Consider the following 442159-nt stretch of genomic DNA (forward strand, 5'->3'; position numbering starts at 1 on the left):
GCCCCGCCCGGCGGCGCACCGCCGACGAGCTGCCGCGTCGCCTCGATGCCGTCCATCTCGGGCATCCGGATGTCCATCAGGACGACATCGGGGACCGCTTCACGGCACACCCGGACCGCCTCGGCCCCGGTGGTCGCGGTCCTGACCACGGTGAACTCCGGCTGCGAGTCGAGGAGCGTGGCGAAGCCGGTACGGACGACGAGGTGGTCGTCCGCGATGACGACGCGGATCGCCGGCGGGAAGCTCATGTGGTCCGTTCCGTGGTCCGTGCGGAGGTGGGGCGCGCCCGGTTCATATGCGTACCGGCGGGGAAACCGGCCCGGACGGGCACAGTGGCTCGGACGGGGAAAGTGGCCCGGACCAGGAATCCCCCGCGCTCCCCCGGCCCGGTACGGATCGTGCCGCCGACCGCCGCGACCCGCTCCCGCATACCGAGGAGACCGTGTCCGGTGTCCGCGTTCCTGGGTGGCGGTCCGGGCCCGTTGTCACGGACGCTGAGGTGCAAGTCAGCCTCTCCGTAATGGAGTTCGACGTCTACGGGGTGGCCCGGGGCGTGCTTGCGGGCGTTCGTCAGGGACTCCTGGACGATCCGGTACGCGACCAGTTCGACGCCCTGAGCCAGCACGCGCGGGCTGCCGCTGAGGATGAGGCGGATCGTGGCGTGGGAGGCCCCGCGCGCCTCGTCGAGCAGCTCGCCCAGCCGGCTCAGATCCGGTTGCGGCCGCCGCTCCCCCGTGGCACCGTCCGCCGCCGTGTCCTCCCGCAGTACGCCGAGCAGCCGACGCATCTCGGTCAGCGCGGCGCGCGCGGTGTCCCCGATGCCCAGCAGTCGCTCGGCACCCGCGCCGGGCATCCCGGGAGTGGCCACCCTCGCCGTCTCCGCCTGCACCGCGATCATGGAGATGTGGTGGCCCACCACATCGTGCAACTCATGGACGATCCGGGCCCGTTCGGACCGTGCGACGTTCTCCCACTGGCTTCCCGCCATCACCTCACGTACGGCATGATGCTCCCGTTCCGCCACCTGGGAGCGCCTGGCGAGACCGGCGCAGGCGGCCATCGGTGCGAGCGCGGCCAGCAGCACCACGCGCACCCGTTCGTCGAGGTCCACGGATCCGGCGAGAGCGAACACCAGGAACGGCAGCGCGCAGAGCACCGCCGCCACCCCGTGCCCGCGCCGGCCGAGCCGGTACTGGGACACCAGCTGCGCGGCGAGACCCGCCACCGTCACCGTCTGGAGGAGCGCGAGCGAACCCACGCTCGCGGCGGTCACCACCACCCCCGCCGGAAGCGGCCGCAGGAACACCGAAGGCAACGCCGTGCACAGACACAACAACCCCACCAGCATGGCGAGTTGAACCCCGAAGGCACTCCCCTGGGACGCCTCCGCGAGCATCCGGGGAATCGACCCGCGCCGGACCACGAACTCGGCAAGCGACCCGGCGACGGCGAGAACGCACAGCACGAAGCCCAGCCAGGAGCACCGCACGGAGCGCCACAGCACCCCGGCCCCTCTGCAACGCCCGTCAGTCGCACGGCTGTTCACGCCGGTCATTATGGCAGCGGGGCCCCGCGCGGGCCTTCCCCCGGAACGGTGAGCACCACTCCCTCGCGGGAGGGACGTGGCCTCGCTCGCTCGGGGGAGGCACAGGAGAGGGGCGGCACGGCCGTGCGCGTGAACCGGCGGGTTAGGTTTCGGTCCAGTCGGGGGCGGCAGCGAACGGGGGATGGATGGTGCGGGATGGCGATCGGTACGGGAAGAGGACGATACCGACGGCGCTGCGGGCACTGACCCTGTCACTGGCACTCTCCCTGTCCCCGGTGTGGGGAGGCACTTCGGGTGCCAGTGCGGCAGAGCGGGCGGAACCGGCGTCGCCCCAGCCGCATGAACAGCACGCGGCGCACCTCTTCGTCATGGGCAAGGGGTCTCCGCCGGAACCACTGGACGGCACCCTTTTCCGGGCCGCCGTACCGTCGGTGAACGGCACCGACGAGACCGGGATGACCGCCGTGTACGACGTCTCCGGCATCGCGGACAGAGTGGAGACAGTCGCTTTCGACGAGAGTTGCGTCCGGTCCGGTCACCGGATCACCTGCCGCCTCCACACCGGTACCGGTCACTCGCGCGAACCGTTCGCGCTGAGGGGTACTGAAGTTGCCCCGCACCTTCGGCAACTGCCACTACTCCGAACGCGGCAACACCGCGTACTGCGAGCTCCACGGCCCCTTCCGCCCGGGGCAGGGGTACGCGGCGGACGCGGACTTCCGGGCACTGAAGGGGAAGTGCTGCCGGGCCGACGGCTTCTACCGCTACCGGGTCTCCGCGCTGGAGCAGCTGTCCGGCCCGGAGGTCACGGAGTTCCGCGCGCTGCCGAAGGGCTCCGGCCGGACGCTGGCCCTGGCGGAGACGGACGCGTCCGCCCTGACCAACACCGCCGAGGTGGGGGACGTCTCGTTCCGCTCGCAGGACGTGTCCGTCGGCGTGTACTTCAGCCAGCGGGCCCCGGTGGTCACAGGCACGGTGGGAGGCCGCGTCGAGCTTGAGGTGCCCATGCCCACCAGCACCTCCGGCTTCCCCTTCCCCAAGGACGACGTGCGCGTCGAACTGCCCGACGGCGTCTTTCTGGACCGCGCCCCCAAGGTGGGCACCTTCCCCTCGGAGGTGGGCTGGTGCAACCCCGACGACCTCACGCTGCGGACGGTGATGTGCCCGCAGCGCGGGGACATCACCATGCTGGCACTGCGTATCGACCCCGGGTTCAGCGGAGCGGAGGGCAGGATCTCGGTGCCCGTTCCGGCAGGCGACACCAACCCGTCCGACAACGCCATGCCCCTCAAGGTGACCGCCACCGGCATCACGACGCCCTCCACCGCACCCACGACCAGCAGCCCTTCGCAAGCCGGCCCCCGCACAGCCCGCCCCGCCAAGAGCTGGACCACGCATCTGCCGGTCCTGGGCGCCGTCGCGCTCGTCACAGCGATGGGTGCCGGAATCGCCGTGGCGGTGCGCCGTCGGCGTCACACCGGGTGAAGCGGCGCACCGCCTGATGAACTCCCCCTCACCGTCCGCGAGTCAAGGTCACGCGGGGGTGATCGGCTCCTGGAGTTCGGTGACCCAGTCATCGTGGTCGGCCGGGCATTCCAGGCTGATCTCGCGGGGGTATCCGGCGGACCGGTAGCCGTTGCTGTCGATCCAGCGGCCGAGGGTCTGGACGGAGGGGAGGACTGTCTCCATCGAGCCCCGGTGCACGACCGTCGCCGCCGTCTCCACCGGCGGCAGATCCACGACGCGCAGCTCGCCGTCCGCCGTCACGGGGGCCGAGACCTGGACTCCGGCGTGGACGAGGATGCCGCCCCCGGGGGCGTCCTCGTAGTACGCGACGCCGGGCCCGCTCGGTGTGATGCCGGCTGCCGCGAGGCGTGGGAGCAGTGCCTCGTACAGCGGCCCGATGACCGGCCCGATGGAGTTGAGGTCCGGTGCGACGGCGGTCAGTTCGGCCACTCGTACACTCGGCAGGCTCTTGATCACTACATCGGTGGTGGACATGTGTCCCTCGCTCTCGATCGACCGGAGCCTCGCCTCGACCTGGACCAGCCGGGCGGCCGACGCCTTCACGGCCGTCTCCAGTTCGGCCTGCCGCAGCCGCAGCATGGCCCGCAGTTCCTCGTTGCTGACCTTCTCGTCCAGGATCTCCTGGACCTGCGAGAGGGTGAAGCCGAGGTCCTTGAGCGCGATGACGCGGTTGAGGCGGGCCAGCTGGGCCGCGCTGTAATAGCGGTAGCCGCTGGTGGCGTCCACCCGGGCGGGGTGCAGTAGTCCGGTGGCGTCGTAGTGACGCAGCATGCGGATCGACACACGGCCGAGCCTGGCGAAGTCTCCGATGGTGAACATGATGTCTCCGAGTTGAGGGCCTCACACGGTGTCAGGGTCAAGCCGTGGCGTCATGCGGCGGTTTTCGCTGTCTGTGGAGTGGGGCGTCACGGCTGTGATGGGTGCCCGGAGTGTGTCCGTACGCCCGCCGGAACACGTCGATGAAGGCACTGGCCGACGCCCAGCCGCAGCGGTGCGCGACGGTGGTGACCGGGGTGTCCTCGGCCAGCATCCGCAGCGCGTGGAAGAGCCTCAACTGGGTGCGCCACTGCGGGAAGGTCATGCCGAGCTCGCTGCGGAAGAGGCGGCTCAGCGTACGTTCGCCGGTGTGGGTACGGGCGCCGAGCTCGGCGAGGGTGACGGGGTCTGCCGGGGCGGCGTGCAGGAGGTCGCAGACGGCGGCGAGGCGCGGGTCGGTGGGGGCGGGGAGGTGGACGGGCTGCTGGGGGGAGACGCGGAGCTGGTCGAGGAGGACGGCTCGGAGGCGGAGGCGTTCGGGGGTGGTGGAGACCGGGGCAGTAGGGCTGTGAGTGCCGGGAGTGGCGTACCGGGCATGGCCGGTGTGGGCGAGGATCAGTTCGCGCAGGAGGGGGCTGACGCTCAGGACCGTGGGAGCGGTCAGGCCGAGGGGGTTCTCGTCGACGGGCAGTCCGAGGGTGTGCATGTCGAGGTTGCCGTGGGCGCGGTGGGAATGGACCGTGCCGGCGGGCACCCACAGGGCCCGGGTGCCGGGCGCGAACCAGGTCCCGGCATCGGTGGTGACGGCGAGGAAGCCTGAACCCGCGTAGACGATCTGGTGGTCGTCGTGCCGGTGCGGGTCGACGCGTTCACCGGAGGCGAGGGGGCGGGTGTGGGTGGGGGCGGCGGGCATGTGCTCCACGGGGAGTTGCCCGGCACGGGGCTGCCCGGCACGGGGCTGCCCGGCACGGGGCTGCCCGGCTGAGGGCTGGCGGCTTTTCGGCATCGCCCGGCAATTTATCGGAAGCGGGACAGGGGGTGAAGCGCCCACGATCGGAAGGTGTCCACTTCACGCATCGATCCGCCGCCAACCCCTGTCCCCCAAGAACACTCCCCCACCCCTGTCACCTCAAGCACCTCGCCCACCTCACTCACCTCACCTGCTTCCCGCGCCCCTCGCGGATCCCGCACCCCTCTCAACCTCCTCGCCCTCAGCCACGCCTGTGTCGACGTCTACCAGGGCGCGGTCGCCGCCCTCGTCCCGTACTTCATCGCCGAGCACCACTACACCTATGCCGCAGCCTCCGGCATCGTCCTTGCCGCCTCCCTCCTCTCCTCCGTCGCGCAGCCGCTGTTCGGCGCGCTGACCGACAAGTGGGCGATGCCGTGGCTGCTGCCGGTCAGCACACTGCTCGGCGGGCTCGGGGTCGCGCTCAGCGGAGTCGGCGGCATCGGCGGTTCGTACGCGCTGACCCTCGCCGTCATCGCGCTCTCCGGGGTCGGAGTGGCGGCGTACCACCCGGAGTCCGCGCGGGTGGCCAGGCTGGCGAGCCGGGGCTCGCACACCGCGATGGGCTGGTTCTCGCTCGGCGGCAACCTCGGCTTCGCGACCGCCCCGCTGCTGGTCTCCGCCGTGGTCGCGACGGGCGGGCTGCGCGCCTCGCCGCTGCTGGTGGTGCCGGCGCTGGCGGGTGCGGCGCTGTGCGTGGCTGCGGTGCGTTCGCTCCGTAACCCTGCCGGGAGCGACGGCGGAACGGCCGCGCCCGGACCGGTCGGCGAGGACGACTGGCGCGCGTTCCTGAAGATGTCCGGGGCGGTGATCTGCCGGTCGGTGGTCTTCATGGGGCTGAGTGCCTTCGTCGCGCTGTACGCCCGCGAGCGCGTCGGCAGCGGTCACACGGGGGAACTCGTGGGTACGGCGGCCCTGTTCACCCTCTATCTGGGTGGCGCGTTCGGCACCGTCGTCGGCGGCAGGCTGGCCACCCGCTTCGGACGGGTCGCGGTGGTCCGCCGGTCGTACCTGCTGACCGTGCCCGCCGTCGCCGGGGTGGTGTGCGTCCCCGGCCCCCTGCTGTACCTGTTCATCGCCCTGACCTCGGCCGGGCTGTACGTCCCCTTCTCCCTGCACGTCACCCTCGGCCAGGACTACCTTCCGCACCGGGTCGGCACCGCGAGCGGGGTCACGCTCGGTCTGACCGTGAGCGTCGGCGGTTTGGCGAGCCCGCTGATCGGGGCGTTCGCCGACGCGACCTCCCTCCAGCTCGCACTGGCACCGCTGATCGCGCTCCCGGCGGTCGGGTGGCTGCTGATGCGGGGGCTGCACGAACCGGCGCAGCCGGGCACGCCGCCGTCACCTCCGCACCACTCCGTGTCATCACTGTGAGTGATGACACGGACACCCTCCGCATGCTTCTCTGGACGCATGAACATTCGTACGCTCCTCCCGCACACGTCCACTTCCCGCCGCAGGCTCCTCTCGTACGCCGCCCTCGCGGCCGCCCTGGCCACGGCCGCACCACTCGCCGCCGCGCCCACGATCGCCGCCGCCCCCTCCCTTACGGCGACGGCGGTCCGGGCCGAATCCCGCACCCCCGCCCGCCAGGTCAACCAGTTCTTCACCGAGTACCGGCAAGCCGTCCTCGGCCACGGCACCCGTACACCCGAAGCGGTCCGCAAGGCGTATCTGACCAAGGAGCTGGACGCCCGCCTCACCGCATGGGCCGTGCAGAACCACGCCGACCCGGTGCTCCGCGCGCAGAACGTCCCCAAGGACTGGAAGGTCCGCAACCACACCTCCACCCCGACCACGGCAACGGTGATCGTCACCGAGGTGTGGGGAGGCAGCCCGGACACCCATGTCTGGTACACGGTCCGCCGGTCCGACCTGAGGATCACCCAGCTCACCGACCCACCGAAGGAGGCCTGACCGAAAAGGATTTATCCTCACGGACGGCACCCGCCACTCCCCCCTGCCGCCTCACCCAAGGAGCCGTCCGTGTCCGCGCAGGAATCCGCCAGAGTGCTCGCCTCCGTCGACGGGTGCCTCGCCACCGCGCGGGAGGGACAGACGGGCGCACTGTGGCGGCTCGCCGAGCAGCACCGGCAGCTCGACGCCAACCTGGTGCGCCTCCTCCCCCACGCCTCGGTGGCCCGCCACACCGAGAGCGTGCTGGACGTACTGCTGACGGTGGTGGACGGCAGTGCCCGGCTCGACGACGGCGCCGACGGCCAGGAGCTGCGCCCCGGTTGCCTGGTGTGGCTCCCTAAAGGTGCCGCACGCGGACTGTCCGCGGGCCCGGACGGGCTGGCGTACCTCTCCACCCATGTACGGCGTCCGGGGATAAGCGTGGGCCTCCGCCCCGCGGCAGCCCCGGCGGTGGGCACCGAAGAGGGGGGCGAGGCGGCGTGTGCGCTGGACCGGGTCTGCCCGGAGTGCGGGCGGATGCGGGCGGAGGCCCGCGCACCGTTCTGCAGTTGGTGCGGGACCAGGGTGGGGTAGCGGCGGCTGCTTCCCCCCGGGCCGCCTCCGGCCGGTCCGCTGCTCCCCGTGCCCCCTGCGCCACCCTCCATTGTCAGAGGGCGCGTATAGCGTGCGCTGATCAGTGGACGTGAAGCGTGTGATGGGGAGTGACCCGTGGAGTTCCGGATCGAGCGAAGTGTTCTCACCGAGGCCGTGGTGTGGGCTGCCAGGTCGTTGCCGGCGCGGTCGCCCGTGCCGGTGCTCGGCGGGCTGCTGCTCGACGCCCGGGAGGGGCGACTGCGCATCTCGGGCTTCGACTACGAGACCTCCGCGGCCATCGAGGTCGAGGCCGAGACTCCGGTGGCGGGCCGGGTGCTGGTGCTGGGGCGCAGGCTGCTGGACATCTGCAAGGTGCTGCCCGACGCGACGGTGGTGTGCGCACTGGAAGGCGCGCGCTTCACGGTCGAGGGAGGCGGGACGCGCTTCGGACTGTCCACCCTGCCCACCCAGGAGTACCCGACGCTGCCCGAACTCCCCGCCACCCATGGGACGGTGGACGCCGCGGAGTTCGCGGACGCGGTCGCCCGGGTCGTCATCGCCGCCGGCCGGGACGACGCCCTGCCGGTGCTCACCGGAATCGGCCTCAGGCTGGCGGATGACGGGACGATGACGCTGGCCGCCTCGGACCGGTACCGGTATGCCGTGGTGAAGGTGGGCTGGAAGCCGGAGGCGCCGGCTGCCGGGGACGGAACGGTGGACATAGTGGTGCCCGGTCGCAGGCTGACCGAGATCTCCCGCTCGCTGGCGAAGTCGGGAACGGTCCGTATCGGGCTGAGCGACTCCCGTACCCCTGGCCCCTCGGGCACTTCGACCGGAGGACTGATCGCCTTCGAGGGCACCGGAATGCGCACCACGCTGCGGCTGCTCGAAGGCCGGCTGCCGCGCTACGACAAGCTGTTCGCGCTGGACGCGCCGACGATCGCGGTCACCCCGAGGGAGGCGCTCGCCGACGCCGTCCGCCGTGTCGCGGTCGTCGCGGAGCCCAACAGCCCGGTCCGGCTCGGCTTCTCCGCCCGTGGAACAGTGCTCCTCCAGGCGGGTTACGAGGACGACATCGCTTCCCAGCAGCTCACGGCCACCCTGACCGGAGCCGAGGACCTGGCGGTCGCCTTCAACCCGGCGTACCTGCTCGAAGCCCTCAACTCCTTCGACGCCCCGCACATACGCTTCGAACTGCTCGGCCCGGGCCAACGGGCCCTGCTCAGCGGCGTACCGGACGAGAAAGACACCTCCGGCGGCGGCACGACGACCGGCGAGGACCACCGCCATCTGCTCATGTCAGTACGCCAGTTGAGCTGACAGCCCGAGACCGAGACCAGAGATCAGGTCCGGCGGGGCCGGAACCGGTCCGCCGAGGGGGCCGCACCGGCCCCCGGCCCCGCCCCCCTCCGCGGCCCCGCCCCCCTCCAGCCCGAACCGCTTACCCGAACTGTCCGGGCTGATAGTCGCCCGCAGGCAGCTGGGCGATCACATTCGCCCGGTTGTAGGCGTTGATCAGAGCGATCAGCCCGATCAGCGCGACAAGCTGGTCCTCGTCGTAGTGCTTGGCCGCGTTCGCCCACGCCTCGTCACTGACGCCCCCGGCCGCGTCCGCGATGCGGGTCCCCTGCTCGGCTACCTCCAGCGCGGCCCGCTCGGCATCCGTGAAGACCTTCGCGTCGCGCCAGGCGGCGATCAGGTTCAGACGCGTCGGGGTCTCCCCCGCGTGCGTGGCGTCCTTGGTGTGCATGTCCGTGCAGAAGCCGCACCCGTTGATCTGGCTGGCGCGGATCTTCACCAACTCCTGTGTCGCGTGCGGCAGCGACGAGTCGACCAGCACCTTGTTCGCGGCGTTGAAGTGCTTGATGAGCCGGGCGGCGAGCGGACTGGCGAACAGATTGAGCCGGGCTTCCATGACGGGCTCCCTCAGCCGTGGTTGTTGCCTTTCCCTCCATGACGGATCGGCCCTTTGGAATGTGACACGGTCGCGACAAGCCGTCCCGGCCCCCTCTGTACCCTGCCGGGATGTCTGACCAGGAAACTCCGCAAACCCTCCGGCGCCACTCCGCCCGCGTCCTGCTCCTCGACGAACTGGACCGCCTCCTCCTGTTGAAGTTCCACATCGACCCTGACAACCCGGCGGGCGGCCACGGCTGGTCCACGCCTGGTGGCGGCGTGGAGGACGGCGAGACTCTCGCCGAGGCAGCCGCACGGGAGTTGCGGGAGGAGACCGGCCTGTCGGTGGCTCCGGAGGCCCTCGGCCCGAAGATCGCCGAAACCTCCGGTTACGCCGACCTCGGCTGGTCCGCGGGCGTCTTCCAGGACGACTTCTTCCACCTCCGCATCACCGCCCACCAGGTGGACACCACCCGCCTGGAAGCCCACGAGCGCAAGTACCACGCGGGCCACCACTGGTGGCCGCTCGCCGAGCTGGCCACCACCGACGCGCCCGTCCACCCCCACGGCCTCGCCGCCCTGGCCGCCGACCTCGTCGCCGGCCGCGTACCGGCCGATCCGGTGCAACTCCCCTGGCACCACTGACGGGCGACGGGCCACCACTGAGAGCCTGCGTGGTTGATGAGCAGCGAGATGAGCAGCGGCCTGTCCGACTACCGCCGCCCTCAATCGGATTCACGGTTGGTTCAGGTAGGTGAGGACCGCGAGGACCCGGCGGTTGCCGCTGTCGGTGTCCAGGAGGCCGAGCTTGCCGAACAGGGTGGTGGTGTATTTGCTGATGGCGCTTTCGCTGAGGAAGAGGCGTTGGCCGATGGCCTGGTTGGAGAGGCCTTCGGCCATCAGGGCGAGGACGGAGTGCTCGCGGTCGGTGAGGTGGCCGAGGCGGCGGTGGGAGGGGCCGTTGGCGAGGAGTTTGGCGATGACCGCCGGGTCCATGGCGGTGCCGCCCGCCGCGACGCGTTCCAGGGCGTCCATGAACTGGTCGGCGTCGAACACGCTCTCCTTGAGGAGGTAGCCGGTGCCTCCGGAGCCGTCGGCGAGCAGCTCGCGGGCGTACAGCTGCTCGACGTACTGCGAGAGGATCAGAACCGGCAGGCCGGGGATTTCACGCCGGGCGTCGAGCGCGGCACGCAGCCCCTCGTCGGACTGGGTCGGCGGCATCCGGACGTCGATGACTGCCACATCGGGGCGGGTGCGCAGGAGTTCGGTGAGGGTTTCGGGGCCGGTGGTGGCCGTGGCGACGACTTCGTGGCCGTACGCCTCGATGAGGCGGACCATTCCGTCGCGCAGCAGGTAGAGGTCTTCGGCTACGAGGATGCGCATGGCAGCGTCATCCTCACACGGGTCGGGCCGCCTGCGGGGCTGGCCAGGTCGAGGGTGCCGTCGAAGGCCGCGAGGCGGCGGCGCAGGCCGGCGAGTCCGCCGTCGGGCCGGACGGTGGCTCCGCCGCGGCCGTTGTCCTCGACCTCGACGGTGATGCCGGGTTCGTCGTGGGTCAGGGAGACCCGGGCGTGGGTGGCGCGGGCGTGTTTGGCGGCGTTGGTGAGGAGTTCGGCGACTCCGAAGTAGAGGGCGGATTCGATCGGGGGGTCCAGGGCCGGGCCAGGTCGTGGGGTGTCCGACGGGGTGTCCGGTGGGGTACCCGGCGGGGCGTCGGCGGTGACGGTGACTTCGAGGGGGCTGTCGAGGGCGAGGGCGCGTACCGCTTCGAGGAGGCCCCGGTCGCTGAGGACCGGTGGGTTGATTCCCCTGATCAGTTCGCGGAGTTCGGTGAGGGAGGTGGCGGCGCCGGTCCTCGCCTCGCGCATCAGGGCCTGGGCGCGGGCGGGGTCGGTGGCCATCAGTTTCTCGGCGGTGGCCAGGGAGAGGCCGAGGGCGACCAGCCGGGCCTGGGCTCCGTCGTGGAGGTCGCGTTCGATGCGGCGGATCTCGGCGGCCTGGGCCACGGTGGTGTCCGCGCGCTGGGCGGTCAGTTCGTCGACCCGGTCGGCGAGGACCATCGCGGGCGAGGGACGCAGGAAGCGGAGGCCCACCGGTTCCATGACCCGCCAGGCGTACGGGGCACCGGCGACGGCCGCGAGCAGCCCGAGCACCCCGGCGAGGACCGGCCACCCCCGGGCGAACCCGAGCACCGCCACCGCCACCCCGCCCGGCACCACCGCCGCGACCAGCCCCGCACTGAACGGCGCGACCGCAAGGAATCGCAGGTCACGCCAGTTGGCCGGGTCCTGCCAGCGGACGCGCCACTTCTGGTCCATGAGGGCATCACGGCTGGTGCGCTCGTAACCGAAGCCGTTCCACCAGTACCCGGTGGACAGCCTGGTCACCGGCCCGGCCTGACGGTATCCGGCGGGCAGGACGGTGCCCGTCCACCGGGCGAGGAGGAAGCGGAACATCCGGCAGACCGGCCGGGCCAGCACAGGAGTGCCCACCCCACCAGCACCACCGGCATCAGCCACGACCACGGGTTCCCCGCCCCCCACCAGACGCCCAGCGCCACGGCAGCGGCCCAGACGGCCGGGACCAGCAAACTGACGCCGGTCACCGCACACGCGCGGACGAAACCGGCGCGGACGCTCGCCACCCAGGACCCCAGCTGTCGCATCGCTCTTCCCCACTTCGTCACTTCGGTACGGCCTTCCGCCCCGCTCGGTGATTCCACTGTGCACTGCACGCAACCAGCCGTCGCACGAATCTGCCCAGGAGTGGGTCCAGCCCCACCACCCCCGGCGTCCAGACCTGTACCGCGCCCCTCCCCCCGCTTCGTAGCGTCGCTTTCGAGCCGGTCAACAGGGCCGGGAGCAGGAGGAGTGGAAGACATGGACACCATCGGAATCGCCGCCGCGGCCGGGAACACGGCCCTCGACCGGGTACACGGCTTCGGCAGGGTCAGGCGGTGTGTCGCGGGTTTCGGCGCGCTCGGCACGGCGGTCCTCGTCGCGGTCGCCGTGCTGAAGGTCGCCGGTCATCCGGTGACCGCCTTCATGTGGGGGCGCTCGCTGGGGCTGCTCGCGGGTGCCGCGGTGATGTACTGGCTGGTCACCGTCGCCGAGCGGGGTGCCCGGTGGGCGTACGTCCGGATGCGGATCCTGGCATTCCTGATGCCGGTCGCGGTCATCGCGGTCGATGTGATCCCCGGGACCCTGCCGGTGTGGTTCGTCCTGGCGCAGGCCGTGTGCGCGTGCGCGCTGCTACCGGCGGCCCTCGTCCTCAACGGGGCGGGGCTGCGGGCCGCGTTCCCCAAGGGGCGCTGAGCGCCTTTGAATCCGGCGGAGGTCGCGGCGTACACCAAGCGCAGACGCCTCGGGGCCGTGCGGCAGCATGCGCACGGCCCCGAGGCCCGACGGGACAGCGTGCGGCTACAGCGGCTTCCCCGACAGCAGCGGCTCGAAGGCCCGGTACGCCCGGTAGTCCCTGAAGTGGCGGGTGTAGAGGTCGGCGCCGTCGTGCAGGGGGGTGTCCAGGACCTCGTTGACGTCCACGACGTGGAGCAGCTTCCAGGTGATCAGGTCGCCGTTCTCGTTCGCGTAACTCGTCTCCTGGGCCTTGCCCCTGGCGAGAGCCTTGGCCCTGGCCTCCTCCTCGTTGTCCGCGGACAACAGAACGAAGTCCTCGGCGTAGAGCGGTTCATGACCCACCGCCTCGGAGGTCGCCTCGGTCAGCAGGACAGCGACGTACATCGTCGTCATCGCCGTGTGCCTCCTCGCTATTTCTTGAAGCGGTTGTCGTTGAGCAGTTTCCAGGCGGTACGGCACGACTTCTCGCCGCAGCCCTTGAGGTAGCCGAGCGTGTCCCCGTAGTGCTGGCCGGGAAACACCTGCCGGATGGAGGCCATCCGGCAGCGGGAGATGAAGTTGGTCGCGACCTCACCCTGGTTCTCGTCCGCCGAGCAGACATCGGCAGCAACAACTACCGGCTTGATGAAGGGAGTTGACGCGGACTGGGCGGCCGCGACCGGGCTGCCGAGGAGAAGGAGGGCAGCGGCCGCCAGTGCTGCGGCGAGGGAAGCGGGCGCGTGGATACGGTGCGGGCGCATGGGAATCGGTGCCTTTCCGCGAGCGTCAGCAGCCGGCGATCTTGCCGTACGCGACCCAGACCTCGCCCTGCCCGTTGATGCTGACGTTCCCGCTCTTGTGCAGCCCGGTGTACTTGCCGCGGTACTTGCGCAGCTCGCCGTACGGCGACTCCAGGGACAGATACGGGGAGTCGAACTTCCAGTCGCCCGAGTAGACCGCGTACACACCGTCCGTACCGTTGGTGCCGCTCGCCCAGCAGACCCGGCCGTCCCTGCTCAGGACGAGGTTGCCGTCGTACTGCATCTCCAGCCGGCTGCCCCCGCTGGTGATGCACTCGCCGGGGATCATCTTGTCGGTGAACGAACCGCCGATGCTCCGGCAGTCACCCCGCACGGCCGAGGCCTCAACGGCCGCACCGGGAGCGGCGGATGCGGGGGCGGCCACCGCCGCGACGGCGGCGAGCACGGTGGCGACGACCGGCACGAAGGCGCGGAAGGAATTCCGGGGGAGGTGCGTCAGGAGGTTCGCGAGGTTCTTCATGGGGGCCTTTCCTTGCACGGGCGCCCGTCCGCGTCTCAGATCTCAGGCGGTCACGGAGCGCATTCAATCGGAGACTTTACGTCACCGAGAGTGTGCCCCGTTCCCTCTCGCGGCCGCGCCGACCGGGTCGGCCACGACGCCCCCTCGCAGCTCAGCGCCCGAGAATGTCCCCCAGCGCCACGTACTGCGAGTCATCCATCCCCGAGTCGAGAAAGGCATCGACGGCCGGGGCGGTGTCCAGCCGGGACTGCCAGGTCCGGATCACCTCGTGGAGCGGGGCGAGGCTGTAACTGTGGCGCGCATCCTCCAGCGCCTTCCCCCAGTCACGCTCGAAGGCGGGCCCCCACTGCGCGGCACGCCGGTCGGTACGGATCCGGGCGAGCAACTGGGCGGCCGCGGCAGGAGCGGGGGCAGCGGCGGGAACGGCAGCGGCATCAGGGGCGCAAGCCGCAGCGGGGGCGGGAGTGGTACCGGCCGACGGGACGGCCGTCCGGCCCGCCCGCTCGGCACCGTCGGCGTCCTCCGGCCGTACGCTCATGGGCTCCTCCAGACGAGTCTGTTCCCACGGTAGCCGCCGCCTCGCCCGCGAAGGGGCGCATCCGCCCCGTTCAGTAGCCGACCGTGAACCGGGTGCGGTGGTGCTTCGGGCGCTCCGCCTCGTCGAGGAGGGCGATCGCCATGTCCTCCATGGAGATCGCGGAGTTGCCGTCCGCGCCGACCAGCAGCTCGTCCACGCCCAGCCGGTACGAACCGGTGCGCGTCCCTGGCTCGAACATGGCGGCCGGGCTGATGTACGCCCAGTCCACGTCCGCCGCTGCCTCCCGGCAGACCTCCAACTGCTCGTTGCAGGCGAGGGCGATGGGCCGCCAGGAGGACGGGAAGTCCGGGCCGTCGACGACGGTGAGGGTGTCGCTGCCGGGGAGGCGGAGGCTGCCCGCGCCACCGAGCAGCAGCAGGCGCGCACCCGTGCCGGAAAGCCCGGTGAACAACGCCCTTGCCGTGTCGATGAGCTGGCCCTCCTGACCGGGGACGGGCCTGGTGGCACTGATCAGCAGGTCCTGCCCTGCGGCGAGTTCGGCGATGCTGCGGGGGTCGAGTGCGTTGCCGGTACGGTGTCTGGCGCGCGGGTCCAGCACGGTGAAGCGGGCCGCGTCACGGGTGACGGCGGTGACATCGTGGCCCCGTTCGAGGGCTTCGGTGACGATACGGCTGCCGGCGGCGCCGGTCGCTCCGAGCACGGTGATACGCATGGTGTGCCTCAATTTCCTTGCACGTGGGCGTGGTTGGTACGTGGGCGTGGTTGACGTGACGTGAGGTCAGCGGGCCGGGCCCGGGGCCGACGGCCGTGCGGCATCGGAGCGGGCGGCTTCCACCGGGCCTGCTTCCACCGGGCCTGCTTCGACCGGGACTGCTTCGACCGGACCCGTTCCAGCCGGGCCCGCTTCCACCGGCACCGCTCCTGCCGGCCCCGCGGCCACCACTCCCCGGCCGCCCTTCGGCCTCAGCTGGGCGATCGCCACCGCCGCCAGTGCGAGCAGTGCGCCGACCAGTTGGAGCGCGGTGAGCTGCTGACCGAGGACCAGCCAGCCGAGCAGGGTGGCGACGAGCGGGCTGAGCAGGCCGAGGAAGGTGACCTCGGTGGGCGTCAGGGCCTTGATGCCGCGGAACCAGAGTGCGTAGGCGAGTGCGGCGCCGATCAGCGTCAGATAGCCGTACCCGAGCAGGTTCTCACCGGTGAACGAGGTCGGCGGCGGGCCCTCCACGAACAGTGCGACCGGCACCAGCAGCAGTCCGCCCGCGACGAGTTGCCATCCGGTGGTGGCGAGCAGCGGCGCCGGTGAGGTCCAGCGCTTGCTGAGTACGACTCCGGTCGCCATGACGACCGCGCCACCGAGGGCGGCGGCCACTCCGAGCGCGTCCAGCCGGGCGTCGGCCCGCAGGACCAGCAGGGCGACTCCGGTAATGCCGGTCACGGCCGCCAGTACCGTACGGAGGCTGAGCCGCTGGCCGAGCAGTCCGGCCGAGAGGCCCGCCACCAGCAGGGGCTGTACGGAGCCGACGGTGGCGGCGACCCCGCCGGGGAGGCGGTAGGCGGCGATGAAGAGCAGGGCGAAGAAGATGCCGATGTTGAGCGCACCCAGCACGAGCGACTTCCACCACCAACTCCCCTTCGGCAGACGCCGGGTGAGGAGCACGAGGAGGAGTCCGGCCGGGAGGGCGCGCAGCACACCGGCGAGCAACGGGCGGTCGGCGGGGAGGAGTTCGGTGGTGACGAGGTAGGTGGAGCCCCAGACGGCAGGGGCGAGGGCGGTAAGAAGCACGAGGGCGGTTCGATTCCTTAGCACTAAGACAATATATCTCACCACTAAGAGAACGGCTAGGGTGTTCCCATGACGAAGAAGGAATCAGACACCGGCACGACCCCGACGGTGGCTCCGGCGGCAGCTTCGACTGCGGCCCCGACAGCAGCCCCGGCGGCTGCTTCGGCAGCGAATCCGGCAGCGGATCCGGCGGCTACTTCGGCAGCGGATCCGGCAGCGGCCGACCATGTGGACAAGGTCCTCTCCCAGTGGGCCGAGCAACGTCCCGACCTGGACGTTTCCCCGATGGCGGTGATCGGCAGGCTCAAGCGGCTGGTCCTGCTGATCGAGCCGGAGATGAAGCGCACCTTCGCCGGGCACGGACTGGACTCGGCCTCCTTCGACGTCCTGGCCACCCTGCGCCGCAACGGCCCCGACCACCCGCTCACGCCCGCCGAGCTGATGCGCTCCGCGATGGTCACCTCCGGCGCGATCACCCAGCGTCTGGACCGCCTCCAGGAGCGCGGCCTGGTCTCCCGCAGCCCCAGCCCCACCGACGGCCGGGTGGTCCAGGTCGCCCTGACCGAAGCCGGGTTGAAGCTGATCGAGGGCGCCCTCCCGGACCACCTGAGCACCGAACAGCGCCTGCTGTCCGCGCTCTCCCCCGCCGAACGGGAGCAGTTCGCCCGCTCACTGCGCGCCCTGCTGCTGGGCCTCGGCGACGGCCGCTGAGGAAGGGAGCGGAACGTGCTGGAGAAACTCAACCAGGCCATGGACCACATCGAGGAGCACCTCGAAGACACCGTCGACGTGGCCGAGCTGGCGCGGATCGCGGCCACTTCGGAGTACCACCTGCGACGGATGTTCTCCGCGCTGGCGGGGGTGCCGCTCTCGGAGTACGTACGGCGCCGTCGGCTCACGCTCGCGGGCGCCGAGGTGCTGTCGGGGCGGGACACACTGCTGGAGATCGCGGTCCGGTACGGCTACGGCTCGGGCGAGGCGTTCGCGCGGGCGTTCCGCGCCATGCACGGCATCGGCCCCGGCGAGGCGCGGCGCACCGGCGCGGTACTGGGCTCCCAGCCCCGGATGTCCTTCCGGCTCACCGTCGAAGGGAACGGCGACATGCGCTACCGCATCGCCGACAGGCCGGCGTTCCAGGTCGTCGGGTTCAAGGCGCGGGTGGCGCTGGTGCACTCGGGGCCGAACCAGTCGATCATCGACTTCGTCCGTGGCATCGACAAGGCCGCCCTGGGCCGGCTGGCGAAACTGGCGGACCAGGAGCCGGCCGGCGTCGTCTCGGTCTGCGACGATCTGGACCCCGGCCGCGCCGAGGGCACCGAGCTCGACTACTACCAGGGTGTGATCACCTCGGCCGGCGCCCCCGGGGGCACCACCGCTCTGCCGGTCCCGCCCGGCACCTGGGCGGTCTTCACCACCTCGGGTCCGGCCCCGCAGGCCATCCAGGAGCTGTGGCGGGACGTCTTCACCCAGTGGTTCCCGTCCAACCCGTACCGCAGCCGCCCGGGCCCGGAGATCCTGCGCACGGTTCTGTCCGAGGACGGCTCGCAGGCGGACGCCGAGCTGTGGCTGCCGGTGGAGCCGTCCGGGAAACTCGGCTGGCATTCGTAAATCGAACAGACGTACGCTTCCGGTATGTCTTCCCACGCCTCCCCCTTCCCCGACGACCTCCTGGCCCTCCAGCAGCAGCTTCACGAGGCACAGGCCGACTTCCATACGCTCGCCACCGCCCCGCCCTGGGGCGCCGAACCCTCCGCCGTCTTCACCGAGGAACAGGTGGACCAGGTCGAGGAGCTGTGGGAGCGGATCCGGGAGCTGACCATGGCGGTCAACGAGCACGCGTACTGGACGACCTCCCCCGCCGGCCCCGACGGACGGGTCAACAACGCGGCGCGCGGGTTGCGCGTCGTACGGAACCTGGACGCGGGTACGGACGCGGGCGCGGCGTAGGAGCCTGTGTCTGACGGGACCCGTATCGGCCTCCCGCCCCCGGGCCTGTTCACCGGAGCGTCCCGGGGTACACGTACCGCGACGGACGAAGCGGCGCACAGGTGCCGCACGACCGGAACCGGACGGCGAGAAGGGGCAGGGCGCGATGTCGATGCGGGCGGTGGGCTGGGCCAGGACGTTTCCGATGTCCGGGGGCGTACGGGAGGGCAGAAGGTGGACGCGCGAGCATCTGGCGCAGCTGCCCTGGTACGAGAACGACCCGGACACCGTCGACGCGATCATCCTGAGCGTGTCCGAGCTGCTCACCAATGCCCATCTGCACGCGCGCAGTGACGCCCAGCTCGCTCTGACCTGGGACAGCCGCTGTGTGCACGCCTCCGTCCACGACGACGCCGAGGACGGACGCCGCCCCGTCCGCAGGTCCAGCTCGCTGGGCGAGACCTCGGGCCGTGGCATCGCCATTGTCGACGCCCTCGCCGACAGCTGGGAGGCGCACGACCAGCAGCACGGCAAGGCGATCACAGCCTGTTTCGTACCGGCGGCACCGGAGAAACAGGCGGCATCGGCGTCTCAGCCGTAGCGCCCGGGGGATACCCCCGTACGCCCCGGTCGCGCTGGGCCGTACGGGGAGCCGTACGGGGAGGGGAAACCGGCCCTCAGTGCGGCGTGGTCCGCCGCGCCACCGTCACCCGCAGTCCGTACTTGGCCCACAGCGCACGCTGGATGAACAGGGTGGCCGTGCCCGCGACCAGCATTCCCGCGAGGTTGACGCCGAGCTGGATGAGGGAGGCGGTCACCTCGTTCCAGTGGCCGAGGGGGACGGCGACCGCCAGGTTTCCGGCGGCGGGGACCGTGGTGACCGAGATGAAGACCCCCACCAGGGATGAGGATTTGCCCGCCGTCATGGACAGGATGCCCGCGACGCCCGCCAGCAGCGCCACGATGAGGGACCACCGGTCGGGGTGGATGATGAAGCTCGTCAGCGGCCGGTCGTCGAGCATGGCCGGGGTGACCCAGCCGAGCAGTCGGCTCACTGCCGCGCACGCCATGGTGATCAGTACGGCCACGGTGAATCCGACGACCAGGGTGCGCACCGAGGTGCCGACCAGGCTCATGCTGCGGGTCAGCACCCCGAAGCAGATCGCCGCCACCGGACCGAACTCCGGCCCCAGCACCATCGCACCGACTATCAGGATGGGCTGATCCAGCAGCGCACCGATGGCCGCGATCTGAGTCGCCAGCGCGAGGAAGGCGAGGAACGCCCAGGTCAGTCGAGTCTCGGCGGTGGTGCGCGCGGTCAGTTCGTCCCAGATCACGGCGTCGTCGGGGTCACCCGGCGCCGCCTCCTCGGCCCTCTGCGACGCTGCCGAGATGGACAGGTCGAGCTGCTCGACGGTGATGGCACCGGACTCCTTGAGACCGAGCGTACGCAGCGACTCCAGGACGCTGTTGGCCCCCTCCCGCGCCACGTCGAACTCGACGAGATCGCCCGGCGGGTCATGGGCGGCCCCGGGCATCTTCAGTACGTTCACGGCGGCCGGGGACTCTGTCGTGATCCGCAGCACCTCGTCGGTGTGCGTCGCGGGGGTGATCACCCTTACATGCAGCATGACGGGCATTGTGCCCCGTACGGAGCCGTGCACGGCATGCAGCATGACGGGGACTGTGCACCCGTGGAGCCGTGCACGGAAGGCCGGGCGCCGCGGAGCCCGCGTCTCAGAGCCCGTCCGCCGTTCGGGCCCGCAGCGCACGCACCTTGTGGAGGTTGCCGCAGTGTTCCATGGAGCACCAGCGGCGGCTGCCGGGGCGCGAGGTGTCGACGTACACCAGGCGGCAGTTGTCGGCGGCGCACCCCCGGACGCGGTGGGCGAACTCGCCGGTCAGCAGCTCGACGGCGTCTCTGGCGACGGTGGCGAGCAGTTGGGTGCCGTTGGCGGGGCGGGCCCAGTGGCGGGTGCCGTCGGGTCCGATGGCGGGTGCGAGCGGCGGGCGGGCGGCGGCCTCGTTGAGGGTTGCCACATCGGCGGGGCCGCTCTGCCCGGCCTTGTCGCCCGTGAGTGCCGTGTCGTCCGTGAGTGCCATGACGATACGGAAGAGGGCGTCGCGCACCCGCCGCGCGTCCGCCACCTCGGACTCGGTGATCTCCAGCACCGGTGCGGGGGAAGGCGCCAGCCGCGACCGGTCCGCCCAGGCGGCCAGGTCGGCGGGCTCGTGGAGCACCTCGTACCGTTGGTAGGGGCCGGGGCCGCCGGTGGTGAGCAGTTCGAGGCAGAGAGCGCCGGGGTCGAAGCGGTAGGCGACGCCGGTTCGCGAGCGCATCGGCATGCCCTTGACGCCCTTGGCCGCCTTTCCGGGCGTCCGCATCGAGGAGTTCATGTAACCATTCTAAGTGGTTACATGAACGGGCGGAAGGGCCCGCCGGTCCCGCACCCGCTGCCCGCCATACTGCACGGATGAACAGTCAGGCGAAGGAGGATGCCCGGCGCTGGCTCGCGGAGGAAGGCGTCCAGCAGGTCGGGCCGGACGAGTGGACCGACGGCGAGAGCCCGGAGGGCCGGCTCACCTCCAATGAGGTGGCGCACCAGTGGGCGGAGATGGTGTTCACCGACGAGCGGCTCGACCCGGCGGGGCAGACCCGGCTGGCGTTCGGAATGCTGGACCTGCTCGGCGACTACTGGGTGACCTGCGAGATCGGCTTCGCCCATGCCGGCCCGAACGGCCCGCTGCCCACCGACGTCCTCCGGGACTGCTATCGGGAACGCCTTGAGGCACCTGACTCCCCTGACGCCTCCAAGGTCTCTGACGCGGTCACCTACTCGCTGTGGGTGGACTGGTTCGAGAACGCCAAGACCTCGGCGGCGGCCTTCACCGAGATGCTCGGCCGGGACGCCGACCGGCTGACGGCGCCGGACCCGGATCCGGCGCTGCTCCGCCGGGCCTCCCGCGTACTGGAGTGCTCGGGGCCGGTCCCCTGGGAGGCCAAGGAAGCGGCCTACCGTGCGGCGGCCGGGCTTCCCGTACTCCACCCGCCCCTCTTCAAGGGCCTGCTGGCCGGTTACCACGACGTCTACGGAAACCTCCACCAGGAGGCCGCACTGGCGCTGCTCGCCGGGCTTCACCTCCCGCCGGAAACTGACCACTTGGCCGAACTTCGCCTCGTGCTGACAGCCGGGCACGCCCACCACTACCGCAGCCCGGACGCCTGGGACGACGCCGTACGAGAGGTACGAGAGGCACGAGAGGTACGAGAGGCCGCGACCCACCACCCATAGCGCCCCCACCCCACAACCCCACCCCTCGCCCCCTCCTCCATTTCCCCTTGTCAGCGCGCTGTCTCCCCTGCCAAGCTCCCGCCCATGCCCACTTTCTCCGCACCCGACGGCACCCTGCTTGCCTACCGCCTCACCGGCGGCGGCACGGCGACCACTGCGGCCACTCCGGCCTCCGCCGCCGGGAACGGCACGCCCGTCGTCTGCCTCCCCGGCGGCCCCATGCAGGCCTCCCGCCACCTCGGTGACCTCGGCGGCCTGGACCGGCACCGCCGCCTCCTTTTCCTGGACCTGCGTGGAACGGGCGACTCCGCCCGCCCGGCCGACCCCTCCTCGTACCGCTGCGACCACCAGGTCCAGGACATCGAAGCCCTGCGCGTCCACCTCGGTCTGCCCCGACTCGACCTGCTCGCGCACAGCGCGGGCGCCAATCTGGCGACCCTGTACGCGGCCCACCACCCCGACCGGTTGCGCTCCCTGACCCTGATCACCCCCAGCACCGGTGCCGTCGATATCCAGATCCCGGTCTCGCTGCGCCTGTCGAACGCGCAGCTCCGCAAGGCCGAGCCCTGGTTCCCCGAGGCGTACGCCGCGCTGGAGGCGCTCAATTCGGGGCGCGGCAACCCGGACGACGTCAAGGCCATCTCCCCCTTCTTCTGGGGCCGTTGGGATGCGGCGGCGCAGCAGCACCACGCCGCGTCCGGCACACCGGAGAACGAGGAGGCGGCCCGTCTCTACGCCTCCGAGGGCGCCTACGATCCCGAATCCACCCGCGCGGCACTGGCCGGACTCCGGGCACCGGTGTTCCTGCTGGCCGGAGAGCTGGACCTGAACAGCCCGCCCCGGTCGGTGGAGGAGTTCGCACGCCTCTTCCCGGCGGCGGAGCTGGTACAGCAGGCGGGCGCGGGGCACTTCCCGTGGCTCGACGACGCGGAAGCCTTCGTGACGTCAACGGCCCCCTTCCTCACCCGCCCCTGACGACCCACCCCTCCGGAACCGGGGCAGGTCACCGGATGGGCAGTCCGACGCGTCGCAGCCATGCCTCGATCGCGGTGTCGGCGTCCTTGACCTCTTCGCCGCGTACCGCGAGGCCCTCGGCGAGGGTCGCTCCGGGGCAGGAGGCGGCGTAGTCGCGTTCGGTGGTGCCCAGGCCGCTCATGGCGTAGGTGGTGACCGGGTGGACGGTCTTGCCCCGGAAGTCGAGGGCTTCGGTGAACGTCGTCATGATCATGGGTGCCCGGACGTTCCAGACGGGGCCGGCCAGGAGGATCGTGTCGTAGCCGTCGAGGGAGGGCAGGCGGCCCTCGATGGCCGGTCGGGCGTCGGTGTCCTGCTCGCGCACGTTGCGCCTGACGGTCGCGTCGTAGTCGCGCGGATAGGGGTCGGCGGCCCGGATCCGGTAGGTGTCGCAGGCGGTACGGCCGGCGATCTTCTCGGCGAGCACCTCGGTGTTGCCGACCTTCAGGTCGGTGCGCCCGCCGTAGTAGTAGTTCTCGCCGGGACGGGAGAAGTAGGCCAACAGCGTTCGTTTCAACGGGCCTTTGCCCGCCGTGGCGGACGGGGAGAGGGCTGGGGAGCCGCTGGGCGGCGTGGGGGACGGTGAGCAGGCGGCCAGGTGGGAAGCGCTCAGCACGGCGGCTGCTGTCGGCAGCGCGCCGCGCAGGACGGTGCGCCGGCTCGGCAGGACGGTGCGCCGATTCGGCAGGACGGTGCGCCGGCTCGGCAGGGCGGCATGGTGCTGTGGCGTGATCATGGTGGACGGCTCCCGGTGCGCTGTGAAGGGTGCGGGGCCGGGAGGGTGCCCCTGACCTCAGGGGCACCCTCGGCCGTACATGCGGGCGTCGTGCTTCATCGGGGCGTCGTGCTTCAGCTGTCCACGCGGCGCCCGGCGAGCCAGGTGACCATCTCGGGGTCGTGGTGGTCGAAGAACAGGGAGCCGCCGGTGTCGAGGGTGGCGACCTGCGCCATCTGCTCCTCGGTGAGCTCGAAGTCGAAGACGTCGAGGTTCTCGGCCATGCGCTCGGCCCGCACCGACTTCGGGATGGCGATGACGCCGCGCTGCGTGAGCCAGCGCAGCACGACCTGGGCGACGGACTTGCCGTACTCCTTGCCGATCCCGGCGAGCAGCGGGTTGGTGAACAGGTCGTTCTTGCCTTCGGCGAACCCGCCCCAGGACTGGATCTGCACGCCGTGCTCACGCATGAGGTCCTGGTAGTCGGCGCGCTGGAAGAAGGGGTGGGTCTCGATCTGGTTGATCTGCGGGGTGATCTCGTTGTTGACGATCAGGTCGATCAGCCGGTCGGGGTAGAAGTTGGCGACGCCGATCGCCTTGGCCGTGCCCTCGCGGTTGAGTGCCTCCATGGCGCGCCACTGGCCGTAGACGTCGCCGAAGGGCTGGTGCATCAGGTACAGGTCGAGGTGGTCCAGGCCCAGCTTGGTCAGGGACGTCTCGAACGCGCGGCGGGTGTTGTCCTGGGCGGGGGCGTCCTGGACCCACAGCTTGGTGGTGACGAACAGTTCCTCGCGCGGGATGCCGCTGGAGGCGAGGGCGCGGCCCACGGCTTCTTCGTTGCCGTAGGCGGCGGCGGTGTCCAGCAGGCGGTAACCGGCGGCCAGCGCCTCGGAGACGGCGCGCTCGGTGTCCTCGGTGGGGATCTGGTAGACGCCGAAGCCGAGGAGCGGCATTTCGACGCCGTTGTTCAGGGTGACGGTCTGCATGAGCGGGATGTCCTTCGCTGTACGGGTGGGGGCAGGGGGGCAGGGGCGGGGGGTGCGGATGGTCAGGGGCAGGTGGTCAGGGGCGGGGGAGTATGACGGCCTCGATGGCCTTGTCCGGGCCGGCGGGCGGCTCGCGGACGTCACCGGCTCCGTACATCACTGCCGCACGCATCAGGGGTTACTGCTCCGAACGGGGTCGTGACCGGGTCGTACCGGGGACGTACCGCAGGCCGCGTGTCAGCGTTCGAGCATCCGGGCCTGGGCCTCGGTGTGGGTGTCGCCCGCGGCGGGCGGCAGGCTGGAGAGCCGGTCGAGCTGCTCGGCGGTGAGCGTGACCGTGTCGGCGGCGGTGTTCTCCTCGACCCGGCTGACCCGCTTGGTGCCGGGGATCGGCGCGATGTCGTCGCCCTGGGCGAGCAGCCAGGCCAGCGCCACCTGACCGGGCGTGGCACCGGCCTCGTCGGCCAGCGCCTTGACCTCGTCGGCCAGCGCCAGGTTGCGCCGGAAGTTCTCGCCCGTGAAGCGCGGGTTGTCGCGGCGGAAGTCGTTCTCGTCGAACTGGTCGGTGGAGCGCACGGTGCCGGTCAGGACGCCACGGCCCAGCGGGGAGAACGGCACCAGACCGATGTTCAGCTCCCGCAGGACGGGGAGCACGCGCTCCTCGATTCCGCGGGTGAACAGGGAGTACTCGGACTGGACCGCGCTGACCGGCTGAACGGCGTGGGCCCGGCGGATGGTGTCCGGACCTGCCTCGGAGAGCCCGAAGGCTCGGACCTTGCCCTCGGCGATCAGTTCGCCCACGGCGCCGGCGGTCTCCTCGATCGGCGTGTTCGGATCGACGCGGTGCTGGTAGTACAGGTCGATGTGGTCGGTGCCCAGCCGCTTCAGGGAGCCCTCGACCGCCGTACGGATGTTGGCCGGGCCGGAGTCCAGGTTCCAGGGGCCGTCGCCGCCGTGCGAGACCAGGCCGAACTTGGTGGCCAGCACCACCTTGTCCCGGCGGCCCTTCAGCGCCCGGCCGAGCAGCTCCTCGTTGGTGTACGGGCCGTAGATCTCGGCGGTGTCGATCAGCGTGACGCCCAGTTCCAGGGCTCGGTGCACGGTCCTGATCGACTCCGCGTCATCGGTGCCCGAGCCGGTGTAGCCGTGGGACATGCCCATGGCGCCCAGCCCGATCCGGGAAACCTCCAGGTCACGCAGCTTGATGTACCGCATCTCGCCCTCTTCCGATCAGGTGTCGCCCGGTCTCCCACCCTGGCCCGGCCCGGCAGGCCGTGCCCGTCGAAGTCCGGGCCGCGCGGGAGGCCGGCGTCTTCCTCATTCACCTTCGCGCGGATTGCCCGGGTGTGGCAGGGCGGGCTCTTCAGGGGTAATGACAGGGCCCCCCTCCCGCCTGCGGCGCGGCTGCCTGCCGGGTGAGACTGGAGTCATGGCATCCCAGAGCGCGAACAGCGAGGGCGCCGAGCTGGGCCGCTACCTGCGCGCCCGCCGCACCCAGACCCGTCCCGAGCACGTCGGCCTCACCGTCGGCGCCGGCGTCCGCCGCACCCCCGGCCTGCGCCGCGAGGAGCTGGCCACCCTCTCGGGGATCAGCATCGACTACTACGTACGCCTGGAACGCGGCAAGGAGACCCGCCCCAGTCCCGCCGTACTGGACTCCCTCGCCCGCGCCCTGCACATGGACGACCAGGAACACCAGCACCTGCGCGAGCTCGCCGCCCGGGCCGCCCGCTACGCCCCCGAACCGCCGCCGGCCCCCAGCCGCACCGTGCGCCCCCACCTGAAACTGCTGCTGGAGTCGCTGCGCCCCAACCCCGCCTACGTCATCAGCCGCAGCATGGACATGCTGGCCTGGAACCCCGGCGGCCTCGCCCTGTACGCGGGACTGGAGGACTGGCCCGCCAAACACCGCAACCTGGCCCGCTACCTCTTCCTCCACCCGGCCTCGCGCGACCTGTTCCCCGACTGGGACCGCCAGATCACCGCGTGCGTCGCCCGCCTCCGTGCCATCGCCGGTACCGCTCCTGACGCCCCGGACCTGACCAACCTGGTCGGCGAGCTCCTCCTCAAGAGCCCCGACTTCGCCCGGCTGTGGGAACGCTACGAGGTCACGGGCCGCAAGCCCGCCCAGAAGGCCTTCCGCCACCCCCGCGTCGGCGCCGTCACGCTCACCGCCCAGTCCATGCAGCTGGAAGGCACCCCCGGACAGCGCATCGGCGTCTACACCGCCGAACCCGGCACCCCCGACCACGACGCGCTGCTCCTGCTCGACATGACCGCGCCCGCAGCCGCACCCCACCGGGACGTCCCGCACGCATCACCCTGACCGTCGTTTCCGCAAGCGGAGTCCTTCAAGGTCCTTCAAGCGGGGTCCTTCACGCCGTCGGGCGCCACCCCACCTCCCCCGCCCACCGCTCCGCCGCGATCAGCAGGATGTCGGTGGCCGGGGCCTTGGTCCGGCCGTAGGAGGCGAGGTCGGGGGTGATGCGGGCAAGGCGTTGTTTGAAGGTGCCCCAGGCGTCTCTCGCGGTGGCATCCGCGCGCAGATAGTCGCGGAAGAGCAGGGCGAAGCGGGTGTTGGGCCGCCCGGTCTCGCGAATGTGGACGTTGCAGCGGCGGAAGCCGGCCGGTGGCGCGAAGACGAGCTTGCGGCAGAGGTGCCCGGCGGAGGTCTCCTCCTGGTTCCACGGCTCGGGCCGCCGCCGGAATCCGATCCCGCCGAGAGCGGCCTCCACCGAGGGCCCCAACTCCCCCTGCTGCAAACGCACTTGAACGTCGATGCAGTCCTTGGCGGGGAGCCCGGGAACCGAGGTGGACCCGATGTGGTCGATCGCCAGGGCCGTACCGCCCAGGCCCCCCAGCGGCAGGGCCAGTCGCTCGAACTCCTCCGGCCAGGAAGGGCAATAGGCGACCCACGGATACCGAGCTCGGCTCATCGGCGAAGGGCATGGGCCCCAGTATGCGAGCGGGGCCATCGGGCGGGTAGAGCCGGATCCGGCCCCACACCCGCCCCCAACGCTCACCCCATCTCGTCAACTAAGGTTGACACTACTCATCCCGTCAACCAATATTGACACCATGCCTTCCCTCCTCCTCGCCTGCGGGGTGGCCGCAGGCCCCCTCTTCACCACCACCTACCTCCTCACCGGCGCCGCGCGCAGGAACTACGACTCCCTCCGCCACCCCGTCAGTTCACTCGCCCTCGGCGGCCACCTCGGACGGCTCCAGACCACCAACTTCATCTGCGCCGCCCTCCTCTCCCTGGCCTTCGCCGCCGGCCTGTGGCAGGAGGGACCCTCCCGCTGGGGCGCCCTGCTGATCGGCGCCTGGGGCCTCGGCCTCCTCGGCGCGGGCCTCTTCCGAACCGACCCGGTGTGCGGCTACCCCCTCGGCACCCCCGACCAGCCCGGCCACCCCACCCGCACCGGCGCCCTGCACGACGCGTCCTCCGTCCTCGCGTTCCTCGCCCTCACGGCAGCCTGCTTCGTCCTCGCTCCGTCCAACTCCCCTGCGTTGAACGCCTATTCACTCGCCACTGGCGCGCTCTTCCCCGCCACCATGGCCCTGTCGAACGTCGCCTTCGCCCCCTCCCCCCACCTGTCCGGCCTCGGCGGCCTGATCCAGCGCGTCTCCCTCACCCTCGGCTGGGCATGGATGACCCTGCTCGCCGTGCACACGATGAACTCCTGATCACTCCTCACAGAGGAGGACCGGACCCGAAGACGCACCTCCGGGCAGCAACTGACCAATACATAGGGGGTACTTGCACGCGACAGTGATCTCAGGCACCTGCTAACGTTTCCTTGCATGTGCTGGAAGTCGACATGAAGGACCCCGCGCCGACGGGCAACGACCTGGTGCGGGTGCTGGCCACCCTGTCCAATCCGCACCGCTTGCGGGTCGTCGCCGCTCTCGCGGGCGGGCGCAACTATGTGAGCCGGCTGGCGCGTGAGCTGGACATCAGCCGGGCCCTGCTCCAGATCCATCTCAAGAAGCTGGAGGCGGCCGGATTGGTCTCCTCGCAGCTGGAGCTGTCCCCGGACGGCAAGGCCCTGAAGTACTACGAGGTGAGCCCTTTCTCGGTCCACCTGACACCGGAGCACATCGCCGGCGCCGTACAGACGCTGAACATCGAGAAGGAGTCACTGGGTTGAACGAGCACGAGTGGCAGGAAGTCATAGGGGTCATCGGCATCTTCGTCCTGCTCACCGGCGTTGCCATCACGACCATCTGGCAGGTGGCCATCAGCTGGCGGGCCAAGGCCCAGCTGTCCCGCGAGAAGGAGTACAGGGAGCTCGTCGAAGCAGCCGTGACGGGGCAGCAGAAGATCGAGCGGCAGTTGGCCGAGATCGGTGGCCGGGTCGAGGATCTGCTGAGCCGTACGGACTCGATCGAAAAGGTCCTCAAGGACGTCGAATAGGAGCCTGAATCCAACCCCGGGGCACAGGCCCGCCATCCACCGTAATCCCCGGAAACAGAAGCGTCCGGGCCGTCGAGCGGCAACTCAACGGCCCGGACCACGGGGAGCCGAACCACCTCGCCGAGGCGAGTTTTGCGCAGGAACACTCCACCAGGTCAGAGGAGAGCAGCTCATGCTGCCCAGAAGCAAGTCCGTCTCCGGATCCACCCCCCAGTCCACTCCCGATTCCGCCCCCATGCCCGGAGGGCCGGGCGACACCGGTTTACCGCTCGGCAACGCCCCTGCCGGTACCCCGCGCCCCGGCGTGATCGCCGCCCTCGCGGGGTGGTCCGCCCGGCACCGCACCCTGGCGATCACCGGCTGGCTCACCCTCGTCGTCCTCGCCGTGCTCTGCGGAACCCTCGCCACGGGTGACGCCGCCCGGGCCGTCGATCCCGGCGAATCGGGCCGCGCCCAACAGCTGCTGGACGCGCAGGACAGTGACGGCTCCATCCCGGAGAATGTTCTGATTCAACCTCAAGACCCTTCAGACACAGGGCAGTTCACAGGCAACCCCGAATTGCGAGCCGCCACCCAGCACCTCGTGACCGCGCTGCGCCAGGCACCGGGCGCGATACGTGAGGTCGGCTCCCCACTGGAGGAGCACGGTGAGCGCCGGGTGTCCGAGGACGGCCGCTCCGGGCTGGTCACCGTCTCGGTGCCCGGCCCCGACGACCGGTACGAGGCGCACTACGCGGCCGTGGTGAAGGCCATCGAGCAGGTGCGGCGGGACCACCCCCGGGTACGGCTCTCCCAGGCGGGCGACCGCAGCCTCTCCGAAGCGGTCAACGAGGAGATCAAGGACGACCTCACTCGCGCCGAGACGACCTCACTGCCGCTCACCCTCCTCATTCTGCTGGCCGTCTTCGGGTCGCTGATCGCCGCGGGAATCCCGCTGCTGCTGGCTGCGACAACGGTGGCCGCCACCTTCGGCCTGCTTCAACTGGTGGGCCAGTGGGTGCCGTTCAACAGCGCGGCCTCGGCCATCGTGCTGCTGATCGGGGTGGCCGTGGGCATCGACTACTCACTGTTCTACCTCCGACGGGTACGGGAGGAACGCGCCGCCGGACACCCACTGCGCGACGCGCTCCGGATCACCGCACGCACCTCCGGGCATGCCGTCGTGGCGTCCGGCCTGACCGTGATGATCTGCATGACCGGTCTGCTGTTCACCGGTGTGGACGTCTTCAAGGGGCTCACCGTCGGCACGGTCCTGGTGGTCGGCCTCGCGGTGCTCGGATCGGTGACGGTGCTGCCCGCGCTGCTCGCCGCGCTCGGGGAGCGGATGGACGGGGGGCGCATCCCCTGGCTCGGCAGGCGCAGGATCGTACCGAAGGATTCCCGGTTCTGGGGGCGGGTGGCGGGGGCCGTGGTCCGGCGGCCGGTGCGGACGGGGGCGGTGGCCGCCGCGGCTCTGGTGGTCGTGGCACTGCCCGCGTTCGGACTCCGGTTGCAGGATGCGGCGGTGACGGCCAGTCTGCCGCCGGGAGTCTCGGCCGCGGTGGATGCGGCGAGCGCGATGCAGCAGGAGTTCCCGGGGGCGGCGACCGCGGCCCGCGTGGTCATCAGCCGCACGGACGGCTCGCCGGCCGACACCCCCGAGGTGCGCAGGGCCGTCGAGGCACTGCACGGACAGGCCGCCGGCAGTGGCGGCGCGCTCCGGGAGCCGATCACGGCCGAGCCGGTCGGCGGAGTGATGGTGGTACGGGTTCCCCTGGCGGGCGCCGTCACCGACCCGGTGGCGAACCAGGCCCTCAAGACCCTGCGCGAGCAGGCCCTGCCCGCCGTGCTCGGCTCGGTGCAGGGCGTCGAGCACGCCGTGTCGGGCAAGACCGCCATTCCCCACGACTTCGCGGAACAGGTGAACAGCCGGACCCCGGCCGTCTTCGCCTTCGTCCTCGGGCTCGCGTTCCTGCTGCTCGCCGTGACATTCCGCTCGTGGACCATTCCGCTGGTGTCGATCCTGCTCAATCTGCTGTCCATCGGCGCCGCGTACGGGGCGTTGGCCCGGGTCTTCCAGGACGGTCATCTGGAATCCCTGCTGAACTTCAACTCCTATGGTGGCGTTGTCAGTTGGTTGCCACTCTTCATGTTCATCATCCTGTTCGGACTGAGCATGGACTACCACATCTTCATCCTCGGCCGGATCAGGGAACGGTGGCTCGCGGGCGCCGAGCCACACCGAGCGGTGGTCGAGGGCGTCGCCGCGAGCGCGGGAGTGGTGAGCAGCGCGGCGCTCATCATGACCGGAGTCTTCACGGTCTTCCTCACCCTGTCCGCCATCGAGTACAAGATGCTGGGCCTCGGAATGGCCCTGGCCATCCTGATCGACGCCACCGTCGTACGAGGCGTACTGCTGCCGGCCGCAATGTCCCTCCTCGGAGAGAGGGCCTGGGCAGCGCCGCGCCACCTCCCCCCGCGTCGGCCGTAGACCAGCGCTCTGCGATGTGCGCTGCCGGAGCGCCGGGATTGGCACCCCGCACCCCGCACCACGCCGCTCGGCCGGCCGACGCCCGCGCTGCCGTGGGCGTCGGCCGGGCACGCCGTGGTGCCGAGGGCGCTCGTGGTGGCACGTACGGCGGTCGGAGCCCTGGACCTGCGCCGACGGCACCTGGCGACCACCACCCCATGATGAACAGTGAGGAGTGGAGGGGCTCAGGCGGCCAGATCCGCCTGGGCCTGCTCCTGGACGGCGGCCGGCTCGACCGCGTTCCGCTCCATCGTCTCCCGGGTCCCCGCCTCCTGCTCCTGCGCCGCCCGCGCGCAGCAGGTTCGTGCCAGCAAGTTGTCCGCCGCCGCGAGGGCCGCGTCGATTCTGGACGTCGAGGTCGTCACACAGAGGGTGTACGAGACGTCCTCAAGGGCGCGTCGCGTCGTGTCGCTCGGCCTGCGGGCATGGGCGAGTCTCGTCTCCGCGTAACGGGCGAGGAGTTCGCGCAGCACCTTGGGGTCGGGCACCAGCATGGCGGGGGTCCTCCTTCAACTATTTGGTTTTCGTCTCTTGTTCGGTCCCGGCCGGTCTCGGCCTGGGAAGCTGGTGTGCTTCTCGTGATTGTCCTGTGAACAGCGCATGCCCATGCGTCACGTGGTGCACACCGGCTCTTTTGCGCCAATTTCGTCACAGGAACGGGCGCGAGAAGATCCGGGGGCATCCGGGAACACGGGGATGCGTGCCCGGGCGCGGGCTCTCAGGCGGTCGAGAGCATCCCCGTGCGCAGGGTGCCCAGGATCCGGGTCAGCAGGCGGGAGACCTGCATCTGAGAGATGCCGAGGGCGTCGCCGATCTCGGACTGGGTGAGCTCCTGGCCGAAGCGCATCGACAGGATGTGACGGTCGCGGTCGCTGAGCGAGTCCAGCAGCGGGGCGAGGGTGTGCAGGTCCTCGAAGAGCTCCATGTTGGGGTCACAGGCGCCGAAGAAGTCGGCGTACGAGACGGGGGACTTGGCGTTGTTGTCGCTGCCGGTCTCGGCGGGCAGGTCCAGGGAGCCCGCCGTGTAGCCGTTGGCGGCGACCAGGCCGTCGGTGACCTCGGCCTCGGTCAGCTCCAGGAGTTCGGCGAGCTCGGCGACGGTGGGGTCGCGGTCGAGCACGGTCGCCAGCTGCTCCTTGGCCTTGGCCAGTTCGGTACGCAGTTCCTGGAGCCGGCGCGGCACGTGCACCGCCCAGGTGGTGTCCCGGAAGAACCGCTTGATCTCCCCGGTGATGTACGGAATCGCGAAGGAGGTGAACTCCACCTCACGCGTCAGGTCGAACCGGTCGATCGCCTTGATCAGCCCGATGGTGCCGACCTGGATGATGTCCTCCAGGTCACCGCTGCCCCGGTTGCGGAAGCGCCGCGCCGCGAACTTCACCAGCGAAAGGTTCATCTCTATCAGCGTGTTGCGCGCGTACTGGTGCTCGTGGGTGCCCTCCTGAAGTTCCTGGAGCCGGTCGAGGAAGAGCCTGGAGAGCTCGCGGGCGTCCCGGGGGGCGACAGCGGTCGGGTCCGCGATACGCGGCAGCTCCGTCTCGGTCGGCTCCGCCAGGGGGGCGGTCGCGGTCGCGGACGTGGCTACGGTGGCTGACAGCATCGCGGTTCCTCCTTGGGAGCACGGTGTCCGTGCACGGCACAGTTGCGTACCCGCCCCAGCCTTGCCCGGGAACACGCGTTCACTCCCTGAGAGCGAGACCTTTTTTCGAGAAGTGCGCGTACGGGGTTTCGGGACGGGGCCGGCAGCAACGGCGGAGGGGGCGGAACGGGTCAGGCGACCGTCAGTTCGTTCAGGGCGACATTCCCCCACTGGGTGTTGGCCGCCTTGACCACCAGGCGCAGCTGGGAGGTGGTGACGGGGGCGGGGAGGGTGATCGTGCGGCGTTCGACCGTGGAGGTGTTGCTGCTCCAGGCGAGCGTCGCGTCGGTGACCCTGGTGGTCCAGGCGGTGCCGTCCCAGGTCTGTACGTCGACCTTGGTGAAGCCCTGACCCTGGCCGAAGTGGGTGGCCAGGGTGACGGAGTTGAGGGCGCGCGGGGTGCGGAGGTCGAGGGTGACCGTGCCCGGGAGGACCGCCGGGTCCTTGCTGCCCCAGCTGGTGGACTCCTTGCCGTCGACGATCGCGGAGATCGCTCCTTGGCCGGTGCCCAGGGTGGTGGTGGCGACCGGGGCGCCCTGGCTGCCGGGCGCGGCCTGGACGGCGCCGAGGTCGGCGGGCGTGATGGCCGGGAGTGCGGTGCCGAGGATGTCGCGGCCGCCGTTGCCCGGGATCGGGAGCGCGGCGGCAATGGCGGCCGAGCCGGACAGCGGGCGGTAGCCGGTGAGGTCGGTGCGGGAGGTGGCGGTGCCCGGGGCGGTCAGCTTGGGGGCTCCGGTGAGGGCGGCGGTGTCCGGGGGGACGGGACCGCCCGCGTAGAGGTTGTTGCGGTAGGTGACGCCTGCGGTGTCGTAGGGCAGGGCGGCCTGATTGACGATCAGGTTGTTGCGGAAGGTGACGTTCTTCGGGTTGTGGTAGACCTGCGCGATCTTGTAGAGGGGGCGGGCGGAGGTAGAGGTCGGAGCGACGTAGATGGTGTTGTGGTAGATGTCCACGCCGTCGGTGTTGGTCGAGAAGGTGAAGATCTCGTTGCCGTCGTGCTGGCTGATGTTGTAGCGGATGACGGCGCTGGCGGGGGCGGTGCCGAGCGAGACGGAGATGAAGAAGCCGCCGCCGTTGTCGTGGCTGTAGTTGTACTGGATCAGGCTGTCGTGGCTGGAGGCGTCCGCGTCGAAGGCGGTGCAGTCCAGGCCCCGGCCGCCGAACCGCGCCCCGTACACCTCGTTGAACTGCACGGTCGTGCGGTCGGCGCCGGACCACCAGATGCCGACGTTGGTGGTCGTGGAGGTGGGGCGGGCCACGGTGTTGTACTCGATGAGGGTGTCGGCGACCTGGTTGGGGTTGATGCCGCCGGAGCCGACGTCGTGGACGTAGTTGTTGCGGATGACGAGGCCGGTGCTGGGGGTGAAGGGGCCGTACTCGGTCGTGGGGATGTTGAGCTCGCCCCAGAGCTCGTTCCAGCCTTCGCGGCGCATCCAGGTGGACCAGGTGGTGATGCCGTAGGCCTTGGTGTCGGCGATCTCGTTGTTCTCGATGAGCATGCCGGTGAAGTAGGTGGGGGTGGTGTTGCCCCGGACGTTGACCAGGATGCCGGCCGAGCCGATGTTGCCCTTGCCGACCTGGGCTATGCCGTCCATGCCGTGGATGTAGAGGTTGCGCAGGGTGATGCCGGGGACGGGGCCGATGTCCTTGGCGCGGACCTCTACGCCGGTGCGCCAGGTGGTGCCGCCGGTGCCGTTGGTGATTTCGAGGCCGTCGAGGGTCCAGTGGGAGAGGTTTTCGAGGAGGACGGTGGAGGGGACGGTGGCGTTTCCGGCGAGGAGGGGTTTGGTGCCGGTGCCGTAGGAGGTGACGGTGATGGGGGCGGCCTGGGTGCCGGAGCCCTTGGGGGCGAGTTGGCCGGGGTAGGTGCGGTTGGCGGCGAGGCGGAGGGTGTCGCCGGGCTGGAAGGTGTGCTGGTTGGCGCGGGGGAGGGTGCGCCAGGGGGTGGTGGGGGTGGTGCCGTTGGCGGTGTCGTTGCCGGATTGGGGGTCCAGGTAGTACGTCGTGCCGGCGGCAGTGGTGGTGGGTGCGGGGTGGGTGGTCGTTGCGGCGGAGGCTGTTCCTGGGGCGGCGAGGGCGAGGGTGGCGCCGACGGTGGTGGTGAGGAAGGTGCGTCTGGTGGGCATCGGGGCTCCTTGGGAGGGGGTGGGGATACGGGGTCGGGGTGGGACGGGGCGGGTGGGGTGCGACTCCGTCGGGGGCCGCCCCCTTGCCCGCCCGTTCCGCCCCCGGGGGGCGGCCCCGCCGCCCAAGCGGGCTGAGGCAATGGGGGGCAGGGGAGCCCCCGCCGCCCAAGCGGGGCAGTGGGAGATTGCCAAACTCCTTGGATATATGGCGGGTTGAGGGGGCTTTCGTCAAGGGGTCGGGCGCGGGAGGGGTGTGTCGATGTCGTAGAGGGTGGCGTTGAAGTGGTTCAGGGCGTGGCGGACCGCGCCCAGGGCCACCGCTCGTTCGCCGAGGGTGGAGATGGCCAGCTCCGGTGGTTCCAGGCAGAGCGGGTCGAGGTGGCGGCGGAGGGGTTCGAGGAGTACGTCGCCGGAGCGGGAGAGGCCACCGCCGACCACGACCAGCTCGGGGTCGACGGTCAGGACCAGCGCGGCGATTCCCTCGGCCAGGTCGTGCGCGTACTGCTCAACGGCCCAGCGGGCGGCCGGATCCCCGTCCCTGGCCCGCCCGAAGACATGCTCCGCCACCTCCTGCGGCAGCGTCCCCGGCGGCAGTCCCGGGCAGCCGGCCAGGTGCGAGGGCGCCCGGTGCCAGCCGACCAGCGGCAGTGCGCCTATCTCCCCCGCGGCCCCGCGCCGCCCCCGGTGCATGCGCCCGTCGAGCAGCATCCCAGCGCCGGTCCGCACCCCGGACAGCACGAACACCAGATCCGTGACGCCCTGCGCGAGCCCGTTCCAGCTCTCCGCCAGCGCCGCGAGATTGCAGTCGTTCTCCACCAGTACGGGACACCGGAAGGCCTCGCCCAGCTCCGCCGCGAGGTCCACCCCCACCCAGTCCGGCAGCCCGACGCAGAGCCGCACCACCCCCTCCGCCGTGACCACGCCCGTGGTCCCCACGCAGACGGCCGCGACCTCACCGGCCGCCAACCCGGCCTGCTTCAGGGCCTCTTCGACCACCGCCCGGGTGCCGGCCAGCCGCTCGGCCCGCCCGCAGTCGGCGGCCACCGGGCGGGTACAGGCGGTCACCACCGTGCCGTCCAGGGCGGCGACGGTGGCACGCACGCTGTACGAGCCGATGTCGACACCGAGCACATGACTGCCGGCGGCATGGAAGGCCACCAGCCGCGCCGGTCGCCCCATCTGCCCGGTTTCGGGCGGGAGTTCCTTGAGCCAGCCCGTCACCAGCAGCTCCTCCACCAGGCTCTCCACGGTGGGCCGGGACAGGCCCGCCCGCCGGGACAGCTCGGTCAGGCTGGTCGGCCCGCCGTCACGCACCGTGCGCAACGTGGTGACCAGGTTGATCCGGCGCAGGCGTGAGGTGTCGCCCCCATGCTGTGTCAAAACGTCACCACGGTTTCCCTTGACAGAGTCTGAACAGACAAATAAAAACAGTCTTCATTAGTAACTGGCAAGCAAGTCAAGGGATTTCCATGGTCACTCTCGCCGTCATCGGTGCGGGGCTGCGCGGACAGTGTTATGCCCGCCGCGCCCTGGAGACCGGGCGTGCCCGGGTCGTCGCGGTGGCCGAACCGGACCCGGACCGCCGCCGTGCGATGGCCGAGGAGCACGGCGTACCGGCGGAGCACACCTTCGCCGACTGGCGCGAGCTGCTCGCCCAGGATCGCCTCGCGGACGCCGCGATCGTCGCCACCCAGGACCGAATGCACCGTGAACCAGCGGTCAGAGCAGCGGAGTTGGGATACGACATCCTCCTCGAAAAGCCGATGGCGCACCGCGAGGAGGAGGCGCGCGCCATCGCCGAGGCGGCCGAGCGGCACGGCGTACTGCTCGCCGTCTGCCATGTCATGCGCTACACCCCGTACACCGCCGCCCTCAAGGAAATCGTCGACGGCGGCCGGATCGGCACGGTGGTGAACATCCAGCATCTGGAGCAGATCGGCTGGTGGCACCAGGCGCACTCCTTCGTGCGCGGCAACTGGCGCCGGGAGGACGAGTCGGCGCCGATGCTGCTGGCCAAGGCCTGTCACGACCTCGACTGGATCACGTACATCAAGGGAGAACTGCCCACGCGCGTCAGCTCGTTCGGCGCGCTCATCCATTTCCGTCCCGAGCAACGGCCCGAAGGTGCCGGCGACACCTGTGTGACCTGCCCGGTCGAGCGCAGCTGCGCCTACTCCGCCAAGCGGATCTATCTGGACTGCCTGGGAGACGAGGAGAAGGAGTTCTGGCCGCTGTCGGCCGTCACCGGCGCCCGCACCGAGGCGGGCGTGCTCGCCGCGCTGACGGAGGGCCCCTACGGCCGGTGCGCGTTCGCCGGCGGGAACGACGTGCTGGACAACCAGGTGGTGAGCCTGGAGTTCGCCGACGGCACGAACGCGACCTGCACGGTCACCGCGTTCGCCGCCCTGGAACACCGCAAGACGCGGGTCTTCGGCACTCTCGGATCGATCGAGGGCGACGGGGTGACCCTGCGCGTGCACGACTTCCTCACGGACACGGTGTCGGTCGTGGAGACCGGCGCCGGCGCGGACGCCTCGGCGGCGGCCGGACACGGCGGCGGGGACGTGACCATGTTCGACGCGTTCGTGGACGCCGTCGGAAAGCAGGATCCCTCCCTGGTGCTGACCAGCGGCTACGAGAGCCTCGCCACGCACCGTGTGGTCTGGGCGGCCGAACGGGCCCGGCGTACCGGCTCGGTGGTCACGCTGGACCCGGCCGTCGCACCGCGCACCCCGGCGACGTAAGAGCCCGTACCTGAACCCTTCGCACCACTGCGGCGTCCGCGACTCCGCCGCGCCCCGGCACCGACGCAAGACCCGCACCGACGCAAGACCCGCACTGACGCAAGACCTTGACCTCCCGAAGACGTGACGAAAGGCAGTTCACCATGCGCAAGTTGACGGCCGCACTGACCGTGGGCGCACTAGCCCTGACCGTGGGCGCGTGCGGGAAGAAGAACGGTGGCGGGGACAGCGCCGCCGCCGGCAAGGAGCTGGTGTACCGCTCCTCGTGGGGCGCGGACGAGCCGCAGGGCAAGGCCATCAAGGCGCTCTTCGACGACTTCGCCAAGGAGACCGGGACCAAGGTCGATGTGAAGTTCGTGGGGCGCAAGGGCAATGACAACCTGGCCACCGAAATGGCCGCCGGTCAGGGCCCGGACCTGTTCGACACCTCCACCGACACCATCGACAGGTTCGCCGCGCAGAATCTGGCCGCGCCGCTGGACGACGTACTGAAGAAGCGGGTCCCCGGGGAGGGCATGCCGGTCTCCGAGGTGCTGTCGAAGGCGGTGCGGGGTGCGTCCAGCACGGACAAGGGGCTGGCCTTCGTCCCGCACACGGTGATCTCCACGGCGGTGTGGTTCGACGCGGCCAAGCACCCGGTGAAGACGCCAAAAACGTGGGAGGACTTCGTCGCGTACCTGAAGGAGGCGAAGAAGGCCGGGCGTACCCCGATCGGCCAGGACGGCACGATCAACTTCTACAACGTGTACTGGTTCTACAGCGCACTGGTCCGGGCGAACGGCGAGGGAAGCATGAAGGCGCTCGCCACCGACCCGGCGGCCTGGGACCGGCCCGAAGTGCTTGAGGCGGCGAAGAAGGTGGAGCAGCTCGCCGCCGGCGGCTACTTCCAGAAGGACTTCATGGCCACCAAGTTCCCTGCCGCGCAAGATGGTTGGGCCCAGGGCGAGTACGACCTGAACATCAACGGAACCTGGCTGGCCGGCGAGACCAAGCCCAAGCTGGCCGCCGACGCCAAGGTGACCTCGTTCCAGCTGCCGGTGGGCGGCAAGGACTCGGTGGAGGTCGGCACGCTCGGCTGGGGCGTGAACGCCAAGGGGCACAACCCGGAGGTGGCGAAGGAGTTCCTGGCCTTCGCGCTGAAGAAGAAGTACGCCCGGGCCATGTCGGAGGGCGCGCTGAGCATCCCCGCGCGCGGCGACGTCCCCGCCCCGGCGCACCTGGCCGGGATACAGCAGGACGTGGCCGGGGCGAAGGCCACGCACCGGACGTACGACGCGGCGGCCAGTGACGCGAAGTGGTGGAACGACGTGTTCCTGCCGATCGACGACAAGCTGGTCTCGGGGAAGTCGGACGCGGCGGCGTTCGTCAAGGACGCCAAGGCCGCGACGGCCGCGTACCTGAAGAACAAGAGCTGACGCGATGGGGAACAGCACACTCGCCCCCGGGGTGAGGGGGCAGGCGGGCCCGGCATCCGGGGCCGCACCCGGTGACCCGTACGGGAAGAGCCCGTACAAGAAGAGGAAGGGCACGCTCCGGCCCGCCCGCGAGCGCGCCTTCTGGCCCTTCCTGCTCCCCGCCCTGCTCGGCTACAGCCTGCTCTTCGTGCTGCCCGCGCTCTACGGCTTCTGGGTGAGCCTCAACAAGTGGGCGGGTCCGGGCTCCGAGATGGAGTGGAAGGGGGCGGCGAACTACACCGCGCTGCTCAACAACGACGCCTTCCGCACCTCCTTCGTCAACACCTTCGTGCTGGCGCTGGCGGGCGGGGTCGCGGTCTTCGGCTTCACCTTCCTGTCGATGGTGGTGCTGCGGCAGGCGAAGGGCCGGGGGTTCATCCGCTCGGTGGTCTTCCTCCCCATGATCATTTCGCTGATCGCGGTGGGCGCGGCCATCGGCTTCCTGCTCAACCCGGGCGGCGCGGTCAACTCAGTCTTCGGCTGGCTGGGTCTGGATCCGCAGCCGTGGCTCGGCCCGGACATGGTGTTCCGGTGCGTGATCGGCGGTCTCGTCTGGTCCAGCACGGGCTTCTATGTGGCGCTGATGATGTCGGCGGCGGACTCCATTCCGCCGTACCTCTACGAGGACGCGAAGCTGATCGGCGCGACCAAGTGGGAGCAGTTCCGCTATATCACCCTGCCGCTGACCTGGGATGTCTTCGCGGTGTGCGCGGTGCTGTGGGTGGTCAACAGTCTGAAGGTGTTCGAGATCGTGATCGCCTTCACCACGGCGGGCACCCCGGGCAGCCCGCCGCTCCAGGCGCGGACGGTGGCGGTGCAGCAGTTCCTGTCGGTGACCAACAACGGCGGGGCGCCGGAGCTGGGTTCGGGGGCTGCGATGGGCGTGTTCGTGCTGATCGTGACGGCGGTGCTGGTGTGGCTGACCCGTCGTATCACCCGTCGTGAGCAAGTGGAGCTGTCGTGAGTACGGAAACCGTGGAAAGCAGTGGGGGCAGGAGTACGGGTGGTGGCGGAGGTACGAGTGGGGGTGAAGGTACCGGCGGTGCCAGGGGTACGTCCGTCTGGGCGCCCCGCCGGCTGTTCGGCGACCGTCTCGTCCCCGGGGCCACTTCGCTCGCCCTCTGGGCCTGGGTCGCCTTCAATCTCGCCCTGGTCGGCTGGATCGGCGTGCAGTCGCTGAAGGAGTCGGGCGAGGTCTGGCTCTCCCCCTTCGGGCTACCGGACAGCCCGCAGTGGAGCAACTACTCCACGGCGTGGAAGGCGGCCGGCTTCTCCTCCGCCGCGCTCACCAGCACCCTCCTCACCCTGGCCGGCTCCCTGCTGATCGTGGGTCTGGCCGCCCCCGCCGCGTACGTCCTGGCCCGCTCGACCCGGCGGGTGGCAGGCCCGCTGACCGGGTACTTCGCGATGGGCATGAGCATTCCGCTGCAGACCGTCATCATCCCGATCGTCGTCATCAAGCTCTCGGTGAGCAGCTTCATGATCGACTGGGTGACGGGCTGGTGGGACAACCGGATCACCCTGCTCGTCTTCCAGGTCGTCCTCTCCCTCCCCTTCACGGTCTTCGTCCTGACGGGCTATCTGCGCTCGCTGCCGCGCGAGATCGAGGAAGCCGCCGAACTCGACGGCGCGGGCCCGCTGCGCGCCTTCGTCCAGGTGATCCTGCCGATCGCCAAGCCCGCCATGACCACGGTCCTGGTCCTCAATGTGATCGGCCTCTGGAACGAGACCCTCCTCGCCCTCCTCATCACCCCGCTCCCGGAGGAACGGACTCTGCCCGCGGCCCTGTTGAGCCTCTACGGCAGCATGCAGTACAGCTCCGACTGGGGTGCCCTCTTCGCGGGCATCACGATCTTGGTATACCCGATGATCGTGTTGTACCTGTGGCTGGGGAGGCGCATCGTGGAAGGCATGACCGCGGGGATCGGGAAGTAGCACGAGGAGAGGGAACGGTGGTGCGACCTGCGGGGGGACTGATCTCGCACACCTCAACCCACCTCACGTCACATGCTGTTGGACGAGCGCACGCAAGGTCTCGAAGGCGGGCTTGGGGGTGTAGTCGTCGGTGGTGAGGCCGAACTGGTGGAAGAGGCCGGGGTTGGCGCTGTCGGCGTCGCGCAGGGCGAAGTGGGTGTAGCCGCTCAGGTTGAGTTCCTCGGCGTGCGCCGCGACCGTGTTGACCACGGTGCCGACGACCTCGGCCTGGCGGTCCGGGGTGCGGTCGGGGCCGGTGGGCCAGCCGTGTTCGGTGAGGTGCAGGGGGAGGTGGCCCAGACCGGCCGGGGCGAGCACGGCGTCACGGTGGTGGCGGAGGAGTCCTTCGATGCCGGACGCGAGGTCGGCGGGGGGTACGGGGTGGAAGACGTCGGGGAAGAAGTCCAGCCCCACGTAGTCGAGTTGCGTGATGAAGCCGGGGCCGCCGAGGGTGGTCAGTTCGGTGGCGAAAGCGGTGGCCGGGCCGAAGAGGACCGTGGTGTTGAAGCCGACGCGCAGGTGAGTGAGGCCGAGTTCGCGGGCGTGTGACCTGGCTGCCGCGACCCCCTGGACGATCGCTTCCAGGACCCGGGGGTAGTGCCCGTCGAGGGTGGGGTTGCCAGTGACGTTGGGCTCTTCCGTCACTTGGAGGGTGTCCATGAACTCGCCGTACTGGGTGATGAGTTGGCGCAGGAAGGCGCAGTAGCCGGCTACGTTCCCGGCGGCCGACCGGTACTGGGCCACCAGGTCCAGGCGGCGCCCTTCGACCGCGTACTGTGCCGCGTCGGCCGGGGTCGCGGTCGGGTGCGGCCCGTCGGGCGGGGTGGTGTCGTCGAAGCCGACGTACGCGCGCACCAGGAAGGGGTGGCCGGGGCGGCCCTGCAACCGGTTCAGCGCTTCGGTGACCCGGGCCGGGTCGTCGGGCGGTCCACCGGCCAGGCCTCCGGCGTCGTCACCGGTGACCCCGCCGGGGTAGATGCCGAAGAGCAGTCCCGCGCCGGATGTCGTCGTCACGCCTTGGTCTCCTTCTTCTCTGTCCGCTCTGCCGGTGCGGTGGTGCCGGGCGCTGTGGCGGTGTCGGCCGGTGCGGTGGTGGCGGGCCAGGGCAGTGCTCCGGTGCGGATGTCGTCGGCGACCGACCCGATCCAGGCGAGTTCCGCGCGGGCCTGGCCCAGGGCGTACTCGGCCTCGATGACGTACAGCCGGGGCACCCCTCCCGCGAGGGCGTCCGCGAGACGCTTCTCGTCGTCTTCGGTACGCCGCCGGAGGCGCTCGCCGCGCTCGGCGAGGGCCGCGATCGCGCCGTCGGGGCCGAGGGCGCCGAGGTAGGAGACGGCGCCGAGGAACGCGGAGAACTCCCGCTCGGGGTTACGGATGTGGGAGTCGAGCCGGCGCACCAGCTCCGTGCGCCCCGCCGGGGTGAGTCCGTACACGGTCCGCTCGGGGCGGTTGCCCGCGCGCTCCTGCCCCTCGGCGGCCACCCATCCGGCCCCGGTCATCGCGGCGACGGTGTTGTAGAGGGTGCCACGGGTCATCGCCGCCGCGTGGCTGTCGCTGCGCTTCCGCAGCTCGGACAGCATGTGGTACGGGTGCATGGGTTGCTCGACGAGCAGGCCGAGCACGGCGAGGACGATCGGGTTGTCCAGGGCTCTACGTGGCATGGCCGAACTCTAACAGTCTAAATAGACTAATAAGCCGGTCGGCGAGGATCGCACACTCAGATGTTCACTCGAACAGAGATATGTTAGAAATGGGGCATGGGAGTAGCCAATCGTCTCGACCTGACCCTGCGCCTGGTGCAGAGCAGCCCCGACCGGGTTTCCGTGTCCGAGCTCGCGCACCGGCTGGGGGTCTCCGACATGACCGTCCGCCGCGACCTGGCGGAACTGGAGCGCCAGGGCCTGGTGAAGAGGGTGCACGGTGGCGCGGTCGCCGCCCGGGCGCGCGAGGACGGCGCCGGGTTCGCCGCCCGGGAGCCGTGGCAGTCCGCCACCAAGGACCGCCTCGGCGAGGCGGTCGCCGAGCTGATCGAACCGGGGTCGCGGGTGCTGCTGGACGCGGGCACCACGACCGTGCACGTCGCCGGGCACCTGGCGGCGCGGGCCCCGCTGACCGTGGCGGTGCTCAGCGTTCAGGCGGCGGTACGGCTCGCCGACCGGCCCGGCATCGAGTTGCTGGTGGTGGGCGGGCGGTCCCGTCCCGGTGAGCGTTCGCTGGTGGGGCCGCTGGCGCTCCGTACCCTCGAAGCCCTCGCGTTCGACTGCTTCGTCATGTCGATCGGCGGGGTGCACGGGGAGCACGGCTGGTCGGAGTTCTCACTGGACGACGCGGCGGTCAAACAGGCAGGCCTGGCGCAGTCGGCGCGCACGGTGGCGGTCGCGGACGCGACCAAGCTCGGGGTGCGCTCCTTCAGCCGGGTCGCGGCACCGGGCGCGGTGGACACCTTCGTCACCGACACCGCCGCCGAGGACGCGGGCACCCACCCGCACGGGCCCGAGACGCTCGCGGCGCTGCGGGACGCGGGAGTGCGCACGCTCCTCGTATAGGCCTCCCCCTGGGTCTCCCCGTCAACTCCCCCCTCGTACAAAGGAACTGAGCACATGCCAAGCCTGATGATCCTCGTCGCCGGACCCTACAGATCCGGTACCGGCGACGACCCGGCAAAGCTCCACGCCAACGTCACCGCCATGAACGAGACCGCGCTCACCCTCTACCGGGCCGGTCATCTTCCGGTCACCGGCGAGGCGTTGGCGCTGCCCCTGCTGGAAACGGCGGGCAGCGCCGGTCCCGGCGACGACCTCTACGACGAGATCTTCCACCCGGTCGCCCAGCGGCTCCTGGCCCGCTGCGACGCCGTACTGCGGATCGGCGGCCCCTCCGAGGGCGCGGACCTCATGGTCGCGCAGGCCCGCTCCCGGGGCGCGGCGGTCTTCACCGGCCTCGACGAGATCCCGGCCGCCTCATGAACGCCGTCGGCACTCCCGGACTGGACCTCCCCGACCGGCGTGGACGCACCGGCCTGGACAGCCACGGCCGCGACCTGACCGGCAACCCCGACGTCCGCGTCCGCGACGTGGAGGTGCTGTCCTGCGACTGGTACGTACTGCGCAGGACCACCTTCGACTTCCGCCACAGTGACGGGAGTTGGAGCCGCGAGCAGCGCGAGACGTACGACCGGGGCGACGGCGCGACCATCCTGCTGTACAACCCCGAGCGCGCGACCGTGCTGCTCACCCGGCAGTTCCGGCTGCCCGCGTACGTCAACGGCCACCCGGACGGCATGCTCGTCGAAACCGCCGCCGGCCTGCTCGACGGCCACAGCCCCGAAGAGGCGATCCGCCGCGAGGCCGCCGAGGAGACCGGCCACACGGTCGGCACCCCGCAGCGTGTCTTCGAGGTCTATATGAGCCCCGGCTCGGTCACCGAGCGCCTGCACTTCTTCGCCGCCCCGTACGGCGGCCACCCCGCCACCTCGGAGGGTGGCGGGGTGGCCGCCGAGGGCGAGGACATCACTGTTCTGGAACTCCCCTTCACCGAGGCCCTGCACCGCATCAGGACGGGCGAGATCGCGGATGCGAAGACCATCATGCTGCTCCAATGGGCAGCGCTGGACGGCCCGTTCGCGCCTCTGCCCTGAGGACCTGAGGAACCTGAGGACCTGAGGAAGCGGGCGGACCCTCCCGCCCCAGGCCCCAGGCCTCAGGCGGATTCGAGGACCGGGCGGATCTCGATCGCCTCCGGGGTCGGGAAGCCACGGGCCAGCTCGACGGCTTCGGCCCGGTCCGCCACCTCCAGCAGGAACCAGCCACCGAGGGTCTCGGCACCGGCGTGCACCGGTCCTTCGGTGACCGCCGGCGCACCGTCGGCCGTCTTGCGCACGGTGACCGGCGGCTGCCCCGCGGTGTCCAGCGCGTCGCCGCCCACCAGCTTGCCGGCGGCGGCCACCTCGCCTATCCAGGTCTCGTACGTCTTGCGGTAGGCCTCCCGGTCGGCCTGGATGAGGGCGCGCGAGGCGTCGGTCTCGAAGATCACGAGTGCGAATTTCATGGTCGTCCCTTTCGGTGGAGACGTCGGGGTGGTGAACTCAGCCTTGCGCGGGCTCAGTTCGGGTTCCGTGCGGCGGCGATGCGCGCGACGTCCCGCGGGGAGCCGCCCATGATGGTGTGGGCGTGCTCGGTGACCAGCTCGGCGGGCCAGTGCCACCAGGCGGCCTCCAGGAGCAGCTCGACGCCGGTGTCCGTGAAGCGCCGGCGGATCGGCTTCGCCGGGTTGCCGCCGACGATGGTGTAGGGCGGTACGTCGGCGGTGACCATGGCCCCGGCCGCGACGATGGCGCCGTCACCGATCCGGACCCCGGGCATGACGGTTGCCCCGATTCCGAACCACACGTCGTTGCCGATCACCGTGTCGCCGCGGCTCGGCATGCCGGTGACCAGGGCGAGGGTCCGCTCGGCCCACTCGCCGCCGAACATGGTGAAGGGGTAGGTGGACACCCCCATCGTCGGGTGGTCGGCGCCCGCCATCAGGAACCGGGTGCCGGCGGCGATCGCGCAGTACCTGCCGATGATCAGCCGCTCGGTGCCGTAGGCGTACAGCACATTGCGCTCGGCGAAGGAGGTCGCGCCGTCGGGGTCGTCGTAGTAGGTGAAACGGAAGCCGTCCTGGCCCGGGTGCCGTCGAGGCCCGCGCACTTGGTGGCGAGGGTGAGCCGGTGGAAGTCCGACCAGCCACCCTGACGTGGGGCGTTCGGCGTCGCGCGCGCGTGGGACCGGGCTCCCTCCGGGTGTGATCCTCATGGCGAACACCCTTGCACGATCCTCCGGTTGCCCGCTTGCGCGGCGGCATTGTCAGACCTCTCCGCTACCGTCTCCCCCATGACCCAATTCGTACTGGTGGCAGGCGCGTGGCTCGGTTCCTGGGTGTGGGACGAGGTGGTGACCGGGCTGCGGTCCGCCGGGCACGGGGCGCATGCGGTGACGTTGTCCGGCCTCGCGGACAGGCGCGACGCGCAAGGGGGCGCGTCGATCGGGCAGCAGCAGCATGTGCGGGACATCGTCGGGGAGATCGAGCGGCTCGATCTGCGGGACGTGGTACTGGTCGGGCACAGTTACTCGGGGATTCCGGTGGGGCAGGCGGCCGAGCGGATCGGGGAGCGGCTGGCCCGGTTGGTGTTCGTGGATTCCAATGTGCCGACGGACGGGCAGGCGTTCGTCCGGGCGGCACCGGACCCGCGCCGGGAGCCGATGGTGAAGGCACTCGCGGAGAACGCGGGATTCTGGCCGCCGCCGCCCGCGTCCGACATCGCGGACCAGGATCTGAGCGAGGAGCAGCTCGCGCGCTTCCTGGCCGGCGCGACTCCGCACCCGGGGGCCTCGTTGACCGAACCGGCGGTGCTTGAACGCCCCTTGGGTGAGCTTCCGGCGACGTACCTCAAGTGCCTGATGGACTGGCCCGAGCCGAGCGAGGACGTGGTGGAGCTGCTGACGAGCGAGCGCTGGGAGCTGGTGGAGATGAACACCGGGCACTGGCCGATGCTCTCCCGCCCGCAGGAGCTGGTGGAGGTGCTGCTGGCCGCGGCGGAGAAGTCGGAGCGCGCGGGGTAGGGCGGCGGGACAGGGCGGCGCGCGGGACTGGGCGGAGGCGGCACCACCGGCGACCCTTGACCGGCCTTCCGGCGCGTGCCTAATCTGCCGTGAACATCCGACATAGTGAACGCAGTTCGACATTTCGAACACCCTCCTTCGAGCGCACAACCAGGACAGGAGCCCCGGTGTCAGCAATACCCGTGTGGAGCGTCGACCCCCGTACCGGCGAGCAGCGCGAGCAGGCCGCGGTGGAGGCCACCGACGCGTCCGTCGACGCGGCGGTCCGCGCCGCCCACGCCGCACGCGGTGCGCTCACCGACCGAGCCGTCCGGTCCGCCTTCCTGCGTACCGCCGCAGACCTCCTCGATGCGGCACGCGACGAACTCGTCCCCCTCGCGGACGCCGAGACGGCCCTCGGCGCGGCCCGCCTGAACGGTGAACTCACGCGCACCTGCTACCAGTTGCGGTGCTTCGCCGACTCCGTCGACGAGGGCGCCTTCCTCGACATCATCATCAGCCACCCCGACGCCACGGCCACTCCCCCGGTCCCCGACCTGCGCCGCCTCAAGGTCCCGCTGGGTGTCGTCGCCGTCTACTCGGCCTCCAACTTCCCCTTCGCCTTCTCCGTCGCGGGCGGCGACACCGCGAGCGCACTGGCCGCGGGCTGCCCGGTGGTGGTCAAGGCCCACCCGGACCACCCGGCCACCTCCGAGGCCACCGTCGCCGTACTGCACCGGGCCGCCGCCCAGCACGGCCTCCCCGAGGGCGTCGCCGCCCTGGTCCACGGCTTCGACGCGGGCCTCGCGCTGGTCCGCCACCCGCTGGTCGCCGCCGCCGGTTTCACCGGTTCGGTACGCGGCGGACGCGCCCTCTTCGACGCGGCGGCGGCCCGCCCCACCCCGATCCCCTTCCACGGCGAACTGGGCTCGCTCAACCCGGTCCTGGTGACCGGCGCCGCGGCCACCGAGCGTGCCGAGGAGATCGGCGCCGGGCTCGCGGGCTCGATGACGATGGGCGTCGGCCAGTTCTGTGTGAAGCCGGGGCTGGTCCTGGTCCCCGCGGGCGCATCCGGCGACGGGCTCCTGAAGTCCCTCACCCAGTCCCTCGCGGACGTCGCGCCCGGCGTCCTGCTGGACCACCGGATGCGCGACAACTTCATCGCCGGAGTCGCCGAACGCGCCGAACTCCCCGACGTGGAAACCCCGGTGACCCCGGGCCCGGGTGACGCCCACTCCGTCGCCACCGGTGTCCTCACCCTCCCCGCGAGCAGGCTCACCGACCCGGACGGCACCGCCCACGACCTCCTCCTGGAGGAGTGCTTCGGCCCGGTCACCGTCGTCGTACGGTACGAGGACGTGACGGAGGCGGAAGCGGTCCTGGACCGCCTGCCCGGCAACCTCACCGCCACCCTGCACATCTCCTCCGAGGAGGCCGAGTCCGGCAGCGCGGCAGGCCTCCTCGCCCGTCTCACCCCCCTGGCCGGTCGCGTCCTGGTCAACGCCTGGCCCACCGGCGTCGCCGTCGCCCCCGCCCAGCACCACGGCGGCCCCTACCCGGCCACCACCTCCACGTCCACCTCGGTGGGCCTGACCGCTGCCGAGCGCTGGCTGCGCCCGGTCGCGTACCAGAACACCCCCGAGGCCCTGCTGCCGCCCGAGCTGCGCGAGGACAACCCGCTGGGGCTGCCGAGGGTGGTGGACGGCCGCAGGGAGGGCTGACCCCGCCCGGGCACACACCCGGACGCGCACGCGCAAAGGGCCCCCGCCGGCGAGGAAGTCACCGGCGGGGGCCCTTTCATGGTGCGGCGGTCACCCGCGGCTCTACTGGTAGCTCACGTCCGAGGGCTGGTAGCGGCAGTGGGTGCCGTCCGGGCCGCTGCCCGTCTGGACGGGCTCCTTGCCGGTGTTGTTGCCGGTGAAGCGGACGCACGGCTTGACCTTCTGCTTGCCGTCGCCGTGGATGCGGACGTTGCGCAGCGAGGCGGTGTCGCCGTAGTTGGTGTTGATGCCGATCAGCGAGTTGGCGGGGACCGTCGCGTCGATGTCGTTGACCAGGATGGTGCGCCGGTACTGGGTCTTGCAGTTGCCGCAGGAGCGGACCAGCTTGCCGAAGTCGGCCACCTGGAACTTGGAGACGGCCAGTTTGCCCGCACCGTTGAACTGGAAGACCTTGTCGGACGCCTTGCGGGCGCCGCCGCCGTACACCTTGTAGACGGCGTCCGCGACTTGCCCTTGAAGCTGGCGGCGTCCTCGCCGACGTCCTCCCACCAGACGTTCTGCAGGGTGCAGCTGCCGAGGCAGTGCACGCCGTCGGCGGCCGGGGAACCGAGGACGACGTTCTTGAGGACCGCGCCGTCCGCGAGCTCGAAGAGCGGGGCCTGGCCCTCGTCCTGGCCTCCGTCACCGAGGTCTCCGCTGCCGAAGTGCCGCTTCAGGCCGCCGTCGTACGTGCCGGAGACCTTGACCGTGGCGGCGACGGGCTTGCTGCCTGTCGGGGTCGGCCAGGCGGCCGGGGCCTTGGCCGCCGCCGGGACGGCCTTCGCCGGGACGGCGGACGGGGCGGGGGCCTTCGCCGCGTCGGCGGAGGGAAGCAGGCCGGTGGTGACGAGGGTGCCCGCGGCCAGTGCGGCGACGCCGGTGAGGGCGATGAGGGAACGCCGGCGGGCGGTGCGCCGGCGGTGCGAACGCGGCTGCTCGTGCGTGGGGGCGTGCGGGGTCGTACGGTCTCGTGGAGTCATCCGGGGGGTCCGTTCGTCGACGGTGGGGGGACGGGCCCGGCTTCTGCCGGTCGTCGCTCTCTGGTTGCCGCCGCCGGGAAAAGGGTTGCCGCCGGACCGGAACTATTTTCCGGGCCTCGAAAGGGCCTGCCGCGGAGTGCTCAGGGGGCGCTTCAGCGGGCCGGGTAGAAATCCCCCCGTACCTCGGCCTCCTGACCGCCCACGGCCGTCGTGGTCACCGAGTAGCGGTCGCCGCCCGCGTCCCGGCCGCCCTTCGCGTGGACGTACTGCCCGGCGGTCCGGTGCTCACCCACGGGCACGGTACGGCCGGGCCTGAGCGTCCACCGGTAGACGAACTCACCCCGTTCCTCCCGCACCGAGAAGGTGACGTCCTCCTTGGGCAGGGTCGTCCAGCCCGCCGGTTCCGCCAGGCCCGGGGTGCGGGCGATCCGGAGTTCGACGGTGAGCGCGGTGAGGGGGGTGCCGGTCTTGAAGGTGACGTTGCTCTGCGCCCAGACGTCGTTGCTGTGCGGATCGACCGAGCCGTCGCTCCAGAGCCGGCCGTCGCGGGTACGGGTGCCGCCGGGCGGCGGGACGGAGGGCGGCGAGGCGGTCGGCGGCGGGGCGGCGGGCAGCGGGGCGGTGGGCGATGCGGCGTCCGTGGTGGAGGTGGCCGGCGGCGGTGTGGTGGCGGTATGTACCCGGGAGTCGTCGTGCAGCAGACCGGACACGCCGTACCCGCCCGCGACCAGGACGCCCGTCACGGCGGCCGTGACCACGGCGATACGGGGCCAGGAGGCGCGCCGCCCCCGAGAGCCCCCTACGGCAGACGCACCCGCACCGCCCGGCACGGATCCCCGCACCCCGGTGTCCGGACCTGTCCCCTGCGCCATACCGCGCTCGACGCGCCCGAGGATGCGGGCACGGTCGGGCCGGTGGGACGCGGCGGCCCCTCGCAGCTCGGCCCGCAGGCGCCCCTCGCCTCCGCCGCCGCACTCGCCCTCGGTCTTGCCCATGGCGGCTACTTCTCCCCTCCGGCGAGCTCCGCCACGGCCCGGTCGCCGAGCAGTCGCTCCAGCTGTGCCATTCCCTTGGAGGTCTGACTCTTCACGGTACCCACGGAGATCCCGAGGGCGCGGGCGGTGTCCTGTTCGGACAGGTCGAAGGCGTGCCGCAGGACCACACAGGTGCGTTTGCGGAACGGCAGCCGGCGCAGCGCCTCCCGGACGTCGACCACGACGGTGATGTCGGGGGCCTCCACGCGTTCGGTGTGCCGTGCCCCGAAGAGGGCCATCCTGCGGCGTTCGCGGACGGCGCTGCGGATGCGGCCGCGCACCAGGTTGGCGAGGATGCCGCGCGCGTACGCGGCCGGGTGGTCGGCGCCGCGGACCCGGTCCCAGCGGTGCCATACGGCCAGCAGCGCATCGGCGGCCAGGTCGTCGGCGGCGTCCGGCTCACCGCTCAACAGGTGTGCCAGTCGGGCGAGTTCGTCGTAGTGGCGCTCGAAGAACTCGTGGAACTCCGAGGCGGCGGCCTCGTCCCCCGCCCCGCGAGCCCGGTCCTTCACCCCGCGAACGGTGGGACGGGCAGCCCCTGTCCGGCGTCCGCCAGTACCAGCAGTGAGCCCGCGAACGGGTGCGGCCGGTCGAGTCCGGTGCGGGCGGTGGTGACGTACAGGTCGCGCAGTCCCGGGCCGCCGAAGGCGCACGCGGTGGGGCGGGTCACGGGCAGCGTGATCGTGCGGTCGAGGGCTCCGGCGGGGGTGTAGCGGCGGATCTGGCCGCCGTCCCAGAGGGCGACCCAGACACAGCCCTCGGCGTCGACGGTGAGTCCGTCGGGGAACCCCGCTCCGGCTTCGACCTCGACGAACGTACGCCGATCGCCGGGCAGTTGGCCGTCCGTCGCGCATACGTCGATACGTCGGGTGGGGCTGTCCACGTAGTAGACCAGCGAGCCGTCGGGGCTCCAGCCGGTGCCGTTGCTGACCGCGACGGACGGGAAGAGGGGCACGGCCCGGCCGTCGGCGGATATCCGGGTCAGGTTGCCGCCGCCCGGCGCTTCGTCGTAGCGCATCGTGCCCGCCCAGAGCGAGCCGTCGGGGGCGACGGCGGCGTCGTTGCCGCGTCGGCCGGGCGTCGGGTCGTGGTGCAGCCAGCGGAAGTTCGAACCGTCGGCGTCGTAAGTGGCCACACCGTCGCGGAGGTTGACCACCATCCCGCCGCCCGCGCGTGGTTTCGCCGCGCCGATGTGCTGTTCGGTGGCCATGACGGTGCGGCGGCCGGATTCCGGGGCGTAGGTGTGGATGCGGGAGGCCAGGATGTCCACCCAGATCAGGCGTCGCCCGGCCGCGTCCCAGGTGGGGCCTTCGCCGAGCGCGGCCCGCTCCCGTACGGCGATCTCGACCGCCGGGCCCTTTGCCCGCGTCTTCACCGGCGGTCGCACCTTCGCCTCCGCCGCCACCTTCACCGTGCGCCTCCCCGGTACCCCAGGCGCAGCGACAGGTCCGCCGCTCCCTTGGCCGCCAGCTCCCCCAGTTGCTCCTCCCGTTCGTCGCTCCACCGGCTCATCGGCACGGACACCGACAGTGCGGCGACGACCCGGCCAGAGCTGTCGCGCACCGGAGCGGCGACACAGCTGACGTCCGGGTTGGACTCCCGGTGCTCGACGGCGATGCCGCGCGCCCGGATGGTGCCGAGGACGACGCGCAGGGCCTCCGGGTCGGTGATGCTGTGAGGGGTCATCGCGGTGAGTTCGAGGCCGGCGATACGGGCGTTGAGCTCACCCTCCGGGAGGGAGGCCAGCAGCATCTTGCCGACGGAGGTGCAGTGCGCGGGGAGTCTGCGGCCTGCGGCGGAGACCATCCGGACGGCGTGCGTGGAGTCGACCTTGGCGATGTAGATGACGTCGGCGCCCTCCAGGACGGCGACGTGGACGGTCTCGTCGCAGGTCTGCGCGACCTCGACGGCGACCCGCCGCCCCTCGGCGGCGAGGTCCAGCTCCTCGGCGTAGCGGCTTCCCAACTGGTAGTTGCGCAGACCCAGTTGGTAGCGTCCGGGCTGCTCGGGGACGGCCGACAGGTAGTTGCGGGCGGCGAGTGTGGTGACGAGTTCGTGCACGGTGGTGCGGGGAAGCCCGAGCTTGCGGGTGATGTCCGGCGCGGAGAGCGTGCCGTCGCCCTCCAGGAACAGTTCGAGTATGTCCAGTGCCCTGGTCACTGCGGGAACCTGACGTCCCATGCCGACCACCCACCCCTCTGCGCGCCTGCTGTTCGAAATTCCGGTCACCGATCGGTATGACGAACACAGATTAGCCTCGGCCCGCCCACGTGAGCAACGCCTTCCGTGATGATCAGCCGCCGAACTCCGATGCGCGCCAGACCCATTGACACCCTCCGGACCTGCTGACTACCGTCACGCCCACATTTCGAACACGTGACGAAATATCGAACGAGCTCGATCGAGGAGCAACTGCCGTGCGCATCACGGGAATCACCACCCATATCGTCGGAACGCCCTGGCGGAATCTCACCTATGTCCTGGTCCACACCGATGAGGGCCTCACCGGTGTCGGCGAAACACGCATGCTCGGGCACACCGACGCACTCACGGGATACCTCGCCGAGGCCGCGGCCAACCACATCGTCGGCTCCGACCCCTTCAACACCGAGGACCTCGTCCGCCGCATGAAGTACGGCGACTACGGGCGGGCCGGCGAGATCGTCATGTCCGGCATCGCGGTCGTCGAGATGGCCTGCTGGGACATCAAGGGCAAGGCGCTGGGCGTGCCGGTCTGGCAACTGCTCGGCGGGAAGGTGACCGACCGCGTCAAGGCGTACGCGAACGGCTGGTACACCACCGAGCGCACCCCGGAGGCATACCACAAGGCCGCGGCGGCGGTCATGGAGCGCGGCTACCGGGCCCTGAAGATCGACCCGTTCGGGACCGGGCACTTCGAGCTCGACGCCGAGCAGAGCCGTTACGCGGTCTCGCTGATCGAGGCGGTGCGCGACGCGATCGGCCCGGACACCGAGCTGATGCTGGAGATGCACGGCCGGTTCAGCCCCTCGACGGCGGTACGGCTGGCCAGGGAACTGGCCCCCTTCAAGCCCGCCTGGCTGGAGGAGCCGGTTCCGCCGGAGAACCTGAAGGCCCTGGAGAAGGTGGCCGGCAAGGTCGACATCCCGATCGCGACCGGCGAGCGGATCCACGACCGGATCGAGTTCCGCGAACTCTTCGAGTCGCAGGCCGCCGACATCATCCAGCCCGACCTCGGCCACATCGGCGGCATCCTGGAGACCCGGAAGCTGGCCGCCACCGCCGAGACGCACTACACGCTGGTCGCCCCGCACAACGTGGGCGGCTCCGTGCTGACCGCCGCCTCCCTCCAACTCGCCGCCTGCACACCGAACTTCAAGATCCTGGAGCACTTCAACGACTTCGCCGACGCGGAGATCAAGAAGGTGGTCAAGGGCGCCCCGCAGGTCGACCCGGAGACCGGCTGCTTCGAGATCTCGCACGCGCCGGGCCTGGGCGTGGAGCTGGATGTGGACGCGGCGGCCGAATTCCCGCAGCAGCAGGCGCGGTTCGACCTGTGGGCCGAGGGCTGGGAGAAGAGGGCACCGAAGTGAGCCGCTCCCTCGTCATCGACGCCCCCGGCCGGCACCGGCTGATCGAGCGGGAACCGGCCGGCCCCGGCCCCGGCGAGGTGCTCGTCCGGGTGGCCGCCGCCGGGATCTGCATGAGCGACCGCGAGGTGTACGACGGCCGTCGCGACGCGGGCTTCGTCCGCTACCCCGTCGTGCCGGGCCACGAGTGGTCCGGCACGGTCGAGGCGGTCGGCGCGGGTGTGGACCCGGGGCTGGTCGGGCGGCGTACGGTCGCCGAGGGCTTCCGGGCGTGCGGGACGTGCGCGCGCTGCCGGTGCGGCGAGACCAGCCTGTGCGAGGGCGGATACGCGGAGACCGGCTTCACCGAGCCGGGCGCCTTCGCCGACCATCTCACCGTCCCGGCCCGTCTGCTGCACCTCCTTGACAACGATGCCAACCTTGCCGCTGCTGCCCTCCTGGAGCCCGCAGCCGTGATCGCGGCCGCCGTGCGGACCGGGCGTCCGCGCCCCGGTGAGCGGGTGGCGGTGGTCGGGGCGGGGACGCTCGGGCTGCTCGCCGTACAGCTGCTCGCCGCCTCCTCGCCCGCCGGGCTGACGGTGATCGATCCGCGTGCGGCGCGCGGTGCGCAGGCGAAGCTCTTCGGCGCGGTGGACGCGCTCACGCCGGAGGCGGCCAAGGACGCGTACGGCAGCTTCGACCTGGTGCTGGAGACGGCCGGGGCGCCGAGCACGGCCGCCTCCTCGTGCCTGCTGGCGCGGCGGGGCGGGCGGGTGGTGCTGACCGGGATGTTCACGCCGGGTGCGGTGGGCATCGATCCGGTGCATCTGTCGCTGAGCCAGCTGGAGATCAGGAGCGTCTTCGGGGCGCCGTCCTCGGCCTGGTCGGACGCGGTGCGGGCCTTCGGGCTCGGGCTGCTGGACCCGGCGCCGCTGATCACCCACGAGTTGCCGCTGGAGCGGTTCGCGGAGGCGATCGCGCTGGTGGGCGGGGGCGATCCGGGGGTGGGGAAGGTGCTGCTGCGTCCGTAGCCCGGGGTCCTGCGGTGTGCCCCTTGCGACACCCGTACCCGGTCGCTGACACCCATCCTCCCGACCATCATCCGAAATCTCGAACATCGAAAGCAGGGCACCATGCCCCAGCAGAGCAGTACGCCTCAGCAGAGCAGTACGCCCCGGCAGAGCACCACACCCCGGCAGAAACCTGTCCCCCGCCGCCCCGGCGCAGACGCCCTCGCCCGTATCGGCCACGACTTCCCCGCCACCGACCTCGCGGACACCTCCGCGCACTCCTTCCCCGACGGCGGCACCTGGCGCACCGAAATCCCTTCCGTGGAGGGTCCGGAGGCGCTGGCCGTCGTACTGAAGGAGAGCGCGCAGCTGGACGTGCCCGTCCACCGGATCAGCCAGGGCAGCGGCATCTGGATGCTCCGGGACGACGAGATCACCGAGATGGTGGAGGCCTGCGCTGCCCGCGAGATCGAGCTGTGCCTGTTCACCGGGCCGCGCGGCACCTGGGACATCGGCGGCTCCACCCGCAGCGACTCCGGCGGCGCCGGGCTGCGCGCCCGTGGCCACGACGCACTCGCCGGGTGCGTCGAAGACGCCCTGCGCGCAACGGGGTTGGGGGTGCGCTGCCTGCTCGTCGCCGACGAGGGCGTGCTGTGGACGCTGCACCGGATGCGGGTGGCCGGGCTGCTGCCCGCCGACACCACGCTCAAGCTCTCCGCGCTCACCGGGCCGGTGAACCCCGCCTCGTACGAGGTCTACGAACGCCTCGGCGCGGACTCCCTCAACGTCCCCTCCGACCTGACCCTCGACCACCTCACCGAGATCCGCCGGGTCAGCCGGGCGCCCATGGACATGTACGTCGAGGCGCCGGACGACCTCGGCGGCTACATCCGGATGTACGAGGCGGCCGAGCTGATCCGGCGCGGCGCCCCGCTGTATCTGAAGTTCGGGCTGAGCCGCTCGCCGGGGATCTACCCGTACGGCGCCCAGCTGCGCGAGACCGCCCTGGCCACTGCCCGCGAGCGGGTCCGCCGCGGCCGTCTCGTACTGGATCTGCTGGCCCGGCACGGCGCGGACGGCGGAATGTCGCCGCTGGGCGCCAGGCACCCGGGGGAACTCCGCCGCTTCCCCACCACCTCCGCGGCCACCCCCGCCGCGGACACATCCGCACCGGAAGGACTCTGACCCGTGCGAAAGCGCACCCCCGGCACACCCGGCACCCCCCTCGCACCCCCCACTCCCCCCACCCTCCGCAGCCGCCCCACACGCCTCGCCACCGCAGCCGTCACCCTGCTGCTCCTGACCTCCCTCGCCGCCTGCGGCCAGGAGGCCAGGGGTGGCAGCCGCTACAAGGCGGACACCGGCAAGGGCGGCACCATCGGTCTTGCGATGCCCACCAAGTCGTCCGAGCGCTGGATAGCCGACGGCCAGAACATGGCCAAGCAGTTCCAGAAGGCCGGCTACCAGACCGACCTCCAGTACGGCGACGACAAGGTCGAGAACCAGATCGCGCAGATCGAGAACATGATCACCAAGGGGCGCAAGCTGCTGGTGGTCGCCGCGATCGACGGCTCCGCGCTCACCGAGGTCCTCAAGCGCGCGCACGACGCGGGCATCCCGGTGATCAGCTACGACCGGCTGATCCTGGGCACGGCGAACGTCGACTACTACGCCTCGTTCGACAACGAGCGCGTCGGCGAGCTGGAGGGCCAGTACATCGTCGACAAGCTGAAGCTGGGCGAGCCGTCCGAGGACTCCGGCGAGAAGCACTCCATCGAGCTCTTCGCGGGATCTCCCGACGACAACAACACCAAGTACTTCTGGAACGGCGCCATGAAGGTGCTGGGGCCCTATCTGGCGACCGGGCAGCTCAACGTCCGCAGCAAGCAGACCCAGCTCAACCAGGCCACCACCCTGCGCTGGGACGGCGGCACCGCGCAGAAGCGGATGGACGACCTGATCAGCAAGAACTACGGCGACCAGCGAGTGGACGCGGTGCTCTCGCCGTACGACGGCATCTCCATCGGCATCATCTCCGCCCTCAAGAGCGCCGGTTACGGCACCAAGGGCGGCCAGCCGCTGCCCGTGGTGACCGGGCAGGACGCGGAGCTGGCGTCGGTGAAGTCCATCATCGGCGGCGAGCAGACCATGACCGTCTTCAAGGACACCCGCAAGCTGGCCGCGCAGGCGGTGGCGATGGGAGACGCCGTACTCAACGGCAAGAAGCCGCAGGTCAACAACACCACCGACTACAACAACGGCAAGAAGACCGTCCCCTCCTTCCTGCTCAAGCCGGTGAGCGTCGACAAGTCCAACACCCAGCTCCTCATCGACGAGGGGTACTTCACGGCGGGGCAGCTCAAGTGAGCGCCGCACCCGCCGCGTCGGACGCGGTTCTGGAAATGCACGGCATCACCAAGACCTTCCCGGGCGTCACCGCCCTCTGTGAGGTCAACCTCACCGTCCGCCCCGGCGAGATCCACGCCATCTGCGGCGAGAACGGCGCGGGCAAGTCCACCCTGATGAAGGTCCTCAGCGGGGTCCATCCGCACGGCTCCTACGACGGCGAGATCCGCTTCGAGGGCCAACCCGTCGCCTTCAAGGACATCCGCGCCAGCGAGCGCCACGGCATCGTCATCATCCATCAGGAACTGGCGCTGGTCCCCTACCTCTCCCTCGCCGAGAACATCTTCCTCGGCAACGAACAGACCGGCTCCAAGCGGGGGTTCATCGACTGGAACGAGACCCTGCGCAGGGCGGGCACCCTGCTCAAGCGGGTCGGGCTGCGCGAGAAGCCGCAGACCCCGGTCTCCGACATCGGCGTCGGCAAGCAGCAGCTCGTGGAGATCGCCAAGGCCCTCGCCAAGGAGGTCAAGCTCCTCATCCTCGACGAGCCGACCGCCGCCCTCAACGACGAGGACAGCGCCAAGCTCCTCGACCTGATCATCGAACTCCGCGACCAGAACATCGCCTGCATCATCATCTCGCACAAGCTCAACGAGATCCGACAGATCGCCGACACGGTGACCGTGCTGCGCGACGGCCGCACCATCGACACCCTGACGGTCCGTCACACACCGTCGTCCGAACCCGAGTTGTCCGAGGACAGCATCATCCGCTCGATGGTCGGCCGCGACCTCGACCACCGCTTCCCCGACCGCACCCCCTACGAGGGCGACGACGCGGGCCGCACCGCCCTGAGCGTCAAGAACTGGACCGTCCGCCACCCCGTCGACCACCAGCGCAAGGTCGTCGACGACGTCTCGCTCACCGTCCGCCGCGGCGAGATCGTCGGCATCGCCGGCCTGATGGGCGCCGGCCGCACCGAGCTGGCGATGTCCGTCTTCGGTCGGAGTTACGGGAGTTACGTCTCCGGAAGCGTCGAACTGGACGGCGCCCCGGCGAACACCGGCACCGTACCGGCGGCGATCGCGGCCGGACTGGCGTACGTCACCGAGGACCGCAAGCAGTACGGCCTCAACCTCATCGACAACATCAACCGCAACATCTCCCTCGCCTCCCTCCCCGGGATGCGCCGCAACGGCGTCGTCGACGAGCACCACGAGCGCAAGGTCGCCGAGCGCTACCGCGACACCATGAACATCAAGGCCCCCACCGTCTACGAGCAGGTCGGCCGCCTCTCCGGCGGCAACCAGCAGAAGGTCGTCCTCAGCCGCTGGATCCACGCCGACCCGCAGGTCCTCGTCCTCGACGAGCCGACGCGCGGGATCGACGTCGGCGCCAAGTTCGAGATCTACACGGTCATCGACCAACTGGCCGCCCAGGGCAAGGCAGTTGTCTTCATCTCCTCCGAGCTGCCCGAACTCCTCGGCATGTGCGACCGCATCTACACCATGGCCGAGGGCCGGCTGACCGGCGAGGTCGCCCGCGCGGACGCGACCCAGGAATCCCTGATGCGCCTCATGACGAGGCTCTGAACCCGGCAGCTCGTCCACGGCCCCCGACGCACTCGCCACCCCTGCCTGCCCCTGACCCTGACCAGAAGCCGAGGCCCCACCCCATGACCACTTCCACCACAGCGCCCCCGCCGCAGTCCGCCGAGGAACCCCCCTCCGCGCCGCGCTCGGCAGCCGCCGTACTCCTCGACAGCGTGCGCTCCCACACCCGCCAGTACGGCATGCTCGTCGCCCTGCTCTTCATCGTCGTCCTCTTCCAGATCTGGACCGACGGCACGCTGCTCCTGCCCAACAACGTCTCCAACCTGATCCAGCAGAACGGCTACATCCTCATCCTGGCCATCGGCATGATGATCGTGATCATCGCCGGGCACATCGACCTCTCCGTCGGCTCACTGGTCGCCTTCGTCGGCGCGATGTCCGCCGTGATGATGGTCAAACACGACATGCCCTGGGTCCTGGCCCTCGTCCTCTCCCTCCTCATCGGCGCGGTCGCCGGCGCCTGGCAGGGCTTCTTCATCGCCTATGTCGGCATCCCCTCGTTCATCGTCACCCTCGCCGGAATGCTCGCCTTCCGAGGCCTGACCCAGATCGTTCTGGAGGGCCAGTCCCTCGCCCCCTTCCCCGAGGGCTTCCAGAACATCGCCAAGGGCTTCATCCCGGAGATGGGCCCGTACACCCAGTACCACAACCCCACCCTCTTCCTCGGTCTGGTCGCCCTCACCTTCCTGCTCCTCCGCGAATTCCGGGACCGCAAGCGGCAGTTGGCCTACGAGCTGGACGTCCCGCCGCGGGGCCTGTGGATCACCAAGTGCGTGGCGATCTCGGCTGCCGTCATCGCCTTCACCCTCACCCTGGCCAGCTTCCACGGCGTCCCCGTCGTGATGCTGATCATGTGCGCGCTGCTGCTCGCCCTCGGCTACGTGATGCGCCACGCCGTCATCGGCCGGCACGTCTACGCCCTCGGCGGCAACAAGGCGGCCGCCAAGCTCTCCGGCGTCAAGGACAAGCGCGTCACCTTCCTGGTCTTCGTCAACATGGGCGTCCTGGCCGCGCTGGCAGGCTGCATCTACGCGGCCCGGCTCAACGCGGGCACCCCCCAGGCCGGTCTCAACTTCGAGCTCGAAGCCATCGCCGCGGCCTTCATCGGCGGCGCCTCCATGAGCGGCGGCGTCGGCACCGTCATGGGCGCCGTCATCGGCGGCCTGGTCCTCGGCGTCCTCAACAACGGCATGTCCCTGGTCGGCATCGGCACCGACTATCAGCAGGTCATCAAGGGCCTGGTCCTGCTCGCCGCCGTCGGCTTCGACGTATGGAACAAGCGCAAGGCGGGCCGCTGAGAGGCAGCGCCTCGCCCTGCACCACCTTCGCCCTGCACCGCCTTCGGGCCCTGCACCGCCTTCGCGCTGCACCGCAAGGCCTGGTCCCTTGACCTCACGGCCTTGATCCCACCGAGGGGGCCGCACCACGACGTGGTGCGGCACCCTCGGCCGTCTACTTCCCGGCGTCCTCGGCCAGGGTGTGGGCCACCAGGGCATTGGCGTGGCCGTGGCCCAGGCCGTGCTCGGTCTTGAGCCAGGTGACGAGTTCCGAGTGCCTGGTGAGGAGGGAGCTGCGGATGAGGTCCTTCCATTCCGCGATGGGGCGGCCGTACTTCTTCTCGATGGAGGGGAAGTAGCTGGCGGGGCCCTTGACGGGCTCGGGTGCGGGCGTGGATGCGGTCATGTGCGCGGTCTCCTGTGGGTTGTTGGGCAGGGAACGGGCAGGGAAGTGATCATTACTGCCGGATAGTAGAGGCAAAGGGGGCGGCTCGCGCCCCGAATCCTGTGTGGGCCGCCCACCCCGCGCTTCACCCTTCGCCCCGTCGTCCCCGGTGTGCGGTGCGCTCCCAACTACCCCTATTGCACGGTAGTTCTGGGAGAATCCGAGATGGATGCACCAGGCAGCAGTGCCAGGGTGCCCGGCGGTGGGAGGCTCACGTGAGTATCACCACTTCAGCGTTCTTCCTGATGTTGCTCGTGGGGCTGGTCGCGCTCGTGATCCTCACCATTCGCCGGTCCCGGACGCCCCGGCCGAACCCGCGCATGAACTACGCACCACCGGCGCACGTCCCACCCGTACCTCCGGCCACGCACCCCACCGCGCATCTCACCCTGCCCACCGCGCGCCCCACCCACCAGCCACTACGGGCGGACGACCCCCGGCGCATCGGTCGCTATCCGCTGCTGGCCAGGTTGGGCGAAGGGGGGATGGGGACGGTCTTTCTCGGCCGGTCGCCCGGGGAGCGGCCGGTCGCCATCAAGGTCATTCACCCGGAGTTCGCCGCCGACCCGGCATTCCGGCTGCGGTTCGCCCGGGAGATCGAGGCGGTGCGCCGGGTGGGCGGGTTCCATACGGCGGCGGTGGTCGACGCGGATGCGGAGGCGGCGCATCCGTGGCTGGTCACCGAGTACATACCCGGCCCGTCGCTCAATGACGTACTGCGTCTGCACGGCCCGATGCCCCCGCGCACCCTGTTCACCCTGGCACGGGGTGTGGCCGAGGCCCTCGCCGGAATCCACTCCTGCGGCATCATCCACCGCGACCTCAAACCCAGCAACATCATCGTCTCCGCCGCAGGCCCGCGCGTGATCGACTTCGGCATCGCGCGCGCGATGGACAGCCCCGCCCTCACCCGCACCAGTACCGTGCTCGGCACCCTGGGGTTCCTCGCCCCGGAACAGCTCACCGGCGCACCCGTCACCACCGCCACCGACCTCTACGCGTACGGCATGGTCCTCTGCCACGCCGCCGGGGCCGCCCCCTTCCCCGACAACACCACCCTGGCATCGGCCCTCTCCCCGCTCCCACCGGCCCTCGCCGACGTCATCACCGACTGCCTCCACCACGCCCCCACCCGCCGCCCGACCTGCGCAGCCGTACTGGCAAGGCTCGCCCAGCCCCACTTCCGCACCGAACACTGGCTGCCCCCCGCGATCCGCACCCTGGTCGACCTGCACAACGCCCCGACGGACCCCGCCTGACGTGCCGCGCCGGTCACCCTCGCCCGCACTCTCCCCCTTACGGTCCTACCGTCCTGCGGTCTACGCGAAGAAACTGGACGGGACCCCTCCGAACGGCCCCCTCGAAATCCACCACCCCACCTGAACCAACCGCCCTCCAGGGGGAGTTGACGGTGCCATATGCTTCGGCGATCCACATGGTGTGGTGACCAGGTCTGGGGGGTTTTATGTTCGGTGGGAACGGCAGACGGATGGCCGTACCGGTGGCCGTCGGAGTGGTGGGTCTGCTGGCGTGCACGGTGGTTCCGGCCGAGGCGGCGCCCCGGCATCAAGGGGGCGTCCACCTGGGGTGGATCCAGTACAACGGGGCCGGCTCGGACAACGGTTCCAACGGCAGCCGCAACGCCGAGTGGGTGCAGATCCACAACGCGAACCGTTACGCGGTGCAGCTCAAGAACTTCAAGCTGCGGGACAAGTACGGCTGGACGTACACCTTCCGTTCGCTCTCGCTCGGGGCGGGCAGGACGGTGACCGTACGTACCGGCAGCGGACGCGACACCGCCGCGAATGTGTACTGGAACCACAGGTACAAGGGCAGGGCCGCGTACGTGTGGAACAACAGCGGGAAGGAGACCGCCACCCTGTTCAACGCCAAGGGTGCGCGCATCGACTCCTGCGCATGGAAGGGCAAGGGGGAGCGGTCCCGCGCGGAGAGCGTCAACTGCCACTGAGGTCAACTGCCACTGAGCGAGCCGCCGGTTGAGATCCAGGGTGGTTCCGTGCGACTGGGGCCTCGTGTGCCCCGCACCGATGCACGTCGGTGCGGGGCTCTCGTGCGTCAACTCCCCCTCCAATCAACCTGGTTGCGCTTCACGGACTTCGCCGGAGCGGACGCCGCCCCACCGGATGACAGCCCGCGCCCGCGGTGAGACGTTGCGCTCCCGGGGCGCAGCGGCCCGGGTCGGCAACGCGCCGTGCGTCGGCGGCATTCGGTACGTCCGGAAGGGGACTGCCATGACCAAGGAGTACAAGGGCGTCATCTACGCGGAGAGCGAGAAGGAGGCCGAGGTTCTGCTCCTCGACTTCTGTGACCGCATCGAATTCGACCGGGTCTGGATTCCCGACACCACCTGGCAGAGCACGCTGGAGATCGCCTGCAAGAAGGAGTACGGCATCGACTCGGCCGAGAAGGCCATCGTCGCCGACATGCACGCCCGCAGGAGCGAAGAGGCCAGGAAGCTCCGCAAGGACAAGATCGCCGCGGACAAGGAAGAAGTCCTCGGGCAGATCGACGGCGGCGGCGACTACGACGAGCACGCCGTGAGCATCTTCAAGCAGGTGTGCGCGCAGTACGTCGGCGGCGGCCAGCTCAACATGACGTTCGGCACCAAGCTCAGCCAGACGCGCTACGACGACTTGTGCAGCCACTGGCGCAAGGTGGGCGCGGTCGCCGCCGCCACCGACGACCGGCTGTTCCGGTCGTTCGACCACCGACCGGTGGAGAACAAGGAGGAGAAGGGCAAGGGCACCACCGGGGACACCCTGGAGCGACGCACCAAACAGGGCAACTTCTTCGTGACGGTGGTGAATGTGCGCTTCAACGTGCACATCAACATCAGTTAGGCCCGGTCGTACGGGGGGTGGGGCGGCGTCGGCACTCGGGGAGGGGTGGCCTGCGCCGCCTCGCCCGGCCGGTCAGCCGGTGAAGGGCTCGGGGCCGAAGCGTCCCCACACCACGAAGGCGGCCAGGGCGGCATAGGCCAGGTCCACCGCCATCAGCTTGGTCTCGTGGCGCCGGACACGGGTGGCCGCCGCACCCAGCATCAGCACGACCAGGCCGACGGCCGCCCACAGCACCAGTACCGGCGCGATGTCGAGCACGGCGGGCAGGATCAGCCCCAGCGCGGCCAGGATCTCGACGGCCCCGATGGCCTTCACGCCGCCGTCGCTGAAGTCGTCGACCCAGCCCGCGCTCCCGTGGGGGCCGGCGGCGGCGATCTTCTGCTTGGGCGTGATCACCTTGTAGCCGCCGCTGAGCAGGTAGACGGCTGCGAGCAGTCCGGTCACGATCCAGAGGGCGAGGTTCACGGGAATTCTCCTTGCGGGGCGTGCGGGGGGGCGGTTGAGGCGCCAGGCCCTGGGGGGCGGGTTTGTCTGTCGCCCCCTAGGACGAGACAGCCCGCCCGCCTGTGACAGACGCGCATGCGGCATGCGCGTCCCCGTCACCCGCCCTGCTTCCCCGTCTCACCCGCCCCTCTTCCCCGCCACCCCGCCTCACTCCATCAGAAAGACCTGCTCCGCCCTCGCCCACCACTGCCCCGGTGCCGCCTCCGGCACGCTCTCCTGGCAGGGGTCGGTGAGCTTCCACCACTCCTGGGTCGCCTCGTCCTCGGCTATCGCGGCGAGGTCTGCGGCGAGGTCGTCCCCGCCGTACTCGTAATAGCTGAAGAGCCGGTCACCCAGCAGATGGATCGAGTAATTGGCGATATTGCTCGCCCGCAGCCTGGCAAGCACCGGCTCGGGTACGGCCTCGTGCAACTTCCGGTATTCCGCGACCTTTTCGGGCCGGACCCGGATGACCTGTGCGATCCGCTCCATGCAAGATCACCTCCTGGTGCGGAAGTTATAGGAAAAGCACGAGGTGCGGAAGGTGCGGCTGTGCCTCCCAGGGAGGGGAGGGCGGCGCCGCTCGTACGAAGCTCGGTGCTTCTCGTACGGAGCTCAGTGCTTCTCGTACGGAGCTGCCGTGCGGCGGTCGCGCAGCAGGGTGAGCGCGATGGTCGCACTGATCGCGGTGATGACGACACAGGCGACCGCGACCGTGTTGAGCCCGCTGGTGTAAGCCTCCTTCGCCGCAGCCAGCAGGCTCTCGGCGGCCCGGGCCGGCAGCTCCAGGGCTGCGTTGACGGCGCCCTCCATGCCGGCTCCGGCGGCATCGGCGGCGTCGGCCGGGGTGTCGGCGGGCGGCTCGACCGAGCCGCGGTAGACGGCGGTGCCGAGGCTGCCGAGCGTGGCGACACCGAGCGCGGTGCCCAGGTCACCGCTGATGGAGGAGAGTGCCGCGGCGGACCCGCCCCGCTCGGGCGGGACGGAGCCGACGACCAGATGGGTGCCGAGCGACCCGAAGGTGCCGACCCCGACGAAGACGAGCATGAACCCGGCCATCAGCAGGGGCATCCCGCCGACCGGGTCGACGAGAACGAGCATCGCGTAACCGGCCGCGCCGACCAGCAGGGCCACCCCGATCACGGTGCTGAGCTGAAACCTCTTGGCGAAGAAGGGCGCCACCTGCGCGGCGAGGACCGAGGCGACGGCCGCCGGCACCATCAGCAGACCCGCCTCCATCGGCGAGTACCCCTCCACCATCTGAAGGAACCCGGTGATGAAGAGATAGCCACCGCCGGTCCCGAGCATCGACACCGTAAGGATCAGCAGCGCGGCGGTGAACGAACGGACCCTGAAGAGCTTCAGGTCCAGCAGCGGGTGGGCCAGCCGCCCCTGCCGCCGCACGAACACCGCGCCGACGGCCAGACCGAGAAGGACCGCGGCGATCGGCAACGGCGCGAAGCCGTAGCGGGCGAGCTCCTTCAGCCCGTAGATGACCGAGAGGAGCGACACCAGCGACAGCAGCACGCTGGGCAGGTCGATGCGGCCCGCGTGCGGGTCCTTGTACTCCGGCAGCACGAGCGGCGCGACGATCATGAGCACCGCCATGACGGGCACGCCGAGCAGGAACACCGAACCCCACCAGAAGTATTCGAGCAGCGTGCCCCCGACAACCGGTCCCAGTGCGGTGCCGCCCATGAAACAACTGGCCCACACCGCGATGGCGCGACCGCGCTGGTGCGGGTCGTGGAACATGTTGCCGATCAGGGCGAGGGTGGACGGCATCAAGGTCGCGGCGGCGATGCCCAGCAGCGCGCGGGTGGCGATAAGGCCCTCCGCGCTGGTGGAGCAGGCGGCCGCCACCGAGGTGAGGCCGACGGCCGCGGCACCGATCATCAGCAGCTTGCGGCGGCCGATCCGGTCGCCGAGGGTTCCCATGGTGATGAGGAATCCGGCAATCAGGAACCCGTAGATGTCCATGATCCACAACGTCTGGGTGCCTGTGGGCCGCAGACCTTCGGCGAGGTGGGGCAGGGCCAGGTACAGCACACTCTGGTCGAGCGAGATCAGCAGGGTGGGCAGGGCCAGCACGGCGAGGCCCAGCCATTCCCGCTTCCCTGCCTTGGGTGCGGGGGCCTCGGGGGCCTCGGGGGCGTCAGGGGCCTCGGGGGCGTTCGTGGACATGGGTTTCCTTCCTTGGGCACGGGCCGGTTCCGTTACGTCCCCGGGCTCGGCCCGCTCGGACCCCCACCGTGCGCCGGCCCACTCCCGGTCCTCTCCCGGTCCTCTCCCGGTGTCCTCCCGCTCTCCTCCCGGTGTCCCGGTGCCCTCTCGGTCATCCGAAGGTCCCTCTCCCTGCACCGCCCGCCCCTTGGGTTAGCCTGAGCGCATGCGTTGGGGGGTGCTGGGCACGCTGGGCGTGTGGACGAGCGACGGGGCGGAGGTCCGCGTTCCGGAGTCGAAGGTCCGCACCCTGCTGGCATGTCTGCTGGCGCACCACAGGCAGCCGGTCTCGGGCGACCGGCTCGTCGAGGAGATCTGGGGCGCGAAACCCCCGGCCAACCCCCGGGCTGCGCTCCAGACGAAGGTGTGGCAGCTGCGGCGGGCGCTGGAGGACGCCGAGCCCGGCGGAGGGTCCCTGGTGATCTCGCGCGCGCCCGGCTACGAGCTGCGGACCGGCAGCGACGCGGTGGACGCCGATCGCTTCCAGGAACTGCTCGCCCGTGCACGGACGGTGGCCGAACCCCGTTCCAGGGCAGCCCTGTTGTCGGACGCACTGGCCCTCTGGCGCGGTCCCGCCTTCGCCGGCTTCACGGACGCCGAGTTCGCGCGCACCCCGGCGGCCCGACTCGACGAGCAGCGGCTGACCGCACTGGAGGAGCTGGCCGGCGCCCGCCTGGAACTGGGCGAACACGCTTTGGTGGCCGATGAGTTGACCGACCTGGTGGGTCTGCACCCGTTGCGGGAGCGGCTGCGCGCCGTACAGATACGGTCGCTCTACCGGGCCGGCCGCCAGGACGAGGCACTGCGCAGCTACGCGGAGCTGCGCGCCCGCCTCGCCGAGGAGCTGGGGGTGGACCCGAGCCCCGAACTGGCCGCCCTGCACCGGTCGATCCTCACCCAGGACCCCGCGCTGGCCGCCCCTCCGCCGCCCGCCACCTCCGCGGCCCGCCCTCCCGGCAACGTACCGGCCCCGCTGACCGAGCTGATCGGCCGAGGCGCGGCGATCAGCGAACTGCGCGCACTCCTCGCCCCCTCCCACGCCCCCGCCCCCGCCCCCCGCACTGCCTCCCACGCCCCCGCCCCCCGCACTGCCTCCCGCCTGGTGACACTCACCGGCCCCGGTGGCGTCGGCAAGACACAACTCGCCCTGGCGGCCGCCGGACGGCTCACCGCCGCCTTCCCCGGTGGCATCCACCTGGCCGAGTTCTCCGCTCTGGACCCGGCGTTCGCCGCCCCCGGGGCCGGGGGTACGTCCGCGGTGAACGAGGTGGTCGGCGCGGCGCTCGGGCTGCGGGACGACACCTCGTACCCCGGGAACGAGCCGCCCTCGTCCGCCGCGCGGATGGCGCACGCCCTGGGTGACCGGCCGACGCTGCTGATCCTCGACAACTGCGAACATGTCGTTCAGCCCGTCGCGGAGCTGGCCGCGCAACTCCTCAAGGAGGCCCCGGCCCTGAGCGTCCTGGCCACCAGCCAGGTGCCGCTCGCCCTCACCGGCGAACACCTTCAGGAGGTGCCGCCGCTGCCCCTGCCCGACTCGGTCGCCGCGCTGAGTACGGCGGAGGCGAGCCGCTTCGGCGCGATCGAACTGTTCGTGGCGCGGGCCACGGCCGGCGCACCGCGCTTCGTCCTCGACGGGAGCACCCTGGACGCGGTGGTGTCGGTCTGCCGTCGGCTGGACGGCATCCCGCTGGCTCTGGAGATGGCCGCGACCCGTGTACGGGCGCTGGGCGTACGGGAGTTGGCCGCCCGCCTCGACGACCGGTTCCACCTGCTGGCAGCGGGGGCGCGCGGCGCCCCGCTCCGTCAGCGCACCCTGCGCGCGGTGATCGACTGGAGCTGGGAGCTGCTCGGCGGCCAGGAGCGGGCCGCGCTGCGACGGCTGGCGGTGCACGCCGACGGCTGCACCCTCGCCGCGGCCGAGGAGCTCTGTGCCGGGGACGGCGTGGACCGCGGGGACGTACTCGACCTGCTGGCCCGCCTGGTGGACTCCTCGCTGCTCGTCATGACCGACGATGCGGCCTCCGCGCAGGGCCCCCGTTACCGGATGCTGGAGTCGGTGGCCGCGTACGCCGGGGAGCGGCTGACGGAATCCGGCGAGTCGACGGAGCTGCGACGCCGCCACCGCGCCCACTACACGGCGCTCGCCGAGCGGGCCGAGCCGCAGCTGAGGGGGCACGAGCAGCGCCGGTGGCTGCGCCGCCTCGACGAGGAGAGTGCGAATCTGCGCGCCGCCCTGGAGAGCGCTTGCCGGGCCGGGGACGCCGAGTGCGCGCTGCGGCTGGTGAACGCCATGGCCTGGTACTGGCATCTGCGGGGGCGCAACAGCGAAGCCAGGCGCTCCTTCACCCTGGCCCTGTCGGTCGGTGGCGACGCCTCCGCCGCACTGGTGGCCAGGGCGACGGGCTGGCTCGGCGGCTTCAAGCTGCTGCTCGGTGGCAGCGCGGACCCGGCCGGGGACTACCGCGCCGCGCTGCGGCCGTACGAGGAGGCCGACGACCCGTTGGGCAGGGCGCGGACCGAATGGTTCCTGGCGTCCAGCCTGTACGGCGTCGGAGATCCGGCGCCGAGCCTGCGGCTGATCGAGTCCGCGCTGGTGACGTTCCGCATCCTCGGTGACCGGTGGGACACGGCAGCGGCGCTCTCCAGCCGGCTGTTCCACGCGAAGGTGCGCGGCGACTTCGACGCGTTGCGGCGCCAGGGCGAGCACAGTGGTCCGGAGGTCCTGAGGACGTTTCGCGAACTGGGCGACGGCTGGGGCCAGTTGAGGACCATGGTGCCGTTGCAGGTGCTGGCGGAGGTGACCGGCGACTACGAACGGGCCGGCCGGCTGCACCGCGAGGCACTGCGGATCGCCGAGGACCTGGAACTGTGGCCCGAGGTGTCCTTCCAGCTCTCGGGCCTGGGCCGGATCGCGCTGCTCACCCGGGACTTTCCCCGGGCCCGCGACTTCCACGAGCGGGCCCGACGCCTGTCGGTCGCGCAGTCGGACAAGTTCGGGGAGCAGTACGCCGAGGTCGGGCTCGGGATGGGCGCACGCCGTACGGGCGACCTCGACGCGGCCGAGGCCCATCTGCGCAACGTCCTCCTCGTGCACCGGGAGATGGGGTACCGGCCGCAGGAACCTCCGTTGATCCTGGCGGAACTCGGTTTCGTCGCCGAGCTGCGGGGCGATGCGGCAGCCGCCCTGACACTCCAGCTCGACGGCCTGTCCGCGGTGCGTGACCACGGTGGCCTGCCACTGGCGCTGGCGCTGGAGGGCGTGGCCGGCGCGCAGGCTCTGGCCGGTGGGGCCGACCGGTCCGAGCACGCGGCGCGGCTGCTCGGCGCCGCTTCGACGCTCCGGCGGTCGGCCGGCGTACCGCTGCCGGAGGGCGAGCAGGAAGACGTCGCCCGGATCGCGTCACGGGCCCGCGCCACCCTGGGCGACGACCGGTTCGGCACCGCGTACGAGCAGGGCGCGGCGACCGGCGTACCCGCCCTCCTCGACGGCCAGCCCCTGACCGGCATCGCCTGACCCGGAGCGTGCGGCACCGCCCGAGAGACGCCCCGGGTCGCTTCCCGCTTCGGGGGTACCCGCCTGCCATGACAGCCAGTGGAAACGATGACCCCGAGCGGACCGGACCGGAGCGGACCGCTGCGGACCACTCCTTTCCGGACCACTCCGCGCCGGATGGTGTGGATCGTCCCGCCCCGGATGATCCGGACGGGCCTGCTCCGCAGGGGCCCACCGACTTGCCCGCCCGTTCCTGGTGGGCCGTACTGCGGCGGACCGGGAAGGAGTTCCTGGACGACGAGCTGGCGGACCGGGCCGCCTCGCTGACGTACTACGGGGTGCTCTCGGTGTTTCCGGCGATGCTGGTGCTGGTCTCGCTGCTGGGGGTCATCGGGGAGTCGGCGACCAAAACCGTGCTGGACAACGTCCAGTCGCTCGCGCCCGGTGCCGTCAAGGACATCCTCACGCAGGCGGTGCAGCAGCTCCAGGGCAGTGGTGGCACCAGCGGGGTCATCGCGATCGTGGGTCTGGTGGCGGCGGTCTGGTCGGCGTCCGGGTACGTGGGGGCGTTCATACGGACCTCGAACGCGATCTACGACATGCCCGAGGGCCGTCCGGTCTGGAAGGTGACGCCGCTGCGGATAGGGCTCACCGTGCTGCTGATGGTGCTGCTGGCGGCCAGTGCGCTCATCGTGGTCTTCACCGGGTCGGTGGCGGAGTGGGCCGGTGAGGCGATCGGGCTCGGGTCGCAGGCGGTGACCGTGTGGGCGATCGCGAAGTGGCCGGTGCTGTTGCTGCTGGTGGTGGCGATGATCGCGCTGCTGTTCTGGTCGGCGCCCAATGTGCGCGGGCGCGGCTTCCGCTGGGTGAGTCCGGGCAGTGTGCTGGCCGTACTGCTGTGGCTGGCGGCGTCGGGTGGCTTCGCGCTCTATGTCGCCAACTTCGGCTCGTACAACAAGACGTACGGCGCGCTGGCCGGCGCGATCATCTTCCTGGTCTGGCTGTGGCTGTCGAACCTGGCGGTGCTGCTGGGGCTGGAATTCGATGCGGAGCTGGCCCGGCAGCGGGCGATCAGCGGTGGCCTGCCGGCGGAGCAGGAGCCGTACGTGGAACCGCGTGACACCCGCAAGTGGCCCGCGAAACTGCGCAGGGCCAGGAAGCGGAACGCCTGAGACGCACGGGCGGACGGGCGAGTGAGTGGGCGAGTGAGTGGGGTGCGGTACGTCGGCGTACCGCACCCCACTCGGCTGTCACACCTGGCGCCGCCGCAGATACACGCCCCAGGTGACCACCAGGCACAGCACGTAGTACGCGAGGAAGGCGAGGTACGCCGCGTCGCCGGTGCCCTCCGTGAGGAAGGACTGGCGGAAGGCGATGTTCACCAGCACCCCGCCCAGCGCACCGATCGCTCCCGCGATCCCGATCACAGCGCTCGCCCGGCGCCGGGAGCGGTTCTCCGCCTCGACCGGGTCCGCACCCGCCGACATCTCCTGGGCCGCCTTGTTGTGGAAGATGCCGGGAATCATCTTGTACGTCGAGCCGTTGCCGACGCCGCTGAAGACGAAGAGGGCCACGAACCCGGTCAGGAAGAGCGGCAGCGAGCCGGACTTCGAGGCGAGGAAGACCAGCAGCGCGCCGGCGGCCATCGCCACGAAGTTCCAGAAGGTGACCCGGGCGCCGCCCCAGCGGTCGGCCATCGCCCCGCCGACGGGACGGATGAGCGAGCCCAGGAGAGGCCCGAGGAAGGTGAGGTACGCGGCGCTGACGGGCGTCGGGAAGTCGCCCTTGAACTGGACCAGCAGGACTTGTCCGAAGGCGAAGCCGAAACCGATGAACGAGCCGAAGGTGCCGATGTAGAGGAGCGACATCACCCAGGTGTGGCGTTCGCGGCAGGCTTCGCGCAGGGCGCCCCGGTCGTTGCGGAGGGTGGGGAGGTTGTCCATCCGCAAGGCGGCGGCGACTGCCGCGAGCACGATCAGCGGGACGTAGATCAGCGGCACCAGGCGGGGGTGCGCGGCGCCCGCGGTGGCCAGCACCAGCAGGCCGAGGAGCTGGACGGCGGGGACTCCGAGGTTGCCGCCGCCCGCGTTGATGCCGAGCGCGCGGCCCTTGAGGTGCTGGGGGTAGAAGGCGTTGATGTTGGCCATCGAGGAGGCGAAGTTGCCGCCGCCGATACCGGCGACCCCGGCCACGACCAGGAGCGTCGTGTAGGAAACGCCCGGTTCGAGGACATACGCCGTGAGCAGGGCCGGCAGGAGGAGGGCGAGGGCGCTGATGACGGTCCAGTTGCGCCCGCCGAAGACCGCCACGGCGAAGGTGTACGGGAGCCGGAGTGCGGCGCCGAGCAGGGTCGGCACGGCGGTCAGCACGAACTTGCCGGCCGGGTCGATGCCGTACTCGGGTCCGAGGAAGAGCACCAGGACCGACCAGAGGCTCCAGACGGAGAAGCCGATGTGTTCGGAGAACACCGAGAAGACGAGATTGCGGCGGGCGGTCCTCTCGCCGGTGGCGGCCCAGAAGGCGGGGTCCTCGGGCCGCCATTCCTCGATGGCCGGGCGGCGCCCTGACCTGGTCCCTGGCGCGGGGGGCGGGGCTTGGGGGGAGCGGACGCTGGTGGTCATGGCCGGGGCCGCCTAACTGGCTCGGGAGGAAACGGCGTGCGTACGAACGGGCCAGACCGGCAACGCTGCCGGGGAGCCGTCAGGGGCCTCCTCCTCGTCGAGGCAGACACCCGTGCGCAGGTCGAAGGCCTGCTTGTACATCGGGGAGAGGACCACGGGCGTCCCGTCGCGGCTCCCGAGCAGCCCGCGCGAGAGGACGTGCGCGCCGCTGAAGGGGTCCCGGTTGCCGACCGCGTGGACGGTGCCGGAGCGGTCCCGGTAGAGGGCGATCTGGTGGTCGCCGACCAGTGCGGCGACGCCTCGGCCGGGGACGAGGGAGTCGTAGCGGCAGACGGGGGTCCAGCCGTCGCCGGTGTCCACCTCGACGAGCAGGGCGTCCGTGGTGGGTTCCGGCGGGCTGGTGGGTTCCGGCCGGGCGGTCGGTGCCGGCGGGCCGGTCGGTTCCGGCAGGGTGGCGGCTTCCGTCAGGGTGGTGCTCATGCCAGGCTCCTTACTTCCAGGGTCGGGCCCGCGACCAGTGCGGCGGCGACGGGTTCCGCCGGGCGGATCTGGTCGCGCTCCGGTACGAAGCGGATGGTGGGGTCCGGGGTGCCGGGGGCGTTCACGAAGGAGACGAAGCGGGCGAGCCGGTCCGGGTTTTCGAGGGTGGCGGCCCATTCGTCCTCGTACGAGGTGATGTGACTGGCCATCAGTTCGTCCAGCTCCTCGCAGATGCCGAGGGAGTCGTCGACGACGACCGCGCGCAGGTGGTCGAGTCCGCCCTCCATGCGCTCGATCCAGGGGGCCGTCCGCTCCAGCCGGTCGGCGGTGCGGACGTAGAACATCAGGAAGCGGTCGATGGTGCGCAGCAGGGTTTCCCGGTCGGCGTCGACCAGCAGCAGGTCCGCGTGGCGCGGGGTCATGCCGCCGTTGCCGCCGACGTACAGGTTCCAGCCCGCCGAGGTGGCGATGACACCGAAGTCCTTGCTCTGGGCCTCCGCGCACTCGCGGGCGCAGCCGCTGACCGCCGACTTGAGCTTGTGGGGGGCGCGCAGGCCCCGGTAGCGGAGTTCCAGCTCGATGGCGAGGGCGACGGAGTCCTGGACGCCGTAGCGGCACCAGGTCTGCCCGACACAGGACTTGACGGTGCGGAGGGATTTTCCGTACGCGTGGCCCGACTCGAAGCCCGCGTCGACCAACCGCCGCCAGATGGAGGGGAGTTGATCGACGGACGCGCCGAACATGTCGATCCGCTGACCACCGGTGATCTTCGTGTACAGCCCGAAGTCGCGGGCGATCTCGCCGATGGTGATGAGTCCGTCCGGGGTGACCTCGCCGCCGGGGATGCGCGGGACGACCGAGTAGGAGCCGTTGCGCTGGAGGTTGGCGAGGAAGTGGTCGTTGGTGTCCTGGAGGGCGGACTGTTCGCCGTCCAGGATGTGACCGGAGACGGCGTCGCCGAGGGCGGGGCTGAGTGAGGCGAGGACGGAGCCGACGACCGGCTTGCAGATCTCGCAGCCCTCGCTCGCGGACTGTCCCGGCTGCCCGTGTTCGGCGATCAGCCGGTCGAAGGTGGTGATGCGCCTGACCCGGACGATCTCGTAGATCTCGGCCCGGCTGTGGGAGAAGTGCTCGCACAGCCCGGTCGACAACTCCACTCCTTGCGCGGTGAGTTCGTCCGCCACCAGGGTGCCGAGCAGCTTCACGCAGGAGCCGCAGCCGGTGCCCGCGCGGGTGCACTTCTTCACGGCCGGTACATCCTCGCAGCCGCTCTCCGCGACGGCCGCGCGGATCGCACCCTTGGTGACGTTGTGGCAGGAGCAGACCACCGCCTCGTCGGGGAGGGCGATCGGCCCGGGCGCCGCACCGATCGAGGAGGGCAGCACCAGCTGCTCGGGCGGCGCGGTGAGTGGGGCGCCGCCCAGGGCGAGCGGGCGCAGCAGGTCGTACGACTCGGTGTCGCCGACCAGCACTCCGCCGAGGAGCGCCCCGTCGGTGCCGATGACCAGCTTCTTGTAGACGCCCTCGCGGCTGTTGGCGTAGAGCACTTCGAGGGAGCCCTCGGTGGTGCCCTGCGCGTCACCGAAGCTGGCGACGTCCACACCGAGGAGCTTGAGCTTGGTGGAGAGGTCGGCGCCGGTGAACTCGCCCTCCCCCGCGGTGATCTGCCCGGCCACCGCCTCCGCCATCGCATAGCCCGGCGCCACCAGCCCGTACACCCGGCCGTCGGCCGCGAGCGCGCACTCACCGATCGCCCAGACCGCCGGATCCTCGGTCCGGCAGCCGGCGTCGACGATGATGCCGCCACGCCCGCCGACGGGCAGCCCGCAGTCACGGGCGAGCTGGTCCCGGGGGCGTACGCCCGCCGAGAAGACCACCAGGTCGGTGTCGAGGGTCGCCCCGTTGGACAGCACCATCCCGCGCACCGCACCGTCGGCGCCGGTCTCCACGGTCTGGGTGCCCGCGCCGGTGTGCACGGTGACGCCCAACTCCTGGATCTTGTCCCGGAGTACGGCGCCGCCCCCCTCGTCCACCTGAAGGGCCATCAGCCGCGGTGCGAACTCCACCACATGTGTGTCCAGACCCATCGCCCGCAGCGCGCCCGCCGCCTCAAGACCGAGCAGTCCACCGCCGACGACCGCGCCGACACGGGCGTGGCCGGCGGCAGCACGGATCGCCTCCAGGTCCTCGATGGTGCGGTAGACGAAGCAGTTGTGGGCATCGTGGCCGGGGACCGGAGGCACGAAGGGGTACGAGCCGGTGGCCAGTACCAGCGCGTCGTACCCGAAGACCTCACCGGAGCGGGCGGTGACGGTCCTGGCGGCACGGTCGATCACCTCGGCGGGGTCGCCGAGCCGCAGGTCGATGCCGTACTTCTCGCCGAAACCGTCTTCCCACAGGGAGAGTTCATCGGCCGTGGTGCCCGAGAACCACGAGGTGAGGTGCACCCGGTCGTACGCGGGGCGCGGCTCCTCGGCGAGGACGGTGACCTGCCAGGCGGAGGTCCCGTCGCGCTCGGCGAACGCTTCCAGGAAGCGCTGGCCGACCATCCCGTGGCCGACGAGCACCAGGTGGCGGCGGGTCGTCGTCTCTGTCTCCGTGGAGTCCTTCACAGGACAGCTCCTTCGGCTTCGAGGGGTGTGAGGAGGTCGAGGGGGCTCGACGGCAGTGGCTCGCCCCTCTCGTAGGTGCGGGTGAGTTCGCCCACGGCGGCGAGATCGCCGACGAGGATCGCGCCGACGAGTCGGTCGCCGCGCATCACGAGCTTCTTGTACGAGCCATAGGCACCCCGGGTCCCGTCGGCGAGGCGCAGTGCGTCCCCGTCGGTGTCCCCGACGTCGCCGAACGCGGCGATCTCCAGGGCTCCGGCGGTGAGGCGGGCGACACCCCGCACTCCGGTGTAGATGGCGTCCGGGCCGGCTCCCGACAGGCGGGCGGCCAGTACGTCGGCCTGCGCCCACGCCGGTCCGGTCAGCCCGTGGACGGCGCCCCGGTGTTCGGTGCAGTCGCCGATGGCGTACACACCGGGGGCGGAGGTGGCGAGCGTGTCGTCGATGACGATGCCGCGCCGGACCTCGATGCCGGCGGCGCGGGCCAGACCGGTGCGGGGACGGACTCCGCAGGCCAGGACGACGAGGTCGCAGTCGAGGACGTGCCCGCCTGCGAGGGCGACACCGGTGACGGCGGTGTCGCCGCGCAGCGCGCGGGCCCGGTTGCCGGTGTAGACGGCGGCGCCCATGCCTTCGAGGGCGCGGCGGACGGTGGCGCCGGCTTCGTCATCCAGGTGGCGTTCCATCAGGTGGGGTGCCTGGTGGACGACTTCGACCGGGATGCCGAGCGCGGCAAGTGCGCGGGCGGCACTGACGCCGAGTACCCCGCCGCCGATGACGACGGCCCGCTTGGCGTCCCGGGCGGCCTCGGCGAGGCGTACGCAGTCCGCGAGGGAGCGGAAGGCGTGGACGCCGTCCTTGAGTTCGCGGCCGGAGTCCGGTCCGGCGAGAGTGCTGTGCAGGTGCCGGATCGGGGGGAGGACCGGGTTGGCGCCGGTGGCCAGGACGAGTACGTCGTAGGTGACGAGGTCCCCGGTGTCGGTGCGCAGGGTGCGGGCCGCCGTGTCGACGGCGACGACCTCCGTTCCGGTACGGACGACCGCGCCGCCGGTGGGCAGGGCGAGGGCGTCCGGGGTGTAGCGGCCGTCGAGGACTCCGGCGAGGAGGGCGCGGTTGTAGGGGGCGTACGACTCGTGGCCGTACAGGGTGACCTCCATCGCACCGGGCGCGGCCTGGGCCATTGCCTGGCGGGCGAGGCGGGCCGCGGCCATGCCCGCGCCGACCACTGCTGTCCGTACCGGCGTCATGCCTTTTCCACCTTCACTGCGCACGTCTTGAACTCCGGCATCCGGGAGGTGGGGTCGAGGGCGGGGTTGGTGAGGGAGTTCGCCCGCCCCTCGCCCGCCCAGTGGAACGGCATGAACACGGTGTCCGGGCGGATGTGGCCGGTCACCCGGGCGGGTGCGGTGGCCCGCCCCCGCCTGCTGGTCACCGCGACCAACTCCCCTTCCAGTACGCCCAGTCGGGCCGCAAGCCGGGGGTGCAGCTCGACGAACGGGCCCGGGGCCGCACTGTTCAGCTCGGGTGTGCGGCGGGTCTGGGCGCCGCTCTGGTACTGGGCGAGGACGCGGCCGGTGGTGAGGTGGAGGGGGTAGTCGGCGTCCGGTTCCTCGGCGGCCGGCCGGTGCGACACGTCCGCGAAGCGGGCACGGCCGTCGGGGGTGGCGAACCGGTCGAGGAAGAGGCGGGGGGTGCCGGGGTGGGGTGCGGCCTTGGCCGGGGCCTTGTCCGAAGCCTTGGCCGCCGGGCTGCCCGTGAGCGTCGCGGCCTCCTCGGGGCACGGCCAGAAAACACCGTCCTGCGCACCGATCCGCTCGTAGCTGATCCCCGAGTAGTCGGCCTGGCCGCCCGCCGACGCCTCCCGCAGCTCCGCGAAGACTTCCTCCGCCTCGTACGGGAAGCCCTTCTCGCAGCCGAGGCGGGCCGCGAGTTCATGGAGCATGCGCAGGTCGGTGCGGACCTGACCGGGGGGACGTACCGCCGCCCGGCGCAGCAGGACCCGGCCCTCCAGGTTGGTCATGGTGCCGGTCTCCTCCGCCCACTGGGCCGACGGGAGGACGACGTCGGCGAGTGCGGCGGTCTCGGAGAGGACCACATCGCAGACGACGAGGGTGTCGAGGGCCCGGATGCGTTCGGTGACGTGGCGGGCATGGGGTGCGGAGACGACCGGGTTGGAGCCCATCAGGAGCAGGGCGCGCACACCGCCGTCCGTGCCCAGCGCGTCGAGCAGCTCGTAGGCGGAGATGCCGGGACCCGGCAGATCGTCCGGGTCGATCCCCCAGACGCCCGCCACATGCGCACGCGCCGCCGGGTCCGTGATCGACCGGTAGCCGGGCAACTGGTCGGCCTTCTGCCCGTGTTCGCGCCCGCCCTGCCCGTTGCCCTGCCCGGTGAGGCACCCGTACCCGGACAGTTCGCGCCCCGCCCGCCCCGTCGCCAGGCACAGATTGATCCACGCCCCGACCGTGTCGACGCCCTTGCTCTGCTGCTCGGGACCGCGTGCGGTCAGCACCATGCCGGTCCCGGCGGCCACGAACAGCTCGACCGCGCGCCGGAGTTGAGCCACCGGCACCCCGGTGATCCCCTCCACCCGCTCCGGCCAGTGCGCCATCGCCGCCGCCCTGGCCTCCTCGTAACCGCTCGTACGGGAGGCGACGAAGGCCTCGTCGACGTGGCCGCCCGCGATCACCAGGTGCAGCAGTCCCAGCGCGAGCGCGAGGTCCGTGCCGGGCACCGGCGCCAGGTGCAGATCGGCGAGTTCGGCGGTCCGGGTCCGCCGCGGGTCGACGACGATGAGCCTGCCGCCGCCCTCCCGCATCTCCCGCAGGTAGCGGACGGCGGGCGGCATGGTGTCGGCGAGGTTGCTGCCGACGAGGATCACGCAACCGGTGCGGGCCACGTCCGCCAGCGGGAACGGGAGCCCCCGGTCGAGGCCGAAGGCGGCCTTGTGGGCGGCGGCGGCCGAGGACATGCAGAAGCGGCCGTTGTAGTCGATGCTGGCCGTACGCAATGCGACGCGGGCGAACTTGCCGAGCAGATACGCCTTCTCGTTGGTCAGCCCACCGCCGCCGAACACCCCGACCGCGTCCCGCCCGTACCGGCTGCCCGTCGTACGGAAGGCCGCCGCGACCCGGTCCAGCGCCTCGTCCCAGCCGGCCTCGCGCAGCGGGCCGCCCTTCTCGTCACGTACCAGCGGAACCGTCAGCCGCACCCCCGGCGCCAGCACGGCGGCGGCGCTGTGGCCCTTGCCGCACAAGGCCCCCCGGTTGACCGGGAATTCGGGCCGCTCGACGATCTCCACCGGCTGGGCGGCCGAGCCGGTGGCGCGCAGCCGCATGCCGCACTGCAGTGAGCAGTACGGGCAGTGGGTGTCGACGGGGGCCGCCGGGAGCGTCGTGTTCATGGGCCCCACCGTGCCCGCGCGCCGTTACGCGCCCACGTCCCGTGCGTTGCGCCGAAGGTACGTATCGCTCACTTCCCACAGGTCAGCGTGCGAGGCTCAGGACACACGCCCGTATTGCAAGATCGCCCTACTCTCACTCCCGCGAGACGCGTCCGTAACGGCGGCTTAACAACCCTGGGCCAGTGTCGGCGCATGACAGCAGCGATGCCCGCCACCCCCGTACCTCCGGAGGGCTCACTGGTCGGACTGACGGTGGGCGTGACCGCCGACCGCCGCCGGGACGAGCTCGAAGCCCTGCTCCGCCGCCGAGGCGCGCGGATCATTTCCGCGCCCGCCCTCAGGATTGTCCCGCTCGACGACGACACCGAGGTGCGCGAGGCGACCGAGCGATGCCTGTCCGCGCCGCTCGACTACGTGATCGCGACCACCGGTGTCGGCTGGCGCGGCTGGATCAGCGCGGCCGAGGGCTGGGGCACGGGCACCCGGCTCATCGACGCGTGCCGCACCGCGACCGTCCTCAGCCGCGGTCCCAAGGCGACGGGCGCGATCCGGGCCTCCGGACTGCGGGAGAGTTACGCCCCGGCCTCCGAAGCCGTCGACGAGATGCTGGTCTGGCTGCTCGAACAGGATCTGGCGGGCCGGCGGATCGCCGTCCAGGAACACGGCGCGGCACTCCCGGAGTTCACGGCCGCTCTGCGCGAGCGCGGCGCGGAGGTGGTGGAGGTACCGGTCTACCGCTGGGGCCCGGCCGCCGACCCGGAGGCGGTGGTACGGCTGGTCGACGCGACGGTACGGGGCGAGGTCCACGCACTCCCCTTCACCAGCGCCCCCGCCATCGAGGCGTTCCTCGGTGCGGCGGAATCGGTGGGCCGCCGCGAGGAACTCCTCACCGCCCTGCGCACCCATGTCCTGGCCGTCTGCATAGGCCCCGTCTGCGCCCGCCCGCTGCTCGCCGCCGACGTCCCCTGCGTCTGGCCCGAACGCGGCCGCCTCGGCTCCCTGGTCCGCACCCTCGACCAGCAGCTCCCCGGGCTGCACCGCCGCCAACTCCCTTACGAGGGCGCCTGGTTGACCGTTCAGGGCGCCGCAGTCTCCGGCCCCTTCGGCACCGTCCACCTCACCCCCCTGCCCGCCGCCATCCTGCGCGCGCTGGCCGACCGCCCCGGCAACGTCCTGAGCCGCGCCGAACTCCTGCGCAAGGCCTGGACCCCGGACCCCGAAACCCCCCGGCCCACCGACGAGCACACGGTGGAGGCCGCCGTCGCCCGCCTCCGCTCGGCCCTCGGCCCGTACGCCTCGCTGATCCGCACGGTCACCAAGCGCGGCTACCGCCTGGCGGTGGACCCCCGGTGACCCCGCCCGCTCCCCCGCTCCTCGCCGTCGCCCACGGCACCCGCGACCCCTCCGGCACCGCCACCACCGAGGCGCTCCTCAACCTGGTCCGGGAACTGCGCCCGGAACTGCGGGTCCTGCTGGGTTACGTCGACGTGGCGCACCCCGGCCTCGGCGACGTCCTCGCCGGCCTCTCCGGCGACCTCGTCCTGGTACCCCTGCTGCTCGGCACCGGATTCCACATCCGCGTCGACATCCCCGCAGCCCTCGCCGAAGCCCCGCAGGTCAACGCCCGGGTCGCCGCCGCGCTCGGCCCCGACCCCCTCCTCGCCCACGCCCTCGCCGACCGCCTGGCCCAGGCCCGGACCCCTGCCTCGGGCCCGGTCGTCCTCGCCTCCGCCGGCTCCTCCGACCCCCGCTCCCAGCAGGACACCGCCACCATGGCCACCCTGCTCACCCGCCACCTCGGCCGCCCCACCGTCCCCTCCTACCTGTGCGGCGGCTCCCCCACCCCGGCCGAGGCGGTGGCCGCCCTGCGCGCCGAGGGCCACCGGGACATCACCGTCTCCAGCTATCTGATGACCCCGGGCTTCTTCGCCCGCAAGGCGGCGGCAGCGGCAGCCCCGGGCCCCCTGCCGGGGACCGAAGGGACTGAAGGACCGGAATCCCAAGTAAGCGTAAAATCCGCTGCCTCGGCACCTCTCGGGGCCCACGAGGCGGTGGCCCGCCTGATATTGGCGCGGTACGACGCGGCCCGTACCGGAGCCGACCGCTCACCCGTCCTGCGGTAACCACCACCACGCACCCGACCCGCCTCACTATGCTTCCTCCCCCGGGCCCCCAGACCCCTCGGAGAAGCCGCATGACTGACGCGAACACCGGCACGGGCGCCGGCGCCGGAGACGAGTACGGCACCGGCAGAGTGGTCGTGAACCGGGTGATGTCGCTGGACGGCTTCATCGCCGGTCCCGGCCATGCAATGGACTGGTTCGGCACGTACCTGACCGCGGACACGTTCCCGGAGGTCATGACGGCCACCGGCGCCATGCTCGTGGGCCGGGGCACCTACGACGTCGCCCAGGGCATGGCCACCGAGGGCACCCCCTACGACGGGGGCGCACAGTTCGTCCTCACCCACCGGCCTCCCGAGCAGCCCGACCCCCACGTCACCTTCCTCACCTGCGACATCGAGGAAGCCGTCGCCATCGCCCGCGGCGCCGCGGGCGGCAGGAACCTGGAGATCCTCGGCGCCGACCTGGCCGCCCAGTGCCTGCGGCGCGGGCTCGTCGACGAGATCCTCGTGTACGTCGTGCCGGTACTGCTCGGCGACGGCGTCCGCTTCTCGCCCCCCGGCGGCCTCGGCCGGATCGATCTGGAACCCTGCGGCACCACCCGCTCGGGCGCGGTCACGATGCTCCGCTTCCGCGTGCGGAAGGCGGCCTGAGAGCCTGTGTACGACGCGGGCGCGGACAGCGCGCCCTGGAACGCCTGGACCTGCGCTGGAACGGCCTCTCGCGCACCCTGCCACCGGTGGTCGGGAACGGCGGGGGTGCGTGGTGTGGACGTGACGACGCACGGGCGACCGCTCCCGGAGCAGCACTTCCCGCACCACCCCGTGCGCCGTTGACGGCACCCGCTCCGCCGCCGGACCCTCGAATGATTCCGACCTCGGGTGGTGGGCGTGAGCGTGAGCAGCGAGTCCTTGCGGCGGCGGGTCGTCCGCAGGCTCTTCGGGCGGGTGCGGCTCGCCGAGCCAGTCGTATCGGCCAGTGAGCGGGAGTTGTTCGGCGGACCGTTGCGGTACGACACCGGGTGGTCCCAACACGACAGCGCCTGGCTGGAGTTGTCGATGTTCGGGGCGGTGCGGGTGATGCCCCGGCTGGTGGGGGCCACCCTGCGCCGGGCGTGGCGGGCGGACCGGGCAGCGCTGATCGCGGTGGGGCTGTGCGAGGTCGGGCAGGGGGTGGCGGCGGCCGTCGGGCTGCTGGCGGTGAATGCCGTGATGCACGCGCTGCTGGGGGCCGCGGCGCCGGTGGACCGGCTGGCCGAGGCGTTGCCGGCGCTGCTGGTGGGGGCGGGTGCGGCGGTGGTGGGGGCGCTGCTGGCGTGCGGGTCGACGTCACGGGCGGGACGGATCGAGCCGATGGTGGAGCGGCTGGCGACCACCGACTATCTGGCGGCGGCGTCGGCGGTGGAGCTGGAGGCCATCGAGGATCCGGAGTTCCGGCGGCTGATCGACGTGGCGCAGTACGGGGCCGCGTCCGCGCGCCGCATGATCGGGGCCTGCGTCGCGGCGCTGAACGGGACCCTCTCGCTCATCGCCGCCGGGAGCGTCCTGACCGTCCTGCATCCCGCCCTCCTCCCGATGCTGATCCTGATCGCGGCGCCGCGCGGCTGGGGTGCGATGCGGGTGGCGCGGGAGCGGTACGTCTCCGTGATGAGCTGGCTGGAGCACGTACGGGCGACCCGGGTGCTGGGCAATCTGCTCACCTCGCGGTCGGCCGCCCAGGAAGTCCGGATCCACGCCGTCGGCCCGTACCTCCTCTCCTGCTACGAGGACATGGCGCACAGCGCGGAGGCCGAGCAGAAGCGCCTGGCCAACGGAAAGGCGCTCACCGAGCTGGTCGCGGCCGCCATGTCCGGGCTGGTCCTGGTGGGCACGTACGGGATGCTCGGCTGGCTCATCGTGGCCGGGCACATGGAGCTGGCCGTCGCGGGCACGGCCGTGGTCGCGGTCCGCTCGGGCGCCGCGAACCTGGGGGTGCTGGTCATGAACGTGAACCAGTTGCACGAGGAGAGCCTGTACGTCCAGGACCACGAGAGGTTCCTGGCGGAGGCGGCTCGGCGGGCCATCCCGCCCGGGGGCGACGCACCTGCCCGGCAGGTGGGTTCGGTGGTGCTGGAGAAGGTGACGTACCGCTACCCGGACCGCGACGAACCCGCCCTGGACAGTGTCTCGTTGACCCTCCCGATGGGTTCGGTGACGGCGGTGGTCGGCGAGAACGGGTCGGGCAAGAGCACCCTGATGAAGGTGGTCGCGGGCCTGCTGCTGCCGCAGAGCGGGACGGTGCGGTGGGGCACCCGGGAGATGACCGTCCTGGACCGGTCGTCGGTCTTCTCCCGAGTGGCGCTGCTCACCCAGGACTTCGAGCGGTGGCCGGTCACCGCCGGGATGAACATCCGCATCGGGCGGCCCCAGTCACCGTCGACCGAGGAGGAGTTGATGACCTCGGTCGAGTACGCGGAGGCCTCCGGGGTGATCGGGAAGCTGCCGCTCGGGCTCGGCACGCTGCTGGCCAGGATGTTCCACGGTGCGTCCGAGATATCCGGCGGGGAGTGGCAGAAGATCGGGCTGGCGCGCACTCACCGGCGTACCTCCACCTGCCCCTGGGACAACATCCTCATCGTCGACGAACCCACCTCCGCCCTCGACCCCGAGGCCGAGATCGCCGCCTTCGACCGCATCCGGCGCCTGGCCGGACCGCACCGGGCGGTCGTCCTGGTCACCCACCGCATGTCCGGGGTCCGGCACGCCGACACCATCCACGTACTCAACCGGGGCCGCCTGGTCGAACACGGCACCCACGCCGAGCTGCTGGCGGCGGAGGGTCGGTACGCGGCGATGTTCCGGACGCAGGCGGCGCAGTACGGGTAGGCCCCGCACGTGGTGGTACGAGGAGTCTTCCTCCGGGCCCGGTAGCGGTACGGTCAGCTCCCGCTACCCGGCTGTCTCCTCGTCCGTCTGCTCGTCCGCCCGCGCCAGCACCAACGCCGCCGCGTCGTCCGACAGCCGGCCTCCGGTGTGGCGGGCGAGGCCGATCAGGACGGCGCGCTTGACGTCGGTCGGGCAGGCGCCGAGGCCCTGGGCGTGCAGGGCCCGGCCGGGGTCGTAGAACGCCCCGCGGGCATCGCGGGCCTCGGTCACGCCGTCGGTGACGGTGAGCAGGGAGGTGCCGGGCGGGAGGGTGTGGGAGACGGTGCCGAGCGGTTCGGTGAGCAGGTGGTCGAAGAGGCCGAGGAGGGCGCCGGGCGGGAGGGGCAGCTCGCGTGCCCCGTCCGCGTCGACCAGCCAGGGCAGTATGTGGCCGCAGTTGACGAACCGGAGCCGCCCGCCGGGGTGTGCCTCGACGATCAGCGCGGTCGCGAACCGGTGGTCACCGGTGGCCATCTGCCGGCGGGTGAGCGAGCGGTCCATCCACCGGGCGACCGCCGCCGGATCCTCCTCCCGCTCGGCGGCCTCCCGGAACGCCCCGAGCAGCGTCACCGTGGCGTCCACCGCCGCGAGGCCCTTCCCCGATACGTCGCCGAGCACGATGCGCAGCCCGAACGGGGTCTCCAGCGCTTCGTAGAAGTCACCGCCGACGCGGGCGTCGTGCTCGGCCGCCTGGTAGAAACCGGACACCCGGTAGCCGCCGATCTGCGGCGGTATCGGCCGCAGCAGCGCCCGCTGCACTCCGCCCGCCTGCGACCGCATGTGCTGGATGCGCGCCTCACCGCGCCGACGCCCCACCGAGCCGATGGCACTGGCGACGGTGACTCCCACAATGCCGATGGCAGTGGTGAGGGGGCCGATGCCGACCCAGGTCGGCGGGTCCAGCCAGAGGAACCCCAGCTGGGTCACCCAGGCGAGCGCCCCGGAGGCGACCACGACGGGCCAGCCGTAGGCGATGGCCACCAGCGGTGGGACGACCGCGAGCACTGGGCTGAAACGCACCTCGTGGCTGCTCAGGATCTCGGCGAGGATCAGCAGCGCCCACACCAGCCAGGGCAGGGCCAACGGCAGCCTGGCCGCACCGGGAACCTCTCCCGGCTCGGCGAAGAGCGGACTGGAAAAGCGGGAAGGCATGTCAACCAGCCTTTAGGACACGGGCCGAATGGTCGGGCTTCCCATGTTCGCCCCCGCCCCGCCCCCGGGGCACGGGCCTTTCGGCCTTGCGGGAGCGGGACGTTGGCCCCGTCTTCACCGCGGCTTTCGCCCCTCCCTTCCTGCTCGTCGCGCAAAATCATTGGCGCCGGGGTCCGGACTCCGGATAGGAAATGACTCCATGACCGCCCTCCCCTCCGCCCCCACTCCCGCCGCCTCTGCCCCGGCGCCCGCCCCCGCGCCGCAGGACTTCGTGCGCACCACCCTCGACCTCGGCGACGCCAGGTTGCGCCCGTGGAGCCGGGCGGACATCGGCTCCCCCACGGTGGACGCCCTGATCGCCGCGTCCACCGACGAGGCGATAGCCCTCTGGAACCCGCTCCCGACAGCCGACCGGGACGCCGCCACGAAGTGGCTGGAGGCCCGCGACGACGCCTGGGGCAAGGGCACGCTCGCCACCTTCGCCCTGGCCGAGAGCACCCGTCCCGACACCCTGCTCGGCGCCCTCACCGTCCGCTGGACGGACCGCGCGGACGGTCTCGGAATGATCGGCTACTGGCTGGTCCCCGCCGCCCGCGGCCGGGGCCTCGCCACCCGGGCGACCCGCGTCGCAGCCGACTGGGCCTTCCGCACCGCGGGCGTCCGCCGCCTGGAACTGGCCCACGCCGTGGAGAACGAAGCCTCCTGCCGGGTCGCCGAACGCTGCGGCTTCCCCGCCGAGGGCGTACTGCGCGCCTCGTACCGCTTCGGCGACGGCGAGTACCACGACGAGCACCTGCACGCGCGGCTGTGGTCGGACCGGGAACAGGTGACGACGGACCGGTAGCGACGGACCGGTAGCGACAATCGGTAGCGGCGGACCGGTAGCGACCGACGACCGGTAGCGACGGACCGTCGGCGGCCGACCGGTTCATGCTTCAGACTCTGCCTCCCAGCCGGGAGAACAGCCCCCGGTGCGCCCACCCCGCCCGGCGCAGGCCCCTCCACAGGAACCAGAGGGCCAGTCCCAGCGCGAGCGCGAACGCACCGAGGGCGTCCGGGAGGGCGCCCATCACGAGGATGCCGAGCACCACGGCCACAAGGCCGTCGAACTGCCAGGCCAGAAAGAGGAGTCCGGAGAGGTCACCGAGTGGTGTGATCACCGGGAGGAGCAGGGACAGCGGCAGGTTCAGTTTCATCTCGCGCAGGAATCTGGCGCCGAGCACCAGCACCAGCGCCCCCGCGACAAGCAGGAGGGTGCCCACCGGACCTCCGCCCGGCAGTGTCCCCTCGGTCAGGAGCACGAGGCCGACTCCCGGAACCATTGCGGCCGTTACGGCGACGACGGGCCAGAGCAGGGTGCGGGCGAGCATGCCGCCCCACCGTTCGCCGAGCAGCGGTGCCAGGGTCAACTCGTCGCGCAGGCCGCGCCACGTCTCACTCAGCCAGCCGGACCCCAGGTACACGCAGACCGCTCCGGCCACCCGGTACGACAGCGCGGGACCGGTTTGCGCTCCGGCCGCCCCGAACGTCAGGACACCGCCGCCGATCAGGAGGAGCAGTACGGCGGCGCTCGCGCGAGCGGGGGTGCGCAGCGCGCGGACGACGCCCTGGGAAAGGTGTCCGCGCAGGCGCCCGTCCGCACGCAGGAGAGCCGAGGTGAACCCGCGCGGCTCCGGCCGGTACAGGTCGAGCGCATGGTGCAGCGTGCCCGTCATGGCGTACGTCTGGGCCTGGGCGGCGCGTGCCGATTCACGCGCGAGCCTGGCGAGGTCGACCGTCCGGACCGAGCGGAAGGCCGACCGTCCGAGAACGGGGGCCGCGGTCAGCAGCACCCCGGCGAGCAGCCACAGGCCGACCCCGCTGCCCCCGCCGCCCGCCTCGCCTCCGCCGCCCGGGACGCTCCGGCCCAGCAGGGTCGCGGCGAGGCCCACGGCGAGCGCGGCGGCGGCCAGCGCGAGGTTGTCCCGTACCGGCCGGACCTGGCCCCACAGCCAGGCCACCGCCGTGACGGCGCTGAGCCCCAGCGCGAGGGCGAGACCCGCCGGTGCGGTGTCGAGGTGGTGGAACAGGTCGGTCGTGAGGTAGGCGGCGGTGCCCGTCGACAGCAGCGTGGCCGCGGCCACGTACATCAGCCGCCGCCGGACGGTCGCGCCCAGGTAGGACGTCGGGGGCAGGTCCGTGGACATGAAGACGTGCAGCACGAACGGCTGCATTACCAGCGGCCCCCAGAACCGTCCGGCGAGCTGTGCGCTCCAGCACGCCGCGATCACCAGCGCACACGCCACCGGCGTGGCCCTGGCGAGGGATCCCAGGGGGACCAGGGCCGGCGAGGTACTGGCGGCGTGGACGACGGGCACCAGGTAGAAAACGGTGAACAGGGCGACGAGGTAGGCGAGGTACGCGCGCCCCTGCACCGTGGCACGGTCGCCGCGACGGGCGTAGAGGTGACGTACGGCGCGCACCCGCGTCATCGCGTCGGTGCCGGCCGCCACCGGGCCGTCGGCCGCCACTGGACTGTCGGCCGCCACCGGGCTGTCCGCGGTCATCCCAGTTCCACCCGGCCGTCGCAGGCTTCCACCAGCACGTCCTCATGGGTGGCGACGAGGAAGGCGGTGCCCTGCCGCGCCCGTTCGGCGAGGAGGGCGGCCACCAGGTCGATGCGCCGGCTGTCGAGATGCCGTTCGGGTTCGTCGAGCAGTACGACGTCGGCCGGGCGCACCAACGTGAGTGCCAGGTTGAAGAGTTGGCCCTGTCCGGACGAGACCTGATGGGGGAACCGTTCGCCCAGCGAGGACAGTCCCAGCCGCTCGATGACCTGCTCCGCGCGTTCGGCACTCTCCTTGGTGTTGCCGTGCCAGGACGCGGCGACCAGGGTCACCTGTTCGCGCAGGGTCATGTCACGGGCGACCGGGATCGGCTCCACCAGCGAGGCCAGGATGCGCCGGTGCAGGGGCCTGGCCACGTCGGCGGGCTCGCCCCGCACCGAGCACGAACCACCTGTCAGGCGCCGACTGCCCAGGAAGGCACGCAGGAGGGTGGTCTTCCCCGAGCCGTTGCCGCCGGTGAGACACCAGAACTCGCCCGGCATCACGGCGAACGTCGTGGGGGCGAGCAGCGTGACCTCGCCCACGGCGACCGTCGCACCGTCTGCCGCAATAACAGGAACCTCGGTCCTTTTCACCTCAACCCCTCCCCCCTCAGCCCCTTCCACCACAACCCCTTCCCCCTCAGCCCCTTCCCCCTCACCCGCTTGGACACCGCAGCGTGACCGGTCATGGCGCCATGATCGCCCATCACCACTCGTGGCCGATCAGCTCAGCTCTGCTCCGCCGCAATCAGAGGCCACGTCAATAAACCTCGAATTCCTCCTCCCTATGAACGGGAATTCACCCGCACCCATCCCCATGAACAAGGAAAGAACTACCCAACCCCCTTGATCAACGATCACATTGATCCTATGTTCAGCAATCGCCAAGCGATTCACGGAACATTCGTGGAGTCAACAGCACACCGCCCTCACAAGGGGCACCCGTGTGCCCAATTACGCCCCGCACAAAGGGGAGACAGGGAGCAGAAAATGAAGGTTCTGTTTGCCATCCGCAATGCCATGACCTCGAAGAAGAGCCTCAAGGCCAGCTCTTGGTACATCTGGTACTAGGCCGCTTCCGGGCCCGCCCCCGACCGACGGCCGGGGGCGGGCCCGGGCACCTCTCAAGGTCCGGTTCCAAGGTCCGGATTCGCCAGCCGGCCCGCGCTCGCCGACCACAGCGCCGCGGCCCTCTCGGAGACCCCCACCATGACGCAGCCTTCGCTCCCGCAAGTCCCGCACTCTCCTCGCCCGTCCGGCGCGCACCCCGCCACCTCCCGAACCACCGTCCTCGCGCCGCGACTTGCCGCTCTGCTGCGGGACCACCGGGGCAAGGACGTGTTCCGGCTGGAGCCCGACACCATCGGTGTCGCCGGGCACGAGCTCGCCGACCGGATCCTGTCCGTGCGCAAAGCGACCGAGGTGGAGCGGCCCACCTTCAAGCCGTTGCAGGGGCGTTCGATCGCTCCGGCGGAGGCGGCTTCGGTGATGCGGACCGTCGGGCGCGACGTGCGCGAGGCATTGAAGAAACCCTTGCCGGAAAAGGTGGACCTTTCCGGCCCCTGGCCGATTACCGGACACATTTTTCTCCGGGATCTGATCCTGGGAACCGACCCCTATCGGTTGCGCATTCTCATGAGCCGAAATCTCGAATTGACGACCAAACTCACCTGGTCGGTGATAGCGGCGGGAGCGGCCTTCCCCCGCCCCTTCAAGGCGAACAGGGCCGACCCCGACGCCCAACTGACCTCCCTCGCCCGTCTGGTGACCGCCGCCACCGGCTACCACGACCGCCGTTACGCGATGGGCATGTACCGGCGGGCCGCCGCCCCGGTCTGCTTCACCGTCTCCACCCTGGTCGCCAACGCCCTGTGGCTGGGCTCCCCGTTCGACGCGTCCACCTCGAACCGCAACATCCTGTACGAGGCGATGCGCCTGCTGCCCCCCTCCTGGAACCTGCTGCGTAACGCCTCCCCCGAGTACCCCGGCCTCGATCCCCTCATCACCCCGGGCGACGACATCCTCGTACTCCCCCTGCTCTCCCACCGGGACCCCGCCCTGTGGGACGCCCCCGACGAGTTCCGCCCCGAACGCTGGGACACCCTCGACCCCGACACCGCCCCCGGATTCCTCGGCTTCGGTCACGGCTCAGAACGCTGCTGGGGCCGCCACGCGGTGATGCCCCTCGCCGAACTCCTCCTCGGCCTGCTGCGCCAGGACGGTCTGACGGTCGACCCGGGCCAGGAGTCCGCGAAGGTCCCCCTCGCGGGCCTGCTCGGCGTGGACGAGGTACGCGTCGTGCGCCAGTAGCCCGTGTCTCAGGCCGCCGCCCGCTCCCCCTCCGGCCGGCGCCTCGCCGAGGTGTCGTCCAGCGCGGGGTGACGCCAGGCGCCGTCCGGGTGGTAGAGGTTGGTGCCGGGCGGGACGATCTCGTCGATGCGGTCGAGGGTGGCGTCGTCCAGGGTGAGGGTGGCGCCCTTGAGGAGGCTGTCGAGCTGGTCCTGGGTGCGGGGGCCGATGATGACCGAGGTGACGGCCGGGTGGGCGAGGGGGAAGGCCACCGCGAGTTCCGGCAGCGTACGGCCAAGGCTTTCGGCCAGGTCGGCGAGCTGCTCGGCGACGGCGAGCTTGACCTGGTTCTCGGGGAGGGCCGGGTCGAAGCGGTTCGGGTGGAGGCGGGCGCGGCCGGCGTCGAGGTCGACCGGGCGCGAGGCGCGGTACTTGCCGGAGAGGAAGCCCGAGGCGAGGGGGCTCCAGGTCATCACGCCCATGCCGTAACGGCGGGCGACCGGGAGGATGGTGGTCTCGATGCCGCGCGCGAGCAGGGAGTACGGCGGCTGTTCGGTGCGGAAGCGCGGGAGGGCAAGGCGTTCGGCGGTGTGGTGGGCCTCGACCAGGTCCTCCGCGGGGAAGGTGGAGCAGCCGAAGGCGAGGATCTTGCCCTGGCGGCGGAGGTCGTCCAGTGCGCCGAGGGTTTCCTCGATGTCGGTGGTGTGGTCGGATCGGTGCACCTGGTAGAGGTCGATCCGGTCGGTGTCGAGGCGGCGCAGGCTGTCCTCGACGGCGCGCATGATCCAACGGCGTGAATTGCCGCCCCGGTTGCGGCCGTTGCCCATCGGGAAGTGGAACTTGGTGGCCAGTACGACGTCGTCGCGGCGGGCTCCCCCGAGTGCCTTGCCGACGATGGTCTCGGACTCGCCGGCCGAGTACATGTCGGCGGTGTCCACGAAGTTGATGCCCGCGTCGAGGGCGCGGTGGACGGTGCGTACGCAGTCGTCGTGGTCGGGGTTGCCGACGGCCCCGAACATCATGGTGCCGAGGCAGTAGGTACTGACTTCGATTCCGGTGCCGCCGAGGGTGCGGTAGCGCATGGTGAGGTCCCTTGGGTGCGGGGGCGATGGGGTGCCGATGGGCGCCGTGGGCGCTGGTGTTCGCACTCTAGGAGTTGGAGAAGACTCAAGGTCAAGTCCGGACGTGCTGACGGGAGATGTGCTGCGTGCCGCGTCGGGCCGCCGGGTTACGAGGCGACCGCGACCGCCGCCGAGTACCCCTCCCCCACCTCGACGTCCGTCAGCCGCCAGCCCGGGATCTCTCCCGGCCGGGTGCCCGCCCCCACATAAGTCCCGTCGAGCGGTACGGCGAGGCCGGTGCCCGTCCCCTTGAGGTACGCCTCCTTGCGGCACCAGCAGCGGCCGAACGCGGCCAGCCTCGCCGTGTCGTCCGCGTGCAGGGCGGCGAGTTCGGCGCGTTCACGGGGGTGCAGGGCGGCGACGATCTCGTCCGCCTGGGATACGTCGGTGAGGAGTTCGGTATCGATGCCGACGGGTGTCGGGGCGAAGGCGAGGAGGACCAGGTCGCCGCTGTGGGAGAGGGAGAAGTGCAGGTCGGCACCGGGGACGCAGGGGCGGCCGTGGGGTTTGCGGGACGGGGCGGACTCGTGGGACCCGCCGGATTCTCGGGATTCGGCGGGTTCCGGGCAGAGCGGGCAGGGTTCGCGTCCCAGGACGACGTCGGCCGGAGGGTGGCCGAGGTACGCGCCGAGCAGGTGGCGGAGGGCGATGTGGGCGGCGGCGTAACGCTCGCGGTCGATGGGTTTGCGGAAGACGGCGTGGCGTTCGCGTTCGGTGGCGTCCAGGAGGCCGAGACTGCCGTCGGGCATGCCGGCGACGTACTCGGAGATCCTCAACTGCCAGATGTCGGCGCCGGCTTCGGGGAGGGCGAGGCTGCCCCCGAAGGGCCCGGGGCGCAGTGTGCGCGGCGCGAAGGAAGCCGTACGTCCGGCCTCGGGTCCCGCCCCCTGCCGCACGGGCCGGGCTCGCGGAGGTACGGACGGCATTTCGGAGCCTCTCGGTCGGGGCGGGTCGGGTCGGGTGGACCGGGTCGATCGGTGGGTACGCGCAGTCCGGACGGCACCTTCCGGACATCCCGGGCAACACCTTCCGGACATACAGGCCGGGCGGACACTTTAGCCCGCCCCCCGAGCCGACCCGGCGAACGCATGCCGGCACTCACAGCCAGACCGGCCGATCCGATCCCCAACTGCGCACACTGCGGCTCCAGTTGCCGGGCGAGCCGTGGTGGCTGACAGGCGGGAGGGCGTGATCGAGCTTGCCGTACGGGGACTCGGAGGTCGCCATCCAGCGCTGGGGGTCGCATGCGGGGCCGCCCGGGGCAGCGGGTTCCGCCCGCACCCCGTGCATCAGCCAGCACGCCGTACCGGCCAGTGAGAACCTCAAGTGACGTCCACACCCGTCCTCCTGACGCTCCGTCAGTGACCGCAGCACACCACCCGCGACGAGGTATCCCGTGCCGTGGTCCAGCGCCTGCGCGGGCAGCGCCCCCGGCCGCCCCTCCGGCGACCCGTCCGGTGCCCTGTCCCCCTCGATGGCCGCGATGCCCGTTCCCACCTGTACGAGGCTGTCGAAGCCGCGTCGTCCCGCCCAGGGCCCGGGGCCCCAGCCCCAGGCGCACAGCTGGGCGACGATCAGCCCGGGGCGGCGTTCCAGCAGTGCTTCGGGGGCCAGACCGAGGCGGTCCAGGGCGCCGGGGCGGTACCCGGACAGGACCACATCGGCGGAGGCCAGCAATTCCTCGAAGGTCTCCCGGTCCTCGCCCGCACCGAGGTCCAGCAGCGTCGAACGCTTCCCCATGCCGGTGTCGGTGTGGGTATCGGCGTCCTCGCGCAGCCGAGGCGAGTCGACCCGCAGCACATCGGCGCCGAGCAGCGCGAGGGTGCGCCCGGCCACCGGGCCCGCGAGTACGCGGGTCAGGTCCAGCACCCGTACCCCTGCCGCCGGAAGCGAGGCGTCCGGCAGCCGCCGCGCTCCGGCGACCGGGTCGGTCCGGGTCTCGACCAGCGGCAACGGCGTTACGGCGCCGGGCCCCTGGAACACCGACCCGGATGCCGACGCGACCGCCAGCCCGCCCGCCCCGTACACCGCTTCCTGCACCTCGTGCGCCGTACGAGTCGCCAGCTCGGCCGCCAGTGCCTCTGCCGACGCGTGGTCGTCGCGTGTTCCGTCGTCAGGGAGCCCGAGGGCGGCGAGCAGGCGGGCCCGGTGGTGCGGGTAGTTGGCGTGGGTCCGCACCCAGCTGTCGGAGGTACGCCAGAACCCGGACAGCGGGGCGAAGTTGGTCGGGGCGCGGCCGTCGATCCTCAGGTGCCGTTCGCTGTGGAAGGCGGTGGCGACAGCCCCTTCCGACACCCGTACTCCGGGTACGTCCGCACCCGTCGCCCCGCGCACCGCCGTGAGCTCGGCGGCGGCCAGCGAGCACGCCCCCACCGTCGCCCGGGCCATTTCCCGCACCGGCAGCCGGGCCGGCAGCACCTCTCCGGCATCCCGCTCGTACGACACCTTCGCCACGAGATCGGCCCGGCCACCGAGTGCCGACCAGGCGTGCGCGGTCGCCGCGTCCCCGTAACCGCCGTCGCCGCCCTCACCCTCACTGTTCGCCATGGGAACAGCATGCAGCACGAGGGCGGCGCCCAACCGGCGGTGTGACGCAGGTATCGCGGGCGTCAGCCGAACGTCACCGCCGGGTAGGCCAGCAGCATCCAGGCACCGAAGCCTAGTTTCAGCAGGGCGTCGGTGACGCCCAGGGCGCGGACCGGGAGGCTCTTGGCCACGTACAGGCCGATCAGGGCGTTGGCGGAGGTGGCGAGGCCGAGGATGGTCATCAGCGGGCCGTGGGCGAGGCCCATGGTCAGGAAGTGCAGGCCGACCACGAACAGGATGGTCAGGATGAGGGTGCGCTCGTCCGGCTGCTGCTTCAGGTCCTGCTGCGTCGACTGCTTCTCCGGCTCCAGCCCCTGCTGCTTCTCCGGTTCCAGCCCCTGCTGCTTCTGGTAGCGGCTGATGACGAGGTAGATCAGGCCCATTTCGAGGACGAAGGAGCCGACCAGGCCCGCGATCTGCACGAAGGAGGGGCTGCCGAGGGAGGGGAGCAGGGCGCTCAGGCCGCTCGCGATGAATCCGGCCACGCCGCCGCCGATGGCGAACGGGATCCACCGGCTCTGGAAGATCCAGCCGAGCAGGAACCCCAGACCCACGCAGAGCAGGAAGAGGCCGCCGCCGCGGATCAGCGGGTACGGGTGGGGCAGGTCGTTCGCGGTGGTGGCCGCGAGGGGGACGAGGGCGGCGAGGTGCGGGGAGGCAATCATCGCCGGCGCCCGGCGGGCAGCGAGGGAAGGGAGGGCGGGAGTGCCGCGTGAGCGGGGTGAGCTGGGGGAACTGCGGGCGCCACTATGGGGGTCGTGTGCTTCATGCGGTCAACTTAACCTCCCGGGAGGGGAGATACGACGGGGTATGCCTGCCACCCACGGCACTCACGCTCCTGGCGCCCCTCCCTCCCCGAGCAGCGCGTCGAAGAACTCCTCGCGGGCGGCGGCGTCCGTCGCGAACCGCAGGCTCATCCGGTGGTCGGCCGTCGGGAACACCAGCCGGGTGTAGTGCGCGTCCGAGGCGGTGAACGCCTCGTCGACCGCTTCGGTGACGGCCGGGGGGATCACGGCGTCGACGGCGGGAGTGGCGAGTACGGCGCGGACGGTGGCCGCAAGCGCCCGGAAGACGTCCAGGGCAGGCGACTTGGTCCAGTTGTCCGGCGTACGGATGATCTCGGTGAAGCCCTCGCCGAACCGCACCGGCCACGCCTCGGCCGAATACACCGCCGGTGCGCCGAGTCCGATCGCGGCGACCCGTGGACCGAAGTGCGCGGCCAGGTCGGCGACGGTCTGGCCGCTCATGCTGAAGCCGATGAGGAGGAGGCGGGAACCGGTGCGGGCGTGCCGGTCGACGAGAGTGCGGGCCTGGTCGAAACGGCGTTGCAGGCTGAGTTCGCGGAGGCGGCCGGTGCTGGCGCCGTGGCCGGAGAAGTCGAGGGCGAGGGCGTGGTGGCCACGGGCGGCGAGGTGGGTGGCGAGGAGGGTGGGGCTCTGTTTGTCGCCGTTGCCGGCGCCGTGGAGGAGGACGGCGGTGAGGGGTGGGAGTGAGCTGGGCGGGCTCCCGCCGGGGAGGGCTTCGGCGCAGCTGAGGGACTCGCCGTCGCAGGCGAGGGTGAAGTGCCGCACGGGGAGGGGTTGTTGGGCGGTGGCACGGTCCTGGCCGGCCGCATCCGCCGTACCGGCCCCACTCCTCGTACCCACGGTGTCGCTCATACGCTCCCAGCCCTCCCAGGTGTGACGGCCCTCCCAGGTGTGACGGCGCGCAGGCCCGCACGATATCCCGGCCAGGATGTGGACACAGGCTCCTAGACTCGGCCTGATGATCAAACCCCCGCAATCCGGCACCTCCACCACGGCCCCCGTCCTCGTCGCCCCCTCCGCCGCCTGGCAGGCCCAGGGGCTCGCGCTCACCGCCGAACTCCGCACCGCGCTCGCCCCCACGGCGGTGCACGTCGAGCACATCGGCAGCACCGCCGTCCCCGGCATGGCGGCCAAGCCCGTCTTCGACCTCCAGATCGGTGTAGCGGACCTGGAGGCGGCCGAGCAGGCCTTCGCCGGGCCCCTCGCCGACCTGGGCTTCCAGCTCTCCCGCCACCGGCACGACCACGTACCCGCCGGCCGCGACGACGACCCCCAGCAGTGGACCAAGCGCCTGTGGACACGCCGCCACGAGCCCGCCACCCAGCCGCCCACCCGGGACTCCGGCTCCGCTCCCGCCTCCGTCCGCACCGTCGGCATCAATCTCCACGTACGCCGCCTGGGCTCGCCCAACGAACGCCTCGCCCTCCTCTTCCGCGACTGGTTCCGCGCCCACCCCGAGGCGGTCCCCGCCTACGCCCGCTTCAAGCAGCTCCTCGCCGACGCCGTCGACGACACCGGGACGTATGCCGACGTGAAGGACCCGGTCGTCGATCTCGTCATCACGGTCGCGGAACCGTGGGCGAGCGCCACGGGCTGGTCGCCGTACGGGAGCTGAGCGGCCCGGCCGGGGTTGGGACACAGGCTCTGAACGTCCCCGGGTCGCCGCGCTAGCCGTCCGTGGTCGCGCGCTTCGCCGCGTACCGGCGTGCCTTGGTGCGGTTGCCGCACACACGCATCGAGCACCAGCGGCGGCTGCGGTTCTTGGAGGTGTCCCAGAAGACCCAGGCGCAGGCGTGCTCGGCGCAGCGCTTGAGGCGGGCGATGTCGCCGGTGGTGCCGATCTCCGTCCAGGCGATGGCGAGGGTGGCCAACGCGTGGCGGGCCGGGGGGAGTTCGGGCGAGGGTGCGAGGGCGGTACGGGCGTCCGGGGTCACGGTGACGAGCAGCGGGAGCTCGGTCAGGGCCTGGGCGGCGGCGGCCATCAGGGACGGGTCGGGGGTGTCCGCGTGCAGTCCCAGGGCCTCGCGGATGCCGCCGCGCAGACGGAGGGCGAGGTCGTGGTCGGCGGGGGTGATCCGGGTGGCGGGCGGGAGCAGGTCCTGCTCGGCCAGCCAGGCCGTGAGGCGGGCGGGGGTGTCAAGGTCCTCGGTGCCGAGTTCGACGTCCACGGTGTTGGCGAACGCCTCGATCAGCCGGGCCGGGGGCGGGGCTTCGATCATGTGGCGCCTCCGATCGGCGAGTTGAGGGTCCGGCGGGGGTGACCGGCCGCCGAGGAATGTCCCGCGGCGACCCACCCCACTCTAACCGGCTAAAGCGTTGACCGGTGTCCGTCGACTCTGGCAGTCTGCTCCTCGACAGAGATAACCAGTAAAGCTGTTAGCCGGTTAGGGGAGATGTCGTGAGTACGTCGGAGATGCTGAGCAACGGCAACAGAGCACTGGAGGCCGCGCCGTTACCGGCCCCCGACCCCCGAGGCACCCGCAACACCCTCGTCCTCCTCGCCCTCAGCGCCACCACCAACCTCGCGGACGGCATCGCCAAGATCGCCCTCCCCTTGCTGGCCACTGGCCTCACCACCTCCCCCGGCCTGATCTCCCTGGTCGCCCTCACCCTCACGCTCCCCTGGCTGCTCCTCGCGCTGCCCGTCGGCGTCCTCGTCGACCGCGCCGACCGCCGACGGCTCCTCTGGCTGGCCAACGGGATCCGGCTGCTGGCGATCGGCTGGCTGATGCAGTCGGTACTCACCGACACCCTCGGGCTCCCCACCCTCGTCGTCGCGGGAGCGGCGCTCGGCATCGCCGAGGTGGTCGCCCAGACCTCGGAGAGCGCACTGATCCCCGCCCTCGTCCCCCGCGCGGGACGCGAACGCGCCAACGCCTGGATCACCGGCGTCGAAACCGCCGCGAACGAGTTCTGCGGCCCGATGATCGGCGGCCTGCTCCTCGCCACCGGCACCGCGCTCGCCCTGGGCGCGACCTGGGTCGCGTACCTCTCCGCCTGCCTGCTCCTGCTCCTGCTCACCGGCCGCTTCCGCGCCAACCGGAAGGGGCACGCTCACGAAGAGGCGCACGGAGCAGCGCACGGAGAAGGTCACGGAGCAGCGCGCGGAGAAGCTCACGGAGAAGGTCACGAAGAAGGTCACGGAGCAGCGGTCAACTCCCCCGCCCTGTTGGGCCAGTTCACCGAGGGCCTGCGCCTCCTCTGGAAGCACCGGCTGCTGCGCACCATGGCGCTCATCCTGACCGTGCTGTGCGCGAGCTGGGGTGCCTGGCTCGCACTCATGCCGCTGGTCGCGAAGGAGCTGCTGGCGCTCTCGCCGCAGGAGTACGGAGTCGTGCTGAGCGCCCTCGGGGTGGGCGGTCTCGCCGGCGCACTGACCGTCACCCGGGTGAACCGGCTGCTCGGCCGCCGCTGGGCGATGTTCGCCGACCTCGTCGGCACCCTGGCGATGATGGCGGTGCCCGCGCTCACCACCCAGGTGTGGGCGGTCGCGACTGCCGCCTTCCTCGGCGGGATGGGCGGCACCCTGTGGACGGTCAACGCCCGGCTGATCTCGCAGAACATCGTGCCGGACGCCCTGATGGGCCGCTACAGCAGCGCCGCCCGGCTGCTCAGCTGGGGCGGCATGCCAGTCGGCGCGGCACTGATCGGGGTGCTCGCGGAATGGCTCGGTACCCGTACCGCGTTCCTGGTGTTCTCGGTGGCGGTGGCCGCCACCATCTGGCCGTTCCTCCGCAATGTGACGACCGCAGAACTGCGGAGGAGCGCGTGAGGCCGCACGGTCAGGTCTGCGGGGAGGGCGCGTGCGGCGGCGGAAGAGTGCCTGCGGCGCGGAGGGCGTCGGTCCAGCCGGTGCGCGCCGTCGCCCACTTCTCCTCGCACCCTGCCCCGTCCCCGCCCGGCACCAGCCCCCGGTGCCGGGCGGGGGCGGCGCCGTACACGTAGCAGCGCATGGCGGCGGCCCGTTCCCGGTCGGAGGCGTGTTCGTCGCCCGCCGCCTCCTCGTACAGCTCCGAGGACTTCTGCCAGGTCTCGGCCGCGTCGAGCAGGTGCCGCTCGCCGCTCTCACCCTTGCGCAGCAGCATCAGCGCGGCGAACCGGTCGGCGGCGTCCTCCTCGTTGCCGGGCAGATTCAGCCCGAGTGCGTCGATGAGGGCGTGGGCGGACTCGTGGTGCAGCGATTCCAGGAATACGGAGCGGAGGGCGCCGTCCGCCGGCCGGGGCGCGCCGCTCTCCCGGAAGAGCTCGCGGGTTTCCGAGAGCTCGTCGTAGCAGAGCTCGATCCGGCGGGCCTCCGGATCGTACGAAGGTCCCTCCCCGCCACAGGACCTGACCACGAGCGGTACCGGCTTCCGTTCCCCCCAGCGCACGAATCCGGCCAGCGCGTCGGCGGCCTCCTCCACGGTGCGTCCTTCGCGCAGGAACTCGGCGTCGCGCCGGTCGGCGGCGTTCGCCGGGGCCTCGTAACGGACCGAGAGCACCGGACGCGGGGCGGTCGTCTCCGCCGGATTCCCGCATCCGGGGAGGGGGAGGAGAGCGAGGACGAAGGCGGTCGCCGCCGAGGGTGCTCTTCCCGTGCGGCTGCGGAGGCCCTCGGCCCGTGCGCCGCTTTTTTCACTTTCGCCCGAAAACATGTGCCCATCTTTGCCGATCCGGGGCCGGCCCAGGGACGGCCCCGGGCCGGTCACGGACCTTTCCCGGGACGGCCCCGGACAGGCAGATGCCCCACGGCCGGGGGGTGGCGGTGGGGCATCCTGGGTGCCCGACAGGCTGGGGGGGGTGCCTGCCAAGCTCGGGTCAATGGTTCTTCTGCCCCACCTTCGGGCGGGCATTCACGCCCACTCGAAGAAATTTCGGCGGAAATTTCGGCAGAAGATCGTCAGCGGCAGACGGCCACGTTGTCCGAGGTCCCGGGCATCGCCGCCGCGCGGGTGTCGTTGAAGTTGGTCACGAAGGCCTGGTAGATCGACTCGTTGGTGATCCGGACCATGGACTCGTCGTTGTCGCGCAGGGCGGGGCCGCTCCAGTTGTGGCTGCCGGTGAGGACCAGCTTCTCGCGGGCGCCCGCGTACATGCCGTCGATCATGAGGTTCTTGGAGTGCACGATGCGGTTCGGGGTGGGCTTCGGGGTGTCCGCGTCGCCGTCGTCGTCGTGCTGGTAGCACCGGGCGGCGAGCCGGGTCTGGCCGTGCAGGGCGTTCCAGGTGCCGGTGTCGGTCTCGCTGTAGACCAGGTCGACGGTGCAGCCCGCCGCCGCGAGGGCGCGGAGCTTGTCGGCGACGCCCTGGCGGGTGATCTTCAGCATGGCGGCGCGGATGGCGGTGCGGTGGCTGCCGGCCGAGTCGCTCCACGTACAGGCGACGTTGTCGAGGGCGTTGATGACGGTGTCGCTGTCGTTGGCGGTGCCTGCGCGGGGGAAGAAGTAGACCTTGTACTCGCCCGCGTTGGCGTAGGTGTAGTCCCAGTTGGCGCGGTCCTGCTTGCCGAGCTTCACGAAGTAGTCGCTGTACGCCGTGTAGAGGGCGGCGTTGCCCGCGACGCCGACCGCGCTGTTCCAGTAGCGGGAGTAGTTGGACGGGGTGAGGTTGGAGGTCATCTGGAGGACGACCTGCTTGGCCGTACCGCCGCCCAGACTGCTGAAGAGCAGGAACTTGTTGTGGTTGATGCCCGCACCGGCGGGGCCTAGGCAGGAACTGCCCCTGGCGCACAGCTTCACGTAGGACGACTTGGTCATGTCCGTGCCGAGGGAGGTCTTCAGGGTGTCGTACGAGACGTCGGTGACGTTCTCGGTACTGACCGAGGTCTCGTCCAGGACGACCTGGACGTTGACGCCCCGGGCGGTGTGCGCGGCGGCCAACTCCTGGGCGAAGGTCCTGTCCCAGAAGTGGTAGAGCGCCATCCGGATCGTCGAGCCGTTGTCCGCGGCGGCGATCATCGCACGCGCCCGGTCGCGGATCGCGTTCTGCTGGGCGACGTCGCCGGTGGGGCGGTTGAAGACGGGCCCCATCGGCGGGACGGCCGCGTCCGCCGCCCCGGCCTGTGACACCGGGCCGAGAACGAGAGCGGAGGCGGTGACGGCGAGTGCGGTGGCGAAGGTGGCGAGGCGTCTGTGGAGGCGTATGCGCATCAGTTCTCCCTGAGGGCCGGTACGGCACCGTCCGAGGTGCCCTGACGCCCGGAGATCCTAGGGGTACGGCAACTCGCCCGTTGGGTCAGGTAGTTGAACCCACCCCGGAAACCGGTCATCCGGCCCTGATCCGGAATGCGGCGCGGCACCCGGAGGTTGCTGTGCTCATGACTCAAGGTCCGGCGCCTCGCGCCCTCTCCGATCAGGTGCTCTCCGACATGCTCGGCGGGCAGACCTTCGGCACCATGGCCACCACCAGGAGCAGCGGCCACCCGCATCTGACAACCATGCTCTACAGCTGGGACCCGGAGGCCCGGATCGTACGGTTCTCCACCACCGCGGACCGCATCAAGGTCAGGCACCTCCGGCGTGACCCACACCTCGCCCTGCATGTGCAGGGGGCCGACATCTGGTCGTTCGCCGTGGCCGAGGGAGAGGCAACGGTGTCCTCTGTCACGTCGGAGCCGGGTGACGCGGTCGGGCGGGAGCTGCTCGCCATGATCCCGGCGGCGTCGCGGCCGCAGGACGCAAAGGACGAGGACGCCTTCCTGAGCCGGCAGGTCGCCGAGCGGCGGGTGGTGATCCGGATGAAGGTGGACCGCCTGTACGGGACGGCCCTCGACATCGACGGCTGATCCCGTCCCTCCCCTCCCCGGCTTTCCCTGCTACCCCCGCCGCCTACCACCTGCGCCCCCTGCCTCGTACACAAAACCCATATCGGGATAGGTCACCCAGTGCCACTCTGCGAGGATGGGTCCCATGGACGTACACAGCAGGAACCGCGTCACGGTGTCGGGGCGCGCAGGAGCGCCGGTGCTCGTGCTGGCGCACGGCTTCGGGTGCGACCAGAACCTGTGGCGGCTGGTGGTGCCTACGCTGGAGCGCGACTTCCAAGTGGTGCTCTTCGACCACGTGGGCGCCGGGCGGTCCGATCTGTCGGCGTGGAGCCGGGAGCGGTACTCCAGCATGGACGGTTACGTCGACGACGTGCTGGAACTCTGCCGTGAGCTGGACCTGGGACCCGTGACGTTCGTGGGGCACTCGGTGAGCGCGATGATGGGGGTGCTGGCGGCGGCGAGGGAGCCCCGGCTCTTCTCTGGGCTGGTGCTGCTCGCGCCCTCGCCGTGCTTCGTCGACGATCCGGCCGAGGACTACCGGGGCGGGTTCACCGCCGAGGACATCGAGGAGCTCCTTGAGTCGCTGGACGCCAACTACCTCGGCTGGTCCGGGGCGATGGCCCCGGTCATCATGGGCAATCCCGAACGGCCGGAGCTGAGCGCGGAGTTGGAGGACAGCTTCTGCGCCACCGACCCGGAGATCGCGCGGGTCTTCGCCCGGGTCACCTTCCTGAGCGACAACCGCGCCGACCTGGCCGCGGTGACCGTGCCCACCCTGGTCGCCCAGTGCTCCAACGACGCGATCGCACCGCCCGAGGTGGGCGACTTCGTCCACGGCCAGATCAAGGGCAGCCGCCTGGTGACGCTGAACGCGACCGGGCACTGCCCACAGCTCAGCGCCCCCGAGGAGACGGCCGCAGCGATCGGCACTTTCGCGGGAACGCTCACCTAGTGCCGCATCACGACGAGGCCGGCAAGGAGGGCGGGCCCGGAACCGGCTTCCCGCCGGGGACCGGCTCCTGCCCCGGTGCCGAGGTCGTCTCCGCCTCCGGCCCCGACTCCGGCAAGCCCCCGGCACCCGAGCCCCCCGGGACCGACGGGCGCCCCAACGACGCCCAGATCTTCTCCGCCCTCCTGGAGGACAGCGCGGAGGACCTGTACGAGAACGCCCCCTGCGGCTATCTCTCCACCCTCCTCGACGGCACCATCGCCAAGATCAACCAAACCCTGCTCAACTGGCTGGGGTACGCCAGGGACGACCTGGTGGGACGTAGGCGCTTCTCCGAACTCCTCACCGTGGGCGGCCGGTTGTACCACGAGACGCACTTCGCGCCGCTGCTGCGCATGCAGGGCGAGATCAACGGCATCGCGCTGGAGATGAAGGCGACCGACGGCACCCGGCTACCGGTCCTGGTGACCTCGACGGTGAAGACCGGCATCGACGGGCAGCCCATACTGATCCGCACCACCGTCTTCGACGCCCGCGACCGACGCGCGTACGAGAGTGAACTGCTGCGCGCCCGCAAGGAGTCCGAGCGCGAACGCGAACGGCTCCAGCAACTGGTCGCCACCCTCCAGGCCAGTCTGCTGCCGCCCGCCCTGGCGAGCGTGCCGGGACTCCGGGTCGACGCGCACTACCACCCCGCCTCCGCCGACGAACTGGGCGGCGACTTCTACGACTTGTTCCCTCTCGGCGACGGCTCCTGGGGAATGTTCCTGGGCGATGTGTGCGGCAAGGGCGCCACCGCCGCGGCCGTCACCTCACTGACCCGCTACACCCTGCGCGCCGCCGCGGTCTACGACCCGGACCCGGCCGCCGTCCTGAACAACCTCAACACCGTGCTGCACCACGAGTACGGCGGCCGCGACCCCAGGTTCTGCACCGTAATCTTCGGGCTGCTCACCCCGGACGAGGGCGCTTTCCGGATCACCCTGGCCAGCGGCGGGCATCCACCGGCCCTGCTGATGCGCGCGGACGGCACCGCCGCCTTTCTGCCCACCCCCGGCGGCCAGTTGATCGGCGTACTGCCCGACGCGCACATCGCCACCACCACGTTCCGACTGGGCCCCGGAGACACCTTGATGCTGCACACCGACGGCCTCACCGAGGCACACACGGAGCCGGCCGGCGAGCGTTACGGCGACGAGGCCCTGCTGGCCTTCGGCCACGCCCTGGCACCCACCACGGCCGAGCAGTCCATCGCCTCGGTACGGGAGCTGCTCCAGGCACTCGGCCGCGGGGTGGACGACGACACCGCCGTCCTGGCCGTGAGCGTGCCTGGTCCCGACCCCGAAGAGCAGCCGTGATCCCACTGAAGGCCACCACCCGCAGCACCTCCGCCGGGCCCGTCCTCGAACTCAGCGGACCACTCGACCACTACAGCGCACCCCAGGTCCGCGCCCTGCTCCCGGGGGTGTCCGTCGCGCCCGGCCAACAGCTTGTCGTGGACCTGGCCGGACTGACCTTCTGCGACTCCAGCGGGATCACGGTCCTGATCGCGGCCCGCAACCACGCCCTCGCCGCCGACGCCACGATCGCCCTGGCCGCCGTACCGCCGAACGTCAGCCGGACCTTCGGCATCGTGGGGCTGGACCAGGTGTTCCCGGTGCATCCGTCCGCGGAGGCGGCGGCGGCCGCGTGGCAGCCACCGGCCGGCTGACCCGGGGCGTTCTGGCCCCGGGCGTCACCGTGCCTCCCGCGTGGCCCGCCTCCCTGCCCCGTACTCCTGGAGGGAGAACCCTTCCAGCGACGCCTCTTCCGGGGTCATCTCCGCCCGCTCCGTGAGGAGTTGACGTGCCGCGAGGTGGTCCCCCGGCCGGTTGACCGACTCCACCGCGAGCAGGGTGCTCCCGCCGAAGAGGAGGACGGAGAAGGCGTCGGGGTCGCTGCCGAGGACAACCTCGGTGTCGTGGTCCTATGAGCCTGTCCCTGCTCTCCGCCGTGTTGATCGTCTCCCAGGCGGCCCTGCCGACGGACGTCCTCGCGGACGGTTTCGCCGGGCGGGGCCGACGGGTCGCCCCACTGGTCGCGCTGGGTGGCGCCATGGCACTGCGGGCGCTGCCGACCTGGGTGCGCGGGCTGCCGGCCCAGCCAGCCCGTGCTCCGTCACCTCACCCTGCACCCCGGTGAATGCGTCGCCCTCGTCGGGCCGAGCGGTGCCGGCAAGTCCACCTTGCTGTCCCTGCTCCTCGGCTTCGTCGCCCCGGCCTCGGGCCGGATCACCGTCGGCGGGACCGACCTCGCGGTGCTCGCCCTGGTCTCCTTCGACGCGCGCTCCGTACTGCTTACCGCCGCCCGCCGGCTGGCCGAAGTACGGGCGTCCGCACGGCGGTTGGCGGATGTGCTCGACACTCTGCCGCCGGTCACCGACCCGCCCCGGCCGGCCCCGCTGCCCTTCGACGTGCCGCTCGGCGTGCGGATCGCCGGTCTGCGGGTACGGCACCACCCCGACGGCCCTGCGGTGCTGGACGGGGTGAGCCTGCACCTGCCGCCCGGTCCGCGCCAACCTGCTGTCGGCCCGCGCGCTGCTCGCCGACCCGCCGGTCCTGGTAATGGACGAACCCTCCGAGGGCCTCGACCCCGCCACCGCCACCGCCGTCCTGACCGACCTCCTCGACGCCACCCGGGGCCGCACCACGCTCCTGGTCACCCACGACCGGACGTGCCTCGCGGCCGCCGACCGGGTGGTGACGCTCGACCGGGGACGGATCCGCCCGGTCACGGAGGACGAGATCGCCATCCCGTCGGCACCGGCCCTCGGGGCGGCACCGCCCCGCCGGCAGACACCACCCCTCCCGCAGGCACCGCGCTAACCGGCCGCCGGCCCCGGCGACACCTGTCGTTCGAAGAAGGTCTCCAGGACCACCGTCACCTGTGTGCCGCTGACGCCGTCGATGGCGTGGATCCGGCGCAGTACGTCCTGGAGCTGCTCGGTGGTGGAGGTCCTTGCCTTGAGCATCACCGAGGCGCTGCCCGCGATGATGTGCGCCTCCAAAACCTCGGGGAGCGCGGCGAACGCCGCCGCCGAGTCGCCCATCCAGGAGGTCGAGTCGACCATGACGTAGGCCAGCACTCCGGCGCCCACCGCCGCCGGGTCCACCTCGACGGTGGTGCGGCGGATGGCGCCCCGGTCGCGGAGTTTGCGCACGCGCTCGTGGGCGGCACCGGCCGAGAGGCCGACGGCCCTGCCCAGGGCGGCGTAGGACTGGGTGGCGTCCTGCTGGAGTTGGGCCAGAAGTGCCCGGTCGAGATCGTCCACGGTCATCCATTCGGTTTGATCTTGCGCTCACCATATTCCATACAGCAGTATCTGGATACGGCCGAAGCTTATTCGGCATCGCGCGGAACTTGACCTTGACCTTGACCTTGACCTTGGATGGGGTGAGCCAGCATGACCAGTGAGCGCCCGGGGCTGTACGAGATGCTCGACGACCGGTTCCGTACCGGCCGGTGCATGAACGGTGACGACGGCCTTGAGGTCCTGTACACCGGCTGCCGCTGGGCCGAGGGGCCCGTCTATCTGCCCGCCTGGCGGCAGTTGATCTGGAGCGACATCCCCAACGACCGGATGCTGCGCTGGGACGAGGAGACCGGCACCGTCAGCGTCTTCCGCCGCGACGCCGGGCACACCAATGGCAACACCCTCGACCGGCAGGGCCGGCTGATCACCTGCGAGCAGGGCAACCGCCGGGTGACCCGTACCGAACACGACGGCACCCTCACCGTGCTGGCCGACCACTGGCAGGGCAAGCGGCTGAACAGCCCCAACGACGCGGCGGTGAAGTCGGACGGCGCCATCTACTTCTCCGACCCGGACTTCGGCATCACCAGCGACTACGAGGGCTACCGGGCCGAGAGCGAGATCGGCGCCAACAACGTCTACCGGATCGACCCCGACAGCGGCGAGGTGCGACTGGTCGCGGACTGCTTCCGGACGCCGAACGGGCTGGTCTTCTCGGCCGACGAGCAGCAGCTGTTCGTCTCCGACACCCGGGCGGGCTTCATCCGGGTCTTCGACGTGCGCGAGGACGGCTCGCTGTCGGACGGCAAGATCTTCGCCGAGGCGGCGGCCCGCGAGGGCGCCCGCTTCGACAATCTGCGCTTCGACGACGGCGGGCGCCTCTGGGCGGCCGCGATGAACGACGGAGTGCACTGCTACGACCCGGACGGCACCCTGATCGGGCGGCTCAACGTCCCCGAGGCGGTCGCCAACATCTCCTGGGGCGGGGCCAAGCGGAACCGGCTCTTCATCACCGCCGAGACCAGCCTCTACTCGGTGGTCATGGGCGTCACCGGGCTGCACCCGTCGGGGCCTGGGCGTCAGCCGTGGCGGGACTCGGCGGCACGCTGATCAGGGGGGCCGTCCCAGCCCCTCCCCGCCTCACTCCTCCGTATCGATCCCGGACAGCGCCGCAGGCCCCATCGGTGCGCTGTCCTCCGTCAGCCCGACCGCCCGCAATGCCCGGGTGGCGATGCTGCGGGCCTCCGCCTCGGCCTCCTTGGTGGTGGCCGCGTGCACTTCGAGGCGGATGACGAAGGTGGAGTTCTCCTCGTCGACGGTGAGCCGGTCGAGGTCCTCGGTCTCGCCGAGGTGGGTGTGGCGGGGGTCGGCGGGGCTCAGTTCGCGCAGGAGTTGCTCGTGCGCGGCCGGGCTGAGCTTGTCGAGCAGGGTGCCGGGGAGGGTCACGACGTAGGTGGTCATCCTCGCAACGTACCCGGGCAGCGCGGGAGGAATCACCGGAAACGCAGCGCGCCCCGAACCCTCGTCGTCGGAGGGCCGGGGCGCGCGGTGCGGGTCAGCCGCGCAGATCCATCGCCGCAGCTCTTTCACCGCAGCTCCGTCACCGCACCTCTGGCGTCACCGCAGCTCCGTCACCGCAGCTCCGTCACCGCAGCTCCGTCACCGTGAGCTTCGGGTCGGCGGCGATCTCCGCCGGGGTGAAGCGCTCGGTCACCCACTGCCGGCGGGAGAAGAGGCGGGTCTGGTCGGTGTAGTGGGGCGAGGTGGGGTTGGAGGACTGGCCGTAGGTGAGCAGGGTCTGGGTGCGGGGCCCTGTGGGGGTGAGTTCGGTGGCCATCAGGAAGCTGCTGCCGAAGGCGCCGCCGGGCGGGGTGCCGGTACCCGATTCGGGGCTCGCCTCAAGGACGTTGAAGCAGCCCTTGTTGCCGTTGCAGCCGGGGAGCGGAACGCCCGCCCATTTCTGGGTGGCGCCCAGCTCGACGTCGACCGGCACCTCGCGGGCGGCGAAGTCCTGCACCGTGTCGGCGAAGGCGCGCCGGACGCGGGGGTCGTCGCCCTTGATGCCGCGCGGGGTGGTCAGCGGCTGGGCGGGGTCGTAGGGGACGCGGTTCCAGTCACCGGGCGGGCCGGTCCGCACCAGGTGGTCGTAGAAGGTGGTCCACAGGGCGGCGCCCCGGCTGTCGCTGTCGGCGCGCCTGTCCCAGTCGGCAAGCGTGGCGCAGGCCTTGGTGACGTCGATCTGCTTGCCGTCGGTGGTGGTCGGCCGGGGGTGGGCGCGGCACATGCCGACCACGTCGTCGCGTCCGGTCTCGGCGGACAGCACCCGGTTGCCTAGCATGGAGGCGCTCAGGGTGGCCCCGTTGAAGCCCGGTGCGCCGAGTCCGTCGGTGCCCGCCAGACGTTCGGCGATCATGCGCAGGCCCAGCTGGGGGCGCTGGCTGATGCGGGAGCCCGTGTCGTAGGTGCCGGGGAAGCCGGTGAGGGGGGCTGCCGGGTTGGTGTAGCGCGGGCCGTTGTTGGAGTTGGCGACGTAGTCGGTGCGGTTCAGTTGGGGCTGTCGGGCGGGGCCCACGATGCCCGGGACGAGCGCGTCCGGGTCGTTGCTCCAGTCGCAGGCGGTCGTGGAGCCGTCCAGTGCCTCGGGGCCCTCCTCGCCGCCCTGCACCACGCACTTCTTGAGCTGGGCGTCGGTGAGGTTGGCGGTGACCGAGGAGTCGGTGAAGTAGGTGGCGCCGGTGGTATCGGCGGCGAGGGTGTAGGTCCAGGGGTTGCCCTGGTAGGTGGTCTGGGCGGTGCGCAGTTCGCCGAGGTCACGGGCCTTGCCGGTGGCCAGCCAGGCGTTCATGGAGCGCAGGTTGTCGGCGTTGGCGTCGCGGAAGGCGTACGCGGTCCTCGCCGTCCAGCCGTTGGCCAGGACCGGTCCGAAGCGCGAGGTGTACAGGGTGCGCCGGACGGTGGACAGCTTGCCGTCCTCGCCCCGGACGGTGACCGGGACCGTGCTGCGCTTCATCTTCACGGTGCGGCCGTCGACGAGATAGCTCGTCGGGTCGCCCGGGGCGAGCTTGAGTGCGTAGAAGGAGGCGTGCTGCCCGTTGCTGGCGGTGTGCGTCCAGGCGAGGGTGCGGTTGTGGCCGATGAGGACGAGCGGTGTGCCGTACAGGCTGCCGCCGGACACGTCGAGGGTGCCGGGGATCGTCAACTGCACTTGGTAGAAGCGGAAGTTGCCTGCGGTCCAGGGGAGGTGCGGGTTGCCGAGGACCATCGCGTTGCCGCTGCGGGTGGCGTCGCGGCCGAGCGCCCAGCCGTTGCTGCCGAAGTCGGAGGCGGAGGCGGCAGAGGGGGAGGCGGCGGAGGAGGGTTGGCCCCCACGAGGCCTCGGGCTCCCCGGCGCCTCGCCGCCACCCGCCGTCGGGGGCTTCGCGTCACCGATGTCCGGTGCCAGGGGGGTGGTGCCGGTGGCGCCGTTGACGTCGTACACCAGGTTCCACAGGTCGAGTGCGGTGATCGGCCGGGCCCATGGTTTGCCCTGGCAGCGCGGGTCCGGGAGCTTGGCGGTGCCGGTGTCCCGCAAGTAGCGGTTGTATCCGGCGGCGTACCCCTCGACCATCCTGCGCAGCTCGGCCGTCGGTCCGAGCGGTGCCTTGCGGGCGAGCAGCTTCTGTACGGTGCCCGCGCGCTGACGGCCCTGGTAGTACGTGTCGCTGGCCAGGTTGGGCGCGCCCTCACCGGTCTTCCCGTCGGGGCCGAAGAAGCGCGAGCGGTCGCCTCGCACGGTGACCACCATGTCGGCGAGTTCACATATGTTGTCCTGCGCGAACGCGTAGCCGTACCCGTAGCCGAGCCCGTCGAAGTTGCGTGCCGAAATGTGCGGGATGCCGTATTCGGTCCTGCTGATACGTGCCGTACGCCCGCCGCCGTCCAGCGCCTGGACCACTGGCCCGGCCGCCGTCCCGCCGTCCGTCCCGGTGGCTGCGGACGAGGCGGTGGGGAGCAGGGACACGGTGGCTGAGGTGACGCAGAGCGCGGCGGTGAGAGCCGTCAACTTGCCGGACTGGGACCACTTCTGACGTTTCGTCAGCCTTCTTGATTCACCCATGGCCCCCACCCTCCAGTTAGGGCCGCCGGGCAGCATCAGGCTCCCGGTGGAGATTCCGGACGGGGCATCAGACCGGGGACGTAATCCCGGGGACCACACCCACGGCCGAGGCTCAGGCGCCGAACCCCGGATGCCGCCCTCAGGTGCCGGGCCCCAGTTGCCGGGTCTCAGGTGCCGAAAAGCCGCTTCACCGCCCTGACCTGCTGGTGTAGCGTGCCCGCCCATGGCAATAAGCACCGCTCTGTGGTCCTTCGCCCTGGTGGCAGGACTCCTCACCCTGACCCCGGGACTGGACAACGCGCTCATCCTGCGCACTTCGGCCCTCGGCCACCGCAGAAGGGCCTGGGGCGTCGTCCTGGGAATCCAGGGCGGCACCTTGCTGTGGGGTGTGTTCACCTCCCTCGGGGTGACCGCGCTCCTCACCGCCTCGCACGTCGCGTACATGACGCTGCGCTGGGTCGGCGCCGCCTATCTGGTCTGGATGGGTGCCCGGATGCTGTGGAACACCTTCCGGGGCAGGCCCGCCGTCGACACCACCGACACCGGCACCCTCACCGACAAGGACACGTTCCGCGGCGGCTGGCGGCAGGGGGCGCTCACCAACCTCCTCAACCCGAAGATGGGCGCCTTCTACGTCGCCGTACTCCCCCAGTTCATCCCGCCCGACGCCAGCCACCTCGGCATGGGTCTGCTGCTCTCCACCGTGCACGTCCTGATCGGACTGGTGTGGTCGGCCGTACTCGTCGCCTGCGCCCGCGTGCTGCGCGAATGGCTCCGCAAGCCCAGGGCACAGCGCGTGCTCGACCGGATCACCGGAACCGTCATCGCCGCCTTCGGTGTGCGGCTGGCACTCGGGGACTGACGGGCCCACGACCGCCCCGGACACACCCGTGGCCGCCCCGGGACCCAGACGTATCCGCGTCCCGGGGCCCCCGAGACTCAGGCTCTCAGGGAATCAGCACCACCTTCCCCCGCGCATGCCCCCCGTCGCTGATCTCGTGCGCCTTCACGGCCCGGCTCAGCGGCAGCACCTCCGCCACCCGCAGATGCAGCACGCCCTCCCCCGCCAGGCGCGTCTGCTCGACGAGGGCCGGCATGGCGTCGTACACGCGGCCGCCCGAGAAGGTCACCCCGTGCGCCGCCGCGTTGAAGTCCCCGATGGTGAGGACGCGGTCCGTGGTGCCGCCGCGCAGCTCGATGGAGTCCGGCAGCGCGCCCTGTCCTGCCACGTCGAAGACCGCGTCCACACCCTGCGGAGCCACCTCCCTGACCCGCTGGACCAGGCCTTCGCCGTACAGCACCGGGGTAGCCCCCAGCTCGCGCAGATACGCGTGATTGGGCTCCGACGCCGTACCGACGACCGTCACGCCGAGTGCGACCGCCAATTGCACGGCGAGCGCGCCGACCGATCCCGCCGCCCCGTTGATCAGCAGTGTTTCGCCCGCCTTGAGCTCCAGTTCGTCCAGCACCCGCTGCGCGGTCCGGCCCGCGATGGGCAGCGAGGCCGCCTGCTCCCAGGACAGCCCGGCGGGCTTGGGTACGACGCTGGAGGCGACGGCGTACTCGGCGTACGCGCCACTGTCCACCCACCCCAGTACCTCGTCGCCGACCGCGAACCCGGAGACACCCTCACCCACCTCGTCGACCACACCCGCCACATCCATACCGGGGACGGCGGGCAGTTCCGTCGGGAAGGCCTCCTGCATGACACCGCTGCGGATCTTGCCGTCGATCGGATTCACCCCGATCGCCGCCACCTTGAGGCGGACCTGGCCGGGCCCGGCGTGCACCTCCGGGACGGTGGCCGCCCTCAGCACCTCGGGCCCGCCGAACTCCTCAAAGACAATCGCTTCCATTGCCGCCCCTTCACCCTTCATCTGCCGTGCCCTTGCCGTGCCATTCGTCGGTTTGCACCGTGCGTCCTGACCGGTACGGGCCCAGCCTGGTCCGCTGCCTCCCCCACACCGGCCGTTCCTTCGGACAGTTCCACCTGTCCGAAGGGACGGCCCCGGCCGCCCGCTCCCGTACGTACGCTGGCGACATGCCGGAATCCCGCCGCTTCACCCCCGACGCACACATCCGCACCACCGCCGCCGACGCCCTCTCCCTCGCGGCGCGGATCCTCGCCGGCCCTCTCCCGGAGCTCCAGCCCCGGCTGTCCGAAGCGCTCCGCGACCTCGTCCCGCACCGCGCGGTCGCCCAGCTCTCCGCGATCTGCGCGCACTCCCCGTTCAAGTCGTGCGGCGAGGAGGCGCTGGCCCTCCGGATCACCGCCACCGAACTGGTGACCCTGGGCACCGCCGTACCCGTCGGCCGTCCCTGGCAGGGGCACGCCACGCTCGCGGGTGACGAACACCCGGTGCTCGCCGTCACCAGTGCGGTCAGCGGGCCCCGGCCCAGCCTGCTGGTTCTGGTGCGCCCCGCGCACGCGCCGCACCTCGATGCCGAACCGCTCGCCCTCGTACAGGCGCTGTGGGACCTGGTGACGGCGCATCTGGACCGGGTGGCGATCGAGGCCCCGCCCGGTCTGATGTGGCAGTCGCGGGCGGTGGCGGGTGAACGGGCGCGCGTCATCGCGGAGTTGAGCGAGGCGCACACGGCCGCGCTGACCGGGCTGCTCGGAGTGCTGCGCAGCCGCACCCTGGACGACGCGTCGGCACGGGCGCGGGCCACGGATCTCGCGGTGGACTCCCTGGTGGAGCTGCGTGCGGTCGCCGAACGGGACCAGTCCCTCACCGAGGAGAACGCCCGGCAGGCCTTCGACCGGCTCGCCGAGTCGCTGCGCCCGCTGCTGCGGCACGGCCCGGCCCGCCTCGAACTGGCCCCGCCCGCCGACGACCGGTCACTGCCCGCCGATGCGGCGCGAACGGCGCGGGCGGTGGTGCGCACCGTGCTGCTCGCCGTGCTGGAGCAGGATCCGGTACGGCGGGTGCAGGTCGGCTGGCAGGTGGATGCGACGGGGTCCGAACTGCGGGCGACGGTACGGGACGACGGGCCGGGCACCCTCGCCCGCGCGGCGTTCGCGGTACGCCGGGTCGACGAACGGCTGGCGGCTTTCGGCGGCCGCCTGGAGGTGGACGCGGTGCCCGGCTGGGGCACCACGGTGACGGCGGTGCTGCCGCTGGGCACCCCGGAGGTGACCACCACCGACCCGCTCTCCGTGCTGGGCACCAGGGAACTGGAGGTGCTGGCCGCCCTCGCCAGAGGCCACCGCAACCGGGCCATCGCCGAGGCCCTGCACATCAGCGAGTCGACGGTGAAGTTCCACGTCACCAACATCCTGAGCAAACTGAGCGTGGGGACGCGGGGGGAGGCGGCGGCGCTGGCGCACACCTTGCATGTGGTGGCGTGAGGCTCTGAGAGCCCGCGTCTCAGACCACTCCCCCCGGACCTTCCGGGCAGCACCGCACGAAGTCACCTTCCAGGCAGCACTGCACGAAGTCCCGCACGACCGGGTCGTCGTCGGCGGCGGGCACCCAGGCAACGCCCACCCGGGTCGGGCTGACACCGCTCACCGGCCGGTAGACGATGCCGGGGCGGGCGTAGTAGCGCGCGGCGGACTCGGGGGCGAGGGCGATTCCGTAACCGTTGGCGATCGCGCTCAGCCACTCGTCGGGCTGATCGGTGACGGCGCCGATCCGGACCGGGCGTCCTTCCCGCTCGCCGGCGGCCAGCCAGTGGTCCTGCCAGCCGCCCGTCTCGGGCGGGGCGGCGACAAAAGGCTCGTCCCAGAGGTCCCGGAAGGGAATCACCTCACTCCCCGCCAGGCGGTGCCCCGCCGGAAGCGCCACCCACCGGGGCTCGGCGAACAACTCCGCCACCCGCAGCGCCTCCCTGCCCGGGAACGGCAGCCGCAGCAGCGCCACCTCGGCCTCGCCGCCCGCGAGTCCCGCCGTCGGATCGGACCAGGACGCCTGCCGCATCTCGACCCGCCATCCCGGCCGCAGCCTGGCGAACTCGGCGAAGATGCCCTCCGTGGCCTCGTTCGCGGCGCTGGCGAGGAACCCGACCCGCAAGACCTTCGCCGCCCGGCCGGCCGCGCCCCGGGTCTCGCGCAGTGCCCCGTCCCACTCGCCCAGCAGACCGGGCGCCCTGGAGGCCAGTACCCGCCCCGCCTCGGTGAGCTCCATCCCCGCGCGCGACCGCGTGAACAGCAACTCACCCACCAGCGACTCCAGTTGCCTGATCTGCTTGGTCAGTGCGGGCTGCGAGACATAGAGCCGTACGGCGGCGCGGGTGAGGGTGCCCTCCTCGGCGACGGCGACGAAGTACCGGAGCAGGCGGGTGTCCACATCGACCATGCCGTCAGGTTATAGAGGGAGGTATTGGACGCCAAGTGGACTGCGGAGGAGGCTGGTTGGTGCGGGCGGGCACTCCCACCGGCCTGCCGCCCTCCACGACCCCGCCCCCTCGGAAGGCCGCCGTCATGTTCACCGCCTATGTCGTCGTCACGATCCTGACGATCATCGCCAACGGCGCCGTCGCCGCCACCGACTACTCCAGGGCCCCCTGGGTGCTGGCCAATTCGGCCGAGGTGCATGTGCCCGACTCCTGGCTCTTCCCACTGGCCACCCTGAAGGCGGCGGGCGCCGCCGGTCTGCTGATCGGGCTGCTGGGCCTGCGCCCGGTGGGGGCGGCCGCCGCGATCGGCCTGGTCCTCTTCTTCGCCGGCGCTGTGATCACCCATGTCCACCACCGGGTCTTCCACAACATCGCCTTCCCGCTGACGTACTTCGCGCTGGCCGTTGGCTCGCTGGTCACGGTGCTGTCATGGTGACCCTCATGAACACCGATCCGCCCGCCGCCGACTCCGCACCCGGACCCGCACCTTCGTCCGCTGGCGATCCCGGTCCCGGCCCGTCCCGGCACTGCGACACCGGTGGGTGGCTGGCCCGGTACTCGGACCGGATCCAGGTGGTCTGTCCCCGTTGCGGTGGGCGGGCGGTCGTGGTGCCCCGGCCAGGAGTGCGCACCCACAAGTACTTCTCCGAGCTCCTGTTCCAGCCCCGGCGGCTGGCCTGCGGGGGGTGCGGGGCGGTGGCGGAGTGGGCGGCCGGGATGCGCGGGAACGCGCTGATCGGGGTGTCGCTCGGCGGGACGGAGGACCCGTTCTTCGGGCGGCCGTTGTGGCTACAGGTGCGGTGTGCGGGGCGGATGTTGTGGGCGTACAACGAGGAGCAGGTCGAGGAGCTGGCCCGCTATGCCGGGGCGCAGCTGCGCGAGCGGGGCGCGGGGAGTTCCAACGCGTCGATGATCTCGCGGTTGCCCGCGTGGATGAAGCGCGGTGAGAACCGTCCGGAGGTACTGGCGGGGCTGGCGGCACTGCGGGAACTGGCCGGACGCTCGGCCCCTGCGGACCGTTCGGACGCCGCGTACGAGCACGGGGTGCGACCGCATCCGCACGGAAGTCTGTACTTCCGGGGCGGCGCGTACGAGGTCGAGTGAGTGCCCGGCGCCCGTACCCGGCCCTCAGCCCTCAGCCCTCAGCCCTCAGCCCTCAGCCGAAGATTCTGCGGCTGATGCCCACCGGGAACTCGTCGTTCACCGGGGTGCTGTCCGGGCCCGGGAGCCGGCTGCCGGGGACGGTGATGTCCGGTGAGGTCTTCTCCAGTACGTGAACGCCCAGCTCAGCGGAGACCGTGCGGTATCCGGCGGATTCCAACAGCCTTATCCGGTCGTGCTGTTGCTGAATATCCGTGAAGGGGAACACCCTTTTCTCAGTGGCCACTATCACCCATTCCGCGTTGCGGGGAACCCGGTCCAGGATCATGACTCCGGCTTTACGGGTGAGACGCGGGGCTATCGAATTGTCGGCCTCGACCGTCACCCCCTCCGGTATCAGCGCGGCCGCCCGCACTTTCGCCTTGGTGACCGCATCTGCTTTCCAGAGGCGGGGACTGGCGAGGTCGCCCGCCCCGGATACCAGGAATCCGACCAGCGTCATTCCCGCGACGGCGACCGTGGCCGCGACGGGACTGACGCCCCCTCCGCGTTCCTTGGCCCGGCGGATGAGTTTCCCGGTGGTTTCCAGCGCTGCCGCGATGAGTACCGGCCAGAGGAACGCGCCGTAGTGGTTGACCGCCTGCCAGTGGTTCTCGTTGTCCGAGAAGAGGCGTTCGGCGAGCAGTGGGAGTGTGCACAGGGAAAGTGCCGATCCCAGGGGCAGGAGGAACAGACTGCCGAAAGTCCACAGCAGCAGGAGGGCTTTGGCCGAGGGAGTGAGAGCGACGACCAGGGAATCGATCGGGTGCAGGAGCAGGAATTTGAACGCGGCGGTGGCGTCGCCGCCCAGCCTGCCGTACTGCCAGTAGAACCCGGAACTGCCACCCATCGCGGGGATGGCGACCGTGATGGCCAGCAGGGCGGCGAGGAACCCTCCGCCCAGCAGCAGCAACCCGAAGCGGAATGCCGTGCCGTCACCACCCCGGCGCGCCCGCACCGCCAGCACGGCACCGAAGACGCCCACCACGAACCCCAGGTCCTCCTTGGTGAGGCAGAGCAGGACCCCCGCCCAGACCATGTGGGTGTGCGCCCCCTTCCTGGCCCTCTCGAACAGCAAGAGCAACAGCGGTACGGCGAACGCCACTTCATGGAATCCGGCACGCGCCGCGAAGAGCAGTGGCGCCCCGAGGGCGTAGACGAGGCATGCACCCGCCACGAATTTCCGGCACCCGCGCGGCGAAAGCAACCGGCTGGTTTCGGCGCGGGCGAGGCGGGCGACCAGCGGAACCCCGGAGGCAAAGAGCAGTGCCTGTACGACGAGCAGGACCCGGGGGTCGTTCCATATCCAGTACAAGGGTGCGACGACTACCAGTACCGGAGAGAAATGATCCCCCAGGAGAGAGAAATCCGGGGGGAATTCATGATGCACGTTCTTGATCGTCGACCGGGGCAGTTCGAAGCGCGCATAGGCGCGTATCGCCTGGTCGAAGAGCCCCAGGTCGAATCCGCCGAGTCTGAGCCGCTGGTACTGCTGAAGCGATATCGCCAGCCCCACCACAAAACAGAGCACGGCGATCCCGGGGACAACTCCGCCCGGCCGGGCACGCAGTGGGGTACGTCCGAGCGGGCGCCCCGACCACCGGCGTATCCCGGGAACCCTCTCGCGCTCCCGCACCTCCGGTATGCCCATGCGCGCGGCGTGCCCCGCCCGGGCGGGCGCATACCGTTCCGCGCCCACTCCCCCACCACTGACAGCCGCCACGCTTTCCCGCCCCCAGGATTTCCCGCAACGGTGCAGGTCACCCGGCACCCGGTGCGGACAATACCTCCTTGTCCCCGCCCCTCCGTCTCCTTACCCTCACCACATGAGCCTCCCCGCCCCGCCCTGCTACCCGCCCAAGCCCGCCCGGGGTGACCGGATAGCGCTCCTCGCGCCCTCCTCCGGTCTGGCCGGGGTCTTCCCGCTGGCGTTCGAGCTGGGGATGAAGCGGCTGCGTGAGGAGTTCGGGCTGGAGCCGGTGGAGTATCCGACGACACGGAAGATGGGGTCCACGCCGCAGGAACGGGTGGCCGATCTGCACGCCGCGTTCGCCGACCCGACGGTCAAGGCGGTGATGGCGAGCATCGGCGGCGACGACCAGATCACCGTACTTCCGCTGCTCGACCGGGAGTTGCTCCGCGCCCACCCCAAGCCCTTCTTCGGCTACAGCGACAACACCAACCTGCTGCTCGCCCTCCGCAACCTGGGCATGGTCACCTACCACGGCGCCTCGGTGATGACCGAACTCGGCCGCCCCGGTGCCCTGGACCCGCTGACCGCCGACTCCCTGCGCGCGGCCCTCTTCACCCACGGCCCCTACGAACTGCACCCCGCCGACCGCTACCGCGACGTCGACCGCGACTGGGCCGACCCCGCCACCTTCGACGCCGAGCCCGAAACCCGGCCCGCCACCGGCTGGCGGTGGCACGGCCCCCGCAAGGTGGTCGAGGGCCGTGCCTGGGGCGGCAGCCTGGAGATCCTGGCCTGGCTGCTGATGGCCGACCGCGAGATCGCGCGCGACCCGGCGGCGTACGAGGGCAGCGTCCTCTTCCTCGAAACCTCCGAGGACCTTCCCGCCGCCCGCGAGGTCTTCCACATCCTGCGCAACATGGGCGAACGCGGCCTGCTCGCCCGCTTCCCGGCCCTCCTGATGGCCCGCCCCAAGGCCTGGTCCTTCGACCATCCCAACTCCCCTGCACAGCAGCAGAGTTACGCCACCGAGCAACGCGAAGCCGTGCTGAACGCCCTCGCCGCCTACGCCCCCGACACCCTCGCCGTCCTCGACGTGGACTTCGGCCACACGGACCCGCAGCTGGTGATTCCGTACGGCGGCGAGGTACGGGTGGACGGACGGGAGCGGCGGATCACGGTGACGTACTGAGAGCCGGTGTCCGAGCCGTCCCGCTACCCTCGGTCAGCGCTGCGCCCAGTCCCGCAGCGCGGTGTCGTCGGGTCGGCCGAAGGTCTGTGCGTACCGAGCACTCAGCGCGTCGACGACCGGCCCCGCCTCGGCCGATCCGGGGTCGATGCCGGCGGCGAGCGCCGCGCCGACCTGCTCGCGTACCGCTTCGGTGAGCGCGTGGTGCAGGCCCGACGTATCGCCCTCGGTACGGTCCTTGGCCTGGCGCTCGGCCATCCGCCGGACCGAGGCCCGGAAGTCGGTGTCCGTGCACAGTTCGGCGAGTTCGACCCAGGCCTCGACCTGTTCGGGCGTGGCATCGGCGGGGAGTTGGGGCATCGCGGAGCGCATCATGGCGACGAACTCCGGGTTGGCGTCGAGCCCGCCGAAAGTGTCGTCGATGAAGTCGGTCACCAGGCGCCGGCGTTCCCCGTCGGAGAGTTTGGCAAGTCTGTGCATGAGATCCAGCTCCTCGGTCGTGGCGCCCCGCCCGGCCACCGCACGCAACACCGTCTGCCGCAGACGCAGGGTACGTATCTGCACCTCCAGGGCGTCGGCATGGGCCGCCGCCATCTCCGGTACGGAGACCTCGTGGTCCAGGACCTTGCGGATCGCGGCAAGGTCGAGACCGAGCTCGCGCAGGGTGCGCACGAGGTCGAGCCGGGTGAGCGCGTCGATGTCGTACAGCCGGTAGCCGGCCGGGCTCCGTTCGGTGGGCGGCACGATGCCGGAATCGGAGTAGAAGCGGATGGCCTTCACCGTCAGCCCGGTGCGCCGGGCGAGGTCACCGATCGGGTAGAGCGTGTCGCCGTTCATGTGCACAGCTTGGGGTCTCCCGTCGGGGGAGACACAAGTGTTCACGGGGAGGGCAGCGAAAAGGCGCCGCCGAGTGTCTCGGCGGCGCCTTCGAAGGCGAGGGGGGGTCAGCTGGACTGACCGTCCTTCTCCGCGTTCTTCTCCTTGATGCGCACGGTCTCCTTGCGCACCTCGGACTGGGTGGCGCGCTCCTTCTGGAGCCACTCCGGGTTCTCGTCCTTGATGGCGTCGATCTGCTCGCTGGTGAGCGCCTCGGTCACGCCGCCGCGGGCCAGGCCCGAGATGGAGACCCCGAGCTTGTTGGCGACGACCGGGCGGGGGTGCGGGCCGTTGGCGCGCAGGTCCTGGAGCCACTGGGGCGGCTCGGCCTGGAGTGCGGTCAGCTCGGCGCGCGAAACCACACCCTCCTGGAACTCTGCGGGGGTGGCTTCGAGGTACACACCCAGCTTCTTCGCCGCGGTGGCGGGCTTCATGGTCTGGGTGCTCTGGTGCGACGTCATGAGGTCAAGGGTATCGAGCATGCGGGCGACCGCTGACCACGGTGCTGGCGGGCCTCGGCGCGGTGAGTGAAGCTAACCTGTCCTGGTGACAGGCTCGGAAGCACCTTCTTCAGTACCGGCGCCCGCGGTGGCACCCCCCGCGGCGTCCCCTGCGTTCAGGCTCGCGTACGTCCCGGGCGTGACGCCCACCAAATGGGTGCGGATCTGGAACGAGCGGCTGCCCGATGTCCCGCTGACCCTGCTACAGGCGACTCCCGCCGAGGCGTTCGCGATGCTGCGCGCGGGCGAGGCCGAGGCCGGTTTCGTACGGTTGCCGGTCGACCGTACCGACCTCAGCGCGATCCCCTTGTACACCGAGACCACGGTCGTGGTGATCCCCAAGGACCACGCGATCACGGCGGTCGAGGAGGTGTCGGCGGCGGACCTCGCGGAGGAACTCGTACTGCACCCCCTGGACGACACCCTGGCCTGGGAGCAGCTGCCCGGGGTGGCCGCCAAGGAGCGTCCTGAGACCACGGCGGACGCGATCGAGCTGGTCGCGGCGGGGGTCGGCGTACTGGTGGTGCCGCAGTCGCTGGCCCGGCTGCACCACCGCAAGGACCTCACCTACCGGACGCTGGTCGGCACCGCGGAGCTGCCGGTTCCGGAGTCCCGGGTGGCGCTGTCGTGGCCGAAGGACGAGGCGACCCTGGAGCCGCCGGAGCTGGTGGAGCACTTCATCGGCATCGTTCGGGGCCGTACGGTCAACAGCACTCGGGGCCCGTCGCTGCCCGCCTCGCAGGAGAAGTCCGGGAAGTCGGGGAAGTCGGCGAAGGGCAAGGGCTCCGGCTCCGGCGACAAGCGGAAGCCCGAGGCCGCGAAAGCCGCGGGCAAGGGTGCCGGGCGCGGCTCGCGGGGCAGCGGAAGCGGCACAAAGGGCGGCAAGGCCGTGGCCCGCAACAGCACCAAGGGAAGCGGCAAGGGCGGCGCAGGCAAGCGGGGGAGGCCGGGGCGCTGAGGGGCGCCGGCGGGGACGGCCGGAGGCTGACGGGTGCTGGCCGGTCATTGCCGAGCACTGGCGGGCGCTGCCGGGGACAGCCCGGACGCTGACGGGCATGTGCGGGCAGCACTGCCGGGCTGCGCCATGTACCGCCGCACGCTGACACACCTGAGCCGAGGACCCGGCGCCCGTTTCAGCGGCCGGACGCGTCCCGTACCCGCAGCCACCCCCACCGTTTCCGCTCCGTGAAGACCGTCACGGCGGCCAACGCGCTCACCGCGACCGCCGCCCACACGGGCCAGGCCAGCCACGACGCGAGGACCGCCGCGACCAACTGGAGCAGCACCAGCAGGATCGTGGCCCAGCCCGGCACCGCCACGATCACCTGATTCTTGTCCCCGGGCGTGGACAGGAACGTCGGCAGTCCGATCAGCACCAGCACCGACGCCACCGCGAGCACCCACGAGAAGCCGGCACCGATCAGCGCCCAGGGTGTGGCCACCCACGCGATGAGTTCCGTGGTGAAGCGCAGGGCGGACGCGGCGCGGTCGTCGGGGCGTATCGCGGCCGTGGCTGCGGGCGCCTCGTCATTCACAGGGGTCACCCGCGGAGCATTGCACGGCGTACCGCCGACCGTCGGCGGAACCAGCCGATACACAGCTGCAATACAGCCGTGCGGCAGCCGAAGTGCGGCCCTGACCTGCTGGAAGCGGTACTCGCCCAGCCTGTGCACGTACCCGATGGCCGGTGTACATGTGCTGACTCCGGGAGACCGCTGCCGTGCCGATACTTACGAAGCGCTCTGTGCGTACCGCATACGGAAGGCTTCCGCGCGAACGTCCGGCGGTGCTGTGGGGCCTGGTGGCGGCGCTGCTGGCCGGCGGCACCGGCGGCTGGCTGGTTCTTCCGGACGGAGTCGGCCGCGGGGACGGCACGGGGCGGCTGCCCGCGCTGGTCGCCGGGCTCGATCTGCCGTGGCCCAGCGAGGGGCAGGCGGCCGTCGCGGCGGACCGGGTCGGCGATCTCGGGACCGCGGGCCCACGGCGGGCGGTGCCGATCGCGAGCGTCACCAAGGTGATGACCGCCTACGTGATCCTGAAGGGCCACCCGCTCAGGGACGGGCAGGACGGGCCCTCCGTCGAGGTCGACGGGCAGGCCGCGGCCGAGGCGCACTCGCTGAGCGAGTCCACCGCACCCGTCGTCGAGGGCCAACGGCTCACCCAGCGCAAGCTGTTGGAGCTGATGCTGCTCCCGTCCGCCAACAACGTGGCCCGGCTGCTGGCCCGTTGGGACGCGGGCAGTCAGGAGAGGTTCGTCGCGAAGATGAACGCGGCGGCCGCCCGGCTGGGGATGACCGACACAACGTACACCGGGGCGAGCGGCATCGAGGCCACCACCCTGTCGACCGCGGCCGACCAGCTGAAGCTGGCTCGCGAGGCCATGAAGGACCCGGCGCTGCGGGCGACGGTGGCGCTGCGCAGCACGGTGGTCCCGGGGCGGGCCGAGCCGGTACGGAACACCAACGAGCTGCTCGCACGGCCCGGTGTGGTCGGGCTGAAGACCGGTTCCAGCACTCCGGCGGGCGGCAATCTGGTGTGGGCCGCCGAAGTCCGGGAGGGCGAGAAGCGACGTCTTGTCTACGGGGTGGTGCTGGGCCAGTGCACGGGAACCTCGCCCTCCGAGGGGCGTCGGGCCGCGCTGGAGAGCAGCGGCCGGCTGCTCGACGCTCTCCAGGAGAAGCTGCCCACCGTCCTTGCGGGGCAGGCGTGAGTGCCGGCCCTGGCGGGCGTACCTCGGTGGAGCCGGACGCGCAGCCTTCCGGGCCTCCTCGTACGGCTGCCGGTATGTGGCGGCGGGGGCGGGTCGTCGGCGCCGGCGCGGTGCTCTGTGCCCTGCTCATGGTGTCGCACTCCTTGGTGCCGAACGGTTTCGGCAACCTGGGCAGTCTGTTGCAGACACTGCTGCCCTGGACAGGTCTGGGTGTGGTGGCGCTGGCGGTGCTCGCGGGTGTGCGGCGTTCCGCGCTCGCTGCCGCGGCCGTCCTCGTCCCCGCCGCCGTCTGGTGTTCCCTGTTCGCGGGGGTGCTCGGCGACAAGCGTTCCGACGGCGGGAATCTGACCGTGATCAGCCACAACGTGAGCGAGGAGAACTCCGATCCCGGGCGGACCGCACGGGCGTTGGCCGCTTCGGGCGCCGATGTGCTGGCGCTGGAGGAACTGCCGCGCGGGGGCGCGGCGGCATACGAACGTGAACTGGCGTCCCGCTACCCGCACTTCGCGGTGCGGGGTGGCATCGGAGTGTGGAGCAGGCTGCCGCTTTCGGCCGTGGAACCGGTGGAGATCATGCCGTGGACGCGTGCCGTGCGGGCCACGGTCGACACCCCGGAGGGGCCCGTGGCGCTGTACGCCGCGCATCTCGCCTCGGTACGGGTACTGCCGGGCGCGGGTTTCACGACGGCGCAACGCAACGAGGCGGCCGGGAAACTGGCCGGTGCCGTACGGGCGGAGCGGCTGCCCCGGGTGGTCGTGGTGGGTGATTTCAACGGGTCGGTCGACGACGCGGCGCTCGGCCCGCTGACGGGGTTGCTGCGGTCGGCGCAGGAGGAGGCGGGTGACGGATTCGGGTTCACCTGGCCCGCGTCGTTCCCGGTGGTGCGGATCGATCAGATCCTGGCGAAGGGGGTGACGCCGGTCGCGGCATGGACCCTGCCTGCCACCGGTAGCGATCACCTGCCGGTCGCGGCCTCGTTGCGCCTGTGACGCGCAGCCCTCTCTACGGGCCCCCGGGCCTCCGAGCCCCCCGGGCCTCCGGGCCTCCAGGCCTCCGGGCCTCCGGGCCTCCAGGCCTCCAGCGCGCGGCTACGATTCGATCAGTAATCGGCATGAACGTTCGAAAAGGGTGACTTTTTGTCTGCATCGCACCTCCTGGTTCCGGCACCGGTGAGGGTCCTGGTCGTCGAGGACGACGCGGTGATCCGTCGTGCCGTCCAGTTGGCCCTTGAGCGCTACGGGTACGAGGTCACGGTCGCGGGTGACGGGCTCGACGGGCTGGAGGCGTTCCGGGCCGGGCAGCACGATCTGCTGATCCTCGATGTGATGCTGCCGGGCCTGGACGGCATCGGGCTGTGCCGCCGCATCCGCGAGGAGAGCCTCGTACCGGTACTGATGATGTCGGCGCGCGGTGACGCCCTCGATGTCGTGTCCGGACTGGAGGCCGGGGCGGACGACTACGTCGTCAAGCCCGTCGACATCGGGATCCTGGTCGCCCGGATCCGGTCGCTGCTGCGCAGGGCCACCTTCCAGCCTGAGCCCGGCCCGGTTCCGGAGGCCGCCGCCGGCCCGGCACAGGGCGGGCCGCTCGTCTTCGGTGACCTGACCATTGATCTTCTCGGGCTGAACGTGAGCCGGGGTGGCGAGCCGGTCCTGCTCTCCCCCACCGAATTGCGGCTGCTCCTGGCGTTCGCGGAGAATCCCGGCATCGTGCTGGACCGGCGGCGTCTGCTGCGCGACGTCTGGGACTACGGCTGGGAGGGCGACACCCGCGTCGTCGACGTGTGCGTGGTGCGGCTGCGGAAGAAGGTCGGCGCCGATCGCATCGAGACCGTGCGGGGCTTCGGCTACAAGCTCCTGCGGAACTGAGACGGCGGCCATGGGATTTCTCAACCTCCGCGCGCTGCGCTGGAAGGTCGCGGCGCTGACCGCGACCGCCTGCTGCGCGGTCGCCACGGTCGTCGGGCTGCTCGTCCACGAAGCGACGGCGGAGCACGGACGGCGGTCGGGCGACGAGCGGGTGTCCACACAACTGCGGGTCGCGGAAGTGGAGTTCGAACGTACGGGAAAGAGGCCTCAGGCCGCCGAACTCATGACTCCGGACGAGGTGCCCGAGCCGCTGGCGCACGCCCTTGCGGAGCGCCGACAGGCCGATACGTACGCCCTCTGGTACGACGTGACGGAGCCGAACTGGTACTGGCTGTGGGCCGCCATGCCTGTCGAGGGGGACCGGGTGCTCGCCGTGCGCACCGACATGAGTGCCGAGGTGCGCAGCCTGCAACTGCTGGACCGGAGCATCGTCAAGGCGGTGCTGGCCGCGCTCGTCGTCGTCGTACCGCTCGCCGCGCTGGCCACCGAGCCGATGAACCGGCGGCTGCGCCACGGGGCGCGCACCGCGCGCAGAATCGCCGGTGGAGATCTCGACGCCCGGATCGGGCGCCGGGGCCGGGCCCGCGACGAGGTCACCGAGATGTCCGCCGCGATGGACGCCATGGCCGGCGCACTTCAGCGGCGCCTGGAGTCGGAGAAGCGCTTCACCGCGGATGTGGCGCACGAGCTGCGTACTCCCTTGATGGGGCTGATCACCTCGGCCGGGCTGCTTGCCGATGACGACGAGGCGGCGGGGCTGGTGCGGGAGCGGGTGGGGACACTGCGCGGGCTGGTCGAGGACCTGTTGGAGATCTCCCGCCTCGATGCCGGGGCTGAGCGGGCGAGGCTCGACGAGGTGCCCCTGGGCGAGCTGGTCACCGATGTGGTCCGGCGCGGGAAGCGCAGCGGTGACGGTGTGCGGGTGCTGGTCGACGGCGCGGAGGTGGTGCGTACCGATCCGCGCCGGGTGGAGCGCATCGTCACCAACCTCGTTGCCAACGCGCACCAGCACGGTGCGGCGCCCGTCACTGTCACTGTCACCGGCTCGCGGATCGTCGTTCGCGACCAAGGACCCGGATTTCCCTCCGGGCTGCTGGCCACCGGGCCTCAGCGGTTCCGGACGGGGGCCACCGGGCGTGGCCACGGGCTCGGGCTGACCATCGCGCTCGGGCAGGCCGAGGTGCTCGGTGCCCGGCTGGTGTTCGCCAACGCGGCCGACGGCGGGGCGGAGGCGACGCTTGCGCTGGACCGGTCCCCGGCCGTCACCTGAAGCCTGTCGCCGTGTGAACCCGTGAACCTGTGAACCTGTGAACCGGGTCAGCCGAAGGTGGCCGTCTCCAGGACCAGGAAGAGGGCCACCGCGGCGTTGAGGGCCGAGAGGGTGGAGGCGGCCGTTCCGGCGGCGGCGACCAGAGTGGCGAGGCCGGCCCCGGTGAGGGCGGGAGGCCAGCCGTGGGCCGGCGGGAGCGGGCCGAGCAGGGCGGCGACGCGGCGTGGGACCGGGCCCGCCTCCGCCGTGGTCGCCGCTGCGGCGAAGGCGGCCAGGCCGGGGAAAGGGGCGCGTCCTTCGGCGGTACGGGAGGTGACGAGGGCCGCCTTGGCCACCGCGCGGGCAGTGGTGCGCCGGTCGCCGGTCGCGTGCGCGGCCTCCTCGTCGGCCCAGCGTTCGGTGCAGTAGGCGACGGCTCGGTGGAGTGGGCGCAGGAGCGGGTTCGCGCAGGCCGCCAGGCGGACGGTGAGCAGGAGGTGGTGGTGGCGGCCGGTGAGGTGGGCGCGTTCGTGGGCGAGCAGGGCGTGGCGTTCGGTGTCGGAGAGGGCGGCGAGCATGCCGGTGGAGACGAGGATCCGGTCCGGGCGGGTGCGGGTGCCGGGGAGGGCGTACGCGTACGGTCCCGCGTCGCTCAGCACCGCGACCTGGGAGGCGGTACGCAGGCCCTCCAGGGTGCGGTGGGCGCGGTTCCGGTAGCGGCGGTGGCGGTACGCCGTGAACACCCAGCTCCCCACGACCGCCCCCAGTGCCCCGATCGACACCTTGCCGGCGATCTCGTCGTACGGGACCGCCGCCCGCACCTCCGGGTCCGACCAGCTGTCGGGCAGCGGGTTGCCGGGGAGCTGCGCGGTACCGACCACCACCAGCAGACACAGACAGACGGTGCTGCACACGGCCAGGATCGCGGCCACGGCGGTGAGCAGCCGGGCGGCGGTGCGGGGGTGCAGGTGCTGTTCGGCGAGGCGGGCGATGGGCAGTGCGGTGAGCGGGAGGATCAGCGGCAGAAAGACGAAGACACCCACCGGTCAGCGCTCCGGGCCTTCGGTTCCGCCCGCGGTGCCGTCCGCTGCGTGCGCGGTGCTGCCCCCGGTGCCGTCCGCAGTGCTGCTGCCGGTGCCGTCCGCGGAGCCGCCCCCGGTGCCGTCTTCCGGTCCGTTGTCGCCGAGCAGCGTCCGCAGCAGCCGTTCGTCGTCCGGGGAGAGTGCGGAGACGAAGCTGGAGAGTACGGCGTCCCGGTCGGCCTCCCGGTCGAGCAGCTTGCGCATCCGCAGGGCGACCAGACCGGCCCCGTCCGCGACCGGCGTCCACTCGAAGGACCGCCCGGCGCGGGTGCGGGTGACGGCCCCCTTGTCGTACAGCCGGGTGAGGATGGTGATGACGGTGGTGTACGCGAGGCCCGCACCGAGCCGCTCCTGCACCCACGCCGCGGTCACCGGGCCGGGCGCCGCCCCGAGTGCGGACAGCACCTGCGCCTCCAACTCGCCCTGACCACGCCGGCGGTCGCGCGGACGCGCACCCTCCGTACCGCCCATGCCGTCCACCATGCCCGGCGTCCCCTCTGCTGTGCCTCTGCCTGTGTCTCTGGCTGCGCCCGTGCTCTGCCGTGCGCGTACGTGTACCTGTACCTGTGCATCTTTGCCCACGTCAGCACGCGCGGCCGATCGGGGCATGGTACTCAGCTCTCCTCCATCGGGAAGAGGATCGGGCTGAGCAGGTGCTGGGTACGCCCCGGGGCCGGCCCGTGCCGCAGGTGCGGGACGATCGCGGCCCGCAAGTCGCCGATGAGAGCGTCGAGTTCGTCGCGGCTGAGCCAGACGGCGTGCTGCCGGAACCCGACCAGGTCGGCGACCGGGTCCGCACTCTCCCTGTCGAGGTACGTCCCGAACTCGGCCAGCAGCACTGCCGTCGCGGCGGCGAAGCCCCGGCGGTAGTCGTCGGTGGACAAGCGCACGGCAGGGGCCGCGCCTTCCGCCGGATCGACCGCGTCCGGGTCGACCGCCGCCGGATCGACGCCCTCCGCGATCACCGCCCGCTCCCGACGCAGCCGGTACGTCCGCTCGACCGCCCCCCGTACCCGCTGCTCGCACTCCACCTCCAGGATTCCCGCGTCGGCGAGCAGCCCGATGTGCCGGTACGCACTGGTCTTGGAGACGTCCGGCATCCGGGCACAGAGCTGGGCGGTCGTCCTCGCGTGCCCGCCGGACAGCGCGTGGACGACGCGGAGGCGCACGGGGTGCAGCAGCAGATCGACCGTATCCATGGGCCAATGATCCCACGCCTGGTACCGTTCCCAAAGTTGGGAACGGTCGGGTCGGGGAGGACACATGCACGGTCAACTGCCGCCGCTGGGGCGGATGTACGAGGTCGGGGAGCGGCGGCTGATGCTGCACCGCTCCGGTGACGGCGGACCCGCCGTCGTACTGGTGCCGGGGGCCGGGCTCGTCGGCCTGGACTTCCTGAACATCCAGGCCGGGGTGGCCGGGTTCACCACGAGCGTGCTGTACGACAGGGCGGGCACGGGCTGGAGCGAGCGGGTCGAGCTGCCACGGAGGCCGGGCGAGGTCGCCGAGGAGTTGCGTGCGCTGCTGTACGCCGCCGGGGTCCCGGGCCCGTACGTGCTGGTGGGCCACTCCCTCGGCGCTTCCTACGCCCGCCGGTTCGCGCAGCTCTTCCCCGGCGAGGTGGCGGGGCTGGTGCTGCTCGACCCCGGACATGAGGACATGCTCGACCACGTACCGGAGGAACTCGCCCCTCTTGCCGAGCAGATGAAGCCGGGCCCCGAGCGGCTGCCGGACCTGACGGAGGAGCAGGTGCGCGTCGCGCGCGGGCAGTGGGCGCGGCTGTACGCGTGGTGGCCCGAGGAGGTGCGCGAGCCGTTGATCGAGCAGAACCTGACGTCGTGGCGCACCGCGATCGAGGAGTCGCGGAACTTCGAGACGGAGGTGCACGAGGAGCTGCGGCGGGGCGGGGCGCTGCCGGATGTGCCGGTGTCGGTGATTTCGGCGTCGGGCAGCAATCCGTACTGGGCACGGTTCATGTCCGAGGAGCAGCAGGGGGCGGTGCGGGAGGGGATCCGGCGCCTCCATGCAGGCATGGTCGCGCCCGGGGGAGAGCACCGCGAGATCGCGGACGCGTCCCACCAGTACGCGCATATCGAGCATCCGGAGGCGGTGCTCGCCGTGATCCGCGAGCTGCACGCCAAGGCCTGACACCTCCTCACCCCCCAGGGCTCCGCCCGGCACCACTTGACCCCAAGTGGTGCCGGGCGGAGCCATTTTGACGCCACGGAATGCCACACAGCCTTGCCGTGACGCCAGAGTGATGCCACACTGGCATCACTATCGGCGTTGCGCCGCAACTCCCTTACTTCCCATGCCAGTTGCCCAGGAGGACATATGCAGAACGAACCGACGGCCTGCCCGGCCGGACGCGGCACCGCGCCCGAGCCGGTGACCATTCCCACGGGGCGCGCCTCCGGCTGCCCCTTCGACCCGGCCGCCGGCCTCGGTGCACTGCGGGAGCGGGATCCGCTGGTACGGATGCGGTATCCGGACGGGCACGTCGGCTGGCTGGCCACCGGGTACGCGACGGTACGGTCGATATTCGCCGATTCCCGTTTCAGTTCGCGCTACGAGCTGCTGCACTACCCGTTCGCGGACATCGGGGAGCTGCCGCCCGCGCCGGTCGGGGACATGACGGGGATGGACGCCCCGGAGCACACCCGGTTCCGGAAACTGTTGATCAGCAAGTTCACGGTGCGGCGGATGCGGGAACTGACCGCGCGGGTCGAGGAGATCACGACCGAGTACCTGGACGCGATGGAGCGCAAGGGCGGGCCGGTGGACCTCGTCGAGGCGTTCGCCCAGCCGATTCCCGCGCTCATGATCTGTGAACTGCTGGGTGTTCCGAGCGTGGACCGCGACAGGTTCCAGCGGTGGACAACGACGATGACCACCCAGTCCAGCGATGTGCGGGCGATGGGTGAGGCGATGGCCGCCCTGGGGGCGTACATGGGCGAACTGGTCGCCGCGAAGCAGGCGAACCCCACCGACGACCTGCTCAGCGACCTCACCACCTCCGACCTCACTCACGAGGAGCTCACCGGGGTAGGCGCCTTCCTGCTCGGCGCGGGCCTGGAGACGACCGCGAACATGATCTCGCTCGGTACGTTCGCCCTGCTCAGCAACCCGGAGCAGTTGGCCGCACTGCGTGCGGACCCGGCGCTGGCCCCCCAGGCCGTGGAGGAGCTGCTGCGCTATCTGACCATCGCGCACACCACGGTCAAGACGGCCCGCGAGGACGTGGAGCTGGACGACAAGGTCATCAGGGCCGGCGAGTCGGTCACCATGTCCATGGAGGCCGCCAACCGCGACCCCCAGCGCTTCCCCGAGCCGGACGCCCTCGATGTGCACCGCAAGGCCTCCGGCCATCTTGCCTTCGGGCACGGCATCCACCAGTGCCTGGGGCAGCAACTGGCCCGGGTGGAGATGCAGGTGGCACTGCCCGCCCTGCTCAACCGCTTCCCGACGCTGCGTCTGGCCGTACCGGCGGACGAGGTTCCGCTCCGTACGGCGGCGAGCATCCTCGGGGCGCACAGCCTCCCGGTAACCTGGGACGGGGTCTGATCGGATGACTTCCGAACACAGTGAAGTACCCGTCGAGCAGGAGGAGTTGGGGATGGAAGTACGGGCCGACCGGGACCGCTGCCTCGGCGCCGGGATGTGCGCGCTGACCGCGCCGGAGGTCTTCGACCAGGACACCGAGGACGGGCTGGTCCTGCTGCTCCGCACCCGGCTGACACAGGCGGACCCGGACGCGGAGGCCGCCCGCGAGGCCGCCGCGCTGTGCCCCTCGGAGGCGATCTCGGTCGAATGACGGGGTGAACCCGGCGGTTCGGACTGCGGGTTGGCACTCATGAGCCGGGCGGGACCGGTTTTCGCGGGCCGGGGCGGCCGGGAACTGATCCATCGCCCCGCCCGTTCAGAACGGTTCGGCGTACGGCACCGCGGCTCCTACCCCCGTACGCCCGGCACCCTCTCCAGCACGCGCAGCAACGGCCCCAGCAGTTTCAGCGTCCACTCCTGCCCTTCGAACTCCTCGCCGGGAGGAACACCGGCACCCGCGCCCGCTGCACGCCGTCGCTCCTCCTCCCGCACCAGCGCCACCGCTCGTCGCAGCACCCCCACCGCGCCCAGCAGCAGCCGCGGGCTGGGGCGCAACGCCAGGACGCTCCCCACCTGCCCCGCCAGCCCCGGCCATTGCAGCTGGGTGGTGAGCAGGGCGCCCTGCCTGATAGCGGCCGTCACGGCGGCCCGGTTGTGCGGCAGGTGTTCACGGAGCAGTTCGACCAGAGGGCGGGCGATCTCCGATTCCGCCGTCGCCTCCGGCACCTTCAGCCGGATGGTGAGGGCACGCGTGATGTCGGCGACCGCTTCCTGGTCGCGTCCCGTATAGACACGGACGAAACCCCGCCCCATGTACCGCCACGGCCAGTCCCCGCCCGCTTCCAGGGCGCGGTTGAACTCGCTCTCCGCGTCGTCGAGTTGGCCCGCCTCCCAGGCCAGCCAGCCGCGCATCGCGTGCGCCCATCCGGCCTGGTCGTCGATCTCGATCGCCCGTTCGAGATCGGCCATGGACGCGGCGTCCCGCCCGTACGCCCCGTACGCCCTGTGCCGTGCGTCGAGCGCGCTGACGCCGGGGCGTTCCGCGCGCCCGCCGAGCGCGTGCAGCGCCCATGCGCGGAGTATGTACGGCCGGGCGGTGTCCCACAGTTCGTCGCCACCGCTCGGTTCCCGGGCGGCCAGCACCCGGTCGATCTCCACCAGCGCCTCGGCGCGCCGTCCCAGGTCCCCCAGCAGACCGGCCAGGAACATCCGGTGCCACTCGCCCCGCGTCTGCTCCTCCTCCAGTTCGGCCGCCCGCCGCATCGCCTGCACGGCCTCGTCCCACCGCTCCAGGCGCGACAGGCTCCAGGCCCGTTCACCGTGCGCCGCCGCGTACTCGGGGTCGATCGCCAGCGCCCGGTCCGCGTCCGCCAACGCCTCCCGCAGCAGGCCCCGGTCGCGACGCGCCCTCGACCGGTTGGCGTACGCCCAGTCCAGTCCGGGATCCAGCTCGATCGCACGGTCGTGGTCGGCGAGCCCTTCGAGCTGGTTGCCCAGCCGCAGATGCACGTAGCCCCGGTAGGCGTGGTGAACGGCCCGGTCCGGCTCGGCCCGCAGCACCTCGCTCCACGCCGTCAGCGCCTCCGCGAAGCGGCCCGTGTCCGTGAGGAGGAGTGCGGTGAGGGTCAACGCTCCCGGGTCGTCGGGGGCGCGGGCAAGTGCCGCCCGGGAGTCGGCGAGGGCCTGCTCGTACCGGTCGGCCTGCCGGTGCACCCACGCACGTACGAGACGCGCCCTGAGCTGCCCGTCAACGCTCAGCCCCGGACCGTCAAGGAGTGCGTCGAGCGCCGCCGCCACCCCTTCGTCGGCCGCCGTACCGTCCCCCCGCGCCCCGGCCGCCGCCAACCTCCGTCCCCAGTCCGCCAGTCCCTCCTCGCCCGCGTCCTCCCCCGCCTGCACCAGCAACCCGGACCAGCGCCGCACCGTCCCGGCGCCCTGCTCGCAGGCGTCGGCGACCTCCGCCAGCGCGTCGGCCAGCGCACGGCGAGGGTCGGCGCACAGCAGGTGGTACGTCTCCCCCGCACGCTGTTCCCGCCACTGAGCGTCCGCCCACCACTCCTCCTCGGGCAGCGCCTCCTGACGCCGCCGGCGGCCCGCCCGGAACATCTCCGCCAGCCCCTCGTGCGCCTGCCGCCAGCGCGCGGGCGACTGGGTCCGCTGATGGCGCAGCATGGGGGCCCGTACGACCTGGTGGTACCGGCACCGGCCACCCCGGTCCGTGACGAACGCCAGCCGCCGCACCCACCCGTACTCCTCGGCCGCCTCCGCCGGCACCACCGCCCGGAACACGTCCTCGTCGAATTGCAGCGGCAGCGCACAGGCGAGTGCGGCCGCCCGCCGCGCGGGATCGTTCTCCCACTTCAGGAAGCGTTCCACCGCCGTACCCGACGGATCGTCCACGGCCTCCGCCGACCCGGGCCTCGCCTGGGCAAGCGTGTGTACGAGCACGGGCAGCCCGCCCGAGAGCCGCAGCACCACCTCCACCACCCGCTCGTCCGCGATGCCCTGCAAGGCCAGCAGCGCCCGCGTCTCCTCCTCGGTGAAGACCTCCAGCGGCACCTCGGTCACCAGGTCCAGCCAGTCGCCCCAGCACCGCGCGTCCAGCCGCCCCTGCCCGGACAGCACCAGCTGCACATTGGCCGGCAGCAGCCCGTACGCGTCACCGAACGCGAGGTCGCGCAGCCAGTCGTCGAGGGCGGGCCCGGTCCGCTCGTACACATCGAAGAACAGCACCACCCAGGCGTGCTTGGCGGCGGCCTGCGTCAACTCCTCCAGAAAGACGCGGGTCAGACTCCGCACCGGATCCAGCACCAGCTCCACATCGTCGTGCGAACGCAGCCTGGCCCCCAGCGCGGCCCTCAGCCTGTCGGCCCCCTGCGCGATCTGCTGCGGGTCCACCGCCCCGGCGAAGGCCCCCACCACAGGCACCATCCCGAGCCCCACCAGACCGACCTGAGCCGCCGCGAGCGCACCGGCCGAAGCCGCCCCCGAACCCCCCTCCCCCACCAACTGCCCACCCACACGCCCCACTTCGGCCCCCGCCTGCCCCCCGACGACCGCACTCTGCGCCTCGTGCGCCCGCTGCCGGTACACCCCGAGCAGCTTCCCGAACCGCCGCAGCTCCACCCCCTGCCGCCCGAACCGCTCGACGACCGCCTCCATCGCCTCGACCGGACTGTGCACCCCGTCATCCACATACGCGGTCACCGCGTCCCCGTACGCCCGCGCGACCTCCTCCCACTGCCGCACCAGCGAGGTCTTCCCCACCCCCGCGTTCCCCCGCACATGAAACAGGAACCGGAACGCGTCATCGGCCGGGTCCCGCTCCAGATTCTCCCGGAACGCACTCATCTCCGCCCGCCGCCCGACAAACCCACTGCGCCTGCGCCGCCGCGTCAACTCCTGCCGCGAAAGCTGGTGCTCTGCCATCGTGGACCACCCCCGGGTCCAGTATGAGAGCGGCGGGAAGGGTACGACGTTCGAACCGGACCGGATCGCGATCGGAGGGCACAGCGCGGGGGCGGGGCTGGCGGCGGCGGTCGCCTTGCGGGCACGCGACGAGCAGGGCCCGCGGATCCGCTTCCAGCTGCTCAACCAGCCGGTGCTCGACGACCGACAGGAGACCTGGTCGCAGCGGAACTTCACCGACACCCCCTGGCAGACCCGCTCCTCGCTCACCGCGGTGTGGCAGCACTACCTGGGTTCCCAGCAGGCCACCGAGTACGCCGCCCCGGCCCGCGCCGCAGACCTGTCCGGGCTGCCGCCGGCGCATGTCGCCTCCGCGGAGTTCGACCCGCTGCGGGACGAGGGGATCGAGTACGCGATACGGCTGATGCAGGCGGGGGTGTCGGTGGAACTGCACCAGTGGCCCGGCACGTTCCACGGCTCGCAGGCGCTCCTGTCCGCAGAGGTCTCCCAGCGGCAGCTCACCGAACTGGCCGCGGTGTTGCAAAGGGCCTTGGCCTAGCGGGGTTTGGACCCGGGCTCTCAGAGCGGGTCGAGGACCATCAGCACCTCGTCGCGGACGTCGTCCGGGGCCAGGCGCAGGGCGCCGGGCCAGCGGCCGGTCTCCTTCCAGCCGTGGCGGACGTAGAAGGCCTCCAGGCCTTCACCGCCCCGGGCCGCCAGGTGGAGCTGCTCCAGGCCCATGTCCTCGCGGGCGACCCTGCGGGCCTCGTCGAGCAGGGCGCTGCCGTACCCCTGTCCGCGCACCGAGGGACGGGTCTGGAGATGGTGGAGCTGTCCCCAGTGAGCGATCAGGCGGTACGGGTCCCGGCGGATGTTGAGCCAGCCCGTGAGGTCACCTTGGGCGTTCGTCGCCGTGAGGATGCGGCTGGTCTCCGGGGCGAGTGTCCCGACGAGTGCCTCGACCGCATCGGCCGCCTGCGGCAGCGCGATCGGCGGGAAGGGGAAGCCCGCCGCCCCGCCCGCGTTGGTGACCTCGACCCAGCAGGTGGCGAGTGTCCGCCGCACCGACGGGGCGAGCTGGTCCGCCGCGGTGAACTGGTGAAAGGCGACCGGTCTGTTCGACATCCGGGGATCCTCGCACGGGCCGTTGGGGTGGGCGGCAATCGAGCGGGAAAAGGCCGGCGCGGACCCGGCCGTCGGCCGGCGCCACCCCTCCCCCGGCAAGGCAACCGGCGCTGCCGTGCCCTGCCCTGCCCTGCCCTGCCCTGCCCGCTGAACGCCTACCGCCCCTCGTTCGCCTCCGCCGCCTCCTTCGCCGTGTCCTCCAGCTGCTGCCGGTACTTCTCCCAGGAAAGGGACCCGGTCGGCGGCATGTTCTCGTTGTTCTCCAGGAGACCGGCGGTGCCGTCGATCAGTTCGCGGACGATGTCGGCGTGGCCGCCGTGCCGGTTGGTCTCGGCGAGCACATGGATCAGGATGCGGTGCAGCGTCACCTCGTTGCGCTCCGCCGGCCAGTGCGGTACTTGGCCGGGGGAGTCCCAGTTCAGGGCCTCGATGGTGGCGTCGGAGTGGGCGCACGCCTTCCGGTACAACTCGGTGATGTACTCCCGGGATTCATCGGCCTTCGCCCACATGTCGACGGTCGGGTTCTCGTCGAACTCCTCGATCCAGGGCATCGGTTCGGGGAAGGGCCGCCCGAAGGTGTCACCGAAGTACCCCGTCTCGCAGCCCGCCAGGTGCTTGAGCAGCCCGAGCAGATTGGTACCGGTCGGTGTCAGCGGCCGGCGGACGTCGTACTCCGACAGCCCCTCGGCCTTCCACAGCAGGGCTTCCCTGGCGGACTTGAGGTAGTGGTGCAGGTCTTGCTTGGGGTCCGGCTGCGTAGTCATGTGGAACACCATCGCACCCACCACTGACAATCACTCCTGATGCGTCTGCGAGCCCCCTCCTCAGCCTCGCGAGTCGGTCAACTTCCGAAGCGCCACGGCCAGTCGGGCCTCCCTCGCCCGGGGCGTGAGCGCCTGCAGCAGCGGCAGGATCAGCTGGTACCGGCCCGTCCTGTCGAGCGCCTCGAACGCCTCCCCCGCCCCCGGGTCGGCTGCCAGCGCCGCCGCGAGGTCGGGCGGGACCGTGGCGGTGCGCTGGGACTCGTACGCCTTGGTCCAGCGGCCGTCCTCCTGCGCCTTGCGCACCTCGGCAAGGCCCGGCTCCCGCATCCTCCCGGCGGCGAGCAGCGTCGCCACCTTGTCCACGTTCACCTGCGACCACAGGCTGCGCGGGCGGCGCGGCACGTACTTCTGCAGGAAGTACCGCGCGTCGAGGGAGCGGCGCTGCCCGGACACCCAGCCGTAGCACAGCCCGATGTCGACCAGCTCGTCGGCGGTGACCGAGGCGATTCCCGAACCCTTCTTCGCCAGCTTCACCCACACGCCCTCGCCACGTGCGTGGTGGACCTCCAGCCAGCCTTCGAAGTCGGCTCCGTCCGCGAAGGCGCGCACCTCCACCCCGTCGATCTCGTCCCGCGCTCCGGCCCCGCCCTGCTCACCCGTCGCTCCCATGCGGTTCAGGCTAGCCTCCCGGGCGGACTTGCCCCTCGCGTGCGTTCAGGACACCCGGGCGCTGACCAGTCCGGTCTCGTAGGCCGCCACAACCGCCTGGGCGCGGTCGCGGAGTTGGAGTTTGGCGAGGATGCGGCCGACGTGGGTCTTGACGGTGGCTTCGGAGAGGTGGAGGCGGGCGGCGAGTTCGGTGTTGCTGAGGCCCTGGGCGAGGAGGCGGAGGACTTCGAGTTCGCGGGGGGTCAGCGCGGCGAGATCGCGGTGCAGACCGGGGGCGGGAGAGGTGCGGGCGTGACGTTCGACGAGGCGGCGGGTGATGGTGGGGGCGAGCAGGGCGTCGCCGGTGCGGACCATGCGGACGGCGGCGACCAGGTGCTCGGCGGTGACGTCCTTGAGGAGGAAGCCGCTGGCTCCGGCGGACAGGGCGGCGTAGACGAGGTCGTCGAGGTCGAAGGTGGTGAGCATGATGATGCGGGGGCCGGCGGCCGAGGGGTCCTGCTCAACTCCGCCGACGATGCGGCGGGTTGCCTCCAGGCCGTCCATTTCGGGCATGCGGATGTCCATCAGGACCACGTCGGGGCGGGTGCGGCGCACCGCTTCCACCGCTTGTCCGCCGTTGGCGGCCTCGGCCACCACATCGATGCCGTCCGCCATCAGGATCATGCGGAAGCCGGTGCGGACGAGCGCCTGGTCGTCGGCGATCACCACACGCACGGGGGCGGTCGCCGAGGATCCGGCGGGCAGGGCCGCGGGTTCCGTGGAGGCAGGAGGTACGGGGACGGTCACGAGAGCTCCTGTGGCATGAGGGGGATACGGGCGCGGACCTGGTGGCCGCCGGTGGGGCGCGGGCCGGTGTGCAGGGTGCCGCCGTAGATGGTGAGGCGTTCGCGCAGGCCGGTGAGGCCACGGCCGTGGCCGGTGGCGGCGGAGGCGGACGGGGCACCTCCGGTGTCGGTTATCTCGACGGTGAGATGGTCGTCGGTGTAGTCGACGGTGATGTCCGCGGCCGCTCCGTCTGCGTGCTTCACGGTGTTGGTGAGGGCTTCCTGTACGACGCGGTAGGCGGCGAGTCCTATCCCGGAGGGGACCTCGCGGGGTGTTCCGGTGGTGGTCAGGGTGACGGGCAGGCCGGTGTTCCGCACCCCTGTGACCAGGCATTCGAGCTGGTCGAGGCCGGGTTGGGGGGCGAGTACGGCGCCCTCGGCGGCATCTTCCGTGCCGTCCGCGTTCATGGTGAGCAGGCCCATGGTGTGACGTAGCTCCGCCATCGCGGCACGGCCCGCGGCCTCGACGGCGAGGAGGGCTTCGCGGGCCTGGTCCGGCGCGAAGTCCATGACCTTGCGGGCGGCGCCGGCCTGGATGGTCATCATGCTGACGTTGTGGGTGACGACGTCATGGAGTTCGCGGGCGATGCGGGAGCGTTCCTGTGCGGCGGCGCGGCGGAGCTGCTCGGCCTGTTCGTGTTCGAGGGCGGACATGCGGTCCTCGCTCTCGGCGCTCCTGAGCTTCCAGGCACGCAGGCCGTGGGCAGCGAAGATCAGCGGGATGAGGATGAGCAGCGGGACGTACTGGGTGGGGACGGTGGGCGGCGCCGTGTCCACTCCCCACACGCGCGTGCGCTCGTCCGTGCCGACGGTGAGCACGGTCACCGGCAGACCGGCCAGGGCGAGGAGGCGGTACGGGCTGTAGACCGCGGCGGTGTAGGCGGCGATGACGACGGCGTAGAAGGTGAGCCGGGTGGCGTCCTCGGGGGCCAGGGCGGTGGCGAGGGTGACGGCCCACAGCACGGCGAGGGGGTATCTGCGGCGGACCGTCAGAGGGCCGTACGCCAGGACGGTGAGCAGTATCGCGGCGATCGTGCTGCCGGTCTCGGTGAGGCGGCCGATCGGGCCGATGCCTTCATGCGATTCGTGAACGAGGGCGGCGCCCTGGTTCGCCGCCCAGTGCAGGGTGTGAACGCCGAGGCCCACCGCGAGGAGCACGTCGAAGATCCGGCTCCGCCGGGAGGGGCGCGGGAGCGCGACGGCCGGACGGCGCAGCTGTGCGATCCCGTGGCGCGCACTGTCCCGCGACCGGCTCCATGTCCGGTCACATGCCTGGCGCCACGTCCGGCCCCAGGTCCGGCCCTGTGCCAGGCCCTTGGGTGCCGTCAGATCCTTGGGCGCCGTCGGAGTTCCCGTCGGCCCCGTCAGCGGTCCTGGTCCCATCGCGCCATTGTGGCGCGCGGGTTGACGCCACTGCATCCCTCCCGGTGATCATCCCCCGTACGCCTGACGACTACGTCCCTGGGATGACCCGCGCGCCCGTCGTCCGAGCGCCGTACGGGAAATGAACCGTGCTGCCGACGCGGTGGAGTCGGGACCGCCCCTGGCGTCGAAGAAGCACCGATCGACTTTCGTTGCACGGAGGTTCTCATGTCCACCACGCCGGTGATCGAGCTGTGCGGGGTGAGCCGACGTCACGACGACGGGACGGCGACCGTGGACGGGGTCCACGTCGACCGGCCGGGAGGGCCCCGCCCCGGTCCCGGGGCCGGGCCCCGGAGCCACTCATCCGGCTGCCGCCGCCAGCAGCCCCGGCAGGGCGCGCATGTCGTCGAACACGACCGTGCCCGGGCCTTCCAGCCGGGAGGGCGCGGTCAGCCCGCCGCAGTAACCGAAGGGCCGCATTCCGGCGGTACGAGCGGCCTGGATTCCGTACGCACTGTCCTCGATCACCGCGCACCGCTCGGGCTCCACTCCCATCGAACGGGCCGCGTGCAGGAAGAGGTCGGGGGCGGGTTTGCCGGTGGGGACGTCTTCGGCGCTGAAGACCCGCCCCTTGAAATGGTCGCTCAGCGCGGCGATCTCCAGGCTGCGCCGGATGCTGTCGTGAGCACCGTTCGAGGCGACGCAGCTCGGGGTGGTGAGCCCGGCCAGGACCTCCGGGATGCCTTCCACGGCGGTCAGTTCGGCCGCGAACGCCTCGTGGTACCAGGGCTCGTAAGCCAGTTGCCAGCCCTTCTCCAGCCGCCGCCCGAGCCGCTCCTCCACGGCCGCCGTGTAGACCTCCGTGGAAGACCCCACGAACCGCTCGATGATCTCCGCCTCGGTAAAGGCGCACCCCAGATCGGCCATGATCCTCGCGTCGATCTTGACGCAGATGCGTTCGCTGTCGACGAGGACGCCGTCGCAGTCGAAGATGACGAGTTCCACCGGGTTCGCTGCCATGCGCGTCAGCGTAGAGGAGCGGTTCAACAGCCCGGCGAGCGGCCCTGATCGGCATCGGGATCGGTGTCGGGACCGGTGTCGGTGTCGGGCTTGTGGGCCAGCAAGGTCGCGCTCGCCCAGCGCGCCCCCTCGGCCGGCTCCTGTGTCAGCCGTGCGGTGACGGTGAACCCGGCTCGTTGCAGCAGGGCGGCGAGCCGGCCGGCCGGGAGGATGTGGAACTCGTAGGAGACGGGGTGACCGCCGTACGCCTGAGCGGGGCGTCGGCACTCGTCCTCACCCACGTGACCCGCCAGCATCAGATGCCCGCCGGGCGCGAGTGCCCGGTGGAACTCGGCGTACAGCTGCGGCAGTGACTCCGGAGGCGTGTGGTGCGTGGAGTAGTAGGCGAGGATGCCGCCGAGGGCCGCGTCCGGGAGCGGGAGCGCCGTCATGGAGCCCACGGTGAAGGAGAGCGTGGGGTACGCCCGCCGGGCCTGCTCCACCATGTTCGGCGAGAGGTCGATGCCCTGCACGGAGGCTCCCAGCCCGGCCAGGTGCGCGGTGATGTGCCCGGGTCCGCAGCCGAGATCCGCGAGCGGTCCGCGTTCGTCGGTGCGTACGGTCTCGGCGAACGCGGCCAGCATCGCACGCGACACCGGGTCCAACTCCCTTGGTTTCGGGACGATTTGCGCGTAGTCGGCGGCGACGGTGTCGTACGACTCCCGCAGGGCGGTGAGATAGGAGGGCTCAGGCATGGGGTGACTGTAAGAGCCTGTGTCTAAGGGACCTCCGCACGGCCTGTCCGTCAGGGCTTCCCGGTCTCCTTGCGGCGCACGACGATGACGTTCTCGGTGACCTCCGCGGTGAGCCCCTCGGGGCCGGTGGCGATCCGCCGGGGCGCGTGACAGCGCTCGGTGTCCCAGTCGCCATCGAGTCCGAGCGAGTCCAATACCGCCTCCGGCGTGGGGAACTGGGGCTCCTTGCCGTTCTCGGGCCGCCAGGACCAAGGGGCCAGCGAGGCGTGCTCGACGAGGATCAGCAGGCCGCCCGGGGCCACCGCTCCGGCGGCCCGGCGCAGGACCTGTGCGCGGGGGATCTCGACCGGTGTGTGGAAGTAGCTGGCGCAGACCAGGTCGAAGGATCCGTCCGGGAAGGACTCCGCCAGGTCGTGGCGGGCCGGATGCACCCGGTCGCCGAGGCCGGCTGCCTCGGCCCCTGCGGCGACCCGCCCCAGCGCCGTACCGGAGACATCGACCGCGGTGACGTCCCAGCCGCGCCCGGCGAGCCAGAGCGCGTCGCCGCCGTGCCCGCAGCCGAGGTCGAGGGCGGTTCCCGGGGCGGGGGCGAGGGTGGTGACGAGGTCGGCCAGGACGACATTGGGCCTGGTGCCCCACTGTGCGTCGACGTCCTTGGCGTAGCGGCTCTCCCAGAAGGCGGCGGAGTCGGTGGGGGTGGTCATGGAGTACCTCCTGGAGTCGGGATCACCTGCGTACGACGACGACACTGCGCTCTCCCCTGCCGGAGTTGCAAAGCCGCATGCCGTTTCGGCAACCTGAGGGACATGGACGCAGCCAAGAAGGACGTGCTGGACGCGGTCGGGCCACGCCTGCGAGAGCTGCGGCGCAGACGAAGCCTGACTCTCGCCGACCTCGCCGACCGGACCGGCATCAACGAGAGCACCCTCTCCCGCCTCGAAGGCGGCACCCGCAAGCCCACCCTGGAACTGCTGCTGCCACTCGCGGAGGTGTACGCGGTCCCGCTCGACGAACTGGTCGGCGCCCCGCGCACCGGCGACCCCCGCATCCATCTGCGGCCGGTCACCCGCGACGGCATGACCTATGTGCCGCTCAGCCGCCCCGGCGGCGTACAGGCCCACAAACTCCTCATCCCGCCCGGGCCCGACACCGAGCCCGAACTCAAGACGCACGAGGGATTCGAGTGGGTGTACGTCCTCGCCGGACGGCTCCGACTGCTGCTGGGCGAGCGGGAACTGGTCCTCAAGGCTGGAGAGGCGGCCGAGTTCGACACCCATGTCCCGCACTGGCTGGGCCCGGACGGCGACCGCCCGGTGGAACTCCTGGTGCTCTTCGGCCACCAGGGCGAGCGGGCGCACCTTCGTGCGCATACCACCTGATGAGCCGAAGGCGATACGTGGCCCGGGGCGTCCCCGGCGGCTACCGCATCTGGGACAACAAGGGCCGACGCTGGTGGGGCGACCACTACGAGCTGTGCCCCGACGGCCTTCTCACCGAGCTGAACGGCGCGGCCGATCAGCAGCGGATCACCGCCCTTCTGAAGCGGTACCGCGCACTGAAGCGCTGACTGGGACCCGACCGGTCCTCCCAACGCCAGCAGCCCGACCAGCCGTCACTTCGGTTCTTCTTCAGCTCCTCGGCTCTGCTTCAGCTCCTCGGCCAGCATCACGAGGATGCCGCTGGGGCCGCGGACGTACGTGAGCTTGTAGACGTCCCCGTAGGTCGCGACGCCGCGCAGCGGGTGGCAGCCGTGCTTGGCGGCGGTCTCCAGGGCCTTGTCGATGTCGTCGACCGAGAAGGCGACGCGGTGCATGCCGATCTCGTGGGGAAGGGTGGGCTCCGTCTCGATCGCCTGGGGGTGGATGTACTCGAAGAGCTCTAGGCGGCCCTGACCGTCCGGTGTCTGAAGCATCGCGATCTTGGCATGGTTGCCGTCGAGTCCGACGGCGGTGTCGGCCCACTCGCCGCTGACCGTGTCACGGCCGAGAACGGTGAGGCCCAGGTCGGTGAAGAAGGAGATCGCTGCTTCGAGGTCGCGAACGGCGATGCCGACGTTCTCAAGTTTGATGCCCATGCGCCGCATGCTAGCGAGGGAGGGCGGGCGCAGTGGCACGATGACGGTTTCGACCCTCCCAGGAGCCCACCCCCGTGCCCACGCCTGCCGACTACCTCGCACTGAGGAGGCTCGGAACTCTCCGGGGTGCGTCCACCCGGCTACGCGGGCGGATCGGGCTGCGGCTGAGTTCCCGTAGCTGAGGGGCCTTCGAACGGCTGCCGGCCACCGGCCACCGGCTGACGATTTCCGAAAGAGGCTGACGGCCGGTCTACTCCGGCGGCGGTCCGGCCAGCTGAGCCAGGCCGCGCAGCCCTGTCAGGACCTCGGCGGCGGTGGGTGCGTGGTCCGGGTCGCTGAGGCTCTGGATCATTACGCCGGTCATCAGTGCCATCTGCAGGGTGCCGAGCGTGCGCTCCTCGGCCTGGGACGCCTCGCCCTCCGGGACGCTGCGCAGCATCGCTGCCATGCCCCGGCGGCCCTCCGCGACGCCGTCGGCCAGACGTTCCTTCAGGGCGGGCTGTCGCTGGGCCTGGAGGAACAGCTCGACCGAGGCCAGCCAGAGGTCCGGACGCGCCTGGAACTCCGCGACCAGGTTCTCCCACATCCGCGCGAAGCCGGCCGCCCTCTCGGCCTCGTCGCCACCACCGGCCGCCGGTGCCAGTGCGCGGCCGAGGCCGTCGCCCCACTCGTCCAGCAGCTCGAACAGCGCCTGGCTCAGCAGCGCCTCGCGCGAGCCGTAGTGGTAGCCGATGGCGGCCATGCTCACCCCGGCCGCGGTGGCGATGTCCCGCACGCTCGTGCGGTCGTAGCCCTTCTCCCGCAGGCACTGCTTGGCGCCGGAGAGCAGTTCCTCACGATTTCCCATGGCCCGCAGGGTAGCAGCGAGTTGGGCGATCGCCTGATACGGACGCTTGATGCGATCGATCTATACAGACGTATTGCACGATCGCCCAACTCGCGCTAGCTTTCGAGGTGTTGCAGGCCAACCACCTGCACACGACCGGAGCACCACCCACTTCCAGCGGGGGAATCATGCAGACGCCCACCACCAGGTCCGCCCTCAGAACCGTCGCCCGGAACACGCTCGTCGGACTCGGTCTGGCAGGGGTTGGTGTGGCAGGCATCGGCGCCTTCGCCCCCAGCACCTCCGCCGCCCCGGCCCTCATCCCGGCTGCCACGGCCACCACCGACCGCGACCCCGCCACCGTGGTCACCACCGGTGGTGCGGTCCGCGGCACGGTCAAGGACAAGGTGCGCAGCTTCCAGGGCATCCCGTACGCCACGGCCGACCGTTTCGCGGCGCCGCTGCCGGCCAAGCCATGGAAGGGCGTCCGCGACGCCACCGCCCCGGGCAAGGTCTGTGCCCAGCCCGCCGGTTACCCGATCGGCCGCCCCAGCACCGACGAGGACTGCCTCAACCTCAACGTCACCACGCCCACCACCCTCACCGTCCCCGCCACTCCCACGTCCCCCACCGCCCGCGGCGGAAGGCTACCGGTGATCGTGTGGATCCACGGCGGCAGCATGATGTTCGGCATGGGTGACCTGTACGGCCCCGACCGGCTGGCGGCCGGCGGCGCGGTGGTCGTCTCGATGAACTACCGCCTCGGCGTGACCAGCTTCCTCACCCACCCCGACCTGCCGGAATCCGGCGGCCTCGCCCTGGACGACCAGCGCGCCGCACTGCGCTGGGTCCACGACAACATCGCCTCGTTCGGCGGTGACCCCGGCCGGGTGACGATCATGGGGCAGTCCGGCGGCGGGTTCGGTGTCTGCGGGCAGCTCGCCTCCCCCGCCTCCGAGGGGCTGTTCCACCGGGCCATCGTGCAGAGCGCTCCCTGCTCCACCCCCAAGAACGCCTCCCGCACCCGGGCCGAGGCCGACGCGGAATCCAAGAAGCTGATCAAGGACGTGGGCTGCGCCCCCAAGGACGCCGGGCCGAGGGGCACCGCCGCCTGCCTCCGCGCCGCCAGGATCGGCACACTCCTCGCCACGTACGGGGCGGCGCACGAACCCCGCCCGGTCAGCGGAACCCCCCAACTGCCCCTGCCGGTCGACCAGGCCCTGCGTACCGGCCGGTTCAACAGGGTTCCGGTTCTGGTGGGGGTCAACCACGACGAGGAGAACGGCATGGTCCTCGGCCAGGAGCTGGCCACCGGCAAGCCGATGACCGCCGAGGAGTACGCACCCGCCGTACGCGCCCAGTTCCGCAAGCAAGCCCCGCAGGTCCTCAAGCGCTACCCCCTGAACGGCTCCGAATCCGCCGGGCAGACCCTGGCCCGGGTCAGGACCGACGCCACCTGGTCCGCGCCGACCCTGACCACGGCCCGCGATCTGGCCCGCCACGCCCCGGTACGGATGTACGAGTTCGCCGAGCGGGACACCCCCTGGTTCCGTGACACCCCGAAGCCCAGCTTCCCCGCCGCCGCCCAGCACATGGCCGAACTGCCCTCCCTGTTCGACATCGGCCTCTTCGCCGACCTGTCCGCGGAGCAGTCCGCCCTCGCCGACCGGATGATCGGCGCCTGGACCCGCTTCGCCGCCACCGGCGACCCGAACGGCGGCGGCGAGAACGTCTGGCCCCGGCTCCGCACCGACCGCGGCGCATCGGCCCTCCACATCCAGTCCCTGACCAAGGGCCCGTGGAAGCCCGCCGACTTCGTCCGCGACCACAAGGCCGCCTTCTGGACCGGCGCTTCGGAGCACTGAGTTCCGCCCCCGCCGGACGCGTAGGGGCCGCTGTGACAGATGTCGCGGCGGCCCTTACGGCGTCCCCCCGGTCACCGGCCGGAACTGTCGGTTCCGCAGTCGCCGCAGGCGCGTGCGATCTCGGCGGTGTCCCAGTAGAAGGGACGCACCTCGCTGATGCGGCCCTCCTGGAAATCAATGGTCTGGAGGATGGGGAATTCCAGTTCCCGGCCGGTGACACGGGCGCGTGCACGGACTTGCGTCAGCACCACGACCGGGCCGTCGACGGCCAGGAACTCCTGCTTCCTCATGTCGAACGACGCCCAGGTCCGGCTCATCGCGACGAAGAACCGCTCCAGGCCCGCATGACCACGCCAGGTACCCCCGTAGGGCAGCGAGGGCGCTTGGTGCAGCACCACCTCGGGCGAGAAGAAGGGCGCGAGCAGTGCGAAATCGGCCTTCCCGGGGCCGCCCGCCGCCAGATACCTGGCCTCGGCCGCGTACATGCCGTGCAGGACAGCCAGCGCATCTGTTCTCGATGTCGTCGTCATCTCTCCAGGCTCACGGGCCGAGGTGGCTGATGCTGGCGGCCATCGGACATCGACCCCACTTTCGCGGTTTCCGCGGCTTAGAGCCTGTGTCTAAACCCCGGCTGGGCGCCCGCCGCCTGGCACGCACGCTCGCGGCGTTGCCGAAATGCCCTAGTAGCTCCTTCCCCGAGCTCTCAACTTCGTTCGAGCAGGGGAGACCCCAGCGAGGACCTTCCAGCGCCTTGCGATCGCACGCACCAGACGACGTTCGCTGATCCGACCGGGGTTTAGACACAGGCTCTTACGTGGCAGGGGTGAGCGTCCGTCCGTCCGGGACCCGCGCGCACCGCCGGCAGTTGCGGGCCGACGCGGCGACCACCGCGTGGGACGCGGCCGCGAGTGCGCCCGCCGCCACCGCCAGGGGCCAGTGGGTGACGAGCAGGGCCAGTACCGCGAGGAGGAGGGCGGAGCCGGCCATGGCGACGCTGGCCGCCGTACCCAACAGGGCGACAGCGCGCGGGAGTTGGGCCGGAGTGGGCAGGCGGCGGGCCAGGGGTCCAGTGGCAGCCAGGGAGGCGGCGGTGAGGGTGGCGGTGACGGTGGCGAGGCCGATCGGAGCCAGCGTCAGGAGGTGGTGGAGGAGAGGGAGTTGCCAGAGTTCCTGGCCTGCGGCGCGGACGAGCAGCCAGCAGAGGGCGGCGAAGGGGACCGCGAGGGCGGCGGCGCGGGCGGTGTGACGGGCCTGGGCGAGGGTGAGTTCGTACTGGAAGGCGGGGGCGAGCTGGTCGGGGGCGCCGAAGTCGCGTACAGCGAGGGCGGCGGCCCCGGCCGGGGGGTGGCCGTCGTGGGTGTAGGCGTCGGCCGTGTCCGTCAGGCCGTCGCGTACCTCCTCGACGAGACGGTCCTTGGCGTGGGTGGGGCCGTGCAGGGCGGCGGCGAGGGTGGCGACGTACTCGTCGATGAGCCCCGAGCCGTCCGAACCGACCGAGCCCCCCGGACCGTCCGAGCCTCCCGGACCGACCGAGCCTCCCGGACCGACCGAGCCGTCCGCTGCCCTTGAACCCGGCGCCGCGCTCATGCGGTCAGGCCCTGCGAGGACGAGGCCGGGGACGGGGACGGAACGGGGTTGAGGACGGAGCCGATCGCGCGGGTGAACTCCTGCCAGGCGGAACGCTCCTGGGCAAGGCTGCCGCGCCCCGCATCGGTCAACTCGTAGCAACGGCGCCGGCGTTCACCGACCGCGTCCCAGGCGCTGGCCAACAGGCCGAGTCGCTCCAGGCGCTGGAGGGCCGGGTAGATGGTGCCGGTACGGAGTGCGAGTGCGCCACCGCTGCGTTGCTGCACGGCGGCGATGATCGCGTACCCGTGCAGGGGGCCTTGCTCCAGTACGGCCAGCAGGAGTCCGTCCAGGTGGCCGCGCACCGCATCCGTCTTCATGAGTAGGCAGTCTACCCAACCGAGTGGTAGCCGTGCTACCTATTGGCAGCCAATATGTAGACCGCTGCCTGATGTTCGCCCGGAGGAACGGCCCGATGACCAAGTTCTTGCTGTCCGTGCATGTGATCGTCGCCATCCTGGCGGTCGGGTCGATCTCCGTGGCGGCCTCGATGTTCCCGAGATACGCGAAGCAGGCGGTACTGGAGGGGGGCCAGGCCGCCGGGATCGCCACGGTGCTGCACAAGGTGTGCCGGGGGTATGCGATCGCCGGGCTCGCCGTGCCGGTCTTCGGCATCGCGACCGGTGCGGCACTGGGGGTTCTCAGGGACGCGTGGCTGGTCGTCTCGCTGGTACTGACGATTCTGGCGGCGGCGCTGCTGGGTCTGTGGATCCTCCCGTACCAGCAGCGCATGCTCGCGATGGGCGACCGGGAGGCGGGAGCGGAGGCAGGAGAGCTGAAGGGGACGGCCTCCCGCCTGCACATGCTCACCGGCATCTTCAATGTGCTGTGGGCGGTCGTCACCGTTCTGATGATCGTCCGCCCGGGGTCGACCACCGGTGCGTAACAACGCCCTTGACGTCATGAGGAGTTGCGGACAGAAGCTGACCGCAAGGGTTTCTAGGGTGGAGACATGACGACGAACGCGACACCCCAGACCTTTCTCGTGGCCGGCGCGACCGGAAGCGTCGGCCGCGAGGTGGTCCGCGAGCTTTTGGAGCGCGGTCACACGGTGCGCGCGCTGACCCGCAACCCGTCGGCGGCACAGTTCCCGCCGGGGGTCGAGGTGGTGGGCGGAGACCTCGCCGACCCCGGGAGCCTCGGGCCGGCGCTCGACGGTGTGACCGGTCTGCATCTGATCACCTTCACCGGCGGTGGCTACCAGCCGCTGGAGACCGGCCCGGAGATCGTCGCACTGGCCCGGAAGGCCGGAGTGCGGCGCCTCACCGTGCTGAACGGCGGCGGGCCGACCCCGCTGGAGGACGCGGTACGGGAGAGTGGACTCGACTGGACCGTGGCGATGCCGGTCGAGTTCATGGCCAACGCCCTGGGCTGGGCGGACTCCATCCGTACGGAGGCGACGGTGCGCGCCGCCTTCGTCGACAACGTCAGCGCGATGGTCCACGAGGCCGACATCGGTGCGGTTATCGCGACCGCGCTCAGCGAGAAGGGGCATGCGGGCCAGGTGTACCTGGTCACCGGTCCGCAGGCCCTGACGGTACGGGAGAAGGTGGCCGCACTCGCCGCCGCCACCGGCCGCGAGATCAGCCTGGTCGAACTCTCCGAGGCCCAGGCTCTGGAGAAGTACCTCGCGGACGGCCTCGACGAGAGCACCGCCGCCTGGATGATCGACGTATTCAAGAACACTCCGCCGGAGGGCCGGACCGTCATCGACACGGTCCAGCGGGTCACCGGCCGGCCGGCCCGCCCGTTCAGCCAGTGGGCGACGGAACACGCGGACGCCTTCAGGGCGTGAGCCCGGTGCCTTTTCGTCAGGCCGACCGATGAGTTTCGCCTCCCGGGGGAGTCTCCCTCTCGTTATCGTCACCAGTCCCCGTACCGCATACCGACAGCACAGGAGAGCCCGTGCCGCAGCTGCTGAAAGTCCAGAACTTCAATGTCTCCAGTGACGGAATCGGCGCCGGCGAGAACCAGAGCCTGGAGAGGCCGTTCGGGCATGTCGATCCCGGGGAGATGTTCGCCTGGGCCGGGGCCACGGCGAGCTGGCCCAACCGCACCGACCCCGGTGGGAGCCGGGGCCTGGATGACTACATGACCCGGGACTTCGCGCACAACATCGGCGCCGAGATCATGGGGCGCAACAAGTTCGGGCCCCAGCGCGGACCCTGGCAGGACCACGAGTGGCAGGGCTGGTGGGGCGACGAACCCCCGTTCCACACGCCCGTGTTCGTCATGACCCACCACGTGCGTCCGTCGTTCACACTCTCCGACACCACGTTCCACTTCGTCGACGGCGACCCCGCCACGGTCCTCGCCCAGGCGAAGGAGGCAGCCCGGGGCAAGGACGTACGGCTCGGTGGCGGGGCCTCCACCATCCGGCAGTTCCTCGACGCCGACCTCGTCGACTCCTTGCACGTGGCGGTCTCACCGATGAAGTTCGGGTCCGGTGTACGGCTCTGGAACTCCCCCGACGACCTGCTCGACCGCTTCCACCTCGACGTCGTACCGAGCCCCAGCGGCGTCACCCACCACCTCTTCTGGCGGAAGTGACGCATCTCCTTCCCGACGTGGGCCAACGGCCCTCAGCCCCGGTGCCCCAACCGGGGCGGGAAGCATCGCCCGGACGCGGCAGAGCTCGCGTCCGGGCCGCTGTTCCCTCCGTGAGGATGTCGGCCGAGAAGCCGGACTGAGCTTCAGGGAAGGCGGGTTGAAGCTCGCCGAGGAGCCGGATCGCCGGCTCACCGTCCCCGTCATTCCATCGCCCCGGACGACGGGGCGGTCCCGCCACCAGTGTCTCGAAAGTGCAAGTTCCTCGCCACCACGTCGCGGGCGACATCGAGCAACGCCCGGTCGTAGCGGTAGGCGTGGGCGCGCAGCAGCACCAGTGCCTCGGTGAGGGTGACGTTCGCCTGCACACTGATCATGCCGGTCGCCTGGTGGACCGCCGCCCGGTGCAGATGGCTGGTTGGCTCCGCGTGGGTGAACCGCTGCCGCTGCCCGCCGCCGATCAGTACCGCGGTCGCCGTCGCCGCCAGGATCAGCACATCGTCCACCGCGTGCGCGGCCATCGGTCCCGGCGAGGCCCGCTGGGCGGTCAGCACGCCGAGCGATACGCCGCCGATGCGCAGCGGCAGACAGAACACCGACCGTACTCCCAGCCCGGTGGCGGCCGGCAGCAGTGCGGGCCAGCGGTCCGCCCGTTCCTGTTCCAGGTCGGAGACCATCACCATGGATCCGCTGGTCGCCGTGTCCACGCCCGGGCCCTCGCCCAGGGTGTACTGGACGTCCTCCAGCGCCTCGCTGGTCCCCTCGGTCGACCAGACCAGTTCGTACAGCGCGTTGTCCCGGTCCAGGGAGATGGCGACCCCGTCCACCCCCAGGATCTCGGCGCACTCGCTGGGGTCGCCGCCCAACAGCCCCGACGCACCACCGGACGACAGTTCGCTCAGTACCCGGGCCATGGCCGCGCTCGTACCCACCGCTCACCGCTTCCGCAACCACCCGCACGCCCCGCTCCCAGGGAGCAGCCATGCGTCGACCCTACCCACCGACCCGCCGGGACAAGGGTCGTCGGCGTGGCCGGAATCATTCCACCCAGTCCGGCATTCGGGGCCGGTGTACCCGCAGGGGAATCCTTCCAACGGTACGTGGAACACGTCCTCCATGACCTTTCCCCCCGTACCCCGTCCGGACCGGACCCAGCCCGACCAGCCCCGCCCGGGCGACCGGCCGCTGCCGGGCCGTCACGAGTCGTACTGGCTGGATTCGAGTCCCACCACCGCCTTTCCGCCGCTGACGGACGACATCGAGGCGGATGTGGTCGTGGTGGGCGGGGGCATCGCCGGGCTCAGTACCGCCTGGGAGTGCCCCTGCCACGGCTCCCGTTTCGCCACCGACGGCTCGGTCCTCCAGGGCCCGGCGGTCCGGCCGCTGGAGCGGCGCGAGCTGCCGGAGAAGCCGGAGAAGCCGGGGGAATAGCGGGGTCGGGGCGGGAACTTCGTGTCAGGTCCACGTCGGGGGCGCGCCGAAGGGCGCCCCGGGGAGCACCTCGATAGGGTCGGCCCATCATGAACAAAGACACCCAGGTCGAAGCAGCCATCGCCGCCGAGCTCCGCCTCCTCGACCCCCTGGTACGGGCCGATCCGGAACTGGTGTCGGCGCTCCTCGATCCGGCGTTCGTGGAGTTCGGGGCGTCGGGCCGGCGCTGGGACGCGAAGACGATCCTGGCGGTGACCGGTTCCGGGACGGTGGGTGCACAGGTGCCGGTCGAGGTGAGCGAGATGGCCGGCGCCGTACTGGCTCCCGGCGTCGTCCACCTGACGTACTGCCTCGTCGACGGCAGCCGCCGCGCCTGGCGCAGCTCCCTGTGGCGACTGACGGAATCGGGCTGGCGGATGTACTTCCACCAGGCCACCCCGACGACGGACTGACCGGCGGGACAGGCCGACCGGCCGCACGGACTGGCTACCCGCACGGACTGGTTTATCCGCCCGGAGGGGCCGACGCGCCTGGCGAGCCGTGTCGCGGGCCCGGAAGAGGGCCCCGGGCTACCCCGTGCGGTGTCGATACGGTACGAATTCCCAGGTGCACGCAGAACCGAACGCTCCCGCCACCACCCGCGTTTTCATCGCCCTCGCCCCGCCCGACGAAGCCAAGGACGAACTCGCCGAGGCGTTGGCCCCCGCCTACGCGGCGTACCCCCGCATGCGGTGGAACCGCATCGAGGACTGGCACCTCACCCTGGCCTTCCTCGGCGAACTCCCCCTCGCCTCGGTGCCCCCGCTGCGCCCCGCGCTCGCGGACCTCGCGGCCGCGCGCCGGCCCCTGGAACTGGGGCTGCGCGGCGGTGGACAGTTCGACGAACGGGTGCTCTGGACCGGTATCGACGGCGACCTGGACGGACTGCACCTGCTCTCCGACGAGGTGCGCGCCCTGATCGGAGAGTGCGGCATCCCCTTCGAGGGCCGCCCGCTGCGCCCGCATCTGACGCTGGCGCGCGCCCGCCGCGACGATCCGGCGGCCGTGGTGGAGTCGGCCGCCGGACTGGCGGGGTTCACCGGCCGCAGGTGGCGGGCGCGACGGCTGCATCTGGTGGGCAGCAACTTCGGGCGCGGGCCGGGGCCGATCCGGTACCGGGACATCGATTCGTGGGACTTCCAGGGTTAGGAGGCCCGGACCGGGTCTGGGGGGGGCTTCGCGGCAAGCTTCCGGACTCGCGGGCTCCCTGGCTCGCGGCTCCCTGACTCCCTGACTCTCAGCGGCGTACCACCAGCACCGTTCCCCTGGTCACCAGTTCCTTCAGGCGGGCCGAGGTGCGGCCGGTGAGGATGGCCTCCACCGGGGTGTCGTCGAGGCGGGTGAGCTGGGTGAGGCCGTCATGGCGGCCGAGGCTGATGTTCTGACCGACGTAACGCAGTCGCAGCGGCCGTGCGCGGCGCCCGGTGACCGAGGCGGCTACATTGCGGGCCGCGCATCTGCCCATCGGCAGCCCGGTCTGGCAGGACAGCCGGGACGGAACACCGCCGGGTCCGTACGCGGCAGCGGCGTCGCCCGCCGCGAAGACCTCCGGGTGGGAGACCGAACGCAGCCACCGGTCGACCTTGACCAGCCCTCGGCCGTCGACGGCGAAGCCGGCCTCGCGGGCCAGTTCCGGCACCTTGAATCCGGTGGTCCAGACGACCGTGTCGGCCGGGATCCCGCCGCCGTCGGCGAGCCGGAGGCCGTGCTCCGTGACCTCCAACACTCTTGTGTGCTCGCTGAGTTCAATTCCGTGCCGGGTGAGGGCGGTACGCAGATAGCGACGTCCTCGCGCGGAGAGTGCGGCGCCGACCTCGCCGCCCGTGACCAGTCGCACCTTGAGTCCGGGGCGGGACTCGGCCAGCTCGACGGCCACTTCGAGGCCGGTCAGCCCCGCGCCGGCGACGGCCACCGTTCCGTGTCCCTCGGCGATACGTTGCCGCAGGCGCACGGCGTCCCCGTGGGTGGCCACCGAGAGGGCGTGCTCGGCGACTCCGGGGACGGTGGCACGGTCGGGGCCACTGCCGAGAGCGTAGACGAGGGAGTCGTAGGTGAGGGTGTCGCTGGTGACCGGCGCACCGCCGTCGATCCGTACCGTACGAGCATCGGCATCGATGCCGGTCACCCGCCCGACGACCAGCTCGATGCCGGTACTGGCGAGCATCCCGCCCAGGGGGCGCTCCTGGATCGGCCGGCCCGCGGCGAGCTGGTGTGACCGCACCCGCTCCACGAAGTACGGGACCTCGTTGACCAGGGTGATACGGACGTCGCTGCGCCGCAGCCTGCGCGCCGCGCCCTTCGCCGCGAGCATTCCGGCGTAACCGGCTCCGAGAACCACGATGTGATGTGTCATGCCTCCTGAACCGGCGGGCCCACCGGTTCGTGACAGCCCACCGGGTGAACCAGATCACGCCCAGGGCCACGCGCCGGACCGCAAACTGGGCCACTCACCGCATCAGCCCAGCTGACCTGCGACGAAGGCGAGCTTCTCGGGGCTGACGACCGTACGCACCCCACAGATCAGCCCCTCCCGGAACTCCGGCACGACCACGGCGAACAGCGGCGCACCCACCTCCCCCTCTCCACCCATACGGACGATCACCGCGTCCTCCCCGTTCACCGTCGCGAAGTCGAACCGGATTCCGGACGCCTCTTCCCGGGCTGCCATCCCCAGCAGATAGCGCAGCACCCTGTCCCGCCCGACGATCGGCCGACGGGCCGCGGTCACCTGACCGCCGCCGTCCGCCCACGCGACCACATCGTCCGCGAGCAGCGCCTCCAGTCCGGCCACATCACCGTTCATGGTGGCGGCGAAGAAGCGCTCGACCAGCACCCTCTTCTTCCCCTCGTCCACCTCGAACTGCCGCCGTGGGCTCCCCAGTTGCTGCTGGGCCCGCCGCAGCAGCTGCCGCGAGTGTGCTTCCTCCACCCCGACCGCATCCGCGATCTCCCGGTGGCTGTGCCCGAACGCCTCCCGCAGTACGAACACCGCGCGCTCCGCCGGAGTGAGCCGCTCCAGCAGCGTGAGCAGCGCGAACGACACGGACTCGCGCTGCTCCACAGTCTCCAGCGGACCGAGCCGTTCGGCAGCACCCTGACCGGCCGCACCCGTCAGTACCGGCTCGGGCAGCCACGGCCCGACGTACCGTTCGCGCCGGACGCGGGCGGAGGTGAGGTGGCTGATGCAGAGGTTGGTCATGACCCTGGTCAGCCAGGCGGCCGGGGTCCGCACCGCCTCGGTCTCGGCCCCGCTCCAGCGCAGATAGGTGTCCTGCACGATGTCCTCGGCCTCACTGGCCGAACCGAGCATCCGGTACGCGAGCGAGAACAGCCGGGGCCGGTGCGCTTCGAACTCCGCGACGGGGTCGGCGACGGCATCAGCGTCGGTGACGGCATCAGCGTCGGCGTCGGCACCCGCGTTGTCCCTCGTGGTCATGTCCCGCAGCATGTCAGGTGGGGCTGTCGGAAGGTGCAGTGGACCACGGTGGCGTCGTCGGGGGCCCCGTACCGGGGCCTGGCCCGTTCTTCGGCGTCCCGGAGGCGGCGCAGGAGGCCGGTGGCGCCGTGGGTGGCGAGGAGGTGGAGGGCGCCGGGCCAGTCGGTCAGGGCGTACGGGGTGACCAGGCGGGCCGCGCCGTTGCTGAGCAGGGTGGCGCTGGTCAGGTCGGATAGCGAGAGGCTGCCGGTGACCGCCTGCCCGGCCGCCTGCGGGTCTTCCTTGGCCAGCCAGTAACTGCCTTTGTGGGCAAGGTTGTTACGGCGGGCCCGGAGCGCTTCGGCGCAGGTGGCGCGGACGCGGGGGTACTCCGGGGCGTCCTCGGGGATTCCCGCCAGGGGAGCCGAGCACAGTCGCCTGGCGGTGACTTCGCGGGTGTCGGTGAGGAGTTGCGGGCCACGGCCCGCGCGGCTGAGGAGGAGGTAGGAGTCTCCGAGGAGGAGGAGCTCAAGGTGGCTCCGGTGGCCCTGGAGGGCGGGGTCGTCCAAGTGACGCCTTGGGGTGCGGACGATCGCCACGGTTGCCTGGGGGCTGAGGGGGCTGGAGAGGTCGCAGGTGTCCTGGTGGGCGGCGGCCGTCTCCGCGATCGCGGCGGCGAGGACCTCGGGGAGGCTCCGGCCGTCGTCCTGTGACAGGTGGCCGAGCAGGGTGCCGCCGAGACGGCGCGTGTACCAGGCGACCCCGTGGGAGCAGACCGACTCCGCTCCGGGAATGCCGGCGCCGTCCAGGAGGACCGCTGCTCTGGGGACGACGCCGGCGAAGTCCTCGTTCGCACGGCCGGGCCTTCCGGGGCTGGTCGCCAGGCGTGCGTACATGCGTGAACTCCTCCGCCGGTTCGCTCAGTTGCTGCCTCCGGAAGGTGACCACGGGGTTGGGGCCGACGTTGGCGAAACCGTCCGGTGTCTTCACGCTGAACCGCTTGCCCGCTTCACCACCCTCCGTCTCCGGGGAGCGCAGCGTGACGGACAACGGCGTAAGCGCCTGCGGGGTGTGCCGGTGGCGGTGCCTAGGGAGCGGCTTCAAGTCCGGCCGTGAGTGCCGCGTTGCCCGCGTCCAGGATGCTGGCGAAGGCGCGGGCGACGAGGAGCTTGCCGCCGATACGGGTGAGGGCCGGGCCGACGAGTGGGACGCGGACCTCGAAGGTGGTGGTCCAGCTGACCTCCGTACCCCCGTCGACCTCCGTGAAGGTCATCCGGCCCAACTCGTGCCTGGCGGGCGGAAAGCTGCGCTCGACCGTGTAGTCGAAGTCGTACGGCGGGTGGTAGGCGGTGATCCGCTCGCGGAAGTAGCCGATGGTCCAGGTGTGCAGGCGGACGGCACCCGTCCCGTACGGTGCACCGTCGCCCGGCCGGGCCAGCCGCGCCTTGAGGATGTAGGGCGAGCGGGTGTAGTTGGTGGAGGTGGCGCACCAGTCGAATACGTCGGCGGGGGGTGCGGCGATGAGGCGGCGTACGGTCAGGGTCTCCATGGTCGTTGCCCTCGCTCCTTCGGCGGTTCGTGGACCGGGATCGTCGACCGGGATCGCGGATCGGATCCCGGCTCGCGACCTCTTGACCGCGTGAGGGCCGGGAACGTGACGGCCCTGACCGTGCCTCGCGTCACACTGCGGGGCCGCGGTGCTGCCGGTGCACCCGCACCCCGTGTGCGGCCAGGTCCTCCGGAAGGGCCGCCAGGGTGGGGAGTTGGTCGATGTGGTGGACGCCCGGGGGGACCGGCTCGGCTTCGGGGGCGATGAGGGCGCGGGTGACGTGGGCGGCCGTCAGGCCTGTGATGTCGCTCTGTTGGCGTCCGGTGAGGGCGTAGGCGGCGTGCGCATCGCCCCGGTGGGCGTCGGCGCGGATCGCGAAGCCGTTGCCGCCGAGGTGGACGCGGCTGAAGCTCGCGGTGAGCAGGCGTTGGGCGGCAGGGTGCGCAATTGCCTTACGGAGCACGGGAGTTCGGCGCAGGGCGAAGAGCGCGGCGGTCAGCGGCCGGGAGTCCAGGCACAGTCGGGTGGTGACCTCGGGGACATCGAGGGTGCGGGCGAGGGTGTACTGGTCGGAGAAGGGGAAGGGGTGGGCGGTGCGCGCGCCGTGGCCCGGCAGGGCGGTGCGGGCCGGGCGGGCGGTGACGGGCCGGGTCAGCCCCGCGACGGTCCAGCGGACGGCGTCGGCACCGTGCCGTTCGCCGGAGCCGAGGAGGACGGTGAGGTCGATGCGCTCGGCACCGCCGACGGCCAGGTGGGCGCGGCGGGCGAGGAGGTTGGTCAGGCCGGGGGCGACGCCGACGCTGAGTACGGCGGTGGCTTTGTGGGCGGTGGCGACGTCATGCAACTCGCCCACAGAATCAAGGAGTTGACGATTGGCGCTTACGTCGACCAGGTGGATCCCGCGCTCGAAGCAGATCCCGGCGATCCCCGCGTCCGGCGGTTCGACGCACAGCACCACCGCCGCGATGTCACCAAGCTCGTCCAGGGTGCGACGGAACCCGCCCGGGTCACTCACGTCCACCCGTACTCCCCCAAGCCGCCGCGCCCTCGCCCCGTCGCGCCCGCCGGGCACCACCCGCCCCGGGAACCACCCGTCGAGCGCACGGGTGACGGCCGTCCCGACCGCCCCGTATCCCCCGGCAACCAGAATCCGGCCGGCCCAACTGCGCGGCGCTGCTGCGTTCTTGCTCTCAGCTGTGGTCATGCTCCAGCCAACCATGGGCGCGCCCGCCTCATGCACCCAGCTGTCCGCGGATGAGTGTGCCGAGTCGCCGCCATGCCGGGGAGGAATCGTTGACCGTGCCCTGGATCAGGAGGGCGTACGCATCGGATACACGGGACCCGACCCCTCGCCGTAGAGCCCCACGCCTTCGCCGATCCGACCGGGGTCCGGCCCGGACTTTCCCCTACTCCTTGCCCGCCCCCGCCTCCAGCGGTCGCACCCGCAGCAGTGCCCGGGTCGGCAGGCCCGTTGCCATGAGGGTCAGCAGTACGGCTCCGGCACCCAGCGGGACGGCGATCGCCGGCGGGATGTAGGGCGCCGCGCCGGTGATTCCGCGCGCGATCGGCAGCAGGGTGGTCCAGGCGATGGCGGCGCCGAGGACGAGGCCGGTGGCGGCGACCAGGAGGGCTTCCCAGCGCATCATGCCCTTGACCTGGCGGCGGGTGGTGCCGGAGAGACGGAGCAGGCCGACTTCGCGGCGGCGGTCCAGGACGGTCATGACCAGGGTGTTGGCGGCGGAGATGGCGGCGAATCCGCCGAGGACGGCGGCCATCACGGTGTTGGCCCAGGCGCCGAGTTCCTGGGCGAGGTCGGCCTGGACGCCGTATCCGGCGGCGTCGGTGACGGTGGCGGCGGGGGTGAGGGCCTTCAACTGGTCGGTGAGAGCGGCGTTTTGGGTGCCGGGCTTGGCGGCGACGAGGACCTGGGAGTCGTACGGGGCGGTGACGTGCGCGACGAGGGCGGCGCGGGGCATCAGGACCTGGCCGACGCCGAGGCCCCGGGAGTAGGTGGCGATGAGCTTGGGGTGGACGTGGGTGCCGTCGCCGAGGCGCAGGGGGACCCGGTCGCCGAGGGTCACGTCGAGGTTGTCGGCGAGGGAGGCGTCGAGGGCGACGGTGTCCCGGGCGGTGCCGAGGGCGGCGAGGGAGCCGGTGCGGACGTCGAGGTCGAGGACCTCGGGGAGGTGGGCGGGGTTGCCGGAGATGCCGAGGGTGGTGGCGGTGACGAGGTTTTCCATGGACTCGTGGACGACGCCGGTACGGAGGATTCCGGTGGCGCTCCGGACTCCCGGGAGGGCGGCGGCGCGGGCGGCGGTTTCTGCCGGGAGGCCGGGGCCGGTGGGGTCGGCGGGGGTCAGGACGTGGTCGGCGGTGACGGCGGTTTCGACGTTGCGGGCGGAGGCCTCCCGGATGCTGGTCTGCATGAAGACGAGCGTGCCGCAGAAGGCGATCACCATGACGAGGGGGGTGATGGCGGAGGCCAGGCGGCGTGCGTTGGCGGCGGAGTTGTCGGCGGCGAGCGAGCCGGGGGCGCCGGCCGCGCGCAGCGGGAGGCCGAGGACGCGGGTCGCGGCGCGGGCGATCAGCGGGCCGAGCAGGGCGACGCCGGTCAGGAAGCACATGACGACTCCGAGCGCGGTGGTCGCCGCGGCGTCACCGCTGAGCTGGGAGGCGACGGCGGCCAGCGAGACACCGCCCGCGCAGAAGGCGACACCGAAGCCGATACGGACCTTGCCGGGACCCGGCGGGGTGAGGGACGCCTCGCCGAGGGCCTGCCCCGGACGGAGGTTCGCGGGTCGGCGGGCGGCCGCCCGACCTGCACCGAGGGCTGCGAGGGTGCTGAGGAGTACGGCGGCCGCGATGGGCAACGGGCCGGTGGTCAGGGTGAGTTGGGGCGGCACGGCGCCTCGGGTGAGCAGTTCGCCGAACCACCAGTTGGCGAGGGCGTATCCGGGAATCGCGCCGAGGAGTCCGGCGGCCGGGGCGAGCATCATCGCTTCGGTGGCGATGGTGCGGCGGATCTGCTTGGGGGTGGCGCCGATGGCCCGCAGCAGGGCGAACTCGCGGGCCCGCTGGGTGACGGCCAGCGCGATCGTGCCCATCACGACGAAGATCGCGGTCATGGCCGCGATGCCGCCGAAGGAGCCGCCGAGCCCGATGAGGTACGTCTTTCCGGCGGCCAGCGCGGGCAGTTCGGCCATTCCCCGGTCGTCGCCGGTGAGGACCTGCGCCTTGTCGCCGACGGCCTGTTTCACCTGGGCGGCGAGGGTGTCGGCGCCGACGCCCTTCCTGGGGGTGACCAGGAGGGCGTCGGCCTTTCCTGGGTGCCCGGAGAGGCGCCCGGCCTCGACGGCGTCGAACCACACACCGGTTCCGAGCGCGGAGGGCGCGGCGAGACCGGAGACGCGGTAGACGTCCGTGCCTCCGGCGGGTGTGGCGAGGGAGATACGGTCGCCGATCTTCAACCGGGCTTCCCGGGCCACCTGTTGGGACAGGAGCACTTCACCGGCTGCGGGGGTACGGCCCGCCACCGGAGGTCCGGCGGCGGAGGCACTGTTGGCGCTGAGCGACGAGGGTGCCGGGGCTGAGGTGTCACCGCCGGTGGACCGGGTCGACGCGTCGGGGCGTACCTGAGCGTCGGGACGTACCCGAGCATCGGCACGCACCTGGGCATCAGCGCCTGCCCGAGCGTCTGCCCGTACCGGAAATGACTGATCCCAGACCACCGAGGCGACACCCGGACGGGCCGCGATCCTGGCCGCCAACTCCCCGTCCACGCGGGCACGTTCGGGCAGCGGGCTGGAGATGGTCTCCTGCTCCTGACCGCGGTCGACGGTGATCGAGGTGTACGGCTCGGCGGCGACCACCACCGGGGCGTGGGCGTACCGCTCCGGGATGATCCTGGCGAGGATGCCGGTCTGGAGGAGGGCGGCGCAGGCGGTGATGACGGCGGCGCCGAGCAGGAGGGCGACGAAGCTGCCCACGAAGGAGGCGGGGCGGAAGCGGACGGACGCCCGGGCGAGACCGTTGCTCACGCGGCGCTCCCGGCGTACTGACGGACGGGGAAGGAGGAGGTGGTCAGGTCGGCCATGCGGGCGGCGACCGACTGCGGGTCGGGACGGTGCAGTTCGCCCACGAGCGCGCCGTCGGCCAGGAACAGCACCCGGTCGGCGTGCGAGGCGGCCACCGGGTCATGGGTGACCATCACGACGGTCGCGCCCATCACGTCGACGGCCCTGCGCAGCAGCCCGAGCACCTCGTGTGCGGACCGGGTGTCCAGCGCCCCGGTCGGCTCGTCGGCGAACACCACCTCGGGCCCGGTGATCAGCGCGCGGGCGATGGCGACGCGTTGCTGCTGGCCGCCGGAGAGCTGCCCGGGACGGCGGTCGCCGTGCTCGGGCAGCCCGACCTCGGTGAGGAGTTCCTGGGCGCGGCGGCGGTCCTGGCGCACACCGGCGAGGCGCTGCGGCAGCAGGACGTTCTGCGCGACGGTGAGGGAGGGCAGCAGGTTGAAGGACTGGAAGACGAAGCCGATCCGGGAGCGGCGCAGCTCGGTGAGCCGGTCCTCGCGCAGCCCCGCGATCGATTCACCGCCGAGGAGTACGTCGCCGGAGGTGGGCCGGTCGAGCCCGGCCGCGCACTGGAGGAAGGTGCTCTTGCCGGACCCGGAGGGGCCCATTACGGCGGTGAATCCGCCGCGCGGCAGGACCAGGTCCATTCCGCGCAGGGCGTGCACGGAGGCCGCCCCGCGACCGTAACTGCGGGTTACCGAGCGGAGCTCGATGGCGGGTGTGGAGGCCGGGTGCGCCGGGGCCTCGCTCCTGGGGCGCCGGGTGCGCGTCTCGGTGTGCGTACGGTCTCGACGCAAGGCCATGGTGTCCCTCTCGACTTTCTGCCACTGTTGCATTCGCTCTTCCGCGAACACCTCCAACGGTAGAAATCGGAAGCCCTGCGAACCATGGGGCCAACCACGCTCCGTGAGGTGGTGCTAGCCCCCCATGCGGGGGTGTCGTCAGCGGACCGCCCCGAGCCGGAGCCGCAGCCTGCACACCGCCGCGTCCGTGTCGCGACGTACCGCGTGGGCCACCACCGCACCCCGCTGGTTCTGCAGCATCCGCTGCCACAGCCGCTCCGGCTCGACCTCGGGGATCAGCACGGTGATCCGGGCGTCGGGCTGCCGGGCTCGCAGGCTCTGGACGTACGTCGCGACCGGCCGCCCCACGGTCCGGTGCGCGGAGGGGAGCTCGACCAGGTCGACGCCCGGGTTCCACAGCTCCCAGTCGCGGAGCAGCGCCAGCGCGCTCGCCCGGTCCTCGGGTTCGTGATGGGTGACGGTGACGGCGTGCACCTCGTCGCCCAGCGAGACGGCGGCGTTCAGTGCCTCACTGGTCAGCCGGGACAGCCCCGAGACGGGGACCACGACCAGGGAACGGGCGCGGCGCGGGCTCTGCGGAATCCGGCCGAGGCCGAGCCGCTCGCCGATCCGTCGGTACGCCCGGTGCACCGCCTCGAAGCCGAGCACCAGCAACGGCAGCGCGACGATGATCAGCCACGCCCCGTCGTGGAACTTGGTGGCGGTGACGACGATCGCCGAAACCCCGGTGAGCAGTGCCCCGAACCCGTTGACCATCGCCTTCCCCACCCATCCCCCGCCGCGTTCGTGACGCAGGTGCAGCACCATGCCGGTCTGCGCGATCGTGAAGCCGACGAAGACGCCGATCGCGAAGAGCGGCACGAGGGTGTTGGTGTCGCCGCCGGAGAAGACCAGCAGCGCGGCGGAAATCCCGGCGAGGGTGAGCACGCCGTGCCGGTGGACCTGGCGGTCGGCCTTCAGCGCGAAGACGTGCGGGAGGTAGTTGTCGCGGGCGAGCAGCTTGAGGAGGACCGGCAGCCCGCCGAAGGAGGTGTTCGCGGACAGTGCGAGCAGGGTCATGGTCGCGAACTGGATGACGTAGAAAGCCCAGTTGTGCCCGAGCGAGGCATCCGCGAGCTGCGCGAGGACCGTGACACCTTCGACCGGCTGGAGCCCGAACCGCGCGATCAGCACGGCCAGCCCGATCAGCATCACTCCGAGGATCGCCCCGAGCGCGATCTCCGCCCGCTGCGCGTGCTTGGCGCGCGGAGTCCGGAACGAAGGCACCGCGTTCGCGATCGCCTCGACCCCGGTCAGCGCCGAACAGCCCGCCGCGAAGGCCTTCAGCAGCAGCAGCGCACCGACGGTGGTGGCGTTGTCGGCGAGCACCGACGCATGACCTGCGGTGGTTGCCGTGGACACCGGCCCGTCCCGGAACAGCCCCACGCCGATCAGCACCAGAATCGACACCACGAAAACCGCCGTCGGCACGATGAACGCCCGCGCCGACTCGACGATCCCTCGCAGATTGACCGCCGTCACCACAACCAGAATCCCGAGGCAGAGCCACAGCCGGTCCGCGTACAGCCCGGGAAAGGCGGAGGTCAGCGCGGCAACTCCCGCCGTCACCGCCACCGCCACGTTGAGCACGTAATCCAGCACCAGCGAGGCCGCGGCAACCAGACTGGTCCGGCGCCCCAGATGCGCCTTGGCCACCGCGTACGACCCACCACCATCCGGAAACGCCGCGATGACCTGCCGGTACGAGGCCACCAGCACGGCCAGCAGCCCCGCGATGGCCACCGTGACCGGCAGGGTGAAACCGAGCCCGTACCCTCCCGCCGCCGCCAGCACCAGCACGATCGCCTCGGGCCCGTACGCCACCGAAGCCATCGCGTCGAGCGAGAGCGCGGCAAGACCGGTCACAGCGGTCAGACGGTGGCGCTCCCCGCTATCGGCAGGCTGCTGGGCCCGCTCCCGGGCCGAAGCCGGCCCCGGTACGGGGCTCCCGGCGGCCACTCCCGAACCAGCGCTCCAAACAGACATCGACGCAAACTCCTTCTCACATTCGTGCAGGCCCGCCCAGATTCCGCCCACACAACGCCCTCTCCGCACCCCCCTTGCGCCTTCTTCACGCGAAAGCGCCCGCCCTTGGCGCGATCCTGACGGGACGGCCTCGACTGAGTACCCGGCCGACAGGGCCGACAGGCTCTAACCTCCCAGCATGGATCTGCGACTGGCGGCGTACGCCGTGTGTATCGAGGAAGGGCGGGTGCTGCTCGCCCACGCGGTCAAGCCGGACGGCGGGAAGGTGTGGACCCTGCCGGGAGGGCGGGTCGAGCACGCGGAGGATCCGTTCGACACCGTGGTCCGCGAGGTGGCCGAGGAGACCGGTCTGGACGCCGTGGTGGAAAGCCTCCTGGGCGTCGACTCCCGAACGATCCCCGCCGCCGAACGCCGCGTCCCCGGCAGCCCCGGGCTCCACAGCGTCGGCATCTTCTACCGCGCCCGCATCACCGGCGGTCACCTCCGCCCCGAACCCAACGGCGAAACCGCCGAGTCGGTCTGGACCCCCCTCCCCGACGTCCCCCGGCGTGCCCGCTCGTCCCTGGTCGACATCGGCCTCGCGCTGGCCCGGTCAGCGCCGGCGACCGGCCATGTGGCGCCCGTGCGGGTCGGCGGCCTGATCCAGCACTGAGGGCCTGCGTCTGAGGTCGACGAGCATCCGAGGTCGACGAGCATCCGAGGTCAACGGGGGCTGTGGTCGATGGGAGGGCTGTGGCCGACGGGGTCGACAGGTACCTTCACAGGTACCTTCGCCGCTACCCCCTCCGCGAGCTCTGCGCCTGACGCCCCAGGATCAGTTCCACCAGTGCCTCCGGGGCGCCGGGCTGATCGCGGATGCCCGGGAAGGCGTTGATGTCGACGATCAGGGGGCTCCCCGCAGCGTCCTCGACGAGGTCGACCCCGTACACCTCGACTTCGAACACCTCGCCCACGCGGAGCGCCAACTCTGCCCATGCAGGGGGAAGTTGCTCACTCCGGGACGGCGCGCGCCCCTCCCCCTCCGACAGTTCCGACCGCCGACGCGCCGCGAAGATCCGCCCCTCGATCACCCATACCTTGTGATCCCAGCCGTCGTTCGGCATGAAGTCCTGGACGACGACGGGGCCGGCCGGCCAACCGCCCGCCAGTGCCCGCAGCTGCACGCCATCGTCCACCCGTACCACCACATCGCCCTTGGCGCTGCGTCGGCTCTTGACGACGACGGGGCTCAATACCGCCTCGCCGGTGAGCAGTTGGGCAGGAGAGTCGTACGTGCGCGTGGGAGCGAAGGGCAGCTTGGCCCGCTGTGCGCGGTCCGCCATCGCCGTGCGGTCCTGGAGCAGGGCTGTCGCCGCGGCGCCGTTCACCACCCGTGCTCCGTGGCGCTCCAGCCCATGGGCGAGCGAAAGTGCTTGCGGGGTACGGGACTTGAGGAGGTAGACATCGGCGAGCGGCACCAGCCCGGCCGCCACCTCGCCCCCGCCGGCCGGGTCCACCACTGTCACCTCGTGCTCCGGCATCAGCAGCCCCGCCACCGCCGCGAGCAACGGGTGCCCCGGGTCCGGTGTCACCAGGCCGACCCTCACGCGCTCTCCCCCGCCACCACGGCAGCCACCTGCGCCGCAACCGGGGGCAGGGCCGGGGCCGGGGCCGGGGCAGAAACCGGGATCAGCGGACGGTTGCGTACCGGATAGGCCGCGTCCAGGCCGCCCCGTGCCAGCCCCAGCACCGCCCGTGCCACCTGCCCGGCCGCGTCGGGCACCTGACGGAAGCTCGGGAAGTCGTTGACGTCCACCACGACCGGCCCCTCCGGGCCGACCAGCACGTCCACGCCGTACAGATCCAGTCCGTACACCGCACCGACCCTTGCCACGAGGGCGGCGATCTCGGCGGGTAGCGGCACCCGCCGCTCCGCAACAGGGTGCTCCGGGTGGAGAGGTGAGCGGCGCTCGGTCGCGTACAGCCGCCCCCCGACGCTGTACACCTTCAGATCGGTGCCCGAGTTGGCGACGTACGGCTGAGCGATCAGCAGCCCCTCCCCGGCCAGCACGGGGAGCAGCGCGGCGAGTTCGCCCGGCGTGGACACGAGGCGGACGGCGCGTCCCGCGCTGCCGTCGGCGGGTTTGACGACCAGGGGGTAGGCCGACTCCGGTATTTCCGCGAGGAGTCGGGGTGCGGCAGCGGCGTACGTACGCGGCACCGGAAGCCCGTGCCGCGCCGCGACAGCCGCCGCGAGTGCCTTGTCACGTACGCGACGTATCGCCCGGGCGTCATTGACGGTCGTCGCCCCGGCCTCGGCGGCGGCTTCGAGCAGCGTGAGCCCCGGACCGCCGGAAACGGTCTTGAGTACCCAGGCGTCGTGGTCCCCCGCCCACAGCGACTCGGTCATGTCCAGCAGCGAGCCTCCGGAACGTATGACGTCGACCCGGTGCCCCCAGTCCCTCAGTTGAGCGATCACCTCGACAGGCATACCGTCGTGCCGGTAGCGCTCCTCCACCAGAAAGCAGAGCCTCATCGTTCTTCCCCGCACCCTGCTCCTGCTCCCCCCACGCACCCCGTGCCCGGACGTTCCCCGCCGATCCTTGAGCCGTCCGGCGCGCTGTGACCTCCCAGGATGGCACGCTGGGTCGGACGGAGGGAGTCCGGCCCTGCGAGACGGGATGAGATGAAGCGATGACTCTGCATGCGGATGTGACCGAGTTGCTGGCGGGGGCCGGCCTCATCGACGTGGACGTCGACGCCGCCCTCGCGGACGGCCATGTGCGATTGGACGCGTACCTGCGGGTCGTCATGGTGACCGCTGCCGCGCGGAGCCGCGACCGGGACCGCGCGGTCGTGGCCACGATCGTGCGCGACCCCGACGCGAGTGCGGCCAAGACGGCGGTGGTCGCCCTCGTGGACAGCATCGCCCGGAAGGTGACCGGTCCGGCCGAGTTCCGGCAGTGGTCGGCCGGACTGCTGCCGGAGATCGACCGGCTCCAGGAGGAGTCGCTCCGCGAATTCATCGTCCGACGCGTCGACGACTGGCTGCTTCAGCTGTCCATCGAGGACGGCCAGGTGCCGACACCGGCCGAGTTGGCGCAGGCGACGTACTGGATGCAGCGCCGCCTCGCGGAGAACTCGACGTCACCGGCGGTACTCGCCCTGCTCGCAGAGTCGGGCAGCGCACGGAAGATTCGGAACATCGCGAAGAATCGGGCCGCGAGCCGCGAGCTCAGAGCTGAAGCCTGAGACGTGGAGGGTCGGGAGCCGCAGCAGCACGGGAGTTGTTGTGACCCACAATGCCCCGATGCACTCCAGTCGGCGCATGAACCGCATCGAGTTCCTGACCTACCCGTCGAACGCACCCGCCACGGCCTCCCGGCTCGCCTGCATCCGTATCGACGGCGAGGACCTGCGCACCCACGTCGCCGGGGCCGCCCACGACCTGTGGGTCCGGGAGCGCGAGGAGCGCCGGGAGCCGGGCGACCTGGACTCCCCGGACGACCCAATTGCGAACCCCCACAACGGTCTCCCGATCGACGAACTCGCCGATCCGGTACGTCACTTCCTCGGCGACCGCGCCCCCGAGTTCGACGAACTGCCCGCCGGGGACGTCCCGGTGCTCGGGTGTTCCTGCGGGGTGTGGGGGTGCGGGGCGCTGGTGGCGGCGATCGCGGCGGGGCCTGACACGGTCACCTGGTCCGGCTTCCGGGGGCTGTACGTACCGCTGTCGGAGGCCCTGGCGATGGGGCCGTTCGTCTTCGAACGCGGATCTTTCGAGGCGGCGCTCGGTGCACCGGTCCCTCTTGCGGAAGACCCGCTGGGCGAGCCGTGAGCGCGATCTGTGAGCCCCAGCCGTGCGTCCAAACTGTGGGCTCAAGCCGTGAGTCCAACCTGTGGGAGCAAGCCGTGAGCGCAAAAGTATGGCGGCGGACCGATGAGTTCCCTCATGATCAACAGTCTTGATTCATGCATGGTGCGCAGGGCCGCTGAGGCGGCCTGAACCGCCAACCGTCCGCTTTCCGAGCTCCACCCAACGACGTTGAGGAACCCGACATGCGCACTCTCATCAGCACCGCCTTCATCTCGCTCGACGGCGTCGTGGAGGCCCCCGGGGGCGAGCCCGGCTACCGGAACTCGGGATGGACCTTCAAGGACGTCGAGTTCCTGCCCGAGGCCTTCGAGATCAAGGGCCGGGAGCAGGAGGAGGCCACCGCGATGCTGTTCGGCCGGACCAGCTACGAGGCGTTCAGCCCGGTGTGGCCGGACATGGAGGACTTCGCCTCGTACAAGCCGATGCCGAAGTACGTCGTTTCCAGCAAGCTCACCGAGGGCGACCTGGTGAAGAACTGGGGCGAGACCACCATCCTGCGCACCCTGGACGAGGTCGCCGCCCTGAAGGAGACCGAGGGCGGCCCGATCATCATGCACGGCAGCGCCACCCTGAACCGTGCCCTCTCCGACGCCGGCCTGATCGACCGCTACCACCTGCTGGTCTTCCCGCTGCTGCTCGGCGCGGGCAAGCGCCTGTTCAGCACCACGGACAAGGACGCCCAGAAGCTGAAGCTGGTCGAGCACGAGGCGTATGCGAACGGTCTGCAGAAGAACGTGTTCGACGTGGTTCGCTGAGAACCTGCGTCAGGGCGGGGCGAGGTGGGGAGCGGCCGGGGGCGGCGCGGCTGGCCTACGCCGCGAACCCCACGTTCGTCACGTACTCGTACTGTCCCCACTGCGAGCCCAGGTCCACGATCGTGTCGTCCCAGGCCGCTTCCAGACCGTGAGCGTCGTCGGCCGCCCAGGTGGTGACGATGCGGTCCCAGCGGCGCACGTTCAGGGTGCGGAACTCGATGACCCGGGAGAGCCGCTGGTCGACACCGGACTGGTTGACGGGGTGGATCTCGACGCGGGTGCCACGGCCGTCGCGGTGCAGGCGCTTGAGGAGGTGCTTGGCGACGTTCTGGCGGCGGACGACGCGATAGGCGGCGTCGATGCGGGCGAGGTTGGCGGCGGTGGGGCGGCGCTTGCCGTCGAGCCAGGCCTTGAGGGTGCGGTCGGTGACGGTGAGACCTGCCTCGCGGGCGGCGCGGCGGGCGTGCGGGGTGCGGGTGAGGTAGTGCAGACGGGCCATCAGGCCTCGCTTGACGGTCACGGGGGTGGCGATGCCGCCCGCGAGCGCGTCCAGCTGACGGGCGACGGCGTCCGCGCCCTTGATGCCCCGGGCACCGAACTTCCCGAACTCGATGTTCTTCTCGGGCATTTACCCCTCCTCCCCTGCGACTGGTCCTACGGCTGGGCCGTCGGCCGTGCCGCCGACGCTGTAAGTGTCCTTCACCTTGACCTCGGTAACTCCTCGGCCCTCGGCGAAGACACGCCGCCAGTCGCCGATGACGTGGAGTTCGTCGGTGCCCATGGCGCGGACCACGTGCAGGCCCTGCTCGTACGCCTTGAGCGCTTTCATCCAGAGGTTGGCGAACGCCTGCGAGCGGATCAGGTGCATCCAGTCGGGGCGGTACAGCTCCCGGTTGTAGTTCGACTCCCCCATCGTGGCGACGAACTTGGAGTACATCGCCTTCACATACTCCAGCGTGACCTCGTCGCCCTCGGCGATCGCCGAGTCCCGGGCGTCCTTCAGTACCACCCGGAACTTCTCCAGCAGCTCCTCCGTCGAGCCCGAGGTGTACGACTCATGGATCTCCGGCGGGTCGCAGAGACCGTGCTTGGGGCCGGAGAGGCGCAGCAGGAGGCGGAGGGTGGGTTCGGTGACCCAGAGGGGGCCGGGTTCGTCACGGTTGCCGAGGGGGTTGGGGAGTACGTCCTCGTGGTCCCAGTGGGAGGGGGTGATGAGGTGCACGCCGGCCCGGCGGCGGTCGTGGGCGAAACCGGTGGAGTGCTCCAGCTGGCCGATCGGGAGGTGGGTCTTGAGGGCGGAGAGATAGGCGCCGTTCATGTCGAGTGCGGTCACCTCGTGGGCGCCGGGCGGGAGTTGGGCCCGGGTCCACTTGGGGCGGGCCTCCCAGATCTGGTCGGCGCCCTTGGCGGTCTGCTTGCGCAGGACGTCCGGGATCCAGGGGTGCGCCACGATGTCGTACCGGCCGCCGACCCGGGTCCGGTCGAGCAGCTGCATGGCATCGGGGATGGCGCGTTTGATCAGCGCGGCCGTGGCGCCCTCGACATCCCCCTGATGCTCGGCGAGAACGCTCTGCACGGCATGGGTGACGAGGTCCCCGGGCACGGACTCGGGCTGGAAGGCACGGCCGCGCGGGGGGCGTTCACCCTTGTTGGCGTTGTTGGCCTTGTTGCCCTTGTTGGCGTTGCCCTTGTTGGCGTTGCCCTTGTTGGCACGCTGGGAGGGGTGGGTGGGGTTCGTGGTGCGATGTGGCGGTACGGGGGTGGGGGCGGGCGGTGTGACGGGGGCAGGGTCCGTGACGGGGGCAGGGCCAGAATCAGGAGCCGGGTCCGGGGCCGCCGTCGCCTGGCAGTCGGCCGGGTCCAGGTGTTGGGCGAAGCCGTCCATACGGTGCCGGGCCGGGCGCCCGCACAGCACACAGGGCTCCGGGGAGGCGAGTACTTCGACGTCGGAATCCAGGTCGGGGTCCCCGTCCTCGCCCGGGTTCGCTTCGGAGTCATCGTGCGGGCGTACGGCGCCGGGGTCGTCGTCCGGGCGTACGGCATCGGCGCCCAAAGCCTCCCCTGCCGCCCCCACTCCTCCTTCCGCTTCCGCTTCCCGCTCCTCCACCGCCAGCCGGTCCCGCAACCCGTCCAGCAGATAGGCGTACTTGGTGCGGATCTCGCCGACCGGGTCGCGCCCCGCCTCCCAGCCGCCGACCGTGCTGGGGCTCACTCCGAGTGCCCTCGCCACCTGCGCCTTCGACAGATGGGCCTGCTCGCGCAGGGAGCGACGTACCTCCGACGGAGGCAGGTCGGCCTGCGGGGCCACACCCGAGAGCAGCGAATCGATCGCATCGAAGTCACTCACCGGACCGCACCTTCCGCTTACCGTTCGCACCACTCGCCGGAACGGTACGCCGCCGGGCCTCCGGCAGCGCCTCGCACGCGCGGGTCGGCCCGGACAGGAGGTCGAGTGCGCCGATGCCGTAGTGCGCGGCCAGCGCGTCGACGTCGTCCAGCTGCCAGGAGGCGGCCCCGGACTGACGGCGCGAGACCTGGGTCTGCGTCAGCCCCAGCACCCCGGCGACCGTCCGCTGGGACTCCCCCGTCGCTTGCATCAGTGCGGCCACGGTCAGCCGCAGCGACTCCTCCAGGCTCATTCCCATGCACCCCACCCTACCCACAGCCATGCGGTATCCGCATGGAAGGGGGTAGGTCAACCGGATGAATGCGCACTACGCCTGCCGAGCCCGCTCACCCACTCGCCCACCACGGCCACCCAGCGCTCACCGCACGTCGGCGATCTCCTCCAGCAGCTTCCGCTTGGGCCGGATCCCCACCATCGACTTCACCGGCTCACCGTCCCGGAAGACGATCAGCGTGGGCGCCGCCAGCACCCCGTACGCGGCTGCCGTGCCCGGGTTGTGGTCCACATCGAGCTGTACGACCTTGATCCGCTCGCCCTCCTCCTCGGCGATCGCACTCAGCACCGGCGCGAGCTGCCGGCACGGCCCGCACCAGTCCGCCCCGAACTCCACCAGCACCGTGCGCTCCTTCTCCTTCAGCACCTCGTCCGCGAAGTTCGCGTCCGTGACCTCGTCGACCCCTGCCGCCTTGAACATCCTGTTCCCCTTCACCCGTCACTCATCGCTGGCCACGTGTCACTCGTCCGCAGAAAGCTGCCGCATCCGAAGCTGCGCCTGGCCGAGCTCGCACAACGGCACGGGCCCCTCCGGGAGCTCCGCCTCGGCCCGCACCAATTCCGCCGTCACCTGATCACGTACGGTCGTCAACTCGCCTATCAGCGCATCGAGTTCGGACAGCTTCTTCCGGTACACGGCGAGCGAAGCGGGACACGAGTCCCCCGCCGGGTGCCCCGCCTGGAGGCACTCCACGAAGGGCCGGGTCTCCTCAAGACCGAACCCGAAGTCCTGAAGCGTGCGGATCTGCTCCACGAGCCGCAGGTCGTCGTCCCCGTACACGCGGTATCCGTTCACCGCGCGCCTGGCGGGCAACAGCCCGCGCGACTCGTAGTACCGCAGGGTCCGGGTACTGACCCCGGCCCGCTCCGCCAGTTCGCCGATGCGCATGAGGACGACGCTAAACGTTGACGCCCGCGTCAAGGCAACAGGAACCGATCCCCCACCCCAAACCGCTCACCCGTGCCCGATTCCGGGCAGGTTTACACAGGTTCCGGGCAGGTTTACACAGGCGAAACCACTGTCCGGCAGAATTCCGCCCCATGACGACGACCACACACTCAGCCCTTGTCGTGGAGGAGGTGTCCTGGGAGGACCCCGACGCCGGCGCCCTGCGAGCCCGCCAGCGGGCCGAGATGGCCGAGCGGTACGGCACCCCGGACAGCGAACCCGGCACTCCGCCGTCCGCCGCGGACATCGCCGTGTTCGTCGTCGCACGGAACCCCGACGGCACCGCCGTGGGCTGCGCCGGGCTGCGCGCCATCGACAGCAGGAGCGGCGAACTCAAGCGGATGTACGTCGATCCGGCCAGCCGCGGAACCGGAGCCGCAGCACTCCTGCTGACCTCGCTGGAGAAGTGGGCCCGCCGACAGGGCTGGACCCGGCTGCTCCTGGAAACGGGCCTCGCCCAGCCGGACGCGGTGCGCTTCTACACCCGCTCCGGCTACCGCCGCATCCCGAACTTCGGGTCGTACGAGGGACTGGACAAGTCGCTCTGCTACGCGCGTGAGCTGGGCGAAGCCCCTGACCCGGCTTCGACTCCGTAACGCTTCCCCAGCACCCGCACCGTCTCCGCCAGTCGCGCCCGCAGCTCCGGCGGGGCGAGCACCTCGATGTCCGCGCCGAGGGCGAGGAAGGTGTCGTGGGCATGGTCGAGCGACTCGATGGGCAGGGTCGCCCGAATCCATCCGCCGTCCCCTCCCTCGGCCCCCTCCGGGACACCGGTGCGGTGCAGGGCCTGCCGCACCGCCCCCGTCAGCCGCGGTGCGGCGCGAGCACAGAGACGTACCTCCGCCTCCCCCTGAGGCAACCGGGCGTGGAAATCGGCCTGGTAACGCTCCCAGTACGCGGCGAGCCCGAAGCCGTCCGGGACAGTGAACTCCTCACCTCCGTCGCCCAGTTGGAGGATCTGGTCGACGCGGTACGTCCGAGGGCCGGGCCCCGCGACCACGTACCAGCGCCCCGCCTTGAGCACCAGTCCGTACGGTGACAGCCGCCGGTCCACCTCCACCGGCTCCTTCCATCTGCGGTAACGCACCTCGATGACCCGACCGCTCCAGACCGCCTCCGCGACCTCCGGAAGGAAGGGCACGGCGTCGTCGGACGCATACCAGCCCGGGGCGTCCAGATGGAAGCGCGAGCTCATCCGGTCGGCCTGTTCGCGCAGCTCGGCGGGGAGCGCGGCACGCAGTTTGCGCTGGGCCGCGGCGAGGTCGGGGCCGAGCCCGAGGGCGGCGGCCGGGCCTGGCACACCCGACAGGAACAGGGCTTCCACCTCGGGGCTGTTGAGCCCGGTGAGACGGGTGCGGTACCCGTCGAGCAGCCGGTAGCCGCCCCCGTGCCCGGCGTCCGCGTACAACGGCACGCCCGCAGCCTGCAACGCCTCGACATCCCGGTAGACGGTGCGCAGCGACACCGCCAGTTCGTCGGCCAGCGCGGCGGCCGTCATCCGCCCCCTGGCCTGGAGCAGCAACAGGATCGACAGCAACCGGCTCGACTTCATCCACACCCCACCGAATTGACCGAACGCGCCGTCCGGCGCAGGCGGACAACTCCTACACCATGGCGTGCGGGCGGTGCCCGGGGGTCCGTCCTGCCCGGGCCGCCCCCACCCCGGTCCTACCTGCCGGCCGCACTGTCGGTCGCGGCACTGGCCGACGAGTCCGTCTCTTCCATGAAGGCGAGCATCCGCGCGTTGACCACGTCGGGGTGGTCGATCTGCGGTCCGTGGCCCGTCGCGGTGATGATCTCGGCGCGGGCCCCGGGGACCAGCCGAGGTACGCGTTCCAGCTGCCGCTTGGGGTGTACGAGCAGGCTGCGCTTGCCCAGGATGACGTAGAGCGGGGTCCGGATCGAGCGCAGCGCGTCCTCGGAGAGCGCCAGGGGTGCGGGGCGGCGGATCCGGAACGCACGCGCGCCGAGCTGGATCCACTTCCTCATCTCGGGGACGGCGATGACCGGCTGGTCCAGCCAGGCCGCGAGGCGCGGACGCAGTGCCTTGGGGGCGAAGGTGGCGAACAGGCTGATGAACACCCAGGCAAAGAAGCGCAGCCCCACCTTCTCCAGGCCGCCCGGGTCGAGGGCGGTGACGGAGGCCAGCCTTTCGGGGCGCCGATGAGCCTGGTTCAGCACCAGCCAGCCGCCGTAGGAGGAACCGACGAGGTGGACCCGGTCGAGACCGAGTGCGTCGAGGGTCTCGTCCATCCACTGGGCGGCTCGCTCAGGCTGCCACATGGGCTCGCGGTGGATACTGCGGCCCGCGTCACCGGGGGTGTCGAAGGCGTAGACGGGTCGGTCGAGGCTGAGCCCGGGGGTGTTGGGGTACCACATGGCGGAGGAGTAGCCGGCGCCGTGGATCAGGACGATCGGGGTGCGGGACTGGGCAGTGGGGTCCGTGGGGCCGTACCGGTAGACGTGCGTGGTGCCGAAGCTGGTCTCGACGTCCGTCTCGTCACGGATGGGCGCACCCATCGCGTAGAGCACGTCACCGGCCGCGAAGTAGCGGTCGCGGAGCTCGTCGCTGACGTAGCGGCCTACGTCGCGGCGTACGCGGTTCGTGTTCTCGGGCACGGGGCACCTCCGGAAGATCAACTCTTTGTGGTACGACCGTACCACGACCTTGATACGGCGGTACCATGAAAAAAGTCCGGGCCCCGAGCCCCCGGAACCACCTTGAAAACCACTCGGAGCCCGCGTCCGAACCCGGCCGGGATTTGGGCGGACACGAGCTCCCACCGAACGGAGATGCCGACAATGCCGAAGCGCGTGGACCACGAGGAACGGCGCGCCCAGATCGCCGAGGCACTCATCCGGGTCGCCGGACGGCGCGGGCTGCACGCCGTCGGCATGCGTGAGGTGGCGGCCGAGGCGGGGGTGTCGCTACGGCTCGTGCAGTACTACTTCGAGACCAAGGAGAAGCTCCTCTTCTACGGACTCCAGCACCTCACCGACCTGTTCACCGCACGCGTCGGCGCCCGCCTGGCCGCCGCCGGTCCGGCCCCCGGCCCACGCGCGACCATCGAGGCGCTGCTGCTGGCCTCGCTCCCGACCGACGAGGAGAGCCGCACCTTCCATCTCCTCTACAGCTCCTACTCGATCCTGTCGGTCACCGACGAGACCCTGGCCGCCCAGCCGTTCATCGACAACCCCAACGCCGCCGAGAACGCCCTGGCCGGCCTCCTCGAACAGGCCCGGGAGGCAAAACTGGCCGACCCCGGCATCGATGCCCGGACGGAGGCGATCAGCCTGCTCGCCATGGCGGCGACCATGGGCACCAGCATCCTCGTCGGCCAACGGAATCCGGAGTCGGCCATCACGGTGCTCCACCATCACCTGGACCGGATCTTCTCCACCACCCTCACCACCGCAGCGCCGACGGCCGGTTGACGCCCAGCCCCCAACCCCCGGAAGCGGCACCCGTTCCACTCGGCCCCACCTCTCTCGGCACTCCTTTCAATCGACCCCCACTTCGCTGACACTAGATGTCAGTGAATGCCCCCTACCGTCCTCCCATGACTTCCCACGACGCTCCCCCGGTCTCCCCCTCTCCCCCCTTCCAGGAGAAGCACCTCCGGATCCTCCCCCCGATCGAGGTGTCCGGGCGCCGGATCAAGCGCTACCACGTGACCCTCGATCCGGCCGGAATCGCCCCGGACGTCGAGAAGGCGGCGTACGAGATCCTTCCCGACCTGCTCCCCGCCCCCGACGGAACCCCGCCCGCCGCCTTCGTCATCCTGCACAAGGGCGGCGACAGCGGGGCGTACCTCAACGCGTACACCTGGGTCTGGGACAACGCCCTGCACTTCGCGGGCGCGATGGCCGGCCAGCCCGCCCTGGGCTGCCCCGACGAGGACCCCACCCACTTCCTCCCCCTGACCGGCCCCACCCGCGAACGCAACCTGATCGGCTGCGTCTACGAACTCCCGCCCCTGCTGCACGAACGCGACGCCTGGGTCCGCCATGTGCTCACGCCCGCCGTGCCGGACCTGGAGGCGTATGTGGCGGACTCGCTGGTGGCGCGCACAACGGAAGAGCGTCCGTAGGAAGCCGACACCCAAACCCTCCATCGATGCGACACTCCCTTCACAACTGCTCCCGTTCGGACGGGAGTTGAGCCGAGGGCGGGAGCGGCATGCGGGTCATGCGGGTGACGACCGATGAGGTGGGGCACGGGCGGCGAGAACTGCTCCGCGCGCGGGGAGCCTGGTGGCTGCTGGGCCTCGCCGTGTTCCTGGCGGTGGGGACGGCCTTCGGCAGGCTGGCCGCCAGGGACGGCGGGCTGTTGCTGGTGGCCCAGGTGTTCCACCATCCAATTGCCCTGCCGATGCTGATCGTTGGGGTACTGGCAGGTGCGGTGCACCTGCGTTTCCAGCGGCCCCCGGTCCGCTCGGTGGCGGCGGCGACGGCCGTACTGGCGAGCGCCGCCGGGCTCGTCCTGGTCCCCTTCCGGGCATTCTCGGGCCTGGGCCCGGAGGTCACCAGTGTCCAGGAGGCGCCGGGGCGCTCCGACCGGCGACTGGTGGTCGAGGAGGACTCGATCTCCATCGATCCGGTCTGGCGGGTGTACGTCGACGAAGGCTCGGGCACCTCCCAACGGCGGTGGCGTGTGGGCCGCCTCCATGGCGATGACCCGAACGACGGTCTGACCGAGGCGAGTTGGGCGGACCCTGGCACGGTGCTCGTCGTCACCGGTGACGGCCGGCACCACCTCGTACCTCTCACTCCGGACGACGGCCGACCGGCGCGCACGCTGTCGAGGGGCTACTGGGAGGACTGACCAGCGCGTGCACGCTCAACCTCACCCGCGCCCCCGATTGCGCCCGCGCGCAGATACGCCTCCAGCTCGGCCGCCCCGGCCAGCATTGCGCGTCCGCGCGCGGACAGGCGGCCGTGCCAGTCGCCCAGTGCGGCCTCCAGGGGTTCCAGGCCACCGGCCGCCCGCACCTGGGCGATCAGTGGCGCGATCTGCTCCAACAGGTGTCCTCCGCGCCGTAGTTGATGAGTCAGCCGGGCGTCCCGCACATCGGCCTCCTGGTAGACCCGGTACCCCGTCAACGGGTCGCGGCGCGGGGTGACCAGCCCGGCGCGCTCCCAGGTGCGCAGGGTCGCGGGCCGGATTCCGAGCTTGGCGGCCAAGGGGCCGATGTAGGTGGCGTCGGGCCCGGAAGCGGCGGCAGGGCCGGATGCCGTGGCGGGGTCCAGGTCGCGGAGGGCGCTCTCCACCGCGCGGAGGGTCCGGCGGTCGTCGAGGAGCTCGGCGTGACTCTCGTCGATGAGGCGGAACGCTTCCTCCTCCGCCCCCTCGTTCACCGCGCGCATGACCGCCGTCGCCGTCGGGTGTCCGTGGCCGGGAGCCAGGGCGAGGAAGGTGCGCAGGGCCGCCGCGTGCAGGGGGGTGTAGGTGCGGTAGCCATGGGGAGTGCGACCGGCGGGCGGGAGGATGCCGGCCGCTTCGTAATTCCGTACCGCCTGGGTGGACAAACCGTGCGCGCGTGCGAGATCGACCGGCCTGAGCCGTTCACCGGTTTGAAGGTTTTTTTTCATGACCCTGCCGATTTCACGGGATGAATTGAGAAAAGTTTCCACCGTGACTTCAACGATAGCTTTGAAGGCATGGCTACTGACATCAAGGGCACCACACATCCGGTCGAGGCTTCCGCAGTCCTGGGGCTGCTCACGGCCCGCCCCCGGCTGCTCGCCCTGGGCGAACCCACGCACGGCGAGGACACGCTCCTCGACCTCCGCAACGAGCTCTTCCGGCAGCTCGTCGAGCAGGGGGCCGATCAGGAGGCCGATCAGGAGGGGGAGCGGGCGGAGGAGCGGGCGGAGGAGCGGGCGGAGGGCGGCCACCAGGAGGGCTACCGGACGATCGCCATCGAGAGCGACTGCCTGAAGGGGCTGCTCGTGGACGCCTACGTCACCTCGGGCACCGGCACCCTCGACGAAGTCATGGAGCACGGGTTCAGCCACGGCTGGGGCGCCTCGGCGGCCAACCGGGAACTGGTGCGCTGGATGCGCGCGTTCAACGACGGCCGGCCCGCCACCGACCAGGTCCGCTTCGCCGGTTTCGACGGTCCGCTGGAGATGTCCGAGTCCGCGAGCCCCCGCCGGGCCCTCCTCGCACTGCACGGCCACCTCTCGGCCCAGGTGGACGCGGACCTGCTCCCGTGCACCGCGGAGGCGCTCGACCGGCTGCTCGGCGCCGACGAACGGTGGACCGATCCCGCCGCGATGATGGACCCGTCCCAGTCCGTGGGGAAGTCCACCGAGGCCTGTCAACTCCGGCTGCTGGCTGACGACTTGGTGTCACTTCTCGACACACAGACACCGCAGCTGCTCGCGGCTGCCCCACGCGAGGACTGGGACCGGGCACGCCTGTACGGACGTACCGCGCTCGGCCTCCTGCGCTACCACTCCGCGATGGCCGACACCTCACCTGCCCGCATGTCCCGGCTGTGCGCACTGCGGGATTCGATGATGGCCGACAACCTGCTCGCTCTCGCCGCCCGGGGCCCCGCGATGGTCCACGCCCAGAACGCCCATCTCCAGCGGGCGAAGAGCTCGATGCGGATGTGGCAGGGGGTGGTGGAGTGGTGGAGTGCGGGCGCGTTGGTGAGTGCACGGCTGGGTGAGGAGTACGCCTTCGTGGCGACCGCCCTCGGCACGATCCGGCACCAGGGAGTGGACGCCCCGGCGCCGGACACCCTCGAAGGGCTCCTGTACGCGCTTCCCGAGGACCGTTGCGTCGTCGATACCGCCCGACTGGCGGACGCTTTCGGCGATGCGGCGCCCGCGCCCCGGGAGTCTCCGTGGTTCGGGTACGCCCCGTTCGACCCGGCGCACTTGGCGGGCACTGACGGGCTGGTGTTCCTCAAGGACGTACCGCAGTAAAATATTTGACTCGTCCAGCGCTATTTCCGCTCGAAGGACGGACTGCTGAGGTTCGGGATCGCCTACGTCTACCGGCGGACCGAGGAGCGCATCGCGGCCATCCCCATCGAGCCGCCGGTCCGGGAGTTCGTGTTGCGGATGATGTCGGCATCCCTGCCCCTGACGGCCGAGCTCCATGCCGAGCTGCGGGTCTGGCTGAGCTTCGTACAGGCGTCGCTCACCGACGCAGGCATGGCCGCGGTCCACCGGGACGCCACTGTGCGGCTCCTGCGAGGCGTCGAGGAGGCACTGCGCGGCGCGCAGCGGGCCGGTGAACTCGCCACGGACGTCGATGTCGAGGCGGAGGCGGCGGCACTGGTCGCGTTCGTGGACGGGCTGTGCCTGCACTACGCGGCGACCGGCGACGGATTCGACGCGTCCCGTATCAGCACCGCCCTGTCCGGCTGCGTCGACCGGCTGTTCGACCGGTGAGCGCGACGCTGGCACTGGCGCTGGTCGGGCTGGGGCTGCTGGACAGCACCAGCTTCGGCACCCTGCTCATACCGATCTGGCTGCTGCTCACCCCCGGGCGGGTGCGCACCGGCCGGATCGCCCTCTACCTGGCCACGGTGGCGGTCTTCTACTTCTGCGTCGGCGTCCTTCTGGTGCTGGGGGCCGATGCGGCGCTTCGCGCCGTACAGAAGGCCGTGGCCAACATCGCCCCGACGCACCTTCTGATCGGGCAGCTCGTCCTCGGTCTGATCGTCATCGTTGCGAGCTACCGGCTGGAGGCCCGCGTCCGCCGCCGGTCGGGCGAACCGGGCCGCATGCAGCGCTGGAAGTCGTCACCATGGTGCCCTACTTGGCCGCCGTGGGCCTGCTCGCGAACGCCGATCTCACCTGGCAGGTCACCGGCGGGGCCCTGGTCGGCTACTGCGTCGTGATGATCCTCCCGGCAGTCCTCCTCGGCGCCATCCGGATCGCCGCGCACGACCGGGCCGAGCCGGTACTGCAACGGATCAACGACTGGTTCACCCGCAACAGCGCCAAGGCACTCGGCTGGACCGTCGGGGGCATCGGCATCGGCATGGTCCTCAACGCCGCAATCACCCTCCTCACACTGCCCGCCTGACTCACCACATGTCCTGCGGCGCCTCAGGAGACTGTGTCTGAGGCAGGTCCACTTCCGGAGGCGGCCCCCACGGGGCCTCCAGCGCGGCACGCAACGCGTCGACCGTCTCACGGCCGACGCGTTCGGCCAGTTGGGCCTCCAGGGCTTCGAGGATCAGCCCGGCCCGGCGATGCACCCTTTCCCCCTCCGGGGTACGGCGGATCAGGCGCTGGCGGGCGGAGGTGGGGTGCGGGACCTGCTCCAGCATCCCGGCGGCGACCAGGCCGTGCACCGCCTGGTGCGCGGTCTGCCGGGTGACTCCCATACGGCGGGCGGCCTCCGAGACCGTGGTGCCCTCCTCGTCGAGGACGGCGAAGAGCTGCGCCTGCGGTGGGGTCACCGGCTGCTCCCCGGCCGCCTCCAGCGCCGTGAACATCGCGTCCTCGAACCAGCGTCTGGCGTCGCCGAGGAGCTGGGGGAGGTGGCGGGGGGTCGGGGGCATCTGATCCTCGTGGGTCGGGAGGGGGACGGGTCGGCGCACATGGGTTGCCCAGCGACAGCACCGTATGTCAGGCTGCCTGACGTTGCTCTGATCGTCGGCGCTGGGTGCCGCCCACCCGACTCTACGGATCCATGGAGGCCGCATGACCATCGAGTACGCCACCCGCTACCGCCGTACCTCCCGCATCCCCGCCGACCCCACCAAGCCGTACTTCATCGAGAAGGGCGAGGGCGACCGCGCCCACCTCTTCGGCGATCTCATCACCGTGTACGCGGGCGGCGAGCAGACCGAGAACTCCTTCAACTTCTTCACCGTCGAGGGCCCCAGGGGTGACATCATCCCGGCCCATCTGCACGCCGACACCCACGAGGTCTTCTACCTCACCCAGGGCGCAGCCCGGCTCTTCGTCGAGGACCTGGAGGGCGAGCAGCAGGAGAAGCTGCTCACCGCCGGCGACTTCGGCTTCGTACCCAAGAACTGCAAGCACTCCTACCGGATGGAACGCCACCACACCCAGATCGTCGGTGTCGCGGCGGGTCCCGGCCGGACCTTCGAGCGCTTCTTCGAAACCCTCGGCGCTCCCTCGGAGGCGCACGGGCTTCCGCAGGCGCCGGTGATCCCCGAACCGCAGAAGTTCGGCACCGTACCGCAGCAGTTCGACGTCCGTTTCCTTCCCGACCACCAGTGGCGGACCCGCTGATGACCGGGTCCCTGCCCCTCCCGCTGCGGATCCGCGCACCCCACCCGGACCGGGCACCGCTGCCGCCCGCGGCGGAAGTCGAGGTGGGCCACGGTCGCGTCGTACGCATGCTGCGTGGCATTCCGTACGCCGAGGTGGAGGGCGCCCGCCCACTGGAACTGGACCTGTGGCTGCCCACCGGCCCCGCTCCCTCCTCTCCCTCGCCTCCCTCCTCTCCCTCGCCTCCCTCCGCCCCCTCCCCCCTCGTCCTGTACGTCCACGGCGGTGGCTGGCGGCGCGGGCGGCGCGACGACATGGGCCCGCTGACGCGTGACTGGGCCCCCGGCCCCCTCGCCCGTATCGCCGCCTCCGGCCTCGCTGTCGCGGCCGTCGACTACCGCCTCAGCGGCGAGGCCCCGTTCCCCGCCCCGCTCGACGACCTGCGCACGGCCCTGCACTGGCTGACCCTGCGGGCGGCCGAACTCGGCATCGACACCGCGCGCACGGTCGTCTGGGGCGAATCCGCGGGCGGCCACCTCGCCTCCCTGCTGGCCCTCACCGGGCCGGGCCGCACCGAGTCCCTTCCGCCGCCGGCACCCCTGTGCGGTGCGGTCGTCTGGTACGGCCCGAGCGACCTGACCACGTCCCGAGGGCCCTTCTCCCCCACCGACCCGGCCACCCCGGAGGCCCTCCTCCTGGGCGCGCCCCCCGCCGACGTACCGGAAGAAGCCCGAGCCGCCAGCCCGCTGGCGCACGCGCATCCGCAGGCACCGCCGTTCCTCCTGTTGCACGGCGCACAGGACTCCATGGTGTCCGCCTCCCACAGCGAGGCCCTCGCCACCGCCCTGAAGAACTGCGGCGCACCGGCCGAGCTGCGGCTGGTGCCGGGCGCCGACCACGGCTGGTACGGCCTGTCCGGTGCGGGCGTGTCCGAACTCTTCGCCGTATCCCTGGAGTTCGCCCTCCGGCTCACCCGAAACTGAGCGTCACCCAGCTGTCCCCGGGCCGGGGCTCCCGCACCCAGGACACCGACTCGAAGGAGTGCAGCCGACCCTCGGTGAGGGCATGGCGGGGCAGTCCTACGCCGTACCTCTCGGCGAGGGCGTCCAGGGCACGGAGGGTGGCGACCGCGTGGGCGACCGCTGCCGGGGCGGTCTCGTCGGGCGCGGTCTCGTCGGGCTTGGTACCGACCGGCTCGGTCCCGCCCGTCTTGGTACCGACTGGCTCGGTCCCGACCGTCTTGGTAGCGACCGGCTCGGTCCCGCCTGGCGCGGTCTCGTCCGGCTCTGAACCCTCTGACCCGTCCGGGTGGCTGAAACCGAGGGAGGCGGGGGCCAGTTCGGGCGGGGCGGTGCCGGTCTCCGTCTCGACGGTTCCGTCGCGGACCGTGTACGCGTAGAGCGGGGCCCCGCCTTCGGCGACCGAGAGGTGGAACACCTGCGTGTCCGACCTCCACTCACCCCACACCACGACCGCCGTGCCACCCCGGGCCGAGGCGGCGGGCGCGGGAGAGCGGAACCAGTCCGTGGAGAAGCTGCCGGTGGGGCTCTCCTCGAAGCCGAAGCTCCAACCCGTGGCCGCCCGCCCCACCCGGAGCAGCGCCTTGTCGTCCGGCACGGAGGAATGCCGCTGCTCGCGACGGCGGAGACGGTGGATTCGGTGGAGCTCCGCGTGGTGCACCGGCGGGCCGAGCGGGGTGTCGGGCGACGCGCCGAGCAGGGTGGGGAGTTCGTCCGGGGCGACCCCTTCGACCAGCACCATCCGGAAGTCGCGCAGTGAAGAATTCCCCGGCCGCAGACCCCCTTCCCGTACGAGCCAGGACAGGCCGCCCGGATCCTGATCGGCGGTTCCGGCGGTTCCGGCGGTGTCTGCGGTTCCGTAGGTGTCTGCGGGCTCGGCGTTTCCGGGCGCCGGAGCGGAGCCCTGCCGACCGCCGCCACGCGGTGTGGCCAGCATTTCCAGGCGGCGGGCGGGGGTGAGCACCGGGGCGAGGACAGGGTCGGCGAGCAGGCCCACCGGGGCCACATGGTCGGGATCGAGTGGTTCCCACAGCGGTATCGCGGCGCGCAGGATCCGCCAGGCGGTGTCGGTGTCACCCCAGCGGGCCGCCTCGTAGGCCTCGTCGACAGCCGTCTCGAACGCGCCACCGGGCCGGTAGCGGTAGGTCCCCTCGCTCATCCGGCGCAGCACGTCCGCCGAGGCCTGTGCGGTGTCGGGGAATATCTCGGGGTCGGTGAAGTGGGAGGGCGGGTCGTCCACCGAGCGGGTGCGGTGGAGGAGTTCGGCGACGTGCAGCGGCAGCAGCTCGGTGAGGAAGCGGGGGTCGTCGGGCTGCGGCACCCTTCGGCCCCACGTCTGCCGCCCGTTCAGCAGGGCGAGCTGGTGCAGCAGCTCCCCCGCGCGCGGCCGCCCGTACCCCTGAGCCTCGGTCAGCAGCCGGGCCGCCTCCTCGTAACGACCGCCCAGGGCCGCGGTCCTGGCCGTGACCACGGCGGCGTCCTGCGTGCGGGTGGTCTCGTTGACGAACGCGGGACGGCCTTCGCGGTCATCGACCGCGAAGGTGTGGAACTCCCGGTGCATGTCGACCATGTACGCCGCGAACGACGGGTACCGCTCAGGATCGGAGGCCCGCCAGTACGCCCAGACCCGCACCGCCCACTCGCCGTCCTCACCGACGTCCTCCGGGTCGAGCAGCACATACATCGCGTCCGACTCCACATCCAGCTGGAGCGCACGGGACCACAGCCCCACCTGTGCCCGGACCTCCTCCGGGTTGCCCTCCTCCCCCCAGGACTCATCGAAATCCTCGCCCAGCCCCGTCGCATCCTCGTGCCAGTGCGCGTCACCCGTGCCGGCCAGCGTCCACACAAACCGGCCCGCGTGCCGCCAGCCGTCACTGACCCGCAGGAACTCCCGGTAGGACGGCGGCATTCGACGCCCCAGACGCGCCTCCATCGCCGCGATGTCCGCCTCGGAGGCCGGCGCGGAGCCGAGCCATCGACGCCGCCGCGCCTCGGCATCGTCCGGACCGAGGTCCTCCACATCACCCTCCGCGTCGGCCCACTCCTCGCTCCACCTCGTGAGGAAGCGACGCCAGTCGAAAGTCTCCGTATCCATGCTGCCGATCCTGACATCCGGCACTGACAGTCGGCCCCGGTCGAGCACCGGAACAGAGCAGTGGTGCCGGGGTGTGGTTTACCGCAGGTGAGGTGTGCGGGAGACCGCATTCCGCGAAGGCTCCACGCTTCCTAGCCTTTTGACATGAGATCAATTCGGAGCACACAAAGCGGTGGGCACAGCAGGTCGGACAAGTACACGTCAGCTGGCAGCAGGGGGCGTCGGCGCACCACCGCAGGGCCACGGAGGGTGGCCGCGGCGGCCGCCTCCGCCGCCCTCGCGTCACTGGTCGCGCTCCCGGCCCCGTCCGCCGGGGCACAGACCGACGGCGGACACGGAACTGCGGCGCGTGGCGAGCTGATATCCGTCACCCCACTCGGCACGGTCGACCGCGCCCGTGTCGTCGAGGACGCCCGGAAGGCCGGCTATCCCACCGACACCGTCCGGTACGGAGTCGCGGCGTACCGGCTCACCTACCGGACCCTCACCCCGGGCGGGAACCCCACCACCGCCTCCGGCCTACTGACCCTGCCGAGTGGTGGCGGCGCCCACCGTCTGCCCACCGTCGTCCACGGACACGGCACCCTGGCCTACCGGGGTTACGCGGCATCCGTCGCGGAAGGCCCGGACCGTACGGTTTCCCGTCTTTACGCCTCGGCCGGCCGCGCCACCGTCGCCCCCGACTACCTGGGGCTCGGCACGGGCCCGGGCACCCACCCCTACATCGACAACCGTTCCGCGGCCGCCGCCTCACTCGACATGCTCCGCGCCGCCCGCCAGGCCGCCCCCGAGCTGAACCGGCGCCTCGACGGCCGCGTGTACGCCACGGGCTTCTCCCAGGGCGGGCAGGTGGCCATGGCGCTCGGCCGCGCGCTGAGTTCCGGGCAGGACCCCCGGTTCCGGCTGCGCGCGGTGGCCGCGGTCGGCGGGGCGTACGACATCGAAGGCAGCCAGCTCCCCGCCCTCTTCGACGGTCGGGTCGGCCCTGGCTCCGCCGTCTTCTACACCGCCTACTACCTCACCGCACAGAACCGCCTGCACCACTTCTACGCCGACCCCCGCGAGGTCTTCCGGGCTCCGTACGCCGCGCAGGTGGAAGCCCTCTTCGACAGTCATCACCCCGCGGACCGGATAGCGGGCAAGCTGCCCAAGACCCTGCGGGAACTACTCACCGACCAGTGGTTCGAGAAACTGCGCAACCCCAGCGGCCCCCTGCTGACCGCCATGCGCGCCAACGACTTCACCTGCGACTGGAAACCCGACGTCCCCGTCACGCTCCACAGCGCCACCGGCGACCGCGACGTACCCCTCGCCAACAGCCAGAGCTGCGCCCGTCGCATCGCTGCACACGGCGGCAGGGCGCACCTCACCGACCAAGGAGACATCAGCCACTACACAGCCTTCCAGCGCTCACTCCCCGAGATAACCCACGCCTTCCCGGCCACCTGACGCACCCGGAGTCACGGCGCGCGCTTCCCCACTAGGCGCCCTGAGGTGCCTGCGCGGCCGTCACCACCTCGGCCAGGTCCGCGCCGGCCCGGAGCAGGGCCACGGAGCGTGCGGCGATCCGCTCCAGGCGCTCGCCCAGGACGCGTTGAGCCTCCCGCGCACCGTGGTCGTCGCGGCCACCGAGGTCGCCGAGGCCGTCGAAGCCCCGCAGGGAGACCATCACCTCGCGTACGGCGGGGATGCCGTGACCGGCGCCGCGCAGGGCGGCGACGATGCGGGCGCCGCCGATCGCCGGAAGTCCGTAGCGGCGGGCCCGCAGCGACGTCACCCGCTCGGGCACCACCAGTCCCTCCTCCTCCCAGAACCTCAGGGTCGAGGTCCGCACCCCGAGAGCCGCGGCAAGCTCCGTAATCGTCATCGAGTCCCCGCTCTCCCCGGCCCCACCCCCACCCCCGTCCCACTCCCTGTGGGCTTCGTCCCGGATCACGCGTAGCGCCCGCTGCGCCCGCAGCACCTCCTCCCGCTCCCCCGCGAGCCGGACATGGACGGCGCTGATCTCCGCCGCCACCTCCTCCACCGACCGCGTCCGGACCTCCGCGAGCAACCGCCGGGCAGCAACCGGCCCGGCCGCTTCCGCAAGGCCCCGATAGGCGCGAAGAGCCTGCACATGAAGGGAGTGGTACGAGCGGTATCCGTTGCCCGACCGGACAGCGGGAGGGATGACGCCCAGTCGCTCCAGGTCCCGCACCTGTTGCACCGAATACCCGGACTCCCTGGCGACATCGACGGTTCTGAGCCGCACCCGCTGCTCCTCACTCACTCGCCCGCCTCCCTTCCCAACCCCACACAAGCACTTGAAGCTGATCCTTGAACCATGAATACGAGTATGAGCACGGACATGAGCATGGGTATGGGCAAGGAACGGATCATCGCGATCGTGAGCCGGTTCGAAGGGGCACTCGTGGTGGCCCCGGCGGCGGGGGACGACTTCCCCGAGCTCACCTGGGGCGACGCGTTCTTCTACTACGCGCCCGACGGCCGGATGCCGCAGAAGGTCCAGCCGTACGCCACGGTCGTCACCAAGAACTACCCCGCCGACGACGCCTCCGTCCTCGACGCACCCGACCGTCACCGGCTCAACATCCACGTCGACCGCACCACCTTCCGGGACCTGACCGGCGAGGACCCCCGCACCCTCACCCTCCCCCGTGACCAGACGGCCACCGACACCGTGCTGCCGCACCCGGTCCACGGCGCGCAGGGCTGGATCGCGATCGTCAATCCCGCCCGGAGGTCGGCCGGCTTGGTGTCCCGTCTCCTGCGTGACGCCCACGAGGCCGCCCGCGCCCGGTCCGTACGCCGCGGATAGCCTCGGCCGGGCCATGGCCCTTCACCCCCGCCCCGCGCGCCGGGTCTACTCCGCCGCCCTCATCAGCAGATGCCCCCGCCGGAAGCGCTCGCCCTCCGTCGGTTCGCGCAGCATCCGGCCCACCTCGGTGAGACCGGCATCGATCGCCATCCGTGCGAGGGCGTCGATCGGCCAGCGGTAGGCGGTGGTCACCTTGTGGTCGAAGGGGGTGACCGGGTCGCCGTCCGACTCGAAGAAGGCGAGCAGGAGGTGGCCGCCTGGAGCGAGTACCCGGCGGAACTCGGCGAAGTACGCCGGCAGTTCCTCCGGCGGGGTGTGGATGACCGAGTACCAGGAGACGACACCGGTCAGTGTGCTGTCCGCCAGTTCCAGGGCGCACATGTCGCCCACCTCGAACCGCAGGTCCGGGTACGCCTCACGGGCGAGGTCGATCATCACCGGCGACAGGTCGACACCGTAGACATCGATCCCCAGGTCCCGCAGATGCGCGGTCACCGGGCCCGGACCACAACCCAGTTCGGCGACGAGTGCCGGGGCAGGAGCGAGGGAGGAGGTGGAGGTGCAGGTAGCGGGGGCAGCAGGCGCGGGGGTGTCTCGTACGAAGTCGGCGAACGCGGCGATCATCGAATGGTCCAGCGAGGGGCTGACCAGGTCCGTGCGGTCGAGTCCGGCGTAGGTGACGGCGATGGCGTCGTAGGCGTCCGCGGTCACGACAAGGTGGGAGGAGGAGGCAGTCACATCAGTCACAAGCGTGCACCCTGGACCTCGCCCTCGTGCAGCTTCCGCCCGCGTTCGGACGAAGTGCGGACAGCCCGGTCGGCCCCGTGGAAGGATGATCTCTCCCTGAGAGCCTGTGGGCCGAACAGCCGACCGAAGTGATCCGCCGCATTCGAACGGGAGCGTGCCGCGCATGACGCTGTGACCTGGCGGCGTGCAGCTGCCTGAACGTATCGGCGGATACGTCGTGGAGCGGGAGCTGGGCGCCGGCGGCATGGGGACGGTGTATCTGGCGCGGTCGCGTGGCGGACGTACCGTCGCCGCCAAGGTCGCCCGGCCCGAACTGGCCGCCGATCCGCACTTCCGGGCACGGTTCCGGGCCGAGGTGGAGGCCGCACGCAAGGTCGGCGGGTTCCATACGGCGCCGGTGGTCGACGCGGACCCCGACGCACCCGCGCCGTGGCTGGCGACCGTGTACATAGCCGGGCCCACGCTCTCCGGGCTGCTGGCGGGGCGCGGGCCGATGAATGAGCCTCAACTCCGGCTGCTGGGCGCGGCGTTGGCTGAGGCGTTGCAGGCCATTCACGCGTGCGGGCTGATCCATCGCGACCTCAAGCCGGGCAACATCATCATGGCCGAGGACGGCCCGCGCGTACTCGACTTCGGTATCGCCCGCGCCGTCGAGAGCACCCGGCTGACCTCCACCGGCGCGGCCTTCGGCACCCCGGGGTTCCTCGCCCCCGAGCAGGCGCAGGGACTCGAAGTGGGACCGTCGGCCGATGTGTTCGCGCTGGGGGTGGTGCTGGTGGCGGCGGCCGGGGGCAGCGCGTTCGGCGAGGGGACGCCGATGGGACTGATGTACCGGTCGGTGCACGAGGCGGCGGACCTGTCGGCGGTTCCGGAGGGGATACGGCCGGTGGTGGCGGAGTGCCTGGCGAAGGATCCGGCTCAACGGCCCACGCTGGAAGCACTGTTGGACTTGCTCGCGCCGGAGACGGTACGGGCCGCCGAACCGGACCCGCCGCCGGCCACAGCCCCGGCCGCGCACCCACTCACCGTCCCGGACCCCGCCCCGGCCCCGGCCGCCACCATCACCCCGGCCGCCCCCGCTACCTCCGCGGGCCTCCCCCACGCCGCGACCGTTACGGCGGACCCGCGCCCCGCCGGCACACCCGGCTCCCCGCCCAGGAGTAACGCCAGGCCGTTCACCATCGCCCTGGCCGCCACCGCGCTCGTCGCAGGCCTCGCGATCCTCACCACGTACCTCACCGACAAGACCGACAAGGCGGACCCGAAGGACGACGCCCCGTTCCCCAAGGCCGTCTACGAACTCACCGTGCCCGCATGGGTGTTGAGGGAGGATTTCAAGGTCACGGATGACGCTTTCCCCACCATGGACGAGCCGCTCCCGGACGACGCGAACAGCAAGGGCGTGAAGATCATCAAGGGCGACTTCTTCGGGGCCGACGAAACTCTCGCGAGCAACCGGACGTTCGAAGTATCCGGCTACTACGGCCAGTTCAAGCAGCCGGAGCTGGAGCGCGGCAGTGAGATCCAGGAGCGGACCGGGACGAGTTCCACGGGGACGAGCGGGGCCGTGGTGAAGATCGACGACCGCAAGAAGGTACACGCGGCCGGCTGGGACGTCGAGATCAGTTGCGTGCGGGTGATCGACTCGTCCTACACCAACATCTGCGCCTGGGGCGACGCCAATACCGTGGGCCGTGTCATCTTCGACGACGGGTCGCCCATAGTCGCCCTGGACAGGGCAGCGGACGAGACGTACAAGATCCGCCAGGCGATGCGCAAGAAGATCGTCCACTGACCTGCCCCTGCCTGCCTACCCGCCCGCCCGCAAGCAGGCAGGCAGGCAGGCACAGGCGCTCAGCGCAGCGCGACCTCCACCGGCCCGTTGTGGGTCGTCATCGACAGCACCTTCGCCGGGACCCGCAGCCCGTCCTCCTGCGCGTAGAGCGCCCGGGCCGCCTCGTGCGGGACGGCGTCCCCGGTCACCATGGCCGCCCGGTCGTGGAGTGCGCGCAGGGCGTCCGTCAGGCCGGCGTCACCGGTGATGCCGAGGCCGGCGCCCCAGGTGTCCCACGGCAGTGGCTCCACCTTGTTGAGCGCGGCGAGGTCGAGGCGTACGACGCCCGCCGCGAACCACTCCCCCGTCAGCTCCGCGTCCGGGAGCCGCACTCCGAACGTCCTCGGGTCCGCCTCGCCCGCGCGTACCCGCCGCCAGGCCTCGCCCGAGACCAGGAAGCGGTCGCGCGGCACGTCCATCGGATCGAAGTCGACCGCCGGGCGGGCGTCGGCGTGCTGCGGGTCGGCGAGTTCGGCGTCGGCGAGGAGCCAGCGACTGCGAGTGGTGTCCCAGTACTCGACCAGGGTGTGGTCGGTGTGGAACCCGTCGGTGTCGAAGTAGTCGGCGAAGCCGAAGCGGAGCCGGGCGGGAGTGCCGGTGTGCCGGAGGAGTGAGCAGTGCAGGAGGGCGAAGTCGCGGCAGACGCCGACGAATCGGGCGGCGGGTACCCGGGGCCGGGTGAGCGGGGCGTCGTCGCGGGCGAGGAGGAGGCGGAGGATGTCGTCGAGGTAGCGGGTCTCGGCGTCGTGGTGCAGGCGCTCGGGCGGGTGGGCATGGCCGAAGAGGTTGCCTTCGAGACGATGGATCATCACGTCACGGGTGATGAGGGCGAGTTGAGTGACGTCGTCAGGCACGCCGGTGTAGTACGGGGCGAGGGCGCCGGGGTCGGAGGCGATGCTCTGGGCGGTGTAGAAGGCGGCGGCGGGCGGTGCGAGGGCAGTGGTGCGGTTGGGCATGGTGGGACCCCCGGGGTGGGACGGACAGACGGGCGGCGTGCTGGGCCGTAGTGCTGGGGCGGTGCGCCGGGCCCGAGTGCTGGACCTGGTCGACGTGTGAGATGCGCGGGAATGCGCGGGGTACGTCGAGACGCATTGGCTGCCGCACCGGACGCACGCAACTGGGCGCGCCGGTCCAGCAGTTCACCTGCCGGGCCGACACGCCCACACGCTGCCAAATTTCGGGCCGATCAGTCCAGTCCCCGGCCCGCCCTCGCCCCTTGGAGCCGGTGTCTAGGCCCGCCTGGCGACGTACACCGTCCGGCTCGTCTGCACGGTGAGGTCGTCGCGCTTGCTGATCTCGTGCGGGCCGCCGTCCTCGACGAGCGCGTCGAGTGCGGCCAGGTCGTCTGCTTCGAGGCTGTCGCTCAGGCCCTCGCGCAGGCGGCGCAGGGTGGCCCGGGCGTAGCGGCCGGTGGCCGCGGGGAGCGGGTCCTTCAGGTCGATGGCGAACTCGCGCACGGCCTCCACCTTGAAGCCGGCCCGGGTCAGCCGTGCCGCCCAGTCGTCGCCGAGGTGCGGTACGTCGACGGTGTGCCGCTCCTGGACCACGGCGTGGCAGCGGTCCTCCAGGCCGGGGCGGCCCAGGCCGGGGCCGAGGTCGCGGGGGAGGAAGCGCGGGAACGGCAGCTCGGTGTTCATCTCGGCCGCGACCAGCAGCCCGCCGGGGCGGAGTGCGGCAAGGATCTCGGCCAGCGAACGGTCCGGGTCCGCCATGTGGTGGAGGGACGCGGAGGCCCAGATCAGGTCGAAGGAGTCCAGGCCCTCGCCCTGCGGCCACCCCTCGTCCAGGTTCGCCCGTACGGCACGCACCTGATCCGCGATCCCGGCCTCCCGGGCCTTCTCGGTGAACCGGTCGAGCATCGTCTCCGACATGTCCAGGGCGACGGCCTCGGCGCCCTCGAACTGGCGGAGCAGGGCACGGGTGCCGGTGCCGGTGCCGCTTCCCAGGTCGGCGATACGGCGCGGGGGCGCGTCGGCGGTCAGCTCGCCGAGCCAGCCCATGAGCTCGGAGAGGTACGCGCCGAGCACCTCAGCATCGAGCTCAAGAAGCTCCGCGAGGGCGGCCTCGGCGGCGGGGTCGGGGGCGGCGGAGTGGTCGTGGCCGTGAGCGTGGCCCTGCCCGGCGTGAGCCCCGTGCCCGGACCCGGACCCGGACCCGTGCCCATGCCCGTGCCCAGCCCCGGCGTCGTGCCCGTGCCCGTGTCGGTCTTCCTGCTGATTGTCCTGCTGCTGCTCATTTCCCATGCTTCGAGCGTACGACGCCCTTGCGTACTCGGCATACAATCTTGCGTATGACGCAAGAAGCAGATCTCGATGACCTGGTCCGCAAGCGCCTCCGGGGGCTGCGCCTCGCCAAGGGCTGGTCACTGGACGAGCTGGCGGCCCGCTGCTACCTGAGCCCCTCCACGCTGAGCCGCATCGAGACGGGCCACCGCCGTATCGCCCTCGACCAGCTCGCACCACTCGCCCGCGCCCTGGGCACCAGCCTCGACCATCTGGTGGACACCACCACCGACGACGACGTGGTGATCCGCCCGCACCGCGACGAGTCCCGGGGCCGTACCACCTGGCTGCTCAACCGCGACTCGGGCCCGAACGGCTTCACCGTCGCCAAGATGCGCTTCACCAAACCGGCCCCCCGGGACGACGGCGGGGGCTCCCTGCGCGTCCATCCCGGGAAGGACTGGTTCACCGTCCTCTCCGGGACGGTCGAACTGATCCTGGGCGAGCGCACCATCCTGGTCGCGACCGGCGAGGCTGCCGAGTTCTCCACCATGGTCCCGCACGCCTTCGGCGCCCACGAAGGCCCCGCCGAACTCCTCTGCATCCTCGACCACGACGGCCAGCGCACCCATTTGCACCCGTCGTCATAGAGCCTCTCCGGAGCCCCCCAGTGTTCCCTCCAACTTCCCCCGCAGGTAAGCCCGTTCGGGCTCCGTGCCCGCCAGCTCCAGGGCCCGCCGGTACGAGTCGGAGGCCTCGGGGAGGCGACCCAGGCGGGCGAGGAGGTCCGCGCGCACCGCGTGGAAGGGGTGGTGGCTGCGGAGTTGGGGATCGTCGGCGAGGGTGTCGAGAAGGGTGAGGCCGGCTGCGGGGCCGTCGCGCATGGCGAGGGCGACCGCGCGGTTCAGTTCGACGACGGGGGACGGGGTGAGGGTGCGCAACACGTCGTAGAGCGCGACGAGTTGGGGCCAGTCGGTGGTGGCGAGGGTGGGGGCCTCGTCGTGCAGGGCGGCGATCGCGGCCTGTACGCCGTAGGGGCCGGGTGGGCCGCCGGTGAGGGCGGTGACCGTGAGGGAGCTGCCCTCGTCGATCAGGGGGTGGTCCCAGCGGGTGCGGTCCTGGTCCTCCAGGAGGACCGGTGCGCCGTCCGGGGTGGTGCGGGCGGCGCGGCGGGCGTGGATGAGGAGCATCAGCGCGAGCAGGCCGGTGACCTCGCGTTCGGCGGGCATCAGGCGGTGCAGGATGCGGGCCAGCCGGATGGCCTCCGCCGCGAGGTCGGTGCGCTGGAGGTGGGGGCCGGAGCTGGCGGCGTACCCCTCGGTGAAGACGGAGTACAGGACCTGGAGGACGCCGGGCAGCCGTTCCGGCAGTTCGTCGGTGCCGGGGACGCGGAACGGAATGCGTGCCTCTCGGATCTTCTTCTTGGCGCGGACGATGCGCTGGGCCATGGTGGCCGTCGGGAGGAGGAAGGCGCGCGCGACCTCGGGGGTGGTGAGACCGGCCAGGCAGCGCAGGGTGAGCGCGATGCGGTCCTCGGCGGCGAGGGCCGGGTGGGCGCAGGTGAAGAAGAGCTGGAGGCGTTCGTCGGGGAGGCCGCCGTCGGTGTCCCCGGGCGGCGGGGCCGGGTCGGCGCGGTCCGCCTCCACCTGAAGGGTGGCAAGCCGGGCGGCGTACGCCTGGTCGCGGCGCAGCCGGTCCACGGCCTTGCGGCGCGCGGTGGTCAGCAACCAGGCGCCGGGCCTGGCCGGCACGCCCTGTACCGGCCAGTGCACCAGTGCCGCCTCGACGGCTTCGGAGGCGACGTCCTCGGCCAGATCGAGATCGCCGAAACGGCGGACGAGGGAGGCGAGAAGCCGTCCGCGCTCCTCGCGGAAGACGGACTCGACGCAGGAGATCGCCCCGCCCGCAACCTCGTCCCGGCCCCGTGCCTCGTCCTCGCTCCCGTCCCCGTCCCCGTCCCGGTCCCGGTCCCGCACGGTTCTAGGCTCCGAAGTCCGCGACCGGCCGTACGACGACCGAGCCGCTGCCACGGGAGCCCGGGCACCGTGCGGCCCAGTCGAGAGCGGCGTCCAGGTCCGGTACGTCGATGACGTAGAAGCCGCCGAGGACCTCGCGGCTCTCCGCGAAGGGGCCGTCGGTGACGGTCCGCTTCCCGTCCTCGCCGACCCGCACCCGGGTGGCCGTGACGAGGTCGGCGAGCGACTCGCTGGAGACCCGGATCCCGGCGTCCTCCACCTCCTTGTCGTAGGCCATCCAGTCCTCGACGGTGCACTCGGCGGCGTTGCCGGTCTCGTCGATCGCACCGGCGGTGATCAGCAGCATGTACTTCATGATCGGACTCCTGTCCGGGCCGCTCGGGGCCCGTCTGTTCCCATGTTCCCCGGTGCGGCGGGTCGCCGTACCGGCCCTTCACCATGACGACGAACGGGATGCGGCCGGATCGACAGCCCCGCCGGAGATTCTTCTTCCGCACTACCCTGCCGCCCGCCGCGCCGTACTCGTGGCGAAGACGATTCCGAGCATGGCCGCCGTCCCGCCGATCAGCACCCCGGCCGACATCCCGGCGGGCATCCCGTCGGGGCCGCGCAGTGCGCCCATGAAGTCGAGGGGGGCGATGCCGTTGACGGCTCCGTACCAGAGGGGCAGGTACACCGCCTGGAAGAGGCGGTGGGTGCGGCTCAGGGTGCCGAGAACCAGGGCGAGGGACGGGATGAAGAGGGCGCCGAGGAGCCAGTGGAGGAGGCCCGTGGTGTCCGCGCCGGTGGCCATCCTGACGGCGGGGCCGATCCCGGCGGCCGCCGTGAGCAGGAATCCCGCGCCCCACTCGGCGGCGATCCGCCGGTGCGCCGTCGGGTAGGCGCCGAGGATGGCTTCGACTCCGGCCTCGTAGCGTTGCGTGCCCAGCCGGGACCAGATCAGCACGGGCCAGAGCCACGCCAGCGGGAGCAGCACGCGGGCGACTGCGGTGGCGGGGGTGACCAGCTGCGAGATCCCGGCGAGGGTGACCACGCCCGCCCACCACCACAGGGGAATCCCCTGGATCAGGATCCGCACCTCACCGACGAGCAGCCGCACGGCCGGGTTGCTCCGCGTTACCTGGCCGCGCGGCAGCCCGCCGAAAGGTTTCGTACGGGGGCCGGGCCCGCCCGCATCAGCGGCTGCCACAACGGGTGCGTCAGGAACGGCCCGGCCACGCACGCCACGGCCACGCGCGGGGTCGACCGCACGGCCACGCGCGGGGTCGAAGCGCGGGAACCACAGGGCCGGCAGCAGGGCCAGCGCCACCCCGATCGCCACGAGCGCGAGACGGGTGGCGAGGTACTGACCGCTCGGCACGAAGCCACTGAAGTCGAACGTCTTCAGCGGCGCCTCGATCAAGGTCAGACCCAGGCTGAACTCGCCCACCTCGGTCGGATCGATGCCCTGCGCCTTCAGCGACGCCCCGAGCGACTCCACCACCGAGTGCACCCCGATGCCGCCGAGCGGGGCGTTCGGGCCCTGCCCGCCGATCGCGAGCACGGACCAGACGAAGAACCAGAGGATGTTGCCGAACCCGGCCCGCAGCAGCGGGACCGCCTCGAAGAGGAGGGCGGCGCCTGCGGTGAGGACCATAAGGGGCAGCGCGATCAGGAGGAACGGCTTGAGCAGCTCGACAGGGTCGACGGCCATCACCTCCCCCCTGGCGAGCTGCATGACCACGGCGGTCACGGCCAGCACCCCGAGCATCGAGGCGAGCACCAGCACACTGCTCAGGAACTTCGAGGCGAGGTAGTGGTGGTTCTTCACCGGGGTCGCGGCGAGCAGCCGGCCGACGCCGGTGCTCTCGTCGCGGGAGAGGGCGTTGCGGACGACGTAGAAGCCGCCGAGGGAGAGCCAGAGGGCCCCGGCGAGCGCGACGACCGTACCGATGTAGGCGCTGTTGTACGTGCCCCGGTAGTCGCCGACCTGCACCACCACCCAGCCTGCCTCCCCGGCAGGTGTGGCGAGGTGGCCGAGGCCGACGGCGGCGAGCAGGATCACGGCGTACGCGGGCCGGCGGACCCGGTCCCGGAAGTCACCGACGGCGAGCGCGAAGAGAGTACGCGGAGTACGCATGGCTATCGTCCCCCGGCACGGACGGAGGGGTGGAGGGGCGGGTGGGCGGAGGTGTTGCCCCCGGCGGTGTTGCCTCCGGCGGTGCCGCCCACGGCGCCGTTCACGGTCGCCAGATAGGCGTCCTCCAGGTCCGGTGTGACCTGCCGGGCGGCCGGATGTGGCGGTCGGTGGGCCAGCAGACGTACCCGGACCCCCTCACTGGTGCGCACCGTGCGGGTGACCGGATGGCGCTGTTGCAGCCCCGGCAGGTCGGCCGGGGCTGCCACCGCCTCCCAGACCTGGCCCTCGATGGAGGCGATCAGCTGCTCGGGGCTGCCCCGGTACAGCAGCCGCCCCTGGGCGACCACCGCGATGTCGGCCGCGACGGACTCCACGTCCGAGACGATGTGGGTGGAGAGCATCACCGCCCGGTCCACGGCCAGTTCGCCGAGGAGATTGCGGAAGCGGACGCGTTCCTCGGGGTCGAGGCCCGCGGTGGGCTCGTCCACGATGATCACCTGCGGGTCGGCGAGCAGTGCCTGCGCGATGCCGACCCGGCGCATCATGCCGCCGGAGTACTTGCCGAGCGGGCGCTTGAGGGCCTCGGTGAGGTTGACCAGTTCGAGGAGTTCGTCGATACGGGTGCGGGCGGAGCGCGCGGAGAGCCCCTTGGCCGCCGCGAGGTAGCCGAGGAACTCGCGGGAGGTGAGGTTCGGGTAGACCCCGAAGTCCTGTGGGAGGTAGCCGAGTTGGCGTCGCAGTGCGTCCGGCTTGGCGACCACGTCCGTGCCGTGGAAGAGGACCTGGCCGCTGGTGGGGCGGGTGACTGTCGCGGCGATCCGCATCAGCGAGGACTTGCCCGCGCCGTTGGGACCGAGGAGGCCGAGCATGCCGCGCTCCATGCGCAGGGTGGTGTGATCCACGGCGCGCTTGCCGCCTCGGTAGACCTTGGTGATGTCGTTGAGTTCCAGCATGGTGCGCTGCGCCTCCGGGCGAGTCATCGGGTCATCGGGTGGAGTCCCAGATTCATCCGTGGAGCGCGGGGGCACATCTGCCGTTCGGCAGAGATTGGCGGGGTTCTTGGTACGGGGGCGGTACGGCGGAGGCAGCGGTGTCACAGCGGGGCCGACGGTGTCACGGCGGAGGCAGCGATGTCACAGCGGGGGCGACGGCGTTACGGCAATGGCTTCACCGCCGCGCCCTGCACCGGCAACGTGCCACTGACCTGCCACCCCGTACCCGTCGCACCCGCCGAGAGTTCCCCACCGAGCACGACGAACCGCTCCCGCATCCCCACCAGACCGGTCCCACCGCCTTCCCGCTGACCGAGCAGCACACCGCCCCGGCCTCCCAGGCCGCCTCCGCCGCCCCCACCTCCCGCGTCGTCCGTAACCGCCACGCACAACCGGTCCCCGCCCTCGCGCCGCACGGACACGCTCACCGACGAGGCCTCCGCCGCGTGCCGCCGCACATTGGTCAGGGCTTCGATGACCATGCTGTACGCCGTCTCGTCGGCCTCCTCGCGGAGCGCGCCGACCAGTTCCGCGTCCAGGTCGAGCACGGCGGGGGCGGACCCGGACGCCGAGAACCGGTCGACGAGCTCCGGCAGGTCCGCGAGGCCGTGAACACGGAGCGGGGAGTGGTCCGCGGCCGGCAGGGCCTCCGTATCGGCCCCCGCTCCAGCCCCCGCCCCGCCCTCATCGGGCTGCCGCAAGGTGTGCAGTGCGCGGTCCATCTGGTCCAGGGCGCGCAGCCCCGACTCCTCCAGCCTGCCCAGGAGTTCGCGGTGCTGGTCCGGATCGTGCGGAGTGGCCCGCGCTGCCTGTACTTCGATGAGCATGCCGGTCAGTTCGTGCGCGACGAAATCGTGCAGTACCCGTGCCATGTGCAGCCGCTGGTCCTGCCGGGCCTCGACGACGGCCCGGCGCCGACGGGCGTCGGTGGTACGCAGATGGCCGCCGATCAGGAGTGCTCCCGCCACCGGCACCATCGCGATCAGCACCATCGAGAGGGAGACGTTCGCCCCGGACGCCGGATTCCGCAGCGTGAACCGCAACGGCACCGCCAGCACCAACAGCGCCGCCAACCCCGCGACGGGCACCACCCGCCGACGTACCCCCCGCACCAACCGCCCCACCAGCACCAACAGCGCGACAAACTCGAACGGCATCCACAGCAGCGCGATGCCCTGATGGCCGGAGTACCCGACATCGGCGACCACGGACAGCCCGGTGGCCGCCGACGCCGCCACCGGCAGCGTGATCCGCCCCCACGGCAGCGGCACCAGCACCGCGAGCACGGCCACCAGGGCACTGAAAGCGAACAGGAACCCCAGGGGCGGCCCCAGCAGCGCGGGCGCCAACAGCAGCACGGCACCCGCCGCGCAGCCCGACTTCCTTGCCCAGCCCCACCGCTGGACGTCCGTCGTCATGCGCTCGGGCTCCCTGCCGCGTACCCCATCTCCCATGCCCGGACCGCGATCCCGACCCGGTTGCGGACACCCAACTTCCGCTGGATGCTGGCCACATGGGTCTTGACCGTGCCCGCCGAGATGAACGTCTCCCCCGCTATGTCGGCGTTGGTCAGTCCCTCCGCGACCTTCGCCGCGATCTCGATCTCCCGCCTGGTCAGCTTCTCGGTCATCGCGAGCCGCTCGGCACCCCGCCCGGGCACCCCGCCCCCGCCGCCACCTGCACCCCCTCCGGTGACGTGCTTCAGCAGCCGCACCGTGACGGACGGGCTGATCAGGCTGTCCCCCGCCATCGCCGCCCGGACCGCCTCCACCAGCAGCGCGGGCCCCGAGCGTTTGAGCAGGAACCCCACGGCGCCGTAGCGCAGCGCCGGATAGACGTACTCGTCCAGGTCGAAGGTGGTGACGACGACCACCTTCACCGGCAGCTCCGCCGCGCTCGCGTGCAAGGTGCGGGTGACCTCCAGGCCGTCCATGCGCGGCATCCGTACGTCCACGAGCGCCACGTCGGGCCGCAGCCGGCGCGCCGCAGCCAGGGCGTCCACCCCGTCGACGGCCTCGCCGACCACCTCGATGTCCGCCTGGGCCTCAAGGATCCGCCGCATGCCACGGCGGACCGCCTCCTGATCGTCGGCCAACAGCACTCGAATCGTCACGACCGGCATTCTCGCAGGTACGAGGGCTGGAGATCCCGAAAGGGGTGATTACGGAGACCAGTTGGGACTTCCCGGCGTCCGCGTCTCAGTGCCCGCGCCTCAGCGACTCCAGCAGGTCGTCGAGCATGGCCGTCTGTACGTCCTCGGGGAAGTGGTCCGGGTCGAAGAGGGCCTGGACGACGAGGCCGTGGGTGAACGCGACGGCGGTGGCGGCCAAATGGGCGGGGTCGGCGGTGGCGGGGAGTTCACCGAGGGTGCGGGCGGTTTCGAAGTGGGGGCGGAGGGTCGCGCGCAGGCGGGTGTAGCGGGCGGCCTGGTCGGTGCTGAGTCCCTGGTCGGCGAGGGAGTGGTCCCAGGAGCTGACCCAGATGCGGTTGCGGGCGGTGTCGCCGGGGGTCAGCGGGAGGATGTCGAGGAGCATCGCCCGCACGGACGCGAGGCCCTCGGCCGGGGGTGTGCGGCGGGGGCGTGCGGCGGTGCGCTTCTCCAGCAGGTCCAGGGCGTGCGCGAGCAGGGCGCGCTTGGCCGGGAAGTAGTGCATCAGCATGCCGGTCGAGACACCCATGGCGGTGGCCACGGCGCGCAGGGTCAGCCCGCCGAATCCCTTGTCGGCCAGCACCTCCCACACCGCTCTGGACACGTCCTCGCGGCGGGCTTCCCGGTCTCCTGGTGCTGGCGGCATGGTGTTACCTTACGACGTACCGAACACTTGTTATGTACCGCTGGTGAAGTTCCCCGGAAACGAGGTAGCCCCGTGCTCAGCGTGCCACTCGGCGAGAATGCCCTGCTCAAGCCTCTGGAGCCCTGGTCCGCACCGGAGTTCCTCGCGCACATCGAGCGCGCCCGGCCGACCGTCGACCCGTGGATCCCGTGGGCGACCTTCACCACGGACCTCCCCTCCGCCACCGCCACCCTCCAGCGGTACGCCGACCGGCAGGTCGCGGACACCGGCCGGATCTACGGGATCTGGCTGGACGGGACGCTGGTCGGCGGGGTGATGTTCCCGCGCTTCGACGCCGCGTCCGGGGTGTGCGAGATCGGCTGCTGGACGGAGGCGGCCGGGGAGGGCCACGGGCTGGTGACCCGGGCCTGCCGGATGCTGGTCGACTGGGCCTTCGGCGAGCGGGGGATGAGCCGGATCGAGTGGGTCGCGCCGGTGGGGAACACCCGGAGCATCGCCGTCGCGCGGCGGCTGGGCATGACGAAGGAGGGGGTGCAGCGGAAGCTGTCGCCGTACTCGCCGTCCGGCGGGCCCGACGGCGTACGCCAGGACTGCGAGCTGTGGTCGCTGCTTGCGGAGGAGTGGGGCGCGGCAGGCACGGAAGGTGCCGGAGGTACGGAGGCCGTGGAGGCCGGGGAACGCGTGACGGCCGTGGAGGCCGAGGAATCCGTGGCGGCCGTGGAGGCCGAACTGGACCGGCTGATGGGCGTGTTCATGGGTGCCTTCACCAATACCGGCGGGCGTCGGCCTGACCTGGAGGTGATCCGGGAGGTCTTCGTCCCGCAGGGCACCATCGTCAGCAACGTCGGCGACAAGCCGGTCTTCTACGACCTCGACTCCTTCATCGAACCCCGGCAGCGGATGCTCAGCGACGGGACGCTGACGGAGTTCTCCGAGTGGGAGACGGTCGCGCACACCAAGGTCTTCGGCTCGGTCGCGCACCGCTTCAGCCAGTACCGCAAGTCGGGGGTCAGGGACGGCGGGCACTTCGAGGGCGCGGGCGGCAAGACCACCCAGTTCCTGCGGACGGCGGAGGGCTGGCGGATCAGCTCGATGGCCTGGGACGACGTACCCGGGTAGCCCCTCGGCGTACCCGGGCACCCGCCCGCGTACCGCCACGTACAGCACGCGGCGTCTCACCTCACGCGACGGCGGTCCCCTCCAGTTCGACCATCAGCGTGGGGACCGCCAGCCGGGTCACCCCGAGCATCGTGCTGGCGGGCGCCGCCCCGGCAGCCCCCAACCGCGCCGCCAGCAGCCCGAAGTGCGGGAGGAGCAGATCGACGTCGGTGGTGTAGACGTTCAGCCGGACCAGGTTCGCGAGGGACATGCCGGCCCCGGCGAGAACCGCCTCCAGGTTGTCGAGGCTCAGCGTCAGTTGCGCCGCCATGTCACCCTCGTGCTCGGGCTTGCCCTCGCCGCTCATCGCGGTCTGCCCGGCGAGGTACAGCGTCCGGGTGTTCCCCGATACGAGCTCGCCCTGGCTGTAACCCAACTCCCCCGACCAGGCCCACGGGTTGACCTTCGTACGCTCCATAGCCACATCCACTCTCTTCGGTCATTCTCTTCGGTCACGCTTTTCGGTCCCGCCATACGGTTCAGCGACACATCTCAGTGACATCGTCCGCACCCAACTACCGGGCTTGCGGGCCTCGTTGATGTCGTACGCAGAGCCTCGCAATGAATCACGACATCCACTGTCATGTATGCGATTAGCGTGTGCGCATGCGCGCCGACAGGTTGGTCTCCCTCGTACTGCTGCTGCGGCAGCGCGGCCGGCAGTCCGCAGCCACGCTGGCCCGGGAGCTGGAGGTTTCCACCCGTACGGTGCTGCGCGACATCGAGGCGCTGTCGGCGGCCGGGGTCCCGGTCTACGCCGAACGCGGACGGCACGGCGGCTTCTCGCTGCTGCCCGGCTTCCAGACCCGGCTCACCGGCCTCAATCACGACGAGGCGCTCGCCCTGCTGGTCGCCGGATCGCGGCGCGGGGCGCAGGCGTTCGGCCTGGGTTCGGCGCTCGCCTCGGCCGTGCTCAAGGTCGTCGACGCACTGCCCGACACCCATCGCGACACCGCCGCCGGAGTGGCCGAGCGACTGCTCATCGACCCGGAGACCGACCTCCTCTCCCGCCGGGTGGTCACCGAGGAGCTGTCCGACGCGGTGGTGGCCGAGGTCCGGGGCGCGGTGTTCGCCGGCCACAAGCTGCGCATCCGCTACGCCGCCACCGACCGGCCACCGCAGTGGCGCACGGTGGACCCGGTCGGCCTGGTCACCGTGCGGGAACGTGGCTACCTGCTGGCCACGAAATCCGGCGCCGACCGCACCTACCGGCTGTCCCGCATCCTGGCCGCCGAGGAACTCGACGAGCCCGCCGAACGACCGGACCGGGTCGACCTGACCCGCACCTGGCAGGAACGCAGCACCCGGTTCCGCTCCGGCGGCGACCAGGTCACCGTGCTGGTACGGGTGAATCCGGCCCGGCGGGAGGAACTGCTGGACACGGCACTGGCCGCCCACGCCGAGGAGTCCGAGGGCGGCGCTGAGGGGGCCGGCCCATCGGAGACCGACCCGGACGGCTGGCTGCGCCTGGAAGTGGCGTTCCAGGACTCCCGCCACGCCGAATGGGCCCTGTGGCAGCTCGCTCCGCACGCGGAGGCACTCGCCCCGCAGTGGCTCCGCACCTCGCTGCGCGACCGGGCGGCCGCGCTCGCCGCCGCGTACGGGGACCGCCGGGGCGTCACGGGGTGACGAGGCGGGGTTCCTGGACGGGGGTCACCGGGTGACGAGCTGGGGTCCCTGGACGGGGGTGGCGGTGAGGTGACGGCGGCGGCTGGGCATCAGCATGGTCGGGTGCTTGAGGCCCCAGGTGGTGGCGGCGCAGATGAGTTCCTTGACGCGGGCGCCGGTCCGGCCGGTGAGGACCGTGGAGGTCATGCGGTCGTCCGTGGTGACCTTCTGCAGGATGCCGTCGCGGCGGCCGAGGCTGATGCACTGGGCGGCGTAACCGATGGTCTTCTCGGGGACCTTGCGGCCGGTGAGCCGGGCGGCGAGGGAGTCGGCGGCCAGCCAGGCCATCGGACTGGCCGTGGCGCAGGACATCCGCAGCGGCTTGCCGCCCGCCCCCTCGGCGAGTGCGGCGTCGCCGACGGCGTACACCTCGGGGTGCGAGACGGAGCGCATGGTGGCATCGACGACGATACGTCCGCCCGCGTCGACCTCCAGCGTGGTGGCGGCCGCGATGGGGTGGACGGTGAACCCGGCGGTCCAGACGGTGACTTGGGCGGGGATGCGGCCGGTTTCGGTCCCGGATCCGCCCTCGCTCTCCCCTCCGATTCCGTTCCCGCCCCCGCCCCCGCCCCCGCCCCCGTTCCCGGCGGTGATCACGTGGTCCGACTCGACGCGGGTGATGTCGGTGTTCTCGTGGAGGGTGATGCCGAAGCGGTCGAAGGCGGCGCGCAGGTGGCGCTGGGCCTTGTCGCTCAGCCAGTCGCCGACGCCGCCGCGCGCGGCGATGGCGATCTTCAGGTGGGGATGGGCCTCGGCGATCTCGGTGGCGGCCTCGATGCCGGTAAGGCCGCCGCCCGCGATCAACACACTTGCTCCCGGGGCGAGTTCGGCCAGTCGGGCACGGAGGCGCAGGGCGCCCGGCCGGCCGGCCACGGTGTGGGCGTGCTCGGCGACACCGGGGACGCCGTGGTCGGTGGCGGTGCTGCCCAGGGCGTACACCAGGGTGTCGTAGGCGAGGCTCCGGGAGTCGCCCAGGCCGACGGTCCTGCGCTCCACGTCGACCTCGGTGACCCGTGCCTCGCGGAGGCGCACCCCGGTGCCCGCGAAGACCTCGCTCAGCGGGCGACGCGGCAGATCCTGGCCGCTGGCGACCTGGTGCAGACGGATCCGCTCGACGAAGTCGGCGTCCGCGTTGACGAGGGTGATCTCGACGTCGTCGCGGTGCAGGCGCCTGGCGAGGCGGCCGGCGGCGTTGGCTCCGGCGTATCCGGCTCCGAGGACGACGATGCGGTGCTTCATGGCTGGCTCCCTGTCCGGTCGACCCGGCCGGCTGTCCGGCGGGACTCACCCCTTGAACCGGACAGCCGCCCCATCCCTGACAGAAACCTCATGTGACCTGGGTCACCACAGCGCCACGACCGGCCGATGCGGCCCCTCGGCCGCCCACCGGCGCGCAATCCGCTCCAACTTATCCGGATTTACATGGATATTGACGGCCTGTACACCCTCCGCGGCCATCTCCAGGCTGAGCACACCGACGACCTGCTCCCCCGCCGTCACCAGCGCCGCGGGCCCACCGTTGACGACCACCGCGTGGACGGCCGCACTCCCGCCACCCACCATCGCCCGCTTGTGCGCCGACGGCCGGAACAGGCCACGCAGATACCGCGCGATGCCGAGCGCCCCGAGGACCGGACTCCTGCGCGCCGGAACCTTGGCCCCGCCGTCGGCCACCCCGACCGCGTCATCGGCCAGCAGCCGGACCAACGGCTCGGTGTCCCCGCTCAGCGCCGCCGCCAGAAACCCCTCCACCACCTTCCGCGCCGCCACCGCGCCGATCTCGGTCCGGGCCCGGTCCGTGGCCAGATGCCGCTTGGCCCGCCGGTAGATCTGCTGGCAGTTCGCCTCGCCGATCTCCAGGATCTCGGCGATCTCCCGGTGCCCGTACCCGAACGCCTCCCGGAGCACGTACACCACCCGCTCGTTGGGCGACAGCCGCTCCATCAGCATCAGCACCGCCAGCGAAACCGACTCCCGCTGCTCGGCCGTGTCCGCGGGCCCGAGCATCGGATCCCCCGCCAGCACCGGCTCCGGCAGCCACTGCCCCACATATGTCTCACGCCGCACCCGCGCCGAAGTCAGCTGGTTCAGACAGAGATTGGTGAGCACCTTCGTCAGCCACGCCTCGGGAACCTCGATCCGTTCCCGGTCCGCCGCGTGCCACCGCAGAAACGCCTCCTGCACCGCGTCCTCGGCATCCCCGGCCGACCCCAGCAGCCGGTAGGCGATCGCCTCCAAGCGCCCCCTGAACCCCTCGAACTGATCGGCCTCATGCGTAAGAAGCGACATCCCACCATGATCGTCCATGCGTACGAGTGGCGTCCAGCCTGCTACGCCCCTGCCACTCGGTGCCGCACCCACACATTCGGTTCGACGTAGACCGCGTGGTTGTGGGTGAGGTCGCAGTGCACCGGGACCAGGGCGCCGGGGACCACGACGGGGCCGTCGTGGTCGAAGGGGACGCCGGTCCACCGGTGCCACTGGGCGGGGGTGCCGCTGGTGGTCATGGAGGCGGCGGCGATCTTCTCGATGGTGCCGCCGGCCTTGGCGTGGACACGGAGCCAGGGGTCGGTGGGGAGGCCGTCGGGGCGCAGTTCGCGGAGGTAGTCGGACATCGGGAGGCGGGGGCGGAGGTGTTTGGCGTTGGGGCGGACGGGGGCGAGGAGGGTGCTGTGGCCCTGGGTGGCGACGGCGTCACGCATGGCGGAGAGCATCCGGGAGGAGAGGCCCCGGCCGAGGTGACCGGAGTCGATGGTGATCTCCAGGGCGCTGGCCACGGTGGTCGGGCGGGCGTGGGTGAGGTCGGCGAAGGCCCAGATCAGAACCTGGTCCCAGCCCTTGTCCGGCATTTCCTCGCGGCCGTCGAGGACGGAGTTGAACGGCACGCTGAACCCGCGCGCGACCACACGGTCCCCTGCGGTGGCGACCACGCAGTACTGCGGGAACTCCTCCACCACCCGGTGCAGCAACGCTCCGACGACCGGTTCGTGGGAAGTGAACTCCGGCCAGGTGTCGGCGATTTCGTAGGCGCGCGGAATGAGGTCGGGCCGGTCGGCGAAGGTGGTGATGAGGATGCCGTCCGTGGCCTCGTCCGGCCTGCTGTCCACGATCTTGTTCATAGTGCTCGCCTGTCCGTGACCGAATGCGCGTGAGGGTGTGCTGCGGGGTACGACTGGGGAGCTTGCCATGCAAAATCGGCGCTGACCAGGGATTTTCGGGTCGGTGCGGGGGGCGGGGTGCGGAGGTCGAGCGCGGGTCCCTTGGGCCTCCTCGGTCCTGGTGGAGGACGGTTCCGGCGCCGCTGAGGAAAACCTAGGTGGTGGTCCACGCCCGGAGTTTCTCCGGGTTGCGGATCGCCCAGATATGGGTGATCCGGCCGTCCGCGAGGGCGAACGCCGCGACGGTCGCGGTGCTGCCGGAGTGCTGGGCGACCAGCCCGGGGACGCCGTTGACGGTACGTTCCAGGAGGGTGAGGCCGGGGGCCTTGTCGGCGATGTGGATGAGGTAGGCGGCGATGTCCTCGCTGCCGACGACCGGGTGGAGGACGGTGCCGACGAGTCCGCCGCCGTCGGAGACCATGGTGGCGTCGGGGTCGAGGAGGCCGACCAGGGCCTGGATGTCCTTGGCCTCCCAGGCCAGTTTGAAGTTGCGTACCAGCGAGGCCTGTTGGGCTGCGGGAGCGGCCGGGGCCCGGGTGGCGTCGATACGTCGCCGGGCCGACGAGGCCAGCTGGCGGCAGGCCGCCGGGCTGCGGCCGACGATCTCGGCGACCTCCGCGAAGGGGTAGCGGAAGACGTCGTGCAGGATGAACGCCACCCGCTCGGCCGGGGTCATCGACTCCAGTACGACGAGGAAGGCCATGTTCACCGACTCGTCGAGGGTGATCCGGTCGGCGGGGTCGGCCGCCCGGCCGCCGGCCCACTCCCTGTGGTCCGGCAGCGGTTCGGGGATCCATTCGCCGACGTAACGCTCCCGCCTGGCCCTCGCCGAGCCGAGCATGTCGAGGCAGACGCGGCCGGCCACGGTGGTCAGCCAGGCGCCGGGGGTCTCGATGGCCTCCTGCTGCGGCCGTGACATGGCGTACCAGCGGGCGAAGGTCTCCTGTACGGCGTCCTCGGCCTCGGCCGGCGAACCGAGCAACCGGTAGCTGAGGTCGATCAGTCGGCGCCGCTCACCGGCGATCGTGAAAGTTCCGGCTTCCTGGTTCATCTCGTCCGCTCCGCTCCCGCTTGTGCCGTGCAGGTCCGTTCGGTTCCGTTCCGCTCAGTGCGGTGCGGAGCGGTCCGGGACAGAGAAGTCCGCCTCCGCGCCTCACATTTCGCGGGCCTGCGTCGTCAAGCTGCCGAGACAGTACCGAGCCACCGCCGCCAGGCAGAAGTGGGGACCACATCATGGCCACCCGGACGATGACCGATCAGCGCACCGCACCCCGCAATGTCACGTTCGTGCAGGTCGCGATAGCGCTGCAGACGTTGGCCCTGTTCTTCCAGGCGGTCACCGCCGGACTGCTGCTGTCCTCGTCCACCGGGATGCTGCTGCACGACGTGGGCTCGCGGGTGATGTACGGCATGTCGATGCTGTACGTCCTCGCGGCGGTCCTGGCGTGGCGGCGGGGCGGCGCCTCCCCGCGTCCGGTCCTGTACGCGTCGGGATTCCTGGTGCTCGCCTCGGTGCAGGTGGCCGTGGGCATCGCCCATGTGGCCTCGCTGCACGTTCCGTTGGGCATTCTGATGTTCGGGCTGAGTGTGCTGGCGCTGGGGCAGGTGGTGTCGGCGCGGCCGGCCGGGCGCCGGGGCGGCGTGCGGCCGTGACTCCGCAACCCCCCTATGCCCTAAGTCCGTTGCGTGCGCGGCCCCCGGAAGGTCCCCCGGTAGGCGTGGGGTGAGACTCCCAGCACCGCCTGGAAGTGCTGGCGCATCGAGGTTCCCGTACCGAAGCCGGATTCATGGGCGATCCGGTCGACGGGGAGGTCGGTCTCCTCCAGCAACTGCCGTGCCCGGTCAACCCGTTGGAGCGAGAGCCACTGCACCGGGGTGAGGCCGGTCTCCTCGCGGAAGCGGCGGCTGAAGGTGCGGATGCTCATGGAGGCCTCGCAGGCGAGCTCGGCGAGGGTGAGCGGGCGGTCGAGGTGGGCCAGGGCATGGGTGCGGGCGCGGCCGGTGGAGGAGATCTCCGGGGCGGGGACCGGGCGCTGGATGTACTGGGCCTGGCCGCCCTCGCGGTGCGGGGGTACGACGGTGGCACGGGCCACCTCGGCCGCCACGGCCGCCCCGAAGTCGGCGCGGATCATGTGCAGGCAGAGGTCGATGCCGGAGGCGACACCGGCGGAGGTGAGGACTCCGGTGTCGTCGGTGTAGAGGACGTCGGGGTCGAGGTCCACCTCCGGGTACAGCGCGCGGAACTCGTCGCAGGACTTCCAGTGGGTGGTGGCGCGCCGCCCGGCGAGGAGTCCGGCCGCCGCGAGGACGAAGGAGCCGGTGCAGATGGACGCGATCCGGGTGCCGGGGCGGACATGGGCGAGTGCGGCGGCCACTCGGGGGTCGAGGCGGCCCCGTTCCTGGGGGCCGTAGTCCTCCTGGGCAGCGGGTACGACGACGGTGTCCGCGTCCGCGAGCACCTGCGGGCCGTGCGCGACATTGACCGTGATGTCGGTGTCGGTGGCCACCTCGCCCGGCTCGGGCGTACAGGTCACGACCTCGTACAGCAGCTCGCCCGACGCCGACCTGGCCTGCCCGAACAGCCGGTGCACAATGCCGAACTCGATGGGGAGGAGGCCGGGCCGGACGAGGATCGCGACCTTGTGGGGGGCGGGGGCGGCTTCACCCCGGGCGACTTCACCCCGGGCGACTTCACCCCGGGCAGGATCTTCCGGGGCGACTTCGCGCAGCACAGCACTCATGGCCAGATTCTTTCACAGGGTGGCTATCTGGCCGGTGGTCGTCCTGTGCCCGGGTCGCGAAGGATCGTTTCCATGGATACCCACCCCACCACCGGCCCGGCCACCGGCACGGAACGCGGGACGGGGACGGCATGCCCCGCACCCCCGCCCAGCACTGCGCCCCTGCCGGGCAGCACCCCCCACTCCCCGCCCGGCCGAGGGCACCGCGCATGGCTCGTGGCCGCGACCGCCGCACTCGCGATCCTCGTCACCGGATCCTTCTCCACCCTCCCCGGCCTCTTCACCAGCCCGCTGAACGAGGAACTCGGCTGGTCGCACGGCTCGATCAGCTTCGCGGCCTCGGTGAACATGCTGCTGTACGGGCTGACGGCCCCCTTCGCCGCCGCCCTCATGGACCGCTACGGCATCCGGCGGGTGGCCATGACCGCCCTCGTCACGGTCGCCACCGGCGCCCTCCTCACCGCCACCGTCCTGACCGAGCCCTGGCAACTCACCCTGTACTGGGGCCTGCTGGTCGGCCTCGGCACCGGCTCGACGGCGCTGGCGTTCGGGGCGACGGTCACCCAGCGCTGGTTCGTACGCCGCCGCGGCCTGGTCACCGGGCTGCTGGCCTCCGCGAGCGTCCTGGGCCAGATGGCGTTCCTGCCGCTGCTGGCCCGCCTGGTCGACCAGTACACCTGGCGGGCCGCCCTCGTCACGGTCGCGCTGGCCGCGCTGGTCACCGTCCCGCTGCTGCGTCTGGCGCTGCACGACCACCCGTCGGATCTGGGCCTGAAGCCTTACGGTGCAAGGGAGTTCGTCCCGAAGCCCGCTCCGGTGCCGGGTGCCGCCCGCCGCACTCTGCGTACCCTGCGCCGGACCTCCCGCACCGGCCCGTTCTGGCTCCTCGCGGGCGCCTTCGCGGTCTGCGGCGCGTCCACCAACGGCATCCTGTGGACCCACTTCACCCCCGCCGCCCACGACCACGGCATGCCCGCCACCACCGCCTCGTCCCTCCTCGCGCTGATCGGCGTCTTCAACGTGGCAGGCACCATCGCCTCCGGCTGGCTCACCGACCGGGGCTCCCCGCGCCGCCTGCTCGCCGTCTACTTCGCCCTGCGCGGCGCCCTGCTGCTCACCCTCCCCCTGATCCTGACCGCCACCACCAGCCCCTCCCTGCTCGCCTTCGTCGTCCTGTTCGGCCTGCTCGACCTGGCGACGGTGCCGCCGGTACTGGAGCTGTGCCGGGAGTACTACGGCGACGACAGCGCCATCGTCTTCGGCTGGATCAACACCGCCCACCAGGTCGGCGCCGCCACCACCGCACTCCTGGGCGGCGCGGTGCGGGACACGTTCGGCTCGTACGACCTGGTCTGGACGGCGACGGGAACGCTGTGCGCCGCGGCGGCACTGATGTCACTGGCGATGCGGGCCGCTCCGCGACAGGGCCGCCCCCTCCCGGACCGCCGCCTCCCGGACCGCCGCCTCAGGCGACAGCGCCGCGGATCGGCGCCCAGGTGGCGCCGGTGAGTGCGGCCACCGCCTGCTGCTCGGTGAGCGGCGGGGCCTGCCGGGTCGCCTTCGGCATGTTCCCGTCGTCGCCGCCGCCGGTGCTGTTCCACTGCACCATCCGGAGTTCCGCACCGGTCTTCTTCATGGTCACCGTCACCGTCCAGCGGTGGGCGGTGTCCTGCCGGACCGGCCGGCCGGCCGCGGTCTGCTCGTACATCACCATGGCTCCGCCGGGAATCTCGGCGCTGTCCGGCAGCTCGCTCAGCCGGCATGTGTCACCCTCGGCGCGTGCGGGGGTCTGCTCGCAGCTCAGCCCGGCTCCGTCCTGGAGCGGCAGCTTGAGGCGCATGGCGGAGACGCCCACATAGGCGGCGCCGTGCCCATCGTCGACGACCATTCCGCCGTTGGCGACCATCCCGGCGGACGGGTCAAAGGGGTTGTTGCTCTGCCCGCTCCTCTTGCTGAACCTGGCCCCGGGGAACGTCTTCTCCACCGCCTGCGTCATCTGGTCACCGGAGATCGCGGACCGGGGCGCCGCCAGCGCCACCATCTCCAGGTCGGACCCGCCGGACCGGGTCCCGGCGAGCGCGCCGGGGAGCACCAGGGCGGCCGCCGCGACCACGGCGCAGGCGCCGGCTCCGGCCGCCAGGATCCGGGTGTTGCGCCGGCGCCGTTGGATCCGGCCGCGCTCGACGGCGCCGCTCATGAGCGAGCTGACATCGGGCTCGACGGAGCCGGTCGTACGGTCCAGGGCATGTGCGAGGTCTGCTTCGAACGGCATGCTGATATCGCCTTCTGGGTCGTGTTCCTGGTTGTTTTCGTGGTCGTGCTTCTTGGTCGCTCAGTGCGGAACGAGATCGGACAGGCTGTCGCCGAGCAGGGCGCGCATCCTGCCGAGTGCCCGGGTGCCCCGGGAGCGGACCGCGCTGCTGCTCAGCCTGAGCATGTGGGCGGTCTCCTCGATGCTGTGGCCGTCCCAGTAGCGCAGCAGCAGTACCGCCCGGTCGCGGGGCGGCAGTTGACCGAGCGCATCGAGCAGTGTGAGCCGCAGTGCGGCGTCGGGGACGGCGGCCACACTGTCGGGCATGTTCCCGGTCGGCCGCTCGCCGGTGCTGCTGCGACGCCGCATGCTGAGGAAGGTCCGTACGAGAACGGTCTGGGCGTACGCCGCCGGGCTCTTCGCCGAGGCCACCCGCTTCCAGTGCACATAGACCCTGCTGAGGGTCTCCTGGACCAGGTCCTCGGCGAGATGCGTGTCCCCCGCCGCCAGTGCGTACGCCGACCGGTAGAGCGGCTTCGCTCTCGTCGCCACGAACTCCAGGTACGCGTCCTCCTGTGCTGACTTCACTCGGTCCCCGCCTGTTCGCTTGCTTCGTGATCCCCGTGCATACCCCTGATGACTACGCGACCGGCCAGGATGTCGCGCGGGCGGGCGAACTTTCTTCCGTCCCGCACGGTCCGGACACCTGGAGCCTCGTCGAGCGGGTTCGCGCCACGGGCATCACCACTGGTCGCTCCGGCCACGCCGGTCCCCGTGGCACCTCCCCCCGGTATCCCGTGCTTCCGAGGGAATGTCAGGATCGATGCCGCGTGGGGCACTTCGCCCGTACACGCGACGCACCACAGGCAGCAAGCAGAGGGAGCCCCCACCCATGACCCCGAGCCCGACCTCCACCCCCACCTCCGCCCAGGCCCCCACCCTGACCCCGGAAGTCCGCGCCCGGATCGAGGCGCCGAACTTCTGGTACGTCGCCACGGTCGACGCCGACGGCGCGCCGCACGTCACACCGATGTGGCTGGACCTCGAAGGCGAGCACCTGCTCTTCAACACCTCGGTGGGCCGCATCAAGGAGCGCAACCTGCGCCGCGACCCCCGCCTCTACCTCTCGCACGCCGACGCGGAGAACCCGTACGACCGGATCCAGATCCGGGGCCGCGCCGTCGGCTTCGTGGAGGGCCCGGAGGCGGAGCTGACGATGGACCGCCTGGCGAAGAAGTACACCGGGGCGGACCACTACGAGTGGACGGTGCCGGGTGAGCGCCGGGTCACCGTGCTGATCGAGCCGTCGCAGATCCGCCACATCGTGGGCGTGGAGGCGTTCCCGGCGGGAGTGATCCCTCCGGCGCAGTAGCCGGGGCCTCTTTCCCCCTTCAGACCTGTGTGACGGTGTCGGCCGGGTTCGACAGGACACCGACCAGGCGGTCGCTGAACCTCTCGGGCGGCTGGGCGGCGCCCTGCGCGCGGTAGGCGCGTACGGCGGGGTCCGTGAGGGTGAGGGTGAGGGTCGGGCAGGCGTCGGCCGGGGCGTCGCCCTCCTCGGGTGAGCAGGCGATCACATCGAGCGGGTCGAGGCCGGGGCAGATGGCCCCGGAGGGGACCTCCACCTTCAGCAACAGGCGTTCGCCCGGGGCGACGTGATGCACTCCGGAGGCCGGCGCCCCGACCGGCTTCCGCTCCGGACCCTCCTCGACGACCGTCACATCCAGCCCACTTGCCGAGGCGCTCCGCCCCGCACCCCAGGGCGAGACCACATCGACAGTGCCCCGGCCGGCGAAGAGCGGAGCCGCCAGTCGCAGCGTGCGCTGCCCGGCACTGACGGCCGCGTACACCGTGAGGGAAAAGCCCTGGTCGCCCGGGGGGAGGGTGGCCTTGGGGCCGGGGCCGTTCGTCTCCCAGCCCAGAACGGTCAGTCCGGGGTCCTTCGCACGCTCCCCCGCCCCGCGTACGGCGGGCCGGGCATCCCCCTGCTTGCCGCACTGCATGAGTCTGGCCGTCACCCCGCCCGCGAGTTTCCGGTCGGGGTGCGGTGTGGCGGACGGCAGGCCGGGCTCGGCTCCGGCGCTGCCGGAGTGGTCCGGCCGCCCGCCGAAGGAGCCCAGCCCGACCAGCGTCAGCAGCACCGCCGTGAGGACTGTCAGGGTCAGCCAGGACCGCAGACTCAGACCCCAGAACTGTCGTGACACCGATCCCCCTGCTCGCGCCTGCTCGCGCCTGCTTGTTCCCTCGTGTTCGATTCTCGGGATTGTGCCAGAGGGGGCCGCCCCGCGGACGCGGGGGCGTGCTGCGGCCTGCGGGTCCGGGACTCCGGGACTCCGGGACTCCGGGACTTCACGTCAGCCCGTGAATCCCCCCTCGCTCAGCGCCTTCTCGATGCGCGCCCGGTGCTGTGCCTCCCAGTCGTCCAGGGATTCGGACGCCTCCTTCGCGAGTTTGGCGCGGGCGTCGCGGAGGGTCTGCTCCTGGCGGGCGGCAGGGGTGACCACGATGCCTTCCTCGTCGGCGACCACGAGGTCACCGGGGTTCACCAGGACGCCACCGCAGCGGACTTCGGTGCCCAGCGCGCCGATGGCCTTCTTGGTGCCGGGGATGGGGATGACACCTCGGGCGAAGACGGGGAAGCCTGCCTCGCGGACCTCGGCGAGGTCGCGGATGACGCCGTCGACGACGAAGGCGGCGATGCCCCTGCGCCGGGCGACGGCGCAGACGTTGCCGCCGGCCAGGGCGTGGTCGAGGTCGCCGGACTGGACGACGACCACGGAGCCGGGCTCGGCGCGGTAGAGGGCCGCGTGCAGCATCAGGTTGTCGCCGGGCGGGCACCGCACGGTGTACGCCGGTCCCGCGACGCGCGGTGTCGGGGCCCACAGCGGGCGGATGCCGATGTCCATGACCTGCTCGCGGCCGAGGAGGTCGGCGAGGGTCATCGGAGGGATGTCCCTGAAGGCGTCTTCGGGGTGGTTCATGGGTGCCTGCCCTTCGTACGGGTACGTGGCGGCACACGGCCCGGCGTACGCGGTGCCGTACGCCGGGCCGTGCGACCGGCTGCCGGAACTGGACGGTAGCCGGTCGGAGTTCACCCACTTCGAGGGGCCCCGGGGGCGGTACGCGCTACTCGGCGGCCGCCCTGTGGGTCGTCATCCGTACCGCCTCCACTCCGCTGTCGTTGTGGCGGATCGCCCAGTTCTCCAGGGTGGTGCGGCAGGCGTGGTCGAGGTGCTGGGTGGCGGTGAGGTCGAGCTCTATGGGGCGGTCCTTGGGGAGGGCTTCCAGGGTTTCCAGGAGGCGGGGGAGGCGGAGGAAGGTGGCGTTGCCGGTGAGCGTGATGATGAGGCGACCGTCGGTCAACTCGCTGACCGAGACCTTGGCCTGGGAGGTCTCCCAGGCGGACTTGGCGACCGCGAGGGCGATCCCGATGAGGACGCCTTCGAACATGTTGGTGAGAAGGATGGCGATCGCGGTGGTGAGGAGGACGACGGCTTCGCCCCGGTGGGCGCGGGCGAGGGGGAGGAGATCGCGCACGGGGAGGAGTTTGAAGCCGGCGTGGATCAGGACGCCCGCGAGGGCGGCGAGCGGGATGAGGCCGAGGGCGGCGGGGAGCAGGACCACGAAGAGGAGCAGCCAGCCGCCGTGGGCTATGCGGGAGAGGGGCGTGCGGGCGCCTGCCTGGACGTTGGCGGAACTACGGACGATGACGGCGGTCATCGGAAGTGCGCCGAGTACGCCGCAGACGGTGTTGCCGACGCCCTGGGCGACGAGTTCCTTGTCGTAGTGGGTGCGCGGACCGTCGTGCATGCGGTCCACCGCGGCCGCGCTGAACAGGGATTCGGCGGAGGCGATGAGGGTGAAGGCGAGGACCGTGCCGAGGACGGCGAGGCTGCCGAGGGCGGCCAGGTCGGATGCGCCGGGGGGCTGGATGGCGTCGGCCAGGCCTCGTACCGTCACCGTTTCGAGGTCCAGGGAGAGGGCTGCCGTGGCGAGGGTGGCCAGGGCGACGGCGGCCAGTGGGGCGGGGACGACGCGAATCCTCGCGGGGAGTTTGGGCCACAGGACGAGCACCGCGACGGTGCCGAGGCCGAGGGCGGCCGCGGTCAGGGCGCCGGGGGTGGTGAAGGTGTCGGCGGCGAGGCCCGGGAGGCCGGTGAGTTTGGCGGTGCCGGAGAGAGGCTGGTCGGCGCCGGTCATGCTGTAGAGCTGGCCGAGGATGAGCACCAGGCCGATGCCTGCGAGCATGCCCTGGACGACGGACACCGATATCGCACGGAACCAGCGTCCGCAGCGCAGCAGCCCGAGGGTCACCTGGAGCAGTCCGGTGAGCAGCACGATCGCGCCGAGCATGCCGAGCCCGAACTCCCGTACCGCCTCGAAGACGAGCACGGTGAGCCCGGCTGCCGGACCGCTGACCTGGAGGGAGCTGCCGGGCAGGAAGCCGACGACCAGGCCGCCGACGATGCCGGTGACCAGGCCCAGTTCGGCGGGGACGCCGGAGGCGACGGCCACGCCGACGCACAGCGGCAGCGCGACCAGGAAGACGACCAGGGAGGCGAGGAGGTCCTGGCGCAGGACGCCGGGTTCGCGCAGGGCGCGGAAGGGGGCGAGGAAGGTGTGCATGGGTGCCATGGGGGCGGGGGTCCTGTCATGAGGAGCGGGCCGGTCGGTGGGGCGCGGCGGCGTTCTCACAGAGGGCCGAAGGCGGGAGCCTGGCCGGGGTGCCGGGGTTGGCTCCGGTGCTGGTTCAGGTGCGAGGGCTGGTACCGGTGTGCGGTGACCGTGCCGGTGTGGACCTCGTAGTACCAGGCGTGCAGGGTGAGGGTGTTCCCGGCGAGGCGTTCCTGGACGCAGGGGTACGCGCGCAGGCGCTCCACCTGGGCGAGGACGTGGGCCTGGACGGCTTCCGCGACGTCCGCGGTGGCGGGCGCCACGGAACGTACCGCCGCGTCGGGCGCCACCGAGTGCTCCAGCCAGTCCCGTACGGCCGGTACGGCGGACAGGTCCTCGCCGCGTACGAGGGCGCCGACCGCCCCGCAGTGGGAGTGGCCGCAGACCACGATGTCGCGGACGCCGAGCACCCGGACCGCGTACTCGATGGTGGCGGCCTCGCTCTGCGGGGGCCGCGGGGATGCGGTGGCGGGGTAGGGCGGGACCACATTGCCCGCCGTACGGAGTTCGAAGAGTTCGCCGGGGCGGGCTCCGGTGATGAGGGCGGGTACGACGCGTGAGTCGGAGCACGTGACGAAGAGGGCTTCGGGCGACTGCCCGGCCCGCAGGGCCTCGAAGGCCGCGGTGTTCCGGGGGTCCGCCACATGAGTGGTGGCGAACGAACGGGCGTGGTCGATCAGGGTTTTCACGGTGGCCTGCCTCCTGCGTCCTCGCCGTGGGGGCGGACGCGGTGTGGTCGGGTCGGTGGTCATCGAGGGTTCTGGGGGCGGTACGGGGGCTGCGCGCGGCAGCCGCTCGGTCACGCTCCCGGAAACAGCTTGCAGGGCTGTCGTGACCCCTACTTTGCCATCTCATTAACCTCTGATGACAGAGCAAATTCCTGCCAAACAATGAGTAATTCCCGCCCCTGAACTGGGATTTGATCGAATTCTCAACCGTTGTTCAGATATGCGTTTGCCTTTTTCGTGAAGCACGGGGACACATTCCGTACACCTCTTCGGAATTCCGGGACAACCTCACCGGACGTCGAACAACGGGCTCGCGCCGTCCGGGGAGGCAGCGAAGTTACCTACAGGTATGCGTCGACTCTTCACGCCCGTAGCGGTAGAACTCCCTCCTCTTCCCCATGAGAGTGAGGAACCTCGCATGAGCGGATTGATCACGCACACCACTCACATCACCCAGACCACTCCTCCCACCCAGTCCTCCGAATCCACCCAACCCCCCACAACCACACCGACCCCACACGTGTCGCGCCGTCGCCTCCTCACAGGTACCGGCGCGCTCCTCGGAGCCGTCACCCTGTCCGGCCCCCTCTCCGCGACGGCGGCCCGGGCGGCCGTCGCCGCGCCCGGGGTGCTGTTGGCGGGCGAACGGATCCCCGTCCTCGTCATCGGCACCGGGTACGGCGGCTCCGTCGCGGCCCTGCGGATGGCCCGCGCCGGGATCACCGTCCACATGGTGGAGATGGGCGGGGCCTGGGACACCCCCGGGTCCGACGGCAAGATCTTCGCCAACACCACCACTCCCGACCACCGTTCCTTCTGGCTGCGCACCAGGACCAAGCAGCCCCTCAGCAACTTCCTCGGCTTCCCCCTCGACAAGGACGTGCCGAAGCACACCGGGATCCTGGACGCCGAGGACTTCAGCGGCATCACCGTCTACCAGGGGCGCGGCGTCGGCGGCGGCTCACTGGTCAACGGCGGCATGGCCGTGACCCCCCGCCGGGAGAGATTCGGCGCCGTACTCCCGTCGGTGAACGCCGACGAGATGTACGGCACGTACTACCCACGGGCGAACGCCGGCCTCGGCGTCACCAATGTCGACCCCGCCTGGTGGGAGTCGGCCGACTGCTACCAGTACGCGCGGGTGGGCCGCAAGCACGCCCAGCGCTCCGGGTTCCCCTTCGTCTTCGTACCGAACGTGTACGACTGGGACTACATGAAGCGGGAGATGGCGGGCGAGGTGCCGCGCTCGGCGCTGGCGGGCGAGGTGCTGTACGGCAACAACTACGGCAAGAAGTCCCTCCAGAAGACCTATCTCGCGGCGGCCCGCGAGACCGGCCGGGTCGTCATCTCGCCACTTCACAGGGTGACGTCGGTCCGCCCGGCGACCGAGGGCACCGGCTACACCGTCGTCATCGAGCAGCTCGACACCACGGGCACGGTCATCGGCACGAAGACCGTGACGTCCGAGCGGGTGTTCTTCGCGGCGGGCAGCGTCGGCACCTCGAAACTCCTGACCCGGCTGAAGGCCACCGGCGCACTCCCCCGCCTCAACGACGAGATCGGCAAGGGCTGGGGCGACAACGGCAACATCATGTGCGGGCGCGCCAACCACATGTGGGACGCCACCGGCAAGCTCCAGGCGTCCATGCCCACCGCCGCCATCGACAACTGGGAGGCGGGCGGCGCGTTCGCCGAGGTCGCCCCGCTGCCCACCGGCATCGAGACCTACGCCTCCCTCTACCTGTCCATCACCAACAACCCGAACCGCGCCCAGTTCAGCTGGAACGCGGCGGCGAACCAGGTCGACCTGAACTGGCAGCGCGCCTGGAAACAACCCGGCATCGACGCCGCCCGCACCATCTTCGACAAGATCAACAAGAAGGAGGGCACGATCTACCGCACCGACCTCTTCGGCACCTACAAGATCTGGGGCGACCACCTCACCTACCACCCCCTCGGCGGCGCGGTCCTCAACAAGGCCACCGACAACTACGGCCGCCTGCACGGCCACCCGGGCCTCTATGTGATGGACGGCTCCCTCATCCCCGGCAACGCGGGGGTCAACCCGTTCGTCACCATCACGGCCCTCGCCGAACGCAACATCGAGCGGATCCTCGCAGAGGACCTGTAGCGCGTACGGCGACGCCGCTGACCCTCCGCACCGGGTCGGGCGGGCACCGCGTCCCTGGATCCCTGGGGTTCGACCACCCTCTCCGAGGTCCGTGAGCTGGGCTCTTCGCCTCGAACCTCTAGAGTGATTGAGCCCCCGCACGCGCTCGCGGGGACCGATCGACTCGACCCGAGGAGCAAACGTGACCGACCCCGCGTCCCTTTCCGTGCAGCAGGAGATCGCCCGGGATCTCCAGGTGGGCGAGTCCTTCGACGTACAGCAGGAGATCGAGCGCCGGGTGGCGTTTCTCGCCGAGCGCCTGACCTCCACGGACCGGCGGTCGCTGGTGCTGGGGATCAGCGGCGGGGTGGACTCGACGACCGCGGGCCGGCTGTGTCAGCTGGCGGTGGAGCGGGTGCGGGCGGCCGGTGGGGACGCGACGTTCTATGCGATGCGGCTGCCGTACGGGACGCAGGCGGACGAGAAGGACGCGCAGTTGGCGCTGGACTTCATCCAGGCCGACACGGTGCTGACGGTCGATGTGAAGCGGGCCAGTGATGCGGCGATGGAGGCCGTGGTGGCGGGCGGCACGGTCTTCCGCGACGCGCACCACCAGGACTTCGTGCACGGCAACATCAAGGCCAGGCAGCGCATGATCGCCCAGTACGCGGTGGGCGGCGCGTACGACGGGCTGGTGGTCGGCACCGACCACGCGGCGGAGGCGGTCTCCGGGTTCTTCACCAAGTTCGGCGACGGCGCGGCCGACGTCGTACCGCTCACCGGTCTCAACAAGCGCCGGGTGCGCGCCGTCGGGCAGGCGCTGGGCGCCCCGGCCGAGCTGGTGCAGAAGCCGCCGACCGCCGACCTCGAAACGCTGGACCCGGGCAAGCTGGACGAGGACTCGCTCGGTGTCACGTACGACGACATCGACGACTTCCTGGAGTGCAAGCCGGTCTCCGAGGAAGCGTTCGCGACCATCGTCCGGCGCTACCGCCTCACCGACCACAAGCGTCAGTTGCCGACCGCTCCGTGATACCGGCAGGCCCGGGACACCGGACTTCGAGGCCCCCAGGTGGGACCCCGGGTGCGAGCACTCCCGCACACCGGCTACTCTGAACCCCGTCGACACGGATCGAGGCCGGACGCGGTAACGCGACCGTCCCGCCGCCCTGGGAAAAGAGCCTCTCCGTATCGACCAAGAGCCCGGCATCAGCCCACCACCACCCTGATGCCGGGCTCGCCCCTTTCCCGAGCCTGTGTCTCAGCCCAGCCGGATCACGTTCCAGGACAGCGGTTCCAGTACGGCGGTCAGGACGCCGTCCGTGAGGGTGGTGGTCCGGACGGGGTGCGGGGCGACGCGCTCGGGGTCGGCCAGGGTGTTGCGGGCCTCGGGGTCCTCGTCGGCGAGTGCGGTGTGCTCGACGACGGTGGTCAACTCCAGCCCGTGCAGGGCGACTTCCAGGGGCAGCGGCTGGTGCCGGCCACGGTTGACGGCGAAGACGGTGACCGTGCCGTCGTCGCCGCGTACCGCCGTGGAGTGCAGCAGCGGTACCTCGCCGTAGGCCTTCGTCGGGTACGTCGGCGAGTCGGGGCGTACGTCGAGGACCTGGCCGCGGCCGTGCCGGGCGGCCTGGGCGAAGGGGAAGAAGGTGGTCTGGCGCCAGGCGGGACCGCCCGGCTCGGTCATGATCGGCGCGATGACGTTGACCAGCTGGGCGAGGCAGGCGACGGTCACCCGGTCGGCGTGCCGGAGCAGGGCGATCAGCAGCGAGCCGAAGACCACGGCATCGGTGACGGAGTAGTTGTCCTCCAGGAGCCGGGGGGCCTCCGGCCAGTCGAGGGGGGCCGCCGCGCTCTCCTCGGCGAAGCGGCGCTGGTACCAGACGTTCCACTCGTCGAAGCTCAGCTGGATCTTCTTGGTGGACTTCAGCCGGGCGCCCACGTGGTCGCAGGTCGCCACGACCGACTCGATGAAGGCCTCCATGTCGACGGCGGAGGCGAGGAAGGAGTCGCGGTCGCCGTCGATCTCCTCGTAGTAGGCGTGCAGCGAGATGTGGTCGACCAGGTCGTAGGTCTCCGCGAGGACGGTGGCCTCCCAGGCGGCGAAGGTCTCCATGGCCCGGCTGGAGCTGCCGCAGGCGACGAGTTCGACGCCGGGGTCGATCTGGCGCATGGCGCGGGCGGTCTCGGCGGCCAGGCGGCCGTACTCCTCGGCGGTCTTGTGGCCGGTCTGCCAGGGGCCGTCCATCTCGTTGCCCAGGCACCACAGGCGTATCCCGAAGGGTTCCTTGTCGCCGTGGGCGATGCGGCGCTCGGAGAGTTCGGTGCCGGCCGGGTGGTTGGCGTACTCCTGCAGTTCGAGGGCCTCGGCGACACCCCGGGTGCCGAGGTTGACGGCCATCATGGGCTCGGCCTCGGGGCCGGCCTTGCGGAGGAAACCGAGGTACTCGGAGAGGCCGAAGCGGTTGGTCTCGGTGGAGCGCCAGGCGAGGTCGAGGCGGCGGGGGCGCTGCTCGGCGGGGCCGACGCTGTCCTCCCACTTGTAGCCGGAGACGAAGTTGCCGCCGGGATAGCGGATGGTGGTGGCGCCGAGTTCGCGCACCAGGTCCAGGACGTCACCGCGCAGACCCTCGTCGTCGGCGGTGGGGTGGCCGGGCTCATAGATGCCGGTGTAGACGCAGCGGCCGAGGTGCTCGACGAAGGAGCCGTACAGGCGGGGGCTGACCGGGCCGACGGTGAAGGCGGGGTCGAGGGCGAAGCGGGCGGGACGGTGGCTCATCGGGCGTACCTTTCAACACTCATGACGTCTCCCTCACCACTCTTGTGGAGAGGGGGAGTTACTGTCCGGCCAGGCCCGTGTGGGCGATTCCGCGCACGATCTGGCGCTGGAAGAGGGCGAAGACGACGAGCAGCGGGAGGCCCGCGATGACGACGGACGCCATCATCTGGGCGTACCGCACGCCGTAGCTGGACTGGACGTTGACCAGGCCGACGGGCAGCGTCATGCCGGCCGGGTCGGTGGTCACCAGGAACGGCCAGAGGAAGTTGTTCCAGGTGGAGATGAAGGTGAAGATCGCGACGGCGGCGAGGACGGGCCGGGAGAGCGGCATCACGATGGTCCAGAAGACCCGCCAGCGTCCGGCGCCGTCGACGAAGGCGGCCTCCTCCAGCTCGCGCGGCACCCCTTCGAAGAACTTGACCAGGATGAAGACCATCGCGGGGACGGCGACCTGCGGCAGGATCACCCCCCAGTAGGTGTCGACCAGGCCGAGCGCGACCATCTCGGCGAAGAGCGGGGCGATCAGTACCTGTGGCGGCACCATGATCCCGGCCAGGACCAGCCCGTACAGCACCTTCTTGCCCCGGAAGTCGGTGCGGGCGAATCCATAGGCCGCCATGGCGCAGAGCACCACGGTCAGGACGGTGGTGACGAGGGAGATGTACGCCGAGTTGAACATCCACCGGCCGAGGTCGCCGGACTGCCACACCTGCCGGTACGCGTCGAAGGTGACGGTCGACCCGATCCATTCCAGCGGGGTCCTCGTCGTCTCCCCCTCGGGCTTGAGGGAGGTGGCGACGGCCCAGGCGAGCGGCAGGACCCATACGACGACGAGACCGAGGGCGACGACCAGGAGAGCGGTGCGGCCGGGGGTGGGGCGGGGGCGGCGGCCCGTGTCCCCGTTTCGCCTTACTGCTGCGGTGCTCATCGGGCGCTCTCCTCGCGGTTGCGCCGGGACAGCCGCAGCTGCACCAGGGAGACGATCAGGATCAGGGCGAAGAAGAGGTACGAGACGGCGGAGGCGTAGCCGATGCGGTAGCCGGCGAACCCGGCTTCGTACACGTACTGGAGGATCGGCCGGGTGGATTCGTCGGGGCCGCCGCCCGTCATGATGTAGATCTGGTCGAAGATCTTCAGCGAGGCCAGTACCTGGAGCACGACGACCACGCCGGTGGTGCGGCGCAGCAGGGGCAGGGTGAGGTGACGCAGTCGCTGCCAGGCCCCGGCGCCGTCGAGTTCGGCGGCTTCGTACAGGTGCTGCGGTACGGCCTGGAGCGCGGCCAGGTAGAGCAGGAAGTTGAAGCCGACCGTCCACCAGACCGTGGTCAGCACGATGGAGAGCATCGCGTAGCGCTCGTCGGTGAGCCAGCCGATCCCGGGGTGCAGCCCGACCGCCGCGAGCGCCTGGTCGGCGAACCCGAAGTCGGACGGGAAGATCACCCACATGAACAGCAGCCCGACCACCCCGGAGGGCAGCAGGAACGGCGCGAACCAGCTCAGCCGCCACAGCCACTGCACGCACCGCAACTGGTGCGCGAGCAGGGCCAGCACCAGGCCGGCCAGGACGAGCGGCACGGTCGACAGGACGGTGAACCAGAGCGTGTTCCAGAGCGACGCCCAGACGTCCGGGTCGCCCAGCGCCTCCGCGTAGTTGTCGAGCCCGACGAACTCCGCCCCCGCGCCGGTGATGTTCTCGCTGCGCACGCTCATGCCGAGCCCGGAGATCAGGGGCCACAGGAGGAAGAGCGCGTACATGAGCAGGAAGGGGGCGACGAAGACCAGTCCGTGCTCGGACCAGTGGCGCCGTACGCGCACGGAGCCGTCGGCCGAGGCAACTGCATTTTCCACGACGGGAGTTGCTCCGACCGCCGGGGTGTGGGTCGCGGTCACGCGGACGCACCTCCGAAGGGGTTGCGGGTGTCGAGGAGGGCCCGCAGCCGGGCCTTGGCCTCGGTGAGCGCGTTCTGCGGGGTGCGGGAGCCGGTCAGTACGCCGGAGAAGACGGCGCCCAGCTCGATCCACATCGACGAGGCGGACCCGGCGAACCAGGCGGGCTCGTCCAGCACCACGTCGTCGATCACCGACCGGTACTGCGACTGCGGGGTGAGCTTCAGGTACTCGGGGTCCTTGAGGGTCGGCAGATACGCGGGTACGTGGCCGCCCTTGGCCCAGTCGACGCTGCGCTTCAGCATCCAGGCGACGAAGGCGTGCGCGGCCCGGTTGCTCTCGCCGCCCCGGTCCTGCTGGTGCGGGAGGACGAAGGAGTGACAGTCGGCCTGGACGGTGGGCCGCCCGAAGAGATTGGGCACCCGGGCCACCGAGAAGGGGAGCCCGGTCGCCAGGAAGGAACTGATCTCCCACTCCCCGTTGAGGTGGAAGCCGGTCCTGCCGTTGTTGAAGACGCCGACCGAGCCGGGATAGTCGACCCGGCGGACCGCCAGCCCCTCGGCGACGAGCATCCGCATGTAGTCCAGGGCGAGGAGCGCCTTGGTGTCGTCGAGGGCGATGGTCCTGCCGTCGGTGGAGAGCACGGTGCCGCCGGTCTGCGAGTAGAAGGTGGAGAAGAGCCGCCAGGGGCCGATCACTCCGGGTCCGAGGGTCTCCGTCACCAGCGCGGGCTGCCCGGTGACCTTCTTCACCGCGCGCAGCGCCTCGGTGAACTCCTCCGCCCCTTCGATGGGCCGGAGCCTTCCGCCCCCGTCCAGCAGCCCGGCCTTCTCGCAGATCCCGGTGTGGAAGAAGAGAACCATGGGGTGGGTGTCGAACGGGATGGCGTACTGCTTCCCTCCGACCGCCCCGCGCCGGAAGATCCCCTCCGGGAAGTCCCCCGCCCGTACCCCGAACTCCCCCAGCAGATCCAGGTCGAACGGGTCCAGCAGCCGCCCGGGCGCGAACCCCGCCAGCCGTGCCAGGTGCAGTGCGGCCACCTCGGGGGCCCGGCCGCCGGCACCCGCGAGGGCGAGCTTGGTGTAGTACGGCGCTCCCCACTGGAGGGTGGCGGCCTCCAGGCCGATCTGCGGGTGCGCGGCGCGGAAGGCCTCCAGCATGCCCTGCATGTTGATGCCGTCGCCGCCGCCGAAAAGATGCCAGAAACGCACCCCGGTCCTTCCGGCACCCGCCGCCTGCGGTGCGGCGCACCCGGCGGTACCGGCCGCGAGTGCGCCGGTGGCGGCGACGGTGCCCACGGCGCCGAGCCGGCCCATCGTGGTGAGCACGGTCCTGCGGCTCGGGGAGGAAGTTCGTCCCATGCCCCACCCCTCATGTTCGCTGTGTTCGACGTGTTCGACGCGTTCGCTGCGTTCGATATTTCGAATGATGATCGTGACTTCGAACGGGACCGTAGATTCGAACCGTGGGTGCGTCAATGAGTCGCACAGAGATCCTCTGAAATACCGATCAAGGTTCGAAATCCCGTACACCCAAGGGCAGTTCAGGCCCACACGTCCGACCGGCCGGACACCCCTCCACCCCACGGGCGTCCGGTCGGCCGAACGAGCAGCATCGGTCAGCGCAGCCTGCCCGCTCCCGCCTCCTTGCCGAGCAGCTTCGGCAGCGCGCGCGGGTGGTCGACGCGGGTGCGGAGGGTCGGGGTCCAGCCCGCGTCGGCGCGCAGCACGTCGTCCGGGTTCCGGGCGTTGTGCGCCGCGATCAGATCCACGCCCCGGCCGTTGACGTAGTTCCCCACGGCCGTCACCGGAGCGTCCTTCCACTTCTTCAGCACGGCGCCCGGGGTGACCGTGGCGGGCAGCGTGAAGGCGTTCTTCTCCGCGTACAGCCGCGACTCCTGGCCGATGCCGAAGGTGTAGGCGTAGGGCTGGCCGGGGGTGACGGTGAAGTGGTTGTTGTACGCGTCGACCTGCCCGAAGCGGACGCGCGGGGCGCGCTCCACGATGCCCGTGAAGCGGTTGTGGTGCAGGGTGACCTTCAGCTTCCCGGCGTCCGTGCCGGCCGCGCTGTCGCTGTTGCCGATCATCAACGTCTTGTCGTGGTCGGCGAAGACGTTCCAGGAGGCGGTGACGTGGTCGGCGCCCCGGACGATGTCGAGTTCGCCGTCGTGCCGCTGGTAGAGCTCCCCGTAGTGGCGGGGCAGGGAACTGTCCGGGTGGGCGCCGTCGGTGAAGGTGTTGTGATCGATCCAGACGTGCGTGGAGCCGTACACGACCATCGAGTCGTACTCGGAGTTCCAGGCGCCCGTCGCGCCGTCGGTCGGATCCCACTGCGGGAAGCAGTCGAGGGGGCTCTCGACGGTGAGGTTGCGGACGATGACGTTGTCGACACCCTGGATCTGCAGGCTGCCGCCGGTGATGCCCGCGTCGTGTCCGACGCCGATGAGGGTGGTGTTGGCGGGGACATACGCCTTGATGGCTTTCGACTGCTTGGCCGCGGAGGCGGCGCGGGCGTCTTCGAGCGGACCGGTGACCTCCTTCTCGTAGCCCCACACCTGGGGGTCGTAGGCGGCGAGGTAGGCGTTGAAGTCGTAGCCAGGGGCTTCGAAGGCGGAGCAGCCGGAGGCGGTCGCGTCGAGGTTGCCGCGGACCTTGACGACCCTGGGGGCGGTGCCGGGGGCGGCGAGGGCCGCACGGAGCTCCTCCCAGGTGGAGACCGTGTAGGTGTGCGCGGCGGCGGCACGGGAGCCGCCGGTGGTGCCGGGGCCCTCGGACGCCCAGCCGTCGCCGGCGGGAAGGGCCTGGCGGGCGGGGTCGCGGGGGTGGGAGTGGTGCGGGTGGGCCTGGGCCGTTGCGGTGGTGGCGAGAGCGGTGAGGGTGGCGCAGGAGGTCAGAGCGAGTGCGGTGGCGAGAGTGCGGGTGCGGGTTCGCATGGGTACTCCTGGTGTGGGTGGTGGGCGGGGGGAGTGCTTTACGGAGCCGGCCAGGTGATCCACTCGTCGGGGACCGGGCCGTTCAGGCGGCGCAGGTGGCGCGGGTGCAGGGCGCCGGAATCGCGCAGACCGGTGGCGACCATGCGGGCCACCTCGATGGCGCCGCGCGGGCGGAAGTGGGTGTTGTCCTTCGCTCCGTCGGGGTAGTTGGGGTGCTCGCCGGGCTCCAGCCAGTTGAAGTACGACTTGAGCGGTTCGGCCCCCACCGCCTGCCAGCGCGTGAGCGAGGTCGCCTGTACGTCGACGAGCGGCACCGGGGCCTCGGCGGCGAGCGCCCGCACGGCTGCCGGGTAGTCGCCGTGGGTCGGGACGGCGTTGCCCGCGGCGTCGAACTTGCGGCGCTCCACCGAGGTGAGGAGCACCGGTCGGGCCCCGCGCGTCCGCGCGCCGTCGAGGTACTGGCGCAGGTAGTGCCGGTACGTGGTCCAGGGCTCGGTGTAGCGGGTGGGGTCGGCGGCCTTCGAGTCGTTGTGCCCGAACTGAACGAGGAGAAGGTCCCCGGGCCGGAGCAGGGGGAGGACCGCCGCGAGTCGCCCCTCGTCGAGGAAACTCTTCGAACTCCGGCCGTTCACCGCGTGGTTGACGACGGCGAGGTGCGGGTGGAGAAAGAACGGCAGCGCCATCCCCCACCCGGTCTCGGGAGCTGCGGTGGGGCTCTTCCGCGCGGCGGTCGAGTCCCCCACGAGGTGGAGAGCGGGGCGGCGGCGTGGCGTGGCGGCGGCCGCGCCCCCAGGCGTCACAAGCGACGGAACCAACGGACTGGCCACGAGGGCCGCCTTGAGGGCGGTCCGACGGGTTACGGACATGGTGAAGAGACCTCGCATTCCATACGGAAGAAAAGTGGTGCCCCCTGGAGGTGGAGGGGCGCGCGGGAGGGGGCGCCCCTGGAGGGGCGCGGGGAACTGCGCGACCAGCCACACCCCACCCGCACACCCAGCCCCCACCCCAACCCCCGACCCGCCTACTTCTTCGCCTGCTCCTCCCACTCCACCTGCGCCTCGTTCAACTGCTTGGCCAGAATGTCCAGAAACTCCTTCGAGGACATCGATCCCAACAGCACCTTCTGGAAGTTCGGCTCGTTCTCCGCCTTGCTGATCTTGTTCCAGTCGGGCAGGTAGTAGGGCAGCTGGACCAGCTTGGTCGTGCCGTCCGTGAGGGTCCGCGCGCCGAGCCGGGTCGGCTCCGAGGCGTTGACCCACGGGTCCTTGGCCGCCTCGATGTTGGCCGGCATCGCGCCCGCCGACTCGTTCCACTTGCTGTTGGACTCGTGGGAGGCGGCGAACTCGATGAACTTCCAGGCCGCCGCCTTGTTCTTGCTCCCCTTGAAGAGGCCGAGGCCGTCGACCGGGTTGGAGACCTGCACCCGCGTGCCGTTGTCACCGAGAGGCCCCGGGATGCCCTTGAACTTCTCCTCCCCCAGCGCCTTCACGTGGTCGGTGTACGAGCCGAGGTTGTGGCTCAGCATGCCGATGGTGCCGGTGTCCCACTGGGAGACCATCTTCTTGAAGTCGTTGTTGACGTCGGCCGCGGGAGTGGTCGTCTTGAAGAGACCGACGTACTTCTCCAGCGCCGCGACGTTCTTCGGGTCGTTGACCGTCGTCTTGTCGCCGCTCCAGAACTCGGTGATGCCGGACTGCCCGTACGCCGCGTCCAGCGCCTGCGCGATGGATCCCGCGCCGCCGCGGATGGTGTAGCCGAACTTGTTGTTCTTGGCGTCGGTCAGCTTCTGGGCCGCCTCGTAGAACAGCTTCCAGGTGGTCGGGGCCTGGAGGTTCGCCGCCTTGAACAGGTCGGTGCGGTAGTAGAGCGTGCCGTTGCTCGCGGAGGTCGGGACGGAGTAGATGTCGTCGCGCCCGCCGGCCGTCTTGACGGAGTCCACCATGAGGGGGACCAGCTTGCCGTTCAGCGAAGAGGACTTGACGCGCTCACCGACCGGCTCCAGGGCTTCCTGGGCGACGATGTTGGCGAGGTACGCCGCGCCGACGCCGCCCACGTCAGGGAGTCCGCCACCCGCGATGGCCGTGTCGTACTTCGACTGCACGTCCTCGCTCGGCACCGGGACGTACTTCACCTTGATGTCCGGGTTCTTCGCCTGGAAGTCCTTGATGATCTCCTGCCAGACGGCCGTGCGGACACCGCCGTTGTTGTCCCAGAAGGTGATCTCGCCCTTGCCCGAACCCTCGGTGCCGCTGCCGCCCGTGCCGTCGTCGCCGCACGCGGTGGCGGTGAGGGCGAGGACTGCGGTCAGGGACATCGCGGTGACGGCCGAACGGCCTCTGCTGCTCTGCCAGTTGCTCATGGTGTGGGTGCTCTTCCCGTAGAGGGTGAATTTCCGAAGAAGGTCGATCCGACGAGCTGAAGGGGTTAGAGGGACCTGTGCGGCGCCCAGCCGTCCGCACCCGCGAGGTAGTCCCCGACCTCGTGCCGGGCGGCATCCGCGGCGGACATCTGCGGGCGGTCCGGGGTGACGGCCGCGCCCGGCCCGTACGTCCGGTACTCGGCGAACCGGGCGTCCCGCCAGGAGAAGCCGCCCATGTCGGCCCACGGCGTGCCCAGGATCGCGGCGGGGAGTTCCGTGTCGCGGATCAGCGTCTGCCCGATGGCGAGGGGGTCGCCGCTCGGGTGCCAGGGCCGGCCCAGGTGGAAGGAGTTGGCCGGGGCGTCGCTGACGATGCGGCTGCGGTTGATCAGGAAGCCGTACGGGTTGCCGGTCCAGGTCGAAGGGGCGACGACGTAACCGTTGTTGGTGGTGGAGCCACGGCTGAGCGCCTTGATCAGGGAGCGGTCGATGACGGTGGTGGCACGGCCGTAGATGAAGTCGACGTCGCCCTCGATGAAGGAGTCGCGGATGTAGACGCGGCTGATGGACTCCAGGCCGGGGCTGTTGGTCATCAGGGTGTCCTGGTTGCCCTTGAAGGCGGTGTTGACGAAGGTGATGCGGTCACCGGTGGTCTTCATGGCGAGTGCCTGCTCGCCGTTGAGTTCCACGGCCGCCTCGTCGAAGTCGTTGACGAAGGTGAGATTGCGGGCGGTGACGTCGTTGGAGTCGATCAGCACGGTGGCGCTGCCGCTGGAACCGCCGTACTCGTTCGGGGTGTTGTGCACGATGACGGACTTCGCGCGGTCGCTTCCGGTGCCGAACAGGGTGAGCTGCGGCTTGGTCTTCGGGATGCGGACCTGTTCGCGGTACGTCCCCGGGGCGATCCGCAGCGTGATCCGGCCGTCGTTGCCGGCCGGGACCGCGTCCACGGCCGCCTGCACGGTCGGGTAGTCGGCCGGGACGTTCAGCGGGGTGTCGGTGCCGAGGGTGCGCTGGGGGCCGGAGAAGCGGGTGACCAGGGCGGGGACCGCGGCGGCCGGGTCGAGGCGGTAGGAGTAGAAGGACTTCGGGTCGAAGGCCTTGCCCCAGGCGTCGTGGCGGCCGGTGGTGTTCCGGGTGATCGAGCCGCGCTGCACCAGCTCGGCCGTCGCATCGGCCTGGTAGGGGTGCTGGACGTCCCGGTAGTAGCTGTTCTCGATGACCATCTTCGTCCTGCCGCGCGCCCAGTTCCCGTACGACCAGACCGGGTCGCCGTCCGCGACCTGGGCGGAGAGGTAGTTGTTGTAGAGGTGGGCGTAGGCGCAGTTGTCGGCGGAGGGGTTGCGCTGCTTGGTGCCCTGGAACCAGTTGTGGTCGATGGTGACCTTGGTGACCACGTTCGGGGTCCAGCCGATGCCGAACGCCTTGTTGTGGGTGTCGAACCGGTTGGCGGAGACGGTGATGTAATCGCTGTCCTTGCGCAGGTCGATCAGGCCGTCGCCCATGTGGGTGAAGCGGTTGTGGTCGATCCAGACGTGGTGGACGGAGTCCAGCTGGATCGCGTCGAAGTCGTTGGTCTTGCCGTCCCAGTCACCCTCGACATAGCTGTCGCGGATGGTGAGGTTGCGGATGATGACGTTGTGCGTACCGGCGGTCAACCGGAGTCCGCCACCCACGAGTTCACCGTTGACGCCGACTCCGATGAGGGTCTTGTCCGAGGCGACCTTCACCTCGTCGCCGAACGGGTCGAAGGTGATCGCCGACGCGATCCGGATGATGTACGGCTCGGTGGCGCCCGCGTATGCGGCCAGGTCGGCCTGGGTGCGGACGGTGACCACCTTGCCGCCGCGCCCACCGGACGTACCTCCCGCGAGGGAGGCGAAGCCGTGGGCGGATCCGGACGAGGCCGGGGCGTTCCCCGGAGGTCCGGACGGGGCGGCCGACGCCGGACCGGCGGCCTCCGCCGGTCCCACGGCGAGGGCGAGGGCGGCGGCGAAGGCCGTCACGGCGGCCAGGGCTCTCGGCAGCGGACGTGCGCTGCCGGGACGTGCGCTGCCGGGACGTGCGCTGCCCGAGTGATGGTGCTGCGTCATTGCGGCTCCCAACTGGCTTGCGAGGTAATGGAGTTGATTTCGGTTGCTGAGCGAGCTCAATCGGTGGACATGCGCACCCGGAAGTCCGTGCAAGTGGCGGAAGCGGTCCCGGCCGCCCCTTCGGGCGCGACCGCGAACAGGCCGAGCAACGCCCCGACCCACCGCCATGGCGTGGCGGCGAAAACCGGCCCCGACGCCTGCCACCCCGCGCCCTCGCCTTCGCCCTCACTACCGCCTGTACCGCCTGTACCGCCCGTTCCGCCCGTACCCCGCGTACCGCCCGTATCAGCGAAGAACCGGCACCGAGCCCCCGCCGACACCTCGATCCGGAGCCGGGCCCTGCCACCGGGGGCCGGCCGGGGGCGCGCCGCGTCCCGCTCGGACTCCGCGACCGTTTCAGCGAACCGGTGGACGAGCCAGGTCGTGCCGTCCTCCCCCCGCTCCAGCCCGATCCAGGAGAAGGCGTCCCCGAGCACGGCGAACCCGGCGCGTGCGCCCAGCTGTTCGGCGGCGTCCAGTTCCAGGGTGACTTCGGCGGTGAAGGCCTCCCCCGGCAGCCGCTGGGTGAGGGCGTGCGGCAGCAACCGCAGGTCGTGGGCGTCGGCGGAGGGCACACAGGCCAGCCGCAGCCCGTCACCCGCGTGTACGGCCGTCCACCCCTCCCCCGGGTTGGCGGTCCACTGCCACTGCGGCCCGAACCCTCCGCCCGCGAAGGTGTCGTCGGTCGCCGGACGGGCGGCGGGCTGCTGCGGCGCCACCGGTTTGCGGTGTACGCGCACGGGCTCGCCCGCGTCCCCGAGCACCGGCCATCCGCCGTCGGCCGCGTCCCAGCGCATCGGCTGGAGGTGCACGATCCGTCCGTACGCGCCCCGCGCCTGGAAGTGCAGGAACCAGTCCTCGCCCGCCGGGGTGCGCACCCAGCCGCCCTGGTGGGGGCCGTTGATGTCAGTGTCCCCCTGGGCGAGGACGACCCTCTCCTCGTACGGGCCGAAGAAGTCACGGGACCGGAAGGCGCCCTGCCAGCCGGTCTCCACCCCGCCCGCCGGCGCGAAGATCCAGAACCAGCCGTCGTGCCGGTAGAGCTTCGGCCCCTCCAGGGTGAACCAGCCGGGCAGCGCGTCCCCGTCGACGACGACCGTGCCCTCGTCGAGGAGGGTGCGCCCGTCGGGGCTCATCCGGTGGCCGGTGAGGCGGTTCTTCACCCCGGAGCGGGATTTGGCCCAGGCGTGCACGAGGTAGGCCTCGCCGGTCTCCTCGTCCCAGAGGGGGCAGGCGTCGATGAGTCCCTTGCCCGCCTTGATCAGGTGCGGTGCGGTCCAGGGGCCGTGGATGGAGGGGGAGTTGATCTGCTGGATGCCGTGGTCGGGGTCGCCCCAGAAGATCCAGAAGCGGCCGTCCGCGTACCGCAGCGAGGGTGCCCAGACGCCCCGGTCGTGCCGGGGTGCGGCGAACTCGGCCGCCGGTTCGAGGGCGGGCAGGGCGTGGCCCGTCAGGGTCCAGTTGACCAGGTCGTGGGAGTGCAGGAGGGGCAGCCCGGGCGCGCGGCCGAAGCTGGAGGCGGTGAGGTAGTAGTCGCCACCGACGGCGATGACGTCGGGGTCGGAGTAGTCGGCGTGCAGCACCGGGTTGCGGTACGTGCCGTCGCCCAAGTCTCCGTAACGCGGGGACCGTCGCAGGGGCCGTGGGGGCTGCGGGGGCTGCGGGGGCTGTGGGGATGTCCGCACGCCGCTCACCCCTTGACCGCGCCCGCGCTGAAGCCCGTGATCAGCCACTTCTGGATGAAGGCGAAGACGATGACGACCGGTACGGCGGCCACCACACCGCCCGCCGCGAGCGCGCCCAGGTCGACGCTGTCGGCGCCCATCAGCGTGTTGAGCCCCACCGGGATCGTCTGCTTGTCCTGTTCGCTGAGGAACATCAGGGCGAAGAGGAAGTGGTTCCAGGAGTGCACGAAGGCGAAGGAGCCGACGGCGATCAGCCCCGGTCGCAGCAGCGGCAGGACCACCGCGCAGAACGCCCGGAAGCGGGAGCAGCCGTCCACCCAGGCGGCCTCCTCCAGGGTGACCGGCACGTTCTTGATGAAGCCGCTGATCAGGATGATGGAGAGCGGGAGCTGGAAGACCGTCTCGGCGATGATGACGCTGCCCAGCGAGTTGATCATCTGGAGGTTGCGGAAGATCTCGAAGAGCGGCACCAGCATCAGTGCCCCCGGGATGAACTGGGAGCAGAGCAGCGCCAGCATGAAGGCGTTCTTGATACGGAAGTTGAAGCGGGCCAGCGCATAGCCGCCGGCCAGCGCGACCGCGGTCGTCGCGATCAGCGTGCAGACGCCGACGATCATGCTGTTCTGGAAGAACATCCCGAAGGCGCGCTCGTTCCACACCTTCTCGAAGTGCTCGAAGGTGATCGGCCACGGGACCAGCGAGGTGGACCCCGCGGGGCGCACCGCGAACAGCAGCATCCAGTAGAAGGGGATGAGGGTGAACAGCAGGTACAGGCCGAGGGGGAGGTAGATCTGCCAGCGCGGTACGTCGTCGAAGGCGCGCTCGCGCTTCGGGGGCCGCAGCGACTTCGGCGGTCCGGAGGAGTCCAGGACCTCGGGGGTGCGGGTGTGGTTCTCCGCGAGTGCGGCACTCATGTGCGGTCGCCTCCGAACTTGCTCAGGCGCAGATAGACGATCGAGCAGAAGAGGAGGATCACGAACGCGACGGTGGTCAGCGCGGAGGCGTATCCGAAGTCGTGGCCCTCGATGCCGGTATTGGCGATCATCAGCGGGAGGGTGGTCGTGGTGCCTGCGGGTCCACCGCCGGTGAGGGTGTAGAGCAGGTCGACGTTGTTGAACTCCCAGACGCCGCGCAGCAGCGTGGAGAGGATGATCGCGTCCTTGAGGTGCGGGAGTGTGATGTGCACGAACTGGCGCATCCGCCCGGCCCCGTCGACCGAGGCCGCCTCGTACAGGTCCTTCGGGATGGACTGGAGGTCGGCGAGGATGAGGATGGCGAAGAAGGGGACGCCGCGCCAGAGTTCGGCGAGTACGGCCGCCCAGAAGACGGTGCCGGTGTCGGAGAGCACCGAGGTGCCGTAGGAGCCGATGCCGAGGTCGGCGAGGTAGCGGCTCATCCCGGTGGACGGGTTGTAGAGCAGCATCCAGATGGTGGTGGTGAGGACGCCGGAGACCGCCCACGGCGAGAAGACCAGGGCGCGGGCGACGGCCCGGCCGACGAAGGTCTGGTTGACCAGCAGGGCGAGCACCAGCCCGAGCGCGAGTTGCAGGCTGACCTGGACGATCACCCATTTCGCACTGAAGCCGAGGGTGGACCAGAAGAGGGGGTCCTCGGTGAAGATGCGGGTGAAGTTGTCGAAGGCGGCGTAGCCGTTCTTCCAGGGCTTGGTGACGTTGTAGTTCTGCAAGCTGTAGTAGAAGACGCTGAGCACCGGGTAGGCGATGAAGCCCACCATCAGCAGGCCGGCGGGCGCGATGAGCAGGTAGGGCAGGCGGCGCGGGGTGGAGCTGACGCGGTTGCGGTTCCGCTCGGGCGGGGTGGGTGGCGGGGCTGCCGGGGGCGGCTCGGCCATGGCGGTGGCTTGGGCCATGACGGGTCTCCGATCGGGGGTGCGGGCATGATGGATCACGAACACTGTTCGAGATACCGGACACGGGTGTCCGTGAAGAAATGGCGGCGTTACGGTGCGGTGGGCGTCAGCCCGCGTACGGTTCCGGCGCTCCGCCCGCCCCCGCCAGGAAGGCGAAGTCGCAGCCGGTGTCGGCCTGGGTGATCTGCTCCTGGTAGAGCGCTCCGTAGCCGCGCTCGTACCGCTTCGGCGGCGGCGTCCACTCGGCCCGCCGCAGCTCCAACTCCTCCTCACTCACGTTCAGTTGGAGCGTGCGCGCCGCGACGTCCAGGGTGATCGGGTCGCCGGTGCGCACCAGGGCGAGCGGCCCGCCGACGTACGACTCGGGGGCGATGTGCAGCACGCACGCCCCGTAGCTCGTCCCGCTCATCCGCGCGTCCGAGATCCGCACCATGTCCCGGACCCCCTCCTTCAGCAGATAGGCCGGGATCGGCAGCATCCCGTACTCCGGCATGCCGGGCCCGCCCAGCGGTCCGGCGTTGCGCAGCACCAGGACGTGATCGGCGGTGATGCCCAACTCGGGGTCGTCGATGGTGCGTTGCAGCGTCCGGTAGTCGTCGAAGACGACGGCCGGACCGGTGTGCTTGAGGAGATGCGGCTCGGCGGCGATGTGCTTGATGACCGCGCCGTCGGGGCAGAGGTTGCCGCGCAGCACGGCCACCCCGCCCTCGTCGGCGAGCGGGCTTTCGCGCGGGCGGATCACGTCGTCGTTGTGGACGGTGGCGCGGGCGCCGGCGAGCTGTTCGCGCAGCGTGTCGTGCGCGACGGTCGGCCGGTCCAGGTGCAGTACGTCCGTCAGCCGGCCCAGGAACGCGGGGAGTCCGCCCGCGAAGTGGAAGTCCTCCATGAGGTACCGGCCACCGGGCCTGAGGTTCGCCAGCACCACAACCGTACGGGCGATCCGGTCGAAGTCGTCCAGGGTCAGCGAGACCCCGGAGCGCCCCGCCATGGCGATCAGATGGATGACGGCGTTGGTGGACCCGCCGAGCGCGAGCACCGCCGCGACCGCGTCCTCGTACGCCTCCCGCGTCAGCAGCCGCGAAAGCCGCAGATCCTGGCGTACGAGGTCCACGATCCGCATCCCCGACGCGGCGGCCATCCGTTCATGACCGGAGTCCACGGCGGGGATCGATGAGGCACCGGGCAGCGTGACGCCCAGTGTTTCGGCGGCGGCGGTCAGGGTGGAGGCCGTCCCCATGGTCATGCAGTGGCCCGGCGAGCGCGCCAGCCCGCTCTCCAGCTCGGCCAGTTCGCAGTCGCCGATGATTCCGGCCCGCTTCTGGTCCCAGTACTTCCACATGTCGGTCCCGGAGCCGAGCACCTCGTCACGCCAGTGACCGGGGAGCATCGGGCCCGCCGGGACGAACACGGTGGGGAGGTCGACGGAGGCCGCGCCCATGAGGAGTGCGGGGGTGGACTTGTCGCAGCCGCCGAGCAGGACCGCGCCGTCGACCGGGTAGGAGCGCAGCAGTTCCTCGGTCTCCATGGCGAGAAGATTGCGGTAGAGCATCGGGGTGGGCTTCTGGAAGGTCTCGGAGAGGGTGGAGACCGGGAACTCCAGCGGGAAGCCGCCCGCCTGCCAGACTCCGCGCTTCACGGCCTGGGCGCGTTCGCGCAGGTGGACGTGGCAGGGGTTGATGTCGGACCAGGTGTTGAGTACCGCGATGACGGGCTTGCCCAGGTGCTCCTCGGGGAGGTAGCCGAGCTGGCGGGTACGGGCGCGGTGGCTGAAGGTGCGCAGGCCTTCGGTTCCGTACCACTGGTGGCTGCGGAGCTGCGTTCCGCTCCTCACCTCGTCACTCATATCTCCCACCCCTCGATGGCGGCCGCGACCTCGACGCGCAGAGCGTCGGGCAGGGTCTTGCTCGGCGGGCGCACCTCGTTGCGGCACAGGCCCAGCGCGGCGAGGGCCTCCTTGACGACGGTGACGTTGTTGGCGGACTGGTCGGCGGCGCGCAGTTCCTCGAAGGGGCGGATGCGTTCCCAGAGCTTCTGCGCGGCCGGGTAGTCACCGGCGCGCAGCGCGTCCAGGAGGGCCAGCGAGAGGGCCGGCGCGACATTGACCAGGCCGGAGGTGAAGCCGGTGGCACCCATCGCCCAGTACGGCAGGGCGTACAGCTCGGCCAGCCCGGCCACCCATACGAACCGGTCGAGACCGGCCTCCCTGGCGACCGCCCCGAACCGGACCGCGTCCGGGACCGCGTACTTCAGCCCCACCACCTGCGGGCAGCGTTCACCGAGCCGGGCGATGGTGCGGCCTTCGAGGAGCGGGTTGCGGATGTACGGGACGACGCCCAGCTCCGGCACCTCGTCGGCGATTTCGACGTGGTAGTCGACCCAGCCGTCCTGCGAGACATAGGGGTGCACCGGCTGGTGCACCATGATCATGTCCGCGCCGGCGTCCCTGGCGTGCCGGGCCGCCGCCTTCGCGGTCGGCAGGTCGTGGCCGACCCCGACCACCACGGCCGCCCGCCCCCGGGCCTCCTCCAAGGTCATGTCGGTGACCAGGCGGCGCTCCTCGGGGCCGAGGGTGTAGAACTCGCCGGTGTTGCCGTTGGGGGTGAGGGTGCGTACCCCACCGTCGAGCAGCCGGCGCAGCAGCGCCCGGAAGACGTCGCGGTCGATGCTGCCGTCGGCGGCGAAGGGGGTCACCGGGATGGCGACGACGTCCGCGAGTGCGGCCCGCTGTGCGGAGTGGTCCATGCGGTCAGGCCTTTCTGGTCTGTGCGGCGGAGGCCGTCGGCTCTTCGGCCGGGAACGCCCGGTCCACGAACGACGCGATGTGCGCGTGCAGCGCCCGCGCCGCCCCCTCGCCGTCCCCGGCCCGCGCCCGCCGCAGGATCTCCTTGTGCTCCTGGGCCTCGTGCTCCCAGGACGGGCTGGCACTCCACGCGACCGTCGACACCAGCGCCGCCTGGTCGCGCACCTCGTCGAGCATCCTGGCGAGCAGCGGATTGCCGCAGCTCACATAGAGCGCCCGGTGGAAGTCCCGGTTGGCCAGCGAGCGTTCCGCCTCGTCGGCGGCCTCGTCGGCGCGCACCAGTGCCTCGGCCGCGTCGTCGAGGGAGGCCTTGCGGGAGATGCTGCGGCGCAGCGCCTCGGGTTCCAGCAGCAGCCGTACGTCGTAGACCTCGTGCGCCATCGCGGTGTCCACGGTGCGTACGGTGACGCCCTTGTACTGGCTCATGACGACGAGCCCGGTCCCGGCGAGCGTCTTCAGCGCCTCGCGGACCGGCGTCTTCGACACCCCGAACTGGGCGGCGAGTTCGGACTCGACCAGGGGGCTGCCCGGGCTGAGCCGACCGGTGAGGATGGCGTGCTTGATCGCTTCCAGTACGTACTGGGTGCGGGAGGGGATGGGGCTCGGGGCGAAGGCCATACGTGCTCTCATATCTCGCGTATCGCGTCTCATATATGACGTACGAAGTACGACGCTGTGAAGCTAGGACTACGGGCCTGTTTCGTCAACCGCTCTGACAAAACCCGAAGTTGACTTCTCACGGCCCGGGGCCGGCGCATGGCCGATCCGGTCGACCCGTCATCCTGATCACTTCGATCGACCCGGAACCACCGCGCCCAGGAGCTGACATGGCTGACACGACCACGCCCGACCCCGTCACGCGGGACGTTCTCGCGGCCTTCGAGAACGCCCGCTTCCGGCTGTTCGCACGCATGAAAGGCATGACCGACGCCGAGTACCGCTGGGAGCCGGTGAGCGACTGCGTCAGCATCCGCCCCGGCGAGGGCGGCGTCTTCCGCGTCGCCACGGAGTTTCCGGAATCAGGCCCGGACGAACCGGACCCCTTCACGACGATCGCCTGGCGCGTCTGGCACATCGGCAGCCTCTGCCTGCGCGGCTACGTGATCCACTTCTTCGATGACGCCCCCGAGTTCGGCGACCGCCTCGCCTGGCCGGGCACCGCGGAGGAGGGCGTCCAGGCGCTCGCCGAGGACTGGGAGCACTTCACCTCCCGTATCGCGGCCCTCGGCGACGAGCGCCTGCTGGCACCGATCGGCATGGGCCCCGGCGGCTGGGCCGACGAGTCCTATCTGAAGCTCACGCTGCACGCCCTGAAGGAGGTCAACCACCACGGCGGCGAGATCGGCCTGCTGCGCGACCTGTACCTGCGCCAGGGCGCCTGAGAGCGGGCGGCTGAACCCCGGCGCCGGGCGGCCGGGGCCCGGGGTTCCGCCACGGGCTCTGATTCCGCCGACCGAGAGCCCGTGTCACCGCAACCGCCCGAGCGCCTCCCTGACCAACGCCAGGTCCCGGTCGGAGGCCAGACCCGCGTGGTAGAGCCTGAGTTCGGTCGCCCCCAGTCCGGCCGCCGCTGCCGCGTCCTCGGCAAGGGTCTGCGGGCTGCCGCCCATCCCCGCCACCACCTGGAAGTTGGCGGCGAGCACCGATCCGGGCCGGGCCTGACGCGCGAAGGGCGGCACCACCTCCCCCGCGCCCCCGCCCGCGCAGGGCAGCACCACCCCGTCGGCGGTCTCCAGCAGAAAGGCCGGGTCGGCCCCGGGATTGGCACCGCAGCGGTACGCCGCCGGGTCGGCGTGCAGCAGCACCTGGAACCCATCGGGCGCCGCGTCCCGCACCCCCCGTACCACCTCCTCCTGCAACGTACGGGCCACCCGCTTCCGCCACCTGAGGGTCGCCCCCGCCGCCTCCTCCCCGAGCAGCTCCACCACTGCAGGCCACCCCGCCGCACCGGACCCGCTCGCCGCCCACACCGGCTCCAGACAGCGACGTACCGCAGCCGCCAACTCCTCCGCGTCCAGGCCCAGTCGGGCGTAACCCGCACCGCAGTGCGTGCAGAAACACAGCGACATCAGGTACTGCGCCGCGTCACCGAACCCGACCCCCGCCGTCTTGTCGTGGGCGTGCGGATGGGCGAACCCGTACCAGCCGCAGGACTCCAGCTCGGTGCCGCGCGCACCGGGCCGCACCGACGCCTCGACGGCCAGCGCGACCAGGTACTCCCGTACGCCGGGCTGGGCGACGCAGGGCGCCCAGGGGTAGCGGTCGCCGTACGCGTTCCGTACCGCGATCCCCGGGTTCGCCTCCCCCAGAAGGGAGTTGTGCGCCAGTACGACCCAGCTGTGCACCTCGATCCCGGCGGCCTCCAGAGTCGTCGCCGCTTCGGCGTACGCCTCCCCGGGCGCCCACTCCCCCGCCGGATACGGCCGCAGCGCACGCCCCGACCAGCGCGCCGCGTCCGGCGCGTACAGCACGGCGGAGTGCTCGGCGGTGACGACCCGGTGGCGGGGGTGGCGCGGGGTGAGGGCGCGGGTGGAGTGGTAGGCGGCGGCGAGGGTGACCTGCCGGATACCGAGGTCCAGGATCCGGTCGGCGGCCGCCGGGTCGCCGATGACGTCCCAGGGGTAGAGAAATGCGGCAGTTCTCATCGTCATACGTCCTTTGTCAGCAAGAGAACATCGAGTCCCTTTTCACCCGCCCGACCTGCCTCGTGGGCGAGTTGAGGGGCGGAGGTCCCTTGACGGCGGTAGAAAGCGCTCTCTACCGTCTCCACCCATCCGACCCCGTCGACCGCCCCCAGCACAAGGAGTGCCCCGCCCATGCCCGCTCCCCGCACCGTCCTGCTCACCGGCGCCGCCGGAGGGCTCGGCACGCTGATGCGGGAGCTGCTCCCCGCGTACGGCTACCGGCTCCGCCTCCTGGACCTGCGCCCCATCCCGGGCGATCCGGACGCGGTCGTCGCCGACATGGCCGACGAGAAGGCCGTACGCCACGCCGTACAAGGCGTCGACGCGATCATCCACCTCGCGGGCATCTCGCAGGAATCCACCTTCGCCAGAATCCTGCGCGCCAACATCGAGGGCACCCACCACCTCTACGAGGCCGCCCGCGAGGCCGGCGTCCCCCGCATCGTCGCCGCCTCCAGCAACCACGCGATCGGCTTCACCCCCCGCCCGCACGGCCCCTCACCACTCCCCGCGGCCTCCCTGATCCCCACCACCGCACCGCATCGCCCCGACACCTTCTACGGTCTGTCCAAGTGCTTCGCCGAGGACCTCGCCCAGCTCTACTGGGACCTGCACGGCCTGGAAACCGTCTCGCTGCGCATCGGCTCCTGCTTCGCCGAACCCACCTCGGTCCGCATGCTCTCCCTCTGGCTGAGCCCCGCCGACTGCGCCCGCCTGCTGCACGCCGCCCTCACCGCCGAGCACGTCGGCCACACCGTCGCCCACGGCTCCTCGGCCAACACCCGGCTGTGGTGGGACCTCTCCACCGCCCGCGCCCTGGGTTACGCCCCCCAGGACGACTCGGAACCGTACGCCGCACAACTCCTCGCCCAGGAGGGCGAGCTGTCCGACGACAACCCCGCCCACACCCACGTGGGCGGCCACTACTGCACCGAACCGTCGCGCTACGAGGACTGAGAGCCTGCCGCTGGGGCCCGTGCGGCGGCTACCGCGTCCCGAGCCGGTGCGCCGTGCCCCCCGTGACCGCACCCAGCTTGTCGGGGTTGGCCACGTTGTGCAGGGTGGTGATCCGCCCCTCGGCGTCGAAGTCGAAGGTGACGGTGGCGATCACCCGGTCCGGGGCGCTGAACAGCAGGCCGGGGCCGCCGTTGATCTCGACCAGTTCGGCCTTCATGTCGGCCGGATCGACGCCCTGATAGGTGACCTTGCCGATGGCCGCGAACCAGGCGGCCACGGTGGACGCGCCCACCACCGGGAGCAGGGCCTGGCGGACCTTGCCGCCGCCGTCGGTCCACAGGGTGACGTCCGGGGAGAGCAGCTCCATCAGGGCGTTGACGTCGCCGCCGGTGGAGGCGGCGAAGAAGCGCTCGGTGACCTGACGTTGCTTCGTGCGGTCGGCGGCGAAGCGGGGGCGGCGGGACTGGACGTGTGCGCGGGCGCGGTGCGCGGCCTGGCGTACGGCGGCCTCGGAGCGTTCCACCGCCTCGCCGATCTCCGCGTGGCTGAAGCCGAAGACCTCCTTGAGCACGAACACGGCGCGCTCCAGCGGGCTCAGCGTTTCGAGGACCACCAGCATCGCCGTCGACACCGACTCGGCGTCCAGGACGATCTCGGAGGCGTCGGCCGCGCTCCCCCGCCCGGCGCCCATGTCGGTCAGCACCGGTTCCGGAAGCCACGGTCCGACGTAGGTCTCGCGCTTGTGGCGGGTGGAACGCAGCCGCTCCAGGGCCAAGTTGGACACGATCCGCGCCAAGTACGCCTTCGGATCAGCCACTTGGGCGCGGTCGGCGGCCGACCACTTGAACCACGCGTCCTGCACCACGTCCTCGGCGTCGGCGGCGGTGCCCAGGACGCGGTAGGCCACGGAGAAGAGCAACTTCCGGTGCTCGTTGAACACTTGCTGGTCGGAGTCCGTGGACGACATCGTCATCGGCCCGCACCTCCGGTCCCGGTTCCGGCTCCGAATGTGTTTCCGATCCTGGTGAAGCGGCCGCCACGGGGCCAGAACGCGCCCGAGGCGGGCATCTTCTTCATACGGCCGTAGGTCGGCCAGGGCGAGGCTGTCACGGTCTCCTTATACCGGGCGGCCTTGGCTCCGGTCAGGAATATCCGCCGGGCGCTGTCGTCGGGGTGGGTGAACTGCACCACCCCGTCGTTCCGGCCGAGGCTGACCGGCGTGTGGTAGTAGCCGAAGCGGAAGGCCTTGGGGCGCCTGCCCTTGAGCCCGCGCAGGATGTTGAGGGCCGCGTGCACCCCGGTGGGCATGCCGCCCTGGCAGGTGCCGTGCATGACGCCGTACCCCTGGCGGATCGCGGCGGCGTCGCCGACCGCGTACACCACGGGGTGCGAGACCGAGCGGAGCGTGGGGTCGGTGACGATGCGTCCGCGGGGATCGACCTCCAGCCCGGCGGCGGCCGCCAGCGGCGAGACGCGGGTGCCGCTGGTCCACAGGACCGCGTCGGCGGGAATCCCGGTGCCGTCGGCGAGTTCGACGGTGCCGGGCAGGACCTTGGTGACTACGCAGTCGCTGCGGATCTCGACACCGAGGCGGGTGAGAGCGGTGTGCAGGTAGGCCTTGGCCTTGGGGTGCATGGTGGCACCGGGTTCGTTCCGGCCGAGGAGGACGACCTTCAACTCCGGGTACTGTTCGGCGATTTCGGCGGCCGACTCGATGCCGGTGAGGCCGTTGCCCGCGACGACCACGCTGCCGGTGGTGAGGTGGCCGAGCCGGTCGGCGAGAAGCTCGGCGTCCTGGGGGCTGTTGAGGGTGTACGCGTGGTCCTCGACACCCGCCACCGTGACCGTGTCGGCGACGCCGCCGAGTGCGTACACCAGCGTGTCGTACGGGACGATGCGGTCGTCGTCGATCCGTACCGTACGAGCCTCGGTGTCCACCCCGGTCACCCAGCCGCGCTCGAACCGGGCACCCGTCCCCTCCAGCAACTCCGCGATACCGAACTCCGCGAGCCGCTGCCCGGTGCCGGTCATGTGCAGACGCATCCGCTCGGTGAAGGTCTCCTGGGCATTGACCAACGTCACCTGCACCTCATGCCGGCCCCCCTGGCCTTTCGCGGTGCGGGCGGCAAGCTGAATCGCGGCGGCCGTTCCGGCATACCCGGCGCCGAGAACAACCACTCGATGCCCTGTCACATCGCCTGCCGTGCGGTCCGCTTCGTGATGCTCGTTCATGGTGTCGCCTCCATCGTCCGGCTGTTGATGCCTACGAGATGGAGGCTGCGGGCCCATTCGTGACACGGCCCGGATGTGACGTGCGCCACTCCCGCGATGAGCCTCCGGCCCGCCGGGGAGAAATGCAGGACGGCGGGCCACCGCCGACAGGAGCAGGAGGGGGCACCGCCATGGGAACGGTACTTCTGGTCGCCCTGATCGCGGTCGCGGCCGCGGTCGTCACCCTCGGCCTGGTCCGCGCCGGCCGCCGTGAGGCACAGGCCGAACGGGCCCGCCTCGTCGAGGAGGCACGCAGGCAGGCCCGACGCTCGCTCGAAGCGATCTGGACCATGAAGGACCGGGAATTCGAGGAGTACGTCGCCGAACTCTGCCGCCGGGACGGCTGCACCGGCGTCCAACGCGTGGGCGGATCGGGCGACTTGGGCGCCGACGTCATTGGTCATCTCCCCGACGGCCGCAAGCTCGTCATCCAGTGCAAGCGCTACGCGAAACACCGCTCGGTCGGCAGCCGCGACCTCCAGACCTTCAACGGCACCGCCCGCGCCGAGCACGGCGCCGACGCCGCCGTCTACGTCGCCACCTGCGTCTTCACCCGCCCGGCCCGCGAATTCGCCGCCCGCCACAACCTCTGCCTGATCGACGTCGACCTGCTCGGCTTCTGGAACAACGGCACCCCCCTCCCCACTCTCCTCACCCTGGACATCGGCCACTCCGGCACCCACCGCAAACTCCGCCCCGACACCCCGGACACCCCGGACTGACGCCCTGCCCCCAAACCCCGGCCAGGCACCCACCATCCCCACCACCCCCACTACACCCGCTTCAACCCCCGAATCGCCGGGACCGAGACCAGCGCGGCCACCACCACCAGCGTCAGCACCCCACCCGCCAGCAGCACCTCCCGTGCACCGAAGACTGCGGCCGCCGGGCCCGCCAGCGCCTGCCCCACCGGAAGCATCGCCACCGACCCCGCCACCTCGTACGCGTGCAGCCTGCTGAGGACCGGCCCCGGCACCTGCGTCTGTGCGCTCGTCGCCCACATCACGCTCCAGAACCCCATTCCCGCACCGGTCGCCACCGCCGCGACCATCAGTACAGGCACCGCCAGCTGAGCCCCCACCGCCGCCGGAAACGCGGCCGTCCCGATGAGCGCGAACGCCCCGGCGCGCAGCGGATGTTCCGGCCGCATCCGCAGCGCGGGAAACGCACCAGCCGCGGCACCGAGCCCCAGCGCAGAGCTGATCAGCCCGTACGTTTGCGGACCGTGCGCCCCGATCAGCTCCACCGAGGTCAGCGGAATCAACGGCCCCCACGCCGTGATCATGAAGAACATCCAGATCACGATGGTGCCCCACAACCACGTCCGCGACCTGAACTCCCGCCACCCCTCGGCGAGGTCCGACCAGTAGGTGGTCGCCGCCCTCGGCTCCTTCGGCCGGTCCCCGCCCGGCAGCCGCAGCATCGCCAGACAGACCGTGCTGATCGCGTACGTTGCCGCGTGTGCCGCGAACACCGCCGCCGGGTCCGCCACCGCGACCAGCAGTCCCGCTATCGCAGGCCCGGCCAGCATCGCCAGCGACTCACCGATCCGGATCGTCCCGTTCGCGGCCTGCACATCGTCGGCGACCTTCGGGATCGTGCTGGCCACCCCGGGCTGGAACAGCCCGGTAGCGATCCCGTTCACCGCGCCGATCAGGCAGATCTGCCACAGCACCACATGTCCGCCGAGGAACAGCACCGCCGCGACCACCTGCGTGACGATCCGCACGGCATCCGAAATCACCATCAGACGCAGGGCGTTGAACCGGTCCGAGAACACCCCGCCGAAGATGATGAACACCGCACACGTCGCGACCGTCGACGCCATCGCGAGCCCGACCTCGCTCGCCCCCATCCCGTACTGCAACAACCCCGCCGACAACGCCACCGGCAGCATCGTCTCCCCGAGCTTGGCCGCCGCCCGCGCCCCGAAGAACAGCACGAACGCCCGCGACCGCAGAGGCCGGGCCGGCTCGGGTTCCGGCCCCACCCCGGGTATCCGACCGGCGTCGGGGGCCGGTGGCACCGGCGGGGCTACGGACTGCCGCTCTTCGTATGAGGTCACGACGGCCGATCCTCTCCCCCGCAACCCCCCTGCCGCCACCCGAATACCAGCTCCGCGACCCGGCCACGGGTGCTGTCAGTGACGCCCACCGCTGAGCCGCGCTCTCGCCCTCATCCTCGCCCTCGCCCTCGCCCCGGAACCCACATGCCAAAATCGCCCCCCACCAGGCAAGATCTTCCCGTGAACCACCTCCTGTCCGGGCTCGCCGCAAACCCGGCCCTCCCACCCGACCTCGTCGACCACCTCATCGCCCACGCGGACGACGACCTCGCCGACGACCTCGCCACCCGCCCGGACCTCACCCACCCACAGGCCCTCGCACTTCTCTCCCGCGTACCGGACAGCGCCGTACGACTGGCCCACGAAGGCCGGTTGACCGCCACCGACATCGACCCGGTCACCCACCCGGACGCGGCCCTCGCGCTGCTCGACAACCGTGCGGGCACCCCGGAGTGGGCGCGCCTCTTCGCGGCGGACCCGTCCGTCGAGCGGCGGAAATGCCTGGCCGCCTGCCCCGGCCTCCCGGCCGATGTGGTGACGACGCTGGCGCTGGATGCGGAGGTACGGGTCGTCGCGGAGCTCGCGCTGTGGGCCGCACCGGACGTGACGGCGGAACTCGCCGGCCATCCGCACGCCGAGGTCCGGCGCGCGGTGGCGCTCAACGAGGCCACGCCTGCGGACGTACTCACGGCACTCCTCACGGGCGAGGGTCTGCCGCCCGCACTGCGCTGCCTGGTCTGCGACCAGGAGGACACTCCCTTCGTCCACGACCGGAACTGCCCTCGCCCCGACTGCGACCTCCCGCCCGACGCCGCCTGCGACGGCACCCACGAGTCGACCGTGCACGCCGTACGACTGGCCGCCCTCGCGAACCCGGCCACCCCCGCCGCCGCCCTCGCCCCCTTCGCCACCCACCCCTCCACGCTGCTGCGCCGGGCCCTGGCCGCCCGCCCCGACCTGCCCGCCGACAGCTGCGAACAGCTCGCCACCGACCCCGTCCCGGGCATCCGCGCAGACCTCGCCGCGAACCCCGCGACAGGCGAATCCCTGATCCGCAGCCTGGCCGACGACCCCAGCCACGACATCCGGCGCGGGCTCGCCCACCACCCCCACATCCCCCTCGACGTACTCATCCACCTGGCAGCCACCACCAAACTCAGCGACGGCCCCCTCCCCCGTCTCACCACCGCCACCCCCACCGAGGTCAAGCAACTGGCCCGGTCCCCGCACCCGGCCGCACGCATGCTCGTGGCCCGGCTCCCCCACCTCCCGGCCACGATCCGAGACGCCCTCGCCAATGACCCCGACGCCCGCGTCACCAAGTCCCTGGCGCCCCAACCAGGCCTGAACGAAGCCCAGTTGCGCAGCATCCTCAACCGGCACGGGTCCCAGGCCGCCGCCAAGCTGGCAGCCAATCCCGGCGCACCGCCCGCCCTCCTGGAAGAACTCGCCCGCCACGACCCCCCGGCGAAGAAGGCACTTGGCGAGATCGCCCGGCACCCCCACGCCACACCCCCGGCCCTCCTCGCCTGCCTCACCGACCGACGAGCCCGCATCACCGCCGCCGGCCACCCCACGCTCCCACCACCGGTCATCGTCGGCCTCCTCACCGACCCCGACGGCGAGGTCGTGGAAGCGGCGGCAGCCAATCCGTCACTGCCGGCAGCGACCATGGCGGCCATACTGGTCGGCGGCTGAACAGGCGGAGCGGCAGGCCCTCCTGCGTCTACCGGCCGTCGCCCCCGAAATTCCCCTGCGGCGCCTGCGTAGGGTGCAGACATGTCTACTGCCCTGCACCTCCAAGAGGTCACCTCCGCCAACTTCGAGGCCGCCATCAACGTCAAGGTCCGTCCCGACCAGGAAGGTCTGGTGGCGCCGGTGATGAAGTCGCTGGCCGAGGCGTACGTCCATCCCGGCGTGGCCTGGCCACGGGTGATCTGCGACGGGGACGAGGTCGTCGGGTTTCTGATGGGGTTCTTCGAGATCGACTGGGACGGGAAGGGGAAGGACTTCCGCTCCGGGCTCTGGCGGCTCAACATCGCGGACGGCAAGCAGGGCATGGGGTACGGGCGGTTCGCCGTGGAGGCGCTGGCGACGGAGATACGGCGCCGGGGCGGCACACGGCTGACGGTGACCTGGCATCCGGGGCCGGACGGTCCGGAGGGGTTCTACCTGGGGCTGGGGTTCCGGCCGACCGGGGAGATGAGTGAGGGAGAGACGGTGGGGGTGCTGGAGTTGCAGTGACCAGTTACCGGTAACCGGTAACCGGTAACCGGTAACCGGTAACCCGTCGCCCTGGGGCCCGCCCCAGGTCAGCCGATCGTGAGTTCACCCACGCACCTGGGGGAAGTCATCGTGCGCCGCATCGGCATCATCAAAGTGGTGAGGCGCTCAGCGCCTGTGTCTGAACCCCGGCCGGGCGGTGGACGCGGACCGGGTCGTGGTCAATGTGATGTCCGGTTTCCCCAATGACGAGCTACGTCAACTACTGGGCACCCAGTCGGAGTTTGGTTCGGGCGATCCCGCTGCCCTCGATACGCGAACGCCGCTCGGGGACGGAGACCTGCCCGTCCCACCCGGTCGTGGACGCCCTCTTCGAGCGGCTGGGCGGTGCGCAGCCGGTCCCGGACGAGGCGGCCTTCAACGTTTTCTCCGCGCTGACCGGAACCCTGACCACCCACTACGCGTACCTCGCGACCCTCACCTCCTGGGCCGTCGGTCAGGGCATCGCCCCCGCCGACGCCGATCGCAAGGCCCTCGACGGCCTCCTCGCCGACCTGTGAGCCGCAAGAGCTACCGGAAGAGTCATAGGAACCACCGGCCCAGCCCGTCTCAGACCCGGCATCGCAGCATCTCGAACGGCGGGTTGGCACGGTAGTCCGCCCAGAAGTCCGCGCCGAACTCCTTCAGCCCGGCCTGCGACACCTCCAGCCGCACCCACTCCACCTCGCTGAATCCCGCCGCCCGCAGCGAGTTCTCGTGGGCGTCGCGGCTCGGCAGGGTGGCGAGGAAGCTGACCGGCGGGTCGAGCAGGGCCGTGGTCCGCACGCGGGGCCCGATCTCGGTGCTGTCCTCGGTCAGTTCGCTGCGGAATCCGTACCGCTCCGGCGAGGGCCCCTCGAACCGGAAATCGGGCGACTGGTTGAGCACGAAGAACTCACCGCCGGGCTTCAGGCTCCGGTGCGCGTTGCGGCACATCCGCTCCATGGTGGCGGCGTCCTGGGCGTAGTTGAGCATGTGGACCGCCACGGCGATGTCGAACTTGCCGTCCAGGCCCCTCAGTTCGGCCACGTCGGCGACCTCGTAGCGCACACCGAGCGGGTCGCTCTCCTCCAGCACCCGGGCCACCGCGACCATTTCCCCGGATATCTCGACCCCGAGCACCTCCGTGGCGCCGCGCCGCTTGAACTCCCGGCTGTAGAAACCGGTCCCGGAGGCCAGGTCGAGCACCGACCTGCCCGTCACGTCCCCGACCAGTCCCAGGAAGCCCGGCACTGCCACGTACTGTTCCAGCGGCAGCCCCTTGAAGCCCTCGTACGCCTCGCCGATCTCGTCGTACTGCTGGGTACCCATGGCGCCGTCTCCCTCGTCCGTGCTGTGTGGTGGCTGTGTGGTGCGTGGTGCGTCCGCACCTCGTCCGTCGGCAGTCTCTCCATACCCGGGCGCCCCGCCGTATTGGCAGAAGCCACAAGATGCGGACGCCGCCCCGGTCCTGGCGCACAACCGAAAGCACGGACTCCCTGGTCAGCGGTGCAGTGCCGTCTCCCGCTCCATCCGCGACAACTTCTCCGGGTTGCGTACGGCGTAGAGCCCGGCGACCCGGCCGTCGACGACCCGTACCCCCACCACCGCGTCGATTCCGCCGGCGCCACGCAGGATCAGCGCCGGGCAGCCGTTGGCCTGCGCCTGGCCCAGCGACACCGCCCCCGCGAGCCTGCTCAGCACCCGGGCCACCTCGTCGGCACCCACGATCGGCGCCAACGCCGCCCGCACCACTCCGCCGCCGTCGGTCAGCAGCACGACGTCCGGCGCGAGTATGTCCACCAGCCGCTGGAGATCGCCGGTCTCGACCGCCCCCCGGAACGCGTCCACCGCCTCCCGGTTCTCCTTTGCCGAAACCGCCCCGCGCGGCTGCGGCTCCTGCCTCGGCTTCCACACCAAGGACGCCGCGGCCGCCGACGAAACCGCCCTCCGTCTCCACCTCACCGCCACCTGGCGCGAGTCCACCGTCTTCACCGACGCCGAACGCGCCGCCCTGGCGCTCACCGAGGAGGGCAGCCGCATCGCCGACGCCCACCACGGCGTCTCCGACGAGACCTGGGAGCAGGTCACCAAGCACTACGACGACGACCAGATCGCCGCCCTGGTGTACCTGGTCGCCATGATCAACGCGGCCAACCGGCTCGGCGTGATCGTCCGTAACAAGGGCGGCGCCTACGAGCCGGGAATGTACGCCCAGCTGTCCAACTGACGGTGCGACACCGTCGTCACCACTGCCGCTGCACGGTCGCCTTGGCACCGGTCACCAGGGTCGCGGCCGGCACGTCGTCGGCCACGACCGCACCGGCGGCGATCACCGCGTCACGGCCGATGCTGACGCCGGGCAGGATCGTGGCACCGGCGCCGATCCAGACGTTCTCCGCGACGTCGATGGGCGCACCGGTGAGGTACAGCTTCCGCTCCGCGGGGTCGACCGGGTGGCCGCCGGTGATGAAGGTGACCTTCGGGCCGATCATCGTGCGCTCGGCGATCCGGATGCCGGCGTAGTCCAGGAACGTGCAGTTCTGGTTGATGAACACCCGCTCGGCGAGTTCGAGCCGCAGGCCGTGGTCGGTGAAGAAGGGCGGGTAGATCGTGACCCGGTCCGGCAGCGGCTTCCCGAGGATCCGCGCGAAGAGTTCCGCCTTTCCGGCCTCGTCCTCGAAGGGCAGCGCGTTCAGCCGGGAGGTGAGCTCGGTGACCCGCAGCACCCGCTCCGACATGGCCTTGAATTCGGGGCTGTGGATGCGCATGAGGCGGTTGCTGGGCATGTGGAGGGCTCCAGGTGGGAGGTGGGGACACGGGTCAGGACGGCCCGGCCCTCCGTGCGAGGTGGACCGTGATGTCGGCGGTGACCTCGACCGTATCGGGCAGGACCCGGGCGATGTCACGGAATACCTGGGCGCGGTCCGCGTCAGCGAGTACGAGGTAGGCCGAGACGGTGGAGAGGTGGCCGAGGTAGTCGGCGGCGGTCATGGTCAAGTGGCGTGGGATCAGGGCCTGTTGTACGTCGGCGAAGTGCTCGCACTGCCGGAGTTCGGTGCCGGGCCACTCCATGCCGCAGCCCGAAGGCGTGCCGTCCGGGGAGGGGGCCCGGGCGCTCTCCAGGACTGGGGCCCCGGCCGCCCGGACCGCTTCCTCCAGGTCCGGGTCGGCCGGTTCGACCGGTCCGCCGAAGCAGGCGAACACACCTCCCGGTGCCAGGAGTTGGGCCATCCGTGACCACCGCCCCGCCGGGTCCGTCCAGTGCAGGGAGGCGGCCGCGTAGATCAGGTCGTACCGTTCGCGCCCCTTGGGTCGTACGTCCTCGAAGGCGGCCCGCACCGTCGTCACCCCGGCCGGTACGTGCCGGCGCAGTTCGGCGAGCATGGCCTCGTCGGGCTCGGTGGCGGTGACCGCGATCCCCCGCCCGGCGAAGAGGCGGGTGGCCTTGCCGGTGCCCGCACCGATCTCCAGGGCGGTGCGCGGCGGGCGGCCCGCGTACGCCGCCACCGTGTCGAAGAGTTCCTGGGGGTAGCCCGGCCGGAACTGTTCGTAGGCCTGGGCAATGGCCCCGAAACTCAGCGCGCGTCCAGATGTCATGCCGGGCATCCTCACATGGTGAAGGGGTGCTGTGGCCGGGGTTCGGACACGGGCTCTGAAGGGGTGCTGTGGCCGGGGTTCAGGCACAGGTTCTCAAGAGCGGGGCGCCTTGCGGTTCCGCAGGAAGAGGGCCGCGAGAGCCACTCCGAGCAGTACCAGCCCCGCGTTGACCGCGATCGCGGTGGTGACGCCCTGGTGGATGGCGGAGGCGGTGGTCGCTCCGGCGGTGGTGGCGGTGACGACGGCTGCCATGACCGGGGTGCCCATGGTGATGCCGACCTGCTGGGACATCGAGGCGAGGCCGGTGGCCAGGCCCTGTTCGGCGTTGGGGAGCCCGCTGGTGGCGGTGACCATGAAGCCCACGATGACCAGCATGTTGCCGATGCCGCCGAAGAAGGTGGCGGGGAGCAGCAGGGCCATGGCGGCGGTGGTCGTGGTGCCGAGGAAGAGGAGGGCTGCGGTGAAGACGGTCTGGATGACGCCGCCGGTGACGAGGACGGTGAGGGTGGACGTGCGGGCGATGAGCCTGGGGGCGAGCAGGCCGCCGACGACGGTGCCGATGCCCAGGACTCCGAAGGAGATGCCGGCGGTGAGCGGGGAGAAGCCGAGGGTCTTCTGGAGGTAGAGGGTCAGGAGGTAGACCAGGGAGGTCTCGGTGACGAAGGCGAGCAGGCCCGCGACGTTGCCCCAGGCGACGTTGCGGCGGCCGAGGGTCTTCAGCGGGACCAGCGGCTGAGCGACCTTGCGCTCGATGAGGAAGAACGCGGCGAGGAGGACGACTCCGGCACCGAGCCCGGCGAGAGCGAGCGGGTGGGTCCAGCCGTACTCGCCGGCCTGGGTCAGGCCGTAGACCAGGCCGAGCAGCCCGAGGGTGACGGTGAGGGCGCCGGGCAGGTCGAGCTTGGGGCGGGCGGCCGCGTCGGGCACGGACTCCTTGATGACGGCCGGGGCGATCAGGACGACGGCGAGCGCGACGGGCACGTTGATGAAGAACGCCCAGCGCCAGGAGAGGAGTTCGGTCAGTACGCCGCCCAGGATGGCGCCGGTGGTGAACCCGGCGGACATCAGCGCGCCGTTGATGCCGAGCGCCTTCTGCCGGAGCGGGCCCTCGGGGAAGGCGGTGGTGAGGAGGGAGAGCCCTGCCGGGGTGGCGGCGGCGGTCGCCAGGCCCTGGGCGACACGGGCGGCGAGCAGCACTTCGGGGGTGGTGGCCAGGCCGCCCACCAGTGAGGCGGCACCCAGCAGGGCGAGGCTCCCGATGAAGATCTTCTTGCGGCCGACCAGGTCGCCGATCCGGCCGAAGAAGAGGGTGAATCCGGCGGCGGAGAGCGCGAACGACGTCGCGATCCACTGGAGATGGGAGAGCGAGAAGCCGAGACCGTCGCCGATCGCGGGCAGCGCCACATTCAGGATCGAGAAGTCGACGGCCAGCATGAACTGGGCGATCAGCAGCACGGCCAGGATGAGCTTCAACCTGCCGGTCAGGCGCGGGGGTTGGGGCTCGGTGGCGGTGTGGGAGGCGGCCCCGGCGGGGTGGTCGGTCGGCCGTGGCGCGGTCTTCGTTACGGACATCTCGAAGCTTCCTCTACGGGTGCGGGGGTACGGACGTGGACCTGGAACCACCCTCTCTAATGGGTCTGTGGTTCCGTTACGTCGATGAAGTTAGCACGCGCTCGGCCGTAAAGGAACTGTGGTTCCGATAAGATGGGGCGTGGCCCCGCGCCCCGCCCTTTTGAAGAAGCGCCACTCGAAGAAGGAGCCCCCGTGTCCGGTCCCTCCAGCCCGTCCGGTCCCTCCAGCCCGTCAAGCCCGTCCGGCCCCTCCGACCCCTCCGCCCCCGGCACCCAGCGCCCCGGCGGCCGTACCGCCCGTGTCCGCGAAGCCGTACTGGAGGTCGCGGGCGACACGCTCGCCGCCGACGGATTCGCCGCCCTCGACCTCGGCGAGGTCGCCCGCAGGGCCGGTGTCGGCAAGACGACCGTGTACCGCCGTTGGGGAAACCCGGGCGCTCTGGCCGCCGACCTGCTGACCGACATGGCGGAACAGTCACTGCCCCGAACCGACCACGGCACCCTGCCCGAGGACCTCAGGGCCAACGCCCGCCTGGTCGTCGCCACCCTCACCGACCCCCGGCAGAGCCGCCTCTTCAAAGCCCTGATCGCCGCCTCCCTCTGCAACGACCAGGCCGCCGAGGCCCTGCACCACTTCTACGAGGTCCGCATCGAGGAATGGGCCGGCTGCGTACGGGACGCCGCCACCCGGGGCGAGATCCCCGGCACCACCGACCCCCACTCCGTGGTCGCCGCCGTCTCGGCCCCCCTCTACTACGCCTTCCTCAACACCGGCCGCCCCCTTACCCCCTCCGACGCGGACCGCGCCGCCGACGCGGCGTGCGTGGCGGCGCGGGAGGGGGTGTGGGCGGGCGCGACGGCGTAATGGACCGTCGAACGCGGTGGTCAGCTGCCCGCCGGACGCTTCCCCGCCACCGGATCCGCCCCCACCTCCAGATCCACCACCACCCCGTAGTGATCGCTCGCCCACACCCCGTCGACCGGCTTGTCGAAGGCGAGGCGGGCGTCGCGGACCCGGGCGCGGGCGCCCGGATGCGCGTGGGGGGAGCCGACGAGGACGTAGTCGATACGGCGGTGGTGGTGGGGCTGGCGGATCAGACGGTCGATGTCCTCGGTGGCGTTCGGGTTGGCGGCGGTCCAGGTGTGGCCGGGGCCGGAGCCGGCGATTTCCCAGGCGTCGTGGAAGTGGGTGCTGCGGCCGGAGAGGGACTGGCGGCCGGTGAGGAAGCGGATGCTCGCGGCATCGGGGCCGGCGTTGAAGTCTCCGGCGATGACCGTGGGCAGGGCCGTACGGTGCCGGGAGTCGAGGTCCGCGAGGGCCTGCGCCTGACGCTCCCGTACGGCCTCCGCGCCGGGGCGGAACGACAGGGTGGGAGCGATGAACAGCACCTCCCCCAGCCCCTCCAGCGGAACCCGCGCCGCCAGGGTCAGCCACGGAACGTCCGGGGCGTCCGCGCCCCGCTGATCGAGGACCTCGGTGACGCGGTGCGGCCACCTGGTCGCCACCGCCGTACCTCCGAACCGGTCCACGTACGGCGGCTGGACGGCGGAGGTCTGCGACTGATGGGTGCCGTGCAGTGCGGTGCCGTCGAGGAGGACGGGCAACTGGTCGGGCAGCACCTCCTGGAAGGCCACCAGGTCCGGGGCGAGCCGCCGCAGTCCGGCGTTGATCAGTGCGGTGCGGGCGGCGGCGTCGCCCCGGGTGTTCCACACGTTCAGGGTCAGGACGCGCAGATGCATGGGTACGGGACTCCTCAGGCCTGCCGGACGGCGACCGCGTCGAACTCCAGGCGCACCTTCGGACTGACCAGGGCCGTGGTCGTGGCGTTCCAGTTCACGTCCCAGTCGTTGCGGTTGATCAGGGCCCGCCCCTTGAAGCCGACCAGGTAGCGGCCCTGGGGATCGGTCTCGCCGCCGGTCAACTCGACGTCCAGGGTGACCTGTTGGGTGTGGCCGCGCACGGTCAGGCCACCGGTGACCTTGAAGTGGGTGGCGTCGACCTGCTTCACCCGGGTCGTGGTGAAGGTGAGCGCCGGATGGGTGCCGGTGTCCAGGAACTTGCCGCGCAGCAGTTCGTCGCGCTGCGGGTTTCCGGTGGTCAGGCTCTGTGCCCGGACGGAGAGCCAGGCGCTCGACCCCTCGGGGTGGCCGCCGTCCAGCTGCGCGCCGCCCTCGAACTCCTCGAACTTCCCCGGCACCTTGCTGGCCATCGTGTGCTTGGCCACGAAGCCGATCCGGGTGTGGGCGGCGTCCAGGACGTACTCGCCGCTCAGCGTGGAGAGTTGGGTGATGGTGGACATGGGTCGCTCCCTAAGTGGGGGTGAGGTACGGACGTACGGCGGAAGGGGCCCCGCCGGAGCAGGGCCCCTGGTGCGGGCCGGTCAGCCGAACTGGCCGGGCTGGTAGTCGCCGGCCGGCTGCTGGACGATGACGTTCAGCCGGTTGAGGGCGTTCATGGTGGCGATCAGGCCGAGCAGGGCGGCCAGTTCGTCCTCGTCGTAGTGCTTGGCCGCGTTCGCCCAGACCTCGTCGGGTACCCCGCCCGCGGCGTCCGCGATCCTGGTCCCCTCCTCGGCCAATTCCAGGGCGGCACGCTCGGCGTCGGTGAAGACGGTGGCCTCGCGCCAGGTCGCCACCAGGTGCAGCCGTACCGAGGACTCACCCGCGGCGGTCGCGTCCTTGGTGTGCATGTCGACGCAGAAGCCGCAACCGTTGATCTGGCTGATGCGCAGTGCCGTGAGCTCCAGCGTCGAGTCCGGCAGCGTCGACGACCTGAGGGACATACCGGCGGAGACGAAGTGCTTCACGTACTTGGCACCGATGGGGTTGGTGTGGAAGTTGAGACGGGCGTCCATGGTGATCTCCTGCGGAACGGGTGAGTACGGGATCGTGTTCGACCCACAGCAGTACGACGAGGCAGCCCGCGAGAATGTGAGGGGCCCGCTCCGACCTCACATTCCGGCGCCCTGTCTCGTCGTAACGGAGAGACAACCGACGCGCCCGAGGGAGCAGCCACACCATGAGGACCCCGTCCGACCAGCCCGAACAGGGCGCGGAGCCGCTCGATCCGGGCCTGAGCGCGATCATCAGCGAGCGCCGGCAGCTGATCAACCTCGCGTACCGGCTGCTCGGTTCGCTGGCCGACGCCGAGGACGTCGTACAGGAGGCGTACACCCGCTGGTACGCGATGTCGCGCGCCCAGCAGCAGGCCATCGACTCCCCCGGTGCCTGGCTGACCAAGGTCGCGGGCCGCATCTGCCTCGATCTGCTCGGCTCGGCGCGGGCCAGGCGGGAGAGTTACGTCGGCGAGTGGCTTCCTGAGCCCCTGCCGGACCGGGCGGAGTGGGCCGGTGGGCGGGCGGACGGCCGGGCGGCGGACCCGGCGGACCGGGTGACGCTCGACGAGTCGGTGAACATGGCGTTCCTCGTCGTACTGGAGGAGATGACTCCGGCGGAGCGGGTGGCGTTCATCCTGCATGACGTCTTCCGGTACTCCTTCGCGGAGGTCGCCGAGATCGTCGGGCGCACCCCGGCGGCCTGCCGCCAGCTGGCGACCTCGGCCCGGCGACGTATCCGCGAATCCCACACGCCCCCGGCGTCCCCCGCGGCCCAGCACGCAAAGGTCGTCCGCTCCTTCAAGCAGGCCTGGGAGGCCCAGGACATCGAGGCCCTGGTCGGCCTGCTCGACCCCAATGTCACGGGCTTCGCGGACGGCGGCGGGCTGGTCGCCGCCGCGATCCACCCCGTCATCGGCAGCGAGGAGATCGCCCGGTATCTGCTGAGCGTCACCGCGGTCCCCGGCCTGACCATCCTGGAACGGTCGGTCAACGGCCGCCCCGGCCTGGTGACCCAGCTCGACGGCGCCACCGTCGGGGTGCTCGCCTTCGAGATCCTGGAGGACCGGATCACGCGCTGCTGGGCGGTCCGGAACCCGGAGAAGCTCCGGACGTGGACGACGGGCTGAACGTTTCCGAAGCCTGGTCGAGCCCTCGCCGCAGTACGTCGAAGGATGCAGCGGGGGCTCGTCCGTGCGGGCGATGATCCACCGGTCCCCCCGCTCCTACGATGAAGCCGATCCCCCAAGTCGGCCCGCACCGGGCGTCGCACCGCTGTGCCGTGCCCGTGTGCCGTGCCCGTAGGAAGTCCGTAGGAAGAAGGTCCAGCGATGAGCCGTGGCACCAAGAACCTCGTCGAAGGCGCAGTGACCCTGCCCGTCGGCCTGGCCCTGTATCTGTTCACCGACGACGTCAAGGTCCTGTTCTTCGACCTCACCAAGGTGGGGGTGGTGCTGATGTTCGTGGGCGCCGCCATGATGGTCACCGGGCTCGTGCAGAGGGTGACGGCGAGCCGGATCAGCAGGTGAGCGGGGTGCCGTCAGCGGCCGGGCGCATGGTGACCGCGCGGCATCAGGGCGCCCCGTCGGCCGGCATACGGGCGGTGACCAGGCCCGATTCATAGGCCGCGATGACCGCCTGGGCACGGTCTCGGACGTCGAGCTTGTCGAAGATGCTGGTGATGTAGTTCTTCACGGTGGAGACGCTGAGGTCCATGGCGCGGGAGATGCCGGTGTTGTCGAGACCGGTGGCCATCAGACGCCAGACCTCGACCTCGCGGGGCGTGAGTTCACCGGAGCCGGAGCCGGGCCCCGAGCCGGTGGTGGCAGGGGCAGGGCGTGCGGGGCCCCGCGTCCGTACATACGTGGAGATCAGCCGGGTGAGCAGGCGCGGCGCGACCACCGCCTCGCCCGCGTGAACGGTGCGGATCGCCGCACCGAGGTCCTCCGGGGAGCTGTCCTTGGGCAGGAATCCGTACGCTCCGGCGCGCAGCGCACCCACCACGTACTCGTCCATGTCGAAGGTGCTGAGTGCCAGCACCCGGCAGCCGGGGAGGGTCGCGGCGAGTTCCGCGGTCGCGGCGACCCCGTCCATGACGGGCATCCGGATGTCCATCACCACGACATCGGGGCGCAGTTGACCGGCGAGGCTGACGGCCCTGGTGCCGTCCTCGGCCTCTCCGACCACCTCGAAGGACGAGTCCGGGGAGAGGATCAGCGACAGTCCGCGCCGGACGAGCGGCTGGTCGTCGACGATCAGGACTCTGATGCGGGGCGACGTGTGCTCGGCCCCGGTTGTCGTCGTGGTGCCCGGCTCGGTCGTCGGTCCGGTCATCGGCTCAGGCGGCGGCTCGGTCGTCGGTCCGGTCATCGGAGGCCTCCCTCGTACTGGACGGCCGCCGCGGCCGCCTCGTTCTCCGCCAGCGGCAGTTCGGCCCGTACGGCGAATCCCCCGTCGGCCCGCGGGCCCGCGGTGAGCGTCCCGCCGTGCAGGGCGACGCGCTCCCGCATACCGATCAGCCCGTATCCGGCAGGCTTTCCGGGCGGTACGTCGTCCAGTGGCGGCGCACCCCCGCCGTCGTCCCGCACCTCGACGCCGACCCGTTCCTGACCGTATGTCAGCTGTACAAAGGCGTGGGCGGCGGGCCCCGCGTACTTGCGGGAGTTGGTGAGGGCCTCCTGGACGATACGGAACAGGGTGAGCCCGAGGGCCGGCGGCAGCGGACGCTCCGGCCCGTGGACGGCGAACTCGGTCGGCAGCCCGGCCAGCCGCGACTCGGCGATCAGCCGGCCGAGGTCGGCGGTGCCGGGCTGGGGCTGCGCGGGGGCGTTGTCGGATCCACCGTCTTCGCCGCCACGAGCACCCTGGCCACCTCCGCCACCTTCGTCACCTCCGCCACCTTCGTCATCGGTCCGCAGGACATCGAGGAGTTGGCGCATTTCGCTCAGTGCGAGACGACCGGAGGACTCCAGGGTGATCAGGGCGTCGCGGGCCACTTCCGGGCGGGCCAGATTGGCGCGGGCGCCGCCGGCCATCAGCTGCATGGTGGTGAGGTGGTGGGCGACGATGTCGTGCAACTCCCTTGCGATACGGCGTCGTTCGTCGGCCACGGCACGGTCGGCGAGGAGCCTGCGGTTGGCCGCCACCTCCTGCTGCCAGCGGTTGATGGCGAGGGCGGCACCGACGACGATCAGGGTGGTCAGGGGCGCCAGGAGGACGTCCTGCCAGGGCGGAATCCGGCCACTGCTGCGTCCGAGCAGGGTCAGCCACACCGTGGTGACGGACCCCACCGCCGCGAGCGCCGTCACCCGCTTCGAACAGGCCCTGGCCACCGTGTACAACGCAACCAGCAGAACCGCACCGAAGTGGCTGGGCAGCGGCACCACCAGCGTGGCGATCGCGTCGAGCACCAGTACGGCGACGAGCACCGCCACCGGGTAGCGGCGCCGGGCGAGCAACGGCAGCGCGGCCACCGCGACCAGCAGCACCCCGGCCGCGCTGACGGCGTACCGGCCGTCCGGGTCGTCGAAGAAGACGTAACTGAGCAGGTTCATGGCACAGGCGCCGCCGGTGACGAGGGCGTCGTTGTGGCGGCTGCTACTGGGCATCTGCGTGTTTCTCCTCGCGTACCGGCCTCGCGTCCCGGCCTCGCGGCCCCCGGGAAAGGGTTGCACAGCAACTGCCAGAACCAAGGCCGGGTTCAGGACCGGGGCCGGGACCAGGACCGGCCGGGACCAGCACCGGGACCGGGGCCGGGGCCGGGGCCGGGACCGGGGCCGCCCCCCCCACCCCAGGACCACGGTCCCAGTCCCCCGCCACCGAAGGCCCCAGGTCCCCCCTCCGGATCATCCGTCGCCCCGACGCCCGCCCGCCCCCCGCCTGATGGTCTGGAAGCAGGCCGGAATCCCCCGGCAGACGTACCCGATCCGCATCCGAGGCCCGTCCACCGGAGGACACCGTGATCCGCGCCCTGACCAGGTACTCCACCACACACCCCTGGAAGGTGATCGCCCTCTGGGGGGTGCTGGGTGTGGTGCTCAGTGCCCTGACCCCGACCCTGATGGACCGTGTCACCCAGAGCCGGGCCGGGGACTTCCTGCCCCGGAGTTACGACTCGGCCGCCGCCCAGCACATCGCCCAGGAACAGTTCGGGGCGAACCCCGACGCCACCACCGTGACGGTGCTGGTCGCCCGGTCCGACGGCAAGGCTCTCACCGCCCCCGACCAGCAGAAGATCGCGGCCGGGGCGGCGAAGCTGGGACAGCGGCGGGTGGTGATGCCCCGGCAGGACGACGGGCCGCAGTTCCTGCTGCCGGACCGTTCCCAGACGCCCCGGGTCGCTCCGGCGGTGACGGCCCCCGACCGCAGTTTTCAGCTGCTGACCGTCGAACTGACCGGCAGCCCCACCGACAAGGGGGTCCAGGGGGTCTACCGGGCGTTCCGGGACGCCACCCGGACCCAGTTCTCCGAGGCCTCCCTGCGGACCGGCTTCACCGGGACCCTCGCGGAGAGCGTCGACACCACCGACAGCAACGGCACCGTCATCAAGGTCGCGGGCGGTCTCGCCGTCGGGCTGATCGTCCTGCTCAACGTGCTGGTGTTCCGCAGCGCACTCCTCGCCCTGCTGCCGCTGCTCGCCGTCGCGATGATCGGCTTCGTGGCGGTGGGGGCCGTCGCGGGCGGTGCGATGCTCACCGGGCGCAAACTCGACCCGGGCATCACGGACCTGATCAATGTGGTGCTGCTCGGCATCGGCCTCGACTACCTCCTCTTCCTGCTGTTCCGCTTCCGTGAGCAACTGCGCGAGCGGCCTGAGCAGTCCGCCCGTGAGGCGGCCGCGCAGGTCTCGGGGCGGGTGGGTACCGCGATCGCCTCCGCCGCCCTGACGATCGTGGCCGCGTTCGCCACACTGGGGGTGGCCACCTTCGGGCAGTTCCGGTCGATGGGCCCGGCGATCGCCCTCGCGGTACTGGTGATGCTGCTGGGCAGCCTCACCCTTCTTCCGGCGCTGCTCGCGGCGGCCGGGCGCAAGATGTTCTGGCCCTCCCGGACCTTCGACCGCGAGCCGCCCGAGGGGCGCGCCGCCCGCCTCGGCGACCTGGTCACCCGGCGCCCCCTCGCCCTGCTCACCGCCGCCGTCGCCCTGCTCGCCGCCCTGGCAGCCGGCCTGACCGGCATCCACATGGACTACGGCCGTGGCGACCCCGACACCAAGACCCCCGCCGCCACCACCGCCGCCGAAATCTCCCGCACCCTGCCCGCCGGAGTCTCCGACCCCACCAGCGTCTACGTCACCACCACCGACGGCAGCACCCTCACCACCACTCGCCTCGACGGCCTCCACCGCGCACTCCAGCAGGTCGAGGGGGTCGACCGGATCGCCCCGACCACCCTCAACAAGGACCACCGCGCCGCCCGCATCGACCTCTACCCGCACGCGGACCCCCGGACCCAGCAGGCCCGCGACCTCGCCGCCGGCCCCATCCGCAGCGCCGTCGCCCGCCACACCCCCGCCATGACCACGGTCCACGTGGGTGGCACCGCGGCCCTCTACGCCGACATCTCCACCGCCGTCGACCACGACCTGAAGACCGTGTTCCCGGTCGCGGCCGGACTCATCGCCCTCATCCTGCTGCTGCTCCTGCGCAGCCTGCTCGCCCCGGTCGTCCTGCTGCTCTCCGTCGGACTCGGCTTCGCCGCCACCCTCGGCGCCGCCACCCTCCTCTTCCAGCACGGCCTCGGCGAACCGGGCGTCAGCTACACCCTCCCCCTGGTCCTCTTCCTCTTCGTGGTGGCCCTCGGCACCGACTACAACATCCTGATCACCGACCGCATCCGCGAGGAAATGCGCCGGCCAGTCCCGGCCCGCTCCGCCGTGTCCCGCGCCGTACGCCACACCGCACCGGCCGTCGCCACCGCGGGCCTGGTCCTGGCCGCGTCCTTCGGCACCCTCGCCACCGCCCCCGGCAACGCGCAGATGGCCTTCGCGATGACCCTCGGCATCCTGCTCTCCGCCCTGGTCGTCTCCCTGGTGCTGGTCCCCGCCCTCGCCGCCCTCCTCGGGCGCGCCCTGTGGTGGCCGCTGCCCCGGAACCGGTCGGCTCAGGTCCCGCTGGCGCTGCCCCCGGTCCCGGCTCCTCCGTGGAGGCGAGCATCAGGTAACAGGCCTACGGGAGCCCGCCGTTGGACTCCACCTCACGGGCCCCCGGCCTCTCCGACTCCCCCGCCGTCGCCGTCGCCGTCGCCGCCAGGCTCGCCAGCAGCTTGAGGCGGTCCTCGGAGGTGCTGCCCGGTTCGGCGGTGTAGAAGGTCAGGTCGTGCACCGAACGGCTTGACGTGGGCAGGTCGAGGGACTGGTACGTCAACTCCAGGCGGCCCACCTCCGGATGCTGGAGGCGCTTGATCCCCTCGTGCCGGGTGCGGACGTCGTGCGCCGCCCACATGGTGCGGAACTCCGGGCTGAGCGTGGACAGTTCACCGATCAGCTCGCGCAGCGCACGGTCGTGCGGCTCGCGCCCTGCCTCGGCGCGCAGCAGCGCGACGGTGACCTGGGCGGCGTCCTCCCAGTCGACGAAGTAGTCCCGGGCAACGGGGTCGAGAAAGTGGAAGCGGGCGACGTTGGCGCGGCCCCGGTTGGCGCCGGCGGTCGCGCTCTCGAACATCGGCGCCTGCAGAGCCCGGGCGAGCGGGTTGGTGGCGACGACATCCATCCGCCCGTTGCGCACGAAGCCCGCCGACAGGCCCACCGAGTCCAGCAGCCACTGCACCGGCGGCGGCACCTCGACGTTCTTGCGCCGGGACGGGGCGCGGTGGGCGGGCCGGGCCGCACGAGCCAGATCGAAGAGGTACGTCGTCTCCGCCTCGTCCAGTTTCAGCGCCCGGGCCACCGCGTACAGCACGTCCTCCGACACCCCGCCGATGTGCCCCTTCTCCAACCGGGTGTACCACTCGGTGCTCACCCCGGCGAGTACGGCGACCTCCTCGCGACGCAGCCCCGGAACCCGGCGCCGGCCGCTGGTGGGCAGCCCGACCTGCTCCGGGGTGATCTTCGCGCGCCGGGTCGCGAGGAAGTCACGGATCTCGGTGCGGTGGTCGGCACGGGGGTCGCTGCCGGGGCCGGGGCGGGTGCCGGGGCCGGTGGGGTCGGGCTGCTGCTCCATGCAATCCACCGTAACCGGGCAAATCCGCTGAGGGAGGTTGAGTCTGTACCCCCCATAAGCCCGACCTTCCACACACGCGAAGAGGCCTGTTGTGTGGTTGTCCGTACGGGATTCACCCCGCACCCGATTCCTTCACCACCCGCTTCACCACCCGCTTCACCACCCGACGGAGTTCCTACCTATGACTACGCGAGGAGCAACCCTCCACGCACCCGCCGACGGCGTCTCCACGGCAGCCCCCGCAACGTCGCCGCGCCCCCGCCTCCCCCTCGTCGTGTACGTCATGGCGCTCGGCACCTTTCTGATGGGCACCACCGAGTTCGTGGTGGCGGGCCTGCTGCCGGAGATATCCGGTGACCTGGGCGTGAGCGTGGCCCAGGCCGGTCTGACCATCACGGTCTTCGCTATCGGCATGATCATCGGCGCTCCGGTGATGTCGATGCTGACACTGCGGATGCCGAGGCGACTGACGCTGATGCTCGCGCTGGGTGTCTACGCGGTCGGCCACGTCATCGTCGCGGTCAGCTCCAGCTTCACCCTCGTGCTGGCGGCCCGGTTCCTGACGGCGCTGGCCACCGGCGCGTTCTGGGCGGTGGCCAACGTGGTCGCCGCGCGCGCCGCCGGACCGGCCGCCGCCTCCCGAGCGCTGGGGCTGGTCGGGGCGGGCGGGATGCTCGCCAATGTGATCGGGGTGCCGGTCGGCGCGTACGCCGGGCAGCTGATGGGCTGGCGGGGTCCGTTCTGGGCGCTGGCCGTGCTGGCCCTGGCGTCCGTCGCGCTCATCGCCCGTACCGTTGCGCACGACGCCCCCGGCCAACAGGCCGTCTCCCTCCGCTCGGAGCTGACCGCCCTGCGCTCGGGACGCCTCCGGCTGACCCTGGCCGCCTGCGCCACCACCACCGGCGGCGTCCTGGCGACGTACTCCTACATCTCCCCCCTCCTCACCGACCGCGCGGGCATCTCCTCCGCCCTCGTCCCCCTGGTGCTGGTCGGTTTCGGTGTCGGCGCACTGTCCGGCTCGCTCGTCGGCGGCCGTCTCGGCGACGCCCGCCCGCACCTGACGACCCTCACGGCGGCCGTCGGCGCCACCGTCCTCCTCCTCGCGCTCACCCTCTTCGCAGGCTACGCGGCAGCCGCGATCGCCCTGGTCACCCTGCTGGGCTTCTTCGGCCTCGGCGCCAATCCGGTACTGATCTCGCTGGCCGTACGGTACGCGGGCCAGGCCCCCACCCTGGCTTCCGCGCTCACCGTCTCGGCCTTCAACCTGGGCACCGCCGTCGGCTCCTGGATCGCCGGAATCACCCTTACCTCCGCGCTCGGCACCACGGGCCCGGCCCTGGTCGGCACGGTCATCGCCGCCCTGACAGTGATCTCCACCACCGCGCTGGCCCTGATTCAGCGACGACGTTCGAGGGCATCTGTCCGAGATGCCCGGTACGCCGGACAGCAACAGATCTGACCCCTCCCGCAACCCCCTCAGACCCCTCCCGCACCCCCTCCTCGTCTGAACCCGGAGCACTCCCATGCGCGCAACCCTCATGTACGGCGCCGGTGACGTCCGCATCGAGAACGTCCCCGACCCCTCCCTCAAGCACCCCACCGACGCACTGGTCCGGATCACCGCCTCCTGTGTCTGCGGCAGCGACCTGCACCCGTACAGCTCCATGAAGCCGGAGGACGGCCCGGCCCGGATGGGCCACGAGTTCATCGGCATCGTCGAGGAGACCGGCTCGGAGGTCACCACCCTGCGGCGCGGCGACCTGGTCGTCGCCCCCTTCGCCATCTCCGACAACACCTGTCTCTTCTGCCGCGAGGGCCTGCACACCTCCTGCGCCCACCCCCAGGCCAACTTCTGGGACGGCGAGGCCGAGGAGGGCGGTCAGGCGGAAGCGGTACGTGTGCCGCTCGCCGACGGCACCCTCGTCAAACTCCCCGTCGCCCCCGACTCCACCCTCATCCCCTCCCTCCTCACCCTCTCCGACGTCCTCGGCACCGGTCACCACGCCGCCGTCATGGGCGGCGTCAACGCCCGCACCTCCGTCACCGTCATCGGTGACGGCGCGGTAGGCCTGATGGCAGTCCTCGCCGCCAAGCGCCTCGGTGCCGAACAGATCGTCCTGATGGGCCGCCACACCTCCCGCACCGACCTCGGCCGCTCCTTCGGCGCCACCGACGTCATCGCCACACGCGGCGAGGAAGGCATCGAAGCGGTCCGCGCCCTCACCAACGGCCACGGCACCCACGTCACCCTCGAAGCCGTCGGCCACATGCCCGCCTACCAGCAGGCCATCGGCGTCACCCGCCCCGGCGGCATCATCAGCCGCGTCGGCGTCCCCCAGTACGAAGAAGCCCCGATCGGCTTCAGCAGCCTCTTCCGCCACAACATCCGCCTGGCCGGCGGCCCCGCCCCGGTCCGCGCCTACATCGAGGAGCTGATGCCCGACATCCTCGACGGCACCCTCACCCCCGGCCGCGTCTTCGACGCCACCACCGACCTCGACGGCGTACCGGCCGCCTACCAGTCCATGGCGGACCGCGAAACCCTGAAGGCCCTGGTCACGCCGTAACCCTGGCATCCCCGCCGGCGCCCGCACACCTCTCTCCAGACCAAGGAAAGCAACCCGTACCCATGGAACACATCACCTCCACCCCCACCGCCAAGGCCCCCGCCGAGCGCTTCACCGGTGACGTCTACCTCAACCCGATCGAAGCCCCCTCCGACCCGGCCCACCTGGTCGCCGCCCTGGTCCGCTTCACCCCCGGCGCCCGTACCAACTGGCACTCCCACGCCAAGGGCCAGACCCTCCACCTCACCGACGGCATCGGCCTGGTCGGCACCCGCGACGGCGACGTCGTGCTGGCGAGCGCCGGTCAGACGGTCAAGTGCCCGCCCGGCGAGGAGCACTGGCACGGGGCCACCGACACCACGCTCATGGCCCACCTCGCCATGCTGGTCGGCGACGAGAACGGCGACGGCACCACCTGGCTGGAGCCGGTCACCGACGAGCAGTACGCCGCAGCACTGAAGTCCGTCGGCCGCTGAACAAAAGAACTGACACAGCCTCACCTCAGGCGCGGCCCTCAAATCCCCTGTCGGTGAAGGGAGTTCAGGCGGTCCAGCTGATCCCCGGAGAGCTGGACCGCCCCGGCGGCCACATTGGCCTCCAGGTGCGCCACCTTGCTCGTCCCCGGAATGACCAGCACATGAGGCCCCTGGTGCAGCGCCCACGCCAGCCGCAGCTGCGCCGCACTCACGCCCTGCTCCCGCGCGACCTCAAGCACCTCTTCCGCCTCGCCGTCCCCGGCGCCCGCCTCCCTCCCGGAGCCGGCGATCGAGTAGAACGGCACAAAAGCGATCCCCTGCTCCCCACAGGTCCGCACCAGCTCCTCGTACTCCGGCCGCATTCCGATGCCGTACGGGTTCTGTACGCAGACCACGGGGGCTATCTGCTGGGCCTCCGCGAGCTGTCCGACGGTGATGTTGGAGAGGCCGAGGTGACGGATGAGGCCGGCCTCGCGCAGTTCGGCGAGTGCGCCGAAGCGCTCCGCGATCGAATCGTCGCCCGCCACCCTCAGATTGACCACATCGAGGTGGTCGCGGCCGAGCTGGCGCAGGTTCTCCTCCACCTGTCCGCGCAGGGCCCGCGGGGTACGGGCATGGCCCGCCCACTCCCCCTCGGCGTCCCGGGCGGGCCCGACCTTGGTGGTGATCACCAGGTCGTCGGAGTAGGGCCCGAGCGCCCGGTTGATGAGTTCGTTGGCGGAACGCAGCGGCGAGAAGTAGAAGGCGGCGGTGTCGAGGTGGTTCACACCGAGCTCAACCGCCCGCCGCAGCACGCCGATCGCCTGCTCCCGGTCCCCCGAAACCGCACCGGCGATCAGGGCTTCGCCGGTCTGCGGCAACCGCATCGTGCCGAACCCGATCCGGTTGACCTCCAGGTCACCGAGCTTCCAGGTGCCCGCTACGGCCGCACTGAGCGTTTTAGAACGAAGCGTTTCCGGACCGAGCGTTTGCGAACCGAGCGTTTCTGAGGTCATGCCCCAGATGATCGCCGCATCCGGTCCACCTCGGCAAGCAATTGCCTCGGCAACCAACCAGTTACTCTCTCACGACCATCCGATGTGCTCTCACGAACACTGGAGGCTCCATGCCCAAGGCCTACTGGGTCAGTGCCTACCGCACCATTTCCGACCCGGAGAAGCTGGCCGCCTACAGCAAGCTGGCCGGCCCGGCCGTCCAGCTCAGGGGCGGGCGGGTCCTCGCCCGTGGCGGCCGGGTCGCCGCATACGACGCCGGAATCGCCGAGCGCACCGTCCTGATCGAGTTCGACAGCTTCGAGCAGGCCCTCGCGGCACACGAGAGCGAGACCTACCAGGAGGCGCTGGCCGTCCTCTCCGACGGCGTAGAGCGCGATTTCCGCATCATCGAGGGCCTGGACTGACACCCAGCTCCTTCGCCCGAGCCGCCCGCCTGGCGAACGTCGCCTCCTTGGCCTCCTCCATCTCCCGGAGGGCGGACTTCCGTTCGCGCTGGGCGAGCCGGTCCAGGTAGAGGTGGCCGTTCAGGTGGTCCGTCTCGTGCTGGAGGCAGCGGGCGAAGTACCCCCTGCCCTCGATGACCAGGGGGTTGCCGTCCTTGGTTTGGCCGCGTACGACCGTACGGTCGAGCCGTGACACCATCCGGTACGGGCCGGGCACCGACAGGCACCCCTCCGACTCCTCGACCAACTCCCGCTGCTCCGTGGGTACTTCGTCGAGTACGGGGTTGATGATGTGCCCCACGTGCCGTACCCCCCAGTCGTCCGGCATGTCCCACATGAACACCCGCAGGTCCACACCGATCTGGTTGGCGGCGAGTCCGGCACCGTTGGCCGCCGCGTTGGTGGTGAACATGTCATCGATCAGCGTGGACAGTTCCGGGGTGCCGAATTCCGTGACCTCCCGGCACCTGCGCCGCAGGATCTCCTCCCCCACCACGGTGATGCGGCGCACCGCACCCCGCTCGACCTCGGGCGCGAGCCGCGGAAAGGAGTCAACAGGCTCCCCCAGCACCCGCACCCGCCGATCCCGCGAAGGGTCCCGAGAGGGGTCCGGGGAAGAGCCCGAAGAGTCCCCCGACGAGCCTTCCGAAGAGGCGCCCCCAGCCCGAAATGCCCCAACTCCCATGGAATACCAGCGCCTTCCGCACATGCCTCACGGGGCCGGGATCGCGGGCATCCACCCCGACCGCCCCACCGGCGAGCTTGACCGAACACTTTGCAAAGTAGCACCCTTTGCAAAATGACCGACGAAGAGCTCCCCCCTTCTCCCCTGCCCCAACCCCCGCCCCCCTTCCGCCCGTTGCAACACCGCGCCCCGCAGCCCCTCCCCGATCACCCGCTGCGCCTCGCCCTCCTCGACCTGCTGGCCGAAACCGGCACTCTCACTTCCACCCAGGCCGCCGCCCACCTCGGCCACAGCTCCGGCCTCTGCTCCTTCCACCTGCGCCAGCTCGCCCGCCACGGCCTCATCGAGGAAGCCCCCAACACCGACGGGCGCGCCCGCCCCTGGCAACTCCGCTGGAACACCGCACAGGCCGACGCCCCCTCCCCCGCCCTCCACCACGACCTGGAGGACGAGAGCTTCCGGCACTGGCTCGCCCACCGCGACCGGGCCCCTGCCGCATGGCAGCGCGACGAGTCCTTCAGCGCCGTACTCCACCTCACCCCGGCCGAAATGGCCGAACTCGGCACATCCCTCCGCGCCCTGCTCGCCCCCTATCGCGACCGCGAGTCCGACCCCGGGGCGCCGCTCCCCGCCGATGCGACTGCCGTGGCCGCGGTCACCCGCCTGTTCCCGCTACTGGCACGCTGAGAACCTGTGCCACATTGCTCAGACAGGCAGGCGGTGCAGTCCGTGACGACCCACCGCCTTTTCGGGCACACTGCCTGTGTGGGTATTAACGGATCGAATTCGGATGCGGAGCGCACTTCAGCAGAAGGCGCGGCTGACGATCGAGAACGCCGAGCCGACGACCGAGAAGGTGCGGCCGACGACCGAGAACGCCAAGCCGACCAACGAGAAGGCGCGGCCGACGACCGAGAACGCCAAGCCGACCAACGAGAGGGGCTGCTGGACAAGCAGGCTCGCGAGCTGGGGCAGGCCGTGCCCGCAGTGCGGCAGCGTTCCTATCAGGCGATCGAGCGGGCCCGGCAGCTGATGCACGGTAGTTACGCTCGGCTGAACCGCGGTAAAGAGGCGCTGCACCGCGCGGACGCGCGCGACGGAAGAGAACAGCGTGCCATCGATGACGAGGTATCGGGTTCGAGTGAGCGCCAACAGCGCGAAGGGCCTTCGGACCGCCAGGTTCTGGAGACCAGGGTATTGCGACTGCAGGAGCAGCTGTCGCCCGTAGCGTCCGCGCTGAGAGCCACCCAGGAGAAACTGGCTGCCGAGTACGAGCGCCTTGCCCACGAACAGCCCGGCCAGGCGGATGAGCTGCGGCAACACGCTGAAAGGGCTCGTCGTGCGGCGGCCCGCTTGCGCGCCGCTGAGCCGAACAATGGTGAGGACCTCGGCTGAGGAGCTGCGCCGCGAACTCCCAAGCAACTCCCTTACCCTGCAACCTCATTGACCCGCCGTCCGGCACCTCCCCTCACCCGGAGTTGAGCCGGGCCGCCTGCCGGGTCAGATGGTCGCGCTCGGCGAGGTTGGCCGCCTGGTGGGCCGCCTCGGAATACAGCCGGGCCGCCGTCGCCAGATCACCGTCGCGCTCGTGGAGGTACGCCGCCACCGCGGTGTACCGGGGCAGTGCGGCGTCCAGTGCCGCGAGCGCCGCCAGGCCGGCGCGCGGCCCGTCGGCCTCACCGACGGCGACCGCGCGGTTGAGCCGTACGACCGGACTGTCGGTCAGACGGGCGAGCTCGTCGTACCACTCGACGATCTGCACCCAGTCGGTCTCCCCGGCGGTGGGAGCGTCCGCGTGCAGCGCCGCGATGGCGGCCTGCGCCTGGAACTCCCCCAGCCGGTCGCGGGCGAGCGCCACCTGGAGGATGTCGACCCCCTCGGCGATCACCGCGGTGTCCCACCGCTTGCGGTCCTGTGAGACGAGCGGCACCAGGCTGCCGTCGGGCGCGGTACGGGCGGCGCGCCGCGCATGGTGCAGCAGCATCAGCGCGAGCAGCCCCGCCACCTCGGGGTGATCGATCGCGGCCGCGAGCCGGCGGGTGAGGCGGATCGCCTCGGCGGCGAGGTCGACGTCACCCGAGTACCCCTCGTTGAAGACCAGATAGAGGACGCGCAGCACGGTGGCGACCTCACCGGGCCGCTCGAACCGCACCCCGGAGACCGTCCGCTTCGCCCGGCTGATCCGCTGTGCCATGGTCGCCTCCGGCACCAGATAGGCCGCGGCGATCTGTCGAGTGGTCAGCCCGCCGACGGCGCGCAGGGTCAGCGCGACCGCCGAGGCGGGCGTCAGCGACGGGTGCGCACAGAGGAAGTACAGCTGGAGCGTGTCGTCCACGGCGGGTACGGAACCGGGCCCCGGCTCCTCCTCGACGAGGTCCTCCCGCCGCCGCCGGGCGGCATCCGCCCGCGTCGCATCGAGAAACCGCCGCCAGGCCACCGTGACCAGCCAGCCCTTCGCATCCCTCGGCGGATCCTCGGGCCACACCCGGACCGCCTCGATCAGCGCCTCCTGCACGGCATCCTCGGCCGCCGCGAAATCAGCTCCGCGGCGGACGAGGATGCCCAGCACACCTGGCGTGAGGCTCCGCAGCAGAACCTCATCCACGAAGAGCCACCGCCTTTCCCGCCACTCCCCGACAGCTCATTCCGTGATGGTGGGCGGCTCGGTCAGGAACGGGCGCAGCTCCAGCCACTCGTGAATCGGCTCCCCTCCCGCGCCGGGCGCCGCCGACAGCTCCCCGGCCAGCTCGACGGCCCGCTCGTAGCTGTCGACGTCGATCACCATCCACCCCGCGATCAGGTCCTTGGTCTCGGCGAACGGACCATCGGTGACCGGCGGCCGGCCCTCACCGTCGTACCTGACGAACGTCCCCTCGGGAGCGAGCGCCTGCCCGTCGACGAACTCCCCGGTCCTCTCCAGCCGCGCCGCGAAGTCCTGCATGTACTGCACATGCGCCGAGATCTCGTCAGGCGTCCACTTCTCCATCGGCACGCAGTTCACCGCGGTCGGGGCGCCACGGTAGTGCTTCAGCAGCAGGTACTTGGCCATGATGGTTCTCCTCGGTCCTGGTGCGGCCCATTGTGGCCGCCTTCACCCCGAGGACGGAGCCGATCACGGGTTCTCGACATCCCCACCAGATCTTTTTTCCGGTACGTCGTCCCAGCACGTTTCCGGTACGTCGTCCCACCACGACCGCCCCTTGCCGAACCCCCGCCCGGGCACCCCGCCCCCTCAATCACGCCATGAACCCTCGTCCTGGACGGCCGCGTCGAGCGCGGCGGTGAGCCGGTCGAGGCGCTCCTGCAGTGCGCCGATCTCCTCAAGCTCGAAGCCTGTCGCGTTGGCGAACCGGCGCGGTACGTCCAGCGCGCGGTCGCGCAGCCCGGCGCCCTCCTCGGTCAGTCGCACCTGGACGGAGCGTTCGTCCTGCGCGCTGCGCTCACGGCGGACCAGGCCGGCCGCTTCCAGCCGCTTGATCAGCGGGGAGAGGGTGCCCGAGTCCGAGCGGAGATGCTCGCCGAGCTGTTTGACCGACTGGTCCCCCCGCTCCCACAGCACCAGCATCACCAGGTACTGCGGGTAGGTGAGCCCGAGGTCCTTGAGGACGACGCGGTAGAGGCTCTTCACGGCGCGGGTGGACGCGTCCAGGGAGAAGCAGACCTGGCGGTCCAGACGGAGCCATTCCAGGTCGGCGGCTGGGGTGGTCGGCGGGTTGGTCATGGGTCCAGGGTACCTCTTGCGTTACATTGAGTTGTGCACAATTTAAATGTGTGCTCCAATTATGACTCCGAAGGTGGACGGGCGGGAATCGCCGGTTCACTGCTCACTCCGCGACCCCGAACGGGATGATCTCCATGGACGCGCTCTACACCGCCGTTGCCACCGCCACGCACGGCCGCGACGGCCGCACCGTCTCCTCCGACGGCAGGATCGACCTCGAACTGGCCCCTCCGGTGGAGCTCGGCGGCAACGGCCAGGGCACCAACCCGGAGCAGCTCTTCGCCGCCGGTTACGCCGCCTGCTTCGGCAGCGCGCTCGGCCTCGTCGGGCGCCGGGCGAACGCCGATGTCAGCGACGCCGCCGTGACCGCAGAGGTCGGCATCGGCAAGGAGGGCGAGGGCTTCGGACTGAAGGTGACGCTCCGCGTCGAGTTGCCGGACACGGTCGACGAGGCCACCGGCCGCGAGCTGGTCGAGGCCGCCCACCAGGTCTGCCCGTACTCCAACGCCACCCGTGGCAACATCGCGGTCGACCTGGTCATCGAGTAGCCAGGACCTCCCCGCCCCGCACCTCGCTCCCCGCCCCTCGATGGCGCGCCGGGCGCGGGGAGCGGGTGATGGCGCGCCGGGCGCGGGGGCCTCGACCTCTCAGAGCGCGAGCACCGGCCTGGTGGTGAAGTCGTCGTAGAGGTAGACACCATCGGGCCCGTAGGCGACTTCGGCCATCGAGGGGTTGCGGTTGGCCGTGGCGAGCGACAGCCACATCAGCAGGCTTCCGTATCCCCCGCACACCGACCCGCCGCCGTCGCCGCCGTGCACCGCGGTGACGTCGCTGGACAGCTCGACGCTGTAGGTGTCGTGGGCAATACGCAGGCCGAGAGCGCTCAGCTCCTCGTGCGGCCCGGTTTCGTCCTCGTACGGGATGCGGTCGAGGGGGCACTCGTTCCCCCAGCGGAAGAGTGTGTCCGCGCCGGCCCCGCACGCGTGCTCCCACTCGTCCGCGCTCGGCATCCGCAGACCCCGTACGGCCAGGACCGCGGGTATCTCGTCGGGCGCCACGCCCAGATTCTCGCCCTCCACCGCCATGAGTACGGCGCCCGGCGTGACGCGTCGGCGCGCACTGAGCACCCGCGCGAGATGAGTGCGCAGGTCGGGCCCGGCACCGTGCCCCTCCTTCCGGCTCTCCGCGTAGTCGGCGGCCTGCCCGGGGGCAGGTTGCCAGGTGTCGGGGTCGAAGCCGAGCATGACGGTCCCGCCGGGTACCAGCGCGAACTCCTGTCCCTCCCGCTCGATCCGGACCCGGTGCAGCGGAAGGCCGAGATGCTCGACGGTCTCGACGGCGGACACCCGGCCGCCCGCGAACTCGGCGACTTCGGCGGCGAGTTGACGCGCGGCAGGCAGTTCGAAGGAGCGCCACCGTTCAAGGGTGAGGTCAGCGAGTGACATAACCGCAGTGTGACACCCGGGTCTGACAATCAACGGCCGCTGCCGGGCCCCCGGCCCCGCCGGGACCGGGCACTCCCCCTCGCCACGGCCGACACAGCGGTACCGTCGGTCCATGATCGTATGGCTCAATGGCACCCACGGCGCGGGCAAGACGACGACCAGCGCCCTCGTACAGCAACTGATCCCGGATTCCCGGGTGTTCGACGCCGAGAAGGTCGGCGAAACGCTGATGGACATCAAGCCTGCGCTGCCCTGGACGGGCAACTTCCAGCACTGGCCGCCATGGCGCCCCCTCGTCGTCGAGACCGCCCGCCGGGTACTCGACTACACCGGCGGCACCCTGGTGATGCCCATGACGGTCCTGGTCGAGCAGTACTGGCGTGAGATCAGCGCTGGTCTCGCCCAGCACGCCATCCCCGTAAGGCACTTCGTCCTTCACGCCGACCAGGACACCCTCCGCGGGCGCATCGAGGGAGACACCGTCCTCGGCCCCTCCCAGTTCCGGCTCGACTACCTGGAGCCTTACGCCGAAGCGTCCCGGACCTGGCTGCACAGCGAGGCCGAGGTCATCGACACCACGCACCTCACGCCCGCCCAGGCCGCCCGGCAGATCGCCGACACCGCTCTCGCGGCGAACCCGGCCTGACAGCCAACCAGGCTTGACTGCGAACCCGGCCCGACTGCGAACCCGGCCCGACAGCCAACCAGGCTCGATTGCGAACCCGGCTTGACCTTGACACGGTGACAAGGTTTTCACTGCTTGCCGAGGAGGTGATCCCCATGGCGATCACACAGCAGGACACCGACCAGGACACCGACGCGGTACGCGCGCTCCAAGCACTGGAGGACGACCGTTCGTCCGTACGACTGCGGGCGGCGATGGCGGTCGGCACCGCACCCGACCCCCGCTTCGTCGGCAAGCTCATCGAGCGCAGCGCGATCGAGCCCGAGTTCTTCGTCCGCGACATGCTGACCTGGGCACTCACCCGGCATCCAACGGCCCTGACGCTCCCCGAACTGATCCGCGAGGTCCGCTCGGACCGTGTACAGGCGCGGAGCCAGGCGCTGCACACCCTGTCCAAGATCGGGGACCGGCAGGCCTGGCCGGTGATCACCCGGGCGCTGCTGTCCGACGCCGACGACTCCGTGGCCCGGAGCGCCTGGCGGGCCGCGGTCGTCCTCGTGCCCGAGGGCGAGGAGTCCGAACTGGCTGTGGCCCTGGCGACCCAGTTCGGCCGCGGTGAGCGCGAGACACAGCTGAGTCTCAGCCGGGCGCTGGTCGCTCTGGGCGAAATAATCGTGCCTGCTCTGCGTGCGGCGACATCGGCCCAAGACCCGGGCGTACGCGCACATGCGCTCGCCACTCAGCAGTTGCTGCGCGACCCGGACCTCGGATTCGGCTTCGCGATCGAGGAGGCGAAGCGCGTCGTGGCACTCGGCGGGTCGGGCCAGGAGGGATGAACAGGACGTGTTGATCGGTGAGGTGGCACGACGCTCGGGGGTCAGTGCCCGCATGCTCCGGCACTACGAGTCGCTCGGGCTGGTGCGGCCTTCGGGCCGTACCGGCTCCGGCTACCGGGAGTACTCCGGGCAGGACATCCGGCGGATCTTCCACATCGAGAGCCTGCGGTCACTGGGACTGTCGCTGCGCGAGATCGGACGCGCCCTCGACGATCCCGGCTTCACGCCCTCGACGCTCGTCGACGACCTCATCCGCAGGACGCGTGAACGCATCGCCGCAGAGAGCGAGTTGCTCACCCGGCTGCACCGTATCGACGCCGCGGAACCCACCGGCTGGGAGGGCGTCCTCCAGAGCATCGCCCTGCTCCAGGCCCTGGGGTCGAAGAGCGCGGACGCCCGCCAGCGTGCGGCACTGTCCACGGCAGACGAGGTTCCGGCCCCGGTGGAGGCACTCGCCGAGGCGGCACTGAGCGAAACGGACCCGATCGTCGCCGGGGCCCTCCGCTGGGCCCTGGCCCGATCGGGCGACCAAGCGCCACCCCTGCTGGCCAAGGGCCTCGACTCACCGGTGGCCGCGGTACGCAAACGCGCCATCCAGTCCCTCGCCGAACTGCCCGACGACGAAGCCACCACCCACCTGCGAGATGCCCTCGCGCACTCCGACGCCGAGGTCCGCGCCCATGCGGCACTGGCCCTCGGCACACGCGGAGAAACCGCCGCGATCCCCACCCTCATCGAAATGATCGTGGCCGGCAAGAACGACACCGACGCAGCCGACGCATTGGGCCTCCTCGCCACCGACCCCACCACAGCGGATCACCTCACCACCACCCTCCTCAACCACCTCACACACGCCACCACCCCTCCCCCCGCCCGCGGCCGCCTGACCCAGTCGCTGGCAGGCATCCCGGGAACCCGGGCCTCCACCGTCCTCACCGATCTGTCGCACGACCCGGACCGCGCCGTCGCGCTGACCGCGACGTACCTCCTCCAACTACGTTTGCGCGGCTGACGGGACCTCAAAAAGCCACAGGAGCCCGCCTGACGGCCTCCCGTCGCATCTTGCCCCCCATCACACCAGGGCCATGGAGTTCGGGCCCTGGCGACCCCATTCTGTGGGCCACTTTTTGCAACACTTTGTAGAGAATTCCCGTTTCGCTCCTTCTGATCCTTCCCTGCTCCCTGCTCCCTCGACCTTGAGTCTCTGGACTCCGGATTCTGGACTCTGGATTGAATACGGTACAGCGCTGTATTGTATTGACCCATGACAACCGACCCCAGCGATCGCACCTCCGGCCCTCCGCCCTCCCTACCCCGCTCCCCCGGCCGCCCTCGCAGCCGCGAAGCCGATGAGGCGATTCTCTCGGCGGCACTCGACCTGCTGATCGAGCGAGGAATCGGCTGGACCAGCATCGAGCAGATCGCGCGCCGGGCCGGAGTCACCCGGGCCACCGTGTACCGCCGCTTCCCGAATCTGACAGAGCTTCTGGTACGGGCGGTTGAGTGGGAGTTCCGGGACGCGGATCCGCGCTCGCTCAACTGGCCCGACATCGACGCCATGGTCACCGACTGGGCCGACCAACTCAGCCGGCCCCGGTCCCGGCAACTGATCCGCCGCCTGTACGGGACCCTCGACGACCTCCCCGAGCTGCTGCTCGCATACGACACCGCCCACGGCAGCCACCGCGGTATCGCGGTCCGCCGCACCCTCGAACGCGCCCGCGCCACCGGACAGCTTCCGCCCGACAGCGACCCCACGCTCCTCCAACAGGTGCTCAGCGGCGTGGCCTTGCAGCACCTGGCCGGACACCCCGACACCACGAGCGCCGCGGACATCAAGGCGTACTTCCTCGCGGTCCTCCAGCTGACGGGCCTTACCGGAGCCACGGTGAAGGACATCGCCCCATGACACAGCACCGATCCCCCTTCATGCCCTGGCTCGCCCGCGACATCCGGCAGGCCCGCAAACAGGGCCCCGATGCTCTCGCCTCGCGCCAACGCGCCCGCTTAGCCGACGCCGTGGCCAGGGCCCGCACTCACTCCCCCTACTACCGCGAGCTCTACCGCGACCTGCCCCGCCGGGTCGACGCCCCGGCCCTCCTCCCGGTCACCGACAAGCCGCAGCTGATGGCCCGCTTTGACGACTGGGCAACCGACCGGGAGATCACCTACGACCGGATCAACGCCTTCGTCGACGATCCGGACCTGATCGGACAGCCCTTCCTGGGCAAGTACATGGTCGCCACCACCTCCGGGACCAGCGGTCGGCGCGGCCTGTTCGTGCTCGACGACCGGTACATGGAAGTCGGTTCGGCACTCACCTCCCAGGCACTCACCACCTGGCTGGGCCCCACCGGCATCCTCCGAACCGTCGCCCACGGCGGGCGCTTCGCCCAACTGATCGCTGCAGACGGGCACTACGCGGGCTACTCCGGCTACCGCCGGGCAATGCGCGAGGGCGGCTGGCGCAGCAAGATCCTGCGCGCGTTCTCCGTACACACTCCGATGCCCGAACTGGTCGCGCAGCTCAACGCGTTCCGCCCCTCGATCGTCATCGGCTACGCCAGCACGGTCATGCTTCTCACCGCCGAGCGGGAGGCGGGCCGCCTGCGGATCGCCCCGACACTGATCCAGCCCGCGGGCGAGACGATGACCGCCGCGGACACCGACCGGATCGGCGCCGCGTTCGGCACCACGGTCCGCACGGTGTACGCGGCGACCGAGTGCACCTATCTCAGCCACAGCTGCACGGAGGGCTGGTACCACGTCAACAGCGACTGGGTCGTGGTGGAACCGGTGGACGCGGACCACCGGCCGACCCCACCCGGCGAGTACTCGCACAGCGTCCTGGTCACCAACCTGGCCAACCGGGTCCAGCCATTTCTCCGTTACGACCTCGGCGACAGCGTCCTCCAACGTCCCGACCACTGCCCCTGCGGCAGCCCGCTGACCGCGATCCGGGTGCGGGGGCGCGCGGGCGACATCCTGACCTTCCCCACCACGCCCGGCGAGCAGGTCCGGCTCAGCCCGCTCGCCTTCAGCACCCTTTTCGACCGCACACCCGGCGTGGAGCTCTTCCAGATCGAGCAAACGGCACCCACCGTGCTGCGGGTACGGCTGCGTGTGGCCGACGGCGCCGACCCGGAGACCGTCTGGCAGGCCGTACAAAGGGAGTTGACGCTGTTGTCCGCGGACAACAAACTCGGCCACCTCACCCTCGAACGTGCCCCGGAACCTCCGCTACAGGCACCCGGCGGCAAGTACCGCACGGTCATCCCCCTCGCCTGAACAGGCGGCCCCGCACAGCCAGGCGGCGGACCCGCCGACCCAGCGACATCCGCCGCCCCACTCCCGCACGGGCCCCCGGCCGTCGCGGTCCGCCGCCCTCCCCCGTACCCGGCCCCGCATCGGGCTGCCAGTGCCCGTCGGGCGACAGAATCGGCGCCTTACGGTCCGTCTGCGCGCGGATCTCGTGGTGGGACTCGTGCGCCGTCACCCGGAACGCTTCGTCGTACGCGGCCAACGCGGACTGCACCCCGGAGCCCGCCAACCCGCGCCGCCGAACGTAGCGGGCCAGCCATGCGAACCCACCGACAGCGAGGGCCAGACCCACGGTGCAGAGGAAGAACGGCAGCAACTGCGTCATGACGGGCAGACTACGTGCCGGCCTCCACGCCAGTCACCGCCTCCTCCGCTTCGTCGTCGGCAAAGGATTCGAACTGGGCATGGTCGAAGGGGTCCTTGACCTTGCCGAGGCTGGGGAAGCCCTCGTGGGCGAAGCGACCGCGGAACCATTCGAGCAGGGTGTCGGCCAGGGGCAACGGCAGTGGCGGGCCCTGGTCGGAGTGGCGGGGGTGGACAATCAGCGGCCAGTCGTCGGGACTGTCACCCACGGTCAGCCAGCAGAGCGCGTCGCCGTCGATGGTGTCGCCGAAAGGCAGGATCCCACCCGGCTCCGGCCACACGGCCAAAGGGTAGTACTCCGGGTGGCCGTCCCTGAGCGAGCGATAGACATCGCATCCCCATCTGGCGTGCTCGGCCAGTCCCAAGCGGTCCGCGCTCAGCGGCGTCCCGAGGTTGAGCCAACCCGCCCAGGTCCCGCCACCGTACTGCCGCATCAGCTCCGTGTACGCCGTGGGGAGACGCGTCCCGAGCCGCTCGTACAGCCACTCCCAGGTCTGCTCCCCCAGCTCCGGCTTGGGTGGGGCCGGGACGAGAGCGGTCAGCGCTGCCAGCCCGCTGCCCTCGGTAAGCGCCGCACGCTGCTGCGGGGTGGGCTTCGGCCGTGGCGGCGGAGGTGTCCAGGGCCCCGGAACCAGGTCGGTGAGGAAGGCTGTGCGAGACGCGGTGGCGGGCATGCCCTGGCGTACCAGGCCGGCCAGGAAGGGAAGGAGGGGTGTGGTGGTGCGTTGCCACGGGTCACCACCCCGGTTTGCCACATCCTGATCGTGGCCGACGACCGGCCAGGCGTCGGGGTCGTCGGAGACCGTCGTGTCCCAGTAGAGGACGTCGCTGGTCCGGGTCGCTCCCCAGGGCAGCCAGCCGTCCGGCGCGTGCCCCTGCTCCTGCTTCAGCCAACCCGCGTAGTCGAACCGCCCCTCCTGGGCGCACGGTATGTGCAGCCAGAGGTGCCGTCCGAGGTCCAACGGCCCGAACGCGGAGGCGATCGCCTTGTAGTCGGCGGGCAGCCGCAGCCCGAGCCACGACTCAACGGTGTCCCAGTCGACGGGCACGGGATCGGCGCCGGTCAGGGCGAAAAGATTCGCGAAGGCGGCTGCGCTGTCAGCAGCACGGGGTTCCCATGGCATGTCCGATGTCATGTCCGGTTTCATGAACGGGAGCCTCGCACACGACACTGACACCCTCCCGCCCCAGAGATGCGCTGCCCGCCCGGGAAATGTGTTGTCCGCGGACAACAAACTCCCCCGCCCTAAAGCACTTTGACCGCATTCAGCACCCCGACCGCACGCTCTCATCCGGGTCGTCGAGCAGCCGTACCGCCGCGGCAGCCGTGAGCCGTGGGTCCTCCGCAGCCCGGTGACGCACCTCCTCGTCGAGGTCCCGGCTGAACCGTTCGGCCAGTCAGGTGCTGGGCACGGGCCACGCTCCTACGGATCGCGGGCTGCGGGGATCTCGCCAGGCGTCGCACGGCGGCGAAGTCGCCATGGAGGGCGGTCACCCAGCCCAGCGCCCGGCGTTGGATACGCGGGTCGAGTTCGAGCGGAATGGTTGCCCTCCGCTCTTCGGTGAACACGGGGCTCACCGCTGCCTCCGCACGTACCTGCGCGTCCGCGTCCGCGGACAACATCCCGACGAGAGCGGGCAGCAGATGCGGATTGCGCGCGAGCGCCCGACGCATGGACGGGTCCTCGTGAACCGCAAGGTGAGCCGCGAGGTCGTGCTCCAGACGGCAGGTCTCCGCAGCGACGGTACCGAGCTCCTGCCCGTCGAACACGGCGCGCGACAACGGGTGCTCGCGGTGATGCATCAGGAGTGCCTGGATCCGCGGCCCCGCGGCAGTGTCGGTGAGCAGCTTCCGCCGCACGGGCTCGGCAAGTCGGGGCCACCCCCGGCCACAAGCCTCCGCCCGTACCGAAGCTTCCGGGTCCGAGCACAACGTTTCCAGGAGCCGGGCGGGCACCCCGTGGAGACGCGCGGCCTCCGCTCTGACCTCGCTGTCAGGGTCGGAGCAGAGTCGCGCATAGGTGGCCTCGGTGAGGGCCACTCCCCTATCGGCCGCGATAGAGCTGCACAACCACCGATCCTGTGCAGTGGCCGACTCGTCGAGGAGAATGCGCTCCCACTGCTCGACGGTGATGTTCGGCTGGACCTCCACGAGTGGGTGCCGCACCTTGCGACTGGGGTGCGTGAGCCCTGCCTCGACCACTGCGGTCGGCAGGGGGCGCCAGAAGTGGAAGCGGGCGGCACCCCGCTCCCCCGGACTCTCCCTGACCGCGGCCTCCGCAGCCGCTTGCTGCCGCGCCGAGATCCCCTCAACAAGGATCAGCCAGGTCTCGTACTCCTCAGCCGTGGCCCCCAACAGCACCTCACCGTCCAGGGACAACGTCACGAACTCCGGCCGCCCTGCGCGCTCCCCCAGCACCCCGGCAAGATCCCACTCTTCCGAGGCCAGACGCACCCGGGTCCACTCCCCCGCCCCGGGCTCGCCCCCATTCCCCGGCACATGGATCAGGAAGTCGCCCTCACCCCGTTCGTCGAGAATCCCGTGCTCCACGGCAAGGCGGTACCACTGCGCATTGAGCTCATCGACCTGGTCCGCCCGATCCTCCGACACGGCCACCGTCGGCTCGGTCGAACCTGCGACCATCGGCCGCCATGCCACCCGCGGAGGCAGCACGTTCTCCCTTCGCTGCTCCCCCACCAACTCCAGCCCGGCACACCGCAGCAGCTCCCCCAGGCCGGCTCGCCCGCCACCCAACCCCTCTGCCATCCCCGTCATCCCCGTCATGGCAGTTCATCCTGCCCGAACCCTCGGGCGCTCCGAGGCCCGGCGCTCCTACGGATGTGTTGTCCGCGGACAACACATTGCAGGCGGATGGACCGCCGCCGCTCCCCTGCGATGTGCCCCATCTGTTGTCCGCGGACAACACATCCGAGGCGGACAGCCCGACCCGTTCCCCCTGCCGTGGACCCCATCTGTTGTCCGCGGACAACACATCCGAGGCTGCTGGACCGACTCCGCTCCCTCTGCCACGGGTCCCGTTTGTTGTCCGCGGACAACAACTGAGGCGTCTGTGTATCCGGGGCTCTGCACCGGGTATTCGCGGCAAGTACGGCTGGGACAGCGACCGCTGCCTCTCCCGAGCAAGGATCGGAGTGCGGATGTCGGTCGACCTGATGGGTTTCCTCGGGGTGGTGCTGGTGGCCTACCTGGTACCGGGACCGGATTTTCTGGTGGTCCTGAGAGCGGCAGCCGTACGTCCCTCACAGGGACGGGCCGCAGCTCTGAGCGCGCAATCGGGGCTATGCGTGCACATGGTCGCCGCCGCCATCGGCCTGTCCGTCGTCGCCACCCGCTCCCCTGCCGTCTACCAAGGCATCAAAACTGTGCGGCGCCGCCTACCTCGTCTATCTGGGGCTCCGAGCAGTCCTCGCCGCACGACGCAAACATGCCGCCGAGACCAAAGCAACGCGTCGACCGACCCCGGACCCGATGTGTTGTCCGCGGACAACACATCCTCAACCTCGACCTCCGCTCCGACCTTCCGGTGTTGTCCGCGGACAACACATCCTGGGTTCATGAGAGTCCCCGGTGTTGTCCGCGGACAACACTTTCCTTCCCTCCCTGCCGACCTCACTGCGGAGGCATCGGCGCCCAGACTCCGGCGGCCGTCCCCTCCCGCACGTGCTGCTCATAGGCCGTGACCTTGTTGTGGATGACTTCGAGGCTTGCCGTCAGGTCAGTGATCTTGTCGCGCACAGTCCGCTCGTGCTCCTGGAGCAGAGCGAGGCGGTCCGGTTCGTTGCCCGGGCCGGAGCGGACAAGCTCGGCGAAGCGTTGGATCGTCGCGATCGGCATGCCCGAGTCGCGGAGCCGACAACACAGGACGAGCCAGTCCACGTCCGACTGTGCATAGAGCCGCTGGCCCCCGCCGGTGCGCGGAATCTCGCGGAGAAGCAGTCCTTCGCGCTCGAAGAATCGGAGGGCATGAACCCCGAGTCCGGTCATCTCGGCGACCTTGCCGATCGACAGCCCACCGTCCTGCGCCGGCGCCTTCACGTTCTTGATCATGGCAGGACCCTACCTTGACCTCGCTTGCACTCTAGGTTTTAGCGTGATCAACATGACCACCCCACAGCACAAACCCGGTATCGGCTTCAGTGCCCGCAGCACTGCCGACGACGTACTCGCCGGCCACGATCTGACCGGTAGGACCGCTCTGGTCACGGGCGGCTCTTCAGGGATCGGACTGGAAACGTCCCGCGCGCTCGCCCGAGCCGGAGCTCACCTGGTGGTGCCCGCACGCCGCGCGGACGCGGCCAGAGCCGCACTCGACGGCGTCCCCCGGGCCGAGGTCCACCCTCTCGATCTCACGGACCTCGACAGCGTCCGGATGTTCACCGAACGCTTCCTGGATACAGGCCGCACCCTCGATGTGCTCATCAACAACGCGGGCGTCATGGCCTGCCCCGAAACCTGCGTGGGCCCCTCCGGCTGGGAAGCCCACTTCGCCCTGAACCACCTCGGCCACTTCGCACTCACCCACCGCCTCCGCCCCGCGTTCGCCACGGGCGGGACTCGGGTGGTGACCCTCTCCTCCTCCGGACACTTCCTCTCCGGCATCCGCTGGGACGACATCCACTTCCGCACCGGCTACGACAGGTGGCTCGCCTACGCCCAGTCCAAGACCGCCAATGCGCTCTTCGCCCTGCACCTCGACACCGTCGGGGCCGACCAGAACATCCGCGCTTTCGCCGTCCACCCGGGCAGCATCCTCACCCCGTTGCAGCGCCACATCCCACGCGAGGAATGGCGTGCCCAGGGCTGGGTCGCCGACGACGGCACCCCCGCCGCCGGATTCAAGACGCCGGAGCAAGGGGCGGCCACGACAGTCTGGGCAGCGACCTCGCCTCAGCTCGACCGCAGAGGCGGCGGCAGAGGAGGCACCTACTGCCAGGACTGTGATCTCGCCGAACCGGCCACGACCGACGACTTGCTCCGGGGCGGCATCAAGCCCTGGGCCTCCGACCCCGATGCAGCGGCCCGGCTCTGGGAACTCTCCAGCGAACTGACCGGCCTCAGCGCCTTCTGACAGTTCTCGCAGCAGCTCCCGAAGCGGGTCCGACTCCCCCGTGCTGTCGGCCGTGTTGTCCGCGGACAACACATCCCGGAAGACTCAAGGCGAGGCTCGCGTGTTGTCCGCGGACAACAAAATCTGACTGCGCCAGGATTCACGCATTCGCTGTTGGCCGTGTTGTCCGCGGACAACAACTCCACGCGGCTACCGGATGAACCCGTGTTTGTTGTCCGCGGACAACACATTCCCGGTCTGTGTACGACCCTCGGTGTTGTCCGCGGACAACACATCCTGGGTTGCTGAGATGGGAGTGGGGGAGGGGGAGCGGAGGAAGGCGCGGTCCCGGGGGGCGATGGTGTGGTCCGGGGCTGCCGCGCGGAGGAGGACGTCCAGGGCGCGCTGGGGATCGGAGGTGTACATACCGCTGGCCCAGGCCGCGTTGGCCTCAATGACGGCCCATTGGCCTTCGGTCCTGCCCACGTCCACGACGATCGCCGTAGGAAGGGTCTCACCGCATTCAGCGAGGAGGTCCGTGGCGAAGGCTGTCGCGTCCTCGCTGAGCGGGCCCAGGCTCAGTCGGCCGTTCTCTGCGTAACGGCTGCCGGTGTGGACCGTTCCGTCGAGCAGGTAGAGACGGTACTCGGCGGAGAACTCCACCATGTCGCTGACCAGAACCGTGGTCGTGGCGTCCACCTGGTCCGGGCCGGGCAGGCGCGAGCCGTCGGTGTAGACCATGGCCCGGATCTGTTTGTCATTGGGCGACTTGATGAAGGCAGGGCGACGCAGCGCGTAGGCCTCGCGGATCGGCATGGAAACGATCTCGCGCCCGGTCCAAGTCCGGGGGAGTTGTGCCAACCAGTCCTCGGGAGCCTGGAGCAGTCCGATGCCGAGAGCTGGTGCCGCCACATCAGCGAAGGCAGGCCCAGCATGAAGATGACCGGCCCGCAAGTCGGCGGGCACGGCGAAGGTGGTGAGCTGAACCGTGGCCAGGCCGCGCGCCTGCGCGGTGTCGCGCATGGCCCGGGCGGAGTCGGTGAGCCTGGGCGGAAGTACGAGCGTCATACCGTGCTCACTCACCATCCTGCGGGGTGCCGCCGTGTGAACGGACGTCTGGTCGCGGGCTGCGCTGAGGCGTTGTTCATCGGGCCAGTATCACGTGGGCCCTGGCATGCCGAAGGGGCGCGTCCCGGTCTCGGCCGGAAGCGCGCCCCTTCGGGGTCAGCGGTGTGCGCAGCTCACCTCGGGGAACTCACATCTGCGCGTGCAATTCCTCGATCAGCGCGCCCAGTTCGGTGCCTCCCAGGCCCGCTGCGATGGTGCGGGCCTGTTCCTTCGGCGTGGCACCGAGGCGGCGTACGAGACTGCGGGCGGCCACGGCATCGACCCCCGCGGCGGGACGGCGGGAGCCCGAGTTGTTGTCCGCGGACAACAACTCGGCTTCGTCCTCGGATTGTTCCGCGACCTTCAGCGGCGGGACGGCCACCGGAACCCGCGCCACGGCGGGAATGAGCACCGGCTCAGGCGCAGGCTCCGCAGCCGCAGGGGACGGGTCCGCGACGGCTGGCGAAGCAGGTGTGGCTGCCGGTACGGATTCCGGAGTGCGCGGGGCCGGAGCCGGAGCCGGGGGAGTCTCCCGCGCGGCAGGAACCGCAGCGGCCGGGGCAGGCTCCGGTGCGGGCTTCTGCACGGCTGCCTCCTGTACGGCGGCCTCCTGTACGGCGGCCTCCCGCGCGGCTTCCGTCTCCGGCTGCCCGGCACGAGCGTTGTTGTCCGCGGACAACAACTCCGTGCCCTTGTCGGCCCCGCTCTCGTCGGCCCCGCCTGCGGCTTCCTCGGCCGCCTGCCGCTGCCGAGCCTGCTCGGCCAGTGCCTTGGTCTCCTCGCGGAGCCGGGACTCCCTGCCCCGGTACTCCTTGAGGAAGCCGAGCAGCTCCCGGGTGTTCATCCCCGGCTGATCCTTCAGATGCCGGGCAAGCATGCGCCCGTCGCGCTCCGAGAGGGTGCCCGCGCTGAGCATCATCTGGAGCCCCTCGGGGAGGTCGAGCAGGGAGAGCTGGTTGGTGACCCAGGAACGGTCGCGGCCCAGTCGCTTGGCCGCCCGCGCCCGGGCACCGGTCGCCGATTCCTCGCTGCACACCAGCACCAACTGCTGGACGCCCCGGGCACGCTCGACGACATCGAAGTCCTCGCGCTCCAGGTTCTCCTTCAGTAGATGGTCTATGAACGCCTCGCGGGACTCGGCCAGATCGTCCCGGACCACGAAGTCCAGGGACTCCAGACCGACGTGCGAGGCGCAGCGGTACCGCCGCTCGCCGTTGATCAGGACGTACTGCGCGTCCCCGATCTGCGACTCGTGCTGCGGCCACACCTTGAGGTAGGCGGCGCGCGAGATGGCGACGCAGGCGGCGAGCTGAGTGGTCCTCAGTTCCTCGCCGAAGCGGGTCATTTCCTCTTCCGAGCCGAAGTTGCGGCGCGGGTTGAGGGGAGTGGGTGCCACCTCTTCGAGGCGGATACGGGAGAGCTCGTATGCCGGGACGTCGCCCTGGACGAGGGCCTTGGCCCGTCCACGGGCGCTTCGGCCGCGCGGTACGCCGCCGAAGGAGGAGCCGGTGCCGAGCCGGTCGGCGACGCTCATGAGGTGATCCTCCGTGCGATGGTGCGCATGATCTCGGACTGTTCGCAGTCCGGGGCGTAGGTGAGCAGGGGCTGCTTCAGGCGGACCGCCTCACGCTGCTCCTTGCGTTCGGGCATGATGCCGATGACCGGCGGGTCGCCGATCGCCTTCCAGCTGTCCAGCGACGAGGTGGCGATGTAGCCCTTGCGGCTGTCGTACATGTTGACGATGAAGCCGAGCATGGTGATCTCGACCTCCATGTCCGCCGTCAGGTCCTGAATCTGGTCGTAGAGCATGTCGTACGCGTCGGCGGAGGAGTCCTCCGCGAGGACCGGCACGAAGACGCCGGAGGTCTCCGGCTCGTCCTCCTCCCGGGTACGGCAGTAGTAGAGCGCGGTGTCCATGGAGTAGCCGAGGCTGGGCGGGCAGTCGACCACGATGTAGTCGAAGTCCTTCTCCAGCGGTTCCATGGCCTTCTCCAGGGCGGTCTCCTTGACCCGTACGAAGCGGCTGGTGGCCAGCTTCGCGTCGAGGAGGAAGGCGTCCTTGCACGCGGGCAGCAGGAACAGCCGGCCCGCGAAGCCGTTGTCCTCTATCGAGACGAGCAGCTCACGCAGCTCACCCTTGGCCTCGCCGAGCATGTGCTTGGCCAGGCTCGGCTCCTCGATGTCGAAGAGCTGGTAACCGAGTTGCTTGGTGAGGTGGCCCTGCGGGTCGAAGTCGATGAGCAGCACCCGGTTTCCCGCCTCGGCGAGCGCCTGGGCGACACCGGAGGAGGTGGCGGTCTTGCCGACGCCGCCCTTCTGGTTGCCGAAGATGATGCGGCGCGCGCCGCTGCGGCGGGCGGCCCGGCGGGGGGAGGGGTGCGCGCCGAGCCAGTAGCGGATCGCCTGCGCGAGGCCCTGGTTGAACGGGAGGCCACGCTCCTTGCAGTCGTCCTTGAACTCCCCGTACAGACCGGCGGGAAGGTACGTCGAGAAGGAGCTGCCGCCGGTGGTGTCGACGACGGGCTGCTCGGACTTGTCCGAGCGCCACGCCTGGACGCCTTCGGTGACGGCATCCTTGATGTCGACGCCCAACTCGGCTGCTCTGACTTTGAGTTCCTGGCGCAGTGAGGCCGGAAGCTTCGCTACTACCTTTTCCCGGTCGTCCGGGGCGTATGGGACGGTCATGCGGTTACCTTACTCACCTCCGTGGGGGTTTTGGTGACATTGAGGGAGAGAAAGTGCCGCGTGTCGGGTGAGAGCGGAGCCAATTGACGGTTCGTGAGGGACGAAGAGCCGCCAGTCCTACGCTCCCAGGTACGCCCTCAAGTACGCACCCACCTACGCTCCCACCAGCAGCATTCCGCCCATCGTCACCATCGTGGCCGCCACCACCGCGTCCAGCACCCGCCACGCCCCGGGCCGCGCCAGCACTCCGCTCAGCAGTCGCGCCCCGTACCCCAATGTGGTGAACCAGATCAGGCTCGCCAGGATCGCGCCGCCGCCGAACGCCCAGCGCAGAGAACCCTGGTCGGCGGCCACGGAGCCGACCAGCAGCACCGTGTCCAGGTAGACGTGCGGGTTGAGCCAGGTCATCGCCAGGCAGGTCAGTACGGCCGCGCGAGCGGATCCGGTGGCCTTGCCACCCTCGGTGGTGAGGGCCGCGTCGGGGGAGGGGCGCAGTACCCGCCGGGCGGCCAGCAGCCCGTAACCGATCAGGAAGCAGCCGCCCGCGATGCCGACCGCCGTCAGCGCGGCAGGCCAGGCGGTGACGACCGCGCCCACGCCCGCCACCCCGAGCCCGATCAGTACGGCGTCGGACAGCGCGCAGATGGCGACCACCGCGAGCACCGCGTGCCGGTGCGCTCCCTGGCGCAGTACGAAGGCGTTCTGTGCGCCGATGGCGACGATCAAAGAGAGTCCGGTGCCGAAGCCGGCCAGGGCGGCCGCGATGATGCCCGAGGTGCTGTGTGTCATGTCTACGACGCTAGAGAACGGGCTGCCTTCAGTACAGCTAAAGATTCTTACGTACCCTTAGCGTTTGTGATGGACGAACTTCCCCTGGACCAGGTGTACACGCTGCTCGCCGTCGTCGACGAGGGCACCTTCGACGCCGCCGCTGCCGCCCTGCATGTGACTCCCTCCGCCGTCAGCCAGCGCATCAAGGCCTTGGAGAAGCGCACCGGGCGGGTACTGCTGATGCGGACGAAACCGGTGCGGCCGACGGAATCGGGGCAGGTCGTGGCGCGTTTCGCCCGTCAGCTCGCCCTGCTGGAGCGGGACGCGCGGACCGAGCTCGGGCTGCCCGGCGACGAGGCCGAGGGGGGAGCGGCAGGGGAAGCGAAGCGTCCGGTTCCGGCGCGGCTGGCCATCGCGGTGAACGCCGACTCCCTCGCCACCTGGTTCCTGCCCGCCCTCACCCGGGTACCCCAGGACCCGCCCGTCTGCTTCGAGCTGTACCGCGAGGACGAGGCGCACACCACCGCACTGTTGCGTGAGGGACAGGTGATGGCTGCGGTTACCTCATCGCCCGACCCGGTGGCCGGCTGCACCGTACGGGCGCTCGGACTGACCCGCTATCTGCCGGTGGCCAACCCGGAGTTCGAGTCCCGGCATCTGGAGAAGGGCCGCCTCGTCGACCGGCTGCGCGAGGCGCCGGTGATCGTTTTCGACCGCAGGGACGAGATCCAGGACGGTTTCGTACGGTCCCTGGCCGCCGACACCGCCGTTGGCACCGGCGGCGACAACGGCAGTACGGCAGCACACAGCGCGACGGTGCCAGGCGCGACGGCCCCGGGCGCAAGCGCCGCCCGGCACTACGTCCCCACCTCCGAGGGCTTCTGCGACGCGATCGTCGCGGGGCTCGGCTGGGGCCTCGTGCCGGAGCCGCAGGCCGTGCCACTGCTGCGCGCAGGGGCGCTGTCACTGCTCGCGACCGACCGCACCGTGGACGTACCCCTGTTCTGGCAGCAGTGGAAGCTGGACTCGCCCGCACTGGCGGCGGTCGCGAGTGCGGTTGCCGCGACGGCGGCGGAGCAGCTGATCCCACCGCGCTGATCCCCCGCGCTGGGCACAACCTACGGGCCGGCCCCACCACTCAACCCCACCACTCAGCCCCCGAACCCCCGCACATACCGCGCCTGCCAAGGCGTCTCCACCGCCCGCCGGTCGTAGTTCTCCCGTACGAACGCCACCGCCTCCTCAGGCGCCACACCGTCCAGCACCGCGAGGCACGCCAGCGCGGTACCCGTCCGGCCCCGCCCGCCGTGGCAGGCCACCTCGACCCGCTCCTCGCCCGCGCGCCCCCACACCTCGGTCAGCAACGTCCGCGCCTGCGCCCGGTCACCGGGCAGCCTGAAGTCGGGCCAGCGCAGCCACCGGGACTCCCAGGGCACCTCGGGCGGCTGTTTGCCGAGCAGGTACAGGGCGTACGTCGGCGGCGGCCCCGACGGGAGCGGATCACGCAGCCCACGGCCACGCACCAGACGCCCCGAGGGCAGACGCAGCACTCCGGCGGCAGTGGACTCCCAGGGGGCACTCAGGTCACTCATGTGCCCCACGATAGGCGTCGCCGTAGCCGCGGGGGAGCCTCAAATCCGTTATCCGGAAAGGGTTTTCAGCGATCCCACGCGCCACCTCTACCTCGCCAGGACCGCCCGTACCGTCTTGCCCCGCATCACCCGCCCCCGGGGCTGCACCGCCCCCCGGCCGCGCCCGACGCTCTGCCCCGGCCGAACCGTCACCTCGTCGGCGAGCAGTTCCACCAGGTGCCAGCCGAAGCCGCCCCCGCCGTCGGACAGGTCGGGGGTGCGGGCCTGGGGGCGTACGGTGCTGCGGTCGCCGACGCAGACGGTGAGGGTCTCCGGGGACGCGGAGAGCGCGAGGGTGTAGCGGCCGCCGCCGTGACGTACGGCGTTGGTGACGAGTTCGGAGACGACCAGCACCAGGGATTCGGCCGTGTCCGGGGCCGGAGCGGGGGAGAGGCTCTCGGCGAAGGCCCGCGCCGCCTTGCGGGCGCGAAGGACTCCGGCGGCTCCCCTGCCCCGGACGGTTCCGACGAGGGACTCTTCGGTGGTGCTCGGTACGCGGCCCGGCCGGGGGGCCGGCTGCTTGGTCCTCTGCTTGGTCAGCTGCTTGCTGGTCATGCGCGTACGCCCCAATCCATGATCGGTTGTACCGCCCTGAGGCAGGCGTATGCCCGATGCATCGGCTTTCAGACGCCTCTGGGCCATTGCGGATGCGAAATTCAGCTCGTACGAGTGACGGAGGGCCGGGCAAGCGCGGGGGACCGAACAAGGACCGTACAGCCGCAGGAACGAGCGCTGTTCGGCCGAAGCGGAACCACCAACACCCAATTCTGGTGGGACAAAAGCCCTAAAATTACACATCTTCCGGTCCACCGGATGCTCTTATCAGACACGGTCCCAGCACGGCAGGTAATTGAGTTTTCCGGTCCTTCAGTCCCTCCGTCCCTCTTCGGTCCCTCCGGCCAGGTCCCGTTTGCAGTCGGGGAAGGTGAACCGGAGTGGGTGGTGCGAGGGACTGGCCGTGCCGCCGATCCTGGACAGATGGATTCGATCGAACTCACGAGCCGTGAACCGCGGCCCCCGTCGGAGCACTACGGCCGGCTCCGGGTCCACCGCGACCTCGCACCCGCACAGTGGCTCGTCGACGCGTACCCCGATGACACGCTCTTCGGGAAGGTCGCCGGGATGTGTACGCCGGGCTTTCCCGCGTATGCCCGGGTCCTCCACCCGGCGGCGCTGGACGACCACCCGGTTCGCTGGGACGAGGTGGCCCGCAAGGACCCGGCGGGCGTCAGGAAGGTCGACGGCGAGACCCTCTGGCACGAACTCGTCGGCGCCGACGACGAAGCCCCGTACATCCAGGAGCAGGCCGGACTGCCCGGGGTCTGGGACGAGATGGCCTGGGAGGGCGTCACACCGGCTCCTGTCGCCCGTCTGCTGGCCGCTGTGCTCTCCGGGCACACAGAGACTCCCGAGCGGTGCTGGTACGGCCTGTGGGACGGCTACGGGACGTACGACTGGGACAACCGGGTGCCCACCTTCCCCACCCCGCACCGCGACCACATCCTGCTCGGCGGGGCCCTGAACGAGGTCTCGTCGCCGTCGGAACCCGGCTGGCAGGGACGCGGCACCGGGTACATCGAGCTGCCCGAGCTGTGGTGGCCCGAGGACCACAGCTGGTGCGTCGGCTCGGACACGGACCTGAAGAGCACCTACGTCGGTTCCTCACGGGCCTGCGTTGCCGCGCTCCTTGCCGCACCCGGACTGGAGGTCCATCCGGTGGATCCCATGGCCCGGGTCGGGTGACCCGCGAAGGGCGGCGAGGGGCGGGGCAGCACTCGACACGACGGGTCAGGGACTGAAGAGGGACCGAAGGGACCGGCCAGAACAGTTGCCCGAGAAGCGGGTGGGTGTGCCCTTCCGTAGCCACTTCCGTGTTGGCTCCGGGGCGGAGGGACTGGACTGAGCGTTTCGGTCCCTCGTTTCAGTCCCTCGATAAAAGCCCAGGTCAGAGCAGTAAGAATGATGATGATCAAGGGACTGAGGGACTGAAGGGACTCAACTTTGCAGTATCCATCCCAATTGTGTGCGTGCGTGTATGCGGACGCGTGTAGTAACCAGGTATATCTCTGGAGCGCTGATAACTGGGATTTTCAGTCCCTTCAGTCCCTTTCAGACCCTGTTCAGGCCAGGCGCACCCCGTTTGACCTGCGGGTTTACCGAGGGACTAAAACGCAGGGACTGAACGGCCCAGAGGTCCCTTTTTTCGTCCCTCGGCTCCGTATGGCGGAACGCTCGTGCACCCGTACGATCCGGACCGGCCCCGGACCCGGCCGCGCCCCGCAGGACCGCCGTGACGCGCGGGGCTGCCTCCGCGCGGAAAAAAGACCGCTCGCCCGCCGACGGCCCAAAGGGACTCAAGGGACTGAAGAACTGATACAACGGCAGTTCCCCGCGGAGATTGCCGACCCTTGCGCTAGGCTCAGGACCTCATAGGAAAGTTCAGTCCCTTCAGTCCCTCCTACAGGCACCAACAGGGCGCTGACCAGGACGTTTGCTGGTAGGGACTGGACGTACCAGAACGCACGACCTCTGAACCCGACAAGGACGACCGCGTGCCGCGCCACGGTGAGACCAGTAGCCCCGCCCCGTCAGGGGCCCTGCGGGCGCACGCCGTTGCACGCTGGTGCGCGGGCAACGGCTGGCCGGTGCACCCGCTGGCGCCCGGCCGGAAGACCCCGGCCGCCAACTGCACCGCCTGCCGGGAAGCGGTCCGCTGCCCGCAGGACTGCCCGTGCATCGGGGCCGGCCGCTGGTGTCACGGGTTCCGGGCCGCCACCACCGAGCAGGCCAGGATCGACGACTGGTGGGGGAGCCACCCGGCGATGGGCGTCGGTGTCGCCTGCGGCCCCGCGGACCTGGTCGTCCTCGACGTCGACGCGCACAGTGCCGAGGTCCCCGACCGGGCCCGGCTGCTGCCCGGGATCCAGATCCACCCGAAGGTCGACCTGACCGGGCTCGCCTCCGGGTTCGACACGCTCGCCCTGCTGGCCGCGTACCGGAAGCAGCCCGACCCGGCAGGGGACGCCACCACGCTGCGCGTACGCACCCCTTCGGGAGGCCTGCACATCTGGTACCGCAACACCCGCCCCGCCACCCGCTTCCGCTCCTCCACCGGGTCGAGCCCCAAGGTCGCCCTCGCCTGGCAGGTCGACATCCGGGCCGACAACGGCTACATCGTCGCGCCCACCAACCGCACGCTCCAGGGCAGTTACGTGGCCGTGGGCGAGACCCGCCTGCCCGCACCGCTGCCCGACTGGCTTGCCGACGAGCTGGTCCGCACCGGGCACGCGATCCAGGACCAGGCGGTCGCTCCCGCCACCCCCACCGACCCCGAGAAGCCACCGAAAGCCTCAGACGCCCCGTCAGGCGCCTTTGCCGTGCCGACCCCCCGGGGTCGCCCCCGACGCGCCCCGAGGGCCGCAGAACGCCTTCTGGAGCCTCTCCTGGCCGAGGCCGCGGCCTGCGCGTCCGTCCCGGAGGGCGCGAGCTTCACCGAGAAGCTCAACCGGGCCGCGTACACGGCGGGAGGCCTGGTGGCCGGCGGTCACCTCGCCGACCACGTCGTACGCGAACTCCTGGCGCAGGCAGCCCGGGCGGCACGCCCGCACCAGCCGCAGCGCAACACCACGATCATCGAATCCGCCCTTGCCGCAGGTGCCACCCGACCGCTTCACCCCCAAGGACGCCCATGAGCAGCGCCGAGAGCACGAGCTTCGACGCCACTGCCGCCGCTCAGCAGATGCTCGAATTCCCGGTCGCCGACCCGGATACGGACACTGCGGGCACCGGCACGGCATTCCCCGCCCAGCAGGTCACCGGGCCCGGACAGCCCCCCGGGCAGCAGCCCGCAGCCCCCGGGGCGCTCGCCGTCAACGAGCCGTACAACGACGACCTCGGCATGCTCCCGAGCATGCTCACCGACCGGGGCAACGCCAAGCTGTTCGCGCAGCTCTTCGGCGACCAGTTCCGCCATGTCGAGGGACTCGGCTGGTACTCCTGGGACCAGTACCGGTGGAAGCGCACCGGCGGTGAGAAGGCCGCGCTGTGGGCCGCCGGGGACATGGCCGAGCAGATGCCCGCGCAGGACCCGCGCGGCTTCTTCAGCGACCGCGAGCTGTACGCGCACCGCAAGCGCACCATGTCGACCCCGGGCATGAAAGCCCTGCTCACGCAGGCGAAGGCGTCCCCGGCGCTGACCCTGGACCCGGACGTCCTGGACGGTGACGCATACGCGCTGTGCACCCCCGAGGGCGTCGTCGACCTGCACACCGGCGACATGCGCAAGCCCAGCCCGATCACCGACCGGCACTCCCGGGCCACCAGCGTGGCACCCGAGAACATGCCGACACCGCGCTGGCACAAGTTCCTCCGCGACACCTTCGGCCACGACGAGAAGGGCCAGGAGACCATCGGGTTCCTGCACCTGCTGCTGGGCTACTCGATCACCGGGGACGTCGGCGCGCAGGTGCTGCCGTTCCTCTTCGGCGCGGGCGCCAACGGCAAGTCCGTACTCCTCGACGTGATGATCCAGATCCTGGGCGACTACGCGGACGCGGCGCCGCCCGGCTTCCTGATGGAGAAGGGCAAGTTCTCCGAGCACTCCACCGAGCTCACCGAACTCCACGGTCGCCGGATCATGGTCTGCTCCGAGCTCAAGCCCAATGACAAGTTCGACGAGTCCCGCGTCAAGCTGCTCACCGGCGGCGACCGGATCAAGGCCCGCCGGATGCGCCAGGACTACTTCTCGTTCGCGCCCACCCACAAGCTGTGGCTGCTCGGCAACCACCGCCCGGAGGTCGGCACCGGCGGGCACGCCTTCTGGCGGCGCATCCGGCTGATTCCCTTCGAACGTGTCGTCCCCAACAAACACAAGATCGACAACCTGGCCTTCGAGCTCGTACGGGACGAGGGCCCCGGAATCCTCCATTGGCTCATCGAAGGTGCGATGAACTATTTGGAGACCCGGGACCCGCTCACCGGTCCGGATTCCGTACGCATGGCCACCGAAGCGTACGAATCCACCGAGGACCACATCGGGCGTTTCCTCAAGGAGTGCTGCGTCAAGAGCCCACCCTCCGCGAACGGCCACGACCGCTCCTCGGACCTCCGGGTGGAGCAGGGCGTGCTGTACGCGGAGTACGGCACCTGGTGCAGCGCCAGTGAGGGAATCAGGCCTGCGACCTCGCGTTCCTTCGCCAGCCGCATCCGCCAGGAGCTCGGGCTCGCCTCGCCCAACGACATGATGAAATCCAGCGGCAAGAAGTACTACCCGGGGCTGGGCCTGCTCGCCGACGAGGACGAGCACGGCGTCCCGGTCCCTTCGAACGCCCCGGTAATCACATGACGCCCATGCGTGCACTGTGCCGCAACAGCGGGCAGCCTTACGATGGGTACCGGGCTTTCGGGCACGCGCACCGACGGGGCCCGACAACAGGACCCGGCCAGGGGCCAGAATTCAAGGGCCCGTGCGTGGCCGGAAACAACGAGGAGGGGCTTCAGCCATGAGCTCGCTACTGAACGAGAGCGATCTCGCCCACGAGAATGCGGTGGTGTGGCTGGAAAGCCCCGACGACCTGGACTACGTGCGCCAGGCCCTCGACAAGACCCCCCGCCGCCGCGGCAAGCCGCGCTACGCCAGGGACGGCCGTCTGGTCGGCTACACCGAGCTCGACGAGCACGCCGAGGCCGACCCCGACAGCGGTCTGCACAAGCGCCGGGTCTTCTTCCTGCTGCCGCACGACCGCGACACCGCCCCCGGCGGGTACTACGCGGAGGGCGCGCCCGGCGAGGCGGTCGACCCGCGCACCATCGACCCGCAGAAGGTCGGAGAGAAGACCCCCCGTTCGCAGCAGGGTTCGGCCGCTGCGGCCATAGCGATGCCCTGAGGCTTTTTCCGTACGGTACGGGCCCGGGCCGGCCCTTCGTACGGTACGGCCGGACGCCCCCGCCCTTTGCCCGCGCGGCCCGGGTTCCCGGGGACGGAGGCGGCGTCCGTCGCGTCAGCCCTTCAGGATCACGAGCTGCTGGGTGGCCCGGGTCATCGCCACATAGCGGTCGACGGCGCCCTCGATGCCCTCGCCGAAGTCCTCCGGATCGACGAGGACGACCAGGTCGAATTCCAGCCCCTTCGACAGCCCCGGCGTCAGCGACCGGACCCGGGAGGTCTCCGGTGACGGCGCCCGGAACGTCTCCAGGAACGACGGGGCGCCGATCACGCACGCCACGCCGTCGTCGTGCGCGGCCAGCCAGCCGGTGAGGACCGCGTCCAGTTCCCCGACGGAACCGTGCACGACGGGCAGGCCGCTGCTGCGGATCGAAGCCGGCACGTTGGCGTCCGGGAGCGCGGCCCGGATCACCGGCTCGGCCTCCGTCATGATCTCTTCCGGCGTGCGGTAGTTGATGCCCAGCGACGCCATGGTGACCCGGTCCAGACCCACCCGTTCCAGCCGCTCCCGCCACGACTCGGTGAATCCGTGCCTGGCCTGGGCGCGGTCGCCGACGATGGTGAAACTGCGTGACGGGCAGCGCAGCAGCAGCATCTGCCACTCGGCGTCGGTCAGCTCCTGGGCCTCGTCGACGACGATGTGCGCGAATGGTCCGGCGAGGAGGTCGGGATCCGCGGTGACCAGGTCGGACTCGTCGACCAGGGTCTCCTGGAGGTCCTTGCCGCGCAGCATCGTCACCGCGCCCTCGCCGTCGTCGTCGGCTGCCAGGATGTCGCTGATGACCTCGTCCATCCGGGCCTTCTCCGCCCTGAGTCCGGCTGCCCGGCGGCGCTTGCGCACCGCCGCCTGCGGATCGCCGAGGCGCTGCCTGGCGGCGTCGAGGAGGGGCAGGTCGGACACCGTCCAGTCGTGCGGGGCATGCTTGCGCTGGAGGGTGCGTACCTCGTCGCGGGTCAGCCACGGGGCGCACATCCGCAGGTAGGCGGGTACCGACCACAGGTCGCCGACCAGGTCGGTGGCCTCCAGGAGGGGCCAGGCGTTGTTGAGGGTCGTACGGAGCTCCTTGTCGGCCCGCAGGGCGCGGCCGAACAGCTCGGCAGGCGGGGCCTCGTCGCCGTCGTCGCCGTGCCCGCCCTCGTGCTTGTCGAGGAGGATCGCGGTCAGTTCCTCCCAGACCTGCTCGCGTGCCTCGTTGTGCGGGGTGCCGGGGTCCGGGGCGCGGAACGCCTCCGCCCAGTCCGCCGGGCTCAGCCAGACCTCGCCCCACGGGGTCGACACCGCCATGCCCTCGGTGGGCGGCTCCTCGTAGAACCGCACCGCCTTCTCGATCGCCCGCACCAGGTCCGCGGACGACTTCAGCCGGGCCACCTCCGGGTCGGTCTCGGGCGTTGCCGCGGCCCCCTCCGCCACCAGGTCCTCAAGGACGCAGGTCTGCACGCCCTCCTCGCCGAGGCTCGGCAGTACGTCGGAGACATAGGCCAGGTAGGGGCGGTGCGGGCCCACGAAGAGCACGCCGCCACGGCGGTGGCCCAGGCGCGGGTCGGAGTACAGCAGGTGGGCCGAACGGTGCAGGGCGACGACGGTCTTGCCGGTGCCGGGGCCGCCGTCGACGACCAGCGCGCCCCGGGAGCTCGCGCGGATCACCGCGTCCTGGTCGGCCTGGATGGTGCCCAGGACGTCGCGCATCCGGGAGGAACGGTTGGTGCCCAGGCTGGCGATGAACGCGGACTGGTCGTCGAGAGCGGCGTGCCCCTCCAGGCCGTCGGCGGTGAAGACCTCGTCCCAGTAGTCGCCGACCCGGCCACTGGTCCAGCGGTACCTGCGGCGGCTGGCCAGCCCCATCGGGTCGGCGTGGGTGGCGGCGAAGAAGGGTTCCGCCGCGGGGGAGCGCCAGTCGATCAGCAGCCGCTGCCCCTCGTCGTCGGTGAGGCCGAGCCGTCCGATGTAGACGGGCTCGGAGCTGTCGGCGCCGACGATGCGCCCCAGGCAGAGGTCCAGCCCGAAGCGGTCGAGGGTGCGCAGCCGGGCGGTCAGCCGGTGGATCTCGATGTCGCGGTCCATGGCGTCGCGGCCCAGCCCGCCGGGGGCCCTGCGGAGGGTGTCGAGGCTGTGGGAGAGCTCTGCCTTCGACTGCTCCAGGCAGCGGGCGACGGCGGCGAAGTGCTGCTCGTCGGCGCCGATGAGGGCGGGGGAGGCCTTGGCGGAGAGGCGGCCGGGGAGGTGGAAGGCGGTGGGGGCGGCAGCGCTGGGGATGGTGTTCTCCGGGGTGGTGACGGTGGTGGTCGCGGTGGCCTCCGGGGCAGGGGCGGCGGCGGTGCTGGTCATGGGGTCCTCGGGTGGTCGCGTGGCTGAGTCCGCGGACTGATCTCAGGGGGCGGCACTTTGGGGCCGGCCCTTTGGGGGCCGGCTTGGGGAGGGCCGGCTCTTCGGGAGCCGGCCGGGCTCAGGTTGGCGATTCTGAGGCATCAGGGGGGTCTTGCGGCAAGGCCCCCCATGGGCTATAAGTTGAGAGTGGCAAAGGAGTGGGTTCTCTCCTTTGCCTTTCTTTTTTGCCCGGGGGCCCGGTCCACGTCGGGCTGTCTCAGGCGGCGCCCGGAGCGCCGGCCCCCTGGATGACCGTCCGTACCGTACGTGCGATGAAGTCGTCCTCGACGGGGGACTGGCGCAGGACGATACGCAGCCAGGCCGCGCCCGCCAGGAGGTCCATCAGGAGGGTGGGGTCGGCGTCCGGGGGGAGTTCGCCCCGGGAGAGCGCGCGAGTGAAGACCGGTTGTTCCCGGCGGAGGCGGTCGGCGAAGAACTCGCGTGCGTGCAGGGCGAGTTCGGGGGAGTGGGTGGCCGCACCGAAGACGGCGAGGGCGATGGTGGCGGCCGGCGGGGTGGTGAGCATGGTGATCAGGCTGCCGAGCAGGGCCTCCAGGTCGCCCTGGAGGGTGCCGGTGTCGGGGACGGTCAGGGTGAGCGGGGCGCCGTGGACGAGGGCGGCGCCGAGCAGGGCGCCCTTGGAGGGCCACCAGCGGTACAGGGTCGTCTTGTTGACGCCGGAACGCTCGGCGACGCCCTCGACGGTGAGTCCTTCGTATCCCTTCTCCTGGAGGAGGGAGAGGGTCGCGTCGAAGATCTCGCGGGACTTGCGGGGGGCCGCGATACGGCGGGGGGCGGCGGACAAGTCGCTTGTCGGTGGGGTCTTTTCGGGAGCCATGGAGGTGGAGGGTAGCAAGGCGAGCCCTCCGAAATGGAACGCAACGGTGCGTTGCATTTAATGTTACGGTGAGGAGCATGACGCAGCCTCAGGACTTAACTCCACTCCCGCCCCTGCCCGTTGTCTTCGTGCACGGCACCCGGGTCAGTCGCACCATGTGGCAGCCGGTGATGGAGATCGTCGGGGAGCACCGGGAGGTCGGCGCGCCCGATCTGCCGGGGCACGGAAGCCGGCGCGGGGAGCGCTTCACGATGGACGGCGCGGTCGACGCGGTCGCCGCAGCCGTCGACGAACTGGGGGGCCGGGCCCTGTTGGTGGGGCTGTCCCTCGGCGGATACGCCTCGCTGGCGGCGGCCGCGCGCCATCCCGAGCGGGTCGCCGGAGTGCTGGCCATCGGCTGTACGGCGGTGCCGCGTGGGCCGCTGGTCACCGTCTACCGGCTGATGGCCCGGCTGGCGGGAAGGTACCCGGAGGCAGGTAACCGACTAAGCGCCCGTTCCTTCCGCCGGATGCTGCCGGTACCCGCTGCGGAGGCGATGGGCGCGGGCGGTCTGTCCTGCGAGGTGGTCGCGGAGGTGGTCGAGGCCATTGTCGCCATGGACCCGCTGGCCGCGGTGGCCGCCTACCCCGGCCCGATCTGGCTGGCCAACGGCTCCACGGACCAGCTCCGCGGCGACCAGCGCGCCTTCCTCGCCGCGTGCCGAGACGGCCGGCTCACCGTCTGGCCCGGCCACGGACACCTCTCACCACTGGGGGTGCCCCGGATGCTCGCCCGGGCGGTGCGGGACGCGGCACTGATCTCTGAACGGACGGAGTGGGCTGAGCGGCCTGCCGTGGGCACGTCGGCCGGTTCGCCCGGCGTCCCGTCGCGGGACGCTTCTCCGTCCTGACAGGCTTCTCCGCCCCGGGAGGGCTCGCCCCGACGCGCGGGGCGGGCGGCGGCCGTTGTCACCGGCCGCCGCCCGCACGGTTGTCGCTACTGGCCCACTCGGCCGTCGACGCACTCGCGCAGGAGGTCCGCGTGGCCGCAGTGGCGGGCGTACTCCTCGATGCGGTGGACGAGTAGTTCACGTACCGAGATCTGGTCCTTGCCGAGGCGTACGCCCAGGTCGGGGTGGGCGGCCAGTGCGGTGTCGGTGGCGGCCTGTTCGCGTTCCAGGTTGGCGTACGCGGTGTCGACCATGCCTTGGTCGGCGACGGCGTCGAAGAAGTCGTCGTCCCGCTTGCCGTACAGCTTGGGGAGCGGGTCGGAGTCGGAGATCCAGTTGCGCCAGTCGCGTTCGTCCTCGGCGAGGTGGCGCAGGAGACCGAGCAGGGACATGGTCGACGGCGGGACCGAGCGGAGGGCCAGCTGTTGTGGGGTGAGGCCCTCGCACTTCATCAGCAGGGTCTTGCGGTAGCTGTCCAGGTAGTCCACCAGCGTCGGAAGCTCGCCGTCCGGGCTGGGGCCGCTGTTCTCGCGGGGGTCTTTGTCAGGGTCCGTCCACATGTCCGGGTAGACGGTTGCCTGGGTCCAACGCTCGGGTTGATCGCTCATGTGCCCCATGGTCGGCGGTGGGGCCCGGGCCCGCCAGTGGTTTGCGGGGAGGCCGGGCCGGCGGGCCTCACGGGGTGCAGGCTTCGGCGATGGACAGGCTGTTCTCGTAGAGGTGGTGTCGGGTGATGCGGCCGTTGCCGACGGTGAGGTGCAGGGCGAACGGGCCCTGGAAGGACTTGCCCGTCGCACGTACGGTGCCCGAGAGCTGACCCATCAGAACGGCGTCGGCACCGTCGACCAGAAAGGTGTCGAGGGTTGCGACCGAGTCCTCGGGCACGGTGTGCGCCATCAGCTCCGAGGACTGGGCGGCGCACTCGGTGCCGGTGGAGCGCGGACGGATCCACGGCACGACGGGGTTCTCGGCGAGCAGCCAGTCGACCTCGTCGGCGAAGAGCTCCACGAGCCGGTCGGTGTCCGAGGCCAGACGTGCGGTCAGGAACTCCTGCACGACGGCACGGGTGGTCTCCGGGGATACGTCGAGGGACGCTCCGGAGGCCGAAGTCGTGCTGGCGGTGGCGGGATTGGCGGACATGACGGCCTCCTGGTGGCTGACGGATGTGTTGTCCGCGGACAACAAACGGACAACAAGCGGGTTCGGCGTGCGATGCCTTGATCCTTCCGGGGGAGGAGAACGGGGTCGATTACCTCCGGGGTCATGAGCGCGCCCCGGGGCCGGTGGGGTCACTCGGCTGTCGCCGGCGTCCGGGCGAGGTTCCAGAAGTCGGCGTAGTGGCCGCCCCGGCGCAGGAGTTCGTCGTGGGTGCCCGACTCCGTGATGCGGCCGTCGTCGAGGAAGACGATGCGGTCGGCGCGTCGGACGGTGCGCAGGCGGTGGGCGACCATGACGACGGTGCGGCCGGCCATCAGGCGTTCGATGCCGTCGTGGACGGCGGCCTCGTTGACCGGGTCCAGGGCGGAGGTCACCTCGTCGAGAAGTACGACAGGGGCATCCTTGAGCAGGGCGCGGGCGATCGAGACGCGTTGGCGTTCGCCGCCGGAGAGCAGTGCTCCGCCCTCGCCGACATGGGCGGCCCAGCCGCCGGGCAGCCGGCCCACGACCTCGTCCAGACGGGCTGCGGTCGCCGCCGCGCGGACCTCGGCCTCGGTGGCGTCGCCGCGGCCGAGGCGCACGTTCTCCTCGATGGTGCCGTCGAAGAGGTAGACGTCCTGGAAGACGAACGAGATGCGGGACATCAGCGTCTCGGTGACGATGTCGCGTACATCCACGCCTCCCACCCGTACCGTGCCGGTGTCCACGTCGTAGAACCGGGCGATCAGCTGGAGCAGGGTGCTCTTTCCCGCACCGGACGGGCCGACCACCGCGAGCCGCTGCCCCTCGGGCACGGACAGCGACAGCCCGTCGAGGACGCGGTGCGCACCGTGCCGGAAGGAGACGCGCTCGAACTCCAGGCCGTGGCCCTTTGGGTGTGCCGGATCGGCCGCTTCGGGGAGGGGTTCGGTCTTCAGTACGTCGTCCAGGCGACCCAACTCATGCTGTGCGGCACGCAGTTGCCCGCCCATCTCGGCGAGTGACAGCAGCGGGTCCGCGCAGCGCGCGGTCAGCACCAGGACCGCCAGCAGCTCCGCCGCACCGATGTCCCCGCCGAGCGCGAGCGCGACCCCCAGGACCAGCAGCCCGGTGAAGAACGCCTGCACGGTCAGGGCCAGACCCAGGATTCCGGGCAGTGCGGAGAGGGTGGAGCGGCGGGAGGCGCGGCGGAGTGCGTCGAGGGAGTCGTCGAGGAGCCGGAAGCGTTCGGTGGCGCGGCCGCCGGCCCGCAGCACCGGCTGGGCCTGGAGGTATTCGATGACCCTGTCGGTGGCTTCCTGGTCGCGTCGGGCGCGCTCGGTGTCGCCCGCGGCCGTCGCGCGCCCCGCACGGGACTGGATCAACGCCACCACCGGTACGGCGAGCAGCGCGGCCAGCCCCAACTGCCACTGGAAGGCGAGCAGTACGGCGACGATGGTCAGGGGGGTGACGAGGGCGGAGACGTACGGGGCGAGCAGATGGGCGATCACGCCCATGGCCTGGAGCACCCCCTTGCTCGCGAGGACGGAAACCTCACCGACCCGGCCGGTGCTGTACCAGCCGATGGGCAGCCGGGCCAGGTGGTCGCCGAGGCGGTGGTACATCCCGTGCAGCAGGGTGGTTCCGGCCCGGAAGCCGGACAGGTCGCTGACGTACCGCAGTACGGCGTAGAGCGCGACCGCCGCGCCGAACGCGGTCAGCCAGGGCCAGGCGTCGCGGGGCGTGGGACCGAACAGTGCGCGCAGCACGGGGACCAGCAGGGCGTAGGAGAGCCCCTCGGCGACGGCGGTCGTCGCCATCAGGGCCACGGTGCGGCGCACGGGGCGGACGTACTGCGGGCCGAGGACACGGAGCAGCGTGCGGATCATCGGGGCTGGTCTCCTAGCGGTGCGTCGCGGAGGGACAGGGCGCGGGGCCCGTGTGCGCAGTGCGGTTCCTGGAAGGTGTGGTTGCCGAGGGTGCTGGGGAGGGTCGTCCGCGTTCCGTCGGTCGGCGCGGTGCTTCCCGTGGCGGTGGCAGCGCCCGGCACGGGCCGTACCGCGGTGGCGGAACCGGGCTCGCCGCCCGGGATCGGGCTGCCGTGCGGGCACCTCGCGGGGCGCCCGAGGATTTCGGTCAGCCGCCTTTCCGCCGCGTCGGAGATCACGTGCTGCCAGCCGGTGGCCTCGACGTCGACGTCCTCCCGGCGCAGCCCGATCACCTCCACCAGCAGGCACTCGGCCAGGCGGTGTTTGCGCATCACCCGTAATGCCCGGGCGCGGCCGGGCCCGCTCATCACCAGCCGTCGGTCGGCCGCCACCCGTACCAGGCCGTCGCGCTGCATCCGGGCCACGGTCTGGGAGACGGTGGGCCCGCTCTGCCCGAGCCTCTCGGCGATACGGGCGCGGAGCGGGACGATTCCCTCCTCCTCCAGTTCGAGGATGGTCCGCAGATACATTTCGGTCGGGTCGACCAGGCCTGGGGTGATCATGGGCCCTCCTTGGCCGGAGGGTGTTCGGCCGCCGACCGGTGGTTGTGCCAGAAGGCGGCGAACTCGCCGTCCCTGGTGAGGAGTTCGGTGGGCCGGCCGCGTTCGACGATCCGGCCGTTGTCCAGCATCACGACGGTGTCGGCGTCGGCGATGGTCTCCAGGCGGTGGGCGATCACCAGGATCGTCCGGTCATTCGTCCGGCTCCCTGCCCCGTCATTCGTCCGGTTCCCTGTCCCGTCGCTCGTGCGGTGACCCGTCCCGTCGTTCGCCGGCTCGGTTCGGTCTGGACCGCCTGATCCGCGCGACACCAGCGCCCCACGTACCGCCTGTTCGGTCTGCGGGTCGGCGAAGGCGGTGGCCTCGTCGAGTACGAGGACGGGGGTGTCGGCGAGCAGTGCGCGGGCCAGTGAGATCCGCTGGGCCTCGCCGCCGGAGAGTCCGGCGTCCTGGCCGATCACCGTGTCGTACCCGTGCGGGAGCTGGAGGATCCGGTCGTGGATGTGGGCCTGGCGGGCGGCGCGTACGACGTCCTCGTGGTCGGCGTGCGGGACCGCCAGGGCGATGTTCTCGGCGACCGACGCGCGCAGCAGACGTACGTCCTGGAAGACGAAGGACACCGTCCGGTAGAGGTCCCGGGGGGCCAGTTCGCGCAGGTCGACGCCGCCCAGGAGCACCGAGCCGTGCGTCGGGTCGAAGAACCGGGGCAGCAGCTGGACCAGCGTGGACTTGCCGCTGCCGGAAGGGCCGACGAGTGCGGTGACGGTGCCCGGCTCCAGCACCAGGTCGATGCCGCCGAGGACCTCGCGCCCGTCCTCGTAACCGAAGCGCACCTCGCGCAGTTCGACGCGGTGTCCCTGCGGGGAGAGCGGATGGGCTGGTTCCGGCAGGGGCGGGACCTCCAGTACGTCGCGGATGCGGCCCACCGCGCGGCGGGCGGCCTGCATGTCGTCGAAGCCGTGGCCGAGGGCGGCGATCGGGGCGGTCAGCCCGAGGCCGAGGAGGAGGAAGGGGAGGAGGTCGGCCGGGGCGAGGGTGCCGGACGTGATCAGCGACGTGCCGCCGATCAGCACGACCGCCAGCACGAACGGCGGCGAGATCGCCACCTGCATCCCGGCGGCCACAGCGGCCAGACCGCGCACCATCCGGTAGAAGACGCGGGTGAAGTCGTCGGTCGCGGCGAGGAACCTGCGGTGCGCGCGCCCACCCCCGCCGAACGCCTTGACCACCGCGATGCCCTGCACGAACTCGACCACCGTGCTGGCGATCCGCTCCATCGCCGTCTCGAAGTCCGCCTGTTCGCGCAGCCGGGTCGGCGTCATCATCAGCGGCACCAGAGCCAACGCCAGCACCACAGGAATCAGCGTGATCAGCGTCAGCCGCCAGTCGACGGCGAAGAGATAGACCAGCGAGGCCAGCGGCACCACGAACGCGGACACCAGCTCTCCCGGCGCATGGGCGACAAACGGATGCACCGCACTCACATCCTCACCCAGCACCTTCGCCAGCTCCCCGGTCCTGCGCCGCGAGAACCAGCCGATCGGTACCCGCCCCAGCTGCGCGGCCAGTTGCCGCCGGAACGACAACTGCACCCGTACGTCGAGCAGATGCCCCACCCCCGCGGCCGCCGCCGTGAACAGCAGCCGCACGAACAGTCCGGCCGCCCCCGCGCTCACCACGAGCCACGCATGGCCGCGGTCGACCGGCCCGGGGGCCAGCAGGGTCCGGCCCAGCTCGACGACCGCGAGCAGCGGGGCAAGTCCGGCGAGTGCGCCGATGACCTGGAGGAACATCACGGAGACGAAGGTGGCGGTGTACGGGCGCAGCAGGTGTGCGATGCCCCGTTTCGGTGTGGACCCGGCCTTCGGGAGTGGTGCGGAGGCGGGGTGCTGCGCGGCGGGTTCGCTCGCCCGGGTGAGGTCGGTGAGGTCGGTGCTGGTCATCGCGGTCCTCCCTTGATCGTGGTGTCCGGCTCTCGCGCGTCGGCGGGGCCGTCCTGCTCCGGGCTCCGGCTGTGCGCCCAGCTGTGCGCTGACGGGCCGGTGGGCCGCAGCAGGGTCAGGGCGGTGAGTGCGGCGGCGACCAGCAGTGCGGCGCCGAGGATGAAGGCGTACGCGTAGCCGTCGGTGAGGGCTGCGGGGGTGACGCCCGCTCCGGTCTGCCCCTCTTCCGTACGTCCGTGGGCCGCCGCACCCAGCACCGCGAGCCCGAGCGACGCCCCGAGTTGACGTGAGGCGGCCAGCAGGCCGGAGGCGGTGCCCGCCTCGTGCGGAGGGGCCCCCGCGGTCGCGAGCGACACCACGGGACCGAGGCAGAGCCCGAAGCCGATACTCACCACGAGCGAGGGCCCCAGGACGTCGAGGGCGAAGCTGCCGTCCGCGTCGATCCGGCTGAACCAGAGGAATCCGGCCGCGGTCAGCAGCCCGCCGCCGGCCAGCAGCGTGCGCGGGGCCAGCAGATGGCCGAGCTTGACGGCGGCCACCGAGCCGAGGACCACTCCGAGGGCGAACGGCAGGAACATCAGCCCGCTCAGGGCGGGGGCCTTGCCCAGGACGTTCTGGAGGTAGAGGGACACGAAGTAGAAGGAGGACGCCATCGCCGCGCCGGCCAGCAGGTTGAAGAGATTCGACGCGGCGATCGCGCGGTGGGCGAACAGGCCGAGCCGGACCAGGGGTTCGCGGGTGGTGGTCCGCTCGACGTACAGGAACGCGGCCAGCAGGGCGACGGCCGCCGCGAGGGTGGTCAGGGTGACCGCGGAGGTCCACGCGTACCTGTCCGTACGGACGATGCCGAAGACCAGCAGTGTCATCCCGGCCGTGGCCAGCACCCCGCCGAGTACGTCCGGGCGGCCCCGGTGGGCGGGGGGCGGGCCCGGGGTGATGCCGCGTACGGCCAGGAGCAGGGCGCCGACGGCCAGGGGGACGTTCACGAACATCACCCAGCGCCAGCTCGCGTACTCCGTCAGCACTCCGCCGATCAGGACGCCGAAGGCGCCTCCGGCGGCGTTCGTCGCGCTCCACACCCCGTAGGCCCTGACCCGGGCGCGGCCCGAGGGGAACGCGCCGGAAAGCAGCGCGAGCGCGGCCGGGGCCAGCATCGCGGCGCCGATTCCCTGGGCCGCGCGGGCGGCGACCAGGTGGCCGGGCTCCTGGGCGAAACCGCCCGCCAGCGAAGCCAGGGCGAAGAGGCCCAGGCCGAGCAGCAGCAGGCGTTTGCGGCCGTACGTGTCGGCGGCCTTGCCGCCGAGGAGGAGGAGCCCGCCGAAGGTGAGGGCGTACGCATGGATGACCCAAGTCAGGCCCGAGGTACCGAAGTTGAGGCCCACGGCGATCTGCGGCAGGCCCACGTTGACCACCGAGAGGTCCAGCGACACGATGAATTGCACGAACGCGACCGTGGTGAGCGTGAGACCTGATCGCGGGGGTGGACCCGCGCCCTTGTCCGTCATCGCAGACTTCCGTCCCCGTCAGGGTTCCGACTTTCGGAACACGTTCCGAAAGTAGCACCGAGGGAGCCCACTGGGAATGCGTGTGAGAGGAAACCCGGACTCGCCGGACCGATCGCGGCGGCGTCACGGCATCATGAGGGCCATGCCCCGACCGCCCGACCCAGCCTCCGACCGCACCGGCCGACCGCCCGCGGCAGCCTCCGACCGCACCGCTCGGCCGGCCGCGGCGGCACAGCGCCGTACCGGCCGCCCGCCCGTCACCTCACGTGCGGAGATCCTGGAGGCCGCGCGGCAGCTGATCGACCGCGACGGCTGGGAGAAACTGACGATCCGCCGGCTCGCCACCGAGCTGGGTATCGGGGCGACGACCCTCTACCACCACATCCGCAACAAGGAAGATCTGCTGGTCCTCCTGCTCAACCAGCACCTCGGTGGATGCGCGCGGACCGAGCTGCCCGCCGATCCGCGCGAACGCATCATCGCGGCCTCCCTCGCCGGCTACGACGCCCTCGCCGGCTGGCCCTGGGCAGCCGAGATCCTCACCCGTGACGGGTTCGTCGGCCTCCTCGACGAATCGGCCCTCTGGCACGTCGAGGGCATCCTGTCCGGAGCTGTCGGCTACGGCTGCACCCCCGAACACTCCGTCTACATCATGCGCACCATCTGGTACTACACCGTCGGTGAGATCCTGGTCCGCGCCCACTCCCCGTACGTCCTTCCGGACGGTGAACTCCCGTCCTACCGGCCTACGCTGGACCCCGCCCAGGTGCCCCACCTGGCCGCCGTCAGGAACCAGTGGCACGCCCTGTCCGGTCAGGACACCTACCCCCTGGGCCTCCGTGCCCTCGTCGACGGCCTCCTCGCGCAGACCGTGCCGCAGGCTTCAGGCTGAGCGCCGGGCGGTCGCCGGTTGGCGGGACGCTCACCCCTTGACCGTCACGGTCTCCGCGCCGGGGAAGCCCTTGGCCCACCAGTGCCCGTAGTGGCCGTAGACCGCCGGGTCGCGGTCGGCGAGCAGGAGCCACAGCTTTTCGGCCTCCTCGGTGAGGGCCTGCCAGGACGGCTTGGTGAGCTTGTGGAAGGTGGTCAGTTCCAGGCCGTCGGCCCCCGCGCGCCATACGCCGGCGACCCGGCCTTCGACCAGCAGGCAGGGGAGCATGTCGCCGTTGCGGCGGACGACCAGGGGGCGGTACTCCTCGGGCAGGACCCGGCCCGGAATGGCGTGGGCCAGCAGGGTGCTGTCCCACATGGGCAGGAGTCTCGGCGGGGCGGGGGTGTCCTCGGGCGGGACGGTCGCGTCCGGCAGGTCGAACAGGGGGTTGCGGTCCGGGCCCGCGACCCGTACCACTTGGCCGTCGAGCTGGCCGAGTGCCTCGGTGATCACCGTGCGGCCCAGCAGGGTGTAGCGGGCGAAGTCCCGGGCCGAGGCGGGACCGAACGCGCGCAGGTAGGCGAGCAGGAGTCGCTGAACGCCGGCTTCCGGGGTCACCGGAGCGGTCATCCGCGGTGCCGCGCTGTAGGTGTTGCGGCGCGGCAGGAAGGACCACGGCCCGCCGTTGGGTGCGCGGTGCACCGGGGCGTACGTCCGCAGGGCCCACCACAGCCGCCTGCCGTGCTCACCGAAACGCCCCTCGATCTCGGCCTCCACCTCGGCGCCGGAACGGGTCTGGGCCAGGAAGCCGATGAGATGGGGGAGCAGCGCGTCGGCGTCCGCCGGGGTCAGCCCGGTGGAGGTGAAGCGGCGGTCGTGCAGCCGCGAGCCGCGCAGGCTGCTCAGCATGGCGGCGTGGAAGTGGGCGTAGTCCTCGGTGTGCACGGCGTGCAGGGTGATGCGCATCAGGGTCGCCTTGACGACGCTGCCGTCGCTGAACGCCGCGTCCAGGTCCTGCGGCGCGAAGTCCCGCAGCCGGTTCCACAGGGCCAGGTACGGCGAGGCCGGCGCCTGGGCCTGGAGTGCGCAGAGGCGGCGTACCGCGTCCGGTACGTCGAATCGCTGCCGCTCCAGCAGGAGTTGACGGTCCAGGGTGGCCAGAGCGAGTTGACGCACGGTGAGGCTCATGGGCGGATTATCGCGGGTCTCCTCGGCCGGGCGGGACGCGTTCGCGGGAGCCGGACGGGACGCGTTCGCAGGAGATCGACCGCACAAGACCGTTCACAGGATGTCGCGCGCAGGAGGTTCCGCATGAAACAGGGCGGGGCGGGGGATAACGGAGCACGAAGGACGGACTGCGGGGGCTGCCGGTGCAGATGTCGAAGGTCTTCCTGGTGACGGTGGACTGGGAGTACGGGTCGCGGGGCGGCCTGTCGCGACGCCGGCAGCGCAGGATCCGGTGGTGGCTGCGGCTGCTGGTCGCGGCCGTCGCCCTGTCGGGGGCCCTGTGGTGCACGGAGCGGGTGTCCGGATCGTACGAGCGGACCCTCGCGTTCCAGCAGGCGGCACCCTGCCCGGGCGGTGCCACCTCGCACCCCGGTGATCTGTGCGTCGGGCGGGAGAGCGCCGTGGTGGAGTCCCGTCACGAGAGCGAGAGCTGCACCACGGACAGCAACGGCCTACGGAGCTGTTCGACGACGTACACCCTGACCCTCCGCAGGCCCGACCCCGGCCGCACCCACGAGATCGGCGTCGGACACGACCTCTACCAGCGGACCCGTGTCGGCGACCGGGCCGAACTGCGCGTCTGGCAGGGGGACTTGGTGGCGATGAGCCTGCGAGGGGAGGAGACGACGTACGCGCCGCCCTCCCAGCACTTCATGCGCCTGATGACCGGTGTCGCCCTGCTGCTCCTCGGCCTCGGGGTGTGGGCGCTGGTCAGCGGCACGGTGGACCTGGAGGAACCGTCGGCACCGGTGGCCTGGACCGGGCTGGTCCTGACCCTGCCGTGGCTGATCGACGCCATCCTGCTGGGGGCGAGCACGAAGCAGTGGGTGATCACGGGGGTGCTGGTCGCGGTGGGGGCGGTGTGGCTGTTGGTCGGCCTGTGGCGGGAGTTCTGGGAGTCCCGGCTGGGGTCGTTCTTCCGGACTCGGTGACGGTGCGGGTCCGGAGTTCCGCGGCATCCGTTCACGAGGTCATCGGTGTCACCCACTCGACGAACTGGATGATCACGCCGTTGGGGTCGGTGATCTGGAAGAGGCGTTCGCCCCACGCCTCCTCGCACAGCGGCATGGTGATGGCCACGCCCGCGTCCGCCAGGCGCTTCTCCTCGTCCTGGATGTCGGTGGTGGTGAAGGCGAGGATCAGGCCGGCGGCATGCTGGTCGCGCTGGTCAGCAGGGAGTACTTCGGTGCCGCGGACCAGCAGCACGATGTCGACCGCCGCGTCCTGCCGGGTCAGCGAGGCGAAGCCGTCGGCGGCGGCCTGCTCGGTGTAGCCGAGGTGGGTGGTGAAGAACTGCTGGGAGGCGGCGACATCGTCGACGGTGAGGGAGACGGTGGAGGTGGTGATCTGCAAGGTGATGCTCCTCAGGGGCGGGGCGGGGCGGGGCGGGGCGGGGTGTGTGGGTGGCGGCCGGTGCGGCTCAGTAGCCGGAGCGACGGGGCAGGTTGCGGGTTCGCGGGGGATTGCGTCGGGCCCGGTCGGTACGGGACTGGGCGGGTGGGCGCGGGGTGCTGCGCGACGTGGCGGCGGTACGGGCGTCGAGCTTGGCCGGGGTCGGGCCGAGGCCGAGCGCCGGGACGCGCAGGGATGTGAGGGAGAGGTGGGGGAGCAGGGGTTCAGGCACACGCACTTCCAATTCTTAGGGTCGGGCGAAACTTGCGACGGACGTAAAATTAGCCCACCCGATCGAGGGTGTCAACGTAAAAATGCTACGAGTGTAAGATTCGCGCATGGTTACTGAAACCGATCCGTCCGCACCCCCTCTCGGCCTGCGGGAATCGAAGAAGCAGGAGACTCGGCAGCTCATCTCGGACCACGCCACCCGGCTGTTCATGGCCCAGGGCTTCGAGCAGACGACCATCGCTGAGATCGCCGCCGCCGCGCGGGTCGCCAAGAAAACGGTGACCAACTACTTCGCGCGCAAGGAGGACATGGCCCTGGACCACCAGGACGCCTTCGTCGCCCTGCTGGCCCGGACCGTGGCCGACCGAGCGTCGGGTGAGTCGCCGCTGGCGGCACTGCGCCGCACCTTCACCGACGCGGCTGCGGCCGCCGACCCGGTCGCCGGATTCGCCGGACCCGCATTCGTCCGCATGATCGCCGACAGTCCCACCCTCTCCACCCGCCTGCGCGACCTGCACGACCTGCGCGAGGCCGCCCTCGCCGAAGCCCTGGCCGAGGCCACCGGCACGGAACCCGACGACATCACCCCGCGCACCGCCGCCGCCCTGCTCGGCGCCGTGCACCGCACCCTGTTCCAGCGCATCCAGGAGCTCACCCTGGCCGGTCAGGACAACGCCCGGATCTCCGCCGTCGTCACCGCGGAGGCGGCCACCGCCTTCGGTCTGCTGGAACCCTCACTGGCCGACTACGCGGCGGGATGAGCCGACCGGCGACGCAACGCGGCACGCAGAGAGCGAGAAGCGCGCCGGATCCGGAACGCGAGAAGCGCGCCGGGTGAGGACCCGGCGCGCTTCTCAACTGGACCGACAGCAGCAGGGCCGCCAGCAGGCTCAGTTACCCCTTCGTGGCCTGCTCGGCCAGCGAGTAGGACGAGTCCGGCGCGCCCAGCACCAGGTCCAGCCGTACCGCGCCGTCCTCGCTCCGGTGGGTGGCGGACGCGGCGCGGGACGCGTGGCCCGGGGCCGTGGAGGCGAGGACGTAGGGGCCCGGGGCCGGGACCGTGAGGGAGTAGTGGCCCTCGGGGCCGGTCAGGGCGGAGCCCGCCTGGCGGCCGCGACGGTCGATCAGGGTGACCTTGGCGTGGGTCACGGGGGTGCCCGCCGGGTCGAGGACACGGCCCCGGAAGGACGCGAGGGCCTCGGTGGCCTGGGCCAGGTGGGCGTCCTCCTCGCTGCTGGCGCGGAGCTGGACGTGCTGTTCGGGGGCGGCCCTGCGTCGTCCGGGCAGCGCCAGCGCGAAGACCAGGCCTACCGCGACCGCGCCGGTGGCGATCAGGAAGGAGACCCGGAAGCCGTGCATGGTCGGGACGGCCACCGGGCCCACGTGCTGCGCGGTGTTGGCCAGCACCATGCCGATGACGGCCGACGACACCGACGTACCGATCGAACGCATCAGGGTGTTGAGGCCGTTGGCCGCACCCGTCTCGGACGGGTCGACCGCGCCGATGATGAGGGCCGGCAGGGAGGAGTAGGCGAGGCCGATGCCGGCGCCGACGACCACCGAGATCACCACGGTCTGCCAGGCGGCGCTCATCAGGCCGAGCCCGGCGCCGTAACCGATCGCGATGACCAGCATGCCGATGATGAGGGTGAACTTGGGCCCGAAGCGGGCCGAGAGCCGGGCGTACAGCGGCGCGGTGAACATCATCGTCAGGCCCAGCGGCGCGACGCACAGACCTGCCATGACCATCGACTGGCCGAGGCCGTAGCCGGTGGAGGCCGGGAGCTGGAGCAGCTGGGGCAGGACCAGGGAGATCGCGTAGAAGGCGACACCGACCATGATCGAGGTGAGGTTGGTGAGCAGCACCTCGCGGCGGGCGGTGGTGCGCAGGTCGACGAGGGGTGCCTTGAGGCGCAGCTCCATCACGCCCCAGGCGAGGAGCACGGCCAGCGCCGCGCCGAACAGACCGAGCGTGGTGCCGCTGGTCCAGCCCCAGTCGCTGCCCTTGGTGATGGGGAGGAGGAAGAGGACCAGGCCGAGCGCGAGGCCGAAGGCGCCCGCGTAGTCGAAGGTGCCCGGGGCGCGCAGCGGGCTCTCGGGTACGACGAGGAGGGTCAGCACGATCGCGAGGACGCCGAGGCCCGCCGCGCCGAAGAACAGGGTGTGCCAGTCGGCGTGCTGGGCGACCAGTGCGGCGAGCGGCAGGGCGAGGCCACCGCCGACGCCTATGGAGGACGACATCAGGGCCATCGCCGAGCCGAGCTTCTCGGCCGGGAGCATGTCGCGCATCAGGCCGATGCCGAGCGGGATGGCGCCCATGGCGAAGCCCTGGAGCGCACGGCCCGCGATCATCACCAGGAGCTGGTCGGTGAAGGCGCAGACCAGTGAGCCGACGACCATGACGGCGAGGCTGGTGAGCAGCATCCGGCGCTTGCCGGCGAGGTCGCCGAGACGGCCCATGATCGGGGTGGCCACCGCGCCCGCGAGCAGGGTCGCGGTCATGACCCAAGTGGCGTTGGTGGGCGCGGTGTTGAGGAGTTCGGGCAGGTCCTTGATGACGGGGACCAGCAGGGTCTGCATGACCGCGACGACGATGCCGGTGAAGGCGAGGACGGGGACGACGCCGGTCGTTCCCGATCGGCCGGTCCGGCGGGTGCTGGTCGTCGGATGGGGCATGGGGGTGGGCCTCCGGGGGTGGTGCTCGGGACGGCAGGGGAACTGCGCGCGGGGTGGGCGGGCGTCGGTGTACGGCAGTTGTGTGTAACCCGAACCTGTTTCCCCGGGCGGCTATTCCGAGGATCGTCGTACGTACGCGATTCTTGACCTGCTCATTGCGTGGGGAGCGTTCTGCCCCTTGCGTGCGGAGGTGCCTGCGCCCTTGCGTGCGGAGGGGGACGGTGTGGCCGTGTCCCGGCCGGGCGTAACTGTCTCGTCGCGGCGCGTCTGAAAATCTATGTCGGCCGGTGTAGACATTCGCCGACGGCGTGGCTATGGTTTCTCTCGTAGCCGAGATTGAGCAGGGCCCGGCAGACACGAACTGCCGGGCAGCGTTACCGCAGTTGCAGGACGGTGCGGTGGTGGAGTTTCGAAGCCGGAGTGGTTGCGATGGCGACGGGGCTGACGACCGGACCGGGCGGCCCGCAGTGATCAGGGGCCGCCGCAGTGCAGTACCGCAGTTCCGTTTGGGCAAGAAGATCCGCAGAGGGAAAGAACGGAGGAGTTGTCACCATCAGGATCGCCCGGGCAGAAGTCGCGTCCGGGTACCGCAGGACATCGATAGGTAGGTGGTCTCCGGTCAAGCAACCGCGATCCCCGCATCCCCGACGCTCCACAGGTCGGGTCGGCGGAAAGAGAACGTCGGCGCAGTACGAAAGCCGACAGATGGTGTAGCAGTTCCTTCGGGGCCCTGGTGCCGGTACGGCGCCAGGGCCCCTCGACGTGCGTCGCGGGGCGCTTGAGAGGCTTCGCAGGTCGCGCAGGACTCACGGATCGCAGGGTTCACGGACCGACCGGTTTCAGGACCCGACAGGCTTCACGACTCGACAGGCGTCACAGAGAGGTGCCAATGACAGCAGACAGTTCGGCCGACAGTTCCCGTACTTACGACCGTCTCGACGATGACGACTACCCCGCCTACACCATGGGCCGGGCCGCCGAGATGCTCGGTACCACCCAGGGCTTCCTCCGTGCGATCGGTGAGGCCCGGCTGATCACCCCCTTGCGCTCCGGGGGCGGCCACCGCCGCTACTCCCGCTACCAACTGCGCATCGCCGCCCGCGCCCGGGAACTCGTCGACCAGGGCACCCCGATCGAGGCCGCCTGCCGCATCGTCATCCTTGAGGACCAACTGGAGGAGGCCCAGCGCCTCAACGTCCAGTACCGCCGCGCCTCGGAACCGGCCGAGCCGCAGGCGGAGGAAAAGTCCCGGTGACGGACGGCGAAGCGGCCGCCGGGGGGCGGGCCGGGGGCTCGCGTCCCTCGATGAGCGCACAGGCCAGGGAGTCCGTACGGCAGCGGATCATCGACCGGCGCTACCCGATGGGCTCGCGCCTGGTGGAGCGCGAGGTCGCCGAGGAGCTGCGGATGTCCCGCGTCCCGGTGCGCGAGGCGCTGCGCGCGCTGGTCACCGAGGGGCTGCTGGAACTGCTGCCGCACAGCGGGGTGCGGGTGCGCAGTCTGGAGCGGGCCGATGTGCGCTTCCTGTACGAGGTGTGGGAACCGCTCGCGGTACAGGCGTCCCGGCTGGCGGCCAGGCGGGTGGCGGACGGGGCGGGGGCACATCTCGCGGAGCTGCGCGGACTGCTGGAGCGGGCCGAACAGGCGGCGGCGGTCGGCGAGGGGGAGCGTGAGGTGGCCGCGCACACGGCGTTCCACGACGAGGTCGTGGCGCTGGCCGGCAATCCGCTGCTGATCCGCACCATGGAGCAACTGAGCTGGCAGCTCCAGCTTCTCTTCGGGATGCGCGAGGAGCCCGCGCACATGCGGGCCCAGCACGCCCAGATGCTGCGGTACATCGCGGCCGGTGACGAGGAAGCGGCTGCGGCCGTGACGTTCCTGCATGTGCGGGACAGCCGGGCGGTGGCGCTGCACTCGCTCTTCGGTGATGAGCTCGGCAAGCAGCCCGGTGAGCGGCTTGGCGAGGAGTTGTATACCAAAAAGTAGCCAAGGTGGCTCGGTGCGGCGAAGATGCCGTGAAATGTGCGGGAAATCTTGTTCGGGTCCAGTGGTTGGTATACAAAAGCGGGAGTCTCTCGTGCGGTCCGACGTTCGCTGCCCCGCGTCGTCATCCGCCACCCGCTTCCCTCCGTAAGGAGTCCCCCCATGGTCCCTCCGCTCTCCCGCCGAGGCGTTCTCGCCGGCGCCGCTTCCCTCGCCGGTACGGGTGCGGTCCTCGGCTCGGCCGCCACCGCCGCCTCCGCCGCCTCCGCCGCCTCCGCCGCCACCGCCGCCTCCGCCGGTACGGCCGGGTCCGGCCGCGGCGCCGACCGCCACCGCGGCACCACCGCCGTCTTCCGCGACGTACGCCCGTACGGCTCGGAGAAGTCCGTCGACCTGACCGTGATCGACGGCCGGATCAGCGACCGCCCCGCACCCCGCAACGCCCGCATCATCGACGGCGGCGGCCGCCTGGCCCTGCCCACCCTGGTCGACGCGCACATCCACCCCGACAAGACCACCTGGGGCGGCAAGTGGATAACCCGCAAGCCCGCCAGTGGAATCGCCGACTACTGCGCCCAGGACGTCGAGGTCTTCCGCACCGAGCCCCGCTCGGTCGGTGAGCGGGCGTACGGGCTGATGGCGCACGCCGTCACCCGTGGCACCCGCGCCATGCGCGCCCACGCCGATGTCGCCCCGGCGTACGGCCTCAAGGGGCTCGAAGGAGTCGCCGAGGCCCGCGAACGCCTGGCCCACGCCCTCGACGTACAGATCGTCGGCTTCCCCCAGCACGGCGTGATCCGCACCCCCGGCACCGCGAAGCTCCTGGAGGACGCGGCCCGCAGCGGCCTCGTCGACATGATCGGCGGCATCGACCCGATCAGCTTCGACAACGCCCTCGACGAGCAGCTCGACCTGGTCTTCCGTCTCGCCGACCGCTACGACGTCGGCGTCGACATCCACCTCCACGACCGCGACGACAGGGGCGTCAAGGTGCTGCGCGGCATCATCGAACGCACCCGCGCCCTCTCCCTCCACGGCAAGGTGACGGTCAGCCACGTCTTCTGCCTCACCAAGCTCTCCGAGGCCGGCCTCGACACCATGGCCGCCGACCTCGGCGCCCTCGACATCGCCCTCACCACGGTCGCCCCCAACGAATCCCTGGTCCTGCCCATCGCCAAGCTCAAGGCGCACGGTGTCCGCGTCGGCCTCGGCTCCGACGGCGTCCGCGACTCCTGGAGCCCCTTCGGCAACGCCGACATGCTGCACCGCACCCACATTCTGGGCTGGGTCACCGACGTCCGTCTCGACGACGAACTCGACGACTGCTTCACCGTCGGCTCGCACGGCGGCGCCGATGTCATGCACCTGGACCGCGCCACCCTCAAGCCCGGCGCCCCCGCCGACTTCATGCTGCTGCGCGCCGAATGCACCCCGCAGGTCGTGGTCGACATGCCGCAGCGCGACATGGTCGTGCACGGCGGCCGGATCGTGGCACGGGCGGGCGAACTGGTCTGACCCGGTTCGCGCCCGGGCAGCCAGCCCGGCCAGCCAGGTGAGGGCCCCTACTTGGGCGGGCTGTCCTTCAACTCGTCGTAGAGCAGAGGGCATTCGTCGACCAGACCGGTGCGGTACGCGGCCCGGGCGACCAGGTGGGCGGCGACCGCGCTGGTGAGGAGCTGGAAGAAGGCGACCAGCGCCAGGGTGCCGAGGTCGAAGGTGGAGCGGAGGCGGAGGGCGACGCCGGCCACGAGCAGCAGCATGCCGAAGGTCTGCGGGTTGGTGGCGGCGTAGCTCCGGGTGAAGACGTCGGGGAGCCGGAGCATGCCGACGACACCGTTCAGGCAGCTCATCGCGCCGCCGAGGAGGAGCACGGAGCTCACCAGGTCGGCGGCCCGGGACCAGTTGCTCATGCGCGCTCCTCGGCGGCCGTGGGGCGGTCCCGGCGGGCGATGAACCTGGCGATGCCGACCGAGCTGGTGAAGCCGAGGAAGGACAGCACCAGCATGATCGAGAGGTAGTAGCGGGTTCCGGTCATGGCCGCCTGGACCCCGATCCCGGCGATGATCAGCACGGCCGCCACATCGACGGCCACCGCCCGGTCCAGCATCGAGGGCCCGCGGGCGACGCGGACCAGGAGGAGGGCCCCGGCGAGCGCCAGGACGACGAGTGCGGCGTTGAGCAGGACGGTGGTGACCTGGGTCATGGGCGGGGCGCCTTTCCGGTGGCGGGGGAGGGGGGCGGCGGTTCGACCGGGGGCGGCTCCCGGCGGACACGGTCGCATTCCTCCAAGGTGCCGAAGGCTTTCACCACCAGCCGCTCCAGCCGCCATACGTCCTGGCGGGTGCGGGCCACCGTCCTCGGGTCGTCCGCGCCGGTGACGTGCAGATACATGGTGGCGGTCGCCGCGTTGACCTCGACGAGCGCACCGCCGGGCACGCTGGAGACGGCGACCGCGGTCGCCGCCAGCATCAGGTCCGTACGGCAGCGCAGCGGCACCCGCACCACCGCCGCCGGCTGCGGACGCCCGGACCAGGCGAGCAGGACCACCGCGTGGCCGGCCAGGGTCATGTCGATCAGGAGGTACTTGGCGAGCCGCAGGATGCTCAACGGGCGCAGCCGCAGCCCGAGTTCGACCGGCGGCAGCGGAAAGACCAGGCAGAGGACCACGGCCACCAGCACGCCGGAGAACAGGTTGCCCCAGGAGGGCCCGGACCACAGCAGCATCCAGATCACGGCCAGCCAGCCGATCAGCGGCGCATCGAGACGGCGCAGCAGTGAGCGGGGGGTGGAGGGCAGGCCGGCGTCCGGGGGCGTGGGCAGGGGTGGGGGGACAGGCGCGGTCATGGTCCGAGTACCGCCTCGATGTAGGGGGTACGGGCGAGGAGTTCACCGGCGGAGCGGTCGGCGAGGCCGATGAGCGGCGTGGCGAGGAGGGTGTAGGAGAGGCCGAGTGCGACGGCGGTCGCGGTGGCCGCCGTCATCAGCCGGGGGACGTGGGCTTCCGGCACGGTGCTGGTGGCGGACGTGGTGGCGGTGGTGGCGACCGTGGTGGTGGCGCACGCGGTGATGGTCGCGCCGGCCCGCTGCCGTACCGGAAGGGTCGGCCCGGGGGAGGGGGCCGAGGATCGAGCGGTGTCGGCCGGGTCGGTGGTGTCAGCCGGATCTGTGGTGTTGGCCGGGTCTGCGGTGTCCTCCGGTGGGGTGGTGCCCGTCGGTTCGCAGGGGTCGGGTGCCGGTGCCGTGCGCCAGAAGGCCAGGTTCCACACCTTGGTGACGACGTACAGCGTGAGCAGGCTGGTGAGCGCGGCCGCCGCGAGCCCGGCGTACGCCCAGGTCCCGCCGTCGACGGCACCCGCCTGCAACAGCCCCAGCTTGCCGAGGAACCCCGACAGCGGTGGGATTCCGGCGAGGTTCAGCGCGGGTACGAACCACAGCACGGCCAGCAGCGGGGCGGACCGGATCACTCCGCCGAGGCGGGTCAACTCCGTTGATCCGTAGCGCCGTTCCAGCAGTCCCACGGTCAGGAACAGAGTGGTCTGTACGGTGATGTGGTGCGCGGTGTAGACGATGGCCCCGCCGATCCCGCCCCGGCTGCCCAGCGCCAGCCCGTACAGCATGAAGCCGATATGGCTGACCAGGGTGAACGACAGCAGCCGCTTCAGGTCGGTCTGGGCGACCGCACCGTGGATGCCGACCAGCATCGATGCGACGGCCACCGCCATCAGGACGCCCGAGAGGCGGTTGCCGGGGAACAGCAGGGTCTCGGTGCGGATCATGCAGTAGACGCCGACCTTGGTGAGCAGGCCCGCGAAGACGGCGGTGACGGGGGCGGGTGCCGTCGGGTAGGAGTCGGGGAGCCAGGCGGAGACGGGGAAGGCGGCTGCCTTCACACCGAACACGGTGAGCAGCAGCACCTCGATCAAGGTGCGTACGCCCAGCGGGAGTTCGGCCAGCCGCACGGCGAGCTGGGCGAGGTTGACGGTGCCGGCCGCGGCGTAGGTCACCGCGATGCCGGTCAGGAACACCATGGAGGAGACCAGTGAGACGATCATATAGGTGGAGCCCGCGCGCAGCCGGGCCTCGGTGCCGCCCACGGTGATCAGCACGAAGCTGGCCATCAGCATGATCTCGAAGCCGACGTAGAGGTTGACCAGGTCCCCGGCGAGGAAGGTCAGCGACACCCCTGCGGTGAGGATCTGGTACGCGGGGTGGAAGAACGACTGCGCCCGGGGGCCGGACGAGGGCCCGTCCTGGCCGATCGCGTAGAGCAGCACGAGCAGTGTGATCGCGCCGGACACGGTGAGCATCAGCGCGGAGAGCCGGTCGGCGACCAGCGTCACGCCGAGCGGCGGCGTGAAGTCGCCGAGGTGCGAGACCAGGGGCCCGTGACGGTCCGCCTGGACGAGCAGGATCACGTCGACGGCCAGCACCACCGTGAGCAGGGCGACCGACATCCACCGCTGCCAGCGCACCAGCCGGGGCCCGATCACCACCGACCACCCGCACCACGCGAGCGGCAGCACGACGGGCAGGGGGACGAGTGCGTTCACCGGGACTCCTCGGTGTCGGACGGGCCGGAGGTGTCGGGCGGGCCGGGTGTGGCGGACGGGCCCGAGGTGTCGGGCGGGCCGGAGGTGTCGGGCGGGCCGGAGGTGTCGGGCGGCCCGGTCGGGCCGCCCTGCGCGCCCCCGCTGCGCGGCGGGTCCGCTCCCAGCACGTCGTCCCATACGTCGTCGGAGTAGTCCGCGTCCCGCGCCTGGTACGCGCGGTCGTTGCGGATCCGGCGCCGCTGCTCGCGCAGCACCTCGCGCACGGAGCGCCGGTCCGGGTCACCGGCATGGGCCCGGGCCCGCAACTGGGCTCGTTCGGAGGCTAGTTGGGACCGCAGGGCCACCCTGCGGTCGGCCTGGTCGTCCGGTACGAAGTCGGAGCCGGTCAGCCGGGTGCTGCGGTACGCCATGGCCAGTACGAACGCCGTGGTGGCCAGGGTGATCACCACCGCGGTCAGCGCGATGGCCTGCGGCAGCGGGTCGCTCACCTCGTCGTGTGCCGCCCCGGGGTACAGCAGCGGGGGCACTCCGGCTGGCCCGCTGGCGGCGAGCACCAGGATGTTGACGCCGTTGCCGCAGATGATGATGCCCATCAGGACCCGGGTGAGGCTGCGGGTGAAGATCAGTGTCGCGCCGACGAAGGTCAGTACGACGGCACAGATCAGCAGCGAGGCGCTGACGGTCATCGGACCTCCTCCTCGGCGAGCGCGGGGGCCGCCGCGTCCTCGGTCCCCCGGTCCGTCCAGGCGCCGAGCGCCCGGACCGTGTCCAGCACCACTCCGGTCACCAGCAGATACACCCCGAGGTCGAAGACGACGGAGGTACTCGCGTGCCAGTCGCCGATCAGCGGCAGATGTCCGTGCCAGGACCAGGCGTGCAGCACGGTCCCGTCGAGCAGACCGGCGAGCGCGACGGTGGTCGAGAGGGCGAGGCCGAATCCGAGGAAGACGCCCGGCCGTACGGTGGTGGCCGCCTCCAACTCGTAACGCCCGCCCGCCAGGTAACGGATCGTCAGGGCGATTCCCGCCACCAGCCCGCCGACGAAACCACCGCCGGGCAGGTTCTCGGCGCAGAACAGCAGATACACCGACAGCACCAGGATCGGATGGAAGACCAGCCGGGCGATCACCTCGAACACCACCGACCGGTGCCGGGGGTCGAGCGTCCCACCGGCCGCCAGCCAGTCCCGCTCGGGCGCGGCGTCGTGGTTCTGCGAGGGGGTCGAGGGCGGGGCCGGGCCCGGCTCAGGAGCCGGCTCCGCATCCGGCGCGGGGGGCCGGGCCCGGAGGGCAGAAGCGGCCCCGTCTCCCGCTCCGTCCCCCGCCACCACCGGCGCCCACGCCTTGGGCGCATCCGGATTCCGCCGCCCGCTGTACATGTACAACAGGCTGCTCACCCCCACCACGGCCGCCGCCAGCACCGCGGACTCACCCATCGTGTCCCAGGCCCTGAAGTCGACGAGGATCGTCGCCACCACGTCCTTGAGCCCGTGCTCCGCCGTCGCCTCCACCATGGCCGCCCCGGCCGGGGCCTCGGTGCGCGCGCCCGCGGCCAGCCACAGCGCGCCCGCCGCCAGCAGACCGCTGAGCAGCCCGGTCACCATGGACACCACCCGGCGGTAGCGCCTGGCGGTGTCGCCGAAGAACAGCGGCAGCCGGCGCAGCACCAGAACCAGCACCACCGTCGAGACCGTCTCCACACCGAACTGGGTCAGTGCCAGATCGGGCGCCCCGTGCACCACGTACAGCAGAGCCGTCCCGTACCCGGTGAGCCCGGCCAGCACCGCGGCCTGCATCCGCCGCTGAACCGTCAGACACAGCAGGGCACATACGCAGGTCAGCGCGGCCACCACGGCCTGCCAGGGGGTGTCCCACAGCCGGGGCGGCGGCGGCCCCTCCCGCCAGGGCCGGTCGATGAGGAACACCGCACCGAGCCCGGCCAGCATCACGAACATCACGTTCGCCACATAGGAAGGCAGCGAGCCCTTCTGCACCGCCCCGGTCAGCTGGAGCGCGCCCCGCTCCAGCCCGAGCACCGTCGCGTCGAAGACCCGCTCCGCCGACGGCCACGCCATCCGCCGCCCCAGCCCCGCCACCTGCCCGCGCCGCGCGAACAGCGCGGCGCCGAGCCCCCAGGCCACCGCCGACAGCGCCGGCGCCGTACCGAAGCCGTGCCACAGGGCGAGGTGGTAGGGGTGTCCGGGGGCCGGGTACTGGGCGGCGTACGCCTCGAAGAGCCCGGCCGTCCGGCCGATCCCCGGCCCCAGCACCAGACCGCCGAGCGCCGGCACGGCGGCGGGTGCCAGGAATCCGAACGGCACCCGGTGCACCGGGGTGTCCGCGAGGCCCGGTTTGCGCGCGAAGGCCCCCCACAGGAAGCGCAGGGTGTACGCCGTCGTGAGCGCGGAGCCGAGCACGATCAGCGCCAGCGCCCACCGCTCGCTCACGCTCCCGTCCAGCAGGGCACCGAACGCCGCCTCCTTGGAGACGAACCCGAGCAGCGGAGGCAGCGCGGCCATCGACGCCCCGGCCACCACCGCCACCGCGCACACCCACGGAAGCGCTCGCCCCACCCCCGACAGATGGCGCAGATTGCGGGTCCCGGCCGTGTGTTCGACGATACCGGTGACCAGGAACAGCGGGGCCTTGAACAGGGCGTGCGCCAGGATCATCGCGACGGCGGCGAGAGCGGTGTTGTACGTCCCGGCGCCCGCCAGCACCATCAGGAAACCCAGCTGGCTGACCGTGCCGTAGGCCAGCAGCAGCTTGAGGTCGTTCTGCCGCAGTGCCCGCCAACCGCCGAGCAGCATGGTCGCGGTCCCCAGGGTGAGCACCGTCTCCCGCCACGGCGCGACATCCGCGAGCGCGGGCGCGAGCCTGGCCACCAGATACACGCCGGCCTTCACCATCGCCGCCGCGTGCAGATACGCACTGACCGGGGTCGGCGCCGCCATCGCGTTGGGCAGCCACAGACTCAGCGGCCAGATCGCCGACTTGGCCAGCGCCCCGCACAGGATCAGCACCACCGCCACCGAGAGGGCCGTGTCCGGTGCGGGCGGCGCCGCGAGGATCTCCGAGATCCGGTACGTCCCGGCCAGGTTCCCCAGCATCAGGAACCCGACGAACATCGCGAGCCCGCCCACCGAGGTCACCATCAGCGCCTGGAGCGCCGAGCGGCGTCCGCCGCGCTTCTGACTGTCGTACCCGATCAGCAGGAACGACAGGACCGTGGTCAGCTCCCAGAACAGATAGAGGACCATCAGGTCATCGGCGAGCACCAGCCCCAGCATCGCCCCCGCGAACCCCAGCAACTGCCCGGCGAACGGTCCCAGTCGCCGGTCCCCGGCATCGAAGTAGCTGACGCAGTAGAGCAGTACCAGCGCCCCGAGCCCGGCGGCCAGCAGCACCATCAGCAACGACAGCGCGTCCAGCCGGAACGCCACTTCGACGTCGTACGTCCTGATCCACGTCCACGCCTCGGTGACCGGCCGCCCCGCCACCACGTCGTCCCACCGGGAGAGCGCCCAGCCGCACGCCAGGGCGGGCGGAATCGCGAGCACCGCAAAGACACGCGGTCCCCACCGGCGGACCAGGGGGGCGGCGCAGAGAGCGAGAACGAAATGGCCAAGGACCAAAAAGGTCATAGAGCGACAAATAGCAATACGGCGGGTGGAGTGGGGGCGCGACACGGCACGCCTCCCCGCCTTTCCCCGGTTTAGACACAGGCTCTGAGGGGGGAAGCGAGGAGGCGCCGGGTGGGTGGTGTCGGTGTGGGTGTGCGCCGTCAGACGGGCAGTGGGTCGGAGGGGCAGTCGGTCAGCGGGTCAGCGGCCGAGCCCCCGGTCCAGGGCCCGCATCAGTTCGCCGTCGGCGGTGTCGCCGTCCAGCGACCAGGCCATCGCGCCGCCCAGGCCACGGGCGCGGACGTAGGCCGCCTTGGTGGTGAGGACCAGCGGGTCGTCGTACGTCCACAGGGTCGTACCGTCGAACAGCCAGGCGTGGCCGCGCAGCAGGTCGCGGTGCACCTTGAAGGCCCCCGACCGGGCGAGTGGCTTCAGCTCCTTGTAGTCGGCGTAGCCGGCCGCCCACTGTGCGGGGGCGGGACCGGTGGCGGGCTTGTTCAGGCCGTTGCCGCCGCCGGTGACGCCGGTCCAGCCCTGGCCGTAGAAGGGCATTCCGACGACGAGTTTGCGGGCCGGGGCGCCGCGCTCCAGCCAGGACTGCACGGTGCCGTGCACGCTGAAGTCGTCGCGGGCGAAGAGGGCCGACTGCTGGGCGGTCTTCTTCTCGCCGCTGACGTGGAAGTCGTACCCCTGGAGGTTGACGAAGTCGAAGTCCTTCATGATCTTGCGGACCTCGAAGCCCGCGTCGATCTTCTCCTCGGCGGTCGGCACGAACGCGGACAGCTCGTAGTGCTTGCGCTGCTGCTTGCCGTAGGCGTCGAGCTGGGTGCGGAACTCCCGGACCAGCGCGGTGAAGTTCTTCTTGTCCTCGGGGCGGAAGACGGTGTCGGTGTCACCGGCCGAGCCCGGCCACTCCCAGTCGATGTCGATGCCGTCGAAGACCCCGGCGGCCGAACCGTCGCCGCCGCGCACACCGTCCTTGGGCAGGTTGCCCTTGATGTAGAGGTCGATGCAGGAGGTGACGAGGGCCTTGCGGGAGGCGGGGGTGAGGGCGGCGTCCGAGAAGTTGGTCGACCAGGACCAACCGCCCAGTGAGATGAGGGCCTTGAGGTTCTTGTGCTTGGCCTTCAGCTCGCGGATCTGGTTGAAGTTTCCGGCCAGGGTCTGGGTGTCGGTGTCGGCGGTGCCGTCGACGGAGGTCGCGGCGTCCAGCGGGCGCTGGTAGTCCGCCCACGGGTCGCTCTCCCCGGGCTGCGGGGTCAGGAAGCACTTGCCGGAGGTGTCGACGTTGCCGAAGGCGTAGTTGAGGTGGGTGAGACGGGCTGCCGTACCGCTGGTGTCCAGGTCCTTGACCTGGAAGTTGCGGCCGTACACCCCCCACTGGGTGAAGTACCCGATCCGTTTGAGGGAGGGCGGGGAGCCGTGGCCCGCACCCTGCTCCGGCGCGGCGGCCGGAGTGGGTGCGGGCGTGGGCGCGGCGCTCGCCGTGGGCGCGAGAGTGGCGAGGAGCGAAGTGACACAGGCGGCGGCGACGAGGGCCGACCCTTGCAGAAGTCTTCGACGCATGAGCGGACGTTATTGGTCTGGACCAGCAGGGGTCAAGGGGTGGTGCGGGCGCCGGCTCTCAAGAGGCCACCAGTGCGGCGAACCGGTCCAGGTCGATGTTGCCGCCACTGATGACCACGCCGACCCGCTGCCCGCGCAGCTGGTCCGCCCTTTCGCGTACGGCGGCGAGGCCCAGGCAGCCGGTGGGTTCGGTCACGATCTTCATGAAGGTGGCGAAGTCCCGCATGGCGTCGATGAGTTGGGCGTCGGTGGCGGTCAGGATGTCGGTGGCCCGGTGGCGGAAGATGTCGAAGGTCCAGGTGCCCACGTGCTGGGTCTGGGCACCGTCGGCAATGGTCTTCGGGGTGTCGATGTGCACGATGGAACCCGTACGGAAGGACTGCCGGCCGTCATCGCCCGCCTCCGGCTCGACGCCGTACAGCCGGCAGTCCGGCGACAGCGCCCCCGCCGACAGCGACGAGCCGGACAGCAGCCCGCCCCCGCCCATCGGCGTGAAGAGCGCGTCCAGCTCGCCGACCTCCTCGAACAGCTCCTTGGCCGCGGTGCCCTGACCCGCGATCACATGGGGGTGGTCGTACGGCGGGATCAGCGTGTACCCGTGCTCCTCGGCCAGCGCGCGGCCGATCTCCTCCCGGTCCTCGGAGTAGCGGTCGTACGTCACGACCTGGCCCCCGTACCCCTTGGTGGCGGCGACCTTGGAGGCGGGTGCGTCGTGGGGCATCACGATGGTGGCCGGAATGTCCAGCAGCTGGGCGGAGAGCGAGATCGCCTGGGCGTGGTTGCCGGAGGAGTAGGTGATCACTCCGGCCCGTCGCTGCTCGGGGGAGAACCGGGACAGGGCGTTGAACGCGCCACGGAACTTGAAGGCCCCCATCCGCTGGAAGTTCTCGCACTTGAACACCACGTCCGCACCGAGCTGTTCATTGAGCAGGCGGGAGCGCAGCACCGGGGTGCGGTGGGCGTGGCCGTCGATGCGGGCGGCGGCGGCCCGGACGTCTTCGTAGGTGGGTGACTGAAGTGCGGGTGTCGGAGGCATGCGTCGATCTTGCCGCCCCCCGGGGTGCCGGGGAAAGGGGGCCCCACGCCTTCCGGACGAGAAGGCGCGGGGCCCGGTCGATCAGGTTCGGCCCGCGGTCACACGCCCGCGATCGACTGGATCCAGGAGCGGTAGGCGGTCACATTGGTGTACGCCGTGGTGGTCTGGCGGTCGCTGGTGGAGGCGACGCCGACCTGGACGCCGCCCGCCGTCATCGGGCCGCCGGAGTCGCCGCCGGCGGTGATGCCGTTGCCGCGCCGGGCGCAGATCGCCGAGCCGCCGTACGCGTCACCGCAGCCACCGGTCACCGTCACATTGGCCACTTTCAGATACCGCGACTGGCAGTTGATCTCGGAGCCGCACTGCGAGGTGGCACCCCACCCGTACACCTGCACGCTCTGCCCGACCTGCACCGAACCGGGCTGCCCGAGCCGGGAGTACGTCCCCTGCACCGACCGGTCGAGACGGACCAGCGCCAGGTCCGAGCTGTGGGTGTACGTCTGGACGCCGTTGGCCAGGGTGCCGCCGCTGTGCTGGTCGAGGCTGCCGATGCGGAAGGAGAGACCGCCGCCGGAGACACAGTGCTTGGCGGTGAGGATCCAGGTGGGCGCGATGATCGTCGCCGAACAGGTCTCTCTGCCGTTGGAGAGGAGGCGGGCGGCCCAGGGGGCGTTGCTGGCGTAACCGCCGCCGATGATGGGCTGGGTGGCCTGCGTGGTGGGGGCGGGGGCAGGGGCGGCGGCGGCCGCCGCGGTGGGGGAGAGCAGGGCGACGACGGTCGCGGCGGCGGCGAAGAGGGCGGGGGCCAGCCGGGTTATTCGCATGGGGTCCTCGTTTCGTGGGGGACGCCGAGGGGCGTGTGTGGGGGTCGGTGGCCCCAGGGTGCCGAAGGGCGGAGGATCCGGGTAATAGCGAATGGTCATAACGCGGGCTTGGGGCGTGGGGGTTCGGCCATGGGGGGCGTGGCGGTTCGGACATGGCTGTCCGGGTGTGGCTGTCCGGGTGTGGCTGTCCGGCTGTGGCGGTCCGGACAGGGCAGTTCGCGCGTGGCGTGGTCCGGGCCTTACGGTTCACAGGATTCGGACACGGGTTCGGACATAGGGTCGGCTCCATGAACGCCATCGACCTGCGCGGCGCCACCCTCCACCACGACGACCGCGGCCCCTCGACCGGCCTGCCCGTCCTCCTCATCCACGGCCACCCCTTCAACCGCACCCTGTGGGAACCCCAGGCCACCGCGCTGATCGCGGCCGGATACCGGGTCATCACCCCTGATCTGCGCGGATACGGCGACAGTGGCGTCACCCCCGGCAAGGTGTACCTCTCCGACCTCGCCGAGGACCTGGTCGCCCTCCTCGACCACCTGGACATCGAGCGGGCGGTGATCGGCGGGGTCTCCATGGGCGGCCAGATCGCCATGGAAATCCAGCGCAGCCACCCCGGCCGGGTGCGTGCCCTGGTCCTCTCCGACTCCTCCTTCCCCGCCGAGACCGACGAGGGCAAGGCCTTCCGCAACGGTCTGGCCGACCGGGTTCTCGCCGAGGGGATGGACGGGTACGCGGGTGAGGTCATCGACAAGATGCTGGCCGACTACAACGTCGCCGCCATGCCGGAGGTGGCCGCACGCGTCCTGGACATGATGCGGGCCACCGACCCCCGCGGGGCCGCCGCCGCTCTGCGCGGGCGGGCCGAACGCCCGGACTACGGCGACACGTTGGCGGCGGTGCGTACACCCGTCCTCATCGTCGTCGGTCGGGACGACGTCTACACCCCCGTCGCCGCCGCCGAGGCCATCCACCGCCTCGTACCCCACGCGACCCTCACCGTCATCGAGAAGGCCGGACACCTGCCCGGCGTGGAACAGCCCGACGCTTTCAACGCCACCCTGCTGGACTTCCTCACTACCCGGGTGACCAGCCGGAGCGGGTGACCTCCGTAGCCGACATGACCGGCACGATCGCCGCCATCGAACTCCCGCAGGGGTGGCGCCGACGTAGATCCACAAGCCGCCACTTCCCGATGAACGGCTGAATCGTCGCCTCCGAAACCGGAGCTTCGCCGGTCGGGGGGGCTACGCTGGGCCACGTACCGTGAGTTGCCCCGACCGGAGGGATCCGGTCACAGCGGCGGCTCGGGCGGGCAACGCGAATCGAGGCGACCGGATCCTTCCGCCATCGGGCACATCCCGGCTCTCTGCAGCCAGCCCTACCTCGGCGCGCCTCACGGTGCGTTATCCACGGGCCCGGCCCCCGCTCGTTCATGCGTGCCTGGAAGGCGCCGGAACGGACTTTCGATGTCTGTCACGCCTCGTGACGTCCTCGCGGCCCAGAAAGTGCTCGACCTTGCCTCGCGCGCGGACGGTTTCGACATCCTGGAACTGCTGCATGACCTGACGACACACACGGTCAGCCTGCTGGGCATACGCTCGGCCGGGGTCACCATCCTCGACGAGGCCGGAGAGGTCGACTACCTCACCGCCTCCGACGAAACGTGCCGACGCCTGGAAGAAGACCAGCTCGAACTCGGTGAAGGCCCCTGCCTGGACGCCGCCCGCACCGGCCGGCCGCTGGCCCCGGTCCTGCTGCGCGCCGCGCACCCCAGCAGCCGGCTCTGGCCCCGCTTCACCCACCGTGCGCTGCACGCCGGCATCACCAGCGTCGCCGCCGTGCCGCTGCGCACCCCCGTGTACCCGCTCGGCGCCGTCAACCTGATGAGCTCCGGGCGCGTACCGACGCGGGAGGATTTGAGCCTGGCGCAGGTGCTGGCCGATGCCGCCGGGATCTGCCTGCACCACCGGCAGACGCTGCGTACCAAGGACGAGATCATCGGCCAGCTGGAGACAGCCCTGGAATCCCGCATCGTGATCGAGCAGGCCAAGGGCGTACTCGCCTCCCGCCTGGCCACCGACGTGGAAGAGGCATTCACCTTGCTGCGCAGTCATGCCCGTTCCGGCCGGCAGAAACTCACCGAACTCGCCGCCGAGGTGGCGGGGGGAACCATCCCGGCCGCACTCGATACGGCACGCTGACATGGTCCGCGCCAAAGGGGACTACGCCTCGGGCGGCGCCCCCTCGCCCCACGACGGCCCGGCCGGCTTCCTGGCCCGCGTCCACCGGGCCGCGCGCAACGGAAACGGTCCGGGTTCCCCTCCTGCTCCCGGCGCCGCCCGCCTGCTCGGCCTGGACGCCGTCACCTTGAACCTGCGTGCTCGCGACGGCCACCTCGAACTGCTGTGGTGCGACCCGGGCAGGGGGCTGGGCGCCGACCTGGACACCCTGCAGTACACCCTGGGCGACGGACCGACCCTGGAATCCGCGCAGCACGGCCTCTTTCTGGACGCACCGGACGTGCTGGCCGTCGACCCGGCCCGCTGGCCCCTCTTCCTGCCGGCCGCCGCCCGCACCCCGCTCCGCGCCGTCTTCACCCGGCCCCTGCGGCTCGGCGCCGCCCTGATCGGCGTCCTCACCGGCTACCGCACCACCCCCGGCCCCCTCACCCCCACCCAGCAGCGCGATCTGCACCACCTGGCCCGCAGCCTGCGCAGCCTCCTCCTCCTGCCCAGCGACCTGGCCAACGCGGACGAGGAGACCGGCCTGCGGCTCTACCGCGCCGAGGTCCACCAGGCCACCGGCTTCCTCGCCACCGAACTCCATGTCTCCCTGGAAGAAGCCCTCCTGCGTCTGCGCGCCCACGCCGCCGCGCGGGACCAGCCCCTGCCCGACCTCGCCCAGAGCCTTCTCACCCGCCGCCTGTCCCCCGACATCTTCGACCCCGTGACGTAGCCGCGACCCCGGACGGGGCGTTCGCACCCGCCGTCCTAGTGCGGTGATACGTCCTTGCCGGTGACGTCGTCGAGCCAGTGGCGGCGTCCCAGGCTGACCAGGCGGAGCTGGCGGCGGGCCAGTTCGGCGGTGGCTGTCCGCAGTTCGGGGGGTGCGTCGAGGAAGGCGGAGGTGGTCATCACCATGTGGTCGACGTATACGCCCGCCAGCATCACCAGGTCCTCGCGCGACCAGCCCGTGGAGTCCGGCAGCGCGCCGAGGGCGTCGGCGACCTCCTCGGCGAAGAGCCGCAGTTGGGCTGCGATCGCCTCGCGGACGGGGCGTACACCGCCGTGCCGCTCGCGGGCGATGAACCGTACATGGGCGGGGGAGGAGCGCACCAGGTCGGCGATCAGGTCGACCGTGAGGGCGATACGGGCGTCGCTGTCGTCCGCGTCGGGGGCGGACAGGCTGGCGCGGATCGCGCCGTGCAGGCTGCCGAGCGAGGCCTCCACCAGGGCGACACCGAGTTCGGCGGTGTCCTTGAAGTGGCGGTAGAAGGCGGTCGGGGCGAGGCCGACCGAGCGGGTCACCTCGCGCAGGCCGAGACTGCTCAGACTCTGGTGCTCCAGAAGGCCGAGGGCCGCGTCCATCAGCGCCTGACGGGTCCTCAACTTCTGGGCCTGGCGGGAGCCTGCGGTCGCCGGGGGGTGCGGGGTGGGGGCGGCGGGGTGGCCGGGGGTGCGGTCTGTGGCGGTGTGACTCATGTCATTCAGTAAACAGTCGTTCTCCGAGGAAGGGAAGTGTGGGGGTGTGGTTCAGTGGACAACTGTAACTACAAGTGTTCACTCAACCCGTCAACTCACCCTCTTCTGTGAGGTGTTCAGTCGTGATCGCACTCGTCGCCGTACTTCTGCTCCTGGGCGTTCTGCTCGGCCCGGTCGCCCACGCACCGCTGTCCGTCACCCTGGTCGCCGCCGCGTTCATCGTCGGCTGGCTGCTGATCTTCGCCGTCCGGGAACGCCGGCACCGCTGACATCCCCCACGACCTCACCGAGAGAGGAACTCACCATGCAGCTCACCGCTCCCGCCCGCACCGATGCCACCAGCACGGACCGCACCAGTGCGGACCGCACCAGCACGGACCGCACCAGCACCGAGCCCACCCCGGCCCCCCGTCGTCGCCCCACCGGTCTGCGCGACGCCGACGGAATGGCCGTGGCCGCCTTCGTGCTCGGCCTCGTCGGGCTCCTCGTCATGAACGTCATCCTGGGCCCGGCCGCCCTGGTGCTCGCCACTCTCGCCCTGCGCCGCGGCACCACCCGCCGCTTCCGTGCCTGGCTCGGCCTCACCCTCGGCGTCGCCGACCTCGTCGTACTCGCCACCGTCGTCGACCTGAGCAACACGGTCTCGTGGAACTTCGGCTGAGGCCGGGGGAGCTGAGGGCGGGAGAACTGAGGCCGGGCGAACTGAGGCCGGGGCAACCTCGTGCGCCCCGGCCCGCCCCCGTCGTCAGCGCAGCCGATGCGGCAGCCGCACCCGTACGAGAGTCGTCTCGATGCCGCTGTCGACGAGACGGCCCTTCGCGTCGAAGGCGCCCGGGCCGTCCGACATCCCGAAGTCGTTGTCGTTGAGGAGCACCAGCGTCGACGAGCCCTCGACCGCGATGCCCTCGATCTTGCCGGGCACTCCCTTGACCTTGTTCAGGTCCACCACCAGGCGCTTGGGCAGTACCGGAACACCGGCCGCCGCCGGGTCGGCCAGCTGCTCCACCGAAGGGGCCGTGGCGGACTCCCAGCGCGAGTTGAGGATGTCCGAGCTCCGCCGCAGCCGCACCTCGTGCAGGCGGGTGGACTTGTCGGTGCGTTCCTGGACCAGCAGGCGGTCGCCGCCGAGCGCGACCAGTGCGGAGATCTTGAGCTCGGAGGTCTTGGTCTGGCCGGGCTCGACGACACCGACCGGGTCGAAGCGGTAGAGGTACTCGGCCGTCACCCGCTCCTTCCGTGGTGAGAAGCGCACCAGCCGTGTCGTACGGGACTCCTCGCCGGCCGCCTTGCCCGGGTTGAGCAGCGGGCTCTGGAGACCCAGCACCAGGTCACCGTCGGGCAGCAGGGCGAGACCCTCGAAGCCGCGGTTGATCTTGCGCTTGAGGAAGACCGCGGGCAGCGACTCGACCACCGGGTAGTCCGTGCCGGTCAGCTTCAGGCCCCTGGGCACGTGGCGCGCCAGCACCCGCCCCCGCGCGGAGATGTGGACCAGCGAGGGCCCGTACTCGTCGACCAGCCAGAAGCTGCCGTCGCGGTCCCGGACCAAGCCCTCGGTGTCCAGACCGTTGGGGTTGTAGGGGAGCGGGGTCGTGGCGTTGTGGTTGTACGGGGCCTCGTCGCGGCCCGCCTGGTTGGGCAGGCCGGTCACGGGCTTGCCGGAGCGCGTGGTGATCGGTACGGACTCCAGGACCTTGACCCGGCCACCGACGGTACGGACCTTCACGAGCGCCGGGTTGAAGCCCGGGACGGGGAAGGTGCGCCGCTTGTCCTTGCCCACCTCGATCTGGCCGTTGGGGCCGCGGTCGGTGACGGTCCAGTACTCGCCGTGCCGCCCGGCCGGGTAGAGGTCGCTGCCGATCCCGCCGAGGTTCACCCCGCGGTCGTTGCCGACCGTGCCGGGCAGCAGGCGGTTGCTGAAGGTGCCCAGCGGGATGTCCGGCAGTGTCGAGGTGGAGACCACCCGGGGCTGGGGACGCTGGTGGTGCCCTGCCGGTGCCGCACCGGCGCTTCCCACCACCGTGGTGAACACCAGGGCGGCGGAGAGCGGCAGCACCACGGCGGCGGGCCGGCGCAGCGGACGCGGATTCAGCGGATTCATCGGAACTCCCTTGTACGGAGCCACGGGTGGGCCCCCACAGCAACACCCGTCATGCTCCGCACCTGTCCGCAACGTGGGGCGACCCCTGGGTGAAGCCCGGTCGATCCCGGGGTGAACGCACGTCTCCGCGGGTTGGGCCACAGGCGCTTATCCGGTTGCCCGGAGGTGATCACGGCGGATGGAATGGCCGGCATGACCACGACCCCGACGCGCCCCGTCCTCATCGGCGCTCTCGCCCCGCTGACCCGGCCCGGCTGGGCCGAGGCGGGGCAGCATCTGCTCGCCGGAATGGAGTTGGCCGTGCGCGAGGCCAACGACGCCGGTGGGATCGCCGGACGGCCACTCGAACTCGTCGTCCGGGACACCGCGGCCGACCCCGGGAAGGCCGCGGCGGCCGTGGAGGAACTGGCCCGCCTGGGCGTGGCCGCACTGGCGGGGGAGTACCACAGCGTCGTCGCCCGTACCGCCGCCACCAGGGCCGACGCCCTCGGTCTGCCGTACCTCTGCTCGTCGGCGGTGCTCGACGGGCTCACCGGACAGCCCTCCGACCGGGTCGCACGGCTCGCCCCGCCGCAGTCCCGTGGCTGGCGGATCTACGCGGACTTCCTCCTCGGCGCGGGCCACCGCCGCATCGCCGTCGCCACCCAGCCGAGCGTCTACTGGGCATCCGGGACCCGCGTCCTCCGGGAGCACCTCGCCCCGCACGGTGGCACCGTCACCGAACTCGACACGACCACGCTCGGTCCCGAGGCGGTGTGCGACGCCCTCGCCGACGGGCGCGCGACGGCCCTGCTCCTGCTCGTCGGCCACCCGGAACCGGCGGTGCCGATCGTCCGGGCGGTCCGCCGCGACCGGCGCCTCGCCGAGATCGTGCTGGGCGCCCCGGCAGGCCAGCCGGAACTTCCCTCCTGGAAGGCCCTGTTGGGACAGGACGGCACCGCGATCCCCTTCCTGCGCTACCTGCCCGAGCGGCTGACCCCGCTCGGTGCCCGGGTCGGGGCGGCCCTGGGGGAGCGGCTGGGAGAGGAGCCCTCCTTCGTCGCCTTCGAGGGGTACGACACGGTCGCCGTCCTCGCCGACGTACTGCGCACCCACGGCACGGACCGGGCGGCCGTCGCCGGCGCCTGGCCGGACGTCGAGGTCGACGGCACCCGTGGGCGGATCGGGTTCTCCCGGGTGCCGGGCATCGGAGTGTGGCAGTGGGCAGGTGCGCCCGTGGGGATCGTCGACCGGGATCCGGCGGAGCCGGCCCGCTTCCGGGTCCTGCACACCGATCGCGGCTGAGCGGACGCGGCGGTGGGGCAGAAGGGCCGGTTGGGTGGACACCGGCGGGTCAACTCCCCTCCCGTACGCGCTACTTACCCCCCTCGCGCAACCGGCGTTCCAGGAAGATGTCCGTGAAGACCGAGACCTTCGCGCGCAGCGCCCACGGGTCGAAGGGCTTGCCGATGTAGTCGACCGCGCCGGCCGCGTAACCCCGGGCGGAGTGCTCGGAGTCGGTGCCCATGGCGGTCAGGAAGATGATGGGGATGTCCCGGTTGCGGCTGCGGCGCTTGATGTGGGCCGCGGTCTCGTAGCCGTCCATGCCGGGCATCTGCACATCCAGGATGATCACCGCGAAGTCGTCGTTGTCGAGCAGTGCCTTCAGCGCGTCGCGCCCGCTGGAGACGGCCACCAGCGGCTGATCGAGGGTGGCCAGTACGGCGGTCATGGCCAGGAGGTTGTCGGGCTGGTCGTCCACGATGAGCACCTTGGGCATGGCCTGCGGCACCACGACGGGATCGGGCTCGGGTTCCGGCACCTTCACCTCGGGGTCGCCGAGCGCGCCCGCCGCCTCGATCGTCTCCAGCTGGCGCTCCAGGAGTTCGCAGCGCTTCTCGGCCAGCTCCCGGTGCGCCTGAACCTCCTCCAGCTCGCCTGCCAGACGGCTGACTTCCGCCCGCAGCGCGCTGCGCTCCAGCAGCAGGTCCGCCACATCCGGGATGGCTTCCTGCGCCCCGGCCTCCAGCGCGTCGGCCCTGCTCCGCTCCGCGTACCAGTCCGCTTCCAGCTGGTTGAGCCGCACCTCCAGATCGGCGATCCGGTGCTGGCGCTGAAGCAATGCCTCGCCCAGTACGTCCCCGTGGGCGGACGAGCGGCGGGCGGAACGGTCGGCGTCCGCGAGCTGCCGCTCCAGCAGCTCCATCGCGTGCCGGGGCGAGGAACTGGTCTCCACGGCGGCGCGATGCAGCCGGCGTACCCACTCGATCGCCTCCGGCGTGGGCGGCGTACCGCAGTGCTCGGCCAGGTCGGTGAACAGGTCCATGACCACCTCCCACGGGGGTACGCGGGTGCCGCCGAGGTAGCGCGACAGCGTGCCGGCATCCCGGAAACGGCGGCTGGCGTACCGGCGTACGGACACGTCCAGACCGCAGAACATCTCCCGCAGCGCCTGTGCCAGCGCGCTGGATTCCTCACTCAGGCCCTCGGCCAGCGGTCGCAGCTCACCCATGGCCGTCACCGCCGGTGGTCCTGCGAACTGCGGCCCTCATCGACAACAGTGGACGTTTCACCAGGTGTCCTCTTCGGCCAACGACCGTTTGCCGGCCGTGTCCCCACCCCGGACGAACCTCCGGAGTGGAAACAGCATCCTGGACGGACGGCCCACCGCGTCCCGGAAATCGGTGACTGGCAACGTTGCTCGGTGCCCGTTGATCCGGACGCCCGGTCCGGCAACGGACCCTTCCCGGCTCAGGTGGGCCGTTGTCCGGGCCGGGGGTGTTGCCGTACGTCGCAACCGGCAACGTTCCGGGGCGGGTTCCTCCCGCGCCCCGCCCGCGGAACCGGGTCAGCGCGTGCGTACGCCGTCGATGGCGATGGCCAGCAGGAGGCCGGCCTCGGCCGGACCGTCGTGGTCGCGCTCGGTGGCCAGTGCGATGGCGCCGACGAGCTTCAGCAGTGCGGCGATGGTGATTCCGGCGCGCGCGGCGTCTGCCGCCCGGGCGCGTGCGAGGAGGGGGCCTCCGGCGGTGGTGATCATGGCGTGGCAGGTTTCGCCCAGGGACGGGTCGCCGTTCTGTATCAGGGAGGCGCCCAGGCCCCGGTTGGTCACGGCATGGGTGGCGACGGCGTGCAGCCAGGTGGACAGGGCCTGGCCCGGGTCCGGTGCGGTGAGCAGGTCGTCCGCCTTCGCACACAGGGCCTGAACCCGGTCCTTGAAGACCGCCTCCAGGAGCGCCTGCCGGGAGGGGAAGCGGCGGTGCAGGGTGGCGGATCCGACTCCGGCGCGGCGGGCGACCTCCTCCAGGGAGGCGTCGGCACCGTGCTCGGCGATCAGGGCTCCGGCGGCGGCCACGATCTTCTCGGCGTTGCGGCGGGCGTCGGCCCGCATGGGCCGGCCGGGCGGGGCGGCGGCGTCCTCGGGCACGGGGAACTCCTGACGGCTTGATAAACGGGGTGGCCCTCCATATCGTAGCGAACGAGAAACGGAGGGGTGCCCCGTTTAGGGGGAGGCTCCTTCTTCGATATGGGTGTGATGGGTGTGATGGGTGCAGTGGGGGAGACGGAGATGACTGTGGAGCTGGGACAGAGAGCCGTTGTGGTGGTGGGCACGATCGGCCTCGGGGACGCGCGTACCGTCGGGCAGGACGCATGAGTGCCCGCGACCGCGCCCACGGCCTCGGGCGCGTCGGGATCTGGGCGTCGGACTTCGACCAGCTCACCGCAGCCGAGATCCGTGCGGCCGCCGCCGTGGTCGAGGAACTCGGGTTCACCGCCCTGTGGTTCCCCGAAACCATGGGACGCGAGGCGATGGCGCAGGCGGCGATCCTGCTGTCCGCCACCCGGCACCTCACGGTGGCCTCCGGTATGACGGACATCTACGCCCGCGACGCGGTCACGGCCGCCGCCGGGCAGCGCACCCTGGAGGAGGCGTTCCCGGGGCGGTTCCTGCTCGGTCTGTGGGAGAGCCACCCCAGCCTGGCCCGGGACATCCGAGGCCATCGCTACGGCCCGGCGCCGGCCGCGATGCGCGGCTATCTCGACGCATTGGACAGCGCCCCGTTCGGACCACCCGGCACGGGGGCCTCACCTCGCCGCGTACTCGCCGCCCTGGAACCCGCGATGCTCAGCCTCGCCGCCGAACGCACCCTGGGCGCAATGGTGCTGGGTATGCCCGTCGAGTACACCCGGGCCACCAGGACCCTCCTCGGAGACGACCCCCTGCTGGCCGTCACCCAACTCTGTGTGCTCGGTGACGACCACCCGGACCACGACGACCACCCGGACCACGACCACCCGGCCACCGCAGCCCCGGCCACCGCAGCCCCGGCCACCGTCGGCCTGGCCCGCACCACGGCCGCAGCCGCCCTGCCCAACCGCCGCGACCTGCTCCGTGGGCTCGGGCACACCCACCCGGACGCACTCGACCGCCGACTGGTCGATGCGGTGGTGGCCCACGGTTCCGCCGAGGTGATCGCGCAACGCGTCCAGGAGCACTTCGACGCCGGAGCCGACCACGTCGCCCTCCACCTGGTGACCGCCACGCCAGGCTCCCCGCCGGTACGCCAGTGGGGGCAACTCGCCACGCACCTACCGCTGCGGCCCGGCACACCCGCGCCCGGCACACCCGCGTAACCCCCGAGTAGGAACACCCGCGCAGGAACACCGCGCGGAACAGGGCACGAGCACGTCACCCGCGTAGGAACGGCCGGGCCTTCCGGGCCCCGCCCCCGCTCACGCGTCCCAGGTGACCGGCAGCTTCCGCACCCCGAAGATGTCCGCGAGCTCCGGCCGCAGGACCACTTCCTCCGGCGGCACCGCCAGGCGCAGGGTGGGGAAGCGCTTGAAGAGTGCGGGGAAGGCGACGCGCATCTCGACCCGGGCCAGTTGCTGGCCGAGGCACTGGTGGATGCCGTGGCCGAAGGCGACGTGGCCGCCGTCCTGGCGCCGGAGGTCGAGCGTGTGGGGGTCGGTGAAGCGGGCGGGGTCACGGTTGGCGGCGTGGTTGGAGAGGACGACGGTGGTGCCCGCCTCGATCAGTTGGCCGCCCACCTCGACGTCCTCCAGGGCGGTGCGCATGAAGGACTTGGCGACGCTCAGGTAGCGGAGGAGTTCCTCCACGGCGCGGTCGGTGAGGCCGGGATCGGTGCGCAGGGCGTCCAGTTGGGCCGGGTTCTGGAGGAGGGCGTAGGTGCCCAGGGAGAGCATGTTGGCGGTGGTGTCGAAGCCGGCCGCGAGGAGGATCAGGCTCATGCCCTTCAGCTCCTCGTCGGTGAGGTCGCTGTCGGTGAGTTCGCTGAGTACGTCGTCGGTGGGGTGCGCGCGCTTGGCGGCCACCAGTTTCGCCAGGTACTCCTGGGTCGCGGTGTAGGCCGCGATCAGCTCCTCGTCGCTGGTCTCGCCGCCCATGAAGGTGTCGATCTGCTCCTGGAAGGACGCCCGGTCCTCGTACGGGACCCCCAGCAGCTCACAGATGATGATGGTGGGGATGGGCTTGGCGAACGCGGTCACCAGATCCGTCGAAGGACCCGCCGCCTCCATCGCGTCCAGGCACTCGGCGGTGATCTGCTCGATCCGCTCGGTGAGCATCCGCATCCGCCGCACGGTGAACCTGCCCATCAGCGGCTTGCGGTAGCGGCTGTGCACGGGTTCGTCGGTGAGCAGGAACTCGCCGGGCGGGGCGGGCGGAAGCTCGTAGTCGATGACGTTCATCAGCTCCTTGCGCGCGCTGAACCGCGAGTCGGCCAGGACCGACCTGACCAGGTCGTACCCGGTGATCATCCAGCCGGGTTTGCCACCGGGGCCGGGGTGGGTGAACCGGCTGACGGAGCCGTGCTGTTGGGCCTCGATGAGCTCGGCGGGCGGATCGAAGGGGCAGCCGGGCCGACGCTCCGTGGGCAGGGCCGGGACGGTGTGGACGGCTTCACTCGTGGCTTCACCCGTGACTTCACCCATGACCATTCCTCATCTCGCGATAGAGCGTGTTTAACGTGTCTCGAAAGCTACGTTGCATTCGGGTCCGCCGCAATTGCAAGAAGTGCGTAACTCCATTTGAAGTAAGGGAAATTGATGCAATGACGCTGAAGGTGAATGCAACAAGCCGTTGCAATGGGTGACGTCGAAGGCAATACTGGCCCGCATGCCAGGAGGACGATTGACCCAGCAGGAACGTCAGCGCATCGCGGCCGGGCTCGCGGACGGCCTTTCGTACGCCGAGATCGCCCGGCGGATCGACCGGCCGACCTCGACGATCAGCCGCGAGATCGCACGCAACGGCGGGCCGTCCGACTACCGTCCCCAGCAAGCACATCAGGCGACGACGCACCGGGCGCGGCGCGGCACCCCGGTGCCCCCGCGTGCGGCCGGACCGGCAGCCGGCACGGAGGGCGGGAGCGATTCGCTCGCCGCCGCACACGAGGAGATCGTCGACCTGGCGGTCGGATCGGGGATGCCGCGGATGACCGCGCGCGTCCATGTGGACCTGATCCTGGCCGAGGACGGCAGGCGTACGGCGGCCGAGCTGACCCGCAGGCTGGGGGTCAGCCCGGCTTCCGTTTCCCTGTCCGTGAACTACCTGGTCGAGCACGGGTATGTGCGGCGCGAACGCGACCCGCAGCGGCGCCGCGACATCTATGTGATCGACGACGAGGCCCACTACCACTCGATCGCGACCAGCGCACAGGAGACACTCGTGGTCGCGCGGGCCGCGAGGGCGGCGGCGGAGCTCCACGGCCCCGACAGCCCCGTGGGCCAACGCCTGGCCAAGGGCGGGCTGTTCCTGGAGCGGATGGTCACGGACATGATGGAGTCGGCGGACAGGTGGCGGGGGCTGCTGATGTGAGGGGACGGGGGCGGCCTTCGCCCACCCCCGCTACCGCCTGGGCCCCCCGACGGCGTACACCGAAGTCCCCACCACGGCCAGCACCAGCGCCGTCCACCCCGCGGCCGCCGTTCCCGACGGCAGCAGCATCCACGTCAGCACCTGTGTCCCGGCCTCCGCCGACGGCGGCACGACCAGGGAGACCGCCAGCCAGCCGAACGGCAGGATCCAGGCGTACGTCGCCCCGCCCCACGCCGCCCCGAGCGCGACCAGCCCGGTCAGCCCCGCACTGTTGCGCACCACGAAGGACGTCGACACCGGCTGCCCGCTCAGCACCAGCACCGCGAGCAGCACCCCACCGATCACCACCCCGCAGAGCAGCACATGCACCGCCCTGCGCGGCACCCACCGGAACGCGGCCGTCCGGTCCAGTGCCGGGTCCTGCCCGCCGAGCCCGGCCGCAAGGGTGGTCGCCCCGACGGTGAGGATCAGCGTGGACAGCCGCGGGTCGGCAGTCGACCCGCCGCCGAGCCGGGCGAGCGCCCACACCGCGAGCGCGCAGCCCAGCACCACGGCGAGCGAGGCGGGAACCTGCCGCGAACGGGCGTACAGCGTCAACCACCTTACGGGGAGGCTCACTTGACCCCGCCCAGTGCGGTGAGTGCGTCACCGGAGCAGGAGACGGCGGCGGCGTGCATGGCGTCGATGCGCTTCTGCTGCTCGGGCCGGGGGAGCGCGGTGAGCTTCTGCCAGGCCGGGACGGCCTTCTCGCCCTGGGAACGCGCGTCGTGCATGGTCCCGTCGAGCGGCTTCAGGCCGCCGAGGACCCAGGCCGCCCCGATGCTCTGGGCGGCGGCCTCCTCGACGGCGCCGCTCTCGGTGGCGCTGCGGGCGCCGCACAGCGGGGCCATGCCCTGGCCCACCAGGGCGCGGGTCAGCGTCTTGCCCTCGGCCCCGCCGATCGCCCGGTCGTCGAAGTCGACGAGCAGTACACCGGGGGCGCGGTCCACCTTGCCGAAACTCCCCCGGGGGACGACGGTCTCGTGGATGACCCTGGGGGCCCGGTCGCCCAGGGCGAGCCGCAGCACGCGCAGGGTCTCCCTGCCCGGACCCGCCAGTGCGCCGAGTCGCCCTTCATGGGCCCTGGTCACGCACACCGGGCCGTCGCACACCTGCGCCGCCGCGGCCCTGTCGATGACGTACGTACCGCGCGGCGCGGACGGCAGCACCAGCAGGGCGACGACGCCGCCCGCCACCAGCGGAGCGAGGGCGAGCAGCCGGGTGCGCGCAGTCGCGGCGGCCAGCAGCGCGAGTCCGGTGACGGCCATGCCCAGCAGCCACAGCGCCTGCCCGAGGTGTACGGGGCCGGTGAGCGTGAGCAGCGGTTCGCGGACCTCCGCCACCGCCGGCGACAGCAGCGAGAGCGGGTTCGGAGCGGTGGACTGCGGCAGCGCGGTGTCCGAGGTCTGGCGCAGCAGGAAGCCGAGTACGAGGCCGCCCACCGCCAGTACCGGCGGAGTGAGCGCGGACGGCACGGCCCGTGCCACGCCCATGCCCAGTACCGCCCCCGCGACCAGCGCGAACGCCCCGATCAGCGAGATCGGCAGCCAGCCGGGATGGTGGTACGTGGCGTCGCCGCGCAGCACCAGTACCGCACCCAGCAACACCACCAGGGCGAAACCGGAGACCAGCGCCAGCCCCGTCGCACCCCCGAGCACCGACGCCCGGTGCCGGGCCGGACGCGGCGTGCTCGCCAGCAGCTCGGCCATCTTCGCGCGCGGATCACGCAGCCCCTGGAGCGCCCCGAGCCCGACGGCCAGCGGCAGCAGGAAGAACAGCGGATAGCGGGTCCACAGCGCCATCGAGGTCCACTGCGCCGTCCACCGCGCACCGTCCTGCTGCCACGGCCCCGGGATGAGCAGGAGGTACGCGAGGGCGATCGCCAGGACGGCGAGACCGGCCCACGGGGCGAGAGAACGCCGCAACTCGATGCGCAGAATACGGAAGTTCACCAGGCACCCCTCGTGCTCACCGGGTCGGCGAGCAGCGCCGAGTAGCCCCGCTCCAACGGACTGTCGCCGACGTGCTCGGGCCCGCCCGCGGCCGCCAGCTCGTCCGGAGTGCCCTGGAAGACCAGCTTTCCCTCGGCGAAGAGCACCACATCACCGCACGCGGCGGCCACGTCCTCCACCAGATGGGTCGACACCACCACACAGCTGTCCTGTCCCAACTCCTGGAGAAGTTCCCGCAGTCGGAGCCGCTGCGCCGGATCGAGGCCGACCGTCGGCTCGTCGAGCAGGAGTACGGCGGGGTCGTTGACGATCGCCTGGGCGACACCGGCGCGCCGCACCATCCCGCCCGACAGCGCCTTCATCCGCTCATCGGCACGGTCGGCGAGGCCCACCCGCTCCACGGCCCGCTGCACCGCCGCCGGAATATCCGCCTTCGGCACCTCCTTCAGCCACGCCATGTACTCCACGAACTCCCGCACGGTGAACCGCTTGTAGTAGCCGAAGTCCTGCGGCAGATAGCCGATCCGCCGCCGCAGCGCACGGTGCTCGCCCACCCCGCCCACGGCCTCCCCAAGCAGCTCCAGCTCACCGGAGGCCGGGCGCAGCACGGTGGCCAGCGCCCGGATGAGGGTGGTCTTGCCCGCCCCGTTGGGACCGAGCAGACCGTGCACGCCGGTGCCCAGCGACAGATCGAGCCCGTCGACGGCCATCCGCTTGCGGCCTGCTCTGACTTTCAGTCCGGTCGCCCTGATCTCCCAGGCGTACGCCGTGGGGGCGATGTCGGCCCTGCTCATTGCGGGCATGGTGCGCTTCCTCTGCTCTCGTGACGTGTCGTTCTGCCTGTTCGCCCTCGGATTCACCGACCGGCCCCCAGCACGCTGTACGCACCCCTGCGGGCGATCACCACGGCCGCGCCCAGCGCCAGCACCAGTCCCCACACCGGCAGCCCGTCCGGCTGGAGTGCGAAGGCGGTGCGGCCCACGGCCAGGGTCGGCGCCGCCACCACCAGGGCCCACGCGGCCACCATCGCGGCGGCGGCCCTGGACACCCCGATCACCCCGCCGAGCGCCAGCGTCAGTGAGGTGAACGCCAGGCTCGGCAGCAGCCACTGCGCCGCCGACACCCCGGTCACCCAACCGCCCACCAGCAGCGCGGGGATCACCACGGCGAGCACCGAAGCGGTACGCCGCAGCACCAGTTGCAGCCCCGCCCTCGGGGTGGAGGCCGTCAGTTCGTACGCCGGATCCAGCCCGCGCGACCAGGAGGCCGCCACCCCGCACACCGGCAGCACGGGAGCCAGCATCAGCACCATCGAGACCCGGCCGGAACCGGGCGCCGTCAGATCCAGCAGCAGCGCCAGCCCCGCCACCGCGACCACCATCGCCAGCCACGGCGCCATCGCGGGCGTGGCCCACACCGACAGCTTCGCCCGCCGCCGGGCCCGAACCGGCACCGAAGCGGCCAACTCCCCCTCCAGACCGGACCAGACGGCCCCGGTCAGCACCGTCACCGCGGGCGCCTCCACCGCGACCGCGGCCGACAGCCGCTCCCGGCAGCCCGGACAGCCCTCCAGATGGGCCTCCAGCGCCCAGACCTCGTCCGCGCCGAGGTCACCGCCCCCGCGTACGTACTCCTCGATGAGCCGCACCGAAGCATGCGCCACGATCGGGCCCTTGCCCTGATTCGTGCCCATGCGCTGGCCCGGACCCCGGCCTCTACCCTGGCCCATGCCCTGGCCCGGACCCCGGCCCCTGCCCTGACCCATGCCCTCGGCCCCGCTCTTGTCCGCCTCTGCGTCGCTGTTCACGCCATCGCCTCCCGCATCGCGATCCGGGCCCGGCGGGCACGGGTCTTGACCGTGCCTTCGGGCAGCCCGAGCACCACGGAGGTCTCCCTGACGGACAGCCCGTCGAGCACCATGGCCTGAAGTACGTCCCTGAGTTCCGGCGCCAGCCGCCGCAGCGCATCGCCGACATCCCCGCCGACGGTCCCCACCAGCGCTTCTTCCTCGGCGGCCGGTGCCACGGTGTGCGCGGCGGCAGCGGGTGGCGGCTCCGCGTGATGGGCCCTGCGCCGGAACGCGTCCACCAGCCGGCGTGCCGCGATCGTCCACAGCCAGCCGACGGCCGAACCGCCGACCCCGCTCCCGGCGAAGGAGCCCGCCGCCCGCCACACCGCGAGATACGTCTCCTGCATGACCTCGGCGACGATCTGCTGGTCGGCGCAGCGGCGCGTCAGCCGCACGGCCAGCCACGGCGACGTACGCCGGTACAGCTCTTCGAAGGCGGCCCGGTCCCCCCGGGCCACCCTCCGGAGCAGAAGCTCCTCGTCCAATTCCTGCGGCGGTGCCGCCCCAACCCGTTTCACACCAGCTAGACGTACGGCAACGCCAGCGGGTTTTCATCGCCGAGTGACGCTGGTCACACCTGGTCGCGGTAGCCAGAACACCGCCTCTGACCTGCGGATTCAAGTGAAGTGTCGGCGGCCTGCGAGCCTCGGGCCTGTCATCTCGGGCCGTTCCGGGCCTACTTGATGCTGGTGTCGCCGAGGGTCTCCAGTACCTGGCGGAGCTGATCGGCGGCCGTCCGGACCACGTCGCGGTCCACGCCGTCGAGGAGCTGCGCGTAGTTCGCCAGGTGGTCCGCGAAGGCGGCCCGGGTCACCTCCTGGCCGTGCTCGGTGAGGCGGATCTTGATGGTGCGGCGGTCGGAGCCGTCGCGTACCCGCTCGACCAGGCCCTTGGCCTCCATCCTGTCGATGCGGTTGGTGATCGCGCCCGAGGTCACCATCGACGCCTTGATGAAGGCGCCGGCGGTGAGCGCGTAGGGCGGTCCGGAGCGCTGGAGCGTGGTGAGCACGTCGAACTCGCCGCTCTCCACCCCGTGGTGGGCGGCCGCCGCCTTGGCGGACTTGTCGACCACCTGCCCCAGACGCTGCACCCGGGCGAACAGCTCCACCGGCCAGAGATCCTCCTCCAGGTCGGGGCGCTCCGCGACCCACTGCCCGATGATCGCGTCCACGGCATCGCTCATCGCCGCACTCCTCTCCGTAGCCAACTTCTCGTCAGGCGTCTTCTCGACAGCCATCTTCTCAACAAGCACCTTCTCAGCGGCCATCTTCTCAGCGTCCGTCTTCTCAACACTCACCATCTCAACATTAAGACACTTGACGTTGAGGGAGTCCGCTGCTTTATTTACCTCAACGTTGAGATTCTCAAGGCTGAACGACAGGAGCACACCATGTCCGAGCGCACCCTCCTCTCCCTCCTCCCCGCCGCCCAGGACCTCCTCTTCCGCGAAGCGCGCACCGCCAACACCTTCACCGACGAGCCGGTGACCGAGGAGCAGGTCCAGGCGGTGTACGACCTCATCAAGTACGCCCCCACCGCGTACAACCAGTCCCCGCTGCGGATCCACCTCGTCCGTACCGACGACGCCCGTGCCCGGCTCCTGGCGCACATGGCGGAGGGCAACCGCCCCAAGACCGCGACCGCCCCGCTGGTCGCGTTGTTGTCCGCGGACAACGAATTCCACCAGGAACTCCCCGCGCTGCTCCCGCACTTCCCGCAGGCCAAGGACCTCTTCTTCGCCGAACGTCCGGTCCGCGAGGAGTCCGCTCTGGTCAACGCGACGCTCCAGGCGGCGTACTTCCTCCTCGGAGTGCGCGCGGCGGGACTGGCGGCCGGGCCGATGACCGGCTTCGACTTCCCCGCCGTACAGAAGGAGTTCCTGGACGACGACCACACCCCGCTGATGGTCGTGAACATTGGCCGGCCCGGCGCCAACGCCTGGTTCCCGCGCTCCCCGCGACTTTCCTACGACGAGGTCGTCACGACGGTCTGAGCACCCGAAGCCCGCACCTCCGCATCTCCCACCCGCCTGCACCTCCGCATCTCCCACCCGAAGGAGCCCCTCATGTCACTGGCTGCACGCACCCGCACCACCGACGTCACCCGCACCACCGACATCACCCGCACCGCTCCGACCACCCACGACCCTGCCCCGGCCACACCCGGCCCTGCCTCGCCCCCACCCCAAGTCCCCGTCGGCTGGCTCGCGTTGCTCGCCACGCCGGTGGCGGCGAGCGCCAACAGTCCGGTGCTGATCCTGCCCGAGATGGCGTCGGCGCTCGGGGTCGGTACCGCCACTGCCACCTGGCTCGTCACCGCGTTCGCCTGGGCGATGGCCATTGGTACCCCGCTGATGGCCGGGCTGCTGCGCCGCCGCGGTATCGGCAGCACGCTTCGGCTGAGCACGGCTCTGATCGTCGCCGGCACCGTCGTCGTCGCCCTCGCGCCCTGGCTGCCGCTCGCCATGACGGGGCGGGTCGCTCAAGCGGCGGGCGGCGCGGGTCTGATCACCGTGGCGATGAACCTGGCAGGCTCGATCCGCAGGATGGGCGTGATCACGGCGGGCTTCGGAACCCTGGGAGCCGTCGGCCCCCTGCTCGGCTCACTGCTCGCGGAAGCGGCCTCCTGGCGGGTGTCCCTCGCCGTCGGAGTCCTCGCCCTGCTCGCCATTCCGGCCGTGGTACGACGCGCCGACCTGTCCGTGCCGCCCCACAGTGCCACCCCCTTCGACGGTCGGGGTGCCGCACTGCTGGTCCTGGTCGCCACCGCGCTGGTCCTCATACCGCGCCACCCGCTGCCCGCGGTGGCCGCCGCCCTCGTCACCGCCGCCCTGCTGGCCCTGCACATCCGCACCCGGCCCGACGGCTTCGTCCCCGCGGCGCTGCTGCGCACCCGGGAGTTCGTCCGCCACGCCCTGCTGGCCTGCGCCCTGGCGACCTCGTACTTCACCCTGCTGTTCACCGTGCCGCAGTTGCTCCGCGATCGCACCGACTGGTCCACCGCCACCATCGGCACCGGTCAGCTGATCGCCCTGCTCATCGGCTCCGCACTCGCCATGGCCCTGGCCGCGGCCGCCGCTCGCCTCGGCCGCCGCCGGGTCCTGGTCCTCCTGCTCACGGCCGGCACCCTGGCCCCGCTGATTGCCGCACTGTCCCCCTGGCCGCCGCTGCTCCTGCTGGTCGCCACCCTCGCCGTCTTCGCGACGAGCGGCGGCCTGGCCACCCTCTCGGTGTACGGAACCGGGGCCGCCCCGAGCGCCCAACGCCCCACCGCCATCGGCCTGTTCAACCTCTGCTACCAACTGGGCGGCGCCTTCGGCCCGGCCGTCGCGGCCCTGCTCACCCTGACGGCCTGAGAGCCGGGGAGTCCGAAGATGCCCGCGTCCTACTGCCCCTACTGCCCGTGCGGCCCCTACTGCCCCTGCGGTCCCTGCCCCGGGTCCCGGAACCGCCCGAACATCTTCGTGAACGCGGTCAGCGGCGACCCGTCACCCTTGGCCGCGCCCGACACGGGCGGCCGGGGCACACCGTCACCGCCGTGCACCTCCGCCAGCGCCGCATGGGCCGCCTCCGCCGCCTCCCGGTACCGGTCGCGGGAGACGGTCATCGCGTCGAGCGCCTCGGCGTACCTGGTGACCATGATCCGCGCGTGGGCCAGCTCCTCGTCCGGCGTGAGCAGATGCCAGCCCCCGCGCAGCCGGGCCAGCGCCTTCTCGGCGTCGGCCGACAGGATCTGCGGCAGCGCCGCGAACTCCTTGATCCTGTCGAGGAGTTCGGTCGGGGTCGACCCGTCCAGGAAGACACTGCGCACCGTGAACTGTTCCGCGTCCGCGTCCCGGCCCCACATCTCCGTGGGCACCACGACACCGCCGCCGCGCGGCAGCCGCACCTTCAGCTCCCGCTTCAGCGCGAAGTCCGCGATCTGCGCCTGTTCGGGCGTGGCCCGGTGCTCGACCACCCGATGCCGCAGACTCGGCGGCAGGAAAGCCGACGCGGGCCGCTGCCCCAGCGCGTCCGGCGTCATCGCCTCGTGCACCACCACATGCAGGAACCAGCTCTGCCGGGCGCACTCCCGCAGCCGCCGGCGCAGCTCGTCGTCGTCCTTCGGCAGCTGGTTGGCCGTCCGCAGCCGAACCCCCTCCACCACGTCCTGGTCCCAGGCGACCCGGTCACTGTCCGGCCAGAACATCAGCGCCGGCGAGGGCCAGTACCCGTCCCACACCTGTTCCGCCTCCGCGGCCAGCACCCAGTCGACACCGTCGCCGTCCTTGCCCTTGCGGCGGCTCTCGCCGTCGTACGTCGTCAACTGCGCACGCACCGTGACATCGCCGCCCACCCGCCACCGCGCCTCGAAGACACGACGGGCCGCCGGGCCGGGGTCTGCGGACTCGTCCCGCGGATGCAGGGGGGTGGAGCGCGCGGCCTCGACGGGATCGAGATCCAGGAAGTCGTCGAGCACACCCGCCGCCTTCAGGGCGATCAGGTTGCGGCGTACGTCCTGCTCGGGCTCGGGCCCCACATGGCGCCCGCGAGCCAGCCACGCGGTGTCGGGGACGGGGGTCGGGGTGCTGATTTCTTTCGCCATGGGGTCGATCTACGAGGGGGCGGGGGCCCGACCAGTATGCGCCGTACAGCTGGGAAGGGAAGCAGCAGGTACGGGCGGGGGCGCGGCGACGCCGGCCGCGCGGCACGGAACAGCAGCACCACGGCGGCGCCGGTCCGGCGCCGCCGCGAGTGAACCGGAAGCTGAGGGCGAGGAAAGCGGAAGGACTACAGGAAGGAGTGTGAGAAGGAAGCCCTTCCATGGCCTCGCCGCCGCCCACGCTAACAGTCAGTCGGGGATCACGTCGCGCAGATTCTGCGGCGTGACGATCCGGGAGTCCGGGTGCAGGCCCTCCGGGCGTGCCAGGCCGATGTAGGTGACGGGCCCGTCGGGTGCGGGCCGGCCGTCCTTCCCGTCCCACAGCGTCACCGTCGTGTCCGTGCCGGTCATCAGATCGGTGAGGTGGCGGACCGTCAGGTACTCCCGCTCGACGATGCCCCGCAGCAGCGTCGCGACCGAGACGCGATTGTCCTCGACCCGGTTCGCCGACGGGGTCCCCGCGAGATACAGATGCAGCCACCTGGCCCGCCACCGCCCGTCGTCCCCGCGCAGGAACGCCAACGGCAACGCCACCCGGCCCGGCCCGCGCAGCTCGGACTTCATCCGCACCGTACGGGCCTCGAACGGCATCCCGCGCTGCTCCGTCTCCCGCAGCATGAACCCGAAGAACGACTCCTCCACCGCCTCGAACCCCTCGCCCGAGAAGACGTTGACCTGCGGGACGACGAAGGCGCCGCGCACCGCACCCAGCCGGATGTTGATGAACTCCGAAGCGCCCTCGGGTGCTTCGGTGAGGTCGCCGGAGTGCTCGCCGTCGAGGTTGGAGAGCTCGGTGTACGACAGCCAGGACACCGTCCGGTAGCCGGCGTCCAGCATCAGCGCCGACAGGTCGAAGTCCGTCATGTGGGCGGTCTGCTTCCAGTACACGAAGAAGCGCAGCAGCTCTCCGTCGACCGGGACCGTGGAGCCGCGCGGCAGCACCCCGAAACCGCCCGTGGTCGCCCTGCCGCTGAGTGGCAGAGCCACATCGAGCACCTCGGGGTCGATCAGCAGCCGCCCGGGTGCGGGCAGCCGGCGGCGCAGCTCCGCGTCGAGCACACCGGTCAGCCGCTCGCGTTCCGGCGTGGGTACCGGCGCCCGCTCGTCAGGGGCGACCCAGGCGCGGCCGGCCCGGTTGACGAAGACCCGCCGCTCGCCGCTCTCCGCGGCGCGGTTGTGCAGATGCTCGCGGACGGACAGCAGGACCCGCCCGGACACCGACGGGGCGACCCGCTCGGCGATCGCCGCGACACCGTCCCGCTCGCCCTGGCCACGGGCCGTGCGCAGCAGCCGGTCCAGCGAGCGGAACAGCTTGCCGGGCGCCGCCGCGAGCAGCTCGGCAGCCCCCAGCACATCGGCGCTGTCGAGGAGTTCCTCGACCCGGCTCTCGAAGGACGGGGCCGGCCGCTCGCGCCGGGCGACGGCGAACACCTCACCGGCGTGCGGCCAGCGCGGGTACTCGTGCGGGTGCAGCCGCTCGCCGAGACGCTTGAAGGGCTCGCGGTACGGGAGGACATCGGCGAGCTTGGCGGGAGACGCGGCCACCACGGCGTCCAGCCCGGCGAGCAGCGCACGCCGCACCGGCCGCGACATCGCCGAGAACCGGGTCGGCTGCTGGAGGCCCACATCGCCTTCGGACAGGGCGCAGGCCAGCCGGAGTACGTCGGTGACCGTGTCCAGCAGGAGTTCCCGGCCGGCGCCGAGGCGGGCACGGTTGACCACGGCCCGGTTCTCCCGCACCGGAATCTCCCCGGGCTGCGGCCCGTGCACCTGGTCCTCGGCGAGCACCCGCAGATCGCGCAGCCCCTCGTCCCCCAGCGGCGTACCGCTGCCCGCCAGCGCCAGATACAGCGCGGAGACCTCCTCGGCGAGGCCGTCGCCCAGGTGCAGCACGGTCGTCCGGTCGCCCGCGGCCTCGGTCAACTCCTCGTGCACGGCGAGCAGCTCGGCGTAGGTGTGCTGGTAGTGGCCGTACAGCGGGAGCGTGAGCAGGTCCACCACCCCGCTTCGCAGCTGATCGAGGGTGGCCTCGCGGGTGGCGTCGTCGGCGAGCGCCCCGGCGACGCACTCCCGCCAGAAGTCGAAGGTGTCGGGCACCTGGTGCGGGAAGCGGAGGAAGTAGGCGTTGTGCCGCACATGGTCGCCGGCCATCCCGCGGACAATCTCCAGCGTACGCACGGCCAGCGCGGTGACCGTCGTCGCGGCCAGCTCGGACAGCCACTCCAGCAGCGGCCCCGACAGCTTGAACCCCACCGACATCAGCGCGACGTCCAACTGCCGCGCCACCACGCCGCCTTCACCCGGAGGGTCGGCGGGAACGGGGACCCGGAGGGTGTGCCTGACGACCACGGATTCGAGGCTGTGTTCCATTTTGGCATGGTTCCAGAGGCGCGGGTGCGGACGCACGTGGGTTTGGGGCGCCGCCCGGCCGGGGTTCGCGGGTGCGGGTCCGGGAGCCCGGTTCTCAGGCGGCGGGGACCGTGGAGTGGACCTGACGCAGGAAGGACGCGTTGTCGGGGGAGTGCCGCATCTTGGCCAGTACGGCCTCCAGGGTGGCCTGCCCGTCGCGGGAGGCCAGGGCCCGGCGCAGACTGCGTACGACCGCCAACTCGGCGGCGGGGACGAGGAGTTCCTCACGGCGGGTGCCGGAAGGGGTGATGTCGACGGCGGGGAAGACCCGCTGGCCGGCGAGCGTGCGGTCCAGCCGCAGCTCCATGTTGCCGGTGCCCTTCAGCTCCTCGAAGTAGAAGTCGTCGGCGCGCGAACCCGTGTCGACGAGGGCGGTGGCCAGGATGGTCAGGGAACCCGCCTCCTCGGTGAGCCGGGCCGCACCGAACACCCGCTTGGGCTCCTGCAGCGCGGACGCGTCGACGCCGCCGCTGAGGGTACGGCCGCCGGACGAGGCGGCGTTGTTGTGCGCCCGGCACAGCCGGGTCAGCGAATCGAGCAGGATCACCACGTCACGGCCCTCCTCGACCAGGCGCTTGGCGCGTTCCACGGCGAGGTCGGCGAGCGCGATGTGCGCCTTGGCGGGCTGGTCGAAGGTCGAGGCGTACACATCGCCGCGCACACTGCGGCGCATGTCGGTGACCTCCTCGGGCCGTTCGTCCAGGAGCACCACCATCAGATGGGCCTCGGGGTGGTTGGCGGCGACCGAGGCGGCGAGCTGCTGGAGCAGCATGGTCTTGCCGGTCTTGGGCGGCGCGACGATCAGCCCGCGCTGTCCCTTGCCGACGGGGGCGACCAGATCGACGACGCGCGGGCCGAGCCCGCCCGCCGCGCTCTCCAGGTGCAGCCGCTCGCGCGGGTGCAGCGGGGTGAGGTCGCGGAAGTGGGGCCGGCGCCGCGCCGCGTCCGCCGGGTCGCCGTTGACGAGGTCGACCCGGGCGAGCGTGTGCGGCTTGCCGCAGACGCCGTGCACCAAGTCGCCCTTGCGCAGACCGAGTCGGCGGATGAGTGAGGCGGGCACCTGGACGTCGTGCGGCGTGGGCGCGAGGTCCGTACCGCGGAGGAAGCCGTGGCCCCCTCCGGCGAGATCGAGGACGCCCGCGGCCGGGACCGCCGGGGTGGCGGGCGCGGCCGCGGACGTCGTGGTGGACGTGGTGGACGTGGTCGTCCGTGGGTTTTCGAGTGTGGTGGTCATGAGGACCAGTCCTTTCGAGGACGTTCGTGGAAACGATGGGAGAAGAGGGGGGTTCGGCGAAACGGCGGGCGCGAAGGCCTCGCGGGGCGGACAGGAGAAGTCCGCGGCCGAGGGAAATGCCCGGGAGGGTGCGGAGGTCCGCGACGGGACCGCACCGACAGTCGGGCGGGAAAGCCGCAGTGGCGAGAGCCGTTGCGGGAGAAGCGATGCTCCGGAGACGAAGCGGCACGATCTTCGGAACCCGGGGATCGGAAATCCAGGCATCGGAACACGGACCAGGAGGTCAGAACTCAGAACCGGAATGCCGATCGAAGAAACGATCGTGAGGAGAAACGAACCTCCGGAGAGGAAACCAGCACCGGCGCCACAGAAGGGGCGTACACAGGAGCTGGACGCAATGTACCACGAGCGAGCGGGTGCCGGCACCGGGTCTTCCGGCCCCACATCCTCCGCGGCCTATGCTGAGCGCGATGTACGACTCCCAGGGCCCCACCTTCCGCGAGCTCGCCGTGCAGGCGATGTCCTCCGTCGAGCACGGATACGACCTGCTCGCGCCGAAGTTCGACCACTCGCCCTTCCGCACCCCGGGCACGATCCTCGACCCCGTGACGCGGGCCCTGGAACGCCTCGGCCCCTACGGCAACGGACTCGACCTGTGCTGCGGCACCGGCGCGGGGGAGCAGGTGCTCCAACAGGTGTGCCGCGAGCGGGTGGTGGGGGTGGACATCAGCGCCGGGATGCTCGACGTGGCCCGCCGCCGCACGCCGGGCCGGGTACCGGCATCCTCCGGGGCGGCGGACCCCGTGCCCGCGCACTGGGTGCGCGGCGACGCCCTCGCCCTGCCCTTCGGCCCGGTCTTCGACCTGGTGGTGAGCTTCGGTGCCTTCGGACACTTCCTGCCCGCCCTGCGACCGGCCCTCTTCGCCCAGGTCCGGGCGGTACTGCGCCCCGGTGGCCGGTTCGCCTTCCCGCTGCCGGCCCCGGCCCGGCCGGGCTCGCCCGCCCACCTCGCGATGCTCGGCTTCGACACCGTGATGCGGGTGCGCAACACGCTGTGGCGGCCCCCGTTCGTCATGTATTACCGGGGCTTCCGGCTCGCCGACATCACGGCCGAACTGTCCACCGCGGGCTTCGCCGTCGAGACGTACGCCCTGGAGGAACTCGGCCGGCGGGCGGACGGCACCCCACGCTGCCGCATGCTGGTGGCGACCTGCCGCTGAGCGGTGCCGGTCCGCGGGCGCTGCGTGTGCCCGCCCCCGGCCGTCACCTCGAAGGGGTCGGCCGCTCGCCCACGAGGTCGTCGATCTCCGCCGCGTAGAGCTGCGCCGGGTCGAAGCCCATGCCGGCGAAGTGGCCCGCGAGTTCGAGGGACAGGACGCCGTGCAGGCGTGTCCAGAGGGACAGTGCGCGGTGGAGGACCTCGGGCGGGGCGGGGTGGTCCTGCGCCCACTGCCGGTGTTCTTCGAGGTGGGTGGCGAACGAGGTGGTGGGGCGATTGTTCGTGACGGCACGCTTGCCGGTGCGCGCCGCGTCACAGACGTCAAGCAGTGTCTTCATGACCTCGGAGGAGATCGCGGTCGTGTCCTCGGGTGCGTGGTAGCCGGGCACGGGGGTGCCGAAGATCAGCAGATAGCGCTGGGGGTCGTCCAGGGCCCATTGCCGCAGGGCGAGGGCGAGTGCGGCCGGATCGGCTCCCGCGTCGGCGGTGTTTCGCAAGGTGTCGGCGAGGCTGCGGTAGGCCTCCCTGATCAGCTCGGTGATCAGGTCGTCGCGGCTGGCGAAGTACCGGTAGAGGGCGGGTCCGCTCATGCCCAGCTGCTTGGCGATCGCGTTGAGGGAGAGCGCGGACGCACCGGCCGCAGCGATCTGCTCGCGGGCCCGTTCCTTGATCTCGGTGCGTACCTGGGCGCGGTAGCGCTCGCGCGGAGTCTTCGTGCCGGCATCCGTCACGGCGGTCACCTGCCTCTTTCCGTACCTGTGCAGCTGTACGTATACAGCTTCAAGAATTAGTTAGAGGCTATCACTCGAACTCTTGACGAGGTGCTCTCGCAACCGTTAGAACTTATAACGAACACGAGAGCACATCACCGGATGGGGCTCGCAGGGAGGTCGTCATGCACACCGAGGAACTCGTCGAGATCGTTCTGCCGGGCGAGGTCGAGCCGGAAGGGCTGCTGGTACGGCACGGAGCCGTCCCCACCGCCGGGCCGGGACAGGTGCTGATCAGGATGGAGGCGACCGGAGTCTCCTTCGCCGAACAGCAGATGCGCCGCGGCCGGTACTACGACCAGCCGGCGTTCCCTTTCGTACCCGGTTACGACGTGGTCGGCGTCGTCCAGGAGACCGGCGAGGGCGTGGCAACGGGCCTGACCGGCACCCGGGTGGCGGCACTCGTCAAGGTGGGCGGCTGGGCCAGCCATGTACTGGTCGACGCCGCGGACACGGTCGCGGTACCGGAGGGGGTGGGTGCGGCGGAGGCGGAGACCCTGGTGGTCAACGGCGTCACCGCCTGGCAGATGCTGCACCGCAAGGCACGGGTCCGTACCGGACAGACGATCCTGGTGCACGGAGCCAACGGCGGCGTCGGCACGGTTTTGGTCCAACTCGCCCGTGCCGCAGGGGTGAAGGTCATCGGCACCGCGTCCGCCCGGCACCACGACGCCCTCCGCGAGCGGGGCGTCGTCCCCGTCGACTACCGCACCGAGGACATCCCCGCCCGGGTCCGTGAACTCGCACCCGGCGGTGTCGACGCCGTCTTCGACCACGTCGGCGGCCGGAGCGTGATCGACTCCTGGCACCTCCTCGCACCCGGCGGCACCCTCGTCTCGTACGGCAGTGCCTCCACCCGCGACGACCGCGGCTCCAAGCAGCTGCCTGTGCTCAAGATCCTCGGGCGGGTGTGGTGGTGGAACACGGCCCCCAACGGCCGGCGGGCGTACTTCTTCAATGTCTGGGCCGGCCGCTCGCTGGCCAAGAACCGCTTCCGCAGCCGGCTGCGCACCGACCTCACCCAGGTCTTCGCCGCCCTCCAACGCGGCGACCTCACCCCCAAGATCGCCGACCGCCTCCCGCTCACCCGCATCGCCGACGCCATGCGCCTGGCCGAGTCCGGCACGGTCGCCGGGAAGGTCGTACTCCACCCGTAATCGCGTCCGCGCCCCATCCGCGCCCCATCCGCGCCGTACGCGCGCCCACGCCCCACCCGCGCACCCCGGTGACCGGCACCGACGCCCGGCACCCGCACCTCATCCCCTTGCCCATGCCCCTGTGAGAGGAACTCCCATGTCCCGCACCCGAACCACCGCCCTCGCCGTCACCCTCGCGGTCGCCACCCTCCTCACCGCCCCGAGCGCCACCGCCGCCTCCGTCGGGACGACCACGTCCACCGGCACGACCACGTCCACCGGGGCCACCCACCCCCACCCCCACACCCCGCCCACCTGCCGCGGCGAGGGCGTCGACCCCGACGCCCGTATCCGCTACGCGTCAGAGATCGTGATCAAGGCGCCGCTCGACACCGTCTTCAAGCTCCAGACCGATGTGGAGCGCTGGCCCTCCTGGCAGCCGCCGGTCAAGACCATGGAGCGCCTCGACTCCGGCCGCCTGCGCAAGGGGTCGCAGTTCCGCTGGACCACGCCCGCGCCCCCGACCCCCACCACACCCGCCACCACCATGGAGATCACCTCCACCGTCCGCCAACTCCAGCGCGGCAGCTGCATCCTGTGGAGCGGGCCCGCCGTCGGCGAGGGCGCGCGCATCGACGAGGGCGTACACCTGTGGACCTTCCACAAGGTCAGGGGCGGCGTCCGCGTCCGCACGGTGGAGACCTGGACCGGTGACCAGGTCGAATCCCTGCCGAACGCGACCGAACTGCTCGGCCAGGGCCTCGAATCCTGGCTGCACGACCTGAAGACCACCGCCGAGGCCCTGGCCGCTCACCGGCCCGTTGTCAGTGCCCCCCGCTAGCCTCTTCGACATGACGACTCAACTCACAGAAGACCCTCGCCCGTTACTCGCCAGGGCGCTCGACCAAGCCGGGAAGCTGGTCGCGGCGGCCACTCCCGATGAGCTGAGCGGGCCCACTGCCTGTACCGCGTTCGACGTGCGCGCGCTGCTCGGGCACCTGGTCTCCGTGCTCCACAAGCTCGCCCTGGTCGGCACCGGGGGCGATGCGCGCGACGTACCCGATGTGACCGAAGGCGTGGCCGATGACGGCTGGGCGAGTTCCTTCGCCCAGGCCCGCGGCGAGGTGGACCGGGTGTGGGCCGACGACGAGAAGCTCGACCGCATGACCGAGCTTCCGTGGGCCACCCTGCCCGGCCGGGGCGTTCTCGACGCCTTCACCCACGAGTTGACGGCCCATTCCTGGGACCTCGCCCACGCCACCGGGCGGCTCGGCGCACTCGACCCCGAGCTGTCCACGCGGGCGCTGGAGGCCTACGCGAGGTTCCTGCCGCCGGAGGCCCGCGACGAGAAGGGCCCGTTCGGCCCGGTCGTGCCGGCGCCCGAGGGTGCCGACGTCCACACGCGGCTGGCCGCCTACCTGGGGCGCCGGGCGTAGCGGGCCGCGCCTCGGGCGCAAGCTCTGCTTGCCTCTGCTTACCCCGGAGGTAATTGAGGCCCCCACCTGCCGCTGCCTACCTTTCAGGAGTGGACAACAGCCCTGCTGACGGGCCGTCTCCGCATCAGGGCAACTCCTTGACGTACGAGAGGACTACGACAGTGGCATCGACGCAGTACCCCCAGGTGGTCTCTCCCTCGCAGGCGACGGCAGCCGACGGTCTCGCCCGGCTGACACTCAAGCTGGACGCGGCGGTCACCGGCCTCAACGGCCTCGCCTATCTGGGCCTCGCCACGGTCCTCGACTCCTTCTTCGGGGTCGCGGCGGCGGTCCAGTACCCGGTCGGGGCGTTCCTGCTCCTCTACGCACTGGGAGTGCTGGTCGTCGGGACGCGCAAGGAGATCAGCCGCGCGGCACTGACGGCGGTGATCGCGGCGAACCTGCTGTGGGTGGCGCTCAGCCTGGTGGTCGCGGTCTTTGGCGCGCTCTCCCCGACCGGGGTGGGCACCGGCTGGATCGTGTTGCAGGCGCTGGCGGTCGGCGGATTCGCCGGACTCCAGTACGCCGGGCTCAAGCGACTGTGAACGCGTAGGAACCGGCCGCCGTGTACCCGGCGCCCGAAGCGGACTTCACGACATGATCACTGCCATGTCACGAAGCTGTCCTGAGGATGATCAAGGTGCAACCGAGGCAACCGCACCGCCCGTCCGACAGGACAGAACGGCACACGGGCGAGCAGCAGTCCAGCTCGTGTGCCCACCGCACGCTCCCCACGAGCGACAGCCCCACACAGAGGACACCAGCATGCGCACTCGCAAGATTTCTGCACTGACCCTCACCGCAGTGGCCCTGGGCCTCTCGCTCACGGCCTGCGGCAACGGTGCCGGTGACAAGGGGGCCTCGTCCGCGGGCTCCGCGAGCAGTTCGTCGGCGTCCGCGAGTACGCCGTCGTCCGACACAGCGGAGGGCAAGTCGGCCGGTACGCCCGACAAGTCCCACACGTCGGCCAAGAAGTGCACCGACCGGATCAACTACGCGGGTGACTCGCGTTCCAACGCCGAGATCAACTCGATCGGCGCGGACACCGGTACCTGCCCGCCGGTCCAGAACAAGAAGGCGCCGTCGGACACCAAGTGCACGGACCAGCTCGACTACGCCGGTGACTCGCGTTCCAACGCCGAGATCAACTCCATCGGTGCGGACGCCGGCAAGTGCCCGACGCCGCAGAAGGCCGGCGCGGGATCGGGTACGCCGAAGGACCCCGCCAAGAAGTGCACGGACCAGGTGAACTACGCGGGTGACTCGCGTTCCAACGCCGAGATCAACTCCATCGGTGCGGACACCGGCACCTGCCCGCCGGTCAAGAAGTGACCAGCCGGCCCTGAACCACCCCCGAGTCCGCCCAACTCCTCGCCGAGGTGCGCCGGGCCGCCGCTCCGCTCTCGCCTTCGCTGCGCCCGCCGCCGTGGCGGCGACCCCGCCCTGACAACCTCAGCGCCCGCCCCCGCCCCCACCGGCACCGAACGGCGTCAGCCTGGCGAGTACCGCGTCCGCGAACCGCTCCACGGAACCGGGGCTGTGGCTCAGGAAGAGGTCGGGGGAGATCAGCTCCAGCTCCATCACCAGCGGGGCGCCGTCCGGACCGAGGACGAGGTCGACGCGGGCGGAGAGCAGCGCGCCGTCCGGGGCGAACGCCTTGAGGGCGGCCCTGGCCACGGCGAAATCGTCGTTGGTGGGCCGGTAGGGGCGCGGGTCGGGATGGGCGGGGCGGCAGGCGTCGTACGGCACGCCCGGTGCGAGCACCGGGCCCTTGACGATGGCGTGGTCGAAGGAGCCGCCGATCCAGATCAGGGCACGCTCGCCGAGCGTGTCGACGGAGGTGAGATAGGGCTGGACCATCGCGGGCATGCCGCGCTCGTAGAGGTGAGTGAGATGGGCGCGGGCGGCCGCGAGATCGCCGGGCCCGTAGCGGGCGGTGTCGCGGGCACCGCCCGAGGTGACGGGTTTGACGACGAACTCCCCTTCGGGGAAGGCCGGTTCGTCGCCGACGGCGAGGAAGCGGGTGGGGACGACGGCCACCCCCGCGTCGGCCAGCCGCTGGAGGTAGCGCTTGTCGAGGACCTGGCGCATCACGGCGGGCGGATTGAGTACCCGGGTCCGCTCCGAGAGGTCGTCCACCCAGCGCAGCAGCTTGTCCGGGTGGAAGATGAACAGGTCCCAGGGGGAGCGCAGCACCACCAGGTCGAAGTCGGCCCAGTCGGGGCCGTCGTGCCAGGACACGATCCGCGCGTCGACGCCGCGCCGGGCGAGAGCGTCACGTACCGCCGGAGTGTCCGCGTCCTGCCAGCCGTAGTCCGCCAGGTTGCCTGAGGTCACCAGCGCCACGGTGGGAGTGCCCTTGCCGCTTTCGTGCATGCTTTCTTGCATGGAGGTGTGCCCGGCCTTTCACGTGGGGGAGGGGGGAAGTGCGGTGTGTACGGGGGCTACCGGCCGGCGGGAACCGGGGCGCCCCGCCGGGCGAGTTCGGCGACGACATCGACGATGAGGTCCTCCTGCCCGGCGACGGCCTGGCGCCGCCCGAGCTCGAAGAAGACGTCCCGGGGATCGACGCCCGCCTCGGAGGCCCGGGCGAAGACATGGTGCTGGAACGCGGCGCAGGCCCCCGCCAGCCCGCTGACCACCCCGAGCGAGTCCGGGAACGGCGCTGCGGGCACGAAGGTGCGCCCCGCGAACTCGGCGGCGTCCAGCAGCGCGTAGAGGTCGACGCCGGTGGCGAAGCCGGTGCGTTCCAGCACCGGGACGAGCACTTCGAGCTGGGTGTTGCCCGCGCCCGCGCCGAATCCCCGCGCACAGGCGTCGATGATGCCCGCACCGGCCTGGGCGGCGGCGACCGAGTTGGCGACGGCCATCTGGAGGTTGTTGTGCCCGTGGAAGATCACCGGGACGTCCACGGCTTCGGTGAGGGCGGTGATCCGGGCGGTGACGTCGGTGGGGAGGTAGTGCCCGGCGGAGTCCATGATGCCGACCGCCTGGGCGCCGTACGCGACCGCTCGTGCGGCGTGCTCGGCGAGCTGTCCTGGGGTGGCCATGTGGCTCATCACCAGTACGCAGTGCGCCTCGGCGCCCAGCTCGCGAGTGGCGGAGAGGTGGCGTTCGGCGAGGGTGGTCTCGGTGCAGTGCACACCGATACGGATGACGTCGGTGCCGTGCGCGACGGCGGTGCGCAGGTCGTCGGTGGTGCCCCAGCCGGGCATCATGAACGCCGCCATCCGGCTGTGCGGCAAGGCTTCGCGGACCGTCGACAGCATCTCCCGGTCGCTCAGCGCGGCCTTGCCCGCCTGCAACGAGGAGGCGCCCAGGCCCAGTCCGTGCCCGACCTCGACGACCGGGACGCGGGCCGCGTCGGCCGCCTCGGCGTACCCGCGCAGCGCGGGGGCGTCGAGTTGGTGACGTACCGCGTGCTGACCGTCCCGCAGGGTCGCGTCATGGACGACCACCGTGTTCGTCGTCATGCGTGTGCCTCCTGTCCGGCGGCGGCACACCGCACCGCGTGCTGTTCGGCGACCAGGACGGCGGCCGAGCCGATGAGGTCCAGGTTCCCCGCGTACGGCGGCAGTACGTCGCTGACCGCCGCCACCTCCACACACACCACCAGCCGGTCCCCGGTCACCGTGCACGCGCTCACCCGGTAGCCGGGCGCGAACTCCCGCACCCGGGCGGCGGCTTCCTCGATCACCGGACGGACCGCCTCCGTGGTGGCCCCGGGGACGATCGCGTGGACCGCGGTGCGGAAGGTGGCCGAGGGCACCGCGGGACTGATGTTGAGGATCGCCTTGACGTCCCGCACGCCGGAGAATTCGGTGAGGGCGTGCTGGGTGGTGGCGACGTACTCGTCCAGGTTCAGCCGGGTCGCCCGGCCGGCGATGTCGCTGGCGACGGTGGACACCACCTCGACGTACTCCAGCCGGAACCGCGCCGCGAGCGCGTGGACGACCGGCACCGAGGCCTGCCCGCCGCAGCTGACCAGGCTCACGTTGCGCGCCGATGCCGCGTCGGTGCCGGTCACGCTCGGCACCACGAACCGCCCCACCCTGCTCGGCGTCAGATCGACCAGCAGGACCCCCGAGGGTTCCAGCAGCCGCCAGTGTGCGAGGTGCGACATCGCGTTCGTCGCGTCGAACACGACCGCGAACCGGTCCGCTTGCGCCAGCACCGCGTCGATCCCGCCCGCACTCGTCGGACACCCCAGCCGCGCGGCGTACGCCAGACCCTCGGAGTCCGGATCGCGCCCCGCCACCAGCCCACAGGTCAGCACCTGCGAACGGTCGATCTTGCCGACCAGGTCCCGGCCGATCGCCCCGGTCCCGATCACCGCCACCTCAGCGGGGGCGGCCCGCCCCGGATACGGCACGGAGATTTCGTCAACAGCGGTGATGGCACTCACTCCTCACGCACACGGGCGGCTGCCCGGGCCGGGCCCCGGTCCCCGGCTCCGGCACCTGTCTACCGGGTCCCGGCAGACGCCCCCGGCCCCGGAGCCGAGTTGACCGCACCGTCCACCCCATCGGCGCAACCCGTGAGCACGGCTCAGCGCACCGGGAACCCGAAGGAGTAGCCCTTCGCCCTGAGTTGGGGGACGAGTTGACGCAGGGCCTCGACGGTCTGGGTGCGGTCGCCGCCCGCGTCGTGGAAGAGCAGGGTCGGCCCGTTCGGCAGTTCCCGCTCGACCGTGGCGACGATGGAGGGGGTACCCGGACGCTCGAAGTCCTTGGTGTCCACGTTCCAGCCCAGCGGGCGCATCCCCCGGTCGGCGGCGAGCTTGCGGCTGTACGGGGTGAAGGCCCCGCCCGGCGCCCGGTAGTACATCGACGGCACACCGCCGGAGGCCTCGGTGATCATGCGTTCGGCGTCGAGGATCTGCTGCGACTGGTAGGCCTCGGACTTCTTGTCCATGGCGGTGTCGTGCGACACGGTGTGGTTGCACAGCCGGTGCCCGCCCGCGACCACCTTCCGCACGAGGTCCGGGTACGCCTTCGCCTGCGTCCCCACCATGCAGAAGGTGGCCTTCACGCCGTACTCCCGCAACAGGTCCAGCACTTGAGGGGTCCACGCCGGGTCGGGCCCGTCGTCGATGGTGAGGTTGACGCCGCGGGCCCCCGCGTCGGAGGCGTGCGCGATGGTCACCGCGACCGGCTTGACGGCACTGACCGGCGCCTTCGCCTTCGGCGGCGCACTGGTCCCGGTACCGGCCTGCGCGGTCCACATCGAGGCGCCGGTCGCGCACAGCATCACCCCGAGCGCCGCCCCGATGACCTTGCCGTGCCAGCCCCGCCCACTCTCGTGCCGTGCCATGTTCCGCCTCATTCCGCGCTGTTCCTCGCCGGTCCCCGACGACCTTGCAACCAGCTGTCAGGACGAGGCGCGGGGGCAGGTGGATGCGCCCGTTACAGATCACGCACATATTCGGGAGCGTTCGCGGACAACTCACGGCAGGCGCAGGCTCGGAGAGCGTGGGTACGGGGCGGCTCGCGGTGACGCCCGCGGGGCCGGTCAGCCAGGGCCGGTCGGCGCGTGCTGGTCAGCGCGTGCCGGTCAGCGCCGGGGCCGCGGGCTCTCGATGCTTTCGCGGACCTGCCCGAGCACGTCGGAGAGCCCCTTGGCGGCGCCCAGCGCGGCGCTCTCCTTCTTGTCGGGGGCGCCGGTCGTGCCCTTGAGGAGGTCGGGCAGTCCCGGTGACCGCCGCGGCCCGGACTCCAGGTCGAGGCGGTTGCACGCCTCGGCGAACCGCAGATACGTATCCACACTGGCGACGACGATCCGGATGTCGATCTTCAGGATCTCGATGCCGACCAGCGACACCCGGATGAACGCGTCGATCACCAGTCCCCGGTCCAGAATCAGTTCCAGTACGTCGTAGAGGCCGCTGGTGCCACCGCCCCCACCCTGCTGCCGGGATATCGCCGTCGACATGACCCGTCCTCCTGCTCCTCGTCGCGGGCCCGCCACCCTCCGGGGCCCGCAGCCGTGCGCCCGGGCCCACCGCCCCGCCGTCACACCAACCGTGTGCCCGCACCTGGCGCGTTCACGTCCCTGCCGGCCCCCCTTCCGCCGCCTTCCTTCGCCTGGAGACGCGCCCGGTGGCGGGCGGTCGCGGCTTCGGCATGATGTCCCAACCGGTCGGCCAGCCGCGCCTGGGCCAGCCAGTTGTACGGGCACGACGGGCGCAGCGCGATTCGCTCGCTGAGCAGGGCGCGCGCCACCTCGTCGCGGCCGCAGCGCAGCGCCGCCTCCAGCAGGGTCTTCTGCACGGCGTCCCGCTGGGCGTGGCTGCCGCCGAACTCGGCGAGTCGGTGCCGCAGCGGGAGCAGCAGGTCGACCGCCGCCCGGTCGCGGGCGGTGCCGTAGGCCACCAGCGCCTCGCACACCGGGACGCCGATGCGGGCGGTCATGGCGTGGTTGGACAGCGTCGAGGGCGCCGTACCGTAAGAGTCCTCGACGGACGCGAGCCAGCGGCGCCGGTCCGCGATCAGTTCCTCGGCGTCCTTGATACGGCCCGCCCCCACGTACGCCATCACGATGTGCACGTCGTTGAACGCGTAGTGCGCGCCGTCCGCCCGCCCCGCCCAGTCCCGCGCGAGGCGTTCCCAGCGCGCGGAGACGTCCTGGCCCGCGAGGTGCAGCCGCCACAACAGGGCGGAGGCGTCTAGGAGTTGCATGGCGAGGGGTTCGGCGTCCGGCGGGTGGACGGCACTGTCGTAGACGTCCAGGACGCGTGCGGTGTCGCCCGCCTCCAGTGCGAACAGCGCGTAGTGCCACCAGTTGTGCACGGTGAGGAAGTTGCCGCTCGCCCAGTGGGCGGTACGGGCGTCCAGGAAGCGGAGGCCGTCGCCGAACCGCCCCCGCATCTCGAAGCTGTGCGCCACCCCGTGCACCCCCCAGACGTCGCGGGGGTTGCGGTCCAGCGCGTCCAGGCCCGCCTCCTGCGCCTGCTCGTAGTGGCCCGACTCCTCAAGCCCGAAGGCGTACATCCCCCGCAGCGGCCCGTAATGCGGATCCTCCTGGTCCCAGGCGCTCAGCGCCCCGCCGATCCGGTCGCGCAGCCGCCCCGCGTCACCCGTCAGGAAGTCCAGCTGATGGCCTGCCAGCAGGGCCAGCGCATCGCGGGGCCAGCCGACCGACAGCTCGTCGAGGAGCCGGGCCGCTCCGTGCAGATCGCCGTCGAGGCAGGCCCCGGCGGCGGCCAGATGCAGCCGCTCCCTGGGCGTGATCCGCGTTTCGTCGAGCGCGCCGCGAAAGCGGGCGAAGGGGGCGCGGGCCGCCGCCGTGTCCCGCTCCTCGGTGCCCAGCACCGCCAGATAGGCGTGCAGCGCGTGTCCCAGTGGGGCGTCGGGCGACACGCGCAGTACGTCCGCGGCCCGGTCGACCACTTCCGGGCGGAAGAACAGGAGTGCGTCCAGCGCGTCCTCGTAGTGCTGGACGCCGTCGCGGCCGGTGCCGCTCATGGTGAGTTGGTGCCGGTCCACTGTCATGAGGAGCTCCCAAAGGGGCCTGGGGGAGGCGCGGTCGAGCCGGGCCGGGCGGATGGTCGGGGGGAGTCTGCCCGGGGCGGGGCGGCTCCATGACGCTGCCGGGGTGCGGGCGGGGCCGGGGCGGCTGTGACGATGCCCGGGGGCGGGGCGGGGCGCGTGCCCCCGCGAGGGTGAGACGTAGGCTCTCAGGCCCGGAACCACCCACCTCAGGACCGCAACCACCCACCCGAAGGTCGTACGCAATGCCCACCGCCACAGCCCCCTGGCTGCTGCTCGCCGTCTTCTCCGGCGCTCTGATATCCCTGCAGTCCCGGATCACCGGGGCCCTCGCGGCGGGGCTCGGGGGTGACGGCTTCGCGGCCGCCACGATCTCCTTCGGCTCAGGTCTCCTCGTCCTGGCGATCGGGCTGGTCGTGGCGCGCGGGGCACGCCGGGGAGTCGGTCGGGTGGTCGCGGACGTACGTGCGCGGCGGCTGCGCCGGTGGCAGGTGCTCGGCGGGTTCGGCGGGGCGGCGTTCGTGCTCACCCAGGGGCTGACCGTCGGAGTGCTCGGGGTGGCCCTGTTCAGCGTGGCGATCGTCGCGGGGCAGGTCGCGGGCGGGCTGCTCTTCGACCGTATGGGGCTCGGCCCGGCGGGCCCCCAACGGCCCACCCGGCGAAGGGTCCTGGGCGCGGTGCTGGTGCTGGCGGCCGTCGGTCTCTCGATGGCGGACAAGCTCGGCGGCGGCCTGCCGTACGCGGCGCTCGCACTGCCGCTGATCGCGGGCGTGTGCGTCAGCTGGCAGCAGGCGGTCAACGGGCATGTGCGCAACGCCTCGGGTTCCGCGTACACGGGTACGTTCTTCAACTTCGCCGCCGGCACCGGCGCGCTGGTCGCGATCCTGGTCCTGCACACCGTCTTCGTGGGGCTGCCGGACCGGCTGCCCACCGAGCCGTACCTCTACCTCGGCGGTCTGGTCGGGATCGTGTTCATCTCCATCGCCGTCGCCACCGTCCAGAAGCTCGGCGTGCTCCTGCTCGGACTGTGCACCATCACCGGCCAGCTCGCCGGATCCCTGGCCCTCGACCTGCTCCTGCCGCACGGCGGCGCCGAGGTCACACCGGCGACTGTCGCGGGCATCGCACTGGCCCTGGCGGCCGTCACCATCGCCGCCCTCTCCGGCAGCACCCCCAGCAGGATCGTCACCCGGGGTGCCGCGGCGGACGCCCCCGCACCGCAGGAGAGCCACCGCAAGCTCTCCTGACGGGCGGCTAGCCGGTCGTGGACCGATCCATCCGCCGGGCGAGCTCGGCCAGCCGGTACTTCTGGGCCTTCGCCGCCTGGCCGATGACCAGCGCCCGCAGCGGCCGGGGGAAGGCGACCCATATCGCCTCGCTCACCCGTGTTCCCGCGCCGTCCGGGACCAGCGTGACCGTCGACGTCAACCGCACCCGGCCCGGGCTTCGGACCTCGCTGACGATCCGGCGGCCCGGCTCGGGGAACGTCATCGTCACCCGGATCGGATTGTCCCAGCGCAGCGGCCCCAGCCGGAACCGCTCGACCGCGACGTACCGCACCGCGTCCCGCGCCACCGCGACGTCCCGCCCCACTTCCCGCGCCACCTCGACGTCCCGCACCGCGACCACCAGCGGAGACAGGCCGACGTAACTCTCCGGCCGCGCCAAGTGCGTGAACACGTCCTCCGTCGGCCGGGCCACCGTGACGGACCGGGCGAACTCCTGGGTGGGCATGGGCACATCATGCACCACCTCCCCCCGCCCGACCGGGCGAGGGGAGGTGAGGGACAGGCTCTGAGGAGTGGGAGACCGGGAGGTCCGTCCGGCAGGGGTCAGACGCGCACCGACTCGCGCTCCCGCCCGTGTTCGTCCTGCTCCGTCCCGTCCTCCGGGTCCTTCCTGCCCGCCGGGCCGAGGCTCGCGCCCTCGATGTCGAGGTCCGGGAGGGCCCGTTCGAGGGGACGCGGCAGCCACCACGCGGAGCGGCCGAGCAGCGACATCACGGCGGGGACGAGGGTCATGCGTACGACGAACGCGTCCACCACGACCCCCACCGCCAGCGCGAAGCCGATCGACTTGATGATCGGGTCGTCCAGCAGCACGAACCCGCCGAACACCGCCGTCATGATCAGCGCGGCGGCTGTCACCACCCGGGCGTTGTGGCCGACCCCGGCCACCACGGCCTCGCGGGCGGGGGTGCCGTGCACGAAGTCCTCGCGCATCCGGGAGACGAGGAAGACCTCGTAGTCCATCGCCAGGCCGAACAGGATCCCGATGAGCAGGATCGGCAGGAAGCTGACCAGGGGGCCCGGGGTGTCGATGCCGACGAGGTGCGCGAGGGTGCCCTGCTGGAAGATGCCGACCGTGATGCCGAACGTCGCGCCGACGGTGAGCAGGAAGCCCAGCGCCGCCTTCAGCGGCACCAGTACCGAGCGGAACACCAGCATCAGCAGCAGCACCGAGAGGCCCACGACGAGCCCCAGATAGACCGGCATCGCGTCCGACAGCTTCTCCGAGACGTCGATGCCGAGCGCGGTGACGCCGGTCAGCGCGATGTCGGCGCCGGAGACCTTGGCGACCCGGTCGCGGATGTCGTGCACCGCGTTCTCGGTGGCCTCCGCCGTCGGACCGGCCTCCGGGATGACGGCCAGCAGCGCGGTGGTGCCCTCCTTGTTGAACTGCGGCGGGGCGACGGCGACTACACCGTCGGTCTTGGTGATGATTCCCGCGGCCTGGGCGGTCGCCTTCTTGGTCTGCTCCGGGCTGTCGGAGGAGACGACGGCGAGCAGCCGTCCGTTGAACCCGGGGCCGAATCCCTCGCTGGTCAGGTCGTACGCCTTGCGGGCGGGGGAGTCCACCGCGGCGGTGCCCGCGTCGGGCAGTGCGAGCCGCATGTCCTGGACGGGCAGGGCGAGTACGCCGAGGCCCGCGATGCCGACGATCAGCAGCGGGACGCGCAGCTTGGCGACGAGCCGGCCCCAACGGAAGCCGAACGGCTCCTTGGCGGGGCTCTTGGTGTCCTGGGTGGGCTTGGTGTCCTGGGTGGGCTTGGCGTCCTGGGCGGGATGGGCGTCCTGGGCAGGGCTCTTGGCGTCCCTGTCCATGGAGGGACCGGCGCCGCCACCCTTCTTGTGTCCCTTGCGCAGGCGGCGCGGCAGCACCCGCTCGCCCATGAACCCGAGGGCCGCGGGCAGCAGGGTGAGCGCGACCAGTACGGCGACCAGCACCGTGCCGGCAGCGGCCAGACCCATCACGCTCAGGAACGGAATCCCGACCACCGACAGACCGACCAGCGCGATGACGACCGTGGCGCCCGCGAAGACGACGGCGGAACCCGCGGTGCCGGTCGCCCGGCCGACGGCCTCCTCCCCGTCCATGCCCTCGGCCAGGTACTGCCGGTAGCGGGAGGTGATGAAGAGGGAGTAGTCGATGCCGACGGCCAGCCCCAGCATCAGGGCGAGGATCGGGGCGGTACTGGTGAGTTCGATGGTGCTGCTGAGCGCGAAGAGGCCCGCCATGCCCGCCGCGACACCGATCAGGGCGTTCAGCAGGGTCATCCCGGCGGCGACCAGCGACCCGAAGGTGACGACCAGGACGACCGCGGCGACCGCGACGCCGATCGCCTCGGTGGACCCCACCTCGACCTTGGCGGTCATCACCTCGCCGCCGTGCTCGACGGTCAGCCCCTCGGCGGAGCTGCCCGCCTTCTCGAAGGCCGTGCGCTCCGCGTCGGTGACCTCCTCGGCGCTCTTGTCGAACTGCACCTGGACGAGCGCGTAACGCACGTCCGGGGAGAGCGACTTGGCCTGGAAGGGGTCGATCGCACCCAGTACACCGGGCACGTCGGCGGCGTCGCGCACGATCGGGGCTATCCGCGCCGGAGTCAGCTTCTCGCCCTCGGGGGCGGCCACGACGATGGTGCCGGTGGTGCCGCTGGCCTCGGGAAACTCTTCCTTGAGAGCGGTCAGGGCACGCTGCGACTCGGTGCCGGGCATGGTGAATTTGTCGGTCGTCGGCCCCTGGAAGACCAGGGCGAGGGCGCCGAGCAGGGCGAGCAGGAGCAGCCAGGCGGCGGCTGTGCGCCCCCGGCGGCGGAAGGAGAACCGGCCGAGCCGGTAGAGCAGGGATGCCATGCGGAGGGTGTGTCTCCTCGTTCGGTGAGGGGCGGGTGCGGGGGTGGGGGGTGAGGTGGGGTTACGGGGAGGGGGCGGCCGGGGGTTACGGGTGCGGGGCGGCCGGGGGCGCAGGAGGCGGCGGACCGGGCGTACACGGGTGGCGTGTGACCCGTACGGGAACGCGCGAACTGTGCGGAAGCGCTAGTCCACGCGGTGGCCGAGCGTCCGCAGCGCGCCCTCGACCAGCTCCTCGCGCAGTACGTCCTTGGGCACGTCCACCTCACTGGCACAGGTGACGAACACCGCGCCGAGCACCATGTGCGCGGCGACGATGCCTCTGGGCTCCCCGGTGCCTCCGCCCATGGCGACGACCAGGCGGTCCGACAGGGCGGGGATGTCTCCCAGTGCCGGGTTGCAGATCATCGTCGGGGTGTCCTCGAAGAGGATCTTCACCTCGCGCCGGTAGCGCAGGGCGAGATCCACGTATCCGACGACGGCCGCCCGCACCCGCTGGTCCGCGGGAAGGGCGTCCAGCCGTGCGGCGAGGGCGGCCACGCCCTCGCCCGCAGGGGACAGCAGCTCGGTGAGGATCGCTTCCTTGGTGCTGAAGTGGTAGATCAGCGAGGCCTTCGAACAGCCCGCGTCCGCCGCGATGGCGTGCAGGGACGTGCCGTTGAACCCGCCCGTGGCGAACAGCCGCAGGGCGGATTCGAGGATGTGTCCGCGCATCGCGGATGCAGGGCGTGCCATGCCCCTACCGTAACTGTCCGATCGGTCAGAACTGTCCGATCGGACAGGAAAACCGTGTGACGTACGCCATCGTGCGCGCCCGGACGGAGACCGCCCGGGCCGCCGCACCTCCGGGGCGGATCCCGTCCGGGCCCGCCGCACCGCCGGGGCGGACCCCGTCCCGGACCGCTGCGCCGACGAGGCACATCCCGTCCGGGTCCGCTGCGGCCCGCCGGGGGAACGCGTCGGCAGGACCGGTGATATCGCCGATGTGTGCGGTGCGGGTGCGCCGCGAGAGTGGCCATCGCCAGCGAACGACGGCGGTAATCGCGCGGTGCGTCCCGGAGCCCCGGGGCGGCCGGGGGCTCCGGCCCCTGCTCCGCGCGGCGCCGCCACGATGAGAGGACCCCCCCTCGTGCAGCAGCGACTTCTCTCCGACGACGCCTCCCCACGCCGTCACCGCACCGCCCCGGGCCGCGCCCGTACCGTCAAGAGCGTGCTTGCCGCGGCGTTCGCCGCCGCGGGCCTGGTGGCCGCGTCGCTTCCCGCGCAGGCCGCGGACAATCCCTACGAGCGCGGTCCGGCCCCCACCCAGTCGAGCATCGAGGCCAGCCGCGGCTCCTACGCCACCTCGCAGACGTCCGTCTCCTCGCTGAGCGTCACCGGCTTCGGCGGCGGCACCATCTACTACCCGACGTCCACCGCGGACGGCACCTTCGGCGCGGTCGCCGTCGCGCCGGGCTTCACCGCCACCCAGTCGAGCATGGCGTGGCTCGGCCCGCGCCTCGCCTCGCAGGGCTTCGTCGTCTTCACCATCGACACCAACACCACGTCCGACCAGCCCGCCAGTCGTGGCCGTCAACTCCTCGCCGCCCTCGACTACCTGACGCAACGCAGCTCGGTCCGCGGCCGGATCGACGCCGCCCGGCTCGGCGTGATGGGCCACTCGATGGGCGGCGGCGGCACCCTGGAAGCCGCCAAGAGCCGCACCTCGCTGAAGGCGGCGATCCCGCTGACCGGCTGGAACACCGACAAGAGCTGGCCCGAACTGCGCACCCCCACCCTGGTCGTCGGGGCGGACGCCGACACCATCGCACCGGTGGCCACGCACTCGGAACCGTTCTACGGATCGCTGCCCGGCACCCTGGACAAGGCGTACCTGGAGCTGCGCGGCGCCTCGCACTTCACTCCGAACACCTCCAACACCACCATCGCCAAATACAGCATTTCGTGGCTGAAGCGGTTCATCGACGACGACACCCGCTACGAACAGTTCCTCTGCCCGCTGCCGCAGGCCAGCACGACGATCGCCGAGTACCGGGGCAACTGCCCGCACTCGTCCTGAGCCCCCGCACGACCTGACCCGACACACGTCCTGAGCCCCGCACGCCTCCCTGGGAACGCGGGGCGCAGGGCAGGGGGGGGCAGGGCCGGGGCCGCGATGCGGGAGCGGTCCCGGTCCTCGCCCCGGCCCCGTGATTGTGCCGCCGCACAGCCGGGGCGGGCCCGGGTTGGGGCGGTGCCCCATACCTGTGGCGACAGGCGGACGGGAGTCTTCCGAGGTTGTTTACGCAGAAGTAACGTGGCGTTCGTGACCCCCTCCACGACCGTGCACAAACCGCTCCGGCTGTACGGCCGCAGCCGTGAACTCGCCGTCCTGGACGCCCTGTTGCTCGGCCTGCGGGACGGGCGGGGCGGCGCGCTCGTGGTGGCCTCACCGCCCGGCCTCGGCCGCACCGCGCTGCTGCGGCAGACCGCCGCCGCCCACACCGCCCGTGGCGCGGGGCAGGTCCTGTACGCCACCGCGGCACCCGCCGAGCAGAACCTCCCCCGCAGCGGGCTGCACGCCCTGCTCTGCTCCGCCGCAGGTCCGCTGCCGATGTCGCCCGACGAGGTACTGCGGCCGGGCCCCACCCCCGGCGCACTGCTCGCACTGCTGCGCCAACTCGGCTCGGAAAAGCCTCTGTTGGTCTGCGTCGACGACGCCCACGCATGGGACGCCGAGTCGCGCGCCGCCCTCGGTTTCGCGGCCCGGCGGCTCGGCGCCGGCAGCCGGGTCGCCGTGGTGATCAGCACCGTGGACGAGACCGGCTTCGCCGCACTGCCCACCCTGCACCCCGGCCCGCTCGACGACGGAGCGTCCGCGGCACTCCTGGACCGGCTCACCGGGCACACGGGCGCGGTGGACGCCGCCGTACGGGACGAGTTGCTGCGGGAGGCGGCGGGCAACCCGCGGCTGCTCGCCGGACTCACCGCCCGCCTCTCGCACGGCCAACTGGCCGGGCGGGCCGCCCTGCCGTATCCGCTCCCCGGCGGCGAGAGCGTCCTGGCGGCGCACGCCGCGATGCTGGGCGGACTGCCGCCGCAGGCCCGGACGCTGCTCCTGCTGACCGCCGCCGCCGCCGAGCACGAACCGGACGGAGCGGGCTCGGAAGTGTCCCTGCTGCTGCGCGCGGGGGCCCGTGCCGGGCTCGACCCCGCTCTGGTGGAACACGTATTGCTGGAGCCGGGTGCGAGCGCGGGCGCCCTCCAACGCAGCGGTGACCGGGTGCACTTCCGGCACCCGCTGCTGCGCCGCGCGGTACTGCACAGAGCGGCCCCGGCCCGCCGGCGTGCTGTGCACGAACTGCTCGCCGCGCTGCTGGCCGGGCGCGGCTCGCCGCCGCTGCCGCCGCTCGTGCAGCGGGCCTGCGCGGCCCCCGGCCCCGACCCGGCGCTCGCCCGGCAGCTCGCGGCCAGCGCGCTCGCCCCGCACCCGCACGCCGAACGATCGGCCGCACTCGCCCGCGCCGCCGCACTCTCCGCCGACGACTCGCTGCGCGCCGCACGGTTCGCCGCCGCCGCCGAGCAGGCCAGACTCGCCGGCGACCCCGACCGCGCCCGCACCCTGCTGGCCCGCACCGGCACCCGCCCCGCAGACGGTGCGGCCCAGTGCGTACACGGCCTGCTCGCCCTGCGCGACGCCCCCGCCGCCGACGCCCGCGAAGCCCTCCTCGCCGCCTTCACCCTGCTCTCCCCCCACGACCCGCACCGCGCCCTGGAAGCCCTGCTCGGCGCAGCCGAAGCCGCCTGGGCCACCGGCGACGCCACCGCCTGCCTCGACGCCATGCGGCGCATCCCCCCGTCCACCCCCGACCTGACCCTCGCGCACTACCGGGCGGGCATGTTCGCGGTGATCGGCGGCCACGCCCAAGAGGGGCACGCGCTGTTACGCCGCTGCCTCGACGGGGTCACGTCGGGGGCCGGGGCCGCGATCGGGGCCGCGACCGTGACCGGAGTCGAGCAGGACGCCCCCGGGCTGCTGCGTGCGGTCGTGGCGGCGCTGGTGCTGGGGGAGGTCGACGAGGCCTGCCGCCTCGGGGCGCGGGCGCTCGCCGCCGTACGGGCGGTCGGGCCCGACGTACTGCTGCCGAGGGCTCTGGAGCAGCTGGCCTACGCCGAGTTGAGGGCCGGACGGCACGCCGGGGCGCGGGCCCACGCCGGGGCGGGGCTGGAGGCAGCCCGCCGTACCAAGCAGCCCAACACCGCCGCCCACCTGCACGCCGTACTGGCACTCGTCGCGTCGGTGGAGGGCGACCCCGCCGCCTGCGCCGCGCACTGCGACGCCGCGCTGGTGGGGGCCGGACCGCACGGTCTCCTCCAGGCGGCCACCCTCGCCACCTGGGCGCTCGCCCGCGCGGAACTCGCCCGGGGCCGCCCGGGCGAGGCCGCCGCCCGGCTCGCCCCGCTGGTACGGCCCGGGCCGCGGCGCGGCCACTTCGGCGTGCGGATGCTCGCCGTACCGTGCTACGTCGAAGCGGCCGTACTCTCCGGGCGCGAGGAGACCGCGGCGGACGGGGCACCCGAGGCGGTGGCCGAACTGGCCCTGTGGACCGAACGCACCGCGGACCCCCAGGCGCCCGCACTGCTGGCCCGCTGCCGGGCCCTCCTCGCGCCGCCCCAGGAGGCCGCCGCACGGTACGAGGAGGCGCTGGCCCACCACGAGCGTGCGGGCGGCGAATTCGAACGCGCTCGCACCCAACTCCTCTACGGCCAGTGGCTGCGCCGGCGCCGCCGCACCCGGGAGGCCCGCGGCCCGCTCCGGGACGCCCTGGTCGCCTTCGAGCGCTGCTCGGCCCGGATCTGGGCGGAGCGCGCGGGTGGCGAACTGCGCGCCGCGGGCGAGGCGGTGGAGCCCGCGTCGGCCACCGGAGCGGGCCGGACACGGCTGCTCGCCACCCTGACCCCGCAGCAGCACCGGATCGCCCGGTACGTCGCGGAAGGGGCCACCAACCGCGAGGTGGCTGCCCGCCTCTCGGTAAGCCCGCGCACGGTCGACCACCACCTCCGCAATGTGTTCGCCACCCTGGGCGTCCGGTCCCGAACGGAGCTGTCCAGGCTGCTGGACTCCTGACGGTGGGTGGTGGGTGGTGCGTGGTGGGTGGTGGGTGGTGGGGTTGCGGGACGTGAGCCTTGTGGGTCGTGCCCAGGGCGCCGGACCCCGCCCTCCGCCGGCCGGCCCCTTGCGCGGCGCCCGGCTCACCGGAACCCTGGTTCCCATCGACCGCACCCCACCGACCACTCCCCTCACCTCCCACCACGTCCCCACCAACACCCCCTCCCCTCCCACCACGTCCCCACCAACACCCCCTCCCCGCACCCGACTTGCCAAGCCCCCGCCGCTGGAGACCCACATGACGCGCCTCTTCCCCGCTCTCGACACCATGGGCCGCGCGCCCGCACTCCGCTTCGGCGACCGTGCGCTGACCTACGCGGAGCTGCGGGCGGCGGCCTCCGCCACCGCGGTCCAGCTGGCCGGTGCCCGGCGGGTCGCGCTGTGGGCCACGCCGACACTGGAGTCAGCGGTCGGGGCGCTGGCCGCGCTGCTGGCCGGGGTGCCGCTGGTGCCCGTGAACCCGGGCAGCGGTGCTCGTGAGCTCGCCCATCTGGTGGCCGACAGCGGGCCCGAACTCGTCCTGGCCGCGCCGGATTCGGCGCTGCCCGACGCGCTGGCCGGGCTGACCGTCGTACACCCGGATCTCGCACCGGCAGGACCGCCCGCGGACCTGCCCGAAGAGCCCGGCGACGAGGCTCCCGCGCTGGTCATCTACACCTCGGGCACCACGGGCCCGCCGAAGGGCGCGATCCTGCCGCGGCGGGCGGTGCGGGCCTCCCTCGACGCCCTCGCCGACGCGTGGAAATGGAGCGCGGACGACGTGCTGGTGCACGGGCTGCCGCTGTTCCACGTGCACGGTCTGGTTCTCGGGGTGCTCGGCCCGCTGCGCCGGGGCGGGAGTCTGCGCCATCTCGGCCGGTTCTCGCCGGAGGGTGTCAGGGACGAGCTGTCGAGCGGGGGCACCATGCTGTTCGGCGTACCGACGATGTACCACCGGATCGCCGAGGCACTCCCCGCCGACCCCGCCCTGGCCGAGGCCCTCGCCGGGGCCCGGCTCCTGGTGTCCGGCTCCGCCGCGCTGTCCCGCCGCGACCACGAGGCCATTGCCGGGGCGACCGGCCGGCAGGTCGTCGAGCGGTACGGGATGACCGAGACCCTGATGAACACGAGCGTACGTCCGGGCGGCGCGCCCCGGCCCGGCAGTGTGGGAACGCCGCTGGACGGCGTCGAACTCCGGCTGGTCGACGACGACGGGCGGCCCGTCGAGGACCGCGACGGCGAGACCATCGGGGAGATCCAGGTGAAGGGGCCGAACCTCTTCACCGCATATCTGGGCCGCCCCGAAGCGACCGAAGCCGCCTTCGACCGGGGCTGGTTCCGCACCGGTGACATGGCGACGCTGGACGCCGACGGCGGCGTACGGATCGTGGGCCGCCGGTCGACCGACCTGATCAAGAGCGGCGGCTACAAGATCGGCGCCGGCGAGATCGAGAACGTACTCCTGGAACACCCGGCGGTCGCCGACGCCGCCGTCACCGGCGAACCGCACCCCGACCTCGGCGAGACCGTCGTCGCCTGGATCGTCCCCAGGGATCCGGCGGCCCCGCCGAGCGCACAGGAACTGGCCGAGCACGTCGCCCGCGAACTCGCCCCGTACAAGCGGCCGAGGGTGGTGCGGCTGCGGGAGTCCCTGCCGCGCAACGACATGGGGAAGATCATGAAGAAGGCGCTGCGGGACTGACCTGCTCCCAGGGGCTGGCCGTTCGCCGGCTCAGAGCCTGTGTCTCAACCCCGGCCGGGGTTGAGACACAGGCTCTCAGCCCGCCTGCCGTGCCGCGTCCTTGCGCTGCTTCGCCCAGCCGCCGAGGGCCAGCACGGCCACCAGCACCGCGGAGACGTACAGCTGGTCGCGTCCGCCGGGCGTGGTGGCCATCGCCACGAAGACTCCGGCGATCGCCAGCAGGGCGACCCAGGTCAGATAGGGGAAGCCCCACATTCTGATGCTCAGCAGCTCGGGCGCCTCGCGCTCCAGCCTGCGGCGCATCCGCAGCTGGGTGACGCAGATGAAGACCCAGCCGACCAGGATGGCGACACCGGTGGTGTTCATCAGCCAGGTGAAGATCGTGTCCGGCCACCAGATCCCGGCGAACACCGCGAAGAAGCCGAAGCAGCAGGAGGCGACGACCGCGGCCATCGGCACACCGCCGCGCACCTTGCCCAGGAAGCGCGGGCCCAGACCGCGCGAGACCAGCGAGTACGCCATCCGCGAGGAGCCGTAGATGTTGGCGTTCATCGCGGAGAGCAGCGCGATCAGGATGACCACCTGCATGATCGTTCCTGCGGCGGGAATGCCGAGGCGGTCCAGGACGGTGACGTACGGGCCGTTGGCCGCGACGCGCGGGTCGTTCCACGGCACCAGGGTGACGACCAGGGCCATCGAACCGACGTAGAACAGGGCGATCCGCCACACCGCCGTGCGCACGGCGCGGGCCACATTGGCGCGCGGGTCGTCGGACTCGGCCGCGGCGATCGTGACGGTCTCCAGACCGCCGTACGCGAACACGGCGGTCAGCAGCCCGGCGACCAGCCCGGCCGTGCCGGTCGGGAAGAAGCCGCCCTCGCCAGTGAGGTGGGAGGCGCCGGGCGCCTCGCCGAACACCCCGCAGACGCCGAGCACACCGAGGACCAGGAACGCGCAGATCGCGGCGACCTTCAGGGCCGAGAAGCAGAACTCGAACTCGCCGAAATTGCGCACCGCGGCGAGGTTGCTGAGGCAGAAGAAGATCATGAAGACGGCGACCCACCCGTAGGCGGGCAGGAACGGCACCCAGCCGTGCATGATCTCGCCGGCCGCTACCGCCTCGGCCGCCACCCCGCAGCACAGCATCGTCCAGTACGTCCACCCGGAGGTCGCCCCGGCCCACGCACCGAGCTCCCGCTCCGCGTGCACCGAGAACGAACCGGTGGCGGGCCGCGCGGCGGACATCTCGCCCAGCATCCGCATCAGCAGCATCACGACCGCGCCCGCCGCCGCGAACAGCAGCACCACGGCCGGACCCGCCGCCGCGATACCCGCACCCGACCCCACGAAGAGGCCCGCACCGATCACCCCGCCGAGGGCGATCATCGAAAGGTGCCGCTGCTTGAGCCCCTGGGTGAGGCCGGTGGGCGCCTCGGCGGGGCTGTGCTGCGGAGGGGGGTCGGCCAGGGCCGTACCCGAGGGCGTTGTCCGGTTCATGGTCATGCCTGTTCGCTATGTGAGACGAGTGCGGTGACAGTATGGAGTGCTCACGTATGCGATGAAGTGGGTGTCCGATATTCGGACAGTCATCCGTCAGGCGGGGTCCGGGCGCGGGCTCTTGTACGATCCGGCGGGTGTGCGCCCATGTGATCATCGCCGAGGACGACGAGAAGCAGGCCGAACTGCTTCGCCGCTATCTGGAACGTGAAGGGCACGCGGTGACCGCCGTCAGCGACGGTCTCGCCGCCCTGGAAGCGGTCCGCCAGAAAGAACCCGACCTGCTGGTCCTCGACGTGATGATGCCGCGGGCCGACGGCCTGGACGTGGTGCGCATCCTGCGCGCCGAACAGCGCGAGGTGCCGGTGCTGATGCTGACGGCCCGCTCCACCGAGGACGATCTGCTGCTCGGCCTCGACCTCGGCGCCGACGACTACGTCACCAAGCCGTACAGTCCGCGCGAACTGATGGCCCGTATACGGACGTTGCTGCGCCGCGCCCGCCGCACGCCCGCCGAAACCCCCGGCAGCGAAGGACTGCTGAGCGTCGGCGGCCTCACGGTCGACCCGGTCAGGCACCTGGTGACCGTCGACGGCCGGACGGTGGAGTGCACGCCGGGGGAGTTCAGGGTTCTCGGCGCCCTCGCCGCCGAGCCCGACCGGGTCTTCTCCCGCCAGCAACTCCTCGCCGAACTGCACGGCTTCGACCGCTACATCAGCGACCGCACCGTCGATGTCCACGTGATGAACCTGCGTAAGAAGATAGAACCGGCACCACGCAGACCCATCCGGCTGCTCACCGTCTTCGGCGTCGGCTACAAGCTGACCGATCCGGCGAAGGCGGCGCCCCGTGCGACCCGGTAGGAGTCCGCGCAAGCGGTCCGGCCGGCAGACGCGACTGCCGCTGCGCAAGAGCGTTCTGGGGCGTCTGCTGGCGGTGTCCGCGCTGGTCGCGGCGTGCTCGGTGGCCGCCACCGCCTGGCTCGCCGTCCAGACCACCTCGGGCGCCATCCGCCAGGAACAGGGACAGAACCTGACCGCCGACGCCCGGATCTACCACCGGCTGCTCGGCTACGCGGCGGCCCACCGCACCTGGGACGGGGTCGGGCCGACCGTACGTGAACTGGCCGAGCAGTCGGGCCGCCGGATCGCGCTCACCACCGGGAGCCGGGAGACGCTCGCCGACTCGGCCGCCCCGACGGCGGCCGCCGCACTGCCGGCCCAGCCATCTGCGGTTGTCGACCCGCTGGCCGTGGACACCGCGCTGGCGGCCGAGAGCGGCGGCGGTACGGGCGCCCCGGCGGACCGGGTCGACCCGCGCGCGGTGGGCCCGTTCCGGTTGCCGGCCAAGGAGTTGGGCGACCTGCGGAAGATCGCCGACCGGGTGGTGACCTGCCTCGGCGTATCGGGAATCGCCTCGGACGTGGTCGCGAGCCCGAGCGGACGCCCCCGGATACAGATGGTCGGCAACGACCCCGACCGACTGCAGAGCACGGAGTGCTCGTACGACGCGCTGAACACCCCCACCCCCACCGAGCGTAAGGCGCTGGGCGCCCTCAACCAACTCGCCGACGCCTGCCTCAAACGCCAGGGGAGGGAACCGGTCCGGCTGAACCTCGACCTCTCCTGGGGGCAGGGCCCCGAACCCGCGGTGCGGCAGCCCACCGTCGCTCCGCCCGCGCCCGCGCCGGCTCCGGTGCCGGGGGGCAGCCCCTCGCAGCCCCCGCTCGCGGACGCGCCCAGGAAGGTCAGGGCAGACGTGGAGGGCGACCGGGCGATCGCCTCCTGCGTCGGCAGCGCCCGGCGCGAGCAGCTCGGTCTGTACGTCGCGTCACCCGCGCTGCTGTTCATGGGTGACGACACCGGTGCCGTCACCGTGCCTGGCTTCGACCTCTCGCCCGCGAACACCGCCAAGATCGCGGGTACCGCCGCACTCGTCCTGGCCCTCACGGTCGGTGCCTCGGTACTGATCGGGGTCAGGCTGGTCCGCCCCCTCCAGGCTCTGACGAGCGCCGCCCAGCGGATGCGCGACGGTGCGGACACCACTCCGGTACGGGTGAGCGCGGACAACGAGATCGGCCGGCTCGCCGCCACGTTCAACGACATGTCGGCACACCGCTCCCGTCTGGAGGTCCAGCGCAAAGCCCTGGTCAGTGACGTCGCTCACGAACTGCGCACCCCGCTGAGCAACATCAGGGGCTGGCTGGAAGCGGTGCAGGACAAGGTGGCCGAGCCCGACCCGGCGCTCATCGCCTCACTGCACGAGGAGGCCGTACAGCTCCAGCACATCGTCGACGATCTCCAGGACCTCGCCCAGGCCGAGGCCGGGGCACTGCGACTGCACCTGGAACCCGTAAGGGCGGGGGAGTTGCTCGCCCAGGTCGCCGCCGCCCACCAGGCGCACGCGGAGACGGCCGGCGTCGCCCTGACCGTGTGCGACCCCTCGCCCGAGCGGCCCGTCCGCGTACTGCGGGCCGACCCGGTGCGGCTGCGCCAGGCCGTCGGCAACCTGGTCTCCAACGCGGTGCGCCACACCCCGGCGGGCGGCCGGGTCACCCTGAGCGTGCGCGGAACGGAGACCGGGGACGCCGTGCTGGTGCAGGTCGCGGACACCGGCATCGGTATCCCGCCGGAGGACCTCGACCACGTCTTCGACCGGTTCTGGCGTGCCGAGAAGTCGCGCAGCCGCCGCACCGGAGGCAGTGGGCTCGGGCTGGCGATCGTACGGAAACTCACCGAGGCCCACGGCGGTACGGCGTCCGCCACGAGCACGGTCGGCGAGGGCTCGGTGTTCACCCTCCGCCTCCCGGTGACGGCCGGGTCCGGACCGGCGGAGAGCTGACCCGGAGCCGGTCGCGGACGAGGTCGCGCGGCCGGTCCCGCGCCGAGCGGCGAACCCCGCCCGGGGCAGGCCTGATCCGATGAATACGACGTCCTGACAGCTTCCTCACAAGTTCGCGCCAGCCTGTCGGCACGCCTCGCGGCGCGGGTACGCCTCCGTACCCGCGCCGCCGCCGAGGCCGAACAGGAACGGAGCCCACCCAGATGTCCTTGAAGTCCCTGAGGAACCCCCTGCGCCACGCGGTACTCGCCGCGGTCACGGCCGGAGCGATCTGCCTCCCGGCCACCACGGCCTTCGCCGACACCGCCCCGAAGCCGGCCTCCGCGTCCCCCAGCCAGGCTCCGTCCGCCGCCCCGGCCCCGGAGCGGCCGACGGCCACCCCGCCGACGGTGGCCCCGGCTCCCGACGGTGCGGCCAAGGTGCCGCGCGGCGGTGTCGCGGCCGGCGACAAGCCCGCGGTGAAGGAGCCCGCACCCGCCGCCCCCGCGCCCGCCGCCGAGCCGAGGGTGACCGCGCCGCGAGGCGGCGTCGCCGCAGGTGAGGCCGAGGCCGCGCCCGCCGACCGGACGACCGCGGTCGTGGGCAGCGCCGCAGGCGTGGCGCTCCTGCTCGCGGGCGCCGGGACCTTGGTGATCCGCCGCCGCAACGCCGCCCGACACGACGCCTGACCCACCCCGCATCCGCCGGCCGGTAGGGCCGGGCGCCCCGCAGCGGGCGCCCTCCCGCCGGCCGGCGGCCGTTCCAGGAGCCTGCCGCCATGTCCCGCACCACCACCCGTGATTCGCGTACGTCGGGGCCCCGACGGAGCACCGTTCCACGCGCCACCGCCCGCGTCCGCACCGGCCCGGCCGTCCTCTTGCTGATCGCCCTGACAGGCTGCGCCGCCCCGTCCGGCACCGCGTCCGAGCCCCGCCCGGCGGCGACCGCCGGAGCCACAGCACCGCGGACCGACCCCGCGTCACCGCCCCCCTCGGGCGACAGCGGCGCCAAGGGTGCGAGCGACACCGCCCCCGCCGCACCCGTGAGCCTGTCCATCCCCTCCATCGGCGTGAACAGTGCCGTCATGCGGCTCGGGCTCAACGCCGACGGCACGGTGGAGGTCCCGCCCGCCGACAAGGGCATGACGACCGGTTGGTACACCGGCGGCCCGGTGCCGGGCGCCCCGGGTCCCGCCGTACTGATCGGCCACAACGAGACCCGCTTCGGGCGGGCGGTCTTCCGCGATCTGAAGAAGATCGCGCAGGGGGCGGACATCACCGTCCGCGACGCCCGGGGAACGGAGGTCCACTTCAAGGTCACCGGCCGCGAGACGGTCGGCAAGAAGGCCTTCCCCACCGAGCGGGTGTACGGCGCCACCAAGGGCCGGGTGCTGCGGCTGATCACCTGCGACGGCGCCTTCGACGCCCAGGGCCACCCGGTGGACAACCTGATCGTCTACGCGATGCGCTCGTGACAGGGGGGCGCTCGTGACAGGCGGGGTGCTGGTGACCGGCGGGGTGTCCGCCCGGTCAGCCCTGCGGACGCGGTTCCTCGCGGCGGCAGTGCAGGAAGAGGTGTGGCTCGGGGCCTGCGCCCGGGTGCGTGGGCGTGAACAGGAGGCTGTCCGCGTGGGTCACGGCCAGCCCCGCCTGCCGTACGACGACGGTGAAGTCCTCGGCGGCGAAGCTCGTCACCCGTACGTCCTGGCCCATGAAGACACCCTGGACGCCCTCGACGTCCAGCGGGACCGTCGCCACCACGCAGTGCCCGCCGGGGCGCAGGGCGCGCGCGAGCCGGCGCAGCAGTGCGGACTGTTCTGCGCGTGACATCTGGAGCAGCGAGAAGTAGACACAGACCGCGTCGAACGAAGCGTCCTCCAGGGGCATTTCACGGATGTCCGCGTGCCGGAAGTCCGCCCCCGGCACCTGTTTGCGCGCGAGGCCGACCATGACGGGGGAGACGTCGACCCCCAGCACCTGGTGCCCGGCGGCGGCCAGAGTGGCCGCGGTGGGCTGCCCCGTACCACTCCCCACATCGAGGACCCGGCTGCCCGGCGCCAGTTCCGCCAGCAGGAGCCGCAGCGAGTGGTGGTGGGCGGGGGCCCCGCCGAAGGCTTGCTCGTACTCCGCCCCCAGTGCGTCGAAAACGGCCGCCGCCGGGGGCGTGCGCTCCTGGTCCATGGCGGTACGTCCCCTCGTCCTGTGCGTCGTGTCGTCCTGTGCGTCCTGCGCCGTGCTCCCGCGGCGTCCGCGCATCGTTCCATGACCACCGTTCCTCCACAACTCCGCCGGTGCGCACCACACTTGGCCCTGCGACGGCAGGGGCGCGGAGGCCCGCGAGCGCCAGGAGGTTCGTTCAACCTGGGATGGGCATGTCAAGGCAAGGTGTACGCAGGACCGCCCATGCCGGACGACGACCACCGGACCACCACCGGACGACGACCAGGGGACTCAGTGAAGACGACGATGACACGGATCCGCAGAACATCCCTCGTGCTGGGCAGCGCCGTCGCGCTGGTCGTCGCGGCGTCCGCCGGCGCCCACGCCGCACCGCCGCAGGCCCTGCCCGCGCAGGCGGACGCGCTGGAGCGCACGTACCAGCCGGCCCTCGACTACGACACCGACGGCTGCTATCCGACCCCCGCCATCGGGCCTGACGGGACGGTCAACGGCGGCCTGAAGCCCTCCGGGGCCCTCAACGGCCAGTGCCGTGACGCGCCAGACCTCGACAACACCAACAGTTACTCCCGCCAGAAGTGCAACAACGGCTGGTGCGCCGTGATGTACGGCCTGTACTTCGAGAAGGACCAGGCCCTGCCGGGCAGCGGACTCGGCGGTCACCGCCACGACTGGGAGCACATCGTCGTCTGGGTGCAGAACAACGAGGCGCGTTACGTCGCCACCTCCGCGCACGGCAACTTCGACATCCACTCCCGCGACCGCATCCGCTGGGACGGGACGCACCCCAAGGTCGTCTACCACAAGGACGGCGCGAGCACGCACTGCTTCCGCCCCGCGAGCGCCCAGGACGAACCCCCGGAGAATCACCGGGGCACCTGGCAGCTCCCCGCCCTCGTCGGCTGGAACGGCTACCCTGCGGGCCTTCGCGACAAGCTCAGCGGTACCGACTTCGGCAGTGCCGTCTTCGGTCTCAAGGACGGCAACTTCGCGGCCCACCTCGCCAAGGCCAAACCTTCCGGAATCCCCTTCGACCCGTACGCGTAATCCCGTACGCGTAAGTACGAGCCGTACGCGTAGTACGGCGCTACTTGCCCGTCGGCCCGGCCGGTCCCGCCGATCCCGCCGACCCCGCCCGGATCGCGTCCGCTCCCCAGCTGGCGAGCAGGCGCAGCCCCTGGGCGGAGGCCGAGCCGGGCTCCGCGTGGTAGGTCACGAGGGACTGGTCGTGGTCGTCGGGCAGGCGCAGCGTCTCGTACGACAGGGTCAGCTCGCCGACCAGCGGGTGGTGCAGACGCTTGATGCCGTGGCCCTTCTCCCGTACGTCGTGCCTGGCCCACAGGGTGCGGAACTCCTCGCTCTTCACGGAGAGTTCACCCACCAGCGCGGAGAGCAGCGGGTCGTTGGGGAAGCAGCCGGCGTCCATCCGCAGGAAGCTCACCATGTCCGAAGCCTTCTGGTCCCAGTCCACGAACAGTTCGCGCGCACCGGGGTGCAGAAAGCAGATACGTGCCCAATTGCGCTCCTCGGGCGGCAGCGCGGCCCAGTCGCCGAAGAGGGCCGCGGCCATCCGGTTCCAGGCCAGGATGTCGGAGCGGCGGCCGACCACATAGGCGGGAATGCCCTCCATGGCGTCCATCAGGTGGTGCAGCGCCGGGCGTGCGTGCTGCGGGCGGGCGGGGCGCTTCTTCTTGTGCTGCTTGGGCTTGGCCAGGTGCGTCAGGTGGGAGTGCTCGGCGTCGGTGAGGCGCAGGGCCCGGGCGATCGCGTCGAGGACCTCTCCGGAGACATTGCGGCCGTTGCCCTGTTCGAGGCGGGTGTAGTACGCCACGGACACCCCGGCGAGCTGGGCGAGCTCCTCACGGCGCAGACCGGGCACCCGCCGGTGGCGCCCGAAGTTCGGCAGGCCGACGTCCTCCGGCTGCAACCGTGCCCTGCGGGTGCGCAGGAACTCGCTGAGCTCGGCGCGGCCGTCGAGGGGCTCGGGGCTGGGGGGAGGCGTTGACCGGTCGTCCATGCCTGCAAGTATCCAGGGTCGTACGCACCCGAGGCTGACCCCGCCAGTAGTAGGACCACTGGACGTAGGCAGAGTGGTGACCTGGGTGGATGCCTCCATGGGTGGCACGGTGGATGCCATGACCACCGCACAGACCCCCACGACCACCACCGTCTCCGCCTACGCGGCACCGTCCGCCAAGGCCCCCCTGGAGCGCACCACCATCGAGCGCCGCCCGGTGGGTCCCTCCGACGTACTGATCGACATCAAGTACGCCGGAATCTGTCACTCGGACATCCACCAGGCGCGCGACGGCTGGGGCGAGGGCATCTTCCCGATGGTTCCCGGCCACGAGATCGCCGGCATCGTCACCGAGGTCGGCTCCGCCGTGACCGGGTTCACCGTCGGCGACCGCGTCGGCGTCGGCTGCATGGTGGACTCCTGCCGCGAGTGCGAGAACTGCAAGGCGGGCCTGGAGCAGTACTGCGTCAAGGGCAACATCGGCACGTACAACGCCCTCGACAAGAACGGCGAGCCCACCTACGGCGGCTACTCCACGCACGTCGTCGTCGACGAGGCCTTCACCCTGCGCATCCCCGACGGCCTCGCCCTGGACGTCGCCGCGCCGCTGCTCTGCGCGGGCATCACCACGTACTCGCCGCTGCACCGCTGGCAGGCGGGCCCCGGCAAGAAGGTCGCCGTCGTCGGCCTCGGCGGTCTCGGCCACATGGCCGTCAAGATCGCGCACGCCATGGGCGCCGAGGTGACCGTCCTCTCGCAGTCCCTGCGCAAGAAGGACGACGGCCTGAAGCTGGGCGCCGCGCACTACTACGCGACCAGCGACGACGCCACCTTCGAGCAGCTCGCGGGCTCCTTCGACCTGATCCTCTCGACCGTCTCCGCGCCGCTGCCCCTGGACAGGTACCTGGGCCTGCTGCGCTCGGAGGGCGCCTTCGTGAACGTCGGCGCCCCCGAGGAGCCGGTCTCCCTCAACCTGTTCTCCGTGATCGGCGGCGGCAAGACCCTCGCCGGCTCCATGATCGGCGGCATCCGCGAGACCCAGGAAATGCTGGACTTCTGCGCCGAGCACAACCTGGGCGCGGAGATCGAACTGATCGACGCCGACAAGATCAACGAGGCTTACGAGCGGGTCCTGGCCAGCGACGTGCGCTACCGCTTCGTGATCGACACGTCCACCATCTGACAGTCGTCCGACAGGGGCGACGGCCGGCGGGCGAGACCGCCGACCGCGCCGACACCCGAGCGGGCGGACCCGGACACCACCGGATCCGCCCGCTCGGCGTGTGCGTGGAAAACTCCGTGGGAACTCCGTGGGAACGCCGCGTCACGTCAGTCGCTGCCGTCGCCGGGCGGCAAAGCGGCAGCAATCACCACACCACAGGCTCCTACGGGGCGGCGCTCAGCGGCGGTTCTTCAGGCGGTCCGCCAGTTCGCGGCGTTCCCTTGCCGTGAAGCCGCCCCAAATGCCCTCCGGGATACGGTGATTCACCGCCCATTGGAAACACCGGGCCCGTACCTCGCACACTTCGCAGACATCTTTCGCGCGGCGCTCATCGGCCTCGGAGGTGTCGTTCGAGCCCACCGGGAAGAATATTTCGGGATCGGCTTCCACACACAATGCCTGGCGCTGCCAGTTCAAGTCCCGGCGAATCTGTCGCGGCAGTCCGGTAATTCGGGTCATGGGGAACCCCTCGGGTCGTGGCACGGGTGCTGCTCGGCCGCAGTCCGGGCCCTGGATGGTGGAATATCGCCGACCGGTCCGACTCCCTCCACCCTTGTGAGCGGCGGCCCGGGGGTCAATGCACCGAAAGTCCCGGCCGCCGGGACCTTCGTCACCCGACCTCACCCGATCTCACCGTTCCCCGGGGCACTTTGACAATTCACCGGGCGCCGAGCAGGCTGTTTTCGCGTGCGAATTCCGCCTTTTCCGGCGAGGTTTCGGCGTATCCCCTCCTCACTCGGATCGTCCGGCACGTACCGCCGGTGAAAGGGACGACGCACCCATGGCAGATATTACTTTCGACCGGGCGAGCTGTATTTACCCCGGAGCCGAACGCCCCTCGGTGGACGCACTCGACCTGCATGTCGAGGACGGTGAATTCCTCGTCCTCGTCGGCCCCTCCGGCTGCGGCAAGTCCACCACACTGCGCATGCTGGCCGGCCTGGAGGACGTCAGCAGCGGCACCATCAGCATCGGCGGACGCGACGTCACCCACCTGCCGCCCAAGGAGCGGGACATCTCCATGGTGTTCCAGAACTACGCGCTCTACCCGCATATGACGGTCTCTCAGAACATGGGCTTCGCCCTGCGGATCGCCAAGGTCCCCAAGGAGGAGATCGCCCGGCGGGTGGCGGAGGCGGCGAAGATCCTCGACCTCACCGAGTACTTGGAGCGCAAGCCCAAGGCGCTCTCCGGCGGCCAGCGCCAGCGCGTCGCCATGGGCCGGGCGATCGTCCGCGAGCCGCAGGTGTTCCTGATGGACGAGCCGCTCTCCAACCTCGACGCCAAGCTACGGGTGCAGACCCGCGCCGAGATCGCCCGCCTCCAGCGGAGGCTGGAGACCACCACGGTCTACGTCACGCACGACCAGGTCGAGGCCATGACGATGGGCGACCGGGTCGCCGTACTCAAGGACGGCCTGCTCCAGCAGGCAGCCTCGCCGCGCACCATGTACGACCGGCCCGCCAACAAGTTCGTGGCCGGCTTCATCGGCTCGCCCGCGATGAACCTCATCTCGCTGCCGCTGCACGAGGACGGCATCCGGTTCGGCGGCACCACCCTCAGGATCAGCCGGGCCGCCCGCGAGGCGGCGGGCGGCCCCACCGTCACGCTGGGCATCCGGCCCGAACACCTCGACTTCCATGCGAAGCACAGCGACAAGGGACTGCCGGTCACCTTCTTCACCGTGGAGGAGCTGGGCTCGGACGGGTACGCCTACGGCGACATCTCGCTCGACGACGGCACCGAAGTGCCCCTGACCGTCCGCACGTTCGGCCGCGAGGGCGCTCTGCGCGACCAGACGGTCCGGGTCGTCCCACGGCAGGACGAACTGCACCTGTTCTCGGACGTGACAGGTGAGAGGCTGTCCGACTGACCCGCCGGAAACGGGGTGGTGCCGGAACGCGTCCCCGTTCCGGCACCACCCCAGCTCCCTCTTGCCGCTCCTGCCCTCAGCCCGCCGGGGCCTCCGCCGCGAAGGCGACCGCCGCCGCACCCACCAGGCCCGCGTCGGTGCCCGTCTCGGCGGGTTCCACCCGTACACCACGGGTGAAGGAGAGCGTGGCGTAGCGCTCCAACTCCCTGCGTACCCGGTCGAAGAGCAGGTCACCGGCCCGCGCCACCCCGCCGCCGATCACCACCACCTCCAGCTCGACCAGCGCGGCGGTCCCGGCCACCGAGGCGGCCACCGCACGCGCCGCACGGTCGAACGCCGCCAGCGGCGCCGCCTCACCGTCGCGGGCGGCCTCGGCCACCGCCTGGGCGGTCGCGGGCGTACCGGCCGGCGGGCTCCAGCCGTGGGCGACCGCGTAGCGCACGATGCTCGGGCCGCTGGCCAGGCGCTCGACGCAGCCCCGCGCGCCGCAGGGGCACTCCTCGCCCTCCACGTCCACACTCATATGGCCGATGTGACCGGCGTTGCCGGACAGCCCGGTGTAGAGCTTGCCGTCGAGGACCAGCCCACCGCCGACGCCGGTGGAGACCACCATGCACAGGGCGTTGGTACGGCCCCGGGCCGCGCCGCACCAGAACTCGGCGGCAGCCACCGCGGGGCCGTCACCTATGAGGCGCACCGGCAGCCCTGCGACCGTGCCGCGCACCCGCTCGGCCAACGGAAAGCCGCGCCAGCCGGGGATGTTGACCGGGCTGACGGTCCCCTCCGCGGTGTTCACCGGGCCCGCGCAGCCGATGCCCACCCCCTTCACCCGGGACCAGGCCGGATGGGTCCGCAGCTCGTCGAGCACCCGGTGCACCTGCGCGATCAGCACCTCGGCGCCCTCGGTGGCGGGGGTCGGCAGCTGGACGCGGACCAGCAGCGCGCCGGAGGAGTCGACGAGGGCACCGGCGATCTTGGTGCCACCGATGTCGATGGCGGCGACGAGGGCGCGACCGCCGCTCTCCGATGCGGCACCGGCGGGGGTGGGACTGTGCTGGGGAAGCGGAAGGGGAAGAGTCATGGCGTGTCGCTCGCTCGTCTCGTGGGCGGGGAAGAGGGACGGGGAGGGGAGGGAGTCCGGGGAGGGGGAGGCGCTCAAGGTGGGGCTCGGGGCTCAACGCCCCCGCCTCACGACCGCTTTACGACGCCGTCCGCTGCTCGGGCACCGTCGCGTCGCCCTCCGCCGGCCGCGCCGAACTCTCGCGGGGCTCCAGCTGGGGCAACGGGTCCTGGAGGCAACGCGGTTCGGAACCGGCCAGCAGGCTCAGCACCTCGGTGGCCGCCCGGTGGCCGAACGCTCCCGGTTCGCGGGAGAGCGCGGTGATCCGGGGGTGGAAGGTACGGCAGATCGCGGAGTCCTCCCAGGACACCACGGACACGTCCTGCGGGATGCGCAGCCCGCGTTCCGAGGCGACGCCCGCCGCGGCCACGGCCATGACCTCGTTGTGGCAGATGAGGGCGGTGGGGCGCATCGGTCCCGAGAGGAGTCTGCGGGCCGCCCTGACACCCTGGTGGTCGCTGAAGTCGGTGGTCACGGAGACCGTGTGGTCCAGGCCCAGGCGCCGGGCGGTGGAGCGCAGGGCGGCGATCCGGCGGGCCGTGTGGGCGAGGCCCGGCGGGCCCGCCATGTGCGCGATGCGGCGGTGTCCGAGCTCGTACAGGTGCTGAATGATCAGTTCCATCGCGCCGGCGTCGTCCGCCCAGAGGTTGGAGAGGCGGGCGCGGCGGCCGTAGACGGTCATCGGGTGGGGGGCGTTGCCCGGGCGTGCGGTGCCGGGGGCCTCCATCGCGCCGACCACCACGGCGGGCATCCGGAGGGTCGCCAGCACCTCCGGGCGCGGGTCGCTGACCCGGGGGTCGACCACGATCACCCCGTCCACCCGGCCCTCGGCCCACCAGCGCCGGTAGAGGTCGCACTCGGCCTCGATGTCGTCGACCATCTGGAAGACGAGGGCGTGGTCGTGCGGGGCCAGTCCGGCCTGGATGCCGGAGACCACCTGGAGGAAGAAGGCCTCGACGCCGAGGCTGCCCGCCGGGCGGGCCAGCACCATGCCGATCGCCCGGGAGCGTTCGTCCGCCGGTGCCGGGCCGCCGCCCGGTCCGGTGCGCCGGCCGAGCCGTTCCGCGACGGCGATCACCCGGCGCCGGGTCGCGTCCGAGACGCCGGGCCGGTTGTTCAGGGCGAAGGACACCGCGCTCGTGGACACCCCCGCCTCGCGGGCGACCTCCTTGAGGGTCGGGACGCGGGGCGGCCGCTGTTCCCCGGTGTCCCACGCGGGACGACGGCTGTTCGCTATGTGTGAGGGCTCCATTGCCCCGGGCGCACCCATGTCCGCAGAAATCCCTTCGGGTAGCTCCTACGCGCCACAGTAACGCCTCACATATTCCTCTCCCTAAGCTGGTCCGCCAGGGCCCGGGCGCCCCCACTTTAGAGAATTTAGTCCTTTTTAGTTGCTCTGACCTGCGGCTTTATGATTTTTAGTTGTTTAACCAGCGTTGACGTAAAGGGAATTGAACTACAGGCTGCTGCCGAGCTCTTCGCACCAGGCAAGAACCCAGGCAAGGAGTAAGTTCCCATGTCCATTCGTCGCAGCGTCGCGATCCGGACAGCTGTTGGTCTCGGCACCGTCCTCTGTCTTTCCGTTGTCACCGCCTGCGGTGGCGGGGGGTCGGGCCAGGGCTCGTCCACCGACGGCAAGGTCGAGGGCAGTATCAAGTTCCAGACCTGGAATCTCCGGGCGAACTTCAAGGACTACTTCGAAGGGGCCATCAAGGACTTCGAGAAGCAGCACCCGGGGACCAGCGTCAAGTGGGTGGACCAGCCCGCCGACGGATACCCCGACAAGCTGAGCGCCGACGCCTCGGCCGGCTCGCTGCCCGACGTCGTGAACCTCTCGCCGGACCTCGCCTACCCGCTGGCCAAGGCGGGGCTGCTGCTGAACCTGGACAAGGACAAGGTCGCCTCGAAGTTCAAGTCCGAGTACCTGGAAGGTGCTTGGAAGGGTTTCGAGATGCCCGGCATGGACGGCACGTACTCCTTCCCCTGGTATCTCAACAGCGGGCCGCTCTTCTACAACAAGAAGATGTTCAAGGACGGCGGAGCGGACCCGCAGAAGCCGCCGAAGACATTCGACGAACTCTTTTCCACCGCCGAGCAGTTGGCGAAGCAGGGCAAGGCCACTCTCGGACAGCCGCCGACCATCGAGGACTTCGGGCGTTACGGCGTCGAACCGATGGACAAGGACGGAAAGAAGTTCACGCTCAACAGTGCCGAGGGCGTCGAACTCCTCACCAAGTACAAGAAGTTGTACGACGACGGCGGTCTGCACAAGCAGACGCTGACGCTGAAGGACGACTCCACGGGCACGAAGTTCCTCCAGCAGGAAATAGCGATGAACCCGGGCAGCGCACACGACCTGGACAACTTCAAGAAGAGCGCCCCGTCGCTGTACGACAACCTCGGCGTCACCGACGTCCCCACCAACACCGGCAAGCAGAACATGTACCTCCAGGGTCTGTCGGTGAACTCGCAGAGCGAGAACGCGGCCACCGCCGTCGCCTTCGCCCACTTCCTCACCGACCAGCGCAACCAGGAGGCCTTCGCCCACAAGGTCGCGGTCTTCCCCTCCACCAAGGGCTCGCTGGACAAGGAGTACTGGACCAAGGACGACGGCACCGCGGAGGGCAGGATCCGGGTGGCCTCGGCGAAGATGCTCCCCGAGGCGGTGAACTACACGCCGGTGCTGTTCAGCGACGAGATGAAGACGATCCTGCGCAACGAGATCGCCAAGTGCTTCCAGGGCAAGGCGTCCCCGAAGGCCTCTCTCGACAGTGCCGTGGAGCAGATGAACAAGCTCCTCGAACAGAACTGACGGGACGGTAGCCCCCGTGAGCACCTCCTCCGAAACGGCCCCGGCGGCCCGCGCGCACCCGGCGGCTCCCACCGCGCCGTCCGCCGGTTCCGGGTCCAAGGGCGGCTCGTCCGCCCGCCGCCGCGCCTTTGGGCCCGGCGGCGGGCGGGGCTCCCGCCGCACCCACCGGGCGCTCAGCCCCTGGCTGCTGCTGGCCCCTGGCCTGCTGATCACCCTGGCGTTCAACCTCTACCCGTTCCTCGCGACGGTCTGGAAGTCCTTCACCGACGCCCGTACCCTCACCGAGGGCAAGTTCGTCGGCTTCGACAACTTCCAGGCGCTCTTCCACGACGAACAGTTCTGGGTGGCGCTGCGCAACAGTGCGCTGTACGTCGTGGTGGTCGTCCCGCTGCTGGTCTTCCTGCCCCTGCTGCTCGCCCTGCTGGTGCAGAAGCACGTGCCGGGCATCGCCTTCTTCCGCTCCGCCTTCTACACCCCCGTGGTGGCCTCCGTCGTGGTCGTCGCCCTGATGTGGGTGTGGATGCTGGACGACCGGGGCTTCATCAACGGGGTCCTGCAGATGCTGGGCGTCGACCCGGTGCCGTTCCTCTCCAACCAGTGGCTGCTGCTGCTGAGTTCGATGCTGCTGACGGTCTGGAAGGGCCTCGGCTACTACATGATCATTTACTTGGCCGCGCTGACCAACGTGCCGCGCGAGCTGCACGAGGCCGCCGAGGTGGACGGGGCCGGTCCGATCCGCCGCTTCTTCTCCATCACGGTGCCCGCGGTCCGCCCGACCATGGTGCTGGTGGGCGCGCTGTCCTCGGTGTCCGCCTTCAAGGTCTTCTCCGAGGTCTTCATGATCGCCGGTCCGACCGGTGGCCCCGGCGGGCAGGACACCACGCTGGTGATGCTGATCCAGCGGGTCGGCACCGGGCTCCAGGGACGTACCGGATACGCGTCGGCGATCTCGATCACGCTGTTCGTCCTGACGCTGATCCTGATGCTCTTCGTGCTGCGGGCCGACCGGAAGGACAAGGACTGATGACCACCACGACCCCCTCCCCGGCAGTCCCGGCCGCCCCCGCCGCGTCCAGGAAGGCCCCGCCGCACAAGCCCCGCCGGCGCACCGCCACCTGGCGGCTGGTGATGCGCTATCTGGCGCTGACCGTGGTCCTGCTGATCATGATCGGCCCGTTCCTGTGGCAGCTGTCCACCTCGCTCAAGGGCGCAGGCGAGGACATCTTCACCTCGCCGCCCCAACTGCTGCCCCAGCACCCCACCCTGGACAACTACAAGGGCGTCGCGGACATCATCCCGGTCTGGGACTACATCCTGAACTCCCTGAAGGTGGCCGTCACCAACGTCCTGACGAACGTCGCCGGCGCGGCCATGGCCGGCTACGCACTGGCCCGCCTGCGCTTCAAGGGGCGCGCGGTGGCCTCGCTGGTGTTCGTCGCGGCGCTGCTGGTCCCGATGGAGGCGATCATGATCGCCCAGTTCGCGACCATGCGCAGCCTCGACCTGAACGACACCCTCGTCTCGGTGGTGCTGCCCGGCTGCATCGGTGCGATGAACGTGCTGCTGATGCGCAACGCCTTCAGCGCGATCCCGTACGAGATCGAGGAAGCGGCCATCGTCGACGGCGCCAACGTCTGGCAGCGGTTCACCAAGGTGGCGCTGCCCGCGGTCAAGGGCACCCTCGCGGTCGTCGCGATCTTCGCCTTCATGGGCGCCTGGGACGACTTCCTGTGGCCGCTCATCGTGCTCTCGGACTCCGAGAACTTCACGCTCACCGTCGGACTCAACTTCCTGCACGGCACCTTCGCCAACAACCAGCGGGTGGTCGCGGCCGGCACCATCATCGCCGTCGCCCCGCTGATCGTGATGTTCGCCTGTCTGCAGCGCTTCTTCTTCAAGGGCGTCGGCGAGGGCGCGGTCAAGGGCTGACCCCCCGGGCCCGGTCCCCGGCCCCTGTGTTCGGGCCCGGCCCGGCCCACGACCCGCCTCGCCCGCCTCCGCCCCGTACCACCTCTGGAGCCTCTCCATGGCCGCCCCTCCCTCCCCCCGCACCCCCCGCCGGCCCCGCTTCGGCGTCAACTACACCCCCAGCCAGGGCTGGTTCCACCACTGGCTGGACTACGACCCGAGCGCGGTGCGTGCCGACCTGGAGTCGATCGCCGCGCTCGGCCTGGACCACGTACGGGTCTTCCCGCTCTGGCCGTACTTCCAGCCCAACCGCTCCCTGATCCGGCCCAAGGCCGTGGAGCAACTGCTCGACATGGCCGACGCGGCGGCCGCACTCGGTCTCGACGTCAACGTCGACGGCCTCCAGGGCCACCTGTCCAGCTTCGACTTCCTCCCCGCCTGGACCCGCACCTGGCACCGCCGCAACCTCTTCACCGACCCGGACGTCGTCTCCGGCCAGGCCGAGTACCTCAAGACGCTCGCCCAGGCCCTGTCCGACCGGCCCAACTTCATCGGCATGACCCTCGGCAACGAGGTCAACCAGTTCTCCGCCGACCCGCACCCCGACCCCGACCGGGCCACCCCCGAGCAGATCGACGCCTGGCTGACCACGATGCTCGCCGCCTGCGAGGAGGGCGCCCCCGGCCGCGCACATCTGCACGCCGAGTACGACGCCACCTGGTACCAGGACGACATGCCGTTCACCCCCGACCACGCCGCCCGGCACGGCGCGATGACGGCGGTGCACTCCTGGGTCTTCAACGGCACCGCCCAGCTGCACGGCCGGGCCTCGGTGCCCAGCGAGCACCACGCCGCCTACCTGGTCGAACTGTCGAAGGCGTGGGCCCGCGACCCGCACCGCCCGGTCTGGCTCCAGGAGGTGGGCGCACCCGCCCCGCTGGTACCGCCCCAACACGCCGCCGAGTTCACCGAGGCGACCGTGCGCAACGCGCTGGACTGCCCGGACCTGTGGGGCGTCACCTGGTGGTGCTCGCACGACGTGTCGCGCACGCTGGCCGACTTCCCCGAGCTGGAGTACGGCCTCGGACTGCTCACCAACGACCGCAGGCCCAAGGACACCGCGCGGGTACTGGAGCGGTACGCCCGCGAACACGCCGACGGCACCCGTACCTACGCGCCCGCCCCCCGTACCACCGCACTCGTGGTGGACGCCGGCGACAGCCTGACCACCCCGGCCCGGTCGGTGTGCGCCCCGGGCGGCGCCTTCTACGAGGCGTTCTTCCGGCTCACCGCGGAGGGTGCCCGCCCCACCGCCGTACTCGCCTCGCGGGCCACCGACACCGAACACCTCGCGGCGCGCGGCATCACCGAGGTGGTCACCGTGGAGCAGGTCGCCTGACACTCCCCACACGCCCCACCCCTCACCCTCGTACCAACTGTTTCGCCTCTCCCGTCACACTCACCAGCATTGCCCCCTCTCGGCACAGCAGCATCACCGCAAGAAGGAGACCTCCCCCATGCATGACGACCGCGGACTCGTCGAAGGCCGGCTCAAGCGCGTCCTGGACGAGCGCATCCGCCCGGCCGTATATCCCGTCTCGGTACCCCTGGAGGTCGCCGTGTGGGACGCCCCCGGCGAGCCGGTGCCCGTCGCCGAGGGCCTGGCCGCCGCGCCGAAGCCGGTCGCGGTCGGCGACATGTGGGGCAAGCCGTGGGGCACCAGCTGGTTCACGGTGACCGGGACCGTGCCCGAGGAGTGGGCGGGCCGGCACGTCGAGGCGATCCTCGACCTCGGGTTCGACGAGAACATGCCGGGCTTCCAGTGCGAGGGCCTGGTCTACCGCCCCGACGGCACCCCGGTGAAGGGCCTCAACCCGCGCAACCAGTGGGTGCGCGTCGGTGCCCCCGCCGAGGGCGGCGAAAGGGTCGAGCTGCGCATCGAGGGCGCCTCCAACCCCGTACTCCTCGACTACCACCCCTTCCTGCCCACCCAGCTCGGCGACATCGAGACCTCGCACTCCAACCCGCTCTACAAGATCGAGCGGATGGACCTCGCCGTCTTCGACGAGACGGTCTGGCAGCTGGTGATCGACCTGGAGGTACTGGGCGAGCTGATGGCGGAACTGCCCGTCGAGTCCGCCCGCCGCTACGACATCCTGCGCGCGGTCGACCGGGCGCTGGACGCGGTCAACCTCCAGGACGTCAACGGCACTGCGGCCGCCGCCCGTTCGTGCCTGGAGGACGTGCTGTCCACGCCCGCCGAGCCCTCCGCCCACCGGATCACCGCGGTCGGCCACGCCCACATCGACTCCGCGTGGCTGTGGCCGCTGCGCGAGACGGTCCGCAAGGTCGCGCGTACGACGTCCAACATGACGGCGCTCCTGGAGGACGAGCCGGACTTCGTCTTCGCGATGTCGCAGGCCCAGCAGTGGGCGTGGATCAAGGAGCACCGGCCCGAGGTGTGGGCGAAGGTCGTCGCGGCGGTCGAGGACGGCCGGTTCGTGCCGACCGGCGGCATGTGGGTGGAGGCCGACACCAACATGCCGGGCTCCGAGGCGATGGCCAGGCAGTTCGTGCACGGCAAGCGGTTCTTCCTCGACGAGTTCGGGGTCGAGAACGACGAGGCCTGGCTGCCGGACACCTTCGGCTTCGCGGCCGGGCTGCCGCAGATCATCAAGGCGTCCGGCGCCAAGTGGCTGCTCACCCAGAAGATCTCCTGGTCCCAGGTGAACAAGTTCCCGCACCACACCTTCCAGTGGGAGGGCATCGACGGCACCCGGATCTTCACCCACTTCCCGCCCGTCGACACCTACAACTGCTCGATGAAGGGCAGCGAGATCGCCCACGCGGCGAAGAACTTCAAGGACAAGGGCGTCGCCTCGGTCTCCCTCGCCCCGACCGGCTGGGGCGACGGCGGTGGCGGCACCACCCGCGAAATGATCGCCAAGGCGGCCAGGCTGAAGGACCTGGAGGGCTCCGCGAAGGTCGAGTGGGGCACCCCCGCCGAGTTCTTCGAGAAGGCGCAGGCCGAGTACCCGAAGCCGCCCGTGTGGGTGGGCGAGCTGTACCTGGAACTGCACCGGGCGACCCTGACCAGCCAGGCCGGCACCAAGCAGGGCAACCGCAGGAGCGAGCACCTGCTCCGCGAGGCAGAACTCTGGGCGGCCACCGCCGCCGTACGCGCTCGGTTCCCGTACCCCTACGAGGACCTGGACCGTATCTGGAAGACGGTCCTGCTCCACCAGTTCCACGACATCCTGCCCGGCTCCTCCATCGCCTGGGTACACCGCGAGGCGGAGGCCACCTACCGCAAGGTCGCCGACGAGCTCAACGCGATCATCGAAGCGGCCCAGACGGCGCTGGCCGGCGAGGGCAGCACCCCCCTCGTCTTCAACTCCGCCCCGCACACCCGCGACGGCGTCACCGCGGGCGGCGCCTCGACTCCCGTACGCGGCGACAGCGCACGCCTGACCCGCTCCGACGACGGAAACCTCGTCCTCGACAACGGGCTGCTGCGCGTCGTCGTCGACCCGCGCGGACTGATCGTCTCGGCGTACGACCTCGTCGCCGGACGCGAGGCACTCACCCCCGGCTCCCCGGCCAACCTCCTCCAGATCCACCCCGACTTCCCCAACATGTGGGACGCCTGGGACGTCGACGCCTTCTACCGCAACACCGTCACCGACCTCACCGACGCGGACGAGGTGGCCGCGGCCCCCCAGCCGTCCGGCGACGGCGCCGCGGCGGTACGCGTCGTGCGCTCCTTCGGCGACTCGAAGGCCACCCAGCTCCTCACCCTGCGCCCCGGCTCGCGCCGCCTCGACATCGACACCGAGGTGGACTGGCACGAGACGGAGAAGTTCCTGAAGCTCTCCTTCCCGCTCGATGTGCACGCCGAGCGGTACGCGTCGGAGACCCAGTTCGGCCACTTCTACCGCGCCACCCACACCAACACCTCTTGGGAGGCCGCCAAGTTCGAGGCCTGCAACCACCGCTTCGTCCACCTGGAGGAGCCGGGCTGGGGCGTCGCGCTGGTCACCGACTCGACGTACGGCCACGACGTGACCCGCGCCGTGCGCGACGGCGGGGACGGCACGAACGCGGACGGCGGTACGACGACCACGCTGCGCGCCTCGCTGCTGCGCGCGCCGCGCTTCCCCGACCCGGAGACCGACCAGGGCGTGCACCGCTTCCGGCACTCGCTGGTCCCGGGCGCCACCATCGGCGACGCGGTCCGCGAGGGCTACCGGGTGAACCTGCCCGAGCGCGTACTGGCCGGTGCCGGCGAGGTCGCCCCGCTGGTCACCGTCGAGCACGACGCGGTCGTGGTGACCGCACTCAAGCTGGCCGACGACGGCAGCGGCGACGTCGTGGTCCGCTTCCACGAGGCCCACGGCGGCCGCGCCAGGACGGTCCTCACCCCGGGCTTCCCGGCGGCCGACGTGGTCGCCACCGATCTGCTGGAACGCCCGTTGGAGGGCGCACGCCCCGAGCCGGTGGCCGAGGGCGGACTGACCGTGGAACTCCGCCCGTTCGAACTGCGGACGCTGCGGTTCCGGCTGAGCTGAACACAGGCTCCGAAAGCGCTGCGGGGCCGTCGCCGACGTGAGGAAACGTCAGCGGCGGCCCCGCACGCAGTTCGCCTAAGAGCCTGTGTCTAAAGGAAAAGTGCCCCTCAGCCGAAGATGTCCAGGAGATCCGTCCAGGAGCCGTCGTCGGCCGCCTGGCGGGGCCGCACCGGGCGCGGATCCGGCCAGGTCTCGGCCGCGGCCCTCGCGCGGACGATGTCCGGCCCGCCGCACGCCTCGACCGCGAACGCACCGAAGACCTTCGCGAACGCGGCCGGGTCGCGGAACTCCACGCCGTACGCCCGGCCGTCCCGCAGCGGCACCCACACCACCCGGTCGCACCGCGGCCAGTCCACCGCCAAGCGGTCGTCCGCGGTCGACCGTCCCTCCAGCCACAGCCGCGCCACATGCAGCAGGTTCACCTTCTCCATCGCCAACCGTTTGCGCCGCACCCGCAGTTCACGCGCCGTCAGCTCGACCCGCTGGTCCTTCCTCGGGTACCAGGAGACGCCGATCCCGAACGGCACCCACAACAGGACCCCGATCATCGGCCAGACCAGCGCATCGCCCCACGACCGCAACAGCCCGCCGTCCAGCAGATACAGGACCCCGAAGACCACGACCCACTTCGCCGTCATCCGCCAGAACCCGCTGCCCTGCCGGTACAGCACCCGCCGCTTCCCCGTCGTCACCATGCCGGACACGCTATCCACCGCCCCGCGGCACTCCGTGGGCACCCTCGACCCCCGAAATCCACAGGCTCTCACCGCCACCGGCCCGCCCACCGGTCGCGTAGCATCGTTGTCATGTCTGCTTCTTCGTGCGGGGCCTGCGCCGCAGTGACGAGGACGTTCCGCTAGCGGCGGTACGTCTCTCCTCATTTCCGCAGAACGTGTCGTCGCTTCGTGGTCGAACCGAAGCGGCACGTCGGTGCTGCTCGGAACTTCTTCTGAGCAACGGAGCACTTGGTGATTTCAGGCATTCCTTCAACGTGCCGGGACACATCGTCCCCGGTGCGCGCACGGCTGGTGCTGTGCTGCATGGCCATGCTGCAGTTCTTCATCGCGGTCGACGTGACGGTGGTCAACGTCGCCCTGCCCTCGATCGGCGCCCACTTCGGCGTCGACGGTCATGCGCTGACCTGGGTGGTGGTCGGCTACACGATCACCGGTGGCGGGCTGCTGATGCTCGGCGGCCGGCTGGGCGACCTGCTCGGCAGGCGCCGCGTCCTTCTTCTCGGTACCACTGTCTTCGGTGCGGCGTCGCTGCTGGCGGGCCTCGCACCCTCCTTCGCCGTGCTGGTAGCCGCCCGACTGCTGCAGGGAGTCGGTGAGGCGCTCGCGCTGCCTGCCGCGATGTCGGTGATCGTGCTCCTGTTCCCCGAAGGGCCGCGCCGGTCACGGGCGTTGAGCGTGTGGGCGGCCGTCGCGAGCTGCGGCCTCGTCCTCGGGTTCGTGGTCTCCGGGTTCCTCACCGAACTGCTCGGCTGGCGGTGGATCTTCCTGGTGACCGTCCCGTTCATCCTCGCCGTACTCATGGCAGCGGCCGTCCTCGTGCCGGGCGAACGCCCTTCCGGGGGCGCGCCGTTGGACCTCCCCGGATCGCTCCTGCTGGTTTCGGCCCCGCTGCTCCTCACCTTCGGAGTCGTGGAAGCGGGCGAGGGCGGCGCAGGAGGCGGCAGGCCGCCATGGCTTGCGCCGGTGGCTCTGGTGGGTGCGGCAGTGGCCGGGGCCCTGTTCATCGGCGTCGAGCGGCGCTCACCCAACCCGCTCGTGCCGCTGCGATTGTTCCGCAACCGTCCCCGCGTCCTGGCCAACCTCGCCACCGCGTTGCTGAGCGCGGCACTGTCCACCTCGTTCGTACTCTTCACCTACTACTTGCAGGACCGGCTGGGCGCCGGGCCGCTCCGGGCCGGAGTGACCATGCTTCCCCTGGCGGTGACCCTGATCGCTGCCTCGGTGCTGGTCCCTCGCGTACTCGAACGGCGGGGCGCCCGCACCTGCGTCCTGGCCGGGGTCTGCTGCACCGCTCTGGCGATGGCCGCCATCGCCCTGGTCGCGCACTCCGGGGCCACCGGTCCTGCGATGATTCCGGCCATGGTGCTCATCGCCGCCGGGATGTGCCTGGGAATCGTCGGGCTGCAGTACGTCGCGGTGAGCGGCGTGACCGAAGAGGACGCCGGCATCGTCTCCGGCGTCCAGCGGGCCGCTGACCAACTGGGCGGCTCCACCGGGATCACCCTGTACGTCGGCCTCGGCTTCGCGCCCACCCTGCACGGCACCGACCCCTTCCTCGCCAGTACCTTCCTGGCCCTCGCCGGACTGGTCGTCGCCGGATTCGTCACCTGGCGGATCTCCGTACCCACGGAGGTGACGGCGGAGCCGGTCAGCTGACCTCACCGGTCGGCTGCGCCTGCTGATAGAGCGTCACCAGCACGCCGTGCACGGGCTGGTCCTCCGTTCCCTCCTCGGCCTCGTCGACCAGTCGGGTGAGGGCCTCGCCGAGCTCTCTTGCCTTTGCGGGGCTGAGGCGCAGGTGGCGCAGTGTCAGGTGGGGTTCGGTGGGGGAGCGGTCCAGCTCCTGGGCGACCGCGGCGAGCATCGCCGCGGTGCCCGCCGCCCGGGGTTCGGCGACGACCATGTGGCGGGCCGTGCGTTGGTAGTACTGCTCGGTGCCGCCCCGTACCTGGCGGGTCTCGGCGATGTGGACCAGCCCGGCTTCGCGCAACACCTTGAGGTGGTGGGCCGCGTTGCCCTTCTTCGCTTCGAGTCGCGCCGCGAGTTGGCTGAGGGTGGCGGGCCGCTGGCCCAGCGCGAACAGCAGCCGCTGGCGCAACGGATGGGCGAGCGCCGCGAACTGCTCGGGTGCGCCGATCTCCAGGACGTCCTCAGGAGGCGGCAGGTGGGGAGGCTGATCAGGCATAACGAAAGTGTCTAAAACAATTGACGCTTTCGCAAGGGCGGTGCTCTACTCCCTGCCATGACCACTGTGACGAAGCTTCTGCCTGCCGCCGCCATCGATGAAACCGTACGACTGCTGACCGGGCACTACGTCTTCCCCGAGGTGGCCGATCAGCTCGCCGGCCTGCTGCGAGGGCGTCTCGCCCAGGGCGCCTACGACGTCGACGACGCCTCGGAACTCGCCCGTCTGGTCACCGCGGACCTGCAGTCCGTCAACGGAGACCGGCACCTGAGACTGAAACACCACGCCGACCCGGTGTCCCCGGAGCAGGGGGCGGCCACCCTGGACTCCATGCGCCGGGACTTCGACAGCTCGCTGGGCGGTGCGCCCCGGGTGCAGCTGCTCGACGGAGGTGTCGCCGTGGTGGAGCTGGCGCCGATGCTGTTTCCGCTGGACTGGGCCGCCGCACCGCTGGGCGCCGCGCTCACCCTGGCCTCCCGCGCCGAGGCGCTGATCGTGGACCTTCGCTCCAACCGGGGCGGCGACCCGGACACGGTCGCCTTCGTCTGCGGCTACCTGCTCGATGAGCGCACCCACCTCAACTCCATGTACTGGCGCGACGGCGAACGCAGCGAACAGTCCTGGAGCCTGCCGCACGTCCCCGGCGAGCGCTTCGGCGGCAGCAAGCCGTTGTACGTGCTGTCCAGCGCCAGCAGCTTCTCCGCCGCCGAGGAACTGGCGTACGACCTCCAGCAGCTCGGCCGCGCCGTCGTCGTCGGCGAACCCACCCGCGGCGGCGCACACCCGTGCAAGGGCTGGACCGTGCACCCCCACCTGGAAGCCACCATCCCCGGGGGCCGCGCCATCAACCCCGTCTCCGGTACGAACTGGGAGGGCATCGGCGTCCAACCGGACATCCCGTGCGCTGCTGCCGACGCCCTCGACCGCGCCCACGCGCTGGCCCTCGCCCGGCTGGCAGGCTGACCCCGGCCCGGGGGCCGACCCCGACCGGCAGGCTGACACGGAGACCCCGACGCTGGCCGGAATCGTCATATCCGTGTCCTTGCCGCCATCGGCGGAGATGGCCACGATGAAGGGGTGAGCAACCGACGCATCGTCTTCGCCGTCTTTCCCGACTTCCAGATCCTCGATCTGACCGGACCCCACGAGGTATTCACCCAGGCGGCACGGCTCACCGGAGGCATCGTCCTCGGCACCGTGGCCGCCGCGCCGGGCCCCGTGCCTTCGAGCGGCGGTCTCGCCGTCTCCCCGACCCTGACGACCGATGAGGACGCAGGGCCCGTGGACACGCTGATCGCCGTGGGCGGCCCGGGGGTCCACCGGGCCTGCGAGGACGGACGCTTCGTCGACTGGTTCGCCCGCACCGCCCACCGTGCCCGCCGAACCGCCTCCGTGTGCAGCGGCGCCTTCCTGCTGGGTGCCGCCGGGCTTCTCGACGGACGGCGCGCGGTCACCCACTGGGCGCGCTGCGACCAGCTGGCCGAGCAGTATCCGCAGGTCACGGTCGAGCCCGACCCGATCTTCGTCAGGGACGACGAGGTATGGACCTCGGCGGGTGTCACCGCGGGCATGGACCTCGCGCTCGCCATGACCGAGGACGACCACGGGCCCGAAATCGCCCGCGCCATCGCCCGTCAGATGGTGATGTTCGTGCAACGCCCGGGAGGCCAGGCGCAGTTCAGCGCCCAGCTGACTGCCCAGCGCCCGGGGCGGGCGCCGTTGCGCGACGTCCTCGCCTGGATCGCGGACCACCTGGACCGTGATCTCGGCGTGGCCGCGCTCGCGGCGCGCGCCGCGATGAGCGAACGGAACTTCACCCGCGTCTTCCGTGCGGAGACCGGCCGCACTCCCGCCGCGTACGTCGAGAGCGCCCGCATCGAGGCCGCCAGGCGGCTCCTGGAGACCACCCCCGCCACCTTGGAATCGGTGGCACACGCCTGCGGCTTCGGAACCGTGGAGACCCTGCACCGCAGCTTCAGGCGGACGCTCCGGGTCACCCCCGGCGAGTACCGCAGGCACTTCTCCGCGCACACCACCGTCGCCTGACACCGGCGTCATCCCGAACCGCCGCCTGACACCGGCGTCACCCCGAAAGGCACGCTCCATGCGTATCGTCATCCCGCTCTTCGACGGATTTACCGCGCTCGACGTCGCCGGCCCGTACGAGATTCTTCGCATGCTGCCGGAGTCCGACGTCGTCTTCGCCGCTGCCGCTCCAGGCGCCCACGCGGACGGCGAGGGCCTGCTCCACCTCGTCGCGACGGCCTCCTTCTCCGAGGTCACGGAAGCCGACCTCCTGCTGGTGCCCGGTGGTCCGGGCGCACGCGCCGGACTCACCGACGAGGCGCTGCTCGACTGGATCCGTCGGCTCCACGCCACCACCGCGTGGACCACGTCGGTGTGCACCGGCTCGTTGCTGCTCGGCGCGGCCGGCCTGCTCAACGGCCTGGAGGCCACCACTCACTGGGGGGCCATCGACACCCTGGAGTCGTACGGCGCCACCTACACGGCGCGTCGCGTGGTGGAACAGCCGGGCGGCATCGTCACCGCCGCCGGGGTCTCCTCGGGCATCGACATGGCCCTACGACTGGCGGAACTGATCGCCGGGCGGGTCGCCGCCGAGGCGTACCAGCTCGCCATCGAGTACGACCCCCAGCCGCCCTTCGACTCCGGCTCGTACGCCAAGGCCTCCCCGGAAGCGAAGCAGTACCTGGCGGACCGCCCGCGCCGCACGGCCCGCTCCGCGCTCGCGGCTCCCGCGGCACCGGGAGGAACTGACTAGTACCGGCGCCGCGACGAGCCACCCCCAAAAGCTGTGTGGAGGACCGGGCAAGGTTCGGACACCGGCCCTCAATGGGACACCGGCTCTCAGAAGGAGGCGAACACGTCCTCCGGGTCGACGCCCGGCACCAGCCGGTCGAAGTCGGCGATGTACGTCTCGTTGGCCAGCGGAATCGACGCCAGATAGCCCTCGGGCAGCGCGAACGCGTCGACCAGCGTCCGCATGTGCGGCGCCAGCTCGGCGATCAGCGCGTCCACGGTCTCCGGCAGCGCCCGCACCTGGGCGGCCGACATGTGGTCCTCGGCGAGCAGATCACCGGTGTGCGGGGTGACGCGCTGGAGCAGGAAGAGCCGGCACAGCTTCTCCAGGAGGCTGCGGGCCCCGGGCTCGGTGGCCTGTTCGACCGCCGCCAGGAAGGCGTCGGCGGCCTCGACGTGGGCGTGCGCGCCCACGACCTGGAGCGCGGGCGACGACGCGGCGTTCCAGCGGTCGAGAGGGTTGCCCCTGGGGCCACCGCGCAGCGCCTTGCGGGCGCGGGCCTGCCACTGGATCTCGGTCCTGGCGAGCAGGTCGCGCAGGAAGCCCAGGTCCGACAACTGCCCCACGTTCAGGGTCTCTTCGGGCCTCTCTCGCGGAGCCGGGCGGCTCTCGAAGAGCAGCTCGGAGGCGGCCTTGAGCCAGATGACGAGGTTGTCGCCCTCGGCGGTGACCGCGCCCTCCAGATTGAGCGGGAACTCGGAGAGCCCGTTGACGGCGAACAGGCCCTGGGCGCCGCAGCGCTCGCGGCACTCGACGGTGATCCGCCGGGCCTGCCAGGTGACCCAGCCCTTGGTGACCGCGACCTGCCGCTCGGCAGCCGCACGGTCCTCCTCGTGGCAGTCGGTCCAGCGGGCGAGGGTGGAGCGGTGCAGGAACGTCATGGCGTACGCGTCCGCCAGACCGGAGACCAGCGGCGCGTGGTGGCTGCGGTGCGCGGTCAGCGGCACCCGCTCGTTCGCCTTGGGGCCGCCGATGAAGCGGTGGTGGGCGTAGCGGACCGCGAGGGCGAGCGCCGCGCGGGTGACACCCGTACCGGCCGCGCTCATGCACATCTTGCCCGCGGTGACCCGGCCTATGGAGTGCAGGAACCGCTTGCGCTGACTGCCGAAGCTGCTGCGTACGGCGCCCAGTTCGTCCTCCAGACGCCGCTGTTTGGTCTCCAGCAGGGCCTCGCGCGGCAGCCGCACCCGGTCGAAGGAGGTGAGGCAGTGGTCCACGGGGCTGCCGGTGCGCTCGGGAAGCCGGCGGACCGTGACGCCCGGCAGCAACCCGGAGACGTCGCTGAGCGGGGTGAGGAAGAGGAAGATCCCCTGGTCCGTGCCGTCCACCAGGAGGCGGGCAGCCACGACGGCGCTCTTGGGGCCGCCCAGGGTGCTGGTGTTCGGCATGAACTTCTGCGCGCCGGGGTTCGGGGTGTTGAGGACGAACCCCCCGTTCTCCCGGTCGAGTTCGGCCGTCGTGCCGAGGCTGACGGCGTCGTTGCCGTGCGCCAGCTCGGTGCACAGGAACGTGCCGGTGCGCAGCAGTGAGGTGAACTCCGTGAGATCGCGTTCGCCGTCGGGGTCGTGGTCGATCAGGCTGCCGAGGAAGAGGTTGTAGTGGATCCCCGCCAGCGTGCCGAGCGCGCCGTCCACCACCCCGGTCCACTCGTGCATGCTCGCCAGCAGCCGTGGATCGCGGGCCAGTTCGGTGGCGTCGTCGACAACGGAGTTCACCACGCGCAGCCGGTCGTAGGAGAGCCGCACGCGTTCCGCCGGGGCGAGCCCGGGGCGGTGGGTGAACTCCTCGGAGGCTATGAGCCTGCTCCAGGTGCCGTGGACGCGTTCGCGGTCGTCGCCGTCGAAGAGCAGGGAGGTCAGGTCGGCGACGGTCGGGTCGGTGCACGGCGCATCGGTGCACGGCGAATCGGTGGAAGGCGCATCGGTGGAAGGCACTGCCGTGGTCAGGGGCTTCGGAAGGTGGAGGGACCCCGTGGGGCGAGGGGCTTCCTTTTGAAACGTCAGCAAGGTCATGGCCTCTCCGCAAGGTTGCTGATCACTGGGAAGCAGTCGCCCATAAGATACTTACCGACCGGTTTTATTTACAAGGTCGATTGGCGACGCACTCTCTGCGGTGATCGATCATATAGGCGGCCTGTGGGGCTGGATCGACCAATTTGCCCATTTTGGCAGGCCTGTTGTGTCCCGTCGGACCCCGGAACAAAAAACCGGTCAGAAGGTTTTGTTGTACGCTGGGCCCGCAACGGTGAGGGCTGTCGGGGGGCGCGTTGACAACATACGGACCCGACGGTTTCTTTTACCTGTCTCCGTCGGCAGCCCGAGTGAGTGGAAGAGGCCAGACATGGTGCGGCAGGAACGAGCCGTCCGTACGCGAGAGGCGATCCTCGTCGCGGCGGCCAAGGTCTTCGACGAGGTCGGCTACAAGGCGGCGACCATCAGCCAGATCCTCGAAAAGTCCGGGCAGTCCAAGGGCGCCCTCTACTTCCACTTCCAGTCCAAGGAAGAGCTGGCCCAGGCGGTGCTGTCCAATCAGCTCGCAGCGGTGCCCGAGGTGGAGGACGAGGGGATCGTCCTCCAGAGGGTGGTGGACGAGTCCCTGCTGCTCGCCCATCTCCTGCGCTCCGGTGACCCGTTGGTCCGCGGCAGCATCCGCCTCACCATCGACCGGGGCACGATGCGCGACGAACTGGACCGCAAGGTGCCCATGCAGGCATGGGTCGACCGGGGCGTCGAACTCTTCGAGGCGGCCAAGGAGAACGGGGAGGTCTTCGCGCACACGGACGTCGAGTCCGTCGCGCGGATGTTCGTCAGTGGCTTCACCGGGGTGCAGATGCTCTCCAGCATCCTCACCGGGCACGAGGACATCACGGAGCGGGTGGCCGAGCTCCACCAGCACCTGATGACCGCCATCGCGGTCCCCAGCGTGCTCGTCCGGCTCGACTTCGCACCCGAGCGGGCCGAGCGGGTCCACGAGGCGGCGGTACGCCGGCGCGCCGAACGCGAGCAGGCCCGGGCGGCGGAACCGGCTGCCGCCGGCGTGTAGTTGGGCCGGGTACGCCGCGCCCGGCGGACGCGACCCCGGTGAAGTGTGACATGCACATGTAACTGTTGACCGACGTCGGACGAGGTGTACTGATGACCATGACCTGCCCCTACGCACTGGACGCCACAGGCAGCGATCTCGACGGAGAGGCCGCGATGCTCCGCGCGCAGGGCCCCGCCGTAGAGGTGCTGCTGCCCGGCGGGGTCCGGACCTGGGCCGTGACCGCACACCGGTACGTGAAGAGACTCACCGCCGACCCGAGAGTGTCCAAGGACGCCCGGCACTGGCCCGACTTCGCCGAGGGCTGGATAACCGAGGAGTGGCCGCTCTACTACTGGGTCGCGGCGGAGAACATGCTCTTCGCGTACGGCGAGCGGCACGCGCGCCTGCGCCGCCTTGTCGCCCCCGCGTTCACCGCGCGCCGCACCGAGGCGCTCCGGCCCGAGATCGAGAAGGTCGTCGCCGAGCTCATCGACGGCCTGCGGGCCCTGCCCGCGGGGCAAGTGACCGATCTGCGCGCCGAGTTCACCAAGATGCTGCCCATGCGGGTGATCTGCGCCCTGTTCGGCGTCCCTGCCGACCGGACGGCCGCCCTGTGCGCCGAGGTGGATGTCACCTTCAACACCGTGGCCACGCCCGAGGAGACCTCCCGGGCCCAGATGAACGTCTTCCGGATGCTCTCCGAACTGGTCACCCTCAAGCGCGCCGAGCCGGGGGACGACCTCACCTCCGTACTGATCGCGGCGCAGGACCACGGAGACTCGCTCACCGAGGCGGAACTGCTCGGCACGCTCAACCTGATGATCGCGGCCGGCGCGGAGTCCACCGTCCACCTGGTCGGCAATTCGGTCGCCGCCCTGCTCGACCGCCCCGACCAGCTGGAGCTGGTCCGCTCGGGCCGAGCCGCCTGGTCCGACGTGATCGCCGAGACCCTGCGCATCCAGAGCCCCTCGGCGTACGTGCCGCTGCGCTACGCCGTGGAGGACATCGACCTCGACGGTGTGCAGATCAAGCAGGGGGACACGATCCTCCTCAACTTCGGTGCTCCGGGCATCGATCCCGACCGGTACGGCCAGGACGCGGCCGAGTTCGACCTGCTGCGCACCGACCGCCGGGAACTGCTCGGCTTCGGGCACGGGGCCCACTTCTGCCTGGGTGCCCCCCTGGCGCGCCTGGAGGCGGAGATAGCGCTGGCGGCCCTCTTCGATGCGTTCCCCGACCTGGCGGCGGCAACGCCGCGGGCCGACCTGGAGCAACTCCCGTCCTTCATCGTCAACGGCTACACCGCACTCCCTGTTCACCTGGGCACACCGGCGGCCTGAGAGCCCGCGTCCGAACCGGCCCGGCCCCCCGCCCGAGCCTCTCCGGGCCCGGGGGCTCTGCGCCGTTGCGAGTCATGAGTGAGCGGCCGGCCGGCTTCCGGGAGCCCGCCGGCCGCCCCGCGCAGTCAGGAGACATGTGATGGTCAAGCAGGAGAGAGCCGCCCGCACCAGACAGGCGTTGATCCGGGCTGCCGCCGAAGTGTTCGCCGAGGAGGGTTTCGCGCCTGCCTCGCTCACCCGGATCAGCAGCCTGGCCGGGGTCAGCAACGGTGCCCTGCACTTCCACTTCGAGACCAAGCTGGCCCTCGCCGAAGCGGTACAGGGGGAGGCCTCGGCGCGGGTGATGCAGGTGACCGCCACGGCCGAGTCGGGGGGCGCCGACGGGCTGCGGGCTCTGGTCGACGCCACCCACTGCCTGCTGTCCCTGCTGGCCGACGACATGGTCGTACGGGCCGGACTCGGCCTGTCCGGGGTGCCGTTGACGGCCGATGAGGTGGATCTGCGGGCGTACTGGCAGCAGTGGATCGAGGCCGTGCTGGAGCGGGCTCACCGCGAGGGCGCACTCGCCGAGGGGGTTTCGCCGGAGCAGGCGGCGTCCGCCGTCATGGCGGCCACCGTGGGGTTCGCGGTGCTGGGCTGCCGGGACACGGAGTGGCTCTCGGAGCGGACGGTCGCCGGGTACTGGGAGCTGATGGTGCCCCGGCTGATCCAGGGAACCGGCGAGGAGATCTCCCACAGTGCCGGTGAGTGCCGGGGAGCCGGTTAAAAAGTAGACTGACTGTGCGGTTTTAGCGTCCAGTCCGGAAGGGTAGCGCTGGCGGATGGGTCATCGCTGCCGTCGGTCTTGAGGCAACATACCCGAAATTATGGTGTGTTGGGGTCGTGTTGTCCCTTGCTCAACCAAAAACAGGGCACACGGTTCGATATTGACAAACCGTCCGACCGGTTTTTATTTTGGAGTGTGCCGAGAGCCGACCGACCTGCTGGGCCGGGGGACTGATCGCTCTTGCGTGCGTAGGGGAGACGACATGGATATCTCAGTACTGGGCGGACTCGCCGTCCGGGAGAACGGAGTCTCGGTCACGCCGTCGGCGCCCAAGCCGCGGCAGGTGCTCGCGCTCCTGGCCCTCCGCGCGGACCAGGTGGTCCCGGTGGCGACGCTGGCGGAGGAGTTGTGGGGGCAGACGCCGCCGCGCAGTGCCCGCGCCACCCTCCAGACGTACGTGCTCCAGCTGCGGGAGCTGATCACCGTCGCGCTCGCGGCCGACCCCGAGGATGCCCCGCCCCGTACGGCCAAGGACGTGCTCGTCACCCTGCCCGGCGGCTACCGGCTGAACACCTTCGGCGGCAGCAGCGACGTCCGGGACTTCGGCCGGCTGGCCGGCATCGGCTACCGGGAGATGGACGCGGACGACTTCGCCACCGCCGCCCAGCGCCTGCGCGAGGCCCTCGCGCTGTGGACCGGCGCCGCGCTCGCCGACGTACGCACCGGGAGCCAACTCGCGCTGGAGACGCGGAGGCTGGAGGAGACCCGGTTGTGCGCCCTGGACCAGCGCATCGAGGCCGACCTGCGCCTGGGACGTCACCGCGAACTGCTCGGCGAACTGACCGTGCTGGTCAGCCGCCACCGCACCCACGAGACCCTGCACGGCCAGTTCATGCTGGCCCTGCACCGCTCCGGGCGCCGCACCGAGGCGCTGGAGGCCTACCAGCGCCTGCGGCGCGCCCTGATCGACGAACGCGGCCTGGAGCCCTCCCCGGGACTGCGCAGGCTCCAGCAGTCGATCCTGCGGGAGACCTCGTCGCACGCGGCCCCGGTCGGCGGCCGCCAGCGGCTCATCGGCGTGCACTGATGCAATCCAGGTCGGAGCGCAGCCGCCGCGCGCTGTTACGGGCCGGCGCGCAGATCATCAACCGGGACGGCTACGCGCAGGCGAATCTGGGCCGGATCGCCGGAGCCGCGGGCATGAGCAAGGGGGCGCTGTACTTCCACTTCGCCTCCAAGCAGGGGCTGGCCGAAGCGGTGCAGGAACACGGCCGTGCCGTGCTGCGGGAGTTCGCCGAGGCACTGGGCAGCGGTGGCGGATCGCCCGTCCAGGCGCTCATCGACCTGACGCACTGGCTGGCCCGGACCCTGCACGAGGACGAGGTGGTCCGAGCGGGATTCCGTCTCACCCACGAGCGCGGCGGCCGACGGCCGTCGGACACCGACTTCCACCAGGCCTGCACCCATGAGGCGCTCCGCCTGCTGGGCCGCGCCCGCGCCGCCGGAGAGCTCCGCACCGGCACGCCGCCGGGCGGCCTCGGTCCGGAGAACCTCGTCACCGTGACCCTCTGCGGCATCGCGGCCCTCGCGACCACCGGCCTGTGGCACACCGAACTCACCCGCCGGGTCACCGAGTTGTGGACCCCGCTGCTCGCCACGCTCGTACCGCCCGGGGACGAGGTCCGCTACCGCACCGCGCCCCCGCGCCCGGCCCTCACCATGCCGCACCAGCCGCTCCCCGCCGGGGAGTGCTCACCGCTCTGAGAGCCTGTGTCTAAACCCCGGCCGGGCGCCCGCCGCCTGGCACGCACGCTCGCGGCGTTGCCGAAATGCCCTAGTAGCTCCCTCCCCGAGCTCTCAACTTCGTTCGAGCAGGGGAGACCCCAGCGAGGACCTTCCAGCGCCTTGCGATCGCACGCACCAGACGACGTTCGCTGATCCGACCGGGGTTTAGACACAGGCTCTGAAGTGAAGCCCGGGCCCTGGGAGCGCCCCCAAGGTGAGCCGCCCCCCGGGGTGAGCCGCTCCCGGGGCCCGGAACGGCAGCGCCCCTACACGGTGTCGCGCACCGCCACCAGTCCGTTGAAGACACCCGCGTACGCGGTGCCGTCGGGGCCGATGGTGATCGGCGCCCAGTTGTTGTCGTAGCCGATGCCCGTGCCGGTGAGCTGCTTCCACTTGCGCTTGCCGGTGCGGAAGTCGACAGCGGTCAGGTACCAGGCGTCGACGCCCAGGCTGTTGCGGTCCTTCTCGTAGAAGTAGAGGAGGCCATTGGCGGTCGACAGCTTGGGCACGGTCGACGGGGAGCGGATGTCGCTCTCCCAGACGACGTCGCAGCCGCTGCCGTCGTCCCGTACGTCGATGCGGGTGACCCCGCCCACGACCGTACGGCCGAAGGTGAGCGAGGTGATGTTCTCGTAGCCGTAGTTGTTCTCGACGACGAGGCTGTTGCCCCAGCTGATCAGGGAGTTGTCGGTGGTCGACGCTCCTGACCCGAAGACCGGTACCTCGCAGACGAGCCGGCTCTCGTCGGGGACGGCGTCCTCCCGCCGGTAGACCAGGACGTGCATGCGGTCGTCGGCGTTGTCGGTGATGGCGACGTACTTCTTGCCGTTGCTGCCGAAAAGGTCGGGTGTGGTGCCCGAACCCTGGTTCACGGAGCCGGGCTTGGTGCCGGTGCCGCGGTCGTAGGTCTGCCGCCAGACGGCACGCGGCGTGCCGTCGGCCGCCGCGCGGAACGTGTAGAGGGCGTGGTCGGTGACGATCGAGACGCCGTCCTCCGCGATCGAGAAGGAGTTCTGGATCTCCTCTCCCGTCAGCCGGACCGAGCGGATCGCGCCGGTCGCGGGATCGACGGTTCCGACGCGGCCCTGCCGGGTCACCCACCAGATGCGGCCCGCCCAGTCCGGCATGACCGAGGTGACCGGGTCGCAGACACCACTGGGGAACAGATTGGTCCAGCTCACGCAGTCGTGCGGGACCTGTGCGGTGAGGTCCCAGTCGTCGGTGACCCGGAACCGCCAACCGCCGTCGGCGGTCTGCTCGTGCGTGAGGCGCAGGATGTGCTGGCGGGAGTCCGCGAGCACCAAGCGGTCCTCGTTGTCGAGATAGGAGTAGGCGCCGCCCGAGGTGTCCTTGAAGATCTTGGAGAAGTCGAGGGTGGTGAGGGCCTCGACCGTCGAGGAACGCTGCGGCAGCTTGTACTCGGCGAGCGTGGCCATCGACTTCGGTTCCAGGAGCTTCACCAGGAAGCCGCTGAACGTGCCGCAGACGGTGACGATGCGCCCCGCCCTGTCGAAGGTGACGGTCGCGCACTCGCCGCCGAGCGCGGCCATCTTCTCGCTGCTCACCCCGGGCCGCTTGCCGAGGGGGCCGGACCAGGGATAGGTGCCGCTGCCCCCGGCGTCGCCGTGCATCCCGCTGCGGCCGTTGGCGGCGAGAAAGGGGTGCTGCGCCGGGGGCTCGCCGGGAACGGGCGCGGCAATCGCCGGCGCGCCGTCGTACTCCTTGACGAGCCGGTGGCCCGGTGCCTTGGGGATCTCGTCCGCGTACACCGGACCTGCGACGAGAACCGCCGCCGCGGCCATGACCAGTACCAAGGTGCTGCTGAGCGGTCTGCGGAACATCGGGCTCCTTGTCGTACGCCTGCGGGTTCAGGCACAGGCTCCGAGCGGACGGGGTTGCGCGCCGACGGCCGAGAGTAGGGCCGGTTGCTTGAAGCGTCCATGGCAAGTAAGGCGTGTTCACGGGGGTTCACGAGAATTCAACATCCCCCTGTGCGCCGCATCTGTGATCATGAACAGGACGATGCCGTCGAGCGCACCCCTGCCCGTCGGCCGGGGGCGAGATCGCAAGAAAGGGATGCCGGACATTGCCCGAGCAACAAGACCGATGGGCGGAACTCACCGCGGGACAGGCCGGAGAGGACTACGCCCGACGATTCGCGCGGCTCGCCGCATCGGGCCACGATGTCCACGGCGAGGCCTCCTTCTGCACCGCCCTGCTGGAGCCCGCGGCGCGCGTGCTCGACGCCGGCTGCGGCACCGGCCGGATCGCGATCCGGCTCGCCGAGCTGGGCCACCGCTGCACCGGCGTGGACGTCGACTCCTCGATGCTCGCCGTCGCCCGCCGCGAGGCCCCCGCGCAGGAGTGGCTCCTGGGCGACCTGGCCCGGCTGGACACCCTCGGTCTGGATCCGGGCTTCGACCTGGCGCTCGCGGCCGGAAACGTCATCCCCCTGCTGGCCCCCGGCACCGAAGCGAACGTCGTCCGGCAGCTGGCTTCCGCACTGCGTCCCGGCGGACTGCTGGTCACGGGCATGGGACTGGACGCGGCACACCTGCCGTTGCCGGAGCCGCCGGTCACCCTGGCGGAGTTCGACGACTGGTGCACCCGGGCCGGACTCACCCTGCGGCAGCGCTACTCCACCTGGAGCGCGGATCCCTATGAGGACGGCTGCGGCTACGCCGTGAGCGTGCACGCGCGTTCCGACGTGTGAGCCGTGCCCCGGCCCGGTCAAGGAGTAAGGCGTGTGAGCCCTGCCCCGGCCCGGTCAGGGGCGGCACCGTTGGCGCGGGGCGGTGCGCGTACGCCTCTGGCTGCCCCCGCCCGGCAGCCGGAAGTGACGCCCCCTCAGATGCTCTACGGTCCGCCGGCTCACCGGACCTCACCGCCCGCGAACGCCTGGCCGCCCCCCGCCCGTACCCCGTCCGCCCCCGCTCACCCGCCCCCGCTCACCGGCCCCCCTCGACCGCCCTGAGGACCGCCCCCACGAGTGGGCCCGCGGATTCGCCGCCCCGGCCGCCCCGCTGCATCACGGCCGCCGCCGCGACGTCGCCGTGCCAGGCGGCGAACCAGCCGTTCGGCTTCTTCTGGCCGATGACCTCCGCGGACCCGGTCTTCGCGCCGACGTCGCCGCGCAGCCCCTGCATGGAACCGGCCGCCGAACCGGCGGTCGCCGTCGTGTGGAGCAGGTCCTTCAACTGCTGGTGCGCTGCGGGGGCGAGAGTCCGCCGCGCCGTGGCGAGGGTGCGCCCGCCGAGCGACGGCGCGACGAGGTAGGGCTGCTTGAACCGGCCGGTCCGGGCGGTGGAGACCACCGACGCCATGGTCAGCGGGTTCATCCGCACCTGCCCCTGGCCGATCAGCGCCGCCGCCTTCGACGCGGCGTGCTCCACGGGTACGTTCCCGGCGAACGCGGGCACGCCGACGGACCACTTCTCGCCGATCCCGAAGACGTCCCTGGCCTGCCGGGACAGCGAGTCGTCCGTGACCTTGCCCGCCTGCGAGATAAAGGCGGTGTTGCAGGACGCGGCGAAGCTCCTGCGGAACGTGCCGCCGGGAATGTCGAAGTCGTCGACGTTGTGGAACTGCCAGCCACCGTAGGAGAAGGTCTTCGGGCACGGGTGCGGCTTGTCGGACGCGGCCAGCCCCTTCTCCAGGAGCAGCGACCCGGTCACCATCTTCATGGTCGAGCCGGGCGCGAGCCGCCCCTCCAGAGCCGTGTTCGGTCCGCCGGTACGGGAGTTGGCGACCGCGAGGATCTCCCCGGTCGACGGTTTCAGCACCACGATCGAGGCGTCGGCACGCCGGGCGACCTCGCGCTCGGCGGCCTGCTGCACCCGTGCGTCGAGAGTGGTCCGCAACTGCACGGGAGCACCGGCGGCGACGGACACGAGGGTGGCGTCCGCCGGGGGCGCCGCGTCCTGGGTGGCGGAGGGCGGGGGTACGACGCGCAGTTCGACGCCCGGCCTGCCGCCGGCGGTCTTCCCCCACGCCCGCCGCAGACCGTCCACGACCGGGCCGAGAGAGGGATGCGCCCGCGTGTCCAGGGCCCGCCCGTCGCGATCCACCGCGTGCACCGCCGCGCCCGCGGTCTCCCGTACCGCCAGCTGCTTGCCCGGCCCCAGCCGCGGATGCAGCACCTGGGGCTCCCAGCGGACCACCGGCTCGCCGTCGTCGGCCCGTCTCACCACGGTGAGTGCGGAGTTGTACGACAGGGGCGCGCGGGCCCCCTCGTGGGCGAACTCCGCCTTCACCGAGAACGGCACCCGCGCTCCGGCCGGCGCACCCGCCCGGAACTCCCGCACCGCGAGGCGGGCACGCTCCCGGTAGTCCCGCAGCGCCGCGTCGGCCTTCGCTCCGCCGTCGGTAAGGACCGCCGCCTCCCCGGCATCGCCGGCCGCCCACGCCGCCAGGAACGCATCGGCCGCCGACCGTACCTCCTGCGCCGTCAACGGCCCGCTGCGCGCGGCCCGTTCGTCACCGGAGGCTGCCCAGACACCGACCCCCGCCGTTGCCAGCCCGAGCGAGGCCGCGCCCGCGATCCACAGATGCCGCTTCCTACGGGTGCCGTGCCGTTCGCCGCCCACGGGGCTGCCGCCCTTCCGCTGAGAGCCGTTGGGACACAGGCTCCGAGTTCATTGATACCGACCGTCCCACCCTAGGGCGGTGGAATCGCCGCCTCCCTGCGGGAGTGAGCCGTTCAGGGGCCTCGTTACGGCCGGATGTATTGACACTGCCTGGGGGGAGGGCGACCATCACCCCCAAGTTAATTAACTATCTAGTGCGTTAACTCTATGCGCGGGGTGTGCACCGCCCGCAACCCGTCGCGGCGTTCCCTCCACGGCGCCGCCCCCGTCCCTCCCGCAGTCCGTCTCCCACCCGTGGCTCCCACCCGTGGGTGGCCGCCCTCCCCGAGGAGTCCAGGTGTCCCCAAACCCGCAGGCCGACCAGGTGTCGGCCGACCCACCCCAGGGCAAGCCACGCAAGGCCGCGTTCGCCGCCTGGATCGGCAGTGCGCTGGAGTACTACGACTTCTTCATCTACGGAAGCGCCGCGGCGCTGGTCTTCCCCAAGGTGTTCTTCGACCCGGACGACCCGGCCACCGCCACCCTGATCTCCCTGGCGACCTTCGGCGTCGCGTACGCCGCCCGGCCCCTCGGGGCGGTAGTCCTCGGCCACTTCGGCGACCGGCTCGGCCGTCGCACGATCATGGTCTGGACGCTGGTCCTCATGGGACTGTCCACGTTCCTCATCGGTTGCCTCCCCACCTACGCGCAGGTCGGCACCATCGCTCCGGTACTCCTCGTGCTGATGCGGGTGTTCCAGGGGCTTTCCGCGGCCGGTGAGCAGGCCAGCGCGAACGCGATGACGCTGGAGCACGCGCCCGCACACCGGCGCGGTTTCTACACGAGCTTCACCCTCAACGGGACGCAGGCGGGCCAGCTCCTCGCGACCCTGGTGTTCATTCCGGTCGCGGCCCTGCCGGACGAGCAGCTGTACAGCTGGGGCTGGCGCGTTCCGTTCCTGCTGAGCGCCGTCGTCGCGGTCGCCGGATACGTCATCCGCCGCACCCTTGAGGAGACCCCCGTCTTCCAGCAGGCCTCCGCCGACCGGAAAGTGGCCAGGATGCCGCTGGCGGACCTGCTCAGGAACCACTGGGCCGACGTGCTGCGGGTGGTCGCGGCGGCGCTGATCGCGACGGTCAGCACGATCTTCTCCGTCTGGGCCCTCTCGTACGCCACCAGTGACGCGGTCGGTCTCGACAGGACGGACATGCTCTGGGTCGCCGGCACGGCCAACGCGGTGGCGCTGCTGGCCATCCCGCTCTGGGCCGGCCTCTCGGACCGGATCGGCCGCAGGCCCGTCTTCCTCGTCGGGGCGCTCGGCAGCGCGGGAATGATCTTCGTCTATCTGTGGGCGATCTCGACCGGCAGCTACCCGCTGACCTTCGTGACCGGAGTACTGCTCTTCGGTGTCGTCTACAGCGCGGCCAACGGCATCTGGCCCTCCCTCTACGGCGAGATGTTCCCCGCCAGGGTCCGCCTCTCCGGCATGGCCATCGGCACCCAGATCGGGTTCGCCATCGCCGGCTTCGCGGTGACCTTCGCGGCCCAGATCGACGGCCCCGACGGCGACAACTGGATCGGTGTCGCGATCTTCACCGCCGCCCTCTGCGCGATCTGCACGATCGCCGTGGCCACCGGCCGTGAGACGTACCGCGTGCCCACGGCCGAGCTCGGCCTGCGCCACGGAGGTCCGAACGAGACGACAGCGGTACGCGACTCCGTCACCCGCTGACCGCCCCCGACGCCCAGCCCCACCCACCTGACTCACTTCCCCCACCTGACCCCCTCCGCCCATCTGACCCACTCCACCTACCTGGCCCATCCCGCCCATCTGCCCCACCCCACCCAGCCGACCCACAGGAACCCTCGATGACCGCCTACCTCACCGGCCTGATCGGCTCCGGCATCGGCCCCTCCCTGAGCCCCGCCCTGCACGAACGCGAGGCGGACCGGCACGGTGTGCGCCTCGTCTACCGCACCCTCGACATCGACGTCATCGGCGTCGCGCCCGAGGCCGTCGGTGAGCTGGTGCGCGCCGCCGGACGCCTCGGCTTCGACGGGCTGAACATCACCCACCCCTGCAAACAGCTGGTCATCGAGCACCTGGACGAACTCGCCCCCGAGGCCGCCGAACTGGGCGCGGTGAACACCATCGTCTTCAGGGGCGGCCGCGCCATCGGGCACAACACCGACGTCACCGGTTTCGCCCGCTCCTTCGCGCGCGGCCTGGCCGACGCCCCCACCGATGACGTCGTGCAGCTCGGTGCGGGCGGGGCGGGCGCCGCGGTGGCCCACGCGCTGCTGAGACTCGGCGTCGGCCGGCTGACCCTGCTCGACGCCGACCCGGCACGCGCCGCCGTGCTCGCCGCCGTGCTGACCTCGCGTTTCGGGCCCGGCCGGGCACGGTCGGCGCCGACTGCCGGAGCGGCCGAGTGCCTTGCCGCCGCGGACGGGCTCGTCCACGCCACGCCGACCGGCATGGCCGCGCACCCCGGGCTGCCGCTGCCCGTCGCGCTGCTCAGGCCCGCACTGTGGGTGGCCGAGGTCGTCTACCGGCCACTGGAGACCGAACTGCTGCGCGAGGCCCGGGCGATCGGCTGCCGCACCCTCGACGGCGGTGGCATGGCCGTCTTCCAGGCGGCCGACTCCTTCCGGCTCTTCACCGGCCTTTCGCCGCACACCGGACCGATGCTCACCGACCTCGCCGATCTGGCCGCGCACCCGGCCTGACAGGAGCACACCATGCGCAAGTCCCTCGCCACCGTCTCGCTCAGCGGCCCGCTCTCCGAAAAGCTCACCGCCCTCGCCACCGCCGGATTCGACGGAGTGGAGATCTTCGAGAACGATCTCCTCGGCAGCCCGCTCAGCCCCGAGGAGGTACGGCTGCGCTGCGCCGACCTGGGCCTGAGCATTGACCTCTACCAGCCGTTCCGCGACTTCGAGGCCGTGCCCGCCGACACCCTCGCCCGCAATCTGCGGCGTGCGGAACGCAAGTTCGCCGTGATGGAACGCCTCGGCGCGGACCTGCTCCTGGTCTGCTCCAGCGTCGCCCCCGAATCCGTCGACGACGACGCACTCGCCGCCGGGCAACTACGGCTGCTCGCCGACCGGGCAGCGGCCCACGGCATCCGCATCGCTTACGAGGCGCTGGCCTGGGGCCGCCACGTCAGCACGTACGACCACGCCTGGAGGATCGTCGAACAGGCGGACCATCCGGCCCTCGGCACCTGCCTCGACAGCTTCCACATCCTCTCCCGCGGCTCCGACCCGAAGGGCATCGCGGACATCCCCGGCGAGAAGATCTTCTTCCTCCAGCTGGCGGACGCCCCGCTGATGACCCTGGACGTCCTCCAGTGGAGCCGGCACCACCGCTGCTTCCCCGGCCAGGGCGGCTTCGACGTCGCCGCTCTGGTGGCTGCCGCGGTACGAGCCGGATACCGGGGGCCGCTGTCGCTCGAAGTGTTCAACGACGTCTTCCGGCAGGCCGGGGCGGCCTCGACCGCCGTCGACGCGCTCCGCTCGCTGCTCCTGCTGGAGGAGTCGGCCGGACTGTCCGCGCCCCCCGCCGCGGCCGTTCCCTCCGGTTTCGCCTTCGCCGAGCTGAGCGCGGCGGACACCGAGCCGCTGCGCGGAGTCCTGGAGGCCCTCGGCTTCGCCCACACCGGACGGCACACCGGCAAACCGGTCGAACTGTGGGAACAGGGGGAGGCCCGGATCCTGCTCAACACCGGGGTCAGCGGCCGCCGTCAAGGTCCGGCGCTGACCGCCCTGGGCGTGGAGACCCCCGACCCGGACCGTGCCGCTCAGCGCGCCGAGAAGGTGCTGGCACCCGTCGTGCCGCGCCGCAGAGACCCGCTCGACGCACCACTGAACGCCGTTGCCGCCCCCGACGGCACGGAGGTCTTCTTCTGCCGCACCGAGCAGCCGGACCACCCCAGCTGGACCGGTGACTTCGCCGACGTCACGTCGCGCGCCCGGCTGCGGGAGCGCACGGAATCCCCCGGGGCCGTCCGCCGCATCGACCACATCGCCCTCACCCAGCCCTGGCACCAGTTCGATGAGGCGGTGCTGTTCCACCGGGGCGTGCTGGGCCTGGAGGCGGACGACAGCCTCGATCTGGCCGACCCCTACGGGCTGGTACGCAGCCGGGCCGTCGCATCCCCCGACGGCGGTGTACGGATCATCCTCAACGTCGCGCCGGCGCCGGACGCCGAGGACGCCCGCCTCCAGCACGTAGCGCTGGCGACGGACGACATCATCAGCGCCGTCCGGCGCGTCCGGCAGCGGGGTGTGGGCCTGCTGCCGATCCCCGCCAACTACTACGAGGACCTCGACGCCCGCTGCGAGCTGGAACCAGCGCGACTGGCCACGCTGAGCGAGCTGGGCATCCTCTACGACCGCGACGAGAGGGGGGAGTTCCTCCACTGCTACACCGCCACGGTCGGGCGGGTCTTCTTCGAGCTGGTGCAACGCACGGGCGGCTACCGGGGATACGGAGCCCAGAACGCGGCCGTACGCCTCGCCGCCCAGCACCTCCACCGGCACGGTGCATGACCCTCCTTCACCCCACAGGTCTTCAACCCCCTCCCACCAGCCACAAATCCCTCGAACGGCCCCGAGGCTAGACTGACCCGCGCCAGAAAGTCAGCCCTGAGGAGCCGCATGGCCGCCGCTGTCCCCCCGCCGTCCCCGCCCACCAAACGCACCAGGGACGCGGCCCGCACGCAGGCGGAAATCCTTGAGGTGGCCACCGAGGAGTTCGCCCGCCAGGGCTTCGCGGGGGCCAGGGTCGACGAGATCGCCGCGCGCATGCGGACCACGAAACGGATGATCTACTACTACTTCGGCAGCAAGGACCAGCTCTTCACCGCGGTCCTGGAGCGCGCGTACGCGGTCATCCGGCACGAGGAGCAGCAGCTCGACGTCGGGCACCTGGACCCGGTCTCCGCCATCCGCCGGCTGGCCGAGCTCACGTTCGACCACCACGAGGCACACCCGGCCTTCATCCGCCTCGTCAGCATCGAGAACATCCACGAGGCGAAGCACATCGGCGCTTCACCGGACCTCGCGTCCCTCAACTCCCCGGCGATCGACGTCATTGGCTCCATCCTCGTGGCCGGGCGCGAGCAGGGCGTGTTCACGGCCGAGGTGGACGCCGTCGACCTGCACGCGATGATCAGCTCGTTCTGCTTCTTCCGGGTCTCCAACCGGCACACCTTCCGCACGCTCTTCGGCCGCGACCTCACCGAGGCCGCCCGCCGCGACCACTACCGGACGATGCTGGGGGACATGGTCATCTCCTACCTGACCTCGGACCTCCCCTTCCTGGCCGCCTCGGATCAGCCGTAATCTACGCGGAGCGCGCTGTTGAAGCGCTTCATCAGATGGAGATTGACGATGGTCACCCTTGCCGAAGTCGCGAAGCACGCCGGAGTTTCCGCGAGCACGGTGAGTTACGTCCTCAGTGGCAAGCGGACCATCTCCGGGGTCACGAAGCAGCGGGTCGAGCGCAGCGTCCAGGAGCTGGGTTACCACCCCAACGCCGGGGCGAGGGCGTTGGCGAGCAGCCGGTCCAACATCATCGCGCTGATGATGCCGCTGCGCACGGACATGTACGTGCCGGTGATGATGGAGATCGCCGTCGGCGTCGCCACCCACGCACGCGAGCACGGATTCGACGTCCTGATGCTCACCGGGGAGGAGGGCCCGGAGGCCGTGCGGCGGGTGGTCGGCAGTGGTCTGGCGGACGCCATCATCCTGATGGACGTGGAGCTGGACGATGCCCGGCTGCCGCTGCTGAAGGAGAGCGGCCGTCCCGCGGTACTGATCGGCCTTCCCGCCCAAACAGCCGGATTCACCTGCGTCGACCTCGACTTCGCCGAGGCCGGGGCCCTGTGCGCGGAGCATCTCGGGCAGCTGGGACACCGTCAGATCGCCGTGATCGGCGAGGCGCCCGCGGTGTACGAGCGCAGGACCGGCTTCGCGGAGCGCACCCTCGTGGGACTGCGCGCGCGGGCACACACGCTGGGGCTGAGCGTGCTGCACCGCCCGTGCGAGGGCAGCTACGCCGCGCTGGCCGGGGCCCTGGGCCAGATCTTCGCCGAACGCCCCGACATCACGGGCTTCGTCGTGCAGAACGAGCAGGCGCTGGAACCCCTGCTGGGCCTGCTGCGCCAGAACCGGCGGGCGGTGCCCGAGGACATCTCGGTGGTCGCCCTCTGCCCGGAACAGGTGGCCCTCCAGGGCTCGGTCCGCCTGACCTCCGTCACCATCCCGGCCCGCGAGATGGCCCGCCGGGCGGTCGAACGCCTCGTCGCGAAGATCAACGGTGCGGACGGCGACGAGGTCGTCCTCCTGCCGCCCGAACTCGTGGTCCGCGCGAGCAGCGGACAGGCTCCTGCCGGGAACTGAGAGTCTCTCTCCGCCCCCTTGGTACGTCCTCGGGCCCCCGGCAGAACGCGGGCCCTCGCACAGCACGGAGACGGCGAGCCCCTCCCCGGGCCCGCCGTCCCACGGTCAGCCGCTCACAGCTCTCTGACCTGCGGTACCGCCTCCCCGTCGGGAGCCGCCACCGTCACCGTTCCGCTCTCGGCGTCCCTGGTCACCCGGTAGGTCACCCGCGTGCGGCCCGCGTGGTCCGGCAGGGTGACCGTCGCGGAACGCAGGCCGGGGGCGACCAGCAAAGTAAGGCCGTCGGCCCAGTCGCCGTCGGGGCGCTGGTCGTCGGCGCCGAACGGGAGCACCGCGCCCTCGCGGACGTACAGCGGCAGGCTGTCGAAGCCGTGGGTCTCGCGTCGCCAGCAGGGACCCTGCACCTGTGCGCCGGTCAGCAGGTGCGTCCAGACCCCTTCGGGGAGGTAGAACTCGACGTCGCCGTCCTCGGTGAAGACCGGGGCCACCAGCAGGTCGGGGCCGAGCATGTACTGCCGGTCGAGGGCCCGGGACGTCGGGTCCTGGGGGAACTCCAGCAGCATGGGCCGCATCAGGGGCACGCCCTCGCGGTGGGCCTCGGCAGCGGCACCGTACAGATACGGCATCAGGCGGTGTTTGAGGAGGGTGAACTTCCGTGTCACGTCCACCGCTTCGTCGCCGAACTCCCACGGCACCCGGTACGAACTGGAACCGTGCAGGCGGCTGTGCGAGGACAGCAGGCCGAAGGCCAGCCAGCGCTTGAAGACGGCCGCGTCGGGCGTCCCCTCGAAGCCGCCGATGTCGTGCGACCAGAAGCCGAAGCCGGACAGCGACAGGGAGAGCCCGCCGCGCAGCGACTCGGCCATCGCACCGAACGACGAGAAGCAGTCGCCGCCCCAGTGCACCGGGAACTGCTGGCCGCCCGCCGTCGCGGAGCGGGCGAACAGCACCGCCTCGCCGACGCCGCGCTCCTTCTGCAGCAGCTCGAAGACCACCCGGTTGTACAGGTGCGTGTAGTAGTTGTGCATGCGTTCCGGGTCGGAGCCGTCGTGCCACTGGACGTCGGTGGGGATGCGCTCGCCGAAGTCCGTCTTGAAGCAGTCGACACCCTGGTCGAGGAGGACCTTCAGTTTCTTCTGGAACCAGGCACAGGCCTTTGGGTTCGTGAAGTCGACCAGCCCCATGCCGGCCTGCCACAGGTCCCACTGCCAGATGTCGCCGTTCGGCCGCCGCACCAGATATCCGTACTGCGCGGCCTCGTCGAACAGGGCGGACTTCTGGGCGATGTACGGGTTGATCCAGACGGAGATCCGCAGGCCCCGCTCCTTGAGGCGGGCCAGCATGCCCACCGGGTCGGGGAAGACGTCCGGGTCCCAGGTGAAGTCCGACCACTGGTACTCGCGCATCCAGAAGCAGTCGAAGTGGAAGACGGAGAGGGGGAGGTCGCGCTCGGCCATGCCGTCGACGAAGGAGGTGACGGTCTCCTCGTCGTACTGCGTGGTGAACGACGTGGTCAGCCACAGGCCGAAGGACCAGGCCGGCGGAAGGGCGGGGCGGCCGGTCAGCGCGGTGTAGCGACGCAGCACGTCCTTGGGGGTGGGGCCGGCGACGACGTAGTACGTGAGGGTCTGGTCCTCGACGCTGAACTGCAACTGGCCGACCGATTCGGAGCCGACCTCGTAGCCGACCCTGCCGGGGTGGTCGACGAACACTCCGTACGCGCCTGCGGGGGAGAGGTGCAGGCTGAACGGCACGTTCTTGTACGCCTGTTCGCTGCTGGTGCCGCCGTCGGCCTGCCACATGTCGACGACCTGGCCGTTCTTGACGAACGGGGTGAAGTGTTCGCCGAGGCCGTAGACCTGCTCGCCCACGCCGAGGGCGAGTTGTACGGCCATGTGGTGTGCGCCGTCGGCGGTGGTCACGAAGGCCGTGCCCTTGCGGCCCGCCCGGGTCACCTCGCGTCCGGCGGCGTCGCGGAAGGACAGCGACCAGGGTGCGGCGGTGTCCAGCTGGACGGACAGGGCACCGCTCTGCAACTGGACGACGCTGCCTTCCCGGTGCACCTGCCCGGCGGAGGAGTGCGAGCCGGGCAGGGCGAAGTCGGGGCCGGGGTGCCGCTTGCCCGCGTGGTGGGTGATGCGGACACCGATGACGCCCTCGGCGGGTGAGAAGCAATCGGCCGTCAGGAGAGGCGAGTTGAGGGTGCTGCCACGGCGCTCGACGCGCTGGACGGCGGCGTACGCGGTGAAGCGATCGGTGCCGGCGCGGATGTCTCGGGCCTCGGTGGCGTACGAGGCGTCGACCCCGTCGCGCATCAGCCAGAAGCCGTCGGTGAACTTCATGATTTTCCCAGGGGAGCAGGAGTGGTTCGGGTCAGCAGGGCGGGTGACGGTGGCGGGGGAGACGTCGCCCGGCCTCGCACGTGGTGCCGCGCCCAGGTCATTTGAGCGCAAGGAAAACAAAAGAGCAAGAGTGGAAGCGGCAGAATGTCGAAGCGCTTCGACACGCCTTCTTCTAGGGGTTACAGAGACTTCCGGGAGCAATCTGGGCCGAGAGGTCTAGCGCTTCGACGCGTCATGGCGTATTAGTCATCTCTGTAAACAAACCACCCGGGAGACGTGGGGCCGGCGTCGGCGTACGGGCTGCCGGTCCACACCGCGACCGCCCGCTCACCCCCAGCCCGTACGGCGCAGGCCGAGCCGCACAGGACACCGCGCACACCCCCGGCGGAACACAGGCGTTCCGCCGGAACCGGCCACCCCTCCCAGGCAAGGGCAACCCATCGTGACAGCAGCACCCCCTCCGGACGTGCCGCGCGCCAGGCGCCGCCGTACCGGACGACGGGCCAAGGTCCCCTTCACCGTCGTCTCCGCACTCGTCGCGGGCGCCGCCCTCGCAGGCTGCGGCCAGCAGCGCGACGACGACGTCTTCACCGTCCTCAACTCGTCGACCGACGACTCCTACCACGGGTGGGACGCCGCCACGCTCGCGCGCTGCGGCAAGCAACTCGGCATCACCGTCGAGCAGCAGAGCGTCCCCGCCGCACAGGTGATGACCAAGTCGCTGCGGATGGCGTCCTCGAAGTCGCTCCCCGACGTCATCCAGTTCGACGCCTCCGAGATGCCGACCTTCGCCGAGGCGGGCGGCCTCGTCGACCTGCGCACCCTCGGCCTGTCCACCGAGAACGTTCCCCGGGGCATCGTCGACTTCGGCTCGTACAAGGGCACGTACTACGGCGCCGCGCGCACCGTGAACACCCTCGCCCTCTTCTACAACAAGGGCATCCTCGACGAGGCCGGCCTCCACGTGCCCACCACATGGGCCGAGATGAGGGAAAGCGCGAAGCAGCTCACCCGGGGCAAGCGGTACGGCATCGCCCTGAGCGCGGGCGGCGCCGAGGACGGCGTCTTCCAGTTCACCCCGTTCATGTGGTCCAACGGCGGTGACGAGCGGGACCTCGCCACCAGGAACGTCGCCGGGGCGCTCGACTACTGGAAGAGCCTCATCGACGACGGCTCACTGTCGAAATCGACCGTCAACTGGACCCAGGCCGACGTCAACGACCAGTTCATGGCCGGGAACGCGGCGATGATGATCAACGGCCCGTGGCAGGTGGAGACCCTCAACACCAAGAAGGACCTGCACTGGGAGATCGCGCAGATCCCGGTACCCGAGGCGGGCGACGACTCCGTCGGCCCCCTCGGCGGCACCGTACTCACCGTCCCCCGCACCGGTGACACCGCCCGGGAGAAGACCGCCGCGAAGATCGTCGGGTGCATGTCCTCGGAGCGGGAGCAGATCAGCTACGCGCGCAACAGCTGGATGGTCCCGGCGAACGAGAAGGCTGCCGCGACCTGGCGCAAGGAGGTGCCCGAGCTGGGCGCGCTCGCCGACCAGGTGGCCACCGCCCGCTCGCGCACCACGAAGGTCGGCGACCGATGGCCGTCGGTGTCACTTGCCCTGCAGAGCGCCTTCCAGTCCGCGCTCACCGGACAGCGCAGCGAGGCCGCGCTGAAGAAGGCGCAGCAGCGCGCGACGAGCGGGAACTGAGGGAAACCACGACCATGCCGACCACCACGACCGCCACCGGTCCCACCACCGCTCCCGCCGCCCCACGGGTCGTGCGCGGGGGCGGGAGCGACCCGCTGCGCAAGCGGCGCCGCCGCAGGATCTCCCAGTGGGGCTTCATCGCCCCCGCCGTCGTCTTCATGCTGCTGTTCTTCGGCTACCCGCTCGTCCGCAACATCGTGATGAGCTTCCAGGACTTCTCACCGTCCACGTTCTTCGACGGCGAGGCCCCCTTCAACGGCACCGACAACTGGAGCAAGGTCTTCCACGACGAGCTCTTCGGTCAGGCGCTGTGGCACACGGCCCTCTTCACGATCGGGTCGCTGGCCGGCCAGTTCGGCATCGGCCTCGCGCTCGCCGTCTTCTTCACCAAGCGCTTCCCGCTCAACGGGTTCCTCCGCTCGCTGATCCTGCTGCCCTGGCTCGTGCCCATGGTGGTCTCCGGCATCGTGTGGCGCCGCATCCTCGACCAGGACACCGGCGTCCTGAACTCCTTCGCCGACACGCTCGGCCTCGGCGGCAGCACCCCCTGGCTGACCAGCCCCGGCATGGCCCTGTTCTCGGTGATCCTGGTGAACATCTGGATCGGCATCCCGTTCAACATGGTGATCCTCTACGGCGGCCTCCAGGAGGTCCCCAGGGAGATGCACGAGGCCGCGTCCCTGGACGGAGCGTCCGCCTGGCGCACCTTCCGCTCCATCACGCTGCCGCTGCTCAAGCCGGTCATCACGGTCGTGCTCGTGCTGGGCTTCATGTCGACGGTCAAAATCCTCGACCTGATCCTGGCCCTCACCGACGGCGGACCGGCCGACTCCACACAGACGCTCGGCACGCTCACCTACCAGAACTCCTTCGTGGAGCTGGACTTCGGCGCCGGCGCCGTCGTCGGCAACGTCCTGATCCTGATATCCGCCGTCTTCGCGGTGTTCTACCTGCGGGCCAACCGCTCCGAGGGGAAGTGACCGGCATGGCGACCAACCAACCGTCCGTCGTACGCATGCCGAACCGCACCGCACCCGGGCGCCGCTGGGGCGCCACCGCCGCCGGTGTGCTGTTCCTGTGCGTGATGCTGTTCCCGCTGTACTGGATGATCAACACGGCGCTGCAACCCGAGTCGGGGCTGCTCGAAGTCGCCCCCGTACCGACCTCGCTGGACCTGTCCGGCTTCACGGCCGCTCTCGGCGAGCAGGGCGGCCACCTGCTGACCTCCCTCGCCGTCGCGCTCGGCGCCGTCGCCATCTGCCTGGCGATCGCCGCGCCCGCCGCGTACGGCCTCGCCCAGTTCCGGCTGCCGGCCGCCAAGGGCATCGTGTTCGGCACCCTCATCACCCAGATGGTGCCGGGCATCGTCATCGCCAACGCCCTCTACAGCGCCTACGTCGATCTCGGCCTGGTCAACTCCTACTTCGGGCTGATGCTCGCCGACGCCTCGCTCGGCATCCCCTTCGCCATCGTCCTGATGCGCTCCTTCATGCTGGCCATCCCCCAGGAGGTCATCGAGGCGGCCGAGGTCGACGGAGCGAGCAAGCTGCGTACGTTCGTCCAGGTCGTGCTGCCGATGAGCCGCAACGCCGTGATCACCGCGGGGCTCTTCTCCTTCCTGTACGCGTGGAGCGACTTCATGTTCGCGCTCACCCTCAACACCACCGACGACGTCAAACCCGTCACGCTCGGCATCTACCAGTACATCGGCGCCCACGTCGGCGACTGGGGCCAGGTGATGGCCGCCGCTGTCCTGTCGGCGGTCCCGGCGGCCGTGCTGCTCGTCCTCGCCCAGAAGTACATCGCCGCCGGGATCACCGGCGGATCCGTCAAGTAAGGCTTCCGATGCGCGACTTGCTCCCTTCCTTCCCCTCCGGCTTCGTGTTCGGCGCGGCCACCGCCTCGTACCAGATCGAGGGTGCCGTCGCGGAGGACGGCCGCGGCCGCTCCATCTGGGACACCTACAGCCACACCCCGGGCCGCACCGACGGCGGCGACACCGGCGACGTGGCCTGCGACCACTACCACCGCTACCCCGAGGACGTGGCGCTCCTGCGTGGCCTCGGCGTCGGCTCGTACCGGTTCTCGCTCGCCTGGCCGCGCATTCAGCCGACCGGGCAGGGGCCGGTGAACCCCAAGGGCCTCGACTTCTACTCCCGCCTGGTGGACGAACTCCTCGAAGCGGGCATCGAACCGGCGGCCACCCTCTACCACTGGGACCTGCCGCAGGCCCTCGAAGACCGGGGCGGCTGGCGGGTCCGCGACACCGCCGAACGGTTCGCCGAGTATGCGGCGATCGCCGCCGACCACCTCGCCGACCGCGTCCCGCGCTGGATCACCCTCAACGAACCCTGGTGCAGCGCCTTCCTCGGCTACTCGGTGGGCCGCCACGCACCGGGCGCCAAGGAGGGCAGCGGCGCTCTCGCCGCCGCCCACCACCTGCTCGTCGGCCACGGCCTGGCCATGCGGGCGCTGCGCGCGGCCGGCGTGCGCGAGGCGGGCATCACCCTCAACCTCGACCGCAACCTCCCCGCCACCCACTCGCCCGCCGACCGCGCCGCCGCCGACCGTGCCGACACCCAGCACAACCTCGTATGGACCGAACCGCTCCTCGCGGGCCGCTACCCCGTCACGGAGGCGGACACCTGGGGCGAACTCCTCACCCACCAGGACTTCCGGCGCGACGGCGACCTCGAACTCATCGCCCAGCCGATGGACTTCCTCGGCATCAACTACTACCGCCCGATCGTCGTCGCCGACGCCCCGTACCGCGAGAGCGACCCCGCGCAGCGCGTGGCCACCGACAACCGCTACACGGAGCAGCCGTACGGGGACGTCCGCCGCACGGCGATGAACTGGCCGGTCGTCCCCGAGACCTTCACCGACCTCCTGACCTCCCTCAAGGAGACCTACGGCGACGCCCTCCCCCCGGTCCACATCACCGAGAACGGTTCCGCCGAGCACGACGAGATCGCCGCGGACGGCGCCGTCCACGACGCCGACCGCGTCACCTACCTGCACGACCACCTCACGGCACTGCGCGCCGCCATGGACGCCGGCGTCGACGTCCGCGGCTACTACGTCTGGTCCCTCCTGGACAACTTCGAGTGGGCCCTCGGCTACGCGAAACGCTTCGGCATCGTCCACGTCGACTACGCCACGCAGCAACGCACACCGAAGGACAGCTACCACTGGTACGGACGGCTGATCGCTGCCCACCAGCGGTGAGTCACGTGACGTGCCCGGCCGCCCTGACACGGCCGGGCACGTCACCGCGGCCCCCTCTACCCCTCGCGGCGCAGGCGCACCGCCGCGACAGCGCCCAGTACGGCCCCGACGGCCAGGACGATGAGGCCTCTGATCCAGACGTCCCGTTCGACCTGCGTCGCGAGCAGCACGCAGGAGGCGGCGCCCAGCACCGGAACGGCGGTCGGCGCGCGGAAATGAGGGCTCCGTTGGCGACGGCCACCAGGGCGATATCGCTGAAGAGTTCGGTGGGGACCCCGCCCGCCACCCGGACGACTTCGAGCAGGGGCCCGCTCGACGCGGCCAGTTTCTCGGTCGGTACGGGCTGCCGCCGCAGCGGCCCCGACCAGCGCGTACACCGCTCCCGCGGTGATCAGGGCGCCGAAGAGCGCGCGGGGGTAGGAACGGCGAGGGTCCAGGGTCTCCTCGGCCACGTTGACCGACGTCTCGAAGCCGACGAAGGAGTAGGAGGCGAGTACCGCCCCGCTGAACAGGGCCGCCACGGGGCCCTCGCTCGCGGTGCCCAGGTCCGTCAGCCTCACCGGGTTCCCTTCGCCGCGCAGCACGATCCAGCAGCCCAGCCCGATCACGAGCAGCAGCCCGCCGACCTCGATGACGGTGGCGACGACGTTGGCCCGGGTCGACTCGCTGATGCCCCGGGCGTTCAGCAGCGCCAGGGCGGCCAGAAAGAGGGCCGGTACGAGGGCGAGGGGAAGCGTGACGAACTCGGCGTAGGAGGCGGCAGTCAGCAGTGCCAGGCACAGGGCGGCGATCAGCGGGGCCCACACCGCACCGCCGGAGTCGGCCGCCACCTGCCCGACCAGAACGTACACACCCTGACCGGGCGGGGGCTGTTTCGACGTCGTCCCGTATGCCCGCCCGAGTGGCCGGCAGGCGGCTCGTCCCCCGAATGCCGGATCCCGTCGAAGCAGTTCAGCGGATCCATGGCGACCCGGGTCACGGCCCCGCAAATCGGCCTGTCAGGTTTCCGCCATGCCGGGGATACGGCAGCGCACATGCTGTCCAGGAGCTGCGCCACCACCGACCTCACCCCGGTCACCGGCGATGTCGTCCACTCCACCGATCTGCCCGGCACCCAGGACATCGTGACCGCCGACCTCGCCGACCTCGCCGACTTCGCCGACCCGGACGTCGGCGGCGTGCAGGTGAGCGCGCACGCCGGTTCCGTGCCGGCACGGCGTCCTGCGCCCCCGTGTCCGCGAGCAACTAAGCCTTGCCCCGGGCCATTTGGCATGGATGTGATGTTCGTGAGATTTTGCGCGCCTCGCCGGATAGGCTGCGGGCGTCGAGGCGTTTTCGAGGAAGAGCTGAGCATGACTGCTAACCCGTCCGTGCCCGGCCCGCGCCCGGATCTGGCGATGCACAACGACTGGTTTCCCTCGGGCTGGGACCACGTTCTGCCCCGCCAGGGCGTCGCTCTGACCATGCTGATCGGGACCGCGTCCCAAGGCTTCACCGGCTCACTGGACGAGCTCATGCAGGAGGCCTTCGACGGCCACTGGGACATGATCGGCGGTGACCTCGACGGCACCCTCACGTTCTTCTGGCCCGATGGGCAGTGGCACTACGAGGACGAGCCGGCGGGCCGCGAGGCGTCCGAGGCGGCCCGCTGGGACCAGTTCAGCACCATGCTGACGAAAGCCGGGTTCCCTGTCCCCACCACGGCGCGGGACCTGGCCGAGCTCTACCTGGCGTGGGGCCTGGCCCACCGCGAGGAGACCCAGGACGGCACCCGGTGGTCGATGCCCGACACGCTCCCGCTGCCCGACGACCTGCTGCCCCTGGACGCCGAACTCACCGAGCGCATTGACGGGATGCGCTGGTCGATGCGCACCGGCCCGCTCGTCAACACCCTCGTCGACCACCTCGCCGACGACCTGGGCGAACCGGAGGAGACCCTCACCTCCCTGGAACGCCTCGCGGCCGGCACCGGCCAGGAGGTCGACGACGTCCGGATCGCACTCGCGGAACTCGTGGAGTCCGGCGAAGCCCGCCTCCAGCGCGGCGAGGAACCGGCCGACGCGCAGCGCCTGGAGGCCCACCGTCGCTTCCGCCTGGTCATGGACTGGCAACTCTTCCACGATCACCACCCAAAGCTGCACGTCGTCGGACAAGACCCCGCACGGGCCTGACGGGACCGAAAGACGCAGTGGTGAGCCGTACGGGCCGGACGGGAAGCCCCCCGCCGCACGTTCTGCCTCCTTCCGCACGACCGCCCCAACCTCCCCGGCGACCCCACGTGCCCCTACCGAGCGGGCTCCCCGCTGGAAGCCGGTGCAATTCCGGGCCGGCAGCGGTTGTGCCGTCCGGCAGACCGTGGCGTCCCGCCAATGAGCCCGGCAGGGGGCCAGACTGTCGGTGCTGCCCAGGTCACGGCCGGGCGTTCTTGAGGAAAACGCGCTGGAACGGCGCGCGGTGCGCGCACCCCGGTCCCCTTCTGACGCAGCCTCAGCCCCGGCGCGTGATGCGGAAGGACAACCATGGCGAAGGACGGCCGACGGGTGGAGGCCATGGGTTCCTCGCAGTGGCACGCGAGAGTCGCATCCGGCACAACGTCCTTTGAGGCAGAGCCCCCCGACGCCGGATTCCACCCCTCACCGACGCGTCCCCCCTTCCTCCTGAGAGAGCTGCTGACGGAATGCGTGACCGCTCCCGCAGCGCCCCTGTGGAGCGGCCCCGCGACAACAGGCCCGATCGGCTTCACCTCCCAAGTCCTGGGGACGGCCGTCCCGGTCAGCTGCGTGCTGAATCTCGCGGGCGCCTTGGCAGGTGCCGGCCAGGACGCGAGGCTGACGCCGGAAATACTGGATCCCGGAAGACGCGCGGTGATCGTCCATGAACGGCGCCGCTTCTCCCTGACGCTCGTCTGCGCCGGCCTCGATGAACTGTGCCGCCATCCCGGCTGCGACTGCCCCGCACCCCATCCGCAGATCGTCTTCTGCGACGAACATCTGGCCGACTGCAATGCGGACACACTCACCGAGATGGCACACCGCTGGGGGCTCGGGCAGGACCTCGGCGACCACCCGAGTCGTGGCGAGGGAAGCCCCGAGGCCGAACTCCTTGCCCGATCAGCCGCCGCTGCCGACGCCTGCGACAGAGTGATCACCGTGCTGGTGGACGCCCTCTTCGCACAGCAGGAGCACGACGCGCCAACCTCCTGGTCCCAGGAGAAGGAGTGGGCCCTGCGCGATGCCCGTGAACGAGGGCGGCATCGGCTCACAGAGATCTGCCGAGCCGAGACGCACCACATCCGCCGGCAAACCGGACAGTGCGCCACCTGCGACAGCCCCTCGGCCCGCATGCGCAAGCCGGTATCCCCCCACGGTTCTGCTCCGCCTCCTGCGCTCTGCCGGCGCCCCGCACGCGGCCGTTGCCCGTCGCCGAACGTCCCGCGGCCGCGGACGGACCGCCATAACCCACGGACCGCGGGGAGTGCGGGCACGACACGCGGCCACCGCACGGATACACGTAAGGGCTATCAGCGGGCGCTTCTTAGCCTGAGTGGGTGACACAAGCCTCTGAACGGTCAAGCGGCGCAACTACTGTCCTGTCGCATGACTTCAACCCAGACCAAGGCCCCGCTCAACCGCGCCCACTTGGGCACCATCGCCGTTCTCCCCTGGGCGGGCGAGCACGTCGACGACGGCCATGACGCCGCATTCCTGCTCGCCTACCCCCTGGGCGACGGCGCCGGCACCGACGAGGAGGGCGACGCCGCAGTCCGTGCAGTGCTCGCCGGGGCCGGACTCACCACGGGCGGGCCCATCGCCAACGGTGCACTCTCCACTGTTCCCGTGACTCTCATGGTGGACGGCGGCAATGCAGTCCTGACCATGCCCGACCTCAACGTCACCTGCGCTGTCCCGCCGGAGTGGACCGCTGCCACCGAGAAGCGCGGCCAGGTACATCTGATGTTCACCACGCGCCCCTGGCCGGACCACAAGCCCGGACAGCCGGTCACCGAGAACGAGCTCCAGGCCTTCGTGGGCGATGAGGACACCATCACTACGGCCGCCCACTGCCGCCTTCCCGCCGCTCGCCTGCGCAAGTAGCCGCTCACGCCGCGCACATGTGGGGCCCTGCGAAGAATTCTTCGCAGGGCCCCACACTGCTCACCTCATCCCCATGCGCGCGAGCGGCTGTTCACACGCACGTACCGCTTACCGCTCCAGGGCGCTCAGCCCTGGTGTCAGCGGTTGTTGGCGCCGTTGCCGGAGAGAACCGGGAAGTCCTCCAGGATGTGCGAGAGCGGCTCGTCACCCTTGGCCTGGGTGGAGTTCTCGACACACTGCTGGTTCTGCGGCGCGGACAGGATCGGGATGTCCTGGACGCCAACCGGGACCACGCCCACGAGGGAGGTCAGGTTGGCCTTGGCCGGCAGGCCGACACAGGGCTTGTTCAGCGAGCCCTGGACCAGGGACATCTGCGGGCTCATGTCACCGGCGGTCTCAGCGTTGCCGTAGTGCTGCTCGGCGCCGTTGCCGCTCATCGACGTGGTGCCGCCGTCGTCCGCGATCGCCATGGCCTGGGGGGCGGCGATGACGCCGAGGGACATGGCGGCTGCCGCGACCGCAGAAGAAACCATCATCTTGTTACGCATGGAGAAAACCTCTTCGTTACCGGGGGGCTGGCTGCTTACTTGCTCCCTAACCGCCCGGCGACTGGTTTGGTTCTTTCCGTTCACCCGAATGGCATAAGAGCTACTCAGCCGGTGGCTCCGCACGTACTTCCAGTAAGTCGGTTCGTCGCTCTAACTGCCCGCTGGAGGCAACTTTGCCGCCATTCGGGTGAATGCGGATAACCAAACCTCCTGCCAGAAGTTCTGCAGGGGGCTCCACGAGGGGTACTCCATGGAAAAGAAGGACGCAGAGATGAAGAAGATCATGGCGACCGCCATGCTTGCAGCCGCCACGATGAGCCTCGGTGCCACGCAGGCCATGGCGCTCGCCGACGACAACGGCACCACCTCCAAGAGCGGCAACGAGGCCGAGCAGCACTACGGCAACTCCAAGACCGCCGGTGACATGAGCCCGCAGATGTCCCTGGTCCAGGGCTCGCTCAACAAGCCCTGCATCGGTCTGCCGGCCAAGGCCAACGCCACCTCGCTCGTCGGCCTGGTGCCGGTCGGCGTCCAGGACGTCCCGATCCTGTCCGCGCCGCAGAACCAGCAGTGTGTCGAGAACTCCACCCAGGCCAAGGGTGACGAGCCGCTCTCGCACCTGCTCAACGACTTCCCGGTCCTCTCGGGCAACGGTCACCACAACCGCTGATCCTCCGTGTGTGCAGCCTGCGGGCTGCACACACCTGCCGGACCTTTCCACGCAGTACTGAGCCCCCCGAGAACCAATTCGGGGGGCTCAGTACTGTGCGTTTTCGTCATGCGGAGGAATGAGAACCTGAACGACAACGCGGCGGTTTTCGACGGCATGAAAGCCGACGGCTGTGAATCCCGCCTGGACAGGTTCGAGTGTCAGATTACCGCATGCCCGCGGAACGCTCGACGACACTCACCCGTTTGCTCGTCGCGTCCTCAGTGGAATACGCATAGCCAGTGACTTGCCGCACGGCACGCGGGTGATATCACGGAACGCCGCGATGCCATAGCACCTCTGTCTGGGAATGGAGGGTGTGTCCCATTCTCACCGGCAGGAAGCAGCTGACACGTGAAGCGCAGCAACAAGTGGGCCGGAGGCATCGCGCTCGGCGCGATGGTCCTCGGTGCCACCGGGTTCTCGGCGCCGCCCGCCCCGTTCCACCCGCAAGCCGCAGTATTCAGCGGCCCCGGCTCGATGCTGTCCGTGGCGCCCCCTGCCGAGGACACCACCCCGGAGGACGGTGGCGGCGCGGAGGCCGTACGCCAGCGCGATGCCATGCTCAACCGTCAAGCGCTCGACGCCCTGTGCCAGGGCCCCTCCGACCGTGAGTACACCTTCCCCCTCTTCGACGACGTGACCGTCGAGGTGGTCGAGCAGTCCCGCAGCGTCATCGGCGACGTCACCGTGATCAGCGCCGCCGTCAAGGGAGCAGTCGGCCAGCAGGTGGTCGCCACCGCGCAGGGAGCCTGCGACGGCACGTTCGGCAACGAGCAGGTGACAGCCCACTTCATGCTGGGCGGCGACAACTACGCCCTTGAGTCCACCGGCCCCGGCCGGGTGTCGATCACCCAGGTGACCCCGCTGGGCGACGAGGACGAAATCGACATGAGCATGCCGCCCGCCCCGGCGGCCGCACGGCCGGCCACACCGCGGGCGCTCCCGGTCGCCCCGGACAAGGACTGCCGCCAGGGCAGCAAGTCGGCTCTGATCGACCTCATCGTCGGCTACACGCCCAAGGCCCTCGCCGAAGCCGGCGGCGTCAGCCAGATGCGCGCCGACATCACCAGGTCCGTGGCACTCACCAACGACGCCCTGGCGGACAGCAAGGTCAACGCCCGCATCCGCCTGGTGCACATTCCCCCGGTCAGCAAGGTCCCCGCTGCCCGCGACGGCGTCACCCAGGACCTGATCAAGGCGCTCGCCACTCCGCGTGACAACCTCCTCGACGAGATGCAGGCCCTGCGCGACAAGCACGGCGCGGACCTGGTTTCGGTGATCGCCGGCGGAAGAGCGGCAGGCGGCCTCGGCTATTCGCCCAAGGCCCCCGCGAAGTCCACCGCCAACTACGGCTACAACGTGGTGGCGCACGCCGCGCTGAAGAACTTCTCCCTCGGGCACGAAATCGGCCACAACCTCGGCTCCTCGCACGACCGCGTCACCCAGCCCAACCAGCCGCCGCCCTACGGCGCCAACGGGTACTTCCCGAAGACCGGCGAATTCGCCTCCCTGATGGCCTACGAGTCCGGGTGCCGCAAAGCCACCAGCGGCAAGTGCGGGCGCATCAACCAGTTCTCCAACCCGCTGCTCAGCTACCGCGGCCAGCCGCTGGGCGTGCCGCTCGGCAAGCCCAACGAGGCCGACGCGGCCCGCGTCTTCAACACCACCACCAAGGCCATCGCCACCTACCGCGACACCAAGTCGAGCGACACCCTGTGCGCGGTCAGTACCGCGGTCACCCCCGCCGGGGCCGGCACCGTCGAGGCCGCCCAGCCCGGCCCGTACCCCAAGGGCACCGCAGCTCTGTTCACCGCCAAGCCCAAGCCCGGCTACGTCTTCGCCGCGTGGACGCTCAACGGGCGCAACTACGGAACCGACCGCACCCTCAACCTGCCCGTGACCGCCGACCGGCAGCTCACCGCGACCTTCCGCAAGGGCTCCACCCCGCAGAAGAGCGTCCAGACCTCCGCCACCCGCGGCGGCACCGTGAAGAAGGCGCCCGCCAAGCGAGGCGGCCCCGCCACCGACACCCTGCTCTACGACGCGGTGCCGGCCCCCGGCTGGTCCTTCTCCGGCTGGACCCTCAACGGCTCGCACGCCGGTGACGACGACACCATCGAACTCGCGCTGGACGACGAACACCTGCAGCTGCGCGCGGAGTTCGACCGCAACAAGTACGACCTCGACACCGAGGTTCGAGGCGGTCGAGGCACGATCGCCGTCTCCGAGCAGGGCCCCTACGCCGAGGGAGACACCGTTACCGCCACCGCCACCCCGGCACCGGGCTACGTGTTCACCGGCTGGCTCCTGGACGACGAGGAGTACGGCGGAGACACCGACAGAACAATCGGTGAAACCGCCATGTCCTTCAGCGACGACCGTGACCACACTCTGACCGCGGTCTTCTCAAGGAAGCGCTGATCCAGCCCGAGTGAACGCATTGCGCCCGGCCCCTCATCGGGGCCGGGCGCAATGCTTTTCACGTGAACTGAGTAATACATGGAGAAAGAATTATCAATAAGCCATCGGTGGGAAAATTTATTCAGCAGTCCATTCTGCTTTCCGGCCTGTGCTGCGGGTGTGTAAGGATCCTCGAAACACCCCGACTTCTCCAGGAGGTAAATCAAAATGAACGCTGCGAAGAAGGCTGCATTCGTCCTCGCCACCGCCGGTCTCGCTGCTGGCGCCGCCGCCGGTACCGCTGCCGCCGACTCCGAGGCCGAGGGCGCTGCGACCCAGTCCCCGGGTGTTATCTCCGGCAACCAGGCGCAGGTCCCCGTGCACGTTCCGGTCAACGTCGCCGGCAACACCGCCAACGTGATCGGCCTGCTCAACCCGGCGTTCGGCAACGACGCCGCCAACAGCTGATCACAGGCTGCGCAAGAAGGTGGGGCCCCACACAGCATCTGTGGGGCCCCACCTTCTTATCGTGCTGTTACCGCTCAGAGCAGGCCGATGCCCAGACCCAGGCCCAGACCGACGCCGACACCGGTGTAGTGCGGGTACCAGCGCGGGTCATCAGAGCAGTACACCTTCCCGTGGTGCAGCCAGCAGCGGTCGATCGCAGCAGGCTTGACCGACGATTCGGCAGCTGCGGCCGACGCCGTACCAGCCAGCGGAAGAAGGGCAGCGGCCGTCATGGCCGCCAGAACTACGGTCTGTCCGAACTTGCGCATGTGAACTCCCATGGAGGGGGATGGAGACGCAAGGAGGCATACCGCCGCACGCCCGCATCCTCCCCAATGGCCCTCCACGTCACGCCTGCGGGGCAACCGATTAGGCCAACTGCCCCCTGCAAGCGCGATCAGCCAAGCGCAATCAGCCGAGGGGGAGCCCGCCGAGCATCGAACCCGCGCCCTTTCCGCCTACCGCGCCCTCGACCAGCTCCATCGGGTCCGAGTCCTTGGCATCGGTCACCATCTTCGCCGCGCCCTTCGCCTCATCGACCACCGGCAGCGGGGCATTGAGGGCCTTGGTGTGCGTGTTGTACGCGTCCACCACCTGCGCCAAACCGGAGTTGAGGCTCATCGACGGGTTGGTCGGCATGGCGCCGGGCTGAGCGATCGCCGCCGAGGATCCCGCAGCGACGGCAACCATCGACACAGCGAGAACCGAAGCAGCCTTCGTGTACTTCATGTAAATCTCCTCATTCTCCGTGGTGGTTCTTAGGGATTTCGGCGCTGTGGGACTTCCTCACGTGGCGCCTGCACCGTGACTAACGCGCGCCCGACCTCCGGAGAAACTGAATCCATGCTCAATTCCTCGAACTTCACCCGCATGCCGGGAACGAGGGGACAAAAAGGTGGGGCAGGCCTTTGAGGCCTGCCCCACCGGAGCAGCATCGTTCGCTGCCCGCCCGAATCAGTGCTGGGCAGCGCGTCCGCGACGGGTCAGCAGCACGCCACCAGCAAGAAGTGCCGCACTCAGGGCCGCAGCGCCGCCGAGCTCACCGGCACCGGTGTGCGCCAGGTGGGGCTTGCCACCGGGCTTGCCGGGCCCCGCCGGGGCTTTCGGCGGAGTGGCGGGGGGCTCGTCCGCAGCCGGGGGCTCGTCGGCCGGGGGCTCGTCCGCCGGAGGTTCGTCGGCCGGGGGCTCGTCCGCGGGGGGCTCGTCGGCCGGGGGCTCGTCGGCCGGGGGCTCGTCGGCCGGGGGCTCGTCCGCAGGCGGAGTCGTCTTGGCCGGCCCGTTGGAGCACGTGTTGCCGAACGCCGGGTTGAGCGCAGCCACCACGTTCACCGTGTTGCCGCAGGCGTTGACCGGAACGTGCACGGGGACCTGCACGTTGTTGCCCGACCCGACACCCGGCGACCCGGTGACCTTCGAGGAGGCCGCCGCGCCGCTGCTCTTGCCCGGCTTAGCCGAGGAGCTGTTGGTGCACTTGTTGCCGAACGCAGGGTTCAGCAGGCCAATGACGTTGACCGTGTTGCCGCAGAGGTTCACCGGAACATGCACCGGAACCTGGGCACTGTTGCCGGAGATGACCCCCGGCGAGTTCGAGACCGTGCTGTCGCCCACCGCATCGGCGTGGGCATAACCAGTGGTCATGGAGAGCACACCTGAGACGGCTGCTGTTACCAGCACGCTCTTACTCAAAACCTGTCGCACTTCGCCGTTCCCTGTCTTTCATGCTTGCGGGGCAAGCCGATTGCTCACCCACACATGAGGAGGCATTGATTGGGCAGCCCCCGAACACAAGGCGTGTATTCAGGGGCTGGCCAGGTCCGAACACACGAGGGTTCGGATGTGGAATTACTTGTTGACGCAGGTGTTGCCGAATGCCGGGTTCAGCAGAGCGATCACGTTGATGCTGTTGCCGCAGACGTTCACGGGAACGTGAACCGGAACCTGGACGACGTTGCCGGAGAGGACGCCGGGCGAGTTCGAGGCCGCGGCGTCAGCGCCAGCGTCCGCCATCGCGGGGGAGGCCGCACCCAGGGCCATCAGCGAGCCGGCGATAACGGCAGCAACCTTCATGCGCTTCATTTTGTGACCTTTCTTTCGACGGCACTGTGCACAGCACGTATTTCGTGATGCACGAGCCATTAAGGAATCCCGTAGCACCGTCGTCGCTATTCGTAACGAGCCGACAGCATTGAGGAAACTAATTTAGTTCTGCGAACTTCAGCGGTCACCCGAAAGGAGCAGTGCCTCATTGGAAAGACTCAAGAAAGCCTTCAGCGGACAAGGCAGGAGGATGAGGAACCCGCAGCCCGGCCGGCTGTCCAACGGTGGGCGTCCCTACCGGCCACACCCACCGAGCGCACAGCAGCGCGGCGTCAGCCGCCGATCGGGAGGCCGCCGAGCAGCCCGGCCGCGGGTCCGACGGGCGATCCGCCCTTGGTCAGCCCACCCACCACAGGGAGCCCGCCCAGCAGATCGTCGGCCGGCGCCGCAGCGGCCGGGCGCGGCTTCGGCGCCGCCTCGGCCGCAGAAGCCTGAGCGGTGCCCGCGGCAGCCAGTGCAGAGCCCGAAACGAGAACGGCGAGTGCAGTGGCAGAGGCCTTGTGATGACGCATTGACTTCTCCTGTGTGTGGTGTGGCTGGTCGCAGTCGCAACGAGCCGCGCCACTCAGAAGTAACGCGCCCCGCCTCATCCTTGGGGGCCGCGAGGTTCAGGCCCGCACCTCGCCCGCAGACGGCTCAGCCGGGGTCAATCACCCTGCAGCGGTACCCGGCAGAGACGGGCGATCCCTCAATTCCGGCCTGCTCCGGCCGAGTCGATAGGGTGAGATCCAGGAACTACGCGTCTCCAATGGCCCTCCCCTGCGTTCTCCAGAGGTGAAACGGCAAGCGCCGTCCCGGCAGTTGCCGTCCCAAGCCCACCGCACGGACAGGACCCCCCCATGAAGTACACCCACGCCACTGCGGCCCTCGCCGGAACACTCGTCGCCCTCGGGTCGGCCGCTCCGGCATTCGCTCACCACGACACCGGCCATGACGTGCCCCAGTCCGTCCAGGCTGCCGACGCGCAGGCACAGCTCGACGCGGTGAACGCTGACCAGATGAAGCAGCTCACGGACGTCGCCACCCCCCAGAAGTTCCTCAGCGACGTCAAGTCCAACGTCGACGGGCTGCAGCTCAGGGAAGAAGCGGCCGCGCGCCAGGTGCACCCCGGTGGCCCCAACGCCGTTCCCGCTCCCGGCGCCCTGCTCGGTGGGCTCGCCGCCGGCGGCGGACCGGTCGGCGTCCCGCTCGACTCGCTGGGCTGACTTCTCCACCCGCGCCGGTGCGCAGCCGCATGCTTCCTCTGCTTCGCGGCGAAGCACCCGCAGGACCAGGACCAGGACCAGCCGACGGCCGGCCGGGGCTTGAGGGTGGCGGCGCGGAAGCAGGACGCAACAGAACAAGGCTGCCTCCGCACACATCTGCGGAGGCAGCCAGTTCCTTCCACCAGGCCGCTGCCGAGTGCGCCGAAGGAATGTCCGGGCGGGCCGGCGCGCGTTGCGCCGGGATTGCCGAAGGCCGTTACTTGTCGGCGAGCCAGAATGCGAGGGCTCCCAGGGCCAGGGCAGTACCGAACGCGGCCTGCGCGATTCTCACCAGAGATTCTTCCGGCCTCTGGTCCGACCGCTGTGCCCCTCTGCGCGCTGCGGCCTGTCGGTGGTCCACACAGTCGTGGACCGGCCTGGCGGGAAGGGCGCGGGCATTCACGAGGGGATTCATAACCATGAGAACAACCTTGGAGCGGCATGAGAAACGCCCTGCGGGCCGGAGCCACCCAAACGCCGACCCGCTGCGCGGCCAGCTGATTTCCTGAGGTCTCTCGTTCGGCCGACACCAAGGGACAAGAGGTGTCCAGGGAGTGTGAATTGTGAAGATCGCACGCCGGGAACAGCCCTCGCAGCAACGTTTCGGCGGCCTCTTCGTTTTCCAGGCGTACGACTGCTGGCCCGTTCCCTGGCTGCCGTACACGAAAGGGGGCCCAAACCCATTGCGGCCCCCTTTCGCAGGCCCAGGCCACTCAAAGCGCCGGATCGGGTTTCCTCCGGCGCCACTGTGCTCGGATAGTTCCATTGGCCGGGGGCGCCTGGCCAATATCGGCATCCTGGCCGGGCCTGATGCAGCCGCGGTTGTCCGACAGATGCTGCCCCTCAGGGAATCCGTGGCGCGCGGCTCCTGACGCATCCAGCCCTCACATCACGCCCCTTCCGGGTTTTGACGACCCGCCCGTTTGGCCGACTACCCCGGGCCGGGGCGCTGCACCCGGTGCTAGACAAGGGACATGTGCGCAACGCTCTCGCCGGTCATAGCCACCACCGCAACGGGGCTCATGCTTTCCGCTCTCGCCCTCGGCGCCGCCGTGCCAGGGGGCGACGCAGACGCACATGAATCCATGAAGTGGAAGACGGCGACGTCGGTCACGCCAGGCGTCCGAGCAGCGTGTCCCAGGGTCGACGTACTGGGGATCTACACGACCAGGGCCACGAAGGCTGTCGGTGGCAGATACCGGATCTCGTTCGCGTCCCGGGCGATTGCGGATCGCATGAACCTGTCCCTCAAGCGCAGCGGAGTGTGCGGAAGGATCCGGTTCGTCAACTCCTACACAGCTGCCGACTACACCGGGCCCGAGACCGTCGACTCGGCCTACGACCACCTGAAAGACCCTCACGACCAGTCGCTGGGCGCGCAGGCGCACCGCCTGCGTGATCAGTACGCGGCAGACCTGGTCGTGCTCCTGGTCGATCAGGAGTTGCGTGGCGGAGGCAAGGGCGACTACACCACCACGCTTGACCACTCAAGTGGCGAATTCGCCTACTCCGTCGCCGACGTGCAGGGCATCCACCAGGACTCCGTGAGCCACGAGTTGGGCCACAACCTCGGACTCGCGCACGACCGGCGCACCATTGCCGCCGATCCCACCGGCACGATGAGTATCAGCACCACACGCCCGTACAACACGGGGTGGATCACACCGGACGGCAAATACCGCACGATCATGGCGTACGAAGAATCCTGTCGTTCCGCCTGCCGGCAGATCAGTCGTTTCGCGAACCCCGAACAGACCTACAAAGGGCAGCCGCTCGGCGACGCCTCGAACGACAACGCGCGAGTCCTGCGGCAAACTCTCCCGATTGTCGCCGGCTACCGGACCGCCCGCCCCTAGCCGCACCCCCGACGGCTTGGGACGGTGAGGCGTCTGCCGTGAGGGTGCAGGGGGCGCCGGAATGGGCTCGCTGGACGAGGATGCGGTCCGGAGGCGGGTCGAGGAGCTGGGGGGGCGATCCCGCGCCCTTGGCAGCGCAGTTGGGGCTCTGTGCAGGCAGAAGCGGACGACCTGCGCCTCGGGCGGCGCCTCGCTGACCTCGCGGCTCCCGCCTTTCGCCGTCCGCCCTCGCCCGCGAGAGCGTCAACGGCTCAGCCAACCGACGCACCCCTCCGGGTATCCATCCAGCCTGAGCCACTTTCACCGGTCGGAGACGTTGCCTCTACCGGCCCCGGAACCCACGTCTCCCCGCACGGCCCCCCGCTCGGCGGGTCATTCGGCGTCCGGGGTGCGCGGGGGCGCGGCCGGCGGTCGCACCTGCCGTTCCAGTACTGCGGTGAACTCCGCGACAGCCGACTCCTGCTGGGCCAGGAGAGCCATGAGCGTGGACTTCTCGCGGGCCGCCGTCTGCAGCGTCGCAACCCGCTCTGCTTCGGCCCGGGCCGCCTCCTCCTGCGCCTGCCGGTAGCGCTGCTGCGCGTCCACGAGCACCCGCTCGACCGCCTGGCAGCGCGCCACAGCGGTACGCAGCTCCTGCGTCTTGTCGTACATCAACCTTGCCCAACTCCCGGAGAGACACCTGCATCGAAGGGACATGCGCGGGGCTCCATGCACCCCACCGAAAGGGGAAACGATTCACCTCCAGCCGACTTGCACCGGCGCCCGCTCCCAGCGTGGCGGAGCGGGTGGCACCCAACAGTCGTCAGTGCGGCGCGACGGTGCCGATGCGGGGGATACCGGCAGGAGTCGTGCCTCGCTCGGATCCGGGCCGCAGCCGGTGCGGGCGGCCTCGGGAAGGGCACGTCCCTGCTCGCGCCAAGCCTGCGCCAGGGCATCGAAGATGGGCGTGCCGCTGTCCGCGGGCTGCGGGGACGGTGGGGTCGGCTGCGGAGGAGACAAGAGTGGCTGCTGTGCAACGTGCATAACCGGGTTAACGACCGTACCCGTCGCCTCGTGACGGGCTGCTGCTCGCGAGGGACCCCCTATCGGTACGGTCCGGGGGTCGCCAACCAACACAGCGTCAGAAAGTGATCCAGTAGCGGGACTTGGGGCCGAGTACGGTGTCCCGTACGTCCTCCAGCACACCCCCGGCGCGCTCGATCACGCGCACGGACGGTGCGTTGTCCGGCGTGACGGTCAGCAGCACCCGTTCCATGCCCCGGCCCCGGGCCTCGGCCAGCATCGCGTCCAGCGCCCAGCCCGCGAGCCCCCGGCGGCGGTAGTCCGGGCGGACGCTGTAGCCGATGTGCCCGCCCGCCTCCAAGAGGAACGGGCTGAGGTCGTGGCGTAGTTCGGTGGCACCCAGACAGACGCCGCCCGCCATGATCCACCGGTACGTCGAGTGCACCCGCCCCGGTGCGGGCTCCACCGCCGGGTCCGCGCAGCGCAGCAGGCGCTCCACCCAGGCCGCGAAGCCCGCCGGGCCGGCCGTGTCGTCGTCCTCGCCGAGTCCGGAACCGTCCCTGTGGGACCCGGGTGGCCACTGGGCGTGCTCGGCGAGCCAGGCGGTGTGCAACCGGGCGTCCGGGCGGACGAGTTCGGGCCGGAGGTCTGCGAGGGTGCTCATGTCAGAATCCTAGGTGCCGAGGTCCGCGAGCCCACCTCGTTCCAGCAGATACAGGACCCGCGCTTCCCTTCCTTCCGCACCCGACCGGCCTGTACCGGCTCGTGCGGACGAGCCGCCCCTCCAAGGCGGAGGACATGGCCCCCACCAGAGGGTGATGCCGAGCAGCACCACCAGCAGCGGGAGCCCGGGGTAGTGCTGGCACTACCCACGAAGTAGAGGGTGGATCAGTGCCCCGGCCTCCCCTCCTGCGGTGAGATCAATGCATGACGACAACGACGCAAACCTCCGTACACGACGCGGTCGAACTCCACGGCGTACGCAAGGTCCACGGCACCGGCGACCACGCCGTCACCGCACTCGACAGCATCTCCATCGACTTCCCCCGCGGCACCTTCACCGCGATCATGGGCCCCTCCGGCTCCGGGAAGTCCACCCTGCTGCAGTGCGCGGCCGGACTGGAGCAGCCGACCGAGGGCCAGATCGTCCTGGCGGGCGTCGACATCGGCAAGCAGAACGAGAAGCAGCGCACCGAGCTCCGCCGCAAGCACATCGGCTTCGTCTTCCAGGCCTTCAACCTGGTCGAGTCGCTCACCGCGGCCCAGAACGTGGAACTGCCCTCCCGCTTCGCCGGCCGCAAGGTCGACCCCAGGGCCGTCGCCGCCGCGCTCGCCTCGGTCGGTCTCGCCGAGCGGTCCAACCACCGCCCCAGCCAGCTCTCCGGCGGCCAGCAGCAGCGAGTCGCCCTCGCCCGCGCCCTGGTCACCCGCCCCGACGTCCTCTTCGCCGACGAGCCCACCGGCGCCCTGGACACCGTCACCTCCAAGGAAGTGCTCAGGATGATGCGCATGCTGGTCGACCAGGAGGGCCAGACCACGCTGATGGTCACCCACGACCCGGTGGCTGCCTCCGTGGCGGACGTCGTCGTCTTCATCAAGGACGGCCGGATCGCCGACCGCATCCAGCTCCACCGCGACCCCAACGCCAACAACGCCGCGGCCATCGCCGCCCACATGGCCCGGCTGGAGGCGTGATGTTGATCATCGCGAACGTACGCGAACGCTGGTCCAGCTTCCTCGGAGCCTTCCTCGCCGTCATGGTCGGCGTGGCCCTGATCACCACCACCCTCGTCATCTACGACTCCAGCCGCCCCACCGTCCAGGACCGCTACACCGGCGCCGCCGCACTGGCCCTGCCGCAGCAGGCACTGGAGACGGACGGCAGCCCCGAGGACCGCATGCCGTGGAGCGGGGCCGAGGCCGCACCGATCCGCGCCAAGCTGGACGCGGTCCCCGGAGTCTCCTCCGTCGTGATCGACCGCTCCTTCTACGCCCAGGCCATCCAGGGCGGCAAGCCCGTCACCGACGAGGGCGCCGCCGAAGCCGGACACGGCTGGGGCAGCGCACAGATGGCGCCCCACAAGCTGGCCTCCGGCCGGGCCCCGAGCGCCGCCAACGAGGTCGTCGTCGACCGGGCTCTGGGCGTCGCCGCAGGCAGCAGCCTCACCGTCAACATCACCCAAGGCCGCAAGCCGTTCACCGTCGTCGGCACCGTCGACGGCCCCGGCTACTACTTCAGCGAGGCCTTCGCCGCCAAGCAGCAGCCCGGCGTCAGCACCTTCGGCCTGATCGCCGACGAGGGAGCCTCCGCCTCCGCCATCGCCGCCGGCGCCCAGCAGATCATCGGCGACAAGGGCTCCGTCCTCACCGGCGAAGCCCGCTCCGAACTCCAGCCCCAGTACGTCGAGCACAAGCGCAACCTCGGTGTCCAGCTCATCGGCGCCATGGCCGCGCTCGGGCTGTTCACCACGGTCTTCGTCGTCGCCTCCATGCTGGTCCTGTCGACCGGGATGCGCCGCCGGGAGATCGGCCTGCTGCGCACGATCGGCGCCGCGCCCGGTCAGATCCGCCGCATGATCCTCGGTGAGGCCGCCGTCGTCGGCCTGCTCGGCTCCGTCGTCGGCTGCCTGGCCGGCATCGCCGCCGCCCCGGTACTGCGCGACATCCTCAAGGGCCTGGACGTCACCCCGCCCGGCATGGAGATCAGCGTGGCCTCCTGGCCGCTGCTCACCGCCTCCGCGGTCGGCATCGGCGTCAGCGTCATCGGTGCCTGGGCCGCCGGCCGCAAGGCCGCCAAGGTCGCCCCGATCGAGGCCCTGCTCGACAGCCGCTCCGCCAACAGCGGTATGGGGCGCGGCCGTTGGATTACCGGACTCTCCGTGCTGGGACTGGGTGCGGTCCTGGCCATCGGCACCGCCACCACCGGCGCCGACAGCCGC

The 442159-nt window shown here is 71.1% G+C and carries 427 protein-coding genes and 7 pseudogenes (2 of these 434 cut by a window edge); 198 read left to right on the plus strand and 236 right to left on the minus strand.

Annotation, left to right across the window (positions count from 1 at the left end; genetic code table 11):
• Both ACIA73_RS02050 and ACIA73_RS02055 read right to left on the minus strand, forming a co-directional pair.
• A protein-coding gene (locus ACIA73_RS02050) for a response regulator (protein WP_399436290.1) crosses the window boundary here: on the minus strand, positions 1-248 show its 5' portion. Its footprint begins 457 nt before the window's first position; 248 of the gene's 705 nt are visible here — the first part of the coding sequence; its start codon is at positions 246-248; its stop codon lies off the left edge, out of view.
• Positions 245-1546 (minus strand): sensor histidine kinase, encoded by a 1302-nt coding sequence (locus tag ACIA73_RS02055; protein WP_399436291.1) that lies wholly within the window; start codon positions 1544-1546, stop codon positions 245-247. Before ACIA73_RS02055 ends, ACIA73_RS02050 begins: the two co-directional genes overlap by 4 nt.
• A gap of 609 nt (positions 1547-2155) precedes the next feature.
• Here ACIA73_RS02055 and ACIA73_RS02060 point away from each other — a divergent pair.
• A complete protein-coding gene (locus ACIA73_RS02060) occupies positions 2156-3031 on the plus strand; it encodes a hypothetical protein (RefSeq protein WP_399436292.1) in 876 nt (291 codons plus the stop codon).
• A 48-nt stretch (positions 3032-3079) separates the two neighbouring features.
• On the opposite strand, the gene ACIA73_RS02065 is transcribed toward ACIA73_RS02060, so the two are convergent.
• Both ACIA73_RS02065 and ACIA73_RS02070 read right to left on the minus strand, forming a co-directional pair.
• Complete coding sequence (locus tag ACIA73_RS02065) at positions 3080-3892, minus strand: MerR family transcriptional regulator (RefSeq protein ID WP_399436293.1); 813 nt, start codon at positions 3890-3892, stop codon at positions 3080-3082.
• Between the two features lie 37 nt (positions 3893-3929).
• Positions 3930-4742, minus strand: a complete 813-nt coding sequence (locus ACIA73_RS02070; RefSeq protein WP_399436745.1) for an AraC family transcriptional regulator — start codon at positions 4740-4742, stop codon at positions 3930-3932.
• A gap of 147 nt (positions 4743-4889) precedes the next feature.
• Here ACIA73_RS02070 and ACIA73_RS02075 point away from each other — a divergent pair, with 147 nt between their 5' ends.
• The 4 genes from ACIA73_RS02075 to dnaN all read left to right on the plus strand — a co-directional run bounded on the left by ACIA73_RS02075 (position 4890) and on the right by dnaN (position 8648).
• Entirely contained in the window at positions 4890-6212 is a 1323-nt protein-coding gene (locus ACIA73_RS02075) for an MFS transporter (protein ID WP_399436294.1), read from the plus strand.
• Between the two features lie 39 nt (positions 6213-6251).
• Positions 6252-6755 (plus strand): hypothetical protein, encoded by a 504-nt coding sequence (locus ACIA73_RS02080; protein WP_399436295.1) that lies wholly within the window; start codon positions 6252-6254, stop codon positions 6753-6755.
• Between the two features lie 69 nt (positions 6756-6824).
• Positions 6825-7328 carry a hypothetical protein gene (locus ACIA73_RS02085; RefSeq protein ID WP_399436296.1) on the plus strand — a complete coding sequence of 168 codons (504 nt, stop codon included), beginning with the start codon at positions 6825-6827 and terminating at the stop codon, positions 7326-7328.
• Between the two features lie 135 nt (positions 7329-7463).
• On the plus strand, positions 7464-8648 hold the full coding sequence (dnaN, locus tag ACIA73_RS02090; protein WP_399436297.1) for a DNA polymerase III subunit beta: 1185 nt from the start codon (positions 7464-7466) through the stop codon (positions 8646-8648).
• 121 nt (positions 8649-8769) lie between these two features.
• Here the strand turns inward: dnaN and ACIA73_RS02095 are convergent, their stop codons facing one another.
• Positions 8770-9243, minus strand: a complete 474-nt coding sequence (locus tag ACIA73_RS02095; protein ID WP_399436299.1) for a carboxymuconolactone decarboxylase family protein — start codon at positions 9241-9243, stop codon at positions 8770-8772.
• 110 nt (positions 9244-9353) lie between these two features.
• Between ACIA73_RS02095 and ACIA73_RS02100 the strand changes: the two genes are divergently transcribed.
• The gene (locus tag ACIA73_RS02100) at positions 9354-9869 is read left to right on the plus strand and encodes an NUDIX hydrolase (RefSeq protein WP_399436300.1); all 516 of its coding nucleotides are present in this window, start codon (positions 9354-9356) and stop codon (positions 9867-9869) included.
• Between the two features lie 90 nt (positions 9870-9959).
• Here ACIA73_RS02100 and ACIA73_RS02105 read toward each other — a convergent pair whose 3' ends face one another.
• On the minus strand, positions 9960-10607 hold the full coding sequence (locus ACIA73_RS02105; protein ID WP_399436301.1) for a response regulator: 648 nt from the start codon (positions 10605-10607) through the stop codon (positions 9960-9962).
• Positions 10592-11889, minus strand: a pseudogene (locus tag ACIA73_RS02110) (sensor histidine kinase). The gene ACIA73_RS02105 and the pseudogene ACIA73_RS02110 overlap by 16 nt, the downstream one beginning before the upstream one ends.
• A 214-nt stretch (positions 11890-12103) precedes the next feature.
• Here ACIA73_RS02110 and ACIA73_RS02115 point away from each other — a divergent pair.
• Positions 12104-12538 carry a hypothetical protein gene (locus tag ACIA73_RS02115; RefSeq protein WP_399436302.1) on the plus strand — a complete coding sequence of 145 codons (435 nt, stop codon included), beginning with the start codon at positions 12104-12106 and terminating at the stop codon, positions 12536-12538.
• A gap of 105 nt (positions 12539-12643) precedes the next feature.
• Here the strand turns inward: ACIA73_RS02115 and ACIA73_RS02120 are convergent, their stop codons facing one another.
• The 6 genes from ACIA73_RS02120 to ACIA73_RS02145 all read right to left on the minus strand — a co-directional run bounded on the left by ACIA73_RS02120 (position 12644) and on the right by ACIA73_RS02145 (position 16185).
• Positions 12644-12973: a DUF4288 domain-containing protein gene (locus ACIA73_RS02120; protein WP_399436303.1), complete on the minus strand. Its 330-nt coding sequence runs from the start codon at positions 12971-12973 to the stop codon at positions 12644-12646.
• Between the two features lie 17 nt (positions 12974-12990).
• Positions 12991-13320, minus strand: coding sequence for a hypothetical protein (locus tag ACIA73_RS02125; protein ID WP_399436304.1), 330 nt, complete (start codon positions 13318-13320; stop codon positions 12991-12993).
• Positions 13321-13345: 25 nt separating this feature from the next.
• Positions 13346-13840, minus strand: coding sequence for a hypothetical protein (locus tag ACIA73_RS02130; protein ID WP_399436305.1), 495 nt, complete (start codon positions 13838-13840; stop codon positions 13346-13348).
• Between the two features lie 151 nt (positions 13841-13991).
• A complete protein-coding gene (locus ACIA73_RS02135; protein ID WP_399436306.1) occupies positions 13992-14378 on the minus strand; it encodes a DUF6247 family protein in 387 nt (128 codons plus the stop codon).
• A 70-nt stretch (positions 14379-14448) separates the two neighbouring features.
• Complete coding sequence (locus ACIA73_RS02140; protein ID WP_399436307.1) at positions 14449-15090, minus strand: NAD(P)-dependent oxidoreductase; 642 nt, start codon at positions 15088-15090, stop codon at positions 14449-14451.
• A gap of 66 nt (positions 15091-15156) precedes the next feature.
• Entirely contained in the window at positions 15157-16185 is a 1029-nt protein-coding gene (locus ACIA73_RS02145) for an EamA family transporter (RefSeq protein WP_399436308.1), read from the minus strand.
• Positions 16186-16230: 45 nt separating this feature from the next.
• On the opposite strand from ACIA73_RS02145, the gene ACIA73_RS02150 reads away from it, so the two are divergent.
• The 4 genes from ACIA73_RS02150 (at position 16231) to ACIA73_RS02165 (ending at position 18688) form a co-directional block, all read left to right on the plus strand.
• Positions 16231-16872 carry a MarR family winged helix-turn-helix transcriptional regulator gene (locus tag ACIA73_RS02150; protein ID WP_399436309.1) on the plus strand — a complete coding sequence of 214 codons (642 nt, stop codon included), beginning with the start codon at positions 16231-16233 and terminating at the stop codon, positions 16870-16872.
• A gap of 15 nt (positions 16873-16887) precedes the next feature.
• The gene (locus tag ACIA73_RS02155) at positions 16888-17769 is read left to right on the plus strand and encodes a helix-turn-helix domain-containing protein (protein WP_399436310.1); all 882 of its coding nucleotides are present in this window, start codon (positions 16888-16890) and stop codon (positions 17767-17769) included.
• A gap of 24 nt (positions 17770-17793) precedes the next feature.
• Positions 17794-18108: a hypothetical protein gene (locus tag ACIA73_RS02160; protein WP_399436311.1), complete on the plus strand. Its 315-nt coding sequence runs from the start codon at positions 17794-17796 to the stop codon at positions 18106-18108.
• Positions 18109-18253: 145 nt separating this feature from the next.
• Positions 18254-18688, plus strand: a complete 435-nt coding sequence (locus ACIA73_RS02165; RefSeq protein WP_399436312.1) for an ATP-binding protein — start codon at positions 18254-18256, stop codon at positions 18686-18688.
• A 76-nt stretch (positions 18689-18764) separates the two neighbouring features.
• On the opposite strand, the gene ACIA73_RS02170 is transcribed toward ACIA73_RS02165, so the two are convergent.
• Complete coding sequence (locus ACIA73_RS02170) at positions 18765-19763, minus strand: DUF389 domain-containing protein (RefSeq protein ID WP_399436313.1); 999 nt, start codon at positions 19761-19763, stop codon at positions 18765-18767.
• Positions 19764-19824: 61 nt separating this feature from the next.
• Complete coding sequence (locus tag ACIA73_RS02175; RefSeq protein ID WP_399436314.1) at positions 19825-20484, minus strand: CGNR zinc finger domain-containing protein; 660 nt, start codon at positions 20482-20484, stop codon at positions 19825-19827.
• 77 nt (positions 20485-20561) lie between these two features.
• Between ACIA73_RS02175 and ACIA73_RS02180 the strand changes: the two genes are divergently transcribed.
• Together ACIA73_RS02180 and ACIA73_RS02185 are read left to right on the plus strand one after the other, a co-directional pair.
• A complete protein-coding gene (locus ACIA73_RS02180) occupies positions 20562-21380 on the plus strand; it encodes a hypothetical protein (RefSeq protein WP_399436315.1) in 819 nt (272 codons plus the stop codon).
• Positions 21381-21464: 84 nt separating this feature from the next.
• Positions 21465-22355, plus strand: coding sequence for an alpha/beta fold hydrolase (locus ACIA73_RS02185; RefSeq protein ID WP_399436316.1), 891 nt, complete (start codon positions 21465-21467; stop codon positions 22353-22355).
• Positions 22356-22383: 28 nt separating this feature from the next.
• Here the strand turns inward: ACIA73_RS02185 and ACIA73_RS02190 are convergent, their stop codons facing one another.
• The 3 genes from ACIA73_RS02190 to ACIA73_RS02200 form a co-directional block, all read right to left on the minus strand.
• A complete protein-coding gene (locus ACIA73_RS02190) occupies positions 22384-23130 on the minus strand; it encodes a flavodoxin (RefSeq protein ID WP_399436317.1) in 747 nt (248 codons plus the stop codon).
• A 113-nt stretch (positions 23131-23243) separates the two neighbouring features.
• Positions 23244-24095, minus strand: coding sequence for an aldo/keto reductase (locus ACIA73_RS02195; RefSeq protein WP_399436318.1), 852 nt, complete (start codon positions 24093-24095; stop codon positions 23244-23246).
• A 237-nt stretch (positions 24096-24332) separates the two neighbouring features.
• Complete coding sequence (locus ACIA73_RS02200; RefSeq protein ID WP_399436319.1) at positions 24333-25310, minus strand: aldo/keto reductase; 978 nt, start codon at positions 25308-25310, stop codon at positions 24333-24335.
• Positions 25311-25524: 214 nt separating this feature from the next.
• Here ACIA73_RS02200 and ACIA73_RS02205 point away from each other — a divergent pair, with 214 nt between their 5' ends.
• On the plus strand, positions 25525-26421 hold the full coding sequence (locus ACIA73_RS02205) for a helix-turn-helix transcriptional regulator (protein ID WP_399436320.1): 897 nt from the start codon (positions 25525-25527) through the stop codon (positions 26419-26421).
• Positions 26422-26470: 49 nt separating this feature from the next.
• On the opposite strand, the gene ACIA73_RS02210 is transcribed toward ACIA73_RS02205, so the two are convergent.
• On the minus strand, positions 26471-27031 hold the full coding sequence (locus tag ACIA73_RS02210; protein WP_399436321.1) for a GrpB family protein: 561 nt from the start codon (positions 27029-27031) through the stop codon (positions 26471-26473).
• 142 nt (positions 27032-27173) lie between these two features.
• Between ACIA73_RS02210 and ACIA73_RS02215 the strand changes: the two genes are divergently transcribed.
• From ACIA73_RS02215 to ACIA73_RS02230, 4 genes are all read left to right on the plus strand, one after another.
• Positions 27174-27785: a DUF998 domain-containing protein gene (locus tag ACIA73_RS02215; protein ID WP_399436322.1), complete on the plus strand. Its 612-nt coding sequence runs from the start codon at positions 27174-27176 to the stop codon at positions 27783-27785.
• Between the two features lie 134 nt (positions 27786-27919).
• Positions 27920-28249 carry an ArsR/SmtB family transcription factor gene (locus ACIA73_RS02220; protein WP_399436323.1) on the plus strand — a complete coding sequence of 110 codons (330 nt, stop codon included), beginning with the start codon at positions 27920-27922 and terminating at the stop codon, positions 28247-28249.
• On the plus strand, positions 28246-28515 hold the full coding sequence (locus tag ACIA73_RS02225) for a hypothetical protein (protein WP_399436324.1): 270 nt from the start codon (positions 28246-28248) through the stop codon (positions 28513-28515). The genes ACIA73_RS02220 and ACIA73_RS02225 overlap by 4 nt, the downstream gene beginning before the upstream one ends.
• Positions 28516-28687: 172 nt before the next feature.
• On the plus strand, positions 28688-30985 hold the full coding sequence (locus tag ACIA73_RS02230) for an MMPL family transporter (RefSeq protein WP_399436325.1): 2298 nt from the start codon (positions 28688-28690) through the stop codon (positions 30983-30985).
• Between the two features lie 224 nt (positions 30986-31209).
• On the opposite strand, the gene ACIA73_RS02235 is transcribed toward ACIA73_RS02230, so the two are convergent.
• From ACIA73_RS02235 to ACIA73_RS02250, 4 genes are all read right to left on the minus strand, one after another.
• Complete coding sequence (locus tag ACIA73_RS02235; RefSeq protein WP_399436326.1) at positions 31210-31518, minus strand: DUF5133 domain-containing protein; 309 nt, start codon at positions 31516-31518, stop codon at positions 31210-31212.
• A gap of 224 nt (positions 31519-31742) precedes the next feature.
• Positions 31743-32624, minus strand: coding sequence for a SigB/SigF/SigG family RNA polymerase sigma factor (locus ACIA73_RS02240; RefSeq protein ID WP_399436327.1), 882 nt, complete (start codon positions 32622-32624; stop codon positions 31743-31745).
• Between the two features lie 170 nt (positions 32625-32794).
• Complete coding sequence (locus ACIA73_RS02245) at positions 32795-34789, minus strand: discoidin domain-containing protein (protein WP_399436328.1); 1995 nt, start codon at positions 34787-34789, stop codon at positions 32795-32797.
• Between the two features lie 228 nt (positions 34790-35017).
• The gene (locus tag ACIA73_RS02250; protein WP_399436329.1) at positions 35018-36169 is read right to left on the minus strand and encodes an ROK family protein; all 1152 of its coding nucleotides are present in this window, start codon (positions 36167-36169) and stop codon (positions 35018-35020) included.
• Positions 36170-36258: 89 nt separating this feature from the next.
• On the opposite strand from ACIA73_RS02250, the gene ACIA73_RS02255 reads away from it, so the two are divergent.
• From ACIA73_RS02255 to ACIA73_RS02270, 4 genes are all read left to right on the plus strand, one after another.
• Positions 36259-37533 carry a Gfo/Idh/MocA family protein gene (locus tag ACIA73_RS02255; protein WP_399436330.1) on the plus strand — a complete coding sequence of 425 codons (1275 nt, stop codon included), beginning with the start codon at positions 36259-36261 and terminating at the stop codon, positions 37531-37533.
• A gap of 143 nt (positions 37534-37676) precedes the next feature.
• A complete protein-coding gene (locus ACIA73_RS02260) occupies positions 37677-38948 on the plus strand; it encodes an ABC transporter substrate-binding protein (protein WP_399436331.1) in 1272 nt (423 codons plus the stop codon).
• Positions 38949-38952: 4 nt separating this feature from the next.
• On the plus strand, positions 38953-39951 hold the full coding sequence (locus ACIA73_RS02265) for a carbohydrate ABC transporter permease (protein WP_399436332.1): 999 nt from the start codon (positions 38953-38955) through the stop codon (positions 39949-39951).
• Positions 39948-40922, plus strand: a complete 975-nt coding sequence (locus tag ACIA73_RS02270; protein ID WP_399436333.1) for a carbohydrate ABC transporter permease — start codon at positions 39948-39950, stop codon at positions 40920-40922. Before ACIA73_RS02265 ends, ACIA73_RS02270 begins: the two co-directional genes overlap by 4 nt.
• A gap of 63 nt (positions 40923-40985) precedes the next feature.
• On the opposite strand, the gene ACIA73_RS02275 is transcribed toward ACIA73_RS02270, so the two are convergent.
• Both ACIA73_RS02275 and ACIA73_RS02280 read right to left on the minus strand, forming a co-directional pair.
• Positions 40986-41975 carry a hypothetical protein gene (locus ACIA73_RS02275; RefSeq protein ID WP_399436334.1) on the minus strand — a complete coding sequence of 330 codons (990 nt, stop codon included), beginning with the start codon at positions 41973-41975 and terminating at the stop codon, positions 40986-40988.
• Positions 41972-42622, minus strand: coding sequence for a PadR family transcriptional regulator (locus ACIA73_RS02280; protein ID WP_399436335.1), 651 nt, complete (start codon positions 42620-42622; stop codon positions 41972-41974). The genes ACIA73_RS02275 and ACIA73_RS02280 overlap by 4 nt, the downstream gene beginning before the upstream one ends.
• A 96-nt stretch (positions 42623-42718) precedes the next feature.
• On the opposite strand from ACIA73_RS02280, the gene ACIA73_RS02285 reads away from it, so the two are divergent.
• The 3 genes from ACIA73_RS02285 to ACIA73_RS02295 are packed head-to-tail and all read left to right on the plus strand — an operon-like array spanning position 42719 to position 44598.
• Entirely contained in the window at positions 42719-43507 is a 789-nt protein-coding gene (locus tag ACIA73_RS02285) for a DeoR/GlpR family DNA-binding transcription regulator (RefSeq protein WP_399436336.1), read from the plus strand.
• Positions 43508-43561: 54 nt separating this feature from the next.
• Entirely contained in the window at positions 43562-43927 is a 366-nt protein-coding gene (locus ACIA73_RS02290; protein ID WP_399436337.1) for a DUF4406 domain-containing protein, read from the plus strand.
• On the plus strand, positions 43924-44598 hold the full coding sequence (locus ACIA73_RS02295) for an NUDIX domain-containing protein (RefSeq protein WP_399436338.1): 675 nt from the start codon (positions 43924-43926) through the stop codon (positions 44596-44598). The genes ACIA73_RS02290 and ACIA73_RS02295 overlap by 4 nt, the downstream gene beginning before the upstream one ends.
• Before the next feature lie 62 nt (positions 44599-44660).
• On the opposite strand, the gene ACIA73_RS02300 is transcribed toward ACIA73_RS02295, so the two are convergent.
• Positions 44661-45008, minus strand: coding sequence for a YciI family protein (locus ACIA73_RS02300; RefSeq protein ID WP_399436339.1), 348 nt, complete (start codon positions 45006-45008; stop codon positions 44661-44663).
• A gap of 53 nt (positions 45009-45061) precedes the next feature.
• Positions 45062-45652 carry a CatB-related O-acetyltransferase gene (locus tag ACIA73_RS02305; RefSeq protein WP_399436340.1) on the minus strand — a complete coding sequence of 197 codons (591 nt, stop codon included), beginning with the start codon at positions 45650-45652 and terminating at the stop codon, positions 45062-45064.
• Positions 45653-45835: 183 nt separating this feature from the next.
• Between ACIA73_RS02305 and ACIA73_RS02310 the strand changes: the two genes are divergently transcribed.
• Both ACIA73_RS02310 and ACIA73_RS02315 read left to right on the plus strand, forming a co-directional pair.
• Positions 45836-46564 (plus strand): alpha/beta fold hydrolase, encoded by a 729-nt coding sequence (locus ACIA73_RS02310; protein ID WP_399436341.1) that lies wholly within the window; start codon positions 45836-45838, stop codon positions 46562-46564.
• Between the two features lie 167 nt (positions 46565-46731).
• Positions 46732-48264: an aldehyde dehydrogenase (NADP(+)) gene (locus tag ACIA73_RS02315; RefSeq protein ID WP_399436342.1), complete on the plus strand. Its 1533-nt coding sequence runs from the start codon at positions 46732-46734 to the stop codon at positions 48262-48264.
• Positions 48265-48366: 102 nt separating this feature from the next.
• On the opposite strand, the pseudogene ACIA73_RS02320 reads toward ACIA73_RS02315, so the two are convergent.
• The 5 genes and pseudogenes from ACIA73_RS02320 to ACIA73_RS02340 all read right to left on the minus strand — a co-directional run bounded on the left by ACIA73_RS02320 (position 48367) and on the right by ACIA73_RS02340 (position 52498).
• Positions 48367-49283, minus strand: a pseudogene (locus tag ACIA73_RS02320) (pectate lyase).
• 152 nt (positions 49284-49435) lie between these two features.
• Positions 49436-50278, minus strand: a complete 843-nt coding sequence (locus tag ACIA73_RS02325) for a hypothetical protein (RefSeq protein ID WP_399436343.1) — start codon at positions 50276-50278, stop codon at positions 49436-49438.
• A 5-nt stretch (positions 50279-50283) separates the two neighbouring features.
• Positions 50284-50829 (minus strand): SigE family RNA polymerase sigma factor, encoded by a 546-nt coding sequence (locus ACIA73_RS02330; RefSeq protein ID WP_399436344.1) that lies wholly within the window; start codon positions 50827-50829, stop codon positions 50284-50286.
• The gene (locus tag ACIA73_RS02335) at positions 50826-51692 is read right to left on the minus strand and encodes an SMP-30/gluconolactonase/LRE family protein (RefSeq protein ID WP_399436345.1); all 867 of its coding nucleotides are present in this window, start codon (positions 51690-51692) and stop codon (positions 50826-50828) included. The genes ACIA73_RS02330 and ACIA73_RS02335 overlap by 4 nt, the downstream gene beginning before the upstream one ends.
• Positions 51693-51724: 32 nt before the next feature.
• Complete coding sequence (locus tag ACIA73_RS02340) at positions 51725-52498, minus strand: IclR family transcriptional regulator (protein WP_399436346.1); 774 nt, start codon at positions 52496-52498, stop codon at positions 51725-51727.
• Between the two features lie 236 nt (positions 52499-52734).
• On the opposite strand from ACIA73_RS02340, the gene ACIA73_RS02345 reads away from it, so the two are divergent.
• The 6 genes from ACIA73_RS02345 (at position 52735) to mmsB (ending at position 60132) form a co-directional block, all read left to right on the plus strand.
• Positions 52735-53889 carry a mandelate racemase/muconate lactonizing enzyme family protein gene (locus ACIA73_RS02345; protein ID WP_399436347.1) on the plus strand — a complete coding sequence of 385 codons (1155 nt, stop codon included), beginning with the start codon at positions 52735-52737 and terminating at the stop codon, positions 53887-53889.
• Positions 53886-54896 (plus strand): zinc-binding dehydrogenase, encoded by a 1011-nt coding sequence (locus ACIA73_RS02350; RefSeq protein WP_399436348.1) that lies wholly within the window; start codon positions 53886-53888, stop codon positions 54894-54896. The genes ACIA73_RS02345 and ACIA73_RS02350 overlap by 4 nt, the downstream gene beginning before the upstream one ends.
• A 102-nt stretch (positions 54897-54998) precedes the next feature.
• Positions 54999-56060, plus strand: coding sequence for a hypothetical protein (locus tag ACIA73_RS02355; protein WP_399436349.1), 1062 nt, complete (start codon positions 54999-55001; stop codon positions 56058-56060).
• Positions 56061-56165: 105 nt separating this feature from the next.
• Positions 56166-57242, plus strand: a complete 1077-nt coding sequence (chvE, locus tag ACIA73_RS02360; protein WP_399436746.1) for a multiple monosaccharide ABC transporter substrate-binding protein — start codon at positions 56166-56168, stop codon at positions 57240-57242.
• Between the two features lie 35 nt (positions 57243-57277).
• Positions 57278-58813, plus strand: coding sequence for a multiple monosaccharide ABC transporter ATP-binding protein (gene mmsA, locus ACIA73_RS02365; RefSeq protein WP_399436747.1), 1536 nt, complete (start codon positions 57278-57280; stop codon positions 58811-58813).
• An 83-nt stretch (positions 58814-58896) separates the two neighbouring features.
• On the plus strand, positions 58897-60132 hold the full coding sequence (gene mmsB, locus ACIA73_RS02370; protein ID WP_399436350.1) for a multiple monosaccharide ABC transporter permease: 1236 nt from the start codon (positions 58897-58899) through the stop codon (positions 60130-60132).
• A gap of 154 nt (positions 60133-60286) precedes the next feature.
• Here the strand turns inward: mmsB and ACIA73_RS02375 are convergent, their stop codons facing one another.
• Positions 60287-60517 carry a DUF4287 domain-containing protein gene (locus ACIA73_RS02375; protein ID WP_399436351.1) on the minus strand — a complete coding sequence of 77 codons (231 nt, stop codon included), beginning with the start codon at positions 60515-60517 and terminating at the stop codon, positions 60287-60289.
• Positions 60518-60771: 254 nt separating this feature from the next.
• Between ACIA73_RS02375 and ACIA73_RS02380 the strand changes: the two genes are divergently transcribed.
• From ACIA73_RS02380 to ACIA73_RS02390, 3 genes are all read left to right on the plus strand, one after another.
• Positions 60772-61815, plus strand: a complete 1044-nt coding sequence (locus tag ACIA73_RS02380; RefSeq protein ID WP_399436352.1) for a serine/threonine-protein kinase — start codon at positions 60772-60774, stop codon at positions 61813-61815.
• Positions 61816-62045: 230 nt separating this feature from the next.
• A complete protein-coding gene (locus ACIA73_RS02385; protein ID WP_399436354.1) occupies positions 62046-62525 on the plus strand; it encodes a lamin tail domain-containing protein in 480 nt (159 codons plus the stop codon).
• A gap of 283 nt (positions 62526-62808) precedes the next feature.
• Complete coding sequence (locus ACIA73_RS02390; protein WP_399436355.1) at positions 62809-63417, plus strand: hypothetical protein; 609 nt, start codon at positions 62809-62811, stop codon at positions 63415-63417.
• A 72-nt stretch (positions 63418-63489) separates the two neighbouring features.
• Here ACIA73_RS02390 and ACIA73_RS02395 read toward each other — a convergent pair whose 3' ends face one another.
• The 3 genes from ACIA73_RS02395 to ACIA73_RS02405 form a co-directional block, all read right to left on the minus strand.
• Positions 63490-63882, minus strand: a complete 393-nt coding sequence (locus tag ACIA73_RS02395; RefSeq protein WP_399436356.1) for a DoxX family protein — start codon at positions 63880-63882, stop codon at positions 63490-63492.
• Between the two features lie 186 nt (positions 63883-64068).
• A complete protein-coding gene (locus ACIA73_RS02400) occupies positions 64069-64392 on the minus strand; it encodes an L-rhamnose mutarotase (RefSeq protein ID WP_399436357.1) in 324 nt (107 codons plus the stop codon).
• A 123-nt stretch (positions 64393-64515) separates the two neighbouring features.
• Positions 64516-66084 carry an MFS transporter gene (locus ACIA73_RS02405; protein ID WP_399436358.1) on the minus strand — a complete coding sequence of 523 codons (1569 nt, stop codon included), beginning with the start codon at positions 66082-66084 and terminating at the stop codon, positions 64516-64518.
• A gap of 205 nt (positions 66085-66289) precedes the next feature.
• Here ACIA73_RS02405 and ACIA73_RS02410 point away from each other — a divergent pair, with 205 nt between their 5' ends.
• Positions 66290-69640 carry an AfsR/SARP family transcriptional regulator gene (locus ACIA73_RS02410; RefSeq protein ID WP_399436359.1) on the plus strand — a complete coding sequence of 1117 codons (3351 nt, stop codon included), beginning with the start codon at positions 66290-66292 and terminating at the stop codon, positions 69638-69640.
• 68 nt (positions 69641-69708) lie between these two features.
• On the plus strand, positions 69709-70791 hold the full coding sequence (locus tag ACIA73_RS02415; protein ID WP_399436360.1) for a YihY/virulence factor BrkB family protein: 1083 nt from the start codon (positions 69709-69711) through the stop codon (positions 70789-70791).
• A 78-nt stretch (positions 70792-70869) separates the two neighbouring features.
• Here the strand turns inward: ACIA73_RS02415 and ACIA73_RS02420 are convergent, their stop codons facing one another.
• Genes ACIA73_RS02420 through ACIA73_RS02440 form a run of 5 tightly spaced genes read right to left on the minus strand, consistent with a single transcriptional unit; the run spans position 70870 to position 78732 of the window.
• A complete protein-coding gene (locus ACIA73_RS02420; protein WP_399436361.1) occupies positions 70870-72240 on the minus strand; it encodes a nitrate/nitrite transporter in 1371 nt (456 codons plus the stop codon).
• A gap of 12 nt (positions 72241-72252) precedes the next feature.
• Positions 72253-72720, minus strand: a complete 468-nt coding sequence (gene nirD, locus ACIA73_RS02425; RefSeq protein ID WP_399436362.1) for a nitrite reductase small subunit NirD — start codon at positions 72718-72720, stop codon at positions 72253-72255.
• Positions 72717-75269 carry a nitrite reductase large subunit NirB gene (nirB, locus tag ACIA73_RS02430; protein ID WP_399436748.1) on the minus strand — a complete coding sequence of 851 codons (2553 nt, stop codon included), beginning with the start codon at positions 75267-75269 and terminating at the stop codon, positions 72717-72719. Before nirB ends, nirD begins: the two co-directional genes overlap by 4 nt.
• Positions 75270-75328: 59 nt before the next feature.
• Positions 75329-76576: an NAD(P)/FAD-dependent oxidoreductase gene (locus ACIA73_RS02435; protein WP_399436363.1), complete on the minus strand. Its 1248-nt coding sequence runs from the start codon at positions 76574-76576 to the stop codon at positions 75329-75331.
• Positions 76573-78732, minus strand: coding sequence for a molybdopterin oxidoreductase family protein (locus ACIA73_RS02440; RefSeq protein WP_399436364.1), 2160 nt, complete (start codon positions 78730-78732; stop codon positions 76573-76575). The genes ACIA73_RS02435 and ACIA73_RS02440 overlap by 4 nt, the downstream gene beginning before the upstream one ends.
• 192 nt (positions 78733-78924) lie before the next feature.
• Here ACIA73_RS02440 and ACIA73_RS02445 point away from each other — a divergent pair, with 192 nt between their 5' ends.
• The 4 genes from ACIA73_RS02445 to ACIA73_RS02460 all read left to right on the plus strand — a co-directional run bounded on the left by ACIA73_RS02445 (position 78925) and on the right by ACIA73_RS02460 (position 83719).
• Positions 78925-80085 carry a uroporphyrinogen-III synthase gene (locus ACIA73_RS02445; protein ID WP_399436365.1) on the plus strand — a complete coding sequence of 387 codons (1161 nt, stop codon included), beginning with the start codon at positions 78925-78927 and terminating at the stop codon, positions 80083-80085.
• Positions 80082-80855, plus strand: coding sequence for a sirohydrochlorin chelatase (locus ACIA73_RS02450; RefSeq protein ID WP_399436366.1), 774 nt, complete (start codon positions 80082-80084; stop codon positions 80853-80855). The genes ACIA73_RS02445 and ACIA73_RS02450 overlap by 4 nt, the downstream gene beginning before the upstream one ends.
• 71 nt (positions 80856-80926) lie before the next feature.
• Complete coding sequence (locus ACIA73_RS02455) at positions 80927-81508, plus strand: dihydrofolate reductase family protein (RefSeq protein WP_399436367.1); 582 nt, start codon at positions 80927-80929, stop codon at positions 81506-81508.
• 237 nt (positions 81509-81745) lie between these two features.
• On the plus strand, positions 81746-83719 hold the full coding sequence (locus ACIA73_RS02460; protein WP_399436368.1) for an ATP-binding cassette domain-containing protein: 1974 nt from the start codon (positions 81746-81748) through the stop codon (positions 83717-83719).
• Between the two features lie 63 nt (positions 83720-83782).
• Here ACIA73_RS02460 and ACIA73_RS02465 read toward each other — a convergent pair whose 3' ends face one another.
• Complete coding sequence (locus ACIA73_RS02465) at positions 83783-84910, minus strand: PP2C family protein-serine/threonine phosphatase (RefSeq protein ID WP_399436369.1); 1128 nt, start codon at positions 84908-84910, stop codon at positions 83783-83785.
• Positions 84911-85109: 199 nt separating this feature from the next.
• Between ACIA73_RS02465 and ACIA73_RS02470 the strand changes: the two genes are divergently transcribed.
• Positions 85110-85754, plus strand: a complete 645-nt coding sequence (locus ACIA73_RS02470; protein WP_399436370.1) for a GNAT family N-acetyltransferase — start codon at positions 85110-85112, stop codon at positions 85752-85754.
• 91 nt (positions 85755-85845) lie between these two features.
• Here ACIA73_RS02470 and ACIA73_RS02475 read toward each other — a convergent pair whose 3' ends face one another.
• Positions 85846-87456 (minus strand): hypothetical protein, encoded by a 1611-nt coding sequence (locus ACIA73_RS02475; RefSeq protein WP_399436371.1) that lies wholly within the window; start codon positions 87454-87456, stop codon positions 85846-85848.
• Positions 87453-88091, minus strand: a complete 639-nt coding sequence (locus ACIA73_RS02480; RefSeq protein ID WP_399436372.1) for an ATP-binding cassette domain-containing protein — start codon at positions 88089-88091, stop codon at positions 87453-87455. Before ACIA73_RS02480 ends, ACIA73_RS02475 begins: the two co-directional genes overlap by 4 nt.
• A gap of 396 nt (positions 88092-88487) precedes the next feature.
• Here ACIA73_RS02480 and ACIA73_RS02485 point away from each other — a divergent pair, with 396 nt between their 5' ends.
• Together ACIA73_RS02485 and ACIA73_RS02490 are read left to right on the plus strand one after the other, a co-directional pair.
• Entirely contained in the window at positions 88488-88568 is an 81-nt protein-coding gene (locus ACIA73_RS02485) for a tryptorubin family RiPP precursor (protein ID WP_399436749.1), read from the plus strand.
• Between the two features lie 138 nt (positions 88569-88706).
• A complete protein-coding gene (locus tag ACIA73_RS02490) occupies positions 88707-89807 on the plus strand; it encodes a cytochrome P450 (RefSeq protein WP_399436373.1) in 1101 nt (366 codons plus the stop codon).
• Positions 89808-89815: 8 nt separating this feature from the next.
• On the opposite strand, the gene ACIA73_RS02495 is transcribed toward ACIA73_RS02490, so the two are convergent.
• The 5 genes from ACIA73_RS02495 to ACIA73_RS02515 all read right to left on the minus strand — a co-directional run bounded on the left by ACIA73_RS02495 (position 89816) and on the right by ACIA73_RS02515 (position 95151).
• Positions 89816-90868, minus strand: coding sequence for an aldo/keto reductase (locus ACIA73_RS02495; protein ID WP_399436374.1), 1053 nt, complete (start codon positions 90866-90868; stop codon positions 89816-89818).
• 146 nt (positions 90869-91014) lie between these two features.
• The gene (locus ACIA73_RS02500; protein WP_399436375.1) at positions 91015-91833 is read right to left on the minus strand and encodes a 4'-phosphopantetheinyl transferase family protein; all 819 of its coding nucleotides are present in this window, start codon (positions 91831-91833) and stop codon (positions 91015-91017) included.
• Between the two features lie 172 nt (positions 91834-92005).
• Complete coding sequence (locus tag ACIA73_RS02505; RefSeq protein WP_399436376.1) at positions 92006-93454, minus strand: CoA transferase; 1449 nt, start codon at positions 93452-93454, stop codon at positions 92006-92008.
• 62 nt (positions 93455-93516) lie between these two features.
• Positions 93517-94158 (minus strand): DUF6609 family protein, encoded by a 642-nt coding sequence (locus ACIA73_RS02510; protein WP_399436377.1) that lies wholly within the window; start codon positions 94156-94158, stop codon positions 93517-93519.
• Between the two features lie 165 nt (positions 94159-94323).
• A complete protein-coding gene (locus tag ACIA73_RS02515; RefSeq protein ID WP_399436378.1) occupies positions 94324-95151 on the minus strand; it encodes an alpha/beta hydrolase in 828 nt (275 codons plus the stop codon).
• A gap of 106 nt (positions 95152-95257) precedes the next feature.
• Here ACIA73_RS02515 and ACIA73_RS02520 point away from each other — a divergent pair, with 106 nt between their 5' ends.
• Positions 95258-95914 carry a GrpB family protein gene (locus ACIA73_RS02520; RefSeq protein ID WP_399436379.1) on the plus strand — a complete coding sequence of 219 codons (657 nt, stop codon included), beginning with the start codon at positions 95258-95260 and terminating at the stop codon, positions 95912-95914.
• Between the two features lie 52 nt (positions 95915-95966).
• On the opposite strand, the gene ACIA73_RS02525 is transcribed toward ACIA73_RS02520, so the two are convergent.
• Positions 95967-96518, minus strand: a complete 552-nt coding sequence (locus ACIA73_RS02525) for a CGNR zinc finger domain-containing protein (RefSeq protein WP_399436380.1) — start codon at positions 96516-96518, stop codon at positions 95967-95969.
• A 194-nt stretch (positions 96519-96712) separates the two neighbouring features.
• Between ACIA73_RS02525 and ACIA73_RS02530 the strand changes: the two genes are divergently transcribed.
• On the plus strand, positions 96713-98071 hold the full coding sequence (locus ACIA73_RS02530) for an MFS transporter (RefSeq protein WP_399436750.1): 1359 nt from the start codon (positions 96713-96715) through the stop codon (positions 98069-98071).
• Between the two features lie 10 nt (positions 98072-98081).
• Here ACIA73_RS02530 and ACIA73_RS02535 read toward each other — a convergent pair whose 3' ends face one another.
• On the minus strand, positions 98082-98933 hold the full coding sequence (locus tag ACIA73_RS02535) for a DUF4344 domain-containing metallopeptidase (RefSeq protein ID WP_399436381.1): 852 nt from the start codon (positions 98931-98933) through the stop codon (positions 98082-98084).
• 245 nt (positions 98934-99178) lie between these two features.
• Entirely contained in the window at positions 99179-100426 is a 1248-nt protein-coding gene (locus ACIA73_RS02540; protein ID WP_399436382.1) for a phospholipase D-like domain-containing protein, read from the minus strand.
• A gap of 167 nt (positions 100427-100593) precedes the next feature.
• On the opposite strand from ACIA73_RS02540, the gene ACIA73_RS02545 reads away from it, so the two are divergent.
• The 4 genes from ACIA73_RS02545 to ACIA73_RS02560 all read left to right on the plus strand — a co-directional run bounded on the left by ACIA73_RS02545 (position 100594) and on the right by ACIA73_RS02560 (position 103703).
• Positions 100594-101061, plus strand: a complete 468-nt coding sequence (locus ACIA73_RS02545) for a TIGR03618 family F420-dependent PPOX class oxidoreductase (protein ID WP_399436383.1) — start codon at positions 100594-100596, stop codon at positions 101059-101061.
• A 124-nt stretch (positions 101062-101185) separates the two neighbouring features.
• On the plus strand, positions 101186-101995 hold the full coding sequence (locus ACIA73_RS02550; protein ID WP_399436384.1) for an alpha/beta fold hydrolase: 810 nt from the start codon (positions 101186-101188) through the stop codon (positions 101993-101995).
• 167 nt (positions 101996-102162) lie between these two features.
• Positions 102163-103350: a SpoIIE family protein phosphatase gene (locus ACIA73_RS02555; protein ID WP_399436751.1), complete on the plus strand. Its 1188-nt coding sequence runs from the start codon at positions 102163-102165 to the stop codon at positions 103348-103350.
• Complete coding sequence (locus tag ACIA73_RS02560; protein ID WP_399436385.1) at positions 103347-103703, plus strand: STAS domain-containing protein; 357 nt, start codon at positions 103347-103349, stop codon at positions 103701-103703. Before ACIA73_RS02555 ends, ACIA73_RS02560 begins: the two co-directional genes overlap by 4 nt.
• A 24-nt stretch (positions 103704-103727) precedes the next feature.
• On the opposite strand, the pseudogene ACIA73_RS02565 reads toward ACIA73_RS02560, so the two are convergent.
• Positions 103728-103940: pseudogene (locus tag ACIA73_RS02565) on the minus strand (oxidoreductase C-terminal domain-containing protein); the annotation flags it as partial.
• A gap of 20 nt (positions 103941-103960) precedes the next feature.
• Between ACIA73_RS02565 and ACIA73_RS02570 the strand changes: the two are divergent.
• From ACIA73_RS02570 to ACIA73_RS02580, 3 genes and pseudogenes are all read left to right on the plus strand, one after another.
• Complete coding sequence (locus tag ACIA73_RS02570) at positions 103961-104173, plus strand: hypothetical protein (RefSeq protein ID WP_399436386.1); 213 nt, start codon at positions 103961-103963, stop codon at positions 104171-104173.
• Positions 104142-104231: pseudogene (locus tag ACIA73_RS02575) on the plus strand (ATP-binding cassette domain-containing protein); the annotation flags it as partial. The gene ACIA73_RS02570 and the pseudogene ACIA73_RS02575, both read left to right, overlap by 32 nt.
• 364 nt (positions 104232-104595) lie before the next feature.
• Positions 104596-104856 carry a hypothetical protein gene (locus ACIA73_RS02580; RefSeq protein WP_399436387.1) on the plus strand — a complete coding sequence of 87 codons (261 nt, stop codon included), beginning with the start codon at positions 104596-104598 and terminating at the stop codon, positions 104854-104856.
• On the opposite strand, the gene ACIA73_RS02585 is transcribed toward ACIA73_RS02580, so the two are convergent.
• Positions 104853-105302 (minus strand): Lrp/AsnC family transcriptional regulator, encoded by a 450-nt coding sequence (locus ACIA73_RS02585; RefSeq protein WP_399436752.1) that lies wholly within the window; start codon positions 105300-105302, stop codon positions 104853-104855. The genes ACIA73_RS02580 and ACIA73_RS02585 overlap by 4 nt on opposite strands.
• A gap of 132 nt (positions 105303-105434) precedes the next feature.
• Between ACIA73_RS02585 and ACIA73_RS02590 the strand changes: the two genes are divergently transcribed.
• Entirely contained in the window at positions 105435-106394 is a 960-nt protein-coding gene (locus ACIA73_RS02590; protein ID WP_399436388.1) for an SMP-30/gluconolactonase/LRE family protein, read from the plus strand.
• 30 nt (positions 106395-106424) lie between these two features.
• On the opposite strand, the gene ACIA73_RS02595 is transcribed toward ACIA73_RS02590, so the two are convergent.
• Together ACIA73_RS02595 and ACIA73_RS02600 are read right to left on the minus strand one after the other, a co-directional pair.
• Positions 106425-106745: a hypothetical protein gene (locus ACIA73_RS02595; protein ID WP_399436389.1), complete on the minus strand. Its 321-nt coding sequence runs from the start codon at positions 106743-106745 to the stop codon at positions 106425-106427.
• A gap of 184 nt (positions 106746-106929) precedes the next feature.
• Entirely contained in the window at positions 106930-109380 is a 2451-nt protein-coding gene (locus ACIA73_RS02600; protein WP_399436390.1) for a penicillin acylase family protein, read from the minus strand.
• A gap of 223 nt (positions 109381-109603) precedes the next feature.
• On the opposite strand from ACIA73_RS02600, the gene ACIA73_RS02605 reads away from it, so the two are divergent.
• Complete coding sequence (locus tag ACIA73_RS02605; protein WP_399436391.1) at positions 109604-110242, plus strand: LysE family translocator; 639 nt, start codon at positions 109604-109606, stop codon at positions 110240-110242.
• Positions 110243-110327: 85 nt separating this feature from the next.
• On the opposite strand, the gene ACIA73_RS02610 is transcribed toward ACIA73_RS02605, so the two are convergent.
• Positions 110328-111236, minus strand: coding sequence for an NADP-dependent oxidoreductase (locus ACIA73_RS02610; RefSeq protein ID WP_399436393.1), 909 nt, complete (start codon positions 111234-111236; stop codon positions 110328-110330).
• 185 nt (positions 111237-111421) lie between these two features.
• On the opposite strand from ACIA73_RS02610, the gene ACIA73_RS02615 reads away from it, so the two are divergent.
• Positions 111422-112732, plus strand: coding sequence for a LuxR C-terminal-related transcriptional regulator (locus ACIA73_RS02615; protein WP_399436394.1), 1311 nt, complete (start codon positions 111422-111424; stop codon positions 112730-112732).
• Between the two features lie 19 nt (positions 112733-112751).
• On the opposite strand, the gene ACIA73_RS02620 is transcribed toward ACIA73_RS02615, so the two are convergent.
• Positions 112752-113681: a LysR family transcriptional regulator gene (locus ACIA73_RS02620; protein WP_399436395.1), complete on the minus strand. Its 930-nt coding sequence runs from the start codon at positions 113679-113681 to the stop codon at positions 112752-112754.
• 125 nt (positions 113682-113806) lie between these two features.
• Between ACIA73_RS02620 and ACIA73_RS02625 the strand changes: the two genes are divergently transcribed.
• Both ACIA73_RS02625 and ACIA73_RS02630 read left to right on the plus strand, forming a co-directional pair.
• Positions 113807-114157 (plus strand): DoxX family protein, encoded by a 351-nt coding sequence (locus ACIA73_RS02625; RefSeq protein ID WP_399436753.1) that lies wholly within the window; start codon positions 113807-113809, stop codon positions 114155-114157.
• Entirely contained in the window at positions 114151-114825 is a 675-nt protein-coding gene (locus tag ACIA73_RS02630) for a hypothetical protein (protein WP_399436396.1), read from the plus strand. The genes ACIA73_RS02625 and ACIA73_RS02630 overlap by 7 nt, the downstream gene beginning before the upstream one ends.
• A 52-nt stretch (positions 114826-114877) precedes the next feature.
• Here the strand turns inward: ACIA73_RS02630 and ACIA73_RS02635 are convergent, their stop codons facing one another.
• Positions 114878-116512 carry a DUF2079 domain-containing protein gene (locus ACIA73_RS02635; RefSeq protein WP_399436397.1) on the minus strand — a complete coding sequence of 545 codons (1635 nt, stop codon included), beginning with the start codon at positions 116510-116512 and terminating at the stop codon, positions 114878-114880.
• Between the two features lie 175 nt (positions 116513-116687).
• Between ACIA73_RS02635 and ACIA73_RS02640 the strand changes: the two genes are divergently transcribed.
• Complete coding sequence (locus ACIA73_RS02640; protein ID WP_399436398.1) at positions 116688-117743, plus strand: S66 peptidase family protein; 1056 nt, start codon at positions 116688-116690, stop codon at positions 117741-117743.
• 33 nt (positions 117744-117776) lie between these two features.
• On the opposite strand, the gene ACIA73_RS02645 is transcribed toward ACIA73_RS02640, so the two are convergent.
• Both ACIA73_RS02645 and ACIA73_RS02650 read right to left on the minus strand, forming a co-directional pair.
• Positions 117777-118577: a MerR family transcriptional regulator gene (locus ACIA73_RS02645; protein ID WP_399436399.1), complete on the minus strand. Its 801-nt coding sequence runs from the start codon at positions 118575-118577 to the stop codon at positions 117777-117779.
• Between the two features lie 107 nt (positions 118578-118684).
• Positions 118685-119077, minus strand: coding sequence for a DUF5997 family protein (locus tag ACIA73_RS02650; protein WP_399436400.1), 393 nt, complete (start codon positions 119075-119077; stop codon positions 118685-118687).
• Between the two features lie 85 nt (positions 119078-119162).
• Here ACIA73_RS02650 and ACIA73_RS02655 point away from each other — a divergent pair, with 85 nt between their 5' ends.
• Complete coding sequence (locus ACIA73_RS02655) at positions 119163-120074, plus strand: LysR substrate-binding domain-containing protein (protein WP_399436401.1); 912 nt, start codon at positions 119163-119165, stop codon at positions 120072-120074.
• Positions 120075-120249: 175 nt separating this feature from the next.
• Here ACIA73_RS02655 and ACIA73_RS02660 read toward each other — a convergent pair whose 3' ends face one another.
• Positions 120250-120660, minus strand: a complete 411-nt coding sequence (locus tag ACIA73_RS02660) for a hypothetical protein (RefSeq protein ID WP_399436402.1) — start codon at positions 120658-120660, stop codon at positions 120250-120252.
• 200 nt (positions 120661-120860) lie between these two features.
• Between ACIA73_RS02660 and ACIA73_RS02665 the strand changes: the two genes are divergently transcribed.
• From ACIA73_RS02665 to ACIA73_RS02680, 4 genes are all read left to right on the plus strand, one after another.
• Positions 120861-121826, plus strand: a complete 966-nt coding sequence (locus tag ACIA73_RS02665; protein WP_399436403.1) for a D-alanyl-D-alanine carboxypeptidase family protein — start codon at positions 120861-120863, stop codon at positions 121824-121826.
• 74 nt (positions 121827-121900) lie between these two features.
• Entirely contained in the window at positions 121901-122815 is a 915-nt protein-coding gene (locus tag ACIA73_RS02670; protein ID WP_399436754.1) for an endonuclease/exonuclease/phosphatase family protein, read from the plus strand.
• 147 nt (positions 122816-122962) lie between these two features.
• The gene (gene cseB, locus ACIA73_RS02675; RefSeq protein ID WP_399436404.1) at positions 122963-123694 is read left to right on the plus strand and encodes a two-component system response regulator CseB; all 732 of its coding nucleotides are present in this window, start codon (positions 122963-122965) and stop codon (positions 123692-123694) included.
• Positions 123695-123704: 10 nt separating this feature from the next.
• On the plus strand, positions 123705-124964 hold the full coding sequence (locus ACIA73_RS02680) for a sensor histidine kinase (protein ID WP_399436405.1): 1260 nt from the start codon (positions 123705-123707) through the stop codon (positions 124962-124964).
• 47 nt (positions 124965-125011) lie between these two features.
• Here the strand turns inward: ACIA73_RS02680 and ACIA73_RS02685 are convergent, their stop codons facing one another.
• From ACIA73_RS02685 to ACIA73_RS02695, 3 genes are all read right to left on the minus strand, one after another.
• On the minus strand, positions 125012-125986 hold the full coding sequence (locus ACIA73_RS02685) for a M56 family metallopeptidase (protein WP_399436406.1): 975 nt from the start codon (positions 125984-125986) through the stop codon (positions 125012-125014).
• Between the two features lie 3 nt (positions 125987-125989).
• A complete protein-coding gene (locus tag ACIA73_RS02690) occupies positions 125990-126496 on the minus strand; it encodes a BlaI/MecI/CopY family transcriptional regulator (protein WP_399436755.1) in 507 nt (168 codons plus the stop codon).
• A 143-nt stretch (positions 126497-126639) separates the two neighbouring features.
• The gene (locus ACIA73_RS02695; protein ID WP_399436407.1) at positions 126640-127224 is read right to left on the minus strand and encodes a helix-turn-helix domain-containing protein; all 585 of its coding nucleotides are present in this window, start codon (positions 127222-127224) and stop codon (positions 126640-126642) included.
• 64 nt (positions 127225-127288) lie between these two features.
• On the opposite strand from ACIA73_RS02695, the gene ACIA73_RS02700 reads away from it, so the two are divergent.
• The 3 genes from ACIA73_RS02700 (at position 127289) to ACIA73_RS02710 (ending at position 129839) form a co-directional block, all read left to right on the plus strand.
• Positions 127289-128173, plus strand: coding sequence for an alpha/beta fold hydrolase (locus ACIA73_RS02700; protein ID WP_399436408.1), 885 nt, complete (start codon positions 127289-127291; stop codon positions 128171-128173).
• A gap of 186 nt (positions 128174-128359) precedes the next feature.
• Positions 128360-129589, plus strand: a complete 1230-nt coding sequence (locus ACIA73_RS02705; protein WP_399436409.1) for a cytochrome P450 — start codon at positions 128360-128362, stop codon at positions 129587-129589.
• Between the two features lie 52 nt (positions 129590-129641).
• A complete protein-coding gene (locus tag ACIA73_RS02710; RefSeq protein ID WP_399436756.1) occupies positions 129642-129839 on the plus strand; it encodes a ferredoxin in 198 nt (65 codons plus the stop codon).
• A gap of 137 nt (positions 129840-129976) precedes the next feature.
• On the opposite strand, the gene ACIA73_RS02715 is transcribed toward ACIA73_RS02710, so the two are convergent.
• Positions 129977-133057: a hypothetical protein gene (locus ACIA73_RS02715; protein WP_399436410.1), complete on the minus strand. Its 3081-nt coding sequence runs from the start codon at positions 133055-133057 to the stop codon at positions 129977-129979.
• Position 133058: 1 nt separating this feature from the next.
• On the opposite strand from ACIA73_RS02715, the gene ACIA73_RS02720 reads away from it, so the two are divergent.
• Positions 133059-133595 (plus strand): alpha/beta hydrolase fold domain-containing protein, encoded by a 537-nt coding sequence (locus ACIA73_RS02720; RefSeq protein WP_399436411.1) that lies wholly within the window; start codon positions 133059-133061, stop codon positions 133593-133595.
• Between the two features lie 20 nt (positions 133596-133615).
• Here the strand turns inward: ACIA73_RS02720 and ACIA73_RS02725 are convergent, their stop codons facing one another.
• The 8 genes from ACIA73_RS02725 to ACIA73_RS02760 all read right to left on the minus strand — a co-directional run bounded on the left by ACIA73_RS02725 (position 133616) and on the right by ACIA73_RS02760 (position 140241).
• Positions 133616-134161, minus strand: a complete 546-nt coding sequence (locus ACIA73_RS02725; protein WP_399436412.1) for a GNAT family N-acetyltransferase — start codon at positions 134159-134161, stop codon at positions 133616-133618.
• Positions 134162-134316: 155 nt separating this feature from the next.
• Positions 134317-134925 (minus strand): DinB family protein, encoded by a 609-nt coding sequence (locus tag ACIA73_RS02730; protein WP_399436413.1) that lies wholly within the window; start codon positions 134923-134925, stop codon positions 134317-134319.
• Between the two features lie 60 nt (positions 134926-134985).
• On the minus strand, positions 134986-135594 hold the full coding sequence (locus tag ACIA73_RS02735) for a YdeI family protein (RefSeq protein WP_399436414.1): 609 nt from the start codon (positions 135592-135594) through the stop codon (positions 134986-134988).
• Between the two features lie 45 nt (positions 135595-135639).
• Positions 135640-136257: a response regulator gene (locus ACIA73_RS02740; RefSeq protein WP_399436757.1), complete on the minus strand. Its 618-nt coding sequence runs from the start codon at positions 136255-136257 to the stop codon at positions 135640-135642.
• Positions 136258-136376: 119 nt separating this feature from the next.
• A complete protein-coding gene (locus tag ACIA73_RS02745; RefSeq protein ID WP_399436415.1) occupies positions 136377-137801 on the minus strand; it encodes a sensor histidine kinase in 1425 nt (474 codons plus the stop codon).
• Positions 137802-138143: 342 nt separating this feature from the next.
• Positions 138144-138803: an HAD family hydrolase gene (locus ACIA73_RS02750; protein WP_399436416.1), complete on the minus strand. Its 660-nt coding sequence runs from the start codon at positions 138801-138803 to the stop codon at positions 138144-138146.
• Positions 138804-138826: 23 nt separating this feature from the next.
• Positions 138827-139537: a class I SAM-dependent methyltransferase gene (locus ACIA73_RS02755; RefSeq protein ID WP_399436417.1), complete on the minus strand. Its 711-nt coding sequence runs from the start codon at positions 139535-139537 to the stop codon at positions 138827-138829.
• A gap of 50 nt (positions 139538-139587) precedes the next feature.
• Positions 139588-140241: a class I SAM-dependent methyltransferase gene (locus ACIA73_RS02760; protein WP_399436418.1), complete on the minus strand. Its 654-nt coding sequence runs from the start codon at positions 140239-140241 to the stop codon at positions 139588-139590.
• Positions 140242-140343: 102 nt separating this feature from the next.
• On the opposite strand from ACIA73_RS02760, the gene ACIA73_RS02765 reads away from it, so the two are divergent.
• Entirely contained in the window at positions 140344-140916 is a 573-nt protein-coding gene (locus tag ACIA73_RS02765) for an XRE family transcriptional regulator (protein WP_399436419.1), read from the plus strand.
• A complete protein-coding gene (locus tag ACIA73_RS02770) occupies positions 140916-141104 on the plus strand; it encodes a hypothetical protein (RefSeq protein ID WP_399436420.1) in 189 nt (62 codons plus the stop codon). The genes ACIA73_RS02765 and ACIA73_RS02770 overlap by 1 nt, the downstream gene beginning before the upstream one ends.
• Before the next feature lie 45 nt (positions 141105-141149).
• Here ACIA73_RS02770 and ACIA73_RS02775 read toward each other — a convergent pair whose 3' ends face one another.
• On the minus strand, positions 141150-141611 hold the full coding sequence (locus ACIA73_RS02775) for a VOC family protein (protein WP_399436421.1): 462 nt from the start codon (positions 141609-141611) through the stop codon (positions 141150-141152).
• A gap of 250 nt (positions 141612-141861) precedes the next feature.
• Complete coding sequence (locus ACIA73_RS02780; RefSeq protein WP_399436422.1) at positions 141862-142458, minus strand: TetR/AcrR family transcriptional regulator; 597 nt, start codon at positions 142456-142458, stop codon at positions 141862-141864.
• A 167-nt stretch (positions 142459-142625) separates the two neighbouring features.
• On the opposite strand from ACIA73_RS02780, the gene ACIA73_RS02785 reads away from it, so the two are divergent.
• A complete protein-coding gene (locus ACIA73_RS02785) occupies positions 142626-144302 on the plus strand; it encodes a carboxylesterase/lipase family protein (protein ID WP_399436423.1) in 1677 nt (558 codons plus the stop codon).
• 71 nt (positions 144303-144373) lie between these two features.
• Here the strand turns inward: ACIA73_RS02785 and ACIA73_RS02790 are convergent, their stop codons facing one another.
• From ACIA73_RS02790 to ACIA73_RS02800, 3 genes are all read right to left on the minus strand, one after another.
• Positions 144374-144832, minus strand: a complete 459-nt coding sequence (locus ACIA73_RS02790; protein ID WP_399436424.1) for a nuclear transport factor 2 family protein — start codon at positions 144830-144832, stop codon at positions 144374-144376.
• A gap of 280 nt (positions 144833-145112) precedes the next feature.
• A complete protein-coding gene (locus tag ACIA73_RS02795) occupies positions 145113-145889 on the minus strand; it encodes a permease prefix domain 1-containing protein (RefSeq protein ID WP_399436425.1) in 777 nt (258 codons plus the stop codon).
• A complete protein-coding gene (locus ACIA73_RS02800; protein WP_399436426.1) occupies positions 145886-146248 on the minus strand; it encodes a PadR family transcriptional regulator in 363 nt (120 codons plus the stop codon). The genes ACIA73_RS02795 and ACIA73_RS02800 overlap by 4 nt, the downstream gene beginning before the upstream one ends.
• Before the next feature lie 95 nt (positions 146249-146343).
• Here ACIA73_RS02800 and ACIA73_RS02805 point away from each other — a divergent pair, with 95 nt between their 5' ends.
• The 3 genes from ACIA73_RS02805 (at position 146344) to ACIA73_RS02815 (ending at position 148478) form a co-directional block, all read left to right on the plus strand.
• Positions 146344-146814, plus strand: a complete 471-nt coding sequence (locus ACIA73_RS02805) for a hypothetical protein (protein WP_399436427.1) — start codon at positions 146344-146346, stop codon at positions 146812-146814.
• 66 nt (positions 146815-146880) lie between these two features.
• Entirely contained in the window at positions 146881-147723 is an 843-nt protein-coding gene (locus ACIA73_RS02810; protein ID WP_399436428.1) for an NAD(P)H-binding protein, read from the plus strand.
• Positions 147724-147833: 110 nt separating this feature from the next.
• The gene (locus ACIA73_RS02815; RefSeq protein ID WP_399436429.1) at positions 147834-148478 is read left to right on the plus strand and encodes a dihydrofolate reductase family protein; all 645 of its coding nucleotides are present in this window, start codon (positions 147834-147836) and stop codon (positions 148476-148478) included.
• Positions 148479-148678: 200 nt separating this feature from the next.
• Here the strand turns inward: ACIA73_RS02815 and ACIA73_RS02820 are convergent, their stop codons facing one another.
• Positions 148679-149389, minus strand: a complete 711-nt coding sequence (locus tag ACIA73_RS02820; protein WP_399436430.1) for a GAF and ANTAR domain-containing protein — start codon at positions 149387-149389, stop codon at positions 148679-148681.
• Positions 149390-149783: 394 nt separating this feature from the next.
• Between ACIA73_RS02820 and ACIA73_RS02825 the strand changes: the two are divergent.
• From ACIA73_RS02825 to thpR, 3 genes and pseudogenes are all read left to right on the plus strand, one after another.
• Positions 149784-149906 (plus strand): annotated as a pseudogene (locus ACIA73_RS02825) (Rieske 2Fe-2S domain-containing protein); the annotation flags it as partial.
• A gap of 89 nt (positions 149907-149995) precedes the next feature.
• Positions 149996-150358, plus strand: a complete 363-nt coding sequence (locus ACIA73_RS02830; protein ID WP_399436431.1) for a DUF4440 domain-containing protein — start codon at positions 149996-149998, stop codon at positions 150356-150358.
• 154 nt (positions 150359-150512) lie between these two features.
• On the plus strand, positions 150513-151094 hold the full coding sequence (gene thpR, locus ACIA73_RS02835) for an RNA 2',3'-cyclic phosphodiesterase (protein ID WP_399436432.1): 582 nt from the start codon (positions 150513-150515) through the stop codon (positions 151092-151094).
• Between the two features lie 88 nt (positions 151095-151182).
• Here thpR and ACIA73_RS02840 read toward each other — a convergent pair whose 3' ends face one another.
• The 8 genes from ACIA73_RS02840 to ACIA73_RS02875 form a co-directional block, all read right to left on the minus strand.
• Positions 151183-152298, minus strand: a complete 1116-nt coding sequence (locus ACIA73_RS02840; protein WP_399436433.1) for an NAD(P)/FAD-dependent oxidoreductase — start codon at positions 152296-152298, stop codon at positions 151183-151185.
• A 102-nt stretch (positions 152299-152400) separates the two neighbouring features.
• A complete protein-coding gene (locus ACIA73_RS02845) occupies positions 152401-153381 on the minus strand; it encodes an RNA polymerase sigma-70 factor (RefSeq protein WP_399436434.1) in 981 nt (326 codons plus the stop codon).
• Entirely contained in the window at positions 153378-154256 is an 879-nt protein-coding gene (locus ACIA73_RS02850; RefSeq protein ID WP_399436435.1) for an integrase, read from the minus strand. The genes ACIA73_RS02845 and ACIA73_RS02850 overlap by 4 nt, the downstream gene beginning before the upstream one ends.
• A gap of 191 nt (positions 154257-154447) precedes the next feature.
• Entirely contained in the window at positions 154448-154909 is a 462-nt protein-coding gene (locus ACIA73_RS02855; protein ID WP_399436436.1) for an SRPBCC family protein, read from the minus strand.
• A 130-nt stretch (positions 154910-155039) separates the two neighbouring features.
• Complete coding sequence (locus ACIA73_RS02860; RefSeq protein WP_399436437.1) at positions 155040-156113, minus strand: saccharopine dehydrogenase; 1074 nt, start codon at positions 156111-156113, stop codon at positions 155040-155042.
• Between the two features lie 202 nt (positions 156114-156315).
• Positions 156316-158946, minus strand: coding sequence for an FtsX-like permease family protein (locus ACIA73_RS02865; protein ID WP_399436438.1), 2631 nt, complete (start codon positions 158944-158946; stop codon positions 156316-156318).
• Entirely contained in the window at positions 158943-159785 is an 843-nt protein-coding gene (locus ACIA73_RS02870; protein ID WP_399436439.1) for an ABC transporter ATP-binding protein, read from the minus strand. Before ACIA73_RS02870 ends, ACIA73_RS02865 begins: the two co-directional genes overlap by 4 nt.
• Before the next feature lie 138 nt (positions 159786-159923).
• Positions 159924-161810, minus strand: coding sequence for an APC family permease (locus ACIA73_RS02875; protein WP_399436440.1), 1887 nt, complete (start codon positions 161808-161810; stop codon positions 159924-159926).
• A gap of 178 nt (positions 161811-161988) precedes the next feature.
• Between ACIA73_RS02875 and ACIA73_RS02880 the strand changes: the two genes are divergently transcribed.
• Positions 161989-162462: an NUDIX hydrolase gene (locus ACIA73_RS02880; protein ID WP_399436441.1), complete on the plus strand. Its 474-nt coding sequence runs from the start codon at positions 161989-161991 to the stop codon at positions 162460-162462.
• A 124-nt stretch (positions 162463-162586) separates the two neighbouring features.
• Here the strand turns inward: ACIA73_RS02880 and ACIA73_RS02885 are convergent, their stop codons facing one another.
• Together ACIA73_RS02885 and ACIA73_RS02890 are read right to left on the minus strand one after the other, a co-directional pair.
• Positions 162587-163396 carry a RimK family alpha-L-glutamate ligase gene (locus ACIA73_RS02885; protein ID WP_399436442.1) on the minus strand — a complete coding sequence of 270 codons (810 nt, stop codon included), beginning with the start codon at positions 163394-163396 and terminating at the stop codon, positions 162587-162589.
• The gene (locus tag ACIA73_RS02890) at positions 163393-164325 is read right to left on the minus strand and encodes a RimK family alpha-L-glutamate ligase (protein WP_399436443.1); all 933 of its coding nucleotides are present in this window, start codon (positions 164323-164325) and stop codon (positions 163393-163395) included. Before ACIA73_RS02890 ends, ACIA73_RS02885 begins: the two co-directional genes overlap by 4 nt.
• Positions 164326-164483: 158 nt before the next feature.
• On the opposite strand from ACIA73_RS02890, the gene ACIA73_RS02895 reads away from it, so the two are divergent.
• The 3 genes from ACIA73_RS02895 to ACIA73_RS02905 all read left to right on the plus strand — a co-directional run bounded on the left by ACIA73_RS02895 (position 164484) and on the right by ACIA73_RS02905 (position 166421).
• Positions 164484-165041, plus strand: coding sequence for a hypothetical protein (locus ACIA73_RS02895; protein ID WP_399436444.1), 558 nt, complete (start codon positions 164484-164486; stop codon positions 165039-165041).
• A 76-nt stretch (positions 165042-165117) separates the two neighbouring features.
• Positions 165118-165627 (plus strand): hypothetical protein, encoded by a 510-nt coding sequence (locus ACIA73_RS02900; protein ID WP_399436445.1) that lies wholly within the window; start codon positions 165118-165120, stop codon positions 165625-165627.
• Between the two features lie 221 nt (positions 165628-165848).
• Positions 165849-166421 (plus strand): dihydrofolate reductase family protein, encoded by a 573-nt coding sequence (locus tag ACIA73_RS02905; RefSeq protein ID WP_399436446.1) that lies wholly within the window; start codon positions 165849-165851, stop codon positions 166419-166421.
• A 55-nt stretch (positions 166422-166476) separates the two neighbouring features.
• Here the strand turns inward: ACIA73_RS02905 and ACIA73_RS02910 are convergent, their stop codons facing one another.
• The 5 genes from ACIA73_RS02910 to ACIA73_RS02930 all read right to left on the minus strand — a co-directional run bounded on the left by ACIA73_RS02910 (position 166477) and on the right by ACIA73_RS02930 (position 169990).
• On the minus strand, positions 166477-167049 hold the full coding sequence (locus ACIA73_RS02910; protein ID WP_399436447.1) for a transcriptional regulator: 573 nt from the start codon (positions 167047-167049) through the stop codon (positions 166477-166479).
• On the minus strand, positions 167050-168768 hold the full coding sequence (locus ACIA73_RS02915; protein ID WP_399436448.1) for a helix-turn-helix domain-containing protein: 1719 nt from the start codon (positions 168766-168768) through the stop codon (positions 167050-167052).
• Entirely contained in the window at positions 168761-169066 is a 306-nt protein-coding gene (locus ACIA73_RS02920; protein WP_399436449.1) for a helix-turn-helix domain-containing protein, read from the minus strand. The genes ACIA73_RS02915 and ACIA73_RS02920 overlap by 8 nt, the downstream gene beginning before the upstream one ends.
• A gap of 120 nt (positions 169067-169186) precedes the next feature.
• A complete protein-coding gene (gene trxA, locus ACIA73_RS02925) occupies positions 169187-169522 on the minus strand; it encodes a thioredoxin (protein WP_399436450.1) in 336 nt (111 codons plus the stop codon).
• Positions 169523-169561: 39 nt separating this feature from the next.
• A complete protein-coding gene (locus tag ACIA73_RS02930; protein ID WP_399436451.1) occupies positions 169562-169990 on the minus strand; it encodes a MerR family transcriptional regulator in 429 nt (142 codons plus the stop codon).
• A 152-nt stretch (positions 169991-170142) separates the two neighbouring features.
• Here ACIA73_RS02930 and ACIA73_RS02935 point away from each other — a divergent pair, with 152 nt between their 5' ends.
• Entirely contained in the window at positions 170143-170646 is a 504-nt protein-coding gene (locus tag ACIA73_RS02935; RefSeq protein WP_399436452.1) for a GNAT family N-acetyltransferase, read from the plus strand.
• Here ACIA73_RS02935 and ACIA73_RS02940 read toward each other — a convergent pair.
• Positions 170598-171602 (minus strand): helix-turn-helix transcriptional regulator, encoded by a 1005-nt coding sequence (locus ACIA73_RS02940; protein ID WP_399436453.1) that lies wholly within the window; start codon positions 171600-171602, stop codon positions 170598-170600. The two genes, ACIA73_RS02935 and ACIA73_RS02940, sit on opposite strands and share 49 nt — an antisense overlap.
• Positions 171603-171718: 116 nt before the next feature.
• Entirely contained in the window at positions 171719-172669 is a 951-nt protein-coding gene (locus ACIA73_RS02945; RefSeq protein ID WP_399436454.1) for an alpha/beta fold hydrolase, read from the minus strand.
• 183 nt (positions 172670-172852) lie between these two features.
• Between ACIA73_RS02945 and ACIA73_RS02950 the strand changes: the two genes are divergently transcribed.
• The 3 genes from ACIA73_RS02950 (at position 172853) to ACIA73_RS02960 (ending at position 174875) form a co-directional block, all read left to right on the plus strand.
• A complete protein-coding gene (locus ACIA73_RS02950) occupies positions 172853-173485 on the plus strand; it encodes a TetR/AcrR family transcriptional regulator (protein ID WP_399436455.1) in 633 nt (210 codons plus the stop codon).
• A 125-nt stretch (positions 173486-173610) separates the two neighbouring features.
• Positions 173611-174141 carry a hypothetical protein gene (locus ACIA73_RS02955; RefSeq protein WP_399436456.1) on the plus strand — a complete coding sequence of 177 codons (531 nt, stop codon included), beginning with the start codon at positions 173611-173613 and terminating at the stop codon, positions 174139-174141.
• Between the two features lie 104 nt (positions 174142-174245).
• Positions 174246-174875: a hypothetical protein gene (locus ACIA73_RS02960; RefSeq protein ID WP_399436457.1), complete on the plus strand. Its 630-nt coding sequence runs from the start codon at positions 174246-174248 to the stop codon at positions 174873-174875.
• Here the strand turns inward: ACIA73_RS02960 and ACIA73_RS02965 are convergent.
• Positions 174860-175642 carry a TioE family transcriptional regulator gene (locus ACIA73_RS02965; protein ID WP_399436458.1) on the minus strand — a complete coding sequence of 261 codons (783 nt, stop codon included), beginning with the start codon at positions 175640-175642 and terminating at the stop codon, positions 174860-174862. The genes ACIA73_RS02960 and ACIA73_RS02965 overlap by 16 nt on opposite strands.
• 69 nt (positions 175643-175711) lie before the next feature.
• Between ACIA73_RS02965 and ACIA73_RS02970 the strand changes: the two genes are divergently transcribed.
• The 3 genes and pseudogenes from ACIA73_RS02970 (at position 175712) to ACIA73_RS02980 (ending at position 178100) form a co-directional block, all read left to right on the plus strand.
• On the plus strand, positions 175712-176989 hold the full coding sequence (locus ACIA73_RS02970) for an erythromycin esterase family protein (RefSeq protein ID WP_399436459.1): 1278 nt from the start codon (positions 175712-175714) through the stop codon (positions 176987-176989).
• A gap of 129 nt (positions 176990-177118) precedes the next feature.
• Positions 177119-177460: a TetR family transcriptional regulator C-terminal domain-containing protein gene (locus tag ACIA73_RS02975; protein ID WP_399436460.1), complete on the plus strand. Its 342-nt coding sequence runs from the start codon at positions 177119-177121 to the stop codon at positions 177458-177460.
• Positions 177457-178100 (plus strand): annotated as a pseudogene (locus ACIA73_RS02980) (GAP family protein). The gene ACIA73_RS02975 and the pseudogene ACIA73_RS02980 overlap by 4 nt, the downstream one beginning before the upstream one ends.
• A 1-nt stretch (position 178101) precedes the next feature.
• Here the strand turns inward: ACIA73_RS02980 and ACIA73_RS02985 are convergent.
• On the minus strand, positions 178102-178581 hold the full coding sequence (locus ACIA73_RS02985; protein WP_399436461.1) for a MarR family winged helix-turn-helix transcriptional regulator: 480 nt from the start codon (positions 178579-178581) through the stop codon (positions 178102-178104).
• A gap of 142 nt (positions 178582-178723) precedes the next feature.
• On the opposite strand from ACIA73_RS02985, the gene ACIA73_RS02990 reads away from it, so the two are divergent.
• Together ACIA73_RS02990 and ACIA73_RS02995 are read left to right on the plus strand one after the other, a co-directional pair.
• A complete protein-coding gene (locus ACIA73_RS02990) occupies positions 178724-179281 on the plus strand; it encodes a quercetin 2,3-dioxygenase (RefSeq protein WP_399436462.1) in 558 nt (185 codons plus the stop codon).
• The gene (locus tag ACIA73_RS02995; RefSeq protein ID WP_399436463.1) at positions 179281-180243 is read left to right on the plus strand and encodes an alpha/beta hydrolase fold domain-containing protein; all 963 of its coding nucleotides are present in this window, start codon (positions 179281-179283) and stop codon (positions 180241-180243) included. Before ACIA73_RS02990 ends, ACIA73_RS02995 begins: the two co-directional genes overlap by 1 nt.
• On the opposite strand, the gene ACIA73_RS03000 is transcribed toward ACIA73_RS02995, so the two are convergent.
• On the minus strand, positions 180230-182377 hold the full coding sequence (locus ACIA73_RS03000) for an SMI1/KNR4 family protein (protein WP_399436464.1): 2148 nt from the start codon (positions 182375-182377) through the stop codon (positions 180230-180232). The two genes, ACIA73_RS02995 and ACIA73_RS03000, sit on opposite strands and share 14 nt — an antisense overlap.
• A gap of 249 nt (positions 182378-182626) precedes the next feature.
• On the opposite strand from ACIA73_RS03000, the gene ACIA73_RS03005 reads away from it, so the two are divergent.
• Positions 182627-183826 (plus strand): alpha/beta hydrolase family protein, encoded by a 1200-nt coding sequence (locus tag ACIA73_RS03005; RefSeq protein WP_399436465.1) that lies wholly within the window; start codon positions 182627-182629, stop codon positions 183824-183826.
• Positions 183827-183857: 31 nt separating this feature from the next.
• Here ACIA73_RS03005 and ACIA73_RS03010 read toward each other — a convergent pair whose 3' ends face one another.
• Positions 183858-184646 carry a MerR family transcriptional regulator gene (locus ACIA73_RS03010; RefSeq protein WP_399436466.1) on the minus strand — a complete coding sequence of 263 codons (789 nt, stop codon included), beginning with the start codon at positions 184644-184646 and terminating at the stop codon, positions 183858-183860.
• Between the two features lie 54 nt (positions 184647-184700).
• Here ACIA73_RS03010 and ACIA73_RS03015 point away from each other — a divergent pair, with 54 nt between their 5' ends.
• Positions 184701-185195, plus strand: coding sequence for a DUF6194 family protein (locus ACIA73_RS03015; protein WP_399436467.1), 495 nt, complete (start codon positions 184701-184703; stop codon positions 185193-185195).
• A gap of 45 nt (positions 185196-185240) precedes the next feature.
• Here ACIA73_RS03015 and ACIA73_RS03020 read toward each other — a convergent pair whose 3' ends face one another.
• On the minus strand, positions 185241-185933 hold the full coding sequence (locus ACIA73_RS03020; RefSeq protein ID WP_399436758.1) for a class I SAM-dependent methyltransferase: 693 nt from the start codon (positions 185931-185933) through the stop codon (positions 185241-185243).
• Positions 185934-186126: 193 nt separating this feature from the next.
• Here ACIA73_RS03020 and ACIA73_RS03025 point away from each other — a divergent pair, with 193 nt between their 5' ends.
• Entirely contained in the window at positions 186127-187737 is a 1611-nt protein-coding gene (locus tag ACIA73_RS03025; protein WP_399436468.1) for a serine/threonine-protein kinase, read from the plus strand.
• Between the two features lie 59 nt (positions 187738-187796).
• On the opposite strand, the gene ACIA73_RS03030 is transcribed toward ACIA73_RS03025, so the two are convergent.
• Both ACIA73_RS03030 and ACIA73_RS03035 read right to left on the minus strand, forming a co-directional pair.
• Positions 187797-188732 (minus strand): transglutaminase domain-containing protein, encoded by a 936-nt coding sequence (locus ACIA73_RS03030; protein ID WP_399436469.1) that lies wholly within the window; start codon positions 188730-188732, stop codon positions 187797-187799.
• 273 nt (positions 188733-189005) lie between these two features.
• Positions 189006-190019, minus strand: coding sequence for a class I SAM-dependent methyltransferase (locus tag ACIA73_RS03035; protein ID WP_399436470.1), 1014 nt, complete (start codon positions 190017-190019; stop codon positions 189006-189008).
• Positions 190020-190066: 47 nt separating this feature from the next.
• Here ACIA73_RS03035 and ACIA73_RS03040 point away from each other — a divergent pair, with 47 nt between their 5' ends.
• Complete coding sequence (locus ACIA73_RS03040; RefSeq protein WP_399436471.1) at positions 190067-190648, plus strand: helix-turn-helix domain-containing protein; 582 nt, start codon at positions 190067-190069, stop codon at positions 190646-190648.
• On the opposite strand, the gene ACIA73_RS03045 is transcribed toward ACIA73_RS03040, so the two are convergent.
• The 7 genes from ACIA73_RS03045 to ACIA73_RS03075 all read right to left on the minus strand — a co-directional run bounded on the left by ACIA73_RS03045 (position 190643) and on the right by ACIA73_RS03075 (position 197880).
• Entirely contained in the window at positions 190643-191893 is a 1251-nt protein-coding gene (locus ACIA73_RS03045) for an RNA polymerase sigma factor (RefSeq protein ID WP_399436759.1), read from the minus strand. The two genes, ACIA73_RS03040 and ACIA73_RS03045, sit on opposite strands and share 6 nt — an antisense overlap.
• 85 nt (positions 191894-191978) lie before the next feature.
• Positions 191979-192329, minus strand: a complete 351-nt coding sequence (locus ACIA73_RS03050; protein ID WP_399436472.1) for a YciI family protein — start codon at positions 192327-192329, stop codon at positions 191979-191981.
• Positions 192330-192470: 141 nt separating this feature from the next.
• Positions 192471-194093, minus strand: a complete 1623-nt coding sequence (locus tag ACIA73_RS03055; protein WP_399436473.1) for an ABC transporter permease — start codon at positions 194091-194093, stop codon at positions 192471-192473.
• 2 nt (positions 194094-194095) lie between these two features.
• Positions 194096-195046 carry an ABC transporter ATP-binding protein gene (locus ACIA73_RS03060; protein WP_399436760.1) on the minus strand — a complete coding sequence of 317 codons (951 nt, stop codon included), beginning with the start codon at positions 195044-195046 and terminating at the stop codon, positions 194096-194098.
• 200 nt (positions 195047-195246) lie between these two features.
• Positions 195247-196503, minus strand: a complete 1257-nt coding sequence (locus ACIA73_RS03065; RefSeq protein ID WP_399436474.1) for a sensor histidine kinase — start codon at positions 196501-196503, stop codon at positions 195247-195249.
• Entirely contained in the window at positions 196500-197198 is a 699-nt protein-coding gene (locus ACIA73_RS03070) for a response regulator (protein ID WP_399436475.1), read from the minus strand. Before ACIA73_RS03070 ends, ACIA73_RS03065 begins: the two co-directional genes overlap by 4 nt.
• 85 nt (positions 197199-197283) lie before the next feature.
• A complete protein-coding gene (locus tag ACIA73_RS03075) occupies positions 197284-197880 on the minus strand; it encodes a TetR family transcriptional regulator C-terminal domain-containing protein (protein ID WP_399436476.1) in 597 nt (198 codons plus the stop codon).
• Between the two features lie 72 nt (positions 197881-197952).
• Between ACIA73_RS03075 and ACIA73_RS03080 the strand changes: the two genes are divergently transcribed.
• A complete protein-coding gene (locus tag ACIA73_RS03080) occupies positions 197953-198999 on the plus strand; it encodes a GNAT family N-acetyltransferase (RefSeq protein ID WP_399436477.1) in 1047 nt (348 codons plus the stop codon).
• Positions 199000-199060: 61 nt separating this feature from the next.
• Here ACIA73_RS03080 and ACIA73_RS03085 read toward each other — a convergent pair whose 3' ends face one another.
• Positions 199061-199456 carry a RidA family protein gene (locus tag ACIA73_RS03085; RefSeq protein WP_399436478.1) on the minus strand — a complete coding sequence of 132 codons (396 nt, stop codon included), beginning with the start codon at positions 199454-199456 and terminating at the stop codon, positions 199061-199063.
• Positions 199457-199644: 188 nt separating this feature from the next.
• Between ACIA73_RS03085 and ACIA73_RS03090 the strand changes: the two genes are divergently transcribed.
• Positions 199645-200667, plus strand: coding sequence for a helix-turn-helix transcriptional regulator (locus ACIA73_RS03090; RefSeq protein WP_399436479.1), 1023 nt, complete (start codon positions 199645-199647; stop codon positions 200665-200667).
• 24 nt (positions 200668-200691) lie between these two features.
• Here ACIA73_RS03090 and ACIA73_RS03095 read toward each other — a convergent pair whose 3' ends face one another.
• The 4 genes from ACIA73_RS03095 to sigJ (ACIA73_RS03110) all read right to left on the minus strand — a co-directional run bounded on the left by ACIA73_RS03095 (position 200692) and on the right by sigJ (ACIA73_RS03110) (position 204915).
• Positions 200692-201945 carry an NAD(P)/FAD-dependent oxidoreductase gene (locus ACIA73_RS03095; RefSeq protein WP_399436480.1) on the minus strand — a complete coding sequence of 418 codons (1254 nt, stop codon included), beginning with the start codon at positions 201943-201945 and terminating at the stop codon, positions 200692-200694.
• Between the two features lie 102 nt (positions 201946-202047).
• Positions 202048-202995, minus strand: coding sequence for an RNA polymerase sigma factor SigJ (gene sigJ / locus ACIA73_RS03100; protein WP_399436481.1), 948 nt, complete (start codon positions 202993-202995; stop codon positions 202048-202050).
• A gap of 41 nt (positions 202996-203036) precedes the next feature.
• Positions 203037-203825 (minus strand): N-acetyltransferase, encoded by a 789-nt coding sequence (locus tag ACIA73_RS03105; RefSeq protein ID WP_399436482.1) that lies wholly within the window; start codon positions 203823-203825, stop codon positions 203037-203039.
• 193 nt (positions 203826-204018) lie between these two features.
• Positions 204019-204915, minus strand: a complete 897-nt coding sequence (gene sigJ, locus ACIA73_RS03110; RefSeq protein ID WP_399436483.1) for an RNA polymerase sigma factor SigJ — start codon at positions 204913-204915, stop codon at positions 204019-204021.
• Between the two features lie 182 nt (positions 204916-205097).
• Here sigJ (ACIA73_RS03110) and ACIA73_RS03115 point away from each other — a divergent pair, with 182 nt between their 5' ends.
• Positions 205098-205517 (plus strand): hypothetical protein, encoded by a 420-nt coding sequence (locus ACIA73_RS03115; RefSeq protein ID WP_399436484.1) that lies wholly within the window; start codon positions 205098-205100, stop codon positions 205515-205517.
• Positions 205518-205537: 20 nt separating this feature from the next.
• Here the strand turns inward: ACIA73_RS03115 and ACIA73_RS03120 are convergent, their stop codons facing one another.
• Complete coding sequence (locus ACIA73_RS03120) at positions 205538-206605, minus strand: GlxA family transcriptional regulator (RefSeq protein WP_399436485.1); 1068 nt, start codon at positions 206603-206605, stop codon at positions 205538-205540.
• Between the two features lie 72 nt (positions 206606-206677).
• On the opposite strand from ACIA73_RS03120, the gene ACIA73_RS03125 reads away from it, so the two are divergent.
• Positions 206678-208114 carry an MFS transporter gene (locus tag ACIA73_RS03125; protein ID WP_399436486.1) on the plus strand — a complete coding sequence of 479 codons (1437 nt, stop codon included), beginning with the start codon at positions 206678-206680 and terminating at the stop codon, positions 208112-208114.
• On the opposite strand, the gene ACIA73_RS03130 is transcribed toward ACIA73_RS03125, so the two are convergent.
• Positions 208071-208877, minus strand: coding sequence for a hypothetical protein (locus tag ACIA73_RS03130; RefSeq protein ID WP_399436487.1), 807 nt, complete (start codon positions 208875-208877; stop codon positions 208071-208073). The two genes, ACIA73_RS03125 and ACIA73_RS03130, sit on opposite strands and share 44 nt — an antisense overlap.
• Positions 208878-208937: 60 nt before the next feature.
• On the minus strand, positions 208938-209444 hold the full coding sequence (locus ACIA73_RS03135; protein ID WP_399436488.1) for a SigE family RNA polymerase sigma factor: 507 nt from the start codon (positions 209442-209444) through the stop codon (positions 208938-208940).
• A 304-nt stretch (positions 209445-209748) separates the two neighbouring features.
• Between ACIA73_RS03135 and ACIA73_RS03140 the strand changes: the two genes are divergently transcribed.
• A complete protein-coding gene (locus ACIA73_RS03140; protein ID WP_399436489.1) occupies positions 209749-210228 on the plus strand; it encodes a PPOX class F420-dependent oxidoreductase in 480 nt (159 codons plus the stop codon).
• Between the two features lie 19 nt (positions 210229-210247).
• On the opposite strand, the gene ACIA73_RS03145 is transcribed toward ACIA73_RS03140, so the two are convergent.
• The 4 genes from ACIA73_RS03145 to ACIA73_RS03160 all read right to left on the minus strand — a co-directional run bounded on the left by ACIA73_RS03145 (position 210248) and on the right by ACIA73_RS03160 (position 214219).
• Positions 210248-211060, minus strand: coding sequence for a hypothetical protein (locus ACIA73_RS03145; protein WP_399436490.1), 813 nt, complete (start codon positions 211058-211060; stop codon positions 210248-210250).
• Between the two features lie 150 nt (positions 211061-211210).
• Positions 211211-211837 carry an RraA family protein gene (locus ACIA73_RS03150; protein WP_399436491.1) on the minus strand — a complete coding sequence of 209 codons (627 nt, stop codon included), beginning with the start codon at positions 211835-211837 and terminating at the stop codon, positions 211211-211213.
• 145 nt (positions 211838-211982) lie between these two features.
• Positions 211983-213482 carry a SulP family inorganic anion transporter gene (locus ACIA73_RS03155; RefSeq protein WP_399436761.1) on the minus strand — a complete coding sequence of 500 codons (1500 nt, stop codon included), beginning with the start codon at positions 213480-213482 and terminating at the stop codon, positions 211983-211985.
• Positions 213483-213547: 65 nt separating this feature from the next.
• Positions 213548-214219, minus strand: a complete 672-nt coding sequence (locus ACIA73_RS03160) for a carbonic anhydrase (protein WP_399436492.1) — start codon at positions 214217-214219, stop codon at positions 213548-213550.
• A 457-nt stretch (positions 214220-214676) separates the two neighbouring features.
• Between ACIA73_RS03160 and ACIA73_RS03165 the strand changes: the two genes are divergently transcribed.
• Both ACIA73_RS03165 and nadE read left to right on the plus strand, forming a co-directional pair.
• Positions 214677-216389: a GMC oxidoreductase gene (locus tag ACIA73_RS03165; protein ID WP_399436493.1), complete on the plus strand. Its 1713-nt coding sequence runs from the start codon at positions 214677-214679 to the stop codon at positions 216387-216389.
• Between the two features lie 181 nt (positions 216390-216570).
• Complete coding sequence (nadE, locus tag ACIA73_RS03170) at positions 216571-217401, plus strand: ammonia-dependent NAD(+) synthetase (RefSeq protein ID WP_399436494.1); 831 nt, start codon at positions 216571-216573, stop codon at positions 217399-217401.
• Positions 217402-217629: 228 nt separating this feature from the next.
• Here nadE and ACIA73_RS03175 read toward each other — a convergent pair whose 3' ends face one another.
• The 14 genes from ACIA73_RS03175 to ACIA73_RS03240 all read right to left on the minus strand — a co-directional run bounded on the left by ACIA73_RS03175 (position 217630) and on the right by ACIA73_RS03240 (position 235430).
• Positions 217630-219147 carry an alpha-N-arabinofuranosidase gene (locus tag ACIA73_RS03175; protein WP_399436495.1) on the minus strand — a complete coding sequence of 506 codons (1518 nt, stop codon included), beginning with the start codon at positions 219145-219147 and terminating at the stop codon, positions 217630-217632.
• A gap of 58 nt (positions 219148-219205) precedes the next feature.
• Entirely contained in the window at positions 219206-220075 is an 870-nt protein-coding gene (locus ACIA73_RS03180) for a carbohydrate ABC transporter permease (RefSeq protein ID WP_399436496.1), read from the minus strand.
• Positions 220072-220995, minus strand: coding sequence for a carbohydrate ABC transporter permease (locus tag ACIA73_RS03185; protein ID WP_399436762.1), 924 nt, complete (start codon positions 220993-220995; stop codon positions 220072-220074). The genes ACIA73_RS03180 and ACIA73_RS03185 overlap by 4 nt, the downstream gene beginning before the upstream one ends.
• 38 nt (positions 220996-221033) lie before the next feature.
• On the minus strand, positions 221034-222395 hold the full coding sequence (locus tag ACIA73_RS03190; protein WP_399436497.1) for an extracellular solute-binding protein: 1362 nt from the start codon (positions 222393-222395) through the stop codon (positions 221034-221036).
• A 257-nt stretch (positions 222396-222652) separates the two neighbouring features.
• A complete protein-coding gene (locus tag ACIA73_RS03195) occupies positions 222653-223966 on the minus strand; it encodes a polysaccharide lyase family 1 protein (RefSeq protein ID WP_399436498.1) in 1314 nt (437 codons plus the stop codon).
• Between the two features lie 38 nt (positions 223967-224004).
• Positions 224005-224832 carry a rhamnogalacturonan acetylesterase gene (locus tag ACIA73_RS03200; RefSeq protein WP_399436499.1) on the minus strand — a complete coding sequence of 276 codons (828 nt, stop codon included), beginning with the start codon at positions 224830-224832 and terminating at the stop codon, positions 224005-224007.
• Positions 224833-224987: 155 nt separating this feature from the next.
• A complete protein-coding gene (locus tag ACIA73_RS03205; RefSeq protein ID WP_399436500.1) occupies positions 224988-226325 on the minus strand; it encodes an ABC transporter substrate-binding protein in 1338 nt (445 codons plus the stop codon).
• Between the two features lie 65 nt (positions 226326-226390).
• Positions 226391-228418: a pectinesterase family protein gene (locus ACIA73_RS03210; protein WP_399436502.1), complete on the minus strand. Its 2028-nt coding sequence runs from the start codon at positions 228416-228418 to the stop codon at positions 226391-226393.
• Between the two features lie 56 nt (positions 228419-228474).
• Positions 228475-230067: a family 43 glycosylhydrolase gene (locus tag ACIA73_RS03215; RefSeq protein WP_399436503.1), complete on the minus strand. Its 1593-nt coding sequence runs from the start codon at positions 230065-230067 to the stop codon at positions 228475-228477.
• 80 nt (positions 230068-230147) lie between these two features.
• On the minus strand, positions 230148-231056 hold the full coding sequence (locus ACIA73_RS03220) for a carbohydrate ABC transporter permease (protein WP_399436504.1): 909 nt from the start codon (positions 231054-231056) through the stop codon (positions 230148-230150).
• Positions 231053-232012: a carbohydrate ABC transporter permease gene (locus tag ACIA73_RS03225; protein ID WP_399436505.1), complete on the minus strand. Its 960-nt coding sequence runs from the start codon at positions 232010-232012 to the stop codon at positions 231053-231055. Before ACIA73_RS03225 ends, ACIA73_RS03220 begins: the two co-directional genes overlap by 4 nt.
• A 106-nt stretch (positions 232013-232118) precedes the next feature.
• Positions 232119-233855 carry an L-arabinonate dehydratase gene (araD, locus tag ACIA73_RS03230; RefSeq protein ID WP_399436506.1) on the minus strand — a complete coding sequence of 579 codons (1737 nt, stop codon included), beginning with the start codon at positions 233853-233855 and terminating at the stop codon, positions 232119-232121.
• Complete coding sequence (locus tag ACIA73_RS03235; RefSeq protein WP_399436507.1) at positions 233852-234754, minus strand: dihydrodipicolinate synthase family protein; 903 nt, start codon at positions 234752-234754, stop codon at positions 233852-233854. The genes araD and ACIA73_RS03235 overlap by 4 nt, the downstream gene beginning before the upstream one ends.
• A gap of 4 nt (positions 234755-234758) precedes the next feature.
• Positions 234759-235430, minus strand: a complete 672-nt coding sequence (locus ACIA73_RS03240; protein ID WP_399436508.1) for a GntR family transcriptional regulator — start codon at positions 235428-235430, stop codon at positions 234759-234761.
• Between the two features lie 209 nt (positions 235431-235639).
• Between ACIA73_RS03240 and ACIA73_RS03245 the strand changes: the two genes are divergently transcribed.
• Positions 235640-236194: a DinB family protein gene (locus ACIA73_RS03245; RefSeq protein WP_399436509.1), complete on the plus strand. Its 555-nt coding sequence runs from the start codon at positions 235640-235642 to the stop codon at positions 236192-236194.
• A gap of 84 nt (positions 236195-236278) precedes the next feature.
• On the opposite strand, the gene ACIA73_RS03250 is transcribed toward ACIA73_RS03245, so the two are convergent.
• Positions 236279-237457, minus strand: coding sequence for a hypothetical protein (locus ACIA73_RS03250; protein WP_399436511.1), 1179 nt, complete (start codon positions 237455-237457; stop codon positions 236279-236281).
• 171 nt (positions 237458-237628) lie between these two features.
• On the opposite strand from ACIA73_RS03250, the gene ACIA73_RS03255 reads away from it, so the two are divergent.
• Positions 237629-238453: an NAD-dependent epimerase/dehydratase family protein gene (locus ACIA73_RS03255; RefSeq protein ID WP_399436512.1), complete on the plus strand. Its 825-nt coding sequence runs from the start codon at positions 237629-237631 to the stop codon at positions 238451-238453.
• Positions 238454-238481: 28 nt separating this feature from the next.
• Here the strand turns inward: ACIA73_RS03255 and ACIA73_RS03260 are convergent, their stop codons facing one another.
• A complete protein-coding gene (locus ACIA73_RS03260; protein ID WP_399436513.1) occupies positions 238482-239426 on the minus strand; it encodes an RNA polymerase sigma-70 factor in 945 nt (314 codons plus the stop codon).
• A complete protein-coding gene (locus tag ACIA73_RS03265; RefSeq protein WP_399436514.1) occupies positions 239423-240685 on the minus strand; it encodes an NAD(P)/FAD-dependent oxidoreductase in 1263 nt (420 codons plus the stop codon). The genes ACIA73_RS03260 and ACIA73_RS03265 overlap by 4 nt, the downstream gene beginning before the upstream one ends.
• A 170-nt stretch (positions 240686-240855) precedes the next feature.
• Between ACIA73_RS03265 and ACIA73_RS03270 the strand changes: the two genes are divergently transcribed.
• A complete protein-coding gene (locus ACIA73_RS03270) occupies positions 240856-241446 on the plus strand; it encodes a restriction endonuclease (RefSeq protein WP_399436515.1) in 591 nt (196 codons plus the stop codon).
• 50 nt (positions 241447-241496) lie between these two features.
• On the opposite strand, the gene ACIA73_RS03275 is transcribed toward ACIA73_RS03270, so the two are convergent.
• Entirely contained in the window at positions 241497-242714 is a 1218-nt protein-coding gene (locus tag ACIA73_RS03275; protein ID WP_399436763.1) for an MFS transporter, read from the minus strand.
• Positions 242715-242969: 255 nt separating this feature from the next.
• Here ACIA73_RS03275 and ACIA73_RS03280 point away from each other — a divergent pair, with 255 nt between their 5' ends.
• The 3 genes from ACIA73_RS03280 to ACIA73_RS03290 all read left to right on the plus strand — a co-directional run bounded on the left by ACIA73_RS03280 (position 242970) and on the right by ACIA73_RS03290 (position 245572).
• Positions 242970-244487, plus strand: a complete 1518-nt coding sequence (locus ACIA73_RS03280) for a hypothetical protein (protein WP_399436516.1) — start codon at positions 242970-242972, stop codon at positions 244485-244487.
• A gap of 81 nt (positions 244488-244568) precedes the next feature.
• The gene (locus ACIA73_RS03285; protein ID WP_399436517.1) at positions 244569-245033 is read left to right on the plus strand and encodes a GNAT family N-acetyltransferase; all 465 of its coding nucleotides are present in this window, start codon (positions 244569-244571) and stop codon (positions 245031-245033) included.
• Positions 245034-245257: 224 nt separating this feature from the next.
• The gene (locus tag ACIA73_RS03290) at positions 245258-245572 is read left to right on the plus strand and encodes a hypothetical protein (protein ID WP_399436518.1); all 315 of its coding nucleotides are present in this window, start codon (positions 245258-245260) and stop codon (positions 245570-245572) included.
• 49 nt (positions 245573-245621) lie between these two features.
• On the opposite strand, the gene ACIA73_RS03295 is transcribed toward ACIA73_RS03290, so the two are convergent.
• Positions 245622-246362 (minus strand): class I SAM-dependent methyltransferase, encoded by a 741-nt coding sequence (locus tag ACIA73_RS03295; RefSeq protein WP_399436519.1) that lies wholly within the window; start codon positions 246360-246362, stop codon positions 245622-245624.
• Positions 246363-246533: 171 nt separating this feature from the next.
• A complete protein-coding gene (locus ACIA73_RS03300) occupies positions 246534-246833 on the minus strand; it encodes a hypothetical protein (RefSeq protein WP_399436520.1) in 300 nt (99 codons plus the stop codon).
• On the opposite strand from ACIA73_RS03300, the gene ACIA73_RS03305 reads away from it, so the two are divergent.
• Entirely contained in the window at positions 246826-247260 is a 435-nt protein-coding gene (locus ACIA73_RS03305; protein ID WP_399436521.1) for a carboxymuconolactone decarboxylase family protein, read from the plus strand. The two genes, ACIA73_RS03300 and ACIA73_RS03305, sit on opposite strands and share 8 nt — an antisense overlap.
• Positions 247261-247276: 16 nt before the next feature.
• On the opposite strand, the gene ACIA73_RS03310 is transcribed toward ACIA73_RS03305, so the two are convergent.
• The 3 genes from ACIA73_RS03310 to ACIA73_RS03320 form a co-directional block, all read right to left on the minus strand.
• Positions 247277-247819: a DapH/DapD/GlmU-related protein gene (locus ACIA73_RS03310; protein ID WP_399436522.1), complete on the minus strand. Its 543-nt coding sequence runs from the start codon at positions 247817-247819 to the stop codon at positions 247277-247279.
• Positions 247820-247853: 34 nt separating this feature from the next.
• Entirely contained in the window at positions 247854-248630 is a 777-nt protein-coding gene (locus tag ACIA73_RS03315) for a class I SAM-dependent methyltransferase (protein WP_399436523.1), read from the minus strand.
• Between the two features lie 93 nt (positions 248631-248723).
• Complete coding sequence (locus tag ACIA73_RS03320; protein WP_399436524.1) at positions 248724-250202, minus strand: MFS transporter; 1479 nt, start codon at positions 250200-250202, stop codon at positions 248724-248726.
• Positions 250203-250394: 192 nt separating this feature from the next.
• Here ACIA73_RS03320 and ACIA73_RS03325 point away from each other — a divergent pair, with 192 nt between their 5' ends.
• Positions 250395-251066 (plus strand): TetR/AcrR family transcriptional regulator C-terminal ligand-binding domain-containing protein, encoded by a 672-nt coding sequence (locus ACIA73_RS03325; RefSeq protein ID WP_399436525.1) that lies wholly within the window; start codon positions 250395-250397, stop codon positions 251064-251066.
• Positions 251067-251086: 20 nt separating this feature from the next.
• Here the strand turns inward: ACIA73_RS03325 and ACIA73_RS03330 are convergent, their stop codons facing one another.
• The 3 genes from ACIA73_RS03330 to ACIA73_RS03340 all read right to left on the minus strand — a co-directional run bounded on the left by ACIA73_RS03330 (position 251087) and on the right by ACIA73_RS03340 (position 253056).
• Complete coding sequence (locus ACIA73_RS03330) at positions 251087-251941, minus strand: endonuclease/exonuclease/phosphatase family protein (protein WP_399436526.1); 855 nt, start codon at positions 251939-251941, stop codon at positions 251087-251089.
• Between the two features lie 14 nt (positions 251942-251955).
• A complete protein-coding gene (locus tag ACIA73_RS03335) occupies positions 251956-252501 on the minus strand; it encodes a YceI family protein (RefSeq protein WP_399436527.1) in 546 nt (181 codons plus the stop codon).
• An 81-nt stretch (positions 252502-252582) separates the two neighbouring features.
• On the minus strand, positions 252583-253056 hold the full coding sequence (locus ACIA73_RS03340) for a carboxymuconolactone decarboxylase family protein (protein WP_399436528.1): 474 nt from the start codon (positions 253054-253056) through the stop codon (positions 252583-252585).
• Between the two features lie 164 nt (positions 253057-253220).
• Between ACIA73_RS03340 and sigJ (ACIA73_RS03345) the strand changes: the two genes are divergently transcribed.
• Both sigJ (ACIA73_RS03345) and ACIA73_RS03350 read left to right on the plus strand, forming a co-directional pair.
• Positions 253221-254165 carry an RNA polymerase sigma factor SigJ gene (gene sigJ / locus ACIA73_RS03345; RefSeq protein ID WP_399436529.1) on the plus strand — a complete coding sequence of 315 codons (945 nt, stop codon included), beginning with the start codon at positions 253221-253223 and terminating at the stop codon, positions 254163-254165.
• Positions 254166-254366: 201 nt separating this feature from the next.
• Positions 254367-254564, plus strand: coding sequence for a DUF5708 family protein (locus ACIA73_RS03350; RefSeq protein ID WP_399436530.1), 198 nt, complete (start codon positions 254367-254369; stop codon positions 254562-254564).
• Positions 254565-254607: 43 nt separating this feature from the next.
• Here the strand turns inward: ACIA73_RS03350 and ACIA73_RS03355 are convergent, their stop codons facing one another.
• Together ACIA73_RS03355 and ACIA73_RS03360 are read right to left on the minus strand one after the other, a co-directional pair.
• Entirely contained in the window at positions 254608-255405 is a 798-nt protein-coding gene (locus ACIA73_RS03355) for a response regulator (protein WP_399436531.1), read from the minus strand.
• A complete protein-coding gene (locus ACIA73_RS03360; RefSeq protein WP_399436532.1) occupies positions 255402-256643 on the minus strand; it encodes a sensor histidine kinase in 1242 nt (413 codons plus the stop codon). Before ACIA73_RS03360 ends, ACIA73_RS03355 begins: the two co-directional genes overlap by 4 nt.
• 350 nt (positions 256644-256993) lie before the next feature.
• On the opposite strand from ACIA73_RS03360, the gene ACIA73_RS03365 reads away from it, so the two are divergent.
• Entirely contained in the window at positions 256994-259303 is a 2310-nt protein-coding gene (locus ACIA73_RS03365) for an MMPL family transporter (RefSeq protein WP_399436533.1), read from the plus strand.
• On the opposite strand, the gene ACIA73_RS03370 is transcribed toward ACIA73_RS03365, so the two are convergent.
• A complete protein-coding gene (locus tag ACIA73_RS03370) occupies positions 259203-260195 on the minus strand; it encodes a helix-turn-helix transcriptional regulator (RefSeq protein ID WP_399436534.1) in 993 nt (330 codons plus the stop codon). The two genes, ACIA73_RS03365 and ACIA73_RS03370, sit on opposite strands and share 101 nt — an antisense overlap.
• Positions 260196-260376: 181 nt before the next feature.
• On the opposite strand from ACIA73_RS03370, the gene ACIA73_RS03375 reads away from it, so the two are divergent.
• The 3 genes from ACIA73_RS03375 (at position 260377) to ACIA73_RS03385 (ending at position 263238) form a co-directional block, all read left to right on the plus strand.
• A complete protein-coding gene (locus tag ACIA73_RS03375) occupies positions 260377-261654 on the plus strand; it encodes an MFS transporter (protein WP_399436535.1) in 1278 nt (425 codons plus the stop codon).
• A gap of 64 nt (positions 261655-261718) precedes the next feature.
• On the plus strand, positions 261719-262762 hold the full coding sequence (locus ACIA73_RS03380) for a zinc-binding dehydrogenase (RefSeq protein ID WP_399436536.1): 1044 nt from the start codon (positions 261719-261721) through the stop codon (positions 262760-262762).
• Positions 262763-262824: 62 nt separating this feature from the next.
• Complete coding sequence (locus tag ACIA73_RS03385) at positions 262825-263238, plus strand: cupin domain-containing protein (protein ID WP_399436537.1); 414 nt, start codon at positions 262825-262827, stop codon at positions 263236-263238.
• A gap of 38 nt (positions 263239-263276) precedes the next feature.
• Here ACIA73_RS03385 and ACIA73_RS03390 read toward each other — a convergent pair whose 3' ends face one another.
• Positions 263277-264233 (minus strand): aldo/keto reductase, encoded by a 957-nt coding sequence (locus tag ACIA73_RS03390; protein ID WP_399436538.1) that lies wholly within the window; start codon positions 264231-264233, stop codon positions 263277-263279.
• A 110-nt stretch (positions 264234-264343) separates the two neighbouring features.
• Here ACIA73_RS03390 and ACIA73_RS03395 point away from each other — a divergent pair, with 110 nt between their 5' ends.
• Positions 264344-264637 carry a DUF1330 domain-containing protein gene (locus tag ACIA73_RS03395; RefSeq protein WP_399436539.1) on the plus strand — a complete coding sequence of 98 codons (294 nt, stop codon included), beginning with the start codon at positions 264344-264346 and terminating at the stop codon, positions 264635-264637.
• Here the strand turns inward: ACIA73_RS03395 and def are convergent.
• Positions 264618-265247: a peptide deformylase gene (gene def, locus ACIA73_RS03400; RefSeq protein WP_399436764.1), complete on the minus strand. Its 630-nt coding sequence runs from the start codon at positions 265245-265247 to the stop codon at positions 264618-264620. The genes ACIA73_RS03395 and def overlap by 20 nt on opposite strands.
• A gap of 228 nt (positions 265248-265475) precedes the next feature.
• On the opposite strand from def, the gene ACIA73_RS03405 reads away from it, so the two are divergent.
• The gene (locus ACIA73_RS03405; RefSeq protein WP_399436540.1) at positions 265476-266048 is read left to right on the plus strand and encodes a helix-turn-helix domain-containing protein; all 573 of its coding nucleotides are present in this window, start codon (positions 265476-265478) and stop codon (positions 266046-266048) included.
• Between the two features lie 117 nt (positions 266049-266165).
• Here the strand turns inward: ACIA73_RS03405 and ACIA73_RS03410 are convergent, their stop codons facing one another.
• From ACIA73_RS03410 to ACIA73_RS03425, 4 genes are all read right to left on the minus strand, one after another.
• On the minus strand, positions 266166-266684 hold the full coding sequence (locus ACIA73_RS03410) for a hypothetical protein (RefSeq protein ID WP_399436541.1): 519 nt from the start codon (positions 266682-266684) through the stop codon (positions 266166-266168).
• Between the two features lie 145 nt (positions 266685-266829).
• Entirely contained in the window at positions 266830-267966 is a 1137-nt protein-coding gene (locus ACIA73_RS03415) for an RNA polymerase sigma factor (RefSeq protein ID WP_399436542.1), read from the minus strand.
• Positions 267967-268002: 36 nt separating this feature from the next.
• Positions 268003-268410 (minus strand): YciI family protein, encoded by a 408-nt coding sequence (locus ACIA73_RS03420; RefSeq protein WP_399436544.1) that lies wholly within the window; start codon positions 268408-268410, stop codon positions 268003-268005.
• A 183-nt stretch (positions 268411-268593) separates the two neighbouring features.
• The gene (locus ACIA73_RS03425) at positions 268594-269082 is read right to left on the minus strand and encodes a MarR family winged helix-turn-helix transcriptional regulator (protein WP_399436545.1); all 489 of its coding nucleotides are present in this window, start codon (positions 269080-269082) and stop codon (positions 268594-268596) included.
• Between the two features lie 134 nt (positions 269083-269216).
• Between ACIA73_RS03425 and ACIA73_RS03430 the strand changes: the two genes are divergently transcribed.
• On the plus strand, positions 269217-269630 hold the full coding sequence (locus ACIA73_RS03430; RefSeq protein WP_399436765.1) for an organic hydroperoxide resistance protein: 414 nt from the start codon (positions 269217-269219) through the stop codon (positions 269628-269630).
• A gap of 99 nt (positions 269631-269729) precedes the next feature.
• Here the strand turns inward: ACIA73_RS03430 and ACIA73_RS03435 are convergent, their stop codons facing one another.
• The gene (locus tag ACIA73_RS03435; RefSeq protein WP_399436546.1) at positions 269730-270527 is read right to left on the minus strand and encodes a hypothetical protein; all 798 of its coding nucleotides are present in this window, start codon (positions 270525-270527) and stop codon (positions 269730-269732) included.
• A gap of 112 nt (positions 270528-270639) precedes the next feature.
• On the opposite strand from ACIA73_RS03435, the gene ACIA73_RS03440 reads away from it, so the two are divergent.
• The 5 genes from ACIA73_RS03440 (at position 270640) to ACIA73_RS03460 (ending at position 275276) form a co-directional block, all read left to right on the plus strand.
• Positions 270640-271173 (plus strand): ATP-binding protein, encoded by a 534-nt coding sequence (locus ACIA73_RS03440; RefSeq protein ID WP_399436547.1) that lies wholly within the window; start codon positions 270640-270642, stop codon positions 271171-271173.
• Positions 271174-271307: 134 nt separating this feature from the next.
• Complete coding sequence (locus ACIA73_RS03445) at positions 271308-271988, plus strand: HEAT repeat domain-containing protein (protein ID WP_399436549.1); 681 nt, start codon at positions 271308-271310, stop codon at positions 271986-271988.
• A gap of 7 nt (positions 271989-271995) precedes the next feature.
• Entirely contained in the window at positions 271996-273000 is a 1005-nt protein-coding gene (locus ACIA73_RS03450) for a HEAT repeat domain-containing protein (protein WP_399436550.1), read from the plus strand.
• Between the two features lie 252 nt (positions 273001-273252).
• Entirely contained in the window at positions 273253-273897 is a 645-nt protein-coding gene (locus ACIA73_RS03455; RefSeq protein WP_399436551.1) for a TetR/AcrR family transcriptional regulator, read from the plus strand.
• Complete coding sequence (locus ACIA73_RS03460) at positions 273894-275276, plus strand: phenylacetate--CoA ligase family protein (RefSeq protein ID WP_399436552.1); 1383 nt, start codon at positions 273894-273896, stop codon at positions 275274-275276. The genes ACIA73_RS03455 and ACIA73_RS03460 overlap by 4 nt, the downstream gene beginning before the upstream one ends.
• Here the strand turns inward: ACIA73_RS03460 and ACIA73_RS03465 are convergent.
• The 4 genes from ACIA73_RS03465 to ACIA73_RS03480 form a co-directional block, all read right to left on the minus strand.
• Entirely contained in the window at positions 275260-275634 is a 375-nt protein-coding gene (locus tag ACIA73_RS03465; RefSeq protein ID WP_399436554.1) for a hypothetical protein, read from the minus strand. The genes ACIA73_RS03460 and ACIA73_RS03465 overlap by 17 nt on opposite strands.
• A gap of 10 nt (positions 275635-275644) precedes the next feature.
• Complete coding sequence (locus ACIA73_RS03470) at positions 275645-276796, minus strand: SMI1/KNR4 family protein (RefSeq protein WP_399436555.1); 1152 nt, start codon at positions 276794-276796, stop codon at positions 275645-275647.
• 164 nt (positions 276797-276960) lie between these two features.
• Entirely contained in the window at positions 276961-278457 is a 1497-nt protein-coding gene (locus ACIA73_RS03475) for a hypothetical protein (protein WP_399436556.1), read from the minus strand.
• An 846-nt stretch (positions 278458-279303) separates the two neighbouring features.
• Positions 279304-279741 (minus strand): MerR family transcriptional regulator, encoded by a 438-nt coding sequence (locus ACIA73_RS03480; RefSeq protein ID WP_399436557.1) that lies wholly within the window; start codon positions 279739-279741, stop codon positions 279304-279306.
• 52 nt (positions 279742-279793) lie between these two features.
• Between ACIA73_RS03480 and ACIA73_RS03485 the strand changes: the two genes are divergently transcribed.
• Positions 279794-280762, plus strand: coding sequence for an oxidoreductase (locus ACIA73_RS03485; protein WP_399436558.1), 969 nt, complete (start codon positions 279794-279796; stop codon positions 280760-280762).
• A 189-nt stretch (positions 280763-280951) separates the two neighbouring features.
• Here the strand turns inward: ACIA73_RS03485 and ACIA73_RS03490 are convergent, their stop codons facing one another.
• The 4 genes from ACIA73_RS03490 to ACIA73_RS03505 all read right to left on the minus strand — a co-directional run bounded on the left by ACIA73_RS03490 (position 280952) and on the right by ACIA73_RS03505 (position 285322).
• Entirely contained in the window at positions 280952-281809 is an 858-nt protein-coding gene (locus ACIA73_RS03490; RefSeq protein ID WP_399436559.1) for an ATP-grasp domain-containing protein, read from the minus strand.
• Positions 281810-281996: 187 nt separating this feature from the next.
• A complete protein-coding gene (locus ACIA73_RS03495) occupies positions 281997-283382 on the minus strand; it encodes a ParB/RepB/Spo0J family partition protein (protein ID WP_399436560.1) in 1386 nt (461 codons plus the stop codon).
• A complete protein-coding gene (locus ACIA73_RS03500; protein ID WP_399436561.1) occupies positions 283379-284533 on the minus strand; it encodes a ParA family protein in 1155 nt (384 codons plus the stop codon). Before ACIA73_RS03500 ends, ACIA73_RS03495 begins: the two co-directional genes overlap by 4 nt.
• 153 nt (positions 284534-284686) lie before the next feature.
• Complete coding sequence (locus tag ACIA73_RS03505; RefSeq protein WP_399436562.1) at positions 284687-285322, minus strand: LysE/ArgO family amino acid transporter; 636 nt, start codon at positions 285320-285322, stop codon at positions 284687-284689.
• Positions 285323-285391: 69 nt separating this feature from the next.
• On the opposite strand from ACIA73_RS03505, the gene ACIA73_RS03510 reads away from it, so the two are divergent.
• Complete coding sequence (locus ACIA73_RS03510) at positions 285392-286402, plus strand: LysR family transcriptional regulator ArgP (protein WP_399436563.1); 1011 nt, start codon at positions 285392-285394, stop codon at positions 286400-286402.
• Positions 286403-286455: 53 nt separating this feature from the next.
• Here the strand turns inward: ACIA73_RS03510 and ACIA73_RS03515 are convergent, their stop codons facing one another.
• The gene (locus tag ACIA73_RS03515; protein WP_399436564.1) at positions 286456-286896 is read right to left on the minus strand and encodes a protein-tyrosine phosphatase family protein; all 441 of its coding nucleotides are present in this window, start codon (positions 286894-286896) and stop codon (positions 286456-286458) included.
• An 87-nt stretch (positions 286897-286983) separates the two neighbouring features.
• The gene (locus ACIA73_RS03520) at positions 286984-287490 is read right to left on the minus strand and encodes an ATP-binding protein (protein ID WP_399436565.1); all 507 of its coding nucleotides are present in this window, start codon (positions 287488-287490) and stop codon (positions 286984-286986) included.
• 423 nt (positions 287491-287913) lie between these two features.
• Here ACIA73_RS03520 and ACIA73_RS03525 point away from each other — a divergent pair, with 423 nt between their 5' ends.
• The 4 genes from ACIA73_RS03525 to ACIA73_RS03540 all read left to right on the plus strand — a co-directional run bounded on the left by ACIA73_RS03525 (position 287914) and on the right by ACIA73_RS03540 (position 292820).
• The gene (locus ACIA73_RS03525) at positions 287914-288678 is read left to right on the plus strand and encodes a hypothetical protein (protein ID WP_399436566.1); all 765 of its coding nucleotides are present in this window, start codon (positions 287914-287916) and stop codon (positions 288676-288678) included.
• Positions 288679-289487: 809 nt separating this feature from the next.
• Positions 289488-290627 carry a bifunctional DNA primase/polymerase gene (locus ACIA73_RS03530; RefSeq protein WP_399436567.1) on the plus strand — a complete coding sequence of 380 codons (1140 nt, stop codon included), beginning with the start codon at positions 289488-289490 and terminating at the stop codon, positions 290625-290627.
• A complete protein-coding gene (locus tag ACIA73_RS03535) occupies positions 290624-292279 on the plus strand; it encodes a phage/plasmid primase, P4 family (protein ID WP_399436568.1) in 1656 nt (551 codons plus the stop codon). The genes ACIA73_RS03530 and ACIA73_RS03535 overlap by 4 nt, the downstream gene beginning before the upstream one ends.
• A 157-nt stretch (positions 292280-292436) precedes the next feature.
• Positions 292437-292820: a DUF6009 family protein gene (locus ACIA73_RS03540; RefSeq protein WP_185035767.1), complete on the plus strand. Its 384-nt coding sequence runs from the start codon at positions 292437-292439 to the stop codon at positions 292818-292820.
• Between the two features lie 114 nt (positions 292821-292934).
• On the opposite strand, the gene helR is transcribed toward ACIA73_RS03540, so the two are convergent.
• Both helR and ACIA73_RS03550 read right to left on the minus strand, forming a co-directional pair.
• Positions 292935-295205 carry an RNA polymerase recycling motor ATPase HelR gene (gene helR, locus ACIA73_RS03545; RefSeq protein WP_399436569.1) on the minus strand — a complete coding sequence of 757 codons (2271 nt, stop codon included), beginning with the start codon at positions 295203-295205 and terminating at the stop codon, positions 292935-292937.
• A 256-nt stretch (positions 295206-295461) separates the two neighbouring features.
• Complete coding sequence (locus tag ACIA73_RS03550; protein WP_399436570.1) at positions 295462-296082, minus strand: TetR/AcrR family transcriptional regulator; 621 nt, start codon at positions 296080-296082, stop codon at positions 295462-295464.
• A gap of 77 nt (positions 296083-296159) precedes the next feature.
• On the opposite strand from ACIA73_RS03550, the gene ACIA73_RS03555 reads away from it, so the two are divergent.
• Positions 296160-296972, plus strand: a complete 813-nt coding sequence (locus ACIA73_RS03555; protein ID WP_399436571.1) for an alpha/beta fold hydrolase — start codon at positions 296160-296162, stop codon at positions 296970-296972.
• An 86-nt stretch (positions 296973-297058) separates the two neighbouring features.
• Here the strand turns inward: ACIA73_RS03555 and ACIA73_RS03560 are convergent, their stop codons facing one another.
• From ACIA73_RS03560 to ACIA73_RS03585, 6 genes and pseudogenes are all read right to left on the minus strand, one after another.
• Positions 297059-297628, minus strand: a complete 570-nt coding sequence (locus ACIA73_RS03560; RefSeq protein ID WP_399436572.1) for a DinB family protein — start codon at positions 297626-297628, stop codon at positions 297059-297061.
• Positions 297629-297686: 58 nt separating this feature from the next.
• Positions 297687-298151 carry a nuclear transport factor 2 family protein gene (locus ACIA73_RS03565; protein WP_399436573.1) on the minus strand — a complete coding sequence of 155 codons (465 nt, stop codon included), beginning with the start codon at positions 298149-298151 and terminating at the stop codon, positions 297687-297689.
• Positions 298152-298300: 149 nt separating this feature from the next.
• Positions 298301-300016 (minus strand): ABC transporter ATP-binding protein, encoded by a 1716-nt coding sequence (locus tag ACIA73_RS03570; protein ID WP_399436574.1) that lies wholly within the window; start codon positions 300014-300016, stop codon positions 298301-298303.
• 188 nt (positions 300017-300204) lie between these two features.
• Positions 300205-300618 (minus strand): annotated as a pseudogene (locus tag ACIA73_RS03575) (metal-dependent transcriptional regulator); the annotation flags it as partial.
• A complete protein-coding gene (locus ACIA73_RS03580) occupies positions 300615-302558 on the minus strand; it encodes an ABC transporter ATP-binding protein (RefSeq protein WP_399436575.1) in 1944 nt (647 codons plus the stop codon). The gene ACIA73_RS03580 and the pseudogene ACIA73_RS03575, both read right to left, overlap by 4 nt.
• A complete protein-coding gene (locus ACIA73_RS03585) occupies positions 302555-304000 on the minus strand; it encodes an MFS transporter (RefSeq protein WP_399436576.1) in 1446 nt (481 codons plus the stop codon). Before ACIA73_RS03585 ends, ACIA73_RS03580 begins: the two co-directional genes overlap by 4 nt.
• Before the next feature lie 205 nt (positions 304001-304205).
• Here ACIA73_RS03585 and ACIA73_RS03590 point away from each other — a divergent pair, with 205 nt between their 5' ends.
• Entirely contained in the window at positions 304206-304955 is a 750-nt protein-coding gene (locus ACIA73_RS03590) for a TetR/AcrR family transcriptional regulator (protein WP_399436577.1), read from the plus strand.
• Between the two features lie 30 nt (positions 304956-304985).
• Here ACIA73_RS03590 and ACIA73_RS03595 read toward each other — a convergent pair whose 3' ends face one another.
• Positions 304986-306122 carry a winged helix DNA-binding domain-containing protein gene (locus tag ACIA73_RS03595; RefSeq protein ID WP_399436578.1) on the minus strand — a complete coding sequence of 379 codons (1137 nt, stop codon included), beginning with the start codon at positions 306120-306122 and terminating at the stop codon, positions 304986-304988.
• 182 nt (positions 306123-306304) lie between these two features.
• On the opposite strand from ACIA73_RS03595, the gene ACIA73_RS03600 reads away from it, so the two are divergent.
• On the plus strand, positions 306305-307093 hold the full coding sequence (locus ACIA73_RS03600; protein WP_399436579.1) for a hypothetical protein: 789 nt from the start codon (positions 306305-306307) through the stop codon (positions 307091-307093).
• A gap of 31 nt (positions 307094-307124) precedes the next feature.
• On the opposite strand, the gene ACIA73_RS03605 is transcribed toward ACIA73_RS03600, so the two are convergent.
• Positions 307125-307514, minus strand: coding sequence for a VOC family protein (locus ACIA73_RS03605; RefSeq protein WP_399436580.1), 390 nt, complete (start codon positions 307512-307514; stop codon positions 307125-307127).
• Between the two features lie 67 nt (positions 307515-307581).
• Complete coding sequence (locus ACIA73_RS03610; protein WP_399436581.1) at positions 307582-307785, minus strand: hypothetical protein; 204 nt, start codon at positions 307783-307785, stop codon at positions 307582-307584.
• Between the two features lie 106 nt (positions 307786-307891).
• Between ACIA73_RS03610 and ACIA73_RS03615 the strand changes: the two genes are divergently transcribed.
• Positions 307892-308545 carry a TetR/AcrR family transcriptional regulator gene (locus ACIA73_RS03615; protein ID WP_399436582.1) on the plus strand — a complete coding sequence of 218 codons (654 nt, stop codon included), beginning with the start codon at positions 307892-307894 and terminating at the stop codon, positions 308543-308545.
• A gap of 133 nt (positions 308546-308678) precedes the next feature.
• On the opposite strand, the gene ACIA73_RS03620 is transcribed toward ACIA73_RS03615, so the two are convergent.
• Positions 308679-310460, minus strand: a complete 1782-nt coding sequence (locus ACIA73_RS03620) for an MFS transporter (protein WP_399436583.1) — start codon at positions 310458-310460, stop codon at positions 308679-308681.
• An 889-nt stretch (positions 310461-311349) separates the two neighbouring features.
• On the opposite strand from ACIA73_RS03620, the gene ACIA73_RS03625 reads away from it, so the two are divergent.
• The 3 genes from ACIA73_RS03625 (at position 311350) to ACIA73_RS03635 (ending at position 313958) form a co-directional block, all read left to right on the plus strand.
• A complete protein-coding gene (locus tag ACIA73_RS03625) occupies positions 311350-311715 on the plus strand; it encodes a MerR family transcriptional regulator (RefSeq protein WP_399436584.1) in 366 nt (121 codons plus the stop codon).
• A 50-nt stretch (positions 311716-311765) separates the two neighbouring features.
• Positions 311766-312446, plus strand: coding sequence for a GntR family transcriptional regulator (locus tag ACIA73_RS03630; RefSeq protein ID WP_399436766.1), 681 nt, complete (start codon positions 311766-311768; stop codon positions 312444-312446).
• Positions 312447-312605: 159 nt separating this feature from the next.
• Positions 312606-313958 carry an amidohydrolase gene (locus tag ACIA73_RS03635; RefSeq protein ID WP_399436585.1) on the plus strand — a complete coding sequence of 451 codons (1353 nt, stop codon included), beginning with the start codon at positions 312606-312608 and terminating at the stop codon, positions 313956-313958.
• A 47-nt stretch (positions 313959-314005) separates the two neighbouring features.
• On the opposite strand, the gene mnhG is transcribed toward ACIA73_RS03635, so the two are convergent.
• From mnhG to ACIA73_RS03680, 9 genes are all read right to left on the minus strand, one after another.
• Positions 314006-314353 (minus strand): monovalent cation/H(+) antiporter subunit G, encoded by a 348-nt coding sequence (mnhG, locus tag ACIA73_RS03640; protein WP_399436586.1) that lies wholly within the window; start codon positions 314351-314353, stop codon positions 314006-314008.
• Positions 314350-314646: a monovalent cation/H+ antiporter complex subunit F gene (locus ACIA73_RS03645; protein ID WP_399436587.1), complete on the minus strand. Its 297-nt coding sequence runs from the start codon at positions 314644-314646 to the stop codon at positions 314350-314352. Before ACIA73_RS03645 ends, mnhG begins: the two co-directional genes overlap by 4 nt.
• Positions 314643-315287, minus strand: coding sequence for a Na+/H+ antiporter subunit E (locus ACIA73_RS03650; protein ID WP_399436588.1), 645 nt, complete (start codon positions 315285-315287; stop codon positions 314643-314645). Before ACIA73_RS03650 ends, ACIA73_RS03645 begins: the two co-directional genes overlap by 4 nt.
• Positions 315284-316993: a Na+/H+ antiporter subunit D gene (locus ACIA73_RS03655; protein WP_399436589.1), complete on the minus strand. Its 1710-nt coding sequence runs from the start codon at positions 316991-316993 to the stop codon at positions 315284-315286. Before ACIA73_RS03655 ends, ACIA73_RS03650 begins: the two co-directional genes overlap by 4 nt.
• Complete coding sequence (locus ACIA73_RS03660) at positions 316990-317679, minus strand: Na(+)/H(+) antiporter subunit C (RefSeq protein WP_399436590.1); 690 nt, start codon at positions 317677-317679, stop codon at positions 316990-316992. The genes ACIA73_RS03655 and ACIA73_RS03660 overlap by 4 nt, the downstream gene beginning before the upstream one ends.
• Positions 317676-320636 carry a Na+/H+ antiporter subunit A gene (locus ACIA73_RS03665; RefSeq protein WP_399436591.1) on the minus strand — a complete coding sequence of 987 codons (2961 nt, stop codon included), beginning with the start codon at positions 320634-320636 and terminating at the stop codon, positions 317676-317678. Before ACIA73_RS03665 ends, ACIA73_RS03660 begins: the two co-directional genes overlap by 4 nt.
• 180 nt (positions 320637-320816) lie before the next feature.
• Positions 320817-322181, minus strand: coding sequence for a glycoside hydrolase family 18 protein (locus ACIA73_RS03670; RefSeq protein ID WP_399436592.1), 1365 nt, complete (start codon positions 322179-322181; stop codon positions 320817-320819).
• Between the two features lie 58 nt (positions 322182-322239).
• Complete coding sequence (locus ACIA73_RS03675; RefSeq protein ID WP_399436593.1) at positions 322240-323217, minus strand: threo-3-hydroxy-L-aspartate ammonia-lyase; 978 nt, start codon at positions 323215-323217, stop codon at positions 322240-322242.
• A 98-nt stretch (positions 323218-323315) separates the two neighbouring features.
• Complete coding sequence (locus ACIA73_RS03680) at positions 323316-324041, minus strand: S1 family peptidase (protein WP_399436594.1); 726 nt, start codon at positions 324039-324041, stop codon at positions 323316-323318.
• Between the two features lie 287 nt (positions 324042-324328).
• On the opposite strand from ACIA73_RS03680, the gene ACIA73_RS03685 reads away from it, so the two are divergent.
• From ACIA73_RS03685 to ACIA73_RS03695, 3 genes are all read left to right on the plus strand, one after another.
• Positions 324329-325147 carry an alpha/beta fold hydrolase gene (locus ACIA73_RS03685; RefSeq protein ID WP_399436595.1) on the plus strand — a complete coding sequence of 273 codons (819 nt, stop codon included), beginning with the start codon at positions 324329-324331 and terminating at the stop codon, positions 325145-325147.
• Positions 325148-325510: 363 nt separating this feature from the next.
• Positions 325511-326245: an ANTAR domain-containing protein gene (locus tag ACIA73_RS03690; RefSeq protein ID WP_399436596.1), complete on the plus strand. Its 735-nt coding sequence runs from the start codon at positions 325511-325513 to the stop codon at positions 326243-326245.
• 1 nt (position 326246) lies between these two features.
• Positions 326247-326999 (plus strand): ANTAR domain-containing protein, encoded by a 753-nt coding sequence (locus tag ACIA73_RS03695; protein WP_399436597.1) that lies wholly within the window; start codon positions 326247-326249, stop codon positions 326997-326999.
• A 35-nt stretch (positions 327000-327034) separates the two neighbouring features.
• On the opposite strand, the gene ACIA73_RS03700 is transcribed toward ACIA73_RS03695, so the two are convergent.
• On the minus strand, positions 327035-327631 hold the full coding sequence (locus ACIA73_RS03700; protein ID WP_399436767.1) for a TetR family transcriptional regulator: 597 nt from the start codon (positions 327629-327631) through the stop codon (positions 327035-327037).
• A gap of 236 nt (positions 327632-327867) precedes the next feature.
• Between ACIA73_RS03700 and ACIA73_RS03705 the strand changes: the two genes are divergently transcribed.
• Both ACIA73_RS03705 and ACIA73_RS03710 read left to right on the plus strand, forming a co-directional pair.
• On the plus strand, positions 327868-328014 hold the full coding sequence (locus ACIA73_RS03705) for a hypothetical protein (RefSeq protein WP_399436598.1): 147 nt from the start codon (positions 327868-327870) through the stop codon (positions 328012-328014).
• Positions 328015-328049: 35 nt separating this feature from the next.
• Positions 328050-328406: a DUF4190 domain-containing protein gene (locus ACIA73_RS03710; RefSeq protein WP_399436599.1), complete on the plus strand. Its 357-nt coding sequence runs from the start codon at positions 328050-328052 to the stop codon at positions 328404-328406.
• Positions 328407-328490: 84 nt separating this feature from the next.
• On the opposite strand, the gene ACIA73_RS03715 is transcribed toward ACIA73_RS03710, so the two are convergent.
• Positions 328491-329843 (minus strand): esterase-like activity of phytase family protein, encoded by a 1353-nt coding sequence (locus ACIA73_RS03715; RefSeq protein WP_399436600.1) that lies wholly within the window; start codon positions 329841-329843, stop codon positions 328491-328493.
• Positions 329844-330035: 192 nt separating this feature from the next.
• Here ACIA73_RS03715 and ACIA73_RS03720 point away from each other — a divergent pair, with 192 nt between their 5' ends.
• The gene (locus tag ACIA73_RS03720; protein WP_399436601.1) at positions 330036-331127 is read left to right on the plus strand and encodes an ABC transporter substrate-binding protein; all 1092 of its coding nucleotides are present in this window, start codon (positions 330036-330038) and stop codon (positions 331125-331127) included.
• Positions 331128-331197: 70 nt separating this feature from the next.
• Here ACIA73_RS03720 and ACIA73_RS03725 read toward each other — a convergent pair whose 3' ends face one another.
• Together ACIA73_RS03725 and ACIA73_RS03730 are read right to left on the minus strand one after the other, a co-directional pair.
• Entirely contained in the window at positions 331198-332334 is a 1137-nt protein-coding gene (locus ACIA73_RS03725; protein WP_399436602.1) for a response regulator, read from the minus strand.
• A gap of 336 nt (positions 332335-332670) precedes the next feature.
• Positions 332671-333249, minus strand: coding sequence for a TetR/AcrR family transcriptional regulator (locus ACIA73_RS03730; RefSeq protein WP_399436603.1), 579 nt, complete (start codon positions 333247-333249; stop codon positions 332671-332673).
• A 224-nt stretch (positions 333250-333473) separates the two neighbouring features.
• Between ACIA73_RS03730 and ACIA73_RS03735 the strand changes: the two genes are divergently transcribed.
• On the plus strand, positions 333474-334457 hold the full coding sequence (locus ACIA73_RS03735; RefSeq protein WP_399436604.1) for an LLM class flavin-dependent oxidoreductase: 984 nt from the start codon (positions 333474-333476) through the stop codon (positions 334455-334457).
• Between the two features lie 99 nt (positions 334458-334556).
• Here the strand turns inward: ACIA73_RS03735 and ACIA73_RS03740 are convergent, their stop codons facing one another.
• Complete coding sequence (locus tag ACIA73_RS03740) at positions 334557-335777, minus strand: cytochrome P450 (protein ID WP_399436605.1); 1221 nt, start codon at positions 335775-335777, stop codon at positions 334557-334559.
• A gap of 199 nt (positions 335778-335976) precedes the next feature.
• Here ACIA73_RS03740 and ACIA73_RS03745 point away from each other — a divergent pair, with 199 nt between their 5' ends.
• Entirely contained in the window at positions 335977-336663 is a 687-nt protein-coding gene (locus ACIA73_RS03745) for a helix-turn-helix domain-containing protein (RefSeq protein WP_399436606.1), read from the plus strand.
• A 30-nt stretch (positions 336664-336693) separates the two neighbouring features.
• On the opposite strand, the gene ACIA73_RS03750 is transcribed toward ACIA73_RS03745, so the two are convergent.
• The 6 genes from ACIA73_RS03750 to ACIA73_RS03775 form a co-directional block, all read right to left on the minus strand.
• A complete protein-coding gene (locus ACIA73_RS03750) occupies positions 336694-337260 on the minus strand; it encodes a hypothetical protein (protein WP_399436607.1) in 567 nt (188 codons plus the stop codon).
• Between the two features lie 17 nt (positions 337261-337277).
• On the minus strand, positions 337278-338654 hold the full coding sequence (locus tag ACIA73_RS03755; RefSeq protein ID WP_399436608.1) for a hypothetical protein: 1377 nt from the start codon (positions 338652-338654) through the stop codon (positions 337278-337280).
• Entirely contained in the window at positions 338651-339457 is an 807-nt protein-coding gene (locus tag ACIA73_RS03760) for an ATP-binding cassette domain-containing protein (RefSeq protein WP_399436609.1), read from the minus strand. Before ACIA73_RS03760 ends, ACIA73_RS03755 begins: the two co-directional genes overlap by 4 nt.
• A 53-nt stretch (positions 339458-339510) precedes the next feature.
• Positions 339511-340347 (minus strand): zf-HC2 domain-containing protein, encoded by an 837-nt coding sequence (locus ACIA73_RS03765; RefSeq protein WP_399436610.1) that lies wholly within the window; start codon positions 340345-340347, stop codon positions 339511-339513.
• A 110-nt stretch (positions 340348-340457) separates the two neighbouring features.
• Entirely contained in the window at positions 340458-340961 is a 504-nt protein-coding gene (locus ACIA73_RS03770) for an RNA polymerase sigma factor (RefSeq protein ID WP_399436768.1), read from the minus strand.
• A gap of 218 nt (positions 340962-341179) precedes the next feature.
• A complete protein-coding gene (locus tag ACIA73_RS03775; RefSeq protein ID WP_399436611.1) occupies positions 341180-341770 on the minus strand; it encodes a MarR family winged helix-turn-helix transcriptional regulator in 591 nt (196 codons plus the stop codon).
• Between the two features lie 123 nt (positions 341771-341893).
• Here ACIA73_RS03775 and ACIA73_RS03780 point away from each other — a divergent pair, with 123 nt between their 5' ends.
• Together ACIA73_RS03780 and ACIA73_RS03785 are read left to right on the plus strand one after the other, a co-directional pair.
• Positions 341894-342496, plus strand: coding sequence for a malonic semialdehyde reductase (locus ACIA73_RS03780; protein ID WP_399436612.1), 603 nt, complete (start codon positions 341894-341896; stop codon positions 342494-342496).
• 72 nt (positions 342497-342568) lie between these two features.
• Positions 342569-343858 carry an MFS transporter gene (locus ACIA73_RS03785; RefSeq protein WP_399436613.1) on the plus strand — a complete coding sequence of 430 codons (1290 nt, stop codon included), beginning with the start codon at positions 342569-342571 and terminating at the stop codon, positions 343856-343858.
• A gap of 56 nt (positions 343859-343914) precedes the next feature.
• Here the strand turns inward: ACIA73_RS03785 and ACIA73_RS03790 are convergent, their stop codons facing one another.
• From ACIA73_RS03790 to rho, 3 genes are all read right to left on the minus strand, one after another.
• Positions 343915-345087: a hypothetical protein gene (locus tag ACIA73_RS03790; protein ID WP_399436614.1), complete on the minus strand. Its 1173-nt coding sequence runs from the start codon at positions 345085-345087 to the stop codon at positions 343915-343917.
• A gap of 246 nt (positions 345088-345333) precedes the next feature.
• Positions 345334-347514, minus strand: a complete 2181-nt coding sequence (locus ACIA73_RS03795; protein WP_399436615.1) for a hypothetical protein — start codon at positions 347512-347514, stop codon at positions 345334-345336.
• A gap of 94 nt (positions 347515-347608) precedes the next feature.
• On the minus strand, positions 347609-348787 hold the full coding sequence (rho, locus tag ACIA73_RS03800; RefSeq protein WP_399436616.1) for a transcription termination factor Rho: 1179 nt from the start codon (positions 348785-348787) through the stop codon (positions 347609-347611).
• A gap of 470 nt (positions 348788-349257) precedes the next feature.
• Between rho and ACIA73_RS03805 the strand changes: the two genes are divergently transcribed.
• Positions 349258-350007, plus strand: coding sequence for a class I SAM-dependent methyltransferase (locus ACIA73_RS03805; RefSeq protein WP_399436617.1), 750 nt, complete (start codon positions 349258-349260; stop codon positions 350005-350007).
• Between the two features lie 43 nt (positions 350008-350050).
• Here ACIA73_RS03805 and ACIA73_RS03810 read toward each other — a convergent pair whose 3' ends face one another.
• Positions 350051-350737 (minus strand): TetR/AcrR family transcriptional regulator, encoded by a 687-nt coding sequence (locus tag ACIA73_RS03810; RefSeq protein WP_399436618.1) that lies wholly within the window; start codon positions 350735-350737, stop codon positions 350051-350053.
• Between the two features lie 164 nt (positions 350738-350901).
• On the opposite strand from ACIA73_RS03810, the gene ACIA73_RS03815 reads away from it, so the two are divergent.
• The 5 genes from ACIA73_RS03815 (at position 350902) to ACIA73_RS03835 (ending at position 354719) form a co-directional block, all read left to right on the plus strand.
• A complete protein-coding gene (locus ACIA73_RS03815; RefSeq protein WP_399436619.1) occupies positions 350902-351933 on the plus strand; it encodes a medium chain dehydrogenase/reductase family protein in 1032 nt (343 codons plus the stop codon).
• Between the two features lie 136 nt (positions 351934-352069).
• Entirely contained in the window at positions 352070-352753 is a 684-nt protein-coding gene (locus tag ACIA73_RS03820) for an SRPBCC family protein (protein WP_399436620.1), read from the plus strand.
• Between the two features lie 10 nt (positions 352754-352763).
• Positions 352764-353348: a TIGR03086 family metal-binding protein gene (locus tag ACIA73_RS03825; protein ID WP_399436621.1), complete on the plus strand. Its 585-nt coding sequence runs from the start codon at positions 352764-352766 to the stop codon at positions 353346-353348.
• A 161-nt stretch (positions 353349-353509) separates the two neighbouring features.
• Positions 353510-353932 (plus strand): hypothetical protein, encoded by a 423-nt coding sequence (locus ACIA73_RS03830; protein WP_399436622.1) that lies wholly within the window; start codon positions 353510-353512, stop codon positions 353930-353932.
• 220 nt (positions 353933-354152) lie between these two features.
• Positions 354153-354719 (plus strand): hypothetical protein, encoded by a 567-nt coding sequence (locus tag ACIA73_RS03835; RefSeq protein ID WP_399436623.1) that lies wholly within the window; start codon positions 354153-354155, stop codon positions 354717-354719.
• A 120-nt stretch (positions 354720-354839) separates the two neighbouring features.
• On the opposite strand, the gene ACIA73_RS03840 is transcribed toward ACIA73_RS03835, so the two are convergent.
• From ACIA73_RS03840 to ACIA73_RS03865, 6 genes are all read right to left on the minus strand, one after another.
• Positions 354840-355763, minus strand: coding sequence for a RimK family alpha-L-glutamate ligase (locus ACIA73_RS03840; RefSeq protein ID WP_399436624.1), 924 nt, complete (start codon positions 355761-355763; stop codon positions 354840-354842).
• A 68-nt stretch (positions 355764-355831) separates the two neighbouring features.
• Positions 355832-356860: a 4-hydroxy-2-oxovalerate aldolase gene (gene dmpG, locus ACIA73_RS03845; RefSeq protein ID WP_399436625.1), complete on the minus strand. Its 1029-nt coding sequence runs from the start codon at positions 356858-356860 to the stop codon at positions 355832-355834.
• Positions 356857-357783 (minus strand): acetaldehyde dehydrogenase (acetylating), encoded by a 927-nt coding sequence (locus tag ACIA73_RS03850; RefSeq protein WP_399436769.1) that lies wholly within the window; start codon positions 357781-357783, stop codon positions 356857-356859. Before ACIA73_RS03850 ends, dmpG begins: the two co-directional genes overlap by 4 nt.
• Positions 357784-357935: 152 nt before the next feature.
• Positions 357936-358700, minus strand: a complete 765-nt coding sequence (locus ACIA73_RS03855; RefSeq protein ID WP_399436626.1) for a polysaccharide deacetylase family protein — start codon at positions 358698-358700, stop codon at positions 357936-357938.
• A 240-nt stretch (positions 358701-358940) separates the two neighbouring features.
• Positions 358941-359318 carry a gas vesicle protein GvpJ gene (gene gvpJ / locus ACIA73_RS03860; protein ID WP_399436627.1) on the minus strand — a complete coding sequence of 126 codons (378 nt, stop codon included), beginning with the start codon at positions 359316-359318 and terminating at the stop codon, positions 358941-358943.
• A gap of 80 nt (positions 359319-359398) precedes the next feature.
• Positions 359399-360877 (minus strand): tetratricopeptide repeat protein, encoded by a 1479-nt coding sequence (locus ACIA73_RS03865; RefSeq protein ID WP_399436628.1) that lies wholly within the window; start codon positions 360875-360877, stop codon positions 359399-359401.
• 242 nt (positions 360878-361119) lie between these two features.
• Here ACIA73_RS03865 and ACIA73_RS03870 point away from each other — a divergent pair, with 242 nt between their 5' ends.
• Complete coding sequence (locus ACIA73_RS03870; protein ID WP_399436629.1) at positions 361120-362121, plus strand: DMT family transporter; 1002 nt, start codon at positions 361120-361122, stop codon at positions 362119-362121.
• A gap of 7 nt (positions 362122-362128) precedes the next feature.
• On the opposite strand, the gene ACIA73_RS03875 is transcribed toward ACIA73_RS03870, so the two are convergent.
• The 3 genes from ACIA73_RS03875 to ACIA73_RS03885 form a co-directional block, all read right to left on the minus strand.
• Complete coding sequence (locus ACIA73_RS03875) at positions 362129-362608, minus strand: SRPBCC family protein (protein ID WP_399436630.1); 480 nt, start codon at positions 362606-362608, stop codon at positions 362129-362131.
• Between the two features lie 98 nt (positions 362609-362706).
• The gene (locus ACIA73_RS03880; RefSeq protein ID WP_399436631.1) at positions 362707-365007 is read right to left on the minus strand and encodes an MMPL family transporter; all 2301 of its coding nucleotides are present in this window, start codon (positions 365005-365007) and stop codon (positions 362707-362709) included.
• Positions 365008-365190: 183 nt separating this feature from the next.
• Positions 365191-365739 (minus strand): TetR/AcrR family transcriptional regulator, encoded by a 549-nt coding sequence (locus ACIA73_RS03885; RefSeq protein WP_399436632.1) that lies wholly within the window; start codon positions 365737-365739, stop codon positions 365191-365193.
• Positions 365740-366133: 394 nt separating this feature from the next.
• Here ACIA73_RS03885 and ACIA73_RS03890 point away from each other — a divergent pair, with 394 nt between their 5' ends.
• The 3 genes from ACIA73_RS03890 to ACIA73_RS03900 all read left to right on the plus strand — a co-directional run bounded on the left by ACIA73_RS03890 (position 366134) and on the right by ACIA73_RS03900 (position 371834).
• A complete protein-coding gene (locus ACIA73_RS03890; RefSeq protein WP_399436633.1) occupies positions 366134-367063 on the plus strand; it encodes an alpha/beta hydrolase family protein in 930 nt (309 codons plus the stop codon).
• A 246-nt stretch (positions 367064-367309) separates the two neighbouring features.
• Positions 367310-370111 (plus strand): AAA family ATPase, encoded by a 2802-nt coding sequence (locus ACIA73_RS03895; RefSeq protein ID WP_399436634.1) that lies wholly within the window; start codon positions 367310-367312, stop codon positions 370109-370111.
• Between the two features lie 280 nt (positions 370112-370391).
• Positions 370392-371834, plus strand: a complete 1443-nt coding sequence (locus tag ACIA73_RS03900; protein ID WP_399436635.1) for an acyl-CoA synthetase — start codon at positions 370392-370394, stop codon at positions 371832-371834.
• A gap of 75 nt (positions 371835-371909) precedes the next feature.
• On the opposite strand, the gene ACIA73_RS03905 is transcribed toward ACIA73_RS03900, so the two are convergent.
• A complete protein-coding gene (locus tag ACIA73_RS03905) occupies positions 371910-373331 on the minus strand; it encodes an amino acid permease (protein WP_399436770.1) in 1422 nt (473 codons plus the stop codon).
• A 137-nt stretch (positions 373332-373468) separates the two neighbouring features.
• Here ACIA73_RS03905 and ACIA73_RS03910 point away from each other — a divergent pair, with 137 nt between their 5' ends.
• The 4 genes from ACIA73_RS03910 to ACIA73_RS03925 all read left to right on the plus strand — a co-directional run bounded on the left by ACIA73_RS03910 (position 373469) and on the right by ACIA73_RS03925 (position 377625).
• Entirely contained in the window at positions 373469-374194 is a 726-nt protein-coding gene (locus ACIA73_RS03910) for a response regulator transcription factor (RefSeq protein WP_399436636.1), read from the plus strand.
• Positions 374181-376172 carry a sensor histidine kinase gene (locus ACIA73_RS03915; RefSeq protein WP_399436637.1) on the plus strand — a complete coding sequence of 664 codons (1992 nt, stop codon included), beginning with the start codon at positions 374181-374183 and terminating at the stop codon, positions 376170-376172. Before ACIA73_RS03910 ends, ACIA73_RS03915 begins: the two co-directional genes overlap by 14 nt.
• Positions 376173-376375: 203 nt before the next feature.
• On the plus strand, positions 376376-376840 hold the full coding sequence (locus tag ACIA73_RS03920; protein WP_399436638.1) for a hypothetical protein: 465 nt from the start codon (positions 376376-376378) through the stop codon (positions 376838-376840).
• A gap of 89 nt (positions 376841-376929) precedes the next feature.
• On the plus strand, positions 376930-377625 hold the full coding sequence (locus ACIA73_RS03925; protein WP_399436639.1) for a class F sortase: 696 nt from the start codon (positions 376930-376932) through the stop codon (positions 377623-377625).
• 55 nt (positions 377626-377680) lie between these two features.
• Here ACIA73_RS03925 and ACIA73_RS03930 read toward each other — a convergent pair whose 3' ends face one another.
• A complete protein-coding gene (locus ACIA73_RS03930; protein ID WP_399436640.1) occupies positions 377681-378331 on the minus strand; it encodes a class I SAM-dependent methyltransferase in 651 nt (216 codons plus the stop codon).
• 285 nt (positions 378332-378616) lie between these two features.
• On the opposite strand from ACIA73_RS03930, the gene ACIA73_RS03935 reads away from it, so the two are divergent.
• The gene (locus tag ACIA73_RS03935) at positions 378617-379375 is read left to right on the plus strand and encodes an NPP1 family protein (RefSeq protein WP_399436641.1); all 759 of its coding nucleotides are present in this window, start codon (positions 378617-378619) and stop codon (positions 379373-379375) included.
• 40 nt (positions 379376-379415) lie between these two features.
• Here ACIA73_RS03935 and ACIA73_RS03940 read toward each other — a convergent pair whose 3' ends face one another.
• A complete protein-coding gene (locus ACIA73_RS03940) occupies positions 379416-380345 on the minus strand; it encodes a helix-turn-helix domain-containing protein (protein ID WP_399436642.1) in 930 nt (309 codons plus the stop codon).
• Between the two features lie 118 nt (positions 380346-380463).
• On the opposite strand from ACIA73_RS03940, the gene ACIA73_RS03945 reads away from it, so the two are divergent.
• Positions 380464-381528, plus strand: coding sequence for an NAD(P)-dependent alcohol dehydrogenase (locus ACIA73_RS03945; protein ID WP_399436643.1), 1065 nt, complete (start codon positions 380464-380466; stop codon positions 381526-381528).
• A 216-nt stretch (positions 381529-381744) separates the two neighbouring features.
• On the opposite strand, the gene ACIA73_RS03950 is transcribed toward ACIA73_RS03945, so the two are convergent.
• Positions 381745-382026: a WhiB family transcriptional regulator gene (locus tag ACIA73_RS03950; RefSeq protein ID WP_399436644.1), complete on the minus strand. Its 282-nt coding sequence runs from the start codon at positions 382024-382026 to the stop codon at positions 381745-381747.
• 322 nt (positions 382027-382348) lie between these two features.
• On the opposite strand from ACIA73_RS03950, the gene ACIA73_RS03955 reads away from it, so the two are divergent.
• Positions 382349-383440: an ABC transporter ATP-binding protein gene (locus tag ACIA73_RS03955; RefSeq protein WP_399436645.1), complete on the plus strand. Its 1092-nt coding sequence runs from the start codon at positions 382349-382351 to the stop codon at positions 383438-383440.
• A 76-nt stretch (positions 383441-383516) separates the two neighbouring features.
• On the opposite strand, the gene ACIA73_RS03960 is transcribed toward ACIA73_RS03955, so the two are convergent.
• Together ACIA73_RS03960 and ACIA73_RS03965 are read right to left on the minus strand one after the other, a co-directional pair.
• The gene (locus tag ACIA73_RS03960; RefSeq protein WP_399436646.1) at positions 383517-384521 is read right to left on the minus strand and encodes an ROK family protein; all 1005 of its coding nucleotides are present in this window, start codon (positions 384519-384521) and stop codon (positions 383517-383519) included.
• 118 nt (positions 384522-384639) lie between these two features.
• Entirely contained in the window at positions 384640-385812 is a 1173-nt protein-coding gene (locus ACIA73_RS03965) for a LacI family DNA-binding transcriptional regulator (protein WP_399436647.1), read from the minus strand.
• Between the two features lie 264 nt (positions 385813-386076).
• Here ACIA73_RS03965 and ACIA73_RS03970 point away from each other — a divergent pair, with 264 nt between their 5' ends.
• From ACIA73_RS03970 to ACIA73_RS03990, 5 genes are all read left to right on the plus strand, one after another.
• The gene (locus tag ACIA73_RS03970; RefSeq protein WP_399436648.1) at positions 386077-387372 is read left to right on the plus strand and encodes an ABC transporter substrate-binding protein; all 1296 of its coding nucleotides are present in this window, start codon (positions 386077-386079) and stop codon (positions 387370-387372) included.
• 16 nt (positions 387373-387388) lie between these two features.
• On the plus strand, positions 387389-388396 hold the full coding sequence (locus ACIA73_RS03975) for a carbohydrate ABC transporter permease (RefSeq protein WP_399436649.1): 1008 nt from the start codon (positions 387389-387391) through the stop codon (positions 388394-388396).
• Positions 388396-389301, plus strand: a complete 906-nt coding sequence (locus tag ACIA73_RS03980) for a carbohydrate ABC transporter permease (RefSeq protein ID WP_399436650.1) — start codon at positions 388396-388398, stop codon at positions 389299-389301. Before ACIA73_RS03975 ends, ACIA73_RS03980 begins: the two co-directional genes overlap by 1 nt.
• Positions 389302-389398: 97 nt before the next feature.
• Positions 389399-390679, plus strand: coding sequence for a glycosyl hydrolase (locus ACIA73_RS03985; protein WP_399436651.1), 1281 nt, complete (start codon positions 389399-389401; stop codon positions 390677-390679).
• Between the two features lie 118 nt (positions 390680-390797).
• Positions 390798-393848, plus strand: coding sequence for an alpha-mannosidase (locus ACIA73_RS03990; protein WP_399436652.1), 3051 nt, complete (start codon positions 390798-390800; stop codon positions 393846-393848).
• A 107-nt stretch (positions 393849-393955) separates the two neighbouring features.
• Here ACIA73_RS03990 and ACIA73_RS03995 read toward each other — a convergent pair whose 3' ends face one another.
• Positions 393956-394543, minus strand: a complete 588-nt coding sequence (locus tag ACIA73_RS03995; protein ID WP_399436653.1) for a hypothetical protein — start codon at positions 394541-394543, stop codon at positions 393956-393958.
• Between the two features lie 345 nt (positions 394544-394888).
• Between ACIA73_RS03995 and ACIA73_RS04000 the strand changes: the two genes are divergently transcribed.
• The gene (locus ACIA73_RS04000; protein ID WP_399436654.1) at positions 394889-396241 is read left to right on the plus strand and encodes an MFS transporter; all 1353 of its coding nucleotides are present in this window, start codon (positions 394889-394891) and stop codon (positions 396239-396241) included.
• Here ACIA73_RS04000 and ACIA73_RS04005 read toward each other — a convergent pair.
• Entirely contained in the window at positions 396234-396770 is a 537-nt protein-coding gene (locus ACIA73_RS04005) for an ArsR/SmtB family transcription factor (RefSeq protein WP_399436655.1), read from the minus strand. The two genes, ACIA73_RS04000 and ACIA73_RS04005, sit on opposite strands and share 8 nt — an antisense overlap.
• Positions 396771-396827: 57 nt before the next feature.
• On the opposite strand from ACIA73_RS04005, the gene ACIA73_RS04010 reads away from it, so the two are divergent.
• The 3 genes from ACIA73_RS04010 (at position 396828) to ACIA73_RS04020 (ending at position 399552) form a co-directional block, all read left to right on the plus strand.
• Positions 396828-397733 (plus strand): S41 family peptidase, encoded by a 906-nt coding sequence (locus ACIA73_RS04010; RefSeq protein WP_399436656.1) that lies wholly within the window; start codon positions 396828-396830, stop codon positions 397731-397733.
• A 114-nt stretch (positions 397734-397847) separates the two neighbouring features.
• Complete coding sequence (locus ACIA73_RS04015) at positions 397848-398816, plus strand: GlxA family transcriptional regulator (protein ID WP_399436657.1); 969 nt, start codon at positions 397848-397850, stop codon at positions 398814-398816.
• 58 nt (positions 398817-398874) lie between these two features.
• The gene (locus tag ACIA73_RS04020; protein WP_399436658.1) at positions 398875-399552 is read left to right on the plus strand and encodes a DJ-1/PfpI family protein; all 678 of its coding nucleotides are present in this window, start codon (positions 398875-398877) and stop codon (positions 399550-399552) included.
• 86 nt (positions 399553-399638) lie between these two features.
• Here the strand turns inward: ACIA73_RS04020 and ACIA73_RS04025 are convergent, their stop codons facing one another.
• Complete coding sequence (locus ACIA73_RS04025; RefSeq protein WP_399436659.1) at positions 399639-401525, minus strand: acyl-CoA dehydrogenase; 1887 nt, start codon at positions 401523-401525, stop codon at positions 399639-399641.
• Between the two features lie 406 nt (positions 401526-401931).
• Between ACIA73_RS04025 and ACIA73_RS04030 the strand changes: the two genes are divergently transcribed.
• The 5 genes from ACIA73_RS04030 (at position 401932) to ACIA73_RS04050 (ending at position 406485) form a co-directional block, all read left to right on the plus strand.
• Positions 401932-402633 (plus strand): ScbR family autoregulator-binding transcription factor, encoded by a 702-nt coding sequence (locus ACIA73_RS04030; RefSeq protein WP_399436660.1) that lies wholly within the window; start codon positions 401932-401934, stop codon positions 402631-402633.
• A 92-nt stretch (positions 402634-402725) separates the two neighbouring features.
• Complete coding sequence (locus ACIA73_RS04035; protein WP_399436661.1) at positions 402726-403955, plus strand: cytochrome P450; 1230 nt, start codon at positions 402726-402728, stop codon at positions 403953-403955.
• A gap of 139 nt (positions 403956-404094) precedes the next feature.
• On the plus strand, positions 404095-404721 hold the full coding sequence (locus ACIA73_RS04040) for a ScbR family autoregulator-binding transcription factor (protein ID WP_399436662.1): 627 nt from the start codon (positions 404095-404097) through the stop codon (positions 404719-404721).
• A 262-nt stretch (positions 404722-404983) separates the two neighbouring features.
• A complete protein-coding gene (locus ACIA73_RS04045) occupies positions 404984-405808 on the plus strand; it encodes a BTAD domain-containing putative transcriptional regulator (protein ID WP_399436663.1) in 825 nt (274 codons plus the stop codon).
• The gene (locus ACIA73_RS04050) at positions 405808-406485 is read left to right on the plus strand and encodes a ScbR family autoregulator-binding transcription factor (protein ID WP_399436664.1); all 678 of its coding nucleotides are present in this window, start codon (positions 405808-405810) and stop codon (positions 406483-406485) included. Before ACIA73_RS04045 ends, ACIA73_RS04050 begins: the two co-directional genes overlap by 1 nt.
• Positions 406486-406772: 287 nt before the next feature.
• Here ACIA73_RS04050 and ACIA73_RS04055 read toward each other — a convergent pair whose 3' ends face one another.
• On the minus strand, positions 406773-408308 hold the full coding sequence (locus ACIA73_RS04055) for a hypothetical protein (protein WP_399436771.1): 1536 nt from the start codon (positions 408306-408308) through the stop codon (positions 406773-406775).
• A 284-nt stretch (positions 408309-408592) separates the two neighbouring features.
• Here ACIA73_RS04055 and ACIA73_RS04060 point away from each other — a divergent pair, with 284 nt between their 5' ends.
• Positions 408593-409219 carry a class I SAM-dependent methyltransferase gene (locus ACIA73_RS04060; RefSeq protein ID WP_399436665.1) on the plus strand — a complete coding sequence of 209 codons (627 nt, stop codon included), beginning with the start codon at positions 408593-408595 and terminating at the stop codon, positions 409217-409219.
• 235 nt (positions 409220-409454) lie between these two features.
• On the opposite strand, the gene ACIA73_RS04065 is transcribed toward ACIA73_RS04060, so the two are convergent.
• Positions 409455-411092 (minus strand): penicillin-binding transpeptidase domain-containing protein, encoded by a 1638-nt coding sequence (locus ACIA73_RS04065; RefSeq protein WP_399436666.1) that lies wholly within the window; start codon positions 411090-411092, stop codon positions 409455-409457.
• A 337-nt stretch (positions 411093-411429) separates the two neighbouring features.
• Between ACIA73_RS04065 and ACIA73_RS04070 the strand changes: the two genes are divergently transcribed.
• From ACIA73_RS04070 to ACIA73_RS04090, 5 genes are all read left to right on the plus strand, one after another.
• Positions 411430-412803 carry an MFS transporter gene (locus ACIA73_RS04070; protein ID WP_399436667.1) on the plus strand — a complete coding sequence of 458 codons (1374 nt, stop codon included), beginning with the start codon at positions 411430-411432 and terminating at the stop codon, positions 412801-412803.
• Positions 412804-412940: 137 nt separating this feature from the next.
• Positions 412941-413801 carry a shikimate dehydrogenase gene (locus ACIA73_RS04075; protein ID WP_399436668.1) on the plus strand — a complete coding sequence of 287 codons (861 nt, stop codon included), beginning with the start codon at positions 412941-412943 and terminating at the stop codon, positions 413799-413801.
• A gap of 12 nt (positions 413802-413813) precedes the next feature.
• Positions 413814-415625 (plus strand): bifunctional sugar phosphate isomerase/epimerase/4-hydroxyphenylpyruvate dioxygenase family protein, encoded by a 1812-nt coding sequence (locus ACIA73_RS04080; RefSeq protein WP_399436669.1) that lies wholly within the window; start codon positions 413814-413816, stop codon positions 415623-415625.
• A gap of 108 nt (positions 415626-415733) precedes the next feature.
• Entirely contained in the window at positions 415734-416420 is a 687-nt protein-coding gene (locus ACIA73_RS04085; protein WP_399436670.1) for a TetR/AcrR family transcriptional regulator, read from the plus strand.
• A 48-nt stretch (positions 416421-416468) separates the two neighbouring features.
• The gene (locus tag ACIA73_RS04090) at positions 416469-417482 is read left to right on the plus strand and encodes a LacI family DNA-binding transcriptional regulator (RefSeq protein ID WP_399436671.1); all 1014 of its coding nucleotides are present in this window, start codon (positions 416469-416471) and stop codon (positions 417480-417482) included.
• Positions 417483-417595: 113 nt separating this feature from the next.
• Here ACIA73_RS04090 and yicI read toward each other — a convergent pair whose 3' ends face one another.
• On the minus strand, positions 417596-419824 hold the full coding sequence (gene yicI / locus ACIA73_RS04095; protein WP_399436672.1) for an alpha-xylosidase: 2229 nt from the start codon (positions 419822-419824) through the stop codon (positions 417596-417598).
• Between the two features lie 442 nt (positions 419825-420266).
• Here yicI and ACIA73_RS04100 point away from each other — a divergent pair, with 442 nt between their 5' ends.
• Genes ACIA73_RS04100 through ACIA73_RS04115 form a run of 4 tightly spaced genes read left to right on the plus strand, consistent with a single transcriptional unit; the run spans position 420267 to position 424760 of the window.
• Positions 420267-421532 (plus strand): ABC transporter substrate-binding protein, encoded by a 1266-nt coding sequence (locus ACIA73_RS04100; protein ID WP_399436673.1) that lies wholly within the window; start codon positions 420267-420269, stop codon positions 421530-421532.
• Positions 421533-421546: 14 nt separating this feature from the next.
• Positions 421547-422512: a carbohydrate ABC transporter permease gene (locus ACIA73_RS04105; RefSeq protein WP_399436674.1), complete on the plus strand. Its 966-nt coding sequence runs from the start codon at positions 421547-421549 to the stop codon at positions 422510-422512.
• Positions 422509-423369, plus strand: coding sequence for a carbohydrate ABC transporter permease (locus ACIA73_RS04110; RefSeq protein WP_399436675.1), 861 nt, complete (start codon positions 422509-422511; stop codon positions 423367-423369). Before ACIA73_RS04105 ends, ACIA73_RS04110 begins: the two co-directional genes overlap by 4 nt.
• A gap of 8 nt (positions 423370-423377) precedes the next feature.
• Positions 423378-424760, plus strand: coding sequence for a GH1 family beta-glucosidase (locus tag ACIA73_RS04115; RefSeq protein WP_399436676.1), 1383 nt, complete (start codon positions 423378-423380; stop codon positions 424758-424760).
• Between the two features lie 56 nt (positions 424761-424816).
• Here ACIA73_RS04115 and ACIA73_RS04120 read toward each other — a convergent pair whose 3' ends face one another.
• Both ACIA73_RS04120 and ACIA73_RS04125 read right to left on the minus strand, forming a co-directional pair.
• Complete coding sequence (locus tag ACIA73_RS04120) at positions 424817-425611, minus strand: amino acid permease (protein ID WP_399436677.1); 795 nt, start codon at positions 425609-425611, stop codon at positions 424817-424819.
• Between the two features lie 147 nt (positions 425612-425758).
• Positions 425759-425956 (minus strand): hypothetical protein, encoded by a 198-nt coding sequence (locus tag ACIA73_RS04125; RefSeq protein WP_399436678.1) that lies wholly within the window; start codon positions 425954-425956, stop codon positions 425759-425761.
• A 156-nt stretch (positions 425957-426112) separates the two neighbouring features.
• On the opposite strand from ACIA73_RS04125, the gene ACIA73_RS04130 reads away from it, so the two are divergent.
• From ACIA73_RS04130 to ACIA73_RS04140, 3 genes are all read left to right on the plus strand, one after another.
• Complete coding sequence (locus tag ACIA73_RS04130) at positions 426113-426931, plus strand: DUF6042 family protein (RefSeq protein WP_399436679.1); 819 nt, start codon at positions 426113-426115, stop codon at positions 426929-426931.
• Between the two features lie 609 nt (positions 426932-427540).
• A complete protein-coding gene (locus ACIA73_RS04135; RefSeq protein WP_399436680.1) occupies positions 427541-428311 on the plus strand; it encodes a hypothetical protein in 771 nt (256 codons plus the stop codon).
• Positions 428312-428356: 45 nt separating this feature from the next.
• Positions 428357-428854: a DUF5949 family protein gene (locus ACIA73_RS04140; protein ID WP_399436681.1), complete on the plus strand. Its 498-nt coding sequence runs from the start codon at positions 428357-428359 to the stop codon at positions 428852-428854.
• Positions 428855-428991: 137 nt separating this feature from the next.
• Here the strand turns inward: ACIA73_RS04140 and ACIA73_RS04145 are convergent, their stop codons facing one another.
• Positions 428992-429402, minus strand: a complete 411-nt coding sequence (locus tag ACIA73_RS04145) for a rodlin (RefSeq protein WP_399436682.1) — start codon at positions 429400-429402, stop codon at positions 428992-428994.
• 271 nt (positions 429403-429673) lie between these two features.
• Here ACIA73_RS04145 and ACIA73_RS04150 point away from each other — a divergent pair, with 271 nt between their 5' ends.
• The 3 genes from ACIA73_RS04150 (at position 429674) to ACIA73_RS04160 (ending at position 432982) form a co-directional block, all read left to right on the plus strand.
• Positions 429674-430072, plus strand: coding sequence for a rodlin (locus ACIA73_RS04150; RefSeq protein ID WP_399436772.1), 399 nt, complete (start codon positions 429674-429676; stop codon positions 430070-430072).
• Between the two features lie 393 nt (positions 430073-430465).
• Positions 430466-432535: a reprolysin-like metallopeptidase gene (locus ACIA73_RS04155; protein ID WP_399436683.1), complete on the plus strand. Its 2070-nt coding sequence runs from the start codon at positions 430466-430468 to the stop codon at positions 432533-432535.
• A gap of 207 nt (positions 432536-432742) precedes the next feature.
• Positions 432743-432982: a chaplin gene (locus ACIA73_RS04160; protein ID WP_399436684.1), complete on the plus strand. Its 240-nt coding sequence runs from the start codon at positions 432743-432745 to the stop codon at positions 432980-432982.
• A 74-nt stretch (positions 432983-433056) separates the two neighbouring features.
• Here ACIA73_RS04160 and ACIA73_RS04165 read toward each other — a convergent pair whose 3' ends face one another.
• From ACIA73_RS04165 to ACIA73_RS04185, 5 genes are all read right to left on the minus strand, one after another.
• Positions 433057-433290 carry a hypothetical protein gene (locus ACIA73_RS04165; protein WP_399436685.1) on the minus strand — a complete coding sequence of 78 codons (234 nt, stop codon included), beginning with the start codon at positions 433288-433290 and terminating at the stop codon, positions 433057-433059.
• Between the two features lie 142 nt (positions 433291-433432).
• A complete protein-coding gene (locus ACIA73_RS04170) occupies positions 433433-433750 on the minus strand; it encodes a hypothetical protein (protein WP_399436686.1) in 318 nt (105 codons plus the stop codon).
• 225 nt (positions 433751-433975) lie between these two features.
• Entirely contained in the window at positions 433976-434659 is a 684-nt protein-coding gene (locus ACIA73_RS04175) for a chaplin family protein (RefSeq protein WP_399436687.1), read from the minus strand.
• Between the two features lie 204 nt (positions 434660-434863).
• Positions 434864-435097 carry a chaplin gene (locus ACIA73_RS04180; protein ID WP_399436688.1) on the minus strand — a complete coding sequence of 78 codons (234 nt, stop codon included), beginning with the start codon at positions 435095-435097 and terminating at the stop codon, positions 434864-434866.
• 293 nt (positions 435098-435390) lie between these two features.
• On the minus strand, positions 435391-435630 hold the full coding sequence (locus ACIA73_RS04185; protein ID WP_399436689.1) for a hypothetical protein: 240 nt from the start codon (positions 435628-435630) through the stop codon (positions 435391-435393).
• A 327-nt stretch (positions 435631-435957) separates the two neighbouring features.
• On the opposite strand from ACIA73_RS04185, the gene ACIA73_RS04190 reads away from it, so the two are divergent.
• Positions 435958-436323 (plus strand): hypothetical protein, encoded by a 366-nt coding sequence (locus ACIA73_RS04190; RefSeq protein WP_399436690.1) that lies wholly within the window; start codon positions 435958-435960, stop codon positions 436321-436323.
• Positions 436324-437597: 1274 nt separating this feature from the next.
• Positions 437598-438218, plus strand: coding sequence for a M12 family metallo-peptidase (locus tag ACIA73_RS04195; protein ID WP_399436691.1), 621 nt, complete (start codon positions 437598-437600; stop codon positions 438216-438218).
• A 372-nt stretch (positions 438219-438590) separates the two neighbouring features.
• Here the strand turns inward: ACIA73_RS04195 and ACIA73_RS04200 are convergent, their stop codons facing one another.
• Both ACIA73_RS04200 and ACIA73_RS04205 read right to left on the minus strand, forming a co-directional pair.
• Complete coding sequence (locus ACIA73_RS04200; protein WP_399436692.1) at positions 438591-438869, minus strand: hypothetical protein; 279 nt, start codon at positions 438867-438869, stop codon at positions 438591-438593.
• Positions 438870-439338: 469 nt separating this feature from the next.
• Positions 439339-439884, minus strand: coding sequence for a GNAT family N-acetyltransferase (locus ACIA73_RS04205; RefSeq protein WP_399436693.1), 546 nt, complete (start codon positions 439882-439884; stop codon positions 439339-439341).
• A gap of 263 nt (positions 439885-440147) precedes the next feature.
• On the opposite strand from ACIA73_RS04205, the gene ACIA73_RS04210 reads away from it, so the two are divergent.
• The gene (locus tag ACIA73_RS04210) at positions 440148-440915 is read left to right on the plus strand and encodes an ABC transporter ATP-binding protein (RefSeq protein WP_399436694.1); all 768 of its coding nucleotides are present in this window, start codon (positions 440148-440150) and stop codon (positions 440913-440915) included.
• A protein-coding gene (locus tag ACIA73_RS04215; protein ID WP_399436695.1) for an ABC transporter permease crosses the window boundary here: on the plus strand, positions 440915-442159 show its 5' portion. Its footprint extends 1125 nt past the window's final position; the window shows 1245 of its 2370 coding nt (coding positions 1-1245); it begins with the start codon at positions 440915-440917; its stop codon lies beyond the right edge, outside the window. Before ACIA73_RS04210 ends, ACIA73_RS04215 begins: the two co-directional genes overlap by 1 nt.

Origin of the sequence: Streptomyces sp. NPDC051561, from assembly GCF_044454195.1 — a bacterium.
Lineage (GTDB): Bacteria > Actinomycetota > Actinomycetes > Streptomycetales > Streptomycetaceae > Streptomyces.

What these genes read in the sequence shown, in the direction of transcription:
- ACIA73_RS03775 (WP_399436611.1), bottom strand. Translation starts at nt 341,770, where the DNA reads ATGGCCGCTGAGAAGGTGCTTGTTGAGAAGATGGCTGTCGAGAAGACG.
- ACIA73_RS04115 (WP_399436676.1), top strand. Translation starts at nt 423,378, where the DNA reads ATGCGCGACTTGCTCCCTTCCTTCCCCTCCGGCTTCGTGTTCGGCGCG.
- ACIA73_RS02235 (WP_399436326.1), bottom strand. Translation starts at nt 31,518, where the DNA reads ATGCTGGTGCCCGACCCCAAGGTGCTGCGCGAACTCCTCGCCCGTTAC.
- ACIA73_RS02125 (WP_399436304.1), bottom strand. Translation starts at nt 13,320, where the DNA reads ATGCGCCCGCACCGTATCCACGCGCCCGCTTCCCTCGCCGCAGCACTG.
- ACIA73_RS03995 (WP_399436653.1), bottom strand. Translation starts at nt 394,543, where the DNA reads ATGGTGACGACGGGGAAGCGGCGGGTGCTGTACCGGCAGGGCAGCGGG.
- ACIA73_RS03835 (WP_399436623.1), top strand. Translation starts at nt 354,153, where the DNA reads ATGCGCACTCGCAAGATTTCTGCACTGACCCTCACCGCAGTGGCCCTG.
- ACIA73_RS02995 (WP_399436463.1), top strand. Translation starts at nt 179,281, where the DNA reads ATGACCGGGTCCCTGCCCCTCCCGCTGCGGATCCGCGCACCCCACCCG.
- ACIA73_RS02400 (WP_399436357.1), bottom strand. Translation starts at nt 64,392, where the DNA reads ATGGAGCGGATCGCACAGGTCATCCGGGTCCGGCCCGAAAAGGTCGCG.
- ACIA73_RS03785 (WP_399436613.1), top strand. Translation starts at nt 342,569, where the DNA reads ATGTCACTGGCTGCACGCACCCGCACCACCGACGTCACCCGCACCACC.
- ACIA73_RS03695 (WP_399436597.1), top strand. Translation starts at nt 326,247, where the DNA reads ATGGTCCGCGCCAAAGGGGACTACGCCTCGGGCGGCGCCCCCTCGCCC.
- ACIA73_RS03030 (WP_399436469.1), bottom strand. Translation starts at nt 188,732, where the DNA reads ATGCCCAACCGCACCACTGCCCTCGCACCGCCCGCCGCCGCCTTCTAC.
- ACIA73_RS02095 (WP_399436299.1), bottom strand. Translation starts at nt 9,243, where the DNA reads ATGGAAGCCCGGCTCAATCTGTTCGCCAGTCCGCTCGCCGCCCGGCTC.
- ACIA73_RS02605 (WP_399436391.1), top strand. Translation starts at nt 109,604, where the DNA reads ATGGCAATAAGCACCGCTCTGTGGTCCTTCGCCCTGGTGGCAGGACTC.
- ACIA73_RS02435 (WP_399436363.1), bottom strand. Translation starts at nt 76,576, where the DNA reads ATGACGCCGGTACGGACAGCAGTGGTCGGCGCGGGCATGGCCGCGGCC.
- ACIA73_RS04165 (WP_399436685.1), bottom strand. Translation starts at nt 433,290, where the DNA reads ATGCGCAAGTTCGGACAGACCGTAGTTCTGGCGGCCATGACGGCCGCT.
- ACIA73_RS02510 (WP_399436377.1), bottom strand. Translation starts at nt 94,158, where the DNA reads ATGATTGCCTCCCCGCACCTCGCCGCCCTCGTCCCCCTCGCGGCCACC.
- ACIA73_RS03375 (WP_399436535.1), top strand. Translation starts at nt 260,377, where the DNA reads ATGACTACGCGAGGAGCAACCCTCCACGCACCCGCCGACGGCGTCTCC.
- ACIA73_RS03390 (WP_399436538.1), bottom strand. Translation starts at nt 264,233, where the DNA reads ATGACCTCAGAAACGCTCGGTTCGCAAACGCTCGGTCCGGAAACGCTT.
- ACIA73_RS03550 (WP_399436570.1), bottom strand. Translation starts at nt 296,082, where the DNA reads ATGGCTCCCGAAAAGACCCCACCGACAAGCGACTTGTCCGCCGCCCCC.
- ACIA73_RS03420 (WP_399436544.1), bottom strand. Translation starts at nt 268,410, where the DNA reads ATGGCCAAGTACCTGCTGCTGAAGCACTACCGTGGCGCCCCGACCGCG.
- araD (WP_399436506.1), bottom strand. Translation starts at nt 233,855, where the DNA reads ATGAGTGACGAGGTGAGGAGCGGAACGCAGCTCCGCAGCCACCAGTGG.
- ACIA73_RS03935 (WP_399436641.1), top strand. Translation starts at nt 378,617, where the DNA reads ATGACACGGATCCGCAGAACATCCCTCGTGCTGGGCAGCGCCGTCGCG.
- ACIA73_RS03040 (WP_399436471.1), top strand. Translation starts at nt 190,067, where the DNA reads ATGACGCAAGAAGCAGATCTCGATGACCTGGTCCGCAAGCGCCTCCGG.
- ACIA73_RS02545 (WP_399436383.1), top strand. Translation starts at nt 100,594, where the DNA reads ATGACTCAAGGTCCGGCGCCTCGCGCCCTCTCCGATCAGGTGCTCTCC.
- ACIA73_RS02210 (WP_399436321.1), bottom strand. Translation starts at nt 27,031, where the DNA reads ATGAGCCGAGCTCGGTATCCGTGGGTCGCCTATTGCCCTTCCTGGCCG.
- ACIA73_RS03470 (WP_399436555.1), bottom strand. Translation starts at nt 276,796, where the DNA reads ATGCCATGGGAACCCCGTGCTGCTGACAGCGCAGCCGCCTTCGCGAAT.
- ACIA73_RS02630 (WP_399436396.1), top strand. Translation starts at nt 114,151, where the DNA reads ATGGTGACCCTCATGAACACCGATCCGCCCGCCGCCGACTCCGCACCC.
- ACIA73_RS03270 (WP_399436515.1), top strand. Translation starts at nt 240,856, where the DNA reads ATGGGAACGGTACTTCTGGTCGCCCTGATCGCGGTCGCGGCCGCGGTC.
- ACIA73_RS02470 (WP_399436370.1), top strand. Translation starts at nt 85,110, where the DNA reads ATGACCGCCCTCCCCTCCGCCCCCACTCCCGCCGCCTCTGCCCCGGCG.
- ACIA73_RS02930 (WP_399436451.1), bottom strand. Translation starts at nt 169,990, where the DNA reads ATGCGCATCGGCGAACTGGCGGAGCGGGCCGGGGTCAGTACCCGGACC.
- ACIA73_RS02115 (WP_399436302.1), top strand. Translation starts at nt 12,104, where the DNA reads ATGGACACCATCGGAATCGCCGCCGCGGCCGGGAACACGGCCCTCGAC.
- ACIA73_RS03210 (WP_399436502.1), bottom strand. Translation starts at nt 228,418, where the DNA reads ATGACGCAGCACCATCACTCGGGCAGCGCACGTCCCGGCAGCGCACGT.
- ACIA73_RS02755 (WP_399436417.1), bottom strand. Translation starts at nt 139,537, where the DNA reads ATGCCTGAGCCCTCCTATCTCACCGCCCTGCGGGAGTCGTACGACACC.
- nirB (WP_399436748.1), bottom strand. Translation starts at nt 75,269, where the DNA reads ATGGTCGGCCAGCGCTTCCTGGAAGCGTTCGCCGAGCGCGACGGGACC.
- ACIA73_RS03310 (WP_399436522.1), bottom strand. Translation starts at nt 247,819, where the DNA reads ATGCCCAGCAACCGCCTCATGCGCATCCACAGCCCCGAATTCAAGGCC.
- ACIA73_RS02590 (WP_399436388.1), top strand. Translation starts at nt 105,435, where the DNA reads ATGACCAGTGAGCGCCCGGGGCTGTACGAGATGCTCGACGACCGGTTC.
- ACIA73_RS02195 (WP_399436318.1), bottom strand. Translation starts at nt 24,095, where the DNA reads ATGCAGACCGTCACCCTGAACAACGGCGTCGAAATGCCGCTCCTCGGC.
- ACIA73_RS02205 (WP_399436320.1), top strand. Translation starts at nt 25,525, where the DNA reads ATGGCATCCCAGAGCGCGAACAGCGAGGGCGCCGAGCTGGGCCGCTAC.
- ACIA73_RS03105 (WP_399436482.1), bottom strand. Translation starts at nt 203,825, where the DNA reads ATGAACAAGATCGTGGACAGCAGGCCGGACGAGGCCACGGACGGCATC.
- ACIA73_RS02855 (WP_399436436.1), bottom strand. Translation starts at nt 154,909, where the DNA reads ATGGAGACCCTGACCGTACGCCGCCTCATCGCCGCACCCCCCGCCGAC.
- ACIA73_RS03620 (WP_399436583.1), bottom strand. Translation starts at nt 310,460, where the DNA reads ATGCCCCATCCGACGACCAGCACCCGCCGGACCGGCCGATCGGGAACG.
- ACIA73_RS03615 (WP_399436582.1), top strand. Translation starts at nt 307,892, where the DNA reads ATGGTTACTGAAACCGATCCGTCCGCACCCCCTCTCGGCCTGCGGGAA.
- ACIA73_RS03435 (WP_399436546.1), bottom strand. Translation starts at nt 270,527, where the DNA reads ATGTCACTCGCTGACCTCACCCTTGAACGGTGGCGCTCCTTCGAACTG.
- ACIA73_RS02845 (WP_399436434.1), bottom strand. Translation starts at nt 153,381, where the DNA reads ATGACCACGAGGGACAACGCGGGTGCCGACGCCGACGCTGATGCCGTC.
- ACIA73_RS03990 (WP_399436652.1), top strand. Translation starts at nt 390,798, where the DNA reads ATGCATGACGACCGCGGACTCGTCGAAGGCCGGCTCAAGCGCGTCCTG.
- sigJ (WP_399436529.1), top strand. Translation starts at nt 253,221, where the DNA reads ATGAGGACCCCGTCCGACCAGCCCGAACAGGGCGCGGAGCCGCTCGAT.
- ACIA73_RS03295 (WP_399436519.1), bottom strand. Translation starts at nt 246,362, where the DNA reads ATGGGTACCCAGCAGTACGACGAGATCGGCGAGGCGTACGAGGGCTTC.
- ACIA73_RS04030 (WP_399436660.1), top strand. Translation starts at nt 401,932, where the DNA reads ATGGTGCGGCAGGAACGAGCCGTCCGTACGCGAGAGGCGATCCTCGTC.
- ACIA73_RS02420 (WP_399436361.1), bottom strand. Translation starts at nt 72,240, where the DNA reads ATGACCACCAGCGTCCGCTCCCCCCAAGCCCCGCCCCCCGCGCCAGGG.
- ACIA73_RS03510 (WP_399436563.1), top strand. Translation starts at nt 285,392, where the DNA reads ATGGACGAACTTCCCCTGGACCAGGTGTACACGCTGCTCGCCGTCGTC.
- ACIA73_RS03680 (WP_399436594.1), bottom strand. Translation starts at nt 324,041, where the DNA reads ATGCGAATAACCCGGCTGGCCCCCGCCCTCTTCGCCGCCGCCGCGACC.
- ACIA73_RS03495 (WP_399436560.1), bottom strand. Translation starts at nt 283,382, where the DNA reads ATGAGCGTCGCCGACCGGCTCGGCACCGGCTCCTCCTTCGGCGGCGTA.
- ACIA73_RS02760 (WP_399436418.1), bottom strand. Translation starts at nt 140,241, where the DNA reads ATGACCACCCCCACCGACTCCGCCGCCTTCTGGGAGAGCCGCTACGCC.
- dmpG (WP_399436625.1), bottom strand. Translation starts at nt 356,860, where the DNA reads ATGACGACGAACACGGTGGTCGTCCATGACGCGACCCTGCGGGACGGT.
- ACIA73_RS02410 (WP_399436359.1), top strand. Translation starts at nt 66,290, where the DNA reads ATGCGTTGGGGGGTGCTGGGCACGCTGGGCGTGTGGACGAGCGACGGG.
- ACIA73_RS02175 (WP_399436314.1), bottom strand. Translation starts at nt 20,484, where the DNA reads ATGAACTCCTCGATGCGGACGCCCGGAAAGGCGGCCAAGGGCGTCAAG.
- ACIA73_RS03480 (WP_399436557.1), bottom strand. Translation starts at nt 279,741, where the DNA reads ATGATCAAGAACGTGAAGGCGCCGGCGCAGGACGGTGGGCTGTCGATC.
- ACIA73_RS03090 (WP_399436479.1), top strand. Translation starts at nt 199,645, where the DNA reads ATGCGCGCCGACAGGTTGGTCTCCCTCGTACTGCTGCTGCGGCAGCGC.
- ACIA73_RS04010 (WP_399436656.1), top strand. Translation starts at nt 396,828, where the DNA reads ATGACCACTGTGACGAAGCTTCTGCCTGCCGCCGCCATCGATGAAACC.
- ACIA73_RS03260 (WP_399436513.1), bottom strand. Translation starts at nt 239,426, where the DNA reads ATGACGATGTCGTCCACGGACTCCGACCAGCAAGTGTTCAACGAGCAC.
- ACIA73_RS02860 (WP_399436437.1), bottom strand. Translation starts at nt 156,113, where the DNA reads ATGACCACAGCTGAGAGCAAGAACGCAGCAGCGCCGCGCAGTTGGGCC.
- ACIA73_RS02150 (WP_399436309.1), top strand. Translation starts at nt 16,231, where the DNA reads ATGACGAAGAAGGAATCAGACACCGGCACGACCCCGACGGTGGCTCCG.
- ACIA73_RS02595 (WP_399436389.1), bottom strand. Translation starts at nt 106,745, where the DNA reads ATGACCACCTACGTCGTGACCCTCCCCGGCACCCTGCTCGACAAGCTC.
- ACIA73_RS03765 (WP_399436610.1), bottom strand. Translation starts at nt 340,347, where the DNA reads ATGGGCACGAATCAGGGCAAGGGCCCGATCGTGGCGCATGCTTCGGTG.
- ACIA73_RS03265 (WP_399436514.1), bottom strand. Translation starts at nt 240,685, where the DNA reads ATGAACGAGCATCACGAAGCGGACCGCACGGCAGGCGATGTGACAGGG.
- ACIA73_RS02255 (WP_399436330.1), top strand. Translation starts at nt 36,259, where the DNA reads ATGGTCACTCTCGCCGTCATCGGTGCGGGGCTGCGCGGACAGTGTTAT.
- ACIA73_RS02520 (WP_399436379.1), top strand. Translation starts at nt 95,258, where the DNA reads ATGATCAAACCCCCGCAATCCGGCACCTCCACCACGGCCCCCGTCCTC.
- ACIA73_RS02140 (WP_399436307.1), bottom strand. Translation starts at nt 15,090, where the DNA reads ATGCGTATCACCGTGCTCGGAGCGACCGGCGCCGCCGGCAGCCGTATC.
- ACIA73_RS02800 (WP_399436426.1), bottom strand. Translation starts at nt 146,248, where the DNA reads ATGAAGACGGATGCGGTGCGCGGCCACCTGGACGGACTCCTGCTGGCC.
- gvpJ (WP_399436627.1), bottom strand. Translation starts at nt 359,318, where the DNA reads ATGTCGACGGCGATATCCCGGCAGCAGGGTGGGGGCGGTGGCACCAGC.
- ACIA73_RS02185 (WP_399436316.1), top strand. Translation starts at nt 21,465, where the DNA reads ATGCCCACTTTCTCCGCACCCGACGGCACCCTGCTTGCCTACCGCCTC.
- ACIA73_RS03120 (WP_399436485.1), bottom strand. Translation starts at nt 206,605, where the DNA reads ATGAGTGCTGTGCTGCGCGAAGTCGCCCCGGAAGATCCTGCCCGGGGT.
- ACIA73_RS03825 (WP_399436621.1), top strand. Translation starts at nt 352,764, where the DNA reads ATGACGACTCAACTCACAGAAGACCCTCGCCCGTTACTCGCCAGGGCG.
- ACIA73_RS03065 (WP_399436474.1), bottom strand. Translation starts at nt 196,503, where the DNA reads ATGACGACGGACGTCCAGCGGTGGGGCTGGGCAAGGAAGTCGGGCTGC.
- ACIA73_RS02080 (WP_399436295.1), top strand. Translation starts at nt 6,252, where the DNA reads ATGAACATTCGTACGCTCCTCCCGCACACGTCCACTTCCCGCCGCAGG.
- ACIA73_RS03035 (WP_399436470.1), bottom strand. Translation starts at nt 190,019, where the DNA reads ATGGGAAATGAGCAGCAGCAGGACAATCAGCAGGAAGACCGACACGGG.
- ACIA73_RS03900 (WP_399436635.1), top strand. Translation starts at nt 370,392, where the DNA reads ATGACGCGCCTCTTCCCCGCTCTCGACACCATGGGCCGCGCGCCCGCA.
- ACIA73_RS03665 (WP_399436591.1), bottom strand. Translation starts at nt 320,636, where the DNA reads ATGACCTTTTTGGTCCTTGGCCATTTCGTTCTCGCTCTCTGCGCCGCC.
- ACIA73_RS02880 (WP_399436441.1), top strand. Translation starts at nt 161,989, where the DNA reads ATGGATCTGCGACTGGCGGCGTACGCCGTGTGTATCGAGGAAGGGCGG.
- ACIA73_RS03885 (WP_399436632.1), bottom strand. Translation starts at nt 365,739, where the DNA reads ATGGCACGCCCTGCATCCGCGATGCGCGGACACATCCTCGAATCCGCC.
- ACIA73_RS02285 (WP_399436336.1), top strand. Translation starts at nt 42,719, where the DNA reads ATGGGAGTAGCCAATCGTCTCGACCTGACCCTGCGCCTGGTGCAGAGC.
- ACIA73_RS04040 (WP_399436662.1), top strand. Translation starts at nt 404,095, where the DNA reads ATGGTCAAGCAGGAGAGAGCCGCCCGCACCAGACAGGCGTTGATCCGG.
- ACIA73_RS03050 (WP_399436472.1), bottom strand. Translation starts at nt 192,329, where the DNA reads ATGAAGTACATGCTGCTGATCACCGCCGGTGCGATCGACGAGACCGGC.
- ACIA73_RS02775 (WP_399436421.1), bottom strand. Translation starts at nt 141,611, where the DNA reads ATGGGCATCAAACTTGAGAACGTCGGCATCGCCGTTCGCGACCTCGAA.
- ACIA73_RS04210 (WP_399436694.1), top strand. Translation starts at nt 440,148, where the DNA reads ATGACGACAACGACGCAAACCTCCGTACACGACGCGGTCGAACTCCAC.
- ACIA73_RS04105 (WP_399436674.1), top strand. Translation starts at nt 421,547, where the DNA reads ATGCCGACCACCACGACCGCCACCGGTCCCACCACCGCTCCCGCCGCC.
- ACIA73_RS02870 (WP_399436439.1), bottom strand. Translation starts at nt 159,785, where the DNA reads ATGGCCTTGCGTCGAGACCGTACGCACACCGAGACGCGCACCCGGCGC.
- ACIA73_RS03715 (WP_399436600.1), bottom strand. Translation starts at nt 329,843, where the DNA reads ATGAATCCGCTGAATCCGCGTCCGCTGCGCCGGCCCGCCGCCGTGGTG.
- ACIA73_RS04200 (WP_399436692.1), bottom strand. Translation starts at nt 438,869, where the DNA reads ATGTACGACAAGACGCAGGAGCTGCGTACCGCTGTGGCGCGCTGCCAG.
- ACIA73_RS03240 (WP_399436508.1), bottom strand. Translation starts at nt 235,430, where the DNA reads ATGGCCTTCGCCCCGAGCCCCATCCCCTCCCGCACCCAGTACGTACTG.
- ACIA73_RS03465 (WP_399436554.1), bottom strand. Translation starts at nt 275,634, where the DNA reads ATGACGCAGTTGCTGCCGTTCTTCCTCTGCACCGTGGGTCTGGCCCTC.
- ACIA73_RS02390 (WP_399436355.1), top strand. Translation starts at nt 62,809, where the DNA reads ATGACCAAGGAGTACAAGGGCGTCATCTACGCGGAGAGCGAGAAGGAG.
- ACIA73_RS02900 (WP_399436445.1), top strand. Translation starts at nt 165,118, where the DNA reads ATGAACCGCATCGAGTTCCTGACCTACCCGTCGAACGCACCCGCCACG.
- ACIA73_RS03540 (WP_185035767.1), top strand. Translation starts at nt 292,437, where the DNA reads ATGAGCTCGCTACTGAACGAGAGCGATCTCGCCCACGAGAATGCGGTG.
- ACIA73_RS03015 (WP_399436467.1), top strand. Translation starts at nt 184,701, where the DNA reads ATGAATACGAGTATGAGCACGGACATGAGCATGGGTATGGGCAAGGAA.
- ACIA73_RS03535 (WP_399436568.1), top strand. Translation starts at nt 290,624, where the DNA reads ATGAGCAGCGCCGAGAGCACGAGCTTCGACGCCACTGCCGCCGCTCAG.
- ACIA73_RS03405 (WP_399436540.1), top strand. Translation starts at nt 265,476, where the DNA reads ATGACCGACGAAGAGCTCCCCCCTTCTCCCCTGCCCCAACCCCCGCCC.
- ACIA73_RS02240 (WP_399436327.1), bottom strand. Translation starts at nt 32,624, where the DNA reads ATGCTGTCAGCCACCGTAGCCACGTCCGCGACCGCGACCGCCCCCCTG.
- ACIA73_RS03385 (WP_399436537.1), top strand. Translation starts at nt 262,825, where the DNA reads ATGGAACACATCACCTCCACCCCCACCGCCAAGGCCCCCGCCGAGCGC.
- ACIA73_RS03155 (WP_399436761.1), bottom strand. Translation starts at nt 213,482, where the DNA reads ATGCACACCTTCCTCGCCCCCTTCCGCGCCCTGCGCGAACCCGGCGTC.
- ACIA73_RS02680 (WP_399436405.1), top strand. Translation starts at nt 123,705, where the DNA reads ATGGGATTTCTCAACCTCCGCGCGCTGCGCTGGAAGGTCGCGGCGCTG.
- ACIA73_RS02895 (WP_399436444.1), top strand. Translation starts at nt 164,484, where the DNA reads ATGACTCTGCATGCGGATGTGACCGAGTTGCTGGCGGGGGCCGGCCTC.
- ACIA73_RS04035 (WP_399436661.1), top strand. Translation starts at nt 402,726, where the DNA reads ATGACCATGACCTGCCCCTACGCACTGGACGCCACAGGCAGCGATCTC.
- ACIA73_RS03720 (WP_399436601.1), top strand. Translation starts at nt 330,036, where the DNA reads ATGACCACGACCCCGACGCGCCCCGTCCTCATCGGCGCTCTCGCCCCG.
- ACIA73_RS02735 (WP_399436414.1), bottom strand. Translation starts at nt 135,594, where the DNA reads ATGGGAGCGACGGGTGAGCAGGGCGGGGCCGGAGCGCGGGACGAGATC.
- ACIA73_RS02935 (WP_399436452.1), top strand. Translation starts at nt 170,143, where the DNA reads ATGACGACGACCACACACTCAGCCCTTGTCGTGGAGGAGGTGTCCTGG.
- ACIA73_RS03815 (WP_399436619.1), top strand. Translation starts at nt 350,902, where the DNA reads ATGCACACCGAGGAACTCGTCGAGATCGTTCTGCCGGGCGAGGTCGAG.
- ACIA73_RS02770 (WP_399436420.1), top strand. Translation starts at nt 140,916, where the DNA reads ATGAGCCGAAGGCGATACGTGGCCCGGGGCGTCCCCGGCGGCTACCGC.
- ACIA73_RS03965 (WP_399436647.1), bottom strand. Translation starts at nt 385,812, where the DNA reads ATGGAGCCCTCACACATAGCGAACAGCCGTCGTCCCGCGTGGGACACC.
- ACIA73_RS02070 (WP_399436745.1), bottom strand. Translation starts at nt 4,742, where the DNA reads ATGCCCGCCGCCCCCACCCACACCCGCCCCCTCGCCTCCGGTGAACGC.
- ACIA73_RS03335 (WP_399436527.1), bottom strand. Translation starts at nt 252,501, where the DNA reads ATGTCCACCATCACCCAACTCTCCACGCTGAGCGGCGAGTACGTCCTG.
- ACIA73_RS03570 (WP_399436574.1), bottom strand. Translation starts at nt 300,016, where the DNA reads ATGATCCGCACGCTGCTCCGTGTCCTCGGCCCGCAGTACGTCCGCCCC.
- ACIA73_RS02635 (WP_399436397.1), bottom strand. Translation starts at nt 116,512, where the DNA reads ATGGGCATACCGGAGGTGCGGGAGCGCGAGAGGGTTCCCGGGATACGC.
- ACIA73_RS04195 (WP_399436691.1), top strand. Translation starts at nt 437,598, where the DNA reads ATGAACCTGTCCCTCAAGCGCAGCGGAGTGTGCGGAAGGATCCGGTTC.
- ACIA73_RS03670 (WP_399436592.1), bottom strand. Translation starts at nt 322,181, where the DNA reads ATGCGTCGAAGACTTCTGCAAGGGTCGGCCCTCGTCGCCGCCGCCTGT.
- ACIA73_RS03630 (WP_399436766.1), top strand. Translation starts at nt 311,766, where the DNA reads ATGAGCGCACAGGCCAGGGAGTCCGTACGGCAGCGGATCATCGACCGG.
- ACIA73_RS03360 (WP_399436532.1), bottom strand. Translation starts at nt 256,643, where the DNA reads ATGCCCAGTAGCAGCCGCCACAACGACGCCCTCGTCACCGGCGGCGCC.
- ACIA73_RS02405 (WP_399436358.1), bottom strand. Translation starts at nt 66,084, where the DNA reads ATGTCCACGAACGCCCCCGAGGCCCCTGACGCCCCCGAGGCCCCCGAG.
- ACIA73_RS03565 (WP_399436573.1), bottom strand. Translation starts at nt 298,151, where the DNA reads ATGTCCGCCAATCCCGCCACCGCCAGCACGACTTCGGCCTCCGGAGCG.
- ACIA73_RS03870 (WP_399436629.1), top strand. Translation starts at nt 361,120, where the DNA reads ATGCCCACCGCCACAGCCCCCTGGCTGCTGCTCGCCGTCTTCTCCGGC.
- ACIA73_RS03505 (WP_399436562.1), bottom strand. Translation starts at nt 285,322, where the DNA reads ATGACACACAGCACCTCGGGCATCATCGCGGCCGCCCTGGCCGGCTTC.
- ACIA73_RS02740 (WP_399436757.1), bottom strand. Translation starts at nt 136,257, where the DNA reads ATGATCCTGATGGCGGACGGCATCGATGTGGTGGCCGAGGCCGCCAAC.
- ACIA73_RS03380 (WP_399436536.1), top strand. Translation starts at nt 261,719, where the DNA reads ATGCGCGCAACCCTCATGTACGGCGCCGGTGACGTCCGCATCGAGAAC.
- ACIA73_RS04020 (WP_399436658.1), top strand. Translation starts at nt 398,875, where the DNA reads ATGCGTATCGTCATCCCGCTCTTCGACGGATTTACCGCGCTCGACGTC.
- ACIA73_RS03350 (WP_399436530.1), top strand. Translation starts at nt 254,367, where the DNA reads ATGAGCCGTGGCACCAAGAACCTCGTCGAAGGCGCAGTGACCCTGCCC.
- ACIA73_RS02765 (WP_399436419.1), top strand. Translation starts at nt 140,344, where the DNA reads ATGGACGCAGCCAAGAAGGACGTGCTGGACGCGGTCGGGCCACGCCTG.
- ACIA73_RS02415 (WP_399436360.1), top strand. Translation starts at nt 69,709, where the DNA reads ATGACAGCCAGTGGAAACGATGACCCCGAGCGGACCGGACCGGAGCGG.
- ACIA73_RS03285 (WP_399436517.1), top strand. Translation starts at nt 244,569, where the DNA reads ATGTCTACTGCCCTGCACCTCCAAGAGGTCACCTCCGCCAACTTCGAG.
- ACIA73_RS02600 (WP_399436390.1), bottom strand. Translation starts at nt 109,380, where the DNA reads ATGGGTGAATCAAGAAGGCTGACGAAACGTCAGAAGTGGTCCCAGTCC.
- ACIA73_RS03060 (WP_399436760.1), bottom strand. Translation starts at nt 195,046, where the DNA reads ATGCTGGAACTCAACGACATCACCAAGGTCTACCGAGGCGGCAAGCGC.
- ACIA73_RS02615 (WP_399436394.1), top strand. Translation starts at nt 111,422, where the DNA reads ATGCCGGAATCCCGCCGCTTCACCCCCGACGCACACATCCGCACCACC.
- ACIA73_RS03445 (WP_399436549.1), top strand. Translation starts at nt 271,308, where the DNA reads ATGGCGATCACACAGCAGGACACCGACCAGGACACCGACGCGGTACGC.
- ACIA73_RS02495 (WP_399436374.1), bottom strand. Translation starts at nt 90,868, where the DNA reads ATGCGCTACCGCACCCTCGGCGGCACCGGAATCGAAGTCAGTACCTAC.
- ACIA73_RS02985 (WP_399436461.1), bottom strand. Translation starts at nt 178,581, where the DNA reads ATGCCCCCGACCCCCCGCCACCTCCCCCAGCTCCTCGGCGACGCCAGA.
- ACIA73_RS03330 (WP_399436526.1), bottom strand. Translation starts at nt 251,941, where the DNA reads ATGCATCTGCGCGTCCTGACCCTGAACGTGTGGAACACCCGGGGCGAC.
- ACIA73_RS03320 (WP_399436524.1), bottom strand. Translation starts at nt 250,202, where the DNA reads ATGTCCGTAACGAAGACCGCGCCACGGCCGACCGACCACCCCGCCGGG.
- ACIA73_RS03555 (WP_399436571.1), top strand. Translation starts at nt 296,160, where the DNA reads ATGACGCAGCCTCAGGACTTAACTCCACTCCCGCCCCTGCCCGTTGTC.
- ACIA73_RS03000 (WP_399436464.1), bottom strand. Translation starts at nt 182,377, where the DNA reads ATGGATACGGAGACTTTCGACTGGCGTCGCTTCCTCACGAGGTGGAGC.
- ACIA73_RS02260 (WP_399436331.1), top strand. Translation starts at nt 37,677, where the DNA reads ATGCGCAAGTTGACGGCCGCACTGACCGTGGGCGCACTAGCCCTGACC.
- ACIA73_RS02440 (WP_399436364.1), bottom strand. Translation starts at nt 78,732, where the DNA reads ATGAACACGACGCTCCCGGCGGCCCCCGTCGACACCCACTGCCCGTAC.
- ACIA73_RS02385 (WP_399436354.1), top strand. Translation starts at nt 62,046, where the DNA reads ATGGCCGTACCGGTGGCCGTCGGAGTGGTGGGTCTGCTGGCGTGCACG.
- ACIA73_RS02530 (WP_399436750.1), top strand. Translation starts at nt 96,713, where the DNA reads ATGCTGAGCAACGGCAACAGAGCACTGGAGGCCGCGCCGTTACCGGCC.
- ACIA73_RS02540 (WP_399436382.1), bottom strand. Translation starts at nt 100,426, where the DNA reads ATGCGCATACGCCTCCACAGACGCCTCGCCACCTTCGCCACCGCACTC.
- ACIA73_RS03700 (WP_399436767.1), bottom strand. Translation starts at nt 327,631, where the DNA reads ATGGACGCGGCCCTCGGCCTTCTGGAGCACCAGAGTCTGAGCAGTCTC.
- ACIA73_RS03430 (WP_399436765.1), top strand. Translation starts at nt 269,217, where the DNA reads ATGGACGCGCTCTACACCGCCGTTGCCACCGCCACGCACGGCCGCGAC.
- ACIA73_RS03460 (WP_399436552.1), top strand. Translation starts at nt 273,894, where the DNA reads ATGACACAGCACCGATCCCCCTTCATGCCCTGGCTCGCCCGCGACATC.
- ACIA73_RS02650 (WP_399436400.1), bottom strand. Translation starts at nt 119,077, where the DNA reads ATGACGTCGCACCAGAGCACCCAGACCATGAAGCCCGCCACCGCGGCG.
- ACIA73_RS04160 (WP_399436684.1), top strand. Translation starts at nt 432,743, where the DNA reads ATGAACGCTGCGAAGAAGGCTGCATTCGTCCTCGCCACCGCCGGTCTC.
- ACIA73_RS04130 (WP_399436679.1), top strand. Translation starts at nt 426,113, where the DNA reads ATGACTGCTAACCCGTCCGTGCCCGGCCCGCGCCCGGATCTGGCGATG.
- ACIA73_RS04075 (WP_399436668.1), top strand. Translation starts at nt 412,941, where the DNA reads ATGACCGCCTACCTCACCGGCCTGATCGGCTCCGGCATCGGCCCCTCC.
- ACIA73_RS02745 (WP_399436415.1), bottom strand. Translation starts at nt 137,801, where the DNA reads ATGGGACCAGGACCGCTGACGGGGCCGACGGGAACTCCGACGGCGCCC.
- helR (WP_399436569.1), bottom strand. Translation starts at nt 295,205, where the DNA reads ATGACCAGCACCGCCGCCGCCCCTGCCCCGGAGGCCACCGCGACCACC.
- ACIA73_RS02785 (WP_399436423.1), top strand. Translation starts at nt 142,626, where the DNA reads ATGCAGACGCCCACCACCAGGTCCGCCCTCAGAACCGTCGCCCGGAAC.
- ACIA73_RS03150 (WP_399436491.1), bottom strand. Translation starts at nt 211,837, where the DNA reads ATGAACCACCCCGAAGACGCCTTCAGGGACATCCCTCCGATGACCCTC.
- ACIA73_RS03865 (WP_399436628.1), bottom strand. Translation starts at nt 360,877, where the DNA reads ATGACAGTGGACCGGCACCAACTCACCATGAGCGGCACCGGCCGCGAC.
- ACIA73_RS03590 (WP_399436577.1), top strand. Translation starts at nt 304,206, where the DNA reads ATGCCCCGACCGCCCGACCCAGCCTCCGACCGCACCGGCCGACCGCCC.
- ACIA73_RS03840 (WP_399436624.1), bottom strand. Translation starts at nt 355,763, where the DNA reads ATGCACGAAAGCGGCAAGGGCACTCCCACCGTGGCGCTGGTGACCTCA.
- ACIA73_RS04140 (WP_399436681.1), top strand. Translation starts at nt 428,357, where the DNA reads ATGACTTCAACCCAGACCAAGGCCCCGCTCAACCGCGCCCACTTGGGC.
- ACIA73_RS02620 (WP_399436395.1), bottom strand. Translation starts at nt 113,681, where the DNA reads ATGGTCGATGTGGACACCCGCCTGCTCCGGTACTTCGTCGCCGTCGCC.
- ACIA73_RS02130 (WP_399436305.1), bottom strand. Translation starts at nt 13,840, where the DNA reads ATGAAGAACCTCGCGAACCTCCTGACGCACCTCCCCCGGAATTCCTTC.
- ACIA73_RS03175 (WP_399436495.1), bottom strand. Translation starts at nt 219,147, where the DNA reads ATGAGCCACCGTCCCGCCCGCTTCGCCCTCGACCCCGCCTTCACCGTC.
- ACIA73_RS02455 (WP_399436367.1), top strand. Translation starts at nt 80,927, where the DNA reads ATGACTGACGCGAACACCGGCACGGGCGCCGGCGCCGGAGACGAGTAC.
- ACIA73_RS02910 (WP_399436447.1), bottom strand. Translation starts at nt 167,049, where the DNA reads ATGCCCGAGAAGAACATCGAGTTCGGGAAGTTCGGTGCCCGGGGCATC.
- ACIA73_RS04005 (WP_399436655.1), bottom strand. Translation starts at nt 396,770, where the DNA reads ATGCCTGATCAGCCTCCCCACCTGCCGCCTCCTGAGGACGTCCTGGAG.
- ACIA73_RS02100 (WP_399436300.1), top strand. Translation starts at nt 9,354, where the DNA reads ATGTCTGACCAGGAAACTCCGCAAACCCTCCGGCGCCACTCCGCCCGC.
- ACIA73_RS03880 (WP_399436631.1), bottom strand. Translation starts at nt 365,007, where the DNA reads ATGGCATCCCTGCTCTACCGGCTCGGCCGGTTCTCCTTCCGCCGCCGG.
- ACIA73_RS02135 (WP_399436306.1), bottom strand. Translation starts at nt 14,378, where the DNA reads ATGAGCGTACGGCCGGAGGACGCCGACGGTGCCGAGCGGGCGGGCCGG.
- ACIA73_RS03340 (WP_399436528.1), bottom strand. Translation starts at nt 253,056, where the DNA reads ATGGACGCCCGTCTCAACTTCCACACCAACCCCATCGGTGCCAAGTAC.
- ACIA73_RS02920 (WP_399436449.1), bottom strand. Translation starts at nt 169,066, where the DNA reads ATGGGAATGAGCCTGGAGGAGTCGCTGCGGCTGACCGTGGCCGCACTG.
- ACIA73_RS03205 (WP_399436500.1), bottom strand. Translation starts at nt 226,325, where the DNA reads ATGAGCAACTGGCAGAGCAGCAGAGGCCGTTCGGCCGTCACCGCGATG.
- ACIA73_RS02220 (WP_399436323.1), top strand. Translation starts at nt 27,920, where the DNA reads ATGAAGGACCCCGCGCCGACGGGCAACGACCTGGTGCGGGTGCTGGCC.
- ACIA73_RS03635 (WP_399436585.1), top strand. Translation starts at nt 312,606, where the DNA reads ATGGTCCCTCCGCTCTCCCGCCGAGGCGTTCTCGCCGGCGCCGCTTCC.
- ACIA73_RS03675 (WP_399436593.1), bottom strand. Translation starts at nt 323,217, where the DNA reads ATGCCTCCGACACCCGCACTTCAGTCACCCACCTACGAAGACGTCCGG.
- ACIA73_RS04150 (WP_399436772.1), top strand. Translation starts at nt 429,674, where the DNA reads ATGAAGAAGATCATGGCGACCGCCATGCTTGCAGCCGCCACGATGAGC.
- ACIA73_RS04050 (WP_399436664.1), top strand. Translation starts at nt 405,808, where the DNA reads ATGCAATCCAGGTCGGAGCGCAGCCGCCGCGCGCTGTTACGGGCCGGC.
- ACIA73_RS03125 (WP_399436486.1), top strand. Translation starts at nt 206,678, where the DNA reads ATGGATACCCACCCCACCACCGGCCCGGCCACCGGCACGGAACGCGGG.
- ACIA73_RS04055 (WP_399436771.1), bottom strand. Translation starts at nt 408,308, where the DNA reads ATGGCCGCGGCGGCGGTTCTCGTCGCAGGTCCGGTGTACGCGGACGAG.
- ACIA73_RS02500 (WP_399436375.1), bottom strand. Translation starts at nt 91,833, where the DNA reads ATGCCGTCCGTACCTCCGCGAGCCCGGCCCGTGCGGCAGGGGGCGGGA.
- ACIA73_RS02580 (WP_399436387.1), top strand. Translation starts at nt 104,596, where the DNA reads ATGGACGAACCCTCCGAGGGCCTCGACCCCGCCACCGCCACCGCCGTC.
- ACIA73_RS03820 (WP_399436620.1), top strand. Translation starts at nt 352,070, where the DNA reads ATGTCCCGCACCCGAACCACCGCCCTCGCCGTCACCCTCGCGGTCGCC.
- ACIA73_RS04080 (WP_399436669.1), top strand. Translation starts at nt 413,814, where the DNA reads ATGCGCAAGTCCCTCGCCACCGTCTCGCTCAGCGGCCCGCTCTCCGAA.
- ACIA73_RS02245 (WP_399436328.1), bottom strand. Translation starts at nt 34,789, where the DNA reads ATGCCCACCAGACGCACCTTCCTCACCACCACCGTCGGCGCCACCCTC.
- ACIA73_RS02700 (WP_399436408.1), top strand. Translation starts at nt 127,289, where the DNA reads ATGCACGGTCAACTGCCGCCGCTGGGGCGGATGTACGAGGTCGGGGAG.
- ACIA73_RS03140 (WP_399436489.1), top strand. Translation starts at nt 209,749, where the DNA reads ATGACCCCGAGCCCGACCTCCACCCCCACCTCCGCCCAGGCCCCCACC.
- ACIA73_RS03660 (WP_399436590.1), bottom strand. Translation starts at nt 317,679, where the DNA reads ATGACCGTCAGCGCCTCGCTGCTGATCTGTGCCGTCGTACTGACCTTC.
- ACIA73_RS02515 (WP_399436378.1), bottom strand. Translation starts at nt 95,151, where the DNA reads ATGAGCGACACCGTGGGTACGAGGAGTGGGGCCGGTACGGCGGATGCG.
- ACIA73_RS02610 (WP_399436393.1), bottom strand. Translation starts at nt 111,236, where the DNA reads ATGGAAGCGATTGTCTTTGAGGAGTTCGGCGGGCCCGAGGTGCTGAGG.
- ACIA73_RS03645 (WP_399436587.1), bottom strand. Translation starts at nt 314,646, where the DNA reads ATGACCCAGGTCACCACCGTCCTGCTCAACGCCGCACTCGTCGTCCTG.
- ACIA73_RS03795 (WP_399436615.1), bottom strand. Translation starts at nt 347,514, where the DNA reads ATGGAACACAGCCTCGAATCCGTGGTCGTCAGGCACACCCTCCGGGTC.
- ACIA73_RS03650 (WP_399436588.1), bottom strand. Translation starts at nt 315,287, where the DNA reads ATGACCGCGCCTGTCCCCCCACCCCTGCCCACGCCCCCGGACGCCGGC.
- ACIA73_RS02310 (WP_399436341.1), top strand. Translation starts at nt 45,836, where the DNA reads ATGACCCAATTCGTACTGGTGGCAGGCGCGTGGCTCGGTTCCTGGGTG.
- ACIA73_RS03235 (WP_399436507.1), bottom strand. Translation starts at nt 234,754, where the DNA reads ATGGACCACTCCGCACAGCGGGCCGCACTCGCGGACGTCGTCGCCATC.
- ACIA73_RS03355 (WP_399436531.1), bottom strand. Translation starts at nt 255,405, where the DNA reads ATGACCGGACCGACGACCGAGCCGCCGCCTGAGCCGATGACCGGACCG.
- ACIA73_RS02725 (WP_399436412.1), bottom strand. Translation starts at nt 134,161, where the DNA reads ATGTCGAACAGACCGGTCGCCTTTCACCAGTTCACCGCGGCGGACCAG.
- ACIA73_RS03685 (WP_399436595.1), top strand. Translation starts at nt 324,329, where the DNA reads ATGAACGCCATCGACCTGCGCGGCGCCACCCTCCACCACGACGACCGC.
- ACIA73_RS02840 (WP_399436433.1), bottom strand. Translation starts at nt 152,298, where the DNA reads ATGACACATCACATCGTGGTTCTCGGAGCCGGTTACGCCGGAATGCTC.
- ACIA73_RS02180 (WP_399436315.1), top strand. Translation starts at nt 20,562, where the DNA reads ATGAACAGTCAGGCGAAGGAGGATGCCCGGCGCTGGCTCGCGGAGGAA.
- ACIA73_RS02640 (WP_399436398.1), top strand. Translation starts at nt 116,688, where the DNA reads ATGAGCCTCCCCGCCCCGCCCTGCTACCCGCCCAAGCCCGCCCGGGGT.
- ACIA73_RS03515 (WP_399436564.1), bottom strand. Translation starts at nt 286,896, where the DNA reads ATGAGTGACCTGAGTGCCCCCTGGGAGTCCACTGCCGCCGGAGTGCTG.
- ACIA73_RS03425 (WP_399436545.1), bottom strand. Translation starts at nt 269,082, where the DNA reads ATGACCAACCCGCCGACCACCCCAGCCGCCGACCTGGAATGGCTCCGT.
- ACIA73_RS02300 (WP_399436339.1), bottom strand. Translation starts at nt 45,008, where the DNA reads ATGAAATTCGCACTCGTGATCTTCGAGACCGACGCCTCGCGCGCCCTC.
- ACIA73_RS02295 (WP_399436338.1), top strand. Translation starts at nt 43,924, where the DNA reads ATGAACGCCGTCGGCACTCCCGGACTGGACCTCCCCGACCGGCGTGGA.
- ACIA73_RS03190 (WP_399436497.1), bottom strand. Translation starts at nt 222,395, where the DNA reads ATGGGACGAACTTCCTCCCCGAGCCGCAGGACCGTGCTCACCACGATG.
- ACIA73_RS03485 (WP_399436558.1), top strand. Translation starts at nt 279,794, where the DNA reads ATGACCACCCCACAGCACAAACCCGGTATCGGCTTCAGTGCCCGCAGC.
- ACIA73_RS02990 (WP_399436462.1), top strand. Translation starts at nt 178,724, where the DNA reads ATGACCATCGAGTACGCCACCCGCTACCGCCGTACCTCCCGCATCCCC.
- ACIA73_RS02105 (WP_399436301.1), bottom strand. Translation starts at nt 10,607, where the DNA reads ATGCGCATCCTCGTAGCCGAAGACCTCTACCTGCTGCGCGACGGAATG.
- ACIA73_RS02570 (WP_399436386.1), top strand. Translation starts at nt 103,961, where the DNA reads ATGAGCCTGTCCCTGCTCTCCGCCGTGTTGATCGTCTCCCAGGCGGCC.
- ACIA73_RS03165 (WP_399436493.1), top strand. Translation starts at nt 214,677, where the DNA reads ATGAGCGGATTGATCACGCACACCACTCACATCACCCAGACCACTCCT.
- ACIA73_RS04000 (WP_399436654.1), top strand. Translation starts at nt 394,889, where the DNA reads ATGGCCATGCTGCAGTTCTTCATCGCGGTCGACGTGACGGTGGTCAAC.
- ACIA73_RS03245 (WP_399436509.1), top strand. Translation starts at nt 235,640, where the DNA reads ATGGCTGACACGACCACGCCCGACCCCGTCACGCGGGACGTTCTCGCG.
- ACIA73_RS03985 (WP_399436651.1), top strand. Translation starts at nt 389,399, where the DNA reads ATGGCCGCCCCTCCCTCCCCCCGCACCCCCCGCCGGCCCCGCTTCGGC.
- rho (WP_399436616.1), bottom strand. Translation starts at nt 348,787, where the DNA reads ATGACCACCACACTCGAAAACCCACGGACGACCACGTCCACCACGTCC.
- ACIA73_RS03075 (WP_399436476.1), bottom strand. Translation starts at nt 197,880, where the DNA reads ATGCCGCCAGCACCAGGAGACCGGGAAGCCCGCCGCGAGGACGTGTCC.
- ACIA73_RS02505 (WP_399436376.1), bottom strand. Translation starts at nt 93,454, where the DNA reads ATGGCGAACAGTGAGGGTGAGGGCGGCGACGGCGGTTACGGGGACGCG.
- ACIA73_RS02535 (WP_399436381.1), bottom strand. Translation starts at nt 98,933, where the DNA reads ATGTTTTCGGGCGAAAGTGAAAAAAGCGGCGCACGGGCCGAGGGCCTC.
- ACIA73_RS02810 (WP_399436428.1), top strand. Translation starts at nt 146,881, where the DNA reads ATGACGACGAACGCGACACCCCAGACCTTTCTCGTGGCCGGCGCGACC.
- ACIA73_RS02790 (WP_399436424.1), bottom strand. Translation starts at nt 144,832, where the DNA reads ATGACGACGACATCGAGAACAGATGCGCTGGCTGTCCTGCACGGCATG.
- ACIA73_RS03625 (WP_399436584.1), top strand. Translation starts at nt 311,350, where the DNA reads ATGACAGCAGACAGTTCGGCCGACAGTTCCCGTACTTACGACCGTCTC.
- ACIA73_RS02695 (WP_399436407.1), bottom strand. Translation starts at nt 127,224, where the DNA reads ATGGATACGGTCGATCTGCTGCTGCACCCCGTGCGCCTCCGCGTCGTC.
- ACIA73_RS02795 (WP_399436425.1), bottom strand. Translation starts at nt 145,889, where the DNA reads ATGAGCGCGGCGCCGGGTTCAAGGGCAGCGGACGGCTCGGTCGGTCCG.
- ACIA73_RS02805 (WP_399436427.1), top strand. Translation starts at nt 146,344, where the DNA reads ATGACCAAGTTCTTGCTGTCCGTGCATGTGATCGTCGCCATCCTGGCG.
- ACIA73_RS03250 (WP_399436511.1), bottom strand. Translation starts at nt 237,457, where the DNA reads ATGAGAACTGCCGCATTTCTCTACCCCTGGGACGTCATCGGCGACCCG.
- ACIA73_RS03595 (WP_399436578.1), bottom strand. Translation starts at nt 306,122, where the DNA reads ATGAGCCTCACCGTGCGTCAACTCGCTCTGGCCACCCTGGACCGTCAA.
- ACIA73_RS02280 (WP_399436335.1), bottom strand. Translation starts at nt 42,622, where the DNA reads ATGCCACGTAGAGCCCTGGACAACCCGATCGTCCTCGCCGTGCTCGGC.
- ACIA73_RS03500 (WP_399436561.1), bottom strand. Translation starts at nt 284,533, where the DNA reads ATGACCGTCCCATACGCCCCGGACGACCGGGAAAAGGTAGTAGCGAAG.
- ACIA73_RS03950 (WP_399436644.1), bottom strand. Translation starts at nt 382,026, where the DNA reads ATGACCCGAATTACCGGACTGCCGCGACAGATTCGCCGGGACTTGAAC.
- ACIA73_RS03255 (WP_399436512.1), top strand. Translation starts at nt 237,629, where the DNA reads ATGCCCGCTCCCCGCACCGTCCTGCTCACCGGCGCCGCCGGAGGGCTC.
- ACIA73_RS03735 (WP_399436604.1), top strand. Translation starts at nt 333,474, where the DNA reads ATGAGTGCCCGCGACCGCGCCCACGGCCTCGGGCGCGTCGGGATCTGG.
- ACIA73_RS03945 (WP_399436643.1), top strand. Translation starts at nt 380,464, where the DNA reads ATGACCACCGCACAGACCCCCACGACCACCACCGTCTCCGCCTACGCG.
- ACIA73_RS03220 (WP_399436504.1), bottom strand. Translation starts at nt 231,056, where the DNA reads ATGAGTGCCGCACTCGCGGAGAACCACACCCGCACCCCCGAGGTCCTG.
- ACIA73_RS03780 (WP_399436612.1), top strand. Translation starts at nt 341,894, where the DNA reads ATGTCCGAGCGCACCCTCCTCTCCCTCCTCCCCGCCGCCCAGGACCTC.
- ACIA73_RS02165 (WP_399436312.1), top strand. Translation starts at nt 18,254, where the DNA reads ATGTCGATGCGGGCGGTGGGCTGGGCCAGGACGTTTCCGATGTCCGGG.
- ACIA73_RS02670 (WP_399436754.1), top strand. Translation starts at nt 121,901, where the DNA reads ATGTGGCGGCGGGGGCGGGTCGTCGGCGCCGGCGCGGTGCTCTGTGCC.
- ACIA73_RS03905 (WP_399436770.1), bottom strand. Translation starts at nt 373,331, where the DNA reads ATGAACCGGACAACGCCCTCGGGTACGGCCCTGGCCGACCCCCCTCCG.
- ACIA73_RS02850 (WP_399436435.1), bottom strand. Translation starts at nt 154,256, where the DNA reads ATGTACGCACGCCTGGCGACCAGCCCCGGAAGGCCCGGCCGTGCGAAC.
- mmsA (WP_399436747.1), top strand. Translation starts at nt 57,278, where the DNA reads ATGCACGGCATCACCAAGACCTTCCCGGGCGTCACCGCCCTCTGTGAG.
- nirD (WP_399436362.1), bottom strand. Translation starts at nt 72,720, where the DNA reads ATGAGCACCACCCTGACGGAAGCCGCCACCCTGCCGGAACCGACCGGC.
- ACIA73_RS03855 (WP_399436626.1), bottom strand. Translation starts at nt 358,700, where the DNA reads ATGGCACGGCACGAGAGTGGGCGGGGCTGGCACGGCAAGGTCATCGGG.
- ACIA73_RS03370 (WP_399436534.1), bottom strand. Translation starts at nt 260,195, where the DNA reads ATGGAGCAGCAGCCCGACCCCACCGGCCCCGGCACCCGCCCCGGCCCC.
- ACIA73_RS02120 (WP_399436303.1), bottom strand. Translation starts at nt 12,973, where the DNA reads ATGACGACGATGTACGTCGCTGTCCTGCTGACCGAGGCGACCTCCGAG.
- ACIA73_RS03290 (WP_399436518.1), top strand. Translation starts at nt 245,258, where the DNA reads ATGACGAGCTACGTCAACTACTGGGCACCCAGTCGGAGTTTGGTTCGG.
- ACIA73_RS03315 (WP_399436523.1), bottom strand. Translation starts at nt 248,630, where the DNA reads ATGACATCTGGACGCGCGCTGAGTTTCGGGGCCATTGCCCAGGCCTAC.
- ACIA73_RS02485 (WP_399436749.1), top strand. Translation starts at nt 88,488, where the DNA reads ATGAAGGTTCTGTTTGCCATCCGCAATGCCATGACCTCGAAGAAGAGC.
- ACIA73_RS04090 (WP_399436671.1), top strand. Translation starts at nt 416,469, where the DNA reads ATGGTCACCCTTGCCGAAGTCGCGAAGCACGCCGGAGTTTCCGCGAGC.
- ACIA73_RS03875 (WP_399436630.1), bottom strand. Translation starts at nt 362,608, where the DNA reads ATGCCCACCCAGGAGTTCGCCCGGTCCGTCACGGTGGCCCGGCCGACG.
- ACIA73_RS03560 (WP_399436572.1), bottom strand. Translation starts at nt 297,628, where the DNA reads ATGGGGCACATGAGCGATCAACCCGAGCGTTGGACCCAGGCAACCGTC.
- ACIA73_RS02445 (WP_399436365.1), top strand. Translation starts at nt 78,925, where the DNA reads ATGACAGCAGCGATGCCCGCCACCCCCGTACCTCCGGAGGGCTCACTG.
- ACIA73_RS04180 (WP_399436688.1), bottom strand. Translation starts at nt 435,097, where the DNA reads ATGAAGCGCATGAAGGTTGCTGCCGTTATCGCCGGCTCGCTGATGGCC.
- ACIA73_RS02705 (WP_399436409.1), top strand. Translation starts at nt 128,360, where the DNA reads ATGCAGAACGAACCGACGGCCTGCCCGGCCGGACGCGGCACCGCGCCC.
- ACIA73_RS02830 (WP_399436431.1), top strand. Translation starts at nt 149,996, where the DNA reads ATGAACAAAGACACCCAGGTCGAAGCAGCCATCGCCGCCGAGCTCCGC.
- ACIA73_RS03980 (WP_399436650.1), top strand. Translation starts at nt 388,396, where the DNA reads ATGACCACCACGACCCCCTCCCCGGCAGTCCCGGCCGCCCCCGCCGCG.
- ACIA73_RS03790 (WP_399436614.1), bottom strand. Translation starts at nt 345,087, where the DNA reads ATGGCGAAAGAAATCAGCACCCCGACCCCCGTCCCCGACACCGCGTGG.
- ACIA73_RS03180 (WP_399436496.1), bottom strand. Translation starts at nt 220,075, where the DNA reads ATGAGCACCGCAGCAGTAAGGCGAAACGGGGACACGGGCCGCCGCCCC.
- ACIA73_RS03520 (WP_399436565.1), bottom strand. Translation starts at nt 287,490, where the DNA reads ATGACCAGCAAGCAGCTGACCAAGCAGAGGACCAAGCAGCCGGCCCCC.
- ACIA73_RS03085 (WP_399436478.1), bottom strand. Translation starts at nt 199,456, where the DNA reads ATGGAGCGTACGAAGGTCAACCCGTGGGCCTGGTCGGGGGAGTTGGGT.
- ACIA73_RS02750 (WP_399436416.1), bottom strand. Translation starts at nt 138,803, where the DNA reads ATGGCAGCGAACCCGGTGGAACTCGTCATCTTCGACTGCGACGGCGTC.
- ACIA73_RS03710 (WP_399436599.1), top strand. Translation starts at nt 328,050, where the DNA reads ATGCAGCTCACCGCTCCCGCCCGCACCGATGCCACCAGCACGGACCGC.
- ACIA73_RS02820 (WP_399436430.1), bottom strand. Translation starts at nt 149,389, where the DNA reads ATGGCCCGGGTACTGAGCGAACTGTCGTCCGGTGGTGCGTCGGGGCTG.
- ACIA73_RS03455 (WP_399436551.1), top strand. Translation starts at nt 273,253, where the DNA reads ATGACAACCGACCCCAGCGATCGCACCTCCGGCCCTCCGCCCTCCCTA.
- yicI (WP_399436672.1), bottom strand. Translation starts at nt 419,824, where the DNA reads ATGAAGTTCACCGACGGCTTCTGGCTGATGCGCGACGGGGTCGACGCC.
- ACIA73_RS02170 (WP_399436313.1), bottom strand. Translation starts at nt 19,763, where the DNA reads ATGCTGCATGCCGTGCACGGCTCCGTACGGGGCACAATGCCCGTCATG.
- ACIA73_RS03525 (WP_399436566.1), top strand. Translation starts at nt 287,914, where the DNA reads ATGGATTCGATCGAACTCACGAGCCGTGAACCGCGGCCCCCGTCGGAG.
- ACIA73_RS04085 (WP_399436670.1), top strand. Translation starts at nt 415,734, where the DNA reads ATGGCCGCCGCTGTCCCCCCGCCGTCCCCGCCCACCAAACGCACCAGG.
- ACIA73_RS04205 (WP_399436693.1), bottom strand. Translation starts at nt 439,884, where the DNA reads ATGAGCACCCTCGCAGACCTCCGGCCCGAACTCGTCCGCCCGGACGCC.
- ACIA73_RS02875 (WP_399436440.1), bottom strand. Translation starts at nt 161,810, where the DNA reads ATGTCTGTTTGGAGCGCTGGTTCGGGAGTGGCCGCCGGGAGCCCCGTA.
- ACIA73_RS02160 (WP_399436311.1), top strand. Translation starts at nt 17,794, where the DNA reads ATGTCTTCCCACGCCTCCCCCTTCCCCGACGACCTCCTGGCCCTCCAG.
- ACIA73_RS02905 (WP_399436446.1), top strand. Translation starts at nt 165,849, where the DNA reads ATGCGCACTCTCATCAGCACCGCCTTCATCTCGCTCGACGGCGTCGTG.
- ACIA73_RS03305 (WP_399436521.1), top strand. Translation starts at nt 246,826, where the DNA reads ATGTCCACCAGCCGCTGGAGATCGCCGGTCTCGACCGCCCCCCGGAAC.
- ACIA73_RS03930 (WP_399436640.1), bottom strand. Translation starts at nt 378,331, where the DNA reads ATGGACCAGGAGCGCACGCCCCCGGCGGCGGCCGTTTTCGACGCACTG.
- ACIA73_RS03725 (WP_399436602.1), bottom strand. Translation starts at nt 332,334, where the DNA reads ATGGGTGAGCTGCGACCGCTGGCCGAGGGCCTGAGTGAGGAATCCAGC.
- ACIA73_RS02065 (WP_399436293.1), bottom strand. Translation starts at nt 3,892, where the DNA reads ATGTTCACCATCGGAGACTTCGCCAGGCTCGGCCGTGTGTCGATCCGC.
- ACIA73_RS04185 (WP_399436689.1), bottom strand. Translation starts at nt 435,630, where the DNA reads ATGCGTCATCACAAGGCCTCTGCCACTGCACTCGCCGTTCTCGTTTCG.
- ACIA73_RS03225 (WP_399436505.1), bottom strand. Translation starts at nt 232,012, where the DNA reads ATGGCCCAAGCCACCGCCATGGCCGAGCCGCCCCCGGCAGCCCCGCCA.
- ACIA73_RS04190 (WP_399436690.1), top strand. Translation starts at nt 435,958, where the DNA reads ATGAAGTACACCCACGCCACTGCGGCCCTCGCCGGAACACTCGTCGCC.
- ACIA73_RS02970 (WP_399436459.1), top strand. Translation starts at nt 175,712, where the DNA reads ATGGCTACTGACATCAAGGGCACCACACATCCGGTCGAGGCTTCCGCA.
- ACIA73_RS04175 (WP_399436687.1), bottom strand. Translation starts at nt 434,659, where the DNA reads ATGACCACTGGTTATGCCCACGCCGATGCGGTGGGCGACAGCACGGTC.
- ACIA73_RS02200 (WP_399436319.1), bottom strand. Translation starts at nt 25,310, where the DNA reads ATGCGGTACATCAAGCTGCGTGACCTGGAGGTTTCCCGGATCGGGCTG.
- ACIA73_RS02780 (WP_399436422.1), bottom strand. Translation starts at nt 142,458, where the DNA reads ATGGGAAATCGTGAGGAACTGCTCTCCGGCGCCAAGCAGTGCCTGCGG.
- ACIA73_RS02355 (WP_399436349.1), top strand. Translation starts at nt 54,999, where the DNA reads ATGCCCCAGCAGAGCAGTACGCCTCAGCAGAGCAGTACGCCCCGGCAG.
- ACIA73_RS02890 (WP_399436443.1), bottom strand. Translation starts at nt 164,325, where the DNA reads ATGAGGCTCTGCTTTCTGGTGGAGGAGCGCTACCGGCACGACGGTATG.
- ACIA73_RS02465 (WP_399436369.1), bottom strand. Translation starts at nt 84,910, where the DNA reads ATGCCTTCCCGCTTTTCCAGTCCGCTCTTCGCCGAGCCGGGAGAGGTT.
- ACIA73_RS03200 (WP_399436499.1), bottom strand. Translation starts at nt 224,832, where the DNA reads ATGTCCGTAACCCGTCGGACCGCCCTCAAGGCGGCCCTCGTGGCCAGT.
- ACIA73_RS02490 (WP_399436373.1), top strand. Translation starts at nt 88,707, where the DNA reads ATGACGCAGCCTTCGCTCCCGCAAGTCCCGCACTCTCCTCGCCCGTCC.
- ACIA73_RS02710 (WP_399436756.1), top strand. Translation starts at nt 129,642, where the DNA reads ATGGAAGTACGGGCCGACCGGGACCGCTGCCTCGGCGCCGGGATGTGC.
- sigJ (WP_399436483.1), bottom strand. Translation starts at nt 204,915, where the DNA reads ATGAACCAGGAAGCCGGAACTTTCACGATCGCCGGTGAGCGGCGCCGA.
- ACIA73_RS02325 (WP_399436343.1), bottom strand. Translation starts at nt 50,278, where the DNA reads ATGGGCAAGACCGAGGGCGAGTGCGGCGGCGGAGGCGAGGGGCGCCTG.
- sigJ (WP_399436481.1), bottom strand. Translation starts at nt 202,995, where the DNA reads ATGTCGCTTCTTACGCATGAGGCCGATCAGTTCGAGGGGTTCAGGGGG.
- ACIA73_RS03805 (WP_399436617.1), top strand. Translation starts at nt 349,258, where the DNA reads ATGTACGACTCCCAGGGCCCCACCTTCCGCGAGCTCGCCGTGCAGGCG.
- ACIA73_RS03490 (WP_399436559.1), bottom strand. Translation starts at nt 281,809, where the DNA reads ATGACGCTCGTACTTCCGCCCAGGCTCACCGACTCCGCCCGGGCCATG.
- ACIA73_RS02525 (WP_399436380.1), bottom strand. Translation starts at nt 96,518, where the DNA reads ATGATCGAAGCCCCGCCCCCGGCCCGGCTGATCGAGGCGTTCGCCAAC.
- ACIA73_RS03475 (WP_399436556.1), bottom strand. Translation starts at nt 278,457, where the DNA reads ATGACGGGGATGACGGGGATGGCAGAGGGGTTGGGTGGCGGGCGAGCC.
- mmsB (WP_399436350.1), top strand. Translation starts at nt 58,897, where the DNA reads ATGACCACTTCCACCACAGCGCCCCCGCCGCAGTCCGCCGAGGAACCC.
- ACIA73_RS04145 (WP_399436682.1), bottom strand. Translation starts at nt 429,402, where the DNA reads ATGCGTAACAAGATGATGGTTTCTTCTGCGGTCGCGGCAGCCGCCATG.
- ACIA73_RS02290 (WP_399436337.1), top strand. Translation starts at nt 43,562, where the DNA reads ATGCCAAGCCTGATGATCCTCGTCGCCGGACCCTACAGATCCGGTACC.
- ACIA73_RS02940 (WP_399436453.1), bottom strand. Translation starts at nt 171,602, where the DNA reads ATGAAGTCGAGCCGGTTGCTGTCGATCCTGTTGCTGCTCCAGGCCAGG.
- ACIA73_RS04045 (WP_399436663.1), top strand. Translation starts at nt 404,984, where the DNA reads ATGGATATCTCAGTACTGGGCGGACTCGCCGTCCGGGAGAACGGAGTC.
- ACIA73_RS02375 (WP_399436351.1), bottom strand. Translation starts at nt 60,517, where the DNA reads ATGACCGCATCCACGCCCGCACCCGAGCCCGTCAAGGGCCCCGCCAGC.
- ACIA73_RS04170 (WP_399436686.1), bottom strand. Translation starts at nt 433,750, where the DNA reads ATGAAGTACACGAAGGCTGCTTCGGTTCTCGCTGTGTCGATGGTTGCC.
- ACIA73_RS03195 (WP_399436498.1), bottom strand. Translation starts at nt 223,966, where the DNA reads ATGCGAACCCGCACCCGCACTCTCGCCACCGCACTCGCTCTGACCTCC.
- ACIA73_RS02475 (WP_399436371.1), bottom strand. Translation starts at nt 87,456, where the DNA reads ATGACCGCGGACAGCCCGGTGGCGGCCGACAGTCCAGTGGCGGCCGAC.
- ACIA73_RS03580 (WP_399436575.1), bottom strand. Translation starts at nt 302,558, where the DNA reads ATGACCAGCACCGACCTCACCGACCTCACCCGGGCGAGCGAACCCGCC.
- ACIA73_RS02550 (WP_399436384.1), top strand. Translation starts at nt 101,186, where the DNA reads ATGGACGTACACAGCAGGAACCGCGTCACGGTGTCGGGGCGCGCAGGA.
- ACIA73_RS03440 (WP_399436547.1), top strand. Translation starts at nt 270,640, where the DNA reads ATGATCGTATGGCTCAATGGCACCCACGGCGCGGGCAAGACGACGACC.
- ACIA73_RS03395 (WP_399436539.1), top strand. Translation starts at nt 264,344, where the DNA reads ATGCCCAAGGCCTACTGGGTCAGTGCCTACCGCACCATTTCCGACCCG.
- mnhG (WP_399436586.1), bottom strand. Translation starts at nt 314,353, where the DNA reads ATGAGCAACTGGTCCCGGGCCGCCGACCTGGTGAGCTCCGTGCTCCTC.
- ACIA73_RS02965 (WP_399436458.1), bottom strand. Translation starts at nt 175,642, where the DNA reads ATGAAAAAAAACCTTCAAACCGGTGAACGGCTCAGGCCGGTCGATCTC.
- ACIA73_RS02625 (WP_399436753.1), top strand. Translation starts at nt 113,807, where the DNA reads ATGTTCACCGCCTATGTCGTCGTCACGATCCTGACGATCATCGCCAAC.
- ACIA73_RS02230 (WP_399436325.1), top strand. Translation starts at nt 28,688, where the DNA reads ATGCTGCCCAGAAGCAAGTCCGTCTCCGGATCCACCCCCCAGTCCACT.
- ACIA73_RS02730 (WP_399436413.1), bottom strand. Translation starts at nt 134,925, where the DNA reads ATGACTACGCAGCCGGACCCCAAGCAAGACCTGCACCACTACCTCAAG.
- ACIA73_RS02690 (WP_399436755.1), bottom strand. Translation starts at nt 126,496, where the DNA reads ATGGGCGGTACGGAGGGTGCGCGTCCGCGCGACCGCCGGCGTGGTCAG.
- trxA (WP_399436450.1), bottom strand. Translation starts at nt 169,522, where the DNA reads ATGTTCAAGGCGGCAGGGGTCGACGAGGTCACGGACGCGAACTTCGCG.
- ACIA73_RS03920 (WP_399436638.1), top strand. Translation starts at nt 376,376, where the DNA reads ATGTCCTTGAAGTCCCTGAGGAACCCCCTGCGCCACGCGGTACTCGCC.
- ACIA73_RS03760 (WP_399436609.1), bottom strand. Translation starts at nt 339,457, where the DNA reads ATGCCCGCAATGAGCAGGGCCGACATCGCCCCCACGGCGTACGCCTGG.
- ACIA73_RS03095 (WP_399436480.1), bottom strand. Translation starts at nt 201,945, where the DNA reads ATGAAGCACCGCATCGTCGTCCTCGGAGCCGGATACGCCGGAGCCAAC.
- ACIA73_RS03940 (WP_399436642.1), bottom strand. Translation starts at nt 380,345, where the DNA reads ATGGACGACCGGTCAACGCCTCCCCCCAGCCCCGAGCCCCTCGACGGC.
- ACIA73_RS03130 (WP_399436487.1), bottom strand. Translation starts at nt 208,877, where the DNA reads ATGCCGTTCGAAGCAGACCTCGCACATGCCCTGGACCGTACGACCGGC.
- ACIA73_RS03740 (WP_399436605.1), bottom strand. Translation starts at nt 335,777, where the DNA reads ATGGGTGAAGTCACGGGTGAAGCCACGAGTGAAGCCGTCCACACCGTC.
- ACIA73_RS03055 (WP_399436473.1), bottom strand. Translation starts at nt 194,093, where the DNA reads ATGCGTACTCCGCGTACTCTCTTCGCGCTCGCCGTCGGTGACTTCCGG.
- ACIA73_RS02340 (WP_399436346.1), bottom strand. Translation starts at nt 52,498, where the DNA reads ATGGGACGTCAGGTTCCCGCAGTGACCAGGGCACTGGACATACTCGAA.
- ACIA73_RS02715 (WP_399436410.1), bottom strand. Translation starts at nt 133,057, where the DNA reads ATGGCAGAGCACCAGCTTTCGCGGCAGGAGTTGACGCGGCGGCGCAGG.
- ACIA73_RS02215 (WP_399436322.1), top strand. Translation starts at nt 27,174, where the DNA reads ATGCCTTCCCTCCTCCTCGCCTGCGGGGTGGCCGCAGGCCCCCTCTTC.
- ACIA73_RS02190 (WP_399436317.1), bottom strand. Translation starts at nt 23,130, where the DNA reads ATGATCACGCCACAGCACCATGCCGCCCTGCCGAGCCGGCGCACCGTC.
- ACIA73_RS03925 (WP_399436639.1), top strand. Translation starts at nt 376,930, where the DNA reads ATGTCCCGCACCACCACCCGTGATTCGCGTACGTCGGGGCCCCGACGG.
- ACIA73_RS03690 (WP_399436596.1), top strand. Translation starts at nt 325,511, where the DNA reads ATGTCTGTCACGCCTCGTGACGTCCTCGCGGCCCAGAAAGTGCTCGAC.
- ACIA73_RS03970 (WP_399436648.1), top strand. Translation starts at nt 386,077, where the DNA reads ATGTCCATTCGTCGCAGCGTCGCGATCCGGACAGCTGTTGGTCTCGGC.
- ACIA73_RS03115 (WP_399436484.1), top strand. Translation starts at nt 205,098, where the DNA reads ATGGCCACCCGGACGATGACCGATCAGCGCACCGCACCCCGCAATGTC.
- ACIA73_RS03960 (WP_399436646.1), bottom strand. Translation starts at nt 384,521, where the DNA reads ATGACTCTTCCCCTTCCGCTTCCCCAGCACAGTCCCACCCCCGCCGGT.
- ACIA73_RS03955 (WP_399436645.1), top strand. Translation starts at nt 382,349, where the DNA reads ATGGCAGATATTACTTTCGACCGGGCGAGCTGTATTTACCCCGGAGCC.
- ACIA73_RS02955 (WP_399436456.1), top strand. Translation starts at nt 173,611, where the DNA reads ATGACTTCCCACGACGCTCCCCCGGTCTCCCCCTCTCCCCCCTTCCAG.
- ACIA73_RS02265 (WP_399436332.1), top strand. Translation starts at nt 38,953, where the DNA reads ATGGGGAACAGCACACTCGCCCCCGGGGTGAGGGGGCAGGCGGGCCCG.
- ACIA73_RS02950 (WP_399436455.1), top strand. Translation starts at nt 172,853, where the DNA reads ATGCCGAAGCGCGTGGACCACGAGGAACGGCGCGCCCAGATCGCCGAG.
- ACIA73_RS02645 (WP_399436399.1), bottom strand. Translation starts at nt 118,577, where the DNA reads ATGAACGGCGACACGCTCTACCCGATCGGTGACCTCGCCCGGCGCACC.